A 461,373-nucleotide genomic window follows, 5' to 3' on the forward strand; every position below is an offset into this window, starting at 1 on the left:
CGATATCTGTATTTCTATTAGATTTGTTGTTTAAGGAAGTTAAATCTAATTTGGGTTGGATGATGAAGTCCATCCTGACCTTCTGGCGTGTTCATATTACAGTACCGAAAGTTGGAGAGAACAATCATGATACCCATTAAACCGTTTGTTCGGCATGAGGAACAGTGCCCGCATTGTGGAGGTAAGGTACGTGGTGGAGAGGTGCTGTGGCAGGGAATCCATGTATGTGTCAGCACTATGTGTGAGGGGTGCGGACGCGAATATCTTGAGGACATGAGGGTCGGCCATGCTACGTATTCACCTTATCGTGTAGAAATGCCTGACTATATTCTGACCGGTGATGCGAAGTCGAGAAAATGGCTCGGAGAACCTTTGCGACAATCGTTGATGAATCCTTCCTATGACTTAGCAGTCGGCATGACCGTGCATAAAATGAAAGCTTCTACACGTGTAATCATCGTCAACACAATGGATTATTTGTATGGTCATGCTTTGCTCAAGCTGCTCAATGTGCAACGCGAATACGAGCAATCGCCGGACCTGGGCATCATCGTCATTGTGCAAAAGTCGCTGGAGTGGATGGTGCCAGCATATGTGTCTGAAATTTGGACGGTTGATGTGCCGTTCAGCAGGGCACGAAACTTTTATCCTGTACTACATCATCGGATGATTGAGGAACTGATGCGTTTTGATGAGGTGTATGTCAGCCCGGCGTATTCACATCCCAATCAGTTTGATATTGAGCAGTTTACAGGTGTCTCCCGTTATAACGAGGATCGTGAACCGGAGCCGCGCATTACCTTCGTATGGAGGGAAGACCGCTTGTGGAGCGGCAGCCATCATATCGCAAGAGCGGTACAGAAATTTCCGCAGCTCAAACGTGGGCTAAAACCGCTAATTTATCATCAGCGCAGTAAAATCATACGGCTGTTCCGCAGGCTGAGAGAAAGCTTCCCGGATCATCGCTTTACAGTCGCTGGACTTGGGCGTACCGGGAGCTTCCCGGCATGGATTTCTGATGAGCGTGTCACACGCTTCGACCGGGAAAGTGAGCTGCGGGTCTGCAAGGTATATGCAGCCAGCCGATTAGTGATCGGCATCCACGGCTCTAATATGCTGCTGCCCTCTGCGCATGCCGGTATGACCATTGATTTGATGCCCAAGGACCGATGGGGGAATTACGCTCAGGATATTTTATTTCACGAAACCGACCATCGGCTTACAGCCTACAAATACCGCTTTGTGCCGATGGAATCGAGTGTAACTCTAGTGGCAGATATGGCAGCTGCCCAGCTCAAAGGGGCAGATCATTTTAATATGCAGATGACGGAGGAGAGGCAACGGGAACATTCAAGTTGGAGGGGGGAGGCCGCTTCGGGACGGATTTGATCCTGGAGCGACTTTTGTGGATGGAAGTCCGCTGCGGGACGGATTTGATCTTCCGATCGCTGTTGACGAGGGATTCCCTAGATTGAATAGGCCCTGTAAAAGGGCGGAATCCCTCGTCAAAGGCGAACGCTGCCGCTTCTCCAGATTCAAATCCTTACCCTCCGCTACCCACCGCCGCCAAAAAGAATTCCCCCCAGCCTATAAGGTGGGGGAGGTAAGAGCCGTCCGGCGATAGCTTCGCCCTATCGCCTAGAACTTCTATGCCGGGCATGCATCCCGGCGTAATTAATGCTCTGTACAGTTCTCTGTCAGGGTGACAGGGTCCGGTGGATAACAATCTGGACAGGCGACAGTCTAGCCATAGTTAAGGCATCTTGGTCAGCTAGCGGTAGTAGTTCCATGTTGTTTTGTGAGCTTGCCATAACCGTACCAAGCTCACAAGCTGTTCGACGAGGTCAGCGCCCTGCATGCATTTGCTCGCGTATCCACGCAGCGAGGGCACTTCATACCCAGCATTCCCTTTTTTTAAATGGGGTGACTTTATGGACACGGTGGTCAGCAGCGGAGCGGTCCATTTGAATCTGAAGAAGCGCTAGCGTTCGCCTTTGCAGTGGGATTCCTACCTCGGAATGTTTTATATATCCAGGAATCCCACTGCAACAGCGATCGGAAGATCAAATGGAACGCGCAGCGTTCTCTGAACCCTCCGTGCTCCATAACTCACTCAATATGAAATGGCAGGAGCCCTGATGATGATTCGAAAAATATTGTATCTCCGCAATTTTGCCAGCAAGGTGAACGGGGACTCATACAATTTACAGGAAGTCGGTTTGGGCAAAGCACTCGTTCGAAAAGGCTATGATTGCGACATTGTTTACTACAACGATCGTAAGGAAACCCATCTGGAACAAGTCTACCGTCACGAAGGATGCACCTTGCGTATTATCTGGCTCCACGGGTTTAAGTTCTTAAGCAACAGCATCTACAGAGATGTTCTCAAAGATTCTTTTCTGGATGCTTATGGTCTGGTCATTACTACAGAATACAACCAGATCATGACCTATCTGCTTTCCCGTAAATGTCCCGATAAGCTGTCATTGTATCACGGCCCATACCGGGATAACACGCACGCGCTGATCCGCAAACTGTACGATATTATGCTGCTGCCGAAGGTAACAAAATCTCTACGCCGTACCTATGTCAAATCCGATCTTGCCAAGCGCTATTTGGAGAATAAAGGTTTTGACAACGTGGTTACGATTGGAGTCGGATTGGATCGCAGTAAAGTAGAGAGAGCATCCGACAGTGACACCAGTAATAAAAGTGACAACATAAGCGGAGAGCGTGAGGAAAACCGTGAGGTCGCGAATGAGCTACGTCGAATCGGAGATCGTCCGGTGCTTTTGTATGTTGGTGTACTGGAGGAACGGAGAAATATACGTTTTATGCTGACTACGTTCAAAAGAGTGCTCCAAAAGCATCCTAGCTGCCTTTTGTTAATGGTCGGGAATGGACGGAAGACGGACACAGACCGCTATTGGACATATGCTCATGAACTGGGAATAACGGACAGTATTATACATTTTTCAAGAGTGGAGCAACGTCATCTGTGGCAGGTTTACGGAGCGGCGGATATGATGCTGTTTCCGACACAATACGATATTTTTGGTATGGTGCTGCTGGAAAGCATGCTGTTTCGCGTTCCGATTATCTCTTCGGTAAACGGGGGCTCGGTTACCTTGATTGAGGACGGAGTGAGCGGAGTGATGCTGAGAAGCTTTTCAGAAGAGGAATGGTCTGGTCGAATAGGCGCTTTGCTGGATAATGGTGAGCTGAGACGAAGTATGGCGGAGAAGGCCTTTCTTACGGTCGAGCGTATGTCGTGGGATCGCATCGCAGATGAAATAGTAAGCCATCAAGGGGTCAAGCCCAAGAATTCTAACCACGTTATGCAATCAACGCAGGAAAGAGGGGCAGCCACGTGAGCCAACAGGTCAGCAGACAGATGAACCCTCCTGTAAGCAAGGTGCTGATCATCCATAACTTTTATCAGCAAAGCGGGGGAGAAGACAAGGTTGTTGAGCAAGAATCGGCTATGCTGCGTTCCAGAGGAATAGAGATAGAACATTACTATGTGCATAACGACAGCATTCAAAGCAGAGGGCTGGCGAACATGGCAAAGCTGGCAGTAGAGGCGGCCTGGTCCCTGCCGGAATTCAAAAGAATCAAGAAGCTGCTTTTACAGGTGAAGCCGGATGTCGTGCATGTGCATAATTTTTTTCCGGTTATATCCCCTTCGGTCTATCATGCTTGTGAACGACTGGGGATTCCGGTTGTCCAGACACTGCATAATTACAGGCTGATTTGTCCGGCGGCAACCTTTATGCGAGGGAATAAGGTTTGTGAAAAATGCCTGCACGGCACGTTGCTGCACTCCATCCGTCATGGATGCTATCGAGGTTCGCAGCTTCAGACGATTCCAGTAGCAGCGATGATTAAGTTCAACGATCTGATCGGTACATGGCGGCACAAGGTAAGTCGCTATATTGCGCTGACGGAGTTTGCACGGGACAAATTTGCCGAAAGCGGTATTCCACTGGATCGTATCGCGGTAAAGCCGAATTTTATCCATCATAAAACCATGAAAACCCAGTATGACTCGAATGATCGTTATTTGTTGTTTGTGGGGCGGATTTCAGCTGAGAAAGGGGTTCGCAATCTGCTGCAAGCTTGGTCACAGTTGGAAGATCGGGGGGGATTGAGACTGGTCATCATTGGAGATGGTCCGGAAAAGGCTGAATTGGCCGCTGCTTATCCGCAGGAAGATGTTCGGTTTCTCGGTAAGCAGGATGGAGACACGGTACTGGATTGCATGAGCCGGGCCATGTATGTCATGGTGCCTTCCATTTGGTATGAAGGATTTCCTATGACCATTGTAGAGTCTTTTTCTGTTGGAACTCCGGTATTATGCAGCCGGCTCGGCGCACTGGAGGAAGTCGTGGAGGACGGGGTGACGGGTTTCCATTTTCAACATGATGATTTGGAAAATATAAAGACCGTGATTCACCGCGCAGTAGCCTATGAAAACTATGCAGCTATGAGACGGAAGGTGTCGAAAAACTATGCTGCACGCTATACCGAAGAAGTGAATGCGAAGCAGCTGATGGCGATATATAGCGAGGCGATGGAGGAGCGTGATTATGAAGCAGCTGCCCCAATATAGAGTTGGAAGGATTGCGGATGCAGATATTGCAGCACTTACGTTTCAGGAGACGGTACACACGCTGGAACAATGGGCAGCCGAACGAAAGGACGGCTATGTATGTATTTGCAACACGCATTCCATTGTCACAGCCGGGAATCATGCTGAGTTCCACAAAGCGCTCACTCAAGCCGATTTGTGTACTCCGGATGGTATGCCGTTGGTATGGGCGCTTAAGCTATACGGATTTGAGCGTCAGGATCGGGTAGATGGTCCCAGCCTGATGCTCAAGTTGTGCGAACGTGCGCCACAGACGAAGGTGAGTATATATTTTTACGGCAGTACGCCGGATACGCTGGATAGCTTAAAAGAGAGAGTAGAACAAGATTACCCTGGAATCTGCATCGCGGGCAGCTTTTCACCGCCATTTCGTGAGCTTCACCCAGATGAGGAGGAGCGGATCATTGATGAAATCAATGCGTCCGGCGCGCATATCATATTCGTCAGCTTAGGCTGCCCGAAGCAGGAAATATGGATGCATCGAAACAAAGACCGCATCCGTGGCGTGATGATTGGAGTAGGGGCGGCCTTTGACTATATCACTGGAAAGGTTCGCAGACCGCCGCTAGCGGTACAAAAGCTGGGGCTGGAGTGGCTGTATCGTCTGATCTGCGAACCGAGACGTTTATGGAAGAGGTATGCCTATAACAATCCGATGTATGTATACCGTTTTCTAAAATCTTATCGGCAAAACAAACGACTTACGCTTTATCATAATCGGCTTCCAGGAAGAGATATAGAGAATTGAAGTCGGTAAAAGCAGGATGCAATGAGACAGCATGTAAAAGGGGGAGTTGCTTTGAAGTTATGTGTAATAGGTGCAGGGTATGTCGGGCTGGTGTCGGGGGTCTGTTTTGCCGCACTCGGAAATACCGTCGTCTGTGTAGATCAGAATGAGGACAAAATTCTTCAGTTGCGTGCAGGTGGGGTGCCGATTTATGAACCGGGATTAAAGGCACTAATTAAAGATAATGTAGAACAAGGCCGACTAAGCTTTACAACAGATACGGCAGCTTCGGTAGAGGCGGCTGAAATTGTTATTTTGGCGGTCGGCACGCCTTCACTGCCGGGCGGGGAAGCGAACCTGTCCTATATTGAGGAAGCAGCCTGCGAGATGGCAGACGCCATGAATGGCTACAAAGTCATTGTCACCAAAAGCACGGTGCCTGTCGGAACGAACGAACGTATTCAAAATTGGATTGCGAGCCGCACAAACTATTCTTTTGGTGTGGCTTCGGTTCCTGAATTTTTACGCGAAGGCTCAGCAGTCATAGACACCCTACAGCCAGATCGAATCATCATCGGAGCTTCCGATCCACATGTGTCCGCTGTGTTGACTACACTGCACGAGCCGTTGACGACAAATATCGTAACCACAGATATCCGTTCGGCGGAGATGATCAAGTATGCGTCGAATGCTTTTTTGGCGACCAAAATTTCGTTTATTAATGAGATTGCAAATATTTGCGAAAAGGTGGGCGCAGACGTTACACGTGTGGCACACGGTATGGGGCTGGATCAGCGGATCGGCTCCTCCTTTTTGTCTGCAGGTATCGGCTATGGGGGTTCCTGTTTCCCAAAGGATACACAAGCTCTAATCCAAATTGCAGGCAACGTGGACTATGAATTCAAGCTGCTGAAATCTGTGGTGGAAGTGAATCAGGGTCAACGCTTTAACGTGATTCGTAAGCTGAAAGAGGCGCTGGGTGATCTGGAAGGAGCAACGATTGGTATATGGGGACTGGCCTTTAAACCGAATACAGATGACGTAAGAGATGCCCCGGCGCTGGATATTATGCAGTCGCTGCTGGAGGCAGGGGCGCAAATCCGTGCATATGACCCGATCGCTACCGCTAACTTCCGCAGACTGCTGGACAGCTCGGAAGTAACGTGGGCAGATAGCGCACGGGAAGCAGCAGAGGGATGTGACGCACTGTGTCTATTGACGGAATGGGAGGAGTTTGGTGAAATCGGGCTGGGTGAGCTGAATGAGCTTATGAAGTATCCTATTATGATCGATGGACGCAATGTGTACAGCGAGGAGCAAATCAGACAATCCGTCTTTGCATACTATTCTGTTGGTAGGCCACAGATGAATAATCTGGATGTAGATCGTCATCAGTCTGTAGTAAATCCGTAAAGGGGAGGCTGCATATGAAACGATGGCTGAAGATGACATTGGGGGCTGCAGCGTTATTGGTCATAGGGGCTACTGCCTACACCGCTTATGTGTATCATTCTTTTAAAACAGCGGCGAATGCGATGTATCATCCGCGCAGCATCGTACAGCCTGGGGCGTTTTCTACCCTTGCAACGGGCGGAGCAGGGCGATCCGTAGATACAGACTCTGGATCAAGTACACCCAATCCGGCAGCCATCTCCCAGTTCAAGCCGTTTACCGTGCTGGTGCTGGGCGTAGATCGGCGGTCTCACGATCCAGGACGATCGGATACGATGATCGTCTTGTCTGTTAACCCTGCCGAAGGCTCTATGTTGATGTTCAACATTCCGCGTGATACGCGAACAGAGTTGATCGGTAGGGGGCGTGAGGACAAAATCAATCACGCTTTTGCTTTTGGGGGCGTGGATATGTCGATCCGTACGGTAGAACATTTTTTGAACTATCCGATAGATTACTATGTACAGATGAACATGGAAGGGTTTGCGAAAATGGTGGACCTTGTGGGGGGAGTCGAGGTTCATAATCCACTTGATTTTCAATATGAGGGTCATCATTTTGCACAGGGTAATTTGAACTTGAGCGGGGCTGAGGCGTTGGCCTACGCCCGTATGCGTTTCGATGATCCACGTGGGGATCTCGGAAGAAATGCTCGCCAGCGGGAGCTACTCAAGCAAATTCTTGCCCAGTCCATCAGCAAGGAAGGGCTGTTGAGGGTAAAACCGATACTGGAGGCAGCGGGGGAGCAGATTCGCACAGACATTACCTTTGACGATATGACCACCTTCCTGACCCGGATTGGTCCGTCCCTCAAGCAGACGGATACCGTTGAACTGAAGGGACATGGGCGTAAAATCAACGGCGTGTATTATTACATAGTGGATGAACAGGAACGCCAGCGTATCCATGGAGTGCTGGAGAAGCATAGGCTTACCACTGCCGTATCGCCTTAGGTAAGCCTTATGTAGGCGGGTGCCCTGTTGGGAGGTCACCCGTTATTTTCTTCTAAAGTCTTCTAAAAAAGGCTTGTCCCACATACATCTGTAGAGAATTCGGTATAGTCCAACAGAGGGAGGGGCAATGTGTGCTGTTTAGAAGGAGAGCGGCTTCGGCGTTCGTTCGTAAGCTATTATATTTTGCCATCATATGTGGATTGTTATGGCTGCTGTGGCTGGGTCTGCGTGGGGTGATGTCTACAGGCGAGGGCGATCAAGCGGTAGAAGCACTAAACGAGTTCTACACGATGGAGCAATCGGGAAATTTCGGAGGTTCATGGGAGCTTTTTCATTCGCAAATAAAAAAGAAATTCGAGAAATCTACGTATGTACAGCAGCGTGCGCACGTTTTTATGCAGGATATGGGGACGGATACGTTCACGTTTGAACTGGGGGAGCCGCAGACTGAATATGACATTCGTACGGATCAGAATGGAGAAGAGTTAGGGAAAGTTTACCGTATTACGGTCACTCAGCATTACAAGACCCGATTCGGTAATTTTGATATCGTACAGCCTTGTTATGTGGCGCAGGAAGATGAGAAATGGCGGGTGCTTTGGATATACAAGGACAAGGAATAGAGGTTGCGAGGTGTTTCTAAAAGGTTAAATATGGTACAATACTTCCAAAACCGGAAATGTACAGTAAATGGATAACAGCTTCACTCCGGATGGAAGGAGTTTCATAGCATGCAGCAAGCGACAGGACAGGTTCCCGTCATACGTATGGAGGGTGTGAGTAAAATCATTTCCTCAAAAGCGATCGTGGATGATCTGACGCTGGAGGTTCCGGCGGGGCAGGTATTTGGTTTCCTTGGACCCAATGGTGCGGGAAAAACGACAACCATCCGTATGATGGTTGGCCTGATTTCGATCAGCAAGGGCGATATTCATATTTGTGGAGACAGCATTAATACTGATTTTGAAAAGGCCGTTTCCCATGTCGGCGCGATTGTTGAGAACCCGGAGATGTACAAGTTTTTGACAGGCTATCAAAATTTGCAGCATTTTGCGCGAATGTCTCCTGGGGTGACCCAAGAACGCGTGGATGAAGCGATTCGTTTGGTGGGACTCGGAAACCGGATTCACGATAAAGTAAAAACCTATTCGCTCGGGATGCGACAGCGACTTGGAGTAGCTCATGCGATTTTGCATCGACCGAAGCTGCTTGTGCTGGACGAGCCGACCAATGGTTTGGACCCGCAGGGTATTCGTGAACTGCGGGATTATTTGCGTCAATTGACCCGTACGGAGGGAATTACCGTATTCGTATCAAGTCATTTGTTGTCCGAGATGGAGCTGATGTGCGACCGTGTAGCCATTATTCAGAGCGGACGGCTGGTTGATATCAAGCAACTGAAGAACACAGGGGAGGAAGTGCAGACGGCGGAAATTGCTTTTGAGGTAAATGATGCCGAACAAGCCTATGCGCTTGCTGGAGCAGGACGCGTTGAAGGTAATCAACTGCTGCTTCACCTGGAGCGGGAACAGATCGCAGAGATGAACAGCCTGCTGGCTGCAAACGGAATTAAAGTATATGCGATTCGCCCGGTTGCCCGTACGCTGGAAGATCAATTTTTGGAAGTGACGGGAGGCGGGTTTATTGGGTGATTTCTTCAAACTGGTACATAACGAAAATCTGAAAATTTACCTGCGTGTGCGCACATGGATTATGCTGGGATTGCTGGCGGTCATCACTGCTGCGATTCCGATGCTGATCTCCCTGGTTTCCGATCAGGTCAGTGTGTGGGATGGGATTGCGTTGACGACGTTGTTTACGTTTTTCCTCAATACGACGTTTACGGTCATTGTAGCTGCTGATTCGGTGGCTGGTGAATTTACTTGGGGAACGATTAAGCTGCTGCTCATCCGACCTTGGACTCGCAGCAAAATATTGTTGTCCAAGTATATATCCGTGATTTTGTTCAGTTTGCTCGGAACGATCATTTTGATCTTGATGGTTACGCTGTCCTCATGGCTGATGTTATCCAAGGATGCACCAGCGGGTTCTGTTCCGCTGTTCAGTGATCCGATATCTTACGTAACGTTGAACTTCTTGTATAGCTATATTGCCTTGTTCGTGACGATGGCCTTTGCTTTTATGCTGTCCGCTGTTTTCCGTTCCAGTGCCTTGGCGATTGGGCTGTCGCTGTTCATGATGTTCACCAAAACAATCTATAACTCTATTGGCTTGTTCAGCACAGATCGTTTTGAATGGACCAAATACGTACTATTTACGCATATGGATCTGAAAAAATATCTAGATATGCCGCCGGGTACGGTAAGTTCCAGTCTAACCTTTTCGCTCACCGTGCTGGCCGCTTATTATGTAATTTTTATCGCCATTGCCTGGGTGGTTTTCGTAAAACGGGATGTTTCAACCTAAATCGCAGTGTCTTAGAGTTACACAAAGGACGTTCAAATGCTCAGCATTTGGACGTCCTTTTGTTATTTCAGGATTTTGCAAAATCCTCATTTAACACTGTTTTATCCAGTATCTATGTCATTTTTGTTACATATTCTGCGTGCAGGGGTATATTGTAATCTATTTTCAGCAAGAATCAATCAATAGGGTCATTTTGCGTTTAAAGAGGTAGAGAGAAATAGAACAGAGGGGGCCGCATGGTATGCTGCAAAATAATCGTTTTTTTCGTGTAACTACAGGTATCGTCATGCTATTACTCATCATTTACTTGGGCACCAAAGTAAGTTTTATATTTAGTCCTCTCGTATCTTTGGTCAGCTTGCTGGTGGTACCGTTAATGCTATCTTTTTTCCTCTATTATTTATTAAGGCCGATTGTGGATGTAATGGAACGGAGAAAAATCAAACGATCGATCTCCATCTTGCTGATTTATTTGGTCATTGGAGTGTTATTGTTTGTTTTCTCATGGGGTGTGTGGCCTACGCTGCGTGATCAAGTAACCAATTTATTTGAAAATGCGCCGAAGCTCATTAAAAGTCTGGTTGATCAATTGAGCCAATGGCGGCATAATCAATCCTTGAGACAAGTGCTGCCTCCGGGTGAAGACCCGCTGTCACAACTGTCAGATACGTTGAACGAAGCCTTTTCGACGCTATCTGATTATTCGGTAAAGCTGGTATCGTTCGTGTCCTACTTTTTTATCGTATTGGCTACCTTTCCCATATTGCTCTATTACATGCTGAAGGAAGGGAGCAAGTTTGGCCCTAAAATGCTAAACTTCTTTCCTAAAAAATATCACAAGGACGCATTGGAGGTTATGGAAGATATCGATAGTGCACTCAGCAGCTTTATCGTCAGTCGGGTGCTGATCAATGTCGCGTTGGGTGTGATGATGTTCCTTGGATTTTTAATTATTGGTTTGCCTTATGCCTTGCTGCTCGCCGTTATTTCGATTTTCCTTAATTTTATTCCCTATGTGGGGGCAGTGGCTGCTTCTATACCCGTGGTTATTATTGGATTTCTCGAATCACCTTCGATGGCGCTCTGGTCGCTGGTCGTGGTGATTGCTGCACAGCAAATTCAGGATAATTGGCTGTCACCTATAGTTTTTGGTAAACAGCTGGATATTCATCCGTTGACTGTCGTTATTTTACTGTTAGTTGGTGGCGACCTGCTCGGGATTCTGGGTATCATTTTGGTGATTCCATTGTATATGTGCGGAAAAATCGTCATACGCAAGGTATACCAATTATTTTTGGAACGCAGAGTGGAGGATATTATGGAATGAATGGAGAATGCACTGGATTTAAAGGAGTATATCCTGATTTTACCCTGCTTCGGATTGCAGAGCGGCTTGGCTGTCCTCCCTGTCTTTGCTGAAACTAGATTGGGTTTCGTCGTTTGGCTCATTCGTAGAAGTTGACAACTCTACATCCTTTGTTCGGTTCATTTGACTTGTGCCGTCCAGTACACCGCCTTCAGAAATGACCAATGCAGCGGTCGCGGTATTACCGTATAGTTCACCTGTCGGCGTAATGGTCAGTCGTCCTTCTGTAGTAATGCTGCCGAACACCTTACCGGCAAGAATGACGTCTTGTGCGAAGATGTCCGAACGTACAACAGCAGATTCTCCAATGACGACAGTACGAGTGCTACGGATATCGCCCTGAAAATGACCGTCAATCCGAATATTGGCCTCTGCTTCAACTGTACCTTCAAAGCTGGTGCCATTAGCGAGCAGTGTATCCATAGCTGGGGTGGAGAGCTTTTTTTTGGATTCCTTAAACATGATGGTTTTCCCCCAATCTTTTATTGTGAAAATTTTGCAAAATCCTCATTGTACATACAGTAATGGATCGACAGGTTGGTTATGCTTGACGATCTGAAAATGAAGATGAGGTCCTGTGCTTCTCCCGGTACTTCCCAGCAGACCGATGGTCTGTCCTTTGTGGACACGATCTCCTGGAGCCACCTGCATGCCGCTCAGGTGCATATACCAGCTCTGGAGTCCGTCAGGATGCTGGATGATGATGCACTTGCCGCGGGCTCCACTAGAAGCAGCCTCCAAGACGGTGCCTGCTCCTGCTGCATAGACAGGATCACCGGTTTGTCCGGCAATGTCCACGCCTGAATGAAAGGCAGATCTACCCGTAAAAGGGTCGCTGCGATAGCCGAAGCTGGAGGTCATTCGCCGTGAACCTACAGGCCAAACGGAGGGTTTCCCTTGCACGGCAAGAGCCAGCCTACGAGTCTGGAGTAACTGTGCGGCTTGTTTGCGCTCCAGATTTTGCTGGACGGCATTTGCTTGCTGAATAGAGCGAGGAACCGTACGTTCCACCGTGTCCAACAGAGATTCGATCTCCTGAAAATCATCCATTGCCTGGCGAGTTAGGAATGCAGTATTTTCATGTACTGCGATCAGCTCACCCCCAATATGGCCGGAAGCATCCCAGGAGAGCGGAGTCATGGTCTTTTTATGGTTACTTGTGGCAGATGAGTTTCCGTGTTTACGAATGAATTGTTGCATTTGCTGTTCCAGCTCTGTTACGCGCTGAAGGCGTTCACGAATATGGGTGGCTTGATTTGTCAGCTCCATGACTTCCTGCCGTAGTCGCCCAATGGCTGCATCCTTGTCCGCTACCGTGACCTCCATCTGCAAACTCTGGACAGCAAGATTCGTTTCCATTTGGGAAATAATATGGGAAGAACGGATTTGCAGCCCGATCACGAGCGTAGAGATAGACGCGATCACAAGAGTCGGGACGAGAATGACAGCGGCTGTAGAGCATTGTAGCTGCTTGGGCGGTTGCTGTGCATCCCGAATAACAAGCAGGGTCATCCGGCGATTTAGGCTTCCTTTTTTCATAATCGCTCCTTTCCGGACATCGCTCCTATAGTGCTTGGTTACTATCTATTCAGCTTAAGAGGCAAACATGTCAAAAAAATTGGAGCTTAGTATAAAACGTAGATGAGGATTTTGCAAAATCCTGAGATATATAAGGAGGCTTAGACATGCTGTGGTTGCTGTTGGTTTTAATTGTTTTTATTTTTCAGACCGGGACGATCCTGCTCTTTGAATTTCGCAAGCCGTCCAAAGCGGTAGCCTGGCTTTTTATTTTGTTTTGCTTCCCGCTCATTGGCTTTGTCGTGTACTACTTTGTTGCACAGGATTATCAGAAGCGTAAAGTGGTTCGAAAAGGGGGATCGCAGCTGTTTCGTGAATTCCGCGAGCGTCTATGGGCGCAATCCAAGGTCATTGAACATGTGGAGCAAATGCATAATCCTCATTTCAAACATCAGGAGCGCCTGTTTAACCAGTTAATTCGTATGTCGGAAAACCCGTTGACTGGATGTAACCGCACACGTGTGCTGACGAACGGTGAAGAAGCCTTCGAGGCCATGCTGGCAGCGATGGAACATGCGCAACATCATATCCATGTGGAGTTTTACATATTTCGGGCCGACGAAATCGGAAGAAAGTTTCAAGAGGTCATGATCCGCAAGGCACGTGAGGGAGTAAAAGTACGATTCGTTGTAGACGGTGTGGGGAGCTACAATTTACCCTATTCCTTTATTCGCACCTGTAGTGAGGCGGGAGTGGAATTTCATTATTTTCTACCTCCGTTTTTCGCCACACTGGACCGCCGGATTAACTATCGCAATCACAGGAAAATCGTGGTGGTAGATGGCATGGTTGGATTTGTAGGAGGGATTAATGTAGGCGACGATTATCTCGGAAAATACCCCAAAGTAGGATTTTGGAGGGATACGCATTTGCAGATTGAAGGAGATAGCGTCTATTTTCTACAAAATGCGTTTCTTAGTGACTGGAAGCTGGCCTCAGGGGAGAGACTGATGGATGTGAATTTATTTCCTCCACATACCTGTACCGGGGATGAGGAAGTACAGATTTTGAGCAGCGGTCCCGATCAGGTATGGGATACGATTCAGGAAATGTGCTTTGGGGCGCTCACAGTTGCCAAAAAGCGGATTTGGATTACGACGCCGTATTTTATTCCCGATCCGGGCATTTATGAGGCGCTCAAGCTGGCGGCAGTCAGTGGCGTAGATGTGAAAATTATTATTCCCTATCAGTCCGATTCGAAGTTAGTTCATTTGGCGTCTCTGTCCTATGTACAAGAACTGCTGGAGGCAGGGGTGGAGTTCTACCAATATCGAAAAGGATTTATTCATGCCAAAGTGGTGATTGTCGATGATTTACTCGGCTCGGTCGGGACCGCCAATATGGACATGCGCAGCTTTTTCTATAATTTTGAGTTGACCGCTGTAGTTTTTGCTAATTCAGCGCTGGAACGGCTTTCGGCAGATTTTGTAGAGGACATTTCCAACTCCTCACGCATAGATTTAAACGTGTTCCGCAGACGGCCTAGATCTCAGAAAATAGCTGAAATTCTAACTCGCATGCTCTCTCCACTCCTTTAAAGGCGATTTTCGTCGTTTTTATCGCTATAATCCCGCTTTATTGTGATTTATGTGCTCTTTGCTAACTTTTTTGCGCGAAATCACAGTTTTGTGATATACTATTTATATAAATAGCGCGGTAAAGAATAGGGGACTGCGGATAGCAGCCCCTTTTTTGTCCAATATATCATACTGTAACGGGGGGATTTATATATGAGTGTAGTGAGCAAGGAAGTCCAAAGTTTATCTGAGATTACAGATGTGACCGGAGAGTTGACCAAGATCAGCAAAATTCCAGCTAATCCGAAGAACAAAGTAAAACGCCTGTTTCAGCGTGCAGCCATGATTGTAGTTGGTGCAGCTCTGATGGCAGTGGGATTGGAAATATTTCTGGTTCCTAACGGCGTTATTGACGGAGGCGTTACAGGTATTTCCATTATGGCCTCCAAGATTACTGGCTATCCGCTCGGTATTTTCCTGACCCTGTTGAACCTTCCATTTTTACTTATCGGCTACAAACAAATTGGTAAAACCTTCGCTTTATCCACATTATTCGGTATCGTCGTTATGTCCATTGGAACCGCGTTACTTCACAATGTAAGTGCGTTGACTCCTGGTGAACCGCTGCTCGGCGCTATTTTTGGGGGCGTCATTCTCGGTGTTGGGGTGGGTCTTGTGATTCGGTCCGGCGGTTCGCTGGATGGAACAGAGATCGTAGCTATTCTCGTCAGTGAAAAGACTCCTTTTTCGGTCGGTGAGATCGTACTGTTCGTTAACATATTCATTCTGGGAAGTGCAGGTTTTGTGTTCGGTTGGCCAAATGCCCTGTATTCCATGATTGCTTATTATATCGCCATGAAAATGATTGATATTACGATTGAAGGTCTGGATCAGTCCAAATCGGTCTGGATTATTAGTGACAAATACCGTGATATCGGGGATGCCCTGACGGATCGTCTTGGACGGGGCGTAACTTATCTGGAAGGTGAAGGTGGCTTTACAGGCGAAAGCAAGAAAGTGATTTTCGTCGTCATCACCCGACTGGAGGAAGCGAAGCTGAAGAGCATCGTTGAAGATTGGGACCCGCACGCTTTCGTTGCGATCGGTAACATTCACGATGTGAAGGGCGGACGCTTTAAGAAAAAAGGAATACACTAGCGCAAGGGGACAATTCCTCAGCCTAATGGCTGCGGGGTTCGTCCCCTTTTTTGTTCTTCCAAGCATGGATCAGGTTCGGTGTGCCTTGGTGCGCATATGCTTGAGGACATCTTCTACAGGTTGGGGAGGAACCTTGTCGATCAAGTCGCCTACCTGATTTAGTCGTTCCTCAATATTCAGCAAATGGTAGTCAAGTGGTGATACATCTTGCCGTACCTCTTCCCATGTTAGCGGGGTGGAGACCGTAGCGCCGGGGCGTGCCCGCGGGGTATAAGGAGCGGCCAGAGTTTTCCCCTGATAATGCTGCAAATAATCAAAATAGATGGCTGTTCCACGATCCTTCTTTAACCTTTCGAGTGTGAACAGATGCGGGTGCTTTTCTGTCACAAACTGTCCGACTAATAGCCCGATGCTGCGAAGTTCGTCGAAGGTTATGCCTGTACGGATCGGAACGATAATTTGTACACCTGTGGCCCCGGATGTTTTGGGGACGGAGTCCAAACCAAGCGAAGCCAGTACTTCACCGACAATAGAGGCTGCCTCCATAATACGTGGCTCCACCTCTCTGGATGGATCAAGGTCAATCATCCATTCACAGGGCAGCTTGTTTCCCGCTTCGTGCAGAGAGGGGTGGAATTCCAACGCAGCTTGATTACCAAGCCAGAGGAGTTGTGGCAATTTGCCGAGCACGATATATTCAATGCCATCATGCAGGGCGGTTTCAATATAGTCCGGCCGAGGACGTGGGGCATTTTTCTGATAAAAAAAATCACCGTGAATCCCATGTGGCCAGCGGATGACGGTCAGCAGACGATGATGACAATATTTGAGCAGGAAGGGAGCCAGTACCGCGAGCTTGCGAAGATACAGCGCCTTAGTCACGCCTGCTTCAGGCCACAGCGGTTTATCCGGGTTGGTGATAGGAATTTCCTGACCTTCAATGGTAATAGTACCTTTAACAGCTTGTCCCATTGTGCTATCCTCCTTTGGCTAATATGCAGCAAAATCTTTATTTACAGGCTGATTGTTAAGCTTTTAGATCTACATAGGGTTTAACATGAACGTGAAGTGCTGAATTTATCCATCAAAAGGATTGACAAGATACATTATGTATCATAAATTTATAATAAAAATACGGTATGTATCTATTAAAGTGTCTTGAGCAGAGGTAGAGGAGGAGTTTGCTTGATTGAAAAGCAAGGCGGAGGGCTGGTATTCCTGTTAAGTGTCCCTCGGAGTGGAAGCTCGTTGCTTACCGCCATTTTGCAAAACCATTCCCGCCTGTTTGCCACGCAGGAAATGTGGTTTCTGCTCAGTTTATATGATCTTCCGCAGTCACATGCACGTCCATATGGAGGAACAGGGATACTCCGGCAATTTTTTAAAGGTATGGTCCCCTCCGACGTATTGGAGCAGGCCTCCCGTTCGTATGCACTTGAAATATATAATGGTTTGCTTCAAGGTACAACAGCAGATATGCTTATCGACAAATCCCCGCGTTACTATACGGTGCTGGAATTTATAGACCGTTTATTCCCTGCTGCCCGCAGGTTGTGGCTTATCCGAAACCCTTTGGCCATTGTGGCCTCATTCAAAAAGGTCAATCAGCTACGGAACGGACGTTTTCAACTACTGGAGGAACTGGGGAGTCCGCATTTTAATATGAAAATGACGGATATTACGGTTGGTTTGTTCCGTTATACTCATTATTTTGCTACACCTCATCCACTTGCATACCCGCTTAGGTATGAACAACTCGTATCCAATCCAACGATGGAGATCGAGAAACTGTGCAGTTTTTTGGGAATCCATTATGAAGCGGGGATGGAAAAGTACGGAGATTTCGCGGATACGCCCAAATCCAGTCTTTTTTATAGTATGGGAGCGGGCGATCCATTCGTAGGAGAGCATGAACAGGCGCATCAGGATTCGGTACATAGCTGGCAACATGTGTTGAGTAAAAGGGAAATTGAGCTGTATTGCAGAAGCATTGGGTCCCGCATGTTTAAGCAACTTGGTTACGCGGAAGCGCTGGAGCAGGCTGAACAGATGACTGGAGTTCGCTTTGAAGATGAGCCAGATATGGAGCTGCTGAGTCGACGTACACAACAATTCCTCCAGCAAAGCGGCTTTGAATGGAAGGCAGCTTATCGGATGCTGGAAGAACAGGATACAGATAACAGAGAACTCATGACAAATGCAATCCATCATACTCCACCCCAAGATCCGACATGGATGCATGTGGACCAGAGCGTGAACGATCGACGGATCCAATCACTGGAAAACAGGTTGGCACATAGCTATGAGGAGCGGAACCGTCTTATCGCTCAGCTTCAAAGCTATCAACGCCCACATCAAGGTCTCCGATCTCGCAGCCTCTTGGCCCGTAAACTCAGGTACTTGGCGTCTGTAGCATTATCAAGTATAGGAAAAGAAAAAGGGGGAAGAACGTGAGTGCGATTGCCGGAATCTATAGCTTTGGGCATGAGTCTGTATGCACCGAAGAAGGCGGGAAAATGATGCAGGCCCTGCGGAAATATCCCGCTGACCGCGTATGCGCTTGGTGTGAAGGCTCTATTTTTTTGGGTTGTCATGCCCAGTATGTGACCCCGGAATCTGTTCATGAGCGTCTTCCCTTTTATGATGAGCTAAGAGATTTGGCAATCACGGCGGATGCGATTATTGACAATCGTTCCGAGCTGTTTGAACGGCTGGGAGTTGAGCAGGAACGGCGGCAAGATATCACGGACAGCGAGCTGATTTTGCTGGCATATGACAAATGGGGAGTGGAGGCAGCCAGTTATCTGATAGGTGATTTTGCCTTTGTCATTTGGGATGCCAAGGAATATCGATTATATGGTGCTCGAGATATGACAGGCCATCGTACGCTGTACATCTACCAACATGACCGAGGATTCGCGTTTAGCACGGTAGTCGCTCCGCTTTTGGCCCTGTCCTCTCTGCGAAAAGAACTGCATGAACCGTGGCTGGCCGAATTTTTGTCCATCCGCACCATGCAGGAATCCGTCGATATCGGGACGACCGCCTACAAGCATATCAACCAGCTTCCTCCTGCACATTGGTTCACTATGGAGGAGGGGAAGCGAACCCTTCATAAATATGCATGCCTGGATGAGGTAGAGCCACTGCGGCTCAAAACAGGAGGTGAGTACATAGAAGCTTTCCACGAGGTGTTCACACAGGCGGTCACTGCCCGATTACGGACGCATCGCGCTGTAGGGGCTGCCTTGAGCGGAGGGCTGGATTCCGGAGCGGTTGCCAGCTTTGCCGCGCCAGCGCTGCACTTGCAACAAAAGCCGCTACATGCCTACAGCTATGTGCCTGTTCAAGATTTTACAGACTGGACACCGCCTACATTGCTGGCGAACGAACGAAGCTACATTCATTCTACGGCTCGCTATGTGGGCAACATTCACGAGAACTATATGGATTTTGAGGGAAAAAGTCCGTTTTCAGAAATTGATATTTGGCTGGATTTGATGGAGGCTCCCTACAAATATTTTGAAAACTCCTTCTGGATCAGAGGTTTTTATGAAAAAGCGCAGGAACACAATGTCGGTGTACTGTTGACCGGGGCACGAGGCAATTTTTCCGTATCGTGGGGCCCTGCACTGGACTATTATGCCCGTCAGTTTCGTCATTTGCACTGGTTGCAATCCTTTCAGGGATTGAGGCGGTACAGCAAGCTTACGGGCAGGCGTATGTCTCATCTACTCCCCGTGATGTTGAAGAAAGCGACTTCACTTGAACCTCGTTTATGGCTGCGGCGTGGCCATAGCAGTCCCGTTCCTTCACTGATTCACCCAGAGTTTGCCCAACGGATGAATGTAGAAGATATTCCTGTATTGAGCGGAACAGGTTGGATGAAAAATGCCGATCAGACGAGAAAAGAGAAGTTCTCAAATTTGGCGATTGCCAACAAAAATGGTGTGGTCGCGACCAAACTTTCACTACGTTACGGCCTATGGGAACGTGATCCGACCGGGGACAGCCGGGTAATTCGCTTTTGCTTATCGGTGCCTTTTGAGCAGTATGTACAAAACGGTCGGGACCGTGCCCTCATTCGTACGGCCATGCGTGATCATCTACCTGATGATGTTCGGTTGAACCAGCGGGTACGCGGCGTGCAGCCTGCAGATTGGCTACATCGTATGCTTCCTTGTTGGGATACGTTTATGGGGGAGCTTCAACTGATGTGTCATGATTTACGAGCCGCCGAATATCTCAATATTGAGTTTATTAAGACGGCTATGGCAAAACTTCACCACCCCGGCCCTGAGCAGGCGTCTGATCCGAATATAAGACTACTCATGCATAGCCTGATTGTGTACCGTTTTCTCTGTAGATTCAACTGATCGAATCTGTTCGGTCAGACAGTTCGCCATTCGTTGGAGGGGAGGTGATGAAATGAGTAAAAAAGAATGGCAGGAACCGACGATAGAGGTGCTGGATATTAGCCAGACTATGGCGGGTAAAGGCTGGAGACAGATTGATTGGGTGTCCGACCACGATGCCGATATCTATAATCCAAGCTAATAGATGGTTATACATGTTATACATGCAGCCAATGTTGGACTGGAAGCCAGACAACTGGGCCGATAACGATTGAATGAACGAAAATAGCATGATCCATTGGACTCGTATTCAATATACAGCCGTCTTTATTTCTTTCGGGTTAGAGGTGTTGCCCAAGAAATAAAGACGGGATTTTTAAAGACAGAGGAGTGAGTCCTACGTGCATGACAGGAGTGCAAATGTCAGTTGGACGAAATATACGGCCTTTGGACTCAGGATTGCGAGTGAGCTGAATCTGCCTGAGCTGATGCTGGCAGCACCAGGAGTGGTAGAGGATGTAGTCATTCGACAGGCTGATTTGACTGCATGGAGTGGTCAGCTGGAGCAGGCCAATTTTGTGATGCTGGATGAGCGATTTATGTTCCGAATACCGGGCACGGCCATTTATGCCGTCAGGGAAGGCAAGGAGATCGAGGTAAGTATATTCTCTGGGGCTGATCCTGACACCGTGCGGCTGTTTGTGCTGGGTACATGCATGGGTGTTCTGCTGATGCAAAGACGAATATTACCTATTCACGGAAGTGCGGTCGTCATCGGGGGGAGGGCCTACGCATTTGTGGGTGAATCGGGTACGGGGAAATCGACATTGGCTGCTGTTTTTAGGCAGGCAGGTTATCAGATGGTTAGTGATGACGTGATTGCTGTAAAAGCTACGGGTTCCTCTGCCATTGTGTATCCAGCTTATCCGCAGCAAAAGCTGGGGCTTGAAAGCTTGCTCCAACTGGAGGCTTTACGGGAGAACAAGCATGTACGCAAAAGAAAGCACATACAGTCCCTAACTGACGACAATTCTGTAATGCCACAATACACAGATCTGCGTACGCTTGCAGGTGAGCTGAATAAATATGCCGTACCCGCTGTAGATGATTTTTATAACGATCCGCTGCCCTTAGGGGGCGTATTCGAGCTGGTGGCAGATTCTCCAACCCGTGCGTTGATGCGCGAAGGGGAGCTAGTGTCGGTTACGGAACAGCCCTTGAACGTTCTGGAGTGCTTGCATACATTACTACAACATACATATCGCAGGGTGATTATTCCGCGAATGGGTTTGAGTGAATGGTCGTTTGATACAGCGGCTAGGATGGCTCGGAAAGTGGAGGGCTGGCGCTTGCTGAGGGATAGTTCCGTCTTTACTGCGTCCGAGGTTGTACAACGGGTACTTGAACTCATTCGTAAGGAGGAAAAGAGTTATGGCAGCCACTAATCCAGCTAAGGATCATTATCGCGTCATTTACAATGAAGAGGTCTACGTCAGTGATATGGACGGAGAAAAAGTGATGATGAGCATTAACACTGGTAAATATTACAATTTAGGCTACACAGGAGGACGAATCTGGGAACTGGCAGAATCCGGTCCTTCACTTGGCGATATCGTAACTGTCCTGACGAACGAATATGAGGTGGACGAGGAACAGTGCAGACAGCAGGTACATACCTTTGTGGCTGAGTTGGAGCGGGAAGGACTGTTAAAGCTTCTACGGGAGCCGGTATAACATGCGGATACAACGGCTTCTTCTCCTGTCTCCAGAAGTCAGAAGATTGTTGCCGGAAGCCTGGCTGGAGCTGGGATGGGCGAGGCTGCGCCAGCGTCGTTCTTTTTGGGATTACTCAAGGGCTTGGGGCATACGTATGGAAGAAACCCCATGGCAGTGTGACGTTGGGCAAGAGAAGTCCATTCAGCAGATTTCACACGCTGTAGAGCTGGCAAGCAGTTATACTCCTTGGCGTAGTAGTTGTCTTGTACAAGCCGCTGCGGCGATGACGTTGCTGGGGCGCAGGAAACTGGACTGCACGCTGTATCTGGGTACAGCCAAAAATGCCGCTGGACGCTTGGCTGCACATGCATGGGTACGTAGCGGACCGATTTATGTTACGGGGAAACGGGAGATGGAAGCATTTACGGTGGTGGGGATATTCGGAAGACGTGCTGTGATGGATACAAATAAGAATATGGAAGATAAAAGTAGTTCTTTACTTTAATGCGATGAGACACGAAGGAGAAGAATGCATGCCCACCAAGTCTGTTTTGGAACTTGCGAATTGGAATGAGGATCAAGAATTAACGTTGTTACTCTCTCTATTGGGGAAGGACGTTATTCATTGGCAGGATACGACTGCTGCTACCCAGCTGCGTGAGATGGATTGGGTCCGCTTTTTACGTCTGACCGAGCACCATCGAGTGGTACCTACGGTGTATCTCCAGCTAAAAACATTGAATCATCCATTCATTCCCGCAGAATTGTTGCGAAACCTTCAGGCGCAATATCATCGAAACACGCTTCGCATGCTCCATCTTCAAGCAGAAGCCGAGCGTCTGACCAGGCTGCTCATAGCTCATGGAATTCGTGTGCTTATGTTGAAGGGGCCTGCTCTGGCGCAGCAATTATACGGGGATGTTTCTCTGCGTACTTCCAAGGACATAGACTTACTCATTGCCCCTGACGATATGGATGAGGCTGAGCATTGGATGCAGGAAGCTGGATATTCGTCCAAGAGCGGAGAAGTGCGTGTCCTTGGCAGTTGGAAATGGAAGGACCATCATGCATCCTATTTACATCCGCAAAAACGGGTAGAGATAGAGTTGCATTGGCGGCTTCACCCGGATGGGGGTGGGGAACCCTCTTTTAACGAGCTGTGGAACTGCCGGAAAAAGGGCAAAGCTGCAGGAGCCATTCGGCAGGTACCGTTGGGATCTGCCGACAACAGGACTGTGATGACGTCCTGTATGTATACGCTTGGCAGCGAGCATCAATTTCTGTACTTGAGTGCGCATGGTGCGCGTCACGGTTGGTTCAGGCTGCGCTGGCTGGTTGACATCGACAGGCTTGCGATATGTGCTGTCGATTGGGAGGCGCTACTGCCGATGATGCGCCGCTACGGGGGCCTGCCTGCTGGCGGGCAGGCTTGGGCACTCGCCGCTGCGCTGTTGGGTACGCCGATACCGGAGCCGATGCGTCCGGTATCGGCTACCCGGCAGGCGCATAGGCTCGCGCTGAGCGCGCTGGCCTTCATGCAGGCCAGCGTACCCGCACTGTACCCGATCACCCACGGGTCGGGTACAGGTAGGCTTGCTCCATCAGAGCTGCTGCACAGCAGAGCCTTGGCGGAGCAAGCGGAGGCCGCCCCTCCAGGTGGCGGTCCTTCAGTATGCAGTACCTCTGGCGAAGCAGCCATGCTTGCCACCCGTGGCGTTACTAGCATCACGGAAGATGCCAGTAACGACGATCATAGCCCGATGAGCACCGCTACCAGTTGTGCCCCGATGACTCCAGCTGCTGCCTCCAGCCAAGTCATGACCAAAAACAGGGCTGTCTATCAGCCGGTCAGCCGCACTTACTTGCTTTCCTTAAAAGAGCCAAGACACAGACTATGGTATCTCATCAGCCGTTTGTTTCCTTCTACGGGCGATTCGAGCGTTTTTCCATTGCCTCGTCAGCTGCATTTTTTGTATATCCCTTTACGTCCATTTCTCTGGCTGAAGCGGCGATTTTCAAAGCACTGACTCGATAGAGGATTTTGTGAAAATCCAATAAGCGGCTTTTAATGAACAATATATAGATCGAAATGGTCTAGTTCGTCTATATATTGCACTTTGGAGCGATTGGGATCGAATTTTGCAAAGTCCTGAATAAGGAGTGTGCATTATGGTTCACCTGCGATTATATATGACAAAGCTGTATAGCGTGAACGGCGGTGCGTTATTTCTCAATATTGGGTGTATGATCATTGTCAGTCTACTGGAGGGTTTTGGCATTTATATGCTTGTTCCTATGCTGGCGGCCATCGGCGTATTTGTCGGTCATTCAGGGATGCCATTTCTGTCTGATGGATTGGATCATTTTTTGCCGTTCGTTCCTAAAAGCTGGCTATTGCCGGGGATGTTGATGGTTTTTGTAGCGCTGCTTACAGGGCAGGCTTTGCTTCAGCGTTACCAATCCATCCTGAATTCGCGGATTCAGCAGCGTTTTATGCGTTCTCTTCGAATAGACGTGTACACTTCCTTTATGAAGGCGCAGTGGGCCTTTTATTTGCGTCAGCGTAAATCTGATTTTAGCCATGTGATGACGACCGAGCTGGCGCGTGTCAGTCAGGGAACAAATTTGCTTCTTCAACTGACTACAGCCGTCATGTTTACGCTGATCCAGATTGCGCTGGCTTTTTGGTTATCCCCCTCTTTAACCGGACTGGTATTTCTGAGTGGATTGGGGCTGTTTGTTGTGTTTCGCCGCTCCATTCGAAATGCCAAACAATTAGGTGATCGTACGACTGAACTGTCACAGGTTTATTTTGCTGGAATTACGGATCACATGAACGGTATGAAAGATATAAAAAGCAATCTGTTGGAAGCGGCGAATATCCATTGGTTTCGCTCCCTGACGCAACGCATGGAGGATAATACGACTCAATTTGTCCGGCAAAATGCGACCACACAGTTTTTTCATCGTGCAATGGCAGCTGTTTTTGTCGCTTGTGTCATATTTATATCGCTGCAGTGGCTGCATGTTACACCTGAAAAACTGATTGTGCTGATTCTTATATTTTCCCGCTTATGGCCTCGATTTGCTCTTATTCAAGCGAGTCTGGAATACATCATGTCTATGATCTCCGCTTTTGAAAGTGTCACCAAGGTGCAACAAGAGTGCGAAGCTTTCACAGATCCGTCATTGATTGCACTTGCATCCTCTGAGACTCGCGTTCCATCCGCGGTGGTCAATCTATCATCTGCATCTGAACGGCAACCCCTGTCCCTTCGTCATGGGATTGAATGCAGCCATCTGGATTATCGCTACGAGGGTGCAGCAGAGCCTGCACTGCGTCATATTAATTTGTTCATACCCGCCCGGGAAATGACAGCCATTGTAGGGAAATCAGGAGCGGGTAAAAGTACAATGGTCGATGTCCTGATGGGTTTTTTACGTCCAACTGGGGGGCAGATTACAATAGACGGGCTTGTTCTGGGCGACGAATTATTGCCCCAGTGGCGGCAGTCGTTTGGCTACGTGTCACAAGATCCATTTTTATTTCATGCGACTGTCCGCGAAAATTTGATGCTAGCGGATAAGGATGCTAGTGAGCAGCAGCTATGGGAGGCGTTACATTTTGCAGCAGCAGACAACTTTGTATCCAGACTGCCCGAAGGGCTGAACACGATCATTGGGGATCGCGGGATTCGTCTGTCTGGAGGAGAACGTCAACGGCTAGTATTAGCACGGGCTATCTTGCATCATCCTCCGGTACTTATACTAGATGAAGCGACAAGTGCGCTGGATGGTGAACATGAAGCCGCAATTCAGGCAGCACTGGAACGGATGAAAGGTCAAATGACGTTGATCGTCATTGCTCACCGCCTGTCAACCATCAGACATGCGGATCAAATTGTCGTACTGGATCAAGGCGAGGTCATACAGCAGGGGAACTACCGCCAACTGGAACAAGAGGAGTGGGGGGCGTTCAGTCAGCTACTATCGTATCAAAGCAGTGTCACCGCCACCCCTTAACCAGACTTTTTTGTAACTCAGCTTAAGTTTCTTTACGTTTGGCAGTGCTTCTTTTCTTTTTGACTGGAGTCGGAGAGAGGTTGTCGCCTGCCACCGCCTGCTGTGCTGTTGGGGCTGCTGGTTTACGCGCAGGGCGTTTTTTCGCAGAAGGGCCGGGATCGGTAACGACAGGTTGCACTGCCTCGATGCTGGCCTGAAGGGCGGCCATTAAATCTACTACATTGGTCTGAGGCTGTGTTGGGGCGATTCGCACCTCTTCACCAGCAACTTTATGCTGAATGAGATCCAGCAGACGCTCGCGGTACTGATCCGTATACTTGGCTGCATCAAAAGGTGTAGATAGCTGCTCAATCAGCATTTTGGCCATGGTCAGCTCCTTCTCTTTAACCTCTTCCTGCCCCGGTAAGTTAGGAACTTGAGCAATGGGACGAATTTCATCGGGGTAAAACATCGTCTCCACCGCCAAACATTCATCCAACACCCGAATCGCCGCCAAGCTGCTTTTAGAGCGGATGGAGATTTGGGCAATCCCGATTTTCCCGGTATCCTTCATTGCATTCATGAGCAGCTTATACGCATTGGAGCCGGCCTGATCCGGGGACAAATAATACGTTTTCTGAAAGTAAATCGGATCAATTTCCTGCAAATCAACAAAATCCAAAATCACGATATTTTTATCCGCTTGTCCGCTAACTTGCTCCAGTTCCTCCTTGTCGAACATGACAAATTTTCCTTTTTCATACTCGTAACCTTTTCCAATTTCCTCCCACTCAACCTCCTTGTCACAAACGGGACACTTTCGTACATAGCTAAGTGGGCTTCCACACTCCTTGTGAATGTAACGCATGGAAATGTCCTTATCCTCCGTAGCTGAAAACATTTTAACGGGCACATGAACCAGCCCGAAGCTGATCGCGCCTTTCCAGACCGTATGCATACCGCCAGTCCTCCTTTTCTTTAATCCGCATTTTGCATCCTTCGATTCCGGGCACCCCGGGATATGAGCATATGATTTTCACTTAGTATGCTTCGTATAAGTGATTGTATGAGGTGTAGATGAAGACTGCAAATTGCTGCCGATTGCGCATGGTTACAGCAATTTTGGTACATAGTAAGGCATATCCGATTCAAAGGGGGTACACAATTTATGTCCGGAAAATCCTATCCTCGGCAGATCAGTCATCGTGTGGGTCAAAGCCATATCGCCTTTCGGGGTCCCGCCGCAGGCGAACAAGATGCATTGCCGCCCGAGTTTGCCCTTTCACATGGAACTCAGCCGCCTTTTCCCGTTGCTGTGGCTCATGTGGATTTGGAGGCTGTAGTTTCAACCTCGCCTTCCCATAGCTTTCCTTCATTGGATGTTGAACGACTTATAGATGAAGACTAGGTGACCTACATTTCTAAATTAATGCACCAACAATCAGCAGGAGGAGAACAGCATGAACGTGGAACGAGCAAAAGCCATTTATGATTCATCTGAAAATATTGCCGTACAATTGGATGGCAAACCGATTTGGATTGAGCATGTGGATGAAGCAAACGGTATGGCTACCGTACAGGTGGGCAGCAACCCCGGCAATACTCAAACCGTCCGTGTGGATCGTCTGGAAGAGCGGTAGGAGATGGGAACCAAACATCTGGTCATTATCCATGGCCGTGACAAAAAGCCCAGATGCGACGAAATGCTTCGTCTTATTAAAAAAGCACTGATCGCAGGATTGCGTCGAGTGAACGAGGAAGCGGCACAAAAACTGGAGCAAGAGCAGATTTTACTGACATTTAGTTATTATGGTGACATCAACAATCGACTTTTATTAAAGAGTCAGCCTCGGTACAGAAAACTTTTTGAAGAAGACGATGGAGATTTCTACGTTCCAGACCATTATTACGACGAAAGTATGGAACAATTAATTAATCGACCAACGGATCATATGACCCCGGAGGAATACGAGCGTCTGATAGCCAATGAACCCACTATACACTTCTATGATGATGCTGCAAAAATACTCAGCCCTTACCTCTCTTTGTTTGGTATGAGTACCCGTGCGATCAAAAGGATTCTCCCTGATCTGGGAGCCTATTTAACCAGTCGTGTAATAGGCTCCCAAATTCGCGAAAGGCTACAGTGTCCTCTAGCCCAGGCTTTAAGTAGTGGAGGGGATGTCATGCTGCTTTCCCATAGTATGGGATGCATGGTGGCTTACGATGTTTTATGGAAATTTTCACGTATGAGCGAATACAAACATCTATGGGAACACAAACTTAACGAATGGCTAACATTGGGTAATCCGCTAGGCGAGCCAGCCGTAAAGCGCAGCTTGTATGATTCCAATGAGCCTGAGGACGGTATGTATCCCGCAAATATCAGACATTGGACCAATATTAACGCCGAGGATGACTACATTGCGCATGATGCAAGGGTTGAAGATGATTTCCATCTGATGCTGAATCGAAATTTAATAGAAAGTATTGATGATCAGCCGCTTATTCAGACATTCTGGAAAGATAGTCACACTGGGCGTGCCAATCCCCACAACTTCTTTGCTTATCTTAACCATACGAAGGTGGCTGAGCATGTAGCGGATTGGATTTTACGCTCATAAAAGGCGCATTTTATTTGCACAGCTGTAGGCTTTCATCGCAGATGCTGCTTGAAAGGTCCCGCTCCACCAAAAAAAGGCTCGCAATTGCTCAATGAGCAATTAGCGAACCTTTTTTTGTAATAACAAGTGCAGTCGTAGGGACGAGTTAAATGCCAGACAAGTTAATTTGAAGATGCAGTTGGTTCCTTTCTATGACCTTCACACTGCAATGGCCCTCAAATGTGGTGAAACTATCAGTTTAGCCTCTGTTGCTAATTGAACGTCTTCCACCGTCAAACCCGGAGCAATTTCTTTTAGCATCAGCCCTTTACCCGGAATAACATCAATGACAGCCTTTTCGGTTACTATGGTCTTTACAACATTTACAGCAGTCAAGGGCAGCTTGCATTGTTCCAGTATTTTCGGCGCGCCATTTTTGTTCACATGCTCCATGGCTACAATCACTCTCTTGGCTCCAACTACCAAATCCATGGCTCCCCCCATACCCGGCACCTTTTTCCCAGGGATCATCCAGCTTGCAAGGTTGCCTTTCTCGTCGACCTCCAGGGCGCCCAGCACGGTGATATCCACATGCCCTCCGCGGATGATGGAAAATGAAAGTGCACTGTCAAAAAAGCATGCTCCTTCCATGGTTGTAACGTAGTTTCCGCCTGAATCGATACAATCGAGCCTTTCTTTTCCCTGAGCCGCTTTGGGGCCTACACCGAGGATTCCGTTCTCAGCCTGCAGCATAATATGAATGTCCTCGGGGATATAGTCCACTACCATTGTAGGCAATCCGACACCAAGGTTGACAACTTCACCACTTTTGAATTCCTGGGCTATTCTTCGAGCAATGAATTCTCTGTTATTCATGCGTTTTCACCCACCTTTACAATTGCGTCGACAAATATTCCGGGAACGTTGACATGATTGGGATCAATTTCACCCGTCTTTACGTATTCGTCTACCTGAGCAACTACATACTCTGCCGCTGTAGCCATAACCATATTGAAGTTACGTGAAGAGCCGTTGATGACAAGATTCCCCGCTTCATCAGCCTTATGGGCTCTGATTAACGCCACATCCGCTTTGAGCGGGAGTTCGAGCAAATATTCCCTTTCATCAATTTTGATTTTCTTTTTTCCTTCCTCTACAACGGTGCCTACACCTACAGGTGTTAAAACCCCGCCCAAACCGGCTCCTCCTGCGCGTATTTTTTCAGCGAGCGTGCCTTGCGGGAAGAGTTGGACCTCAGCTTCTTTCGTCATCAGGAGCCTTCCCGTTTCCGGATTGGAGCCGATATAGGATGCAAAAATTCGCTTTACTCTGCCGCTTTTTACAAGCTTATAGATAGATAATTCTGGTGTGCCTGTGTCGTTGGAAACAATCGCAAGATTGCTGGCGGGATTGGTGTCGACAAGCGCACGAACCAGCTCCTCCGGAAAGCCTCCTGCCAGAAAACCTCCGACCATCACCGTGTCTCCGTCTTTGACCTTCTTAACTGCTTCTTCAGCGGAGATTACTTTGTTATTCATGGTTCCTTCTCCTTATATATATATATTTTTAGGAAAGCAAACTTTATTGAAGATAATCGTAGAGGACTCTTCCATATGGAAGCGTTAAATCAGCAATAAAATGTTTCCCGCCAATATAAGATTTAACCGGCAAATCTGCCACAGGAGCGTTAACATGGGGGATCAGGCTTAATCTGGCAGGCCCTGACCAGGCTCCTTTTACAGTAATGTTCTCAAGATTATACGCTACTAACTGAGCGATTTTGGGGGTACCGTCAACATCAGGAATTAACTTTAAATTAACTTGTGTTTTTGCGATGGCTTTTGCCGTTTCCTTTTCATCAAGAATGTTATATTTGAAAGGCATAGTTCCCGTGGCCACCAGGACGTTGTTATAATGCAATGTACCCGTCAGCGTCTCCGTCTCCTCAACGATCAAGCGAGGCTTTGCCCATTTTTTCGGAAAACCCCAGACTTCGCGTCCCCCCAGAATAGCAGGCGCGTTATCCAAATACATTTGGGCGACAAAATTACAGGGTTCTCCTTGAAAAGTACACGGAATGACAATACCGCTTTCCTCATAACTTCCTAACCCGGATGAATCGGGCATCTTGATCCATTCATAGGAAACCGTATTGCTTCCATCCGGCTGAAGAGGTTCCGGGACCGCCTGTCTAATCGCAGCGGGATCGGTCTCATAGGTAATGATAAAAAATTCCCGGTTGATGAAGCGGTATGGCGGGCGCCCGTAGCTGCCGCTAGCCGCAGGCATGGATTGGAGTGAAAGTACATCTTTTTGATTCATAACGGTCTCCCTTCCCTTTAACAGATATTCTAAAATTCATCTTGAATACGCACTTTAAATGAGCGCATTTTCAACCAGCATCGCTATGCCCATTCCTGTTCCGATGCATAACGAGGCGATGCCGTAACGTGAAGATCTTCGCACCATTTCATGAACCAACGTAGCCAATATTCTAGCACCACTGGCCCCGACAGGATGCCCGATCGCGATCGCGCCCCCATTGACATTCACTTTGTCCAGACTGACCCCTAGCTCCTTCACTACCGCTAATGCTTGTGAGGCAAACGCTTCATTAATTTCAAAAAGATCAATGGCATCGATGGATATACCTTGCTGCTTCAGAAGTGTCGAAATGGCTTTCACTGGCCCCATTCCCATATATGCAGGGTCAACGCCAACAAGGGAATAACCCTTGATATATGCCAATGGCTTTAATGCATGTTCTTTGCATTTGTCTTCCGATACCACAAGTACGGCCGCCGCGCCATCATTGATTCCCGAAGCATTCCCGGCGGTAACCGTTCCGTTCTCCTTAAACGCAGGTTTTAATTGAGAAAGTTTTTCTTTCGTTGTATTTCCTCTTATGTGTTCATCCTCTGTGAAAGAAATAGTTTCTTTTTTGTTTTTGATCATGACTGGAACAATCTGCTCTTCAAAAAGCTTCTTGTTTTTTGCTTCTACGGCCTTTATCTGGCTTTGATAGGCAAATTCGTCCTGCTCCATTCTTGAAATTCCATATTTATCGGCAACATTTTCTGCGGTAATTCCCATATGGTAATGGTTGATCGGGCATGTAAGGCCGTCGGCCACCAGGGAGTCTACCAACTCACCGTTACCAAGTTTGTAGCCGTTTCTTGCATTTCTTAGCAGGTAAGGGGCATTCGACATGCTCTCCATGCCTCCGGCCAAGACGATGTTGCCTTGTTCAGCCAATATTGAATTGTAAGCTAAAGCAACGGCATGAAGTCCTGAACCGCAAACCGTGTTTATCGTTGTTTCGGGTACATCAATAGGGATACCGGCTTTTAATGCCGCCTGTCTGGCAGGATTTTGTCCATTGCCCGCCTGAAGAACATTTCCCAAATAAATCTGATCAATCAAAGAAGGCTCTAATTTACTTTGCTGAAGGCATGCTGTCATCACGGTTGCTCCCAGTTCGGAAGCGCTTAGAGGCGCAAGGGTTTTGTTAAAAGAGCCGACCGCTGTTCTCAACGGGCTTACTAAAGCTACTTTTTTCATTAAAAACTCACATTCCTTTCGCTGTGTTCAAAACACAATACATCCATGATTGCACTTCAATTCGTAATTTCCGCTCTTAACCTAAGAGACGTAGCGACTGCAAGATATATTTGCATGCGGGCATATTCATGGTGTCTAAGACAGTGAATGTGACGGTTCGATCGCCTTCTCTCGTTGGAAATTAAAACCAGTTTTATCATAGTTCTAATGCATTTTTTGCTCAATGTTCAAATATTTACATATATCTATGTACAGATGTTTATAGGGTCATATAGGCCACAATAATTAGGCCATTCTAACGTTTTCTGTTATTTTCTTGTTTTTTCTGAAAACCATGATCATAAATTGAATTTTATGTTAAAAATGAAAGTTACAATCCATACGTAAAAAAATTTTCCTCACAAATATCGCCTAACTCAGCTGGAAAATAAAAAAGGCCTCCAGAATTTTCTGAAGGCGGCTTTGTTTCTGACCAATCTGGTCTTGAAAAAGCTAGGCAGGTTGCCAATCCAATTGAATACATTTGGAATTCCAATAAAAATGATGACGTCTTTGCGAGATAGTGAAAACTTGTGAATTGGATCAATAACTCACGAAAAATGTACATCTGCTGTCGTGAGTAAACGCACAAAACGATTGCCAAGCATCTCATTATGATGAGCTACAATTTGTTCACTGCTCAGCACCTTGCTATCAAATGTACTATGCGCATCCAATACGAGCACGTTGTTCTGGTATCCCAGACTATAGGCGCTTCGGCAAGTCGTGTCGAGGCAAAACTCGGTCTGCATCCCCGCGATTACGAGCTGATCGGCCCCCAGTTCCTTCAGCACATGGCCCAATTCGGTTTGGTAGAAGCTGTCCCAGGATGATTTACGGACAATTCGTTCATGAGGAAGAGGGCGCACCACATCGGCGATGGCCCAGCCTACACTGTTTTCCCGGAAATCCTCATCCGCTTCATCGGTATGCTGTACAAAAACCACGGGTGTACCTGTAGCTCTGGCTTTGTCCAAAAGCTGCTGTAAATGCGATACAACTTCCTGCTCGCGATACAGCTTCTCATCATACATGAACATCGCCTGCTGAACATCAATCAAGAGTAAAACGGTTTGTCCCATCGTTTCGATCCCTCCCTGTGTGTATCATCTAACTTACAATAGCATGTCTTCATGCCTTGCGGCGACATAAGGTGAACTATATAATAAAGAACAAGTTGGAAGGGTCCGATTCGGACGAAAGGTGATTAAAATATATGACAATTTCGCAGGAACAGTTTACGTTCCGTTCTGTCTCAGAGGCACAGACCGGGGCATTGGCATGTTTTTTGGCAGCCAAAGCGGTTCCCGGAACAGTGATTGTGCTGGATGGAGATCTGGGGGCGGGCAAAACTGCTTTTTCCAAGGCTTTTGCCAGCCATTTAGGTGTGCCGGGTATCGTAAATAGTCCAACCTTTACCCTCATTAAGGAGTACGAGGGCCGATTGCCTTTGTATCATATGGATGTGTACCGGATTTCCCAGGATGAGGCGGAGGATCTCGGGCTGGACGAATATTTTTACGGGACAGGAGTATGTCTGGTGGAATGGGGTAGTATTATACCGGATATATTGCCGGAGCAGCGGCTTCACATGTATATAGAAACAACGGATGTGGGGGAGCGCTTGATTCACCTGACCGGGTACGGCGAGCCTTATGAACAATGGTGCCGCAGTTTGCGGGAGAATGGAGTTTGAACCATGCAAAGAGAGCATACAGATGTGAATGTAAAGCCGCGTGAGCGGTTTTTGACGTTAGATACAGCGACGACCGTGATGGCGGCCGCTCTGATGAACGGAAGAGAATTGCTGGGAGAAAGCAACGTCTATGGCGAACGTAATCACTCCGTGCATGTGATTACCGAGCTGGAACGACTGCTGACTGAAGAAGAGCTGACACGAGATGATGTAGATGGTATTGCAGTTGGTGTTGGACCGGGGTCTTATACCGGTATCCGGATTGCGGTGACTGCAGCCAAAACACTCGCTTGGGCCTGGGGTATCCCGGTGACGTCCATATCGACTTTGCACGCTTTGGCGTGGGGTGGTTGGAATCGCGGCATCGAGATGAAGGGACAAGAAGATAAAAATGAGTCTGTGAATAACGGTTCGTCCGGAGCGCAGGCAGCAGACTGGATTGTGCCTGTGCTGGATGCGCGCCGTGGTCAGGTTTACACGGGGCTGTTCGCCGTGAATACAGTTGACGACGTCGAGAGTCCGCAACGGCTGGAGCCAGATGCAATTCGCTTAATGACTGCTTGGACCGATGACCTGCTGCAACGGCTGGAGGCTTTGCCCTCTGAAGAGCGTCCTCCAGTCATTTGGCTAGTCGGTGAAACGACGGTTCACGCCGAAACAGCTGAGCGTCTGCGTGCTTGGAGCGAGCTTCGTATTGTACCTTATGAGCTGGAAGGAAGATGGGTTGGCCGCCTTGGGGCGGATAAGCTGCTTCGTCAGGAACATGACGAGCTACATACGCTGGTTCCTAATTATACCCAGCTGGCGGAGGCGGAAGCCAATCTGCTTCGTCAGCGCTGAAGAGAGCGGTGAACAACATGGCAAAGAACATACAGAGGGAAGAGAAACTTGAGTTTCGCTTGATGCAACTGGATGATATTCCCGATGTGCTGGAGATTGAGCATGAAGCGTTCACGCTACCGTGGACGGAGGAAGCATTCCGCAATGAGCTGACGATGAATCATTTCGCTAAATATATGATTATGGAACTAGACGGACAAGCCATTGGTTACGCAGGCATGTGGACGATTATGGATGAGGCCCATATTACGAATATTGCGATTCGTGAGGCTTATCGCGGACGCAAGCTTGGAGACAAGCTGTTGAATGAGCTGATGCAGACCGCCTCTTATTTAGGGATGGAACGTATGACGCTAGAGGTGCGGGTAACGAACCGGATCGCTCAGGGCTTGTATGAGAAAAAAGGCTTTAAGCCCGCGGGTGTGCGCAAAGGCTATTATTCGGATAATAACGAGGATGCCGTGATCATGTGGGCGGATCTTCCCGCGCATGGGGCATCCGGTGAACAGGAAGGAAGCGTGCAGAAGCAATGACGCAAGAGGAAAAAGCAGGTACAGGCTCCGCCTCCAGCGAGCCTTGCTATATACTGGCAGTGGAAACGAGCTGTGATGAAACGGCTGTTTCTGTCGTGAAAAATGGCACAGAGGTGCTCTCGAATCTGATTTCCAGTCAGATTGAAACACACAAAGCCTTTGGTGGTGTTGTACCAGAGGTGGCTTCACGCAAACATGTAGAGAGCATCACCTATATGCTGGACGAGGCCATGCAAACATCGGGAATTACCCCTCGTGAGATTTCGGCGGTTGCCGTGACACAAGGACCAGGACTGGTTGGCGCATTGCTGGTTGGTATTGTCGCCGCTAAGAGTGCTGCTTTGGCATTCGGCAAGCCGTTAATCGGGACGCATCATATCGCGGGACATATTTATGCCAATCAGTTGGAGCATGATATCGTATATCCGTGCATTGCTCTCGTTGTGTCAGGAGGACATACAGAGCTAGTGCTGATGGAGTCCGAAGGTCATTTTCAACTCATTGGTCGTACAAGGGATGATGCGGTTGGGGAAGCCTACGACAAAGTAGCGAGAGCCATTGGATTTCCGTATCCCGGCGGTCCGCATGTGGATCGTGTGGCTCATGAATCGGAGGAAGTGGTTACTTTGCCGCGTGCATGGCTGGAGCCAGATTCTTATGACTTTAGCTTTAGTGGTTTGAAATCGGCGGTGCTGAATGTAATTAACCAGACGAAAATGCGCGGAGAAACCGTTCATGTCGGAGCGATCGCAAGAGGTTTTCAAGAGTCGGTCGTCGAGGTGCTGGTGGAAAAGGCGATTCGTGCCATGCGTGAATACGGTGCGAAGCAGCTCCTGCTTTGTGGCGGTGTGGCTGCTAATCGCGGACTGCGTACAGCATTGCGGGAGCGCTGTGAGCGCGAAGGAATCGAGCTGCTTGTACCATCAATGAAATATTGCACAGATAATGCAGCGATGATCGGCGCTGCGGCCTACGCCAAATGGAAGCGCGGGGAATTTACCTCATTGGATATGAAGGCTGATCCAGGGCTGTCTCTGGAAGAATGGTCTGTCCAAACTTAATTGAAGAAGAATGAGCAAGACATGGCACAGTTGAGCCGTGTCTTTTTTGTTCCGCACCATAACGATCATAAAAATATAAATTCAAGAGGATAAAATACAGGAGTTTGAGCAAAAGAATGGCAGCATCTCATTCCCTCACATGATTCGTCACAATGGTTCACGATTTTTCATAATCCATCAAAAAAATCTGGAATTTTGATATTGCCCGAATAATGATGTGATTTGTCAAGTTGTGAACAAAGTTATCCACATATACCGTTTCAAATGTGGATAACCCAGCCCGAAGCAAGCAGGCTAAGACTTTTTGGAGATAGCAAGTTGGGGGATATGTAACACCTTTAGTTCTTGTGAAATCTGTGGATAATGTGGATAAAAGGGTGGATAAATTTGGTTTTCATTTGAAAGTGGCTTTTTATCAATAAAAAAATGGCCCAAAAGGCCATTTTTCAATCTCACTCATACACATAAGTTGTGGATAATCTTGTGTACAAAAAAATAGAAGAGGAAAATGTGAAATTTTTAAGGCTAATATTTTATGCAGTAGTGTCTATTCTTCTAACAGCTCTTCCCAAGAGGCATAGGTTTCAGTCAATTCCTGTTTATGGGTGTCGAGCTGTGCCTGAATATTCTGAAGCGCTGTGTAATCCTGATAAATCTCAGGTAGGGTCATTTGTTCCTCCAGCCCTAAAATTTGTTCTTCCAGCGTTTTGATCTGGTTTTCCAATGCCTCCAGCTTGCGTTGACGGCTACGTTCCTCGCTTTTGGCTTGTTTGTCTGCAGCATAGGTGGCGGCGCGTGATTTGGATGTGGTCTCGTCTGTCACGGATGCAGAGGTAGCCGATGTTTTGCCGCGTGCGGCCTGATTTGCCTCCAAAGCTTCCTGTGCAATTTCCTCCAATTCCTGCTTTTTGGCTACATAGTCATCATAATTCCCCAGGAAATGTTCTATCCCTCCAGGATGAAGCTCGATGACACGTTCCGCCATTTTGTTCAGGAAATAACGGTCATGGGAAATGAACAACAGTGTACCGTCATAGTCCATCAAAGCCGCTTCCAGCACTTCCTTGCTAAACAGATCCAGATGGTTGGTAGGCTCATCGAGAATTAATACGTTGGCTTCGCGCAGCATGAGCTTGGCCAGAGATACGCGGGCTTTTTCCCCTCCGCTTAATGAAGCTACCTTCTTCAGTACATCGTCACCGCTAAACAGGAAATTACCCAGCACTGTACGAATACGTGCTTCTTCCATATGAGGATACTCGCTCCACAACTCCTCCAGTACGGTATTGGCAGGGTTCAGGTTCGTCTGCTCCTGGTCATACAGACCGATTTTGATTTTCGTGCCCCAGTGGATGGAGCCCGCAGCAGGTTTAAGTGATCCGGTCAGACATTTGAGCAACGTCGATTTTCCGATCCCGTTCGGACCAATCAGTGCCACGGTATCTCCACGTTTTAAGTCGAACGATGCGTGCTGGAATAAAGGCTTTTTCCCTTCATATCCCACAGAGAGGTCACGGACCTCCAGTACTTCCTTACCTGACATATGGGCTGTTTCAAAGGAAAAATGAGCCTTTTTCAAGTCTCCCATGGGTCGATCCATACGCTCCATTTTATCTAACTGCTTGCGCCGACTTTGAGCGCGTTTGGTCGTGGAAGCCCGCACAATATTACGTTGTACGAATGCTTCTAAACGGGCAATTTCTCCTTGCTGCTTTTCGTAATGCTTAAGATTCGTTTCGTACTCGGCAGCCTTCAGCTCCATGTAGCGGCTGTAGTTGCCTGTATATCGGGTAGAACGATGGCGTTCGATTTCAATAATCGTCGTTACCAGTCGGTCCAGGAAATAACGGTCATGTGATACGACCAGCAGAGAACCGGAGTAGCCGCGCAAATAGTCCTCTAACCAGGTCAGTGTTTGAATATCCAGATAGTTGGTAGGCTCATCGAGCATAAGGACATCTGGTGCGAGCAGTAGGATGCGCGCTAGCGCAAGCCGAGTTTTCTGTCCTCCGCTCAGAGTAGCTACAGGCGTCTCAGGTGCAAATGAGCCAAAGCCCATACCGTGCAGCACGCTGCGAATACGGGTCTCCATTTCATAACCACCGTGATCCTTGAACCAGTCTGAACGACGTGCATAGCGTTCCAGCAGATCTGCGTAGCGTTTTTCGTTTTGAGCATTGGCCAGGTCAGCGATGTCCTGTTCCATTTGCCGCAGTTCCCGTTCCGCTTCAATCAGCGGAGTGAACACCAGCATCATTTCCCCCCAGATAGAACGATCAGAATTCAAGCCGCTGTTTTGCGCCAGATAACCGATGCTGGTCTCCTTCGCCTTGAAAATTTGTCCACTGTCATAGGATATTTCACCAGCAATGATTTTGAGCAGGGTCGATTTGCCTGCCCCGTTTACACCTACGAGTCCAATACGTTCACGTTCTAATATTTGAAGGTTAATCCCGTTCAGAACGGGCTCAATTCCATAAGATTTAGTAATTCCGGTTACTTGCAATAGCATAGCGTATCGTTCCTCCATTACATTTTGCACAGTTCTACCTGCTTTTTTCGCAGGTACCTTCCTTCCAGTTTACATGAAATTACCCACTATTGCACTGCTTTCACCCTGTAAACCCTTGAGCCGCGTGTAGTCAATTTGTATAAACAATGATAAACTTAAGCGAGAAGTGAAAAAGAATGAAAAAAACTTGCAACGTACAGCACTTACTGACAAATGGGACAATAGCAACGTTTTAAAGATTATCGACGATTGTCCGGGAGGGCGGATGTGATGGATGTCTGTAATGTGAAGAACGCGCTGCGTTTACAGCAACGGGAGGCGCGTGACTCCATGGACCCGCTGACAAGGCAGAAGGCATCGGCTGTGGCCTGTCGGCATGCAATCGAGGCATGGGAGCAGCTTAGAATAGACAGAAACGGAGATAAGCTAACCTTATTTAGTTATCTCTCTTTTGGCAGCGAGATTTCGACGACTCCCCTCATTGAGCATTGCTGGTCACAGGGAGATCGTGTCCTGGCCCCAAGAGTGGATTCGGTAACTCGGACGATGGAGCTGAGGGAGATGGATCAGAACGGAGATATTGTACCCGGCATCTGGAACATCCCTGAGCCTGCTTTGACATGCAAGGAATGGTCGCCTGAAATGTGGACGGGAATTGATTGGGTTGTTGTGCCTGGCTTGGCCTTTGATCGTCGTGGGGGCAGGATTGGCTACGGCGGAGGCTATTATGACCGCTTTACCGTACAGGTAGAGGCAGAGAAGCGTAACAACAGCCATGTAGGTCCGCTGTATGTCTCGCTGCTACTGCCGGGACAATTGCTGACACAGGTGCCCATGGAGCCAAGGGATTTGCGAGTGGACGTGCTGTTTACTCTGGATGGACGCTTAGATTGTGATTATGCAAAATTGACAAATGATGATTGAAGTAAAGTTGGGTATGTGAAAGGAGCTGTGAGGGAGTCGTGGATTCCTTTACTCATTTTAACGAACAGGGACGTGCTCGTATGGTAGATATTTCGGGTAAAACGTCTACGGTTCGTACAGCAGTTGCCGTGACTCAGATTACGATGAATCCGGCTACATTGACGGCTGTAAAAGAAGGAAGAATCGGCAAGGGTGATGTTCTTGCTGTGGCCCAGGTCGCAGGGATTCAAGGCGCGAAAAAAACGTCAGACTGGATACCGATGTGTCATCCACTGGCTCTGACAGGCGTGAACATTACTTTTTCCGATAATGGACATGATGTGCTTCATATTGAAGTTGAAGTGAAGACCGAAGGTAAGACAGGTGTAGAAATGGAAGCTTTGACAGCGGCTTCAGCCGCAGCGTTAACCGTGTATGATATGTGCAAGGCGCTGCAAAAAGATATGATCATCGGCCCTACCATGCTGCAATCCAAAACAGGTGGCAAGCATGGGGATTTTCAACGGGAGGACCACCGGGAACCTTGACATAGATAAACATTGTCGCCGAGAGGGTACTGTGATGTGATGCAGGATGCAGCGTGGCTGTTTCTGATTTTCAGAAGAGAAAGTATTCTTTCATGATAGGAGAAGGGTGATCTTATGGTGTGGAAAACGGCGATCCTAACAGCCAGTGATAAAGGGGCAAGGGGAGAGCGTGAGGATACAAGCGCACAGGTCATCCGGGAACTCATCGAAGAAGAACTGGGCGGAGAGATTGTGGAATACCGGATCGTTCCCGATGAACCGGATGAAATTATTGCAGCTTTAATCGAAATGACCGATTATTTTCATGCAGACCTGGTACTAACTACGGGCGGGACTGAGCTGGCCATTCGTGATGTGACACCCGAGGCGACTCGGCGGGTCGTGGAACGGGAAGTGCCGGGTATGGCAGAGGCCATGAGAATGATCGTGATGCAGAAAAATCCAGCGGCTATGCTATTCCGTGGAATCGTGGGAATACGCGGACGTACACTGATCGTCAATTTGCCAGGAACGCCCAAAGGCGTGCATGAAAATTTGGCGGCGATAATGGACCAGCTTCCAGAAGCGTTGCTTATGGTGACAGGTCAGTTCCGGTAGAAGGCAGCACATCGTGTGTGGTATGATACCTATAAGAATTTATAAGGCCGTAAAACGGACAAAGATTCTTATTTTGTTCGTCAACATAAGGAGGATTACTACACATGCCCAATATTGGAGCACCGGGTTATATTTTGTTAATTATTCTGGCGCTGCTGCTATTTGGTCCGAACAAGCTGCCTGAGCTGGGTCGAGCTGTAGGGCGTACATTCCGTGAGTTTAAAAACGGGGCACGCGATATTTTATCAGAAGATGAACGGACTGAGCGTAAAGACAGCAAAGATAGTGTGGTCAAAGCATCACAAACGACGTCTTCAGAAGTTCAACCTCAGCCTCAGTCTGAGGATAAACGCTTGTCATAGATTTAGTGATCGATTCTTGATCTTGTACTAAACAAAAGCCTCTTCTTCAGTGAAGGGCTTTATTTTTTAGGAGGCGCTGCTGCGTTCCGTTCAGAAAGGAGGAGTGGATTTGACCCCATCAGAGCATGAAATGCCGTTAATGGAACATCTGGGTGAGCTTCGCCGCAGAATAATTTATGTGCTAATTGTATTTGTATTGGCACTGGCTGGTGGTCTGTTCGCGGCGGGTTCTGTCTATGACTGGCTTATTCGCTCCGGTTCGGCGCAAGCTTTTCAGTTAAACGCGTTTTCCTTTTGGGACGGGATTGGTATCTACATGAAGATTGCCATGATCATCGGGATTGCGGTGGCGCTACCGTTTGCATGCTACCAACTGTGGAAATTTGTCAGCCCGGGATTAAGGCCGCAAGAACGAAGTGCGACTTTGCGGTATGTGCCTTATGTGCTGCTTTTATTCATCATTGGGACAGCTTTTGCTTATTTCATTATTTTCCCGATGGCGATTCAGTTTACATCGTCTGTCACCAAAAGTATGGGATTACAGGAAACGTACGGGATCGCACAATATTTCACCTTTATGTTTAATATTGTACTGCCTGTAGCGCTACTGTTTGAGCTCCCCCTGCTTATCATGTTTCTGACGGGGATTCATGTTTTAACACCAATGCGGCTTCGCAAATGGCGGAAGATTTCTTATTTTCTGCTGGTGTTTGTCGCGGTTGTCATTACCCCGCCGGATTTTATTTCCGATTTTTTGGTGGCGATTCCGTTGCTGGTGTTATATGAAGTGAGCGTGTACTTGTCTTCGGTCGTGTACCGCAAGCAACTGCGTGCACAGGAGGAACGTGAGGCTCAATTGCGTGTAGCTTCAGAATAATAAGGCAGGACTTGAATGGCTCAGTAAATAATTTATTCGGGTCGCGCTTCATGGCAACTTGCAGATGATGAATAGCATTTGTATATCATGACTATGTACAGAGCATGAACAGTAGCGGCTTAGTCCCCTGAAAAATAACCATTAGCCTTGAGTTAACGGTTATTTTTCAGATAGATGGATATAATCGGGAAGGGCTGTCCATAAAAATTCCCATAAAAAATACATTAGGGACTTGAAATTCAATCCCAAGTTGAGTATCATAAAGTTGGTTGTTAGCACTGACGACTGTCGAGTGCTAATACATACAACATAACAACCAAATTACAGGATAAAACACTTAATAAGGAGGCTATTTTTTCATGATCAAACCTTTGGGTGAACGCGTATTGGTGGAAGCAATTGAGCAAGAGACAACGACTTCCTTCGGGATCGTACTTCCTGACTCTGCCAAGGAAAAGCCGCAAGAAGGCAAAATTATCGCGGTTGGCGCAGGCGCATTGAAAGACGGTGCCCGTATTCCTCTGGAAGTAAAAGAAGGCGACCGTGTCATTTTCTCTAAATACGCTGGAACGGAAATCAAATATGAAGGTAAAGAATATTTGATTATGAAAGAAAGCGATATCCACGCGATCATCGGTTAACCGGAACCCGGACAAGACCTGAATATAGGAATTGAAACAAATCATTCATAATCCATAGGGAGGTTTATCACAAATGGCTAAAGATATTAAATTCAGTGAAGACGCTCGTCGCTCTATGCTGCGCGGGGTTGACGCATTGGCTAACGCTGTTAAAGTAACACTCGGACCGAAAGGCCGTAACGTTGTACTGGAGAAAAAATTCGGTAGCCCGCTCATCACTAATGACGGTGTAACGATTGCAAAAGAAATCGAGCTGGAAGACGCGTTCGAAAACATGGGCGCTCAACTGGTTAAAGAAGTAGCGACCAAAACGAACGATGTAGCTGGTGATGGTACGACTACTGCTACTGTTTTGGCTCAAGCCCTCATCACAGAAGGCCTGAAAAACGTAACTGCTGGCGCTAGCCCAATCGGTATCCGTAAAGGGATCGACAAAGCGGTTAAAGCGGCTGTTGCTGAACTGCAAGCCATCTCCAAACCAATCGAAAGCAAACAATCCATTGCTCAAGTAGCTGGTATTTCCGCTGCTGATGACGAAGTAGGCGAACTGATCGCTGAAGCTATGGAAAAAGTGGGCAAAGACGGTGTAATCACGGTTGAAGAATCCCGCGGGTTTGCAACAGAGCTGGAAGTGGTTGAAGGTATGCAATTTGACCGTGGCTACATTTCCCCGTACATGATTACAGATACGGACAAAATGGAAGCTGTACTGGACAATCCGTATATCCTGATCACAGACAAAAAAATCACAAACACACAAGAAATCCTGCCATTGCTTGAAAAAATTGTACAACAAGGCAAGCCACTCGTTCTGATCGCTGAAGACATCGAAGGCGAAGCGCTGGCTATGCTGGTTGTTAACAAACTGCGTGGTACATTCAACGCTGTAGCTGTTAAAGCTCCAGGCTTTGGTGACCGTCGTAAAGCAATGTTGCAAGATATCGCTGCCCTGACAGGCGGTCAAGTGATCACGGAAGAACTGGGTCTGGACCTGAAAACAGCTTCCGTAGACCAACTGGGTACAGCACGTCAAGTGCGTATCACAAAAGAAAATACGATTGTGGTTGACGGTGCTGGAAACAAAGCCGACATCGACGCTCGTGTTAGCCAAATCCGTACGCAACTGGAAGAAACCACTTCCGAGTTCGACAAAGAGAAACTGCAAGAGCGTCTGGCTAAATTGTCCGGCGGCGTAGCAGTCATCAAAGTCGGTGCGGCTACTGAAACAGAATTGAAAGAACGCAAACTGCGCATCGAAGATGCTCTGAACGCAACCCGTGCTGCGGTTGAAGAAGGTATCGTATCCGGTGGTGGTGTAGCGCTCCTGAACGTATACAAAGCAGTTGCAGCTGTTGAACTGCAAGGCGACGAGCAAACAGGCGTGAACATCGTGTTGCGCGCTCTGGAAGCTCCAATCCGCACCATTGCTGCTAACGCAGGTGAAGAAGGCTCTGTAATCGTTGAGCGTCTGAAACGCGAAGAAGTTGGCGTAGGCTTTAACGCAGCTACTGGCGACTGGGTAAACATGATCGACGCTGGTATCGTTGACCCTGCGAAAGTAACTCGTTATGCATTGCAAAACGCTGCTTCCGTAGCGGCAATGTTCCTGACTACTGAAGCGGTTATCGCTGACAAGCCAGAACCAGAAAAGGCTGCAATGCCTGACATGGGCGGCATGGGTGGAATGGGCGGCATGATGTAATTAGGGCCTCAAAACCCTGTAATACCGCTATTTAAAGGGCTCCCGAGAGGGAGCCTTTTTCTATAAAATCACATAAAAATCACATTCTCTGCAACGAGTCAGATTTGAAGGATGTCTGAGAAGTGATTTTTAATCTTCGCATTGGCATTTTTCTTCATTTTCTCCGTAACGTGTGTATAGACTTTCAATGTCGTTTTTGCGTCATCATGACCAACTCGCTTCATGATTGTTTTGATATCAACTTCAGCTTCAGTCAGCATCGATATGTGAGTGTGCCGAAAAATGTGAGGAGTAGCTTTCTTTTTAATTGAGGTTTTCTTGAGAATACGTTCCATACGGATTAATATATTTTTTTGAATGAGTGGGTAGCCGTTCTTGTGGGCAAAAACAAAGTTGTTTTCATGATAATCATCAAATAATTTCTTGCATTCAAGTCTGAAAGCTTGTTGTTTAACAATGTGTCTTTGGAGCAAATTCATAACGTTATCAATTATATTAAATTTACGAATAGATCCTGTAGATTTGGGTGGAGTTAGAATGTATTTACGCATATTATTATCAGGATTGTAAAGTGTCTTGGTTATTCGTAACTCATTTAATTCAAAGTTAAAGTCCGTATCTTTTAAAGCACAGAGTTCCCCAGATCGTATCCCTGAAAAGGCAAGCAAGTGAAAGATTTCAATGTCATCAGCTTGTTCAAGATGAAGGATGCTATATTCAACGAATATTTCTAAATACTTATTAACTGTAAATTGACGTTTTGCTTCGCTAATAATGCATTGCTATTAATTTGATACGATATGCTGATCATTTTCATGAGCGGGGCAATCACACCATTGCCCCCTCTTTTACATAATGCAATACCAGTTGACAGACAAGGAAAGGATCACTGCAAATCCAGTATTTTTTGAATCGTGAGAAGAACACCATTTTCTTCGTTTGACTTAGTAATGAAGTTTGCTGCCTTTTTAGTATTTTCACAAGCATTACTCACTGCAAAACTGTATTTCGCAATTGCCATGAGTTCCACATCATTCTCGCCGTCACCAAATGACATTGTTTCCTCGTATGTGACGCCCAACATTTCTTGCAGTTTCTTTACTGTCTCACCTTTATGCGTATGCAATGCCGTGATATCCAGCCATCTAGCTTCTGAATCAACAATATAAATTTTCCCACCCAACGTATTCTCAACATGCGCTCTTAATGCTGTACTTCGTCCCTCCGTGTCGAAGACCGTAATTTTGATAAAACAGCTATCTATGTTTGCAAAGGAGTCTGTTTTTAATACACGTTCATAGGAGCCTTTAACAACGTTATACATGTCTTCTGAAATGGAAGAATGAACGTACGCAGCATCACTAGCACATACAATAAGTGTCATATTGTTGTCGAAGTCTTGAATTTGATCAATTGCCTGTAGAGCTAGATCTCGATCAATACTAAACTCTTTAACCACTTGGCCATCTTTTTTAATTCGAGCAGCACTGTCACCCAATATCCAAACTCCCTTGCCATGTTCGTCAAACAATTTTTCAACACGTTCACATTGTTTACCTGTACATGCGACAAATGTGACTTCTTTTTGCTGCATCTCTGCATAAACTTTTTTGAAAAGTTCGACATCGTACAAACTTTTATTGTTCAGAAATGTTCCGTCTAGATCAGTGACTACAAGTTTAATCATACTTATTACCCTCCTGTTTTTTGTTTGTCTTGTTTATCCTTCTGATTGCAATGATCGACGTATTTCACTTGCATGTTTTCCACCAGAATTTGAACTTTTGCGAATATACAATTGCGCTAATGATAAAATACGAACCCATCAAAACGCACGTGGTCAATATATCCACCTAATATTCCCATCAAATTCGCCTCCTGTGAAATTCATAAAACTCTTTTTTTAAATACTTTATAATGGACATTTAAAATGTCTTTAAAAAAATTCAAAACGAGTTGGTCACATGCTTATCTATGATCTCTCGCTACAAAACAAGATTAAAATATGTAACTGGTTTCATGTCAATAAATTAATTTCAGTACATTTTTCCAAGTTACCAAGCCACAATTATGATATGTGATCGTTAAAATGCCAGCTGTTTAGGAAGAGGTATTTTAGAGAATATTAAATTTCAGAAATATCATTGCTACTTCCTATGCCTCAATATACAATAGAAGGAAATTGTTGATGAGGCCGATATGTGATGAATATTTCGTTATTTGAATCACAAAAAATCACATAAAAAATCACAATCTCGGGAATATGAATGAATATAGGCAAATGAAATTTTCTGAACAGGGAACAAACCATGTTATAAAATAAGAGTTAAGTTCAAAAACGTTTATAGGCGAAAATTAATCCAGTTTTTTCACTTCATTACGCTCTAAAATGAAAGCGTTGACATGTGTTTCAACCCACTATATACTTAGCTTAATTAAATGAATAGCACTAGGATTGTTACTGTTACGCAGGCAAAACCTAAGGAACAAAATGTTAAGATCCAAGGATCTTATGTATTTTGTTATACTTAGGTTTTTTTGTTTATAGAGAGAGGGAGGTTAAATACAAGTGGTTTCGGCACTCTGCTGAAGCCATTTTCTTCTATTTATGAGGTCACATCTGAGAGGAGCGATAAACTTGGAATACAAATATGAGCTGGTCCAGGCAGATAATCATTTTCCGTTAAAAATTATAGTTCATTCCTCCAATGAACCAGCATACATACCTGGGCATTGGCACGATAGCATCGAAATATCCTATGTACTTTCAGGAAGAATTGACCATATCTATATTGATGGTGCGAGCTATAGCTCCAAAGAAGGAGATATTGTGCTCATTAATTCGAATGCTATTCATTCCTTTTCTGTGGCTAAGGGAAAAGGAAGAGAGGCCATAACCGTTCTGATTCCTTCTGAATTTATTAGAGCAAATGTCAACGGCAGTAACCCCATTTCATTTGACTGTATATCCATTTTCGAAACTAACGAGCAGAGATTACAGCATTTTGCGGAGCTGCGTGATTTGCTAAACACCTTATTTGTGGCTTATCTCAATCAGCATAATGATTCTTTAGCACATATCCATTTAACATCGCTATCTTATAAACTGGTGTATCTGTTATTAATGCATTTTAAAATGGACAATGAATCTATCCCCGGCTTTAACTCTGATAAATATTTGGAGCGGCTGACGCTGATAACCAATTATATCAAAGAGAATTACGATCAAAGCTTATCCCTGGATTCCATAGCCCAGGTTTTTGGACTATCTCCCGAATATTTGTCCCGTTTTTTTGTGAAGCATGTAGGGATGACTCTATTTCAATATATCAATGCCATCCGTCTGGAGAGATCTTATCGTGTTCTTATGAATACGGATCATTCCATCATACAAATTGCGTTGGAGCACGGTTTTCCGAACGAGAAGTCTTTTGCCAGGGTATTTAAGAAGGTTTTCCAGGCAACACCGCATCAATATCGAAAAGAGAACAAGAGGTATTCTGGAGCAAGGAGTCAGTAATTGACCTGAATTAGGCTAATAAAAGACAGGATGCAAATTAAAAAGATTATTAAAATAAACAATGTAAGCGTTCTATTAATGGATCTGGGAGGTAAGACATCATGTTTAAACGGTTTCAAAAGGCTGCTAAGACAACTATGTTACTCACTTTAGCTATCGGTACGACTCTTGTTTTCAGCTCCGGTGCATGGGCCAAGGATGTAAAGATACAGCCCACCTCATACCGGACGGTTGCGGAAGTTAAGGATTGGGGAGCAGCCATTACGAAGATCATTGTTAACCTGGGTAAGCCAGTCCCTAAAGATGCGATAACTAAGGATACATTTAAGGTGCATATGGGAAGAAGCGACAATCGGTTGGTAAATCCCTTTATTGAAAATGGCAACCGGAAAGTCACCAAGGCCTATGTATCGGACAAAAGTGGAAATCCTGTAAATAAAACCGGAAGCTATGTTGTATTGGAAATGGAAATCGGTCCGACATTAACACTAAGCTCCGCTATTCATTATGATGCGGCAGGCTCCGGGTTTAATGCATGGAATGATAACAAATACACGATCACGCAGCAAAAAGCTATTAAAACCAAATCCGGAACGATTTCCGATTTGAAGATTGATACTTCCGCAGGACAGATACGGAAGTTGGTTGATCAATTTGCGACCGGTAAATCTACTTTTGATGGAGTTACTTTAACCTACGCAGACTATGCACCGGCAAAAGACAAAGTGAAAAACCCTTTGGTGATCTGGCTGCATGGTATGGGTGAGGGAGGTACCGATCCAACGATTCCGATTGCCGGAAATAAAGCAGCAAATTTTGCCTCTAAGGATATCCAATCCTATTTTGGCGGGGCTTATGTGTTGGCACCTCAGACCCCAACCTACTGGATGGATGGCTTTACAAGCTTTGGGGACGGAACCTCCAAGTATGAGCAAGCATTGATGTCCTTAATTAAGGATTACGTGGCCCAAAACAAAGACATTGATACAGATCGAATCTACATTGGTGGAGACTCCAACGGTGGTTACATGACTATGCTGATGATCCGTGACTATAAAGATTATTTTGCAGCAGCTGTGGTTGCATGTGAAGCCTTGAAGGATAGTCTTATAACCGATGAACAGATTAACGAAATGAAGGACCTGCCGATCTGGTTTGTGGCTGCCAAAACCGACACCGTGGTTCCGCCCAACGATTATACGGTTCCGACTTACAACCGTTTAGTGAATGCTGGAGCAAAGGATGTTCATATGTCGTTATTTGATAACGTAGTGGATACCTCTGGTTTGTACAAGAAGAGCGACCAAACACCGTATGAATACAACGGCCATTGGTCTTGGATTTACGTATATAACAACGAAGTATCGAAGGTGATTAACGGAAAGAAAACAACGATGATGCAATGGCTTGCCTCCAAAACATTGGACTGAAGTATAGCAATGATCTTTTAATTGCCGCGTAAATCGCGGCTTTTTATATTTTGGGGGATGAGATCCTTTTCAAAACCAAATGCCAAGAGTCTCATACTGCAACGCTATATAAAACTCCGTCAACAAATAATTGACGGAGTTTAATTCTTCCTTTCACTTATTCACTTCAATCAGCCCATCCGGTTTTTCCCGATTAGAGAGTAATTCAGATACCGTAACGAAGGTATAACCTCTCTTCTTGAGCTCAGGTAGAATAATTTTCAAGGCTTCAACGGTTTGCGTACTTTGATGTACATAATCGTGCATGAGGACAATGTCGCCGTTACGGACGTTGCGAAGGACCTTATTAGCGATACGATGTACACCGGGTTTTCGCCAATCTAAGGTGTCCTGATGCCAGGACCATAAAATAATTTTCAGCCCTTTCTCCTTGGAGAGCTTGACCAGCGAATCGGTATAGGAGCCGCCGGGCGGCCTAAAAAGATGGGTCCCCGCACCAGTTGCCTGTATGATGCTCGCCTGAGCTTGATCCAATTCGGACAGAGCTTTGTTGCGAGAAATATACTGAAAGGATGAGTGAAGGAAGGTATGGTTGCCAACTTCATGCCCTTCTTCTCGTTCCCGCTTGACAAGTTGAGGCAGCTTTTCTACACGACTGCCGACGACAAAAAAGGTCGCTTTAGCATCGTATTCTTTAAGCAAATCCAAAATGGCAGGCGTATTGCGTCCATCCGGTCCGTCGTCGAATGTGAGGGCAATCAACTTGCGATGGGTAGGAACTTCCCATACAATGTCGCCGCGTTCTTCATAATAGGCTCTTCCCTTTGTAGGAGTAGGGGAGGTGTAAGATGCGGCTTGTGCAGTATTTGTATAGGTTGTGGGGCACAAGCTGGCACAAAACAAGGAAACAGCGATACTTGCAGATAGTAATCGGTTATATTTCATCAGGCTTCTTCTCCGTTCTTACGTATTCTCACATTAGCCTGCCAAGAAAGAGCGCATACCATTCCCCGTTTCTAAGATTCATCATTTCAAATCACTCAAGATTAGATCTATTTGTCGGATTCTAGAGGGAACATCACGCTGATTAATCAGGGTGTGAACGAGGTGTTCACCCACCTGCCGAGTGGAGATTGTATAGAGATAACTAAAACCTCCAACTTCGTAATGGGCCAATGGCAGGCTCCTTACGGAATTGGAGGTTTTTTTGTCTTTTTAACTAGACAGATTGTATTTGGATCGAACGCTAGCTCAACAGGGTTATAACCGTCCTTGTGCTCATACCTATAGAGAGTTGCTTTTACAATAAGAAAAAACATTAACATTTTACTCCAGCCCACTTGACGTTCCCTTTACATCGAAACGATACACTTACTGAGGTTGGTTTGAAAAGAAAGGGGCGCTCCGTTTTGGGTGAGCTTAACAAATCTATGGGACTGGGGACGAGGAGTCAGCAACAGACTTCGTCTAAAGCCCGCATACGCACGGGTTCGCTAAAAATTCAAAGACTGCGCGAAAACGCGCTGGCGTATACCTTTTTGGCTCCATCGCTTATTTTGTTTGCTGTATTTATGTTTTATCCGATGATCAAGTCCGTTTATCTCAGCTTGCATTCTACAGATCCCGCAGGAAACGTTGCAGCATATGTAGGATTAGATAATTTCACTACACTTTTCAGCTCGGGACTGTTTCTGCAAGGGATTAAGGTGACACTCCTGTTTGCACTGTTAACCGTACCAGTAGGTATTTTATTGGCGCTGGTACTGGCTGCACTTACACACAGTAAATTGCGGGGAATGCGTATCTTCCAGTTTGCCTTTTCGCTGCCGATGGTGTTGTCGGTCGGTTCATCTGCGGTCATTTGGAAATTTCTTTTTCATCCAACACTGGGGATGTTCAACTATGTGCTTTCCCTGCTACATATCCATCCGGTTCCGTGGCTGACCAGCCCCGATTGGGCGCTGTTTTCAGTAGCCATAATGACCATCTGGATGAATCTAGGCTTCAATTACATTATCTTATCGAGCGGACTTCAAGGGATTCCAGATGATATGTATGAAAGTGCCAAAATGGACGGAGCTGGCCCGCTCGTCACGTTCTGGCGTATCTCCATGCCACTGTTATCACCGACGATCTTTTTTGTAACCGTAGTTTCTATCATTGGAGCCTTCCAGTCTTTTGCTCAAATTAACATTTTGACCAAAGGCGGTCCGGTGAACAGTACGAATGTATTTGTGTATTCCATCTATCAGGAAGCTTTCGTTAATTTCCGGTTCGGAACGGGGAGCGCGCAGGCCATTGTCTTGTTTGCTGTCATTCTGCTGCTCACGATGATTCAGTTCAAATGGGTGGAAAGAAAGGTGCATTACCAATGAAACGACACCTGAATTCTACATTGCTGTATGTGCTGCTTACGATTGCAGCTGCTCTCATTTTGTATCCGGTTATATATACGTTTTTTATGGCAGTCATGTCTCCCGAGGAAGCGAGCGCTTACCCACCAAGCTTTTTCCCGCATTCTTTTCATATGGCCAATTTTACTGAAGTGTTTGAAATCGTTCCGATTGCAGCCTTTATTGGAAATACATTTCTCATTTCGGGTCTTACAATGATTGGGCAACTGATTACAGCGAGCTTGGCGGCCTATGCCTTTGCCAAAATGGAATTCAAGGGAAAAAACTTCATTTTCAGCATGTTTGTTGCGACAATGATGATCCCTTGGGAAGTGACCATTATTCCAAACTACCTGACGGTACGGAGCTGGAATTGGCTTGATACATATCAAGGGTTGACGGTTCCTTTTCTGGCGACGGCATTCGGGACATTCCTGTTAAGGCAATTTTTTCTCCAGCTTCCCAAGGAACTGTTCGAGGCGGCTCGTATGGATGGGTGCGGACATATCCGTTACTTTCTGTTCCATGTGCTTCCGTTATCGCGCCCTGCGCTCGGAACACTGGCTGTGTATTCGTTCCTGAATATGTACAATTCGTACCTCTGGCCTTTACTGATCACCAATAGCGAGAATATGCGCACGGTACAGATCGGCATATCCATGCTCGAATTTCAGGAATCGACTTCATGGAATCTGGTATTTGCGGGTACGGCTCTTGTCATTTTACCGTCTCTGCTCCTGCTGATCTTTGGACTAAAACAGTTGGTTCGTGGAATGGCGGCGGGTGCACTTAAAGGCTGACCACATATTTAAAATGATAAGCAACACCTGCGCAAGCAGCCCATATACAGAGCATCAACACACAAGAATATCGCAAGAGAATGCCAATTCAAGAATCATTTAATCAAAGGGAGAGAAGAGAGATTATGAGATTTTTTCGTCTGAAAAGTGCATTGACCCTGCTTATTCTGACTGCCATGGTGGTTGCAGCAGGTTGTAGCAATAATACTGCTGCAGAGAAGCCGAGTAATGGTAGTGATGGAGCAGCAGCGGCTTCCCCAGTGAAGCTGACTTGGTGGCATTCGATGTCCGGTAACGGTGAAAAAGCAATCAAGCAGATCGCTGCTGATTTTAACGCCAGTCATAAGGACATTCAGGTAGAGCCAGTATATCAAGGCAAATATGATGATAGCTTGAACAAGCTGAAAGCGTCGCTTGGTTCCGACAGCGGACCGGACATCATTCAGGTATATGAAATCGGTAGTAAATTCATGATCGACTCCAAAATGATCACACCCGTACAACAATTTATTGATGCAGACAAGTTCGATCTGTCACAGCTAGAGCCGAATATTACACGATACTATACGATTGATGGTAAACTGAACGCCATGCCGTTCAATACGTCAAACCCGATTTTATATTACAACAAGGATGCATTCAAAGCCGCAGGACTTGAGCCAGCTAATCCTCCGAAAACGTATGATGAGTTCGAAAAGGCTGCTAAAGCCTTGAGCAAGGATGGTAAATCCGGTGCTTCCATTGCCATCTACGGCTGGTTTATGGAACAACTGTTTGCCAATCAGAACGCAGATTATGTGAATAATGGCAATGGTCGTGATCAAGCGGCAACGGAATCCATGCTGAATTCGGATGCAGGTGTAAAAACCCTAACGTGGTGGAAGAAAATGATCGATGAAAAGGTTGTATCCAATCTGGGACGTAACTCGGACGATACGGCAAAGGCTTTTTCCGCAGGGCAAATTGCAATGACGCTGGATTCCACCGCTTCGCTGCGTAATATTGTGGAGCAGGTTGGCGATAAATTTGAAGTAGGCACAGGATTCCTGCCAAGAGCCAATGAAGCTAAAGAAGGCGGCGTGGTTGTAGGCGGCGCAAGCTTGTACATCATGAACAACAAGCCCGAAGCCCAGCAGAAGGCAGCATGGGAGTTCATTAAATTCGTCGCTTCCCCAGCTGTACAGGCACAATGGAGTGTGAATACCGGGTACTTCCCGATCACGAAAGCGGCCTATGACGAAAAGGTACTTAAAGACAATATGGTAAAATATCCGCAATTCCAGACGGCGGTTGACCAATTGCATGCATCGGCACAATCCACCGCTACACAGGGCGCAGTGATGGGCGTATTCCCAGAAGCGCGTCAAATCGTCGAAGGTGCAATCGAGGCTGTGCTGAGTGGCCAGCAACAACCAAAACAGGCATTGGATCAAGCTACACAAGAAATTACAGGCAAAATTGCGCAATATAATCAAACCGTGAAAAAATAGTCGGCCTTCCCTTAAAATCGGTTGATAATCCGTAGAATGGCCCCCTTATCATCCGATTTTATGACATAGCGGATCGAATGAGTGACCCCCTCACTTATTCGATCCGTTTTTGCATTTTCACTTTTAGAATAAGCGTTTAGACGAATTGTCTAAAATGAAATATTTTTATTTTTCCTATTGCTGGATAACTAAAAATGGGCTTATAATAAATACATAATTTTTGTACTGGACGGTCAGTTCAAAAAAGGAGGAAGCATGAAACAGCAGACAAAGGAAATTATTTTTAACGGCGCACTCAAAGCTTTTTCTGAACGAGGATTTAATGAAACAAATATGGAGGAAATTGCCAAAGTTTGTGGCATAGCCAAAGGAACCCTGTATTACAATTTTAAAAACAAGCAAGAATTGTACATTTACATTTTGAAGATGGGGATGGAGCGTTTTGTCCGGGATATCCATGAAGCAATGGCTCATACTCCTAAAGATCAGGTGGAGCTTAGGATTCGCAAGCTAATCCAAGTACATATTGAGTTTATTGTGAGAGAACCGGACTTTTGCCGTCTATTGGTCAGTAAGGGCTGGGTTTCGCAAGAGCAGCATTTTAATATTAGGCAGGTGCTGGCTGACTATTTTGATTTTATGGAGGCAGAGATCGATTCCGGCAAGTTTCATGGGAAAATTTCAAGTAAGCTGGATGCCAAAACAACAGCCAATTGCTTATTTGGGATTTACATTTTTGCACCGATGAGGTCAATGGTTTGGGGCGAAACGATGAATCTGCAAGAGGTTCGTGAAAGTATTGAAGTTTTTGTGTGTAATGCATTGGGCATGCAACATTAATATACAGATGGAGTGATGAAAACATGAAAGCTAAAAAATATACGATTTATGTCGTACTTATTATTTTAATCGCGGTTGGGATATATGCCTTAACTGCTCTTCCACGGGGTGGAAGCAGCTTGTCTGCGGATCAGTCTTCTTCCATTCCTACGGCTTATGTGGAGTCGGATACCCTCAATGCCAGCTTTAAAATGGCAGGACGGATTGACCAGATGCTCGTCAAAGAAGGCGATCAGGTGAAAAAAGGGCAGGTGTTAGCCCATCTGGAAAGTCGCGAGTTGGAAGATAAGGTGAAGCAGGCACAGGCGGCATTGCTGGCAGCCAAGAGTAATGTATCCAAAGCAAAAGCTGGAGTGTTGCAGGCTCAAGCAGGCGTAGGCCAGGCACAGGCTACTGTGAGTGCTGCTCAGGCCAAGAAAAGCCAAGGCACGACATCGGTCAGTGTGACCGCAGAGGCTTCCTCCAGCCAGATTGAACAGGCCAAAGCGGCTGCGAACGCTGCCAAGGCAAAACTGGATGCCCTCAAGAGCGGGGCAAGACCACAGGAGCTTGAGCAATTGCAAGTATCTGTGAAGGTAGCCAAGGAAACGCTGGACCTGACCGTTAAAAATCTGGAGCGTGCCAAAAAGCTTCAAGAAGCCGGTGCAGCAACCCAGGCATCTTTGGATCAAGCGACATTGGAACATCAACAGGCAGTGGCCAAGTATAATGCAGAGTCGCAAAAATTGGATATGGCACGGGAGGGAAGCCGCAAGGAGGAAATTACGGCGGCTGAAGCTCAATACCGCCAAGCCTTGGCTGCGGTGAAGGAAGCACAGGCAGGAGCGGGCAAAGTTGCTCTGCAACAGGAAGATGTCAAAGCCGCTCAGGCTTCGGTAGAACAAGCGCAATCTGCGGTGAAGGCGGCGCAATCCACAGTTGAGCAGGCTCAATCTGCGGTTGCAGGTGCCAATGCACAGGTAGCCCAAGCGGAAGCCGCGCTTCAGGAGGCTCAGACCTATTTGAGCTACACTACGCTGCGTGCGTCTGAGGATGGAATCGTAAAATCCAAGTCGCTTAGCTTAGGTGAAATGGCTAGTGCAGGGTTCCCGGTTTATACCATTGAAACTTCGACACAACGTTGGGCTAAATTCTATGTACCTGAAACGTCTCTGAACGGTCTTCAAGCAGGGGATACAGTCCAAATTAAATTGCTGTCTGGCGGTAAGGAGCTGAAGGGTAAAGTCATTCTGTTAGAATCGGCTGCTGACTTTGCCATTCAAAAACCGAGCCAAAGCTCCGGTGACAAGGATGTCCGTTCCTTCGGTGTTAAAGTAGCATTGCCAGACCTTGCTGCATCGGTTCCAACAGGCTCCACGGTTCTGTTTACAGGCAAAGGGGCGCAGTAATATGCAGGATTCACAGGAAAGACTTCGTATCCGCGATGTGTTTCGCGAGGAATGGCTGAGCATCTTCCGGGACCGCCGCTTTATGGCTATTCTGCTGATTACGCCGATTGTGTATACGATACTATTCGGCTTCCTATATTCACATCAGCGGATTACCGAGATGCCTGTCACCGTGTACGACGGAGATAATTCGCAACTCAGTCGCCAGATCATTCAGGCGTTTGATTCGACCGATTCATTTGCCGTTACACGGCAAGCAAACAATCAGGATGATGTAGTCCGTCAAGTAGAGACTGGAGAAGCTAAGGTCGGAATCGTCATTCCCGACAACTTTACTACTCGGCTTAAGCATGGGGAGAATCCACCCGTGCTCACGCTGATTGACGGCAGTAATATGATGTATTCCAATAGTGCCAGTCGGATTGCGAATCAGGTTATTAGTAGCGTGAGTGCCGGAGTATCAGTCAATTCCATGAAACAAAAGGGAATGAACGCCGATCAGGCCGCATCGACGCTGACTACCATCCCGTTCCGATCCAGAGTGCTATTTAACCCGGTATATGATTATAAGCTTTTCATGCCCCTAGGGGTTATCTCTGCGGCTCTCCAGCAGTGTTTGCTGCTTGGTATCGCGTTGTCCTGCACGCGTGATAAGGAAGCAGGGACTTGGGGGAGATTTGGCGCATGGAGAAATACCCCTTGGCGTTTGGCTATTGCCAAACTGGCACCGTATTATGCAGCGGGAGCTTTCAATGTGCTGACTGTATTCAGTATCAGCGCTTTATGCTTCGATATTCCGTTTAGGGGACAGGTATTGCCGTTGATTTTAGTGTCGCTGGTTTTTAACTTTGCCTTGTGCGGATTAGGCTTCCTGTTCAGTCTCTTTTCCAAAACCAGAGTAGATGCGACCCAAACTCTGATGCTGATTGCTGTTCCTTCCTTTATGCTGTCAGGCTATACGTGGCCATTAGAGGCAATGCCCGGCTTCTTGCGGGGGCTTGCTGAGATATTGCCACTGACGTATTACCTGGATGCTGTACGGAACATCACGCTCAAAGGACTGGATATCACATACATCTTCAAAGATATGATTGCTCTAGGCGTCATTGGTTGTGTAAGTCTGCTGGTGTCTTTCGCGATCTATCCGTTATTCTTTAGACAGCACCAGACGACAGAGCAGCATGCCGATGTGTCCGCTCAAGAAGGATTCACGCTAAAAGGCTGAGAGCAACTCTAAATATTGGATATCACAAAAAGGCAGATCAGGAGTAAACCCTGATCTGCCTTTTGCTTGTTCGTATGGTTTAAAAGCAGAAAAAATATTATTGCGGCGGCTGAAGATCCTCGATAGAATCAATCGGCACATAGGATGGAACGACAAGTCCGGACATAACGCCAGTCATGCTGGTTCCGATGTCATCCACCTTATCCTTGTATTGAGCCCAATAATCAGCATGCGTCAATGGAAGCCAAGCGGCTGCGGTAGCATCTACACTTCCGCTGGCCACGCCAGTCCACATCGGGCCGATTTCCACTTGCAGAGCTGTTACTTTATAGCCCAATTTTTGTTCCAATACATATTTCAATACGTTCGTACTGGCAATTTCAGAATCCCAAGCAGCGTAGCTTAGCTTCAAAGGATCGCCGTTGACGGGCTGCAGACCCTTGATCCATTCCTGAACCTTGTCAGGATGTTTATCAGCCCAATTCTTGGCAGCCTGCTGTGGGGCAGTACCGTCCTGAATCGCGATCATCACTTCACCCATATCTTCAGCAGTCCACTTAAATCGGCTTAGAAATTCATAAGCCACAGGAGCATCCTGCTTCAAGCCTTTGCGGGCGATTGTATGAATTTCTTCCTTATCACCGTACGCCTTTTTAGGATCTTTCAAGTATTTCAAATCATATTTATTAAACATCCAGTGAGGAGTCCAACCTGTTACGACGATAGGCTGCTTGGCTTTGATAGCTTTATCCAGTGTAGCAGTCATAGCAGCTCCAGAGCTTTCAAGCAGCTTCCAGTCGGATAAGCCATAGTCATTCATAGCTTTAGCGGTCAGCTTCATTAGTCCGGCGCCAGGGTCGGTACCGACAATGCGGTAGCCGACCTCTTTGCCAAAGTCCCCAGTTGTGGCGGAAGCCGGAGCCGCTTCGGCTCCGTTATCCTGCAAATCAGTAATCGATTTAACATCCATGTAAGCTGGAACGACCAATCCGGTTTTAACACCGCTCATATTAGCCCCAAGATCGTCGAGCTTATCCTTGTATTTAGCCCAGTAATCCGCATGTGTTAACGGCAGCCATGCAGCCGGTGAAGCATCTACATCACCACTAGCGACACCCGTCCACATAGGACCTGCTTCAACTTGAAGTGCGGTTACTTTGTAACCCAGTTTGTTCTCCAAAATATAACTTAGCAAATTGGTGCTGGCAATTTCAGAATCCCAAGCCACATAACTTAGCTTGAAGGTGTCACCATTGACAGGTTGCAGTCCTTGAGTCCATTCCTGAACCTTGTCGGCATGTTTCTCCGCCCAATCCTTGGCAGCTTGCTCAGGACTGGTTCCGGCTTGAATGGCGACCATCATTTCACCCATATCTTCTGGTGTCCATTTGAAACGTTTTAGAAACTCATAAGCGATAGGAGCATCCTGCTGCAAGCCTTTACGGGCAATCGTATGAATCCCCTCGGCTTCACCATAAGACTTCTTAGGGTCTTCCAAATATTTGAGATCATACTTGTTGAACATCCAGTGTGGAGTCCAACCTGTAATAATGATCGGTTTTTTCGCTTTAATGGCTTTGTCCAGTGTGGCCGTCATAGCTGCACCGGAACCTTCAACCAGCTTCCAATCAGACAAATTGTAGTCTTGAATTGCTTTGGCAGTCGATTTCATAATGCCTGCCCCGGCATCAATACCGATAATTTTGTAACCGACTTCTTCGCCAACCGGGTTGGCAGCAGCGTTACCTTTGCCAGATGCGGAATGATCTGTACCCACAAAATATTGGGATGCACCAGCGATCAAAATGACAGCTGTAACTGCAGAAGTAATCCATACTTTTTGCTTGCTGGATACGCGGCTTTTGCCTTTTTGCGTAGGTTTAAACAGGTTTTGCGTAAAACGGTCAAGCACAATAGCCAGAACGACAACAGCTAAGCCGGCTTCAAAACCTTTACCGATTTGCAGCTGTGTCACAGCACGGTACACAACAGCACCGATGCCTTCCGCACCGATCATGGAAGCAATGACAACCATAGACAGTGACAGCATAATCGTCTGGTTAATACCAGCCATTAAGGTAGGCAATGCAAGTGGAAGCTGAACTTTGAACAGCTTTTGCGCAGATGTTGAACCAAAAGCGTCTGATGCTTCGATCAGCTCACCCGATACTTGCATAATCCCCAAGTTGGTCATGCGAATGGTTGGGGGGATAGCAAAGATAACAGATGCGATAACACCCGGCACAACACCCAGGCTGAAAAAGGTAACCGCTGGGAGCAAGTACACGAACGCAGGCATCGTCTGCATAAAATCAAGTAAAGGCGTGATAATGCGTGATGCCGATTTACTGTATGCACACCAGATCCCGATGGGAATCCCGATAACAATGGATACGAGCGCAGACGTGATGACCAGTCCGAGCGTATTCATTGTTTCACTCCAATAACCAAGATTATCAATCAGCAGGAAGCCGATGACAGTAAATAGCGTAAGCTGAACCCGCCCGATCATAAAGGCGATAATCCCGATGATTACGATGAACACCAGAGGGTGCGGAAGCATGAACAGGCCTGAGAAAAAGCCAACTACAGCTTCTATAATGGAAGAAATAACATTAAACAATCCAGCCAGATGAATACCCATCCAGTCTACAATGGATTGAATCCACTCAGCGATTGGCAGTTTCGGTATCATGGGCATTCACCTCCTTCGTAGTGGTAACATCTCCACCAAGTGCGCCGAGCAATGCTCCACGGACGATAACGCCCAGCAGCTTTTGCTTGTCATCGACCACAGCCAGCGGCACCTTGGACGAGCTTGTAATTTCAAATAAATCATTAATGACTGTCTCGGCAGCAACCTGCGGTCCGTCCGTGATCAAAATATCTTCAATTTTCAAATTATTGCGCAGTGCATGAACAGCATCCTCGGCGTTAATAACACCCAGTAGCTTTTTGGTGCGGTCAATGACGAACAAATTGGAAATCCCACGCTCCCGCATCAATTCCAGAGCCACACGCGGACCACGATCCATGGTGATGGTTTCTGGACGAAGCATGACATGAGCAGCCGTCAATACCTTGGACAGATCCACATCCTCGACGAAGCGGGCTACATAAGAGTTAGCCGGTTGGATCATAATTTCTTCCGGTGTACCGATTTGTACGACCGCACCGTCTCGCATCAATGCAATCCGGTCACCAATCCGCAGCGCTTCATCCAGATCATGGGTGATAAACACAATGGTTTTCTTCATTTTATCTTGAAGCTCCAACAGCTCATCCTGCATGTCACGGCGAATGAGAGGGTCCAATGCACTGAATGCTTCATCCATCAGGAGCACTTCAGGGTCATTAGCCAGCGCCCGTGCCAGACCGACACGCTGTTGCATACCGCCACTTAATTCATCGGGCATTTTATCGCCCCAGTTTTTAAGACCAACCAGTTCCAGCGCTTGTTGCGCCTTTTCCTGACGCTGTGCTTTTTCTACCTTTTGAATTTCAAGACCATATTCTACATTTTCTAGTACAGTCCGATGTGGGAACAGGGCGAATTTTTGAAAAACCATGCTGATGGTTTTACGACGAACTTCGCGAAGTTGTTCTTTGTTCATCTTACGGAGATCTTTGCCGTGGACCAGAATTTCACCAGAGGTAGGCTCAATCAAGCGATTTAGCATTCGCACTAAAGTAGACTTGCCACTGCCCGATAGCCCCATAATTACGAAAATTTCACCTTGCTTAATTTCCATGTTGGCCTTATTGACACCAACAGTAATCTGTTTTTCTTTGGCCAACTTTTCCTTGCCCCAGCCTTGCTCCAGGAGCGGAACACCTTGCTCTGCGTGAGGACCAAAGAGTTTGCTGACATTTTTGACTTCCAAAATCGTCATACATACACCTCTTCTTTCTATACTTTGCTTGGTATTAACCCCATGTTGCATTAAGGATTGAGTATAAAAATCATAATTCTGAACATCCTGAACGGTTAATGACAAAATTAATTGTAACAGAAGCATTGCTTACATTTCAAACAAAAAAACTGTTCATAAAGTACGTACAGAAAAAACTGTACAAAGTTTCCTTCGATATGCTCCTTCGTTCTATAGAATGCTCAAACATTCGGAACTTTACAACCGATAGTGCTTTTTTTAAAATAGACAATGAAATATAACCATAAGAAAAAGATTTATGTATATCCATAATTTAAAAAGTTTACTATCATTAGCAATTTTGCGAATTATGATTTTGAACGACCCATGCTGTTGTAATATAGACAGAAGCTTTGCTTTTGAAACATTTCATTTATTGTTGAAAGATTTCATATATTGCGTCAAAGCTAATCTTTTACGGGTAAATCGTTCATACTAGGTTGTGCAAAATGCTCTAAAATTAGGAGGTTGCAAGCATGAGCTTGTACCAGTTAGGTGATGAGCAGCAGGCTTCGCTGCAAAAAATTCGCAAACGTGTCATAGAAGCTATAGGTAAAAACATGGACCTGTATGGGATTACTTTGTCTGCGGGGCATTTATACGGTTTGCTTTTTTTTGCGGATAAACCAATGACGCTGGACGAGATGGGCCGTGAAATGGAAATGAGCAAAACGAGCATGAGTACAGGAGTTCGCACATTATTGGATCTGAAAATGGTAAATAAGGTATGGAGCAAAGGCTCACGCAAGGATTTGTATGAAGTTGAATATGACTGGCATCAAACATTTACTGACTTCTTCGCTATTAAATGGAGAAAAGCGGTAGAAACAAATTTACTGGTACTGCGCAAAGCCATTGATGAGCTGGACAAATTGATGAATCAGGGTGAAGAGTACGAGGAATTTAAGGCGATTCTTCAGCAAGATCGTTTGAAGATGAAGCAGGCCGTCGCTTATTACAAGTGGCTAGACCGACTAATTGACTCTATGGAAAGCGAAGAAATTTACAAGCTGATTCCAAAAGAAGAAGTTCGGGATTAATCGCTATTTCCCTATCTTGTTTATAAAAATGCCGGAGCGCAAAAGTGCTTCCGGTATTTTTTGGTTTGGCCGTGTGCAAAGGGTATAATAGAGATATGTAAAGATTGATATTATACCGTTGTGTTGAACATACGAAATAAAGGGGGCTTCATAATGGAAAGTATTACGGTACATACTCGTTTAGGTCAATTACGTGGGGAAACGGGAAATGGATATCATGTGTGGAAAGGTATCCCATATGCACAGCCTCCTGTTGGAAAACTACGTTTTCACGCGCCCCAGCCTTTGGAGTCTTGGGAGGGTGTGCGGGCTGCGACGAGTTTTGGGCCAATCTGTCCGCAACCTATGCCATCCGCTGAAAGTATGACTGGAAATCTGGTGGAGCCGCCTGAGCAGTCAGAGGATTGCTTATACCTGAACGTTTGGACACCTGCTTCGAAGACTCCTGAGAAGGGACGTCCAGTGATGGTGTGGATTCATGGCGGTGCCTTTGTCACGGGGTCCGGGATTATACCTTTATATGACGGGGAACGCATGGCGAAGAATGGCGATGTTGTGGTTGTTACGATCAATTATCGATTGGGGCCGTTAGGATTTTTGCATCTGACTCCAAAGGGAGATGGCCTGACCTCTAATGCGGGACTACTGGATCAGATCGCTGCGCTGGAATGGGTTAGGGATCACATCTCTGCCTTTGGCGGCAATCCGGACGAAGTGACGGTGTTCGGTGAATCAGCAGGCGCGATGAGTATTGCCGCTTTATTGGCGATGCCAGCAGCTAAAGGACTGTTCCAGCGTGCAATTTTGCAGAGCGGTGCGTCGCAGGTATTGCCAACTTCACAGGCCGAGCAAGTGACGGCTGTGTATCTACAGCAGCTGGGTGTGGACACTCAGCATCCAGAGAGGTTGTTTAGCCTGCCGACAGATGCGCTGATGCTAGCGATGGCGAAGACGCATGAAGTCATCGGACCAGGGATGGCGATGATCTATCAACCCGTTGTGGACGGTGTGACCTTGCCAGATGTACCCCTGTCTGCAATCGCGCAAGGTTCAGCAAAGCAGGTTTCCGTTTTGATTGGAACGAACTTGCATGAGGGGGGCTATTTCATCCGAAAAGAATCCCATCTAATGAACAAGTCGACAGCGAGACAGGCATTGGAAATGATGACGGGCATGTCAGACATCGGCGACCTGATAGAACCTTTTCCGGTTACGATTGAGGGACAGGCGCAAATGTTGACCGATCTATTTTTTTGGCGTCCTGCGTTGGCTCTTGCTGTTGCACAGTCGGCGCATGCGCCTGTATGGATGTATCGTTTTGATTGGACATTGCCGGGGCATCCTACCTTTGGACAAGCGGTTCACGGTGCAGAGATTGCGTTTGTTTTCGATAATCTGGAGCTGCTAGATAAGCTTGGATTAGAGATTCAACCTTCGATGCAGAAGCTGGCTCAAGATATGCAGCAGGCATGGGTTGCTTTTGCACGTGATGGGAAGCCAGTGCTGTCCGAGGGGGCTTGGCCGATGTACGACAGAGAAGAGCGGACTACAGCTATTTTCCATCAGAATATTAAGGTGGAGCACGACCCTGAAGGAGATAGACGCCGTCATTTAACCGGTCAGATGACCCTATAAGTAACAAGAGAGAGAGCATATCAAGAACTCAAATGTAAAAAGCCTTCGCCCGTAATTTGTATACGGACGAAGGCTTTTGTTAGTAGTAAGTTAAATCTTAAATCGCTTAACCAGCTGTTGCAAATCCTGCGCCATGTTGGACAACTCCTGTGACGAAGAGGCAATTTCCTCCATAGCTGCCATTTGTTCCTGAGCAGCAGCAGATGTTGTCTGCGAGCTGTCCGCCGAATTGCGAGACAGGCTTGCCAAATGGGTAACAGTGGCGGAGACTTCCTCTGTACTGGCTGAGATTTGTTCAGCAGCAGCGGACACACTTTGAATTTGTTCCACGATATGAGAAGTAGAGCGCTCAATATTCGTAAATGCACCTTCTGCATCTTGGCTAATACGCATACCTTCACCTACCTGGTTACGAACATTACCGTTCATGGTAGCGGTAGAGCGTTGAATCAAATCGAGCATCTGAGTAATAATCTGACTGATGGAATCCGCGCTTTCCTTGGATTGCTCAGACAGCTTGCGTACCTCTATAGCGACTACGGCAAATCCACGCCCGGCTTCGCCAGCTCTGGAAGCTTCAATAGACGCGTTCAGAGACAACAAATTGGTTTGCTTGGCAATGGCGGCAATAGCCGTATTCATCTGCTTCGCATCGTCCGAGAGCTGGGATAGCTCATCCATTAAGCTAGCCGTTTGGCTGACAGCCTCCAGAATACGGTCCATTTGGGTCCGTACACTACTGATCATTTGGCTGCCTTGAGCCACATCATGCTCGGTTTGTCCTGCTGAATCCACGATGGAGCTTGCCGATTCGGCAATGGTGCTGACACCCTTCGCCATTTCTTCAACGGCATTAGCGGTCTGCTCGGATGCCTCGGCGCTGGTGGCTGCATTTTCCGCGGATTCCATAACCGTTTCCGCTACATGTTGTACGGACTCCGTCGTTTGCTCTGTGCTTTCCTTGATTATCAGGGAAGAGGAAGCAAGTCGGGAGGAGGTTTGGTTGACCTCTGAGACCATCGTATGCAAGGAATGCGTCATCTGGTCAAAATTCTGTGCCAGTTCGCCGAACTCATCCTTGCTGGATAGATTAACACGTTCGGTCAGATTTCCGTCACGGACGATGCGTGTTCCTGCTTGCAGCTTGCGCAGCGGAATTAAGAATGAGCGGACCATAAGCACAATGATGATCGCCGCGGCAAGTATGGAAATAACAATCACAATCAGGCTTTGTTTCAGAATTGGTTGGGCTGCATCACTATAATCCTCCAGATCCGACAGTGCGACAATGCTCCAACCGGTGAGAGGGTCCTTAAGTGTAAAGGCCAGCATATCTCGATTCATAAATTGAATTTGCGACATGGAAGGAGTATCATTTTCGACGGTTGTCGCCACTTCGGGAAGTCCTTCTATGGCGTCAGCCGCTTTTTTGCCTGTCTTGTTGAAAGCTGTTCCAGTCCCAGATACAACTTTATGTTCAGAATCAACAATAATGAGTCCTCCGCGCTCACCAATCTTAACAGACTGCAGACTTTCACTCATTTTGTCCAGGTTCAAAGCCAGGGCAACAGCTCCTTCACCGTCCTCCAGCGTTCCCGATATATTAACGACTAAATTCCCTGTCGTGACGCTGGCAACTGGAACACCGACGAATACTTTACCCTTTTCCAGCATCGCGTTTTTGTACCATTTTCTCTCCCTGGGATCATAATCGGACTCCTGTTTTTTCGGCGAACGTATGTATTGCCCCTTCTCATTGCCGAGAAGCGCTGCATCTAGCTCGGGGTGAGCCTTGACGATAACATCTAACTTTTTCTGAAGGGTCTCTTGGTTGGTACCAATGGAATCAGAATTGATTTCAGTGGTAAGCACGTCCAGGTCTTTCATAATAGGCGCTACATACTGATTGACATTGCTCCGGATCAGATACAGATTCGTGTATACGGAACCGCCCATTTGCTGACTGAGTTGGGTCGTAGCCCCCTGATAAGAAAAGTACCCGATAAGTACGCTCGGAATCAATAACACAGCTAAAAAAGATATTATTAATCTTGTCCTCATTAAATAAAACTGCTTGAGAAACCTGTTCCACCACGGAACTGTTTGTTTTGTTTTAGTCATAGTTCTTGCTCCTCTGTGTCTGATGATCACTACATTGTTTTATTCGACATAAACCGACGAATTTTATAGATGTAATCATTGGGAAACGAGAAATAGTAGCATATTTTAGACACTTTTTTTGAAAAACAGGTCTAAAGAACTATGATTAATATTAATGCGAACACATAAAAAGCCAAATCGGAGATGCAAAAGCATCTTCACAATTTGGCTTGGGTGAGTCATGAAGGGGACATTGAACTGTTAATTTTTTTGCTGACGTGAAATCATAAAGAGCGTAATCCAGATGAGCATAAAACCAGTCAATTGCGCTACAGTAACGATTTGCTGAAATGCGATCCAATTAATCACGACCCCCACCATGGGAAAGCTCAATTCTGCCATCGTAGCATAAGACGCTTTGGTCGTACTTAAGCCTTTGTAATACAGCAATAAGCTAAGAAGACCCGGAAGCAATGCCTGCAATAGCAAGTTGATAATCACAGCTGCGCCTGCCCATGTACCGGCAGGCATATTCCATGGCGCATGCTCTACAGAGGTGAGGACAATCAGCAGAGGGAGCGCCACCATGAAGCGGAGGGAGGTTACCGTTTCATATTTCATTGAACGAAGCAAGTAGCTTCCCATGACTGTCGAACCGCCCCACAGAACCGCTGCACCCAGTGCAAGTAGACTACCGACCTGGGCAAAATCACGAACATGCCCGAAGGGGAGCGACCAACCGAAGGTCAGAAGATACGTCCCGAACAGAGCGACGACAATTAATAATCCAAAATGACGCGGCAGCATTTCCTTCAATATAACGCGGGCCAGAATAATAGCGACCAATGGTTGAAGCTTCTGGAGTAAGAGTACAGCATTCAGATCACCGTTGCTGAGCGCCATGGTAAAAATCACGCTGGCCAGAGCCGAGCCGCCCCACGAGACGAACAAAATAGCGAAAACTTGACGAAGCCGTACCGCTTTGAGTTCCTCACGATGTTTCCACAGCATCGGTGTCAGAGCAAGGAAAAGCAGCATATGCTCCATTAGTACAATTTGTGTTGAAGTAAATGATTTTAGCAAAATAATACGAAACAGCGGATCAGCGCCCCACAAGGCTGCTCCTATTGCGACCAGCCAAAAACCGCTTTTCATGTGGGAGCTATGATCAAAACCTTTGGATGTTAGTACAGTAGAAGATTGACTCATACTCAATTAGCTCCTTGCGAATACAGGACCGGTGGCACAAAAACCCCCGTCTATGGCGAAAGGCCATGCAAGACGGGGGTTGATCAAATAAACTTGCCGCTTTATGCAAGTTAAATGAAGTTACTGCTACTGCAAAACCCATAACGCAGCATTCATCCACTTCGCGGCATGTTGATATTTCGATCTTCTTCCATCCGGACTTTACCGTCGGCTTTGGCATCTCACCAAATCAGTCCGTATCCTGTTGCCAGATACAGAGTCGCGGGCTTAGCTCCATGAGCCATACCGCCGGTTGGGAATCTCACCCTACCCCGAAGATCCTTATTCCGTTTTTTAATTTCTCCTATAGGATATACCTGTTTTAGAATGAAGTCCAGTGAAAAATGTGTGTATATCTAACAATGATTTTCATCTATTTTTCGAAAGCGTTTTACTAAGTTACATACTATGAAGTAATATCCTTATACTCAATGCGTCGAATCGCTGCATAAGCCACAAGCATTCCCAGTATAGAGAAGCCTATTTGCACGGGGGCTATGGAGCTAAGTGTAGCGCCGTTATTATTGGAGAAAAGCAATGCTACAATCAGGATTGAGGTCACAATGGTGGTGGGTACAGAGTATCTTCGCATCCCCATATACAGCGGAACCAGTCCCATAAAGCTGGCAGCAACGGCATTGATCAGCGTCCGTGCTGATTGTTGACCCAGTATCGAAAGAGTAAGGTTATCGGGTACAATCAAGACAAGCTGGTTGAGCAGATGAATAGCAGCCGTAATGATTATTTCCGAAATAATAATAGATAAGAAGGTAAACAGCAGCACAACCAAGAGCTTGGCGATCATCAGCTTCTGACGGTGAATCGGATACATGAACAGGATCGTAATCGATTTGGACTTAAATTCCCCTACGATAAAGCGGCACAGAAGAACAGAGGCAAACACAATAAATGTGGCTCTGACCAGCATGTCCATGAGATCGAGAAGCTGAGTGTACTGTGTAAATTCGGGTATTCCTGTACTTTGGCTGTCCAGCGCGATGATACAGAGCAACCCAAGAATGCATGCATTGGCGATCAGTGCTGAACGGATATAACCCGCCAGATGAAATTTTTTCAGCTCCAATTGCATCAATTTAAGCATGGAGATCACCTCCGTTTAACAGCCGCAAAAAGTAGTCTTCTAGCGTACTGCTTTTCTGATGAATGGAATCCACTTCTATATCATTTAAAATGAGCGTCTTCGTAATTTGTTTCTGCGGTACATTTGAGTCGTAAATACGTATATTCTGTTCATTGAGCACCCTTATATTATTCAGATTCAGATGATGGGAGAGGACGTAGGCCGCCTTTTTACAATCGTTGGTCGTAAATTCGATGTATTCCGTATTGGTTTCTCGCACCTGTTCCATCGACACTTCCTCAATCAGCCTTCCGTGATTAATCACGCCTACCGTATCCGCAATCTGCTCTATTTCCGCTAAAATATGACTGGACACGAGCAGAGTCATCCCATATTCCTTGCATAGCATGTGGAATAGTTGGCGGATTTCCTTGATTCCCACGGGGTCCAAACCATTAATCGGTTCATCCAAAATGAGTAGCTCTGGCTTAGTCGCAATAGCGCGGGCAATCCCGAGACGCTGTTTCATTCCCAGTGAAAAGTCTTTTACCGACTTGTCACCCGCATTCTGCAAGTTTACTAATTCCAGGGCATCTCGGACAGCCTGCTTATTATAGTAGCCCATGTATTCACAATGAAGTTCCAGATTTTGCTGCGCCGTCAGCCTGTCATAAAAAATCGGGTATTCAATAATCGAACCCATCCGTCCGAGCAGATGATACGATTTTGGCGTTAGTTTTTCACCGAATAATTCAATTTCACCCGATGTCGGCTTGAGTAAATTCGTAATCATTTTCATTATCGTTGTCTTGCCTGCCCCGTTGGGGCCGAGAAAGCCATAGGTTTCTCCCTTGCGCACATTCATGCTGACTCCTGCTACAATTTCGTTGCCCTTCAGGGCTTTGGTCAACTGATGTGTACGTATTACGTAAGTCATGGGTGTTCTCCCTTCGTATACTGCTGATAATTCAAGGATAAAGGGCGAAATGTTCATTTTTCTTTCGTGATTCTTACAAATTTATTAAGTTGAGTATGTTGAGTTCGATTAATAGTTGATTTTCTTCAATGTAAAAGAGAAGACTGTCCGCTCATAAGGTCTACTGGTCAATTGAATTTCTCCGTTCATCGTTTCAACCAGACGTTTGGCAATCGTAAGGCCCAGTCCGCTGCCTTGTACCGCCTTATTGCGGGAGTCCTCCAGTGTGTACATACGTTCAAAAACTTTATCTTGCTCAGATTCCTGTATGCCTTTGCCACGATCCCATACCTCTATACGCACTGTATCCTGCTGTTCTGACAGCGTCAGGCCTAGCGTCCGTCCATCTGCCCCGTAGCGAATGGCGTTCGAGATCAGATTATTCAGCACCCGCCCAATCGCTCCTTCGTTCCCCAAGGCATGAATGGGGTACTCCGGGATCTCAATATGCACAGTAAACCCCTGTGCAGTCAGCAGGTCATAAAACTCTAAAATGCTGCGTCTGCACAGTTCTCCCACTTCCAGTCGTGTCAACGGAATATCCGTATCATTAGCTTCCAGTTTCGCCAAATTAAAAAAGCTTCCGATCAACTCAATCGCTTCGCTTGTCTTTTGGTGAATTTTGGATAGCAGCTTTATACGTTCTTCCGGCAAAATAGTCGGATCGCCATCCAGCATCTCGGCATATCCAAGCACAACCGTAAGCGGGGTCTTGAGATCGTGTGAAATGTTCGAAATCATTTTGCGCATAGCAATTTGGCTACGGTTGTAATCTGCAGACACTCTGAGATTCAAGTCCAGCAGTCGATTAATTTCCGTCATGAGTCGTTGCAGTTCAACGTCACCTGTGACATATAGCAGCTTTTCCGCATGATTCACCGTCACTATTCGCTCTAGTAGGGCTCGGATATCCCTTATTTTGCGCTTATTGGCCATACGCTCCCGCCAAAGCCATACTATAACGACTGACATGATGAGACCGACAATCCATTCAGAAATGTTTTCGATGTTCATATCAGCCATTCTCCCATTTGTAGCCAATGCCCCATAGCGTTTTAATGTGGACAGGATGAGAGGGATCTTCTTCAATTTTCTCACGCAGGCGGCGAATATGGACGTTAATCACGTTCTCGTCGCCCATATAATCGTCCTTCCAAATAAATCCGTATAATTGTGCTTTTGTAAATACCCGGTTTGGATTGGCTACAAACAGCTTCAAAATATCGGATTCTTTGGCTGTTAGCTGAATTTCGTTTTCATTGCGTATGACTGTAAAATGATCAAAATCAATGCACAGACTGCCGTAGGTCAAAACTTGTGCTTGCGGCTGTTCCTCCTGCTGTTGCTGACGGGCATATGTAGTAGATCTTCGGATCGCGGACTGAATACGAGCGGTCATTTCCAGCATTGAAAAAGGTTTGGCAATATAATCGTCTGCCCCAAAGCCCAGTCCAAGCGCTTTATCCACGTCGCTGTCCTTGGCTGACATAATCAGAATCGGGACGGCGCTATGGGTACGAATTCGTCGAATCACCTCCATACCGTCCACCTTCGGCATCATCAAATCCACCAGTACCAGATCATAGGTATGACGTTCAAAGGCAAGAAGCCCCTCTTCCCCGTCATAGGCAGTGGTTAGGCTGTATCCTTCCTTAGTGAGTGCTTTAAGTAGCATTTCGGCAATGGATAGATCGTCTTCAATAAGTAAAATATGCTGTGGCATAGGTGTGGAACACCCCTAATTTTTAGATTAAGCTCGTGTGACGAACTGTACCTGAATTATATAGAGCAGTGGAGGGGATTTCCATAAAAAATATCCAAAGAAAAAATGGAAACTCCCTGGATCGTCCCAGGGAGTTACGTAATCAGCTGTGTCTGGCAATATATCTTTCCTCTATTATACTGAAAGAGTTTATAATCCGGTGTTTGGAATACGATGTTATGATATACGTGACATGCTTTATACAAGAAATCAGGTATGTCGAATCACGCTGCGGTACAGGAGCGTCAATAAAGGAGAGCAACGATGTTTGTCATACGAGGAACACAAAAACTGCTGAAGGAATGGGAGACTGAACCACTTCAAGTTGATATTTATCCGCCTTTAAATAGTTGGCATGCCAGCTTATTTTTACTGAATCGAAGAAAAAATATAGTGTTTATGCATGATATATCCCGCTTAAGCATCACGCTGTTTGGGATTAAAAAATCGCAGTACAAAAACTTGCCGACTCTTTTTATACAAGCCTTGAAGGAATTAATGATCAGCGAAGGGTTTGATGAGCAGATCGTGAAGGCATACACACAGGAAGGCGAGCAGATGCTGGCAACTACGACGAATAGACATAGTGTGTTGGTAACCTTAGATGAGATTATATTTATTATGAAGGAACTGGATATGGAGCATGGGTGCGAACTGGAAAAAAACCAGTGGAATAACCGGATTGTTTTCAAAACTGTTGAATACAAGTACCCTGTTGATGTTTTTAAAGAAGTGCTGGAAAAGCATTATAAACTAGAGCGTATTTGAGAAATTTATGATTTTACGAAATGAGTTCCATTTATTCCCTCTGTCCTATATAATCTAATATAGTTCTAAAAGACTATATAAAGAGAGGTAAGGGGTAAATGAAGATTAAATTAAGAAATAAAACTGGAATGATCAAGGAACGCAAAGTAGGTTTTTCATGGACTACGCTCTTTTTCGGTTTTTTCCCTGCGTTGTTTAGAGGGGATTGGAAGTGGGCTGTTATTATTTTTCTGGTATCGATCCTTACGAGTGGGGCGTCCAACTTTGTATTTTGCTTCATTTATAATCGCTTACATATTAATGATCTGCTGTCCCAAGGCTATGGCCCTGCTACTAAGAAATCCCAATCTATCCTGATTTCTAAGGGATTTATTGCTGAAAATTACGCTGCTAACTTTGCAGGTTAATTTGAGAGCTGTTTGTTAAACGAGACGTATCAAAAGGGCATCCACCAAAGTCCATACGGGCGGGGGAGGCTCTTTTTTAATAACTCACATGATAGCAACGCTTGCGATGAAATGAATCATAGCGCAATAAGCGGCACACTTTGGTAAAATAAAACGATACAGGGTTTGACACCATCGGTCAGACTTATAAAACGGGGGGTACATAACGAAAGATGAAGAGGATTATTGATATAGCCAAAGAAGCAGGAATTGAAGAAGAACATCTAGAGACGTATGGAAAATATAAAGCAAAGCTGAACCCGTCCCTGTGGGAGCAGTTAAAGGATCGTCCGAATGGAAAGCTGGTGCTGGTTACGGCGATGAACCCCACGCCAGCGGGAGAAGGCAAAACGCTGACCACCATTGGACTGTCGCAGGCGCTGAATGCGCTGGGGCATAAAACCGTTGCTGCGTTACGTGAGCCGTCCCTTGGCCCTTGCTTCGGCATGAAAGGAGGAGCAACTGGGGGAGGACAAGCCCAGATTGTTCCAGCAGAAGACATCAACCTCCATTTTACAGGTGATATTCACGCGATTTCGGCAGCGCATAATTTGCTGGCAGCGATGATCGATAACCATTTATTTCATGGAAATGCTTTGCGGTTGAAACCCGAGCGGATTGTGTGGAAACGCGCTGTAGATATGAACGACCGGAGTTTACGAAACATTGTAACCGGATTGGGGTCAGGTAATGGAGCAGTGAGAGAAAGTGGTTTTCTGATTACCTCGGCTTCAGAAGTGATGGCCGTATTATGTTTAAGTGAAGATATGGACGATCTTAAAGTGCGATTGGGTCGGATGGTGATTGGTTATAACGAAGATGGCGAAACGGTAACAGCTGAGGAACTACATGCGGTGGAAGGTATGGCTGTGCTGCTTCGGGAAGCATTGAAACCCAATCTGGTGCAGACGTTGGAGGGAACTCCAGTTATTGTGCACGGCGGACCTTTTGCGAATATTGCGCATGGATGCAGTAGTTTGATCGGTACGAAGCTAGCCCTGAAGCTGGGAGAGGTGGTTGTCACGGAGGCTGGGTTCGGGGCTGAGCTGGGGGCAGAAAAGTTTTTTGACATCAAGTGCCGTCAATCCGGTTTGCAGCCAGATGCGGCTCTGTTGGTCGTAACCGCCAAAGCGCTGAAATATAACGGCGGTGTAGCTAAAAATGAGCTGGACGCAGAAAATCTGGAGCAATTGCAACTTGGATTAGCCAACATGAATCGGCATGTACGGAATTTGCAAAAGTTTGGCGTGCCAGTACTGGTAGCGGTCAACCATTTTGTAACAGATAGCGAAGCCGAGCTGGAACTGATTTTCTCGGAATGCCTCAAGCTGGGAGTACCCGTAGAGTTGTCACAGGTGTGGGCACAGGGAAGCCAAGGGGGAGAAAAGCTGGCCCAAAGCCTGCTCAACCTGCTCCAGGAGGACAAAGCCCATTTTGCACCATTGTATGAGCATACCCTTGATTTGCAAGCGAAAATTAGTGTTATTGCGAAGGAGATTTACGGTGCGGCAGAGGTAGCTTACACTCCTGCGGCCAAACGGGTGTTGGCCGGTATGGAGCAGCTTGGTTTTGGACAACTGCCTGTATGCATGGCCAAAACGCCGTATTCTTTCTCAGATCAACCTTCTCTGCTAGGTGCACCGGAAGGCTTTACCATTCACGTGTCCAGCGTTGCTTTGTCTGCAGGGGCAGGCTTTGTGGTCGTGGAAACAGGCAATACTATGACGATGCCAGGATTGCCCAAATCCCCAGCAGCTGAGCATATGTCGCTGGAGGCAGATGGAAGCATTCAAGGTCTAATGTAGTATCTTTAGAAAATGGCAGCTTCTCAGGATGAAGTGCCAAGCAGTTTGGGCAGTGCAGTAAGCAGCTTTTGTCGGGTTATGGCATCGCTCCAGTTCCAGCGTTCAGCTTCTACGAAATATACCCGACCTTGACGTACAGCAGGGAGGCTACGCCAGAGAGGGCTGCTGATCATGCGTTCCAGCGTACGTTTGGATTCTGGGGCTGTCGGGACAAGCATAAAAATGCGGTCCCCGGCGTAATCAGGCAATTCGTTCGGATCTATTTCCGCGAAGCCGTGTCCCTCGTCGAACACCTTTTGGATCGGCTCAACGGGCTGAAAGCCCTGGGGGTGGTAGAGGGCCGATGAGAATCCGGACATACCCATGACAAAGAGCCGATCACCATGATCGAAGATGAAGACGGAGGCCGTTTCTCCGGCTGTGATTTGCGTACCGAGCTGCTGCCACATTGCCAGATTACGGGCTTTGAAGGTAGACAACCAGCGTTCGGCCTCCCGCTCCTTACCGAGCCAGGCGCCAAGTGTACGCATCCGTTCCTCCAGCGTGGCGAAGGAGTTGAAGGTGACGGTGGGGGCGATGCTGGCAATGCGCTTATATTCCTGTTCGTCCGAATTGGCGATGATAATTAGATCAGGATCAAGAGCACTGGTCAAGCGGGTGTCCAGTGGAAGGCCTACATCGGCGACATTCACAAGACGATGTTTATAGACGCTGTATTCACTGAGTTGCAGACTTCCGCCGATGGCTTTGGCCCCTAATGCCAATAGATCGCCCATCGTTTCTCCATGATAGATGATGCGGCTTGCTCGGCGCGGAATATGAATATGGTGGCCCGTCCAATCCTTGACGCGCACAGAACCGGAGACAGAAAGTGCGTACTTGCCAGGGGGAATCCCGGTCATTTGCCTAAACCGTCGATTAAAATAATATTCGTCAGAGAAACCAACCTGACGGGCTATTTCACGTAAAGGCCGTTTGCAATCCAGCAGCAGCCGCTTGGCATGATTCAAGCGCAGCTCAGTGAGGTAATGCAGCGGCTTTTTGCCTGTAATTTTACGAAACATTTGCGAGTATTGCCATATGGAAACGTTCGCCTGCTCGGCAAGCTGCTTGACGGTAATGGGCTTTTCATAGTTGTTTTCCATATATGAGAGAGTGCCTTCTACCGATGCTGGCAATGCCGGATTAGAGGTATTGTTTTGATCAATATCGGTGTGATCTTCCTGCCACAGCAAAAACAACTCTTGAAACATGATTTGCTGCCGTAATACGGATGTTTGGTTATGCGGCTGTACCGTTTGTTGGGTACTATAAAATAACTCTTCAATCAACTGAATAAGTTTGGAGGAAGAAGAGGAGACGATGTATTCGCGCGGTTCCGGCAGGACAGCTCCATGATATAGGGATGGCATGCGCGCTGCGTGTTCAGCCAAGACCATGTCCGCTTGTGGTTCCGACGGCAAAGCGATGACCTCAAACGTGATTTTGTAGTATTCAGGTACAGTTCCATTCAGGGGAGCGATTTGATAGGATTCACCTGGAGCTAGCCAATACCTATGACCTGTATGGAATAGATACTGCTCTGGGCCAATGTCCACCCTCCCTGTCCCACAGATGAACATAAGCAGACAGTGATATGAATTGGGACGTGATAATAATTCATCGGTAGGCTCACCAACTAACGCAATTTCTTTAAAATGAAAAAGCAATGAGCTGAACGGGAGAGGATATATGGACGACGGAGACTGGTTCACGGTATTGCTCCTTTTATTGAGAATGGTTATCATGTGTATATAAGTATACCTCCTTTAGGTTCAACAAAAAAGAAGCCTATCAACAAGTGTTGATAGGCTTCTCCAATTTTATTTGATGAGCTTGGGCAATTCCTCCAGCAGCCATTCTCGAGTGGAAGCATCACTTTCGGTTTTGCCAATATCCTGAATGTACACTCGCCCCTGTTTGACAGCAGGAAGCTGGAGCCACAGCTTGCTTTTCATTAACTGTTCGGTGGATTGTTTGGCTTCTGAACTTGGTGTTCTTAGTATAAAAATCCGATCTCCAGCGTATTGTCCGATCACTTCCTGAGATATTTGTACAAATCCTTTGTCTTCATCCAGTGCTTTCTGGATAGGAGGGGTAGGTTTGAAACCATTCTTTTCATACAGTATCTGTGATAGTCCGGTCCGTCCCATTGCGAATAAACGGTCACCTGGATAGTAGGTAAAGACTGAAGCTGTTTCCCCCGCCTTAACACCTTCTGCGTGAAGTTTGGTCCACATCTCCGCTTCCTTTATTTTATATTGGGCAAGCCAATCTTCAGCGTCCTTTTTCTTGTTCACAATGTCTCCGAGATGCAGCAAACGTTCGTTTAACGGAGCAAAGGTATCGAACATGATTGTAGGTGCAATTTTTGTTAACGCTGCGTATTGTTTTTCATCTGTATCGGCGGTAATGATCAGGTCGGGCTGTAGTTCCAAGGCTTTTTCCAAATTAATCGGGAACCCCAGGTCGGCCACGTTCTGAACCTGCTTTTCGTAAACCTTGCCTTCAATCATAGAAGTCGATGTACCTACAGCTTGTACGCCTAAAACCAATAAATCCCCATAGTTTTCTCCAAAGTAAGCAATGCGCCCAGGAGTCGTGGGAATATTCACTGTATGTCCCTTATAGTCTGTGTAGTCACGAGTTGTGGCAGCTTCCGATGTTTTTGTAGATGCTGTTGTGTTGCTGCTTGCACTCTGATTGTCAGACGCGCCGCATCCCAGCAGCAATGCCCCCATAAGAAAGAATAGGCAGATGAGAGCAGTGTATGGTCGAGTGGATTTTTTGTTGATTGTCGAGTTCTTGTTGGTCATAGCAACCTCCGTATAATAGAATGATTCTGAATTTTGCAAATGAGAATTATTATCACAAAAGCTATGATAAGCGCTGAACCCTCAATACTCAATGGACAAACTTGGTCAATGAATCCGATTTTGTACAAAATAAGTCTCAGGTGTTCTTAGCTCATTTCATTCTTCAAATTTTATTGATTTGTCATTTTTTATGGTATAGAATATCATTTTTATACATTTGAAAGGGGTTTTGAAATGGCATTGTTTATTACATATGTTTTACTAGGTTTCTCTATAGCACTACCTGTAGGTACAATTACGGTTGAAATGACGAAGCAAGGGCTAAAGAATGGATTCATGCATGGTTGGATTGTGGGCCTTGGGGGGATGACCATCGATTTGTTATTAATTACTGGCTTGTATTTTGGTCTGGCCTCAGTCTTGTCATTACCTGTGGTACAAGTGATTATGTGGTTCGTTGGAGCCCTTTTTTTGTGCTACGTGGGGTACGACAGCATTAAAAATGCAGATCATGATATTGCGCTAGAAGGAGAGAAAAAGACGAAATCATTATTTTCTTCCTATAAAAATGGGCTGCTTGTAGCTGTTTCACCAGGAAATTTAGTGTTCTGGGTGAGTGTTTTTGGAACTGTGCTGGCAAGCTCATTTGATCGGTCAAATACAAGTCAATTCTTGATTGTTGGCTTAGGTATTTTGTTTGGTATTCTTATCCATGATTTAGGCTTGATGACCCTCGTAGCCACAACACGGAAAGCCATGAATCGAACCGCTATCAAGTGGGTTACGATCGGTGCAGGCGTGGTTTTGATCGGTTTTTCGATTTATTTTCTGTATGAATTTATGATCACTCTCCAAAAGATTTTATAGCATTACGCAAGGATACGTTCAAGCTTGTCATGCCAGTCTGCATAAATCGAACAAGTCCTTCATAGACATGTACTAATTCATTTAAAACATGTGCTGAAGGGGTTGATGACATGCGCCGGATTTCATGGATGCTCGCCATGGTCATGTGTGTAACGCTGCTGCTGGCCGGGTGCGGCAAGAAGAGCGCGGACGATGTGGTTAAAGATTTGAGTGACGTGGTGAGCGACCTGAACAGCTACCACGGTACAGCTTTGATGACGCTGCATACCGGCGACACGCCGCAGGAATACAAGGTGGATATTTCCTACCGCAAGCCGTCCTATTACCGAATTGCCATGACGAACGAGAAAAAGGATGTTACGCAAATTGTGCTTCGTAATGATGAGGGTGTATTTGTGCTAACACCCAGCCTGAACAAAAGCTTCCGTTTCAAAAGCGACTGGCCAAACAATCAGGGTCAAGTATATTTATATGAAACGTTGGTTCGCAGCATTATCGGCGATGCCTCCCGTCAGTTGGCTACCGACGATAAATCCTATGTGTTTGATGTGGCAGCGAATTACAACAGCCATGCGCTGGTGAGACAAAAGATATGGCTGTCCAAAAATGACTATGCACCCACTCAGGTACAGGTGTCTGATGCGAATGCCAAGGTAGTTGTTGATCTGAAATTCGATCAATTTGCTTTTGATACGAAGTTTGACAAGGACTCTTTTGATATGGAGCGGAATATGGCTTCAGGTAAGACGAGTACAGGTAGCGCAGGGGCGCCATCTTCCGGAGCAGTAGATCCCAGCAGTCAGCTTGATCCTTCCGGTGCGATGGATGGGACGACTGGCGTGACGACTGGCGAACCCGGACAAGAGCAGGGGACAGCAGGGGATGCAGTCCAGCAACCGTCAGGAGAAGCCAAGGTGGACGGTACTGCCACAAACGATACGTCCAAACTGGACAAAGCAGCCAACGCAGAGGCGCAGCAACAAACCCCGGGCACATCGGATGCCGCAAACGGAACGTCAGCGGGAACGGATGCGGCAGAAGCTGTGATGGGTGAGTTCGGCTTGATCGAACCGTCCTACACGCCAGCCGGAGTACAGATCAAGGATACGCCGGAGCTGGAGGATAATGGTACACATGCCGTGATGCTGCGGTATAGTGGAACATATAATTATACCATTGTGGAGGCACGTCCAAAAGATCGGGCGGTCGCACTGGCCGCAGGCGAACTGGTTGATATTGGAGGAAGCTTCGCCGTGCTGACCGGAAGCGAACAGCAGACGATGACCTGGATGAATGACGGAATCGAGTTCAGAATCACCAGTGCTGACCTGCCTGTGAGCGAAATGATACAAATTGCCGCTTCTATACAGGATCAATCGGGTAAATAAAATTTTATAGACGGATGCAGACGGTCTAGAGTGTAAAAATGCTCTGCTGCCGCCCGTATCCGTCTTTTGTTCATTCGCAGTCTAAGATGTGCATCGCTTGTATATCCTGTTCTATTGTAGAGATGGTAGAGGAGGCTGGTAAAGCCCCCCTGCCATTGACAGCCACGTTTTTGAACATTACCATTAACCTTTGGAAGCAAGCACTTTTGCCACACTCCGAATGGTAAAGGTTATGTTACAGGCTAACAATTGAAGAAGGTGACTGGATTTGCAAGCACAATACAGATCGACCCGGGCCGAAATCAACCTGGATCACCTTGGCGCCAACTATGAAGCTTTTCGCAAGGCATTGCCAGCGGATAAGCTGATACTGGTCTGTGTCAAGGCTAATGCCTACGGACACGGTGCCGTGGAAATTTCAAAGGAATTGGAACGCCTTGGTGCGGATTATTTGAGCGTCGCTTTTCTGGATGAAGCGTTGGAGCTTCGTCATGCGGGGGTTCAGCTACCGATTCTTGTACTCGGCTATACCCCACCGGAAGCTGTACAAACGGCTTGGGAGCATGATATCTCATTGACTGTGTTCAGTGAAGAAGTGCTGGAGGGTATCCGCAGACTGGACTGCCAAGGAAATGAACGCAAGCTGAAGGTGCACATCAAAATAGACAGCGGCATGGGAAGACTGGGTTTGCTGCCTGGAGAAGAGGCTATGGCTTTTGTCCGGCAGGCTCACGAATTAGAGCAGGTGCTGCTGGAAGGCATGTACACCCATTTTGCCCGCGCGGATGAAGAAGACAAAAGCTATACACTGCTACAATATGATCGGTTTCGGGGCGTGGCGGAAGCGCTAAGGGAACAAGGTATCACCATTCCCATTATACATACGGCCAATAGCGCCGCTACCATTGATACCCCTTCTCTTTCCCCCAATATGGTGCGGATTGGTATCAGTATATACGGTCTGTATCCGTCTGATGAGGTTAACCGGCAAGCCATTGAACTGCTGCCTGTATTGTCATTGAAGACGGCGGTGGTTTATACCAAGACGCTTCCTCCCGGCTGGGGAGTTAGCTATGGCACCCGGTATGTGACTTCCAGTGAAGAACGGATCGGTACACTGCCAATCGGCTATGCGGATGGATACTCCCGCATGCTGAGTGGGAAGATCGAAGTATTGATACGCGGTCGCCGCGTCCCGGTACTCGGCACGATTTGCATGGACCAGTGTATGGTATCCTTACAATCTTTCGCAGAAGATGCGGAAGAAATCCAAACCGGCGAAGAGGTTGTTCTCATCGGTCAGCAGTCCGGCGAAACTATCGCGGCGGATGAGCTGGCATCCAAGCTTGGTACGATCCACTATGAGGTGATCTGCATGATCGCAGACAGGGTACCGCGTGTATACACACGAGGTCATGTTCCTGTTATTCGAGTGAACTCGCTTCTTCCAACCCACTGGAATTAATTTCATAACGCAAATTACCGAATAAAAGCAGGAGTTTTCGCAGAACGTCCCGAAATATGTATAAAGGAAAGAAAAGAGCGCTATAACTGTCAAAAGACGCATCAGGCTCCGCTGACACTTGTATTTCGGGGATCAAACGCCTGTACGAAAACGAACTGCGTAGTTTATAATGGAATGCAGCATAGATGATATACGAATATCATATACATTCTTGTATTCCGTTTGAATAAATTACCGGGAATAACGTTATAATGGTACAATGGCGACAAGGTTTTGGGGGTGGAAGAGAAGTTGGCCAATTTGCAGAACACCAAAAGAATAATGATCAGTTTGCCAGATCATCTCTTACAGGAAGTGGACGGGATCGTAGCTATGGAAAATTCCAACCGCAGTGAATTTATCAGGCAGGCCATGAAGCTGTATGTAGGCGAACGTAAAAAACGTTACATTCGTGAAGCTATGCAGCGTGGATACATGGAAATGGCTAAAATTAACTTGACCATGGCATCCGAAGCCTTTCACGCGGAGGAAGATGCAAACAGCACCTTGGGCCGTACAGTTAGCGGGGTGTAATCCATATTGATCGTAAAGCGCGGCGACGTTTTTTTTGCAGACCTTTCACCCGTAGTCGGTTCCGAGCAAGGTGGCGTCAGACCTGTGCTGATCATTCAAAATGATATCGGCAACCGGTTTAGTCCTACCGTGATCGTGGCAGCTATCACCGCTCAGATTCAGAAGGCAAAGCTGCCTACACACGTGGAAATCGACGCGGCGACGCATGGCTTTGATCGTGATTCTGTTGTTCTTCTGGAGCAAATTCGGACGATCGACAAGCAAAGGCTTACCGACAAAATCACCCACTTAGATGAAGAAACTATGCGCAAAGTGAGCGATTCGCTACAAATCAGTCTCGGTTTGATTGATTTTTAGCGTGATGGAACGACGAGTGAAACGGGAAAAGGGCAGCGCTTGGGCGCTGTCCTTTTGCGTGTCTGATGAAAAATGCAGGTAGGGCTTGCTCTAACGGCACCTGCTGGCGCTTTGAATCATTTTTTGTGATAATGAAAGACATGCTGTATGACAAGAGTTGTGAGGAAGAAGGGATAGGTTTGTCTAACGAGGAAACGAAGACGGAAATCCGGCAGGAGCCGAACGAAGCAGAACGCCAAGAGCGGATTGTCAAACAAGTGGCGAGAGAGCTGTCGCTGGCACTCAAGCAAATCCGGACAACGATCAGTTTGTTGGATGAAGGGAATACAATTCCTTTTATCGCGCGTTATCGTAAGGAAATGACAGGAGAGCTGGATGAAAATCAGCTACGTGAAATTGAAGATCGTGTAGTGTATTTGCGTAATCTGGAGGATCGTAAGGTAGAGGTCATCCGCATTATTGATGAGCAGGGCAAGCTGACGGAAGACCTGCAGGCGGCTATCACCTCTGCGGTTAAACTTCAGGAAGTGGAGGATCTGTACCGTCCGTATCGGCAAAAGCGCAAAACCCGCGCCAGTGTAGCAAAGGAACGGGGACTGGAGCCGCTGTCCATCTGGATCTGGAGCCAGCCGAAGCAGGGCGATGCTCTGAAAGAAGCCGAGTCTTATGTAAATGCGGAACTGGGAGTGGACAGCGCTGAGGCGGCCATCCAAGGAGCCTTGGACATTTTAGCTGAAAATATAGCGGATGATGCGGCTATTCGCCAATGGGTACGCCGATATACGCTGGACCATGGTATGCTGACCTCCGAAGCGAAGGACGCAGAGCAAGAATCCGTGTATGAGAACTACTACAGCTATCGTGAACTCGCTAAGAAAATGCCACCTCACCGTATTCTGGCGATTAATCGCGGGGAGCGGGAAGGCATTCTTAAGGTTGGTCTGGAGGTAGTGCCAGATTCTATTTACAATTACGTGGCAGGCCAAGTGATTAAAGGATCGTCTGTCGTGCAAGATCTGCTGCGCAGTGTCATTGAGGATGCGTATAAAAGACTTATCGCGCCGTCTATCGAGCGTGAAGTGCGCGCTGAAATGACGGAGAAGGGCGAGCAGCAGGCGATCTCCATTTTTGCAGGCAACTTGCGCAGCCTGTTGCTACAGGCTCCGATCAAGGGCCGACGTGTGCTCGGTGTCGATCCGGCCTATCGGACAGGCTGCAAGCTGGCGGTTGTCGATGACACCGGCAAGCTGCTCGAAGTGGCTGTGACGTATCCGACACCACCGAACAACAAGAAGCGCGAGGCTGCTGAAAAGTTCAAGCAGCTGATTGCCCAATACGGGATCGAATTGATTGTCATTGGTAACGGAACCGCTTCGCGCGAGACAGAGCAATTCGTAGCGGAAGTCATCGCGGACATTGGTGACAGCAGTCTAGCGTATCTGATCGTCAATGAGGCGGGCGCAAGCGTATACTCTGCCTCCAAGCTGGCACAGGAGGAATTTCCCGATTTGGACGTGGCCGAGCGCAGTGCGGCTTCCATCGCACGTCGTGTGCAGGACCCGCTGGCTGAGCTGGTCAAGATTGAGCCGAAGGCTATTGGTGTAGGCCAATACCAGCATGATGTGTCGCAGAAACATCTGGATGAAAGCTTAAAGGACGTTGTCGAATCAGCCGTTAACCATGTCGGTGTAGATGTGAACACGGCTTCTTCTGCGCTGTTATCCTATGTAGCAGGGATCAATGCGACGATTGCCAAAAACATCGTTAAGTACCGTGAGGAAAACGGTAAATTCAGCAACCGTCGTCAGTTGCAGAAGGTGCCGCGTCTTGGTGCAAAAACCTACGAGCAATCTGTTGGCTTTATCCGTATACCGGGTGGAGAAAATCCGCTGGATCGCACACCGATTCACCCTGAATCCTATGCTGTCGTAGACCGCCTGTTGGCGGAACTGGCCATCGATGCCCACGATCTGGGCACCAAGGCTGCAACGGAAGCACTGAACGTGTCCAACATTGACGAACTAGCTGCGAAGCTGGAAGTCGGCGTGCCGACACTGAAGGATATTCTGGACAGTCTCCAGCGTCCGGGCCGTGACCCGCGTGACGAGCTGCCGTTACCTGTATTCCGCAAGGATGTGCTGAAGATCGAGGATCTGGCACCGGGTATGGAGCTTCAGGGAACCGTCCGCAATGTCATTGATTTTGGCGCGTTTGTCGATATCGGTATTAAAAGTGACGGGTTGGTTCATATTTCACAGCTGCGCAGTGGCTTCGTAAAGCATCCGATGGATGTCGTATCTGTCGGTGATAACGTAACGGTGTGGGTGTTAAATGTTGATTTGAAAAAAGGCAGGGTTGGTCTGACGATGAAACCTCCTGCAGAGGCGCAATCGCAGGCATAATACTTTAAATAAAACTGTGCAACCTTCTTGTGAAGGGTTAACAAAAGCCGGAATCTCCGAACTGCATCGGAGATTCCGGCTTTCATTTTGGATGCCTTTAGCTTTTACCCGTTGTTGGCATCGAACTCCACGCCAGGTGCTTTATGATAAAAAAACCAACAATCGTTCAACAGTTTAATTTGGCGCCGGTCCTTTTTGTAAAAGGCCCGCATGAGCTGATTGCTGAGCCATTGAGGCAAGCCGATCTCCTCCTCTGCGTTACATCTGTATGCTTAGCATATGGGGTGGGTACCTAAAGTGTGCTTATGAATTGGGGGTTAGACTTCGGTCGTTATTTTATAATATGCTTGTCAGTAAGGAGCAAAGGAGGAGAGACCGTAAGGATGGAGTCCAAGTCCCTGAACAATTCAATGAACCATTCAATGAGCCATTCTATGAGTAATGAAGAGCTTCAAGAATGGGTAGAGCGCATTTCGCTGGAGAGCTTCGGTGTGCCGTTTCGACATCAAGCCACCTTTAATGTACGTCTGTCTTCCACAGGCGGTAGGTATTTTATGAAAAGTCATCATATTGAAATTAATCCACATCAACTCGCAGCTTACGGACGTTCTGAGGTGGAGAAAATTATTAAGCATGAGCTGTGCCATTATCATTTACATTTGCGCGGGATGGGCTATCAGCATCGAGATGCTGACTTCAAAGCATGGTTGGCCCGTGTAGGAGGAAGCAGGCATTGTCAGACTCTGCCGGGAAGAACGGAACGTAAGCCTCAGCCTTATCGTTACAAGCTAGTATGCGTTTCCTGTAAACAGGAGTATATGCGCAAGCGTAAGATGAATCCTCAGCGATATCGCTGTGGGAAATGTGGAGGTAAGCTTCGCCTGTTGGCACTTGACGGCACCCCCTGAATCATGGTAAATTAACCATACTGTAAGATAATTTACAGTAATGTTCCCTGATAGCTCAGTTGGTAGAGCACTCGACTGTTAATCGAGTTGTCACAGGTTCGAGTCCTGTTCGGGGAGCCATGGAGAGGTACCCAAGTGGCTATAAGGGGACCCTCTGCTAAGGGGTTAGGCTGCGAAAGCGGTGCGAGGGTTCGAATCCCTCTCTCTCCGTTGGTATTTTAAGTAGAAAAAGGACGCTCGTATGCATTGTAATGATGCTTGCGAGCGTCCTTTTTGTCTAGATCTGCTTTGAAAATAACGGTGGACTGAAATTCGTTTAAATGGAGAGACGAACGTGCTGCGTACGCCATGAAGCGACGTCAACCTGTCTTGTAAGCAGCCAATGACTTCTATTTCACAGTGTCAGCCTCAACTGTCTTAAGTATGTTCAACAGAGCATGAGCGACGCCATCTTCCGTATTAGTCAGAGTCACTTCGGAGCAGACGGCCTTAATGTCGTCTTTTGCATTGCCCATGGCAATGCCTCTTCCTGCCATTGTCAGCATGGAGATATCGTTGTAACTGTCCCCAATCGCTACAGCTTCCTGCATGGGAATGCTCAGATGATTCGCCAGATAACGCAATGCATTACCTTTAGACGCGTCCTTATGCTCGACTTCAAAGTTACGGTCTGAAGAGATGACCATGTTCAGGCCCTGAAAACTTTGGTAACGCTCACGGCCCCGATCCAATTTGGCTTGATCAAAGGAGAAACAGAGCACGTTATAAATCTCTACATCCAGTGGAATGTCCTCATATGAAGCGATGCGGGTATGTCCGGTCTGTTCATATTGTTTTTCGGCTGCGTGTAATAATGTATCTAGCGAAATATCCGGGTTGGCGCTCAGCAATCGATCCATTTCAACAGCAAGTAGCTGATGTCCGTTTTGTGGAGAATAAATAGCGCGGTCTGTCATGACCTCATAGTAAAAGTCGTTATCGTGCAGCCAGCTCAGCACTTCAAACGTTTCACTGCGGCCCATAGGAGTAGAGGTTAACTGACGACGATGCACATCGTGTACGGTTGCGCCGTTTGCTCCAATGACGGGAGTTATAAGTTCTGCTTCCTCTAGCTTTGTCCAGGCGTCATAAGCGGCTCTACCGGTGGCAATTGTCACCTGAACGCCTTGCTTTTGTGCTTGGCGTATAGCCTCCGCGTTCACTTTGCTTATTTTTCCTTCCTCGTTCAGCAGTGTTCCATCCATATCAATCGCAAACAGTTTCATTTCTCTCCAACTCCTGTCTTTCGATATCTCTGTGATAAATCTTGAGTTCTAGCTAAGCAGTTTCATATTTCATGAGGGGACAACAACTTCAATATCATGATGTTGCAAAATTTCCAGCATTTCTGGTTCTGGCAAGCGATCGGTGATCACGATATTAACTTCAGATAAATCAGCAAAACGATACGGGAAATTAATTCCGAATTTCGAATGGTCCGCAAGGATGATCACCTGATCCGCCTGTTTCATCATCTGATGCTTCAGCATACCGTCTTCTTCATGAATCAGGCTTAGTCCGTGAGATGATATGCCTCCAATCCCGATAAAAGCTTTGTCTACAAAATAGTGAGACAAAGTGGCGATTACGGACGAGCCATATACATATCGGTGTTCTTTTTGCAGGCGGCCTCCCAACAGATGAATGGAGACACCGTCTTTTCCAGATAGTACGTCAGCCTGATTAATTGAATTGGTGATAACCGAACATTCCTGCACATTCAGTCTTTCTGCACACGCCTGTACGGTGGTAGAGGAATCCAATATAATACGATCCCTATCTCGTACCATGTTGGCAGCCAATTGTCCGATCACTTGTTTCTCCTCAGATACAGTAAGCAGTCTTTCGTTATAATTTCCAATTGGATCGTGATGCAGTTTAGGGAGAAGGGCGCCGCCGCGGGTGCGAATAATTTTTTGATGCTCCTCAAGTTTTACCAGGTCTCGACGGGCCGTATCCCGTGAAACATTAAAAATTTCACAAATATCATCCACCGAAATACGCTTGTGAAGCTGTAAGTAATCAACGATTTTTAACATTCGTTCTTCCTGATACATAGAAAGCTCCTCTGATATATAATGATTTCGGTATCTCGTAAGTGATTATAAGTAAATATAAGTGATATTGCAATCATTTATCATAATTTTTCAGGGATTAGATGATTATAGATAAGTTAATGTAAGTGAACATGCATTTTATAATGATAAAAACTGCTTTTTTTAAAATTTCAAAAATAAGTATTGCCATTTGTTATTCTATTTGATATACTCTTTTTTGTCGCCAAGTTGGCGCATAATAATAAGGCCCGTTGGTCAAGGGGTTAAGACACCTCCCTTTCACGGAGGTAACAGGGGTTCGAATCCCCTACGGGTCATTGTTGTCTTTATAGACTACATGTTGCATGCTTAAGGGAAATTCCTGAGGTCTGGTCTAATGGCGGACAGCTTGGATGAACAGCATGAGCCATTAGCTCAGTTGGTAGAGCACCTGACTTTTAATCAGGGTGTCGAAGGTTCGAGTCCTTCATGGCTCACCATTTATATTTTGTTATGCGGTCGTGGTGGAATGGCAGACACGCTATCTTGAGGGGGTAGTGAGCGTACGCTCGTGGAGGTTCGAGTCCTCTCGACCGCATCAATGGAATGAACGGAAAAGTCTCTCGCGGTAGAGGCTTTTTTTATTTGTGTAATGATGTAATAAAGTAATGATTATGATGAAATAATGATTCCATAGTATAATATAACGCCATAATGTTATAGAATGATAAGTATAAACTTATGAAGTGACGGTGAAAAATATGGACACTCAACTGTTAGGAAATATATCAGAAAATATTTTGGGCTTGTTTCCGATTGTGAAGAAGAAATTTTTCACCTACGGTCCGCTCGATTTCCCATTACACTTGTCGCCTAATAACTTTCAGGTGCTAATGCTCCTGCGTGAAGTACGTTCGTCTACGGTATCTGATTTATCCAAACAGCTCAATGTCTCACGTCCGAACATGACTCCTCTTCTGGACAAACTGGTGGAGCATGGGTTGGCTGACCGCCAGTCGTGTGATTCGGATCGCAGAGTCGTGAATGTGGCGATTACACAGGAAGGCGATGCTTTTTGTGAACAGGTATTTCATACCTTCTCCAATAAAATTCAAGAAAGACTGGTGTATCTGCCAGAAGAAGATTTATTGCATCTGAGTGAAACTTTGAATGAATTGAAGCATATTTTACTTAAAATCGACAACTCTGCTACGTGATTGGCGTAAGTGGACTGGCTTAAAGACCGCCCTTTCTTCGGAAAACAGGCGGTTTTTGTTGCGTGTTGTGGTATAATGGAAACCAACATACATAATTCGGTAATTTTAGCATACGTGATCTTTGAAATGGGAACAGAGAACATGATATCGTTATTTGAGAGCCTGCTAGGGAGGAAGGAACTTCTATGCAATCTATTTACCATCGCATCGAGGAACTCATCAAGGAACGGGGAATGACGAAAAAGGCGTTCTGCCAGCAGTTAGGCATTAGTACAGGGAACTTCGGGGATTGGAAAAGAGGAAAAACGACGCCGGGCACGAATAAACTCATTGAAATCGCTTCTTTTTTTGATGCGAGTCTGGACTGGATTATGCTGGGTCGAGATATACAGGGTGAGGTGCTAAAGGAGTCGCAAGACCCTTATTTTTTTGACGCTTCAGGGCAACTGAATTGCCAGGGGGAACCGCTTAGTGAGGCGGAAAGAAATTTTATACTTGAGTATATTGAATTTACCCGCTTTCGTAAAGAGAAAAACCAGCGCAATTCTACTATGGGGTAATGGTTGCTTAGGATTTAATGGGGATTACTAATGAGTAAGGCTGAAAAATGAAAATTATTTCAGAAAAAGTTACTGTTTCGGAGGGGAAACATTTTGGGAGATCAAACTATTTATCAACGGATTGAAGCTTTGATTAAAGATCGGGGAATGACCAAGAAGGCATTTTGTGAAAAGCTTAAAATCAGTTCAGGGAATCTCGGTGATTGGAGAAGGGGGAAAACAACGCCGGGTACCACTCATTTAATTCAGATTTCGGACTTTTTTAATGTATCGCTCGATTGGTTAATGAAAGGGATTAAGCCGGGAGAAGGCGTACTTCAGGAGCAGAAGGCTGCTTATTTTTTTGGAGTGATGGGGCCATTGAATTGCCAGGCAGAAGATCTTGAGACGGAAGAACAGAATTTTATTTTAGAATATGTTGAATTTGCGAAATATCGTAAGCAAAAAAGTGAGAAGGATAAAACAAAGCCGGAATGATTTTTTTGGCTAAAGATTGTCTGGGTTGAAAACCCGTAAACGAACTGGAGGGGTTCGCTTTACGGGTTTATTTGGTTTCTTGGTGATATGGAATGACCTGTATGTAACTGGAATGCTTGTTGGATTTAGAGTGGCGATGCCTCCTTATAATCGTTATCGTCGATGTTCAGAATTGCAGCAACTTGTTTTCTGTACCTTTGTGCTTTGCGGGTGCCGTGAATCAGATTGGACAAGCGTGAAGGCGGAATATTGTGTGTCTCACAAAATGTTTTCTGATCCAGTCGAAGTTCGACAAGCCGTTGTTTGATGGCCCACCCGAAGGAGGTGACAGGCATTTTGTTGTTCAAAAGAAATCGCCCCTTACGGATTCTTACGGAATAATTGGTATGTTATAATAATCATCAGTAAACATGTTAGAATTAACCATCTGAAACTATGATACACTTTTATACGTGTTTTTACAATCGTAAATACGTTATTTCGTCAAATTAATTACTTAGTTAAGTGCTAGGTGGTTCTGATAATCCGTAAGGGGGCAACATTAATGCATAGTTCAGCAAGCGGTTATCTTTATGCAGGACGGTATTATTATCGCTCATATATGTAAGTTAAAATAATTATAATATTTTTGTTTACAAATAGTTGATGAGAGAGTATAATAAATCTGTTGCCTCAATACATTATGATTTGCGGTCGTGGTGGAATGGCAGACACGCTATCTTGAGGGGGTAGTGGGCGTACGCCCGTGGAGGTTCGAGTCCTCTCGACCGCATTATATGCAAGATCTAGTTAAAAAAGCATCCTGACACGGTTTACGTGAAAGGATGCTTTTTTTTATTAAGCATTTTTCGTTATATTCTTTAGCCACGGAAGCCACGGTTGCAACAGGTCGTTTATTAACTGTGATAATGAAGAATATCAGTTTTGCTGCAAAAGCTTCTCTATATCTCCCGCCAGCTTATCTGGCGTGGTTTGCGGTGCATAGCGCTTAAATACGTTACCTTCTCTTGTAATTAAGAATTTAGTGAAATTCCATTTGATCGCTTTGGACCCTAATACCCCCGGAGCTGTTTGGGTCAGGTAGCGAAATAAGGGGTGTGCTTGATCGCCATTGACATCTGTCTTGGCGAACATCGGAAAGGTGACACCATAATTGATCTGGCAAAACTCGGAGATCTCCTCATTGGAACCTGGCTCTTGTTTGGCAAACTGGTTGCTGGGAAATCCCAAAATTTCGAGCCCCTGTTCATGATACTGGTCATATAGCTCTTGTAGCGCTTTGTATTGGGGGGTTAACCCACATTTGCTGGCAGTGTTCACGATAAGAAGAACGTTCCCTTCAAATGTGGATAACGGAATTTGTTTCCCTTGCAGGGTTTGCGCATCATATTCATAAACGGTCATAGCATCTCTCCTCATTCAATATTCAGCAATTAAATTTTAGACAATTTAAAGAAGGGTTGCAAGCCTGGAAAAGCTGTATAAAGCCTTCAGGCGCTGTAAAATCGTATTTTGCTCAAAACAGTAAATCGCACCGCAAATGGAGCGAATTAAGGTGTTTCTTCTTATAAAAGCGGGTTCAATCGGTGTTTAGCTGGTACATATAGCGTATTTTCTTCTCTTTTTACAAAAAAAGGCCAATAACGCTTTACCCTACGCCAATATTGACATGCTTGTCATTTTCAAAAAGGGATGAAAAACAGAGATTAAAGGAGATGTGAGAAGCATAGTTGCATTGTAAGCGTTATTATTAATCTTCTATGCTCTAAAGCCCGATTTATAACCCTGCAGTTGAGCTTTACAGTCTTCCATGCGCGGGTGTATGATTCAAGACGTAATTTCAAATTAACTTGAATGAAGCAACAACGAAATGTCTATAGCGCTGAATTTTGCAGTTGCAAAAGCGGGGGAACCAATCGAGACTGTACGGCTTTGGAAGCCGTGTGTCTCATGGGGTGAATTTTCCGGTCAAGTGCCAGAAATAGGGCGACTCTCACGTCCGAATCCGACAGCTAACCTCGTAAGCGTACAGGGAGAGGCAACAAACCGCCGTGTGCAGCCATGGTTTATTTTATCATGGATATGTCAGAAGCCGGAGGAAAGCCTTTTTCCTTCGGCTTCTTTTTGTTGTCTTTTTATACCGGGAGAGGAGCTACTGATGGAAGGTCGGTTAATTATTGTCACTGCACCGAATGAAGCGGGCAGAAGTTTTGTGAAATTGCTTATTTTCAAAAAATTGGCGTTTGCAGTTCTCACGAATAGCGCCCAGGAGGAACGACAGCTCAAAAAAATGGGTGTGGAGCACATTGTCCGCATCAATACCATGCAAGCGGGAAAATGGAATTTTCCAAAAAAAGAAATTGGTAGTGTGTATTTGTTCGAGAACAGCTTGAATCTGACTTGCCGTTTCCTGCAAATATGTCGACCACTAACATCGGAATCGATCTATGTTATTACACACGGCTGTAATCCACAAGGAATTTATCGGGGATTGGGAGCGGACCATGTGATCTACACATTGAACGGAGAGGTGGGTTTTCTGCTGAACGGATAAGCACTTATGACATAGTTGTTTTATGATTTTATGATGGAATAAGAATGGCGATCTGAGGATCGATACGGAGGGTATAAACATGATGGATATATACATGCTGCTCGTCATGGCTGTGAGTTATGGAGTGATACTGCTGTTTGTACGCTGGTGTGATGCGCAGACCTCTAAAGGAGGACGAAGAGGATGATCGTTATACTCGGGCTTACGGCTATTGTGTTTATGTATTTAATCTACGCACTCCTGAACCCTGAAAAGTTCTAGTCACTTGTAGGGATAGAGCGGGCGAAGAACAACAGATCTGAGCATTAAAGCATCATTGGTAGCAGGTTTTCGCAAACGTGTGCACTTCATAGATGGTCTAATCGGGTCTGTTGTTCCAAACGCAGGAGCATTTTGAAGGAGGAATAGAGGATGGAGCTGCTTCAAATTGGAATTGTGATCGTTATATTGCTGCTCTTGGTAAAGCCAATGGGTACATATATGTATCATGTATTCTCGAATGAACCGAATCGGACGGATCGGATTTTTGGCAGAACAGAAAAGCTGATTTATAAGGTAGTAGGCTTGAAGAAAGTGGAGAGCATGCGTTGGACTACGTATGTTATGAGTTTCATTGCTACGAACGTCGTGCTTGTGGCAATCAGCTACTTGCTGTTGCGTTTACAGGGAATGCTTCCCGGTAATCCGGCTGGAAACAGTAATATGGAAGCATCACTAGCTTTTAATACGGTAATCAGCTTTATGACGAATACGAATCTCCAACATTATAGCGGAGAAAGCGGGCTTACGTATCTGACACAGATGGCGTTCGTCACGATGATGATGTTCACTTCGGCTGCTTCCGGTTTTTCGGTTGCTGCGGCTTTTATGAGAGGATTGACGCGGCGCGGTGAAGGGATGGGCAATTTCTTTCAAGATTTTATTAAAGCTATTATAAGGATTTTCCTGCCGCTGGCCTTTGTGCTTACGCTGGTGCTGGTGGGATTGAAGATACCACAGACGCTACAGCCTACGGCGGATCTTACGACGCTTAGCGGAACACAACAGCAAATTTCTATGGGACCTATTGCTTCTCTGGAGTCCATCAAGCATTTGGGGACGAACGGAGGCGGTTATGCGGGAGCTAACTCTGCGCATCCTTTTGAGAATCCAAGTCCTTGGACGAACGTGCTGGAAATTTTGGCAATGTGGGTAATGCCGGCTTCGTTGCCGTATACCTTTGGATTGTTTGCCCGTAATCGTAAGCAGGGCTGGATTATTTTTAGCTCCATGATGGTATTGTTTCTAATTTTTCTATCCATTACGTATGTGTCTGAGAAGACAGGTAATCCGTTAATCCAGACACTGGGTGTGGATGCTTCTCAGGGAAGCATGGAAGGGAAAGAGGTTCGTTTCGGTATTGGACAATCGGCTTTATTCACTGCGGTCACAACAGCGGCAACGACAGGTTCGGTCAATAATATGCATGATACACTAACCCCGCTAGGTGGCATGGCTGCTTTGGGAGAAATGATGCTAAACGTCATTTTTGGCGGCAAGGGTGTCGGGCTGATGAATATGCTGATGTATGCGATTCTGGGTGTGTTTATATGCGGACTGATGGTCGGGAGAACTCCGGAATTTATGGGAAGGAAAATTGAAGGCAAGGAAATGAAGCTGATCGCCATTGCCATTTTGGTACATCCGTTTCTCATTCTCGCCCCAACTGCGCTTGCGTTTATGAGTCATTGGGGATATGATGCGGTCACTAACCCTGGCTATCACGGGTTGACTCAGGTGCTCTATGAATATGCGTCATCTGCCGCAAATAATGGTTCGGGGTTTGAAGGTATTTCAGATAACAACGTATTCTGGAATGTAACAACGGGGATGGTTATGTTCTTCGGGCGATATGTATCTATGATTGCATTGTTGGCTGTGGCGGCTTCGTTGAATGCCAAAGCGCCGACTCCGGTGACGACGGGGACACTGCGCACGGACAACAAGTTATTTGGAGCCATTCTGATCGGAGTCGTGCTGCTGATTGGTGCGTTGACCTTTTTACCTGTCATCGTATTGGGACCTGTTGCTGAATTTTTGACCATGTGAAGAAGAAAATGAGAATGGATGAACGGGGTGTTTGACCATGAAGGAACAACGCAAACACATGCTGGACAGAAGCATCTTGAAGCATGCGATCAAGGATAGCTTTATAAAATTAAATCCGATGATGATGATGAAAAATCCTGTCATGTTCGTCGTGGAGATCGGTACATTGGTCGTGCTGCTAATGTTACTGTTTCCCGGTTATTTTGGAACTGACAAGGAAATAGGCTTTAACCTGGCCGTGTTTGTTATTCTGTTGTTTACGTTGCTTTTTGCCAACTTTGCCGAAGCGCTCGCGGAGGGGCGGGGTAAGGCACAAGCTGCCTCTTTAAAAAAATCCAAGCAGGACACGCAAGCTAACAAGCTCGTCGGAAATGACATTCAGGTGGTTAGCTCAACCGAGTTGCGTAAGGGGGACGTAGTTATTGTCTCCCAGGGTGAAATGATTCCAAGCGATGGTGAGGTCATTGAAGGTTTGGCTTCGGTGGATGAATCTGCAATTACGGGAGAATCGGCTCCGGTCATCAAGGAATCGGGTGGTGATTTTTGCTCGGTAACCGGCGGAACGCGAGTGGTTAGTGACCGGATTAAGGTGCGGATTACGACAGAGCCGGGCGAGACATTTATTGATAAAATGATTTCGCTCGTGGAAGGCGCTCAGCGGCAAAAAACGCCGAATGAGATTGCGCTGAACACTTTGCTGATTAGCTTGACGATTATTTTTCTAATTGTGGTAGTTACGCTAGCGCCGATTGCCCGTCATTTTAACATTGATTTGCCTGTTCCTGTGCTGATTTCGTTGCTAGTCTGTCTGATTCCAACCACGATTGGAGGACTGTTGTCAGCCATCGGGATTGCCGGTATGGACCGGGTCACCCAGTTTAATGTGCTAGCCATGTCAGGCAAGGCGGTAGAAGCTTCTGGGGATATCAACACGATGATTCTGGATAAAACAGGTACAATCACCTTCGGGAACCGGATGGCGAGTGAATTCGTGCCTGTAGAGGGCGTGGAGAAGGCAGAGCTAGTGAAGTGGGCAGCGACTAGCTCTATGAAGGATGAGACGCCAGAGGGTCGCTCGGTTCTCGAGTTGATGCGCAAACAGGAGCATACGTTGGATGAATCCTTGGCGGCAGGTGGAACCTTTATCGAATTCAAGGCGGAGACCCGGATGAGTGGTCTGGATCTGGCCGATGGACGAAAGGTACGCAAGGGCGCAGTGGATTCCGTTCGGCAATGGGTCGTATCGCAAAATGGCAGTGTTCCAGCCGATCTGGAGGAAAAAGCGAATCAGGTAGCCTCTGAAGGAGGTACACCGTTGGCAGTCGCGCTAGATGATCAGATATACGGTATTATTTATTTAAAGGATACAGTGAAGCCAGGCATGAAGGAACGGTTTGATCAGCTCCGGGAAATGGGTATCCGTACGATCATGTGTACCGGAGATAATCCGCTGACAGCAGCTACAATTGCTCGAGAAGCGGGTGTGGACGACTTTGTAGCTGAGAGCAAGCCGGAGGACAAAATCGCGGTTATCCGACGTGAGCAGGAACAGGGTAAGCTGGTTGCCATGACTGGAGACGGCACCAATGATGCACCTGCGTTGGCGCAAGCCGATGTAGGTCTTGCCATGAATAGCGGCACAGTCGCGGCCAAAGAAGCGGCTAATATGGTGGACTTGGATTCCGATCCGTCCAAAATTATTGAGGTGGTCGCGATCGGCAAGCAGCTGCTTATGACGCGCGGAGCATTGACAACGTTCAGCATTGCGAACGATGTTGCCAAATATTTTGCCATCATCCCGGCGATGTTCATGCTAGCCATTCCACAAATGGGCGCTTTGAACGTCATGGGGCTTGGCTCCCCGCTGTCCGCTATTTTGTCGGCGTTGATCTTTAACGCGGTTATTATTCCGCTTTTGATTCCGCTGGCCATGAAGGGCGTGAAGTATAAGCCGATGAGCTCGGATCGCCTGCTGGGACGGAATTTGCTGATTTACGGTCTGGGCGGTATGGTCGTACCGTTTGTCGGTATAAAGGCCATTGATTTGCTGGTGCATTTGTGGATTTAGCGCAGAAAGGGTGAACGACATGAGTGGTTTTTATCGGATGATGTCTGGACGCAGATTTGCTGCACACGAAAAAGCTGAATCTGGCGGACAAGGTCATAACAAACATACAGGGACCGGGACTGTGTCGGAAGGAAAACCGGAGAGACAAGAGATGCGAGGAAGTACAGTTATTGGAGTGGCTTTGCGAACTTCGGTGCTGATGATTCTCTTGTGCGGTTTGGCATATCCGATAGCCAGTACAGGAATAGCGCAGGTTCTGTTTCCGCAGCAAGCAAACGGCAGTATGCTTCGTGACGCGGAGGAGCGGGTGGTCGGCTCCGAACTGATTGGGCAGTCTTTCACTGATTCGGCGTTTTTTCAAGGTCGGGTATCGAGCGTTGATTATAATGGGGTTGGTTCAGGCTCTAGTAACTACGCACCGTCGAATCCGGCCTTGATACAGCGAGTCAAGGACTCTATTGCGGATTGGCAGAAGCATAACCCGGATGTGCCCGTTAGTCAGGTTCCGGTGGACCTGATTACGAACTCCGGCTCCGGTCTGGACCCACACATCTCGCCACAGGCGGCATGGGTGCAAATTCCGCGCATTAGCGGCTTGACGGGTATCCCGCAGGATCAACTGAGAGCACTGGTGCAGGAGCAGACAGAAGGCCGCAGCGCCGGCGTGTTCGGCGAGCCGCGTGTCAACGTGCTCAAGCTAAATCTTGCGCTTGAGGCGCAAATGAAGGTAGAGCATGTCAAGCCATAGATGGATCAAAAAAAGGTATTCCTGAGCGATAAGCTTGAGGGATACCTTTTTTTCAGGGACTGGAATGCTCTGTGGTGTAAAAATATGTAATAAAATGTTTTATTTCTTATGGGGATATGAATTTTTGGCTTTCCTTAAGGTTGAAGCGAGTACGAACATGTATATAAATACAATAATGCCTATGATTAAATAAGAGAACTTAATATTCATTAGATCCGTGAGAGTACTGCTCAAAATAGGGCCGATCATTAGGCCAATCGAGTATGCCGTGTTATAGAGTGCAAAAGTAATTCCATAAGAATGAATTCCACTTCGTTGAGAGATATCAGCAAGTTGAGGTAAGCAGGGAGCAAGGACCATACCCATGCTAACCCCTAAAACAGCTAAAATAACAGCTTGAAGCGATAATATTGCTGGAAGTGCAGTCAGAGGAAGTGCAATGGATACCATAAGTAGACCGAGGAGAATTCCGTTTTTATAGCCGATTTTACTAGAAAACTGTCCTATAAAAGGTGTTGCTAGGCCATAAGCAAGCGTGGGAATAGCAAATAATAATCCAATAAGTCCTGGGTTAGCGCTAAAATTGTGCTGTAGGTGTAACGGTAATGTTGGCTCAAGTACGCTTGGGATGGATGCACCGATAATCACCACTCCAATAACCAAAAGCAAATCTTTATTTTTCATGAACGAGAAAGGGGAAATATACTTTTCATTTTTCGCTTCCGGAATATCATGCAGGAGAATTAGTCGAAGTATAGCATCGATGACGGCCAAGGAGATGGCAAAGTAAAAAGGAAGCTGGTAACTTCCCCATTGATACAACCAACCGCCAATTGTCGGTCCGAGAAGGGTTCCGGCGGCTTGACCGGATAATGCTAAGCCCATAGCTTTACCACGTTCTTCAGAAGGGTATAGATCAGCCAAGAGAGCGAGTCCTGCTGTCCAGGTCATTGCGGCTGCTATTCCCTGAAGAGCGCGTGCCACTACAAGTAGCCAGAAAGTGTGGGCTATGGCAAACATTAAAGTGGAGGCTATGAGTCCAATTAACCCCCATAATAGAGGTGTCTTTCTCCCAATCCGATCCGTTAATAGGCCAAAAACAGGTGTAGCTATAAATAATGCGATTGCATAACTGCTGAATAAAAATCCGATTTCAGTTTGAGTTGCGCCCAAAGAATCTGCATACCTTGGCAAAATGGGAACGACTAATCCATAGATTAACATATCAATGAATACAGCTAATCCGACAACCATTAGTGCAGCTTTTTGCTTATTTTGTGCTCCTTTACTCAGTTTCATTATTACATCCTCCTCATAAATTTCTTCTGATTTCCTCTTTAATTTGTTTGACAAATTTTAATTGAAGCTCACATTGATCATAAATATTTCTGAAAATTAACATAACGTTTACAGGGATATCCATAAGTTCAGCTTTTTGTTCTTGCCCTAATTTCATTTCTCTATAGATTTTTTCGACGGCTTGCTGCTGAAAACTTAAAGCTTCTTCAATTTCATGGAGCCCAGCCTCATCCATAAAGGTTAAAGCTGTGTACAGTGCTGTTGGAAATACAACAGAAGATTCCTTAAATGATTCGATTAAAAGCCGACTAAACTCACTCTTTCCTGCCTCCGTGATAGCATATATAGCTTTGGACCGGTTCCCTGTCTGTTCTAACGTTTCTAACTGTACAATTCCTTCTGAATCCATTTTTTTTAAGGCATGATATATGGAAGCTGGTTGCACATAAGCCCATTTATCCGTTTGTGCAGATTGCATTTTCTGTTGTATTTCGTATCCTGACATTGCTCCATATTGCAGCAAGAGCCCAAGAACCATCACACGTGTTGTACTCAAGATAATATCTCCTCCATATAGTTTAATAATAAACTTTTAATACTAAACATTTAGTATTGTGATTTTACTGTAGCATTACAAACTAAGGAAGTAAAGAATTTTACTTAAATGAATAGACATACAATTGAAAATTGGTAATATGACTTTTGAAGTTAAAAAGAGCTTTTGAAAAGCAATACGAACAGGTTCGTAAGTAAGGGGAGCGCTCTACAACTCGGGAATATTCGATCCGTGTCGGGTAAGGAGATCATGAGAGCATGCTTGATGTTAGATTTGTGGAAAAGAATGCGGAGCTAAGCATAAAGAAAAGAGATATCACTACGCCTTTTATGGCGTTTTGGATATCTCCTGTTTTGGGTGTAGCTAGGCGTCTGTAAGCATTATTGTTCAACCTGAAATCGTTTGGATGATGAGTACTACATTCAAGATGATAATGACTGCGGTCACGAGCCAGGTTAGTACTTTTTGCCACATTTTATTTGCGAATTCGCCCATAATCTTTTTGTCGCTGGTAAAGAGCAGTAATGGAATGATGGCAAAGGGAAGCTGGATGGACAGGATGACCTGGCTCAGCACAAGCAGTTCCTCCGCACCTTTTTCACCTGCGATGGCAGTGACGATGACCGCTGGAATGATCGCGATGAGGCGGGTCACCAGACGACGCAACCAAGGTGAAAGACGAAGATTCAAAAAGCCCTCCATCACGATTTGCCCGGCTAAAGTGCCTGTTACGGTTGAATTTTGCCCTGAGGCGAGTAACGCTACCCCAAATAGTATGCTCGCCAGTGTGGTTCCCAGTAGGGGCGAAAGCAGATAGTAGGCATCGCTAATTTCGGCTACATCTGTTCTTCCTGCCGTATGGAATACAGCAGCTGCCACGATCAAGATGGCGGCATTAATAAATAATGCGAACATCAGCGCTATACTGGAATCCCAAGTTGCAAATGTAATAGCTTCCCGTTTACCTGCTGAAGTCTGCTCAAATTTGCGAGTTTGTACAATAGAAGAATGCAGATACAGGTTATGCGGCATTACGGTAGCACCCATAATACCGATAGCAATATACAGCATGCTTGGATTCGTCAAAATTTGCGAGTCTGGTACAAAGCCACCCAATACGCCGCCCCATTCCGGTTGTGCCAAAATGAGATTAATGCCAAAACAGCCGGCAATCGTCGCCATCAGTACAATGACGAGGGTTTCCAATGCCCGAAAGCCTTTGTTTTGCAGCAGTAAAATGAGCATAACATCAAATGCGGTAATGATAACTCCGTATAGTAACGGTAGACCAAACAGCAACTTCAGCGCAATGGCTGAACCGATGACCTCGGCTAAATCCATGGCTGCTATGGCAATTTCGCACAAGAGCCATAAGCCGATCGCGACAGGACGACTGTAGGCATCACGGCACATTTGAGCCAAATCTTTACCTGTGGCAATGCCAAGCTTGCCAGATAAGGCTTGCAGCAGGATGGCCATTAGGTTGGAGATTAGAATGACACTAAGCAGCGTGTAGCCGAATTTTGATCCGCCGGCGATGTCTGTAGCCCAGTTGCCGGGGTCCATATAGCCGACTGCGACCATATAGCCGGGTCCAGCAAAGGCAAGAAACTTCCGAAACCAGGTCCCGTCTTTTGGGACGCTCAAGGAACGATTCACTTCCGACAGTGAAGCGATTTCCGCGAAGTTACCCTTTGTATTTTTCATACGCTTCACCTTCTTTATGGATGTTGAAATATATTATTAGTGACATAACGATTGTGTTATCCCTATTGTACACTCCCAATAGTTTTTGTCTAGTACAACTTTTGTGTGGTCAAGCAAGTTAATCGTATTTTTGAAGCAATATGGCCATCGTATAAGCTGAACCATAGAAAAACCAAGCTATATCGCTCTGAGGGGAGCGGCTTGGTCGTTTTGGATTTTTTAAATTGTTGTCCATCTACCGGGTGAAGGCCCGTTCCATATTTTGTGAATTTCCTTCTCACGTGCGACAGAGTTATCCCATCGAATGGGTAGGACCATAAAATGGTCTTACCTTATTCCGTCCCCGAAAATTAAACGACTGGTGGAGATGGTTGTTCAATGTAGACGGCCCAAGTAGGGACCTATAACATATAGTGTAAACATGGTGGGGTGGAACTAAACGGTAAATGTACTAGTTTACATCCATATTTCAAATGATTCATTTTATGTAGTTCGTTTAAAGTACATACGAGAAGGAAATCATGTATTAACATGACGATAGGTTCCTGCGGAATGCAAAAAATATAGTGAAGGAGAGATGAAATCATGGAAGCATTATACACAGCATCAGCAACGGTACATGGTGGAAGAGACGGTTCAGTCGCTTCATCCGATGGAGTTTTGAAGCATAAGCTCAGCACGCCGAAGGAACTGGGTGGCGCAGGTGGAGAAGCTACGAATCCAGAGCAATTGTTTGCGGCAGGCTATGGTGCCTGCTATGAGAGCGCATTGGCTAATGTGGCCCGGAAGGCTAAGGTGAAGGTGGACAATGTTGAGGTCACTAGCCACGTATCTATCGGCAAGGATCCAAGCGATGGCGGCTTCCAGCTGGCGGTACGTCTGGATGTGAAAATACCCGGTATTGAACGCGCCCTGGCCGAAGATTTGGCACGCCAAGCGCATGATTTTTGTCCGTACTCCAAAGCAACACGCGGTAACATTGATGTCGAGCTTAATGTCATTTGACTGCATTTCTATAACTTCTACACTCTGGCCGCCGATTTATCGGGGGCTTTTGCACATAGATCTTGATTCGCTGAGATTCACGACCATTTGACATCATCGCCAAAATTCATTAAGATGGCTTAGGTGATTCTGGTCATCAGGTACGAAACAAATTTGAAAAATACGGGTGATATGATGTCTTACAGACCGAATATTGTTAATTTCACGCTGGCTGGCAGCAACGAAAAAGAAGGGCTTTATGAGTTTAAAATGAGTTTGGCCGATGGAACGGAGTGCCGCGTTTTTTCTCAACGTCATCCGGAGTGGACCTTGACGAATATTAGTCGACTGCTAACGACGCCTTGCCCGGTATGCCATAAGGATTTTATCTGCAAGTGTATGGATAAGTTCCATGAGGAGTTTTTAGAGCAAATTAATACGAAACAGCTGTTTGAGAAAGCATTGAGCTAGTTTTTCGAACAGGTAAAGACTATACATTTCTAAACAAGCGTCGGATACTTTCGGCGTTTTTTTGTTTATATTCATATGGTTGCGTTGATGGTATTCATGCCGTTGATTTCCTGGAGGTGAAATGCTATATGAACCAGTCTGATCATGCTCATTCAGATTACTCCATTGTGTTGGTGGATGGGGTATGCCACTTTTGTCAGGGAGCAGTCCGCTTTATTATCAAGCGTGACCCTAAGGGAACATTTCATTTTGGTTCCCTGCAATCCGAGGCAGGACAAGAACTATTACGTGCAGGAGGACTATCTGCGGATCAGCTGGATACGTTCGTGCTGATTGAAGACGGTACGTATTATACAAGGTCCACCGCGGCTTTGCGAATTGCCAAACGTCTTCGTTTTCCATACCCGCTGGCCTATGGTTTCATCCTGGTACCCCGCTTTGTGCGCAACGCAGTCTATAACTGGGTGGCGCGTAACCGATATCGTTGGTTTGGCAAGGATGAAGAGGATCAATGTCTGATCCCCCCACCAGAAATTAGACAACGATTTTTTTAGTTTCTTTTTTAAGTTTCTTTTTTGGAGCGATGTCTACGAATTAGTAAGATCACAGCGATCACGATCAATATCAGGCTCGTAACAGCTACATACATGATATGTCGTACATTGGGCACGTTAACAGACAATTTTAGCTCGTTAGATTCCAATGGAGCAATGTTCCAGTACAGTGTTTTTCCGTCTTCCGACACACGGTCCGCATTATGGGTAGCAGGTTGGATGGGTAAGGATAGGCTGAAGTTAAGATCCAGCTGCCGCTCCAGTAATTTGCGCGCAAACACATTCATTTGCTTAAATTTGTCACTCAGTCCTTGAGCTTCTTCAGGAAGCATCCGTGGTAGATCGAGCTTCATGGTAAGATCAATATTCGTTGTGAAAAAATGTTGGCTCACAGCGCGCTTTATTTCTAATCCCTCAGGTAGATGTAATCCCTGACTGGGATTTTTTTTGTTTGTGCTCCAATCTCCTTGATAATGCCCCTTGATTTGATATCCCTTTCTTCCCTGTTCAGCTAGCGGCTGTACATCTACATTGTTGCTTTGAATACGCTTGACTAATTGATCTAGCACCCCGGGATTGTCCAACATCATCAGTGTCTGGTTGTTTACGCTGAACGTCGCATCCATATCTACACTTTGATCGAGATGAACATCTACATGGATGTCACCTCGAGCACAGGAAGTTAGGGCAAGCAGACAGCATACCAGCATAAAAATGAGCAGTATTTTTCGTATCCGAACTTGCCGACGTTTGTTCCGATATGGGCTGTACCCTATTGGCTTCATGACCTACACCTCTTTATATGTATTCTTTGGTTTAACGATTGGATATCTTCTATATATTACACATTGGGAGAACGAAAATCGAACGGTATAACGAAATACATAAGAAGAATTATATTTCACAAAATGTTTCCCTAGGTAAAAACTTTAGTGTATACTCTAAAATATAGTATTGATAAAAAATAATTGAATCAAGGAAATAGTTTGTCCCAAAACGAAATTCAAAGGAGGATTTTAAAACATGAACAAGCAGTTTAAGAAGGCTTTGCCGCGCTGGGTAACGACAGTTGGAGTATTGTCTCTAGCTCTGGTTCTAGCGACTGCATGTACCGATGCTAAGAAGAAAGAGCAGGGAAGTGCGAGAGAGACGGGACAAAAAGTAAAGGCTACGGCTACCATCGGTATGATCTCTGACATTGTCGGCAAGGTCGGCGGTAATCATGTGGAGGTCACGGGAATTATGAAGTCAGGCGTTGACCCGCATTTGTACAAGGCTTCACAGGGAGATATGCGCAAGCTGGATCAGGCCGATGTTATTTTTTATAACGGGTTGCATCTGGAAGGTAAAATGCAGGACATTCTGGAGAAAATCAGCAAGCAAAAACCCGTCATACCCGTGTCCAAGAACATCACACAGGATCAGTTGCGTGCAGGTAGCCCGGAAATGGGATCTGAGCATGATCCACATATCTGGTTTAACGTACAGAATTGGATGTCTGCGGTAGAAACCGTCAGAGATGAATTGTCGACGCTAGACGCTGTTCATGCGGAGGAATATAAGGCCAACGCAGAAGCCTATCTTACTGAGCTGCGAAAGCTGGATGATTACACGAGAGAGCAGATTGCCAGTATACCGGAAGCCCAGCGCGTGCTTGTCACGGCACATGATGCTTTCGGCTATTTCGGAGATGCCTACCACATTCAAGTGAGAGGACTTCAAGGTATGAGCACAGAATCAGAAGCGGGTTCTCAAGATGTGACCAAGCTGCGAGATTATTTGGTGGAGCATAAAGTCAAGGCCATATTCGTAGAATCTAGTGTTCCGAGAAAGGCCATAGATGCGGTTATTCAGGGGGCCGCTCAGCAAGGTCATACAATTGAGGTTGGTGGCGAGCTGTATTCGGATGCCATGGGTGAAGAGGGCACAGAAAATGGAACATATATCGGAATGGTCAAGCATAACGTCAATACGATTGTTAAAGCTCTTAAATAAGGAGGCAGAGATACATGGGGCATTCACCACTTGTCGTTCGTGATTTATCGGTAGCATATCAAAAAAAGCCCGTTTTGTTCGATGTTTCCTTTGAGGTGCCGGAAGGCAAGCTGATTGGTATTATCGGCCCGAACGGGGCTGGGAAATCTACACTGATCAAGGCAACGCTTGGATTGATTCCAAAGCTTAGGGGCGAGGTGCTAGTTTACGGCAAGCCCTATAAGCAACAGCTGCTTAAGGTTGGCTATGTACCACAGCGGGAGTCGGTGGATTGGGATTTTCCGACGAACGCATTGGATGTGGTTTTGATGGGACGGTATGGCAGATTGGGCTGGTTTAAGCGTCCGGGAGCAGCAGATCGTCAGGCTGCAATGGAGAGTTTGGACAAAGTTGGAATGAGCCAATATGCAGACAGACAGATTAGTCAATTGTCTGGCGGCCAGCAACAACGTGTTTTTTTAGCCAGAGCACTCGCGCAGGACGCTCAGCTTTATTTTATGGATGAACCGTTCGTCGGTGTGGACGCTGCAACAGAAAAAGCCATTATTTCATTGCTCAACGATCTGAAACAGCAGGGTAAAACCGTGCTTGTCGTTCATCATGATTTATCTACAGTCACGGATTATTTTGATCAGGTTATGCTGTTGAACAGGCATCTTATGGCGTTTGGAGAGACGACAGATATTTTTACCGAGGAAAATCTGCAGCGTACGTATGGCGGGCGTCTGAGTATACTCAAAACAGGCCCGGATTCCGGCACGATACTTGGAGTGAGGTGAGCAGTATGACAAGCTTGGCAACGCTTTTGACCGATCCAAACATGCAGTGGATTTTGCTGGGCTGCATTTTGCTCGGTTTAAGCAGCGGGGTGATTGGCAGTTTTATGTATTTGCGCAAGCAGTCGCTCATGGGAGATGCTTTGGCACATGCGGCTTTGCCGGGAGTATGTGTGGCATTTATAATCACAGGTACAAAATCTGTGTTTGGATTTATGATTGGGGCCGCCATTGCAGGGATTGTTGCGACCTTTGCTATCAGTGCGTTAACCCGGTATTCGCGAATTAAAAGCGATTCGGCGATTGCAGCGGTGCTATCGGTATTTTTTGGCTTCGGCATTATGTTGTTGACCGAAATTCAGCATAGTGGCGCAGGAAACCAAAGCGGATTGGACAAATTTCTATTTGGTCAAGCTGCGGCAATGGTATTGTCTGATGTCTATACGATGGCGGTAATTTCAGTGGTACTCATCGGAATATGTATATTATTTTTCAAGGAATTTAAGTTGCTCAGCTTTGATCCTGGCTTTGCGCGCGGACTTGGTTTTCCGGCAGGTTGGCTGGATAAGTTGTTGATGCTATTGATTGTCATTGCGGTGGTTGCTGGCATTCAGGCCGTGGGAGTCATAATGATGGCTGCCTTGCTGATTACCCCGGCAGTGTCGGCAAGATACTGGACAGAGAAGCTGGGTGTCATGGTGTGTTTATCAGGCTTGTTTGGTGCTATAGCGGGGCTTGGTGGGACGCTCATTAGCTCTCTGGGGCAAAATCTGCCTACAGGACCGTTATGTGTGTTGTGTGCGACTGTGGTGTTTGGAATGAGCTTGATTTTTGCGCCGCAGCGCGGGATGATCTCCAAGGCTATCGTTCGGTTGAACGCCAGGAAAAATCTGGAGCTGACAGTCGGAACACAGCCAAGGGAGGAGCGTGCCCTATGAGTTCATTTTATGTAATTTTGACGGGAATGTTAGTGGCGGGGGGATGTAGTATCGTTGGGTGCTTTCTTGTGCTCCGAAAAATGGCTATGATCGGTGATGCAATCAGTCATGCGGTACTACCGGGGATTGTCATTGCCTTTCTCATCAGCGGATCGAGAGATTCGGTGTGGATGATGTTTGGTGCGGCAGTGCTGGGTCTTCTAACGGTGTATTTGATTCAGCTGTTCCAACAAAGCGGTCTGCAAAGTGATGCTGCCATTGGCGTGGTGTTTACGACATTGTTTGCTATCGGTGTTTTGCTGATCAGCGTGTTTGCTTCCAATGCCCATCTGGATATGGATCACGTTTTATATGGGGAAATTGCTTATGTGCCGTGGAATACGTTAGAGATAGCCGGCTTTGATGTCGGTCCGAGGGCTGTGTGGATTACGGGTGCGATGTTTTTGATCAATTTGCTCGTGATAGGGGGCTTTTTCAAGCAATTTAAAATTACTTCCTTCGATCCCGCTTTGGCAGCTTCATTAGGTATTCCAGTTGTTTTTTTTCATTATCTGCTGATGAGTCTCGTCTCATTAACGACGGTGGCGTCATTTGAGAGCGTGGGCGCAATTCTGGTGGTTGGCATGCTCGTTGTACCGCCTCTTACCGCTTATTTGCTGACGGAGAAGTTGTCCCGTATGATTGTATACAGTGTCGGACTTGGGGCCATCAGCTCGGTCGCAGGCTTTTACACAGCAAGTGTATTGGATGCTTCTATTGCGGCATGTATGCTGTGTGTATCGGGTGTGTTGCTGCTTTTGGCTTTTCTCTTTTCCCCGTCTCATGGTGTGGTATGGCAAAAGTTAATTCAACAACGGGGGATCGTTGGCGAATATAGCAAGTGATTGTAGGAAGTGATCCCATATGAGTTACCCAAAATAGCGTGCATTCAGGCATAGGAGACCTGAATGCACGTTTTTTTGCGCTTATGCTACCCTGTGCGGCTTTTTTTGGGGCAAGCTTGATTGATCATCTTGAATTGATTGGGACACGGGAGTACATTCATTACAACCATATAAGATGGACGGAACGAGCGGCTACGCTGTGGGGAGGAACGAAAGTGGAGAGCTTCAAACGTAAATCACCAGAGGAAATACTGGATTCGATTAACAAATTGCATCGAGGCAGACTCAAAATATACATGGGTGCGGTCAGTGGCTCGGGTAAAACGTATCACATGCTGCATGAGGGACGGTCGCTGCAGCATGAAGGTATCGATGTTGTGATTTGTGCGGTATCGACCATGCAGCGGCCTGTGACCGTGGAACAGGTCGGCACGTTGGAGCGCGTGCCTAGTATTCATTGGATAAAAGATGGTGAGGAGCAAAAGGATCTGGATGTGGAAGCTTTGGTGGCACGAAATCCCGAGGTGGTACTGGTGGATCATTTGGCACATCATAACCGCAAAGACGCCCCATTTCCAACACGGCTGGAGGATATTCGGTATTTGCTGGAGCAGGGGATTAGTGTCATTACGACGGTCAATGTTTATGAACTCGAAGGAATTACGGAGTGGGTATATCAGCTGACAGGCTTTGAAGCGGAATATACGGTTCCGGTTGATACACTGGAGCTGGCGGATGAAATTCGTCTGATTGATGCCACCCCGGAGATGATTTTGGAACGGCTGGCGAAAGGCTACATGCATACGCCCAATCCTGAGATGTTTCACCGGGGAAATCTGGGTAAATTGCGTGAGCTTGCCTTGCGATTGGTAGCAGAGGATGTGAATGATTCGCTGGAACGGCACCGGGAGGAGTTGGGCTTGCACGGGGCGTCAGGAGCCGCAGAGCGTATTTTAGTACCTGTCCAATATCATTGGAATGGGTCCATTTATGTACGCAGGGGGGAACAGGTCGCCAAGCGGTTGGGTGGAGATATGCTAGTAGTCTCCTTTGTCAGCTCGAAGCGCAAGCTGTCCAAGGAATCAGCAGCCTTTAAGCGCTCAATTGAGCAATTGGCTGACAAGATAGGATCAACATTTGAAGAAATCCCGCTTTTTTCCCGCAGAAGGTTGCCTCGCCAACTGATTCATTATGCGGTGACGCACAATGTTACCCGTATTGTTATGGGACATTCTCGGCAGACTCCGTGGCAGGAGCTGATGAAAGGATCGCTGGTGAACGGGATTTTAAAACGAATGAAAAATATGGATCTACTGCTGATTGCGGACCGAGCCGAGCAGGAGGGTGAGCGAATTTTACCAACGATGAGACAGGAGGTAGAAGAGAATGACCCGTATCATCGTTTGAGCGTTGAGGAAGCACAGGCTGAGGCAGCCAAAATCCTGCGAGGCAAGCTCAAGGTATACATTGGCGCTGCTCCGGGGGTCGGCAAAACATACACGATGCTGAGAGAGGGAAACGATCTGCTGGAGAGCGGGATTGATGTGGTTATCGGATTGCTGGAAACGCACGGAAGAGCAGAAACATTGGCCCAGGTAGGCTCTCTGGAGATGATCCCTCGTCAGTCCATTGAGCGTCATGGCGCACACTTGGAAGAAATGGACACCGAAGCTATTCTCAGGCGCAATCCCGAGGTGGTGCTAATTGATGAGCTGGCTCATACCAACGTCCCAGGAAGTCTGAGATCCAAGCGCTATGAGGATGTGCTCGCCATTTTGGAACAAGGGATCTCTGTGATATCCACAATGAATGTACAGCATCTGGAGAGCTTAAATGATGCGGTAGAACAGATTACTGGCATACGAGTGAGAGAGACTGTTCCAGACCATATGATGCGTCTGGCCGATGAAGTGCAGCTTGTTGATGTGGCTCCCAAATCGTTGCAGCAACGTATGCGTGAGGGCAAAATATACGATCCTGCGAAGGTGGAACAGGCACTTAGCCACTTTTTTAAACTGGGCAATCTGATTGCGTTGCGTGAACTTGCTTTGCGGGAATTGGCAGATGACGTAGATGAGCGGCTAGAATCCTGGGATCGACACGAATCACTTCGGGGACCGTGGCGCAGGGAGGAAGTGATCTTCGTAGGCGTGACGCTAAGCGAAAATGCTGAAAGGTTGATCCGCCGTGGTTTTCGTATCGCCTTTCGGCTAAAGGCTGTGTGGATTGTGACGTATGCTCATGTCGGTGAGTGTATACCCGAGAGACTGAACCCTCGTCTGGAACAACTAAAGTTGCTGACCCACCGACTGGGGGGAACCTTTGAGATGCGGCTTGTTTCCAGCCGACGCGAGATTGCCGACATTTTGATTGCTCCGGTGGAAGGATATTCAGGAACGCAGCTTATCGTGGGGCAGTCTTCCCGAAGTAGCTGTTGGGGTAAGTCTGCGGTTGTGCCGAGGATTCTCCGTCAAGCACGTCATATGGATGTTCTAATTGTGGCGGATTATGATCCGGATATTAAGCTGGAGGTAGATCATTAATTAGCCCAGCAAATTCATAAATAGTCATATGCTGGTTACCGATGGTTCGCTGCTTCCATAGTATATTCTATCTCAAAGAAATGGAGGCGAATTTAAATGTTTAAACATCGTAAGCATCATTGTCATTTTCCAAAGCCAAAAAAACGTGTCTTTAAGAAGATCATTAAGGTGACTGTCATTAAGTTTAAACCTAAATTTGAACGTGATCATCGGAAACATGAAGATTTTGATAAGAAATGTCATTGCCGGAAACGTCATCATCGCCATCATCGCCATCATGACTGTCATCGTCGTCACCACAAATTCTACTAAGATGAAGATGGTAGGAGGCGGGGCTAGACTGCCCGCCTTCTCTTAGTACGAGGATTTTGGAAGATACTTGCACAAAAAATACTTGCTCTAATATAAGCGCTATGCTATTCTACCAGTAAATAGATTGCACGTGACGGAAGCACCGTTCACCAACCGTATGTACTTACGGATGGATGAACGGTGCTTTTTTGCGTTGTTGTGTTAGGGAAGGGATGAGCATTATGATTCCAGTGAAAGTGGTATTAGCCGTAGAAGGTCGGGATTATATTGAGCCGCTGCTGAATTATGTTCACGTAAGCGAGTACGCTAGAAGGCTGAGAATAACGGCTTTTTCGCAACCGGAGGCATTTCATCAATACATGATGGAAACCAGCGGAATGAAAAGACCGGATGTGGTGGTTGGTGAAACTCCCTTTTTGAATCTATGGACAGACAGGGAAGCTGCTGATATTCCTTGTTTGGTATTGCATGAGGGAGAACAAGTGAGCGAATATGGACAGCCTTTATTAAAATATCAGCCTTTATCTGAACTGGTCGGTTTTATTTTGGAAACGGCGAGACAGAAGTCAAATGGTCGGAAAAGTGTAAACAGCCGGGAAGGTGGGATGATTATCGGCATGGTAGCAGCTTCCGGAGGACTGGGCAAGACAACGGCCGCACTCAATATGTCCAAACAGCTGGGGAATGAGGGATATTCGGTATTCTATCTGAATCTGGAGACGGTGGATTCAAGCTCATTATTCACTGGTTCAGGCAGTGCTAGCGGAGCAGAAGGAGAAGGGCTGTCCAGGCTGCTCTATGATCTCAAGGCAGAAGGGAGTGAGGAGACTCCGTTATCCATGGCTTCCTATTGTGTTCGTCGCCCTGAAATTCAGGCGGATACTTTTCAGCCTGTCTATAATCGCAAGGAGCTGACGGACATGACTTGTGATGAAGCGAAAGAGCTGATTCGAACAGTTGCCGAAAGTGGACAGTATGATGTAGTGATCGTAGATGGCGATTCTGAAAAAGGTGATCGGGCTCAAGCCGTGCTTGAAGCTAGTCATAAGCTGATTTGGCTGCTGGCAGACGATTTAATGAGCATGCACAAGTGTGGATTATGGCTGGATGTTTTAGAAACCACGCGGCCTGAAGGGCTTGAAGACATGATATGCAAAACCAGCTTTGTGGTGAACCGCTATATGGGAACTATGATTAACTCGTTACCTCGTGACTTCATGGAGCTAAACGGAGCGTTACCCTATATACCTTCATGGAAACAGATGCAGCACCGTGAGCTGCTGCTAAGTTCACCGATTTATCAGCGGGAAATTCGTCATCTATGCCGCGAGCTGCTGAATGTGGACAGTGTAACACATCCGGCCACCGTTTGGTCTTAAAAGGGGCTGATGAACATGAATGAGGAACGATTTAAGGCATTGCGAGCAGATATCCGAAACGGGCTGGACGTAACGTCTTCGGTAAAGGATGCAGATCTGGTACGGCATATTGAAAATCGAATTTTACACGATGTAGAGCTGGTGGGCTTAACTTCCCGTGAGAAGCACGCACTTGTCCGCAAGATTTTTAACTCTTTCCGTGGGCTGGATGTACTCCAGCCATTGATTGACGACCCGACCGTTACGGAAATTATGATCAACAGTCACCGGGAAATCTTTGTGGAGCGGGCTGGTGAGGTGATGCAGATACCCGATCAATTTGAGTCCCGCGAGCGACTGGAGGATTTAATCCAGACGATTGTAGCCGGAGTGAATCGAATTGTGAATGAGGCTTCCCCCATTGTGGATGCCCGATTAAAGGATGGGTCACGCGTAAATATTGTGTTGCCTCCAGTTGCTCTCAAGGGTCCGACGATGACCATACGGAAGTTTCCCGAGCGTCCTATGACGATGGATGACTTGATACGAATGGGTGCGCTTGATGCAGAAGCCGCTGCTATGCTCAAGGACTTGGTACGTAGCAAGTACAACATTTTTATAAGCGGAGGAACGGGTTCTGGTAAAACAACTTTTCTGAATGCATTATCCCAATTTATCCCGCCGTCTGAACGGATTATTACCATTGAAGATTCAGCAGAGCTGCAAATTGTGACAGTCCCTAATCTGGTCTCCATGGAAACACGGAACGCGAACACCGAGGGGAAGGGAGAAATCACAATTCGTGATCTGATTCGTTCCTCCCTGCGTATGCGGCCCAACCGCATTGTGGTGGGTGAGGTCCGGGGAAGTGAGGCATTGGATATGCTGCAAGCGATGAACACAGGACACGATGGATCGCTGTCAACTGGCCACGCAAATAATATCCGCGATATGGTCAGCCGGCTGGAAACGATGGTGCTGGGAGGGGCAGAGCTTCCGCTTGGAGTAGTACGACAGCAGATCAGCTCGGCTATTGATATATTTGTTCATCTGTCACGGATGCGCGACAAATCCAGACGAGTGCTGGAAATTAGCGAAGTGATTGGTTTTGAAAAGGGTGAGGTGACGCTTAACCCCCTTTATCGGTTTCAGGAGCGAGGAGAAAGCAAGGGGCGAATCGTAGGAGGTCTGGAACGTTGTGGCGAGGGTCTGCAACATACTTTGAAGCTGCAAATGGCCGGGATCAATCCGGAAAACTGGCACAGGGGAGGCGTATCAGCGTGAAGTCAGGAAAAACGGCGGCCAAGCAAGTATCACGTGAGGCCCCTTCTCTGCCAGATTATACGGTGTATACATTATCGACAGTCCAAAAAAGTCTGTGCATATTCTTTAGTGGCGTGTTGTTCGCGATGATCGGTTATCTATTTTATCACCAATGGATATTATCGTTGCTGTGCGCTGCCGGGGCTGGGGTGATGCCTCGTTATTTTAGGCAATTTTTGCTGCAAAGACGCAGGTCTGCCCTAAGCATCCAATTCAAACAGGCTTTATATTCGCTCTCGTCTTCTCTTTCAGCGGGAAGGTCGGTGGAGAATGGTTTTCGTGAGGCTGTAGAGGATTTGAGATTGCTTAGTCCAGATGGAGATCACGATCTGATTTTTGAATTTAACATTATTACCGCCTGTCTCGAAATCGGACAGCCTGTAGAAACCGCTTTGCAGGATTTGGCCCGTCGGGCGCAGATGGAGGATATTACTAATTTTGCGGATGTATTTGCGGCTTGCAAACGAACCGGAGGTGATCTGGTGGAAGTCGTAAGACGAGCTTCAAGTGTCATTGGTGAGAAGCTGGAAATTCAGCAGGAGATCGGTGTAATGATTGCGCAGAAACGTTTTGAATCGAGGGTTATGTTTGCGGCGCCTTTTTTGTTTGTATTGTTTATGACCATGACAGCGGGTGATTACATGATGCCCTTATACAGCGGTACAGGTATGATTTTATCAACCTTTTGTTTATTGGTGCTTGGTGGGTGTCTCGTGTGGATCAACCACATTATGAAGATTGAAGTGTAAGGAGAGATGGGTGTGGTGATGTTGATTTGTCTGGTCATGCTGGTTCTGCAAGTGGGAGGTTGGGTGGTGCTGAACCAGATGCACGGTGCTAAGTATGCGCATTTTCGCCATATGAAGTTGGAGGGACTGCGGCTGCAAAGACTTTCAGTCCCATTTGTACACATGATTCATGCTTCACGTGCTACTCATAGACTGCCTTTGCTAATGTTCAAGCTCCAGCGTTCGGTGCAAAAGCTGTATGGTATGCGTAACAGCGGAGAAAAAACGATGCTTTTTCTGGCAGAAATGTTGGGTTACGGATATATGATGGCTGCTGGTGGAGCTATAATATCGCTTTTGCTGGGTGGGGATGCGACCGGGCTGGTGCTCGGATTGGGACTTGGTCTTCTGGTACCCATCGCGCTGATCAAGGATTTGCACGGGAAAGTACAGAAGCGGGATCAGCAAATTTTAATGGAACTGCCTGAACTGTTGAGTAAAATGATGCTTTTAGTAGGTGCAGGTGAGACGGTACAACGGGCATTGCTACATTGCGTGGAACGTAAAGGGGCGGATACGGAACATCCGTTGTATCGAGAACTGAGGCAGACGGTGGCAGAATGGGAAAGCGGCTTTTCCTTTCAACAGGCATTTGAGCACCTGAGCAAACGTTGTGGTATTCAGGAAATGACAGTATTTACGACGACAGTTTTGTTGAATATGAGGCGCGGCGGGAGCGATTTCGTGATGGCTTTACGTGAGTTGTCCCAGACGTTATGGGGCAAGCGGACTTCAATTAGCCGCACAAGAGGGGAGCAGGCTTCATCTAAGCTGGTATTCCCGATGGCGCTGATTTTGCTAACGGTAATTGTGCTGGTGGGCGCTCCGGCTTTAATGATGATGAATATGTAGGAGGAATACAACGATGATGACATTAGTAACAGGCAGTATTCGTAAATTGTACAAGGATGAGGATGGTCTGGGTACGTTAGAAATGATCCTGATCATTGCCATTCTGATTGCGGTGGCAATTATTTTTAAGGATCAGATCAAGAAAATTGTAGAAGGGCTTTTGAAAAAGGCGGATAAAAAAAGTAACGATTTTATGGATTCATAATGCTGCGCAAATTGGCACAAAAAGAGGACGGGAGCTTCTCCTTGGAAGCTTCCCTCGTCTTTCCCATTCTACTGCTGGTCATTTTTGTGATGTTATTTTTTTGCCTGTACATATATCAAAAGTCTATATTGGTGCAGGTCGCTGCTACTGCTTCGGAAAGGGCCGCTTACAGTTGGGATAACAGCTTCAAGGACCCACGTACAGGAGCATTTACACAGGGGCAACGGGATTCTCTCTATTGGCGCTTGAAGGATGATGTTATGCTCGGAGCCCTGTTTGGCTGGACCGGAGCCAACAATCAGGAAAGTGTACAGGTTCCGGGCGGCAATGGGGGAGGCTCGTTACCTGCTCAAAAGCTGTCCAATGCAGAAAATAATATGCCTGCGGGCATGCAGGGGCAGATGACATATGAGAACAGTATGATTCACCGTAAGGTGACCACCAAGTTAAATAAGATCGTGAAGGTACCTTTGTTGAATCAGTTTTTAGATCAGACAGATTTGAAAGGGGAAATGAGTTCAGGCGTGGTCGAACCTGTGGAATGGATTCGTACGGTGGAGTTGGTCCGTTATTATGGTGCGAAGTTTATGGGCAGAGGATCAGGTGAAAAGGTAGATTCGGCAGTTGTAGGGAAAGTATTGATGCAATATGGTCAAAATGGTCAGTGAGAAGTAAGGAATAGGAATGTAACTGGGAAGGAGGAAGCGGGTGTTTGGTAAGGGTCACAATACAAAGGACGGGGAATCAGGTGCTGTCACGGTCTTTTTAATTCTGATTTTGGCGGTCATGTTCGGTTTTATTGCTGTATTTATTGATTACGCGAGAATTGCTGCACTGCATGTGCAGACCGAACGGCTGACCCATGCGGCGGTTCGTTCAGTGATGTCTGCTTATGATCCGACATTACAACAGGAGTACGGTTTGTTTGCTTATGGCGAAGGCGGCGGAGAACAAATTATGGTCAAAGTGCTGAATGATAGCGCGCGGCGTACGGCACGCGCAGAAACGCTACCGCTTATGAATATGAAGCTGGATTCTAGTTCCCTGCAAATGGAAAGGGAGCTTGGTAAATATGCCATATTTAACGAGCAGATCCGTGAAGAGATGAAGTATAAAGCACCTGTCGATTTTACGTTTGAAGTGCTCGAAAAGCTGAAGCCGCTCTCTCAAAATATGAAAGAGGCTTCTCATACGGTAGATTTGCTGAAACGGCTGCAAAAGCTATACGACAGACGAGAGGCCAAACTGGATGACATGCTGGAGAAGCAGCGTAAGGCAGGAGCTTATATGGAAGAGGTTCGCAAGCGGATTATTAAACAGAGGGGCACCTATATGCCCAATCAGTATATATGGGACCCGCTTGAGGTTGTAGCCGATATTGCCGCTCAATATAAGCATTACGTACATGTATATGAAGACAATAAGAAGAGTGTGGACGACGTTAAAATCATGCAGATGGAAAAATATGCACGTAGAGCGAGGGCAGCGCTTGATCGCCTGCGTCAGATCATGGTTCAAGCTGGGGAAGAACATGATAAGCTGCTTCTGGAAGCCAAGGAACCGTTAAATGAAGCACGGCAGATTAATGAAGAGATACGCAAAGTCATTGCCCAATATAAGCAGAGGGCGGCCAATGCAGGCTACGATGAGGTTTCAGCAGCCCCTACTCCAAGCGGAGCAGGCTCCAACGCAGATCCGTCGGTAGGAAGTGCACGGCAAAAAGCAGAGGATTTATTGATTCCAGACAAGGAATTTGAACAATGGGAAGCAGAAATTGAAAAGCAACGGACTTCTATAAATACTGCTAACAATAGAATAACGAGTATGATGCGTACGTTATCCTTTTATACAGATCCATTTTTGAATGCAGACATGCTCAAGCAGGAAGTCGCTTCTACGCTCAAGGAGATAGATAAATACTTAAATGCGTATGCTTGGGCGGGACCCGCCAATGTACTCGACGGTGAAGCCAGGACGATGGATACGCGACGCGGCCCGGACAAAGAACGCAAGAAAATGGAAAAAGAGGCGAAAAACAAGCTCAAACAAGCCTATCGGATTATTGAGGTTCTATCCAAGGGTAAACAAAATGCAGAAAAATTCCAAAATCTGGAGCGGTATTACAATGAAAGTATTTCGTTTAACCAGTCTACATCCAGTCCATCTGTTTCCTCCGATTTGCCCTATGACACCTATGATGCAGCGGGAGCTTCTATGGATAGTATGGATGGTCTATACGGATCGGCATCCAATTTACTGACTCAACTGGGAGACGAGTTTTACCAGAATGAATACGCACTTTCTTACTTCCATCATGTGGATTTCAGCCGTTTTGGCAGTTTGGCCGGATCGGGTGGAAATGCGGGAAATGCTGCACAGATTTTGGGAGATCAGCTAGAGGTAAATAATCAGGAAGTTGAGTATATCCTGTATGGGTTCCATAATCCGACGGGTAATCTGGCATCCGCCTATGGGGAAATTTTTGCTATGAGACTTGCCATTCGAACAATGGAGGGATTGGTTAAGAACAGCTCAAAAGGTAATCCGTTGGTCGTTTTGGCGGCAGCTTTGTTATATGGAGTAGAAAAAGCGATAGAAGACATGATTATGCTGGCACAAAAGGGGGACGTGCCATTGTCTGATTTTCTGAAATTTCGAATGACATACAAGGATCATTTGCGATTGTTCCTGATGCTCCATAGCAATAATGAACGAAAAATGTCCCGTATGCTGGCTCTGATCCGTCTGAATACAGATGTCAATCCTGCTGAGCGGCAAACGTATGCAACGGGTGAGGTCAAGAATGGGATGAGGCTGTGGTTTCTACCTGGGGTAATGAAGATGCTCGGGACCGCCTCAAAAGAAGGCGAGAGTATTAAGGGAAGTGTGTACTATGTCACGAAAACAGCGCATTTTTCCTATTAATCGATGTTTACGGAAAGTTTGTGGACAAAAGCAATGTGAACAAGGAAGTATTGTTTTAGAAGCGTCATTGGTGTTGCCAATGTTTCTGTTTTTTATTATTTTTCTCATTTATATGGTTCAGATGACACTGGTATCTACAGCGTTGCAGACCACCGCTTCAGAAGCGGTTAAACAGGTTTCGGCTAAAATCTACCCAGTTTCTCTAGCCGTGGAGGCGGCGTCCGCAAAAATAGATGCAGTGCGTGAACCGCTGGATGAACTGCCCAAGTTATCTGTGAGTGAATATGCAAGCCAATTCGCTGCCCAGTTGCCACCTCCAATTGGTGATTGGGTAGAAAGCGCTGTTCAGGGCGGTCAAAAGCCGATGGAGGAACTGCGGGGGCGATTTACGGAAGCTGCACTCGATCCTGTTTTGAAGCCGATGCTAAAGCCTTTTATGGAGGAAAGCATTCTGGAATATGACCGTATTCATATAACGAGCGTACATGTACCTGCTCTTACAGGAACTAAGGACCCTTATTTTAGAGTAGAACTGTCGTATGAACTGCCGATGAAGGTTCCTTTTCTGTATCGCAGCATTGTGCTTCAGGCGGCAGCTGAGGAACGTCTTTGGATTGGCGACACAGGGGAAGGAGCAGGTACAGGAAATGCGACGGGGGACAAGGATGCGGAGCATTCCATACAGTTGCTCGTTAAGCCTGAACCTGCTGTGAAGGGTGTGTACAATTTAATCAAGGCCAAGGTTGAGCCTGGGACGACTGCTAACCTTTCTGTGCTTTATAAGTCGGGTGAAAGCACAGCTCAGCACTTGGGCTGGACCTCTGCCAACGCGGACGGGATTATAGAATGGAACTGGTTTGTGGGAACGAACACAACACCTGGTCAATGGAGCTTTGTAATTGAAACAGAGGTTGGTCAACGTATAGAAGTTCCGTTTACCGTGGAAAAGCCAGCTGATGGATAGGATGGATATAGACTTGTAGGGATAGCTACGATGGAAAATGATTTGGCAGTCTGCTAGTTCTATTTTATAAAGGGGGAAGATCGCATTGACGTGGATGTATATTGTATGCGGAGTTCTGCTCGCGATCGCGTTAGTTACGGATTTACGTAGCATGAAAATCCCTAATAAGCTTACATTGCCCGGCATAGTGGTAGGCTTGGTATTCAATACTCTATTTGGGGGATGGCACGGTTTTTTATTTGCTGTTGCTGGACTGGGTACCGGATTTGGGTTCATGCTGATTTTGTACTGGATGGGAGCTGTTGGTGCAGGAGATGTGAAGCTGTTCGGCTTGATTGGAGCATGGACAGGTGCCGCTTTTGCATGGCAGTCAGCTTTATATTCGATTTTTTTTGCAGGTATTATTGGCATAGGGATTTTGCTATGGAAGAGGGAAACCATCATGAGACTGCGGCGCGTAGCTTTTAATTTAGGAGGATTTTTTCTATTTCGCAGTGGAAAAGCACTGACCAGTGGAAATGAAGCACACCTCAGGTTTCCTTTTATGACGGCAGTCATTCCGGGGGCGATCAGTGCTTATCTTTACTTCTTGCCATGACATGTCCGCTGGGGGAGATCATGCTACCTCACGGAGATAGGAAATTGTTAAGGAGGTCATGAATTGTTTGGTTTAAGCAGGGATTTTGCCCGGAACGGCGGGACATTTATGATTCTAAACAAGGAAGACGGGCTCAAAACCGATGATTTAAATTCCGTGCAAACTGGAATGATGACTGGTAATCGGATTCCCGGTCTACTGGAACTTAGAATAAAGGAAGTCGATTTTCAGATTGAGTTACATTACGACATTTCGGGGCAACGCATGCTTTCCCAATTATGGAAAGGTGGGGGCGTGTCGACTTCTGATTTCTACCGGATTCTTTTTGAAGTGGCAGATGCCCTCCATCGCAGCCCGCAATATATGTTAGATATTCGCCAGTTTATTTTGCACGAGGATTATATTTTTCTAAGTGGTTCAGGTACAAGGGAAACCGCCAGTTTAACCTATGTTCCTTTACGCAGTGTACAGTATGCAGGGCAAACAGGCAGTCAATTTAAGCAGATGGTTATTCGTTTAATGACTCGTGTGGCCCACTTTCAGGGAGAAAATATACAACGCATACTCGATCTGTGTGATAGAAATGAATTTGAATTGGGTTTGCTAAAGGAACTGCTGTTGCAAGGAATGAAGGCTGGTACAGAGAGTGTTAGCGTGCAGGCAGAAAGTATGGAAGAGCGAGCTTTTTCATCAGCTGATCCTATCCTATCTGCCCATACCTCACAGGGGAACTATACGGATCGTGGCGGAACATACGCGCGAGAGCATCGGGAAACTCTACAGGAGATTCAGGAGCTTAAACGGATCAATCGGCTCAAACCGTCCGTGAAACCAGAGGAGAATTCCGAGCATGTAACAGAAAACGAAGTAGAAGATGTGGAGTCTGGATTGCAAAAATATAAAACCTACATTGCTCTCGGATGTCTGCTCGCTTCGGCCATCGTGTGGCGTTATATTTATCTGGACCATCCAGAGACGGTACCGTTGATTATTTCCGTGGTGCTGACCTTGGTACTTGCCGCTGTTGCTTATATAAGCTGGACGGGGAAATGGGAGCGCAATCGAACTTCATCTCATATGTACAGCGATTCAGTACCTGTATTGGATTCGGAATGGTTAGGAACTACTTCTTCCCCAGTACAGCGCAAAAATGATCGTTATCAGGTAGATAAGCTGACCGGATTTGTAGCGGGACGTCATCATCAAGACAAGCAATCTTCCGATTCGAGTGATCAAGGGCAGGAGAACTGGAGATGGACTTTTCCAAACTCAGAATATAAGAGCGTGGGAAATCGAGTTATGGAAAATAGTAAGAAAACTTCAGCGAATTTTGACTTACACGAGCCATCGTGGAAAGGTGCGGAACGGGGAAATGAATTGGAAGCCAGTGATACCAGTGAGGCTTATTATAAGTCTCTCTCCGGGGTAACGGAGCTTCTAAATGCTGCATCTAAGCAGGAAACGATGCTGCTTCGTGCAGATCAAGAGATGCAGATTTCACCAGTGCAGCAATCACCGATGGCTTGCCTGGATCGCAAGCCACCAGGTAGTGGAGGGACAGAGCGCATCCGGTTGCAGCCAGACCAATTCGTTGCAGGCAGTTTTATCATCGGGAGAGATCCGCAACTGGTTCAGTTTGTAGAGCATACGGATGGAGCTTCCCGTTCTCATATTGAGCTTTGCATAGTTACAGGAGAACATAGCCACATTGTTAAGGATTTATCCTCGACGAATGGAACTGTTCTGAATGGAGAGCCTATGGTGCCTTATAAGGAGTACACAATGAAGGATGGAGATACTTTTAAAATCGCTGGAGTTTCTTATACTTACCGGTTGGACTCTTTTAAATCCTCCAATGCATCATAAATGAAGGTTATATGGATATATGTCAAGAAGAGGCCTGTTATATTCAGAGCTTCTTTCTTTATGAATAGTGGACTATTCATGGGAATAAAATGGGGCATCTTAATAACTTGCAGTCTGCTTGAGAGATTGTATCTGACTAAAAAGAGGAACCCTAAGCTGGTAGTGACACTACCTACCAGCCAGGAGTTCCTCTTTTTCAATTCAATGCTGTTTTTGGGAAGAATGGAGTTCTTTAAGAGCGTCCTTAAGTGAAGGATAGTGAAACTTAAATCCGTGCTCCAGCGCTTTGCGCGGTATCACCTTCTGACCATCCAATACTAGCGTGCTCATCTCACCAACTAGCTTTGAAACGAGAATGCTGGGGACGGGAAACCAGTACGGACGGTGATATACCGTAGCTACTGTCCTCCCAAACTGGTCGTTCGTCAAGGGTTGTGGTGATGAAGCATTCACTGCCCCGACAATTTCCGTCGTATGGATGCAGTACGTGATCAGACGAACGATATCTTCAATATGAATCCAGCTCATCCATTGATGGCCGCTACCTATTTTGCCGCCGAATCCGAAGCTATAAGGCATCTTCATGAGTGGGAATGCCCCTTTTTTTCTGTCCAGCACAAGGCTAATGCGTAACTTAATTAAACGGGCTTCAGAAGGGTAGGCATTGGCTGCTTCTTCCCATTGCTCAACCACCTGAGACAGAAAATCTCCCGAACAGCGCGGGCTCGTTTCATCGAATGTTTCGGTCAGGGATGTACCATAGGCGGCAACAGCAGAAGCCTGAATGATTACTTTCGGTTTTTTTTGTAGAGCATTCAATGCTTGAGCCAACCGGGCAACAGATAGCAGTCGAGATTGAAGAATTCTTTGTTTGGACTTATCCGTCCAGCGCTGATTCAGCGTTTCGCCTGCTAAATTAACGACCGCATCTGTGCCTTCCAGTACTTCAGGCTTTTGTTTTAATTCGTTCCAGCTCATATATTGCAAGCGGGGGCTCGCTTCGTGTCCTACCAGTGGCTTGCGGGTAACGACTTTCACGGTGTATCCGTCGTCTAGCAGGCTTTTGACCAGTGCACTCCCCACCAATCCAGTTCCTCCACATACGATGATGTTCATGGAGCCAGCTCTCCTTCCAATTCACAAAAAATACATCCGTTATAGAATATAACCCTTTTCGAGAGAAAAAAACTTCATATGAATGTCCTTTATACGGTTAAGTGTCAATCCATGATTTTATTTACCCCTGTTTGACTAACATATATTCTGATGTGTACTTTATCTACGTATTCCCTTAATAGAGTTATTTGAGGATTTTGCAAAAGCCCAATAAGCGACTTTCAATGAAGAATATATTGATCGAAATGGTCTGGTTCGTCTGTATATTGCACTTTGGAGCGACTGGAATCGAATTTTGCAAAATCCTGATTTAAGAAAGTTGCCATAAAAGCTATGTTGTTTGATTTCAATAATCACGTTAAAATGATTAAATTAAAATAAGACAAGCATAACAGGATAAGGGGATGAATCAGGGTCATGCTGAAAATTGGTTCTCATGTGTCCTTCTCGGACAAGGGTCTGCTCAGCGCTACAAAAGAAGCGTCTACTTACGGGTCCAGCTCCTTTATGATATACACGGGAGCACCGCAAAACACGCGTCGTAAGCCGATGGAGTCCATGTATTTGGAGGAAGGCAAGCAGTTAATGGCTGAGAAGGGAATGGAAGATATCGTGGTGCATGCCCCGTATATCATCAACCTTGGCTCTTACAAAGAAAATACCTATGAGCTTGCGGTCAGCTTTCTTCAGGAGGAAATTCGGCGCACACACGCGATAGGTGTGAAAAATATTGTGCTGCATCCGGGCGCTTTTACCGATAAGGATGCGGAATATGGGATCGGGCGTATTGCCGATGGTTTGAACGAGGTACTGAACGGCGTGAAGGAGACAGATGTTAACATCGCGCTTGAAACGATGGCAGGCAAAGGAACGGAAATGGGGCGTAGCTTTGAGGAGATTGCCTCCATTATAGATAAAGTAGAGCGTAACGAGCGTCTTACGGTTTGTATGGATACCTGTCACATTCACGATGCGGGTTATGATATCGTAAATGATCTGGACGGTGTATTGGAGCAATTCGACCGTATTGTTGGCTTGAATCGCATTGCAGTTGTTCACATTAATGACAGTAAAAATCCAGTTGGCGCTCATAAAGACCGCCATACTCCGATCGGATCAGGCTGGATTGGCTATCAGACTATTCATAATGTGGTGCATCATGAAGCACTTCAAGGACGTCCGTTTATTTTGGAGACGCCATGGATTGGGAAGGAAGCCAAAACTCAGCGTCCGATGTATGAGGTTGAAATTGCCCTGCTTCGCGGAAATGTAAAGGAGCGCTTTGGGGATGAGTTTTTGGGTCAGGTTGAGCAATTGCATTCGTTTTTCAAAAAACAGGATGTGGATGTCCGTAAATTTGTGCTGGACACCTGGGCTCTGCTGAAAAATGATGCCAAAGCAAGAAAAGCCGATCCACGTGAACCGTTGGAGCGTCTGTATGACATGATAACGGAAGCAGCACTATTTCCAGATTTGAGCGAAGAACACATTAATCAACGGTTGATTGCCTGGTTTGCCGGCAGTCATTTGCCAGTGACGGTATAAGCTAAGGGGGATTAATAGCCACATGGAAATTCACGCAAAACATCAGCCAAATAGCACTCTATCAGCCCATGAAAACCGAGCGCGTATGCTTGTATCTTGTCCAGATGGACCAGGTATTGTAGCGGCCGTGTCCCGTTTTTTGTACGAGCATGGGGCCAATATCGTTCAATCTGACCAATATACAATGGACCCGTCGGGCGGTATGTTTTTTATGCGGATTGAATTTGATCTGCCGAATTTGAGTGCAACCCAGCCACAGTTGGAGCAGGATTTTGCCGCTGTTGCTGAGCAATTCCGTATGGAGTGGACGATTTCTGCGGTTAGCCGCAAGAAAAAACTGGCTATTTTCGTTTCCAAAGAAGATCACTGTTTGGTAGAACTGCTGTGGCAATGGCAGGCAGGAGATCTGGACGCGGATATTTCATTGGTGGTTAGTAATCATCCGGATATGAAGGAGTATGTGGAATCGTTTGGTATCCCATATCACCATATTCCGGTAACCGCCGATACCAAGCCGGAGGCGGAGCGTCGCCAACTAGAGGTTATTGGCGAAGACATTGACGTTATCATTTTGGCCCGTTACATGCAGATTATATCTCCCAAGTTTATTGAGCATTATCGCAACCGAATTATCAATATCCATCATTCCTTTCTGCCTGCATTCGTGGGTGGGAAGCCATATGCCCAAGCCTATAATCGCGGTGTGAAAATTATTGGTGCTACTGCGCATTATGTAACTGAAGAATTGGACGGCGGCCCGATCATTGAGCAGGACGTGCAGCGTGTAAGCCACGGAGATGATGTAAATGAGCTAAAACGGATCGGTCGCACCATAGAGCGGGTCGTTTTGGCAAGAGCCGTGAAGTGGCATGCAGAGGATCGTATTCTGGTTCATGAGAACAAAACAGTCGTTTTTAACTAATCTTAAAATTTTAGAAAAAATTTGTGAATCTATATTTTTTGTTAAACAAAGCCCATCGCATAACGGGCTTTGTTTTTTTATATAAGGATTTTGCAAAATCCTCATGTGAATTATTAGCCTTATAGCCGGTCAGTACATAATATTTTTGTGATTTTATATTTTTTTAAATGAGGTTAATACATTACGGGTATATTTATATGAGGACACGGTACTACATTTCCCACAATCATCTTTATAAACGATCTGGCAAACTTTCACGGCAAATGGTACAATACTTAAGAATGTATAAGTCATATTGAAACATTCAAGCAGATTCACTCACTTCAACAGATATCGTTTTTGTATCAGGCGGTGATGTTGGGGAGTATGACCGAATGCAATTGACATACTTTTTACAATATGAGGAGGCTAACCATGACTGACCAGAACCAAGCGATTCAAAAGGATGAAAACTCCACGATCGACAATTTGTCCATCACAACTATTCGTACGTTGGCAATTGACGCCATCGAGAAAGCAAACTCGGGACATCCTGGTATGCCGATGGGCTCCGCGCCAATGGGATACCAACTTTTTGCTAAAACGATGAATCATAATCCCGATCAACCTACATGGGTTAACCGTGACCGTTTTGTATTGTCTGCAGGACACGGTTCCATGTTGCTATACAGCCTTCTGCACCTGAGCGGCTATGATCTTCCTATGGAAGAACTGAAACAATTCCGTCAATGGGGCAGCCTTACACCGGGCCACCCTGAGTTTGGCCACACTGCTGGTGTAGATGCTACAACCGGTCCTCTGGGACAAGGTCTCGCAATGTCCGTAGGTATGGCAATGGCTGAAGCTCAACTGGGCGCAACATATAATAAGGACGAATTTAAAGTTGTAGATCACTTCACGTATGCAATCTGCGGCGATGGCGATCTGATGGAGGGTATTTCCCACGAGGCTGCCTCGCTGGCTGGTCGCTTACAACTGGGCAAGCTGATTGTATTGTTTGATTCCAATGATATTACACTGGACGGCAAGCTTAATCTGTCCTCTTCCGAGAGTGTTGCCAAACGCTTTGAAGCTTACAACTGGCAAGTACTGCGCGTAGAAGATGGTAACGACCTTCCAGCCATCCAAAAAGCCATTGAAGAAGCGCAAGGCGACTCGACACGTCCTACGCTGATTGAAGTGAAAACTGTCATCGGCTACGGAAGCCCGAACAAACAAGGTAAAGGCGGACACGGCGGTACTCATGGTTCCCCGCTGGGATCAGAAGAAGCCAAGCTGACTAAAGAATTCTACAAATGGGTATACGAAGAGGACTTCCACGTACCACAAGAGGTTCGCGAGCATTTTGCTAAAGTAAAAGAGCGCGGTATCGCAGCGAACAAAGCATGGGATGAACAGTTCGCCAAATACAAAGCAGCTCACCCTGATTTGGCAGCTCAGTTCGAAACAGCTGTAAACGGCGATCTCCCAGAAGGATGGGATCGTGACCTTCCGAAGTACACGACTGAAGACAAAGCCGTTTCGACTCGTGTAGCTTCTGGTAATGCTCTGAATGGATTAGCTCCAAACGTACCTTTCCTAACAGGCGGATCTGCCGATCTGGAGAGCTCCACGATGACACATTTGAACAACCTGACGAACTTTACGCCAGAAGACTACGCCGGTCGTAACATCTATTTCGGTATCCGCGAATTTGGTATGGCTGCTGCGATGAACGGTATGGCGTTGCACCAAGGTGTAAAAGTATTCGGCGGTACATTCTTCGTATTTACAGACTATCTGCGTCCAGCTGTTCGTCTGGCAGCTCTGATGGGATTGCCTGTAACCTACGTTCTGACTCACGACAGTATTGCTGTAGGTGAAGATGGTCCGACTCATGAGCCGATCGAGCAATTGGCTTCCCTGCGTATTATCCCGAACTTGACAGTAATTCGTCCAGCGGACGGTAATGAAACTTCTGCTGCTTGGGCTTACACGCTGGAAAACAAGAAAAACCCGGTTGCTCTGGTATTAACTCGTCAAAACCTGCCAATCCTGGCTGCTAGTGCTGAGCATGCACGCGAAGGTATCAAACGCGGTGCTTATGTGGTTGCAGATGCAACAGATGGCAAACCAGTTGCTCAAATTCTAGCTACAGGCTCCGAAGTGCAATTGGCTGTTAAAGCTCAGGAAGCACTGGCAGAACAAGGTATTCAAGTACGTGTTATCAGCTTCCCAAGCTGGGATCTGTTCGAAAAACAAGACAAAGCATACAAAGATTCCGTTCTGCTGCCAGAAGTGAAAGCTCGTTTGGCTGTAGAAATGGCATATCCACTGGGCTGGGAAAAATATGTTGGCGACCAAGGCGACATTCTCGGTATCAGTACATTCGGCGCATCCGCACCTGGCGATCGCGTGATTAAGGAATACGGCTTTACAGTAGAGAATGTTGTTAGCCGTGTGAAAGCTTTGTTGAAATAAAACATTGGAGCATCTAAAACAGACAGTCGTAACCTGAGTAAGGCTTACGGCTGTTTGTTTCATACAGTTGATGTTTTGCGAAAAGATCACTTTGGAATTCCAGTGTATTGTATACGTGATACAGTGTGTATTTTCATACTGAAGCTGGAATCAAATCTATGTTATGATGCACCAATATTCATTCAACCATTGAGAGCAGATGAGGGGATAACGAATGACACAGTTTGATGGAGTAAGCGTAGTTAAAAAAGCAAACGTTTATTACGATGGTCAGGTTACAAGCCGTACAGTCATCCTGGGTGACGGTAGTAAGGTTACACTGGGGATTATGCTGCCAGGAACGTACGAGTTCGGCACGGATTCCCGTGAGATTATGGAGATTTTGGCAGGGGATCTGAGAGTGTTACTTCCAGGTACTGAGGAATGGCTGGAAATACAAGGGACAGCAACCTTTCACGTACCTGCAAAGTCTTCCTTCAAGCTGGAAGTACGAAGTGTAACTGATTATTGCTGTTCTTATCCCGAATAGTAAGCTAAAACGGGTAAGCACACTCAGCCTTCAAGCTAAGTGTGCTTACCCTAAAGCTATGCCATATGTACACAAGCACAGCAGTATAGTTACACAGAAAGGTACAGCTTATTCGAGAGGTTGACCACCAATGGTGCGGCCAATCCATGCTTCGTATGTCTTCACGACAGCGGATAGGTCCTCGTCGCCGTAGCCTTGCGTTTGCCCGGCTTGAAATAGGCTTTTGGCAATGGATAACATAGGTGCGGGGATGGACAGGCTGTCTGTTAGTGAGGAAGCAAGCTTCAAGTCCTTAAGCATCAAGGCAAGTGAGAACTGGTTGCTAAAATCATGCTCAATGATTTTGCGCCCTTTCAGGTCAGCGGCCTTGCTGCCTGCCGATCCGAGTTGTACCAATTCAAGGAAGCTGTCTGCCGGGATGCCGGATTTAGCCGCGATAGCAAAGCCTTCAGCCAGAGCGAGGTTATGAATACCGACCATCGTATTATGAGCGAGCTTGGCTACGGCCCCGCTTCCATTAGGTCCCATATGAAGTACCTTTTTGCCCAGGGTATCAAAAACATCTGATTGTGCCGCAATGGCTTCTGCATTACCACCAACCATGAACACGAGTGTGCCGTCTACAGCGGCAGGCTTACTGCCTGTTACGGGAGCATCAATGAAGGAACAGCCCAGCTTGTCCGCTTCGGCGGCTAGTTGTTTGACCAGCTCAGGTGAAATCGTGCTGTTGTCCATCACGGTCATGCCAGCCGTAAGGCCGGCAAACACACCGTCTTCGCCGTAATAGATGTCACGAATGGAATGATCATCACTGACCATGGTAATGACCAAGTGCTGACCTTCAGCTGCTTCACGAGGGGTTGAAGCTGTACGTGCGCCTTGCTCTTCCAGTGGCTCGCAGCGCGAAGCGGTGCGATTATAAACTGTGACTCCGAATCCCTGCTTTAGCAGATTGGATGCCATCGGGGCGCCCATGGTGCCCAGTCCGATAAATCCGATGTTTTTCATTGCTAATCACCTTTCTTGTTGGAAGTTGCCGTCCGATGCAGATGCGAGTCGGCCCTGAATTGAATATTGAAACAGGTTGATCTCAGTTAATTGTAGCATGGGCATGCTACCCTATCTACAGGAGGGACTGTCAAGTACAGGATACACAGGTAACGTAAGCTTGTCAGGCCCAGCAAATTAAAGTATCCTATTCCTAAGTCCTTATGTTCGTATTCATGGTCTTAGTAATACCAAACAGGAGGTTCCAAACATGTCTAAAAAAGTTATTTTTGATTACACTAAAGCGCTCTCCTTTGTAGGTCAGCACGAAATTGATTATTTTGCAGAGCCTATCAAGCTGGCTCATGAGCAATTGCACAACCAAACCGGTGTAGGTTCCGATTTCTTAGGTTGGATCGACCTGCCTACCAATTATGATAAAGAAGAGTTTGCGCGCATCCAAAAGGCTGCTGCTAAAATTCAAAGCGATTCCGAAGTACTGATCGTAATCGGTATCGGCGGTTCTTACCTTGGAGCACGTGCTGCGATCGAAATGCTGTCGCATTCTTTCTACAATGCACTGCCTAAAGATCAACGCAAGGGCCCAGCTATCTATTTTGCAGGCAACAACATCAGCTCTACATATGTGAATCATCTGTTGGAACTGATTGAAGGTAAAGACTTCTCTGTGAACGTCATTTCCAAATCAGGTACGACAACAGAGCCAGCTATCGCATTCCGCGTATTCCGTGCAGCTCTGGAGAAAAAATACGGTAAAGAAGAAGCGCGCAAACGTATTTATGCAACGACCGATAAAGAACGTGGCGCTTTGAAAAAACTGGCTAACGAAGAAGGCTACGAATCCTTCATTATTCCTGATGATGTGGGTGGTCGTTACTCCGTGCTGACAGCAGTAGGCTTGTTGCCGATTGCTACTGCAGGCATTAACATCGAAGAAATGATGCAGGGGGCGGCAGACGCTTCCAAAGAATACAGCAACCCGAATGTAGCTGAGAACGAAGCTTATCAATATGCAGCCGTTCGTAACGCTTTGTACCGCAAAGGTAAAGCAATTGAAATTCTCGTAAACTATGAGCCGTCTCTTCATTTTGTATCCGAGTGGTGGAAACAGTTGTACGGAGAAAGCGAAGGCAAGGATTACAAAGGCATTTATCCTGCTTCTGTTGATTTCTCGACAGACCTGCACTCCATGGGACAATTCATTCAGGAAGGCAGCCGCAATATTTTCGAAACGGTAATCCAAGTAGAAAATGTACCTAGTCACATCACCATCGAAGCAGATGAGGATGATCTGGACGGACTGAATTTCCTGGCAGGCAAAACTGTGGATTTTGTAAATAAAAAAGCATTCCAAGGTACATTGCTGGCTCACACAGACGGACAAGTACCGAACTTGATTGTAAATATTCCTGACTTAAGCCCTTACTCTTTCGGCTATCTTGCTTATTTCTTCGAAAAAGCTTGCGGCATCAGCGGCTACCTGTTGGGTGTAAATCCGTTCGATCAACCGGGCGTAGAAGCTTACAAGAAGAACATGTTTGCGCTGCTCGGTAAACCAGGCTTCGAAAAAGAAAAAGCTGAGCTTGAAGCGAGATTGTCTGAATAAGAGTGCTGTAATCTCTGATGCGAAACAGGATTTCGGTCAGAAGTGTTATAGTGTATAGCAGCAATTAAAGTACAGGAAAGCAGTTCACCAGCTGCCAGTAGCGGGGGACTGCTTTCTTGTAAAATGAAGTAAGGAAGGTTATACGTGTATGTTGGAACAATACCGAACCGTACGCGGTGCCGGCAACAAGGAAATTGTGATCCGAAAATCCCGTTTTATCGGCCATATTCAGCCTGTTCAAACTGAGGAAGAAGCAGTTGCTTTCATAGAGCGCATCAAAAAAGAGCATTGGAACGCTACCCATAATTGTTCTGCTTACATGATTGGGGAAAGAGACGAAATCCAAAAGCAATCGGATGACGGAGAACCGAGCGGTACGGCTGGAAAGCCTATTTTGGAGGTGATCCGCAACCAGAAGCTGAAAAATGTCGCTATTGTTGTTACCCGTTACTTTGGTGGGATTTTGCTGGGAGCAGGCGGTCTGATTCGCGCGTATTCAGATGGTGCTGTTGCAGCAATCGAGGCAGGGGATGCAATTACGCGTGTGCTGCATCGTGAAGTTTTTGTAGAATTGGATTATACCTGGTTGGGCAAAGTGGAAAATGAATTACGCAATCGCAGCATCCGCACTGGAGAAACAATGTTTACGGATAAAGTTACCTTAACCTGTCTGCCGCTGGCTGGTGATGCGGAATCCTTTAGCAACTGGATAACAGACTTGACGCAGGGGCAATCGCTTGTGTCGGAGGGAGAGCAGCTTTACTTTATTGAAGGGGAATAAATAATATGGCTAGAAGAGCAGTAGAACAGGAGTTGTCAAGAGGGCGGATTCTGGAAGCGGCCAGGCACTTGTTTATTACCAAGGGCTACCGTGCGATTTCAATGCGCAGCATTGGCCAGCATCTGGGTTACAGTCATGGTTCGTTATACTATCATTTTAAAGAGAAGGCTGAACTGTTCTATGCCATTGTGATTGAAGATTTTAATACATTGCGTGGGATTCTACTGCAAGCAGCAACAGGCACACCTGATGATGGCTTGAGCAGACTAGAGTACTTGATGCTGGAATTTATCCGTTTTGGTTTGGAAAATCCATATCAATACGAAATTATGTTCATGATGCACGATGAAGAACTATTTGCATACTGTCGCACAGAGCAAAACCGTTGTGTCGAACTATTTGCATCCATGATCCGTCAAGAATTGAGTGGTCAGGGGCATTCGGAGGAAGATTGCTCAAGGGTACCGAAAAGTCTGTTTTTATCCATGCATGGCTTTGTATCCTTTTATATTCAGGACGGTTTAACATTTGAAGAAATTAGGCCCGCTGCTTTAGCACATGTAAAGCTGCTGTGCAGACACCTATGAGCGTACCTGCATTCACACGCTTCACCCATGAACATGTAGGGCGCTTTTCTAGGTGTATGCACTTCATGACGGTGACTTATCATTACGGTACTTTGCGAAAGCGACTAAGAATTTAACAGACGATGATGCATCCAGTAGGAAAACATCATGGTCTGTTTTTTTACCCGTTTCCGTCAGCCCTTCATGATTTTCACATGGTATTGACGTCTGCGTGGTCCGTCGAATTCACAAAAATAAAGTCCTTGCCATCGTCCGAGCAACAGCTTTCCATCATGGATGATGATCGTTTGTGAGGGGCCTGTCGTGATGGATTTTAGGTGGGACGCTGTATTTCCCTCCATATGGCGATATTGGGGATGCTCCCACGGATAGACTTCATCTAGTCTTAACATCACATCATGTTTGACATCTGGGTCTGCATTTTCATTAATGGCGATGCCGGCTGTCGTGTGTGGACAATAAACAAGTGCGGTTCCTTGTTGCACCCCGCTTTTTTCGATCAATGAAGCAACCTCTCGTGTAATATCACGAATTTCATCTCGCCGTGTAGTGGATAATTCTAAAGTATGCAACAATAACTCCATCTCCTTTCTTCCTAATACTTTACCCTTTTAATTCCTAATATAATATATAGAGTTGACGAAAATTACCTTCCTTTGATAAAGTATCACATAAGAAAAAACATAGTATATGCATTGGAATAATTAAATGATTTTAAATGAGGTACGTGCTTTGCGGTAAGCAAGGCTGCTGCTGTTCCTGAACAGGTCCAGAAGCGGAAAGGAAGTGTACGGATATGCATGTGGAAGTAAGAGGATTAAACAAGCATTTCGGTAATTTTCATGCAGTAAAGGACGTATCTTTTGATATTCAGGCGGGCCATCTTATTGGCTTACTCGGTCCAAGTGGTGGGGGGAAAACCTCCATTCTTCGCATTTTGGCGGGTCTGGAGCAACCGGATGCGGGAGAAATTCATTTTCATGGAAAAAGGGTAAACGAGCTGTCCCCGCAGGAACGTGGAATCGGATTTGTATTTCAAAACTATGCTTTGTTCAAGCACATGAGCGTCTACGACAATATTGCCTTTGGTCTGAAAGTGAAAAAAAGCTCCAAAACCCGTATCAAGGAACGGGTCACGGAGTTGGTCGAACTAACGGGGCTCAAAGGATTTGAGCATCGTTATCCGCATCAGTTGTCAGGTGGACAGCGACAGCGAGTTGCTTTTGCGCGTGCTTTGGCACCAGAGCCTCAATTGCTGCTGTTGGATGAGCCTTTTGCAGCTATTGATGCCAAGATTCGTCAGGAGCTGCGCACCTGGCTGCGAGAGTTGATTGAGCGGGTGGGCATTACTTCAATTTTTGTCACCCATGATCAGGATGAGGCGATTGAAGTAGCGGATGAAATTATGGTGATTAATCAGGGACGACTGGAGCAGAAGGGAACGCCTTGGGATATTTATAAAAAACCGGGTACCCCGTTCGTGGCTTCCTTCATTGGGGAATCTACGGTGATTGAACAGGCAGGCAGTCTCAAAGGCTTCGAAGAAGCTGCTGGAGTGGGAACACGTGCCTTGATCCGTCCGGAGTATATTGATGTCGGGCCAAGCGAGGAATTTACGCTTCTGTCGGCGACCGAGGAAGGCGTAGTGAAGCATTTGCATTTTCGTGGAAGTGAGTGGATGGTTGAAGTACAAGTTGGGGACCATCGTCTCATGACGTACCGTTCGCTGGAGAAGTCTACGCTGGAACCTGGTCAGCAGGTGCGAGTGTTGGTGCATCGAGCCTATCTATATAATGACCAGTCCAGCTGGATGGTGGAAAACCGCCTGAAGGAAGATCCCATGCCTATCATCATTTAAAAATCAGGCTTTTGCAAAATTCTCAAATATATATGATCACGCTTGGGGGGATGTCTAGCCTGATTTCACGGCTTTGGGCATGCTCCTTTTGGCGTTGGACGCTGGAAGGATTTACGCAGATGATTTACGTAGAATCGGTCTGTTCGTTATAATAGTAGTAAAAAGACCCAAATAGATAGGAGTTAAACCATGAATCGGCTTATTTTTCTTGGCACGGGGGATGCAATGGGGGTTCCGCGTGTATATTGTGATTGTCTCGTATGCACAGAAGCTCGCACGACAGGGGCGAACATAAGATTGAGATCGTCTGTGCTGATCGAAAGCGAGACGGAGGACTTTATGATTGATTGTGGCCCGGACTGGCGCAGACAGCTAGAATTACGCGATCTGCGTTTTATCCCTACGATCCTTGTGACACATGCACATTTTGACCATATTGGAGGATTACCAGAATGGGCAGATGCCTGTCGCTGGACTGGGAACAGAGGTCGATTGTACGCGCCACAGGAAGTGATCGACACGATCTTGCGGCAATTTTCCTGGCTCTCTGGAAATTTGGATCTTATTCCAGTAGATCAGGGAGCCCAACTTGGCGGGTGGAATATCCGGGGATGGCGTGTGAATCACGGGAAGAACGGATATGCCTACGCTTATCGCCTGGAAAAGGACGGCTTCTCGTGGGCCTACTGTTCGGATTCGATTGGATTAAATGAGGCGGAAATTCTGCCTTTGCACAATCTGAATTTGCTCGTCCTGGGAACGAGTTTTTATCATGAGGAGGCCGAGTATGCCACCCGCTCTGTATATGACATGCTGGAGGCACAGGAGCTTATAGGAAGGCTTAAGCCCCAAAGCACAGTGTTTACACATATGTCCCATGATGTGGATGTCACACGCAATTATGGGCTTCTGGAAGGGATTAGTTTGGCACACACCGGCATGAGTTTGCCGTTAGAATAAAGGTGCATTTTACCTTTACATCGTTCGACTGATACGTAGAAGGGCGGAGATTCCTTCTTTGATTTGTAGCTCGTTGGCGTATGAATAGGACAGTCGTACATGCGTTTTACCCTCTGCGCCGATGGGATCAAATACATTGCCGGGGACAAAGGATACAGATTCTTGTACACTTTTGGCAAGTAATTCATTAGGTTTCAACGTAGAAGGCAGCTGGAGCCACAGGTTGAGTCCTCCCGCTGGGCTGGTCCATGTCCAACCGGAATCGCGGAGACTGTCTTCCATCGTTTCCTTACGAATCTGGAGCGCGATACATAGTTTTTTAATATGCTGCTGCATACGTGGAGATTGAAAGTATTCTAAAAATAGCTTTTGATTCAGCAGTGGCGATCCATTGTCCACCAACGCTTTGACGTTGAGCAGGCTGTTCATGAGCTGTGGTCGGCAGGTCACGGCTGCGATTCGTAGACCGGGTGCGACATATTTACTGTAACTTCGAATGTAGACGACGCTTCCCGAAACATCATAGGCGAAAATCGGAGAAGGAGGCTTTTGCCCAAAGCTGATGTCATAGGTGCTGTCATCCTCAACAATGAGGCAGCCGTAGCGCTCGGCTAGTTCAGGCAGTCGTTTGCGTTGCTCATCGGGGACCGTAAAGCCCGTCGGGTTGTGGAATGTCGGATTCATATAAAAGAGACGTGGTTTTTCCGTTTTCATGCACCACTCAATCTGGTCCATATCATATCCTTCTGGTCGAATATCGGTCATGGTCAGACGTGCGCCTTGTCTGCGGAATATTTCCATGGCAGGACCATAAGCAGGGCGTTCGATCAATACACGGTCTCCTGTATGGAGCAGAGATCGGGCAATTAAATCAATGGCTTGCTGTGCTCCCGAGGTAATCATCACTTCATCCGGTGATAAAGCAAAATGCTTATCCACGCTAAAATGCTGCGCCATGGCCTCCCGAAGCTCGGTATCACCCTGTACAGCGGAATAGGTGGCTGCTACTTTCGGATGCTTTTCAAAAACCTGCATCATCAGCTCTCCCCAAAATCGGTTGGGCAGGAGAGAGGGGTCAATCAGCGCTTTGGAAAACTGGAAATTCGCATTCACTGATTGAACGCGGGTAAGTCCATCCATTCCTCTCCAGGCTGAAACTGACGGATCATCTGCCGCATGGGCAGATTTGGAGTGAATCGTGAGGTCTATGGACGTATGTCTCGAGTAGCCAGCATATTTTGCATGTCCAGTCGCTTGGGAAGCATGAACGTAATATCCTGATTTGTCCCTTACATAGACCAGTCCTCGTTGCTTCAACTCCTGATATGCCCGGAAAACAGTTAGCCGATGTACACCCAGCTCCTGAGCCAAGCTTCGTACGGACGGCAGCTTCATGTCTGTTTGCCAATCCCCGCGATCGATCCGCACAGCTACATAATGGATAACCTGCTCATACAGCTTTAAGGCATGATCGGCTGGAAAAAGTAGTTCGCTGTTGTTCTTACCCATGCTATCCACGCTCCTTTGTGTGTATTGTACTATATAGCACTTCAAAAACGTATACAACTGTTCTGTAGTTATACAACTGTTCTGTTCGTCTCCCTGTATGCTTAAAAGCAACTGAAGGGAGAGGGACGTATCATGATTGGGATCGCGTTTACAGTAATGTGTCTTATTTTTGGCACAACGTTTTTGGCCATAAAAGTGGGAGTGGAAGCCGGGCTTCCGCCGTTTTTATCGGCAGGGGTACGTTTTTTCGCCGCAGGTGCGATATTATTTATTGCTATGAAGCTGACCGGAAAGGTGAAATGGTCGTTATTATGGCGTAAGGAAATGTTGCTGATTGGAGCAGGAACGACCTTCGGTACCTTTTCGGCCTTGTATTGGGCAGAGCAATATGTCAGCTCCGGGATCGGAGCTATTCTGTCAGCTACCGGGCCGATGATGATCGTCATTTTGCAATCTGTACTGCTACGGCAAAAAACGTCACGGATTACGGTCGTTGGCTGCATGATCAGCTTTCTTGGTGTGGTGCTGGTTGTGCTGCCCGGATTGGCGGTTCAGATCAGTGGTCTGTGGCTGGCGGGATGCCTTGTTATTTTGCTGGGGGAGCTGTGTTATTCAGGGGGAGCTCTTTATTCCAAGCGAGTGATGGATGTATTTCGTGAAACGAACCCGATTGCCCTGAATGCGGCGCAAATGATCCATGGGGGATGGATGCTGCTGTTACTGTCTGCGATCACGGAACCGTGGAGTTCTGAGGGGTGGCAGTACCTTCCTGCCATGGGGTCTTTACTCTATCTGATCCTGTTTGGTTCGATGATTGCACATACACTGTTCTACTGGCTCATGGAGCGTACAAATCCCCTGTTTCCGACGACGTGGCTGTATATATCACCGCCGATTGCGGTGGGCTTGGGAGCGTTGTTGTATGGAGAGCATGTAAGCTGGTGGATGCTGGTTGGGGTGCTGCTCATTGTGACCGGACTAATCCTTATGAACAATGGAATTATCCGTTTGGTGAACAGGCGTAAGTTACGTTCTGCTGCCTGATATTTTATAGCGGTCAGGTTATTATATGATCTGACAGAAAAGGCCTCCAAACTGTCGTATGTTACTGATCATGCGACAGTTTGGAGGCTTTGTTGTTGTATTACTTTATTTAAGAATTATGGGAGCAGGCACTTTTTGCTTATTCAACATTGAGTACGAATTTGTCGATGGCGTGCTTAACACCATCTTCGTTATTGCTGCGAGTGATGTAATCAGCCAGCTTCTTCAAATCAGGAATGGCATTCTCCATCGCTATGCCGAGACCAGCGCATTCAAGCATTTCATGGTCGTTCCAAGAGTCGCCGATGGCAATCGTTTCCGACAGTTCACAGCCAAAATGGTTTGCAAGGAAGGTAAGCGCGTGACCCTTGGTGCCTTCATGGTGCATAATTTCCAGAAAGTGAGGCTTGGATTTTGTAATGTGAACTTCATTGCCAAGCAGTACGCGAAGTTCAGGAATTAATTCATCCAACACTTCCGGCTCGTCGATAATCAGCAATTTAGGAGCCGGCTGCTCTATAACTTTACTGAATACAGGCTCTACAAAATATTCCGTGTTGTTCAGCTCCGTGTAATCTTTGATTTTCTGATTATCTTCACGTGTGTACAATTTGTCATCAATATACGTTTGTAGATGCAGATTGCGTTCCACGCAGAATTCATACAGACGACGTGCAGCCACGAGTGGAACATAACGCTCATACAGCACGTTTTCGTCCAGCAGGTTTTTAACCAAAGCTCCTTGATACGTAATGATCGGCACGTTCAAACCAGTCTGGCGAGCAATTTTGTGTGCAGAGGCATAAGCTCGTCCAGTAGCGAGGGTAACCACCACACCTTTCGCTACAGCAGCTTCTAATGCCTGTTGTGTCGCTGGTGTAACTTCTTTTTGGTCGTTAATGAGTGTATCATCAATATCAATGGCAATTAATTTATACATATCGGTATTCTCTCCTTTATCTCTATCATGGGGCAATGCTAAAATTGTATCTTATAATATTCAAAATGACAATATCGCAATGAAAAGGGGACGGCTCTTATAAGAGCCTGTCCCCTTATAACCACTGAAGTATTGGTTTGAAACGATGGGAAAAAGTAACGGTTAGTCTTCCAAAAATACAAGTCCAACAAAATCGTCCAACTCAATATTACCAAAATAGTGCTTCAAATCGAGAGAGGATAAGGCTTGACGTACCTCACCTTCATCATAACGCTTGCCGCGCAGGATATTTTCAATATCAGCAACGTCACCCACACCGAAGAAATCCCCATAGATTTTAATATCACGGAGGTAGCCTTCCTTAAGATCCATGCGGATATCAATAATACCGACTGGAAATTTACGTGTGTGCTTGATATTGCTCTCGGGGGATAGACCGTAGTTCCAATCCCACGATTGGTAGCGTTCTTTGGATATTTCATGGATTTTGGCCCAATCGGTATCGGTGAGCTTATATTGAGGTACTTGATCCAATTCTGATCCGAATATGAAACGCAACAGTTCCTCGCGAAATTGCTCTATGGTCATCTCACGGTCCATCAGTTCGCTGATGTTAGCTACGCGACTGCGGACAGATTTAGTGCTTTTGGATTTGAATTTTTCGGGATTGGCATGCAGTGATGCAGCCACATTGTCCAGATTCAGGTTAAACATCAATGTACCGTGGCTGAACATACGTCCGCGTGTGGCAAATTGGGCGTTTCCTGAAATTTTACGTTCTCCGACCTGCAGATCGTTGCGGCCTGTCATTTCAGCTTCTACTCCCATTTGGCGCAGAGCATCAATCACAGGTTGCGTAAATTTAAGGAAATTATGAAAGGACTCCCCGTTATCCTTGGTAATAAAACTGAAATTTAAATTACCGAGGTCATGATATACAGCACCGCCGCCGGACAGGCGACGAACGACTTGAATATTGTTATCTCTGACAAACTCGGCGTTGATTTCTTCAATGGTATTTTGATGCTTGCCTATAATAATAGAAGGCTGATTAATGTAAAACAGCAAATAGCTGTCGTCCAGCGGTAGATGCTTGAGCGCGTATTCCTCAATAGCAAGATTAATGGCTGGATCGTGTATCCCCTGGTTGTCGATGAACAGCATGTCCATTCCTCCGTATATAAACTGTGTAATTTTATGTGTGCCTCCTTCTATTGTAACCCAAGTGAGCCATGTACAAAAGCTCATTTGCATTGACGGGACGCAAAAAGCAGCCTCATAATGGAGCTAAATGATTGGAAACGGGCGGAAAGGATGAGAGGCAATGATAGAGGTTTACGGTCATGGCGGGGACAGGGAAACAGCTGCGGCGACATTTGGCGGGACTGCTGCTGATTTTGTAGATTTTAGTGCAAATATTAATCCGCTTGGTCCACCGCCTGAGGTGCTTGAGGCGCTGCAACACTCATTTGACACTGTGATTCGCTATCCAGACCCTGGGCATCGGAATTTTAAAAATATGCTCGCACGGCGACTGCATGTTCCACCGGAGTCGTTAAGTATCGGAAACGGAGCGGCTGAGAGCATGGCGCTCTTGTTATTGGGACTAGCTCCTAAGCGTGTGGGTACAGTGGAGCCGTGTTTTTCGGAATATGCCGAGCTGGCTGGCAAATTCGGAGCCGAGGTCAACCGGGTGTATGGGAAGGCCTCGCTTCAATGGAAGGCGGACGTGGAGGACATCCTTCAGCTCATGGAGCAGGTAGATGTTTTGTTCCTCGGGCAGCCGAATAATCCAAATGGCGTCCAATATAGTGAGCAGGAGCTGTGCGAGCTGGCAGAGGCGGCTGGCACAACGGGTACTGTGCTGGTGGTGGATGAAGCATTCATTGATTTTATTCCGCTGGAACGGCGAATCTCACTGCTGCCTGTGCTGGATCGCTATCCTCATGTGATTTTGATCCGGTCAATGACCAAATTTTATGCCATTCCTGGCCTACGATTGGGTTATGCGATTGCTCATCCGGACTATATCCGGCGAATGACGGCCAAACAGGTGACCTGGAGTGTGAATGGGTTAGCGTTGCTGGCTGGGGAGGCATGTCTGAAAAGTGGGCAAGCATATGAGCGCCGAACACAGGAGCTGATTGCTGCGGAGCGCAACCGTCTGTTGACCGGCTTGGCGGAATGGGGCTGCGGTGTCGTTCCCGGCGAAGCCAATTACGTGCTGGCAAGGGCGCCGGGTACGTGGAGCGCATCAGCTATTCAGCAGGCGCTTGGACAACGCGGAATCCTTATACGTAGCTGTGCTATGTATCCGGGACTGACGACGAGCCATTTTCGGATTGCAGTCAAGGATGCAGAAGCCAATAACAGGCTGCTATCTGTATTGGGTGAAGTGCTGGAGGAGGAGGAGCGGCGTGACAGTTAGCTTGATTATCCTGGCAGCCTATCTATTGGACAGGCTGATCGGTGACCCGAGGTGGTTGCCGCATCCAGTCATCGGTATGGGACATGCCATTTCAGCATTGGAAAAAGTGATTCGCTGCCAGGTCCGAAGTGACCGAGGGCTGAAACGTGCAGGTATACTGCTTCCACTCATTGTGGCGGGAGGCTCCTTTGCGCTCGCCTGGGCGCTGTTGCAATTGCTTGCCTGGATTCATCCGTGGTTATCTGTCGGCGCAGAAATAGTGCTGATTGCGACCACGATTGCTTCCAAAGGACTAAAGGATGCAGGAATGGCAGTCTACCGAGCGTTGCAGGCGGATGACCTGGCTGTGGCACGGCGGGAGCTGGGCATGATAGTCGGGCGGGATACGCAGCAACTTGATAAGCCTGAGATTGTACGCGGTACGGTTGAAACGGTCGCTGAAAATATCGTGGACGCGATTATTTCCCCGCTTTTTTATGCCTTGATCGGGGGAGCACCCTTGGCGCTGGCTTATCGTGCTGTGAATACGCTCGATTCCATGGTTGGGTACAAAAATGAAGAGTATCTGCATTTAGGCTGGGCTTCAGCACGTCTAGATGATGTGGCTAACTACATTCCAGCACGCCTGACAGCGGCAATGCTTGTGATAGCGGCGTGGATGTACAAACGAGATGCTGCAAGAAGCTGGCGCACAGTCAAGCGAGACGCTCGTCTGCACCCAAGTCCGAACAGTGGCTTCCCGGAATCGGCTGTTGCTGGTGCATTGGGGATTCGTCTTGGAGGATATAATGTGTATCATGGCGTGCGCTCCTTTCGTGCATACATGGGGGATTGGATACGACCGCTAGAGTCGAAAGATATACGGCATACGATCCAGCTGATGTTCGCCGTGTCCAGTATGTTTGTAGGATTGTGTTTGTTAGGAGCCGCAGGTTGTTTTGCCTTGGGATGGGTGCGGTGAGGGTGAGGAGTGACACGCTGAATAATGATCGAGCAGGAAGTGACATTTCTTGAAACAAGATATAGCAGCAAAAAGGACAGTAGAATACGCACAAAGACCGAACTCACAGGAGGATAAGGTGCCGTATGATGCTAAAGAAGATCTGCATTGGGATATGGAGCTCGTGTTAGTTCGTCACGGCACAACCTTATGGAACAAGGAACGTCGATATCTGGGACACTCCGACTTAGGTTTGCTACCGGGGGCAGAGCAGGAATTAAAGCCTTTGCAGGAAAAATTGCAAGGTCAGTCCTTTGCTCGAATCTATTGCAGCGACTTAATGCGATGTCGCCAGACCTTGCAGATCATTGTGCCGGAATCAGAGTTGACGTCTGGGCGTTCCCTATCTACTATGCCTCCTATGATGGAACCATGTCTGCGAGAGCTTCATTTTGGCGAGTGGGATGGAAAAACGTATGACATGCTCAAGGATGTGTCGTTGTATCGGGCTTGGATTGATGAGCCGCAACGGATCACCCCACCTGGTGGAGAGTCTTGGACAGATTTTGTAAATCGTCTGCGCAAATTTCTTGACTCTCTGTATGAATGGCGTGTTGCTATGGAAGTTCAACCCATGGATTTGACTGCTACGTCGCCCTCTGTTTTGGTCGTTACGCATGGTGGCGTAATTCGTCAGCTAGCTTGCATGCTGATACCGGGCCATGATTTTTGGAGTCTGAATCCGAAGCCGGGAGAAGCATTAAGGATTCAATTGAGGCTGGCAGGACCGCACAATTACATAGCGGAAATGCTTCCTCATTAGGTTAGACACCAGCGGATAAAGAGGCTGTTTGGGTTGTAAGCCGCCTCATTTTAACCTATAATCATCAAGTAAAAGAACGGCTTGACTACCACTACATCAAATATCCAGCAGACGAGGTCGGCGCAGCGTGATGAAACTATGGTTTCCCTCCCTGCGCTGTTAAAAGGGAAGTCGGTGTGAATCCGGCGCGGTCCCGCCACTGTAAATGGAAACATGCCCGTTAGTCCTCTTTATATGTTACTAAGCATATGAAAGAATTTCAGGACATGTATTTTACCATAAGTCAGGATACCTGCCCGTCCGCCTGTCACCATAATCCTTCGAGGAAAGGATGACGTGTTCGCAGTGACTGTCCATGCGGAAAGAAGCTGCCGCCTGCGCACGATCTGCGCTAACGTGACCCCTGTGTCCTGATATGAGGATGCGGGGGTTTTTGATAGGAAAAGAAGGCTAGATTTAGAAGATATCTGATGATGTTCAAGTAACGCTCTTAACGATTTATTTATGAAGGGGTGCAAATCATGGCAGGAAAAAAAATAAAGGTGTGGACAACAGGTCTATTGGCTCTGATTTTGGCAGTTGTGCTGAGTGCATGTGGCGCTAATGGAAAAAATGCAGAAAATAAAGAGGGTCAGGCTTCTTCACAGCAGCCGGGACAGGCAGTAAACGCACAAGAGCCTCCGGGCAAAACGGTTTACCCGCTCACAGTTAAAGATGCAACAGGACAGGAATTTACATTCAAAAAAGCGCCGGATAAAATCGTTTCCGTCTCCCCGGCAGAAACCGAGGCGTTGTTCGCCATTGGGCTGGATAAGGAAATTGTCGGCGTCTCCGACTACTCTGATTACCCGGAAGCAGCTACGAAAAAGCCTAAAGTGGGCGGTATTATGAAACCGAACGAAGAGGCGATCATTGCTGCGAACCCGGAAGTCGTTTTTGCAGGGATATCACTTAGTGAACAGGCTACGACCAAGCTGCGCGACATGGGAATTATGATTTTTAAAACGGAACCGAAGACAGTGGAAGATGTCATGGCTAACATCGAATTGTATGGGAAAATCACCGATCATCAGAGAGAAGCAAGAGCGGTGACTGACAAGATGAGAGCAGATGTAGCAGAAGTAAAAGAAGGAATTAAAAATATCGGTAAAGGGCAGAAGCTGCGGGTATACGTCGAGTTTTCACCAGGCTGGACAGTGGGTAAAGGCGAGTTTATGGACGAGCTGATTACGTTGGCGGGCGGCGAAAATGTAGGTGCCACGCAGAAGGGGTGGTACCAAATCAGTGAGGAAAATATTATTGCTGCGAACCCTGACGTGATTTTGTACAGCAAAAGTGTCAAGGACGACAAAACGGGCCAGACGCTCGGTGATATCATTAAAGCTCGCAGTGGATGGGATCAAATATCGGCTGTTCGCCACAACCGGGTATTTGCCGTGGATGATAATTTGATCAGTCGTCCGGGTCCACGCGTAACGGAAGGTCTCAAGGAAGTGGCCAAGGGCGTGTATCCTGAAATTTTCAAATGAACCGTAAACTGATCGGCTTTGGAGGGACAGGTCTTGTCCTGCTGTTGCTGACGCTGCTGCTCTGTCTTGGCATCGGCTCGGCCAAGCTTCCGGTCAGCCAAATCACGGGCATTCTGGTTAACCACCTACCGTGGTTAGGCGATACGTTTACACCGGATTGGAATACATCCTCAGAGCAGATTATTTTGAAGGTCAGATTGCCACGAGTGTTACTGGGAATGTTGGTAGGAGCAGCGCTGGCGCTGGCGGGAGCCGGATTTCAGGGTGTGCTGCGTAATCCTTTGGCTGATCCGTATACACTGGGGGTATCCTCGGGGGCTTCGGTAGGAGCGGCAGTACTGATTTATTGGGGCCTTCAATTTTCATTTGTTGGCATATGGACGCTGCCGCTAGTGGCATTTACGACCGGAATGCTTACGCTGTGGATGGTGCTGACGTTGGCACGGGAAGGTGGGAAAATTCCGACACAAAGTCTCATTTTGTCGGGTGTGGTGATGCAATCCTTTCTGGGAGCGGTTGTTTCCTTTCTGACAGCCATGTCGAAGGAGACGGTCAATGAAATATTGTACTGGACGATGGGAAGTCTTAGTCTGCGCGGTTGGTCATATACAGGAATCCTTTTACCTTATGTGGTCATAGGGCTGGTATTTCTATGGAACCGGGCACGTGTGCTGAATATTTTGGCTTTGGGTGAACGTCAGGCGGCGCACATGGGAGTTCATGTAGATGCGACGAAGCTATCTGTTCTGATTATTTCCACGCTGCTGACAGCAGCCGCTGTCTCGGTGTGTGGCGTGATTGGCTTTGTTGGACTCGTTGTACCGCATATCATTCGTCTGGTGACAGGTCCTGATTACCGTATGATTGTTCCATTATCTGCGCTCGGCGGAGCTGTTTTTATGGCTTGGGCAGATACGGCGGCTCGCACATTGTTAGCCCCCACAGAAATTCCTCTGGGCGTGATGACGGCCTTTGTTGGGGCACCGTTCTTCGCATATCTCCTGTACCGAAACAAGAAGCTGCGCAGGGGGGGACTGCTGTGACAGAACAAAGTGAATCACAGAAGGTGCGTGATCGGGCATTAGAGGTAGTGGGTCTGACACGTGCCTATGGAGAGTTCCATGCTTTAAAAAATATAAGCTGGAGCGTCGACGAAGGAACTTGGTGGGGGATTATTGGTCCGAACGGCAGTGGAAAATCGACCTTGTTGCATTTGCTTTCCGGTGTAGATCAGCCAACTTCGGGAAACGTTCATATCTATGGCAAAAAGGTCGGTAGCTACAGCAGGAAAGAGCTTTCCCGACTCATAGCCGTACTCCAACAGGAAGGGCTTCCTCCCGTGGGATACACCGTCAGGGAAGTCGTAGAAATGGGACGTTTTCCCCATCAGGACTGGCTAGGCAGGGAAAAGGGTGTTGATGTGGAGGCGATCGCGGATCGCGTGCTGGAGCGATTGGGTCTTACCACGCTGGCGGACAGAGCATTAGACCGTTTGAGTGGGGGACAGCGACAGCGTGTAGCTTTGGCAAAAGTAATGGTGCAGGAGCCACGAATATTGCTGCTGGACGAGCCTACGACCTATCTGGACTTGCGCTATCAGCTTGAATTTATGGAACTGCTGGCAGATTGGCGCCAAGAAACGGGTGTGACGATCATTGCGGTCTTGCATGATCTTAACTTGACAGCCCAATTTTGCGAAGATTTGCTTGTACTCAAGGATGGAATGGTTGAAGGATTGGGAGCTTCATCGAAGTTATTAACTGAGGATCGGATTCGACGAGTATACGGTGTTGAGCCTGTGATGCTTCCGCATCCTGATAGCGGTGTGCCGCAGCTCTTGCTGCGCAGGAGCGCTTCGGATACAGCAGATTAAATAAACGATGAAACACACTTAAAAAGAGCAGGGAGTGGAAGGTATGAACGACAAGCTGCGTCAGCTGATCGATAGCATTGCCCAGCCGGATGGGGTGGCGGCCTCGGCAGCTTCAGCCCATTTGGACCAATTAACAAAGCCACCGGGAAGTCTTGGAAAGTTGGAAAGTGTGGTCATTCAGCTAGCAGGAATTACAGGAGTGGATAAGCCTGAATTCGATCGTAAAACGGTTATGGTCATGGCTGCGGATCACGGGGTGTGTGAAGAGGGAGTCAGTGCCTTTCCGGCTGAGGTTACACAGCAAATGCTGTATAACATGCTGTCAGGTGGCGCAGCAATTAATGTGCTGGCACGCCATGCGGGCGCAGATGTCAAGGTGGTAGATGTTGGCGTGAATGCGGATGTCGCTCACGCGAATCTGGTGGACCGAAAGGTACGCATGGGTACTTCGAATATAGCTAAAGGGCCAGCGATGCTGCGTACGGAAGCGGAACAGGCGATTTTGGCCGGAGCTGGAGCTGTAATAGAAGCGGTCAAAGGTGGCACACGGCTATTCGTTACTGGAGAGCTGGGCATCGGGAATACCACAGCCAGCGCTGCGGTCGTATGTGCTCTTACCGGGCTAGAGCCGGAAGTTATCGTAGGCCGGGGAACGGGTGTAAATATGGCTGGGCTTACCCGCAAAATAGCGGTTGTCTGCCGCGCATTGGACGTGAACCAGCCAGATGCAAATGATGCGCTCGACGTGCTCACTAAGGTCGGCGGTCTGGAGATTGCCGCCTTGGCAGGAGTCATCCTCGGCGCAGCCGCACATCGCTGTCCAGTCGTGTTGGACGGCTTTATTTCCGGCGCAGCTGCCCTCGCAGCGCGTGCACTTGCGCCTGCAAGCGCTGCGTACATGCTCGCTTCGCACGCCTCGGACGAGCGCGGGCACGCGGCGGTGCTCCGCGAGCTCAAGCTGGAGCCCATGCTTCATTTGGACATGCGGCTCGGGGAGGGCACAGGTGGTGCGCTTAGCTTGCACCTGATTGATGCGGCGTGCCGCATTATGCGCGAAATGGCGACCTTTGCCGATGCAGGCGTATCGGACGGTCAGGGAGCCGCGCAGCGATGAAAGCGCTCGTGACCGGCGGGGCACGCAGCGGGAAAAGCGGCTTTGCCGAGCGATTATGCATGTCGCGCGCGCCTGGCGCCTGCTACATTGCAACGGCGCAAGCCTACGACATGGAGATGAAGGAGCGCATCGCCCTTCATCGGGTCCAGCGCGAGTCTGCCGGGTACGACTGGCAGACGCTGGAGGAAGCGCAGGCGCTGCCGGAGCTGCTGCGACGGCTTGGCGGCGATCAAGCGTCGCAGCCATCACCCGCGCCTATGGTGTTAGTCGACTGCCTGACCCTGTGGCTGTCGAACGTGCTGCTGGCCGCAGGCGAGGACGGCGAAGCTGCGTCCAAAGTTGCCATTAATGAACTGACGGCAGCTGTGGAGCAGTATCCGGGGCAGCTTGTCATCGTGACCAACGAGGTTGGTGACGGCATTGTGCCCGAATATCCGCTTGGTCGGCTGTATCGGGATTTGAGTGGGGTTATGAATCAGCGGATTGCCCGTCTTTGTGATGAAGTATTTTTGGTGACGGCGGGTATTCCCGTAGAACTCAAACGGCTGGAATATAAGCTATGAGCCGCGAACGTCAGGCTGTTGCTGCTGCTTTTCAATTTTTAACGCGTCTTCCGGTGAAGGCTGAACTAGACTTTTCCCCGGATTTGCTTAAACGCAGTGCAAGTTATTATCCGCTGGTGGGAGTGGTCATTGGCATCATCGTCTGGGGCTTTGCGGCGCTTGCTTCTATGGTGCTGCCGCCGTTGCCGTGTGCGATTCTTACTCTTGTTGTCTGGGTTTGGTTGACGGGTGGATTGCATTTGGACGGGTGGATGGATGCGGCTGATGCCTTGTTCAGCTACCGATCCCGTGAACGGATGCTGGAGATTATGAAGGATAGCCGTGTAGGGGCAATGGGCGTTATTGCTTGTGTGTTGCTGCTCATGCTCAAGGCTTCTTTGCTATATACGGTGCTGGTTGAACGGAATGTGTCTGGCTTGCTGCTGCTTCCGATGGTTTGGAGCCGCTGGTTTATGGTACATGCGATGAAGCGCTGGCCTAAAGCCCGTAATGATGATGGACTGGCTGCGCGTTTTGCTGATATGAGTGGTGGCCGCGTAGGGTTGGCCGTATTCTGGGCTGTATTAGTGACCCTGAGTGCTGCCGTAGGACAATATCTTCTGGCAGGTTTGGCTACAGCAACAAGGGATACTGGGAATCTGTCGTTGGCAGGATCATGCTTACAAACCTTGCTTTCATATTCTGAAAGCCTTCCAATCTCGATAGGTTTTGTGTTGATTCCGCTCTTGGCTTACGGTGTTGGAACCTTCACGGCAAACCGTATTAACCGCCGCTTGGGTGGACTTACGGGAGATATATACGGAACTTTAAACGAATTGCTGGAGACTGTTTTATTGTTGTTTATTGTCATTTTGTACGGGTTGTGACCAGATTTGAAATGAATTCGTTAAAGGGGAAGAGGCAATTGTCAACTTTCGAACCGTCCTGCACGAGCCCGGCAGCCGTATTGATGCTTCAAGGAACAGCGTCGGATGTGGGCAAAAGCGTGGTGACGACTGCGCTTTGCCGTATTTTTACGCAGGACGGATATCGTCCAGCACCATTTAAGTCGCAAAATATGGCGTTAAACTCTTATGTTACCGAAGACGGCAAGGAAATTGGACGCGCTCAGGGGGTGCAGGCTGAGGCCTGCGGTATTGAGGCCACGACCGACATGAATCCGATTCTGATTAAGCCGGTCAAAGATATGCACTCACAAATTGTTGTACACGGTGTACCTTATGCCTATATGAGCGCCTCCGATTACCGGAAGGATTTTTTGCCAAAAGCCAAACAGACCGTTATGGATGCTCTGAATCGGTTGCGCGATACCTATGATATTGTCCTTATGGAAGGGGCAGGCAGCCCGGCAGAGATTAATTTGAAGGACCGCGATATCGTAAATATGAATCTGGCAGGTTGGGCGGATGCTCCAGTGTTGCTTATTTCAGATATCGACCGGGGCGGTGTTTTTGCCTCTCTCGTAGGAACTATCGAGTTGCTGGAACCCCATGAAGTACAACGTATCCGCGGATTTATCATTAACAAATTCAGAGGTGATCTGTCTCTGCTGCAACCGGGATTAGACTGGCTGGAGGAACGGACAGGCATTCCTGTACTCGGTGTATTGCCCTATCTACCAGACATTCGCATTGAAGCAGAGGATTCGGTAGTACTGGATAAGAAGCCCAAGCAATCTGCAAAGGATAAAGAACTGGATATTGCAGTGATACGATATCCACGGATTTCCAATTTTACGGACACGGATGCTCTGGCCGCAGAGCCGGATGTGAGTGTTCGTTATGTCACAGAAGCCGGACAGTTGGGTGTACCGGACGCCATTATCTTACCGGGGACCAAAGACACCATTGGAGACCTGTTGGAATTGCGTGAGAGAGGTCTGGAGAAAGACATTCGGCAGGCTATGAATACCGGCTGCACACAGCTAGTTGGCATTTGTGGAGGTTACCAGATGCTGGGTACAGCGCTAGCTGATTCCGAAGCCGTCGAATCTGGGTTGCCGCAGCAGGCAGAGGGGTTAGGTTGGCTGGCTCTGTCCACGACCTTTTTGAAGGAAAAGCAAACCGTACGCGTACAAGGAACCCTGTCTAATCATTGTCCGCTTTTGCTTGGCACTGCGCCTGATTCGGGTTATGCCTCCAAGCCAAGTATTGAAGGTTATGAAATACATATGGGCGTTACGGAGTATGTTACGGAACCATACGCACCTACAGGTAGAACTTTAAACCTAAGCGAAATGAAAAGGTTATTCCATATCCGGCGTGGCGAAGGAACAGCTTTTGAGGAAGGCTGGGGTACGACAGACGGTAAAGTATGGGGAACCTATTTGCACGGTGTGTTTGATAATGACCGTTTTCGCCGATGCTGGCTGGATGGATTGCGACAAGCCAAGGGCTTGGCACCTTTAGAAAGCACTTTTACTGTACGTGAAGCCAAGGAACGAGAGTTTGACCGTGTCGCAGAGGTGGTTCGGGCTCATTTAGATATGGAGCAAATTTATCGTATGATGGGAATGAATTCATAAACTTCATAAAATGATTATTTAAATCGCTCTTAAAAATAAAGAGGTATCTCTACAGCCATTTTCATGACTGAGAGATACCTCTTTTTATTCAGGATTTTGCAAAATCCTCTATGGTATCGGCTTACGTAATTTTAAATTTTTGGACAGCCTTTTGCAGCTCGGTTGCTTGTTTGCTTAATTGGCGAACAACCTCGCTGTGGCTTTCCATTTCATTCAGTTGCTCATCGGCATTTAAACCGATTTCCTGAATCATATGCTGTGCATTGGCAGCGATGAGAGCTGTCTCTTCCACGGAAGCAGATACTTCTTCCGAGCTGGCGGATACTTGTTCCGTTGCTGCAGATACCGTTTGAATCGTAGCATTGATCTTTTGCATAAGCTCACTTAGCTGGTTAAAGGCTGAGCTCGCTTGTTGAACCATTTCCGTTCCCGAATGAATTTCACGGCTCACCTGGGTCACAGAGTCCACAGATTGTTGCGATACTTCTTGAATGGTAACCAAATAGTCGGAAATTTCTTGTGTGGCTTCTTTAGATTGCTCCGCAAGCTTGCGCACTTCTCCGGCTACTACGGCGAAGCCCCGTCCATGTTCGCCCGCACGAGCAGCTTCAATGGAGGCATTCAGGGACAACATTTGAATTTGCTTCGTAATATCGAAAATAGCCGAAACGATACTGCCAATGGCTTCTGAGCGCTCATTCATACTATGGATGTATCGAAGCGATTCATCAGCAGCATGTCCTACCTGTGACATTTGAGCTACAGCTTTTTGAGCGAGCGTAGTACCGTTAACCGTTTCTTTTGTCGCTTCACTGATTTGATCGGATACATCATTGGCAGAGGAGGCGATGTGCTGAACACCTTGAGCGATTTCCTCCATAGCCTGCGCATTTTCAGCAGCAGCTGTAGCTATGCTGGTACTGCCCTTTGCTATTTCCTCTGCGGCAACTGTAGAATCCTGGACTTTTACACTCATAGCCTCAGTCCGACGAAGCAGCTCGTCCGATCCTCCAACAACCGCACCGGATGTAGAAAGCACATGGCCGATCATTTCTTTTAAGTTATGAGACATCGATTGGAAGCTGCGGGCAAGTTGCGCAATTTCATTGACGCCATGAACCTTCGCTTCTTGTGAAAGATCACCTTGAGCAATTTTTTCGCTATGACGAACCAATTCAGCAATCGGTTTTACAACTTTACGTATCACGAGGGTAGAAATAATTCCGCCCAGCAGGAGTGTTGCCACTGTAATACCTATGCAGATCCATAGAATTTGTTGGGATTTTTCTTGTACGAATCCAACATCTTCGTTCACGCCCAGAACTAAATTACTACCCGATATAGCAAAGAAGGCGGTTTTGTGTACTCCGTACGAATCGCTATAAATTTCACTGATATTCATCTCGCCTTGTTTTGCTTTTTTTACATCCTCTACAGGAATGAGTGCATCCTTGACCTTGTATACTGATTTTACATTCCGTGCGACGACTTCGGCTTTACCATCCTTCACTACCGCGATATATGCCGATTCTAATTTGAGGGTATCGACTTTGTCCTGCAGATAGGATTCCATCTGTATAGCGGAGCCGGAATCAGAACCGCTTCCTTGCCCGGCCTGAACAGCTAAGGAAATATTGAGATCCTGATATACATTTTTAGCTCCAATTTCTAGCAATTGGTCTACCTGAGGCATGACACTGTTATTAATGATACTCATGGATATTGCATAGAAACTGATGCTGAACAAAAGGGATGCAAAGAGCTGAATCAGCAAAAACATAATTCGTAATTTCGCGCCAATGGAACGATTAAAACTCTTCATGAAAATTCTCCTCTCACATGATGGTAATAAAGTCAGACGAATTCCCCTGCTTGATGTAGGCCGCTTGTCCAATAAGATGCTAGACACGCCATGATCTACTTGTTTTCCTCTCCTTGCTTGAAGAAAAGACTGAAAATGTTCGGATTCTATGTATATTTCAGCTGTATTCAAGGAACAAGAATGTGAAAGGGAAGTAATCCATGATTTACTAAAAAGTAGGTTAGACCTATTTTACATAATTAACAGGCGGTTGAATAGTCATATTTGCCCAAAAACAAACAAAAAATATATAACTATGGTCTTAGGTGTTTAGATGTAAGTTTGATGTAAATTATCAGGTGCATAAAAACGAATAGATTACTCCTTCTATAAAACTATTGTAAAAAAGAAGTAATATAAGTAGCATAAGGAATACCGCTTTTACGACAATATTCTTCTAAGCTTGGTTTGGTAAGTTCGAAAGTGGTCTTCAATATACATATAAAAGGGGAAAAGGTAGTTATGAATGGGGATTTACTTTCCAAAGAAATGATTTCGCAGGTCAGAGGAGAAGATGAACTAGAGCCAACTTCCGGCAGTAACAGAACTGCTACAGGGGGAAATCCGATAAGTCGTCTATTAGATTATGTATCAGGCGTATTCACTCCGATCTTGCCGGCAATGATTGGGGCAGGAATGATCAAGGTAATTATATTAGTTTTAATGTCCTTCGGTTTATTGTTGTCTGATCCGCAGGTATATACTATTTTAATGGCTATCAGCGATGGGGTGTATTACTTTCTACCTATTTTTGTTGCGGCAAGTGCGGCAAGAAGGCTGCGCAGCAATGTATTTGTTGCGGCAGCCATCGCAGTATCCGTATTCCATCCCCAACTAACAAGTTTATTCCAGTCAAGTGAGGAGGTACGTTTTGCCGGTCTGTCAGTTATAGACCCACAAGCTGCTTCATCTATAGTACTCATACTTGTTGTCGTTTGGATAGCATCGTGTGTCGAAAGATGGTTAGACAGGTATACCCCTTATTCACTTAAATTATTGGTTGTCCCGACTTTGACACTGATACTCACTATACCTTTGATGGTGTTCGCTTTCGGACCACTGTGGAGTTATCTCGGCCAATATGTATCGGATGGACTAGGCTGGTTGTTTGACAATGCAGGAATATTTACAGGGCTGTTGCTCGGAGGTGCGATGTCTTGGCTTATTATTGCAGGCATGCAATATATAATGCTACCGATTATGATCAGCTCGCTTACAACATTGGGTTACGACCATATTTTTCCCGTGGTCATTGCAGCGGCTTTCGCTCAGGCTGGCGCAACATTTGGCGTATGTGTTAAATCCAAAAATCCCAAAGTCAAAACGCTGGCTGCGTCCACAGGTTTGTTAGCCATGCTGGGAATCATTGAACCGGCCATGTATGGTGTCAATATCCGTTTCAAAAAACCGTTAATAGCAGTTATGATTGGTGGAGCCGTTGGTGGGGCTTGTATGTGTTTGTTTGAAACAGAGCTTACTGCTATTGGTACCTCTGCTGGGCTGCTCAGCTTACCTTTATTTTCTGAACCCACGCTTGTGTACGGTATTGTGGGTATACTGATTTCGTTTGTTACGGCTGGCGTAATTACGTATTTTATGGGCTTTGTGGATGAAAAAGATGAGCATTCGCAAGTAGTATCTACATCTGGCATGAATGCTTCTCCGAACTCGGTTGTGGAAAAGAGCCCCGGCAGCTAAATCGAATACGTGTCGTTGTGTCAGGATAACAAACAGCAAGCCTTCATCTTACGAAGGCTTGCTGTTTGTCATTTTGATAAATCTAAGGCTGGAGCAGATTTATTATTTTTATTTCAATAAAACCTACAAAAATAGTTGGCTTTGTGATATAGTAATCTTCGGATTGAAGGGTCACTTTAGAAAACATCTTACGTTTAAGTTTGGAGGAAATGATATATGGATACCTTCTTTATTATTTTGAATGTCATCGTGCTGCTTGCACTGCTCGGCGTGTTGGTCTGGATGCAGAAAAAGCACATCTCCTTTACAAAAAGGGTATTTGCCGCACTTGGCTTCGGACTGATCTACGGGGCTATTCTACAATATGCCTATGGGGCAGGCTCAGAGGTCATTACAAAATCAGTTGATTGGTTCAACCTCGCAGGTAATGGTTATGTCCGTTTGCTGCAAATGGTCGTTATTCCGCTTATCATGGTGTCGATTATTTCGGCTATTATGAATTTGAAGGGAAGACAGAACCTTGGCAAAATCAGCGTGTCCATTATTGCAGTACTACTGATTACAACGGCAATTGCTGCTTCAGTGAGTATTGTAACCAGTCTGTCATTTGATTTAAAGGCCATTGAGATTCAAGGTGGAGAAAAGGAACAAGCACAGGGCTTGAAGATGGAAGAGCGCCTTGGAACAGTTCAGGACATGACCATTCCACAGCAGGTGCTGGAATTTATTCCTTCAAATCCTTTTGAGGATATGACGGGAGCACGTCGTACGTCGACGCTGGCGGTGGTTATTTTCTCGGCTTTTATCGGGGTGGCTGTGCTCGGATTGGATCGTAAAAAACCGGAACAGGCGCAAACCTTCCGTAAAGTGATCGATGCAGTGTACGCTGTAGTGATGCGGATTGTAACGCTGGTGCTGAGATTGACACCTTACGGTATTTTAGCACTGATCACTAAAGTAGTAGCTACGACCAATCCAGATGAAATTTTGAAGCTAATCAAGTTTGTGCTCGCTTCTTATGTGGCTTTGTTGGTCATGTTTATCATTCATCTTATTTTGCTTGCCTTGTTCGGCTATAATCCGGTGACGTATGTGAAAAAGGTATTGCCTACACTGGTTTTTGCTTTTACTTCTCGTTCCAGTGCGGCGACCATTCCGTTAAATGTTGAAACGCAAACGAAAAAACTGGGTGTGTCCGATGGCATCGCGAATCTGTCTGCGACCTTGGGAGCGACTATTGGGCAAAACGGCTGTGCTGGTATTTATCCGGCGATGCTGGCGGTTATGATTGCTCCAACCGTGGGTATTGATCCAACGAGCTGGGATTTTATCCTCACGCTTATTCTAGTCGTTACGGTCAGCTCGTTCGGCGTGGCGGGTGTAGGCGGTGGTGCCACTTTCGCTTCCCTGATCGTGCTTTCCACCATGAATCTTCCAGTGGCATTGGCAGGATTGCTCATCTCAGTCGAACCGTTGATTGATATGGGACGCACAGCGCTAAATGTCAATGATTCTATTACCGCAGGTCTCATTTCAGGCAAGGTGCTCAAAGAGAACGATCAAGACGTGTTCAACAATCAAGGTATGGATTTGGATGCAACGGCGCACTCTTAAGTAAAAGATAGACAAGATGGTGTAAACTACAGTCTCATATCGCATCTATCGCATATGTAACACATGCACTGTGCACCTCAATACTCAGAGCTGACCTTAAGGTCGGCTCTTTATATTAGGCTTAGGACAGTGTAAATTATAGCTGTTCACGAATCCTAATCTATGATACATTAAAATAATGTTTTTCCGGCTTTCTTCGGATGAACCGCGGTTCGCAACCATCCCGCGCTATCAAAACTAGGAGGATTTCATGTTTAATCTGTTATGGGGGGCAGCTTTTGTCCTCGTCAATTTTATGTTCTTTTTGTTATGTTTTCGGTTGTTCGGTAAAAAAGGGCTGTACGCCTGGATTGGTGTTGCTACTGTACTAGCTAACATTCAGGTAACCAAAACGATTGATCTGGTCGGCATTACCACGACATTGGGAAATACGATGTATGTTTCTATGTATATGGCCAGCGACTTGCTGAATGAAAAATATGGGCCTAAAGAGGCGCGTAAAGCTGTGTGGTTCGGCTTTTTCACTCTGATTATGACGACGGTCACGATGCAAATGGTGCTGCAATTCGAGCCAACTGCAACGGATTTTGCCCAGACCCCGATGCAACAGCTGTTTGGATTGTTGCCAAGGCTTGCGCTTGCCAGCTTGACAGCCTATGCAGTCAGTCAATTGCTGGACGTGCGTCTGTACGCCTGGATTCGCAAGTTTTTCCCGGAACGTCATCAGCTCTGGATTCGCGGCAATGGCAGCACGATGATCAGCTCGTTTATAGATACGCTCATTTTCTGTACTATTGCCTTTTACGGTTATGCGTGGGGGATATGGATCGAGATATTATTCACCACCTACATTTTAAAATTTGTACTGACCGCGGCGGGTACACCCATTTTGTACATTGCACGCAATTTCCGCTTTATAGAAGAGGAGGGGCAAACCCTAAAGCCATGATGGCTTGGGGTTACCCCTCCTTTTTTCTGCTTTTTATATAATGAATAGCAAATGGATTTATCCGAGCACTGTCAGTTCTTTTGGAAAAGAGGTAAGCACTTCAACACCATCAGAGGTGACCAGAACGTCATCTTCAATCCGCACACCGCCGAGGCCTGGCACATAGATGCCGGGTTCGATTGTGAACACGAAGCCTTCATGAAGCAGATCGCTATTGCCTCCGTGTACAGATGGATATTCGTGAACACTCATGCCAAGGCCGTGTCCAACTCGATGGTTAAAGGCAGGGCCATATCCAGCGGATTCAACAACAGCCCGTGCTGCCTGATCTACGGATGCGCAGGAAACTCCCGGGCGAATGGCGGCAATTCCCGCTTCGTTCGAGCGAAGAACCGTATTATAAATTGTTTCGAGCTCAGTCGATAGCTTTCCAAAAGCAAAAGTACGCGTAATATCCGAAGCATAGCCATCGGAGTATACGCCCATATCAAACATGAGCAGATCGCCGTGTTGCAGCTTGCGGGTACCCGGAACACCATGAGGCAAGGCTGTTTTGGGTCCAGACAGCACTGTTGTGTCAAAAGACGGGCCATCTGCACCGATTTTTTTCATCTGGTATTCGATTTCGGCCACCAGCTCGACTTCTGTCACCCCTTCGCGTACATGGGTGAGGCCGTGGCGAAGAGCATCTTCCACCAAACGAGCTGCATGTTTCAGACGTTGTACTTCCTCAGGAGTTTTTCTCACACGCATTTCTTGAAGCACTGGACCCAGGTCCACATATTGAGCCGCGCCAATGGCAGTATGTAGCTGTTCGTAACGGAGGACGGAGACGTGCTCCTTTTCCAGTGCGAATGCTTTCACACCGGTGCCTGTGCGTTGACGAAGCAGATCATATGGATTGTCCGTATCGGTGTGGGTGGATATACGAGTCACAGAAGAAGCAGCTTGGGCGGCTTCTGCATCCAGGGCGGGTACGATCAGTTCTGGTTCTTGGTCCCGAAGCAACACCAGACCAAGAAAACGCTCATGCGGATCACTGGCAAAGCCCGTCAGGTAGTAAATATGTTTAGGATCGGTCACAAGCAGGCCGTCCCAAGACTGTGACTTCAGTTCATCATACAGTCGGGTTATTTTCTCATTCATAAAGTCTCATTCCTTTCTGCCTATTTATTCATTATAGCTCTTCATACATCATTATTTATAGCACGGAATGACTTATTCTCTTTCCTGACTTAATGTTTGCAGACGTGCCTGTACATTCTGATCATAGTAACCACCATGGTAGCAGAGTACCTTATCAACATCCAATACAGTCAGTTTATCGAGGCTCTTTAGGGCCAGTGGCATATCCGGCGTAGCCGACTCAGCGGGACCGACCAGTTCACCTTCGACTACAAGCAACTCATCTGCTGCCAACAGCAGCTTTTGTGCGGGCACATACAAGCTGATATGCCCGGGCGTGTGGCCGGGTGTATGTATAATCTGTATTCCTCCACCATAGGGTAGATGCTCACCATCCTCAAGAATATGAGCAAAGCGCAAATCTGGCAGGCGGCGAATCAGATCCTCTGCTTGTTGCTTGAGCGTAGTATCCAACTGATTAATCCGTTCCGGCGTTAGCTTCACAAATGGTCGCTCTCCTGTCATATAAGGGACGTCATCCTTATGGGCTAACAGGGCAGTATTCGGCAGCAAGTCCAGCAGTGCATGAACATTTCCGATATGGTCAATATCTTGATGTGTTAAAATAATTCTTTTCAGGCGGCTGATATCCTCACCCACATCTGAAATAGCCTTGCGTAATGGCTCCAATTGGCCGAGCATTCCCGTGTCAATCAGTGTAAGTCCATCCTCGTCCTTGAGCAGTACAGGATAAATGGTTGTTTTTCCAAAAAAAGATTCCATAGGTATTTCCAAAATCAAGAGTTGAGTTCCAATATTCATATTAAGCTGCTTCAGAATCCTTGACTCCGAAACATACCTCCCGTCTCTTCATGTTAAATCGCTTACTCCGTTTTTGTTTTTCTTCAAGCTCTATTATAAAACCCTTTGGGACTAATCCGCAAAACAACTCGATATGGCTGATCGGGCGCTTGTCTTGTACAATAAATAAATCACACAATAGGAGGCGGATACGAATAATGAATAACGCCCAATCTTTTTCCATTGAATTTGCATGCAAAGAGGATCTTCCCGATATTGTGGACATTTATAATTCTACGATCGCAGGACGAATGGTCACGGCAGATCTGGAACCGGTGACAGTGGAAAGTCGAATTCCATGGTTTGAGGCTCATCAGGAAAACCACCGGCCTTTGTGGGTTTTAAAACAAAAGGGTACAATTGCCGGATGGGCCAGTCTTCAGTCCTTTTATGGGCGTCCAGCTTATAACGGTACAGCAGAAATTAGCATATACGTCCATGAGGATTCTCGTGGAACCGGAACAGGAAGTCGACTGGTGCAGCACTTGCTAAATGAATGTCCGAGACTGGGGATTACCACGTTGTTGGGATTTGTTTTTGGTCATAATGAGCCAAGTATTGGGCTGCTACGGAAGTTTGGTTTTGAGCAATGGGGGTACTATCCGCGTGTAGCTGTGCTGGACAGCATAGAGCGAGATTTGGCGATATTGGGTAAGCGAGTGGATGAATAAGCTTATGACATATAAATATTCTTTGTAACGTGTACAGAAAAAGGCTGTTTCCAAAATCGTCTCATACACTGCAGATGATTTTGGGAGCAGCCTCTTTTGCTTTTCTATTTTCATCGCTTTTAGCGCTGTGGTTTAAAACGTATACTGTGAAAAATCTGATTAAGCACTTCAGACAGCACCAAACCGACAGCAATCGCTCCTGCGATCATCAGCGTGCTCATGGCCAACTCTAGTGCCTGAGGATAATGTTGTTGAACGAACTGGCGCATGGCATTATAGGCCATTCCTCCTGGAACGAGCGGAATCATGCCTGCCACACTGAAAATAATCACAGGCATTTTGTACAGCCGCGCAAAGCCTTGACTGACGATGCCGATGAGGATCGTTGCCAAAAGGCTGGCGCTCACAGGTCCCATGCTGTCCGTAGTTGAATAATAGACCAGCCAGCCTAGCATACCGACGAAACCGCATTGCAGCAGCGAGCGCCGGGGGGCATGGAAAAGTATGCCGAAAGCAGCGGTGGCAATAAAGCTTGTGAATAATTGTGCAAGCATAGACTTGAATCTCCTCCGAATCACATATAAGAAATGATCACCGCAACGCCAGCTCCAATGCCAAAAGACGTCAGGCAAGCATCGGCTCCCTTGGAAAGACCCGAAACAAGGTGCCCGGACATTAAATCACGGATGGCATTTGTAATTAACAAGCCTGGAACCAGTGGCATGACAGAGCCAATAATAATTTTATCCATCATCTGTCCCCAGCCTACTATCGTTAAGAGAGCCGCCAGCAAGCCGATTAGAAAAGATGCAGAAAACTCTGAGAAAAACTTAACCTTAACGAGCCTGTGAAAATACTGTACGGCTGCAAATCCGATACCTCCGCATAACACGGCTGCGGGGAAATCTCGCCAAACTCCACCAAACATGATCATAAAGCAACCGCTGGCCAACGCAGCAGCCATCAGCTGTACACGGTTAGAATAACGGAGGGGACCACGTTCAATCTCGGAAAGCTCCTTGACGGCAGCGCGGGGAGACAAATCACCTGTGCTGATTTTACGTGAAATGGAATTGACCTCTGTCACCTTGTGCAAATCGGTGGTCCGCTCTACGATGCGGATGAGCGTGGCAGGCTCCGAGTCATTAATGGCAAAAAAAATCCCAGTTGGTGTTACATAGCTATGGGACTGGGATATGCCATAGGCCGAAGCAATGCGGGACATCGTGTCTTCAACACGATAGGTTTCGGCTCCATTTTGCATCATCAGTTTGCCCGCCAACAGACAAACCTCAATGATTTCAGGAGTAGGATAGGAATGATTATTCATGCTCGCTCTCTTTCATTCGTACCGGGCCGTTCGACCCTATTATTTTCATTTATTGTAGCACAAAAAGCCGCCTTTTCGGAGGCGGTTATGTTGGGGGAAATCCAAGGAATTCGTCAAGATTCTATCATATCGGGAATAACGGTATAGTAAGACTCTTCCAGATATGTTGCGGCCTCAGACAGACCCATCAGCTTAAGCTGTCCAGCTACAAAAGCACGAAGGGCAGAATGGGTGAACAGGTGCCGTGTCTGGGCATCCCGAATAAAGGCCAGTCTGGCTTCACGCGAACCGTTATAGAACAATTCACGCACAGCTTCGCCTTGTTGTTCCCAAAGGAAAGGCTCCGTTACGGTCAAGAGGGTACTTTCCATAGAAGAGCTATGCTTCGCGGAAGAAGATACCTGAATGCCCAAGCCGTTCAGCGTAGGAGCTGCTTCATTGTGCTTCCGTTCTGCTCGCAAGCTGTCGATATAGGCAGCCATATCCTGAATCGGTTCGATACCAAATCGTTCCCGAAAGCATTCGCGTACAAACGCGGTGCGTTCATCTACAATCTGAGGCAGTCGCTGACCTGCATGTCCAGAATAGTCGTCCCCGCTGGCGTAGTATCGTTGTAATGAACTGTTCTCTGTATAAACAACGCTTAAAAAATCCTGCAAATGACGGGCAACCACCCATACACCCGTCCAATCGACGGGAGATACGCATACGATAGGGGCCTGTGAAAGGTCCTTTTCAAGACCAAAATCCGTTAAAAAGCCATAATGTATTCCGTCCATCCCTGCATGGGCAAAAGGAATAACATCTGGTGGTGTAGCCATATATCGTGGCGCGCGGCCCTGCTCCATAATCAATCCCAAATCAAAACTCAAAGAATGCCGGTTCGCTTCGAGCTCCTTTTCAAATTCTATAAGTGCCTCAATCAAAGGTGTAGCTGATCCATAGGCTAGGTTAGAACCGGAATCCATCGTGTATGCCTCCCTTATCCAATACATCCATAAAGCGTTCATCCCTAAAAGGTACGTGATTTTACACGAAATGTAAACCTGTATGACGAATCTTTTCAAAAATGTGACCTTTTACCCGTGTGTTGTCAAATAAAACGCTTTCGGGCAAAGCAGGACAAGATACCTATGTTAGCTCGGTAGAGAAGTAAAGTGAGTTTACGAAAATGCGGTCTTTTCAGTGTATGTTAGCAACCGTGAAGTGTGATTGCAGGATGCGCAGTGTGAAGGACAGGGTGCAACGCAACAGGCCAACGGGTATAATATCAGGACAAGGTGAAAAGGAGCGTCATCCGAAGATTTAACAGAAAGAAGTGGGCATATGAACTTGCAAAAAAAGGCTGTTTTTTTTGATGTAGATGATACGATGTACGATCATTTGCACCCTACACGCGATGCATTGCGTACAGTGTTAGGATTGAGTGAGCGTTTTCCTTATGAGAAAGCCTACCACCGTATTCGCTATTACAGCGATGTATTATCGGCTAAAGGAGGACTATTGGAGGGGAAGGCAGGGCCGGATGAACTGGATGAGATGAGGGAAGGCCGTTTCATTCTGGCTTTACAAGAATTCGGGGTAGAAATTACCCGTGAGCAGGCAGTACATGTTCAACAAGAATACTTGGATCGTCAGTACCGAATTGAGCCATTTGAGGGGGCTACCTCGTTAATAAATGATTTGAGCTCGGCTGGCTTTTTAGTTGGATTAATTACAAACGGTCTTGAAGAACACCAGATGAGCAAGATCAAGGCCATGGCGTTGGAAAATCATGTTGCAGCAGAGCATATCTTTGTATCTGGGACCGTTGGCTATGCCAAGCCTGATCCGCGCATTTTTGAAGTAGTGAACAAACGGACAGGAACGTTAGCAGAGCACTGCTGCTACATTGGGGATTCCTGGCGTAATGACGTGACGGGAGCTATAGCTGCGAATTGGCAGGTGATCTGGTTCAATCACAGAAACGCTTCCCCGGAGACTGACGTGCTGGGGATCTATAAAACAGCAGCAAGCTATGCAGAGTTAAGAAGGTTGCTGCTGCCGGACGCTCGTTAGACACGGTACATACCGTATTTTTTAAAAGAATCAACCTATTTTGAAGCCATTCCAAAAGATAACCCGTAATACTATTTATCTGTTATAGAACTAACTTCATTGGTAATGGTTTAGAACAGAGAAGGAGGGGATCGCGCATGGTAGAACAATGGAGGCAGGCAGAAGACATCATAAGTCAAGTGACCGTATACAGTACAGAGGATAATGATCCGGTTACCATTAAAACAGCCACTCAAGACGTCCGCTGTATTGGCATCGGGACAGATGCGGCCGTATTTACGCTCGATACGTTGCCAGGCTACGCGTTCAAGGTGTACTCAGACATGGCGATCGACAAGAAAGATGCGGAGGCCGACGTATATGAGCGTTTGCGAGGGTCTGACTTTTTTCCTCATTATTACGGAAAAGGCGACAAGTATATTGTCATAAGTTATGAATCCGGTATTACGCTGCTGGACTGTTTGTTGCAAGGAATTCCTGTGCCAGAGCAGGTCATTCTGGATGTGGAAAAGGCGAGGGAATTTGTCCGATCCAAGGGGCTGAATCCCCGTGATATTCACCTCAAGAATGTACTCATGCAAGACGGGCGTGCCAAGGTATTGGACGTATCTGAATACGTGAAGGAAGGCGATGATAAGCGCTGGGAGCATTTGGTGTGGGCGTATCATACGTTTTATTCCGGTATCTCGGAGGTTAAAGTTCCCTCATGGATTTTGGATACAATTAAAAAATGGTACTACAAGCTGGATAACTCCAACTTTAATCTGGAGGAGTTTGCCCAGCGTGCCAGTCAATTGTTCTCTAAATGGAGGTCATAATCGCTGTAAAGATAACGGATATGAAGACTGATCTTTCGATAGCAAAAAGGATTGCACCCGCATTTAGGGGGGCAATCCTTTTCTTTTATCTGAAATCCCGAGGCACTCTTCTGGCTGTACCGCTCGCAATCGCGGCTTGAATTACCTTTTCACGCACCCGTTGAACCGCACTCTCGTTAAATACACCTGGGATAATATACAGCTTGTTTAGTTCTTCAGGACGAATCGTGCCTGCGATGGCCTCTGCGGCCGCCAGCTTCATCTCTTCGTTGATTTCACGGGCACGGCAGTCGAGCGCCGCTCGAAAGATGCCAGGGAAACAAAGCACATTGTTAATTTGGTTAGGATAGTCCGAACGTCCGGTGGCGATGACACCCGCAATGTCCTCGACGTCCTCTGGCGCAATTTCAGGAACCGGGTTAGCCATAGTGAACAGCACCGGGCCTTCTTTCATACGTTTTACGTCTTCTCGTTGCAGTATTCCACCTGCCGACAGACCGATAAACACGTCAGCGTCCTTCAGAACCTCGGACAGCGTGCCAGACAGCCGTTCAGGGTTGGTATGCTGTGCATACCAGTTCCACATCGGATGCTCGTATGTTTCATCCGCTGTAAGAGCTCCATGGCGGTCTACGCCAATGATGTTGACGGCTCCTGCAGATAGCAAAATTTTGGTACAAGCCACACCTGCAGCCCCAATACCACAGACGACAATTTTGACGTCAGACAGGGCTTTGCCGACAACCTTGAGCGCATTGATCAGCCCTGCGTATAAAACGACAGCTGTACCGTGCTGATCATCATGAAAAACAGGTATGTCCAGCTCGTTACGTAACCGCTGTTCAATCTCAAAGCATCGTGGCGATGAAATATCCTCCAGATTAATACCGCCAAAGGCTGGGGCCAATTGCTTAATGGCCTTAATGATTTCTTCAGTGTCCTGCGTATCCAGACAGATGGGAAAGGCATCGACGGACCCGAGCTGCTTGAACAGCATGGCTTTGCCTTCCATAACCGGCATGGCTGCATAGGGACCGATGTTGCCTAGCCCGAGGACAGCGCTTCCGTCAGAGACGACAGCGACCGTGTTGCGCTTGATTGTCAAACGGAAAGCTTTGTCCGGCTCCTCGTGAATCGCCATGCATACGCGTGCTACATCGGGGGTATATACCCGGGATAAGTCATCGCGGTTTTGAATGGGGACCTTGGGCTGCATTTCAATTTTGCCCCCGAGGTGTAATAGGAAGGTACGATCAGAGATGGATAATACCTTAACACCTTGTGCTTTTTTAATCCGGGCAATCATTTGATCGATTTCTGCTGGATCAGCAATGGTGACTGTAATATCTCTCACAGTGACCTTCTCAGAGGTGCGGATGACGTCAATGGCGATTACATCCCCGCCATGTTCGTTTACCAACGTAATCAATTGACCAAATTGGATGTGCTCTGTGGAAATTTCCAGTCGTAAAATGATATTTTTACCGCCAATACCGCCTTGCATGCAAATTCCTCCTTTGTCTTCCATGACAAAATCATACGTAGGATCGATTGATTGCGCTTACAATATGAAGCGGATGTAAAATCTATGCTGATATTTCAAATTAGTGGTTTCTTCCCCTATCATAGTGAACAATCACTCGCTTGTACAGAGAGTAATATCTTTTATTTTGTATCAAAAAAAGGACGAAAGCCTGGCTGTATTTCAGTCCAAGCGATCATCCTTTTTTTCAATGAAATGATTCACTTTATTTTCACGCATTCGATCTGTTACGTCATATTTTTACCGTAGTAAATTTCGTCCATTTCAATTTTGAGACGTGTTGATATATTTTGTTGCTCTTTTTCAGTCAGACTTTCCTTGGTGTAGCCGAACAGGTAATTGTCTAAATCGAATTGTTTTAGCTTACATTTGGTATGGAAAATATTTTCCTGATACACATTCACGTCGATCATGTCATACTGACTGCGCACTTCGTCTGGAATATAGTTTTGAATGGAGCCGATATCATGGTCGATGAAAAGCTTATGTCCATTCATATCACGTGTGAAGCCGCGTACCCGGTAATCAATCGTCATAATGTCGGTGTCGAAAGAATGAGTCAAATAGTGGAGTGCCTTGAGCGGGGAGATTTCCCCACAGGTAGAGACATCAATATCTGCTCGAAACGTACTGATCCCCTCGTCTGGATGATATTCCGGGTAGGTGTGAACCGTAATGTGGCTTTTATCCAGCTGTATCACGACAGATTCAGGTAGGGGGCCTGGTGACTCGGCATAAGATTCAGTCGGAACCTCCACAATGGGTCCCTCTGATATAAGTACTGTCACGCTGGCTCCTTGAGGAACATAATCCTGCTGGGCTACGTTGAGCACATGGGCGCCGATAATGTCAGATACATTCTTTAAAATAGCTGTCAGCCGATCTGAGTTGTATTGTTCATCAATATATTCAATATACGCCTCGCGTTCTTCTTTGGTTTTGGTGTAACAAATATCGTACATATTGAAGCTCAATGATTTGGTCAGGTTGTTAAATCCGTGCAGGGTAATCCGCTGTTCCGGTGTTATGGTCATAGGCTATTTCCCCTTATAGTCGCAGTATTCATACATAATATTCCCAACACGCCTTTTCATATACCGATTCATAAAATCAGTTCTGTAGCTGTTAGATTAAAGGCTTGAACAAGTATGTCTTACCCGTTTGGCATAATTAAAAACAGGCAGGGGAGTGGCTTTGTTTTTACATGTATGGAAATTTTAATGTATATATACTTTATTTCTTACTCAGCAATTTTTAAGTAACAGGACTTATAATATGAACTATGTATACGAAGAAGGAACTGAACTGACAGAGAACTCGTAGTAAGACATAAGAACCGGGTTAGTAATTCATTAATTTAATGTGTTTCACCTTCACAATGCCGAAAGCTTAACCGAATATGATTATAGACCCGGAAAAATAGTGATTTTGTATATTGCATAAATCGAGAAAACAACTTCAGCTAATAATATGCGTATAATAAAATAAACGTAAGAAGCTGAGAATTATGAAGTTAAAATGAATTTGTTAGCGAGTTTAATTTACAAACCGATCCCATGTTACTGTCAGGATTTTGCACAATTCGATTCCAGTCGCTCCGAAGTGCAAGATATAGACGAACTAAACTACTTCGTTCTATACCTTTGTTCATTGGAAGTCGCTTATTGGATTTTTGCAAAATCCCTTACTGTAAGAAAAACGGTGGAAGGAGTATCAAGATGCTGGCTTTGTCCGATCCGGCCTGGACTCTGCTCCAAGGCCCTTATGGTTCTTCTCAATACGTCCCGGAAATGTTGAAACAGCTCCAAGCCGGATATGATGGCGAAATGGCTGACACCTTGTATTGGGAGGAGCTGTATCACCAAAATACGTTGTATACTTGTACATTTGCGGCTGTACCTTACCTTGTAGACATTGCGTTAAAAAGTTCTGATATAGGGATTCGTGCAGATATATATAACATTTGCGGAATATTCGAAGCGAAGAATAACAATCCCTTACATACCAAAGTTCCTTTGGAATTTACAAGGGATCAGGTAAAAGTGGATTCTAGTGTGGCTGAATATATTTATGCGCAATATCGGTGTGCCATTGTCCGACTTGCAGAATTGACTGAAGAAATGATGCTCTATGCGAAAGAACACGAAGGAGATGTCGGTAAACGCTATGTTCTGGCTGCGGGTGCCGCTTTTCAGGGTTATCGCAGCATAGCTTATATGCTACAAAGCTTCGATACTGGTGACGAATATACGCTGGATTGTCCGCATTGCGGTACCCCGCTCTATATTTGGCCTGATGAACAGAATGACACCCTGGTTGTCTATGATAAGGATCCTGTAAATTCAGATAATCTGGTTCCCCGACCGATCCGCCCCCGTTCATTAGATCATAGAGGTGCTAATATGCAGTGGTTACACGAATATGCCCAAAAAATTGAAGAGAACAAGCTGATTGCCCAATTACCCTATTTAAATGGTTGGGTAGATTGTCCAGTGTGTAATACGCCCATATATATATGGGATGAGTTGATGAAAATGGCTGATGGTGTTCGGAGGTATACCGCTTAATCAATCAAAAAAGGGTGCTGTCTTCTACAGCCCCCTCATTTCCTTTTCTATTTTTCTATCTAATCTCGTATGCTTTGCTCAATTCTACTCCCGGAACGGATTCAAAAAGGTTTTAGGAATGTCGGATTCAAAACGCAGCAATACCCCGGTGACGGGATGAATAAAAGACAATACCCTCGCATGTAGGCCAAGGCGCCCAATCGACTTGGATTTGGAACCGTATTTTTTATCTCCAACAATGGGATGACCGATATCCTCCATATGTACGCGGATTTGATTTTTGCGTCCGGTTTCCAAACGTACTTCCAGCAAAGAAAAATGCCGATTGGCTTGAAGTAGCTTGTAATGAGTGACTGCGTGTTGTCCGTCATTCGGATAAGGACTGGAATACATTTTTAGCGTCTTGCTTTCTTTCAGCCATGAGGTGATTGTACCCTCCGCTTTTTTAACCTGTCCTTCCACAAGAGCAATGTATGTTCGTTCATACACAACTTCCTTCCACGCTTTTTGCATTTCCTGCTGTATGGCTTCGCTTTTCGCAAACATCATCACTCCTGATGTATCACGATCCAAACGATGCAGTACAAAAATACGATTGTACGGATGTTCGCGCCTCACATGGGCCGTAAGCTGGCGATATGCTGTTACTTCCTGCTCCTGCGCTGAAGCGACGGAAAGCAACCCGGCATCCTTATGGATAACGATAATGGCTTCATCCTCATGCAAAATACGTAGCCCAGTCAGTGGTACGACGGGAGTTACTTTTTCCTTGGAAAGAGCGACAGTCTGACCTTGCTCCAGTGGAAAATTATGCACGGTACGCGGAATGCCGTTGACGGACACCTGCCCACGAGCCAGTGCTGATTTAATGGAGTTGCGACCCATGCCAGTCACATGCTCTACTAAAAAGCTCAATAGCTCGGCAGGCTCCTGAACGATGTATGTTTTGGCAGGGGCTTTATCAAAAGCATTCGTTCTCCGTGGAGCTTCCGGTTTATGAGAGCCAGATCTTCCGGCAGGTTTATGACTGCGTTTGGAATGGCTTGCGTTTGACGTAGATTTTGTATGGTTTTTCCGTTGGGGTTTCCGATTGTTCATGGGTTCTTTCTCCTTCTTGGAACCGTGTCTCTTCATAATTATGGACAAATTTGCGGCACCGTGTTCACTATATCATGAGAAAACAGCGAACGCCATAAGGGACTAAACCAGATTGGCAGTCTTCTAGCGGTTGAACATTACCCTGAACCCCGGTAAACTAAAGGTAACGAAAGAAAAGCCGATATGCGTCAAGGACGCTAGAGATATGAGGAGTTTTGAAACTATGAGTGTACAAGCACCAACATTGGAACGGGCGCAGGACTTGCTGCAAAAATTTTATGGCTATCCCGATTTCCGGGAGGGACAAAAGAAAATTGTGGCCAGTATGCTGGAGGGCAACGATACGTTGGGCATCATGCCGACAGGGGGCGGAAAATCGATATGCTACCAGATCCCCGCGTTGTTGCATGAGGGGCTGACCATTGTCGTGTCACCGCTCATCTCGCTGATGAAGGATCAGGTGGATGCGCTGACCACGATGGGGATTGCTGCTGCCTACATCAATAGTACGTTGAGTGGTCGAGAAGTGAATGACCGCATACGAGCCGCACGGAATGGTGACTTGAAGTTACTGTATGTCGCACCGGAACGACTGGAACTGGACTGGTTTCGCGATGAAATGACTCAGTTGCCGATTTCCTGCGTAGCGGTAGATGAGGCGCACTGCGTATCGCAGTGGGGCCATGATTTCCGTACCAGCTATCTGGCTGTGGCTCCATTCGTGGACGGGCTGTATGAACGCCCAATCGTGGCTGCGTTTACGGCAACGGCGACACCGCAGGTCATGGATGACATCGTGCGCTTGCTTCGTCTGCGCTCACCCGAGACGTTCGTTACAGGCCTTGGACGGCCCAATTTGGCGTTCAGTGTGCTGCGTGGGGAAGACAAACGCAGCTTTTTACTGAATTACGCCCGTGAGCATGAGGGTGAATCGGGTATTATTTATGCGGCGACACGTAAGGACGTGGACGATTTGTACCAACGGCTGCGTGATGCAGGCATGGCGGCTGGACGCTATCATGCCGGGATGACAGATCAGGAGCGTGCAGATAGCCAGGAAGGGTTTTTGTACGACGATATCCGTGTCATTGTAGCAACCAATGCCTTCGGCATGGGGATAGATAAATCGAACGTACGCTATGTCATTCACTACAACATGCCTAAAAATATGGAGGCGTACGTGCAAGAGGCGGGACGCGCAGGACGTGATGGCGACCCGAGTCAATGTATTTTGCTGTTCGGACCGCAAGATATTGTGACGCAGAAGTTCCTGATTGAGCAAAATCCACAGGATGAAGACCGCAAGCGTAATGACTATCGCAAGCTCCAGCAGATGGTTGATTATTGCTACACGACTCGTTGCCTACGTACAGCACAGCTTGAGTATTTCGGAGAAGCGGAAGAGCATGAAGCTTGCGGCATATGCAGTTCATGTAGAGATGAACGGGAACTGGTTGATATGACCATAGATGCGCAAAAGATTTTTTCGTGCATTCATCGCATGCGGGAACGTTATGGGGTCTCGATGGTCGCCTCGGTGTTGAAAGGCTCGCGTAACAAAAAAGTGCTGCAGTATGGTTTTGACAGCCTACCAACCTATGGCGTGATGGGCAACCGGACGGAAAAAGAGATCGCCGAAATCATCAATGTTCTTGTTTCGGAAGGCTATCTGATGTTGTCCGAGGGACAATATCCGGTCGTACGCTTGCAGCAGCTTGCCGCTGAAGTGCTGAAGGGCCAGCGAGAAGTCATGCAGCGTGTTGTGCGACATGCCACGGCTTTTGCAGGTGGAGCAGGTTCACGCGGACGACAGGGACGCGATGCATACCCGGCTGCAGTCAACGAAACCGTGTTCGAGCAATTGCGCCTGATCCGCCGCGATCTGGCCGCTCAGGAGCATGTACCGTCTTATATCATTTTCAATGATGCGACGCTGCGTGAGATGAGCGTAGCGAGCCCGCAATCCGAGGCAGACATGTTGCGGATCAAGGGTGTCGGAGAAGTGAAGTTCCGCAAGTACGGCAAGCCGTTTCTTGATTTTTTTCATAATCAGGGGAATATCGGGGGAACGGTAAGCGAGGACGAGATTTATGCAGACGATGTGTACGAGGATTTTGAATAGCCATACTAAGGTAAGGATATAACAGTCCATGCAAACTATAGAAGGTTGTGACCTATGAAAGTCATTTTATCAACGTTAAATGCAAAATATATTCATACCTCGCTGGCCATCCGATGTCTCAAAGCCTACAGTGAAAAGGACTTTGATATCGAGCTAGCGGAGTACACGATTAAAGACCCGGTGATGAACATCGTATCCGATTTGTTTCAACGGGGGGCAGATGTCATCGGCTTTTCCTGTTATATTTGGAACATTGAAGAGACGATTAAAGTCATCGATGTATTGAAAAAGATCATGCCCGAAGTCAAAATTGTTCTGGGTGGTCCAGAGGTATCCTACGATACGGATCACTGGATGAAGCGCTTGGCGAATGTGGACTTTATCGTGGTTGGTGAAGGAGAGGAAACCTTCCATCAACTGCTGCAGGAGCTGGAAGGGGATCGCAAGTTCCATTTTGTGTATGGACTGGCTTACCGTAAGGGAGAAGAGGTCATTCAGATGCCCGGTCGTCCGAAAGCGGACTTGAACGAGCTGCCGTCGCCCTATCGTTTTGCAGAAGATATACCGGAACTCGGGAAACGGGTTGTTTATTTCGAAACGAGCCGGGGCTGTCCGTTCAGCTGCCAGTTTTGTCTGTCTAGCATTGAGGTTGGGGTGCGTTATTACGATATTGAGCGCACAAAGTCAGATATTTTATATCTGATCGACAATGGAGCCAACCTAATCAAGTTCGTGGATCGGACGTTTAATATTAAACGCGATTATGCACTGGAAATGTTCAAATTTTTGATTGAAAATCACCGTGGATGTGTCTTCCAGTTTGAGATTACGGCAGATATTATGCGTCCCGAGGTATTGGATTATTTGGCGGAAAACGCGCCGCCGGGCGTATTTCGTTTTGAAATCGGCGTCCAATCAACGAATGATCCTACCAATGAGCTGGTTAAGCGTCGCCAGAACTTTACCAAACTTTCTCGTACTGTTACCAAGGTCAAACAAAGCGGTAAAATCGACCAGCATTTGGATTTGATCGCCGGATTGCCCTTGGAGGACTACAACACATTCCGTAAAACGTTTAATGACGTTTTTGCGCTCGGCCCGGAAGAGCTTCAACTTGGCTTCCTCAAAATGCTGCGTGGCACTGGACTGCGTATCGACGCAGATAAGTACAACTACACGTACATGGACGTGGCGCCGTATGAAATGTTGAGCAATGACGTCCTTTCCTTTGCCGATATCGTCCGGCTCAAGCGCTTGGAAGATGTATTGGAAAAGTACTGGAATTCTCATCGTATGGATCATACAGTCAACTATCTGATTGAGCGTGAATTCTCGTCCGCCTTTGATTTCTTTCAGGAATTCGGAGACTACTGGGAAGGACAGGGCTGGCAAAAAATCGGACATCAGCTCGAAGACTTGTTCACACGTCTCCAGTCCTTTCTAGAATCGCGTAGAACAAAGCGAATGGATATGGTGCTTGGACTGATGAAGCTTGATTATTTCCTTAACCATAAATATAAGCCGCGTAAAATTTGGTGGGAGCATAGCTTGGAGAAGAATGATTGGTCCAGCTATATGAAAATGGTTCTCCAGCACCCGGATGCGCTGTTGTCACCTGTGGTTGCAGATTTTGTGGCAGATGCGAGCAAGGAGAGTACAGGCGGAACGGATGTAGGCAGTCAACAGCCGCAGCCATACCGCGAGATTATCCCAGCCTTTGCTTCCTTGAAGCTGAGTGAAAAAGAACTGCAAAAGCACGCTGTGCTGGATGTACTGCCGTTCAGTCTGGATCATATCCTGAGTGGGGGTAGCCCATTGACTGCCGAAGGCCGCACGCTTCTGCTTGTAGTCTATCAGCAAAATGGACAGCAAAAGCCGCTCTACTACACCATGCCGATCGGCAAAAATATCGCTGCGATTTAATATAAGAGGCATCGACTTTGATATACCAAAAGTCGGTGCCTTCTTTTGTCTTATAAAAAACAGGTGAGCACTCCAAATTTTACATTCGTGTAATCTATTGCTTTACGATACTTTACAAAGCAGATATATGATTACTTTATCATATATGAATATTAAATTTATTGGAGTGTGACCTTGTGAAAAAGCGTTCGATGAAAAAGAGTATCCTTGCTTTAGGTGCTATTACCGTTTTGAGTGCGCCATTGTTATCTGCTAATATCCCTAACGCTTTTGCAGCCTCATCTAATACCAAGTCTACTACGACACAGGTATCCAAAGGACAGAAAACCTCGTCAGCGAAAGTCGATGCCCCTAAGAATGTCATTCTCTTTATCGGCGATGGTATGGGAGAAGCAAGTCGCAACGCGATTCGCTTGGCGACGGTAGGGAAATCGGGATTACTTGAAATGGACAACATGCCTGTAACCGGCCTGGTTAGCACAAGTTCAGGGGATAACCTGGTTACGGATTCTGCCGCCGCTGCGACTGCCATTGCAACAGGTGTGAAAACGTATAACGGCGCGATTGGAATGGATTTGAATAAAAAACCAGTGACAACGATTATGGAGCTGGCTAAAAAAGCAGGCATGTCTACAGGTGTCGTGACGACAAGCCAAGTGACAGACGCAACGGGGGCTGCCTTTGGTGCGCATGTCGAAAAACGCTCCGCTCAAAGCGAGATTGCCAAACAGTATTTGGAGAAAAGCAAGCTGGATGTTATTCTGGGCGGTGGTGAGGATTTCTGGTACCCTGCCGGAACAGTAGGCAAACATCCAGATGCTCCGGCAGAAGATCCTGAGGAAGCGAGTAAGGGAACTCAAGGGAATTTGGTAGAACAAGCGAAGAAGCTGGGTTATAGCTATGTGACGGATCAGGCAGGAATGAAAGCAGCCAAAGGTTCTAAGTTGCTGGGGCTGTTCGCCAATGAAGAGATGTTCCAAGCTCACAACAAGCAGGGTAACTCTTACAATCCAACGGTTTCTTTACCGGATATGACGACCAAAGCGATTGATGTTCTTTCCAAAAACCAAAAAGGTTTTTTCCTGATGGTAGAAGAAGAAGGAACGGATGAGATGGCGCATGACAATGAAGGTGAGCTAACGATTAAGGCTGGGCAACAGCTCGATAAGGCCGTTAAAGTAGCTAAAGATTATGCCAAAGCACATCCAGATACATTAGTGTTGGTGACGGCAGATCATGAAACGGGCGGTTTGGCGATTGAAGGCGAAGATGCGGAGGATGAATCCGGTGAAGGTGTTTCCAAAGAGGACGGCCCTTTTACTGTAAAAGGCTCTAATGAAAAGTTTTATATTGACTGGACCACGGGAGGACATACATCTGTTGATGTGGCGTTAACCGCGATGGGCCCAGGCTCTTCTCAGTTTAGCGGGAATTACCCGAATACTGCCATTCATGATAAGCTGGTTAAGTTGCTTCAATTAAAGAAATAGCTCGGGTGTAAGCCGCCACTTTAAAGGCTTTCCATATTGGCAATATGGTTTTTCCTGTGATAAACTAAAGCTAATAAGTATATACTGAAAAATAGCAAAGATGCAGCCAACATCCTCACTCTTTTACAACAGCCGCTTATAAGGGCGGTAGTTGTAGGGTTGAATTAGTAAAATAGACCGCATTCCTTTTCCAGAGGGCGGTCTATTTCTTTTTGTTGAAGGAAAGAATCAAGATCACCAATGTCGCAAATTGAATCATCAACATCAATGTATCTTTAACCTCCACAGGCATCGCCTCCTTTGCAGGAGACTAGCCGACCGTGTTCTACCTTTACTCCTCCGTTGTTTTCTTTCCCCATACTAATTTCATTATAAAAAATATAATGGTCAGCATGATGACAAGCAATGCCATCTGCAAGCCATAACGATGAATCAGTTCTCCTACTGCCTGTACATGATCGCCAAAGATACGCCCGAGTAGAAAGAAGATCAGCGTCCAGATCAAACCCGTTGAATAAGAGAAGAGGACATAGCGCTTGAAGCTCATTTTATTGATTCCGACAATATAAGGAATAATGTGACGGACGATCGGCAGCAAATAACTGATGCAAATAGTGAAGTTCCCATACTTATGTATCAATTTTTCCGAAAACGTAATGTACTTGTCCATTTTTTTCTTCCGGCGTAAACGTTCTAGAATCGGTGTGCCCACGGTTCTCCCCAATACATAACCTAAGGACAAGCCTGATATAACCCCAAGATATACAATTAAAAAAGCGGGTAACGGATGAAGTATGCCCATGCCTGTTACAGCCCCGCCAGTCATCACAATGACTTCATCCGGGATGGGTAGACCCACAATCCCAAGCCATAGAGAAAAGAATAATGCTGCATAGCCGTATTGTTCGATGATGGAAATTAAATATTCCACGTCCATACCCGTACTCCTTTCTTAAGCTTTCTTTCGGCATACATACACGAATGCGGGTGGAACATTCATGGGCACAAACTTGATTTCTTCAATATCAAACCATTCACCTAACTGCTGCTTCATCTGTTTAGAGTATTGAAAGGCCACAAACATTCCTCCATCCCTGAGCGATAGATGAATTTGTTCTACAATTTGATTCCGCATCGCTTGTGGAAAATTGAAAAAAGGCAGCCCGCTGATTATGCAGTCAAGCTGTTCTATTTGAGCATTTTTCATAGCAAGCTGAAGCTCACGCGAGTCGGAATAGCATAGATAATTCGGGAATCTTCTTTTTAAACTCTGCTGCATGGTTTGGTCTTTCTCAAAGAGTAAAACCTTAGGTTGAAATTCAGCAGCAGACGGGATGTATTGGGTAATTGCCCCTGTTCCAGCACCAAGCTCGGCAACAGCATGAACTTCACTCCATGGAATGGATTCTATCATATTTTTAGCTAAAAATCTGGAACTTGGTGTTACACTACCCACGTATGCAGGCGAGTACAAAAATTTGACTAGGAACATAAGTCTCTCGTGAACCAAATGGCTAATACGGATCATACATCATTTCCCTACTTTCAATTTTTAAAATACGTTCATTTATTCTTTGCTAAGAGTAACAAATTATCCCTTTACTTACTCCTGTCTCAAGTAGGGTTGATCCCCCCGTCTTGCGGAGGGGATTTTCCTTGACTATGGTCTAGGAAATAATAAAAGGGTTACGGTATTAATGAGTCTGTATTGATTCAGTTATCATTCAGCATACCCTCAGGTTGCATTCAGATTTGCTACCGATGAAAGGTAGGTGGGCAGCCAAAAACATTATGTACACTGAGAGGGGATCTATTTTGTCACTATCCATTAACAGACATCTTATCACGACTTCCTATGATCATTCGAATACGGTGAAGTCACATGAGAATGGACTAAATACCGCGGGTCATACCACACACAAGAAATCTAACGATTCACTCGAATTGAGTAAGGAATTCATGGAATACACGGGAGGAATGCAGGCTCCGCTTCCTACGAATGCCACAGATGAAGAAATATCGGCTTTATTCGATAAAATCGCTAAGACTTTTGAACAATCTGTATCATCGTAGTCATAGTCATTAGAGTGCAACACCATAGCTTAGAACCGGTTAGCCCACACGTGTAAACTCATACTTTTATAAAGGGGAAATCTCGTATGAACATTTCATCCACATCCAGCAGTTCTATATCTATTTCAAGCACTTCATCTTCATCCAGTACCAACGATACAGCTAGTCTGGAAAAGCAAAAAGCTCAACTTGAAGCGGAGTACAACAAGGTACAGCAAAGTAAGGATAATAAAGATACAAAAGAAACAAAAATGAAGCAGCTTCAGCAACAAATTAAACAGATTGAAGCTCAAATTGCACAGCAAAGTTCGCAATCCAGCAGTACGTCAACTCCAAAAATGGAAAAGCCCGCTCCAAGTAACACAGAAACAACTCGTATCAACAGCGCTAACAGCAGCGATATTACGGGAGTTGGGAAATCACTGGATATTTCAATTTAATCATCCCCTCTCTTCTCCTGTATGGCAGACGATGGATATAAAGGATAGCAGGTTCTCCGTTTCAGAGGGGCCTGCTTTTTTCGTTACTAAATATTTTGCATGAATCCAGGGAACGACTTTAATCAGCGATATTTAGATTAGAATAATTCTGTCCATCTAAATTGAATCATGTGACTAAACATAGAAAAGTATATACAATATATAACAGTAGGAAGATGAAAGTATTTTAACCCTATTATTTTCTATATTTAAATCAGTAAGTGCTAGTAATCATTTCAAATTGGAGGATTTATGCCATGACGCTGGAACCTCAGATGAATCGAAGTAGTAGAGATGAAGCGCGTTTAGTCAGAAACAAGTTGATTGAGTTTAATGCGAAACACGTTCCAGCAGATATTCGAACCCAATACGAAGAGATTAATCTTACGCTTAAAAATGAAGACGGTCAGGTGATAGGCGGTCTCCTAAGTGTACTATGTTGGAACTGGGTGGAGGTTGATATTTTGTGGGTAGATCAGAGCTACAGAGGAAAGGGCTACGGTTCACAACTACTTGGTGAAATTGAACAAATTGCTAAAGAAAAAGGGTGCGATTTTATACAACTTAATACCTTTACTTTCCAAGCGCCCGAATTCTATGAAAAGCAGGGGTATGAAGTCGTTGGTGTCATTGACGATGCTCCGAGAGGCTTTAAACACTATTATTATAAGAAAAATATCTACTGAGGATTCTATAGATGCGCGTACAGATCAAGGAAATAAATAAAGATCAGCATATCACCATTCGTAATATTGGCAAGGAAAAAGTATACGGCTACTGGACATATTTTTGGCATGAACTGACCTCCGGATATGCGTATGTTGTCCCCTATGAACAAAGCTTGAATAAGATGATTCCCGGTTGTGTAATTTCGGTCGAGACTTCTCAGTCCAGTATAGAGGGGTTCAGAAGGCTGAAGTCTACTGAAGAGACAGGGATTTTTCGACCTCAACCAAAGCTAGGCGACTATTGGATTCAAGGAACGATACATCAAGTGATGCAAGGCGAAGCAGACGAGATAGAATGTGTGGAGATTGTAGTAGGAGACACTACGTTTATTTTGGATTCTGAAGAAATGAATGGTGATGTCAACGTTAAAGCGGGCGACGGTGTCGCCTTTGAAATCATAGGCCTACAGTTGTTTGACGAGGGACTGTGAGCGTTCTATAGCGATTGATTCGAAAAGAGGTAACACATGTCTAATGATAATAGTAAATCGAAAACGTTGGGAGCTTTTCTGAAATCACGTAGAAATCGACTTCAACCAGAGCAGGCAGGTCTTAGGCTTTCACAGGGCCCGCGAAGAAGAACACCGGGGCTTCGCCGAGAAGAAGTTGCGATGCTGGCAGGTGTCAGTGCGACGTATTACACATGGCTGGAACAAGGTAGAGAAGTAACAGCATCTAAGGAGATTATCGAAAGTATAGGAGAAGCTCTACAATTAACTCATGATGAGAGAGCGCATCTAATTCAATTGTGGAATCCCAATGAGACGGTTGCGATTTCGCCCATCCAGACAATGCTGAATCCACAGTGGCAACGTATTATCGATCAGTTGTCCTATCCTTCCTTTATCAGCAATGAAAAAGCGGAAGTGCTTGCTTGGAATAGCGCGGCGAATGAGGTGATTACCGATTTTTCTTCCCTGTCCGTTTCTGAACGTGTCATGATTCGTTTGTTGTTCGTGGATTCCGAATTACGTCGTCGAATGGTTAACTGGGAAGAATTCGCGTCCTATTCGGTAGCTGTTTTTAGAACCTATTATGACAAGTATTTAGGAGATCCTTGGTTTGAGGAGACGGTAGAACGGCTGCGTGTGGAAAGTATGGAGTTTGACACCATGTGGAAGCAGCATCATATCCAGCTCAAAAAGGTGAATCGGGTTTCCCTTCAAATCCCTGGCGCTGTGGAAGCAGTTTCCTATGATATTAATTCTTTAGCAAGTATTACGGACCAACCGGGTCTGCACTTTTGTATCTACACGCCAGTAAGCCAATCCTCTGCCTGGTAATCTTGTTACTAGTATAAACGTACTGTGGTTGCCTCCATAAGGGTCTATTAGAATGAGTACATGTTCATTCCATCCATTTACCCAAAGAAAAGAGGGAACCATGATATGCTGAAAAGGAAATTGGGATGTGAAGGGCTGGAGGTATCAGCTCTGGGCCTTGGCACGATGATGATGCCGAACAACGAGGAGTCGGTGCGCACACTTCAGGGAGCGCTGGACCTTGGTGTAACGCTGTTTGATACAGCAGATCTTTATGGTGAGGAATACGCACAGCAGAAGTTCGGCGGCAATGAGAAGCTAGTTGGACGTGCGCTCAAGGGTCGTCGGGAGGAGGTAGTGATTGCCACTAAATTCGGGATCACACACACTCAGGGACCCAAGGGAGATCCGGCATATATTAAAAAATCCGTAGACGCCAGTCTGTTTCATCTGGGGACTGATTATATCGACCTGTATTATCAGCATCGAGTCGATCCCAATACTCCGATTGAAGAGACCGTCGGAACGATGGCCGATTTGGTTAAGGAAGGGAAAATCCGTTATATCGGCTTGTCGGAAGCGTCGGCTGAACAGATCCGCCGCGCGCATGCGGTGCATCCAATTACCGCAGTAGAAACCGAATATTCCTTGTGGAGCAGAGAAGTGGAAGACGATGTCCTTCCGCTACTAAACGAACTGGGAATCGGCTTCGTCCCCTACAGTCCACTGGGTCGAGGTTTCCTCACGGGACAGATCAAAAAATTTGACGATCTGCCAGTGGATGATTACCGCCGTCATTTCCCTCGCTTCCAAGGCGAGAATTTCACCAAAAATCTAGAGGTTGTCCTCCTGATCGAAAAGCTGGCTGCCCAAAAAGGTTGTACTTCTGCTCAGTTGGGGCTGGCATGGCTGCTTGCGCAAGGCGACCATATCGTCCCGATTCCAGGAACGAAGAGATTGGAAAGAGTGCGTGAAAATCTTGGTGCCCTACAGGTCTCTTTGTCGGAAGCAGAGCTTCAAGAGATCGAGCGTATTTCGCCCAAAGGTTTCGCAGTAGGTTCTCGTTATCCGGAGCGTGCCTAGAAAACGGAGTATTGGCATGATGATTAAGTTTAGGATAAGACCGTTCCTTTCTGGAGCCGCTGGTAGTACCAGCGGCTCTGTAGAAAGGCGGTCTTTTTTTTACTAATTTTGACCGACTTAGGCATGAGTTCTCAAGTCTAATCTATGGTTAGAGTTATTGCGCTCTACAAAATAACGAGTTAAAGTATGGGAAATGCCATATTTAACCACAGTTTGTCGGTGTGAAAGTAAAACTAGATTTTAGTGAATCGTGAATAAAGAAAGGTATGATCGGATTGACAACAGAAGTGACACACAAAATATATACCATGTGTATGATTCAGGACGGAAGTAAGGTATTGCTTATGAATAGACCCAATCGAAAGGGGTTTCCGGGTTATATTGCTCCAGGAGGAAAAGTAGAGTTTCCAGAAAGCATTGTGAATGGGGCCATTCGTGAAGTAAGGGAAGAAACAGGCTTAACCGTTACGAAAATCGTATTTAAAGGAATCGACGAATATTGTGACCCAAGCCAAGGGCTGAGATATATGGTCTTTAACTATTTGGCTACAGCCACTGAAGGTGAACTATTAAAAAATCCCCCCGAGGGAGAACTGCTGTGGGTGGATATGAAAGAAGCGCTAAATCTGCCGATGCAGGATTGGTTTAAGCGGAGATTTCCATTGTTTTTTGAGCCAGGAACGTTTGAAGTTAGTTCCGTGTGGCTGGCGGATACAGATGAAACTCTGGAAGCAACGATTAAGAGCTATGGTGTATAGAGATGACGACGACCATATATTTCTCATCTAATCGGCTAGGCGAGGTAACAATTGATCAAGTGCAAAGGATGCTGAATCGTTTTGATTTGGGACGTTTGCTGTCTTACGAAAAAACGGCAGAAGGTGTCCTAGGGCAAACTCTTTATGTTTCCTCAACGGCTGGGCAGTTTGTGCTGAAGGGGAACCCACTTTTTCCAGGGCAATGGGTAGAAGAAAAATTTATGGTGGAGCAAATACAGACGCGGACTCCAATTCCCGTGCCAACACCGTATCTTGTGGATCATACAGAGGACATTTTTGGCTGGAACTATGCAGTTATGCCCCGTCTATACGGTCAGCATATACATACACCTGAGTTGCAAGCAAAGCTGACCTCGCTGGATAAACAGCAAATGGTTGAAATGCTTACTACTGTTTTGTTAGAGCTTCATAGATGGAAGGTTAAGAACAGTGGAGAGCTGGATACAACAACTCTAGGCATTCGTCCTTTTGAAGTCTCTTATCGAGTATGGTTGTATGGACGAATTCGCTATTGGCTAGAGGATGCCAAAAAATACTCGAACATTTCTGTACAGGATATGGAATGGGTAGAGGAAATATTGGAAGGCTCCCGTCAAGCATTCGATCAGCTGGAAGCTGCCACTTTCGTGATGGGGGATTTTAAACCGCAAAATTTCCTTGTGCAGAATGGGAATAAGGGCTGGGGAGTCAGTGGTCTTTTTGATTTTACGACAGCCTATTTTGGGGGATGGGGTTGCAGATCTTCCGAAAATAACCACCATGTATCTGGAGAACAGCGAAGAAGAGTTGGCAAAGGGTTTTCTTACTGCTTACGCACAAGGGATGGAAGCCAAAGAAGGATTTACTGAGCGTTTCCGGGTGCATATGCTGCATCAGCAGATTCTAAACTGGGGATGTGCCAAAGCGATGAAGCGAGTCACTTGGGATGATAAGCTCTCTTTTGCAGATTGGGCGCAAAAATTTATGGATATTGAAATATAAGCAATAGCAGATGAATTGAACGTTTAAAGAGGAGGCCGTGAGTGGATGCAGACCGTCAGATTGGTACAGCCGGATCAGGACTGGAAGGAAGCTTATCTTTCATTTTATGAGGAATGGAAACAGAGTCAGGAGCATATGGTACCTTGGGTGATCTCTGTAGAGCCGTACGATTTTGAAGGTATGCTGACGTTTTTAAGTAATCAGGAAAATGGAATGAACCTGTCTGAAGGCTGGGTCAAAAGCTCCACATACTGGCTTGTGAATGCGAATGAACAGGTTGTGGGAGCGGTGAATATCAGGCATGTCCTTAACGAACACCTAATGAATGCCGGAGGTCATATCGGTTACGGTATCCGTCCTTCTGCACGAGAGAACAGGTACGCTGTTACAATGCTGGCCTTGGCGCTGGAAAAAGCAAAAGAGCTGGGGATTTCCCGAGTCCTGGTCGTATGCGACTCCGATAATATTTCCTCCAAAAAAACAATCATACAAAACGGCGGAATGCCGGACAAGGATTACATAGAGGAAGACGGAAACCGTGTAAACCGGTTTTGGATCGAATTGTGAGTGAGAAAGAGAGGAACGCGAGAAGCTCATGAAATTATGGCCTGAATATGCGCAAAACATCATTGTTGGTGTTATTTTTGAAGGAAACTGGAATTGGTATGTGACGGAAAGAGAATATTGGTTTTTGAATACCGAGATGGAGGAACGGTTTGGTATCCCTATTTTGGATGAAACCACAGCAGGAGCATTTTTAGATCACATCTGTGAATATAAGGTGGCTACAGGGGAGCTAACTTCAATGCTCCAGTTGCTGGATGATGCTATTCAGCATCAGGATGAAGTGTTGGAGTTCTGTCCTGCTCTGTATGTTAACTTTAATGAAAAAGTTCTCTATTCGCTATTTCCTGAGCCAGCCTCGTTTGAACACTATGTCCCAGCGGGGTGGAAAGGGGAATATCAAAACTTTTTGAACGAGGTACCTTCACCTGAACAGTATTGGATGATCGAGGGAAGTAATTTTTTTGAGAAATTCACTTGATAGGACGAAGGAGGAAATAAATATATGGATTCTTCCATGCATGAGTTTAAAATCATATCCAAGCACAGAATGTACGATCAATATTTGGTAAAGTTGCGGGCATGCATTGTGCTTTTGGATGAACAGGTGCTATGGCGTGTCGGTGAGACGGAAACGAATAGCATTGGTGGGATCATCAACCATATCATGGTGCATGTGTGCAGAAACGCAGCCAAGCTCGTAGATCCGACGATTACATACAAGCAAGGAATGGAGGATAGCTTTATACCTTCCATGCAAAACAAGGAACAACTGATGGATGAGGTAGAAGAAGCTTTTTCATCCTTCTGTGCAGCATTGGACCATACGGGGACGATAAATATGTATGACGTATACCATGTGGTGGAGCATACGGCTTATCATCTGGGGCAGATCATAGACCGAGTTCAGAGATTGGCAGATCACCGTTTTCAATTTGTACAGACAGGACTTAATGAAAAAGCATTGCATGCGATAGTGCAGCAATCCTTGCATAATCTACGAGAATAATGGAAGCAGTAGCTATATAAACCTATAAAATGTAGTTCTAAGGTCACAAAAACCTCTGTAATGGTCATGTTTTTATTTCTTAATTGATATTGATAATTATTATCACTTATAATAGGAGCAGACATATTACGTTATGATAGGGAGAGTTGCAGAGTGACAGTGTCCTTGGAATTATATGATGTAACGATCATCGGCGGTGGTCCTGCCGGTATGTATACCGCATTTTACAGTGGAATGAGAGATATGAAAACCAAGCTGATCGAAGCCAAGCATGAGCTGGGCGGACGAATGCGCATATACCCAGAGAAGATGATTTGGGATGTCGGGGGGGTTACCCCGGTTTTATGTGAAAAGCTGATTGATCAGCTGGAGCAGCAGGCGCGGACGTTCGAGCCTACCATTGTGCTGGGACAGCAGATCACTGGTTTGGATCGGCAAGAGGATGGCACGTTCCTGCTAACTTCTGCCACAGGGGAACAGCATTGGACACGCACGATCGTTCTGGCAGTAGGCTATGGTATTCTCAAAATGGCTAAGCTGGAGATTGAGGGGGCGCACCGCTATGAGGTTACGAACCTGCATTATACTGTACAAGAGCTGGAGCCATTCCGGGGCAAGCATGTCCTGATTTCCGGTGGAGGCGACTCGGCGGTGGATTGGGCAAATGAACTAGAGTCTATTGCGGCGAGTGTGACCGTCGTACATCGTCGGGATCACTTTGGCGGACATGAGAAAAATGTAGCTCGTATGAAATCATCCTCGGTCCGTGTCCTCACACCATACGCGGTGAGTCAGCTACATAGCAACAATGGAGAGACGATTGAACAGGTGACGATCAGTCATGTAGATACGGGCGAAATACAGGTGTTGAATGTCGATGCTGTCATCGTAAATCATGGACTTAAATCCGACTTCGGCCCGCTTCGGGATTGGGGGCTGGATATGGGTGAGTGGCATGCCCGAGTGAGCGAAAAGCTGGAAACGAATCTGCCAGGTATTTTCGCGGCAGGCGATTTTGTCGAATACGGAAGCAAACTGTATCTAATTGCCGGTACGTTCACAGATGCCGCCCTTGCACTGAACAGCGCCAAGCTGTACATTGATCCAGCAGCTGACAAAGCGGCATATGTATCTTCTCATAACAGCCGATTCAAGGAAAAAAACCGCGAGCTTGGTGTCGTGGAGTAAGAATACGGAATAAGTTATATAGGATTAGAAATAGGGTAGGGGAAATGTAAAAGAACTTCCGCGACTACGATTGATGTGGTTTGCATTAAAAAATCAAACGAACCTACCATAGAAAGTATGGACTGGATTGAAAGGTGACATATGAAGAGACGAACGGAGCAACAGGAAGCGATTTGTGCAGATATTATTCAAAAGGCAGAGCCCTTTGTACAGCAACAGTTGGAGCATGATCATAGTGGTCACGATTGGTGGCATATAGACCGGGTGAGAAAGCTGTCTCTTAAAATTGCTGCCAAAGAGGGCGCAGATTCGTTTATTTGTGAACTAGCAGCACTGCTGCATGATGTAGCGGATGAAAAATTAAATGATTCCAAACAAGCCGGGCTGGATAAAGTAGAGCAGTGGCTGCTTCTGCATGTAAGTGATCTGGATATAATCGCGCACGTGATGACTATTATTGCTACGATGTCCTACAATGGTGGACAAAACCCGCCCATGGAGACGCTGGAGGGTCAAGTTGTGCAGGATGCGGATCGGTTAGATGCTCTTGGAGCAATTGGGATTGCAAGAACCTTTATGTATGCAGGCTCAAAAGGCAGTATGATGCATCACCCGGATAAAGATTTTTCACAGCATGAGTATCGTGCCGCAGGTAAAAGTGCCATATACCATTTTTACGAAAAGCTGCTCAAGCTCCAGGATTTAATGAATACCACTTATGCCCGAGAGCTGGCGGAGGTTCGGCATCAATGGATGGAGATGTACCTGGAGCAGTTCTATAGAGAATGGAATGTGGATGATGTTCAGCAGAGAGAGGAAGGCTGATGCTTCTTAGATGCAGTGATTCCAAGGGAAAAAGCTCACCTTTTTAATAAATATTAGAAAAAATATTAGAAAAAATATTGCAAAGCACTGATTTCTCTCCTACTATTGATAATAGTTATCATTGATAATGATAACTATTATCTGTAATCAAGCAGTAGAGGGGAGCCATTCAGGTTATGAAGAAGTTTGCAGTAGGGGTGTGTACTTTATTATCGGCAAGTTTGTTGTTGACAGCGTGTGGTGGAAAAGTGCAGGAGGTGGATAGCTCGGCTCAAACGAATTCCAATGCATCGACACAGACGTCAGTTTCCGACGGAGAAAGTGCCAAGACGATTACATATCTAGATAAGACTTATAAGCTGACCAAGACGGATCATATTATTGTAGCAAGTCTGGAAGCGATGGAAGATGCGGCTGTCCTGGGAGTAAAGCCGACTGGGGCGGTTACTTCGGGAGGAAAATTCCCCGAATACATGGAAAAAGCGATGGAAGGAGCCGCAGATGTTGGTGACCGAATGCAGCCTAGTGCTGAAACGATCCTGAAACTGAAGGCAGATGTGATTCTTGGGAGCTCCAAATTTCGGCCTGCGGTGGCAGAACAGCTGGGGAAGGTCGCTACGTTGATTCCAGTATCTCATATTTCAACGAACTGGGAAGCGAACCTGCTCATGTTGGGGCAACTTACGGGCAAAGAGGCGAAGGCGAAAGAGATACTGAACAAGTACAAGCGAGATGCTCAGGCGGCCCAACAGAAGCTCAAGCCATTATGGGAAAACAAAAAGGTGCTTATGGTACGGATTCGTACAGGTAATCTGTATGTATATCCTGCAGATGTATATTTCAATCCTTCGCTATATGTTGATCTGGGAGCTAAGGTACCGGAAGAGTTAAATACAGTAAAGGCACAAGAGGCAGTTTCTTTGGAGAAGTTGGCTGATATGAACCCTGATTATCTGTTCGTGCAATTCTCGGAAGGAGAGAACAAGGATCAGCCGCAGGCATTAGCGGATCTGGAGAAAAATCCGATTTGGAGCAGTATCAGCGCCGTAAAGAATGGGAAAACCTTCGTCAACATCGTAGATCCCAATGCTCAAGGCGGTACTTCATGGAGCAAACTAGCCTTTTTGGAAGCGGTTATGAACCGACTTTCGCAGTAAAGGTAGGAACATGGGAAAAAAGTTAATCTCTCCTTACCTTATCATCTTCGTCTCTCCCTTGTTTATCGTGTTAACGTTACTACTGTCTGTGATGTACGGAGCCAAGACGATAGAATGGGAGACGGTAATTGCTACCTTTTTTCATTTTGATGCTGGCAATGTAGACCATCAGGTCGTATTAAACTCTCGTCTGCCTAGAGCGGTCGGCTCTATATTGATTGGTGCTTTTCTCGCGATTTCAGGAGCCATTATGCAGGGACTGACGCGGAATTTCTTGGCTTCACCCTCCATTATGGGCGTGTCAGATGGAGCGGCATTTGTGATCACCTTAATGATGATCCTCGCGCCGAACTCCACTTCGATGGGGCTGATCGGCAGTTCTTTTGTAGGATCGGCTCTTGGGGTAGCTATTGTATTCGGTTTAGCCTGGATGATTCCCGGGGGTCTTGCTCCGGTTCGTATGGCCATTTTGGGAACAATCATCGGCACGTTTTTAAGCAGCCTGTCGGCCGTTCTTTCCATTTATTTTAATGTATCGCAAAATGTAAGCTTCTGGTTTAACGCACGACTGCATCAGATGGATCCCGGGATGATCCAATTGGCAATTCCCTTTGCTCTTGTGGCAGTTGTGGGGGCGATGCTGCTGGCCAAGCCAATAACACTACTGTCGCTAGGCGACGACGTGGCCACAGGCCTGGGACAGCGGTCATTACCGGTCAAGCTGGGGGCGATGCTCTGTGTAGCATTGCTGACGGGTGTTTCTGTTGCGCTGGCAGGAAAAATTGCTTTTGTTGGCTTATTGATTCCGCACATCACCCGATATTTAATCGGAGTAGATTACCGTTGGGTCATTCCATGCTCTGGTTTGATCGGTGGCGTTTTTTTGGGTATGTCTGATGTGTTGAGCCGTTTTCTAAATTATCCGTTTGAAACGCCTATTGGTGTGGTTACCTCAGTCATTGGCATCCCTTTCTTTCTGTACTTAATACGTAGAAAAGGAGGGGGAGAGCATGCGTAAAATCAGTGCAAAACGCCTGTGGCTCGTACTTTTAAGCGTGGCTGCGCTCATTTTAGCAGCCTCCTATATTAGTCTGACCCATGGGGAGTTTGACATGACTCTGCAGGAAGTGGTTCAGACGTTGTTCCGTATTCATCCTACTCCGCAGTTGGATTTGGTAATTTTTGATTTTCGGCTACCTCGTATTGTGATTGCAGCCTTGGTCGGTCTGGGGCTGGGGATTGCTGGGGCGGCGGTACAGGGAGTTACACGGAATGGCTTGGCTGATCCCGGCATTTTGGGCATTAATGCAGGGGCGGGGGCAGCCATCGTCATATTTATGTTCTTTTACCAAGGACAGATGGAAACGACAGGCTGGACTGCGGCGTTGGCTATGCCCTTTTTTGGCTTGATTGGAGGATTGATGGCTGCACTGCTGATCTATTTGTTTGCATGGAAAGCAGGACGCCTGGATCCACAGCGGCTGCTCCTCGTAGGTATCGCGATTGGCTCTGGCTTCGGTTCCTTAAGCTTATATCTATCGCTGAAAATGAAAGCCTCGGATTTCGAGATGGCGACAGTATGGATGTCGGGCAGTATTTGGAGTGCGGATTGGAAGCTGGTTGCCGCCGTAATTCCGTGGCTTGTCATTTTGATCCCTGTTATTTGGTTGAAATCGTATGTTCTGGATCTATTTCAATTGCATGAACATACAGCTAAAAGTCTCGGCGTTGCGACCGAAAAGGAAAAGTCTATTCTTCTGCTGTCCAGCATTGGACTGGTGAGTGCCTGTGTGTCTGTTTCAGGAGGAATAGGCTTTGTAGGATTATTGTCCCCTCATATCGCCAGAAGATTGGTTGGCCTTCATCATCGTCTTGTGATTCCCGTATGCGGCATGGTGGGTATGGTGCTGGTACTGTTGTCTGATTTTGTTGCCAAAACGGTGGTTGCGCCTGCGGAAATTCCCGTTGGGCTGATTATTGCGGTGATCGGGGTCCCTTATTTTGTAGTCTTGCTCATGAAAAAAACGGCCTAATTGAATTGAAATTGAGGTTCTATAGGAGGTTATTCCCGTGAAAGACCTATTTACGCATGTTCATCGTTCCAGTGATGCACATGGAGCTGTGTACGTTCCTCGAAGTCAGCATCGAGTGATGTATTCACAGGCTGAAAACCGTGAGTATCATATTTATATTGCGATCCCTGCTGAGGAACCTCCTGTATCCGGGTATCCAATTATTTATGTACTGGATGCCAATTCTGTTTTTGGAACCCTGGTGGAAGCGGTGCGTGTTCAGGGCAGACGACCCGACAAAACGGGTGTTGTCCCAGCTATCGTTGTAGGAATAGGCTACCCAACAGAGGCTCCGTTCCATCCTTCTCGATATTACGATCTTACACTACCAAGGACGGCAGTAGAGCTTCCTGTAAGACCAAACGGAGAAGCACCTATTGAAAGCGGGGGAGCCGAGCATTTCCTGTCATTTATTGAAGATGAGCTAAAGCCTAAAATGGAGCGTGATTTTCACATCGATCGCAGCCGACAAACGATCTTCGGTCATTCATTAGGGGGCCTGTTCGTATTACATACCCTGTTTACAAGACCCGGCTCTTTTCAGATCTATGTGGCGGGAAGTCCCTCTATTCACTGGGGTGGGAGGGCCATTATGGAGGAAGAGAAACACTTTTTAGCCTCCACAGATCAGGAACAGCGGAACAAAAGGCTGTTGATTGCGGTGGGTGAGCTGGAAGCAGGACATTCAAGTGGTATGCAGGAAAAGGCCAGGGAGCTTGCCGAGCGTTTAACAAATGTGAATGATTCGGGCTTGCATGTAGAATTCCGTGAATTTGCAGATGAAGGCCATATATCCGTGTTGCCAGTACTGGTGAGCAGAGCCGTTCGTTTTGCTTCGGTTTGTCACTAAAACTATAAAAAGAATCAAAAAATGAAGATATATAAAGGGATATAGAGTATAAAAAGGGATAAAATTCAAAAAAACCTCTCCAATGCTAGCAGGAGAGGTTTTTTTGAATTGATAATTTTCTTAAATGTACAAATATGGACGAAAACAGACGATTTTCAACATTGACTGTAATTGATGGTTTAGTTATCATATTTTGTAACTATTAATTGATAATGATTATCATTATTAGTTATTTAAATTCAAAATGAATGATGATTACAGCAGAGACTGAGCGTTAAACTGCTTCTTTTGATTTCGCTGGAAAGGGTGGAATGAACATGAGTGATGACGGAATACATGGGAAGGTAGCTCTGGTTACAGGTGCTGCCCAAGGTATCGGTGCTGCTGTGGCGCGTTCTCTGGCCGAATTGGGAGCAATCATTGCCGCTGTAGACCGAAACGCAGAAGGTGTGAGCAGGCTGGTAGACGAGCTGGTGCGTGACGGCTATCGTGCAACGGCTTTTCCTGTCGATGTCAGCCATCGTGCGGCTGTCGATGAGACGGTAGAGCAGATTGAGCATCATCTCGGACCAGTTGGCATTTTGGTGAATGTTGCGGGTGTGCTACGAATTGGGCTAGTAGACACGCTCCGTGACAGTGACTGGACGGAAACCTTTGCTGTAAACACAAACGGTGTCTTTTACATATCCCGGGCTGTGGTGAAGCATATGATTCCCCGGAAATCGGGTTCGATTGTCACGGTGGGTTCCAATGCGGGAGCTGTACCTCGTATGTATATGGCAGCTTATGCAGCTTCAAAGGCCGCTTCGGCGATGTTTACTAAATGCTTAGGATTGGAGGTTGCCTGCCATCATATTCGCTGTAATGTGGTGTCCCCAGGTTCTACGGAGACAGAAATGCAGTGGTCCCTGTGGTCTGATGAAAGTGGGGCACAAGCAGCTATTGACGGATCGCCGAACGCTTACAAGGTCGGCATTCCACTGCGAAGGTTGGCTGATCCGGCAGATATCGCGGATGCTGTTGTTTTTCTTGCTTCGGACAAGTCACGCCATATAACGATGCATGATTTGCGCATTGATGGTGGCGCTACGTTAGGTGTCTGAGTGGAATGCAGCGGTCTTGTATGGGAATAGATGATGGCAATCGTGACAGAAAACAATGGAACAGGAGGCAATAACGTATGAAATCCAATACTGCGCTTGAAGTACAAGCGACTCAGTTGCTAAAAGATTACAAGCCAGGCTCTTCCTTCTTTTTTGCGTCACCCACCCGGACTTTACTGGCCCAAGGTACGTTGGGGGCATTGCCGCATGGGGAGGCAAGCGATACGGAGGGCGGATTGACCGGGCGTGTAGCCACGTTGCTCGAGAGTGTGCGTCAGTCCCACGGTGGACATCCGATTGTGGTGGGAGCTATTCCCTTTGATGCTTCACGGGCTGCACAGCTTCTGGTTCCGGCAGAGACTCGCTGGGCGGGGCCGCTTCATTCTGACTCTACGAACTGGCACTCCGAGAATGGGAAAGCTGCCGATTCAGCGAATGCTGCCAGCCGTGTGAACCCGACAAAGCTTGGGCAGGCTCCGGACTACGGTATTCGTTCCGTGCCCGAACCGTCGGAGTTTGTACAGGGGGTGGAACAGGCCCTGAAATATATTGCGTCCGGGGAGCTGAACAAAATCGTGCTCTCCAGAACACTACAGCTGGATACTTCGGAACAAGTAGACGTTCCAAGTTATTTGCATAATTTAGCCAGACATAATACCAAAGGCTATACCTTCGCTGTTGATTTACCCGCTTTGGAGGCGGAAGAAGCAGGCTCGGACGGGGCTGTTGTCGGTGTGGAACAGCGAACGCTGATTGGAGCTAGCCCCGAGCTGCTCGTTTCCCGAGAGGGGCTGCATCTGACGGTTAATCCGCTGGCTGGCTCTGCACCTCGCAGTGATGATCCTGTCGAAGATAAGCTGCGGGCTGCGGCATTGCTGGAATCAGTCAAGGACCGGCATGAGCACGCGGTAGTCGTTGAAGCGGTGGCCTTGGCACTCAGACCGCTATGCCGGAGACTGGATGTGCCGCAGGAGCCTTCGCTGATACAAACAGAGACGATGTGGCATCTTTCGACTGAAATTACGGGGGAATTAGTGGATTTGACGGTTTCATCTTTGGCCGTTGCCCTGGCGCTGCATCCTACGCCAGCCGTATGCGGTTCGCCTACAGAGCAGGCCAAAAAGGTTATCCGAGATATCGAATCATTTGATCGGGGCTTTTACACGGGAATTGTTGGATGGTGTGATGCAGCAGGAGATGGAGAATGGGTGATTACGATCCGTTGTGCAGAAGCTGCAAAGCATTCCTTGCGTCTGTTTGCAGGGGCAGGCATTGTGGCGGCTTCAAACCCGGAAGACGAACTGGCGGAAACAGCAGCCAAGTTTGGAACCATGCTTCAGGCATTGGGACTGAAGCATGAATAACGAGAACGATACAGAAAGAGGAGGAATATCATGATGTTGCCCGGATGCCCTACATGGCCGCAGGAATTTGCCGAGCGTTACCGGAAGGCAGGCTACTGGGAGGGAGTGACCTTTGGAGAAATGTTGCGGGAGCGTGCAGTATCGCAAGGTGACCGGACGGCAGTGACGGACGGCCAAACAAGTACAAGCTACCGTGAATTGGACGAAAAAGTAGATCGTCTGGCAGCCGGATTTTACCAATTGGGAATTAGATCGACGGATCGGGTCATCGTTCAGTTGCCAAATGTTACGGAGTTTTTTGATGTATGCTTTGCGCTGTTCAGATTGGGGGCGTTACCCATATTCTCGCTTCCGGCTCATCGAAGTAGCGAGATTGCCTATTTCGGTGAATTTTCCGAGGCGGTTGCTTATATCATTCCAGATGTATATTCGGGCTTTGACTATCGTGGACTAGCCAGAGAGGTACAAGCCAGAGTGGCAACCCTGCGTCATGTCATTGTTGTGGGCAAGCCGCAGGAATTTACGGCTCTATCCGGATTGTATATCCAACCTGATCAGTCGTTACCCCAGGTGCTTGCGGGGGATATTGCCTTTCTCCAGCTTTCCGGTGGGAGTACAGGCTTGCCCAAGCTAATTCCAAGGACACACGATGATTATATTTACAGTCTGCGGGGCAGTGTTGAAATATGCGGTCTGGATGAAGATAGCGTGTATTTAGCTGCGCTTCCCATGGCTCACAATTACCCGCTCAGTTCTCCGGGTGTCTTCGGAGCCTTATATGCGGGAGCTAAAATTGTACTTGCGCCTACGCCGAGTCCAGATGATGCTTTTCCATTGATTGAACAGGAGCAGGTGACGATTACTGCTTTGGTCCCGCCGCTTGCGCTGGTATGGCTTGATAGTGCTTCGTCGAGAACCTGTGATTTGTCCAGTCTTCAGGTGCTTCAAGTAGGGGGAGCCAAATTCAATGAGGAGGCTGCTCGTCGCATAAAGCCGGAACTTGGGTGTACCCTGCAACAGGTGTTTGGTATGGCGGAGGGGCTGGTCAATTATACCAGACTGGATGATCCGGAGGATATCATTGTAGCAACTCAGGGACGTCCCATTTCAATCGACGATGAAATTAAAATATTGGATGATGAGGACAAAGAAGTGGCACCGGGAGAGGTAGGCCATTTGCTTACACGCGGACCTTACACGATTCGGGGTTATTATAAGGCGGATCAGCATAATGCAAGAGCATTTACGCGGGATGGATTTTATCGTACGGGCGATTTGGTGAGGTTGAGTCCCGATGGCAATGTGATTGTGGAAGGCCGAGCGAAGGATCAAATTAACCGGGGCGGAGAAAAGGTGGCGGCTGAGGAGATTGAAAATCATTTGCTGGCCCATCCCGGTGTGCATGATGCAGCGATTGTAGCCATGCCTGACGAATATTTGGGTGAACGTTCCTGTGCTTTTATTATCCCGTATGAGATGGTACCGACCGTAACGGAGTTGAAGAAATTTCTGCGTGAACGTGGTTTGGCGGCTTACAAAATTCCTGACAGAATTGAGTTTATAACAGCGTTTCCACAGACCAGTGTAGGCAAGGTTAGTAAAAAAGCATTGCGGGAAATGATTACACAGCAGCTAGCATCTGCACCTGAACCGCATGGAGACATAACGATGAGCAAGAACACATAACGCAAGACAGATACTCGTAATGAAAAATGAAAGGAAGCGATATGATGGCTATTCCTCCAATTTCAGCTTATCCGATGCCGAGTGCTTCGGATATGCCCCAAAATAAAGTGGCATGGCGGCCTGATCCCAGACGTGCAGTGCTATTGATTCATGATATGCAGCAATATTTTGTTACCGCTTTTGAGGCTGGGCAATCTCCGGTCAAGGAGTTGATCGCTAACATCCAGTTGTTGAAAAGCCACTGCCAGCAGCTTGGGATACCTGTAATCTATTCGGCGCAGCCGGGAGGTCAGGCTCCGGAGAAAAGGGGGCTACAGCAGGATTTTTGGGGCAAGGGGATGGATGATGGACCTGTTCAAAAGGAGATTGTGAACGAGCTTGCCCCTTCGGATCAGGATATGGTTATGACGAAATGGAGGTATAGCGCATTTCAAAAAACCAATTTAGACGATATATTGCGGCAATATCATCGCGATCAGATCATGATTACCGGTATTTACGCACATATTGGCTGTCTAATGACCGCGACCGAGGCATTTATGAAGGATATACAGCCTTTTTTTGTAGCTGACGCCTTGGGGGACTTTTCACTGGAATACCACAAAATGGCCCTGACTTACGCTGCTGAGCGTTGCGCGGTTACGATGCTGACTGCCCCCTTGATTGACGAGTTGGAGACTACGAAGGGGGCAGCAACGGAAGGTACTCAGGTGCAAAGTGTAAATATGGCTACAGCTCAGACAGGTATAGCTGGCCAGAAGCCTGGTGAAAGAGAAAGCGAGGCAAAGACTTCAGATTCAGCAATGGCTGAAAAGGAAGTGCCTGCGGCTCCGCAGTTAACTGAACAATTGGTACGTGAGCAGGTCGCAGGACTGCTGCAGGAATCAGCGGAAGGATTGGCTACCCACGATAATCTGATGGATAGGGGACTGGATTCGATTCGTATGATGAGTCTTGTGGAAAAATGGCGCCGCTACGGGGCAAGGGTGACGTTCGTGGAGTTGGCTGAACGTCCGACACTTGCTGATTGGTGGAAGCTATTGTCTTCGCGAACTAGGCAGTCAATGCCTAATTTAGACTATTTTTCCCTTTAAAGGAGGGTTTGTGTATGCTCAAGCATCAGGCTATTCGTCTTCCTTTGTCGGGAGCGCAAGCGGGCATTTGGTTTGCCCAACAGATGGATTTGCAAAATCCGGCCTATAATACCGGTGAATACGTTGAGATTCACGGGCCGGTCGATCCCATTTGCTTTAAGGAAGCACTTCGCCGCACGATGGCAGAGGCTGAATCACTGCATTTGCGGTTCGGAGAGGATGAGGATGGACCCTGGCAGATGATTATGCCTTCTGGGGAATGGACGCTGCACCAAATCGATGTAAGCGCAGCTCCTGATCCTCGTAAAGTTGCTGAAGTCTGGATGAGGGATGATTTGCTGAAGCCGATTGATCTTACCCAAGGGCCACTGTTTACACAGGCATTGTTTCGGGTAGGTCATCATCAATTTTTCTGGTATCAGCGTGTTCATCATATTGCATTGGATGGTTTTGGCTTTTCGCTCATAGCGCAGCGGGTGGCTCAACTGTACACATCTTTAGCGGAAGGCCGCTTGGACGAAGAGGGTTGCTTTCCGCGGTTTAGCCAACTATTGGAGGAAGATTCGGTCTATCGCGTCTCGGAGAAGTTTGGACAGGAGCGTGAATTTTGGATCAAACGCTTTGCCGATGGGTTCGAGGTGGCTAGTTTGGGAGACCATGCGACGAGAAACTCCGGGCATGTAGCTTCGAAAGAAGCGATGGCTGGAGGTTTCGTACGCGTTACAGCCCATGTCACCTCTGCGGAGCGTGAACGTCTTCAGATGGCTGCGGAACGTCTCAACGTGAGCTGGCCGGATGTAATTTTGGCGGCAATGGCTATTTATATTCACCGGTTCACAGGTGCACAAGACGTTATACTTGGCTTGCCAATGATGAACCGATTAGGCTCAGCCTCGCTCCGTGTGCCGGGTATGGTGATGAATTTGTTGCCGCTGCGTTTGTCGATTCAGCCAGGAATGAAGGTAGCCACATTGCTCCGTCAATTGGTACAGGAGCTGGGTGAGATACGGCGTCATGCAAAATACAGGCATGAGGAGCTACGGCGTGATCTGCGCTTGCTTAGTGAAAACAGGAGATTGTTTGGTCCATTGGTCAATATTATGCCATTTGACTATGAGCTGAATTTTAACGGTTCTCGCGGAATTACACATAATCTGTCGGCAGGCCCGGTTGATGATCTGTCCTTGAATGTCTATGACAGGTCGGACGGATCTGGATTGCGCATAGATTGGGATGCCAACCCTGCTATGTATAGCAAACGGGAAATAGAAGAGCATCAACAGCGTTTCTTGCAGTTGCTTACAAAGGTCGCAGCTTCGGAACCAGAACAGCCGGTTGGACAAATCGACCTCCTGCTGCCTGCGGAGCGTCAGCTTATACTGAAGGGCTGGAATCGTTCTTCCAGTCCGATGCCAGTCGCTTCCTTACAGGAAATGCTCCAGCTACAGGCGGAACTTAGACCTGATGCTGTAGCTGTGGAATGTGACAACGACATGGTGGTTAGCTATAAGGAGCTGAATAAGCGGGCGAACCGATTGGCCCATTGGCTGATTGCTCATGGGACAGGACCTGAGCAGATCGTTGCCCTGATGCTCCCTCGCTCCGTCAATATGGTTATAGGGATGCTGGCTGTGCTTAAAACGGGCGCGGCTTATGTTCCACTGGACCCTGATTATCCGCAGGATCGTGTTGCTTATGTGCTGGAGCATGCGTCTCCGGTCTGCATTTTAACCAATGCCCAGGTAGCGGACCGCATACCGGCAGACATTTCTGTGCCACGTATGTTTTTGGATGGAGGAAGCGGCCAAGGGGATTCGGCGGCTGTTTTGAACGGACATAATCATGAACTATCAGCCTACCCGGATACGAATCCTACGGATCGTGAACGTGTTCAGCCTTTATCCACGGACCATCCTGCGTATATTATTTATACCTCTGGCTCAACGGGCAAGCCGAAGGGAGTCGTTATTACTTTCAAGAGCCTGACAAATTTTTTGCTTGCCATGCAGGATCAATTCACGTTGTGTGAGCAGGATCGACTGCTGGCAGTTACGACGATATCCTTTGATATCTCCGGACTGGAAATCTATTTGCCCTTGCTGAATGGTGCGCAACTGATTATTGCCCGGAAAGAAACCGTTCAGGAGCCGTCTGCTTTGGCCGAGCTGATTAACCGTTCACAGCCTACTCTGATGCAGGCGACGCCTACGCTGTGGCATGTGCTGGCAACGGAACACCCAGAGACTATTCGGGGCTTGCGGGTGTTGGTTGGAGGCGAGGCTCTGCCTGAGGAATTGCTGCATACACTCCAGCGTCTGGATTGCCGCATTACGAATCTGTACGGTCCCACCGAAACGACGATTTGGTCTACTGCAGCTTCCATCGAAAAAGGGGACACGGGAACACCGGCTATCGGCAGACCTATCCGCAATACGCAAGTGTACGTACTTGACGGTAGTCTTCAGGCAGTTCCGGCAGGGGTCACAGGGGACCTGTACATTGCCGGGGATGGGCTGGCTCGGGGATATTACGGCCATCCGGATTTGACAGCGGAGCGCTTTGTAGCCAATCCATTTGGCCCTCCGGGGAGCCGGATGTATCGAACTGGAGATTTGGCCCGCTGGAGATTGGACGGATCTCTTGAATACGGGGGGCGTGCGGACCACCAGATTAAAATTCGCGGCTTCCGCGTTGAACTGGGTGAAATTGAAGCCGTTTTGGCGCGGCATCCCGATGTAGCTCGAGTCTCTGTGATTGTCCGTGAGGACCGCGAGGGCGATCAGCGGCTGGTTGCCTATATCGTACCGATCGCTGCCGCAGCAACGCCGGTGCTTACCGGAGCTGAGACAGAGACTATTCAGCAGGAGCCAGGTAGGTCATCGGGACAAAGTGAGCAATCCGAAAAAAAAGCGCCTGCCGAACCTTTTGGATATCAAAGTATAAGAGGGAACTTGGGCTCATCGCCTCATCGTTTGCATTCACTGGCGTTACGTGAATATGCCGCTGCGAGTCTGCCCGATTATATGGTACCTTCAGCGTTTGTGATGCTGGGGGCCTTGCCGCTCATGCCTAATGGCAAGCTGGACCGTAAGGCATTGCCTGCTCCTGTTATGGATAAGATTCTCCACGTCCGTACTCCCAGAACACCACAGGAAGCCATGTTGTGTGACCTGTTCGCAGAAGTGCTGGCACTACCGATAGTCGGTATTGATGACAGTTTCTTTGATCTGGGCGGTCACTCGCTACTTGGCGCACGCTTGATGGCAAGAATCCGGGAGGTATTCGGGGTAGAACTGAATATAGGCCGCCTGTTTGAAACTCCTACGGTTGCCAGTTTTGCGGAACGACTGGACCAAGGGCAGAGCTTAAGGCCCTCATTGCTTCCGGCCGTACGTCCACAACGAATTCCTCTCTCCTTCGCCCAGAGCCGATTATGGTTCCTGCATCGGATGGAGGGACCAAGCCCTACATATAATATCCCACTCGTTATCCGTATGTCGGGGGATGTAAATGTGGAGGCACTTCAAGCTGCCTTAGGAGACATCGTGGCCCGCCATGAGACGCTGCGTACGATTTTTCCAGATGTGCAAGGTGTAGCGCAGCAGGTCATTCTGGAAATGCAGCAAACTTGGCCTGTACTCCGTGTGACGAAAATTTGTGAGGCAGAGCTGCCACACATGCTTGCTGAAGGGTCACGTTACTGCTTTGATCTTGCAGTGGAGCCGGCTTTGCGAACCGAACTGTTCACGCTGTCTGCTGACCAGCATGTGCTGCTCGTGACGTTGCACCATATTGTCGGAGATGGCTGGTCGCTGAATGCACTCACACGTGATTTGGCTACAGCCTATGCTGCGCACATCGACCGTTATGCACATGCGGAACAATCCGCACATCCTGAAAGCATGGCACCGGTGTTGCCGATGCTGCCTGTACAATATGCGGATTATGCGTTATGGCAGCAGGATCTGCTTGGCAGGGAGAACGAGGCTGGCAGCCTGATGAACAAGCAGCTTGCTTATTGGCACGACGCATTGAAAGGTCTACCGGATCAAATAGATCTGCCTACAGACTATCCACGCCCTTCCGAGGCCAGCTACCGGGGAGATACCGTAGTATTGCGTATCGCTCCCGAATTGCATGAGCAGTTGCTGCGTTTGGCTCGTGAAAGTCGGGCCAGCCTGTTTATGGTGGTGCAGGCCGGGTTGGCCGCATTGCTAACCCGATTGGGTGCAGGGACGGATATCCCGGTGGGCAGTCCGATAGCGGGACGTAACGCAGAGGGACTGGATCATCTCGTGGGCTTGTTTATCAACACGCTGGTGCTTCGTATCAACACATTGGGCGACCCTACTTTCCGTGAGCTGTTGGAACGGGTCCGTCGTACTTGTCTGGATGCGTATGAACATCAGGATGTACCCTTCGAGCGGCTTGTAGAGATGCTGAACCCTACACGTTCCAGATCGAGACATCCATTGTTTCAAGTTATGCTTGCTTTACAAAACACCCCTGATCCCGAATTGCTGTTGCCCGGTGTGGAAACTCAACTGCAATTGGCCAGCGTGGGTGCAGCGAAATTTGATCTGACGGTGGAGCTGCGCGAGTGTCGGACCGCAGACGGGCGACCTGATGGAATCGAGGGATGGATCGAATACAACACCGATTTATTTAAAAGAGAAACGATAGAAGCTATGAAGGTACGGCTGGAGCGACTATTGGTGGCCGCGGTGGCTAATACAGAACAACCGATAGGGGCCCTGGATATTTTGGGACCCGAGGAACGACACGAAATTCTCGTGAAGTGGAACGGTGACACGAACGCGAGCACTTGTCCTAACCAAGCGTCTACCTCGAGCTTGCCTGTTTTATTCGAACAACAGGCTGCCCGTACCCCGGGAGCTGTTGCAGTTTCATACGAAGGCAACCAGCTAAGTTATGAGGAATTGAACGCGCGTGCCAATCGACTGGCGCATCTGCTGATAGCGCGTGGTGCAGGTCCAGATCGCATTGTGGCGCTGGCGCTTCCTCGGTCACTGGATATGGTTATTGCATTGCTGGCTGTGCTTAAATCGGGAGCCGCCTACTTGCCGCTTCATCCTGCTTATATTATTTATACGTCCGGTTCTACCGGAAAACCAAAGGGAGTAGTTATTCCTCATCAAAATGTCGCGCGTTTGTTTGATTCGACGCAGCCCTGGTTTCATTTTGGTCCATCGGATGTATGGACTCTGTTCCACTCCTATGCGTTTGATTTTTCAGTATGGGAAATTTGGGGACCGTTGCTGCATGGAGGCCGTCTTGTCATTGTGCCGTATACTGTCAGTCGTTCTCCGGAGCAATTCCTGCAATTGCTGGTGAACGAGAGTGTAACGGTGCTCAATCAGACACCTTCGGCATTTTATCAACTGATGCAGGCTGATCTTGAACAGCCTGTCCTTTCACAAAAGCTGGCGTTGCGTTATGTCGTATTTGGTGGTGAGGCTCTGGAACTGGGCCGGCTGCCTGCATGGTATGAGCGTCATGCAGACGATACTCCTACCTTGGTGAATATGTATGGGATTACGGAGACAACTGTACATGTCAGCTATATTGCGTTGGACCGTGATATGGTGGCTGAAAAAGCAAACAGTCTGATTGGGTGTCCCATCCCTGACCTGCAAGTGTATGTGCTGGATCATCGACTTCAGCCTGTCCCGCCGGGTGTAACGGGTGATTTATATGTCGCCGGTGCTGGATTGGCACAAGGCTATTTGGGAAGACCCGCTTTAACGGCAGAGCGTTTTGTAGCCGATCCGTATGGTTTGCCGGGGAGCCGGATGTATCGGACAGGTGATTTGGCCCGCTGGCGGTCTGACGGCTCGCTGGAGTATGCCGGACGTGCTGACCAGCAGGTCAAAATACGTGGTTTTCGCATGGAGCCGGGAGAAATTGAAGCGGTGCTGGTTCGGCATGATGATGTGGCTCAGGCAGCGGTCATTGTCCGCGAAGATCAGCCGGGGGACAAACGACTCGTCGCCTATATTGTTCCTGTACCTGGCGGTGAACCGCAAGCGTCCAGACTCCGACTGCATGCAGGAGTCAGCTTGCCTGATTATATGATACCGTCAGCTTTTGTCACGGTATCCGATCTCCCGCTTACACCTAATGGCAAGCTGGATCGTAAAGCATTACCTGCTCCCATGCAGATGGCTGCGGGTGGAGGAAGGGGACCGCGAACGCCACAGGAGGAAATCCTGTGTGATTTGTTTGCCGAGACGCTTGGCATGGAGCGAATCGGTATAGATGATGGCTTTTTTGATCTGGGCGGTCATTCATTGCTGGCTGTGAAGCTAATTAGTAGAATCCGCGAGGCATTGGGTATCGAGTTGGGCATTGGCAACCTTTTTGGAACGCCAACAGTGGCTGGCCTAGCTGAGCAGTTGAACGTAGGTGCCAGTCAAGGGGCTTTGGACGTTTTGCTGCCTTTGCGGGCAAGCGGATTGCAAGCTCCGTTGTTCTGTGTACACCCGGCAGGCGGATTAAGCTGGTGTTATGCGGGCTTGATCCAGTCCATGGGCAAGGATTATCCGATTTATGGCTTACAGGCTCGCGGGATCGCCCGACAGGAGGAATTGCCGCAGACACTGGATGATATGGCAGCCGATTATATTCGTCATATTCGCACAATTCAGCCCACAGGACCGTATCATCTGTTGGGGTGGTCTTTGGGAGGGAATGTAGCTCATGCAATAGCGACACAGCTTCAATACGAAGGAGAGACGATTGCGATTCTGACCATGCTGGATTCCTACCCAAGCAACCATTTGCCGCTGCGGGGAGGACCAGATGAGGAGGAAGCGTTAATCGCTCTGTTGGCTCTGGGGGGGTATGACCCGGATAGTCTGAATGATGAGCCTTTGCGGCTTTCCACCGCTCTGCATATCTTACGAAGCGATGGTAGCGCCTTGGCCAGCCTCAGCGAGGAGACGATTTTAAACCTCAAGGATACTTATGTAAATTCTGTGCGTATCTTGGGGGAGTACGTTCCGAGACGGTACAAAGGCGATATATTATTTTTCCGATCTACAATTATCCCAGATTGGTTTGAGCCAATTGCTCCGGAAACCTGGCTTCCCTATATTGATGGACAGCTAGAGCAGCATGAACTGGATTGCCGTCATAAGGATCTGTGCCAGCCGGGACCCTTGTCTCATATTGGAAAACTGATGGTAGCAAAACTATACAGGCTTTCTAAATCAATACATCACAATCGCAAGGAGGAAAACAAACCATGATTAATCCTTTTGAGCAGAATGAAGGTGGTTATTTAGTGCTGATGAATGGAGAAGGACAGTATTCACTCTGGCCTGATTTCCAGCATGTACCGACTGGATGGGAGGTCGTTCACCCGACAGACAGCCGTGAGGCATGTATGGATTATATCAGCACACATTGGACAGATATGAGGCCGGATTCCTTGCATCCCAAGGCCGATGCAGTGCATCGCTAATCGGGGAGTCATCATATCTTTATACAACTATACAACTGTTGCTCATATATGACCCATGAAATGATGACAAATGTAACGCCTTTTGATGATACCATACAATTTTTCGTGATCTTTAAAGTTTCATAGAAGGCAGAGAACGAATTAGGCTGTTTCCTCTAACCGAGCGTATCGGAGGGGAAACGGCCTTTGTTTTTTATAAATGTCATATTGATATTATCGGGAACATGTGTTATTTTATTGTTAATAATAAAATGATAATAACAAAATAATATAAACTATAAAGAAAGCGAGGAAGCGGCTATGTTTGGATTTAATTTTGTTAAATTTCAGCCCAGTGAATATGTGATGAAGGTGAAAAACGGGAAGGTGGTGCGGGAGGGTGTTGGATTATCTTTTTATTACTACGCCCCGACCACCTCGGTTGTTGTCGTGCCCGTCTCTTCTATTGATGCGCCGTTCATGTTTGAGGACATGACAAATGATTTTCAGGCGGTGACGGTACAGGGGCAACTGACTTATCGAATTGTGGATTATCGGAGAACGACGCAGATTTTAAACTATACGTATGACTTGAAGGAACGACGTTACATTTCGGATGATCCAAGCAAGCTGGCCCAACGGGTGATTAACATTGCCAAGGTGCTTACCAAAAAGTATTTGGAGCGTGTCCCGCTCAAAGAAGCTGTTCAGTCCAGTGAACGTCTGGCCCAAAACATGACAAAGGATATTGCTCAGCATACGGAAATGGAAAAGCTCGGCATTGAGGTTATGGGGCTGTCGATTTTGGCGATTCTACCTAATAAGGAGACGATGAGAGCGCTGGAGGCTCAAGCGAGGGAAGAGATTCTTCGCAACGCGGATCATGCTTTGTATGAGCGTCGTAATGCATCTATTGAGCAAGAGCGGCGTGTGAAGGAAAACGAGCTGAACACTGAGATTGCAGTGGAGACGAAAAAAAGGCAGATCCGTGAAACTCAACTTGATGCCGAGCGTTCCGTAAAGCAAAAGCAAAGTGAGATGAAAGAGGAGCAGCTACGATTTGACACGGCCTTGGAGGAGAAAAAACGCGAGCTGATTGAGCTGACCGTAACGAATAAAAAGGCAGAAGCCGATGCCAAGGCCTATGAGCTGACAGCCGTCATGAAATCGTTGCAGGATGTTGAACCGAACGTACTTCAAGCTATGGCCAACATGGATATGAGCCCTGATAAGCTGATTGCGATAGCATTTCAGGAGCTTGCAGAAAATGCAGGGAAAATCGGTCAGCTGAATATTACGCCGGATCTGCTGCAAGGTCTCATGTCAGATACGGGAGCAAGCGGAGCAGCAGGATCGAGAGGGTCTGGAGGAAGAACACGATGAGCAGCCGAATGACAGAGCAGAAGATCATTTTGGTGAAGCGTAAAACGCGACTGGAGGAACTGATTGTCCGATACAATACGGTGCAGCAGGCTCGCTTCTTTATGGAACGGCTGGGTGCGGATTTCAGTGATTATGTGCTGGAGGACGAAAATTACCGCAGGGCGGTGGCAACGGCAACGTCGGAGTTAACGGCCTTGGGACGTGTTCAGATTGTGGAGCGAGAGCATGTGCCGAACTTTATTTTTGGTGAGCAGGATACAGTGGTGGTGCTGGGTCAGGATGGGCTGGTAGCCAACACATTAAAATATTTGACAGAGCAGCCGCTTATCGGTGTGAATCCAGATCCATTGCGCTGGGACGGGGCATTGCTGCCGTTTACCGTATCCGACCTGCGGTGGGTAGTGCCGGATGTGTTTGTGCACAGACGGCCAATTAAGGAAGTTACGCTGGCTAAGGCCCAATTAAATGATGGCCAATCCTTGTATGCTGTAAATGATTTGTTCATTGGACGCAAAACTCATGTTTCCGCGAGATATGAGCTAAGGCTGGAGGATCAAGTAGAGCAGCAATCCTCCAGCGGCATTATCGTTTCAACCGGATTGGGAGCGACAGGCTGGCTGACCAGCGTACTGGCTGGAGCGGCCGGAATTGTCGGCAGTGCTACACGGCATCCAATCTCGCTGACTCCAAGCCAGCTGATGCCAGGTACAGCCTTCAGTCAGGAAGGGACAGCAGACGGAATGAGTCATGATCATCGTGCAACCTGGAGTTCGCCATCGCTTTATTTTACGGTGAGAGAACCATTCCCCAGCCGAACGACTGCTGCGGATCTCGTGTTTGGTCAGGTAGCAGCCGAAAAACCGTTACGGATTGCATCGCAGATGCCGGAAAACGGAGTTATTTTCAGTGATGGAGTAGAAAGTGACTTTCTGGAGTTTAATGCTGGCATTGAGGCGATCATTGAACCCGCGGAGAAAAAAGGGCATCTGGTCGTGTAGAGGTTTGTACAGGACGGCAATGGGTAATTATGAGTAAGGTACAACCATCAGATGAAATTAAAAAAGGAGGAATCAACATGAGCGACCACACTCAAGACGAAGCGAAAATCCGCAACAAGAAGGACGAGGACGGAGATTCCTTGATGGAGAAAACGAAGCTGGAAAATGGCGTGGATATCGAGCCTGAGGCTGATGAATGGATTGCGAAGCCCTCACCAGTGTCATACGATGATACGAACTCCTCTTCGAAGAAATAAGGCTCTGGCATTCCAATAGAGCAGTGATGCAAAGACAGATGATCCCTAATCGGGTCATCTGTCTTTTTTACATAGGTTAATTGAATCTGGAATATACCTTCCATACTAGCTCACGACGGCTGCTTACATCTGTTTTCAAGAAAATCGCTTTCAGGTGATCCTGCACCGTGTAGGCAGTAATATGAAGTGCGCTGGCCAGCTCCTTGGTCGAAAAGCCCTGAACAATGAGTTGGACAATTTGTCTCTCTCGTTCGGACCATGAGTACACCTCAGCCATAAGCGGTAGCATGTCAGTTGCTTTAGCAGCCTCAAACCATACGGCTAGCTGCTTCTGTCCCGTATGCTTCTGTCCGCCTTGCAGAAGGGTGGCTCTGATGGTTACCCATGGGGCTCCTGCGTCTGTGGAGGGGATACATAGTCGTGCTGGTGCAGTGGCAGTGGATAGCGCTCGCAAGCATACCACCCGGACGAGAGCCGGAAGACCCTCTTCATGGATTCCCTCCTGCTGCCGAAGCAGCTTTAGCCAATGCATTGCTACTGTATTGGACGAGATCGGTTCTAGCTTATCGGAAAGCATTAGAACTCCTGGCTCAAGTTCATTTTCCGTGATCATGACAGGGGCTGAAGATAAACCGACACTGGCCTGACGCAGATGGTAGGCTATGGACGGCGCTAACGTTTCAAGCAGTTGTTGCTCTTCCACGCTAAATACAGGCTTTCCGTGATGACGGAACAACGTAAGAAATCCCCAACAGCTCCCTTTGTACATAAACGGAACACGCAGCTCGTCCCCGAATCCGGCGGGTTGCAAAACATCTCTATATCGTGTGCTCCGATCCGGTTGGCCTTGTGTAGACCCATGTAGCGTCGCTACAGACTGTCCTTCTCGCACCAACTGATCATATTTCATCATATCGTCGTGCAGGTATTCGTATTCTAGTAGTTTGTTATGAATGTCCTCCACACCCGACTCTGTAAATGCCCCTGTGGAAAGCAGCGTACGTGGATCTACTGAGGTACAGCACGCCGCATCGAAAGTAACCTGAGTACGCAAGCGGTCGATTAGGGTGTGCTTGTAGTGTGCGTTCATCATTTACTCCTATCGAGAAAGCTGGAGATTCTCAAGCGCGATTATTAAATCCCACATTTATGGGATGGTGGATATTTGTATTGTCTTTATAATTGAGAATGATTCTTAATTAAATCTACAATAAACGAATGGTCTGAGAAGATCAAGGCTAAATGTTTGGAGGAAAGCACATATGAGACATACCCCTATTGGAAATACGGACTCAAATCAACCTATGAGCTGGAATCATCCGAATGTGCACAAGTACGCGGATACGATTGCTTTAAAAATACCTGGATATGCTCATTTGTACGAGATGACAGATGGTTTGATAACCACACAGCTTGAGGCACAAGCTCATATTCAAAATATAGAGCCGAATGTGCTAATTGTCGGAGCTGGAGGTGGTCAGGAATTGATTACGCTCGGAGGGCGCCATGAAGCATGGTCCTTTACGGCAGTTGATCCCTCTGAGCACATGCTGGATTTGGCACATAAGCGTGTGACACATGCGGGCATCCGTTCAAAAATATCGTTTGTTGCAGGTACGTTGGAAGAGTCATCCAGAGGACCGATCTATGACGCTGCAACCTGCCTGCTGGTGCTTCATTTTCTTCAGAACTTGGAAAGTAAACAGGCATTGCTACGTCAGATATCCGCTCGACTCAAGCCGGGTGCGCCTTTTTGTCTAGCTTCTATTAATGGGAATCCGCAGGAGCCTTCTTTTTCCATCCAAATGCAGGCATGGAAAGGTCATATGCTAAGTCAAGGCATTTCGCTGGAGGATTGGGAACGATTCTCTGCTTCCATCGGTCGTGAGTCAAACCCGGTGTCCAATGCGGCAATACAGGAACTGTTGATAAATGCGGGTTTTACCCACATCACCCAGTATTATGGCGCTTTTTTAGTGAATGCATGGTTTGCGATTAAAGTGGGGGAGACGGCTTATGACAAAGGATAACATCATCATCATTGGCGGGTATGGCCATGTTGGAAAAATGGTATGCACGGAGTTAAGTGAAATGTTTCCCGGCAAGGTATTTGCCGCAGGTCGTAGTCTGGAACGGGCCACTGAATTTAGCCAACGATCGAATGGTAAGATACGGCCCTTGCAGCTTAATATTCATGAGCCGATGGACCCGTCGATATTAGAGCAAGCCAAATTGGTAATCATGTGTCTGGATCAGGACAATACGGCCTTGGTACGTGCTTGTCTTCGACATGGGGTGCATTACATGGACATTACCGCGAATGCGGATTTTTTGAGTCAGGTGGAGGAGTGTCATCAGGAGGCCCGAGATTATCAGGCCATAGCCCTGTTAAGTGTAGGATTAGCTCCGGGACTGACCAATGTTGGCATTGCAAGCGACACAGCTCATGGATCAGACGGATGAGTTGAATATATCTTTGATGCTGGGCTTGGGGGATCGACACGGTCAGGCTGCCATTGAGTGGACAGTAGATCAGATTCATGCCGATTTGGAGGTTATAGAACAGGGACGTTTTGTGACTCGAAAAAGCTTTACTGGCGGAATAGTGGCAGATTTTGGTGCAGGAGTGGGTCGTCATCGGGCGTATCGATTTCCTTTTTCAGATCAGCAGACACTTCCTCGTACGCTCAAAGTTCCTACGGTTAGCACACGCCTTTGCTTCGATTCGCGCTTGACCACTCGGCTTCTAGCAGGGCTTCGGACGATAGGAGTTTCAGGTCTACTCCGACAGCAAACCGTGCGTGATGCAGTGGTTCGCAGCTTTAGCAAGGTACATATAGGTGGGAATGCTGTAGCGGTCAAGGTAGATGCTCGAGGAACTCTCAATGGCAAGGAGACGAAGGTCGAATGTCGGCTAAGGGGTCACCATCAGTCTGATTTAACCGCTAAGGCAGCCGTCTTTGCAGCGCTCGCCCTGTACCGTTCAGAACTTCCATTCGGTGTATTTCATACGGAGCAGGTTTTTTCATGGAATCGCATGCGGGCTTGGTTAGGGCAGCAAGTAGCCGCAGATATTCAGGTGAACGGACAGCAAGCATAGAAGTCATACATTCTAATAAATGAATCTCATATAATCCAAGCTTATTCAGCAACGCATTGCGGATAGGTCTTGGATTTCTTTTCCTGTTAGATTACACTAGAATGAAGTACATATTTTTGGAAAAGACCTAAGGGGATGATATGAAATGTGGAACCCCTATGAAAATAGCAGACAGCATCCGCACGATTTTATAATAAAATATCGATTTTACACACCGGAAGAAGGAGGCAGGAAACAGCTGCCTATTCAGGGTTATCGCTGTGATTTTGCCTATGAGGGTGACGACATCGGGAATACGGGAATTTATGCCATACATCCTGAGTTTGAAGATGGAGATGGTCAACTGATTATGGATGTTGGTCGTCCTGTTCAGCGGGAAGGGCAAGCGAGAATGTGGATTTTGTTTGGAGAAATGAGGAAAAAGGTACACCGACATCGGATACAGGTAGGAACAAGGGGATATTTCATGGAAGGTCCGCGCCGTGTTGGTGAAGTTGAAGTTACAAGCCTGGTAGGCCTCTTGACCAATCCGGTCAACTAGGTAGTTGCTGAGGAGTCGATAAGAGATGGATATCGCTTATATCATAGATTTATTACGTAAACACGATGTGACCCTAGCTCCAGGCTTATCCATGCAGGAGATTACCGACGTCGAAGGCAGGTATGATATTCACTTCCCGCCCGATTTGCGGGAGCTTCTGATGAGTGTTCTTCCCATCGGTAAAAGCTTTATCCCTTGGAGAGATACGTCACCACAGCGGATGGGTGTAATCCGGCAAAGGTTGAATTGGCCGCTGGAAGGTATGATTTTTGATGTGGAGCAGCATATATTCTGGCCTCCCGAATGGGGCGAAAAACCGACAGATTCGGCGGAAGCCGTTGATATATGTAAACGTGAGTTTTTACGTGTGCCCAAGCTAATCCCAATCAACGGACATCGGTATATCCCAGAGCAGCCATCTGAAGAAGGAAATCCGGTATTTTCCGTATATCAAACGGATATTATCGTGTATGGGGAATGTTTGCAGGAGTATTTCAAGCTGGAATTTGGGGAGAAGCCTTATGAACAAATTGATTTTAATGCCGTAAAAAAAGTGCGTTTTTGGAGCAACTTGTGTGAGTGAGTGTCAGGAAGATGAATAAGTCGAAACGAAGGAAGGGGAGCATGATGTGAAGGTGGAGCAGGATTTGGAAGAAATCAAAGAAAGGTTGACCCAGATCGAGACCAAACTAGAACAAAAGTCGACCTCCAAGAGAATCTTGAAGTACATGATCATTATTTTCTTGTCTATTTTTTTTCTTTTATTTCTAATAGGAATTATTCAGTTTGTTTCAGCCTAATCGATACAAGGGGATGAAGGAAGGGAGCTATTTATGTCCATAGAAGCAATCATTTTTGATCTGGATAATACTCTTATTCATCGTAAACAGGCGTTTGCGGCATATACAGAGCGCTTTATAGAACGATTTATAGTGGCAGAAGAACCGGCGATCCGCGCGGCTGTCGTTGAACAGATACGATTGGCGGATCGGGACGGATACCGGGATAAGAAGGAACTGTATACCGAGCTGCATACAGACTTGGAACTGAAAAATCCCGATACGTCAGTACAAGAGATGCTGGGCTTTTGGTATAGTGAATTTCATAAGTTTACGGTGTTGATGGACGGGGCCAAGGAAGTATTGTCCGAACTGCGGTCGCGTGGCTTGAAGCTCGGTATTATTACCAACGGCTCACTCCGCACGCAGCAAGCGAAAATCGACCGAGTTATGCTGAGGGATTATGTGGATTCTATTATCGTGTCGGGCGGCGTCAACATCCAGAAGCCTCATCCTCGAATTTTCGAGTTGGCTCTGAATGAGCTGGACATTGTCGATCCCGACCATGCCTGTTATGTAGGCGATCACCCGACAAATGATATTCGTGGTGCACAAAGTGCAGGATTGCATACCATCTGGCTGGAAGGCTTTATGACGTGGCAGGAAACGGGCATTGTACCGGACTATCAGATTGGGAGTTTGTGTGAAATCACAGGTTGGCTGGATCGTCGCAGTTATTCAACGAATAAGGAGGAGGGTGCATCATGAGTATGGAGCAGCAACCGAATCCGATTCTCTTATCGTTCCCGGACCAATTCCAGACGGAGAGATTGACCATACGCGCTCCGCAGTGGGGGGATGGAGCGGCAGTCAATGAGGCGATGCGAGAAAGTGCGAATGAACTGCGGCCTTGGCTTCCGTTTGCAAGAAATCTTCCGACGGTAGAGGAATCTGAAATCCGTTCGCGTCAAGCCAGACTTAAATTTCTGGATCGCTCTGATATGATGTTGTATATATTTGATACGGCTTCGGGAGAATTTGTAGCCAGCAGCGGTCTGCATCGGATTGATTGGGATACACGAAGATTTGAAATTGGGTATTGGCTCAGAACATCCTGGACTGGAAAAGGCATCATAACAGAGGCCGTGCACGGTATTACGGATTTTGCCATACAGCATTTGCATGCCAATCGGGTGGAGATTCGTTGTGATTCCAGAAACACGCGCAGCGCCAAGGTAGCGGAACGTGCAGGTTTTACACTGGAGGGGATTTTAAGAAACGTCGAGTATGATGAAAAGGGGAGCATGGCACACGAAATGGTTTTTGCCAAGGTGCGTGGTATTGAATTTTAGTATCCTCACATGAACAGTTTGGAAGTTGCTGATATGTTTGTACGATATTACGGAGGCTCATTATGATTAATTATATTATGAAAAATACAGACAAGTTGGTGTGCATACAATATGACATCAGCAAAAGGCTCAGCAATCTTGCAAACGCTATCCAAGAGAGGATGCTTTACGAATTTCCAGCAGCTTGGCGGAGATGTCCTAGCATTAGGACAGGTGATGTAGCATGAGAAGCGTTCGTAAGAGCGTCAGCAGGAAGGACAATCGGGAAATAAAGGCGAAATTCCGCTGGAAGGCCCGCGCTGCGTACCTAATTGCTGTGCTGGTCACGATCTTGTTGGGTTTGGGAAGCCGAGTTTTCTCCTCCCAGTTGCCTGAATTCGTTGCTAATCACTTTGGGGATGCCTTGTGGGCGTGCATGATTTATTTTGGGCTGAGAATGTTGGGGGTGAATCGTCAATTGTCCGTAGCCCTGTGGGGCAGCTTGCTGTTTTGCTTCGCCATTGAGTTCAGCCAGATGTACCAGGCTCCCTGGATTAACCACATTCGGGCAACGACACTGGGCGGCTTGGTGCTTGGGAAAGGGTTCCTGACCGCGGATCTGATCAGGTACACGGTTGGCATTGTGGTATCCTGGGCGCTAGACCAAGGCTGTCAAAAGCTGGCGGGGATCAATACACGTATAGACGATGACAAACCACTCAAATAATCTGAAAAGCGAGGGTTGCGCTTGAAACAAAAGGGAAAGCGTCACAGGTTGTTCGGTAAGATGATTGGATTATGCGCAGGGTTCAGCTTGTTGTTTGCAACCATACTTATCCCAGGGCAGGCATTAGCCGAAAAACAGCTTGTGGCACCTCTTCGTTTTGATTTTGGCCCCGGCAAGGTAGCTGACGGCTACACCCAAGTCACTGCCAATGATGTTTACACGCCTGAGCGAGGCTATGGATTTACCGATCTTTCCAAAGTGAATGAAGAAGATCGTGGTGGAAGTGATGCTATACGCTCAGATTTTGTTCGTGTTCAAGGATCATCCTTTGTTGTCAATTTACCACCTGCGGATTACACGCTTTCCCTGATTGCCGGAGATACTGCCGGAAACACAGACATTACGGTTAAAGCCGAGTCCATCGTCAAGGTAGAACCTACTGCTAAAACAGCAGGACAATTTGTCGAGGCTGGATTTGAACTTGCACTCATCGACGGTCAGCTCGAATTGTATTTCTCAGGTAATGAAGCGAAGATTAACGCTTTGGTTATTACCCCAAAGGATGCTCGAACGGCTGGAGAACATCCTTCGGTATACCTTGCGGGAGATTCTACGGTTCAAACCTATAAATCCGCGATGAAGCCTCAGGCGGGCTGGGGGCAAATGATTGCTCCGTTCTTCACAGATGAGCCTATTTTTGTGAACCGTTCTATTGGTGGACGAAGTACGAAAACCTTTCTGGTACAAGGGCGGTTAGATGATATTTTACGCAATATCCGTCCAGGAGATTATCTGCTCATTCAGTTTGGGCATAATGATGCCGCGATCAACAACCAAGAGCGTTATGTTTCACCCGCGGATTACAAAGTTTACTTAAAAACCTACATTCAAGGAGCCATCCAACGCGGTGCAACACCTGTGCTAATTACTCCTGTTGGCCGCCGGGATTATGATGCGGCAAGTGCCTCGTTTCGGATTAGTTTCCCGGAATATGTGCAGGCCATGAAGGAAACAGCATCGGAGACAAATGTTGCACTGGTCGATCTTAGCCGCTTGAGCGTAGCGTACTATGATACACTTGGACTGGAAGGAACACTCCCGTTATTTTTGCATGTGGAGCCAGGGGTGTATCCTGCATTTCCTGATGGAGTGAAGGATGATACTCATTTTCAGGAATATGGTGCGGAGCAAATAGCTCGGCTGGTAGCTCAGGGAATACGTGAGCTGAATATTCCTTTATCCTCTTATGTACAGGTGGAAGATTCGCAATAAAACATTATTTCCATAGCCATGGTATACTTAGAAAATAAGCTGGCCCTACCCAAAGATAACATTGTTTAGGCTTGGGTAGGGCTTTAATGTTCTGGATCTTAAGGAGGAAGCGAGAATGACAGTCGCTCAACTTCATAATCTTATTAACGGTCAACTCCTGTACAATCAGCATCGGAGTTTATTTTATATGCGCGAGGGTTCTGTTCTGTTAGGACCTTCAACGGAAATGACGTACTGGCTGACGCAGAGAAGCTCAGAACTGATCCTCATGTTTCAAGGCTTGAAGCGCCAGCATATGTATAACGCTTTTGTGACGGATGTAGCGGCTAAAATACTGTCCCAGTTTGTAAATACCAATCAATATCTACATTTTCACACAGCTCATGTGAGGGAGCTTACGGAGCTGTATGATCGACTTTTCACCCGGATTGAGAAACTGTTCCAGAAGAAATTTATAGATAGAGCAACCTTGGACTTACTGCTTCAGCAGCATTACGGGCATTTGAGAGATTTTTTAACTCGTACCAACGGACGTGAAATGTTTGCTAAGTATGCAGAGTGTGAGTATACCTTTTGGATACCTTGTGAGGAATATACGCCGGAGTTGCAAGCCAATCTGCTAGGATTGGACATTGCTCGTTTGCAAGAGCCTGTTCTAGATGTTGGTTGCGGATCTGAGGCACGGTTGGTTACTTATTTACGTGCCTGTGGAATTGAGGCTTACGGAACAGATCGGTTGGCTGAAACAGAAGGTTGGGTCACTCAAGGAGATTGGTTAGAGACCACCTTTGGGGAACGCACATGGGGAACGATCGTTTCACATATGGCATTCTCCAATCATTTTATACATCATCATCTGAAGGCAGATGGTAATATTCATGAGTACGCTCGCAAATATATGGAATTGCTTAGAGCCATTCGGCCAGGAGGGAGTTTTATTTACAGTCCGTGCCTTCCATTTATGGAAGGGCTTTTGGATGCCCGAATGGGTTATCAGGTAGAGTATATCCAGTCATCTGAAGGTTACAGGGCCACGAAAATAACGCGTATACATTCATAAGCGCTAGTAGTAGTCCATTCATTTGTCAGATTCCTTCTTGGAATGGTATTATAAGGATAGATATTACTCTATTTGGGATTCAGTTGATGATAGAAATTCTCATGACGCTAATTTGACACCATAGAGGATGATCATTAGCAGCATGGCTGCACTGAATAATAATGATTAGCCTACGGATAACTGAATTTTAGGGAAGATTAAACCATATTTTCCTAAAAGCCGATATATGGGAATGAGGCGAGAACATACTGTTATTAAACCCGCCCGAAAATGGATGTATATAATTGGGTTAGGAGAGTAGAAGAAGTGTCAGATCTGTATACGAAAAAAGAAGTAGAAGATTATGTAACCAACGTGGTTTTCGAACGACCTTTAGGTGTAAGCATTTCAGCCATTTTATTGATCTTTAATGGAGCACTTCTGTTGGTGACCCAGCTATTGACGCTTAATGCATTAAATGAGGCTGCTACGTTAGTAGGCATTTGTAGGGGCATGTTTCAAGGATTTATCGCGTTACTTGGTTTGGCAGGGACGACTGCCGGTATCGGCATGTTATTTGGTAAGAAGTGGGCTTGGTGGCTGGCAGTATTTTATTTTACATATGAGACCATGCGTTATACGTGTGCAATTCTGTTTATTCCAGATGTCCCTCCAACGTTGGGCGGTGTACAGTTAAACCCTGCTTTATACTACGTAAAATATGGTATGCGTATTATTTGGAATTTGTTGTTTACGTTGTTCATGTGTCGTAGTAAAGTGACGGGTTTTTTTCAAACAAGTGGAATCAGCAAGTGGAGAGCATGTATTGCATTATTCTTCATCAATGGAGTGATAGTTGGGATTGGCTGGTGGCTGATAAGATAAGGTTCTTCGATGTGAAGGAGGAGATAGATCATGGCAATGGAAACGTTTCCGATTTTAGAAACCGATCGGCTTCGTTTAAGACAGCTTACAGTAGGGGATGCGGAGGATGTATTCGGTTATTTCTCCAAGGATGAGGTCACACAATATTATGACTTGGAAAGCTTTACAGAGGTAGAGCAAGCCGAAAAATTTATTCGTTCGATGCTAACCAGATATGAGAAGCAAGAGGGCTTTCGTTGGGGGATTACATTAAAAGAAGCTCCTGAGCGGATCGTGGGTACAATTGGATTCCATAACTGGCAGAAGGAGCACTCCCGTATTGAAATCGGCTATGAGCTGGCACCGGAATATTGGCGGCAAGGTCTGATGACAGAGGCGATGAAGGTGGTCGTGAATTATGGCTTTCAATTGCCGAAGGTTCACCGTATAGAAGCCTTCATTGATCCAGATAACGAAGGCTCCAAACGGCTGCTACTCAAAAGTGGCTTTACTAAAGAGGGTCACCTGAGAGACTATTTTTATGAAAAGGGTCAATTTGTCGACGCTGTTATTTTTGGATACCTTCGGGAAGAGCATCCCGTGAATCGGTAAGTTTAGTTTACAAATACCCTTTGTCCCCGTAAGGCTGGAGTCGATCAAGCCAGGTCTGCTCCAGCTTTGCTAGTGCATCTTTGACATCAAAGAACGCTGATTCCTTTTTCTTCAAAACGTCCAGCACTTCAAATTCAAACGAATCTTCGCCGTACTCATTCCATTCCTGTTGTAGTTGTTTATTCTTAAATCCACCCATATTTAGCTCAAAACGCCGTCCATTCAGCGACTTTAAATTCGGCGTAGAAGAGACGAAAATTTTCTCATTACGTGTGTTGCGAATGCAATAGATTCCTGCCTCTGTCTTCATCTCCATGTATTGCTGCACCAGTTCTTTTCTTCGATTCATTGTCGAATCCTCCTATTTGAGCATTTTGCATAAATCCCAAGAGCATTTTCAAATCAGCAATGTATAGATCGAAACGCTTTAGTTCGTCTATATATTGTACCTACGAGCGTTGGGAATCGAATTATGCAAAATGCTGATTTCATAAGCGCCTAGCTTCAAGATTCCTTCAACCAATATTCACTGCCATCCGGTTTGCGATCCAACAGACTGTATTCAATCATATATCTTCGCACCGTGACATAATCGTCATACACTTCCTGTAAAATCGCATTGATATCCTTCTCATGATATATTTGTCCCTTCATAAAACGGCCCGCAATTTCACGCAGCACAATCAGCTTGTGCTTTTCTTGCATTTTAAAGGTCTTAAGGCGCCCGTCTGTACCATTCGGAAAATACTTCGTGAGTACCTTTTGCTTTTCGTCTTCTGTAATGTTGTAGCGTTCGTCCACCATCCGTGCTCCTATGGGTACTTCTACAATGGCGGGAGCGTGACGGTCCTTCTCCTTTAGCAGCTCCATTAATGTGAGAAATACCTTGGCCTGCCGTTCTTTTTCTTTGAGACCAAAGCGATGATTACGTATGGTGGATGCGCTACCGATTCCGGTTTCCTTTTGAATATCCGCATCACCCATGCCTTGATAAAATAACTGAAGCAACCGATTCTGATGATCTGTCAGTCCAGTCAGCTTTTTGTCCAGGCCGATCAAATAGTCAAAGACCGAACCGTACGTCCGCTCAATATGAAGTCGCATGTACCTCTCCGCGTCATAAAATACCCCTTGATCCTGATATATGATGCCTTGCTCATATCGCTGTCCGTCCAGCAGGCAAATGACCTGCTCTTCTTGGCGAATATATCCACGCTTCAGTTCTTCGATACCAGCATTCCAGAATAGTTCGGAATGATCCATTTTAGCAAACACCTCAATTAAATGATGATTATATTATAGACAATATAACATTTTGTTTATTTTAAATCAATGAGTGGATATCTCTTTAGGGTTTCGACAATGTTCGCTATATACAAAAGAGACATCAGATTGTTATCATATGTAAATTATTGAATTACATTTAAGTCTGGATAGTTGCTATATATTGTAATAAGGTGGGCTGGTAAACTATGAACAAAATACGATTAGAAGAAGTCATAGAAAGTGGAGATTTAAAGGAAGCGGTAAAGATTATAGAGGATGTGGGTGAAAAGCTGGATCATACATTCACTCCAATATTATTGAGATATTTAGTAACGACGGATAGTGTATTGCTAAGAAATGTAATCGCCATTACGCTAGCTGATCTAGGAGACAGTGAAGCGGTGTTACCTCTTATCGACTTGTTAAAAAATCCAAAGACCAAGGGGAATAGAGGAACGCTGTTATATGCTTTAGAATTTTTTGACGTATCTACTTATGTTGTGATGTTGGTAGATTTACTGGATGATACCTTTGAAGCGAGTAGACAATCCTACCAACTGATAAGTACCGTGCAAGATAAAATCTCTGAGGCTCAAAAGGATATATGTAGACAAATGATAAGAAGAAAGCTGACCGATCATAAAAACAAATATAAGCGTGACTTTTTGCTGGAATCTTTAGAGCTTTTTACATGATTCTTTTATTAGAGAGGTTTGGTTGAAGTGGTAAAAAAAGCTGTTTTATTCGTGATCATCATTGTCATTGCATATATAGTTGTATCCATTACAACAGGAAGTCCAATTGAAAGAGTCAAATTTCGGAGCAACGTTACTGACTACCTACATAAAACATACACTATGAACTGGAAAATTGATTCAGTAGATTATGACCTTAAGAATGATAAATTTATAGCTAATGTGATCTCTGGATTAGGGATTTCTTTTTTGGTGGAAGAAGACTATTATGGGCAAATGATGGATGACTATGCCTCTTCTGTGTGGAGAGATGAGCTAAAAGAAGCTGTAACACAAAAAACAAAGCAAGTTACAGGATCAGATGCAGAAGTCATCGTAAATGTATCTAGTATGGGGCAGGATGCTTTAACCTACCATGACGAGGTTCCAAGCTATTCTATGGTTAGTCAAAAACTCTCCTCAGAAGCTTCAATTTGTATTAAAGGTAACTTTTCGGCCACTCACTATCTGCAAGAGATGTTGGAAATAAAGCAGTGGATTGTTGAAAAGAAGTATGATGCTTCGTTAACATTTAAGTCCGAGAAGGAAAAAATTTATTTTGCAATACCTGCAGAAGATCTAAAAAAGATAAAAAGTGTAGAGGATCTCAATCCTTATAGGCTTCAAATTGATTAATTATTGGCTCTATTCCGAAATGCTAAATGCTACATTCCTTAAAACTATTGTGAGGAGATATGATATGAAATATAGATTTGCTGTCATTGACGATGAAAGTGGGCTCACGGTTGGTTATTGTAGAGATGTGGTTGGCTTAACGGGTGATATCATTGTCGAAACGTATGAAAAGGTTATTTTTGAACAATTTGTCTTTAATGAGGATTTCATAGGAAACATAATAAAGACAAAACAATCTGTACACAACTTGTACATTGCTATTTTAAATGATGAAGAAAAAGTGATTGGAAGCTATCATTATCACCTACCTGAATCCTACATAATCCATAAACTAAACTACAATAAAGGAAACTTCAATCTGGAGTTAACAGGTATACTTGAAACGAAGCCCTCCCCTGTGGAATTAAGATTATGGGAGTTTTTAAAGGGTGCTCAGTCGCTTGAAAATAATATATGGCAAGGCTTTTCTAAAGAAGAACGGTCCGGGTGGCTAAACGTGACTAGAATACATTCTGCATCTAATCATTTTGCTAGACTGGATAAACGAGGAGAAGTCTACACCTTGGACGGCGAATACATATCTGATTTTACAACATTTTTCATAGCACTTGGTGAAGCGATTAATGGACCCGGAGGGTACTATGGATTTAGCTTGTACAGTATATCGGACTGTCTCTGTGGAGGTTTTGGAACAGTAGGACCGTTCACGATCCATTGGAAAAACGCACATTATTTCTTGGAAAGATTCGAGGAAGAATGGGATCAAGAAGAGAGATGTTATAGATTTTCACCACAGCAATATTTTACGGATCTTTTAACGATCTTAGTATCAGGTGGTGTTACCGTGAATTTTTTTTCGAATAAGATAGCAAAGCAAGAAGGGGATTTTGAAATGGATATAAATTAATGCAACCACCTTTTGACATGAAAGAATACTCTGAAATGAGTAAAAACGAAGGGAAAGAACATTTAGAAGCAGATGAACTTGTGGCAAATTCCTTAAAAGAAATTTTAATACGGGAAATGGAAAAAGAAATCTAACAAGAGATATTAATTACTTAAGGGGGAAAAAGGAGCAAGAGTGTTTTTTAGAATGAATAATGGCCAAATGAACATTTTGGCTAAGGCTAATATGGCTAAGTTATTGATATCATATATAAAGTTTACGGTAAATGAGGAGGCCCAAATGAAAGTGAAAAAAATTGTATATCCAACTTCACTATCTCAGATAGCAGATATTGAGGATGATAATATAGATGTATTTATTGAACTTGAAGATGGGACTAATATTTCTGTTGCTGTATGTACCCCAAAAAATCTAATTAGTTATATGACCAAAGAGAATATTAATTTTATTCCTGCATCGCCACCAGATATTATTGTGAAGTCATTAACAGAAGAAACTATTGAACAAGCTATTGAAAATTACGCTCAGGAGGATGCTTTCTGGCTAAAGTTGTTTTTTGTAGCTGGCGTTGATAAAACAGTCATAGATTTAGACAGAATTGATTTGTGCCTTAAAGAAATGAAAAGAATAAATCAGGAACTCTTGAACGATTAAAAATTAATTGTATAGTTATTTTGACCATATGGAGTATAAATCTCTAAGAGGTTTCTTTTTAGCTCCTCATTCTGAAAATATATAATTAGGAGACAACATGCTCTAAGATGATCATTTGCTCGTTAAATTGAGAGTAGGAGGATTTTTTCCTGTTCCACGGATGCATGTTCCAATTATCTTGTAAGGAGAATATTTTGTGAAAATATCAAATATTATCAGAAAAACCATAGGGAACAAATTAGCTGCTTTGAACTTTACTTATGAGCATTTAAACAATACTTGGTTTTTTACAAGAGTAGTCAATGGATTTAAGGAAAAAATCCAAATCGATAAAAGTTATTGGACAGAGAATGCAATACGCATTACTTTTATGACTGAGTCCGAATCAGTGTATAGCTTTTATTTCATTGATGGATCAAAGATAGATAAATTCCATTACTATGAGGATGAAGAGTCATTACGAGATATATTTATCACCCTAGGAAAGATTATTGATGAGCATGCTCTAAAATGGTTTGAAGAGAATGTGCCTAAAGATACGCTTCCTCCTGCAAATTTTTTGGATAAAGGATGGTTTGAGAAGCTACAGAAATTTGTCGAGGTAAATAATCTGAACTTTAAAGATGAAAAGTCGCTAAAAACCATCGAAGCTTTGCTAAGTTCAGAACCGACGGAGGAAAACGTTCTGTTATCAAGCTATTTCTTAGGAGAATTTTTTATCCATACGTTAGATGGTGAGTGGTACTACGATCAAAATTATGGCCCTTCTATTAAAAATATAGGTGGAATTAGTAGTTTTAATAGAAGACCTTATAAAATCTCTAACAGTTTTGCTTCTAATCCTCAAAATAACTCAATTATTAATCACTATCAGGCCATTACTGGAACTGTAAAGAATCTTCAAGGTAATAGGAAATAATCAAATTAAATTGAGAGCAAAAACATGTTCCGATTTTTTATTCGGTCCAAGATGTTTCTTTAATAGTGAGTTTGCACTCCAATCACATGGATTGATTCTATGTGGTTTTTCTTTTCTATGGGTTTAAGAGGAGTTGAAACTGTATGGATTGTACAAGTTTATACAGGAAAAAAGGGTGAAATGAGAAAATATAAATGACCCAATGCTTTATTCGACATTTATAATATGTGGGAGAAATATATTTAAAGTGGCCTGATAGAAAGGGATTACATTGTTCAAATTTAATTGAGTGGAAGATCGGTAAAAAAGTATTTTGAATATTACACAAAGAACAGAGAGCCGTAAGAATGTTAACGGCTCTCTCTGGCAAGTATTCGATCAGTTCACTAGGGAGTACGCCGGTTCTAAACCTAATTGAAACAGTTTCCCATAACAAGAGAAGTCCATTTTACTAATTTGTATCATCCTCTACATACTCGATAACATCTTGAACATGGCAGTCTAGAGCTTTACAAATTTTATCTAGCGTATCAAATTTCACACCGTCTGTTTCTTCGTTGTAAAGTTTGGTGATTCCGTTTCTATGTAATCCAGTCATGCGAGAAAGCTCGGCAATATTTATTCGTTTTTCGCCCATAATACGGGAAAGATGAATCTTTATCATATTTTCCTCCAGATAAATGCACTCTATAGTGTTAAAAAAACCCATCAAAGTATTGACAATAAACACTATTCAATGTATTCTAGAAACAACAAAAATAACACTGTAATGTGCATTTGGTTTATTGAGATGTTATTTGTGAACGTCATAGTAATATGCTTATCGTATCAAAACGTTTTACAATTAGCAATTAATTATCGTTCAACAGCCTAGTTTGAAAAACTACCTGTAAAAGAGAGCATATTGGCAAATAAGAAACTTTGAACAAAGGAATGGAGCGAGGATGTATGACAGAATCGGTAATGGAATTGGAACGGGTATCCATGGTTCAGGGGCCGTATGATTACCCTCATATGTATGAGATATGCGAAGGGGTTCTTTATGACCGTCAATATTTCTTTTACCTCGAAAATGGCTTACTGTGTCGGCGCCATGTGAAGAAGGTGGAGCAGTCATATCATACGCATCTTTATCTGGATGGAGAGAGCGGAGGTCTGCAACTGGCAGCGGGTGTACAAGGGGAGCTTATGCAAGTTGTCACGGAGATCATCGAGCGCTTGCGCGCCAAGGATGGACTGACATTTTTATTCGATGAACTGCTGTGGCTACATGGTAGGGGCCCCATTGAATTAAACCTTTTCAATAAGAAGGATGAAGTGACCTTAGGTGGCAGACAATTTGCTACGAAATAAATGATTCTTATGCTTTATATCATGGAACTTGTCGAAATAAAGCTTATGATTTCACCGAATATATCAGTTGTTGACTGATGAAAATGAGCGGATTCCGAATCCATATGGTCAATTCCAGCATCACAGCATCGGCAGAAGGATTAAAGCCCCAATCACCTCCGAATAAAATGTTTTGCTGCTGCTCTAATATAGGAGACTGAGGTTCTTCCAAGCCATATTGTTCTTTGATTCTCTCTTTCGTTTCATGATCTATGACAAGGTTATCCTGTGCAAAGGTATAGCAGATAGGAACGCTTAACTGTATTAAAAGAAGTAATGCAATGGGGATAAGTAATTTTTTGCTTTGCATGGTTAGCTCCTATGATCTCTGTTTTTGACCTCTTAACGTGAAAATAATCCCTTTACAGGATTTTATGACCAGAATATAATAGTAAATAACAGCATCGATCTACATACACTGGGTTATCGGGGTATAGCGCAGCTAGGTAGCGCGCACCCTTGGGGTGGGTGAGGTCGTGGGTTCGAATCCCGCTACTCCGATTTCAATCAAAATGTCCTGCTGATGCAGCTAATGCGTCTGCCGGGCGTTTTTTTTTGAATATTACATACCCTATTAGTCTTTGTCTCTACTGGGTTTTGACGAGCTAGTCGTATGCAACGAATGTATGAAGCCACCTCTGAACTGGATTCGGAGGCAGAAGTGGCAACTCAACAATCGCTGGCGGAATGGTCTGCTGTATGACTTTTTTAATTTGCCTATAAAGATTCCTGAAGGGTCTTGGAAGAAGTACTGTAATCAGCATAACGGGGAAGCACAATAGTGTAGTATATTCCTACAATAACGGTACAGACCCCAACTAATAAAAACAGAATTTCAATTGAAATAAATGAAGGAAAGCTAACAGCAATGAAACCTAATGTAAGAGACTGGGACAGCATCATTAACGGATTAATCAAACCTTGCACACGTCCCATCATTTGAGGATCTACAATACGAGGAAGCCATCCTCCTATGCCGATGTTAATGAACGGAAGTATCAGTGCGATGACAAAGTTGATAATCAGGAAAGCGTAGATGTGGTTAACAAATCCAAGTGTGCACATACCCATTCCGGCTACCAGAACTCCCGCTGCAATCATTTGGTGTAGTTTTAGCTTGGCAGAGATGAGAGAAGCGATTAGGGTACCAAGCAACACACCAGCCCCAAAAATAATACCCGTCCATACCATATACTGCTCGTAATTGCCTGGAGCTAGCTTGTATTTAAGAATAAACATCGGTAAAACGCTAAAACCACCATTTAAAATACCGAACATAAAAAAGCCTGAAACCAACCAAAGCAATAGTCTGTTGCGTAATATGTAAAGAAACCCTTGTTTAAAATCGATCATGACAAGTTTGAATTTTAATTGTTTGAATTGATGTGCCCCGTTCGGAAGGCGTACTTCCTTTGGAATTTTGCAGGAACGAATAAGCAGTGCAGACACAATAAAAGAAACAGCATCAATTAGGATGGCTCCAGTAATTCCAAAGTGCCAGTAAACGACGGCCCCGAGAGTTCCTCCGAATAGCATGAAAAGACTCCCCATCATTTGATTGAGGCCTGCGGCAATGGTGTAATCATCTTCGCTTAATATTCCCTGTATAATGGCACTTTCGGCCGGGAAGAAAAATTTGGAGGCAGCACTACGGATGAACAGGAGGGCAAATATCAAAGGAATCGAATCGACCCAAATAAAAATAAGCAAACATAAGGATAAAAAAGCGCTGATCCAGTCACAATTAACAGCAATTTTTTGTCTGTCCATCCGATCTGCCAGCACTCCAACTACGAGAAATACTACCAGCATAGGAAGCGAATACATTAACTCGGCAAGCGTTGCATAATAAGGCTGATTTGTAAACCGTTTCAACAAATAAAACATGAATGCAGTAACCCCGATAATTCCTCCCATTTGTGAGGCGAAGGTTGCCAGAAAAAACCTGACATAATTCTTGTTTCTGAGTACTTGTTTTAGTCCAGTCACAGTTCCATCCCTTTCGCTTTCAAAGCGGTTTTTAGATGCCTAATTAAAATAATAGTGAAAAGTAGGAATATTGTACAGAAAAGTGACTTTAATGTCACTTTACGTTTGAATTTGCATCGTATCGGACCTTCTGCCTTTTAAATTCTGCTGTTGACGGTAATCATAGTGGGGTGGACTCGGAAGTTGCATTCAAACTCGTTTGGCGTTATGAGGTGCAACATAGACTAAATAACCAGCTGTCAGTTGATATTCGACGGCTGGTTATTTAAGTTGCCAGGTGTTTGATTACAGATTAGCCCGATTCATCTCATTTACGCATGGATATGTTGAGAAAAAGGAAATGCTCATAGCTAGAAAACTTTATACAATGGAAGAGGAATAAGAATTGTGAAATTCGACTTTTGATGAAGAATTTCATATAATGTGAGCATATTGTGAACAACTTAAATTGAAGATTAATAAAAAAATGAAAATGATTTCCGTCCAGCTATGAATTTCAAAATTTGACGGAGGGAACGAGATGACAATGGAAGAGAGCAGCAGACAGGTACCTTGGCAGGCGTATTACGGACCTAATCTAGGTTATGTGCAGGACCAGTATGAAAAGTATGTAGCGGACCCCGGAACGGTTGACCCGGCTTACCGCGAGCTATTTGATCAATGGGGTGAGCCGCCACAATCCGAATACTCGGCTGCTTCCATGATAGACAACAAATTGCAAGGCCCCCCCACAAGTGCTTTGGGGCATCTTGATTCGAATACATTACAGAAAGCGGTTACAGCGGGTAAAATGGTATGGAATATCCGTGAATACGGACATTTAGCCGCCCAAATCGATCCGCTGGAACTGGATGCAGAGCAGGATACACGCTTGCTTAATCCAGCATCTTACGGTTTAACTGAACAAGACTTGAAGGCTTTTCCAGCCTCTTTAATATGGGATAACGCTCCTGCGGGAACACTTAACGGATGGGAAGCCATTCAACGGTTACGTGTAGCATACACAGGTCCGATTGCCTATGAATTTAGTCATATTCATAACGAGGAGGAACGCCGCTGGCTGAACAGCTATGCAGAATCCGGCTGGTCCTCCAAGCCCCTCACCACACAGGAACGCAAGTCGTTGCTGAGCAGATTGGTAGAAGTAGAACAGTTCGAAGAGTTTTTGCATAAAACATTTGTCGGACAGAAACGTTTTTCCATCGAGGGTAATGATGTGCTTGTCCCTGTTCTCGATGAGATTATTCGTCTAACCACAAATGCAGGAGCAAGTCATGTCCTGATGGGCATGGCGCATCGCGGCCGTTTGAATGTACTGGCACATGTGCTGGGCAAGCCTTACAGTAAAATTTTCTCTGAATTTCATCATTCGCCGAATAAGGATTTGATCCCGTCGGAAGGTTCCACAGGAATTAACTACGGCTGGACTGGCGATGTGAAATATCATCTGGGTGCTGATCGTTTTGTAAAAGATGGGGGAGCGGTGCAGGCCCGTCTGACATTGGCGAATAACCCAAGTCACCTGGAATATGTGAATCCGGTGGTACAAGGATTTTCACGAGCTGCACAGGAAGACCGCAGTGAGGCTGGTTATCCGAAGCTGGATGTGAGCAAGGCAGCTACCATTATTATGCACGGTGATGCTGCTTTCCCAGGTGAAGGTATCGTGGCAGAATCACTTAATTTCACGAATTTGCGCGGCTTCCGCAATGGCGGTTCAGTTCATATTATTGTGAATAATCGTCTGGGCTTTACGACAGAGAGTGTTGATTCCCGTTCGACCCGTTATGCCAGTGATCTCGCTAAAGGCTATGAAATTCCAATTGTGCATGTGAACGCGGATAATCCCGAAGCTTGTATTGCAGCTGCTCGTATGGCTGGCGAATATCGCAATCGTTTCAAGAAGGATTTTCTGATTGATCTGATTGGTTACCGTCGTTATGGTCACAATGAATCCGATGACCCGGAAACAACACAACCGCTGGTATATCGTAAGGTGAAGAATCATCCGACGGTGAGCAAATTGTATACTCAAAAGCTGATGAAGCAGGGGATTGTGGACGAAGCGTTTAGTGCCGGCCTCATTGAGAAGGTGCAAAACAGACTGAAGGAAGCGCATGAGCAGGTGAAGAATCAACCGGAACAAGAGCCGGAGATTACTCCTGTGAAGGCGAAAAAGAATCAGAGTTCTGTGGTACGTACTGCAGTGGAATTGAAAAAACTGCGCCAAATCAATGAAAACTTACTCAAATGGCCACAGTCTTTTCACGTATATCCGAAGCTGGATCGAATTTTACAGCGTAGAAAAACCGCTCTGAACGAAGGTGAAAAGGTAGATTGGAGTTTGGCGGAGACGCTGGCTTTGGCTACCATTCTCGCAGACGGCAAGCCTATTCGTATGACAGGCCAAGATGCGGAGCGAGCTACATTTGCTCACCGTAACCTTGTGCTGCATGAGCCTGAAACAGGCCGTACACATTGCCCGTTGCATACATTGCCGGAAGCACGTGCTTCGTTCAGTATTCATAACAGTCCATTGTCTGAGGCATCTGTCCTTGGCTTTGAATATGGCTATAACGTGTATTCTCCTGAAACGTTAGTGATTTGGGAAGCACAATTCGGCGATTTTGCCAACTGTGCACAGGTTATTTTTGACCAATTTATTTCCGCAGGCCGTGCCAAATGGAGACAGAAATCGAGTCTGGTGATGCTGCTACCGCATGGTAGCGAAGGACAAGGACCAGAGCATACGAGCGCACGTCTGGAGCGTTTTCTCCAGTTGTCCGCACAAAATAACTGGACTGTCGCTAATTTGAGCAGTGCCTCCCAATATTTCCATCTGCTGCGCCGTCAGGCTGCATTAAGCGAAAGTGAGGAAGCCCGCCCGCTGGTGATGATGTCGCCGAAGAGCCTGATTCGTAATAATCGTGTCGCTTCGCCTGCTTCTGAATTTAGCGAAGGAGCATTCCGTCCTGTGTTGGAACAGCCTGGTCTGGGTGCACGTCCGGATCGTGTAGAACGCATTGTACTGTGCAGTGGCAAGATTGCCATTGATCTCGAAGAAGCATTGGAAAAGGATAAGAATGAGGCAGAAGAGCGTCTGCATATTATTCGTGTGGAGCAGTTATACCCTTTCCCGGAAGAGGAAATTCGGAATATTTTCGGTCGCTTCCCGCATGTTAAGGAGTTCGTATGGGCTCAGGAAGAACCTAAAAATATGGGGGCTTGGAGTTACATTGAACCTCGCCTGCGGAATGTTGTGCCACAGGGAGCAGAAATTCGTTACGCAGGCAGACCAGATCGTTCAAGCCCGGCCAGCGGTTATCAGCAAGTACACAGCCTAGAACAACAGCGAATTATTCAATCGGCGTTGAAGCAGGATTCCAAAAACAATATTACACTGGGGAGGTAGCGGCTGTGAGCGATATTATAGTGCCGGCAATGGGAGAATCCATCACGGAGGGAACAATCTCCAAATGGCTTGTGAAGGAAGGGGATTCCGTAGGACAGGGAGATGTTCTGCTGGAGTTGGAAACCGATAAGGTCAATCTGGAAATTAGTGCGGAAGAAGCAGGTGTGGTGCAGAAAATCCTTCGTCAGGAGGGAGATACTGTGGTCATTGGTGAAGCTGTTGGTCTGATCGGAAGCGGCAGTGGTAGTGCGGATTCAACCGGTGCTGGAGAAGTTGCAGCGACTCAAGCGCCTGAAGCACCGTCCGTAGCGACTTCACCGTCTTCCGTAGGAGGCGGCGTTAAAGTAGAAGAAAAGTCTGCACCGCCTATTTCATCGAATAGCGACGGAAATGGCCAGACGGCATCACCATCTGCACGGAAGTTAGCGCGTGAGCGCGGGATTGATCTTGAGCAGGTACAGGGAAAGGACCCGCTCGGACGTGTATTCCAGGAGGACGTAAAAACGCATAACAGCGCTGAAGTATCACCTGCAGCATCTATACCTGCGTCTGCCGCTACTAGCAAGCCTGCGCCTCCGTCTCCAGCGCAAACGGAGTACAGCAAGCCTGTGGAACGCCAGCGCATGTCTCGTCGCAGAGCGACGATCGCTAAGCGTCTTGTTGAAGCACAGCAGACAGCTGCCATGCTGACCACTTTTAATGAAGTGGATATGACCGCCATTCTCGATGTGCGTAAACGCCGTAAAGATAAGTTTAAGGAAAAACATGATGTAGGCTTGGGTTTTATGTCCTTCTTTACAAAGGCAGTGGTTGGTGCTCTCAAGCGCTTCCCTACCGTGAATGCTGAAATTAATGGCGATGATATCGTACTGAAAAAATACTATGATATTGGGATTGCTGTATCTGCCAAGGAAGGTTTGGTTGTGCCAGTTGTGCGGGATGCCGATCGTCTTGGCTTTGCTGAGATTGAGAAGAGCATTGCAGATTTGGCTGGCAAAGCACGCTCCAATTCGCTTTCTCTGGCCGACTTGCAAGGAGGAACTTTTACCATAACCAATGGAGGTATTTTCGGTTCCCTGCTGTCTACGCCAATTCTCAATACGCCGCAAGTGGGGATTTTGGGAATGCATAAAATCCAACTTCGCCCGATTGCCATCGACGAGGAACGAATGGAAAATCGTCCGATGATGTATATCGCGTTGTCCTACGATCACCGGATTATTGATGGTAGTGAGGCAGTTCGTTTCCTGGTAACGGTCAAAGAATTGCTGGAAGATCCGGAATCATTGTTACTGGAAGGATAAAATAAATGAGGTAAGTGTATCTCCTCTTTACGTGTATGACAAAAGCAGACTCTTGCGAGTCTGCTTTTTTTCCTGCATAGTTATCACATAAGGCTACAGACATTACTGTCAGTAGATGTAGAGAAGGGCGGGAACTGTTTTGGACAAAGACTTGCGCTATCCGATAGGATCATTCGTTGTTCCAGACACCATTACAGAAGAACAGCTTATCGCATGGATTCACGACATTGCTGAATTGCCTGCACAGCTGCGTCTGGCGGTCGAAGGACTGAATGAGCAGCAGCTAAATACGCCTTATCGTGAAGGGGGCTGGACGATAAGGCAGGTAGTTCATCATGTGGCAGACAGCCATATGAACAGCTATATCCGTTTTAAGCTGGCGCTGACGGAGGATACACCGACGATCAAGCCATATGATGAGGGACGTTGGGCCGAAATACCAGACGCCAGGGAACTTCCACTGGAGCCCTCGTTGCAATTGCTAGAAGGACTGCATGAACGGTGGGTGACCGTGTTGCGATCGTTGGGAGAGGATCAGCTACACCGATCGTTTATTCATCCTGAATCGGGCCAGACGATCCGCCTGGAACGAAACATCGGTATCTATGCCTGGCATGGCAAACATCACACAGCTCATATTACTTCCCTGAGAGAACGAAATGCATGGTGATTTTTAAAACTAACCCAAATGGAAAATAAAAAGGAATAAGAAAAGAAACCTTCAATCCCACTTTAATCGTGGTTTTAAAGGTTTCTTTTCTTATTTCCTCACAAGGCTGATGACTTGGACGAGGTTGATTGTTCAGGTTCATCGGAGGCTCCAGACAATGTGGAAACAGAGGTCACCTCTGTATTAACATGACGGTCGAGCCAGTCTACGATGTCACTCATCACCTCGTCGCGGTTTGTTTCATGAAGCATCTCATGGCGACCATCAGGATAGAGGCGATACTCTATGTCCTGAAGCTCTAGGCTTCGATACATTTCCACTAGTGACAACACGCCTTTACCGAACAAACCCACTGGATCACGATCCCCGGCAAAAATATAAACTGGCAGTTTGGGATTGATATGTTTCAGCGAGGAAGGCCAGTGGATTTCTTGCAATAGCCTGAAAAAATCCAGAAAAAAGCCTGTCGTGCAAATAGCTCCACATAATGGGTCGTGCACGAACTGATCTACTTCCTCAGGATCACGGGACAGCCAGTCGAACGCTGTGCGCACCGGACGAAAGGCACGATTAAAGCCTCCAAAGACCATAGCGTTGAGCAACATACTGCGATGATCCATTCCTTGCAGTTTGGCTTGCAGTAGAGCAACTTGCTCTCCGAGTTTTAGAAGACCACGTCTTCCGTTGGTTCCCGATAAAATAAACCCATGATACGTCTGCCGATCGTCATACATAATTTTCTGGGTTAAAAAGGACCCCATGCTGTGACCCAGCAAAAAACGAGACTGTTCAGGGAATTCCTTAGCCACAATTTCGCCTAGCTCCAGCATGCCATTTGCCATTCGATTAAACGCATCAGCTCCTGGCATACCCAGCTTATCAGGATCACCAGCCGTGCGCCCGTGACCGATATGATCGTTGGCATACACACCGTAACCGCAAGCAGTAAGCTTTTCGGCCAGTCGGATGTACCGATAGGACGTCTCGCACATACCATGCGAAATTTGAACAATCCCCTTAATGGGCAAATTCTGATCGGGCAGCCAGCGGTAGGCAAAAAGCTCTGTTCCGTCATTTTCAGCGATGGTGAAGGTGTATTCCCGCATAATTAGACATCACATCCTTTAAGCTTTAAGGAAGATAAGATCTAAGTACGGTCATTCCGTCATTCAGCGTGTAACCGCTCAGGTTAGCGGGCAACAGGAAGCAATCTCCAGCTTTACAGGAAAGAGACTCGGTATTATTGTTCCATGTTATGGTCCCACTGCCTTCACAAATCACGAGAATGGTGAAGCTGTCTTCCGTTGTAGAAAGTGCCCAACTTCCATCTACGATACCCTTTTCCACAACAAAATACTCACAGGCTGCCAGCTGGAGCCATTTTCCAGGCTGTAAGCCGTCCGTTTTCATCGTTGTTGCGCCTGCACCTGCGTAGGAGGTTACATTGAGGGAATCCTCGATATGCAACTCACGAGGCTTGCCATCCAGTCCGGGGCGATTATAGTCATATAAGCGATAGGTAGTATCCGAATTTTGCTGGATTTCAGCAACGACAACGCCTGCACACAGTGCATGTACGGTTCCAGCGGGGATGAAGAATGTATCGCCTGCTTCGACTGGAACCTGGCGCAAACTGCCGAGGATGTCCCCACTTTCAAGAGCTGTACGCAGACTCTCGCGGGTTACACCTTCGGTCAGACCATAAATAATCTTGGCATCCGGCTTGGCATCAAGCACGTACCACATTTCAGTTTTTCCTAATTCTCCGGCTGGAAGTCCTTTGTAATCATCTGTCGGATGCACCTGAACGGATAAGTCATCATTACAATCCAGTAGTTTGATCAAAAGTGGGAATCGTCCGCCTTTTTCCGATACACCCTTGGCCCCGAGCCAATCTTGCCCGTAGGTCTCGCGAATTTCATCCAGTCCTTTGCCTGCCAGCTCACCATTGATGACCGTTGTTGTTCCGTTTGGATGATCGGCAATCATCCATCCTTCCCCGATATGTCCTTCTGGTGGGGTTAGACCAAATTGCTCTAAGGCCCGTCCTCCCCAAACTCTCTCTTTGAACTCAGGTTGAAATTGCAGCGGGTATGGCTTTAGCATAATTTCTCTCCTCCATAATGAGTAAATGAGTGTGATCTAACAGAATAGGGAAATCAATAACGTGCTGATGGGCAATAAACTGGGATGAATAGCGCCCAAACGAGCTAAAAAAATGATATATGTAAGGCGGCTAAAAAAGCCGCTCATAACCTGAGTTTAAAATCCGACATTATTTCTTCTCAACTGCCACTACGTAAGGTGAAGCGGCTCGTTGTAATTGACGATAAATAATGCTTTGACCGCTGGAGACCGGGAGAGCAGAAGCCCATTGAAGAACGGCATCTGCTTCTTCACTTCCTCCAGCATGCCCTGGATAGAGTACGGCAGTCAGAATGCCGCGTGGTCGCAGCAATTGTAAGGCAGCATCCAGTGCGACGAGCGTACTGTGCGTATGCGTGATGACCGTAGGATCGGCGCCTTCGGATGGCAAGTAGCCAAGGTTAAACATGACCGCAGCGACTTTGCCATGCAGCATGTCCGGAACGGCCTCCCGCATTTGCTCATGACCTTGTAGTAGTAGCGATACTTCTGCTAATGAAGGTGAAGCGTTTTCTTCCAGTCGACGACGGGCGCAATGCAGTGCTTCTTGCTGGATGTCAAAGCCATAGACACGGCCCCGTTTGCCAGCAGCTTTTGCCAGAAATAACGTATCTGCTCCTGTACCGACGGTAGCGTCTATAGCAGTATCGCCTGGCTGCACCCGCGTAGCCACCAATTGATGAGCGTAGCTCAGGACGGATAGGAATCCCATTTAAGGTTGCCTCCAGTATTTTCCCTGCCACGTTTCGCGTGACTTCAGTTCATGATCAATGGCATTGAGCACTTCCCATTTTTTGAGCGACCACATGGGTCCCACTAGCAAATCGCGTGGGGCATCTCCGGTTAACCGATGAACAATCATTTCGGGAGGTAAAAACTCCAGCGTATCAACAATCAGCTTCACGTATTCGTCCTTTTCCAGAAAGCGTAGCAATCCCGCTTCATACTGCTTGACCATAGGCGTTTTGCGCATGAGATGCAGCAGGTGGATTTTGATGCCCTGCACATCCATAGCCGCTACTGCACGTCCCGTATCAAGCATCATTTCATGCGTCTCTTGGGGCAGACCATAAATAATGTGGGCGCACACGCGGATATTCCGCTTGCGCAACTTTTCCACCGCCTCCAGATAGCATTGAGTATCATGAGCGCGGTTAATCAGCTCTGAGGTCGATTCATGGACGGTTTGCAGACCCATTTCGACCCACAGGTACGTGCGTTCGTTTAGCTCGGCAAGGTAATCCACTACATCGTCAGGCAGGCAATCAGGACGTGTAGCGATGGACAGACCGACAACGCCGGGCTGCTCCAGAATTACCTCAAAGTATTCTCGCAGTTCCTCAACCGGGGCATACGTATTCGTGTAGGCTTGGAAATAGCCAATATATTTGGCGTTTGGCCATTTTAGATGCTGTCGATCCCGAATCGTATTAAACTGGGTGACCAGATCATCACGACGACGCCCGGCAAAATCACCCGATCCGCGTGCGCTACAAAAGGTGCAGCCCCCTTTAGCGATGGAGCCATCGCGATTCGGACAGGTAAAACCCGCATCTAGCATGACTTTGAACACTTTATTTTGAAATTGCTCACGCATTTCGTAATTCCAAGTGTGGAACCGTTTATCTCCCCACAGGAGAGGAGCAGGCAATAAATCTGTTTTCATGGGTGTACTCCTTTTTTTACGATCACCCTATTGTAACAAAAATTAGTCTTCATTGGGAATCATTTGACCGAACAAGTCAATAAAATGTGCGGATTTCATGGCGTTTCGGATTGAAAAAGGTTACACAATATGTTATATTGTAAGCGGTACCAGACATACAATAAAAGGACTGTTTTCGATCCTGAAGATAAAAGTTATCCGTTGCTAATGATTATTCTTCAGGGAGGCAGCTGTGCTGTTTCTATCGCCTGTTTTAGGGTAAGTGCACGTCGGTTCCATCACAAATAACCCGTGAGGTGATCTTTTATGAATGCGCAGGATAAGACGCGTATGGATAAAGTTACTGTTGAGTTAACCTTTGATGAGGCGTTGGCATTGACTGGTGTCCGTTTTGGGCAGGATCGTCAGATTGGAACGACCGCACGTCAAAAAATCAGAGCGGCTTGCCAAAAGACAATTGATTTTTCACCTGCTGATGGGGTAGACTATGAACAATTAAATTAGTTGGACCCCAATCCAAATATATTGAAAAAGGAATTTCATTTCCGTATCTTCAAGCGGGGGTGAAATTCCTTTTTCCTTGATAACAGAGTATATGGAGGAGTAACATGCGTTTACGCGGAAGAAAAGGAATACGGGAAAGTCTGGAAGAACAGCAGGATCTAGTCATCTTGGAGCCGGCACAGTATAAGGGGAAATGGCAACAGCTTTTTGGTAATGATCGTCCCATTCATGTAGAGTTCGGTATGGGTAAAGGGCAATTTATAAGCCAAATGAGCTTCCGGAATCCAGAGGTTAACTATATTGGCTTTGATATGTATGATGAGCTGGTTCGCCGTGCAACAGAAAAGTCCCGTCTGGCCTGGAGTAATTCAGAGGTTGATACGCCGCCTAATATTAAATTGGCACTGGCAAACATTGAACAGATCGAGAATGTTTTTGAACCAGGAGAAATTGAACGCATTTATCTAAATTTTAGTGATCCTTGGCCTAAAGCCAAGCATGCACGTCGTCGTTTGACGCATCCGCGTTTTTTGGACAAGTACCGTCAGCTTTTGAACAGCAAAGGACAAATTCATTTTAAGACTGATTCGGAGACACTATTTGAGTTTTCTTTGAATTCGTTTGCCGATAGCGGTTTACAAATGACGAATATTTCGTTAAACCTTCATCGTGAGGGGATCAACGAGGAGCATGTCATGACGGAATATGAACAAAAGTTCATGGGCAAGGGTATGAATATTCATCGAGTCGAAGTGCTGATCGGCCAAGATGCTTTGGAAGAGTACGGAAAAACACGCCTTGAAAAGTACGGGAAATAAAAAAAAGATCAAATGGATAAAATAAGACAGGGTGCTTCCTTTTAGGAAAGCACCCTGTTCGGTTCCAGTATATCCAAAATACTCTGTGCGCTCTGAAGAGGATAATATCGCGCTACATTGTGGACGTGCTCCTGTCGTTTGCGGACGATTTCTGGAAAATCGTGTAGCAGTCGGTTCATCCATTTCACGACAACATCCAGCGAAGTAATCGGTTCTCCGTAGCCTTGAGCCGTAAAGTATTGACAATTTTCCTCCTCCTGTCCAGGGAGAGGTTTGTGAAACAGCATCGGAATCCCTTTAGCCAATCCCTCGGTGCATGTCATTCCGCCGGGTTTGGTGATGAGCAGATTCGATACCTCCATTAATTTGTCGATTTCCCGTGTAAATCCGAAGATATGAATATTTGGATGATTAAACCTGGGATCTAATTGCATTTTACGACGAATTTTATCATTATGCCCCAAACAAAAAATAAATTGAATGTTCTCTCTCCACTGAGTAAGCGAACGATGTATAACTTCGTCATTCATAAGGCCCCAGCCGCCACCCATAACGAGTACGGTCGGGATGGGTTTAAGTCCAAATTGTTCTCTAATTTCATCGTGCCCAGGATGTTCCCAAAAATTTGGATGAACGGGAATACCGGTCACCTGGATTTTCGAGACGGGTACTCCGCGTGCTCGCAGCTTACGCATGACTTCAGGCGTAGATACAAAGTACCGGTCAACCTCGGGACTAATCCATGTTCCATGTGCATCGTAGTCTGTAATAACAGTACAAAGCGGAACATGTAAACCTAAGCGCTTCAAACGTGAAATTACCGCGCTTGGGATGGGATGAGTACATACCACCAAATCGGGACGAAGCTGCCGGAGAATGTTTCGGGTCTGCGTGTAGAACAGACGGTGCAAAGCGAGCGTTGTAAGACGGTTTAATGATTTTTTGTACTGATGACGGTAAACCAATCCGACTAGGCGAGGCTGCGATACGACAGTCTTCTTGTATGCTGTAATAATAAGGGGGGCCATTCTTGGATTCAAAAAACTCCCCAGCTCCAGCACTCTTGTCTGCACATTCGGAGAAAGCTTCCGCAAACTGCTTGAGAGCGCGTAGGCAGCTTGAGTATGTCCGGCACCGAAACCTTCCGATAATAATAACACTCGTTTTTTAGCCACTCTCATTTCACCTGTTCCTGCTGGGATGTTCTCAATCATACCATATCGGCTTTAAGGCCAGAATGCAACCGTTCCTATTGCTGCAGACGTTCCGATCACCGCTCCTGCAAGTACATCCGTTGGGTAGTGGAGACCTAGATAAATCCGAGAAAAACCTACAATTGTCGCTACAGGCAACAGCAGCAGTGTTAGCATCGGTGACTGTAGCATAAAAGGCACGGTAGCTGAAAAAATAGCGGTCGTGTGCCCTGAGGGAAAAGAATGGTCCGACAAGGGGTTACGGAATGTATTTGTACCTGGTAGCGCTAAATACGGGCGAATCCGTGGGTACAGCTTTTTAACGATAGCTACGGGGATGTGACTGACCCCGAGAGCGATGGCTCCCTTCATACCGGAATCTTTCCACGGGTTCGGAGCGAGCCACCAAATAAGGAGTGTGGAGGCTATAGTAAAGGTAGCCCCGCCTAAATGTGTGAGATAATAAAGCCAGAAGTTCAAAAAACGGTTGTGTAAGCGTCCGTTGATCCATTTGAACAACTGCTGCTCCAGACTTACAAGTTTTACGACTAGACGTTGCATTTGGTTTCCTCCGGTTGCCGGTTCAGGTCAGTCGGCAAATATTTTGAGTCATTTTGACATAATCAGACCATAAGTAATTATTCTCTTGCTCTCATCATATTTTTAAACGCTGTTCATTTCAAGAATCACTAAAGATTCATAACTTACTTGGTTCAATTCTACACAAAAATGTTAATGGAATATAAGCTGTATTGTATAACTTTCTTTGCGTTCATCCGTCTAATAAGATAGAGTGTTTAGAAGTGGTTGCTAATTGGCCCACAAAAAGGAGGGACCAAAGAAATAAAAAGTTAGCAAATGGATGAAAATAAGACCTAAACGTCATGAATGAGAAGTCCAGCGCTGCATTCCCGGTTTAAACGGGAGTTTGTTGTGTTTTTTTGCTGCTGAGACCGGTTTAAGGGCTTTGACAAAAGATTGAAAACCAACGAAAATCGTAATGGCGTTCCTGTGTCAGCCAAAAGGGGGCTGCGCACAGCCAATGAAGAAAGCAAGGGTCGGGTCAAAAACTACAGAAAAGGCGCGAAAAGCGCCGCAACTTGCGCTACACAGATAGAAAACAAACAAACGCAAGATTTTAAGGGGTATAAAAAGGGGGTAACAAGAGATCATGTTAGACGCTATTTTTGTGACGCTCCAGGTCATACTGGCGGTGATCGCAGTCTATCAGTTTGCATTCTCCTTGTTCGGATTGGTTCGGAAGAAAAGGAAAGAGCACGCGGCTCCAGAAAAATCATTTGCCATTTTAGTCGCTGCCCACAATGAAGAACAGGTTGTCGGAGCATTGATGGAAAATTTGAAGCAACTTGATTATCCGAAGGAACTTTACGATGTGTTCGTAATCTGTGATAACTGCACAGATAAGACTGCGGACATCGTTCGCACTCACGGCATGAATGCTTGTGAACGTACGAATCCGAATCTGCGTGGTAAAGGCTACGCTATTGAGTGGATGCTCAAGGAATTATGGGCTATGCCACGCCAATATGATGCCATTGTCATGTTTGATGCTGACAATTTGGCGCATACCAATTTCTTGAGTGAAATGAACAATGATCTGTGTACAGGTGCCCGTGTTATCCAGGGGTACATTGATACTAAGAATCCTGAGGATTCTTGGATTACAGCGGCATACGGGGTATCTTATTGGTACATCAACCGTTTGTGGCAGCTGTCACGTCACAATCTGAACATGGCTAATTTCCTCGGTGGTACAGGCATGTGCTTTGAAACAAATCTGCTTAAGGAAATGGGCTGGGGTGCGACAAGTCTCGTAGAGGATTTGGAATTCACCATGCGCTGCACGCAGTGCAACGTATATCCAAGATTTAATTACGATGCCAAGGTATATGATGAAAAGCCGTTGACGTTCAAAGCCTCCTCCAGACAGCGTCTGCGCTGGATGCAAGGTCATTTCACGGTTGCTCGTCGTTATTTCTTCCCGTTGCTGTGGCAAAGTATCAAGCATAGAAGCCTGATTAAATTCGATATGGCTCTTTATGGTCTGAACGTGTATATCGTACTGCTCACCTTCTTGATGACAGTAGCTATGTGGATAGATATCGCCTTCTTTGGTGGACCTAATATCGAGAACATCTATGTACAGTTGCCAGCTTGGACCGGTGTTATAGCTATTGGTTTGAATGTTGCTACTTTTGTGCTCGCAATGATTTTGGAAAAGGTCACATTCAAAAAAGTATATCTGTACTTATTGCTGTTCCCGGTCTATGCGATATCGTGGTATCCGATTACGGTCTATGCGTTCTTCACACAAAACAACAAGCAATGGAGCCATACCCAGCATACGCGTGTCGTTCGCCTAGAAGAGGTGCAGAGCAAGCAAGGGTAATTAGACGGTGGAATAGGACTAGAGATCGGTGTCATCAATTTTTATTAAAGTGTTGACACCTCGATTGCACCGTGATAAGATATTTGAGTATGTTAATTGAAAAGTATGGATTAACAAGTAGAAGGTCCGACTTCTCACCTGTCCGGTATTGCCGGCTGGTCATGATCCAATGATTTGTGAATTGAACTTTCATGATGAATTGAGTATCAGACAGGGATGTCGGCTGTGTAGTCGTCATCCCTTTTTTGTGCTTAAACACAATACAACAATAACAGGTTCTGGAGGTGGAGGGTTATTAGTAAGGAACATATGATCAATGATGAGATTCGAGTGAGAGAAGTACGTCTAGTTGGTGCGAACGGTGAACAAATCGGGATTAAACCGACGCGTGAAGCTTTGCAAATGGCGATTGACGCAAACTTGGATCTCGTGAACGTGGCGCCTCAAGCGAAGCCGCCCGTGTGTCGGATTATGGATTACGGAAAATTCCGCTATGAGCAACAGAAGAAAGAAAAGGAAGCCCGTAAAAACCAGAAGATCGTTGACATCAAAGAGGTATGGTTCCGTTCCAACATCGAGGAACATGACTACCAAACCAAGTTTCGCAATGTGGTGAAGTTCCTGAATGAAGGGGACAAGGTGAAATGCTCCGTTCGTTTCCGCGGTCGTGAAATTACTCATGCTAACGTGGGTCAAAAAATTCTCGAACGTGTGAAATTGGAAGTTGCTGATCTTTGTACCGTGGAGCGCCAACCCAAGCTCGAAGGACGCAGCATGATTATGATATTGGCTCCAAAGAGTCAATGACAAATTAAGGAGGAAGTTCAATGCCTAAAATGAAAACACATAGCAGCCTTAAAGGCCGCTTCAAAATTACCGGTACTGGTAAAGTAATGCGTTACAAAGCTTACAAAAACCACTTGCTTTCCCACAAATCCAAACGTGCAAAACGCGTTCTGGGTACTAACCCTGAGATGGCACCTGGGGACGTTAAGCGTCTGAAACAAGGTCTTGCTAACCTGAAATAGCACAGCACGGCAATGAATGAAGTATAAACATTATTTGGGAGGTCATTTGATATGGCAAGAGTAAAGGGCGGATTCGTCGTTCGTCGTCGTCATAAAAAAGTATTGAAGCTTGCTAAAGGTTATTTTGGTTCCAAACACCGCATTTTTAAAACAGCTAACGAGCAGGTAATGAAATCGCTTGTTTACGCATACCGTGACCGTCGTCAGACGAAACGTAACTTCCGCAGACTGTGGATCGTGCGTATCAACGCAGCAGCTCGTTTGAACGGTTTGTCTTACAGCAAATTGATGCACGGCCTGAAATTGGCTGGTGTGGACATTAACCGCAAAATCTTGGCTGATCTTGCAGTCAATGATATTAATGCATTCAACTCTTTGGCAACTGTTGCTAAAGGCAAAATCAACGCTTAATTATTCATAATGAAGGCGTGGAAACCACGAAAGTGGTAAAGAGGTATCCCAAGCAGTACGCTGTGTAGGGATGCCTTTTTTTGTACATACTCAATGGTACGGAAAAGACTTTGTTTTCTCCAAAATACGAATAAATATGACGTAGGATGGAAGAATGTATGTTTTTTTTAAGATTGTAGCGCTTACATTGTTGAGGTTTTAAAAAAAATTGACCCAAGGTTATTAATTGTCTAGATTTTAGCCGATCATAATTGTATAATCTCTAAAGTAAGTCTTCTGTACGATCTGTCTCGTCAGTAAATGACATGCATGAGCATGTACATGTTCAAAGAAAAGAGACAGTCCAGGGATCTAACACTAAGGGGGAACAGTATCAGCATGAAGAAAATGTTCAGTATGTCTTTGGTTATGCTGCTGGCGATCTTGGTCATTCTCGCAGGCTGCGGTAACAAAAATCAAGGTGCGTCCAACGCAAATGGTGGAGACACAGGTGGTTCTGCCAAAACATCGAATGTCCAAATCGGCATGGTTACAGATGTGGGTGGAGTAAACGACAAATCGTTTAACCAATCTGCTTGGGAGGCACTACAAGCCACTGAGAAAGAATCAGGCGTTAAAGTTAAATACCTGCAAAGTAAATCCGATCAAGATTATATTCCTAACCTGAACCAATTTGTTAAGGGTGATTTTAACCTGACTTGGGGAATCGGTTTTAATCTGGCGAATGCGATTGGACAAGTAGCGAAAGACAACCCGAGCAAGAATTTGGCGATCATTGACAGTGTCGTGGATGCGCCTAACGTAAAATCGGTTGTTTTTGCTGAAAATGAAGGTTCCTTCTTGGTGGGGGTTGTAGCTGGTAAGCTTACTAAAACAAACAAAATTGGTTTTGTGGGTGGACAAGATAGCCCGTTGATCAAACGTTTTGAAAAAGGATTCGAAGCAGGAATTAAAGCTGTAAATCCAAATGCAAAATTGGAAGTTAACTACACAGGTGCATTTGATAAGCCGGATCTAGGTAAAGCAGCGGCTGCGACGATCTATAACAGCGGTGCAGATATTATTTTCCATGCAGCTGGCGGATCTGGTACAGGTGTATTTAACGAAGCACTCGCACGTAAGCAACAAGGTCAGCAAGTATGGGTTATTGGTGTGGATAAAGACCAATCGCTTGAATTTGGTGACGACGTAACATTGACTTCGATGGTAAAACGTGTAGATGAAGCTGTAAAACGCGTATCTAAAGAAGTAATTGACGGTAAATTTAAGGGCGGTGTCGAAACACTGGCTCTGAAGGATAATGGCATTGGTTTGGCAGACACTTCAACGAAAAACGTACCTAAAGACGTGCTTGATATTGTAGAACAATACAAGCAAAAAATTATTAAGGGCGAAATTACAGTTCCTTCGAAATAAGTTTTGGATTGAAGAATATAGAGGTGGCGACAAGGCTGGTTCATAAGACTAGCCTTGTTCTTACGTCTGGAGTTATATGGATTATAACGGGCAAAATCAGCTCATTGGAGCACATACTATAAAGTGTATAAGGGTGATCTCATGGATGCAGCGACCCCCGTCGTTGAGTTAAAGCAAATTACAAAACGATTCCCCGGCATCGTTGCCAACGACTCCATCAGCATCAAGCTGCATAAGGGAGAAATTCATGCCCTTTTGGGTGAGAATGGCGCGGGTAAATCTACGCTTATGAATATTCTTTTCGGACTGTATCAGCCGGATGAAGGGACCATTGAAATCGGAGGTAAACCTGTACAGATTGATAGTCCAAATAAGGCGATTGATCTGGGGATTGGCATGGTGCATCAGCATTTTAAACTCGTACAGCCGTTTACCGTTACCGAAAATATTGTCCTGGGCTCGGAGCCACGTAAGGGTCTGAAAATCAATTATAAAAAGGCTGCCGCAGAAGTACAGCGGTTGTCTGAGCAGTACGGCCTTCAGGTGAATCCGAATGCCAAAATTGAGGATATATCTGTGGGTATGCAGCAACGTGTAGAAATTATTAAAACGCTTTATCGCGGTGCAGATATTCTGATTTTCGATGAGCCTACAGCTGTACTGACACCACAGGAGATCACTGAGTTGCTGGATATTATGAAACGTTTGGTGGCTGAAGGCAAATCAATTATTCTTATTACTCATAAACTTAAAGAAATCATGCAAATTGCGGATACCGTTACGATCATTCGCCGAGGTCAGGTTATTGATACGGTCAAGACGTCTGAAACAACACCAAATGAGCTGGCTGAGAAAATGGTGGGCCGTCGTGTGTCCTTTAAAGTGGACAAGCAGCTTGCGCAACCAGGACAAACGGTATTGGAAATGAACAATGTAATTTCTAAAAACAAGGATGGTATTCATGTTCTAAATGAGTTGAACCTGCAGGTCAAGGCGGGCGAGATTTTGGGGATTGCCGGAGTAGATGGTAATGGACAGAGTGAGCTGATCGAAGCTTTGACAGGCTTACGCAAGGTGGATGGCGGGAGCATTCGTTTGCTCGGACAAGAGGTGGCCAATCAGTCACCACGCAAAATTTCAGAGGCAGGCGTTTCACATATACCAGAGGACCGTCATAAGCATGGGTTGGTGCTGGATTTTTCTATGAGTGAAAATATGGTGCTGGAGACGTATTACCAGGCGCCTTACAGTAAAAATGGCTTCTTGAACAAAGATGCTATAGAGAAACAGGCTAAAAGTCTCATCGAAAAGTTTGATGTTAGAACACCGGATATTCACACGAAGGCAAGAGCATTATCTGGTGGGAACCAGCAGAAGGCTATCATTGCACGTGAAATTGATAAAAATCCGGACCTTCTCATTGCAGCACAGCCTACACGCGGTCTGGATGTTGGAGCTATTGAATTTGTCCAGAAACAACTGATTGCGCAGAGGGACCAAGGTAAAGCTGTGTTGCTCATATCTTTTGAACTGGACGAGATTATGAATGTATCCGACCGAATTGCTGTCATATATGAGGGCAAGATTGTCGGGGAAGTGCTGCCAGAAGAAACGAATGACCAGGAACTGGGGCTGATGATGGCAGGAAGTGCAGTGAAGAAAGGAGTAGAGAATGGCTAATCTATTGAAAATATTCACAAAAGACTCCTTTGTACTGGCGCTGGTCTCTATTATTTTGGGTCTCCTTCTGGGTGCTATCGTGATGCTGATTGGCGGGTATGACCCTATTGTGGCCTATTCTGCTTTGTTTAGCCGTGTATACGGAGATTCTTATAACTTTGGAGAGGCTATCCGCGAGATGACTCCGCTGATTTTGACGGGGTTGGCATTTGCTTTTGCGGCCCGCGCCGGATTGTTTAATATTGGTGGCGAAGGTCAGTTTCTGGTAGGTATGACAGCTGCTTCGATTGTGGGCATTAAACTCCATGGGTTGCCAGCTATCATTCATGCACCTTTGGCTGTGATTGCAGGCGCAGTTTTCGGAGGCCTGTGGGCTGCGATTGCTGGCTATTTGAAGGCCAAACGAGGCGTGAATGAAGTTATTACATGTATTATGATGAACTGGATCGGCCTGTATTTGGCTAATTTGGTGATCAATCAGTTCGCACTTATGGAAGGTGAGAATCGTTCTGTGGATATTCAGCCTTCTGCTTCAATTTCCATCGAATGGCTGTCCCAGATGATGGGGAATGCTCGGGTACATTGGGGTACGGTTATTGCTGTGCTGGCAGCAGTCTTTTTCTACATTTTTATGTGGAAAACAAAGCAGGGCTATGAGCTGCGGGCTGTCGGATTTAATCAGGATGCATCCCGTTATGCAGGTATGAATGTAAATCGTAATATTATAAAAGCGATGTTCATTAGTGGAGTTTTTGCCGGATTGGCAGGGGCCTTTGAAGTGCTTGGAGTATTCCATTATCAATCTGTCATGGCAGGATCACCGGGAACGGGTTTTGACGGTATCGCTGTAGCTCTGATTGGGATGAATAACCCATTTGGTGTGCTGCTTGGTTCTGTTTTGTTTGGAACGCTTACGTATGGTTCTGCGGGGATGAGCTTTAGCGCAGATGTACCGCCCGAAATTATCCGGGTTGTCATTGGCTCGATTATTTTCTTCATTGCGGCCCAAGGTATTGTACGTTGGGTTGTGAAGCCGCTCTACTCCAAGCGGAAGAAAGAGAAGGTGTTGTAAAATGAGTTGGTTAACACTTGGTGAATTAATCCATACAACGCTCGTTTTTGCGACGGCGATTATTTTTGCGTCTCTCGGCGGAGTTTTTTCAGAAAAATCCGGTGTGACGAACCTCGGGTTGGAAGGACTTATGGTATTTGGAGCGTTTGCAGCGGGTGTTGGCGGATTTTATGCCGAGCAAGCTGGACTAGGAGGCACCTCTGCGGCTTGGGTAGGTGTGCTGTCAGCTGCGGTGTTCGGTATTCTGGTTTCGCTAATTCATGCTGTAGCCTCTATTACCTTTAAAGCTGATCAGGTAATAAGTGGTATAGTTATTAATTTTCTGGCAGCAGGTAGTACGCTGTATATGGTCAAGCTTTTATTTGAGGGTGATGGTGACACTGGTCGGATTCAGGGTTTCAACGAAATATCCATCCCTTACCTTGTGGATATCCCGATTGCAGGAAAAGCCTTTTTTCAAGCTTACCCAACGACATATCTAGCCATTCTATTGGTTATTATTGGATATTTAACCTTATATAAAACACCGTTTGGCTTGCGTTTGCGTTCCGTTGGGGAGCATCCAGGAGCGGCCGATACCGTGGGAATTAAAGTAAATCGTCTTCGTTATATTGGTGTGATGATTAGTGGGGCGTTGGCTGGGATTGGTGGAGCTACAATCACTCTGACCACAACCAACATGTTCTCACACAATACAGTTTCGGGGCAGGGATATATTGCTATTGCCGCTATGATTTTCGGTAAATGGAATCCGCTCGGTGCTTTTGGCGCAGCAGTGTTTTTTGGTTTTTCACAAGCCATTCGCAACTATGTGCAGCTGTTTGCATGGTCACAAAGTATTCCCCAGGAAATTATTTTTATGTTGCCGTATCTCCTGACGATTATTGTACTGGTAGCGGCTGTCGGACGTTCACGCGCTCCGGCCGCTTTGGGTCAACTTTATGATCCAAGCAAGCGTTAAACTTATAAACAACTGATGCTGTATGTTTTGCAAAATGTACATGGGTGTATAAAAAATCTGGTATCTGCATATGCAGGTATCAGATTTTTTTATATTGTGCAGGCATTTAAACATACGCTACTGGCATGAATGGAATAGACTGTGCTATGCAGATTGGACGGGACGCTCGGCCCCTGTCAGCTCCGGTCTATTTTGTGGTGGTGATGAGCTATCAAGGAGCCGTTCAATCTGTCCATCCGTTGAGAAGAAGGAGGAAATACGATGAAACAGGCAGTAACCAGAAAGCAGGTGGAGAAGCTTGTCGGCAAAGTCATCTTTGCTACTCGCAAGGATGGTTCCCAGGTCAGCGGCAAGCTGATTCGCATTTCGGGTAACCGACTGGTTCTTCAACCAAACCGCAAGAAAAAAGTAAACACGAAGGCAATTATTCCTCTGGTGCTGTTTGACTTGCTTGCCATCGGCACAGCTCCATACATTGGTGCCTATGGTGGGGGATATGGTGGCTACGGTCCGGGCTATGGAGGACCAGGATATGGTCCGCAGCCAGGCCCGTATACAGACGGGGGATACCCCGGGGTAGGATATCCGTATTACCCTAATTTATTTTAGTCATACAAAATCCTGAGCCCGAAAAAGATACTTTTTACAGTAACTTTTCGAGTTCGTGGCATCGGCTCAGAGCTACGTATCGCAGCATTTGATATTGATGACGCAGATAAAAGTGGATCCCCCTGATATTGTCTTCATCCACCATCACTTTAGCCCGCTTGCAGCGACGCAGTCGTCCGTAGTGTTCGGCATGCTCAAGCAGTTTTTTTCCGTATCGCATACCTTGATGAGCCGAAGAGATTGCGATCAAATCAATGTATAATAGTTCGCCATGCAGCATAACATGAATGAAGCCAACAACCTGTGCATTATCCGGTCTGCAAGCTACAAAAGTGATGCCCCGGTTTAAGCGCCGGGGTAATTCTTTGCGTATTTGTTCCATTTCCTGGGCGCTTAAATGTGATAGGGGGACAAGCTCTTGCTCGATTAGACGAAAGATGATGTTGTCATCTTGAGAGCTGCGTTTTCGAATCATAAACGGGCCTCCTTTTCTACCCTTTTAACAAGATAAGACGTGGCTTTGGAGGAGTGTACTGTCTCACCGTGTGGTCTTTTTTATAATATGCGGGTACCTCTTACAAGCGTGCGATTCGGAGGTGCTTCAGAAAAGAAACATAAATTTTTATGAAATATGGGTATTGACTATCCCAGATGGGAGACATATAATGTGTCTAAACATTTGAAAGAATGACATGAACTCAACGGCAATGAAGAGGACGAAGTGATTAGGGCTCTTTTGTTCAGAGAGTGAGGCATTAGCTGCAAGCTTCACCAAAATCCCTTTTTAACGAGCTCACCTTGGAGCTGTTTTCCTGAAAAGTATTTGGGCCCGATGATATTAACGGCGTACTAAATCACCTATTAGGGAAAATCGTACGGTCTACGTTACAGACGCCAGATATGGAGATCCTTTGTGATTTCTGTACCTGCCAAGGTTCGATATTGCGAAATATCGGGCAAACACGGGTGGTACCACGGAAGCTACAGCCTTTCGTCCCTCAGTAACAGCAAGTCTGTTCTAGGGATGAAAGGTTTTTTTGTTTTTACAAATGTCAGATGTATGTAAATTTTGTAAAGGAGGATGACCAATGAGTGCACAAATTCCTGAAGTTAGGTCAACCAATGAATTACGTGAAAAGTGGATGAAGCCTGAAGTGATTACAGGTTCGGAAATTTTACTCCGTAGCCTGTTGCTGGAGGGAGTAGATTGTGTCTTCGGATATCCTGGTGGTGCAGTGTTATATATCTATGATGCCATGTATGGCTTTAAGGATTTCAAGCATGTCCTCACTCGTCACGAACAAGGAGCTATTCATGCGGCAGATGGTTATGCACGGGCGAGCGGTAAAGTGGGCGTTTGTATTGCGACTTCCGGACCTGGAGCGACAAACCTGGTAACTGGTATTGCGACGGCTTTTATGGATTCGGTGCCGTTGGTGGTCATCACGGGTAACGTTGTATCTTCCCTGATCGGTACGGATGCTTTCCAGGAAGCCGATATTACGGGAATTACAATGCCGATTACGAAACATAGCTATCTGGTAAGAGATGTAGAGGATCTACCGCGAATCATCCATGAGGCATTTCATATTGCCAACACAGGGCGGAAGGGACCGGTACTGATTGATATTCCGAAGGATATTTCTGCAGCCCAGACGTTGTTTGTCCCACAAACGGAACCTGTGACCATGCGGGGTTATAACCCGAAAGTGTTGCCCAACAAAATTCAACTAGACAAGCTAACTCAAGCTATTTCCGAAGCAGAACGTCCATTCATTCTGGCAGGTGGAGGAGTTGTATACTCCGGTGGACATGAAGCACTTTACGAGTTTGTTCGTAAAACGGAAATTCCTATCACGACAACATTGCTCGGATTGGGTGGTTTCCCAAGTGGACATGAACTGTGGACGGGGATGCCGGGGATGCATGGAACATACACCTCCAATCAGGCGATTCAACAGTCAGATCTGTTGATCTGTATCGGAGCCCGCTTCGATGATCGGGTAACAGGCAAGTTGGATGGGTTTGCTCCTCAAGCTAAAATCGTCCACATTGATATCGATCCTGCTGAAATTGGAAAAAATGTTGCAGCGGATATTCCTATCGTGGGTGACGTGAAGGCAGTGCTGGAATTGCTGAATCAGGATGTGAAACGTGCGGACCTGGCAGATGCATGGAGAGCGCAAATTCAGCATTGGAAGAATGAGAAACCTTATTCTTATAAGGATTCTGAAACGGTGCTTAAACCACAATGGGTTGTTGAGTTGTTGGATGAAACGACCAAGGGTGGTGCAATCGTAACGACAGACGTGGGACAGCATCAAATGTGGGCAGCGCAGTATTACAAATTCAATCAGCCACGCTCATGGGTCACCTCTGGTGGACTCGGTACGATGGGATTTGGTTTCCCTTCTGCAATCGGTGCTCAAATGGCCAATCCCGACAGATTGGTAATATCGATTAACGGGGACGGCGGTATGCAGATGTGTTCGCAGGAATTAGCCATCTGTGCAATCAATAACATTCCGGTTAAAATCGTAATTATCAACAACCAGGTGCTTGGAATGGTTCGCCAATGGCAGGAATTGATCTATAACAATCGGTATAGTCACATTGACCTGGCGGGAAGTCCGGATTTTGTGAAACTTGCCGAAGCATACGGTGTCAAAGGGCTGCGTGCTACGAATAAGGAAGAGGCACGTCGGGCTTGGCAGGAGGCGCTTGATACACCCGGACCGGTCGTTGTCGAGTTTGTAGTCAGCAAGGAAGAGAACGTATATCCAATGGTGACGCAAGGTTCGACAATTGATCAAATGCTGATGGGGGACGAGTAAAATGACAACAAAAAATACCATTGCTGTACTGGTAAATGATCAACCCGGCGTTTTGCAACGTGTGTCCGGCCTGTTCGGTCGCCGCGGCTTTAACATTGAGAGCATAACTGTGGGACAATCGGAAGAAGTTGGATTATCCCGTATGGTCATTGTGACTGTAGGGGATGAGAACAACCTAGAGCAGATTGAAAAGCAGCTATACAAGCTGGTTGATGTGATCAAGGTCATCGATCTCAGTTCCAAACCAATGGTAGCCCGGGAATTGGCGATGATAAAGGTAAAGGCAGAACCGCCTCAACGGCCAGAGATTATGGGCGTGGTAGAAACATTCAGAGCAGCTGTAATTGATGTTGGAACGACGAGTTTGATTGTACAGGTCATTGGCGATACAGAAAAAATTGATGCCATGATCGAGTTGTTGAAGCCTTACGGTATTCGGGAGTTGACTCGAACCGGGGTTACAGCTATGATACGTGGCAATGCTTAATATGGAGCTTTAACGAATTACCGCTTATAGCGCATTACATCAATAAAGAACCGCCCGCATAAGAGCGGGGACTCGAAGAGATTTTTAGATGCTAATCACGAGGGAAAGTCTCTTGGAGTACCCGCTCATTATGAAGGGTCCAATTAAAAGGAGGAAATTAACCATGGCAGTTACAACGTACTACGAAAAAGATGCAGAACTCAGCGTATTGAAAGGAAAGACAGTGGCCGTTATCGGTTACGGTAGCCAAGGGCATGCTCAAGCACAAAACTTGCGTGACAGTGGTGTGAATGTTGTTATTGGTTTGCGTGAAGGCAAATCGGCTGATGTCGCAAGAAACGACGGTTTTGAAGTTCTGAACGTAGCTGATGCAACAAGCCGTGCAGATGTGGTTCAAATTTTGTTACCTGATGAAACTCAAGCTTCTGTGTACAAAAATGAAATTGAACCTAACCTTAAAAAAGGCGCAGCTCTTTTGTTCTCCCATGGTTTTAACGTTCATTTTGGACAAATCGTAGCTCCTAAAGATAGCGATGTATTGCTGGTTGCTCCAAAATCCCCAGGACATATGGTACGTCGTACTTATGTAGAAGGGTTTGGAGTACCGGGGCTGATCGCAATTGAGCAGGACGCAACGGGTCAGGCCAAAGAAATCGGACTTGCTTACGCAAAAGGCATTGGCTGTACACGTGCGGGCGTAATTGAAACCTCCTTCCGTGAAGAAACGGAGACGGATCTGTTCGGTGAGCAGGCGGTATTGTGTGGCGGCGTGAGCGCACTTGTAAAAGCGGGCTTTGAAACATTGACTGAAGCAGGTTATGCTCCTGAGATGGCATACTTTGAATGTTTGCATGAGCTTAAGCTGATCGTTGACTTGATGTATGAAGGTGGATTGGCAACGATGCGTGATTCCATCAGTAATACAGCGGAATATGGCGATTATGTAACTGGACCACGTGTGGTAACGGAAGATACGAAGAAAGCCATGAAGGATGTGTTGACTGACATTCAACAAGGTAAATTTGCTCGTGACTTCATCCTTGAAAATCAATCTGGACGTGCATTCCTGACGGCTACTCGTCGTAATGAAGCTAACCATCCGATTGAAGTGGTGGGCGGACAATTGCGTGAAATGATGCATTGGATCAAAAAGTAATAATCTTTTGTACTATGAATTCGACTACATGCATTATTTATAAATATTAATTACAATGCGGCCCTGCTTATTGCGTGAGCCGCATTGTAATTTAAGGGTCCTAATCCTGAGGAGGTGCGTTAGGTTGCGCAAAATATATATATTTGACACAACGTTGAGAGACGGAGAACAGTCACCTGGCGTGAACTTGAATACTCGTGAAAAAGTGGAGATCGCTCATCAGTTGGAGAAGCTGGGAATTGATCGTATGGAGGCTGGGTTCCCGGCTGCTTCTCCGGGTGATCTGGCAGCTGTTAATGCAGTAGCAAAAGCTGTAAAAAATTCGACGGTGATTGGTCTTTCGCGTGCAAGGGAACAGGATATTGATGCAGTTCGCGAGGCACTCAAGGGAGCTCAGGACCCGTGTATCCATATCTTTTTGGCAACCTCTCCTATTCACCGTCAACATAAGCTGCGGATGGAGAAGGCACAGGTTTTGGAAACTGCTCGTGCTGCCATACGCTATGGGTTGAAATATTTGCCTAAAGTGGAGTTTTCCTTGGAAGATGCAGGCCGTACAGAGCTTGAATTTGTGGTTGAAATGGTCACCATGGCTGTACAAGAAGGGGCTTCTGTCGTCAATATTCCAGATACGGTAGGTTACTTGACACCCTATGAGTATGGAAATATATTCAAACATATTAAGGAAAATGTAATCGATGTGGAGAAGATTCAATTGAGTGCACATTGCCACAATGACCTGGGAATGGCTACTGCTAATACACTTGCTGCCATCCTGAACGGCGCGGATCAGATCGAGGGAACCATTAACGGTATCGGTGAACGTGCTGGAAACACGGCCATTGAGGAAATCGCCATGGCACTGGAGACGAGACAGGAATTTTTCCAGGCCAAAACGTCTCTTCAATTGTCTGAAATTGCGCGCACGAGCCGTTTGGTTAGCCGTTTGACGGGGATGGTAGTGCCGGGCAACAAGGCAATTGTTGGAGCCAACGCTTTTGCGCACGAATCAGGTATTCATCAAGACGGCATGCTGAAAGAGAAAACGACTTATGAAATCATGACACCAGAAAGTATCGGTCTGAAAGAAAGCAAGCTGGTACTTGGTAAGCACTCAGGTCGTCATGCTTTCCGTGAGCGTTTGATCGAGTTGGGCTACGAATTGAACGAAGAAGATCTGAATCGCGCCTTTGGGCAGTTCAAGGATTTGGCTGATAAGAAAAAGGAAGTTTCGGACGATGATATTTTGGCATTGCTGGAAGAAAAATTGGCTGATGCACCTGAAGTCTTCAAGCTGGAAACGATTTTTGTTACCTACGGGAATAAGGCTACGCCTTCCGCACAAGTGCGTCTGGTTAACGATGAAGATCAGGTTATTGAGACAGAAGCTGAAGGAAATGGTTCAGTCGATGCGATCTATAATGCGATTGATCAAGCCAGCGGTGAGAGCGTTGTACTTTCAGATTACTCCATCAAGTCTGTTACCCATGGTAAGGACGCTCTGGGTGAAGTCCATGTAGTGCTGACGCAAAACGAACTGTCTGTACAGGGACGCGGGGTAAGCACCGATATTCTGGAAGCAAGTGCTCGGGCTTACGTGGATGCGCTGAATGGTTTAATCGACAAGCGTAAAAATTACAGTAATCGCGTAGATTATAAATCTTAGTTTTTATGCAGACTTAAGAGTTGGGTTTACAGGATCGGGTTTTTTCGGTCCTGTTTTCTTTTTTTCTGATGAAAAAACCAGCTTATAGGCTGTGCCTATTGAATTGATAGATTCTATATCTTGGTCAAAGCCCTGCCATATATGTTACAAAGAAGGTATGAAAAATACGGTTGTATGGCTGTATAACAAGAGGAGTGTACGTGATGGCAGACGTTAAAAAAATTGCGGTAATAGCGGGAGATGGAATTGGACCTGAAGTGGTCGCAGAGGCAGAGAAAATTTTGAAACGTACGGAAGAAGTATTCGGCTTTTCATTTGAAACGGAGCATGCGCTGTTCGGCGGGATTGCCATTGATAAGAAGGGCACACCATTACCGGAAGAAACACTGGCAGTATGTCAGTCTGCAGATGCTGTTCTGCTGGGAGCGGTAGGAGGGCCACAATGGGACAACAATCCAAAGGAACTTCGTCCTGAAACCGGACTGCTGGGCATTCGCAAAGAGCTTGGTCTGTTTTCGAATCTTCGTCCTGCCGTCGTCTTTGACTGTCTCAAGGACGCGTCTACATTGAAACCGGAAGTGTTGGAAGGAACGGACCTGATCGTGGTGCGCGAACTGACGGGCGGCATTTATTTCGGCGAGAAGTTCAGACGAGAAAGTCCTCAGGGTGAGGAAGCAGTTGATACTTGCGCATATAATGTAACAGAAGTAGAGCGTATCGTGCGCCAATCTTTCGAAATTGCACAAAAACGTCGCAAAAAACTTGCATCGGTGGATAAGGCTAATGTACTGGAAACTTCCCGTTTATGGCGTGAAGTAGTGAACCGGGTTGCTGTAGACTACCCGGATGTCGAGCTGGAGCATGTATTGGTTGATAACTGCGCCATGCAATTGTTGCGTCGTCCATCTAGCTTCGACGTTATCGTGACGGAAAATATGTTTGGTGACATTCTCAGTGATGAAGCGGCTATGCTGACTGGATCCATCGGCATGCTCTCCTCCGCATCACTGGGAGAAGGCAGCTTCGGCCTATACGAGCCGGTACATGGCTCGGCGCCTGACATTGCAGGTCAAGGCCTGGCGAATCCCATTGCAACGATTTTGTCCGTTGCTTTGATGTTCCGTCTTACCTTCGGGTACGAGAAAGCAGCAGATGCCATTGAGAAAGCCGTAGCTGAGGTACTGGATGCAGGGCACCGTACGGCGGATATTGCGGTGGATAAATCTCAAGCAATCTCGACAACTCAAATGGGTGATCTGATCGCTGCAGCTATTCGCTAAAAGCTCCGTAAATGCACCCGTTCTGAAAAAAAGCTTCCTATTATATAGTAAGGTTATACAGTCTGGCTTTTTGGCAAATGTTTAGCACAGTAGCTCCTGAGCAATCAGGAGCTATTTGTATATTCAAAGGTTCAAAATGTGAATAAAATGTGAATAAAATGTGAATTTTTAAGCTAGTTTAAAATAATTATAAAAAAGTAATGGTTACAATATTGACTTTGATTTCAGCGAATGATAACATTTATCAAGTAAGTTGTTGTTTATTACAATACAGATGATTGAGGAAAGCACATGTGGTGTTTTTCTTACATATTTTAAAGGAGGATTTCATATTATGGCAGAAAGATTGGTAGGAAGACCCGCCCCTGATTTTGCATTGGAAACAGTGACTGGAGACGGTCAAGAATTTGGTTCGGTGAAGCTTTCCGATTACCGTGGCAAGTGGCTCGTATTTTTCTTCTATCCACTGGATTTCACTTTTGTGTGCCCTACGGAAATTACAGCATTGAGCGATGCTGCTGACCAATTCAAAGAGCTGGATACTGAAATTCTGGGTATCAGTGTAGACTCCGTGCACAGTCACAAAGCATGGATCAACACAGCTAAAGAAAACAACGGTCTAGGCAAACTGAACTTCCCATTGGCTTCTGACATCACGAAAAAAACAGCAAGCGATTATGGCGTTCTGATCGAAGAAGAAGGCGTTGCATTGCGCGGCTTGTTCATCATTGATCCAGAAGGCGAATTGAAATATCAAGTGGTTAACCACAACGATGTAGGTCGCAGTGTAGAAGAAACATTGCGTGTACTGCAAGCTTTGCAATCCGGTGGCTTGTGCCCAATGAACTGGAAACCAGGCGATCAAAATCTGTAATATAAGCTTCACAAGTTGAAATTAATTAAACAAACAAGCCCCCAACTAGCGGTTACTCTACCGTTATTGGGGGCTTGCTTGCCTGCTCTGTGCAGCTGAAAATGTGAGGACAGCCTGTTTAATGAGGCAACGCAGAGTGAGGTAACAAATAATTATGGAAATGTTGTTGTGTTCTGGAGGAATTTTGCCTGGCGAAAGCGAATAAGGTATTGTAGAAGATAAGCAAGGCAGAACAGGTTTTGTTCAGAGGAGGCTGAGCCCGGATGAGTTATTGCTGTGGAGCAAGCATGGTAGGAACCAAGGGAACGCTGAAGCATTACCGCACCCAAGTTCATAATGTTCCTTTGCTGTTTTGCCCGGTATGTCGTCGCATTGAAGTTCATTATAAAGTCGAAAATGAGTATGAAATTTTGGCTGAATATGCACATGGAGATGGGGCAAGCGAGATTGATTTTCAGGATTATGTCATGGAAGACGATGATACGATATTTGAAAATTGTGTGAATCGTGAAAGTGAAGATGCGTTTGAAATTGTGAAGCGTCAAATTGACATATCCCTGGATTTATTGATGGTAGCCAAACAGATGAATGATGAAAAATGGCAGGGAGAGCTTAAGAGAAGACTGGCCGTTATGAGCCAAAGACGATCCCGGCTTCAACATAATAAGAGCGGCAGTTGACATCCTACACACCAAAGAAGCTCTCAATTCTGGAGAGCTTCTTTGGTGTGTAGGGCGCTTGTTCCTAACTTCATTTTTCATTTTGGTAATGTTGCGCAGATATTATGACGAAAGAAAACAGGATAAAAATTTGGATTCGACACTTTTTCCGATTGACTGCGATCCTTAATCTTGTCTATCATAAAATAAGACTGGAATTGGAAAGAGATGGTCGGATTTCTGTGTAACTGTTTTCTACACCATTGAAGGGTAGTCGATAGATGCCTTTCTTTTCTTCAAGATTATTACGCGTCCGATACGGCCAGTTTGTCATTCCGAAACAAGGGGGAAGCCTGGCATGATCAGTGAATTCCAAGAAGCCTTGCTTGATACCGTGGGAGCTTGTCCTTCCACACAGATCGCCAATAACAAGTATGAAAATGTGCTGGAGAACCTGGATAGTGGTATCATGCTGTTTGACAGTGACGGGGTACTGACCTTTATTAACGTGCAAATGGCGAAATTGCTGGAGCTACCACGGAGTTCGCTAGCAGGTCGCAATTTGATGCAAATTTTGCATCATCCTGAGTTAAGCCGGTTTAAGAAGAAGAAAATCATGCGGATTTATAAAGAAACTATCTTTCATAGAAAGCGCTATCATGAGTTAATTGATGAGTATGGTCGGCATTGGTTGATAACAGTAACCTATGGTGATCAGATGGATGGCGATTTTTTGTTTAGCGTCAAGGATGTGTCGGATTATAAGCAGATTGAGCAGACAGCATATCAAAACGATAAGCTGGCGATGCTGGGACGCATCTCGGCCTCTATTGCTCATGAAATTCGTAACCCGCTTACCGCAATCCGGGGCTTTATTCAATTGCTTCGACCGCATTTGGTGGAGTTGGGCAGGGATGAGTATGCCCGCATTATATTAACAGAAATTGATCGTGCGAACGACATTATTTATGAGTTCTTAAATTCGTCCAAGCCTTCGGCTCCGCAAAAAACGGCTGTATCTGTGATGGGGCTGCTGAAAGAAGTAGTGATGCTGACAGAAAGCGAAGCATTGATGAAGGGTTGCCAGATTGCATTGGACGAAAATGATGAGCTCATGAAGGTTTCCATTGATGTGAAGCAGATTAAGCAGGTTATTCTCAATATGATTAAAAATGCAATGGATGCCATTGAAAGCATGGGTGGGGAACGAGAGGGCTGCATCGATATTCATACAGTGCTTGAGGGCAATTATGTCCACATTTGTATTGAAGATAACGGATTAGGTATGGATCACAATACATTGACGCGTTTATTTGATCCTTTTTTTACAACAAAAGAAAGTGGAACCGGGTTGGGATTGGCTGTGAGCTATCGAATTATCAAAAATCACGGAGGTTTCATACATGTAGACAGTAAACATGGAAGTGGCACACAATTCAAAATCACGCTTCCTGTAGTTTAATATGGGGAGGTTTTCGCAGAGGGGTCCTGTACATACTATTTCTTTTATGTTGTGCAGCGTTGGGGTATAGGTATCACCTTTTTGGAAAAGGTTATCTGAAGCGCATAATCTGACAAGATGATGCGCTTTTTTGGTGCTGTAAGCTCGGTTATTTGCGTAAATGCGAAAATGAATTCATGAATTTAAGACAAAAAAATGATTCACCTTTCACAGATTAAATGCTATTATATACCAGAATACAACATTATTTTTGATACTATAGACTTAAACAACGGCTTCCAAAGCTGTCAAACGTCTTAGATGATCGGAATCTCCGATATGCAGGGGGCTGAAGAGGCTGAATGAGTATACGGCTGGAAGTAAAAAAAACGATAGGTATCGGCATTGCTGCGATAGTTTTGTTTGTCTTGGTTCAGTTATTTCACGTAACTTTGAATAAGATATACTCCCATAATGTTTTTTTCTTGTTATATCCGATCATAGGGTTTGCCTGTGCTGCGATTTGTTTTTCTATTTTTTATCAATCCTGGTCCGTTTTACTGGAACAGTTATCCTTGCAGAGACTTCTTATTGCCCCGACGTTTTTGGTGGCTGGTCTGCTTTACCTTGTTCATATTGTTTCGTTTAGTTTCGTAAGCCTGACGGACTTTGCTTTGTCTCCGGGCATTTCGTTATGGCTGCTGTTTGTAAATCGTGCCTTTACTTCTGTCTTGCTCTTATGCGTTTGTTTCCTCCCGTTTAGCAAGACGAAGTCTGAATACAAGACAGTGGCTTTGTGGGCAGGGATAGGCTGCACTTTGCTGATTCTAGGAGTTATTAAGATATTTGGTGCAGGCTTACCGGATCTACGTATACGATACGAAATAGGCAACCTGGGCTGGACGTTAAATCTGGCTGTCATGTTACTACTTGTGTTCACTTTTATTTTCGGGGTGCGAAAATATCGGAAAGTCCGCCCGGCGGAGTTGGGCATGTTGCTTATGGTTCGTGGAATTGGACTGTGTGTTGTGAGTCAGTTGTTCTATTTATTTTCTGAGCAAATGAGCGATATTAATCACCTATTGGGACTTTTGACCAACGCGATAGCATTCTATAACATGTTGAGCGGGCTGGTCCGGTTGATGGTTCTGGTTCCTTATCGTGAAAAGCAGGCAGCCGAATCTGAGTTTAATCACATTGCTTATAATGATGATATAACAGGACTCCCCAATCGTCGCCGCCTTTCCCAACGTTTAGATAAAATATTGCGCAAATCATTGAAATCGGATGAGACAGTAGCACTTTTAGTTCTAAATATTGATCGTTTCAAGGCGATTAATGATTCGCTTGGACATATGGCAGGAAATTATTTGCTGTATGCAGTAGGCGAACGCTTGGGGCATTTTAGCCATGAAGGGGAAGCTGTCTTTAGCATGGGCGGAGATGAATTTGCCTTTCTTCTAACGGGATACGAAGATACAGATGCTATGAGAAGTCGTATTGATGATATGGTGAAGCTGTTCGATCTGCCTTTCGATATTGATGGTGAGTCTTATCATGTGACGGTGAGCGTTGGTATAGCTTTGTACCCGTTGGATGCGAATCAGAGTGAACAGCTTATTCAGCAGGCGGATACGGCTGTACATAGTGCTAAAGAGCAGGGAGTGAATTTTCAGCGGTATGCTAGTTCGATGCAGATGCGAGCGCATGAAAGACTCCAGCTGGAAAATGATCTGCGGCGAGCGCTTGAAAATGAGGAATTTTCATTGGTGTATCAACCTCGTGTCCACCTGCAAAGTGGCGAGCTAACGAGTTTGGAGGCGCTGGTGCGTTGGAATCATCCTCATCGTGGGATGGTGATGCCAGGCGATTTTATTCCGGTGGCTGAAGAAAGTGGTTTAATTGTGCCCTTGGGGGAATGGGTGTTACGGGAGGCCTGTCTGCAAAATAAGCATTGGCAGGAGCTTGGGTACCCACCAATCCCGATTTCGGTCAATTTATCCATGCGCCAATTTCAGCAAAAAAAGCTGGTGGATGTAATTCGGGGCATTTTGACCTATACGGAACTTGAAGCACGCTATCTAGAGCTGGAGATTACCGAAAGTATGACCTTTGATAAGGATCGAGCCTTTGAACAGTTAAAAAAAATAAAGGCTATTGGTGTCGCAATCAGTATTGATGATTTTGGAACTGGCTATAGCTCATTGCATTATTTGAAGAATCTCCCGATTGATCGTCTAAAAATTGATCGTTCCTTTGTAAATGAGGTACTGGTCGACAGCAAAAATGCAGCAATTGTATCTACTATTGCCTCCATGGCTCACCATTTGAAGCTGAAGGTTACGGCTGAAGGGGTAGAAAATGAGGAGCAGCTTCATTTTTTGCAGGCACAAGATTGTCATGAGGGTCAGGGGTATTATTTTAGTCGCCCCATTCCGGCAGAAATCTTTGAAAAATTGTTTTTACGTGAACCTATGAATTGGCTGGCTCAGGATAGTATGTAGTATGCTTGCATTTTGCTGAAAGGTAAGTTATACTAAATAACATCCTGATTCAGCTGGTTGACGATAGGTTAAGCGTGCCATACATAAGAATCGAGATATTATAAAATGCGGGTGTAGTTCAATGGTAGAACTTCAGCCTTCCAAGCTGATAGCGTGGGTTCGATTCCCATCACCCGCTTACTATTTTAAGAAGTTCGAAACCCTTGTGACGCAAGGGTTTTTGTTTTGTTTGGAGTAGATAAATACATTATAGCCGGGGTGCCAATGGGGTATCACGGCTTTTTGCGTTCTTACGAACTATTTTTACATTGCCACACAAAATAAAATATAAAACATTTAGCTTATATGCTATAAATAAACAGATAAAAAGAACTATTTACCATTTACTAAAAAATAAGTATAGTCGCATTGTTGGGATTTAACTTAAAAAAGGATGGTGTAGCTGCAATGAGGAAAATTTCTTTTCTGTTTTTAGCATTAACTTTGGTGCTGCTTACTTTCCCTGCAAGTTCTACGTTCGCCGCTGCTGATTTTCCGAATACGTCGACGAATGGAATGACTGGTTTTGCCGGACAGGCTAAAAGTGAAAATGGAGCTACTAAGCCTGCCACAACAGGGGGAAAAGGCGGTCAGATTATCTATATCAATAATCTAAACGATTTGAAAAACCAGTTAGGGGATTCAACTCCTAAAATTCTGGTCATCGAAAAAAATATCTCTGCCTCCTCTAAAACCGTGGTCAACATTGGTACTAACAAATCGCTCATTGGTTCTTATGCGCAAAACAAACTGGTTAACATTCATTTGAAAACAACAAATAATTCGGGAAATGTGATCTTTCAAAATTTAACTTTTGAGCACAGTGCCAACATTAACGGTAACGATGACATCCAACTTTATCTTACTGCGGGCACAAATTATTGGATTGATCATGTTACGTTTGCAGGTCACAGTTATAATGCAAATGGCTCGGATCTGGACAAACTTTTGTACATAGGCCAATCGGCTGATTATGTAACCATTAGTAACTCCAAATTTGCTAATCATAAATATGGTCTCATTTTGGGATATCCTGATGATGGCAATAAAAATTATGATGGCATGCCCCATATCACGATCGCTAATAATTATTTTGAAAACTTACTTGTACGTGGTCCAGGACTCATGAGATATGGATATTTCCATGTTAAAAATAATTATATTAATAATTTTCAGCTTGCTTATACCATTGCTACGAATGCAAGAATCTATTCTGAGTACAACTACTTGGGAAAAGGTAGTGAAAAGGGCGGTATTCTTGATGATAAAGGCAATGGCGAGTTTAAAGATGTAGGGAGTTTTCCCACCATCAACAATCAAAAATCGCGTGTAACCAACTGGAATCCAAGCAAGAACTATAGCTATCAAGTTCAGACTCCTGAATATACTAAAGAGTTTGTAACGAAATATGCAGGCTCGTCGAATACAACTTTGGTATTTGGAAAATAACGAGGGTTATTTGCAAATGTGTTGTGATCTGCTATACTAACCGCAAGTAATTATCCCATGAAAAGGAAGGTAACCATACGTCCGATGAAGTAAGCACACTGATTTTCCCACTTAACTGCACAGTTACTGGCAGGCGGCTGTAAGCTGCAACGGGAGAAGTGTGTCTGAAAATGAATGTAGGGACGTATGCGTTTATTCCGGAACGGGATTTGGCTTATTCGTTTACGGTGTTATTTTTCATAAGCGTATGTTCTGAAACGATTCATAACAGTCATTCTATATTCCTTGTATGCAAGCCGCAGCCTTCTGCGGCTTTTTTTATTGCTTCCGGGGTCAAAAAACCGGGCTGGGAAAGGATGATCGGTATGAGAACGATTTTGCGTATTCGCAATGTAGTAAAGGATTGGAACGGGACATCTTTATTTGAGAATGTGTCGTTGGATGTGATGGAAGGAGAACGGCTCGCACTGTTTGGAAGAAATGGAGCAGGTAAAACGACGTTATTGCGAATATTGCTGGGAGATGAAGCGCCAACCTCTGGTCAAGTAGAGCATGATTTGCCACTGGAAGAGCGGGGCTGGCTGAAGCAGCAGGATACGGTGGATTGGTCTCGAACCGCACTGGAGGCCGCACAGCAGGCCAGCCCTCGGCATTGGCTCCTCAAGCAAGCGTTGGGACAGCTGGAAGCTGACCTAGCCGATGCTGGGAAGGATATGGAGCATCATCTGGAGCGTTACGGCGAGCTGATGGATGAATACGAACACCTGCAAGGCTTTGCCTGGGAGTCTGAGGTGGAAAAGGCGCTCACTCGAATGGGAATGCCTGTCCAGACGTGGTCCATTGCTTATGGTGACCTGAGTGGCGGACAGAAGACGAGAGTGCGATTGGCCGGACTCATGGTCAGGCAGCCGAAGCTGCTGGTGTTGGATGAGCCGACCAACCATTTGGATGCCGAAAGCTTGCTTTGGCTGGAGCAGTGGCTGTCTACGTATCCGGGAACGCTGCTGTTTGTATCGCATGACAGAGCCTTTTTGGATCGAGTGGCTACGAGTATAGTTGAGCTTGCATCGACAGGTATTGGACGCTATAAAGGCGGCTATAAGGAATATAAAGCGCAAAAGGAGCGGGAACTGCGAGAGCAGGAAGCCAGCTATCGAAAGCAGGAGCTGGCGAAACAGGCACTGGAGGAAACGATTCGAAATTACAGGGAATGGTTTCACCAGGCACATCGTAGCGCATCCAAAGTCGAAGTGGCTATTACACAGAGCTTCTATAAGGCCAAGGCTAAAAAAAATATCTCCCGTTATCATGCGAAAGAAAAAGAACTGGAGCGACTGGAGGCTAACAGGGTAGAACAACCACGTGAAGCTCCGTCTTTGCACATGAAATTAAGTGACAGCGGGTTTCAGGCAAAATATTTGCTGCGTGCTGAGCAGGTTGACTTTAGCTACGACGACCGTATCATTGTGAAAAATCTAAATCTGATCGTTGCACGTGGAGACCGTCTGGCTGTTCGGGGGCCCAATGGAATTGGTAAAACCACACTGCTTCGGTTATTAACAGGTCAACTGGAGCCGCAGACAGGAAAAATCACAGCCAACCCACAGTTGAACATCGGATATTTTTCACAGGAGCTGGAGCAGCTCCCAGAGGATCAAACGTTGCTGGACAGTCTGCTTGCGCTTCCGACGATGACGCAAACAGAAGCGAGAACAGTGTTGGGCTGCTTTCTTTTTGCGAAAGAGGACGTGTTTAAAAGGATCGGGACACTTAGTATGGGAGAAAAATGCAGGGTAGCTTTTCTGCGTCTGTACTTTAGTGGAGCCAATCTGCTGGTGCTGGATGAACCGACGAATTATTTTGACATTGAAACCCGTGAAATTGTAGAGGATTCTTTGCGTAACTATGATGGAGCACTGGTGCTCGTCTCACATGATCGGGAGCTGGTGAGGAGCACGGCAACTCGGTTACTCGATATGAAGCCGGGGGGCAGATATGAAATCTATGAGGGGACAGCCGACGAAAAGCAAGAAGATGAACGGAGCCGTCAACGGGAGCCAGAAGACCAGGAGCGGCGTGAGGAACGTCTTCGATTACAATTGCGTCTTACAGAGTTGATGGGAATGACAGGCACGAATGACGAAAATGAAAAGTTGTTGAGCGAAATCAGGCGCATTCGTGCAAATCTGGAGCGGTTGGATGATCTCGATATCTAAAGGGTTGAAACGTATGCCCTGCTTGCCAAAGCGCGGTAGTTTGCATATAATAATGAACAATAGTTCGAATTTTTGAAAATGTCTTGATGGAGAAGAGTAGACAGTGTCCGATTGAACAGGGAGGAAGCGTCGTAGGATTGAGAGCGTTTCTGCAAATACTGGGCTGTTGAAGTTCGCTCCGGAGCAGTTCCTTGAACCTCAGGCGCCATGTGAATGGCGAATGTGCAAGTAGGGGATACCGGTTCACGACCGTTATAACGTGCAGAGCGAGACGATGATGCATAGCATGAACAATCACCTGTAACTATGTTGCCGTAAGGCAAAACGCCGGGTGAGCTAAGCTTATTGTCTAACGAGGGTGGTACCACGGTCTTTTCGTCCCTTACCGGGAGGAAAGACCTTTTTTTGTTGTCTGAAAAGCTGGATATGAAGAAAGGGGACTGAACAGGCGATGAGCGAAACCATCCAAATGAAGGAACATTTGCTGGCCTTGAAGGAAGAAGCACTGGAAGTATTGGAGAAGGTGGCAACACCTAAGGAGCTGGCTGATCTACGGGTCAAATACTCGGGAAAAAAGGGCGCATTGACTGAAATTTTGCGCGGTATGGGCAAGCTGAGCGCGGAAGAGCGTCCGGTTGTTGGACAGGTAGCCAATGAGGTGCGGGAGGCGATTGAAGAAGTCGTTAACCGTAAGCAAGACGAGTTCACGAAAGCGGAAACGAATGAGCGTCTGCAAGCGGAAAAGATCGATGTTACGCTACCTGGACGCACACTGCCGCAAGGCGGACTGCACCCACTCAACAAAGTGATTGAGCAAATCGAGGATATTTTTACAGGCATGGGATATCGAGTGGCTGAGGGTCCACAGGCTGAGACGGATTATTATAACTTCGAAGCATTGAACCTGCCTAAAAATCACCCCGCACGCGATATGCAGGATTCATTTTACCTGACTGAGGATCTGTTGATGCGTACCCATACGTCACCAGTTCAGATTCGCGCGATGGAAGCGATGAAGGGCGAAACACCTATTAAGGTTATCTGTCCGGGTACGGTTTTCCGACGTGATGATGACGATGCAACACATTCTTTTCAATTCCACCAGATTGAAGGGCTTGTCATTGGAAAAGACATTCGCATGAGTGATTTGAAAGGAACCTTACTTCAATTTGCACGCGAAATGTTCGGAGAATCGACCGAAATCCGTTTGCGCCCAAGCTTCTTTCCGTTCACAGAGCCGAGTGCTGAAGTAGACGTAACTTTTGTGAAGAAAAATGGCGAACGCGTGTGGATTGAAATTTTGGGCTGTGGCATGGTCCATCCGAAAGTGCTAGAGATGGGCGGTTTTGATCCCGAGGTGTACAGCGGCTTTGCATTCGGTATGGGTGTAGAGCGGATTGCTATATTGAAATACGGTATCGATGATATTCGTCATTTTTATAACAGTGACCTGTCGTTCCTGAAACAGTTTGCGCGTCAATAAACAACTATATCAAGGGAAGTGAACCCATATGAAAGTATCATTCGAGTGGCTGTCCGAGTATGTATCGCTGGATCAGGTAAGCGCGGAGGATCTGGCAGAGAAAATCACCCGTTCGGGCATAGAAATTGATGAGGTCGAGCAGCGCAATCAAGGGATTACTGGCGTCGTTGTCGGCTATGTTAAAAGCAAGGAAAAGCATCCTGATGCTGATAAGCTGAATGTATGTATTGTCGATGCAGGTCAGGAGGAAGATCTGCAAATCGTGTGCGGTGCCAAAAACGTGGATGCAGGTCAAAAGGTTCCTGTTGCAGTTGTAGGTGCCAAGTTGCCGGGAGATTTCCACATTAAAAAGGCCAAGCTGCGTGGTGTAGTATCCATGGGTATGATCTGCTCGGCCAAAGAACTGGGCATGAATGACAAGCTGCTTCCAAAGGAATTGCAAGAAGGTATTTTGGTGCTGCCTGAGGATGCTGAAATTGGTATGCCAATTACGAAGCTGCTGGCGCTGGATGATCAGGTGCTGGATTTTGATCTGACACCCAATCGTTCGGATTGCCTGAGCATGCACGGAGCAGCATATGAAGTGAGTGCGATTCTGGGACGTGATATTTCGCTGGCTGATCCGGCTAAGGATCTGGTGGAAATTAGCGATGCAGCGGCAGATCATCTGTCTGTGAAGGTAGATACTCCTGAACTGTGTACGCACTATGCGGCCCGTTATATTACAGGTGTAAAAGTGGGGGCTTCCCCATTATGGATTCAAAACCGTCTGATGGCGGCAGGTGTTCGTCCCATCAACAACATCGTAGATATTACGAACTACGTCATGCTGGAATACGGTCAGCCGTTGCATGCTTTTGATGCGGATAAGCTGGAAAATGGAAATATTGAAGTTCGACTCGCTCGTGCAGGCGAAACATTGATTACACTTGATGATCAGGAGCGTAAGCTGGAGCCGCATATGCTGCTGATTACAGACGGTGTGAAACCAATAGCATTGGCAGGCGTGATGGGTGGAGCCAACTCCGAGGTTACGGATGCGACGGTCAGCATTGCGCTGGAATCTGCGAAGTTTGACGGCGGTACAGTTCGCAAAACGTCTCGTCAACTTGGACTGCGTTCAGAAGCAAGTCTGCGTTTTGAAAAAGAGGTTGATCCAGGCGCTGTTGTGCCTGCTGTGAATCGTGCAGCTGCGCTGATTCAGCGTTATGCAGGAGGCACTGTACACCAGGGCATCGTAGAATCTGCGTCTGCAAAAGCTGAAAACCGCATTATCAAGCTGTCGCTAGATAAAATAAACCGATATTTGGGAACCGAACTGTCGCTGCTTGAGGTGAAAACGATTTTCGGTAGACTTCATTTCGGATGTGGCGACGCAGAGCAAGGGGTACTGGAAGTTCAAGTTCCTACACGCCGTGGAGATATCACCATTGACGTGGACTTAATCGAAGAGGTTGCTCGTCTGTATGGTTACGACAATATCCCGACCACGCCGATTGAAGGTCCTACAACTCCGGGAGCTTTGACAGCATCACAATCATTGCGCCGCTCCCTGCGCAGATTGCTGGCTCATGGTGGCTGGCAGGAGACGATCAGCTACTCTTTTGTACATCCGCAAAGTACGGGGTTATTTAATGCCCTGACAGAAGGCAGCCATCCGGTACGTTTGGCTATGCCTATGAGCGAAGACCGTAGTGTTTTGCGTACGAGTATCATTCCGCAGATGCTGGATACAGCGGTGTATAACATGAACCGGAAGCAAGACAATCTGGCGATTTTCGAGATGGGAACAGTATTTTATACAGAGGAACAAACATTAACCCGCCAGCCGCAGGAAATTCAAGTGCTGAGTCTGTTGTTGACTGGGGTTCGCCGTGAAAAACAATGGAATATTGGTGCTGAAAAGGTTGATTTCTTTGATATTAAAGGCGCGCTTGAAACGGTGTTTGACTATTTCGGATTGAGTGCCAGCATTCGTTATGTCGCTGACCAACCGCAAAGCTACCACCCGGGCCGTTCCGCTTCGGTATGGCTGGATGTGAATGGAAGCTCTCAACGGATCGGTACCCTTGGGCAGATTCATCCGGAGCTCCAACAATCTTATGGGCTGAACGATACGTATGTTGCAGAAATTGCGTTGCAACAGGTCATTGAACACGCAAACTCTCATATTCAGTTCAGAGAGCTGGCTCGCTTCCCATCCGTGGAACGTGACATTGCCCTCGTGGTCAATAAAGACGTTGAGGCAGGCGAACTGCTTCGTGTTATTCACGCTGCAGGCGGAGAGCTGTTGCAGGATGCACGAGTGTTTGATGTATTTACAGGCAGTAAGCTTGGTGAAGATAAGAAGAGCGTAGCTATCTCTCTGACCTATCGTCACTGGGAACATACGTTGACGGATGAAGAGATCAATGCGGCGCATACTCCTGTCGTTACGTCTCTGGAACAAACTTTTGGAGCGGAATTGAGAAAGTAGCAGGAAATGCGGGAAGCCGTATCGAATCTTAGTGACAGAGGTTCGATACGGCTTTTTGGCCTATCATCATAGGAGCTCTCTTACTCTGATAATTACCCGCTGCGGGGAAGCCGGACTAATAAGGTTGAACGCTTCACGGAAGGCGGGTTACCATAGTACCGGACACACCTTAGAATCAACATACAGTAGTATTGAAGGAGGGCATAATTGTGACTACACCAGATCGTACTCGCGTCACTGTAGAGATCTACGGTACTTCTTATAAACTCGTCGGCAGCAATACCGATTATATGAAGCAGGTTGCCAATTACGTGGATGAGCGTATGCACAGCATTTCTCAAGCTCATTCGCGTCTGGATATGCCCCGAATTGCCGTGCTGGCTGCGGTTCATATGGCAGAAGAAGCTGTACAAATCCAGGAAATTCAGAGTCATATGAACCGCTTAGCAGCGGAACGAGCAGAGCTCCGGGGAGATCTGGCGCAACTCCAGACAGCTCTAGGGGAACAACAGCAGAAAAATACAGATATGCATCAATCTCTTATTCAACTGAAGGAAGAAAAGGAAGCAACGCAGAAAAAGCTGATGGAAACCGAATCTGTATCAGCGAAGGAGATTGCCCAATTGAGGGCAAAGCTGGAACAGCAGGAGAAAAAAGCGGTTGAACTTGAAAATGGACAAAAACAAGCTAAACGTGAATTGGAGGAGTCCCGTCAAGAAGCTTCTCGCAAGCTGAAAGAGCAGCAGGAGGCGGCCAATGCGCGTATCCGGCAGATAGAAGAGCAGATGAAGAAGGAAGTATTTGAAGCGGCTAAACAGGCTGAAGCCAAGCTGTCAGCTGCAGAGAAGACTCATCAGGAGCAAAAGCGCACAGAACTGGACAAGCTGCGATCTGCTTTGCAGCAAGAGCATAGCAAGAAGGTAAGCGAATGGCAAACTAAGTGCTCCGGACTGAATGAGCAGCTGGAGCAGGAACGTAAACAGGCTGAATTGGCGTTGAATGAAGAAAAGCTCCAGCATCAAGAAGCGCAGAAACGAGCTGATGAAGCTGCACTGGAGCAGGAGATTCGGGTCGAGGAGCTTCAGGAACAATTAGAACAAGTACAGGCAGGCAGTACAGAGCTTTCTTCTCGTCTGGGAGAGGCTCAAGAGCAAGCAAGAGTACTGAAGGAACAACAGTCCGAGCTGGAGTCTGTGCTGGAAACACAGCGACAGGCTGCGATAGAGCGAGAGCAGGCAGATACGCTTGCACGTGAAGAATTGCAAAGTCGATATGGTCAATTAGAAGCTGAAGCCAAGGCTAAGCAGCAGCAGACGGCTAAGTTGGAGGAAGAACAGCGGCGGATGCAGAAGCTGTTGGAGCAAGCTCACGTATCTTCTCGCAAGCTACAAAGTGAGCTGGCTACGCTAGCTGAAAGCGAGAAGTCATGGAAGAAGCTTGCAGAAGAACGACAGGTGGCAGTTGATGAACTGGAGCTCTCCCTGCTGGAAGCACGTGAGCAGAAGGAAGAAATACAAGTGCAATTACAGCACGCAGCGGCTGAGCTCGAAGCTATTAATGATAAATTTGCTTCACAACAGCAACGGCTAGTTCAACTCGAAGCGAGAATCAAGGAGCTTTCACCTGAGCTGATTCGCGTTCAGGATGAGCTTGAGAAAGCCAAAGTCCGAGAGCAAGAGGGAACTAAGGCGTATCAATCGCTTCAGGAGCAATATGGAAGCATGAAGAGCCGAGCTGGACAGCTGGAGCAAAATATCAAGCAGCTCCAGCAGGAAAATCGAGAACGGCGGAGTGAACTGGAACGTGCTGAGGAAGAATCCCTGGAATGGCAGCTTAAATACGATCAGTTGAAGGCTGAAGCGGAACGTTTGGAAGCCGAAGATGCTGCCCGTAAGGAAGAATTTGCTTCTTGGGAGCGGGAAATAGCGGTAACGGTTCAACAAAAGGAACAGCTTCAGGAGGAGATTCGTTTGGCTGTTGAAACTGCCAAAACGGCGAAGGCTGAACAGCAGTCCATAGAGCAGGAACGAATGGCCTTGCAGTCTGAATTGGACGAAGTGGGTCAAAAATATGAAATGGCGGCGCATCAGCTTCGTCTGTTGCAAGTACAACAGGACGTAGATCGGGAAAATACGGAGAAGATTTCTACGGAATTACGTCAATTACAGGAAGAATACACCAAGCTTCAAACTGAGTATAATGAATGGATTGAACTTATCGAACAGGATCAGTAGATACGGATTATACATGTAAGGCAATCCCCGGCTGCTCATCGCCGGGGATTGTTTGTTTATTGTATCCACTCAGAGGTGTAAATGACAAAAAGCTGTCCTTTGGCAGATGAATTCTGCTTCGGGACAGCTTTGCCAGAAGCGATTACTGAAATTAATTCCCGTTTTTGCGACCGGCTTCAAACGGTGTCGATACCGGAATGAACAGGTCGATAATCCCGATAACCAATGCAGCGAGCAATGCACCCAGAACGGAAACACTGACATGAGCGACGACATATTGAGCGACCCAGATCACCAGAGCGCTCACAAGAAAACCTACGATACCGCGTCCAAATGGGGAGACGCGTCGACCAAACACCGCCTCGACGATATAGCCAATCAAGGCAATGACAATGGCTAGGATCAGCGCGCTCCAAAAGCCGCCTACACTAAATCCGGGAACGATCCAGCTTACGACCATCAGCACCAGAGCGGCAACGATGAAACGTACAATGTGCCCGAGAATGCTCACGGAATAACCTCCTTTGTTTTTTGAATCAGGGTTAGACAAAGGTTAGTGTGTGGCATGAAGAGCTTTCTTATGTGTAAAACAGAGTTGGCAAATAGCGTAAGTTTGCTGCTTTCGGTATAATATAGATATAAGTGAAAGGAGTAGTGAAGTTGGACTCTAAAATTTTCAAAACCCTTGAATATCAAAAAATTCTAAATAAACTAAGTCACTATGCCCAAACGGCAACGGGACAACAGACAGCCCTTCGGCTACAGCCCAGCGATGATTTGGAGCATATCAAGAAAATGCTGAAAGGTACGGATGAGGCCTATGCTGCTGATCGCCTCAAAGGAGTGCCTTCATTTAACGGAGTAGTGGATATCACTCCGGCGGTGAAGCGTGCCCGTATTGGTGGAACATTAAGCCCGCATGAGTTGCTTGGCATTCGGACAACGGTTCAGGCCGCACGCCGTATACAAGTATACGTGACAAGTTTGCATGAAGAAAATCCTGTCGAAACATTGCTGTATTGGAGTGAGCAGCTTTCGGAGCAGAGAGGTTTAGAAAACTCCATCAAAGGCTGTATTGACGAAAATGCAGAAGTGTTGGATTCTGCCAGCACAGAGCTTTCACAAATCCGTCGGGAGCTGCGCTCGGGAGAAGTGCGTATTCGTGAGAAGCTGGATTCCATGATTCGTTCCTCAACTGTATCCAAAATGCTTCAAGATCAGTTGATTACGATTCGTGGAGATCGGTTTGTGATCCCGGTTAAGGCCGAATACCGTTCTTATTTTGGCGGAATTGTTCATGATCAATCCGGGTCAGGTGCAACATTGTTTATCGAGCCTGAATCTATCGTAGCCATGAACAATAAGCTGAGGGAAACAAGGCTGAGAGAAGAGCGTGAAATTGAAGTCATTTTACAAAAGCTGACCGCACTTGTCGCAGAACAAGCGGATATGTTGCTGTATGATGTGGACGTTTTGGGCAATCTTGATTTTATTTTTGCAAAAGCGCGTCTCGCCCGTGAAATGAAGGCAACCTTGCCTTTAATGAATGACCGAGGGTACTTGAAGCTGAAAAAAGGCAGACATCCTCTAATTCCGTTGGAGCAGGTCGTTCCCATAGATGTGGAGCTGGGCAATTCATACACCTCCATTATCGTTACCGGACCGAACACAGGGGGGAAAACCGTTACCCTGAAAACCATTGGCCTGCTTAGTTTGATGGCGATGTCTGGACTGTTTGTACCTGTCGAGGATGAAAGCCAGCTGTGTGTATTTGATGCAATCTATGCTGATATTGGTGACGAGCAGAGCATTGAGCAAAACTTAAGTACATTTTCCAGCCACATGACCAATATCATTAGCATCCTGAAAAATATGACGCCCAAAAGTCTTGTATTGCTTGACGAAGTGGGGGCAGGAACGGACCCCGCGGAAGGTTCGGCTTTGGCTGTGTCCATTTTGGAGCATATACATGCCATGGGTTGCCGTATGGTTGCGACGACTCACTATAGTGAATTGAAGGCGTATGCCTACGAGCGTAAAGGAATTATTAATGCAAGCATGGAGTTTGATGTCGCTACATTAAGCCCGACTTACCGCCTTCTGGTCGGTGTCCCCGGACGAAGTAACGCATTTGCCATTGCCGAGCGATTGGGATTGCCAGGGCGCATTTTAGACTATGCCCGTGGTGAGGTAACAGAAGAAGACCAGCGCGTTGAGCACATGATTGCGTCACTGGAGCAGAACCGTTTGACAGCTGAGCAAGAACGGGAAAAAGCGGAGCAGTTGCGTAAAGAAATGGAAGCATTGCGTAGCCGTCATCAGATGGAGCTGGATAAGCTGGAGTCCCAACGGGACCGTATGCTGGAAAAAGCTGAGGATGAAGCAAGAGTTCTCGTGGATAAGGCTCGTAGCGAAGCTGAGAAAATCATTACTGATTTGCGTAAATTGGCTCAGGAAGAAGGGGCTTCGGTTAAGGAGCACAAGCTGATTGCAGCTCGCAGAGAACTGGATGAGGCTGAACCGAAGCAACGCAAGAAAAGTACTGTCAAACGCCCGGCCGCTACGCGTACTCGTTCTATCATGGCTGGCGATGAAGTATCCGTTCACAGTCTGAATAAAAAAGGCCACGTGGTTGAACTGTCCGGTACCAAGGAAGCTGTGGTTCAATTGGGGATCATGAAGATGAAGGTCAGTCTGGATGATCTGGAACTACTGCAACCTGCCCAAACAACGACTCCAAGAGTTCAAAAACCAGTCACTGGCGTTAAACGGACACGGGATGATAACGTACGAAGTGAACTTGATCTTCGGGGGGCGAACGTGGAGGAAGCCTTGATGGAAGTGGACCGCTTCATGGATGAAGCGTTTCTGGCCAATCTGGGTCAGGTACACATTATTCATGGCAAAGGTACGGGTATTCTGAGAACCGGTATTCAGGAGTACCTCCGCAAGCATAAACATGTGAAAAGCTACCGTATCGGTAATTACAATGAAGGCGGCACAGGCGTAACCGTTGCTGAATTGGAATAGCTATGGGTTGCCGGCTTTGCTCGGGAACGCTTGGTAGAACGGGAGGGACGAAGTGAAGATGGCGATTGATGAATTGCTGTCACATCCGTTGGGGATGATGCTGGGTTATTTCTCGGTGGCGGTGCTGGAGCTAATTGTATTTTTGTCGTGTTTTGAGCTGGTAACCCGCTATAAATGCTGGGAAGAGATCAAGCGCGGCAATGTTTCAGTAGCCATGGCTACGGGAGGGAAAATGTTCGGTATTTGCAACGTGCTCCGCTTTGCAATGGAAGCCAAATCCAGCGTGTACGATACGATGATTTGGTCGTTCGTTGGCTTTTTACTGCTACTTGCGGCGTACTTTCTTTTTGAGTTTCTGACACCGGTATTTTCTATCGATCAACAGATTAAAGAGGATAACCGTGCTGTCGGCTTGTTCTCCATGATTATTTCAATATCGTTATCTTATGTGATCGGTGCCAGTGTAACTTGACACATCCTGTATACTAGAGCTTGGTATACGCTTGGAACGGAAGGATGATAAAGCTTGGAAATGACTATTTGTCCATGGTGTAACATGGAAATTATTTGGGATGAAGAATTGGGCCCTGAGGAAGAGTGTCCCTATTGCCATAATGATCTGAAAGGTTACTCTGACATCACCGATGATGAAGAGGAGTCTGTTTCTCCACCTGTTCATAGACATGCCGGCGAGCATGGACATGAAGAGACAAAATATGATCATTCGGCTTCTGTAACCCCGGTACCACACTCTCATGGAAAAGAAGACCTGAAGGGTTATCGTACATTGAGTATTCAGCTCGGTGATGAAGAGGAGCAGGATATTTTATATGAGGCAGAGGATGAAATCGTAGTTGATAAACCAGTTGATGCACCGTTGTTGCAGGATAATGAGCTTCATAAGCTGCCTGTGCTGCATACTTTGCAAAAATTTGAAGAAAGCGGTGCGGATCTGATGGCTTATGAACAAGGCGCTGAACAAATACTCGACAGACAAGATGAGGTTCTTGAATGCTTCCAATGTGGAGAATACATGCTGCATGCGGGTTCGCAAACCGTAACTAGAGAAGGCTTTGAACCGTCGATGTCGCCAGCACTTGGCAAACCTGTTCTGGACTTGCCATTCGTCTTGAATGTTTATGTTTGTCCTAGCTGTTTTCATGTCCAGCACACATTGTCAGAGAATGACCGACTGCGGATGCTGGAGAAGCTCAGCGGTATTTCCAACAATTAAATAGCAATCCCCCGGATAGGCTCAAGCTCAATACGGGCATCTTAATCGAAGAAATCTTTGAACAAGCTGGCTTGAAATAAGCTGATTGGTGATTTTTCGGTTAGGGGGAACTGCATTGAAATCAAACCTGAACGGACAATCCATTCTGCTATTAAGCTTGAATGGATTGTTTGTGTTTGCAGCAGCATTGTCAGGCACATTTCTCAACGTATATTTATGGAAGAGCAGGCAGGATTACGCGATGATTGGCTGGTTTAATGTCAGCCAACAAATTGCGCTGGGAATTATGGTCTGGGTGGCTGGGAAATGGGTCAAGGAACATAACAAAATGAATGCCCTGCGCGTGGGGACAGCACTGTCCGGTCTGTTTTATTTAATCGTGTTATATACGGGACCGCAGGCTGTAAACTACATATGGCCGCTCGGAATGTTATTGGGTGCAGCATTAGGTTTATTCTGGCTGGCGTTTAATGTCATTTTTTTCGAAGTCACAGATCAGGCAAGTCGCGATCATTTTAACGGATGGGTCGGTCTGCTGGGTTCGTTTTCCGGTATCGTGGGTCCTTGGCTGTCTGGTTGGATTATTGCTCGTATGGAGGATGATGCGGGTTATCGAGTAATATTCAGTATTTCCTTAGCTTTTTATGTCGTAGGAGTGGTACTTAGTTTCTTTCTTCGCAAGCGTAAGCCGACAGGAAACTACAATTGGAAGGAGCCTAAGCAACGATTGTCACAAAAAGGGAGCATGTGGCGTCCCTTGTCGTTATCGCTTGTTACCCAGGGCATCCGTGAAGGGGTTTTTGCCTTCCTGATTACGCTGCTCGTGTATGTAGCTACTCAACAGGAATGGAAGCTGGCACAGTTTTCACTTATCACCTCGGCGGTTTCATTTTTCAGCTTTTGGGCTGTCGGAAAATGGCTCAAGCCACACTATCGCTCGGCTGGTATGCTATTGGGTGCTGTATTGTTGGTGATTGCGCTGTTACCCTTATTATGGCGTATGGAGTATATCACGCTACTGATTATGGGGATCGGCACCGCTATATTCCTGCCCTTGTATTTAATTCCTATGATCTCAGCGAGTTTTGATTTAATGGGTACGAGTGAAGGAGATGCGAATCAGAGAGTGGAACTGGTTGTACTGCGTGAACTGTGCTTAATGGTAGGCCGGTTGACCGGGACACTCATTTTCTTGGGCGTCCTAAGTATCAGCAAGGCTCCTACAGCGATGATTTGGTTGTTGATTGGACTTGCATTAATGCCAGTGATCGGCTGGTTTTTTATGCGAAATGTGCTGAAGATGGAACAGAAGACAAAGCGAAGCAATTCTCATTCCCATGCACAACGCTGGCGCAAGCAAACGGAATAACAGGAAAATTCGATACAAAAAGAACCTCAGAATTCACTTATATAGGCGAAAGGAGGTTCTTTTTGTATTCATATGTTAAACCATTGGTTTTGTTGCTTCTGGCGAGGGTTTGGTCGTACGGGTCAGAGAATACAGCTCCATTTCAGGTCGGTGTGTGCCCGTCAGTTCATCAGCCAATAGCTGTGCGGCCATCATATTCGTAACCGTCCCATTTCCCCCGTAACCCTCCAAGAAATAGCAGTTTGGAAAACGCGGATGTGGACCAATATACGGCAAGCCGTCGTGAGAGGAGCCGAATACAGCCGCCCAAGCGTAGTCGATCTGAAATGGCACACTGGGAAAATGCTCCTGTAGTGCTTGCAGCAGCTTTTGTTGTTGGTGTAGTAGCCTGATTTCACGTTGGTTGGCGTCCAATACAGGTTCATCCAAACCACCAATAATGATACGTCCTTCCGGTGTGGAGCGCATATATAGATAAGGACGGGCCGTTTCCCAGATCAGACACTGCTCATGCCACAAGGGAGCATCTCCGATTGGATTGGTGGCGATAGCATAAGAGCTTTGCAGAACGGCTCCCTGATCGGTTTTAATCTCTTGTGTTTCATAACCCGTTGCAAAAATGATTTTTTTCGCTCGGATCATTCCACCGCTGGTATGACAAACGACTTCATTTTCATTGAATTCAAAATGCTTGGCTTCCGTATGCTCATATAGGCGTACACCGAGACGGCTGGCGGATTGCAATAGTCCTTGGGCAAACAAAAATGGATTAACCTCAGCATCTTCGTGTGTGTACAAGGCTGCCGGTTTTCGAAAAGGAAATCGGGTAGCCACTTGTTGCTCATCCCAGTACTCCACTGGAAATCCAAACCGGGTTAGCTGTTTGTACTCTTCCTGAAGCACCTGTACATCTTCTAGTGTACTTGCATAGTACAGGCTGCTTCGCCGAATAAAGGAAGGGTCTGTATCCAGTGTGGCAGCCAGCTTATCTAACTGATCTAGTGCATCCTTGCACATGCGGTAAAACAGTACACCGTTCGTTTCACCAAACGTATTGATGAAAGAGGTTAAGGTCTTGTCATTGCTGTATTGCAGCAGGCCAGTATTGGCCGAAGAGCTTCCAGTTACCAGTTTGCGTTTGTCAATAACCACGGTGTCTACCTGTCGTTCTCCCAATAACCGGGAGCAGATGGCCCCCCCCATCCCTCCCCCGATGATCAATACATCACAATTTAAATCCTCTGCCAAAGGCGGAAAATCCAGCGCCTGCTCCAATGTATTCGGCCAATATGTATTCCCGCTTATCAACTCCATATAAAATAGCACTCCTCATAGGCAATATGTAGTATTTCTTATGTGTACATAGTATTTCGCCAAACGGACAAGATAACCAGCGTGCAACAAAACTTTTAAGGAGGCACAGAGATTATGCAATCTACGAACATGCAACCCCTGTCAGGCAAAGAGCTGGAGTACATCGTGGACTCCATCTCCAATGAAGAACTACTACTCAAACAATGTGCGGCCACAGCGGCGTCTATTCAGCACCCAGCCATCCAACAAGCCTGTTTACAACTGGCAAGAACTCATGAGCACCACTTGAATCTGCTTTCCAATGCCCTGCAACAGCATCAGCAGCTTGCTCCAATGCAACCGCAGCAGTAATTATGGATTACCAATAAAGGAGGTATGACAGAATGTATTCACAAAACAATATGTCATTTATGCCCGAAGAAGATTTGCTCTATACCATTCTTGCTGATATGAAACGTACAGTGCGCGAATACACAACGGCGACGACAGAATCCAATTGTCCGTCTGTGCGTCAGATGTTCACCGACCTTACGAATGATACATTGCGTCTGCAAGGTGATTTGTATCATCTGATGAGCCAAAATAATATGTACGCCACTCCAACTAAAGCACTGCGCATCGATTTGGACAAACAGATTCAAGAAGCTCGCAAGACCCAACAAGAATGCCAACAGTTCATTCAGCAAAAGTCGACATCCGCGGGAGTATATGGTCAATCTATGCACCAGCAAGGCCAGTCTACACACCAAAACAACCCTTATTATATGTAAACGGGATTTTCTGTTTTTGAAGCAGATTCCCATAACAGCCGTCCACCTGCCGGGTTTACCGGAGTGGACGGTTTTTCTTTGCAGGTTTAAAGTGCGTATTGTATGATGTATAGTAATCTCTTTCGATGGAGGCCTTATGTAGAATGACAGAGCTGAATGAATTGAAATTAAAAGTGCTGGAATTGTTAAAAGAAGATGCAAGAAGAACACCGACTTTATTGGCTACTATGCTGGGGGTTGACGAGCAGGATGTACGCATCTCAATGAAAGAGCTCGAAGACCAACACGTGATTGTCAAATATGCCGCTGTAGTTAATTGGGACAAAGTCGACGACGAAAAGGTTACCGCTTTGATCGAAGTGCAAATTACACCCGAGCGTGGAAGAGGCTTTGAAGGGATTGCAGAACGGATTTATTTGTATCCGCAAGTTAAATCGGTCTATCTCATGTCCGGAGCATACGATTTGCTGGTAGAGGTTGAAGGCCGCAATCTTCGTGAGGTCGCTAACTTTGTGTCGGAGAAACTGTCGCCTATTGATTCGGTCTTGTCTACCAAGACTAATTTTACGCTTAAAAAATACAAGCAGGACGGAATTATCTTTGAGGACCATCAGGAAGATAATCGTCTGATGATTTCGCCGTAAAGGAAGATCATGATGAATCTCAAAACAGAAGCATTTACCGACAGTAACAAAGCTATGAGTTCCTATTTGTCCCCGTTGGTGCGCGAGATCCCATCTTCGGGTATTCGTAAGTTTTTTGACTTGGTGGGTGGCAACAAGGATATTATTACCCTTGGTGTAGGCGAACCGGATTTTACAACCCCTTGGCATATGCGGGAAGCCTGTGTCTATTCATTAGAGCGAGGTTTTACCAGCTATACGTCTAATGCGGGAACGCCAGAACTGCGTGAAGCGATCAGTGATTATCTGAATGAGCAATTTGAAGTCCGTTATGATCCTAAAAATGAGATTATCGTGACCGTTGGGGGAAGCGAGGCGATTGATCTTGCTTTGCGTGCGTTAATTGTACCTGGCGACGAAATTCTCGTGCCCGAACCGTGCTACATTTCATATTCTCCAATCACTGCAATTGGAGGCGGGATTCCGGTAGGTATTGAAACCTTTGCTAAGGATGAATTCAAGCTGACGGCTGAGGCGCTGGAGGCAAAAATTACACCTAAATCCAAGGTGCTGATTTTATGCTATCCGAGCAATCCAACTGGGGCTACGATGACTTATGAAGATTGGCTTCCGATTGCCGAAGTCGTGGAAAAGCATGATTTGATCGTCATTTCTGATGAAATTTATGCTGAATTGAATTATGGAGAGAAGCACGTCAGTTTTGCGGCTATGCCTGGTATGATGGATCGTACAATTCTCGTCAGTGGTTTTTCCAAAGCCTTCGCCATGACAGGTTGGCGTATTGGATATACATGCGGACATCCCGATCTGATTGCCGCTATGCTCAAAATCCATCAGTACACCGTAATGTGTGCGCCTTCTATGGGGCAAGTTGCGGCACTGGAAGGGTTGCGGAATGGTTTGGGTGAGAAAGATCGTATGGTAGAAGCCTATAATCAGCGTCGCCGTCTGATGGTTGAAGGGTTTCGGGAAATCGGCCTGGAGTGCCATGAGCCAAGAGGGGCTTTTTACGTTTTCCCTAGTATTCAAAGCACGGGACTCAGCTCAGATGAATTTGCACAGCGTCTTTTGGCAGAGGCTAAAGTTGCGGCTGTACCAGGTAATGTGTTCGGTTTGGGAGGCGAAGGCTATCTTCGTTGCTCATACGCGACTTCTGTTGCTCAGCTGACGGAGGCACTGGATCGGATTGGTCATTTTGTAGAAAAAGTAAGAAAAGAAGGTTAAAATTATTTTTTTATGGGTAATTCATAAAAAATAGTCTTTTATTTCTAATTTCTATGCTATAATTTGAAATCGATAGCAGGAAGTTCAATTTTTCAATTGTAGGAGGAATGCTCATGTCATATGTTGGATTTAATTCGTCTAGTTCAATAGGATACGACATTTCTCTGGAAGATGAAATTTTGTTCCTGCGCAATGAGATGATGCGGACGTTTCAGAAAGAGCAGTCCTTCACCTCTGATCTTGTCATCGAGATCAGTTGCAAGCTCGATTTGAAAATCAATGAATATATGAAGCTGTATGGTACGGAATGCAAGGTTTAACTGTGTGAAGTCAGCCAAATGTAAGAAGAAGGCCGTCGAGCCTTCTTTTTTTGCGTTCACAACTTATGATATATTAATGGCATGGAAGAGGGGGCGTACATATGAGAGCGGGGCTAAAAAGGCTATCGCCGTGGATCATCGGAATGCTGACACTTGTATTATTGGCTGGATGTGGGGGACGGGACAAGGACAGCTTCTCCATTTTTATTATGGATAAAGGGGATGCTTCAGTCATCCGTGAGGAGCTGGCACAAAAGCTTAAGGATAAGCTGGGCGAACAGGCTCCGACTATTGAGATTTCAGTCAGTCCGCTGTATAACCAGCAGAAGCTGGTTGTAGAATATGCGGCCGGGGAGCATGATCTGTTTCTTTTGCCGGAAGAGGACATGAAGCTGTATGGACAGAATGGTTCGAATCTGCCGTTAGATGATGCTTTTGACAAGAAGACGTATGCCCGGGGCGTGTTCGAGGGCGGCGTATTTAAGAAGAAGGGGCAGGAGGAAGAAGGAACAGATGTGAGCAAGGAAACTCATTTGTTCGGAATTCCGGTGGAGCAGATGAAGATGTTTAAGGAGCTAAAATATAACTCCAAAACATTATTTGCTACCGTTCCGCCTCGTACAAGCAATAAGGAAGAAGCCATCAAGGTGCTGAAAGCACTTACGGAATGATAAAGGGGATGAAATGGAATGGGAATCTATACTAGAACAGGTGATGAAGGACAAACTTCTGTGATCGGCGGTCGAGTGTCCAAAGATGATGATCGTGTGGAAGCGTACGGAACAATTGACGAGCTGAACAGCTTTGTAGGACAAGCCATCAGCTTTGCCGAAGGGGAAGAGTTTGCGGATATTCGGACTCAATTGGAAGAAATACAGCAGGAGCTGTTTGATTGTGGTTCGGATTTGGCATTTGTTAAAATCAGTGAAAGCAAATATAAGGTGAAGGACGAGCTGGCAGAGCGTCTGGAAGGTTGGATTGATGCATGTCAGGAGGAAAATCCGAAGGTGGAGCGTTTTATTATACCAGGTGGTAGCACATTATCCTCAACGCTTCATGTATGCCGTACGGTTTGCCGACGCGCAGAACGCCGTGCGGTTACACTAGGTAAACATACGGACATCAATCCGGCGGTACGTCGGTATTTAAACCGCCTTTCCGATTATTTCTTTGCCGTCGCTCGCACAGCGAATGTCCGTCAGGGCGTACCCGATGTCGAATATGTGCGCAGCAAAAAAGTGTTCCGCAAATAAGGAGGCAACCGGGAATTTGTGATGAGCTTGTACTATGAACCTATCGTATATACGATCCCTCCGGAGGAGGAGGGCATGCTGTTGAAGACTATTTTACAAAAACGTATGAACATTTCTCGAAAGTTAATATCCAAACTCAAGCTGACCGAGCAAGGTATTATGCTGAACGGGACGCGTGTGTACATCAGCGTAAAGGTGAAATCCGGGGATCGAGTAGAAATTCGCATGGAGCGCGAGCGTTCTGATGATATTTTACCTGAACCCATTCCTTTTGAGATATTGTTTGAGGATGAACATCTGTTAGTGGTGAATAAGGCGGCGGGCATGATTGTCCATCCGACTCATGGTCATTACACAGGAACACTGGCTAACGGGGTTGTGCATTATTGGCAGACCAAGGGGGAGCTGTTCCGGTTTCGTCCTGTTCATCGTCTTGATCAGGAGACGACGGGGGTGCTGGTCGTAGCCAAAAATCCATATGTACACCAGCATATTTCTGAACAGATGATTGCGGGAACGGTGGATAAGCGCTATACGGCTCTGGTGCATGGGCGCCCTGAGCTGCAGGAAGGTAAGGTAGACGGACCGATTGACCGCAACCCGGATGATCCGCATTTGCGTATGGTGACTCCGGATGGTTATCCTGCCCTTACGCTGTATAAGCTGGAGGAAGTGTGGAACGGGGGAAGCCGTATCGGACTAAAGTTGGAATCCGGGCGTACGCACCAAATTCGAGTGCATATGACTTATATCGGCTGCCCGTTGATCGGAGATAAAATGTACCGGATTACACCTGATGATGCTGCGCAACGTGAGCGATATGATCAGCTTGATGTCAAGATGCCTCGACAAGCCTTACATGCTTCAGAGCTGTCCTTGGTGCATCCTGTGACCGGGGAGCGAATGACGTTTTGCGCTCCTCTACCGGACGATATGGCTGAAATGCAGGAGCTTTTAAGAGAAAACCAAATGGAGGTTAAACTAGCGATGAGCCAACTGAAAGTATATCAGTATTCTAAATGCAGTACCTGCCGTAATGCAGTGAAATGGCTGCAAAACAAGGGGCATGAGACGGAACTGATTCCTATTTTTGAACAGCCGCCCGGCCCGGAGGAATTGGAAGAATTGATTCGCAAAAGCGGGCTGGAGCTGAAAAAGTTTTTCAATACTAGCGGTGAGGTGTACAAAGAGTTAAAGCTGAAAGATAAGCTGGGAGACATGAGCCGTGAAGAGCAAATTTCGCTTTTATCCTCAAATGGAAGATTAATCAAACGCCCGATTGTAACCGACGGTAACAAAGTAACGGTAGGGTTCAAAGAGGAAACATTTGAGGGCACATGGGGAGCTCAATAACGCCCAATTTACCCCCACGATATGTTATACTGTGGGGGTTAAATATTATGATGAATGGGAGCAATACAATCTGTGACACAACGCAATGAACAATCCGTAATGCTGGTTGACGGCATGGCCCTGCTATTTCGCGCTTATTATGCAACCGCCGCAAACGGTTATATCCGTCGTACAAAAGCTGGGGTGCCAACGAACGCCATATATGGTTTTATTCGATATTTTTGGGATGCAGTCCAAACGTTTAATCCTACACATGTTATTTGTTGCTGGGATATGGGCGGAACGACATTCCGTGGGGAACATTTTGCTGCGTATAAAGGAAACCGAGCCGACGCACCCGATGATTTGATTCCCCAATTTACATTGATTCGTGAAGTGACGGACAGCCTCGGCATTCCCAACATTGGAGCGGAAGGCTTTGAAGCCGATGATTGTATCGGTACGCTTGCACGCCATTATTCGCAAAATGAGGACATGGATGTAATGATTCTCTCGGGAGATCATGATTTACTTCAATTAGTGGATGATCGGACACGGGTCATTATTATGAAAAAAGGCCACGGCAATTATATGGTATACACCCCGGAGACCCTGCTGACTGAAAAAGGACTTAAGCCACGCCAAGTGGTGGATCTTAAAGGCCTGATGGGGGATGCAAGCGATAATTATCCAGGAGTACGAGGTATTGGTGAGAAAACGGCACTCAAGCTGGTGCAGGAATACGACTCTATTGAGGGCATTCTGGAGAATCTGGATCAATTAACACCATCGGTCCGCAAAAAAATTGAGAGTGATTTGGATATGCTGCATCTTTCACGCAAACTCGCTGAAATTCACTGTGGTGTACCTGTAGCATGTGCTTTGGATAGTTGTCTGCTGACGTTGGATCACGTGCAAATTGTAGACAAGTTTGAGCAGCTTGAAATGAAAAGCTTGTGTACATTGATGGGTGTCGCAACCGGATCATAATGAAGCTATTAGGCTTGGTACGACAATTTAAGTAAAGTAAGTTATATAGGGATGCTGAGGCTGGATGCGTCAGTGTCCTTATTTGTATACCGTTATGTTAACGGAGTTATATCGTCTTGTGAAGGATTATATACAATTGCGATTAGGGGATTGACCTCAGGTACATTTCAGGTGAATATAGTGGAGAGAGAACCGGATTATCGAAAGGGGACAACAGCAACTATGACAGTATTGGGAGCAATTGAGGCAGGCGGTACCAAATTTGTATGTGGAATTGGCAACGAACGTGGAGAGGTACTGGAACGAGCGAGCTTTCCAACAACCACACCAGCAGAAACAATGGAGAATGTCATCGCATTTTTTGAAGGCAAGGGCATTGAAGCATTGGGCGTAGGCTCGTTCGGGCCGATTGATCCTATCGAAGGTAGTGATACATATGGTTATATTACAACAACGCCAAAGCCACATTGGGGAAATTACAATCTGATTGGTAAACTGAAAGAGCATTTTGATGTGCCTATGGGGTTTGATACGGATGTGAATGGAGCAGCACTTGGTGAGTCTATTTGGGGTGCCGCCAAAGGATTGGACAACTGTCTGTATATCACGATAGGTACAGGCATCGGGGCAGGTGCTTTGGTTGGTGGAAAGCTGATACATGGATTATCTCACCCGGAAATGGGGCATATTCTGGTACGTCGTCACCCAGAAGATACTTACGAGGGGACATGTCCGTATCACGGAGATTGTTTGGAGGGTCTGGCAGCAGGTCCTGCGCTCGAAAAAAGATGGAAGGTTAAAGGACATGAGCTTTCTGTCGATCACCCGGCCTGGGAAATGGAAGCGCACTATCTGGCACAGGCTTTAATGAGCTATGTATTAATCCTGTCCCCGCAAAAAATTATTATGGGCGGGGGGGTAATGAAGCAAGACCAATTGTTCCCGCTCATTCGTACCAAACTACAAGAACTTTTGAACGGATACGTGCAGCATTCGAGTCTGACAACAGATATTGAGCAATATATCGTATCTCCAGGATTGGGTGACAATGCTGGATTGTGTGGTGCTCTGGCATTGGCAAAGGAAAAGCTGAATCATTAGAATTTAGGGTTGACGGCACTCCAAGGTACGGTTATTATATAGGCAACAGTATAGTACGGCTCAAAAAGGGAAGCACCTTTCTTGCGAATACGCAGGATAGGTGCTTTTTTTTGCGTTTTTGTGTTGTGCGGGACTGTCTTTCAACGATATGAGGGAGGAAGAAATCATGGAGATAGTATTTTTAAATCGCTTGTCCAAACGGAATGAACAGGGCTATGAGGACTTTGCTCAGGTATGGATTGGGCAGCATGAAGGGGAATGGAGTGCAGGCTGGAGCACACACCATGTCCCCGATGAAAGTATAGACGACCTTTGGTATGAGGGCAGCTTGTGGCAGGAATTACTGCATGTATACCGTCATGAGCTGGCGCTCAAAATGGCTGAGGGCTACAGGCCCTTAATCCATGGCGTATTTCATGAGCAAGAAGGATCATCAGGGCGAGGACAGACGCTGCAAAAGCTGTATTGCTACAGTGATTTGTATCCACGTGATGAAGTGTATGAGCAATTGACGATGTGGAGACGGCAAAAAGCAGCAACGGAACGAAAAGCACCTTATTTTATCGCTACGAATCGACTGCTTCGGCTCATTAGCGTTTATCTTCCCCATACCGAAGAAGAACTGTTGGAGCTGCCTGGTATGGGTCAGGGTAAGGTGTCGCAATATGGGACGGAGCTATTGGCTATTACGACACAAAATGACCGCACCACGCCATTTCCGTTGAACTGGGTAACAGAGACGCTGGAAGAAGAAGTTTTTTTGTCATGGTTATACAAGCAAAAAGAGAACCAGTACAGGCAGGAGCTGAACAAATTCAGCTTAACTAGAACGATTATTGAAGGCATTTCGGACGGTCTTTCACTGGAGCATATCGGAATGAAGACAGGTTTGCATCGTAGAGAGATGATTGAAGCTGTGGAGCATTTGGATAGAGATGGTATTGATATGGAGAAGCTGATCCACAACGAATTGGTGAATGTATCTGAGGCGGAGCAGGCAGCTATCTGGTCTGCTTATGAAGAGTTGGGGGATACGTTGCTCAAGCCCGTCATGCTGAAAGTGTATGGGGAAGAAAAGGCAACCGAAACAGGACTGGATCAGATTTATGAGCGTCTGCGTCTGATCCGTATACGGTTTCGTCATCAGCAGGTACCCGACCGACATGTTGGATAATATAGAACTGGTTGGATAAAGCTAGGTATTAAAGTATATTCAGGGTCCAACATACTAAAAAGCAGCAGCCAGTTCCTCACAGGACACGGCTGCTGCTTTTTATGACCAAGCTTGAAAATAGAAAAAAGTATCCAATTCGATACTTTTTCCCCTTTTATTTTTAAACCCAGTCTTTCTTACGGAAAATACAGAACATACTGACGCCTAATGCCACCATAATACCAATGACGACAAAATAGCCATAACGTGTATGAAGCTCAGGCATATTATCGAAGTTCATCCCATATATTCCGGTAATGACCGTCAATGGCATAAATACGGTCGTAATTGCTGTAAACACACGCATAATTTCATTGGCACGGTTGGCGATACTGGATTGATAAGCTTCTCGAAGGTTACCCATCAAGTCGCGGTAAGTTTCGAAAGTCTCCGAAATTTTCACAGCATTTTCATAAATGTCGCTAAAATATTTTTGCAATTGATCGTCGATGAGCCGCAAATCCCGCTTGTTCAGGGTATTGATGACTTCTTTTTGCGGGCCCAACACTTTTTTCAGCCACAGAATCTCACTGCGTAAGCCGATGATTTCGTTCAAATGCGACTTTTTCGTATGCATTAGAATATCTTCTTCCAGCTTTTCGATGCGGACCTCAATCCGGTCACCAACCAGAAAATAGTTGTCAACAATTAAGTCGACCAACAGATACATAAAACGGTCAGGCTGGCTGACTTCTTGCTCCCACAGCATAGGCTTGAGGGTACGAAGCTCATTGATTTTCTGCTTGGTCACCGTAATGATAAAATGGCGGCCGAGAAAAATGTTCAAAGCTCGCAAAAATATTTCTTCATCATCAAAACGAATGCTATTTACAACGATAAAATAATGGCTTTCATAAATTTCAATCTTCGGACGCTGTTCTTCTTCACTCAAACAGTCTTCTACTGCAAGATCATGCATGGAAAATAAAGGCTGGAGCACTGCCAAATCATCGACATCGGCATCAATCCAATAAAAACCTTCTGCCGGTGCAGTAAGCGCCATTTCAATTTCTTCGACAGGGGTAAAAACCCCGTTGTTGACCAAACGGATTTTCATATACGTCACTCCTTATGCTCCGCCGTAACGGAAATACGTTTACCTTAAGCATAAGGAATGGACTCAGTTAGCCGGTGCGGGTAAGCGTGCACTCTCATCAAAAGCCGGAGGCTTTTGGAGCATGCAGAGCCTGGCGTCCCGTCTTTCGGCAAGCTGAAGTCATTCCTATGCTGTTGTTCAGGGATCGCCGCCTATTCGGACTCGGGTCGCCTTCCATTCCGGATTCACCTCTCAAATGTTCTTTTTTAGATTGCCACAGTATCGCAGGAAACACTCAAATCTACACTACTGCTCCATATTTTTGCCTAATAGCACTTGTATAGTATAACGCTCGGCCTACGGCCTTTCAAGCGCAAAATCATGGGCAAAATCAACAGTAGTGGCAAGAGCTTCAGCGATAGGAGGGATATGATTTAACCTATGGAAAAGGTAGACAAAATGTGAATGCAGGTTACAAATTTGCAAGTCCCATCTTGACGAAGCCCAGCCGATGCATTAAAGTGAACAACAAGAACTTTGTGAATCCAAAATGAATATAGCGAAATCTTATCAAGAGCAGGTGGAGGGACTAGCCCGATGATACCCGGCAACCGGCGATTTTAATCGCACGGTGCTAATTCTTGCAGGACGCGCGCTTTGTACAAAGCGCGTTGCCCTGACAGATGAGAGAGGCGCATATGGATACAAATATGACCTTTCTCTAACCAGAGAAAGGTCTTTTTATTATATGCCCGGCATCTCAACAAGACGATTTTCGCAAAACTTACCGAACAAGGAGTGAGTTTACATGCCGATTAAAATCCCAGACACATTACCTGCTAAGGAAGTGCTGGAGGGCGAAAATATTTTCGTAATGGATGAAAGCTTGGCTTATCATCAGGATATTCGTCCGTTGCGTATCGCCATTTTGAATTTAATGCCTACAAAGGAAACGACGGAAACCCAACTGTTGCGCCTGGTCGGCAATACGCCGTTGCAAGTGGATGTCACGCTGGTGCATATGAAGTCTCATGTATCCAAAAATACATCGCAAGAATATTTGAACATGTTCTATAAAACGTTTGACGAGATCAAGAACAGTCGTTTTGACGGCATGGTCATTACAGGAGCCCCGGTTGAACAGCTTGAGTTTGAGGATGTGAACTACTGGGAGGAAATCCGGCAAATCTTTGAATGGACGAAAACGAATGTAACTTCGACCATGCATATCTGTTGGGCCTCACAGGCAGGCTTATACCATCATTTCGATGTCCCTAAATATGGGCTCGACTACAAATGCTTCGGTGTATTTCCACACACCGTGATTAAACCTAAAGTAAAATTGTTACGCGGCTTTGATGAACTGTTTTATGCTCCTCATTCCAGGCATACGGAGGTTCGTCGGGAAGATATTGATCATATCGCCGAATTAGAAGTTTTATCCGAATCCGAAGAAGCTGGAGTGTACCTCGTAGCCACGCTTGACGGTAAACAAATTTTTGTAACTGGGCATTCTGAATATGACCCGCTTTCACTGAAATGGGAATACGACCGCGATGTAGCTAAAGGAATGGATATTGAAGTCCCCAAAAATTATTTTCCTAATGATGATCCTGAGCGCACCCCCCCCTCAATTTGGCGGGCGCACGCCAATTTATTATTCTCGAATTGGCTGAACTATTATGTATACCAAGAAACACCTTATGATATCGGGCCCCAGATTTAAAAAAGGAGCATGTAGTTTACCTTTGTAGAGTATCACCTTGCAGTAGCGCAGCAGTATAGTCTTTGACATCCATTTTTGCAGGATTGGTTATAGCACCCACTATGGAAGTTAACAGGAGGATTCATATGAGTGAGAAACAGTGGAAAATCGAAAGTAGATTGGCACAAATCGGTTCAGTAGAAGAGCCAGTAACCGGGGCTGTTAATTACCCGATTTACCAATCTACGGCGTTCCGCCATCCCCGTCTGGGTCAAAGCACAGGATTTGATTACATTCGGACGATCAATCCCACGCGAAAGGTACTGGAAGAGGCTTCTGCTGCACTTGAATCGGGTGATGCAGGCTTTGCATGCAGCTCAGGTATGGCGGCGCTGCAAACGGTATTTGCATTGTTTGGACAGGGAGATCATCTCATAGTATCGCTGGATCTGTATGGCGGGACGTATCGTTTGCTGGAGCGTATTTTGTCTAAATTTGGTGTGACAGCCAGTTATGTGGATACGAACGATCTTGAAGCGCTCGAACAGTCATGTCGACCGAATACCAAAGCTGTATTCATAGAAACGCCTACAAATCCGTTAATGATGATTACTGATATTCGAGCGGTGGCTAAATGGGCATCACAACATCAGTTGCTTACCATTGTAGATAATACGCTGCTAACGCCATATTTCCAGCGGCCATTGGAACTGGGCGCGGATATTGTGGTACATAGCGCAACCAAATATTTGGGCGGACACAACGATGTGCTGGCAGGGTTGATCGTAACCAAAGGCAAAGAGCTATCAGCTGAAATTGCATTCCTGCACAATTCCATAGGGGCAGTGCTTTCCCCAAGCGATTGCTACCAGTTAATGAAGGGCATGAAGACGTTAGCGCTGCGTATGGACCGACACGAGCATAATGCAACAGTGCTGTCTAACTATTTACTGACGCATCCGGCTGTGGCGGAAGTATTTTATCCAGCTCTAGAAGGCCATCCAGGTCGTGAGATTCAAAATAAACAATCCAGCGGAAATACGGGTATCTTTTCCTTTAAAGTAAAGGATGCTCGTTATGTGGAACCTTTGCTTCGTCACATTAAGCTCATTGCGTTTGCGGAAAGTCTCGGCGGTGTGGAATCGTTAATGACCTATCCCGCTGTGCAGACACATGCGGACATACCAGCAGAAATTCGGGATGCAGTCGGGGTAGATGACAGGCTGTTGCGTTTCTCCGTAGGCATTGAGCATACAGACGACCTAATTGAAGATTTACGTTCGGCGTTGGAAGCGGCACGTCAAGAAGTAGAAGGAGGAGAGCTGCAATGATAGAGGATGCGAGGAGGATCGGGCAGGATCTGAACAAAGAGCGGAAGTTCGCTACCAAGCTGCTGCATTTTGGCTCTGAAATTGACAGCGTTACGGGGGCATCGAGCGTCCCGATCTATCAAGCTTCTACCTTCCACCATCACGATATTTTTAATCCTCCACAGCATGACTATAGCCGTTCAGGTAATCCGACACGACAAGCTTTGGAGGATTATATCGCTTTATTAGAAGGCGGGTCGTGCGGTTTTGCCTTTGCATCAGGTATGGCGGCCATCTCTACTACATTTATGCTCTTGTCTGCTGGAGATCATGTCATTGTTTCCGAGGACGTATATGGAGGAACATATCGACTGCTGACCTCCATTTTGAAACGGATGAATATCGAAACGACCTTCGTCGACATGACGGACCTCAACCTTGTGAAAGATGCGTTGCAGGAGAATACAAGGGCTGTATATATGGAAACTCCGTCCAATCCGACACTCAAAATTACCGATGTGGCAGGAATAACTTCTTGGGCACAGGACAACGGGCTTTTAACGTTATTGGATAATACTTTTATGACACCTTATTATCAACGTCCGATTGAGCAGGGAGTTGATATTGTATTGCACAGTGCGACCAAGTTTCTGGGCGGACACAGCGATGTGCTGGCAGGACTTGCGGTAGCACGTACCGAATCGTTGGGAAGACAAATCAAGCAGCTCCAAAATGGACTGGGTACCGTGTTGGCTCCGCAGGAGTCATGGTTGCTCATGCGCGGTATGAAGACACTGGAGGCTCGTATGGCTCACAGCGAAAAGAGCGCAGCGAAGCTCGCTAACTGGCTGAACGAGCGCAACGACATTGAGGCGGTATACTACCCGGGTCTGGAGAATCATCCAGGGCGTGAAGTTCATGAGCGCCAATCCAGCGGTTATGGTGCAGTGATATCTTTTGATGTGGGTTCTGGTGAGCGTGCAAAAGAAGTCCTCAGTCGCGTACGTATTCCAATTGTAGCGGTGAGTCTGGGAGCTGTGGAAAGCATCTTGTCGTATCCGGCGATGATGTCACATGCGGCTATGCCCCATAGTGTACGATTGGAGCGCGGGATTACGAACGGACTACTCCGTTTCTCCGTAGGTTTGGAGGATATTGACGACCTGATCAGTGATCTGGATGAGGCGCTGCGCTAGGCGTTAGCACATCCGCAGCATCTTTGTCGTTTTCACGCTGAGAGCAAATATGTACAGTACTAAACAGCAAGTTTCCAGTATTTCAGGAGGCTTGCTGTTTTCTATAAAATAACATGAACGACAGTGTGAAAAAAGACACTTTTCAGTTCTGTTTTCTTATTTTTTGGCTATATGCAACGTTGAGATAAGCTTGGCAGTTGCCTGTTTTCCTAGGTGAAAAGCAGAAAGAAGCGGGAATAAGTATGGTTCCTTACCTAAAGATATGTTAGTATTATCATTAGGTTTTACTATGCTAAATAGCACAGACAACATACAAGGCTAGTCATGAACATACATTACGGCAGGGTTCGAACGCAGGTTTGTGAAAGCATTCTCGTTCATAAGTCCTGTCGTTCATTTCGTCGCCCTGTGACAGCGAAGGAGGATACACCATGAGTGTAATCGACCATATTTTAGATAAAGCCCTACGCGGCGAACGCCTGAATTTAGAGGATACCGTTGCTTTGTTCGAATCAGACGAGGTAGAAAAAATCGGTCATGCGGCGAATAAAGTCATGAATCGCATGCATCCCGATCCCGTTAAAACCTTCGTTATCGGACGAAATATTAACTATACAAACGTGTGTGACGTATACTGTCGCTTCTGCGCTTTTTATCGTAGACCAGGTTCTGATGAAGGTTATGTTTTGCCGGATGAGGTGATCTTTCAGAAGATCAAGGAAACGCAGGAAGTAGGTGGCACCGAAATTCTAATGCAAGGCGGTGTGAACCCGAATCTGCCGTTCAGTTATTATACCGATTTGCTGAAAGGTATCAAGGAGCGTTTTCCCGATATTACGATGCACTCCTTCTCGCCAGCTGAAATTCACAAAATGAAGGAGAAATCTGGTCTTTCTATGGAAGAAACAATCCGCGCCATTCATGAAGCTGGATTGGATTCGCTTCCGGGCGGAGGTGGAGAAATTTTGGATGACCGCACACGCCGCAAAATTAGCCGTCTCAAAGGCTCTTGGCGTGATTGGATGGATGTCATGCAAACGGCTCATAAGGTTGGGATGAACACGACTGCTACGATGGTTATTGGCTTTGGCGAGTTGATGGAGGAGCGTGCGCTGCATTTGTTGCGTGTTCGTGATGCTCAGGACGAATGCATTGAAAACAAATATAATTCTGAAGGATTTTTGGCCTTTATTCCTTGGACCTTCCAGCCAGATAATACCAACCTGAAGAAGGAACGTCAGACGCCGGAGGAATATCTGAAGACCGTTGCGATCAGTCGTCTTGTATTGGATAACATCAAGCATATTCAATCCTCATGGGTAACTATGGGACCTGAAATCGGTAAAAAATCGTTGTACTACGGTTGCGATGATTTTGGTAGCACCATGATTGAGGAAAACGTAGTTTCCGCTGCAGGCGCAACGTATAAGGTTAACATTGAATCCATTTTACAGTTGATCCGCGAGACGGGTCACATTCCGGCACAGCGTAATACCCGTTATGATATTATTCGTACTTTTGACAGTGCCAGCAGTATTGAACATGATTTTATCATGCAGAATTAATATCCGTTAATATAGTGTTCATTACAAAACGCCTATCTGTACTAATCGTTATACATAGATTAGTGCAGATAAGCGTTTTTTTGATGTGTTACTTTGCTATGCTTTCCATCGTTTCATATACATGATCTCAGCTTGCGGGTCTGCCATTTGGATGACTGCCTTAAAGCGCTGCAAATCCAACAGATGAACGCTGTAAACGATGACCATTTGTTCTTTTTTATCCTCAGATTCGCTTTTGATCTTGCCCTCTATCTGGGCAGAGCCTTCAACAGGCGTGCTGTGTATACGCAACCTGCGATATATAGCATCCTCGACGGTTGGCTGCTTCTTGCTGACAACACAAACCATACGCGTCAGACCGGTAAACATCAGCCGGGTCGTTTCGTAGGCGGCGAGGCAGGATAAGGCTGAATATAGAGCTGGCTCCCAGCCTAGCACAAAGCCAGCTGTAATGAGCAGCAGACCGTTACATAGCATAACAATCTGTATTAACGGAATCTTGCGGTGTGTTAGCAACAATGTGGATGGACGGCCATCGCCTGGTTCGTTAAGTCCTAGTGAATCAAGCAGACCACCGTGACGAGCTGCCAGCCCTGCGCCAAGCCCGATACAGATTCCGCCGCCCAAAGCACATACGACCGGATGGCCGCTCACTGCCGGAAAAGGCGAAAGAATGATGGCTGAGCCTGAAAAGGCGAACAAGCCGGGTAGTGCACGGAGCAGCATGGGTTTGTGAGTGGATAATGAATACAGCAGCATGAGTGGCAAGTTCAAAACGAATAGCAATAACCCAAAATGCTCTTGTGTATAAAGCGACATGAGTCTGGAGATCCCCGTGACGCCTCCAGCGATCATATCATGCGGATGCAAAAACAATTCCAGACCGACGGATGCCGTAATTCCGCCAATCACCGTATAAAAGACAGGGAACCTGCTCGCATCTTCTGAAGCGGGCTTCACAAGCCGCCTCATAGAGTTTCGGCATGTTTAATAGCGTGCGGCATAGCCTTCCCTCCTATGGATTGTCGTATCCAGCTTTACAGTTACGCCGAGTTACTTTCTTCTTTTCGTAGGCGGGGGTCCTTGAACTTGAATATTTTGTTTAACATATTAAAAATAGGTTTTGACTGCTTTGTGAGAAGTGGTCCAAGAATGGCCAGTATGAGTACATAGATGGCTGCAAAAGGTTGAACAATATCAAGTAAACCACCTTCTTTACCCAAGTTGGCCATGATAATCGAAAATTCACCCCGTGCCACAATGGTCAGGCCGATATTTGCTGACGCTTTGGGAGATAAGGAGGCCGTACGCCCAGCCAACATTCCTGCCCAAATGTTCCCAAATAACGTGAGAACGACTGCTGCCAGCGCAAGCCATATCGCGTTTCCTCCTAGGGACAGTGGATCAATGGATAGCCCAAAGCTGAAAAAGAACAGGGCGCCAAAGAAATCGCGGAAAGGAACAATTAAATGCTCGATTCGTTTGGCATGTTCCGTTTCGGCCAGTACCAGACCGACCAACAGGGCGCCGATAGCTTCCGCCACATGAATCGTTTCCGAAAAACCAGCCACCAGAAACAGGGAGCCGAAAACAACAAGTCCGAATACCTCATTGGAGCGAATACGGAGAATCCGATTTAACAGAGGGACGGCCTTACGGCCGATAATAATGACTGCAAGCATAAAGCCAAGCGCGATTAACGCTGATAGCAGCACACCCCCGAGCGAGGATGAATCGCTAAGAACCAATCCGGAGAGGATGGAGATGTATACGGCGAGGAAAACATCCTCGAACATAATAATGCCCAAAATCATTTCAGTTTCAGCATTGGCAGTCCGCTTGAGATCTACCAGCACCTTCGCAGCAATAGCACTGGATGATATGGTTGTAATTCCGGCGATAACCAGTGTTTCTGCTACAGGAAAGCCGCTCAGGAAGCCAAGAGCCAGCCCCAGTGTGAAATTGATGCCAATATAAATGGTGCCACCCACGGCAATGGAGCGGCCTGATTTAATTAACCGACCTACTGAAAACTCCAGACCCAAGTAAAAGAGAAGAAACAGCACTCCGATTCTTCCCATAAAATCAATAAAAGGGGCGCTTTCGATAAAGCGAAAATCAAAATGCCATAGCTCCATCGCATGCGGTCCAACTGCCATTCCGATCAGGATATAAAAAGGGATGACCGAGAAGCGCAGTTTGGAGGAAATAAGTCCGGCTGCAGCGATGAGAGCAATTGCCAATCCAACCTCAAATACCAGATGATCCATCCAATCACCCGCTTCCGTTCATAAGGATTTGTTTAAAGCGTTTTTGCTGATCGCGTTCCCCAACAACAACTACAGTGGCATCATCGTTAATAATCACTTCAGGACCAGGATTTACATATTTCATTCCCTTTTTCTCCACAATGGCAATAACAGTGGCTCCCGAATTTTGTCTAATATCCAGCTCACCGATGGATTTGCCAACACTTGCATAGTGAGATTCCACTCTGTACCATTCGATAATAAAATCGTCAAACGTCATTTCTACACTTTCAAGCTGTTTCGGCTTATATGTCATACCCCCGATGATGGAGGCTACCAATCGTGCTTCCTGATCATTCAGGGTTGTCATAGAAATACTTTGTTCCAAATCCTCGTAATCAAAGTGATACAACTCACGCCTGCCATCATCATGAATAATAATGACAATTCGGTCGCCACTCTCTGCATCTATTCGATACTTAATCCCGATTCCTGGCAAAATAGACTCTCGAATATCCATTTGTAAAGCCTCCTGTACGATACGTTATTTAAATGAATGGTATGGGAAATAAATCACATGCTTTGGGAGTGACATGGAAACTTTCTTTTTGTATTAAATTTTATAAATTAACATAGAAAACCTGATAAATATACTTAACGTATTACACTTATTGGGAACGGTTAACAAATAGACATGCAAATGTAGTGATGTGCATGCTTAAGGGAGGTTAAGCCACATAACTAGAGGTAAATTTGATGGGGAACAAGTACAATTGCTTCTTTAGTTTGCAAATGACAGGAATAAAAGGCAGACGTAGTTTAGGGATGCTCAATAGCAGCACAAACGCCATCAAAATGACAAAGGGAAGTGATTTGGCCGCAGCGATCACCAGATGAAGTAAAGGGGAGGATTTGCGTATAGCTGGTTTGGGATGGTGCTCCAGACCGTGAGAATCGGTTTCTAACGAGGAAACATCAGCATGAGACAGGAGAGAAGATCCCGCAGTAAACTGAAGGGATTGAGTAGTGTCTTCCGCATGAAACGTCACAGGAAGGGACAAAATCTGAACGAGGCTCAATATGACGATCATGAATGTACGCAGCATGTTCAGCATCGTTGACATCTTATCTCCTCCCTCTTGTGAAAAATTCATATTAATTTAACCTTAACATACCCCACCCTAAATATTCAAACGTCTTTCGTTTTTTTCCTATACCACAGTAATTGTTTATAACACGCCAACCGGCTTTTTGAAACCTGATCATCCTCTTTTGACTATGTCTTTCTGTTTCCAGTCGTTCACTTCGTATAACCCTTCAGAGGCCGCCATATACTGAAAGCAGTGATCGAAAGGAGTGAGCCAATGGAACTGTTTACAGTGTGGACCAATACAGACGGAGATCAGGAACCCGACCGGTTTTACGAAGTGGTCAAAAGTAGAACAAAGGGACTACATATGTCACGGCGCGGATTTCGATTCACTTTCAGACAGCTGGACAACAAAGTGGCATGGACCTGCAAGGGCACAGAAAGCAATTCGGCGTTTGAAAGCTTTCTCCCCTGTGTATACAGCATCATGTCTTCGGCAATAGCGGATTATATTATCGAGGTCAAGGAGTGGGGGCTGCTTAATCTCATTCTCACCAAAGCCTGTTCGCTGCTGGAGAAAGAGGATACAGAGCAAATTCGCAGTATGATTCGTTCACTGTTAAACGATGATGGCCCGAGAGGTCGTTTGAAGCGTCATGGTAAGCTGACCACTCTCCTGGAGAAGGATTTTAAGGAGCTTCGTGTGATCAATTTGGAAGGACTGATTCAATTTAGGCTCCATGCGTATAAAAAAGAGCTTGAAGAAATCGTCGACTATGCCATGGAAGAATTCTGGGCAGATCGGCAATACGAAGAATTTATGGGGTTGCTTAAATATTTTGTTTTTTTTCAGGAAAGCAAAGTTCCGCTCGTACACGTACTTCACCAAGGCGGACATAATTTTACGATTCTGGATAGTGCCATGGTGCCGATATCGACTCCCGATGCAGATGACATCATTGTCGAGATGCCAGGCATTGAACTGGAAATGGAGGTCGAGGATCGAATCGTGAGCACCCTTATTTCGATTTCTCCTGCTTCCATTATATTGCATACAGACGATGAGCACACCCCCATAGTGCGGACACTCCTGCATATTTTTGAAGATAAAGTGAAGCTGAGCAGATTTTATCCAGGTCAGGATGTTCAAAAATAATAATCTGTTCGTATAAACCAATGGATTTCTGGAAAGCCTTTGCCTCAAGGGGAGGTTTTTTATGAGATCCATGTTGGTATGGAAACGGATTTTGGGAACCGTGTTAATCGCAACCTGTCTGGTATTGCCCGGTAATGAAGTTTACGGTCACAAAGAACCGGTCCAGCATAAGAAATGGCAGTCCACACCTGTTTTAGCTCCACGTGAAGAGCAGGTTATTACGACCATGACGGTCACAGCAACAGGATATACAGCAGGCTATGAATCGACTGGCAAACGGCCAAGTCATCCCGGTTACGGTATTACGTATTCCGGTGTAAAAGTGCGTCGTGACAAGAACACGCTGTCTACGATTGCGGCTGATCCCAAAACGTTTCCTTTGGGAAGCATATTGTACATTCCTGGTTATGGATACGGGATTGTAGCAGATACAGGTTCTGCGATTAAGGGCAATAAAATTGATTTGTATTTTAAAACAACCCGGCAGGTGTATTCTGAATGGGGCAAGAAAGATGTGGATGTTCAAATTATAAAAAAAGGGAACGGAAAATGTACGGAAAAGATGGTGAAATCGCTCCAAAAGGCGATAGAAACGCATAAAACCATTCCGACCGCGACACTGGATGCTTCCATATAATCCTTGAATATTGTTTTTTCCAACATCACATACTATGTTGCGGGATGAGTTTATCCCACAAAACATACTGGGAGGTTGAGAATTATGCCAAATCAAGGCGGAAGTTCTTTCACGAACAAAGGCTTCAATGCAAGCACAGGAAATCAGTTCAAAGCGGAATTTGCACAAGACAATACGGTAGGTGTTGTTTCACAAAAGGTAAAGCAGTCTGAACAAAATAAAATTCAAGACAACTTCCAGACACCAAATGAGAAGTATGATGAAGAATTTGCAACAGATCAAGGCGGTACAGGTGCAGTAGCACAAAAAGTTCAAAACTCTAGTCGCAACAAAATTCAAAACAATGCTCAAACACCGAATGAAAAGTTCGACGAAAACTTTAACACGAAATAAAAAAGCATATACAATCGATAATGCTCCGGATTATATCCGGGGCATTTCGTTTTGAGTAAAGTGGTTAGGTACAAATAGGTCTAAGGTTTTATCTCCTTTTTAATTGTTTTTAAGGTGGAATTAAGGTTTAAAGTGCAAAATAAAGTCAGTTAAACAACACCACCTTGAAGCATAGGGTTTGGGAGGAGATATACAATGGACGAATTTAAAAATAATAACTCCGGACGCCGGAACGACAACGATCAGGTTGATACCGATAACGTAACTCGGCAAAACGATTCGAACGGTTCCTCATATTATTATTCTTACGGCCCTTTTTCTTCAGTTCAATCGGACGGACAACGTAAGGAAGGGCAGTCGGTGGAAAAAGATGTTGAGATCACGCCACCGCAGGCAGTAAGACCCCTTCCTCCCTCATACCATCGTGCTATGCCTGAGCAACAGGATGGTTCGGGTCGGAATGGCGGCAACTGGCAATTCAAACCGAATAAGCCCAAGTCGCAGGTGAAAACAATTTTCTTATCTTTTTTGGCCGGGATGCTGGTCATTACGGTATTGATGTATACAGCTGACCGAACAAATATGTTCACACCCGAGACGGCGTTGACTTCGGCGGCAGCTGAAAGCGGAGAAACGACTAATTCGGGAACAACCAGTTCGACTCCAAGCGCAGTTCCGGCTGTGATGCCTTCAGGTACCGCTGATGTTCAATCTGTTGTGGCTAAGGCTGGACCGGCAGTCGTCAAAATCGAAACGCTTGCCAAACAAACCAGTGGCAGCAGCGGCAGACAAAGCAGCCCTTATTACAATGACCCGCTGTATCAATACTTTTTCGGTAATCAGTATGGTGACAGTGGCAGCAGCGGTAACAGTAATGAAAATGAAGGTAGCAACAGCGGACAGCTGACTCCGCTTGGTATTGGTTCCGGTTTTATTTTTGATAAATCGGGTTACGTCCTAACCAATAACCATGTTGTTGAAGGCGCGAGTGTGGTTCAGGTTACAGTAGAGGGAACTAATAAGCCTTACGAAGCCAAAGTCTTGGGCAAAAATGCTGATCTTGATTTGGCGGTACTTAAAATTGAAGGCAAAAATAACTTTCCGACAGTAACTTTGGGTGACTCGGATAACGCTAAAGTCGGCGAGTGGATGGTCGCAATTGGCAACCCTGAAGGCTTTGAGCATTCGGTAACAGCCGGGGTGCTAAGTGCGAAAGAACGTACGATCACCATTAATAGTGAATCAACTGGAAAACCGACGCAATACAAGCATCTCATTCAGACGGATGCGTCCATTAACCCTGGTAACTCTGGTGGACCGCTGTTAAATCTGCAAGGGCAAGTTATCGGTATGAACGTAGCTGTTAGTGCAGACGCACAGGGAATCGGGTTTGCGATCCCGTCCAATACGATTTTGGAAGTCGTCGATAAGCTGAAAAATAACCAGCCTATCCCTAAAGAACCTGTACCTTTCATTGGTGCAAGTCTGTTAAATTTGAGTCCTGAAGTAGCCAAAGAACTGGGAACAACCCTGACCGAAGGCTCGGTTGTACGAGATATTATATACAAATCACCAGCTTATCAGGCTGATCTGCGTCCTTACGATGTGATTATCGGAGCCAATGGCACGCCTTATAGCACGTCACAAGAGCTGATCCAGTTCATTCAAAAACAAAAAGTGGGTACAGCACTGACGCTTAACATCGAACGAGCTGGGCAGAAAAAAGATGTTCAACTGAAAATAGGCAATAAAAATGACTTTAGCTCGACGCTCCAGCAATAAGATGATAACTTTACAAAAATGAACATGTGCACGCAAGAAACGGAAGGAAGATCCCTTCCGTTTCTTGCTGTATGAAGTAGCAAGATGCTACGCGCGTGTACTCCTGCTACAATAGAGGGAAAAGAAGAGATAAAGGAGTTCGATCGTGTATGCGTTCTACTATTTTGATCATTGATGACGATGAAAAAATTGTTTCCATGCTGCGCAGAGGACTGGCATTTGAAGGCTATGAAGTGCTGACAGCCGCCAATGGAGCAGAGGGATTAAATAAAATGCTGACAGCTGAGCCTGATGTAGTCGTGCTGGATGTAATGATGCCGCAAGTCGATGGTTTTGAGGTATGCCGTCGCATGCGGGAAGGGGGGAGCACGGTACCTGTCCTAATGCTTACAGCCAAGGATGAGGTTGAGAATCGGGTTAAAGGCTTGGATCTAGGGGCCGATGATTATCTCGTCAAGCCGTTTGCTCTGGAGGAGTTGCTGGCACGAGTGCGAGCGCTTTTGCGGCGTAAAACCGAACAACAGGGCAATAACGGAAATAGACTTACCTTCGAGGATTTACAACTGGATAACGAATCCCGTGAAGTGGTTCGTGGCGGCAAACGCTTGGAACTGACGGCCAAAGAATTTGAACTGCTCCATTTGTTCATGCAAAACCCGAAGCGTGTTCTGTCGCGTGATCTGATTATGGACAAAATTTGGGGCTATGACTATAGCGGAGAATCGAATGTGCTCGAAGTATATATTGCCATGCTACGACAAAAAACGGAGCAGGATGGCGGTAAACGTCTCATTCGTACAATTCGGGGAGCTGGCTACATTTTAAGAGGTGATGTGTAATATGTCTATTCGGTGGCGGCTGACAGCTTGGTATTCGAGCATCTTGGCTATAGTGCTTGTCATTTTTGGTCTGGCTATTTACGGACTGGTTTATTATTACACATACAATGAAGTAAAAAGTCAGCTTACGACTCAGGCGCCACGGATTAACAAGCAGCTACTGCTTACAATTAAAGGGGGATTATTTGAAGTCCCCAATCTGGATTTGGGTTTAGTGCAAGAACGTGGAATTGATGATTCACAGCTATATGTACAAATTTACAATTATACATCAGGTGTTACCAAAACCACCCAAAACATGAAAGACCTCAATATCACCTTCCCTGTTCCATCTACAGCGACAGGAGCAGTTCAAAATGAGGGAATCCGGCGTGTGAACGTAAATGGGGATACCTTTATGATTTACCAACAGCCCATTAAGTCCGAGGAGTTGGGCTTGGTAGTCGGGTTGCTACAGGTAGGACAATTCACGGGCTCTCAGGATCGACTCATGAACAGGTTGCAAAATGTGCTTGTATATGGTTCGTTGTTTGCATTACTTGCTGCTGCGACTTCAGGTCTCTTTCTGGCTCGCAAGTCTATGAAGCCGCTGGTCAAGGTAATTGAGGGGGCAAATCAGATTCAATCCAGTAATGATTTGAGTGTTCGGATTGAATATGACGGACCACCAGATGAAATTGGACAATTAATCGGGACAGTTAACAACATGCTGGGGCGTACAGAGGTGTTTTACAAGGAGTTGGAAGATGCGTACGGTGCACAGCGCCGTTTTGTGGCTGATGCTTCCCATGAGCTTCGTACGCCGCTAACGACGATCCGTGGCAACGTTGATTTTTTGCTCAAAATGTGGACTACCGAACCAGGAGAGCGACCGAATATGGATGAAGAGATGATTCGTGAGCTTTCTATGGAGGCATTAAATGACATGGCAGATGAAGGCAAACGGATGAGTCGTTTGGTGAGTGATATGTTGTCACTTGCGAGAGCAGACACAGGGAAAACGTTCGATAAGACTCCCGTTGCGCTGGAACCCCTTGTAAGTGAGGTTGCCCGTCGTGCTCAGTTTTTAGAGCGAACGGCCGAATGGAATGTGGGAGATTTTTCGTTGCTGAATGGTATTTATATGGATGGGAGCAAGGATTATTTACAGCAAATGCTATTCATTTTCATTGATAATGCATTCAAATACACACCTGAAGGTACAGTCCGATTTGATGCCATTGTTTATCAAGGACAGGTAGGGCTACGGATCAGTGATACGGGCATTGGAATGGACAAGAGTGAGGTTCCCTTTATTTTTGACCGCTTTTACCGGGCAGATGAGTCGCGCGGGGTGACAGAGGGAATTGGGTTGGGGCTGTCTATTGCCAAGTGGATTATTGATGAACATCACGGGTCTGTGGAAGTGGTTACGCGTCAAGGAGAAGGAACGACATTTGTCATCTGGCTTCCGGTCAGCTTTTCCGCGCCTTTGGAATAGGCTATAATAGGAAGGCAACTACATCATAGAATTGGCCGGTAAAGGCTTGGATGCCCACAGCTACCGAGTTATCGGAGCTGTATACTGTGTCGAAGAAAGCGGGGGCTCATTTTGGAAGTACTCAGAATTTCGCCCCGGGGTTACTGCTACGGCGTAGTCGATGCCATGGTATTGGCTCGTCAGGCAGCCAGAAATCTGGACTTACCCCGGCCTATTTATATATTGGGCATGATCGTGCATAACAGTCATGTCACGAATTCCTTTGAAGACGAAGGGATTATTACACTGGACGGCCCGAACCGTATCGAGATTTTAAGCCAGGTAGAGAGCGGCACTGTTATCTTTACTGCTCATGGCGTATCACCAGAGGTACGCAAGTTGGCACGAGACAAGGGGCTGACTACGGTAGACGCGACTTGCCCTGACGTCACAAAAACGCATGATCTGATTCGAGAGAAGTCTGCCGAAGGCTACCAGATTGTTTATATTGGCAAAAAGAATCATCCAGAGCCGGAGGGAGCTATCGGTATTGCTCCTAACCATGTTCATCTGATTGAAAAGGAAGAAGAGATCGACAGTCTTACGTTGCCAGCTGGCAAAATCCTTATCACGAATCAGACGACCATGAGCCAATGGGACATCAAGCACATTATGAAGAAGCTGCTGGAGAAGTTCCCGGGTGCTGAGATACACAATGAAATCTGTTTGGCGACGCAGGTACGTCAGGAAGCGGTAGCTGAGCAAGCTGGACAGGCGGATCTGGTGATCGTTGTCGGTGATCCGCGCAGTAACAATTCAAACCGATTAGCTCAGGTTTCGGAGGAAATTGCTGGTACAACAGCTTATCGTATTTCTGATGTAACCGAGCTGAAGAGGGAGTGGCTTGAAGGCGTAGCCAAAGTAGCTGTGACTTCTGGGGCTTCAACGCCGACACTGATTACCAAAGAGGTTATTACGTATTTGGAGCAGTATGATGCGGCTAACCCGGATACGTGGGAGATTCAGCGAACCATAGATATGAAAAAACTGCTGCCTCCTGTACGAGAGAAGTCAAAAACAACGAAATAGTATGTGATTGATTACAGCCGTTATTCGGATACAACCATCCGGATAGCGGCTTTTCAATCGTTTAAATTTATAGATATTATCCGGTAGCTTCACTAAGTTTGAATATTGAATAATTCGGGATAATTAAACCTTGACGAGTATAGCTAAAACAGGTATAGTTGCTTTAACGAATAAAAGCTTAAAAGCGAACAAGCGTCTAAGTGTCATAATATCAATCTATTACTGGTTAATAAAATATGTTTCATAGAGAGGAAGAAAAAAATGATCGTTATCGCTGGTGTTCAAACACCTGAAGAGCATATTCAAGCTATTGTTGAAGTTATTGAGAAAGAAGGATTGCAGGCTCATGTATCAAGGGGATCGGATCGCACGATCATCGGATTGATCGGTAGCGTAGAGCCCAAGCTGGCTGAACATCTGCGTCAAATGAAAGGCGTAGAAAATGTGGTTAAAATATCGAAGTCCTATAAATTGGCAAGCCGTGATTTTCATCCGGAAAATACGGTTATCTCCATTAAAGGTGTAAATATCGGTGGGGGCGAGCTTGTCATTATGGGTGGACCATGTGCCGTTGAGTCTGCTGCACAGATAGATGAAATTGCCGGATTGGTCAAAGCAGCAGGTGCGCAAGTTCTCCGTGGAGGTGCCTTTAAGCCGCGTACAGGGCCTTACAGCTTCCAGGGAACTGGTGTAGAAGGACTGATCATGATGGCTGAAGCCGGCCAAAAGCACGACCTCTTGACCATCACAGAGGTCATGACACCTGAATACGTAGACATTTGTGCGGAATATGCCGATATCCTGCAAGTAGGTACACGTAATATGCAAAACTTTGATCTGCTGCGCAAGTTGGGAACTTGCGGCAAGCCAGTGTTGCTCAAACGCGGTTTTAGCTCGACTTATGACGAGTTTTTGAATGCTGCCGAGTACATCCTGGCAGGTGGCAATCCGAATGTTATGCTGTGTGAGCGCGGTATCCGCACATTTGAAACCTACACCAGAAATACACTCGATTTGTCCGCGATCCCTGTGCTGCAACAATTGAGCCATTTGCCAGTTATTTCTGATCCTAGCCATGGCACGGGTAGACGTGAATTGGTTGTTCCTATGACGAAGGCTTCGGTTGCTGCCGGAGCGGATGGTTTAATTATTGAGATGCATACAGACCCTGACAACTCGATGACGGGTGACGGCGTACAATCCCTGTTCCCAGATCAATTTTCAGATTTGCTAAAAGATTTGGAAATATTGGCTCCTGCTGTGGGGAAAACATTTCACACGCCTACTACCATTGCTTAAAACCAATGTTTAACATTAATGCATAAAAGTTTTGCTGCAACGCAGTAATGAGATTTAAATTGCCTAAAAGCCCGATGTTTCGGGCTTTTTGTGCTATCCAAATGTTATCAAGGGCGTAAGCATATCTAACATTAGTTTAAAAAATACCTTACATAGCTATTGACCCGTGTCATGTTTGAGATTTATAATGACGACAGAAAAAAACATTCGATCATGAACATTTCAGGGTTGTATAAGACTTAATGTTCGGAAAAATTGGGAGGAAGAAGACATGTCCGTTGAAAACGTATTGAAAACAATTCAGGAAAATAATATTGAGTGGGTAGATTTTCGTTTTGTAGATTTGTCTGGTCGTGCTCACCATATTTCATTGCCAGCTTCCGAAGTAGATGCAGAAACATTTGTTAACGGTGTTGCTTTCGACGGTTCTTCCATTCCCGGCTATCGTGGCATCGAGGAATCCGACATGGTTATGCTGCCCGATGCAGAAGCGGTTTTTATTGACCCTTTCACTCAGCATCCTACACTGAATATTCTGTGTGACATTGCTACGCCAGATGGCGAAAAATACGACCGCGATCCTCGCGGCATTGCAAAAAAAGCTGAGGAATTTCTGCAATCCGCAGGAGTCGGCACAGCAGCATTTTTTGCACCTGAGTCCGAGTTTTTCATCTTTGATGATGTACGCTACGAAAGCGGCATGAATAGCTCCTCCTTCTTCGTAGATTCCGAGGAAGCAGCTTGGAACACGAATCGTAAGGAAGAAGGCGGCAACCTGGGCTTTAAAGTGGGAGTGAAGGGCGGATATGTACCTGTAGCGCCAGTAGACACCCAACAAGATATCCGTAGCGAAATGTGCCGTTTGCTTGAAGAAGCAGGTCTGAGAATTGAGCGCCATCACCATGAGGTAGCTACGGCAGGCCAAGCGGAAATCAACTTCCGTTTTGATACACTCAAGAAAACAGCAGATAACCTGCTCGTTTATAAATACATTGTACACAACACAGCTCGTCAATATGGTAAAGTGGCAACATTCATGCCGAAACCGATTTTTGGGGATAACGGAAGCGGTATGCACGTTCACCAATCTATTTTCGATGGGGACACTCCTTTGTTCTACGAAAAAGGTGGTTATGCTAATCTGAGCGAAATGGCTCTTCATTACATTGGCGGTATTCTGTACCACGCACCTGCGTTGATCGCTTTGACCAACCCAAGCACCAACTCGTTCAAACGTCTCGTTCCTGGCTACGAAGCACCAGTTAACCTGGTATTCTCCAAAGGTAACCGTTCTGCGGCTGTACGTATTCCAGTAGCAGCTGTTACTCCTAAAGGCTGTCGGATCGAGTTCCGTACACCGGACTCCACGGCTAACCCTTACCTTGCCTTCTCAGCAATGCTGATGGCGGGTCTGGATGGCATCAAGCGCAAACTGAACCCAATCGAATTGGGATATGGTCCACTTGACAGCAACATCTACGAGCTGTCTGATGCTGAAAAAGGTAAAATCCGTAGCGTACCTGGTTCATTGGATGAGGCTCTGGACGCTCTGGAAGCTGACTACGAATTCTTGACTGAAGGCGGCGTATTTACGAAGGACTTTATTGATAACTATGTAGAGCTCAAACGTTCTGAAGCTAAATCGGTGAACATCCGTGTTCATCCACACGAATACAGCCTGTATTTTGACTGCTAATAAGTCGATAGCATAGCTGCTTTGAATAAAAAACATTAGCTTACGGGTAACACTTGTTATTCAAAATAGGTCTCCGGTCTTATGCCGGGGACCTTTTAATATTAAAGTGAAAATCACAGAATAAAGATGTTAAATATGTTAACATTCACAACTCTGTCACATCATAAATGAAATTGAAAACATTTTTATACAAGTCTTGAACGCATTTATGAATACTGCTATCATAGCGATAATATCCACACCAGAGTAGAGAAGGGATGGGAATTTGTTGAGTAAGAGAGCCTACAATTTTAATGCAGGACCAGCGGCATTGCCGCTCAAAGTACTGGAACGTGTACAAGCTGAATTCGTAGATTTCCAGGGAACAGGGATGTCGATCATGGAAATGTCACACCGTGGAGCTGTGTATGAATCTGTTCATAATGAGGCGCAGGAACGTCTGTTATCTCTGCTGGGCAATCCACAGGGCTACAAGGTGTTATTCCTACAAGGGGGCGCAAGTACGCAGTTTGCAATGCTACCTTTAAATTTCTTGCGCGAAGGACAGACTGGGAGCTATGTAATGACAGGTAGCTGGTCGGACAAGGCATATAAAGAAGCCAAGCTACTGGGCAAGGCTCATATTGCTGCATCCTCCGCTGATGAGAAGTACATGCGTCTTCCGAATGTGGATTCCTTGGACTTGCCTGAGAATACTGCTTATGTGCATATGACGTCCAACGAAACGATTGAAGGTACACAATTTAAGCAATTTCCGGATACGGGTTCCGTACCATTGATTGTGGACATGTCCAGTGATATTTTTTGCAAGCCTTTTGATGTTACTCAATTTGGATTGATTTATGCTGGCGCACAAAAAAATCTGGGACCTTCTGGTGTGACGGTCGTGATTGCCCGTGAAGAGTTGCTGACTTCCTCACCGGACAATATTCCTACCATGTTGCGTTATAGCACATATGAAAAAAATAACTCTCTCTACAATACCCCCCCATCTTTTGCCATATACATGGTGAATGAAGTGCTGAAATGGATTCAGGAAGAAGGCGGTTTGGAAGGTATTGAGCGTGTGAACCAGCAGAAGGCTGCTTTGCTATACGACCGTATTGACAGTAGCGAAGGCTTCTATCGTGGTTGTGTGGACAGCGCTGATCGCTCTATTATGAATGTAACCTTCCGCCTCGCGAATGAGGAGCTGGAAAAACAATTTATTAAGGAATCCGAACAGGCCGGGTTCATCGGACTGAAGGGACATCGCAGCGTAGGAGGGCTTCGCGCCTCAATCTACAATGCTGTTCCATTGGAGAACTGTCAAGCATTAGCCGAGTTTATGGACGGATTCAAGCAACGTAACAGTTGATTACGTCGACATATATTTCGATACACGATATTTGAAATCGAAAAAGTAAATGTAGAGCCTTCCCTGAATGTGTATAGGGGAAGGCTTTTAGTGGTGTGGGTTGAAATTTTTGTCGTTTGATGTTCATATCTGTCTGATTTTGTTAAAATAGAAGAATGTGTATGTTTTCAATGTATACACTTTGGTTAAACTGTAGGTTATTTGTCTGATGAATTTAATGATGAAGGGAACGAAACGAGATGCCATTACATATTGTGCTTGTCGAGCCGGAAATTCCGGCCAACACAGGGAATATTGCCAGAACGTGTGCTGCAACCGGAACTCATCTGCATTTGGTGAAGCCACTCGGCTTCCGTACCGACGATGCCACGTTAAAACGCGCCGGACTTGATTATTGGTACGCTGTCCACATTGAATATCACGAGTCTTTTGCTGAAGTGCAGGAGAAATATCAGGAAGGTCGCTTTTTTTATGCGACGACCAAAGCAAATCAGCGGTATAGTGATATTGCATTTCAGGATGGAGATTTTTTGGTATTTGGTAAGGAAACGAAAGGCTTGCCTCCTGAATTGTTAGCTGCTAATCCAGATACATGTATCAAGATGCCTATGTCTGATAAAGTAAGATCTCTAAACTTGTCGAATTCCGCTGCAATTATCGTATATGAAGCGCTGAGACAAATGGATTTTCCGGATTTATCATAAAGAGCATCAGGTGAACAAGTATAAATGCGAATAAAGAACCAGGACCTTAGTTGCTAATAAAAGTTTCACTTTTATTGCTCAAAAGTACATGACAGTAGAGCTTAAATCAAGCTTGTATGGTTAAAAACTTGCGAAATTTCTCAACTAGGGCTAATGATAATTGGCTTTCCGGTCGATAAAAATATTATAGACATTCTGTACCATACTTTGATATGGTTCATGATTTTATGAAAAAATGTAATAAAATTTCCTGTGATCAGCAGGATTCGACAAAAAGACAGCGAATACTACATAAAGAATAGTGTCTTTGTACCTAGTTTTTCGCATGGTAAGAAATTGTAAGTTATTACTCAATAGGAGAGGTGTACGATCACGATGAAACCTGCCGGTGTGGTACGTAAAGTTGATCAGCTGGGGAGAATAGTTTTGCCTAAGTCACTGCGTAAAAGATATCAAATGAATGAGGGAGATCCTGTCGAAATTTTGGTTCAGGGTGACCACATTATTTTGGAGCGTTACCGTCCAAAATGTGTATTCTGCGGGTCAGTAGAACAAGTGAACGATTTCAAAGACCGTTATATTTGTGCTCAATGCCTGACAGAAATGACACAGTATTCCTCCTAAATGAGGCAAAAGCATCACGACATTCGTTCGTGATGCTTTTTTTCGGATAGAGACGTACGTCGGCAAGCATATTTAATTTGGTAGCAGACTACACATGACTATTTATAGAACAAAAAATGAGTAGGGACTGGACGCAAATTACCATCTGACGGTTTGTTTACGACTCGACCGTTAAGTATAAGCGACGAGGAACCGCCTCCGTCCAAATTATAGGCATCTTGAACACCTAGATTGTACATTTTTCCTTGCAGTTCTTCGAGCGTCGCGCCCGAACCCCCGCTTTCATTGTAGCCGTCTACGACAATAATGAGCAACTGATCATCTTTATAGTTGCCAATGACCGTACGTGGGGCCCGCTTGGGGGAGACTTTCCATTTGTCAGGAATAGGCATTTTTTGTCCCCTTTGCAGCAGGACGGGAACGAAGGTAGCCCCAAAGGTAGGCTTTAAGCTGTCAAGTGCACCTTGACTGTAAAATTTGCCACCGATAAGCTTGCCATCGTTACTCAATCCGACGAAGGATAAATCCTTAAAACTGGACTGAAAGCCAGTAAGGTAGTGGCCATTCAAGACAGTAGTGCTTAATGGATAGCGTTTGCCGTCTCCATCCGCAAAGCCGCCTGCATTGATGCCTGCAATAGCTCCGTGTCTCAAGACTGCACGCATGGTGGTTTCGGAGCCACCCAATTTGTCACTTCCCAAAGACATTTTCATAGCAGTAGGATCTTTAAGTTTGACCTTCATAGCGTAGCCATGATAAATTCCCGGGTTTACCTTAAACAATTCAATGGTAATCCGGTTGCTATCTACCCGCTCATAGGGAACTCCCAGTTTGGCGGTGATGCGTCGATCATAGATGACCGCGGGCCGCTTGGACTGCGTAGAGGCAGTCACGACAAGCTGATTCATCGTTTGGGTGGTTTGCTTGTAGAGCTCAGAAGTCCGGCGAATTGTAGATAAGGTGTACGTTGCCGTTTGCTTGGCTTCATCAAGCTGCTTGCCTACTGATTGCGTTTGTAGAGTGACTTCAGCTTTTTGCAGACTTGAAGAAGTAGACCCAGGAAAGCTCAATGAGGGATGCACTAACAAAATACACCCCAACAAACCGATAAAAGGAGCAAGGGCCAACATAAAGAACCGGTTCACTTGTTTTGCGTCTACATTCATTTTAGCAAGTCCATTTTTTTCTGAAGTGTATTAAGTTGCTGCTTAACTTCGTTTAATTGGGTATACAATTTATTGCTGTTATCGGTCTTATTGTTTGCATTATCCTTCGTAAAGGTCAGTAGTTCATTGAAGGACTGGACTTTGCCTTGCAATCCGCTAACTTCCTTGGAAAGAGCAGTCAGTTGCTTTTCATAGTCAGAATTGAGTGCTTGAATCTGTTGGTCTGTATGGGTTTGCATCTCGTTTAGCATTTGCTGCTTCAAGTGATTGCTATACAGATAGGTTGCTAGAGCACCTAGTATAATAAGAATGAACCAAAATAGCAGAAAAGCCTTTATGGGTAACCCCTTTCTTGAATTGCTCCGCCGAGCTTCGGCAGAAGGACGTTCAGGTGAAGCTTGCATACGATTTTCAACTCCCGTGTAAAGTCAAATTTCCAGTCTTTATTTGCAGTTCCAATTCTATCATGGGCCTATTTATTTCGCAAAAGCGAAATAGTCGTATAAAAATATTGGAAAAAGAGATTGCATCGGAAGGAAGTCCTAGGATACAATTTCCTTAAACGTTTTTCGCTTCCTATACGTTCACATTCGCGCAATTTCTACATATGCAATCACCAATTTTAGGATTATTCTCGCTATTAACTATGTATTTTTTTGTAAAATCAGGAGGTTTAGATATGAGAAAAGTATGGCAGGTGGTCATCATAGATATCCATCCTACAAGTATGCTGGGAACAAAGCTTATTTTGGAAGACCAGCAGGATTTGCTTGTCAGAGGGATGTCTTCCTCCGGAACGGAAGGCTTGGAGCTAGCTTGCTCCATTCGACCAGAAATCGTTTTAATGGACTACAGGTTGCCTGAGGGAACGGCGGAACCATTTTTGACACAAATGCGGGCCTTGTCTCCGGACAGCCATATTGTTATTATGACGGATGAGGATAATATTACTTTGTTTCAGCAGCTAATTTCGCTCGGAGCAAATGGAATGTTATCCAAACAGGCATCACCGAGCCAGTTAATCCATCTGATCAACGGTTTACGCGAAGGATTTGCTTCCTTGCCGATGGATTGGATTCGGTATGGTAACTGGCCCTTTATGCCATTAATGGCATCCGAGCCTTTTGACGAATTGACACAAACCGAAGTGTTTATTATGGAACGGATTGTACAAGGAATTACATATGACAAAATTGCTATCGAGATCGAAGTTAGCCGGCGTTCCATTGATAATTATCTACGTAAAATTTATGCAAAATTAGGCGTGTCCAGCCGGGCGCAGGCGATTGAACGTTATGCCTTATATGCGCGTCAGAGGAAGCAGCTATATGCCTGATGCGTCAGCCCGGAGATCATGACCTATTTTTCAGGAGAAGGAGGATGTTCATGCAATATTCCTTTGCTTCACGAACGGCTGCGATGTTGGCTTCTCCAGTGCGTCATATCCGGGAAAATGCGAGAAGACACTCCTTTATATCTCTGGCTGAAGAATTGCCTGCACAAGAGCTGTTTCCGGTGAAGTTGCTGGAAGAAGCGGCCCATGATGTGTTTGGCTCCGGCCCTGATGCCCTCCAGTATGGTGAACCGGAGGGCTATTTCCCTTTGCGAGCATGGCTTGCGGGTGAGTGGGAACAGCGTAAAGGAGTAAGAGTACCACCAGGTCAAATCCTTCTCACGACAGGCAGTCAGCAGGCCATTGACCTGATCATAAGGCTGATGGTGGATGAGCGTGATCCGGTATTGGTCGAAAATCCTACATCTCCTGGATGTTTACAAGTACTATCTATGCAGGGTGCACAGATCGTTCCTGTAGAATCAGATGGGGAAGGTGTCATTCCTGATAAGCTTGAAGCTTTAATGATCCGTTATCGACCCAAGCTTTTTTTTGCCACGCCAACGTTTACGAACCCCACGGGCTCCTTGTGGAGCGCGGCAAGGCGGCAGGAAATTTTGGACCTGTGTAGGCATCATGAGGTACTGGTAGTTGAGGACGATTCTTATGGTGAATTGCATTTGAAGCAAAAAAATGAGTCCCATGACAAGAGTCCGCATGGTCAGAGTCGAAAATTCGCAGAGACTTACCCCTCACTATTTGCGCTGGATCATGCGGGTCAGGGCGGTCAAGTGCTCTATATCGGTTCGTTCAATAAAACCGTTGCTCCTGCGCTGAGAACGGGTTGGGCTGCTGGTCCTGCGCCGCTGATTGAAGGAATGTACGCCTTGAAGCAGTTGGCTGATATGCAATCCAGTACGATGAACCAACGGCTGCTGTTCCAATTGCTGACCAGCTCGCGTTTTCAATGGCACGAGCACTTAGCGATGCTGAACAAGGAATATTCGACTCGACTTCAATTAATCTTGGAGTTGCTCAAGCGTCCGTTTTGGAAAGACGTGACGTATCATATTCCGTCCGGTGGCATGTATGTATGGGTGCAGCTGCCCGAGGGGCTGGACAGCGCATTGCTGCTAAAGGCGGCGTTACCCAAAGGCGTAGCCTTTATGCCAGGTGCGCTATGTGCGGTTGGTAGTGAAGGCGCGTCCCATATTCGCCTCAATTTCAGCCATCCGGGCCGTGAGCAATTGCTTATGGGCATGAATCTGATCGGTGAGACGATTAGTGAATTTACTGCGCGGAGCTAGCAAAAACCATCGCCCCATGTCAGTCATCCACCGTTTCCGCAGCAACGGTGGAGTAAGTGATTGGCGCTTCCGCAATCTGGCGCTGTCCACTGTCCTCGTCAAGCTCTGCGTCCATTCCAGCGGCTGTTTTAATGCCATGTTCTTGCAGTACTGCCGCATACTCGTCCAAGGCAGCTTCGCCAAACGGAGTCAGTCGATAGCGGCCGCGGGATACGCGCTCAAACCAGCCGTAGTAGTTATGCTGAAGCACGGCAGCAGCTGTGCTGACGGCTGCTATGCGAGCGAGCTGCGCCGGAGCGGCTTCCCCCAAGCTCTGCAAGGCTGCCGCTACGCGCAGCGCTTTTTCCCGATAGGCAGTGACCAGCTTGCGTCGGGTGCTGCCGCCAGTATTGTGGTCACCGCTGCGTGCGTGAAATTCCCTCAGTAACTTTTCCTTGCGCGAGCCCGGGCGTACCGCTGCTGCATTGCGGGCATTGTCGCTAGGTACCGCAGGCTTACACAGTACTTCAACGAGCGGCGGCTTCGTTTTGAAATGGGTGACGGTAAGCAAGCCAAGTCCTAACTGGCGGCACAGTCCGACCAGCTCGTTCCAGCGCTGATTCACGGCCCCTTTTTTGGCACGATTCCGTTCTACAGCCACATATACATTGCTGCTTAGTTTCAAACGCTGCATGCCTTGCAGCACAAGCGCCAGGTTAAACGTCTTTTTGATCTCCACAATCAGTGGTGTCTGTTGCCCTGGCTTGATACCCACCAAATCGCAGTTGCGCACCTCTCCTTTGACTTCATATCCCAAGCTCTCAAAAAAGGCTTTCACCGGAGCGTACAGCTCCGTCTCATGCCGAACCGCCATGACTTCTTCCGCTCCTTTATCCCATTATTCCGAGCTTATATTGTACCATAATGCGTCAGGTCCGCGTCGTTGTTGTATATTTTAGCACAGTGTATCCCTTGGTTTTTTCGAAAAAGCAGAGAGACCTGTCACAAAAAATAGGTCAATTCTGAAATCAATCTGCATAGGTATGTATTACACTTTTTTTAAGGGGATTGCATCATATCCTGAAAGGCGTGACGAGTGTAGCCATAATCATCAGGAGTGGAGGATAGTCATTACGCAGTCATGGGAGGAACCGAGCATGAATATTTTTGAACGCGTTGCGGAGTACCGGGCGGAAAACAACCGTCTGGCCTGGAGCGGCACTTTTAGAGAGTATATTGAGATACTCAAGAAAGACCCGACGCCGGCGATGACAGCTCATGCACGGGTTTACAAGATGATTGAATCTTTTGGTGTAGAAGAGGTTGGGGGACATAAGCGATATAAATTTTTTGAGCAGGAGATCTTTGGACTGGACCGAGCGCTGGAAAAGTTGGTGGAGGAATATTTCCATTCCTCAGCCAGGCGACTCGATGTGCGCAAGCGTATCCTTCTTTTGATGGGACCCGTCAGTGGGGGGAAATCGACACTGGTCACGTTGCTAAAGCGTGGCTTGGAGAAATTTTCGAGAACGGATCAGGGAGCCGTATACGCGATTGAAGGCTGCCCGATGCACGAGGACCCGCTTCATCTGATTCCCCATGAGCTGCGTCCCGATTTTGAAAAGGAGCTGGGTGTACGGATTGAAGGTAATCTCTGCCCATCCTGCCAGATGAGATTGCGTACAGAATTTGATGGCGATATTGAAAAGGTCCGCGTGGAGCGGGTGTTTATATCGGAAGAAAACCGGATTGGTATTGGTACGTTCAGCCCTTCTGATCCGAAGTCACAGGATATTGCTGATTTGACGGGCAGCATCGACTTTTCCACGATTACGGAGTATGGTTCGGAATCCGACCCGCGTGCGTATCGGTTTGACGGAGAATTGAACAAAGCAAATCGTGGACTGATGGAGTTTCAGGAAATGCTGAAATGCGATGAGAAGTTTTTGTGGAATTTGCTTTCTCTGACCCAAGAAGGTAATTTCAAGGCCGGGCGGTTTGCGCTCATCAGTGCAGATGAGATGATCGTGGCTCACACCAATGAATCCGAGTATAAAAGTTTCATTGCAAACAAAAAGAACGAGGCATTGCAATCAAGGATGATTGTAATGCCGATTCCTTATAACCTGAAGGTGTCTGAAGAAGAAAAGATTTACGCCAAGCTCATTAAACAAAGTGATATGAGACATATCCACATTGCGCCTCATGCGCTGCGTACGGCTGCCATTTTCTCCGTGCTTACCCGCTTGAAGGAGACGAAGAAACAGGGGATGGATCTGGTCAAAAAGATGCGCATGTATGACGGTGAAGAGGTCGAAGGATACAAGGAAGCCGATCTGAAAGAAATGCAAAGTGAGTTTCTGGAGGAAGGTATGTCCGGGGTAGACCCGCGGTACGTCATTAATCGCATTTCTAGTGCATTGATTAAGCAAAATGTGGAATCCATCAATGCCCTGGACATTTTACGAGCAATCAAGGATGGTCTGGATCAACATGCCTCCATCACAAAGGAAGAACGGGAGCGCTATCTGAATTTCATTTCCGTGGCTCGTAAGGAGTATGACGAATTGGCGAAAAAAGAAGTGCAGAAGGCCTTTGTGTACTCTTTCGAGGAATCAGCCAAGACGCTGTTTGACAACTATTTGGATAACATCGAAGCTTTTTGCAATTGGGCGAAAATTCGCGATCCGCTCACAGATGAGGAACTCGACCCGGATGAGCGGCTCATGCGCTCTATTGAGGAGCAAATCGGGGTATCGGAAAATGCGAAAAAGGCATTCCGTGAAGAAATATTAATCCGTATTTCTGCGTATTCTCGCAAGGGACGGAAGTTTGAGTATCATCATCATGATCGGCTTCGAGAAGCCATTGAGAAGAAGCTGTTCGCCGATTTGAAGGATATTGTGAAGATTACGACTTCAACCAAAACGCCTGACGCTAATCAGCTCAAACGGATGAATGAGGTGATTAAACGACTGATTGAGGAGCATGGCTACACAGGAGCCAGCGCTAACGATCTGTTAAGGTATGTAGGTAGCCTCCTGAATCGGTAAGACGAAATAATAAATAAGTACAGTATGGTGAAACTATGGGTTGATCTGGATGGTTCCACACAGTCGTGAGGTATCCGATGAACTTGTTTTAGAGGGAATTCGGCAAGCACAGGGAGTTAGGTGCTGCTGGATTCTTTTTTTTGTATCCATAGACAGTTGGAATTATGTATTTTTTCTGAAATTGCTATGAAAAAAATCATAATCAATCTTCTGCTTTTTTAACATTTTCTAAAAAGTTGCCGATAAATATGGTAATGTAAAATCTATGTAAACTATTATTTGGAGGAACTTATGATTCATGTCGTGGAGAGTAGATTAAAACAGATACAATATATTGGTATTACTGATGATGATTTGGCTTTATTGCATCATTATCAGGGACTATTCCAATCTATTGTGAACGAGGTCGTGGATCGGTTTTATGAACATGTAGAAAAGGTTCCGCATCTCATGTCGATTATTTCCAAATGGTCAAATATTGAACGGCTAAAACAAACACAACGTGAATACTGGCTTTCTCTCGCAGATGGAAAAATAGATGATCCGTTTATCGAACACCGTCTTTTTGTGGGGCAGGTACATTCCCGAATCGGATTGTCTTCCGATTATTATTTGGGCACATACATTGCTTATCTTGATATTGCAGTAGACATTTTAAAGCGTTCGGGGATAGAGGACTGGTATTCTATTGTGCACGCTCTTTCCAAAATGTTCAACCTGGATTCCCAGCTTGTACTGGAAGCTTATCATGAAAAAGAAAAGGAACAAATCAACGACCTGGCCGACGAACAAACGCAGGTGCTGACCGTTGTGTCCCGAATTGCGCAAAATTTGACCGGGATGATTGCTGAGCTTAGGGAAAATACGGATAATATCGCGGAGAGTGCCTGCAACACTGCTTCTTCGCAGGAACAAACGGAGGAACTGGTACAGCATTTGAGTGACGAGATTAAACATATTGAGCAGATGAGCGGTACAATCCGGGAACTGTCCGATCAGACTCACCTGCTGGGACTGAATGCGGCGATTGAGGCAGCCCATGCGCAGGAAGCAGGACGCGGGTTTCAAATTGTGGCACAGGAGGTACGAAAGCTTGCATCTAATTCAAAGCAAGCACAGGAGCAAATTCAGCGCAAGGTGCTGGATATTGCCCGTATGCTTGACAGTGTGCAATCCGAAACCGCTGCAACAACAGCCAGTGCCCGGCAACAGGCCTCCAGCTCAGAGGAATTGGCTTCGTTCACAAAGCTGATCGAAAACATGGTGAAGGAATTGGAAATGCTGCAACATTCCTCGGAAATGCTAAAGGTGTAAGATGTGGCTTGAAGGCTAACCTTACGTTGGAGGCTTCACTGCTATAACGATTCAGTCATAGACTTTTTCCATTCTATATGAGCCGCAAGTACTCTTTTCCATAACTCGTCCCGTTCCTGGTGACTGTAGTTAACGAGCGGCTCGCCAAATACATCTGCCAACACTTCCAGCCACTGCGATTTCTGATCCAGCTCTATTTTTTCCAAACCGTTTAGCCCGCGCTTTTTCCAAATACATCCTCTGAGTTCATTCGCCTCTAATGCTTGCCTTTGCCGAATCAGAAATAGGTTAAACCATGGAGATTCCGCTGAGCGGCTATAGAAATGATGTTTCGGCATGAATTCTTCCAAATCCTGAACAACCGCTGGAGCAAAATCAACGCCAACAAATGAAGCAAGCGAGTCATGCTCTAACCGCCAACCTTTTGTAACAACCCCGGATTCCATGACTTTATAATGAAGAGGAGCCTGTTCATAAGTTCCCATACGGAGTGGAAGAGGCTCATATGGCATATCGCCCAGCCCGACATCAACAATCCATACTTCATCTTCATGATGCTCATTTAGCAAGTTCACTGTTAGTCCAAGATGAAATGAATTAATGCGTGGTTCAGTTCCCAGAGGTTGTACCCCGGCACGATGCAGAGAAACTTTGTACCCTAGTGAATATAGTAGTGCACTAAAGGCACCATTCAGATGAAAACAATAACCACTTCTCCCATGTAGAATGAGTTGAATGGATTCTTGAAAACCAATGGCTGCCGGCTTCCTTGCATAAATGTCCAATGTTTGCCATGAAAGATGTTTTACATGAGCCTTATGCAGCTCAACTAAATAGGGAAGGGTAGGAGGTTGAATTTCGGGAATTCCGATTCTGTTTAAATAAGCTTTTATTTCTTCTTTTGTCATGGTGTACATGTACAGTCACCTCTATTGTTGTTAGTTTCCCAGATTCTCTTCTCGAAACCATTGAGCATTGAGTCTTAGCATCATTGTAGAAGGGGGAAGTGCTGTTTACAATGCTATACATTTTTGATTGTACCGGTACAGTTAGCAAATCGATTGGCTTTAGCGGCATGCGCTTTTCCTGTAGTTGTTGTCAGAACACAAAAAAACAGACCGTTTCATCGGGTCTGTTTTTTTGTTTAGTTCCAAGCTGACCGATTATAATAGTGATCTGAGTTCACGTCGGTATTTGTTCAAATGAACGAACGAGGGAATGACTCGTTTGGCAGAACGGAAGCCGCCTATTCTGATATTGCGGACCACATGATAGGGAGAGATCAATAGTGCGTGAAGCAGATGCAAATCATGGGTGCTCAATGGACGATATCGTTGATAGTAATCTATCGCGCGCAGCATCTTTGTCCCATTCCAAAGACAATTCCGATGAAGAAGATGGGAGAGATCTTTCATCCTTACATGTAGGGAGCAATTTTCAAAGTCGATCAAATGGATTTTGAGCTGTTTGTCTTTAATCAGATTGGGATAATTATAGTCGCCGTGTATAAATGCGGCGGCTTTTTGCTCCCGAGCAATGGCTTCTCTAACTTTGGGCTGCTGTAGACGATGGGACACTTCTTCACAAAGTGCTACGAGATGTGCTGTGCCTCTGTATGGGATGAGGCGTTTTTTGTATCCAGCTATTTCATCGCTCAAGCCTTCATAACGGATTCTGGATGGCGGAGCTTCAGTGATAGGAAAGCCCATGGCACTGGAATGGAATTTGGCTAAAGTAGCAATTCCCTTTTTGAAGTCTATTCTTTTTGTGAATTCTGGTCTGAGTCCATGAACCCAATTGGTTAATGTATACGAAACACCTTCATAGGTCATGTAAGCCGTTTGTTGTACTGTTGGATAGACCTTTTGGCTGCGTGTAAACCCGCGCTCATCCAGGTAGGACAAGACACGTGTAATAAAACGGATCTCTTCTTCCGGGAATTTGTAGGGTTTTAAGCAATAAGTCGTATTAGCGGTCTCAATCTTGTGAATGTCCTTCATTTGACGGGTACGCTGAATTTTGATTCCATACATCTGCTCAACGTTCGATAAAATCGACATTTTGCTCCTCACTTTCTTTTATACATGAGCCCACTCCTGCAAAATATGGATGATTTGTAATCGAAGAGGCCACGACTGATCCCAATGGTCCAGGATTTCACGATCTCTTGAACGGTGCGGGTGTCGGGAAGCATGCCAGGCTTCTCGTGGTAGTTTATATAAAGCCGTAACAATCTTCCGTTCAGTTCGGCTTAGTGGCTTGCGTTTTTGGTATCCCTTCAGCAAGGATTGCACAAATTCAGGATTGAATTGAGTCGTATTCATAAGGGCCTTTGCCAAATCAGCATAGACTGAGCCGATCTTAACCCGATCCCAATCAATGATTTTGAGATGACCACCATCCGAAATAATGACATTTGGGGTAGTGATATCACTGTGTATCAAGGAGGGGTGCCGATGTTCCATCCGAAGCAGCCTTATGATAGATGCATCCTGCAAATCCTTCCATGCTCGCCTGGATAAACGTTTGCAGTTTTCGCCGTGAGCATTGTACCAGTTGCGGTACGTTTTATCATGGCGACTGTTTTTTATCATTTTTCTTTGAAAAAGACGATCCTGGTTTTTCCATATCCGCAATTGTTGAATGGTCGGAGGGGATTTTCCTTTATCCATCCGATGCAAGCCGGTGGAGGTGGCGTGAAGTGTGGCAAGTGCCCGCCCCAGTTTTTCGAAATCTTCAGCGGTCTCCAGTCCCCGTCCTTTGACCCACTGGCTTACATAAAATGGCGTTCCTTGATATAGAGTCCATAACTTGCCGGAATGAATGGGGAGCCATGCGGGCATATAGGTATACTTTCTCTTTTTCAAAAGCCTTATATGGCTCGCAGCTCGTTCCATCTGTTGAATCGTATTTGAACGGACCATCTTTGTACGACTAAAGGGTTTTAATGCATAAGTTCCTTTTTTCGTTTTCACCTGGATCACTGCATTTTTTCGGTATAATGATGAGACTAAGCTTGATTTTAATGGAATCAGGCCGAAACGACGGGTGATTTTGCGAATCTGTGCTTTAGTATAGGATTTCGCCATAAGAACCTCACTTGACTTTGAATTGAAGAACAAGGTAATCCTCTGTTAGTTATCAGTCTATTCATGAAGAAATAATAGGTGCAGTTTTATGGAGCCATCTTCGTTCTTTTCCTGTGTCACATGGGTCAAAAAAACGGAGCAGCGAAAGTTCGCTGCTCCGTTTTAATTAACTCTGTATTTAGTTACCCTGATTATGACCTGGGTGATTAATATTCGTTGTCATCATCATCTTCGTCTGTATCCACGATTGCGCCAGATGATGCATGGATTTCAAGCTCAACGGTTCCTTCGTTGGTGAGTACCTTTACCTCGTAGATGAACTGTCCATCTTCCTTATCCAATTTAGAAGACAAAAGGGTACTCCCGGGCACGTGTTTAAGCGCAATTTGCCCAGCCTGCTTTTCAGTCAGGGTGATGTGATTTGGCTTGTTAAGGATGGACTCGTCATTCGAGTCATGATCAAGCTCAGAATGGGAACGGATGGTTTCCCCAGTATAAGCATCAACATCTATATCCCAATCTCTATCTCCTTGTTGGAGATCCACCTCATAGTAGACCTTTCCGTTTTTGCGCTCCAGTTCGACATCTTCAACTTGTGCATTATTCCCCACAGCTTTCTTGGCAATGTTGGCAGCGGCGGTCGCTCCAATAAGACCCGTAGGTTTAGCGGCCCATACGGCACTCGCTGAGACACCCGTAACCGTAACTCCAAGCAGAACCGTGGCTGCCATAATTCCTAATGTATAATTTTTTTTCATTACATCATTCCTCCTTGTGCTATAAGCATGAATACAGCTTATCTCTTGAACATGAGAGGAACATAATAGAATCATGAGAAAACCATGAGAAACATGAGCTAAGATGATCGTCAAATCGTCATGATTCGTCGTGCGCCTGTTTTTCTTTTTCCCAAGTTATAGAGTCAATAGAGCCCGATACTGCATTGACCTGTACTACTGCTTCACGCCCATCTTTTACCTCAACCTCAACCAGATAGTAGAGGCCTTTGTCGTTGCGATGAAGCTCAATATCATCGGATGTTCCGTTAACTGCTTGGGCAGCAAGCTTGGCTGCTTCTTTCTCCGTAATGACGAGAGAGGCTGGGTCAGGTTTATTAGTTGGATTCGATGTGTCTCTGGTTGGTGAGGTACCGGGCTTGTGGTCCTGGGGCTCCTGCTTCGCATCTGTATAAGCCTGTGTCCGCTTAATAGAGTCGATGACACCGTCATAGGCATTGGCTCTTATATCGTATTTCCCTTTGGCGCGTTCCAGCCTGATCAGATAAAAATCACCCAAGCGTTGCGTTTCAAGCACCTCACCGGGATACTGATGCAAAACGGATTGGATGACGGCCTTTTCTTCCAATGGAGAAGCTGCTAACGACCGTGCCCAAGGCCACTGTAAAAGGCAAATTGTAATCAACACAGCCGCCAGCGTACCTCCAATCATCCACACATAGATAGCTTTCATCGGTATTCCCACCTTTGACTTATTATTTTGGAACGGTAGGGAGGATGATCGTTGCAGTTGTTCCGCTTCCCTCTACACTTTCTAGCCCAATTTGAGCATGTATAGCTTGTGCAATTCCTGTAGCCAATGATAAGCCTAGCCCAGCCCCACCTTCCTCGCGGCTTCTGGCTTCATCCACACGATAGAAACGGTCGAATACTTTAGATAACTTTTCTTCCGGGATTCCAATTCCTTGATCTGTGATTTTTATGCAGGGTTGAGTTGTGCCGTCCACGGTATCAATCATCAGGTGTATCGGCTCGTCACTGTATTTGCGTGCATTATCCAAAAAGATAAATAGGAGCTGCTTCAGCTTATTTTCATCGGTATAGCCAATGCATTCTGTCTGAACATCCAGTTGAATTTGTCGGGCGAACGCATTTTCAAATGTAGTCTTTAATTCTGTCGCTATTCTGGTCAGGCGTACAGGCTCCAGCACGACATTCCACTGTTCTTCGTTTCTGGCCAACAAAAGAAGCTGCTCTGCCATGTCCTTCATTCGGATCGCCTCGGAATGGATCGCTTCAACGGATTCGGCAAAAATCTTGGGATGCTGCAACCCCCGCCGTTTGAGCAGGCTGGCATAACTTTCAATAATGGTGAGCGGCGTCTTCAATTCATGGGACGCATTAGATACGAATTGTTCTTGCCTGACGAAATTTCGCTCCAGCAGTTCAATCATGTCATTAAATGTTTCACCCATTTCGACCAGTTCGTCGCGTGATGATGAATGGAGCGGAAGACGTTTAAATTTCCCGCTGCGCTGAATTTCTTTCATCGTGCTAATCATAGATGTAATGGGACGTGTAATCAGTCTGCCGAGCAGTCTTCCCGATACCACGACAGGAATGAGCGCAATGCCAGTGACAGCAACAAGTACGATTCTGAGTACCTGTAGCGTCTGCATCGTCGGTTGCAGACTTTCGGTCACCTGGAGATTGACAACCTCGCCATTGGTCCAAATCATGGGGAGCGATACAAGAATGTAACGGTTGCTTTCATAGGTAATGATGCGAACCTGCCGTGTTTCATCAAAAACGCCCTTCATCAAGCTAAGAGATTGCTCGGAAGAAGAGGTGATAGGGGGAAGAAAGTCGCCTTCTGGTTTCATTAGCCGAAGCATGCCATCCAGCGGTACATAGGCTCGGAGAAGATCCTCAGCGGCTACGGATACCGGAGCACGTTGAATCCCACGAATCATGTTCTCTGCTGCGGCCTCTACCTGGTCTTTTCGACTGTCTATCGAAAGTTGGCTGAATAGGAAATAGACTGAGAAATGAATGGCCACAAGTAAAATCCCGAATAATAACGAGGTATACGTATGGATTTTGTTTTGTAGCTTCATAAGGATTCCTTCAGAACATAACCAATTCCGCGTACAGTATGGATCAGCTCAGGGAGCTGGCGCGTAGGGTCGATTTTATTGCGCACGTAGCGAATATACACATCGACCACATTGGTATCGCCCATATAATCTATGCCCCATACATTCTCCAGTAATTGTTCACGGCTAAGTACCTGCCGCTGATGTCTGAGTAAATGAACGAGCAAGTCAAACTCTCGCGGTGTAAGCTCAATGTTGTGCTCTCCTCGAAGAACTTCACGAGTACCTTCATGGAGACGTAAATCCCCGGCACTAAGCCATTGATCTACCACTTGTGGAGCCATGTCTTTCGTTGCACCCACTCTGAGTGCGGCCCGTACACGTGCAAGCAGCTCTTCGATCACAAACGGTTTGGTAACATAATCATTGGCTCCCAAATCGAGTCCCTCGACCTTATCTGCAATGGAACTTTTAGCCGTCAGCAAAATGACAGGAACGTTCGCATCATGCTTACGAATCCTCCGAAGTAGCTCGATGCCATTGAGACCGGGAATCATAATATCCAGCAATACTAGATCCCAATTGCCTTTGCAATACGTCTCCAACCCATCAATTCCGTTTTTTTCTTTACATACTTGATAGCCTTCAAATTGAAGCTCGATCTCTAGAAGCCGGGCAATCTTCTCTTCGTCTTCTACGATCAAAATAGAATGTTTCATGATCATGCCCTCCTGTAGGCGAATAGCCGATACGGAAGTATTTTAGCATATACGGACAGGTAAGACACTTCAAAGCGCAAGGCAGTGAGGGAAGAGACGTTTATACTGCGTCATATTTCCTTGACATTAAAAAGGGACAAAGTGTAACGATAGCGCTATGGAAAGTTGCAGTAACATAAGTTCAGGCCGCGGGCTTGCCCTTTGTCGCCAGGAGCGTAAAATAAAATGAAGCGAGAGCAGGGAGGGCAGGACATGGATAAAAAAATACTGATAGCGGACGATGAGGCGAGCATTCGAAATGCGCTGGCTTATGCGTTAAAGCGAGAGGGTTTTTTGGTGGAAACCGCCGTTGATGGGGAGGACGCCTTGGAAAAAGTACGTTTGTTCCATCCGGATGTGCTCATACTGGATGTGATGATGCCCAAACTGGGTGGATATGAGGTGTGCCGCCGTTTGGAAAGTCGGAAGGGCATCGGTATTTTACTGCTGACGGCCAAAAACGATATCGTTGATAAGGTGCTCGGACTGGAGCTGGGTGCGGACGATTTTATGAGCAAACCGTTTGATCTGAGGGAACTGCTCGCTCGTATTAAAGCATTGGTACGGAGACTGGAGCGAGAAGGAGCACCTGCCCCTGAAGGAACAGAAATGGTACTCGGCCCATTACGGGTACGTCCGTCCAGCCGAACAGCTGAACTTGGATCCATAGCGCTGGATCTGACCCCCAAGGAGTTTGATGTGCTGGCGCTGTTGGTATCTCATGCCGGAAGGGTGTATACACGGGACGAGCTGCTGGAGCAGGTATGGAGCTTCGATTATGTGGGCGGAACGCGGACGGTGGATATTCATATCCAGCGTTTGCGCAAGAAGCTTGAGCCGCATCAGGCGATATTGCAGACCGTGTATGGTATCGGCTATAAGGCAGAGAAAATGACGTGAACGAACATCATTCACTCCATCAGCAAGGAAACTTGCGGTCCACCGACCAGCAGAAGCGCAAATGCAAACCTACAGGCTTGAGCCTGCGTTGGAAATTTCCGCTGGTACTTGCGGCTTTGCTGCTGTTTACTGTCGGTGTGCTGAGCTGGCTCGTGCTTACTGGTATTCGCGCTAACCAGACAGATCAAATGGAACGCAGCTTAAAGCGTCAGGCCGAAATTGTAGAAATGCGTGTAAAACAGTCTTACCTGTTGGGAGTGCGCCAATCACCGGAAGACTTTATGAAGAAGCAGGGACCTCAACTCGCAGTGGAACTGGGCGTATCCAGTAATATGCGCGTTATTTTATATGATGGTCAAGGGCATGAGGTTGGCAATTCTCTACCGCTGGCTTTTAGAACAGATGTCAGCCAGGCGCTCTCCTATGCGATCCAAGGCAAAATTGCATACATTACGGAAGGAAGCGCAATCACTTATTTGGCTCCGCTTCAAGGTCCGGACGGCTTACTGGGAGTGGTACAGCTTCACAGCTCAACAGAAGCGCAGCAGCAGTTCTACCGGGCCATTGCCCACTTGTTTCTATGGACGGGGGGTGCGGTGCTGGTATTGAGCTTTATCTTGGGTTTAGGCTATGTCAGCCGCCAGACGAGGGACATCGGAAGACTGACTCGTGCTTCTGAACAGATATCGGCAGGGCATTATCCGGAAGCCAGACTGCTGCGGCGGCAGGATGAGCTGGGAAGACTGGATGAAGGAATGCTCCAGATGAGCCATGTGATCCGGGAGAGCATTACCGCGCTGGAAAACGAAAAGCTTCGGCTGGAAGAAGCGGTTCAGCGTTTGAGAGAGCTAGAGCAGCAGCAAAAATCTTTTATTGGAAATATCAGTCATGAACTAAAGACTCCGTTAACCTCTATTCAAGCTTATGCTGATTTACTGGATATGTATGGGGATGATCCTGAACTGGTGCGTGAAGCGAGAGAAAGCATCAGTAAGGAAACAAAACGGTTGTACGAGCTTGTCGAGGACTCGCTGCGGCTATCTGTGCTGGATAAATATGATTTTGAATTGCATACGGAGGCTGTGGAATTGCATTCGTTACTGGAAGATGCAGGGAGCCGTATTCGAGGAAAAGCAGCAGCGCGTAGACTGAATTTTTCGATAGATACCGTTCCTGCCCAGGTGTGGGGAGACCCTAAGCATCTGATGCATATTGTACTAAATTTGCTGGATAATGCAGTAAAGTATAATCAAGACGGTGGATGGATTACGTTATCGAATCGGGTAGAACAGGACACTGTGATTGTGTATGTACGCAATTCCGGTCCGTGGATTCCTAGGGAGCAATGGGACATGATTTTTGAGCCGTTTGCTACTTTAAGTCGTGATCGATCTCGTCAGGACAGCGGTACGGGACTCGGTCTTCCTCTGGCGCGCAGACTGGCGGAGCGCATGGGGGGAGAGTTGCAGCTTACAGCTTCAGACCATAGTGGGTTGGAAAATGGAAACGGCCATACGAATGTAAGTGGTAATGAATTTTCGCTTAGACTTCCCCTCTTGGTTCACGATAGCTCCCTGTAAACGGCCGATTGTTAGCACAGGGCTAGAATGGTGTCTTGTTTACAACTTGGAAACAATTCGATGTATTCATGAGATGTTCGGGCATTAAACTGGGGGTATCGTTAACAAGGAGGCCGTTGTACATGATAAAGAAAAACATAGACAGCTATGGGCAAAAGAACGGTTCCTCTCATCGCGAAGATTCCCGTACAAGAATTTTCAGACAGAAAGCCACGGGGCTGCTTATGATCGGCTTAATCGCCGTGGGATTGCTCAGCGGTTGCGGCATGAAGAGCGCAGGAGAGACAAATCCAGCATTCGGTATGAAACCGGGCCAACAGCTTACTGTGATTGACACGGATGCGGCTCAGAAGCAAGTAACGGATGAGCTGGTAGTATCGTCTATCGACAGGCTGGGGGATGTCTACGCGAGGTCTTGGCTGAGCGACGAAGAGCTGATTGTGGAGCGTAAAACCCAGCTGTGGATTCATAATGTAGAGACAGACAAGGAGCGGATTTTAACACCAGGTCGTAAAGCTCCACAGTTACTTGCTGTGGTATCACCGGATCAGCGCCATGTCTTCTTTACTGAAGGTAGCCCCAACAGCAAATATGATATTCAGGGCTACATTTTGGAACTAAGCAGTGGTAAGGTTACATCGATTGGCAAGCTGGATATGACTAATGAAGTGAGTTGGAGCGATGAGAATCATCTCATTACAGGCACACCGGATGGTAAAATCCAGCTGATTGGTCTCGACGGCAAAGCTGAAGAATTGAGTTTTCAAGATCCGAATCGCTCTGAGTTGATTTCTCATGTCGAAAAAGTGGGTAACGTCATATTTTATACAGGCAGTGATAAACAAGGGTATCCGGTGCTGAATCGGTTCACCCTCAATCATCCTCAGGCTGTGACCATTGCAGAGGGTGTCATGTCCTTTGCCGTGTCGCCTGATGGTAAATCTTTTGCCATTGAAAAACGGAAATGGAATACATCCGAACCAGCCCGTATGATCATTTTGGATGAACAGGGCAAAGAGAAAGGAATCGTCGGTCAAGGCACTTTAATGAGTCGTGGAAGCTGGTCCAGCGACGGGTCCAAGCTTGCTTATTCCATTTATGATGAGGATCAGCAAGGCATGAGAGGGCTGTATGTGTTTGACCAGTCCACGGGTAAAACCACTCCGGTTACGACCGATATCCAATCCTATGACAGCCCAACGGTATGGAGCCCATCCGCCCGGTTTTTATCCATGTACCAGAACATCTCGGAAGGTGGAAAACAGCTCAATCAAAGCTACATCGTCGAATTTAAGAGGAAGTAGTTTCTGGACCCAGTCGTACACGAGGCTCATCGTTGACAAGGAAATCATACCAGCGGTTGCGAAACCGAACCTGAGGTCCATCAGCGGGGACGTGTGCCTCCATTCGCAGCGCTTCTGGGATTGGACGCGGATGCTGGCTTTCCACCACGGCCCGATCCTCTTCCAGCACCTTGCCACTGTATCTGGAAAAAATGTGGCTCATGCCCGGTACAAATCTGGCAAAATTACGTCCAGCCAGTCCGTAGATGGCAGTTAACTCTTGCTCAATCGGAGTGAAGGTGACGAAATTAATAAACTTGCTGCGTCCTTCTTTTACGGGAGTCAAAATCCATTGCTGTGGAAAGGTATATTGTAATAAACCTTTCCCGTTTTTCACTCGAATATGATTGTCATCTGCTTCAAACTCGATATGAATGTCGGTGGAGGATTTTTTACCGATCGTTTTGTTATGGACAATTGGCAAATGAGCGACATCCAGCACGCTCTCCACAACTCTCGTCAGATGTGCCTTCCACACGGAATCGTAGGGAGACAAAATGAGAGAGGGGTCCTCCAGCTCGGGAAAAATCTCCAGAGGAGGGGGGGATGTGGATGTTCCCAACCCTGAGTTTATCTCAGACTTTGAGCCAACGGCCTGAGGATATACCCACAGCAGACCGGCTTTTTCAATCACGGGATAGGCATAGGTATGAGCAAATTCAGGAATAGCCCGTCCCGGATGTGCCGGAATATCCACACACTGCCCACTCTCATCGAAAGACCATGCATGATATGGACATGTGATGTGCCCGTTTTGACAATAGCCGAGCGACAAATCAGCTCCTCGGTGCGGGCAATAAGCATGGATGGCATGTACCTGACGATGATCATCACGGTACAGGACAATATCTTTGCCAAGCAGTCGCTTTTTAAGCGGTTTATTCTTTAGTTCCTTGGACCAGCCAACGGCATACCAGGCGATCGGGAATACCTGCTGATCACTTTCACGAACTTCACGAAAGCTGGGATGGGTGTTCATCTATATCAGCGCTCCTCGTTCTGCTTCTCAATTATGACCCGTGGGTCATTTATTATATTAGTATAATACACCCCTGATCCAAAACGAAACAGGTGTCCTGAAATTGGCAAGAAACGAAGGTCGCTTAAGGTTGTATGAAATAGTAAAAAAAGGTGCATATCCTTTTAGGAATGCCCCTTTTTTAAATTAGGCTGGCTATTTGATTTTGCATGACTATACAAACTTACGATGATGCTTCTTACCGTCATATGAGAATAAGGCGAGCTTACCCTCAATCATCGTTTCCAAATGAACGGTGCGCCCCCACAGCTGATATACATACGGAAGCGTGCGCTCCATATATTTTAAATCTAGCTCAATGCCTTCGTACTGGTGCTTGAGCTTCAACTCGCCCGTATGCAGGTAATCTCCATCCTCGACGACGATATAAGGGGAGCCTCCATTCACACGTGAAAACACGAGCTGATCCCGTATGTTTTCCCAGGATTTATCGGTAATTTTCCAATCAGGTCCTCGTTTCTCAAACACGTACAGATCCAAATCCTCTGTCAGCTTCTTGGTCATGTAATTGCGTATAAAAGAGGTGTCTGAGTCAAACTCTCGCACCTCGAACATTTTAGCTCGACCCTCGCCCGGTTTGCGCCCTTGTCGCTCTTGCTCCTCACGGGTTGGGTTATCCCAACGTTTTTCAATATCCTCAAATATTTTCAGTCCCAAATAGTACGGGTTCAGGCTTTGCTTGGAAGGCTGTACGACAGAAGCGTTCAGCATCGCAAATTCAACGGTTTCCTCCCCGGTCAAATCCAGTTCCCTGACAATCCGCTGGTGCCAATAGGAGGCCCAGCCTTCATTCATGATTTTGGTCTCCATTTGGGGCCAGAAATATAGCATTTCGTCCCGCAGCATCGTCATAATATCTCGCTGCCAGTCCTCCAGTACCTCGGAGAATTCCTGAATAAACCAGACGATATCTTTTTCAGGTTCCGGTGGGAACTGGCGTACCTTAATACCCTCGGTCTCGGCCGAATCATGCTGCTTTACTGTGTCCAGTGACCACAGATCATCGTAAGGTCCGATGGGACGCTGGTGTTTTTTGGGTTCTTTTTGCTCCTTGATTTTGAGTTCCATATAGCGCTGTTTATCCAGATGCCTTGGTTTGATAAGCTGTGGGTCTACATGCTCCTGTATCGCCAGTACAGAGTCAATGAAGGATTCAACAGTCTTTGAACCATATTCCATTTCATAGCTGTTGATTCGATCTGCTGTGGCCGACATACTCTCCACCATATTGCGATTAGAAGCTGAAAAGCGGGCGTTGTGTTTGAAAAAATCACAGTGTGCCAGTACATGAGCGACAATTAGTTTATTTTGCACCAAAGAATTTCCTTCCAGCAGGAAGGCATAGCAGGGATTGGAGTTAATGACCAGCTCATAAATTTTGCTCAATCCAAAATCGTACTGCATTTTCATCTTGTGAAACGTTTTTCCAAAACTCCAGTGGCTGAAGCGCGTGGGCATACCATAGGCTCCGAACGTATATACAATATCCGCCGGACAAATCTCATATCGCATCGGGTAGTAGTCGAGCCCGAATCCATCGGCAATCTCCATAATTTCTGATATCGCATATTCTAGCTCCTTCTGGTCGGTGCTCATCCCACCGTTCCCCCTTCCCGTTTGCGAAAAAAGGTGCGTAAGGCTTGGTATACCTCACCTTTTTCCTTGATGACATAGTACATAAACTGATCCTTTTTAATATTCTTGTAGGCTGACATCAGCGTGCTGCTGCGATTATATTGATTCACTTCGCCATAGCCGAACATATTGCTCCGCTTTATAAGTTCCTCGATTAGCTTCACGCACCGCTCATTGTCTGAGGTCAGGTTATCGCCATCCGAGAAATGGAAGGGATAAATATTGTAGCTGGAAGGAGGATATCGTTTGTCGATAATCTCTAGTGCTTTCAAATAAGCGGAAGAGCAGATCGTGCCGCCACTTTCTCCGCGGGTAAAAAATTCTTCTTCCGTAACCTCTTTAGCCTCGGTATGATGCGCGAGAAAGACAATTTCCACCTTTTCATACTGACGGCGCAAAAAGCGGGTCATCCAGAAAAAGAAGCTGCGAGCACAATATTTTTCAAAAGCGCCCATTGAGCCTGAGGTGTCCATCATGGCTATAATGACCGCGTTGGATTGGGGAATGGTCTTCTCTTCCCATGTCTTGTAACGAAGATCGTCCGGACTAATATGATGAATGCCGGGCTTCCCTTCACGGGCGTTGCGACGTAGATTTTCGAGAATGGTTCGTTTCTTGTCAATGTTCGCTTGCATGCCTTTTTTACGTATATCATTGAACACGATAGATTCAACCTCAATTTGATCCTTGTCTTTTTGCTGTAAATTCGGCAATTCCATTTCCTCGAACAGCATATCTTCCAGCTCTTCTATGCTGACTTCCGTTTCCATAATATCGTGTCCCGGCTGGTCGCCGGCTTTCTCACCTTTACCAGGCTTCTGGGAGGCAGAATCACGCCCGATGACATCTCCCACCTGACTATCTCCATCCCCTTGGCCTACATGCTTTTGCTTTTGATAGTTATAAATGAAGCGATATTCATCCAGGCTGCGAATCGGCACTTTAATAATCTGTTGACCGTCCGACATAATAATATTTTCTTCCGTTATCAGATCGGGTAGATTTTGCTTAATGACATCTTTGACCTTCTGCTGATGACGTTGCTGGTCCTGGTACCCTTTGCGATGCAGCGACCAATCTTCGCGGGATACGACGAATGAATATGGCTGGCGTGGTTCCGGCATTATTAGGCACCCCCCAAGTGGATACACGGCACAGTTTGGCCTTGTTGGTTATTAAGTATATTCACGGGGATGAACGATATGTGATGGAACTCGATTTAAATTCTGCCCGTTTGCTTTTATAATGAAAGTAAAAAATGTAAAAAAAGAATGGAGAACCTTGGGTTATGGAAGAAATTGCAGTACTTATAGTAGACGATGAGCAGGGGTTGCGGGATATGCTGACAACGGTGTTAAAAAAAGAAGGGTTCCTTCAAGTCAGGCATGCTGCAACGGGGCGGCAAGCGCTGCAAGTCGTGATGGAATCTCATATAGATGTGATTGTACTTGATGTCATGCTGCCTGATAACGATGGGTTTGAGATATGTCGTCAAATGCGACTATATACCGATGCCCCTATTCTTTTTTTGACGGCAAGAGATACAGACCTAGACAAATTAATGGGGTTCGGTATCGGAGGAGATGACTATATTACCAAACCGTTTAACCCGCTGGAAGTCGTTGCCCGTATGAAGGCTCGAATGAAATATCGGAAAGTTTCGACAGTGGTCATGAAACCGACCTTACGCAGTTTAGATTTTGGATATTTTCGATTGGAACTGGAATCCGGTGTGTTGTATGTGGAGGACAAGCAGGTCGAGTGTCCGGCACGTGAATGGCTGCTGCTGGTATTTTTGTGCAAGCACCCTAACCGTATTTTCAGTGTACGGCAGCTTTACGAGGCGATATGGAGCGAGGCCTTCTTGGGTGATGAGAAGACTGTAGTGATTCATATTTCCCGTTTGCGGAAAAAAATAGAACCTGATCCCAAGCACCCGCAATTTTTAATCAATGTAAGAGGGCTTGGTTATAAAATGATGTCAGTCAAGATGGAGGAGCAAGGATGAACTCTCTGGTTAAGATGTCCTTTCGTTTTATGAAAGTAACGTTGTGCTTTGTACTGGCCTATGTCCTATGTTTTGTTATTTGCACGATCTTATATATTTTTATAAAAAGTATATTTGGAGCATCTCAAAATATAAATATTGATCTCTTCTGGGCAGGACTTGGTATCGTGCAGAGTGTTGTGTTCATAGTTGCTTACGGATGGTATATAGGCAAACCTTTGGTGTATGTAATCAAATGGATTGGAAATATTGCGACAGGGGAATTCCAAGCGCCGCTAAGTGAACTGGAACTGCCGGAGGGCAAAAAAAATCAGAAAAATAGTTATAAACCTCCGTATCAATTGTATAAAGAAGTTTTTGAACAAATGAACATCTTATCGGCTCAATTGCGCAGCAATGAGGAAGAGAGAGTGGAATTAGAGAAACGAAAACAGCAGTGGGTAGCAGGTGTAAGCCATGATCTCAAAACACCATTATCTTATATTGAAGGATATGCGGCTATGCTAACTGCTCAAGAGTATGACTGGTCTGATGAAGAAAGAAGAAGCTTTAGTATGGGTATCAGTGAGAAAGTGACGGAAATGAAGCAGTTGATTCAGGATTTGAATGCTTCTATGCAGCTTAAGGAAGGTCCATTGCCAATCCAATTGGAGAAGGAGGACATTGTGGAGTTTCTCCGTAGTACAGTCATAGATATCGCTAACCATCCTTCAGCCGAGCAATACGAATTTTCTTTTACGTCAATGGACGCGGCATGTATTATGCCCTTCGATAGTAAATTATTAGGCAGAGCGCTGCAGAATTTTTTGATTAATGCTATCATTCATAATCCTCCAGGTACACACGTTTCCATGGAAGTAAGCAAAGCGAACGATAAGCTTCATATTTCTATCGAAGACGACGGAATAGGAATGAATTCCAATGAGTACATGCAGGTATCTCATTCCCAAGGGCATGGAATACCTATTGCCAAAAGCTTTATTGAGGCGCATAACGGAACGCTTCGTATCCTACCAGGCAGTAAAGCGGGTACAAGGATGGAGATTTCACTGCCGCTAAATATCTAATTTTTTAACATCTAATCTCACATTTTGCAGTTTGCTCGGTTTTTTTGCCTGTTGTTTAGGGACTGTTTACCTGATGTTTACTTTACTTCAGTAAACTGTATGTAACTTAAGCTTCAGCATTAGAAGTCGAGAGGAGATCAGGAAATGTCTGAATATGTAATACATACACAGCAGCTAACTAGGCGTTTTGGAAAACGGGAATTTGTAAAACGAATAAATCTCCAGGTACCCGGACAGCAGATTTATGGATTTTTAGGACCTAATGGAGCGGGTAAAACAACCACGATTCGTATGCTACTTGGGCTGATTAAATCCACATCCGGGGAAATTGAGATTTTTGGGAAAAAGCTGAAGGATCAGCGTATGGAAATATTGAAGGATATTGGTTCCTTGGTTGAATCACCTGCCTATTATGCCCATTTATCCGCATATCGAAATTTAGAAATCGTTACAACCATGCGTGGACTGCCGACCCGAAGAATTCATGAAGTGCTGGATTTAGTGAGATTAACCAAGGATGCGTATCGTCCGGTAAAGGGATATTCCTTGGGGATGCGACAAAGACTGGGGATTGCTATGGCGCTTATTGCCAACCCCAAATTGTTAATACTTGATGAACCGACGAATGGTTTGGACCCGTCTGGTATTCAGGAAATTCGGGAGTTAATTATGAGCCTCCCTGGCGCCTACGGAATGACGGTACTGGTTTCGAGCCATTTATTAAGCGAAATTGAGCAGATTGCAACCTATGTAGGAATTATTAATCAGGGTGAAATGATCTTCCAGGGAACGATGAAGGAACTCACCGCCAAAAGCAAGCCTCAATTATTCATTGAAACCCCAGATCCTGTTCTGGCTGCCGGTGCACTGATTCAGCATGGGTGGACGGCCGGGGCTGAATCGATTGAACAAAATGAGGTCGTGACTCCTATTGTAGATCGGCAACAATCTTCGGAGATGATCAAGGTGCTTGTGGAGCACAATCATCCCATTTATCGGGTCACAGAGAAGAAAAAAACATTGGAGGAGATATTCCTGGAACTGACAGGTAAGGAGCGAAGCTTATGATACTCCGGGTTATAAAGGCAGAGGGGCTTAAGCTGAAGAAAATATGCTGGTGGATTCCTCTTATACAGGGGTGTGTACTTACAGGCATGACTGCTGTGGAATGGTATCTTTACTTTCGGCAAGGACCGGGAGGTGTCTACGCTGGTTTTGCCGTTATGTTTATGTTCCTTTCGTTTGTGATGCTGCTTGGCGGTACACTTTTGGCGAGCATTATGGCCGGTACAGAGCATGATACTCAAACATGGAAGCAGCTTATGGCCATGCCTGTTCCCAGAAGTTATATCTATTTATCCAAAATCGTATGGATTGTGATTCTGCAGTTGGGTACCGCCTTGATCACTGTAGCAGGTATGAGCCTCATCTGGGTGTTATATACAAACGAACCCATTCCTTGGCGGATCATGTTGTTACAGCCGATTAATGCAAGCTTGGCTACCCTACCAGTACTTGCAATTCAACTTTGGCTGTCTACGCTTTTCACTAATCAGGCATTCCCATTAGCGTTTGGTATATTCGGTTCAATTGCAAGCTTGTTTTTGGCACGCACAAGTATTCTGTGGATTAAAATATTGCCTTGGTCGTACCCTGCATTATCAAGTCCTCTGATGAAGGAACACATGATTTGGGTGATCGTTGCTTTAAGTGCAGGAGTCATCTTTACGGGACTTGGTACACTACAGTTTACCAAGCATGAATTCAAATAGAGAGGAAAAGATACATGGGCTCTATTTTACGCGTGGAGATAATAAAGCTTCAATGGATCATGGTTTGGATTCTCATTATATTGGATGCGGTCATAAATTCTTTAATGGGAGTCCTGGAACTGAATGATTTGAAGCAGTTTTTTTCGCCCAGTTGGTTAACTTTATATACGTATTCAGCGCAATTTCACTCTATGTTTTTTTATCCGCTCTATTGTGGAATTATCGCTTCTCTTTTGTGTGCGTATGAGCATCGGGATGGGGGATGGAAGATTTTATTAAGCAGCCCGTATCCTCGTCAACAAATTTATTATGCAAAATATATATTGCTCATTCTCATACTGGGTCTGGATCAGCTTATATTTATAGTAGGCTATTTTGTAAGTGGAAATATAGTAGGTGCTCCAGGAGAAATCCCTTGGTCTGTCGTTCTTTCTACCGGTTTGGGAGGGTGGCTTGGGATTTTTCCCCTGGCAGCACTACAGCTTATGCTCTCGATAAAAATTCGGAATTTTGGAGCTTCTCTGGGAATGTCCATTTGTTGTGTGGTTCCTAATATTGTCATAACAGGCTTTCACTCTTCCATAGGTGCGTGGTTTCCTTTTACGATTCCTTATTATATTATGATGCCGCAAACAGCGACTTATGCACCCAGAGTTGAGCCTTATAGTCTCGGACTGATTGTCATTTTTACGTTTTTAGCCTATCTGTATGGTGGAAGAAAGATGTTTGTGAATAGGGACTGGTTGTAGTTAGGATAGCATGAGGATGTAATCCCAACCGATCTCTTTGTTCTCAGAAACACTTAATAAAGCAGCTGCAATCCCAGCAACGCCTTCAAGCATGCCCGCTTTTGTCAGCCAAGTTAAAGAGCCATCTGACCTTGGCTCGGGGTCCAGATATCCAAGTGGGCTATCCATTTGAAAGCGATCAAGCAGACAATTCGTTAACTGTTGAATAAGCGGGAGAAACGCAGGCTCTTTACTATGACACCACATTCGCCAAGAGATGGTAAGTAATCCGGCAAGACCGTGACAGAGTGCAGAAGAGTCCATTTCCCGCTTAGCTATCTCATAGGAGATTGCACCGACACAAGCTTTCACAGCCAATTTTTGCAGATTATCGTTATGGAGAGCCTTTCCGGCAAGAAATAGGGAACAGGCGATGCCGGGTGTACCGTAGCACCATGCTTCTCTTGCTCGTTCCAAATCAAACTGCAAAGAGCCTGTTTCAGCTTCAAATGGAACGACATGAGGCCAGTAGTAGCCGTAGGTATCTTCATATTTATACTTAAGCAACCATTCCGTAATGGTTTCGATCGCTTGATATTGGCCTTTTACTTCAATTCCAGCACTGTAAGCTACAGATAATAAAGCCAACGGTCCAGGAATCCCGTGTGCCATTCCACAATTAAAATTGCCCAGAGGATAGTTACGTTTATCCCGGTCTAAAAATTGAAACTTTTGCGGGGAGTACCACCCTGGGACATAACGATTGTGAATATGTATGGGATGTGTAAGATCGGTAAGAAATTGAAGAATTGGCTCAACAAGAGGAGTACAGATAGGATCGGTTGAGTTCATCAAAATATATCTTCCAATCCCTGAAGCTCCCGAAATGGTGTCAAAGGCTTGCATGGGCATACCTTCGTGAAGGCTTAATTGTTCTGTGTTCGACTGAAGCCATTGCTCTGTAAGAGGCATCATCCATTGATGTATTTGCTGTAAGAAATTACTGTAGTATTTTCCATGATTAGAAGCCTCTCTTACGGACGAAGCGATGCCTGCCCAGCCACTGTAAAGAGAGAGATCGTGAAGACCATTTTTAGCAAGTGAGGATTGGATCTGAGCCATGTTTGAATGTATGGCTCTATTCCAATCATACGAAGGGTCTGAGGCACGCCATTGCGATAGTAAATGAATGTTACCAGGGTAACCATGCGAAAGTGAAGTTTCTCCCCATGGGTGGTACTTTGTTTCTGGCGAAACATTGTGTTCCGCATGGACTGCTGCATAGACGGATTCGGGCTCGCATAGACGTAAAGCAATTTTTTTACTAATATCTCTTGCACGAACTTGGTCGGATTGTTGTATAACAAAACTATCCATTTTCATATGAAAGCCTCCATTATTTTTTTCTTCATTATATTGTCACTAAAATCTAGTGTGTTGTCCTTAAAAATACTAAAAAATAATGAAGGTTTATCTTAAATGTACTCGTTGAAATTAAGACAAATGTAAGAATTATATAAAGTCTAGTTAAGATTATATAACTTATAATAAAATTGTAAAAAATAAAAGGAGGTAACAAGATGAAAAATCAATTTGATCTGGACTTGCAAGTAGCTAAAAATGAGGTTGCTCCAAAAGGAGTTCAACCAGCCAGTGGTATTATCTGTACTCCTTCATGTGCAACAGGTACTTTGAATTGTCAAGTTAGTCTTACCTTCTGCAAAACGTGTTAATAACGAAAATACATGGAAAAAAGGCACGGTTTCTATAACCGTGTCTTTTCCAGTTACGAAAATGAGGGAAGGATTTATGGTTGAAGATTTGAAGGGGAGATCAGTTGAAATCAGTAAGTATATAGCACAAAAGCTAATAGACCTATCATATACAGAAAAGATAGTTAATCATACAAACAACCTTTCACCTTCACGTGGAAATCCCCCTTGGAATCCTGGCTCGCTTGCCGATGGAATTCCGGGTGTGTTTGCGCTGTTGTCCGAATGGGGTTACCTGGAGCCAGATCAAAATTGGGCAGAGCATGTGCATAGTCAGTTACGGTACTTAGATACTAACTCTCTATTATTATTGCCTCGTATTTCTCTTTATTATGGAACAACAGGAGTAGCTTATGGCATATTATTAGCTTCCAATAACAGAGCTAATTATAACAAACTAATCTCTCAGCTTAATAAGTATATTGAAGTAAAGTGGGGGGATTTACCTGTAATTGACACAATTACAGAGTTCAGTAGGCAAATGGATATCATCAATGGGCTGCTCGGAGTGGGCAGATACACTCTGGAGGTTGCTGAAGACAAGACGATGTGTGATCTGTCTCGTCAATTATTAGACACCATTACGCACTTTATACCTGAATATATACATTTGTCGTCAAGGGAAGATTCGGCTTCAATCCATCTAGGTTTGGCGCATGGTATCACCGGAATACTTGCACTGCTTGTCACTGCCCTACAAAAAAAGATCAAAGTTGAAGGACTACATGAGGCTATAAAACATATAGCTGATTTTTTGCTTATTCAAATTCAGGAGGATCAATATGGCTGGTATTGGCCTGTAAACTCTCAAGCGTCTTCAATGAACAAGAGAGAGAAAAAAGTAGGGATGAGAGAAATTGAAGGCTGGTGTCATGGAACCTTTGGAATAGCTTGGACATTATTCAGAGCAGGAATTGAGTGTAGTAATGAAGAATGGAAAAAGATAGCGGAAAAAGCTATGGAATCCATATTTTGCTTAGATGATGAGCTACTAAACGCGCTATCCCCTACTTTCTGTCACGGGTTGGCCGGTTTGCTTCATATGGCTCATAGATTCTATAGCTTAACCGGTAATATAGCAGCCTTACACTTTGCCGATCAGATAGCTTTAAAGTTAGTAAATTTATACGACGAAGAGCTCCCATTTGGATACCGGGATTTGGAGGGGACAACTCATGTTCATAATGTAGGAATACTGCAAGGAGCAACAGGGATTGGGTTAAGTTTGCTGGACTATGGAATTGGGAAAGAACATCCTAAATATTCAGGGAGATGGAGTGAATTGTTTCTAATTTCTTAAGGGCGCTCTACCTTATTGCTTATCTGAAGCATTGGTTTTGGGGGGATTAGATGAAACAAAAATTTATGGTTATATCATCTTTTAGGAAGATTAAGCATTTTTTTGAGACTTTAAGCACTCCAGAAAACATTCGAATCATGTTTTATGATTCGCTTTACCAGGCTCTACCGGAGATTGATGAGCAGTGTATCGGTGTAGCTTTGAATCAGGATCATATAACGCTAGAGGACTTGTCTTACTGGCACACCATTAAAGAAAAATTCACGGTTCCATTTATCTTTCTTTCCTATCATAGTGATGACCAACGGCAATTGGATCTCCTCAAACAACTGTTTTCAATGGCTTCATCTGCATATGGAGTGGAAAGAGAACAGCAGGCTATTAGTTTATCACCCAATGTCATTTTTGATCCTGCTGGAAAGGTTATTTGGAAGCAAGGGCATGAGCATATGCTGACTATGATGGAATTCCGATTATTAATGTATCTTCTAACTGCAAAAGAGTGTGCTTCTACGATTGATCACATTATAGACAGAGTCTGGGGAGTGGATGCTTTTACTACGTCTAATACGGTGTATGTGCACATCCGAAAATTGAGAGAGAAAATAGAAGATGATCCAAGTCATCCAAAAATTCTGGTAACATGTCATGGAATCGGTTACAAGTTGAATATATTTCCTAAAAACTTGGAGGTGGTCAGTTGTGAAGAGACAACTGCATTACACTGATGCGCATAAACTACATAATGAAGTGAGAGATCGGGATGAAAGATGGTTTAGTGCATGTGATTTTTTTCTAATCAGAGCTCCATTACTATCGCTAGACCGATATTTTCAGGTGTTTTCGGATCAAGATGTGGACAGCCAGCTTACTTTGGAGGAAATAACTCGTCGATTAAAGTTGATATCCCAAGAAGCTGTTGTTCAAGAAGCCATATCATTAGCCTCTCCGTCCCTAATGCAGTTTTTACATTACTTGAATGATGGTCATGCTTTGGATGATAAAGGAGAGCTACAAAAGTATGAGAAGACGCTGAATAGCTTTTATCGTTATTTTATTCGGATGACTACCCGAACGACTCCATTTGGGTTATTTTCAGGAGTGGGGCAGGGGATTTGCGGGAAGACTACCGATCTGGATATTGGTAGCTATCCTAAGCATCTGAAGAGAGCTAGACCCGACATGGAATGGATATATAAACTGATTCAAAAAATAGAAGCTGATCCGGCCATATTTAATCAACTAAAGGTTTTCCTAAACAAAACGGTTATGATCAAAGGAAATCGAGCCAAATTACCATTCCGACCTAAGCATGGAGCAGCAGAAGCTGATGATTCGGCAGAAATTTTTAATTCCATTCGGCTTACTGACGTTGTTCGAATGACGTTTGAAGCTGCGGAACATCCAATTCGGGTGATGGAACTGAAAGAAATACTATTAAAGGCATTCCCTGACGCTACTTTGGAAATCATAGCTGATTATTTGCAGCAACTAGTAGAGCAAGAGTTTATTTTGAGCGAGCTTAGACCTCCGTTAATGGATCATTCACCCTTTCATTACATATTCGAAAAAATTAAAAATCTGGACATTTCCGTTCCTTGGATTCACATTTTACACGAAATTGATGCTTTGTTACTTCAATATAATCAATGCACGATTGGAGAAGGAGAGAAGGTCTACCGGAAATTATGTGACAAAATGCTGGATATCATTTCTGTAAAAACACCTGTACAAGTTGATGTTAAATTGGATAAAGAAGTAACGCTGCCGAAACATGTGCTTGATGAGGTTTCATTAGGGGCTGAAGTCATGTGCAAATTGTATGCATCCCCCAAAACGGATGAATTGGCTGAATATTTGAATCGTTTCTTGGAAAAGTACGGTGTGTATCAGGAGGTTCCTATTCATGAACTGTTTGATGAGGATTGGGGTCTGGGTATACCGGAAATGTATCGTTCAAATGAAAAAAAATCAATGGGCATGGAGGCATTTAAACGCAACGCTGTTCTCTTTCAATGGGTTTCGAATGTCATTTCTAATCATGAAATAGAACTCGCCCTTACAGATGAACAGTTAGAGCAACTGATGATTTCTGATAACTACGACACTTCCCCAGAATCAATGGAGATCTATTACAGTATATTTGCTGATTCTCCTGAAAAAGTTGATTCTGGAGACTATTCGCTTTTACTTGGAGCCAGTGCTGGCTCGAATAGAGCGGGTAAAACCTTTGGACGTTTTCTGGATATGTTTAGTGAGGAGTTTGTACAAAAATTCTCTGAAATATATGATCATCACCGATGCTTTCATCCCGATGCGTTATTGTCAGAGATGGTTTTTATGCCGGAACAGGGGAAAATATCCAATATCTCATTAAGCAAAAATTTAATGGCATATGAGATTGTGTCGGGAACCACCTCTTCTAAAGATGAGGACCATACGCTCTGTATTGATGATTTAGTGGTGGGTGCTACTCATGATCGTTTTTATGTCAAGTCCAGACGTTTGGGTAAGGAAATAATCCCCTTGCAAACACACATGCTGAATTACAAACTTTCACCACATATATTCAGATTTCTAACGGATATTACCAATAAAGAGATTGGTACGTGGTCTTATTTTGACTGGGGGCCATTAGAGCAGTCCCCTTTTTTGCCAAGACTAGTATATAAAAAGATCATTATTAGTGCTGCGCAGTGGAAACTGAGCAAAGCTTCATTGAATATTTCAGAATCATGCGAGTCCAAAGAAGGGGAAGAACTTTTCCATATGTGGAGAAAACAATGGAATGTACCGCGCTATGTTTATCTAACGATGGGGGATAATCGCCTTTTATTAGACCTATGTAACCTCTTCCATATCAAAGAATTGCTACATGAGGTGAGCAAGACACGTGAAGGACAGGAACTTCTTCTTACCGAGTGTTTGGGTAATCCCTTCCATACCCCAGTACAGGGGACGGCAGGAAGATATATGGGAGAATTTGTGTTTCCACTAAAGAAGAAAAAAATAAAGGTGAAACCGAGTATCCCTAGTTCACAAAGCCATATGGATTCTCAAAACTTCATTGCTCATCCTCCTTCCAGCATTCATAGAGGCATATTTCCAGGAGGGGAGTGGCTATACCTTAAATTGTACGGAGTCAAGGAAAGAGAGACTGACCTGGTAGGCTTAAGCCTAGGGCATCTCTTAAAACAGCCGGGGTTTAAGGATTGGAGTCGAAAATTTTACTTTTTGCGATACGTTGATCCTGAACATCATATCCGTTTACGTTTTCAGGGAGAGCCCGATAAGCTATGGGCAGCTGGTTTGGCGCAATTAAATCAGTGGGCAGCCGAGTTACGTGAAGAGGGGCTAATAACGAATATGGTCATAGATACATACCATCCTGAATTGGAGAGGTATGGAGGACAGACACTTATGGAGCTGGCAGAACAGGTTTTTGACGTGGATAGTCAATGGGTCATCGCCTATATGAAGGGAATTCGCTCTAATGCTTTCAATCTGGACATAGAGATTGCGGCTGTGATTAACATTATTCATTATCTGAGTGGTTTTGGTTTAACGATTCAGGAGCAAGTGAAATGGCTAGAAGAGAGAATTGATTGCAAGCCTCATATGAAGGCGTTCAGGGATGTCAAAAAAACATTGATTACCGCTGTAGAATCGAATTATGAATGGATTGGACAAGCAGATACGAACACACAGGTTGCTTTCTTAGCGCTTGTAGAAAAAAGACAGACTATGATTCAGCAGTATGCTCAAGCGATAATCCTGGCTAAAAATAATCACGAACTTACCAATCCTCCTGATGATATTTTAGGCAGTATCATTCATATGCATTTGAATCGTCTGCTTGGTGTAAATAGGGAGCGAGAAATAAAATGTATGGCTTTAGCTAAGCATACAGTAGCTAACCTGTTGCATAGGAAAGGGGTAAGCTATGTCACAGTCTAATGGACAAACCAATGACCTGATCTCTTTGTCCTATAAAAATATATTTCGTACCTTTTTATTTTGGCCTCGTATATTCAGGCTGCTTTGGGACACACATCCTTCCTTTTTGATTGCTATACTCATTACGAATTTATTGAAGGGTGCAATTCCTGCTGTGATCCTTTTAACCACGAGAGAATTAATCAACAGTGTCGTGGCCGGAGCGTCAGGGGGCAGCTTTCAACCTGTTTTTATAGCTTTTGGCGTCTTGATCGGTGTCAATTTGCTGTACGATCTGATCAATATTGGCGAAAGCTTTTTTCGTAAAATGTTTCAAAGCCGGCTATCGAACCAGGTAAATATCAGAATTATTGAAAAAGCACAAAAGATGTCTTTGCAGTCGTTTGAGGATGCAGATGTGCAAAATATGCTCCAACGTGCTCAGGGAGAGGCAGATTTTAGGCCGTTTGAAATATTTACTCAAATTCTTGCCATTATTAGCAGTGTTGTAACCTTATTCTCGACGGGTGCTATTCTCATCGCATGGAGATGGTGGGCGTTCTTATTCATTTTTCTCATTCCATGCTTATCATTCTATTCTTTTTTACGTATCGGGCAAAGAGAATTTAATGTTCACTTTCAAAGAGCAGGAAGACAACGTGAATCCTGGTATTTGTCGTTTTTAGTGACAAGAGATAATAGTTTTAAAGAAGTGAAAATATTTCAATTGGGAGACTATCTGCGAAAAAGATACAAAACGATACTCGAAGGGTTTTATCGCGAGGATAAAGTGCTAGCGGTTCGTAGATCCTATACTTCTCTTGTATTTCAGATTGTAAATCAGGGTGCGTGTGCATTTATTATTTTCATGGCCATACAAGCCACTTATGTTGGTCAAATTTTAGTGGGGAACTTGGTGAGCTTAATTCAGGGTATCACGTTAACCCAGTCAACATCGCAGAGCATTGTACAAGGGATTTTAAGCTTGTGTCAAAATAATTTATATATCAAGCAGCTATTTGACTTTTTGGATATGCCAGAAGAGGCAAAAATACAAAAATCAGTTCAGCAATTGCCTTTGTCCGCTATTCACAGTATTGAATTTCGGAATGTATCGTTTAGATATCCGAACACGGAGGAGAATGCCATTTCTAATGTTAGCTTCAAGCTTCATCAAGGAGAGAAGCTGGCCATTGTAGGGAGAAATGGATCGGGTAAATCAACGATTGTGAAGTTACTAACTCATCTGTATTCCGATTTTGAAGGAGAAATCTTAATTAATGGACACTCTATACATGAATTGGATAAAGACAGTTTTAGAGAAAAAATAGGCGTTGTTTTTCAGGATTTTGTACATTATGAGATGGCTGTTAGAGATAATATAGGCTTTGGGAATGTGGTTTCCAGAGAAAATGATGAGGCTATTTGGACAGCTATAGATAAGGCGGGAATTACAGATTTGATAGTCGGCATGCCTGATAAAATGAATACCTTGCTTGGAAAATGGTTTGAAGATGGACAGCAGCTATCTGGAGGACAGTGGCAACGTATTGCAATAGCCAGGGCTTTTATGAGAAATGCCGATATATATGTCTTGGACGAACCGAGCTCTTTTTTGGATCCACACGCGGAAAAAGAGGTTTTTCAAAAGTTTGATCAGCTTATTCATGAGAAAATAGGAGTGTTTATTTCACACAGATTGTCTTCCGCACGTATGGCGGATACCATTATTTTAATGGAGGAGGGCAGAATTGTAGAAGCAGGTAGTCATGAACACTTAATGGATATAGACGGAGTGTATGCAGAAATGTTCAGGCTGCAAGCCTCCTCGTATCTTTCACAACGAGCGCATGGTTTTGAGGAAGGAGATTTGTCGCCCTCGTTAGTAAGGACGACAGATGGAACCTAAGAAAGGACAGACGCCCTCCTATTGTAGGAGGGTAACTTTTATTTTCACCACAACAGTCGAATTACAGCCATACTCACAATACCGACAACGACGGTAGCCAGCAGGTTTTTGCTCCACAAGGCGGTCACTAGCGTTGGAAAGACAGCCATAAGCACTTGCCCATTAAAAGTGACGGAGGTCTCGGTTCGGACGAGTAGATTTTCCATCACGAGTGCAGTGAAAATACAAATAGGAATATAGGAAAGCCATTGTAGCACTGGCTTGGGTAGCGCCAGCCTTTGCAGCACGACAAAGGGAATGATCCTTGGGATCGCCGTGACAATCATGGCACCGATAATGATATACAGGACATGGGGATTAATGTTCATTTGTCGGTTAACACTCCAATCGTTGCGGTGATCATGGTCGCTACAATGACAGCAATATGTGACGGCACCCACCAGGACAAAAGGTACATCAGAACAGCCATACATAGCACAAGCAGCAGACGATGCTTGAGTTTGGAGGTATGGACACTTTGGAGCTGGGAAATGAGTAGGGCAAGAAACATCGCAGGCAAGGCAAAATCCAGACCAAAAGCCTCCGGTCGGGAAATCCAGTTTCCGAGAATCCCTCCTGCCACACAGGATGCAATCCAGGCGAGATAAGCTGTAATATTAAGCCCGTTCATCCAGCGGTCATTGACCTGCCCGCCTTTAGCCAATTTATCCGACGCTACCCCAAAGGATTCGTCCGTCAAAAGAACGCCGATACCTATATTTTTCCATAGTGAATATTTAGAAAAGTAAGGAGCCAACGATGCACTTAGCAGCAGATGGCGGGCATTCACAATGAATGTCGTTAAAATAATGACGGATGGAGGACTGGCTATAGCCAGCATGGAGCACATAATAAACTGGGAGGCTCCTGCGTATACAAGCGCCGACATCAGGGCAATTTCCATGGTGCTAACCCCTGACGAAGCACCCACAATCCCTGCCGCGAACCCAATACATACATAACCAAGCAATGTAGGAATGCAATCTTTAACCCCTTGTAAAAAGCTGAGTGAATCATGCTTCGTTCCGCTCAACTCCGAAGCTATGGACATTTTAATCTTACCCCCAGTGTATAAATTTTTTAATAGTATATAACGGAAGTCGTAATGTATCAATATATTACACAATTGTATGTTATATTGAATAGTACCTATAGCGAACACGTAGTCTTATTATCCGTTCTCGGCTACACTCTTCTAATCAGAAGAATTACAGTCTAATAAAGTAGACTACAGGAGAATTGCCCTTAAAAAGCTGTTTGATTTACTATTGATGACCCAAGGAAGGCTATGTATTTACCAAAAAGCTTCGCTCGTGTTCCGGTTGCAGACGATTTGGCAGCAGCCAGCATCCAAAAGCGGTGTTCAAATCGGATGTGTTCATACAAGGACTGTTTTGACTGAATGGGGAGTTCGTAAAAAAAGGGCGTCCCAGTCAGTTCATGACTTATGGGACAACCCTAAGATGGTGACTTATATAAGCTCCTGCCGTTTTTTCAGATATCTGTAGAGAATAATTCCCGAGACCGCGCAGATGGCTGCGCATAGACCGATAACTCCATATCCCGCCTGAAGCCCGCGCAACATGCCAAGCTCAGTAGTTGCGCCGTAGACTATCTTGACCCCTTCGATTACCCAGCCGATCACATAGTTGCCAATGACACTACCTATACCCATCAGCGTGACGACGAATGTAATAGCTGTATCACTGTCCTTCGGATATCTCCGTGCTATGAACGCCATCACGGTCGGATAGATCATTGCAATGCCTGCACCCGATACGGCAAAGAGAAACGCCAGTCTCTCCCCACCCGCGATTGCTGCGAACGTACATATCGCTGAGAAGGCGGAGAATAGAATCGTCGAAAGCACAAACCCCATCCGGTCAGTGAGCGGACCAAGCAACAGGCGCCCCAACGAGAAGGTAAGAAAGAACGCTGAGAGCATGCTGGACGCCTTCACCGTACTCCATGAATACGCTTTCTCTAAGAAGTTGACTAGCCAGCCCCCAACTGCGAGCTCAGAGACTACCCCAAACGACAGGATCATTACCATCATCCAGAGAGCCGGATCGCGGGTTAGGGTCTTGAGTGAGGTCCGTTCCTCATGCTGCAGATCGTCTCCCGGGAAGGTGCTGAGCAGCGCGGCCACAATCGGCAGCAGGCAGAGAGACAACATAGCCAGATACATCCCCCGCCAGTCCAGCGTATGTCCAAATATCGTCAGTGACATGACTCCCGTCGCCAGCAAAGGGGCGACTGTTGAACTGAGCCCATAGAAAAAGTGGGACAAATTCATCATCGTGCCGGTATTTTTCACAAAAATCCTCGCCCCCAAAATGGCGAGCGCAATCTCCAGCATGCCGTTCCCAATATACATCAAGAAGTAGGACGAGGCGAAGAAAGGATACGTGTGCGACAGATAGATGAACACTCCCGAGATGATCATGGAAGCAAAGGAAATGATGCTGACCGCCTTGATTCCCCACTTACGGACAAGAACGGCGGTGAACGAGCAGGCAATCAAATAACCAAGTGCGTTTAGAGACAACAATGTTCCGAGCTGCTGTTCATCCAGATTGAAGTCGAATTGAATGCGTGGAATAGCAGGGCCTTTAATATTTTCCGAGATGCCAAATACAATAAAGCCAATAAAAATTGTCGCCAGCTGCATCGTGTACATGTAACGGGACTTGCGGGTTTGCGAATTCAATTTAGTCCCTCCTAGATAGTCAACGTTGGTTTTCTCACCTGTTGGGTGTTCAGGGACGGAAAAGTCATAGGATAGCAGCCCTCCTTCAGGATATTACAATAGTTTTGAAAAACGTTTTAATAAGTGAAGTTTAAGGACATTTATATTCAATGTCAAATGTTTTTATTGGCATGTTGAAGTTAACGAGGAACCTGACCATATTACAGTAAATTATAGCATGCCTACTTCCCGTTTAAGCCTTGTATATACCTTGATCGGCTTCTATATATAGCGAACACACAGTCTTTTGTGTATTCTTCTTATATAGACTTTTGGATACAAGGAGGCATCGTCCGTGGATTCAATGCAGTATATTATTGGCTCTAATTTGGCTCAAATCAGGAAGACTAGAGGATTAAGTTTGGATAAGGTGGCTGAACTGACAGGGGTCAGCAAAGGGATGCTGGCTCAGATTGAGAAGGGGAAATCCAATCCTACGGTAACAACCCTTTGGAAAATTGCGAACGGTTTGCACGTATCCTTCTCCACCTTTCTTAAAGAAGACCCGCCGCAAATCACGAAGATTCGAAGGGAACACCTGCATCCGGTTATTGATGAGGACGGTAACTATTTTGTTTACCCTGTATTCCCGTATCACGCTGAAAAGAAGTTTGAGGTGTTCACGGTAAGTCTGAAGCCAGGCTTTACACACCAGGCAGAGAAGCATCTGGGAGAGGAAACGATTCTCATGATCCGTGGGGAAATGTACTTTGAGATGCAGGGGCAACAGCTCAAGCTGAGTGCAGGGGATGCCGTGCAATTTCAAGTATCTGACATACATACCTACCGCAATGATTCGGATGAGGATGCCGATTTTTATGTATTGATTTATTATGCGGATTAGTGGGATGATTAGCATAGTCTAAAACAGGCTTCCACATCAGGATTTTGCAAAATCCTGAGATATAAAAGAGAGCAACGAGGAAAAGAGAGGAAAGAACCCATGGAAAGCAAGTACATCCGAGAAACCTACTGCTTTAAGACATCCCGAGTATTTCCCAACGATATCAACAATCATAACACGCTCTTCGGCGGCCGACTGATGTCGTATATCGACGATATCGCATCTATTGCAGCTGCTAAGCTGTGTCGTACGAACACAGTTACAGCCTCTACGGATTCGGTGGATTTTTTGCTACCTATCCATCCGAGTGATTCTGTCACGCTAGAAGCGTTCGTAACCTGGACAGGCCGTAGCTCGATGGAGGTGTTCGTAAAGGTAATTCGTGAAGGACTAATGACTGGCGACCGAAAAATCGCAGCCACCGCCTTCCTGACCTTTGTGGCATTGGACGAGAACAACCGTAAAGTGACCGTGCCGCAGGTGATTCCAGAAACAGAAGAGCAGTTACAATTGCACCAGACGGCTCCATCACGCGCAGCCATACGGCGTCAGAGGAGGGAAGAAAGCAAGCAGCTGGCTAGTTTTCTGACAACAGATTATCCGTGGGAACTGTAACGTACTAAAGATTATCAATTTCATCGTTTTACGTAAAAAGGAGCCGTTATTTCCGTTAGCAGTCACCATGATCTGCTCGGAATACGGCTCCTTTTGAAAATAACTTGGGCTATTCTACTTTAACTACACGGAAATGCTGATTTGTCCCACCATTATCGCCCCATTGAATGGCTTTGGTTCCATCGGCGGTGGCGCCTTCAGAAATATCGATCAGCTTGCCAGTTGCCCGATTTTTCATCTTGTAATAACCACCGGTTACGGATACTAATTGCCAGTGCTGACTGGACCAGCCTCCGTCGCTCCACTGCTCAATAACTGTACCATCCGTTGTAGTACCGCTTTCAACACCAATTAGCTTTCCGCTGTTGCGGTTCACAATTTTATAATATCCGCTGCCTGCATCTTTGAGTTGCCATTGTTGGCTTGCTGTTCCCGCATCTGCACGCTGTTCCAGGTCTGCGCCGTCCGTCGTTGCATTGCCAATAATGCTTAGTGGCTTATTGCTCTTGCGATTCACTAGCTGATAATAGGCATCCGGATCAATGGCAATGGGGGGCGTTGTTATCCCCTCGACCACACCACTGGCAGTGTCAATATTAATACTGTCGTGCCAATCCATGGCTAATGAAGTCGCTGTTGGAAAACGTAGTGGCAACCATACATATTGAGAATCCTGCACAGGACCGCTCCACGCACCCGCCCAACGGTCGCCCAAATACAGGTATGAAGTTGTCTGGGCACCTTCAACAGGAATCACGTAAGCCGACTGTGAACCATAAGTCGTACCGTCCCCAAAGTTTATCGTATTACTCCAGGTTCCTTCAATGCTGGATGCGGTAGCATACTTGGCCTGATTGGGATTCCAGCCGGTCGCCCCTGATGTAATCAGGAAGTAGACGTCTCCTTTTTTGAACATCGCTGGAGCTTCACGATATTGTCCTGGCCAAAGTGTAGTCACTAGCGACTCAACTTGCAGAAAATCCGGTGTCAGACGATAAATGTTCAGATCCGCGTTTACCCGGGTAGCCGAAATAAGGTAAGCTGTACCGTTATCGTTGTATACGGTCATATCGCGCGAATCGTAATCCAGAGGACGGAAGCTACCCTGATAGGTGTAATCGCCGTCCACCGTATCGGAGGAGGCGACAGCCACTCGGGCCTCGTTGTAATTAACCCCATTCTCCTTGTGCATCCATAATACGTATTTGCGTGTTTTTTCATTATAAATCACTTTCGGACGTTCAATATTCGAAACATTCAGCTCTACGGCGGAGCTGCTGGTCAGTACGTTTTTACGAAACTCCCAGTTTTTTAAATCAGAGGAACGGTAGGCGGATACCGCCTTGAACGTGCCGTTAGGATTACGATTTTCACCAAACCAATAATAGTAACCGTCTACTTTAATCATACCACCCCCATGGGCATGGACCACGTTTCCATCTGTATCTTTAAACTGAATGCCATTCACGACATTCGCTGAAGCGGCTGAAGCGATCTTAGGTGAAAACATCTGAAAAATGCTCAACGTCAGCAAAATAGAGAGCATAATACACAGCAAGCGGGCAAAATCATATTTCATTGTTTCGTCCTCCTCTGTATGTGCTGTTTTAAAGCGCTTTCATTGATGGTCTCTATAAAGTAGTTTTAATAGAGCTACTTATCCCAATTGTATCCATATTGAATTGAAAGTGCTAGAGTAGTATATTGACCATGTACACGGCACACGCCATCCATATCTAACAGACTTCCATCGAACGGTGAGTGTTACAAACTGGCTGATATTCATTAGGTATATAGGAGGCGACCATGAAAATATACGCGATTGATACGAGCAAGCCGGAAGCTGAGGAGCATTACGAATTACTGGTACCTCGGGTTTCACTAGAAAAGCAGCACAAGTTAGATCGTTTTTTACATCGGGAAGATGCTTTGAGGGGCTTATATGCCGATGTACTGCTAAGATGGTTGGCCTGTCGGCAATTGAAGGTATCGAATGCCAGTCTTCAATTTACATACAATGCATTCGGTAAGCCTTCCTTAATAAATGCACCTGCATTCCATTTTAATGTTTCTCACTCGGGAAAATGGGTGGTATGCGCTATTGATGAACACCCGCTTGGAATCGACATTGAGCCGCTTCGTCCTATTGATTTTGAGGTAGGTAGAGTATGCTTTTCGGACACAGAGTATGATGCGTTAATGCGTCAGGATGCAGACAGCCGCTTATCCTATTTTTACGATCTATGGACGCTTAAGGAAAGCTTTGTCAAGGCCGTAGGGCAGGGACTAACCCTACCCTTGAAGTCTTTTTCATTTGAGCTAAAGGCACAACCATTCATAGGCTTCACGACAGAGGGCTTTACCACCGAGTATTGTCATTTTAAACAGTATGAGCTGGATCAGGATTATAAAATGGCTGTCTGTGCAGCTCATGACCAATTTGCCGAGCAGGTGCAGCAGATAGATATAAATACACTACGCTTGGAAGTGGCAACACAGGCGTAATATGAAGTGGGTATGCGTATAGTTGAAAAAAGGAGATGAGTGGCGTTGACATTCGTTTTGTTCAAGCACGGCCGGTTGTATGGGGAGTGGGCTTCCAAAGGAGACTCTATCGTTGTACAGCATGGACGGATACAGGCCATCGGGTATGCTCGGGAGCTTGAATTACAGTTGTCCGGTAAGGAATATGAAACCGTGGATTGGGAAGACGCCTATGTACTGCCAGGCTTAACCGATTCACATATGCATTTGTCTATGCATGGTATGAAGTTATCTATGCTCGATTTAACATCAGCTGCCTCCAAGGGCGAGATGCTGGCTATGCTACGCAAACGGGTCGCTGTAACACCGCCGGGAGAGTGGATTTTAGGACTTAACTGGAACGAAAATGCTTTTATTCCTGTTGAAATTCCGGATATATCCGAGCTGGATGCCATTACAGATCAGCATCCGGTATATCTCACTCGTACGTGCTTTCATACGTTTTTGGCCAATTCAGAGGCATTTCGACGTGCGGGTATTAACGAGGACACCCCTGACCCGGCTTCGGGGGCCTATGGACGAGACGCAGATGGACGGTTGAACGGATTGGTTTATGAGGAAGCCTCCTTTGCCTTTACTAGCGTGCAGCCAGAACCGGATTATTCGGTTAAGAAGGATACGATTCGGCGGGCTTCTATGGATGCGTTAAGGCTTGGTTTGACTGCTGCGCACACAGAGGATTTACGTTTTTTGGGCAGCGTGGAGACGATGCAGCGAATTTACAGGGAGCTGAGAGAAGAAGGCCTTCCTTTTCGCACACACCAGCTCATCTATCATCCATTTTTGGAAGAAGCGAAAGTGCAAGGGCTGCGTGCAGGTACCGGAAATGAGTGGTTTAAAATCGGTGCGATTAAAATGTTTGCCGATGGCGCTATTGGTGGAAGAACGGCATTATTGTCTGAACCCTATAGTGATGCTCCGCATACCTGCGGAATGGCGATCCAACCGCAGCCGGAGCTCAATCAGATGGTGGCTGCTGTCAGAGCCGCAGGCTATCCCGTGGCTGTGCATGCCATAGGAGATGGGGCGGCGCACATGATTTTGACAGCGATGGAGGCCCATGCGCTCACGGAGGAAAGCGGTTTGCCAGATCGTCTGATCCACGGACAGGTGCTTAGGGGTGATTTGGTCAAGAGAATGGCGAAGCTGCCGCTGATCGCGGACATCCAGCCCCGTTTTGTCGCAAGTGACTTCCCTTGGGTACTGGATCGGGTGGGGAAAGAACGGACTGAATATTTATATGCCTGGAAAAAGCTACTGGAAGCAGGTATTCCATGTGCTGGAGGTAGTGACGCGCCGATTGACCCGTTAAACCCTTTTCTTGGTTTTCATGCGGCAGTGACTCGCGCCAAGCCGGAAGAAATGCATGAGGGCTATCTTCCCGCTGAAAAGCTGGATGTACATGAAGCCATTCGTTTGTTTACCACGGGAAGCGCAGTAGCAGCTGGTGAGGCTGATGAAAGAGGGACGATAGCTGAAGGGAAAGCCGCTGACTTTACAGTCATTGACCGTGATGTATCGGAAAGCCCGCAAGCTTTACTTGATGTTAAGGTACGAATGACAGTTGTAAACGGGAAAGTTGCATATCGGTCATAGGCTGGTGCTAAGTATGTATGCCAAAAGCCTTCAACTTCACTTTTCATGTGAGGTTGAAGGCTTTGTATTTTATAAACCACGCTCTATAAAGCGGTCTGCGTTTTTTATACTGGACCACAGATCAGAGCTGGCTCCGCCGGAATACCAGTAGGCGAAGCCAGCAAACCCTGCATCCTGTCCCAAGCGATATTTACGAGTGAAGGATCGCCCATCTTCGAGCCACAGCTTATGAAGCTGCGTGTCCTTGTAAGACACGGTATACTGCTGAATATCCTCATTCCAGATGGGTTTGGAGGCGGAACGGGATATGAGCTGGTTTTGCTGATCTAATGAAATATCAGAGGAAGCGATTGACTGTCCGGTAGCGTTAAGCGTCCAGTTCCGTGTAAATAATGGCAACGCCAAGATCGCTTTCTCTGGATCGGTGGTTTGTACAAAACGCCGCACGCTTTCACGGAGCCATGGCAGTGAGGACACAGAGCCGGGGATCGAGCTCCCTCCCCAGTGCTCGTCATATCCCATCAAGATCAGATAGTCTGCCGCAGCGCCAAGCTGTTTATAATCAAAGGCGGCAGTCCAGTCCGTTCCGTAATCAGGAGATACACAAATCGCCAGTACCGTATTCTGACTTTTTAACTTAGCTTTTAATTGTTGGACGAACAATGTAAAATTGGTACGATCCTGACCATCTACATTTTCAAAATCAATGACAAGTCCGTTCAAACCGTATACAGATACAGCATTAGCAAGCTGACTTATGGTTGTATTTCGTAGAACCTCACTGGACAAAATTTGGTGCGTCAGTGCCAGGTTGGAACGGTTGCCTACCATCGCCCAGATATTTTTATGATGCTGTTTGGCCCAGGTGAGCAGCGATGAATTGGTATAATCGCTGATAATACCTGTTTCATTCAGAAAAAACCAACGTGGTGACAGGGTGTTGATGTTGGATTGGAGCACCGTATTTTCAAACTGCTGAACGGTTTGATCATATTGCCAGCCAATTCGGATGGAAGAAGCGGTGGAAGCAGTTTGGTTAGCATGTTTTGTTGAATACGTTAGCAGTCGCTCCAGTAAGACCGCTGTTTCTTCACGAGTCAGAGAGGATGCAGGACGAAAATAGTTACTTTCACCTTTCATAAAGCCGTAACGATTTACGGTGGTTACCGCATCAAGAGCCCAATCTGCAATTTCTCCAGTATCTGTGAAGGAGGAAGTAGCATCTCCTGATCCGCCTGAAGAGCGGATGAGACGTGCGATCATCAAAGCCGCTTCTTGACGGGTTATAGGACTATTAGGTTGGAATGTGGCAGACGTTCCCCCCTGAACGATATTGAGCTGCGAAGCCGCTTCAATCCATCCATAGTACCACGTCTTTTTGGCAACATCTCGGTAGGAGGGAACGGGTGCTTGTACAGGCTCCAGACCGAGTGTACGGTCCAGTGCGGTAACCCATTCGGCTCTGGTAACAGCCTTTTTAGGAGAGAAGTAACCAGGTCGTGTACCGTTCAAAATTCCTTTAGCGTGCAGGGAAATAATAGACTGATAGGCATAGCTGTGTGCAGTATCCTGGAACGTAGCGCCGGATGCTGCTGCTGGAGCAGCTAAGTATGAAGAGAATGTTGTGAATATTGTGATGGCTGCCGTTGCTGATAGGGTAAGCTTGGCTAACCAACGTGATCGTTTGGAACTCATACCAAATAACCTTCTTTTTTATGATAGATTGTAGATTCATAGTTCGTTACTCGACGAATAATACTATCAAAAAGAGGAAAGTTATTCATTGCTAAATTGCTGGAAAAATACCAAAAAACCCGCTACCTATGCGGCAACGGGTCTGATATTGGATAAACTATGCCTTTTTGGCATACATAATACCGATAGTCTGTGGACCACAATGACTGGAAATGACACAGCCTGCTGTAGTTAGCAGTACCTCTTGTGCGTTCGTTTCTTCTTTCAAGCGAGCTTGCAGCATCAGCGCATCTTCCTCGGCCAAAGCGTGCACGACAATAATGATATCGTTATCCATCTGATCTCGTTGATTCAGAGCGTTTTGCAGCATCTGATCCAGTGCTTTTTCACGTTTGCCGCGGACTTTGTAGGCTGGCGTCATTTTTCCGTCAATTACTTTGATCACCGGACGAATTTTGAGAAGACTGCCGATCAGATTTTGCATGCCGGAGCATCTTCCGCCTTTATACAGGTATTCAAGTGTATCAATGACAAATTCCGTATCTATTAGCGGCCTGGTTTTCGTCAACATGTCTACAATCTGCTCTATCGTATTGCCGTTGGCTGCCGCACGAGCAGCTTTCATCACAAGCAGGCCAAAGCCGCACGACAAATTCAAGGAATCAAAAACCGTAATGCGGCCTTCCGGAAATTCAGAGGCAGCGAGTAGCGCATTCTGGTACGTTGATGATAGCTCGGAAGACAGACTGATATATAAAATATCGTCCCCTTGTTCTATGTAGGGCGCAAAGGCTTGAATAAAATCCGACGGAGAAGGTGCGGCGGTACGTGGTAAATGTCCCTCGCGACTTACACGTTGAAATAATTGTTCCGGGTGAATGTTCACCCCATCCTGCAATGCTTCATCACCAAATACCGTATACAAAGGTACAATGCTAATCTCGTACTGTTGCCGCCAGTGAGTAGGAATATCACTGGTACTGTCGGCAAAAATTTTAATTTTGTTCATACATTGAATCCTCTCTGTGTGATGCAGAAAAATTATAAAGATTGCACGGAGGAAGGATAGATATCCGCTGTGCTATTCGGAACGGAAAGACCGATGGCAAGAAGTGCAATAAAGCCCACAATAATAAGTGCATTAATGATTAAGCCTGTAATAGCAAAGGTTTTCTTACGATTTTTTAACGCAATTCCAATGATACCAACGACAAGTCCGCTACAATTCAGCAACAGGCTGCCTAAAAAAATAAAAGGAAGCAATACCGTTCCGGTTTGCTGCAGAGCGATTTCCGGGTTCATCGTCTGGTATTGGCCGAAATGAGCCAGTAGATTAATAACCATAATAGCCAGAATAATATATCCGATCAGACTGACAAGCGACATAATAAAAGAAGCAATTCCGGGACCGGAATGTTTGAGCTTGACCGGAGGCTGGAACACAGGAGATTCTGAAAAAACAGGGTGCTCCTCAGACGCAGCAGGCTTTTGCAAATTAGGATCTTGGTTACTCATTTTTTCCACTCCTTGAACATAGTCCGAACAGGTACTAATTTTCCACAAAATAAACAAAAAAGCAAGCCACCCTACACAATACCCTTCAAAAGACAGGGCCTAATCATCCAATTCTGTATGCGGTCTTCACACACGCTGGCTGGTAAACTTCATACGGTTTCGATAAAATAAGAAGAACATTCGGCTAAAAGGATGAGATGAAAAGGAGTACACAAACATGCAACGAAAATGGATATTTACGGGATCTATAATGATGATGTTGGCGGTAGCCATTGGAGCGTTCGGGGCACATATTGTGAAAGCCCGGATCGACGCGGATGCTTTGGCCGTATATGAAACAGGTGTGAAATATCATATGATTCACGCTGTCGGTTTGCTGATCATTGCGTTGGCTGCTGGACAGTGGGGGCCTTCCAACCGTCTAAGATGGGCAGCTCGTCTGTTATTGACGGGTATCATTTTGTTTTCTGGTAGCTTGTATGTGCTAAGTCTGACCGGAATCCGTGTGTTGGGGGCTATCACCCCTCTAGGAGGCGTGTGTTTTATAGCAGGATGGATATTGCTGGCATGGGCTGCCATGGGTCTGAAGAAAGAGGATTAAAGTTCTTTTCGGATAATACAAAAAAAAGAGAATGGACAAGAAAGACATCATGTTTTTCCTGACCGTTCTCTTTTTTCATGCTTCGTTTTTTGGTGAAGTATTTACATTTACGATGTGATTTCATCGATCTCATTCATTTTAAAGGAGTACACTTGTTTCTCATCTACATGATACACACTCAGCAGGCTATTATCATGGTCCAGATTGAGGATGCGGCAAGGAATGCTGCGTTGTCCACCATAGCGGTTTACGATTAACCGTACAAGCGTATTATCATGTATATAGCGTTTGATCCATTCATACGTACTAAGGTCTTGTTGTGTTGCAGGCTTTGGCTGTACGTGGGATTGTTTGATCTCTTGAACGACTGGCGGCTTGTTCGTAATTGCGGCTGATTTCTTTTTAGAGAATTTTTCCGCGAGCGTAGCGGCTGCATCAGATGGGCTATTCACGGCTGACTGTTTTTTTAGGTACAGTGCAGCTTCAATTAAATTGCCAAGTTCGATACCGGATTGAATCCGGCTATCCGCAATGTGTTCGTTTTGGCTCAAGAGATTAAGCAGGAACTGAAGGGCCTCTACATTCGAACGGCCTTTAACTAATACATCTACATTAAATAAATAACTGGTTTCGTCTTGATTTGATTCCTTTTTCATACATCCTCCAGCCCAAGCCATGGGTAATTAGTCTTTTATGGTACCTATCAATATATCATTAAAATGTAATCTATCATAGTGCCTAAGGCCCTGTTGTTGGATATTAACAAAAATAAAATCTATATAAAGCTTTATGTGTAAAATTTTAATGGAGTACACTGGAATTGTACATTTTTTGCATGTGTATACGAATGAGGAAAGTATGTGAGCATCGGATATAGATAAGCAAAGACAGAGTTACATATACAGAGAATAAAGGAGGTAGTGGGTGAAATCAAGTAGTTTAAATTTTAAATATATTACAGTGGAAAAACATAACGGAGAAGTACTATTCATCCAGAAGAAAAGTAAAATTCCCCCTTAACGAAAGGGGGACTGGACATATAAAAAACATGATATATTAACATGGTATATTATAGTAAGTGAAATTAAAGCGAATTTTATTTTCGATCAAAAGGGGATCCGTTGTGATCGAATAAGGTAGTCATGTTCGACTGCCCAATTCACAAGACCACTCCAGAAATCTTCACAGGCTGAAATGATCTTCGCTGGTTCAGCTAAATCTCCGGACATAACCAACTTAACTACATGATCAAGTCCTTCTGGACGACTCGGCAGTTCCAGGGCCTCCGGTAGAACCATTGAACCCGTTGAGAAGAGCTTCTGATTGTGTAACCCAACTAACATAGCCCCATATTGGGCAAACTGCATTACCAAGTATGGCAAGTAGGTATGAGGACCATTTACACGGACATTCCTAAGCTTTCCTATAAACTCGTACATTTCACCTACAAGCACTTCGTTGATGGCATGCCTGAAATCTTCCTTTGTGGGGGATTCGGCAGCTTCCTTTAATATAGAAAAAAAGTCTTCAGGATCATACAGACGAAGTGGGGAAAAGAAGGGGCCATGTGTCAACGGCCATTCGCCCTCAACAGTAGAGGCAATTTTAAGAAGAACGTCTGAACTACAGACGTTCACCTCCGCTTTCCAGGGTCCCGCTGACCATTCATGGCTAAATTCTACGGGGCCGTTTGATTCACTTAGTACACAAAACATTTCAATGTCCGAGAAAGGGCCGTCAGTACCTTTGGCAACAGATCCATAGACCCCTATAGCCAGAATTTTGTCTCTATATACTTCATGTAACCTCGCAGCTATATCGTGGCAAGTCTGAAGTCTCTCACTTCGAGAAATGTTGACAGGTCCATTCATGTTCATTAGTATCCTCCTCTGTTTTATTAGGGTGAGTTGAAACTAAAACATGGATGGAGGAGCTCGGGCTTAACGGGGGACATTTTTTCGATTCATTCGAATTCCTCCCAAGCGATTTTGTTATGGGGATTGTACCCAAACGGATTTATTTTAGCAAGCATGTTGCCTTTTCTATCTTGCTTACGGCTATGATAGGGCGGTTATAGGGTGAATCCATAGCTGAAAATTGTTGCTGGAGAGCTGTGGAAAATAGCGGCAAGTTTAATGCATATATTTTATGAGTAAAGCGATGATCTGAAGAAGTTATTTTTTAAGGGAACTAGAAAAATTATGGTCAATAATTTTCTTTTCTCGAATCAATCTTCGTAAACCCAATACTTGTGCCCTACGCTATAGCACTTGGATGGGACTAGCCCAGAAAGAAACAGATGAAAACGGGACAGGCTGATCTTCTCATAGCTGAACTAGGCATAGAGGAATGAGTCATATGTTCAGACCTCGAGGGCAACAAAAACTCAAGGTCTTTTTTATATGGATCGAGTGAGAGAAAAAATGCAGATTAGGAGTCTTAGAAGCAAGACAAACAAAAGCCAGACCTAAAAGGAGGGGAACGCGTGGAGCTGACAGACGATCATTCAATTATTGAAGCTGTACTAAAAGGCAATAAACAAGCGTACGCGGGCATTGTCCGGCGCTATCAGAATAAGCTTTACGGATTGTTCCGCAAGATGGGGTCTTCCGAAGCGGATGCTCAGGATCTGACTCAGGAGACACTACTTAAAGCCTATCGTAAACTGGGAGCGCATAACCCGACGCAGAGTTTTGCCGGTTGGATGTATACAATTGCTGTCAATTTGCAGAAGGACCGTGGACGCCGAAAAGATCCAAAGTCTCTGACACAGGAAGATACATATGAACGTGAAACACCTGAATCGAAGTTGCTGCAAAAGGAACTGCGTTTCGAATTGGATTGCTTGTTAGAGACGCTGCCCGAGCATTATCGACTTGTGTTGATTCTGCGCTACACCAACCAACTGAGTCACAAGGAGATCGCTGGTATTACTGGCATGTCGGTTCGGCAGGTTAACAACGCCGTCCACCGTGCTAAAATCAGTCTGCGCAAAACCGTAGAAGCCAAGGAGGGGCAACGTTATGAGAGTCTGGGATCGTACAACAACGAAAAAAGCCAATCTTGAAACAGAGGACGGCAAATCGACGATAGAAGACAGAAACTGGGAAATTTTGTTGTTTCACGAAAGGCTATCTAATGAGTTTACCGACCAGGTGATGCTGGCGCTGGAAGGAATCGAGATCGAACCAGCTGACAGAGCCGACGCGAGCGATCATGATGTATCCAGATACTCTCCGAGCGAGCAACCAGCGGAAACGGAGGCACAGATCTTGACGGGACCGACTGAATACAGGAATCGGCAACAGAACGCAGCCGCGTACGATGACACGTCCATCGTCGCCCAGGTGAAACATTACCGCGCTGCCAGACGCACTTCACAGTTTAAAGTATGGAGTTTGGTGGTCGCCGTCGTTGTATTTGTGGTTAGCACACTGCTGTATACGCAGCCGACTCTTGCAGATATGGTGAGGTCGCTGTTTGCGAAAGACAGCTATGTGGATAATGGCATGAAGAAGGTCCGTGAAGCAGGACTGGTACAGATTTCGGGTGCCAGTGCTAAAGATCAGGGTTACACTCTGAAAGTCAACGAACTTATCGCCGATTCGACTAGAATGATTATCGGAATCGAAGTTTTCGATGTTGAAGGAAATGCTGTAACCGGGGATTTTAGTATTCAAGATGTCGATTTCAGCCTCTTTGATAACCAGAGAGGTGATGTTGGCGCTGTTCCTTTTGAAGTAAGCACAGGGGGCAACGAGAATATTAGTAGGATTGAGTTCGACTTTATGCGGCCGGTACTGACCGACAAGCTGCAGCTTAGTGCACATATCCGTGAATTGAGGCTGTATGCGGACAAACTTAATGTGGAAGCTCCTATTAAAACGGTAAAAGGAGATTGGAGACTGGATGTGGAGGCAGATCTAACCAAAGCCAAAGCGCAAACGTTGCTGACTCCGATTGATAAAACGTATGAGACGCCAAGCGGCTTACGTATTCACATGCAGGGAGCTACCCGGACGCCGAGCGGCGGATCATTGGAATATACTACAGAGTTGACCCCAGAAGCCGCAGACCGAGCGCTGAACGGACAAAGCGGGTTCCACGAGCTTAAGTATCATCTGGAAGATGCACACGGGAAATGGCTTGGGGATAACAGAGACCCTGAATTCGGACGTCGATCTGGATTGGACCGTTGGAGTGGCAAGACGCACTGGTTCTACCAGTTTAATGATTTTGCCTATGATAAGCAGCAAATTCGATTCGTATTGGACGGCTATATAATTCGAGAGAGAAGCGAGGCGTCGGTCGTGATCGACCCGGCTCAAACTTCAGCTGTGCATCCCGTTAAATTCGAAGACTCGGGTGATGCTTATCTGTTCAAGGGGCTCAAACTTCGTTCCAACAGTTCTAATTCGGGCAAAATGTATGCGACCATTCCGATAGGCGGTATCTTCAGTAGTCCTAACTTCACGCAAGACATTTGGGTTGCCGTTGACGAAAATAATAAGGAGTATTCGATGTTTTTTGGCGGAGGCTACACAACAGATCGTTCAGGTGTAATCGAGCTGCAGGAGGATGCCGGATATTTCGTTGATGGGCTAAATCAAATGCCGAAACAGCTCACGCTAAAACGAAAGGTCGTCAACCATTTGTACAAGGATGCCGATTGGTCGTTTGTCATACCGCAAACGGGAACGAACGGCGTCATCCTGAAATAAGCAAGCGGGTATGTATCGAGGTTGATGGATGAGAAGCGTTTTTGGTATGCTCCCTTGGTGCAAAGTAGCTATGACAAGAAAGAGCCTGAATCATACCCTGTAACCAAGGAATTTATAACAGAGGGCCGAATCGGCCCTCTGTTTCCTACGGTCTAAGTGACTGGTCCAATTTACTGATTCGCCATTCAGCGAGGGTTTAATTTCACTTGTGAGCCCTTGCCGCCCGTCTGGATTCCAGTATCCTTCACTCCGGCTTCCTTCAAATCGATTAGTAGCCGCTCTAGTACCGCTTTGGCGACAGGCGCTTCTTTTGCACCAGACGCTTTAACGACCAGCTGCACCGGTTTGCCGGAACGCAGATGTTTGTCTGCCTGACGCAGCTTCGTGTCGTAATCATGTTCCTCAATATGAGCAGTGAAGCGAAGCTCCTTGATTTTTTCTTTGCCGCTGTTTTTTGCGGCTCGGCCGACATTTTTGCTTGCTGCGGCTTCTTTTTGCGCCAGCGCTTTTCCTTTACCCTTCGCGACCAAGCTACAGGGTGGTGGACTGCTCATCAATGAGGTGCAGACCAGGTCCACCCCTTTGGATCGGGCCATAGCCAAGGCTTCTGACTTGGAGACAACGCCGAGCTTCTCCCCTGCGAGTCCAGTGAGTACCACTTCGTCAGCTTTAATTTGCTCGTTGATTAATACCGCCACGTAAATGAAGCCTCCCTTAAACAATGATAAAGCTATCATATACGGAACCTGTTTGTGATTCAATTTTAGATTTATCTGTATTGACAAAAGTCACTAAGCCCTATAATCTTTTACTGATAATGATTATCATTTTCCAATGCAATATACATACAGGGGTGATTGAGAGAAATGAAAAAGATGTTGAATAGCCTATTATTATTTGTAGTTTTTACTATTGTATTGGCGGGCTGCGGTGCGGCTGGGGATAGCTCGAAGACGGAAGGTACTGCAGGGTCTGAGCAGATATCCACAACGGCTGGTCCGGTTACGGTTAAGGATGACCATGGGGAAGTCAAGCTGGACAAGCCAGCGGAACGTGTAGTTGTACTCGAATGGACGTTTACCGAGGACCTCATTGCACTTGGCGTACAGCCTGTCGGTAATGCGGACAATGAAAACTACAAGCTGTGGGTAACACTGGAGGCGAAGCTGGCTGATACCGTAACTGATATCGGCACACGGGGCGAACCGAATCTAGAAGCGATTGCGGCGCTTAAGCCGGATCTTATTATCACTAACGCCGATAACAATGCAGCGATCTATGCACAGCTTAAGGGGATTGCACCAACGATAGAATTCGATCCTTACAAGGGGAACGGCTATGATTACGACCGTATGGTCGAAATTTTCAAGCAAGTCGCTGTGGCTACCGGAAAAACGGAACAGGCTGATAAGGTCCTAAGCGAACTTGACCAGCACTACGTAGAGGCAAAGGCTACATTAGAGAAAGCGGGCAAAGCAGACTTTCACTATGCGCTGACACAGGCCTTCACAGCTCAAAATGCTGCCAGTCTGCGAATGTTCAAGGAAAATTCGGTTGTAGTGGGAACGCTCGCGAAAATTGGCATGGTGAACGACTGGAAGTCGGACAAGACCGAGAAATATGGGTTTAGCACCGTTGGCATTGAAGCTCTTCCAGCTGTGCAGGACAGCAATTTTATCTATATTACGCAAAAGACGGACGATGTATTTGGAGCCGCGATGAAGAACAACTCGGTATGGAACGGACTAAACTTTGTCAAAGAAAAACGGACCTACCCACTGGACGGCACAACATGGACGTTCGGCGGCCCAATCTCATCCAAAGTACTGGTTGATCAGGTAGTCGGAGCTCTGACGAAATGACCCGAACAGACACAACGGGTTTATCGAAGACTTGGCGTGTAGGAAGCATCTTTGGGGGCGGATTGATCGTCCTCATCGTGCTTTTTTTTGTAAGCTTGTGTTATGGAGAGGCTTCGATCCCGCTTCACACGGTAATTGAGGCGTTGACCCAGCGTCAGGATACGCTTGAACATAACATGGTGTGGGATCTCCGGATGCCACGTACGGTCATCGGAATTATGGCTGGTGGTGCGCTTGCCATCGCTGGTGCTTTGCTCCAGGCCATCACCAAAAACCCGCTGGCGGCTTCTGATACACTAGGTATTAACGCTGGTGCCTACTTTGTGGTTGTCCTTGGCGCGGTGATGTTTCCCGGACTGCTGCATCAGGCGCCGTTTCTATTTGCCGCTGTCGGCGGCCTGCTGGCAGCGGTACTCGCTTACTTCATGGGCGGGGGACGAGCGGGAAGTCCGATTCGGTTGGCGCTTGCCGGCTTGATTGTATCCATGGTTCTCGGTTCGTTTACCGGAGCTTTGCATATCTTTTATTCATTTGAAACGCAGGGACTGTTTCTCTGGGGTTCTGGCTCGCTTGTGCAAAACGACTGGAGCGGGACGACTTACGCCTGGCCCTGGGTCGTAGGACTCTCGGTCATTGCCTTTCTGCTGTCAAGACAATTTGATGTCCTGGATCTGGATGAGTCCACATCCACGTCACTTGGACAAAAGGTTAGTTTGACCCGGGCGGTGGGTATTGTATTAGCTGTCCTGCTGTCGACCATTACAGTTAGCGTCATTGGACCTATTGGTTTTGTGGGTTTGGTAGCTCCACATTTGGTGCGCTTAAGCGGCCTAAAAATGCATCGCTGGGTGCTGCCTGGTTCCTTTCTGTGGGGAGCATTACTGTTGACAGGCGCTGACGTGCTGGCGAAGATGGTCCACCAATCAAGCATGGATCTGCCGACCGGAGCAATGATGGCCTTGATTGGGGCTCCTTGGCTAATTTGGTTGATTCTGTGGAAGATGAAGCTGCCTTCTGGTATTAATGGACAATCTTCAATGAACATAGGTGTGCGCTCTCGGAAATTACCCTATGGCAGGCTGGTCACGTTGCTTGGGTGCGGTGCCGTGCTGTTGACCGTATTCAGCCTGATGTTTGGAGGGATGCGAATTCCGGTTGGCGATTTGCTATCTGGCCTATTTGGCGGTGAGAACGCAAATTCGGCCCTGCTGCAGTTTAGAATTCCGCGCACGCTGGTGGCAGCCGGGGCTGGTATCGCGCTTGCGGTCAGCGGTGTCTTGATCCAATTAGCCGTTCGTAATCCCTTAGCGGATGCCTCGATCATTGGTGTTTCTTCAGGGGCTGGCTTTGGCGCGCTTGCAGTGATTATCGTTTGGCCTGGGCTGCCTGTTTATATGCTGCCTATCGCGGCGATTGCCGGAGCGACGGTGTCGGCGGCGGTGATCTTCTTTTTATCATGGAACAAGCACCTAAACCCGTCTGTGGTCATCCTACTTGGGATTGCTGTATCAGCGATCGGAGCAGCTGGCATTCAGATACTGATTATCCAAGGTTCGCTTTGGGGCAGCACAGGCTATATTTGGCTGACGGGTAGTACCTACGCTCGAAACTGGGGGCAGGTGGCGACGATTTTGGCTTTTCTGCTCGTGTTGTTGCCAATAGCCTGGTGGCTAGCTCGCCGCTTCGATCTTTTGGTGTTTGACGACAGCAGCGCTATGGGACTGGGACTTCCGGTGCGCCGCACCCGGTTGCTGGCGATGGCAGTGGGGGTGCTGCTGGCGGGCGGAGCGGTAGCCTGTGTAGGTACAGTTGGCTTCATCGGGCTGATTGCTCCGCATATCGTGCGTACGTTGATTGGGCACCATGTACGTCGCTCTATCGTTCTGTCTAGCATCTTGGGAGCGGTAATGCTGGTGCTGGCTGATACAATTGGACGGACAGTGCTTGCGCCGACTGAAATTCCTTCCGGATTACTGATCGCACTGATCGGTGCACCGTATTTCCTGTACTTGATGTATCGCTCCAATAAGAGTAAGTCAGTGTAGTTGAATATGTACTTGAACAGGCTGTTTCCCAACGGATTTCCCGTGGGAAAGCAGCCTTTATTATTTATTTTTCTACGTAATCATTGGACTTTATATTTACAAATCTAATAAAATAGATATAATGTTTTATATGGAACCGTCATTGATTTATAAAGCATTGTCAAACGAAACTCGCCGTCTAATTATGCTGTGGTTAAAAAAACCAGAAGAGTTTTTTGATGAACAGGCTTATCTGAAGCAAGGGCTTAATTTTCAAATTGGTGTATGTGTGGGAGATATTCAGGCTAAAGCGGGACTTGCGCAGTCTGTGATTTCAAGTTATTTATTAACGATGCAAAAATCCGGTTTGTTAGAGTCTGAGCGTATTGGGAAGTGGACGTACTATCGTCGGAATGAAAAAACAATCCGGGAATTTGCCGAGTATGTTCAAAAGGAATTATAAATAGAAAGGAGGTTTTTTTTCACGTAATATATCTACAAATCTATATATATAATTAATTTGGAGGCTTATACTTAAAATGAAAAAGGTTAACCCGTTACTTATTATCATTCTGGCTTTAGGCGTATTCGGCATTATTACAACGGAAATGGGAATTATAGGCGTTCTCCCTCAAGTAACCCAAAAATTCAATGTATCAGCTGCCCAGGCTGGTTGGCTCGTCAGTATTTTTTCTTTCGTTGTTGCCATTTCAGGTCCATTTTTGACCTTACTCGTTTCTGGTATGAATCGTAAAATCATTCTATTAATCGCTGTATTCAGTTTTGTCATTTCCAATATTGTCTATGCCTATACCACTCATTTGGAGGTCATGCTCATTTTTCGTGTTCTTCCCGCTATTTTTCATCCTGTCTTTTTTTCGGTCGCCCTCGTGACTGCAGCTCATCTGGTCCCCCCTGAAAAGAGTAGTAAAGCCGTCACCAAGGTTTTCGCTGGAATTACGGTAGGATTTGCGTTTGGCGTGCCTTTGACTTCCTATCTTGCTGAAAAGATATCGTTAGAAGCTGCCTTCTTATTTGGAGCTGTCGTAAGCATGATTGCATTTGTGGGAATACTCGTATGGCTTCCTTCCCTGCCAGTTCAGGAAAAGATGTCTTATGGCAAACAGCTTGGTATATTACGTAAACCTCAATTGTGGTTCAACATTGTGACTGTTATTTTTATCTTTGCAGCTATGTTTTCGGTGTATAGCTATTTTGCCGAATATCTTGGAGAAGTAACTCTGATGAACGGGTCATGGATCAGTATGATGTTGATGGTCTTTGGAATCGTCATGATTTTTGGGAATTTTTTATTCGGGGGATTATTACATAAAAATCTGACCAAGACCGTAATTATGTTCCCATTGCTATATACGGTCATTTACGTATTCACCTATGCTCTGGGTGCTTCTTTCCTACCGATGTTTGTGGTTGTGCTCACTTGGGGGGCCGTGCATTCTGGGGGGCTTATTATTAGTCAAACATGGTTAACCACGGAAGCGAAAGAAGCTCCAGAGTTTGGTAACAGCCTGTTTGTCTCATTTTCTAATCTAGGTATTACGATAGGGGCTGCTACGGGCGGGTGGTTTATCTCTCACTTGGGAATACACCAGCTCATCTGGAGCGGGCTGATGTTTGCATTACTAGCTTTTTTATCCATTATCATAAAAATAAAAATATTCAATTCGAATGCAGCGGAAGCCAACGTGCGTTAAAATATGGAGAGACATTAGAAGAGTACTCTACAAGATGACCATAAAATGATGCATGGGGTGATGTTGATTGCATATCGTATGGACTTCGATCTTAATGACATTCGTAATCGTTAGCGGGATCTTGGCGTTGCTCATCTGGGGAGTGATATCCTTAATCAAGCGCTTTCGCTAAACGCAATGAGGAGTAGACATCTCTATGTGTTGAACTTATATTATCCAATTGGGAGGAATAGATGAATATTCGAATGTACCACGATCTGGAGGCTCAATTGGAAGAAGAGATTTGGGAGCTTGGAGAGGATGCAGCTCATACACTCCCATTAGATAGCAACTTGGCTGTGGAAAAAGCACAGAAGGCTTGGGATCTAATACCCGAGCCTAAGCATAAATGGGGCATCACAGGTGTAACCTTGCATCAATACGTTCAAATTCTCAATTATAACGGACATACTCAGCGATCAGTAGAGCTTTTAAATGAGGAGATTTTAGATTTGGAAGGTACAGGGCACCGGATTATACATGCTGAACCTTATATTCAGATGGCGGAAACACTTCTTCATCAGAGCAACCCTGTATTAGCTCATAAATATCTCAAGAAGGCATACTCGATTGGAAGTGCAAGAGCATTTCGGGACCAGCCCAAGCTTTATCTCAAAATGGCGAAAAGTAAAGCTCTGGATGAACAGGATATATTACTTCAATTTGCGGCGTTGGATGTGAACGCCAAACTTCTAAGCGATTTAAAGGATAATCAATAACCAATGTAATAATCTCATACAATCTGAGATAAAATGCTGATCTGGATACGACGGACTAATGGGCTTCAATATTATTTATGGGGAGGACCAATGCATTGAAATTAAAAGAAGTGCTTTTAGGCACCTACAGTTTCGAAGCGATAAAAGCTTTTTACGGCTCTCTTTTGGATTTGCAGGTTGTGGAGGAAAGCCCTTCGCGGTTGTCGTTTCAAGTAGGGGAATCGGTTCTTGCTTTTCAGGAATCCTCCCATATGGAAAATGAGTTTTACCATATTGCATTTACGATTCCAACAAATAAATTCACAGAAGCAAAACAGTGGGTAATCGACCGTGGAATTTCATTGATTTCAAGACCCCAAGAAGATGAGTTTTTTTTCGAAAACTGGAATGCAACAGCGCTTTACTTCTATGATCCGGATCATAACCTTGTCGAGTTCATCGCTCACCATACACTCGACAACGCAGTCACTGAAGCTTTCGGGCCCAACTCTCTACTTCGTATAAGCGAGATCGGTCTTCCTGTCGATGATGTCCCCGAAGTATCTAGGATAATCACCGAAACGTTCCAACTTGATCCATGGGGAGGGGCTGGACAAAAGTTCGCGCCGCTAGGGAATGTAGAAGGATCATTTATAGTCATAGACAAGCAACGGCCTTGGTTTCCTGATGATAGGCTTCCGGCCGTATTTAATACCAGTGTCTTGTTTGAAGGTCCATACTCTGCCCGTCTTTCACTGCATAATGGTTTGTATGAATTGAGGTCAACCTGAGTTAAGGCTTCATCTCATCGCCATCACCCCCGGATTTCTGGAATAAAGTTTGCGATAAGGGGGGAAATCCGGGGGCCATAATACATTCAGGAGAGAATATATGAATATTAGACTACTTAATTCAAATGAAAAATATCCAATAGAGCTCTTGCTACTAGCTGATCCTTCGTGCCAACTTGTTGAGGAATATTTGAAAAGAGGGCAGTGTTATGTAGCAGAAATTGACCATCAAATTGTGGGAGTCTATGTTCTTTTACCTACAAGACCTGAAACAGTTGAGTTAGTGAATATAGCAGTATCAGAAGATATGCATGGTAAAGGAATAGGCAGACTATTAGTGACACATGCCATTGAAACAGCTAGGGCACAAGGTTATAAAACGATGGAAATGGGCACAGGAAACTCTAGCATTGGGCAGTTAGCCCTCTACCAAAAATGCGGGTTTAGAATTGTAGGTGTAGATCTAGATTTCTTTATCAGACATAATTATGTAGAAAAAATTTATGAGAATGGCATACAGTGTAAAGATATGATTCGTATGTCTCAGGATTTATAGAGCTTAATTTTCTTTACAAACCCTTCAAAGGTATCTTAAGTAAGGTTCTGAAAGGTATATGATATTGTGCCAAAAGATGGTACAATGAATTGCGGAAAGGCTATACAATCATTGGATTGCAATAGTCCTTTTTTAATGAGTTGATATCCTACTAAGTTCCTGACAAGGGGTGGTTACTTTGTACAACACAACAACCACGATACTCACAGAGATAACAAAACATATGAAAGATCATGATTTAATCCTAAGTGATTTAGCTAGAGAAGCAGAAATGAATCCGGGCACCATGAGCAGTATTATTAATGGGAACCGCACACTTTCAGTCGATCAGTTAGATCGAATTACAAAAGCAATGGGGCTTCCCGTTGGCTATTACTACGAACGGTATGTGTCTGAGTATTTAACAGAGGCTAATCCGAATTGGCGTCGAATGAGTCCTTTTATACATAATTGTGCGAAATTAAATAAATTGGACTGTATACAAGAAGTTGTTAATTTATTGATGGATAAGTTAGGCTATTCAGAATCTTTATTTGAGCTTGCCGAAGAACTTTTTAGAGAAGGGCTTTACGAAGCGGCAACTATTCTATATGAGAATGTGGCTCTAAGTGAGAAAAAGCAATATTCAGAACGTCTGGCTATGTGTCAGTACCGTTTGTTCCATACAAGGCAAGGAGATAATCAAGAGAAAAACTATGAAGCAGCCGTTCAATTTGAAATATACGTTGATCGACTAGATGAGATAGAACAGTTAGATGCATTAAAAGATCTGGCGAATACATACCGTTCGTTACGAAAATGGGACAAAGTAGAATTATTCGCTAAAGCTTTGGGAGACAAGGCAAAAATTCAATATAACATGGAGCAACAACGGCATCCTTCCAAAAGAGAAAATGTAAAGAAACCAAGCTTTCCTCTGTTTGCTTATTGGGCTTTTTCGCATTTACTTCGTGCACAAGCATATGACGAGAGGAAAGACTATGAAATGGGACTTCATCATATCAAAAAATATGCTGATTTAAGCTGGGTTTTGGATACAGATGAAGAAACATTGAAATGGAAAAATAAATATGAGGATTGGGCGGTAGTAAATACTTATGTAAATAAGCTTCTTTCAGGCGAAGAGAGCGTACTTCCCGAGTATGTAGCTTATATTTCTTCAAGGAAAGATGAGGTTCTTCCCGCACTTGATAATATCATCGAGGCAGCTAATCGATACCAATTTGATGTAGATGATATTTTAGAGCAATTCAAGGAGGACATTTCATCTTATTTAGAACAACAAAAAATCGAAGGCTTTTATACTCAAAGATTCATAACAGAGCGTTTTATACATTTTTCTAAGGAATTATCAGTCTACTTTTTGACTAAAGGAAGATTTTCTGATGGTTTTAAATTTTTATTAAATTGTTTGGAAAAATCTACATTAATCAATAATAAATCATATATAATTAAATGTATGAGGCTTTTTGAATCTTATCAGGAGCATTCATCATTTGAGACGAAGACAGCCTACAGAAACTTGATTAATGAGGTGGATCAAGATGAAGCGTAAAATAATTCTGACCTTTTTAGCAACCAGCTTTATGTTAATAGCAATAGTTACTGTCCCTTTACTTTTTCATGATCAAGAACATGGCTATCAACCGAGTCACCATGGCGAAATGTAATTATTCTTAACAGGAAAAAGATGCATGATATTTAAAGTACTTAATAAGGTATAGAGTATAAAACCAAATGGATAATGGAACAGGTTAGATGGAATGATCCGTCTAGCCTTTTTATTGCGTGTTTTGCTGTATATAAGCAAAATGAGGAAATCCTCTTTTGAGGAATATATGTAAAAAGTGCAAAAATGTAATGTGTGCTGTTGTAAACAACGAAGGGTATATGACTTTGTTCCAAAAGACAATGATGGGATAAAGTAATTTTTACTAACTGTTTCTCATTACATGGTTTAATTATGTATTATATGTCGAGTTTATGTTGAAAGGGTGGTTTATCTATGGAGATCACACCTACGATTAGAGCAGAAGTTCAAACCTATCTGATACGGAAAAGCTTAACCATGACCGAGTTTGGTCACATGATTGATTTGAATGTAGGGACAGTTAGTGGCATTGTGACGGGCAACCGATCAATTTCAGTTCACCAGCTAGATCGCATCACTATGGGAATGAATTTACCACCAGATTATTTTTATGAACGTTATATTGAAGAATGTATTGAGGAAGAACCGCTCAACTGGCGAAGAATCAGCCCTTTTTTGTACCGCTGCGTGGAGTTAGGGCGACTTGATTGCTTGCGAAGAGTTGTAGGTATGTTGCTAGATAATCCTGTTTATCTTCCTTCACTTTTTGAAGTAGCCGAGGATTCTTTTAAAAAAGGTTATACTGAAGCAGCGGCGTTCCTTTATGAAAATGTAGCAGAAGGGGAGAGATATCAGTATTCAGAACGATTAGCGGTTTGCCAGTATCGATTGTTTACGATTCGTATTAGAGACGATCAAGAGAAAAACTATGATGCAGCCATTCAATTTGAGCCTTACGTTGAACGGTTAGATGAGGTAGATCAGTTAGAGGCATTAAAAGACTTGGCGAATACATACCGTTCGTTACGAAAATGGGATAAAGTAGAACTATTCGCCAAAACTCTGGAGATTAAAGCAGATATTCAATATAAGTTAGACCAAGCTCATGACGTAAAAAAAGAGAACTTGAAGAAACCTGTTTCTCCACCTTTTGCTTACTGGGCGTTTTCTCATCTGCTTCGTGCTGAAGTTTGTGAAGCACGTAAAGATTATGAAAAAGCACTTCAACATACGTACAAATATGCTGATTTAAGTTGGGTGAAGGAAACCGATGAAGTCACCTTTAAATGGAAAAGGCGGTATGAAGAGTGGTCTGAAGCCAACGCTTATGTAAATAAACTTCACGCTGGTGAAATTAGTGTTTTGGATGATTATGTAGCGTCCTTTTCTTCCAGGAGTGAAGAGATACTTCCTGGATTAGATAATATAATTGAAGCTGCAAATCGGTTTCGTTTAGATATTGATCATATTCTAAAGCAATTTGAAAAGGAAATCTTAACGTTGCTGGATAAGCCTGAGTGTATGGGGGTGTACAATCAACAATTTACTACAGAACGTTTTACTCATTTTTTAAGGGAATTGGCAATTTATCTTTTGCGTAAGGGAAGGTTTTCAGATGGGTTCACATTTTTGTTCAGTTGTTTGGAAAAGTCTGCTGAATCTAATAATAGAATACAAGCAATCAGATGTATGAGGTTGTTTACACATTTTAAAGAACATGCATCTGCTCACACGAAGGAAGTCTACGGAGATCTGATTAAAGCGGTTAACGAAGATGAAGAGTAAGCTGATCCCACCATTCCAGTTTATGTTAGTAGCAGTGAAGGCACCTCCTATTGAGCATTGAGAGAATGGCTCGAATTACAGACCAACGGGTCACCACGTGGCAGTCTGAGAATAAAATGCTCTCAAGTTCAAAATCACAGCCATTAGAAGGAGTAAGAGTATGAAGACAGATAAAATAAATGATACCTACTATGCTGGATTTGAAGGAGAACCAGAAATAAGATTGATTTATACAAATTCAGATAAAAGCTATGTATTGAAGATATGGAATGGATACTTTGATACATTAATGGATTGTTTGGTTCAACTAGAATCTGCACAAAGTAATATACTAAGTGAATATTATGCTCACGAAGGCTGGTATGAGGAAAGTCCATGGGAAGTGGAAAATATTAGAGAGACCCTACAATTGTTTGATTCATTTGATATTAAATATTTGACCGAGGAAGAAGCGAAAAGTTTGACTAATATATTACCTGTACTTCCTGATCTTAAGAACGATATAATTATATTGTTACAGAAAGCCGTCAATGGAAACGGCAATGTGTTCATTGAGTATGATTAATATTTTATAAGCTTGCTCCTTAACATTAAAATGGGAGCAGGCTTTTTTGCATAGTTAGTCAATTAAATAAAGGGTCGATAAAGAAAAGGAGCTATTGCGATGGGTTGGCTCCTTTTGTTTTGGGATTATTCTGGGAAATCTACTTATTTCCTTTTATACATAAAAAAACGATTGTATACACCACTCCAGCAATGAGGCTTAATATAAACGAGATTGATAAAGTTCTGAAAATAAAAGTAGAAGTGGGTACTGTATAAAATTCAAACATACCGTTGATTGAAGAACTCATTGTTGTTGGCCCTTTAATAAAGGAATAATAAATTCCTACACAAAAACCGTAAGACAAATACTTAATTAGATTTTTTTCAAATTTACTCATTTACTAGCCTCCAATAATGTTTATGAAAAAGGAGAATTTTGTACTATGAAGCCATTCAAATTTATATAGGAAAGGCCTTTAAATATAGCGTCCTAGAATTATATAGTAAGGATGTTTATTGATATTATGTCAATTATATTGTTATAAATCAAGAAAAAGTAATAATGATATAATCAACATTAATCAATACTTGATCACTAGCCTATGGATAGAACAGCTAAAACTAACTTAGGCATCATCTAACAGTGATATACAATACTTTAGTCGTGATAATCTCTGTTTTACTTCAGTTCAAATGTCACATGATTTAAAAAGGAAATAACAGGATAGCAGATGGATTTCCCTAAATCACCTCTTCTGATAAGATTATTTCCATCAAAATTAAAGTGGGCGTGGTAGAATGGGGAGAATTTTAGTTCCACCTGACAAATTGATGGAAGTGGCTGATCAGTTCTTACACAGAAAGCATGAAATGGAACGTATGCTGAATTTTTTGAGTGGACGAATTGATTTTGTCCAACAAGGCTGGTCTGGGGCTACCCAAGAGAGATTTTTTCAGGAGTTTCAGGTTTCTCGACAATCCATGAGTGTGACGATTGAACGACTATCGACAGTAGCACAAGAACTTATTTTTATTTCAAAAAACTTTGCAAAGGTGGACGGGGAAAAAATCGTACTGGATGTGCCGTGGCTCGGAGCCCCTGTTAAAAAAGCATCCACAGGTGAAAGTTGGTTACATAAAATCTTTGAACAGATTGGACAAGCTGAGATCACTAAGGCTGAGGCTCAAATGGAAGCTAGCAAACTTCAAGGAGAAATCCTTTGGGATACTGCACAGGGAGCAAAAGGAGCTATTCAGGGGAATTTGACAGTGGGGATATGGCCTGATAAAGAACGGAATTATGATCATCCCATGGCAGCTAAAGTAGGAGAAATTCTCGGAAATGTAGCTACATCATTGCAAGGGGCAGGTGAGGTAGTAGCTGGAATAGGTGGAGAAGGATTATCCGTTGCTGTTTCATCTACAGGTGTAGGGAGTATCATTGGGGTACCCGGATTAATTGGATCGGCAGCTTTGGCGGCGCATGGAGCTACAACTGCGGTTAAAAGTGCAAAAGGAGCAGGGGAAAGCTCAGCAGAATTGTGGCAGATGGCGAAAGGAGAAGGTGGAGGCTCATCAAAATCCACTCCTTCTTCGGGAGCTAAGGCAGAAAAGGCACCGCATGTCGTCGAGGGAACCCACAATTACAATAGGGGTAGCATAATTAAGGAAGGAAATAAGACGAAATATACAAACTCTGCTGGCAATGAACTGACATGGGTTGATCAACATCCCAAAAATATTAACCGTGATATTGAAAACTTTATGAATAGCTCAGATGTAGGAAAGGCAACTGAAGCAAAAGTAGCTGGCTTTTTAAAAGAAGAACGTGAAGTCACTGGTTTTGGGCAAAAAATATTAAAGAAAGATGGTCAATTTGCAGGTGATTTAGATGTGGTTACAAAAAATGAATTAATTGAGGTAAAGGCTTCGATCAAAGCAGTTAAAGAAGGACAACTTGAGAAAATGACAATTACTACTGATAAGCTTTATTTTAATCCAGAACAGAAGAAAGTTATACTTTATATTGATAAGCCTTTGGGCAATCTATCTCAAAGTAATATAGAAAAATTAGATAATATCAAGAAGCTAGGAGTAACTGTTGTAAATTCCTTGGAGGAATTAAGAAAGGTGGTTAAGTGATGGGGAGTTCGGCTTTTATTTTAATAGAACGAGAAAAATATACACCTGAGAAATTACTAGGAGATGCAATCGTAGCTGCCTTTCATGCAGATGCTGGATTATATTTTGACAATGATAAAAAATATAAGAACGAACAGTTTTTTTCAACAACTCTAAATATATCTTATAACCCACTGGGTGCTGAAAATAACCAGCAGTTTATATTCTATATTGATGGAATTTATAATTACGAAATTAATTATGAGCATGATGAGGATATTAGTGGATTAGATTCAAGCTTGTCCTTGTATCAAGTAGGATGTATTGAAGATGTTTATGGTGTTGAAGAGCTGATTTTTCGATTTATATATGAATATCTCAAGCTAAATCCTACTGACTATTTTTGGATTCCTGATTACGATTGGGTCTACAGTTGGGAAGATATGCAGAAGTTCAGATCTCTGCCCTATGATCCAAACTGGTGCTATAAAAATCCTAAATCAATATAATTCACAACGATTAATGAATATCTATAAGCTTGCTCCTTTAATAATAAAATGGTAGCAAGCTTTTTTCAAAGTAATTTATCTGATAAAGAAGATAATTTGCATGCACCTAAGAATTAAGGCGGGTTTAAATAGGAGAGTCTTCAATCAGGCTACTAACTTAGCGATATGGGTAAAGTATACGGAAGGTGCGTGAATGTTATGAAGTATGATACATTCTTAAAATTATGGGAAGAACAAAATAGTCTAATGAGACTATTGTTCTGTGAAAATAAAGTGTTAGACTGAAAAACAAAGCATTAGACCGTGAAAAATAAAGTTGTAGACTGGCAGCCGGCATTAGCCAACGGGCAGGATAACGCAACCATTAAATGGACTTATGGTTCTCATATGATACAATTTATCCCAGAAGTATCTTCGCGGGTTAATGAAAAGCAGCGGTGATGAACTAATAGGAGACCAACATAAAAAAGTGGTAGTTTTATGGATATGCAATAGTTTACTATAGGATCTTATTCCTCGGTTCGTCTGAACCGATTGTAACGGAGATTCATGAAGTGCCTGGAGAGATGGAAATAAAAGTGTTGTCTGACAATGGACAGAGCGGGATTGGAAGAGCGGAAGTGAAGTGGCAAAGCCCGTAAGCGTAGGTCACAGCTCATAATACGAACGGAGAACTATAGCTTAACCAAGAAATTACTGGAAAATGCGGAGGGTAATTTGGATCGTAATTCGCTGGAATCGAGCGGAGATTCACTTCGCAGACAACTGGTGGCACTACGCGCCGAATGGAACTTGGTACTAAAAGGAGGGGCAGGACACATGCAAGAAGAACAGGAAATATTCGCGGGCGACGGATATAACAGGTCGTACGCAATAGCTACGGGTATGCCGATTTTGAATCTTAGGGGTAGCATACCGCGTGAAAGTAACGGCCAACTACCGTTTCCGTGGGTGACAACGGGCATCAGGATTGATAAAGAACAGATGTTGGAAACCGTTATGAAGCAAAAGACACTCGAGTATTTGTTTAATATGCAATTCAGTAAGGAGGAAATGACCGACCGCAATTTGGTTGTAGGCTGTTATGAATACAGGAATCCGAATGACAAGGAACAAATAATGCTATATGCGCTGGTTTCGTTGAAGGAATTTCTCGCGAGATACGGCGATGAACGGGCATTGGAGATTCTGATGCGAGTTGGCTGCACATACGAGAAGATTATGGAGGAATGTGATGAAGCCATTAAAGAACACTTTGCAGTGTTGCGCCGGTCACTTCATTTAAAGAATTTGAGGGACAAATATGATGTCGTTTACGAGTGGAGTGAAGAGGAAGGGGTAAAGACGTACATAATCAGATACACCAAATCGAGTTATACGAAGATTAAAGCTAAATCATTCGAAGAGTTGACCAAACTCTATGATGAGCAACGGAAGAAGGATGCAAAGAAGACGTTCGCGACTCTGGAGCCGTTAGAAGCATTCATGCAAGCATAAGAAAACCGCCCCTTTACGGGGTGGTTATTCAACATTTCATTGAACGAAGATTCGAGGAATATCCAGCGATAGAGAGGATTCTCGACAGTCGCATCGGAAAGTGCTGACCCGTACGCCAGATATGGTCGAATGGGGACTGATGGAAGACGTTGATCCAGCCGATTATTTCGGCAAAACCAATAGAGGTAGAACGATTTAAGGCGATTGGAAGCCTAGCGATTCAGGGAGAATTTATCGCCTCGGTGTTTCTTACTGACGGTAAGCCGATCGGCAGCACCGAAACGGTTGTAGATATATCGCATGAAATAATTTAGCACCACTTGTTACGCTAACAGAGAACGTTAGTTCAATAAACCAGCGGCAGTCTAGGACTTTATTTTCAGGTCCTTGACTGCCGCTGGTTTTATATTTGGGTCAGTCTAAAACTTATTATTCCAAGTCTGACGATTTAGCAATTCAGAATCAACTTAGGACCAACAAATCCAGTCTAAATCTTTATTTTCATCGGACAACTATTAGAGAGGAAGGATTTAAGAATCGGAAATTTTTTATCATGGATTTGATAAGAAGTATTTTCGGTTATTTTCATTGTGGGCTGGGACTTGCAAAAATATTGGAGGCTTATAGCATAAACAAAGAGGAGGTGCATGAAATCACCATGATACACATGGAACCTATTCAAGTGGGTGAGCATACATTTATCGGAGTCGAGGTCAAACTGCCTAAAACAACGCTGTTAACGATCTCTAACTCCCGTGGTTACATCATGTGTGGTGCGTCTAAGATGCGGCTATTTCAGGGGATATAAAATTTTCTTTATTTAAGCCTTAAAGTCAAGCAGGACAAGCTTTCATAGCAGTTTTCAATTTACTGATCTTTACTGATTCATTCTATTGAAATCTTATAAATGACTGAATTTTGTGACCTCTTGGAGGAGGACAAGCATGTGACTGTGCATTGCATTTCCGTTATAATCCTTCAAAGAATAATTATACGCCCCATCATCTACTCCTTTAATGGGGGCTTAGCTACGCTGAATAATTTTATCTTGCTCTTTTAAAATACCTTGCATTGGTTTCGTCCTTAAAAATAACTTGTGTACTAACTAAGGGAGCTTTACCTATTTGAGTTTTAACTGAATAAATTTCAGATGGTTTGTATCCTTGAATTTTTACAAGATAATCGAATACTTTATTTTGAGTATCACTTTTAGCGTAACTACTAAGCATCCAAACGCTTGCGAATATCATTACTATAAAAATTGCTATTCCATATTTTCTTATAACTATCTTCTTTGTTGGAGCAAGCTAAAGTAGCGCTACCAATGACGTAATATTTGCTTCGAACCGTTACTTAAGAAAAGGAGCCGTTGCGATTTGGACAGCTTCTTTTGCTTTGGAGTTATTCAAAGAATCTACTTATTTCCTCTTATACACAAAAAAGTAATTGTATACACTACTCCAGCAAAGAGGCTTAGTAGAAACGAGGTTGATAATGTTCTAAAAATAAAAGTAGAAGTGGGTACCGTATAAAATTCAAACATACCGTTGATCGGAGTACTCGTTGTTGTTGGCCCTTTAATAAAGGAATAGTATATTCCTACAATAAAACCGTAAGACAAATACTTAATTAGATTTTTTTCAAATTTACTCATTTGTGAGCCTCCAATAATGTTTTTGGAAAAGTAGAATTCTTGTACTATGAAGCCATTCAAATTAGTATAGGAAAAGCCTAGTATTAAAAAAAATCTTTGTTAAGCTAACGGGAAACGTTAGTTGAAATCTGTTCATTGAGAGGAATGTTACATGAATGAAAAACAAAGTTATGAAGATTATTGTTACCACTGCATCTATTTTACTTATTATTGGCGTTTCAAGTGCCTTAAAAAATAATGTTGATTTAAAATCCAAAGAAGAAAATGAAACCTTTGAAAGCAGTCCTGATGCACTCGAAGATACACTAACTTGGGATTTAGCGGGTGATAAAGTGGACCCTGAAAAAGATTATTCTGTGACAGTTGGATATCCACATATTAAACTTAATGCCAAAAATACTGGAGCACACTCTTTTAGGATCGAAGTACAGCACAACAGCAAGAATACAGTTATTTTTAATGCAAGTGTTGCAGCAGACGCAACAGTAGAACTTGTAAATAATGATAGTATGCCACTTGTTCCTTCAGGCGCTTATACAGTGACTATTTACGGTGGGACAGGTCTACCAAAAGGACAAGTTCTTCTTACACAGTCAAAAGCACCATATTGAAGAGGCAGAAATTTGTTCCTATCAAAAGTCGAGTTGTCGAGGGACAAGAACTTGTACCGATCGACGATTAAATATACATTTAATAAGTTACTTTATCTCATTACGCTAGCGGGCAAGCTAGGTAATCATATAGCGAACACATCAAAGTGCAGCTGTTTATGTGGAGGTCACTATATATGAAATATGCATGTCCATGCTGTGGTTATAAGACACTGGATTATGAATCACCAGGTACCTATGACATTTGTGATATTTGTTTTTGGGAAGATGATGTTGTTCAATATCACGATCCCGATTATGAAGGGGGAGCAAATATTGAATCGCTAAGGCAATATCAAGAAGCTTATTTACAAGGACGCGTTAATCGTAAGCCAACGATTAACGATGAGCGTTATGAGAACTGGAAACCACTTTAAAAAAAGTGACAGTTTCATTACGCTAACGGGAAACGTTAGTTCAATGACAACAGCGGCGGACACAAGACTTTATTTATCAAGTCTTGTGTCCGCCGCTGCTCCTTTAATATACTGGTCCATATTTAGCTGGTGTTAGATCTGGAAGAGAAGAATTATGGGTTTTTCTTGGTTTTAGGCAACACTTCGACTGCTATCTCAGCCCATTTGACAGAGCCGTACGGTGAACTACCTCCCACAAATACATCTGGACTTAGAATATTGACCAGATAAGTGCCAGGTTTTTGAATAACGACAGAACCGCTAAAGGATTTATCCTGTTTGAGGGGGATAACGGTCTTTTTTTCAACTTCAACAAAATCACCGTTCTGAAATGCTGCCACTCCAAAAGAAACTTCATTGCTTTCCAGATACGTAGCTGTCACGACTCCAGCAATTGCTATTGGGTCTCCAGCCTGTACACGGAGGTACCCCTGTGTCGGCTTGGTGAAGCGGATGTCATGCTCGTTCTCGGGATGGTTGTATCTAATAGGGACGGAGGACGGGTTTAATACTTTGCGATGCACCATAATCTTAACAGATCCTTTATCATTAGTGGTAATTTCCAACGGATTTGGACCGGGACGAAGCTCAACTGAATATTCAATCCGCCGAAATGTTTGCCCATTTATTATAATCGGCTTTCCAATGCTTTTTTCTTTTCCCTTAAACGTGCTAATGCTACCTCCAATGGAACTTGTCATGCCACCGTGCCCTGTATTTACCATAAGATAAGCATGCCCGAACTCTTTTTGTACTAATGCACTAAAAGTGATTTTTTCCTTATCCGTTGTATACGTTGGATGAAGCGCTTTAACTACTTTGTCGTTCCAGACCCAGTGCATGACTCCATTACTCCATGTATAATTTATTCCCATCTTAGGCAGAAGTGACGCTGGAATATACAATTGATCGTTTTTCATAAACGTTTTAGGGATTGGCTCATCCAGCGCTGTCATGGTTCCGTCTTCGTATCTGAAAATCTTTGCTTGGTTAGGCATCAACCGAAATGAGGAAAAAGGTACCGAGTTCTCAGTGTCAAACTCCGCCCACGTGCTGCCTGTCTTTGCATCCCACTTGGTGGTTGCCAAGTGAGCTGTTTCCAGCCATTTGAACGGGAAATACAAGTGATTATTTTTCTTCAGCAGGGGAGCGGTCTTTATGGAGACGGAATCCAGCGATAAAGAAGATTTGTTTAATTCGGCAGTCAGTTGGTGCGGAACCAGATAGAACACAGCCGCATCCTCTACTACAACGGGAAGATTGGAATTTGAATTCTCCGCATAACTCAGAGGCGCTAGAAGCAGGCCAGAAATAAGAAGGCAGGAAGATACAAGTAGAGAAACAAAAATTCGTCTCATTGAATAAACACCCAGTTTCATTTTTTTATCATATATACCAGAAAAACGAAAAAAAGTTGCGTATATATAGTCTTTTACTCTGACCATTAGCCTTTTTGAATAACTTAGTTCTTTCATTCAACTGCTTTCTTATTTTGTTTTATGACAAGCTTTATGATACTTCGACACGACTTTTACTATAAGATAAAAAAGACTAATTTACTTTGGAGGTGTCTTTTGGAGTTATTTCTATTTATACTTAACATTTTAGTTATCCTCCTTTCTATTGCTGGCGGAGTGCTTTTAATTGGATTAGTGTACAGAGGATATGTACTGCTAGGTTTACTTATTGCTGAGAAAAAGAGAAGAATAACGGATCAATCTCAAAATCAGGCTTGACTATTAGCCCAACATCCGATGGCGGTTACATTCTATAGAATGGCTGCTTTATAGCGGATACGCTTGTTGCCATTGGCATATAAATCCCTCCTCAAAATGAGTGCAAAAAAGCCGCCATAGCTTTGGCGGCCGTGATTGGTAGGTATGTTTATACCGATTATAAAATTGAGGAATCCAAGCGGACGTCCGAAGTCAACACGGAGTCAATGCTCATCCTCGAAAAAGCTACGCTGCATCAAAACTTTGACAGTTTGAATATAGGCCTCAAAATCTTGCGAATCCCAAAAGCAAATACAGTCATAGCGGTCCATGAGCTGCGCATATTCTGGATGTATTGATCGTTGATTATATAAGTCCGAGTGGAAGTAGGGCTCTTCAGACCGAACTCTTCCCACTCCGCCGGATCATTCGAACCTCCGAGCCTTACAAGCATATTCGCCGACTCGCTATTTACTTTAGCTGGAATTTGTTCGTATGCTTGGGTGATTTGTGCATGAAATTCGTCGATCGGATTGCCGCTGACAAGGCTTTCCAAGTGGATGCCTTCACGAAGGTAAGAAACGTATGCTAGATGGTCGGCCCAGAACTTGTCGATATAAAAAAGCCGTACGCGTTGCTCCAAAGGACTCATCAGCTTCTTGCCTTTTAAAATTGCGAGCCGCTCCTCGTATAGAATTCGTCGCTGTTCCTCTACCATATCCGAATAACGGTTTAGTTCTTGATGGATATCGAAGTTCTGGCCCATAATAACGCGCTGAATATGCGCGATTTTGCTGCGTAGCACCGGGTCTTCGAGAGTCTCATCCTGCCTGTGGGCGCGAATCGCTTTATCGATGCCGAATCGAAGTAACAACTCGTCCTCTAAGCTTACGAAAAATACGGAAGCTCCAGGGTCGCCTTGGCGCCCAGAACGCCCGCGCAGTTGGTCGTCGATCCGCACGCTTTCGTGCACATGCGTACCAATCACGTACAACCCGCCCAGCTTGGCGACAACTTCTGCTTGCGTAGGGTTGCCACCGCCGATCCGAATGTCGACGCCGCGTCCCGCCATATTCGTAGACACCGTCACGGCGCCGATTTCTCCCGCTTTGGCAATGACCTCGGCTTCTTCTGCGTCGTTTTTCGCATTCAGGATATGGCAAGGTACGTCGGCAACCGCTAGCGCCTTTGCCAGCATGTCCGACTCCTCCACGCTTGACGTACCAATGAGAATTGGGCGTCCCGTCGCATGTACGGACGAGATTTCTTGTACAAGCGCCTTAAGCTTGGCTTCTTTATGTGTATAAATTCGGTGCGGATGGTCGATCCGTATGTTTGGCCGGTTCGGCGGAATTTGCACGACCTGCAGTGCATAAATCTCTTTGAATTCCATGGCGGAAGCGTACGCGGTAGCCGTCATTCCGCAAATTTTTGGATACAGGCTAATGAAGTGTTGAAGGGTGATCGTCCCGAGAATTTTCCCGCCGACTTTCGAGTGCAGCCCTTCTTTGGCTGCAAGCGCGGCTTGCAGTCCTTCTGGCAAATGCCTATTCTCCGCCACGCGGCCGGTATATTCGTCGATCAGCTCGATTTTCCCGTCCCGGACGATGTAATCGACGTCTTTTTTCAATAACGTTTCCGCATACAACGCGCAATTTAACGACGACAACAAATGACTATTATGGCTTTCGTACAAATTGCCGCACCCCAGCAGCGCCTCCGCTTTTGCAGCGCCCGCCTCATTCAAATAAACGTTCCGCTTGAACTCGTCGAAGTCGTAATACTTATCTTGCTCGAGCTGCCTAGTCACATCTGCGAAACGAATTACGTCGTTGCCGGAAGAATCCGGCTCGCCAGCGATGACTAGCGGCACCCGAGCTTCGTCGAGAAGCAGTGAATCCGCTTCGTCGACGATGACGTAGTGGAAAGGACGATGCACGGTATCGGCTTCGCTTAGTGTGATCGTGTCGCGCAAATAATCGAATCCCGCTTCTTTGGCCGTCACATAGGTTATATCCGCGGCGTACGCTTCTCGTTTCTCGGACAAGCTCATGCCCGCTTGAACCGATTTTACCGTTAACCCGAGGAAACGATAGATCGGACCCATCCACTCCGCATCCCGATTTGCCAAATAATCGTTAAAAGTGAGCACATGAACGCCTTCGCCGGTCAGCGCATTTAGATAAGCAGGCATAACAGCAGAGAGCGTTTTTCCTTCGCCGGTATGTTGCTCGATCACAAATCTCTCGTGCAGAGCGATGGCAGCCATAATCTGAACATCGTAAGGCTGTAATCCGAGCTTTCGCTTCGCTGCCTCGCAGACTAGTGCATAGGCATCGACAAGCAGTTCGTCCAAAGGCGTACCCGATTCTGCTTCCTTTTTCAGCCGGAGAGATTCCGCTTTCAGCCGCTGATCGTCCCATGCTTCCAAATTCCGTTTCCTAATGAGCTCCGCTTTGTCCCGATAGCCTTTCAGCTTATTCTGAGTATCGCGGTCTTTGAATTTTTGCATCAACTTGACGGCTAAATTCATCGGAATTCGATTCCTCCTCGGTAGAAACACGTAATTCTAATAGTGGCTAAAGTATAATCAAACTCTATAACAATAGCAAAGTTTGGAATAAAAAAAACTTCCTTGCTTCATTGACGGCACCAGTTGTCGTTAACACTTGCACTCTTAGCCGCTGACAACCTTTAACTGTAAAGCCATACGACATGCCGAATATCCAATAATCATGTAAGCAACGGCATTCATAATGAACCGTGAGTACATTTACACTCGGGACAAAGAACGATGCAAATACTGTGACTCCGCATTGGTAGAACATTTAAGGTCAATGTCCTCGCAAAGGCCCATGAAACCCGTAGAGGGAGCGTCCTTCAAGAGCGGGAAAAGGGGGAGCCCATATTAAACCCTATAATTAAATCAGACAATCCCATTTTATTTTTTTCTATAAAGGAATAAGCGACTAATTACTTAAAAAATGAAAGTAGTTAGATCTATCTTGATGTGCAGATACCCTGTTAATTCCCACCCTAGAAGATCAATCCATATTAGTTTTGAAACTTAGGACTACACCAACTTTGATAGCTACTCTCGGGAAAAGTTCTGGATATAATGGATAAAATAAAATGTAATTGAATGACAAGTGACTAATTTCCTACTTTACAATATAAAAAGGAGGAGTTTTGATCTAATTTGGCGTATTATATTATTGGCATAATTTACATCCTAAGTGAAAGCAAGAAGTTTATCATTTTTTGAAATTGCGTGATATTGATTTTTACATGGAATTGGTACTAAATTTATCAAACAGTTAAAGAAACGATATAAATAGGAGAGAAAACGAGGTTTAGACGATCCTTAATAACGAATATATCGACTTTGTATCTGGCAATATATAGGTGAAGAGAGGGGGGAATCCGATTATTATAGAGACGGACAAAAAATTAGCTATTTTGATGTTTATCGATTCTTTATAATCAGCGTGTTCAATGTACTATCTGAGACATTGAATTTCAACTCCAATTCTTTTTACGGATGCGGTGCCAAGTGGTTGTTGAAAATGAGATGATGAACTTTTTGTTTTTTTATGGAGAGGATTAGCCAGGATCAAGTCATAAGCAAAATGAAAAAGGGGTTAAATTAAATTTATGAAAAAGATTCTTGTTTTACTAACTTTACTAATACTATTAGGTATTACTGCTTGCAGCAATCAAGATTCTACTGAATCTTATAAACAAATAGACAATGATTCTACATCCACAAGTGAAGTTACAAAGGAACAATTTGTTCTAAAAAAAATAAATTTACAATATGGTAACCAGCAGTATACGAATATAAATGATGACTCCACGAGTAGGTATGCCTTTGAACAAGATGACAGATTAACAGTCTCTTCTCATACTATTGGAAAAGATTATTTTGATCCTCCAAAAATATATGTGTCAGAAGGAAAAGATGGAAATTGGGTATCAAAAGATTTAGCATTAGGTGAATTAGACAAATTTGGTGCCATTGATGGGGTTCCTGGTGGTTTTATCTTTGCCGATAAGGAATCATATACAGTAAAGTACCTAGACAGCAATAATAAAATTCAAGTACACTCTTTTGTTGATAATGGAATAGACAAATCGTGGAAACTGGATAAAGTTATTTTGACATCCAAGGGGTACGCTTTAAAATTCGACAAGGGAGACTCTGTCAAGCTCATTATATGTGGCGATTATCAACATTCTATAGATATTAATATCAAATTTAAGTTTGGTTCGTCAGAACGTTTTGATTATAAATATGTAGACCTGAATTCTGGAGATATTATAGCAACTGATTTTTCAAGAAATTATATTCTTAATTTTAAAACCGGTGAACCACAATTTGACGATCTGGGTCAACCTAAAAAATATCCACATTTACTTGGAGATTATGTTGGGAAGTCAAAGAGTGGCCAATGGCTTTATGTTGAACATTCAGATAATATAGTAAGAATCGGTTATCTTGACGATGAACTTCGCTTCGTCGACTATTCAACTATTGAAGGTATACCTGGCGGACATTTAGGTGATAAGTATTTCCTTGATGGGAAAGAATTAAGAATGATAGGGACTTACATGTATAGAGGAAAAGATTCTGTTTATGAAGCCCTAATTGATATAAATTAGCAGTATGTATTACAGAAGCAGTTTGTTGAAAAAAAACAACTTGCTTCTTTTTTTATTACGAAAAAGGAAACAAGAGTGTATTAAAGAGATGTATAGGAGCGAAATTCACCCAAGTAGTATCTTATTACTAAGCAATGATGTATGATTCACAGGAAAAGTACATCTTGGAGGTCAGAAAGATATATTTTTAGTAAATTGTTAATTTTAACAAAGGGAGATATGTATCATGAAAAAATTCTTTACGGTTTCCGTATTCCTTATTTTTTCACTTGTATTAAGCGTACAAGCCAGTGCAAAACATCCTTATAATTACACAATTAATGTACAGGTAAACGGTGTTCCTATTAATTTTGGAACTAATTCAGATTCACCTCCATATATCGAAAATGCTACAAATACAGCTTTTGTTCCCCTTCGCTTCGTTTCTGAAAATCTAGGGGGGGAAGTAAGAGACTGGGACAAAAATTTACAACAAGTCACCATCGAATCAAAGGATGGAACTGTGATTAAATTGGCGGTCGGTAGTAAGATTGCGTATGTCAACGATGAGAAGAAAATTATGCTGGCTGCACCGCAGATTCCTACAACTCGTGTTCAAGTTCCTTTAAGAATTGTTTCTGAAGTGTTGGGAGCTAAAGTAGATACCAAAAAAATAGGTGAAACATTAATTGTGAACATTACAATCTCTAATTAACTATCTAAATCGTTATTTGGAGAGTAGGAGCGTATAGAAATGAACGATGATATTGTACAAATGATTAATGAATGGAACCCAGTCGAAATATATCCTCTATTAGAAGATGAATATTATTCAGAAATACGTAGAATCCATGAAAAAAGTAAGGAAACAAACTCTGTTGAAGAATTAGCAGAGCAGATTCATTTTGTATTCGCTCAATCTTTAAAAAGGAATTCGATAAAAGTATTGAAGAATGTCGGTTAATCGCTGAAAAGATAATTAATGTTACAAAATAATTTATTTTTGAGCTTACTCCTTTAATAATAAAATAAAATAGGTTTTTTTTGCATAATTGGTCAATCAAATAAAGGACACGAGTTTTTGAATACAGCAAACAACAATATCATCCATGATAAGATGGTTGTGCTTGGATAGGGAAATAAGGAATTGGGATAATGGTTAATTTATAGCGAAACACTAGCGTTACCATTGAATTCAAAGACGAGAAGAGCCTTAAACCAAGGAGGAGTATATGGGATATGATTCCTTAATTAAAGCTATTATTTCAGTACCAAAAGAAGAATTAACTATTTATTGGGAAAGTGGATTAAAGATTATTGGTACTAGGGACACTATTTATGAAACAAACAATGGTTTAGATGAAGATGATCATGGGTTCCTTGAATATGATGCTGCGGTTGTTGAAGTTAAAAAAATAGTATCTAAGCCGATTACCGATGAAGGAAGTATATATAAATGGTTACAAAAAGGAAAAAGCTCCTTTATTGAAATTTCTCTGCATGATGACCCCCCTAGCATGATCACATCTTCTGACGGGTCTATTATTTGGAAAAATGAATAATTTAGATGATCCTCCTCAATTGAGTATTTTCCACTGAGTTGAGGATGATCTTTTCCTTTTAATTACTTTCATGATGTTTATAATTATAAGTTCCATCATCTACTCCTTTCATGGGAGCTTGGTTATACTGAATAATTTTACCCTGCTCTTTTTGAATCTTAAAAAAGGTTTTGAATTCGGCTTCATAGTGTTGTTGGTATAGATCGGAATTTTCGAATGGAATGTTTCTCGCCGAAAGATATTCGACGGCTCTTTTTTGGCTGGCAAGAATAGGCATCCATCGAAAGTCGTGCTTGATGGATTTGAGTTTAAGAAAAACGCCACGGGATAAGTGCTTTTCCAATTGAACTTTATTTTCTTCCCACCATGCTTGCCACTCTTCTAGAGACAGCTCGCATTGAGCCAATTGAACGAATGTCTTTTCAAATTTTTCTACCAATTCACAACCCTCCAAAACAATATCAAGTTGATTGTCTTTATTCTTATGTTAGTCTGTTTTCTGGAAAAAGGGAACTAAAGTGTGCTATTCAAGAAGATTTAACCTTTAGGGATGCTGCTTGATAAAGACCTAAGACTAATTTGTACTCCCAATATATGGGATTAGTGAATGAGGCGCTGGAAGGGTTTGGGGATTGAGCTATGATCTCTTAACTTTCTGGCTGGTTATTCGGATAAGGAAATCAATGATTAGTCCAGTCAGAAAGAAACAAAATGGATAGTTACAGATTAATGGTTGAAGATGAGGATAAAAAACGACGAATTTAAGTCTTTAGGCATAGGTAGAAAGGTTAATCCTTCATATATCAATTAGGAATTAAGTTCATTTTCCATAAATCGGAATAGTGTTACTATGTCATAACGAACTCATGACTAGAGGTAAACTATGACAACTATTAAAGTGACACCTAAGCAACTTATGACTGTCTCTAAGCAGTTTGAGTTAGCACAGCAAACGGCAACTCAAATGAATAGCAATTTAGTACAACAAATTTCATCTATGGGACAATTGTGGGAAGGACTGACTAAAGAGCACTTTTACTATTCCTTCCAGACCTCTCAGAAGAATATGAATGACTTTGTTACCCTGATGGATTCTATTGCTAGGGAGTTACGTCACCATGCAGATAAATTCAGATTAGCGGACCTGATGGAAGCAGGTAATATTGACGCAAGTTGTTTACCGCCTCCACCGAATTCATGTGCTGTTCCTGCTCCAGATACACGAAATGCATTCCAGAAATCGGTAGATAGCTTAACTGAACTAGGTCAGGATTTTGTAGATGCTAATTCAGTACGTTATGAGAAAAAGTTTGATTCAGTCTGGAGCTTTCTAGATTATATGTCGTATGGTATTCCAAAAGGAATGTATCAAGGGTACATGGAACGAGCAGCTAAACAAAACGATTCATGGAATGACATGCTCAATTTCGGTACATTTGGAGTAACAGGGATGATTCAGGGAGCATTTAATCCAAACAATGCCTGGTCAAAGGAACACTGGGCTAATATGATCGGTACAGCTGGATTATTTGGAGGAGTCAGTTCAGTAATTAAACCTAAAATTGGGTTATCAGGGTCTGTAAAATATACTCCGTTAAAAGATGGAACTACCCGAATAATGGAAGGGGAGGACAAAACAAGAAAAATTATAGATACTAATGGTCTGCGTAATGAAGTACCTTTAACTGAAGCACAAATTGGGATTTTAACTCAGTATGCAAAAAAAATAGGAATGCCAGAAGAAAATATCCGTGTAGCGGGGCCTAATGATACTTCTCCTACAGGATTATTATTCGATACGATTCTCAATATAAATAATGATGTACTTCCTTCTAGTGCCACAGGTAAATTAGCAGCTAATAGCCGGATTACTGGTCATGGAACAATAGCTCATGAAGTTGTCGGACATTACGAAGCAGGACTAGCAGGAAAATCCTTTCAAGTTATGGATGATGAATTTAATGTTTTAACTAGGAACTTTGCACTTGACGAAGCTCAAGCAAGTATCCGAGCTGCAAGATTTGCTCCTGACTTGACTCAATTAGAAAGAATCATGCTTTTAAGAGATGGAATTACTAGATTAAAAAACGAAGGTATTAAAATTAGGGAAGTTAAAGATATACTGTTCATACATGAACGTTAGTTAGAATGGAGATGTTCTTTTGGAGATTATGAAGTTAGACGATATCATTAAAACACCTAATAAAGGAATTATTTTAGTTGGAACAAATATTGAATTTGATAAGCAGGATCATACGAATTTGAAGAGTTTGATAGGTTCAAAAATACAAGTAGATAAGGTAGATGGGACGAAATGCGAACTGGACGTATTAGATATTAGCATTTCTTTTTCCATTGCTAACCTTCCACTCATTGGTATTAGTGTGCAGGATTCAGGAAATATTAAAGACATAAAAAAGGGAACACAAGTAGTACAATTACTGTAGATTTATATGATAGTGCGATTTTCATAAAATAAATTAAGATCAACAGTAAAAGTGGAGTATGCGAATCGCATGCTCCACTTTTACTGTTGTAAATATAAACAATGAACATACGCCTACAAAAAACTTAACAGCAAAAACGAATAGGAAAATGTACTGAATGTTGCTCAAAGTTAGGAGGCCCCCTCCATCTATAGTTATTCACCATGATATTTTGAATGTATCCACGAGTGTCCACACTTACCCGCAAATGCCGCATAAAATATCCCGGATGAACAAAGAGGAGGTGCATGTAATAACCATGATACACATGGAACCCATTCAAGTGGGTGAGCATACATTTATCGGAGTCGAGGTCAAACTGCCTAAAACAACGCTGTTGACGATCTCTAACTCCCGTGGTTACATCATGTGTGGTGCGCTGGATGTTGGATTGCTCAATGAACGGCTGGCGGATCGGAAAATTCTTGCCGCACGAGCTGTGGGGGTAAAAACACTAAAGGAACTGTTGGAAGCGCCGATGGAGTCAGTGACGGCAGAAGCCGAGCAACTGGGGATTAAACCAGGGATGCCAGGCTATGAAGCACTATTGAAACTGGTGTAGTGAAGCCTATGTGCAATGTTGCATAAAAGTAGAGGAACAAGAACCGAAAAAAACCGGACTTTTTGGCTCCGGTTTTTTTCTATGAAAAGTTACACTCTATCGAGCAGATTATTCGGCTTTATACGAACGGTATGATCTGCAAGAACGATTAATCGGCAAACAAAGCGGGGAGGTTGTCGCTAAAGGGTGCTTGGACAATCCCTTTTTCGGTAATGATGGCGGTAATGTACTCATGAGGTGTAACATCGAAAGCTGGGTTGTAGACTTTGATGCCTAGCGGAGCGGTCCTTTTACCAAAGCTTTCGGTAACTTCCTCCGCAGAACGCTCCTCAATCGGAATATCTGCGCCTGTTGCGGTCTGCAAATCAATGGTAGATAGTGGCGAAGCGACATAAAAAGGAATGCCATGCGCCTTCGCTAACACGGCTAGGCTATAGGTGCCGATTTTGTTGGCGACATCGCCATTAGCAGCGACTCTATCTGTGCCGACAATAACGGCCTGTACCCATCCTTTGGACATCACCATGCCCGCCATATTGTCACAGAGCAGGGTGACATCAATGCCTGCCTGCTGAAGCTCGAAAGCAGTCAGGCGCGCACCTTGCAGCACGGGGCGGGTTTCGTCGGCAAATACTTTGAGGTGGATGCCGTTCTCCTGCGCAAGGTACATCGGAGCGAGCGCTGTCCCGTATTTGGCTGTCGCCAATCCGCCTGCATTGCAGTGAGTGAGTACGCCCATCCCGTCCTCGAACAGAGGTAAAGCATGGATGCCGATCTGGCGGCATACTTCTTCGTCCTCTGCCTGAATGGCTATGGCTTCACGCTCCAGCCCGGCATTCCAGTCTTCGATCCGTCCTCCGCTAGCTTCAACGATGAGTTCCCCAGCCCGCTTCTTCATGCGATCCAGGGCCCAGAACAGGTTCACTGCCGTCGGCCGTGAAGTAGCCAAATGTCCGCACACGGCGTGTACATGCTCCAGCCACCCATCAGCGTCGATGCCGCTGTAGGCGGAAGCCCCCAGCACAACGCCGTAGGCCGCAGCCATCCCGATGGCGGGCGCACCGCGTACCTTCATGGCATGTATGCCATCCCAAACTTCATCAGCCGTGAATAAATCCAGCATGACAATCGTTTCGGGTAGCAGACGCTGATCCAGCATGGACAAGTGGTTGCCTTTCCACACCAGCGAAGATAGAGCCTGACTGGACACTGCAGCTTTCCCAGAGGTCACGGGCGCCGATTCTTTCTTTTCACTCATATTCATTAAGCTCCTTTAGTTTGGGCAGCTGTTGCTGTCCGAACAATGTCTCCCAGTTCCCGAATCGAATGAAGCCCGCGATTGCGAAGAACCAAGGATTTACCGATAGATAACGCCAGACGTTCCGCAGCTTCCTTGAGGTCAGGATCGGCTATTGTCTCGATATCTGCCACATGCGACAGGCTGATGATACGGCGGATCACTTTGCACCCTGCAAAACCAATCGTATCTTGCAGTACTTTTTGGAGATACAAGTCCTGATATCCCGCTGTACGTGCCATATGATCGGTGACATGCTCGTCCCACAGTTTGCGGAACCTACGCTCAAACTGCTCCCATACCTGAATGGCAGTCTCCAGAACCCAGTCGCGCCTTTCTTTTAGAGCCGTCTCACCAGAGGTCCATCCGGGCTGTGCAGCGTAGTTCAACAGCAGATTGGCGATCACCGCTCCGATATCAAAGCCCATGGGTCCGTAGTAGGCAAATTCAGGATCAATGACTTTAGTCGATTCGGTCGTTACAAAAATGCTACCAGTATGAAGGTCACCGTGCAGAAGCGCTTCGGTTCGTGTCAAAAACTTTTCTCGCAGCAAAGCCACTTCCAGATGAAGCGCTTGATCTGTACGGAGTGCCTCTGCTTCGTCTTCGATGTACGCACCATAGTTGTTATTATCTGAGAACCGATACGGTTCATCCAGAATCAGATCCTCAGTTATTTTGCAGAGATCCGGGTTGATAAAACGTTTGACTAGGTCTTTTTTATCCTGCTGATTCATGCCCAAATCTGAGGTGAAGAAGAGCGTGCGTGCCAGAAACTCCCCAATATGATTAGCGAAATATGGATATGTGTTTCCTTCTATTAGCCCCTTGCGCATGATGGTGTGGGAGCTAAGATCCTCCATCACGGTCAATGCAAGCTCATCGTCATACGCCAGTATCGCAGGAACCAATTCGGGGCAAATGTGGTGCTCCTGCTGAAGGGCCTCGCGTTCAATACGGGCACGATCCAGTGAGAGCGGCCAGGATTCACCCACAATTTTTACATAAGGAAGTGCCTGCTTGGCAATGATACTCTTGTTAGATTCAGAATCCGTAATATGAAAAACCAGATTTAGGTTACCATCACCGATTTCCCGGCATTCCAGACGAGCTTCCTGACTAAAAAATCCGGGGATGTTCTTCACGAATTCGATTGCTTCTTCAGTCGTTAAAGGATGATATTGGGACAACGAAGTCACCTCCATAAATTGTGCACATGTAAATAGTCTGGGAATATCACAATATTAAACCAAGTATTTTGATAGGATAGAGAAAGTATAACGAAAATCATTGAAGTTTTGTACATTTTTTTTATGGAGGATCGAAAGAGGGAGAAAGGAGAACTCTTCTTTTTGTTTCGTTTCCGTATAGAGAGGGTAAGTATGAAACAGACGTCCGGCAGGTGATTAGGATGCCCGCTGGCGTCTTACCGTCAGCAATGACGGTGATGGATACGTAAACGTTCCTGAAAATCAATTTGATGAAAAAGGAAGGGATTTATGATGGCTAAAACAACAAGTAACTCGAAAAATACGCAAACCAAATCGGTGGAGGAACTTTTAAACCGTCAAGTCGCTAACCTCAATGTGTTATATGTAAAAATTCATAACTATCACTGGTATGTGAAAGGCTCCAGTTTCTACACACTCCATGTTAAATTTGAAGAGTTATACAATGAAGTGACATTGAAAATGGATGAGATCGCCGAGCGTTTGCTCGCGTTGAAAGGTTCACCTTCCGCAACATTGAAGGAGTACCTGGAGCTGTCGTCGATTCAGGAAGCAACCGGCAACGAAGATGCTCCCAAGATGGTACAAACCTTGATCGAGGATTTTGCAACGGTATGCGAGGAGTTTCAGGAAGGTATTGAACTGGCGGAAAGCAATTCCGACCAGCCAACTGCAGATTTGCTGATCGGCTATAAAGCGGATCTGGAGAAACATATGTGGATGCTTCGCTCTTATTTGGGCTAATTGTAGTGATGGGATTACGCTTTGAAATAAACTTTTTACATGTAAAACGCTACTGACGTCATGCTGTCAGTAGCGTTTTTATGGCTGAAAAGAGATCATGTACCTCGTGTTTTTTGTACAAATTTATAATTATATAAACATTCGCAGGATGTATTTTGCCATTTGTGTGCTTGGTAGGGTGAACATTTTATGAAGAAAGTTGGATAACGTGTGTCTGTTGGTTGCACCCTTCAAGATATTTATTATAAAATAACTTGAGAATCATTGAGAATCAGTTTAGAATGATTATAAATAAATTTTTAAATATTACTTGAAATCAGGGGGCTCCCCTGTTTAAATATACTTTCTGATTTCGACACCACACTACATTTTTTGGAGGGTATTGCGAATATGGCTACAAACTTTAAGATTGAAGGTCTCAAAGCGACCATTGAAGGCAAGGAAATTTTGAAAGGTATTAACCTCGAAATGAAGGGCGGAGAAATCCATGCCATCATGGGTCCTAACGGTACGGGTAAAAGTACACTTGCGTCTGCTTTGATGGGTCATCCAAAATATGAAGTCACAGATGGTAAAGTAACTTTGGATGGAGAAGACGTGCTGGATATGGAAGTGGATGAGCGTGCACGTGCAGGATTGTTCTTGGCGATGCAGTACCCGAGTGAAATTGCAGGGGTAACGAACTCCGACTTTTTGCGTAGTGCGATCAACGCGCGCCGTGAAGAAGGACAAGAAATCTCCTTGATTAAGTTTATCCGTCAAATGGAAAGCAAAATGAAAGAGCTTGAAATGAACCCTGAGTTTGCTCACCGTTACCTGAACGAAGGCTTCTCTGGTGGTGAGAAAAAACGGAATGAAATTTTGCAAATGATGATGATTGATCCGAAAATTGTCATTCTTGATGAAATCGACTCCGGTCTGGATATCGATGCTTTGAGAATCGTGGCTAACGGTGTGAACGCTATGCGTTCCGAAGATCGTGGTTTCCTCGTGATTACTCACTACCAACGTCTGTTAAACTACGTTAAACCAGATTATGTACACGTGATGATGCAAGGACGTATCGTTAAATCCGGGGGTCCTGAGCTTGCTGAGCGTCTGGAAGCAGACGGTTACGACTGGATCAAGGAAGAGCTGGGTATCGTTGATGAAACTGTAGGACAAGAGGCGTAAGCCGGAAGCGAGGAGGAAAACTAATGACTACACAAACAATCCTTCCGGTAGATTCCGAGCAACTGCGTGTTCTGTCCGAACGTAACGGCGAACCATCTTGGCTGGCTGAAGACAGACAAAAAGCACTTGAGCTTGCAGGCAAACTGGAGCTTCCGGTATTTGAAAAAACAAAAATCGAACGTTGGAAATTAAACGATTACGGTCAACATAAACAGAGCGAGGTCATTGCATCGGTAGGGCAGGTTCCTGCAGCCATTGCTGATCTGGTTAAAGAGCAACAGGAGGGCGGTCTGATTATTCAGCGCAACTCCGGTGCGGTATATGTGAAGCTGAGTGAGGAATTGGCGGCGCAAGGCGTCATTTTCACGGATTTACAAACAGCGGTTAAAGAGCATGCTGATTTGGTTAAAGCTCATCTGAACACAGTGATTAAGGCAGAAGAGAATTCATTATCTGCATTGCACGCAGCACTCTGGAACGGTGGAGTATTTGCTTATGTGCCTAAAAATGTAGAACTGAACGTTCCGCTTCAAGCTGTATTCCTGACAGACGATGCGACTGCAACGTTTGCGCCGCATGTGCTGCTTATTGTCGAAAGTCATAGTTCCGTGACGTACGTAGACAACTATGTATCTGCGGATTTGGCGGCACCTGTTCTTCATAACGGTGCGGTAGAAGTTGTTGCAAATGCTGGGGCTAAAGTTCGCTATGCGACAGTCCATCAGTTTGGAGAGCAAGTAACGGATATTTCAATTCGTCGTGCCACGTTGGGAAATGACGCAGCTATCGAATGGATTGTGGGCGAAATGAACAACGGCAATACAGCAAGCAATACCATGTCCGTGCTCAAAGGCAATGGCTCCAATTCGGATGCCAAGATCATTGCTGTAGGTTCCGGCTCACAAAAGCTGAACTATACGACACAAGCACAGCATTTCGGCAAAAATTCCGCTAGTCAGATGATAACGCGCGCAGTGATGCGTGAAGAAGCGTCTTCCATCATTAACGGAATTACAAAAATTGAAAAAGGTGCTACCAAAGCAGATGGTCAGCAAACAGAACGTGTTCTGATGCTCAGCCCGAAAGCGCGTGGTGACGCTAACCCAATCCTGCTGATTGATGAAGATGATGTAACAGCAGGTCACGCAGCATCGGTTGGTCAGGTTAACCGTGAACAAGTGTATTACTTGATGTCCCGCGGAATTAGCCGGGCAGAAGCTGAGCGTCTGATTATTTATGGCTTCTTGGCACCTGTCGTATCTGAGATTCCGCTCGAAGGACTTCAACATCAGCTGCAAAGCCTTGTTGAAAGGAAGTTAGGCCAATGAATACTGCATTGATCCGTGAACAATTCCCGATTTTACATCAGGAGATTAACGGTCATCCGCTGGTTTATTTGGATAATGCGGCTACTTCGCAAAAACCGCTGGCGGTCATCGAGGCGATCAAGCACTACTACGAATATGATAACTCAAATGTTCACCGTGGTGTGCATACCTTGGGTAGCCGGGCGACGGATGCTTATGAAGGTGCGAGGGAGAAAGTAGCTCGCTTTCTGAATGCCAAGCGCAGTCAGGAAATTATTTTTACACGCGGAACAACAACGGCGCTGAATCTGGTGGCTTCTTCTTATGGTAGAGCTAACTGTAAGGAGGGTGATGAAATTGTCATCACACAAATGGAGCATCACAGTAATCTGATCCCGTGGCAACAGGTAGCCAAAGCCACAGGCGCAACTTTAAAATATATTCCACTTCAAGAGGATGGTAGCGTTGATCTTGCTGATGTGGAGAATACCATTACAGAAAACACGAAAATTGTAGCGATTGCGCATGTCTCCAATGTGCTTGGTGTTGTGAACCCTGTCAAAGAGATTGCAGCTATTGCGCATCGCAAAGGCGCAGTTATCGTTATAGACGGTGCACAAAGCACACCACATATGAAAGTAGACGTGCAAGACATCGATGCTGACTTTTATGCCTTTTCGGGTCACAAAATGTGTGCGCCTACTGGGATCGGGGCACTGTACGGCAAGAAGGCGCTGCTGGAAAATATGGAGCCCATTGAGTTCGGCGGGGAAATGATCGACGATGTGGGATTGTATGAATCCACATGGAAGGAGCTGCCTTGGAAATTCGAAGGTGGAACTCCGATTATCGCTGGAGCTGTTGGTTTGGGAGCTGCTATTGATTTTCTGGAAAGCATCGGAATGGACGCCATTGCACAGCATGAGAGCCGTTTGTCCAACTATGCCCTCAAACGTCTCCGTGAAGTGGAGGGGTTGACGATATACGGGCCTGCAGAACGTCATGTTGGGCTCGTAACATTCAACCTGGATGATGTGCATCCGCATGATGTAGCTACTGTACTGGATAGCAAAGGGGTGGCTGTACGTGCGGGACATCATTGCTGCCAGCCATTGATGCGCTGGCTGAAAGCCAGTGCAACTGCACGTGCCAGCTTTTATCTCTATAACACGGAAGAAGAAGTCGACGCTCTGGTCAGCGCCTTAATCCAAACAAAGGAGTATTTTGGCGATGCAACTTGATGACTTGTACCGACGCGTGATTATGGATCATTATAAAAATCCGCGCAATCGCGGACGTTTTGAGGATGATGCCGTTACGGTGGATTTGAATAATCCTACGTGTGGTGACCGGATTTCCCTTCAACTCAAAACGAAAGACGGCGTGGTCGAAGATGCCCGTTTTACTGGTGAAGGCTGCTCGATTAGTATGTCCTCAGCTTCGATGATGACAGAAGCAGTCAAAGGAAAAACGATTGATCAGGCATTGGATATGGCAAGCCGCTTCTCTTCTTTAATGAAGGGGGAAGCCGTCGAATTTGATGATTATGAAGAATTGGAAGCTTTGTCAGGCGTAAATAAGTTCCCGGCCCGCATCAAATGTGCGACACTGGCTTGGAACGCGCTGCGCAAAGGGATTGATGAAGATAAATAATTTAAATAGAACAGAGGAGGTTTGAGAAACATGGCCAAGAAAGCACCGGAAATGGAAGAGTATAAATACGGCTTTCGTGACGAGCACAAGTCCATTTTCCAAACAGGTAAGGGTCTCACTCCGGAAATCGTAAAGGAAATCTCCAAAATTAAGGATGAGCCAGAATGGATGCTGGAGTTCCGTCTGAAGGCACTGAAGCAGTTTGAAAAAATGCCAATGCCAAACTGGGGCGGAGATATGGATGAACTGGATTTCAACGATATCCAGTACTATGTAAGACCTTCCGAGAAACAAGGGAAGACGTGGGAAGAGGTTCCTACGGAAATTAAAGAAACCTTTGATAAACTGGGTATTCCCGAGGCGGAGCAAAAGTTTTTGGCTGGTGTATCCGCACAGTATGAATCCGAGGTTGTCTACCACAGTATGCAAAAGGAACTGGAAGATCAGGGCGTTATTTTCATGGATACCGATACGGCGTTGCGTGAGCATCCTGAGATTCTGAAAGAGTATTTTGCAACAGTTGTACCTCCTGCGGACAATAAGTTTGCAGCACTGAACAGTGCGGTATGGTCAGGCGGGAGCTTCATCTATGTACCAAAAGGTGTGAAATGTGAAGTTCCATTGCAGGCTTACTTCCGTATCAACTCGGAAAACATGGGTCAATTTGAGCGTACGCTCATAATTGCTGACGAAGACAGCTTTGTGCACTATGTAGAAGGCTGTACGGCTCCGATTTACAGCACGAACTCGCTGCATAGTGCCGTAGTCGAAATTATTTGTAAGAAGAACGCACGCGTTCGTTATACAACGATCCAGAACTGGGCACCAAACATCTATAACCTGGTAACCAAACGTGCGGTTGCAGAAGAAAATGCAACGATGGAATGGGTCGATGGTAACATCGGTTCCAAGTTGACGATGAAGTATCCAGCCGTTGTATTGAAGGGCCGTGGAGCGAAAGGGATGGTCTTGTCCATCGCTGTTGCAGGCAAAGGCCAGCATCAGGATGCAGGTGCGAAAATGATCCACTTAGCACCAGACACCACGTCCACCATTGTATCCAAGTCGATCAGTAAGCACGGCGGTAAAGTAACGTATCGCGGATTAGCTTCATTCGGTCGTCAGGCTCAAGGTGCAAAATCCAATATCAAGTGTGATACGTTGATTTTGGATAATCAATCAACCTCAGATACTATTCCTTATAATGAAATCATGAATGATGACATCACGCTTGAGCACGAAGCAACGGTTTCCAAGGTATCGGAAGATCAGCTGTTCTATCTGATGAGCCGTGGTTTGACTGAAGCAGAGGCAACGCAAATGATCGTTATGGGCTTTATTGAGCCATTCACAAAAGAACTGCCGATGGAATATGCGGTAGAGATGAATCGTTTGATCAAGTTCGAGATGGAAGGTAGTATCGGTTAAAACGCAGTACCCCTTGGTATGTCAAGGCTCTTGAGGTATTCTAAAGCTTGTTAAATCCGAGTCGTGCCGATTTTATGCCGATTCGGATTTCCTGCTAGTCTAGGAGACGAACTTTTTAAGTTCGTCTTCTTTTGTTTTTTACTATGATACCTAAGTCCATAAGCCTTCTTTCTACTACAAAAAAAAAATTATGCTTAGGACTGCAGATAGTTGCCTAGCACTTATGTATGTTTGCTTAATAGGATGTTGTGAGTGACATAAACATAAGGAGGCATGCCAACAGATGCAGAAGAACAAAGCTGGAGTGAAGAAGAAAACCCTCTCTTCTAAGCAGACACAGAGACATGTACATGAATTTGAAGGAAGCACCAAACTGGCCGAAGAAGGTGCAGACCGACATAACCACCGCTTTGCAGGTGTTACTGGGCAAGCGATTCGAGTTGGAAGAAGTCATGTCCATGAAATTGATCTTACGAAAACTGATTTCGTGAACCATTTTCATAATCTGAGAAGGATTAGAACAGGGCCCGCTATTCCAGTCGGAAATGGTAAGCATGTACATTTTGTTACGGGCCAAACTACATTAAATGATGGTCATGTACACCAGTTTAATTTTGCAACATTGATTCAGGCACCTCTTATTTAATGAACGGTGGTTTGACCGAAGCTGAGGTAACACAAATGATTGTTATAGACATCTGCTCATACAGAATGAGAGCATCGTCTTTGAAATCAAAAAGCTCTGCTAACCATAATTGGTCGGCAGGGCTTTTAGACTTACATAATTCTGTACTTCATGATTTATGATCGGCTATGATTTTATGCCTTATGATAAGCCGCCTTATTCGAATATTAAGTATATATTTTTTGTAACATTTTTATGGTCAGTGTCACCAATAAGCAATTCTTTAATGTTGGGACAGCTCGTCTGCCACTTGTTTATTTATCTGAAGTTTTATGGTCTAAGTCATGATGTAACTCGGTTGCTGGTATTTTGGCATTATAGATTTGTCCTTTGGCAACTGGTTTTGAGATGTATACATAGCTCCCGGTTCCATCCGGCGCACTCCCTGTTGCCCACAAACCTTCACTAGATTCTTCGCCCTCAGACAAATTCCAAAACTCATAAGCTTCAGGCTGAGACTCTTGTTCTGCCTCAGGGGGAAAAGAAGCCGGAACCACAACACCGTTTTTCTCTTCTAATTCTTGGATTGCCGCCATCCACTGATACTGGTGATAGCGGTCACGCGCTAGCATTTTCCGTAGTGTAGCTCTGACGCTTTCATCTTGTGTCATATGATATAGCCTTGCTACCTGCAATCGACCCTGACTCTCTGCGTGCAAATTGGATCGCATATCTGCCAAAAGGTTGCCACTTGCGACGATATAAGAGCCGTTCCATGGAACTCCATTTGAATTAGTAGGCAATCCGCCTAGACCGCTGACCAGCAAATGCTGTGGGTTAATTCCCCCCATTATGGCAGCTGTAACAGGGTCTTTTGCAGCTTGTTCTTGATCTTCTGGTTTAGCTCCATCAAGTAGTTGACTAATTAAAGCACACAGCATCTCCACATGCCCTACTTCTTCAGTTCCAATATCCATCAGCATATCTTTATATTTTTCATCACCGCGACAGTTAAACCCTTGAAATAAATATTGCATCATTACGGTCATTTCTCCAAATTGCCCTCCCAAAACTTCTTGTACCTGCCGGGCAAAAAGAGGATCAGGGCGCTCTACTTTCACTTCAAACTGCAACTCTTTTTGATGTCTAAACATATTTACTCCTCCTATAGCTAAAGCAGCTTAGTGAATTCTAACTGTATTTAACCTTTTCAAGATGTAATAAAACGAGGAGCAGCATCACAAAAATCGATACGGGTCTTTATATTTAACTTTCTGTTTGTTTGGTTTGTATATAAATTATTAAAGAGGGAAGCCTATGTTTCACTTTAAAATGAAGAGTCTAAGGAGGGGATTTGAATTGTATTTTTATAAAGAAGATTTAATTAACTTAATAGTACCCGATAAGCCCGATCCTGCTGCTGCTAAAGTGATTCAAGAAGTGTTAGGTGGTCGATTCGGAGAAATGCGTACTATGATGCAGTTTTTCTTTCAAAGTAATAATTTTCGTGGTAATGCTGTGCAGTACAGGGATTTGATACGAGGAGTTTTTCTAGAGGAGCTTAGTCATGTTGAACTGGTCCAACATACTATAAATCAACTTCTGACTGGCTCAGGCGCAGACCAAGCCGGCGATGCGGGAATGGATCATGCTCCTTTAGATGAGGCGATAAAACACGCAAATCCTCATCATTTTATTATGGGAGCCCAAAGTTCCTTACCTGTTGATGCAAGTGGGAATCCTTGGCTAGGTAGTTATGTTTATTCCCACGGGAATCTGGTTAGTGATTTGCTTGATAATCTCGTACTCGAATCTACAGGGGTCCTGCAAAAATCCCGAATTTACGAAATGAGCTCGAACAAAACATTCCGGGAAACGTTGGCTTTTTTGATTGTGAGGGATAATGCTCATCAAAACGCGTTTGCCAAAGCATTAGAGACACTTGGAGTTGATTGGGGAAAATTGTTCCCGGTTCCAAATTACGATATTAACAAGTATCCAGAATGCCGGAAGTATGTTGAGATGGGCTTTCACAATGCGCAGTTTAATTTTCGATTGGATTCTACCCGTATTGGGGAAATATTCAATGGGCAAACTCCAAGCAGAAACGGTGGGGATTTGAGTGTAATAGATCCTCCTGAGGGTTTTCCTCTTCCGTATATGCCCGAATTGCCTAATGAACATAGTCCAGGGCTACACGATCTTACCACTTAGGATTAAACCATAAATAAAGATAGTAACAAGGTTAATATCCGTAACTTAAAAAGAGGCTGTCCTTCGTAGAAGAACCTACGAATCAAGGACAGTCTCTTTTTATTCGCGTAGTCTGTGCTTCGGCAAAACATTTCGTTCCACCGAAGTAACGCCGGGAGGCAGTAGCGGATCAGGATTCCAAATAAATTTCATCAATGGATACATGGCGTTCCCTAGACAAATCTACATATTCATCATCGTTAATTCTTACTAAGGGTCTGAAGTAATCAGCAGGATTGTTCAGAATGATCGTTCCTGTCTGACCTGTAGTCAACAGAACCTGCTTATTAATGAAATTAGGAAGCATGTGTCTGATGAACACTTGGGTAGCTTCTGGGTTTAGATGTCCAAAACTCATGCTGTGCAGCTCGCGTAATACGGTGAGTAGCTCCTGCTTCGTCTGATACACACGATTGGAAATCATCGCGCTATACACGTCGGCAATAGCTGTTATGCTGGCAAAAGGATGAATTTCTTCCTTGAACAGACCATGGGGATATCCACTTCCATCTTCACGCTCATGATGCTGTAAGGCGACAATTGCAGAAATCTCATCGCTGGTTGAATTGCGAATAATATCATAGCCATATAGCGAATGTTTCTTCATTTCATGAAATTCTTCAGGTGTCAGTTTATCTGGTTTGTTCAAAATTTCATCGGGTATCATGGACTTGCCTATATCATGTAAATATCCAGCTTTACCGGCGGCATATGCTTCTTCTTCCGTATATCCAAGCCATGTGGCAATGTAATATGACAGTACGCCTACTTGGAGAGAATGATTATAGGTATAGTGATCTCCCCGTTCCATAATTAACAGCAGAGATACGACATCTTTTTGACGAGCCAGCTCTGAAACGAGAGGGCCGAACAGCTCATCAACTCGATATTCATCAAATTTGCCAGTTGAGGAAGCTTCGAGAAACATGCTTTCAAAGCCACTGATCGTCTGCTCCATGAGAGGAACGGCACGTTTGAGGGACTCGGGCGAAGCTGGAACATCGGGGGCAAAGTCAACCGGAATGCTCGCAGAACCGGCATCAATGTCGATATAATCGACACCGTGCATAATGAGCTTGGAAATATCGTCATGCTGTAGCTCGGTGCCCTGAACCATGACAGGCACACCGTGCCCATTGTATGTATCGGATTTGAGGCGATCTCCTGGCTTGGCATCGGTAACGTGTACTCTCATGCGCTAACCTCCTTATTGTCGTAAATTTGTCGAAAATACGAAACAAACTTAATATATCAAGAATTATATGGGATGACAACGACTAATTTACTATTATTCCAAGCTGTAAAATAGGTCCCAGGAACCCAATTCCTATCAGATACCTACAGTAGATAACGTCAATACTTTTCACTATGTTTGTAATATGAGATTGCCCAGAGACTACAGCGAAGCTTAAGGACTATGTCTACCCATATGTACCATATTGCTAAATAACATGATATGCTTAAACATTAGAAGCTCCAAAGTCGATATATAAAATATAGAGAAGGGCGGTTATGGAGATGACGACTCGGCAAACGTTGACCATTTTGCATACCAATGATATCCATAGTCATTTTGGCAGTATGCCTTCGATAGCCGCGATGATTAATGAACGAAGAGCTGCATTAGGGGATGCGCTACTTGTGCTTGACATAGGAGACCACATGGACCGGATGGCCCCCGAAACGGAAGGAACGCTAGGTGGGGCAAATGTGGATGTGATGAATCTAACAGGATATGATGCCATTACGATCGGTAATAATGAGGGACTGACTTTTACCCCGGATATGATTGAACAGGCATATGCGGGCATTCATTGTCCGGTCATATGTGGCAATATGACTGAGTGTGCCACAGGGATGAGTCCTGCGTGGATGAAGGAATCCCTTATTGTAGACAAAGCAGGAATCAAGGTCGGTTTACTTGGTGTGACGGCTCCTTTTGTAGAGTATTATCAATTGCTGGGCTGGGATGTGCTCAATCCGTTTGATGTGCTGGGGAAGCAGATCGCGGCACTGAGAAAGCAGGTTGATGTTTTGGTCGTGATGTCGCACCTGGGCCTACCTTCCGATAAAAAGTTAGCGTCGCAATTTCCTGAGATTGACGTTATCCTTGGAGGTCACACCCATCATGTGCTGGAGGAACCGCTTTGGATCGGGAAAACAGCTTTATGTGGGGCGGGTAAGTTCGGAACGCTGCTGGGTGAAGTGACGCTAAGTCGTAACAATAGCCTCGAACCGTTTCGAGTCACGTCAGGCGGTGTAGTTCCTGTGGATCTGACAATACTGGACGAAAAAGTGGCATCGGCCATTGTGGTGCATCGCAGACAAGCAGAGCGCGCCATGGAGAGCACGGTTGCTGTGACGGATCGGAAACTGGAGATCGCATATGATCAGGAATCCCCTTTCGGGAATATGCTGGCACAATCAGTGTCCCATTTTACAGGAACAGAAATTGCCCTCGTCAATGCGGGACAACTGCTCGGCCCATTACCTCAAGGGGATATCAGTAAAGGAATCCTGCATTCCTTATGCCCTTCACCGATTAATGCCTGTGTTATGAAGTTGCGGGGGAGCGATATTCGGTTGGCGCTGGAGCAGTCCTTGCTGCCTGAATTTGCGGACAAGCCTATGACGGGCTTTGGCTTCAGAGGCAAAGTGCTTGGTACGATGTGTGTGGAAGGCTTGGCTATTCAGTATGACCCTGGCCGTGCTCCTTATGAAAAAGTAACGGACATTCGTGTAGCAGGTCAACCTTTGGAAGAGCATGAGGAATACACAGTGGGCACGTTGGATATGTTCACTTTCAAAGCAGGTTATGAGGTGCTTGCGAACGGAACAGATCTCCGATTTATGCTTCCAGAATTTTTACGGGATTTGATTGAAATGGAGTTGAAGCGTCCGGGCGCGATGGAAGAATGTTTTGCAGCTAGGTGGCTTCAGGTATCAAAACAATCGGGAGAGGATTAAGCTGCGACTGGTACCTGTTACATTATTGAGAGCCGGCATGAAGCTGGGCAAAAAAATATACAATGAAAATGGAATGGTGCTGCTCTCGGAAGGTGTTGAGCTTACTTCGCGATTGATTGAACGTCTAGGCCAAGTCGGTATTGGATATGTATACATTGAGGATGCTGTGACAGAAGATATCGTCATTCCTGAGATGATCCATGAACAGACAAGGGCGGCGGCGCTACAGGAAATCAAAAAGCAATTTCAAGGGTTGTCATCCTACTCCGTAGATCATAAGCACAAATATTTTGGCAAGTCATTTTATAAGGTGATGGAATCTATTCTGGACGATATTGGAGGCCGGCAGGACGCCGTCATTATGTTGATGGATATTGGGGCCGCAGATCAGGATTTGTATCATCATTCTTTGAACGTATGTCTATATTCACTTGTACTGGGAATTTCCAACGGCTACGATAACAATCAGCTGATGGAGTTGGGAATAGGTTCACTACTGCACGATATCGGTAAAATGAAAATTTCACCTCAAGTACTCTATAAGCCGGGTAAATTGACCGAAGAGGAATATGAGCATATGAAAACACACACGGTGATCGGCTACAAGCTGCTTAAAGACGAACCTGGAATTCCCTTGTTGTCGGCTCATTGTGCATTACAGCATCATGAGCGTATTGACGGCAGCGGATACCCACACGGTTGGAAAAAGGATCAGATCCACGAATATGCGAAATGGATCGGCCTGGCAGACTCGTACGACGCAATGACAGCAAGTCGGATATATAAGCAGGCTTTGTTGCCTTATGAGGCGATGGAAGTGCTGTACGCCGGGGCAGGAACGTTATATGAGCAGCGAATGCTAGAAGCCTTTCGTGACTGTGTGGCTATTTACCCCTTGGGACTCTCTGTGGTGCTCAACACGGGGGAAGAGGGGGTCGTGGTGCGTATACATTCCAAAATCCCGCAAAGACCCGTCATTCGCATTGTAAGGGACCGGGATGGGCAGGAAGTGAAAGCACCTTATGATGTGGATTTGTCCATATCCCTCTCGGTTATGATTACAAATACATTGGGTGCTACTGTGGCCCCTTTCGGAGGAGTACACGTAGATTAGCAGATGATGTGGAAGAAAGCATGCAGACACTTTACACATCATGATATGATAATTATACGTCTTTTGAGGTTAATAACAGAAATAAGGTGAAAACATAATGACAGTTCTACAAAATAACACGCTACCCCAAATATCGCCAACCTATGATCCGTGGGACCCGATTGTCTCATTGCGTACACATGGTCGTCATTTGCTTACGAGTGTGGAAATGACCGTAACGCATCTGTGTAATATGCGCTGTGAGCATTGCGCTGTTGGCGACATGCTGGTTATGAAGGAGGCCCCTTTCCTTCCGTTAGACCTAATGCTGAAGCGTCTGGATGAAGTCGAGCATCTGGAGACCATCAGTATTACAGGCGGGGAACCTGCTTTGCTCGATAAAACAGTGGATGAAGTGATCGTTCCACTGTTGAAATACGCCAAAGAGCGCGGTATTCGCTCGCAAATCAACTCCAATCTGACGTTAGATATTCGCAGATATGAGAAGATGCTTCCTTATCTAGATGTGATGCATATTTCGTTTAACTATTTGAATGCGGACGATTTTTATGAAGTGGGTTTTGCAAATACAGGCCGGCCGACCCCACGTGCGGGTGCTGTTCGCCTGTATGAAAAAATGATCGAGAATGCCTGCAGATTAAGTGAAATGGGAATGTTCATTTCAGCTGAATCCATGATTAATTATCGGACACACACGAAGCTGGAGGGCATTCATCAGTTGATCAACGAAATGGGATGCCGACGGCATGAGGTTCATCCAATGTATGCGTCAAATTTTGCCTCTGCTTTGCCTGTGCTTTCACTCGACGACATGCGGAACTCTATCCATAAGCTGCTGGATGTACGTAATCAGGACATGTGGATGTTGTTTGGCACATTACCGTTCTTTGCTTGTTCGGACCGGGAAGAAGATCGCAAACTGCTTCGCCGCTTGTGTCAGGAACCGAATATTACGGTGCGTAATGATCCAGACGGAAGAAACCGTGTGAATGTGAATATGTTCACGGGTAGCGTGTATGTGACGGATTTTGCAGACATTCCGGCTTTCGGCAACATTCAGGAAGACAGTCTGGACGATATTTTTGGTGAATGGCTGAATGAGCATCCGTTGAATCAGACTGTGAACTGTCATTGTGATGCCGCTGCCTGTTGTGGACCGAACCTGCTCGTAGCGGATATGTACTACAAAGGAATAGACTTTAAATCAAGAAAAGCATTACAACTATAGAAATGGGGAGTTCGTATTGGATGGTCATACCGAGTTTCATTGGGGATTGCTAGCTGTGAATCTCCTCTTGGTACTGCTGCTTGTCTTTCTAAATGGTGTATTTGTGGCCGCAGAATTTTCGTTGGTCAAAATGCGCCAATCCCGATTGACGCAGCTCCAAAGCGAGGGTCATCGCCTGGCAGGCTATGCGCTGAAGGTGAACCAAAGGTTGGATGCTTATCTGTCCGCCACCCAATTGGGCATTACGCTGGCTTCATTGGGTTTGGGTTGGATTGGAGAGCCAGCAATATCCGGCTACCTGATAGAGCCACTCATGCACAAACTCGGTGTAACTGACGGCACCCTGATTACAACGATATCCGTTGTCGTCGGATTTTGCGTAATTACCTTTTTGCATATTGTATTGGGGGAATTGGCTCCCAAGTCTTTAGCGATTCAGAAGACTGAAGGTGTGGCGTTGTTTTTATCGGCGCCTTTGCTGCTTTTTTATAAGGTCTTTCTACCTGTGATCTGGGTATTGAATGCTGCGGCAAACTTGCTGTTGCGTGCATTCGGGATTCAGCCGGCGAGTGAAGCCGAAGCGGCTCATTCGGAGGAAGAGATTCGTATATTGATGAATCAGAGCGCCAAAAGCGGTGTGATTGATAAGGACGAAATTAAGCTGATGGATAATATTTTTGATTTTTCCGACTTGCTTGCACGTGAAATCATGCTGCCGCGTACAGATATGGATTGTTTGTATACGAATTTGTCGTTTAAGGAAAATCTCAAGATTATCAGCGAGACCAAGCATTCCCGCTACCCGGTAGCGGTTGAGGATAAAGACCAGATTATCGGTTTTGTCCATATCACGGATCTTCTGCTAGCTGAGCAGGGGGAACAACTGGATCTGGCTTCGGTGGTACGTCCTATTTTGAATGTGCCGGAGTCTATGGAAGTGAGTCACGTGCTACGCCTTATGCAGAAAAAACATTCCCAAATGACTCTCGTGGTAGATGAATACGGCGGAACGGCCGGGCTGCTGACAGCGGAGGAAATTTTGGAGGAAATCGTCGGGGATCTCTATGATGAGTTTGAGGATGAACGCCCAAGCGTGGAAATCAAGGAGAACTTCATCTCTGTGGACGGTCGTATGCTCATTGAGGATGTCAATGATTTGACTGGAGTAAACATTGAAGACGACGAGGTGGATTCCATCGGAGGATGGCTGTTCAAGGAATTGGAAGGCATTCCGGTGAAAGGGAAGAAAATTGAGTTTTATAACCTTACCTTCGAGGTGGAGGAAGCAACAAGGCTTCGCATAATGAGAGTGAAGATTCACCGCAAGCCTGAGCCTGTGATTGAAGATGAGCTTTCTACCGATTGAGTCCTGATCCACAGAGATAGGTAAGATCAGTTCAGGTATGTAAGTTATTATAGTGTGCTGAAGCAAGAACCTTTAGATCCACGTTACCGTGGTTTTAAAGGTTCTTTTTGATTAGAAACAGTTTTATAGTTATTTTTTTTGAACAATTATTTTTATCTGTGATTTTTTGTTCGAGACTTGGGCGATGCGGCATATGTTGAATAGTAAAGCAGATGGATCAACCAAAGGAGGTCCCGGCCCGTGAAATTTCCACAGCAAGGTGAGTATGCCCCGTTTGTCGGCCCGTTCGATCCGTGTCCGCCCGTTCTGTGCAAGACTTATGTGCTTCCGCCAAACTTGTTTGTGCAATTTCAGCCCCCTGGTCTACCGCAATTCAGTCCAGATGAGGCGCTGACGAAGGGAACGCTATGGCCTTTGCTTTACAGCCCTTATGAGCCTAGAAGAAACCAGGGGGGAGGCGAATAGAATGGAGAATCCAAATCAGGGTCAGTCCCCATTCCAATTCCAGCAGCAAAATCAGCATGAGAGTGGACAGCAACAGCCGAATCCATATCAAAGCCCTTATTCAAATCCGTATCCATACCAGAACCAGTATCAGAACCAAACTCAGGGCTATAGTCAAGCCGGAAACCCGACCCAAGGCTGCACGTCCCAAACCAAGCCGGGGGATGCCCAGTTTTATGCGTTGCTGGAGAAGCTCCAAGCGGTGGATTTTGTGTTGGTGGAGCTGAATTTGTATCTGAATACGCACCCAGATGATTTACAGGCCATCGAGCAGTTCAATAAGCTGACGCAGGATAGAACGGCGATTGCTAACGAGTATCAGATGCTATATGGGCCTTTACAAAATTTTGGTCGTGCCTATTCCAAGTATCCTTGGGAGTGGAGTCAATCCCCTTGGCCGTGGCAGGTCTAGGCAGGTACAACCTTTTAACAACCTTTTATAAAGGAGGGGACATGAATGTGGGTATATGAGAAGAAACTGCAATATCCCGTACGTGTCAGCAAATGTGATCCTCATATGGCCAAACTGCTTATGGAGCAGTATGGTGGAGCGGATGGCGAGCTGGCAGCGGCATTGCGCTATCTGAATCAGCGATATACGATTCCCGATAAGGTGATTGGTGTACTGAACGACATAGGCACGGAGGAATTTGCGCATCTCGAGATGATTGCGACTATGATTTATAAGCTGACCAAGGATGCGAGCGTAGAGCAAATGAAGGCTGCCGGTCTGGGTGAATATTATGCGGCACACGACCATGCGCTATATTATCAAAACGCTGCTGGAGTTCCTTTTACAGCGGCTTATATTCAAGCCAAAGGCGATCCTATTGCCGATCTATATGAGGACATAGCGGCAGAGGAAAAGGCACGAGCTACATATCAGTGGCTGATTGATCTGACAGACGATGTGGATTTGCAAGATAGTCTGAAGTTTCTACGTGAACGTGAAATAATCCATTCGCTCCGTTTCCGTGAGTCAGTGGAAATTTTGAAGGGGGAAAGAGACCGGAAGAAAGTGTTCTGATAAAATGATATACGAGGTCTCTTGGTGAGCTTAAGCTTGCAGGAGACTTTTTTTCTTTTGAGGTAATCTAAGCTAATGAAATGGTCCTTCCCGAGGAGCAGCAATGGGCATTTATATATAAGAGGGGGTAAAAATAAAAGCCCCGAAAAATTGCAGGCTGTCCGCCGGGTATCGTGCCGAGCACATATCGGCATGATGACTAAGGTCGGCTACATTGAACGACCTTTCCCCGGCGCGTCTTTCTCATCCCTATTGCTTCAGTTGTGCGAAATACTTCTCGTTATATAAAACACTTGGATGAGTAGGGTGGTGCAACTGAGCTATGCGATGATGCGATTTTGCCTTTTCGATGTCACCGATTCGGTCGTAACACAGGCATAATTGCAAGTGTGGAAACCAGGTATAGTACGACGAATTGGTTAGGGCCATCACATCTTGTGGAGGCTCTATCAACGTTGCCTGGTGAAACCAGTAAATGGCTTGAGTATACTGTTCGTCTTCAATCAACAAATTGCCAAAGACACAGCAGAACTGGGCGCGTGGTACATCAAGGTTAAGTGTGCGAAGCAGAGCCATACGCTGCTCCTGTTTTTGACCCTGGTGGGCGTAGCAATCCGCTAGCTTAAAGCAAGCAGCAATCCGATCCTCAATCCATCCTTGATCGAGTCCCAGATAGTGCTCGTACTGCTGGATGGCTTCTAGTATGCGTCCGTTATCATATAGTTCATTTGCGAAGTAGTAGTGATCTCGCTCAGAAAATGCAGTGCCTTGCTCCCGATGCTTGAGATATATATGCAAATTACGATCAGTGTAGGCACGTGTCTTTTTATGAGTCACCGCTATATTACTGTGAAAGGTGCTGCCAGTCACATGCAGGAATTCGTGCACAAAGCCGATCCATCTGAATCTTTGATCACGCCGCACAATTCGGTTTCTTTTGAGCTTATACAACGGCTGTCCTTGTTCATCTACAGACAGCACATAATCCATCGTAATGCTGTCATAGGAGAGGGTGGCTTGTTTCTTCCAGTTGAGAAATGATATTCGGTCTTTTTCTTCCAGTATGTCATCAGCGTCCAGCCAAAATTGATATTCTTGCGTTGCCTGATCAAACGCATAATTGCGGGCTGCAGAGAAATCATCGCACCATTCAAAATGGTATACCCGAGCATTGAACGATGCAGCGACCTCTTGGGTACTGTCAGTGGAACCAGTATCTACGATAATGATTTCATCTACCAGGTCATGGACTGATTTCAGACAGGTATGAAGGGCTTCTTCTTCATTTTTGACAATCATACATAAGCTGACAGTTACCATGCTCTTTGTCCCTCCCAAAAAACTTGGTATAATCTCCATTTTATTAGGATAGCTTGCTCATTATGTAGTAATTCCGAGGGCTCGTTGAGAGGATGGTGATAATCATAAATTCAGTCTTGCTCTAATAAATTAGAAAATCAAAGTCTGATATGAGGGGGAGGAGATTGTGCGAAATTCGATATTATCAAGCGACCGGGAAATAAATTTGATGGCTAAATGTAGTTAGAAAACGGGTAGAAAACTGAAAAAGAGTAGTTGTTTGGATGGTAAGATTGTATTTTTGTATGGATGTCGTTTTCATTGATATTTCCAGGTGCAAGTCCATTCATACTACGCTCACTCCCATATCGCTCGGTTGCAATTATGGTATGCCTTAGGATATGGAGGGGGGAACGGTTATGAGGCTTCTGCCTGATGGAGGCGTTGAATCATGCGTATACTAATCGGTAGCCCGGTGCACCAGAAACCGGAAATATTGTCTTTATTTCTTCAAGCTTTAGAGCGACTGGAGGCACCTGATGTGCTGCCCGATTATTTATTTGTCGATGATAATGACAATCCGACTTCAAGCCAATGGCTTGCCGATTTTTCCAATCGGCTGCCGGGCAGGGTTTTGCCCTTGTTAACAGGTCCACAGCAAGTGGAGAACCGAAGTGATGAGCACACTCATTATTGGCCGCCAGCCCTCGTCTGGAAAGTGGCCGACTTCAAAAATCGTCTTATCGATTATGCACTTCAGCATAATTATGACGCGCTGTTTTTAGTCGACTCAGACCTGATTCTCCATTCCCGTACCTTATGTAAGCTGGTGGAGGCGGAGAAGGATATTGTATCTGAGATTTTCTGGACACGCTGGCAGCCGGAGGGGCCTCTATTGCCTCAGGTGTGGGTTAGTGATGAATATAATTTGTTCCATCGTGAAGAAGGCGAAGTGTTGTCGGCAGAGGAGCGAGCGCAACGCGAGTTGCATTTCATACACCAAATGCATGTTCCTGGTTTGTACGAAGTGGGGGGTCTAGGTGCTTGCACCCTAATCCGCAGACGTGCACTGGAAGCAGGGATTCACTTTGGTAAAATCAAAAACGTTTCCTATTGGGGAGAAGATCGACATTTCTGTATTCGGGCAGCTGCATTTGGATTTCCACTTTTTGTGGATACACACTATCCGGCGATGCATCTGTACCGGGAAGCGGACAGAATGAAGGCAGAGCAGCTACTATTCACCCTAAATTATTTTACAACGAGCGCTGTTCATACGGACCAATCAGAACATTTAGCATATCTAAATCACTCCGATACTTCTACTAACTCTCCTGCCTTCAATCCTTCTGCATCATCAAGTCCATCTAAGTTCCCTGAACCTCCTGTTATACCGTATGACCTCCGTGAGTCAGCTGTCTTTGCCAAGTACACGGCAGATTCTTTTGTTATACCACAAACGTTCCCTGGTCCACGACAAAGTGAACTTCATACGCCGCCTGTCTCCAAACCCAAATTGACGCTGACCATGACGGTATACAATGAGGCAGATCGCAAGCTCATTGACGTGCTGCGGAGTCATCGAGAATATATTGATGAAGCGGTCATTATTGATGATGGCAGTCAGGATGATAGCGGAGAGTTGTGCCGTGAGATCCTAAAGGGAATCCCATTACGTTTAATACGCAATGAAACAGCTTCTTTTACCAATGAATTGGAACTACGTAAGCAACAGTGGAGAGAGACGTTGGCTTCTTTTCCGGAATGGATATTAAATATGGATGCTGACGAAATGTTCGAATCCCGTTTTGCTCAAGGGGTACATTCTTTGTTAGCGGGAACGAAAGCAGATACGATTTGTTTCAGGTTGTTTGATATGTGGAATTCCACGCATTACCGCGATGATGATTATTGGCAGGCTCATCAATATTACCGTCCTTTTTTAATTCGATATAAGGAAGGGTTCTCTTATAAATGGAAGGAGCAGTCCTTGCACTGTGGGAGATTTCCGGAAAATGTGCTTGACCTTCCCAGTGAAATCAGCAACTACCGCATCCAGCATTGGGGATGGTGTACACCTGCTATTCGCATGGCCAAATTTCAGCGATATCAGTTGCTTGATCCAAGTGCTCGTTATGGCTGGAAAGAGCAATATGAATCTATTTTGGACCCGAACCCCCGACTCACGCTTTGGGTAGATCAGGACAACATAAATGGAGAAAAAGAAACTACACCAGAGTATGAAGCTACCCATGATGTGAACGCCATGGATGTTGCCGAGATTTCAAGTGTCCAGGTTATGAATAATTCCGGTCTACAAATTAAAAGTGAAACAAAGAACGTATTTTATAGTAAATGCAAACTGTGTGGTTCGTCTGACACGGGAGTATTTCATAACTATGAACGCTTTACCTTGATGGGGTGCGGCTCCTGTGGCTTGGTTTTTCGTAATGATGTGGATCATATACAGCCGGAGGATATGATTGCAGAGATTTATAATGCCGATTGGGTTGCTATGCGGGATAGTGCAGCAGCGTCAACTTATGGGGATCATGCCCTTTTTGGACTCATGCTACTGGATATGTTCAGCTCCGGTAAAGGAAAATTGCTTGAGATTGGATCAGGTACCGGAGAATTTATCCATGCTGCCCTTCAAGCCGGCTGGGATGCAGTGGGTATTGAACCTTCCATAGACTCGCGTGCTTACGCCAAACACAAATATGACGTGGATTTATTGCCGGGTTACTGGAACGGTGAAACCGAAGAAGATACTCAAACCGATGAAGCATGTGATATGCAGGAATTGAATGAAGCACAAGAAATACAAGAAGTAGAAGAAGATACTGAATTACCACTGGATCACAAATACGAGGCCGTAGCATGCTGGCATGTGCTGGAGCATATTGCGGACCCTGTTGCATTTTTGACAGATTTACGCGAACAGCTTCAACCTGACGGGACGTTATATATTACAGTGCCCAACAAAAACTCGTTCACCAATGAGGCTTATGGTGTTTATTCACCTTTATTTACTGAGGAAGATCATTTATATCATTATTCTGAGCATACGCTGGCGCTCTTACTGGAAAAGTCTGGATTACGCTCGGTGGCTATGTTTACCCGCCAGCTTCCCTCTGGTTTGGATGCCTTGCTGCAAGCCCATCCTTTGTACGGTGATCTTGCCTTTACGGAGCAAATGGGATTGTTGGCCAAACTTCAAGGCGAGAAACGGGGTCATGAACTGTGCTGTGTTGCAAGAGTAATTTAAATCTCTCCAAAAGGAGGCAGCATCCATGAACATGTCTGACCCGTATCTATCTCGCTTTTTTGTATATTCTGACCCCAACTCCTCCAGCATGATTTACAGACTCCCCCAAAGCTGGTGGAGTCGCCCCTATGAGTATGAGTGGTGTCTTCAATTTATGTCCGGTCAAGATTCGGTGCTGGATGCAGCGTGTGGAATTCCACATCCATTCAAATTTGAGTTGGCCCGCCGTTGCGCTCAGGTCTATGCTTGCGATCTGGATATACGGATCGTTTCCGTGGATGCCATTTTGGCCGAGGTGCGGCGGGATATCGGAGAGGAGGCTGCCGAGCGCATTCAGGAGATTTTACCGGTTCGGCTCCACTCCGCACATGCCAATCTGACAGCTCTGCCTTATGAGGATGCCAGTTTTGACAAAATTGTATGTATTTCAGTGCTGGAACATTTAACACCTGAGGAGTCTTTGGCAGCCTTACATGAATTTCACCGGACCATACGCGATGACGGAATGCTTCTGCTGACGTTTGATTACCCTACAGTGGATCTATCAGCGATGGAGCAATGGATAGAGCAGGCGGGATTTTCGTATTGGAATGGTGTGGATCTCAACCTTCCAAGGGGTGCCTTACACACGGATATGTGGGGTGGTTTGCATTGTTTCAGGACTGTTTTAAAAAAATATAAGAGTTAGCGGTATGCGCAATGAGGTTTACACGGACCTCTCTTATTGCTTATCATGAGAGGGGTTAGAGTTGTAAACCTACATAGGAAAGGAATGACTGATAACTACATGAACAATGCACCTGTGTTGAAGAAACCTGAGGCTATGGTATTTGATATGGACGGTACACTTTTTCAGACGGAGACGCTATTGCTTCCTGCGTACCACAAGCTGTTTGATACGCTGCGCGCCGAAGGGCTTTATGAAGGAGAGACTCCTCCCGAGGAGCTTATTTTGAATAGTTTGGGCATGCTGCTGGATGAAATCTGGAGAAGAGTGATGCCGGAAGCCAGCGAAGCGGCCCATAGAAGAGCGGACGAGCTGCTGCTTCAGCTGGAACTGGAGGGATTGAAGAGCGGAAGTCATGCCCTGTATCCACAAGTAAAAGAAACACTCCAGGCCCTTCATGAGCAAGGTGTCCGATTGTTCGTAGCTAGTAACGGTCTGGAGGACTATGTAAAGGGGATCGCTGCTGCGTATGAAATGGTTCCCATTTTTGAAGGACTGTACAGCGCTGGGGAGTACAGCACGCTTTCCAAAGTGAATTTGCTGGAAATTCTATTGAGCAAGCACGATATTTCGAACGTATGGATGGTAGGAGATCGTTCCTCAGATGTGGAAGCAGGCAAAAAGAACGGACAGACGGTGATCGGTTGCGCTTATGCGGGATTTGGTGTGGACGATGAGTTGAAGGGGTCCGATGCGATTATTACAGACTTTACGCAACTGCTTACACTTTATAAAAACGCTGAGTAACTGTGAAACACAGGTTATTGGTTATAAATAGGCTCGACGCACCATATAATTAAACATGCTGTTACTGTCGGACAGATGAAAAAAAGAAAGGAAGGCAGCCACTTTACGCGGAGCCTTCCTTTGTCTTATTCTCTGTCTTATTCTCTGTCTTATTTTCTGCTTTATCTTCTGTTTTATCTTCTGCTTTGTGGTCAGCCTGAGGCTTTGGATTAATTTGTGTGTGGTAGACCCACAAGGCATATTCCATGGGCTTGGCGATGGAGCGGCGATAGGTTTCTTTTTCACCAATACGCGAAAAGACCTCGCGGGCTGGCTTCGGGTTGACTTCCAGCACATATATATGACCGTGCTTATTAATTGCCAAATCGAGTGCAAGCTCACACAATGCCCCGTAGCTTTCTTCCAGATACGCAGCGATGTCCAGTCCGAGTTTTTCCCCTTGCTTGATGATTTTCTCTCTATGGCTTTCATCACGAATCCATTGCGTTAGCAATTGGCTCATCGGTACTGCCTTGCCTCCACCATGCAGGTTGGAAGTGACACTCCGATGCGCCCCGATGCGCCCGGCGCATCCGGTTAGCTCCCATACTCCTTGGCCATTTTTCTGTACCAGCATACGGTAATCATGGACTCTGCCATTCGGCAACTGCACAGGAATGCCTTCCTGAACAATGTAGTTATCCATGTTCCAGCTGCTCAGACGCGGCTCCAGACGGTCTAGACGTACCCGCTGCTGGGGAATGATATGGCGTTTGCGATTGCGGCCCTCAATCAGATACAGGCCTCCTTGCTTGTTAACAGGTTCAATACGTAAAATACCTCGGCCTCCCGTACCGTTAATCGGTTTGAGGTACACTAGTGAATTCTGTTTGAGCATCCGTTTGACACTATGAAATCCACTGAACAGCTCTGTTGCAGGCAAATGGGGGCGAAAGGCAGACCTTCTCGCAAGCTGCTGATGAATGACCCATTTGTTACTCAGGGGTCGGTTTAAATATACAAGGTCTGTGTATTGCAATCGGAACTGCTTCAACTGACGATATCGCTCACTGCGCTGTACCCGGCAACGGTCGAAAATCATGTCTGGGAACTCTCGCCACTTTCGGCTCCATTTTCCGCTGTGTGGATCATAGATTTGGGCAAGGAGCAGCCTGCGATCCTTATGGACATCCGCAGGAGTGAATACATACATATCCAGTCCCAGCCGTTTCCCTTCTGCAATCATGCGCTCATATATGTCGCGTTCCTCTAATTGCTTCTTGTTGTTCAAATACAAAGTCATGATGCCTAGGACAGGTTTTGGCACAGCATTCCACCTTCCTCTGCCGTCTGCTTATCTTGGGATAACTCTCCGTGAAATATCAGCGTGGGTTTCCCGGTTGGTCCAGTCGTCATTTCATGCGCAACAAGCCCAGCGCGGAAACAGGTTTTGAGACTGGACATATTGTCGGCGGCTACGCTGCACGTTAGACGGCGCAGCTGTTGGAGCTGGGCGGACAGCAGTCTAGCGCCCAGTCTGCGGCCCCGGTAAAGCGGACGAACAATTACGATGCAAGCATCCTCCCCGTAATTCAGAGCGAGGGAAAATCCGGCAATCCGCAGCCCCTTCTCCGTGCGCACAAATGCACACAGGAGGGAGGAGCCAGGGGTGTTCAATTGCTCGGGCGTTAAAACGGCCAACTGCCGCAGAGCATTACGAGTAATGCGCATGCCCCCTGAGCTGCGGGCCAAAAACAGCAACTGTCGTCGTCTCAGCAGCCAGCTCCGGGCAGGCAAATGTTGAACATCGCTAATTTGCGGCATGATTCCACTTCCTTGATCATGATTTCATTCGTCCGGCCAAAAAGGAGCTGTACTGGAATATGCGTCTAAGCGACTTTTGGCGGATTTCCGGCTCGTCAAATTTCATTGGTTTGGCATTGGCCTCAAAAAACCAGAGGGTTCCGAGCGTATCCACGCCCAGATCCATGGACATTTCGCCATGAGAAAGACCGGATGCGCGTTCAATTTGACGTGCAATCTGTATGGCCGTACTTTTAACTTTGTTCAGTAGATCCGTGCTGTCCTCAGGCCCAAACAGTGAGGACAGTAGCTTGAAAGGGTCCTCTACACTCCCGCCACGCGGGACATGTGTGGTAATGCTCCCCTTACCGGCCAGTCTGGCACCGACTCCGGTGATACTCCAGGAGCCACGGATATTTTTTTGTACCAGGATACGCAGGTCGAAGGGTTTTTTCTGATAGGTTGCCAGATCGATACCCTGTTGAATGATATAAGGTGAGTTGCCTGCTTCCCGGCGGATACGTCCCCACAGCCGGGATAGCGATACAGATCTGTAGGTTACACTTTTTTTGTCATGCTGAATGGTCAGTCTGTAAGCCATTAGATGGTCTGGGAGGAATTTAAGAATCATAATCCCCTTTCCGGCCTTACCGTTTTCCGGCTTGAGATACAGGTATGGATACGTAGACAGCATTTTTCCTAAGGAAGACAGGTTGCTTAACCGTTTGGTTGCCGGAACAAGCTGACGAGTCGTTTCTGAGGTACGCAACCACTTGAACAGTTCCCATTTGTTAAAAAAGCCTGGATTGTACAGCTCAATGCCTGAGGCATGTGAAATTTCATCCAACTTTGTGCGCACAGAGGTTTTAAGTTCATAATTACGGTTGGGGATGCGATTATAAATGACCTGTGGAGGTGGGAAATTCTGTTCCTCCCACGTCTGTAAGCTCTTGTTGAAGACATAGCCCTTAATCGTCTCATCTGCCAGTTTCAGATCCCTGACGGTAACAATGTACACCTGATATCCCATCCGTGTTCCCGTTTCAAGAATATCCCTGAAATTGCGCTGATTGCCCTTGAAAAATTGCCCTTCGTCGTGCACTGTCAATACAGCAACGACTGGCTTATGCTCCGCCCGGGTATTCATAGTTCCTCTTTTCTGCGGAATTTACTGAGGTAAAGACAGTGGTCCAAAATATGCTCCACGGATGCTTTACCCTCCGCACGCAACGATGGATGCTGAAAAATGGATCGGCCTGGCTTGGAGTTGGCTTCAAACATCCATACCTTTTCATCCTGATCAATGCCCAGATCAAAACCGATTTCACCCAATAGATGCTGGTGATGGTGTTCAATGGCTTCAGCGAGCGTAACTGCTACGTTCTTGGCACGTTGAAGCACTTCACCCGCCCGGTCTCCGAATACCCGGTTCAACGCCTGTTCAGGTGTCATAAGAGAGCCACCATTTTTGATATGGGTTGTGACACTGCCACGTCCGGCTTTTTTGGCTCCAATGCCGACGACGACCCACTGATTATTTCCATTTTTATGCATGTGAAACCGGAAATCAATCGGGCAATTGTCAATCTCGATCAGCTGGATACCCTGTTGAATGACATAACCCTTTAACATCTGTCCCTGATTGGAGTGAAGCATCCTGAGCATGGAATTAAAAGAGGCGAATTTTAGCAATACATTGCTACTTTTCTTACGGTACCTCACATAATATCCTTGCTTGGGAACATGGGACAGACGATAGATTCCTTTACCGAGACTGCCTCCACTTGGCTTGTAATAAGCAAATTGATGTCGCTCCAGCATACCTCGGATACGTTCAGAGCTGGGATTCATATATGATTCAGGGACATAGCGGTTAACATCTGGGTTATTCTCCAGCAGATTATAGATATCGGACTTATTGAAAAAACTCCAGTTAAAAAAGGGAATTCGTTTGCGGGAAAAGCGTTCGCGTAGTTGATTGATCGCCGGGGAAAAATCAGAGCGACGGCTCGGCAAACGGTTATAGATCACGTCCGGCAAAGGTACAAGTTTACGTGTGAATTCCCCGCTGGATGACAGAAAATAGCCGTTAATCGTATCATTTTGCCAGTTGATATCCCGAGGGGTGAAGGCAAAAATATAAGATTTTTTGCTGCCTTCCCTCAGCAGTTGCTTAATAAAGCCTGTGCGCGATCCGAAAGGGCGAGTGGTGGAGGTGGTACCGTCAGACAGCACGCCAATCAACGGCCCTAGCTGTATATCACCATCCAGATTCCGCAAATAGATGGCCCCGCTTTTGGGAACACGGATTGCATTACGTAAGCCGGAGGTCAAGTATAGATGGCGTCCCGCCTTCTGAATTGGTTTTACTGTAGCGGGAATCTGATCCTTACCGAGCCGCAGACGAACGGACTTGGCTCCGGATAATTTAAGGCTTTTCAACAAGGCAGTGGATATATACGCCACCTTGTCGGGCTGCTGTGAGAAATGCACATTGCAATGCGTTAAACTCATCTGTTTATCCTCCTATACCGTATGTTCAAGGGAGGCGCCCGCGCCCTTTGGCCCTGTCGCTTTGGAATGGGTCATTAAATATCGAGCATATTCGAGCGGGCGGTTGACCGACTGGAAAGCGCACTCCGGCTGACGGGTCTGAAAAAAGGCGGCCCGACCAGGTCGGGAATTAACCTCCAATAGCCAGATGTTCCCGCTCTGGTCAATACCGTAATCAATTCCCAACTCGCCAAGGCGGCCATAACGTTCCTCAAGCGCCCTGGTAATGGTCGAGGACAGCGCCCTCATCTGCCCGATGATGAGACGCGTGGTGTCCGCGCCAAATTGTTCACGAAGGTAAGGCTCAGCCGGATGGGCTTCGCCCCCACCGTGCAGATTAGAAGTCAGAGTTCCTTTTCTGCCTTCTCTTACAGCAAAGCCCGTCAGGCGCCAATGGCCGTTGCCATCCTTTTGCATGAGTGCGCGAACATCAAAGGGATGATTGCTTTGGCTTGTTAATTTCAAATAAGGCTGCACGATATAAGCGCGTTTGTGTGCAATTCCGTGGATCCATGACAATCCTGCATCCAATTCGGGAAACAAACGCCGGAACGGACGGTTACGGGAGTCTCTACCCTGTACAAGTAGTCCCTGGCCTCCTTCTGCCAGTCGGAGATACAGTGTGCTCTTGCCATGTGTTCCGGTCTGTGGCTTCATAAACAGCTCCGAATGGCGTCCTAGCCATTCCACAAGCTGGGCCGTGTCCCGGTAAGGCGCCGTAGGCGGCACAAAAGGACGTACTTTATCTACCGCATGCAAAGCGCGATACACCTGCCATTTGCCAGGTAAGTTACGCGACCAGTAGATGAGCTTGCGCGAATTTTGCTCCGCCATGTCTTCCAGTGTGCGCCTGACATTCTGGCTCTCGTGGACATGGAGACAGCGGTTATACACAATATCCGGCAACGGAAAGCGGCCGGATGTCCATACACCGTTACGATAAACATAACCTCGTATGGAGTGATCTTCAGGTGAAACTCCTTCGACGGTAAACGCCATTACGCTAAGATCAGAGCGCCTGCCCAACAGACTTAGCCTGCGGCAAAAATCGGCTTCGGTAATAGGGGGAGTGGCGGCCTGATTCCGGCTAACAAGCACGCCCAGCGTGCCTGGCACAACAAGAGACACCGACAACAGCTCCTTTGGCAGCCAGACTCTGGAAGAGATGAATTCATTTGAAGCCGGCTGAATAACAGCAGTATTCAATCATTTTTTTAACGGACGGGCGAGTTTTCTGATCATTTAACGGCGTGTTGTCATTCTTCGATGGCTTCGAATTGACCTCCAGCAACCAGATGCGCCCCGTGCTGTCTATTGCCAGATCAATACCAAATTCTGCGAAATGGGCGGGAATTGCTTTTTCCACTCCGCTTGCGATATCCAGTGCTGCTGTTTTGAGAGAGGTATGCCCATTCGATTTAACGGTTGCGGGCAGCGTGGTCTTGGCAAGTGCTTCCTTGACAGTACTCAGCGTGCCGCCTCTTGCCAGATTGGACACAAAGTGGCTTCCTCCGGCGATCCGGGCGACAATGGATGTTACGGTCCAGGTTCCGGACGAATTTTTCTGCACAAGCGCACGAAAGTCGACCGGACGCTTACCGTGATCAATCAAGGTAAGTCCCTGTTGGAGTTGAAAGCGTGTTGTTTTCATTTTTCCCGCCAAGCTTTTGTACAGCTTATCGACGTTGGCATACGTTTGCTTGCGGGGTGTGCCTGCTGTTGTGGATAGCACCGAAAAGGTGCCATCGGTTTGCTTGTTAATGCGCATTATGCCTTTACCCAGGCTTCCGCGCACTGGCTTGAGAAAAACAGCGGGATACTGGTTGCACATTTTTTTGAAAACAACAAAAGTTTGCAGCAAGTGGGACTCGGGTAAATACTTGCGCAGGGAAGAATTTGATTTAAGCGCATCAAATACTTCATTCTTATCCAAAAACTTTTCGTTAAAAATGGTCGTGCCGTACTGCGATTTTACTTCTTTCATGAAATGCTGTACGCTAGTTCTGTTCTCGAGTTTACGGGAGGTAAGACGATTATTGACGACATCGCCGGCGGGCATGACCGTCTTTTTCCAGCCTCCGTCATACACCCATCCCTGAACTCGCCCGGGCTGACTTCCGATATGCTCCGGGGTGAAGAAATACACATATGCTCCTTGTCTGCGGCATTCCCCGACTAGTTCACGGCAGAACAGGGTGATCGACCCGAAAGGCTTGTCGGGCTGTTCGGGATAGTCCCGACTGACCAGCACGCTAATAAGTGGGCCCACTCGAAGTGTCCGGCGACCTCGGCTGTAGGTTACTCGCAGATCACAATTGGCATGAAGCCCCATTTTTCGGGCTAGCACGCTTCCCACACGTAGGCCGCTATAGCGGGGCACCGATATGACGGTAACCTCTTGGCGGAACGAACCGAAGGCGAGCTGAACGGGGTGGCCAGCGGATATTTTCCATTTGCGAAGCAAGGACTCGCCGACCATGAGTACGTCATCCTGCAAGATGCCCGATCCGATGATTTGAATCGTTGTTTTTTTGATGGACATCGTGGATCTCCTTCCGGGCAGCAACTTGATGTCTTGAAAGTAACGGGAAACGTGAATGGGCTGTAATAGCACTGATTCATCATATGAGGACATATATCCCTTGGTGATTGACGGACAATGTGAAATGTTGACACTAAACTTGTATTGGAGGAATAAACAATCATGAACATCTACGACAAAGCCCATGATTTAGCGAAAGCATTGAAGGAAAGCAAAGAGGTAGAGGAAATTACGTCAGCGATGAAGCTGATCGAAACCGATCCAGAAGCCAAGAAAATGCTCGACGATTTCCGTGAACGCCAAATGGAAGTACAACAACGCATGATGAGCGGCGATATGCCAGCACAGGAAGAGATGGAAAAGATGGAGAAGCTGTTCGAGGTGTTAAGTTTGAATCTCAACATCCGTCGCCTGTTCGACGCTGAACGTCGCCTGAGTGTGATTATTGAGGACGTTAACAAAATTATTGCAGACAGCCTTCAAGATTTGTACGGTTCATCTCTGTAAGTTTGTCTCATATTCCTTCCTGTCCTCTCATAGACTAGATACATAGAGTCACAGGGAGAGGAAGGGATACGATTGGGTTCTTTTAAAAAATGGAAACATGGTTTGTATACACTGATTGCGCTGGCTATGGTCTTGGTCGCGTTACCACGCATCTCGCTTGCAGGCGGTTTGAACTGGGTCAACGGATTTGGGATAGTATGGGTACTTTTTGCGCTGCTAGTCATCGGAGCGAACATGCATTTTTTGCTGGGTGTGGATGAGGAAAAGCGCAAAACGCTGGAGCGTGTACGGCGGGCCAAAATGCAGCAGTGGCAGATGAAATGGGATAAAAAAGCTGACAAAGGCAGTATGCAGTGAGTTTTTTTTTCAGCTTGTCTTGGGCTGGCCTACCAGATTACAAATCAATCATAGTAAGAAGCGGTCCTTGTGAAGAGGGGATCGCTTTTTTGCTATTTCCGAAGCAGAGAACTCAAAATGAACAAAGGTCTAAAATAAAGAGTTTTTGTGCTATAATAGATACAGAATGATACAGATTGAACGTTGGGGGTGTAACAGAGTTGGACGGGCTAGATGAAACAGTTACGAAGCATGAGCAGCTATTGCGACATATCGAGCAGTTGAAAATAGGCTCCAAAATTTCTGTGCGCAGGTTGGCTAAAGAAATGAGCGTCAGCGAAGGAACGGCCTATCGGGCCGTGAAGGAAGCTGAAAACCTAGGAATTGTCATTACCAAGGAACGGATCGGAACAGTACGAGTGGAGAAGCGCCCTCGCGGCTTGTCCGAGCAGCTGACCTTTGCAGATGTCGTGAATATTGTAGAGGGACATGTGCTGGGCGGAAGTGAGGGGCTGGAGAAGCCTTTGCACAAGTATGTGATCGGAGCGATGCGCGAGGAAGCTATGGCTCGTTATATTGACGCAGGTAGTTTGCTGATCGTAGGTAACCGTGAGGATGCGCATTCACTTGCATTGGAGCAGGGGGCAGGTGTGCTGATTACAGGGGGCTTCGGTACGAGCCGAGAGGTTAAGCAGCTCGCAGACAAGATCAGTCTGCCAATTATTTCCTCACGCCATGATACTTTTACAGTGGCATCTATGATTAATAGAGCCATATTTGACCGCTTGATCAAAAAGAAAATTATGCTGATTGAAGACATTGCGGCAGGCAAACCGAAAACGTTGACCTTGAAAATCAACAGCACACTTACCGAGTTTGAAGAACTTTCGGTGACGACTGGACATCATCATTTTGCAATCGTGGATGAATGGAATCGTTTAATTGGTATCGTCAGCCGCAAAGATGTGGAGGGGCTTCAACCTGAGCATACGATGGATAAATGTCTGATCCGCAATCCGATAACGGTCACCTACCAGACCTCGCTGGCTTCAGCCGCGCAAATGATGGCGTGGGAAGGTGTGGATTATTTGCCGGTCGTGGACCGCAACCGCAAGCTGCTCGGGTCCGTTACACGGCGTGAGGTGCTGGAGGCGCTGCGTAACGCCCAAAAGCAGCCGCAACTTGGCGAGACGTTCGACCAGCTGATCTGGAACGGGTTTGCTGAGGAGCGTAATGAGGACGGATCGTTATTTTTTCGCGGGTTTATCATTCCGCAAATGGCGACCAATTTAGGTACGATCTCGGAAGGCGTACTGGTCAACGTGATGACACAAGCGGGCTACCGGGCAGCTAGAGACATGAGCGGCAAGGATTATGTGCTGGACAATTTGACGACATATTTTATTAGACCCGTACAGATAGAAGATGCTGTCGTTCTTCGTCCGATGCTGCTCGAGATGAGTCGCCGCACCTGCAAGCTAGAAATTGCAATTTCACGGGAAAATCATTTGGTATGCAAAGCAGTGATGACGCTTCATTCCATTGAACATGGTTAGTTTACAATGGATCGGAGTAAGGTGTGAAGTCGAATAGATCGACTAGTGGCTTTCAGGCAATCTTTCTTTTGCTTCCAGCCAAATTTGCAGCACGCCTTCCATTACAAGCATCGTTTTGACCTGGATCGTATACTCCTTGTCACGAACGGTGTATTTTTTTTGGTGCAGCAACATACGTACCAGCTTGCTGTCAGAGTCAATCTCGAACATATCTCTGCCGCGCAGCACCTCCAGATCACGACTGACACGGCGAAGAAGTTCCTTCAGGTTGATAGAATCAATTTTTTCGGCCGAAGCTTCCTCCGCGATCAGCTTGATTTCTTTGACAACGGTTTGGCGCTTGCTGTATTTGCGCAATGTTTTGTTGTCCTCCTCGGCTTGCTGGAGCTGGAATTGGAGATCCTGGTTGTTCGTCCATAGCTGATTGAAGCTGGCATGCCAGATGACGTTGTAGATCATGCCTCCCGTAATCATACCGAGTACAAAGACGGAGGACAATTGCATAAAAGGACGCAGGCGCTCAAAAGGGGGAACTCTCATAGTCGTTTCACCTCACGGTCGTCCGTTGCCGCATACCCACTTGACCAGCTCTGCACCCATATGAGCGCCTAAAAAGGCGAAAATCAAATACAATATCTGCTTAATGGCAGGTGACAAATTACCATCCAACATATTGCTTTCAATGACCCGGATCGGGTCCATCGTTCCCCCTACAGCGGCAGCAAGCGCCCATATTTTAATTCTTCCGGCAACCTCTAGCATCGTCTGGGTGGGCGGCTGAAGCGATACCACAGCTCCCATTCCGCCGAGCATGGCTCCACCGAGCACGATGCCGAAAGCAATGAAGAAGTCGAGAATCGCTTTGGATATAAAAGTGCTCATGCTCTTTTCCTCCTTAGGTATACGAATCAAGACCGCGCTTGTCCGCCGAGGTCTGTACTTTTATTCTATGGGCGCTACTAACGCGGATATGATAAAATAGTTTGAAGAAAATCAAGCGGTGAAAGGAAGAGAAGCGCATGAGTTCATTTGTGCATTTGCATGTTCATAGCGAGTACAGCCTGCTGGACGGCGCGGCTCGTACCGCGGAGTTGGTCAAACAGGCATCAGCTTACGGAATGAAGGCGCTGGCCCTTACAGATCACGGGGTCATGTACGGTGCCATTCCTTTTTATAGAGCGTGTGTAGAGAACGGCATTAAGCCGATTATTGGGTGTGAGGCCTATATGACGGCAGGATCGCGCAAGGAGCGTGGCAGCCGCAAGGATCAGCCCATATATCATTTAATTTTGCTCGCCAAAAATAAAACAGGCTATCAAAATCTGATGAAGCTGTGCTCCATCGGCCATTTGGAGGGCTTTCACTATAAGCCGCGTATCGACATGGAGGCTTTGGCTGCCCATCACGAAGGCATCATATGCCTGAGCGCTTGTTTGGGCGGTGAAGTGCCGCAGCATTTACTGCATGGTCGGGAAGCCGAGGCACGACGAGCAGCGGAACGATATCGTAACATTTTTGGCGATGATTTTTATCTGGAACTCCAGGATCATGGTCTTTCGGAGCAAAAACGTGTAAATCCTCTCTTGATCGCACTGGCGAAGGAACTGGATATTCCACTGGTCGCGACGAATGACGTGCATTACTTGACTGAGCCAGATGCGGACGTGCAGGATGTTCTGATCTGTATCGGGACAGGAAAGACAGTTGACGATGAGGAGCGTTTGCGTATACCAACACGTCAGTTGTATCTGAAAAGTCAGGAGGATATGGCTCGTTTATTCCCGCATGTGGCAGAAGCCATCGCCAACACGGTGCGTATTGCTGAAAAATGCGAACTGGAGCTGGAATTCGGTCAATCCATTTTACCTGAATATCGCCCGCTGCCGGAAGGAATGACCTCTTCGTCCTATTTACGCAATCTGTGCGTGCAAGGGCTGGAGCGTCGCTATGGAAGCGATTCCGGATGGGAGCAGCCGGAGGAACGGGAAAGGCTGAACCAACGGCTAAACTATGAGTTGAATACCATTGACAGTATGGGTTTCAGCGATTATTTCCTGATTGTATGGGATTTTATTGCCTTCGCACATAAGCATAAGATTGCAACGGGACCAGGGCGTGGTTCCTCAGCAGGCAGTTTGGTTGCCTATGTGCTTAACATCACGAATGTCGATCCGATGAAATACAACCTTCTCTTTGAACGATTTCTGAATCCTGAACGAATTAGTATGCCGGATATAGATATTGACTTTAGTGATGAGCGGCGTGACGAGGTTATCGACTATGTAGTACAGAAGTACGGAAATGAGCATGTAGCGCAAATTATTACCTTTGGAACGCTGGCGGCAAGAGCCGCTGTCCGTGACGTCGGTCGTGTATTGAACGTGCCATATGGCGAGGTGGACAAGGCAGCCAAGCTGATTCCGGCGCAGCTAGGCATTAATATCCGTCATGCGCTGGAAATTACCCCGGAGCTGAAAACGCTATATGAAACGAAGCCCAAGACACGTGAACTGTTGGATATGGCGATCAAGGTTGAAGGAATGCCTCGTCATGCTTCGACACATGCAGCGGGTGTTGTCATTTCGCGGACTCCATTGACCGATGCGGTTCCGCTTCAAGAGGGGAGCGAAGGAGTACCTTTGACGCAGTACTCGATGGAAAATCTAGAGCGCATTGGTTTGCTTAAAATGGATTTCCTTGGGCTGCGTACGCTCTCCATTATTGAACGGTGCATACACTGGATTGCGGAAGAGCATGGAGAAACGCCTGATTTTAGCCGTATTCCCGATAACGATCCGCATACCTATGACTTGTTGGGCAAAGGAGATACAGGAGGCGTATTCCAGCTGGAGTCGGCCGGTGTACGCCGGGTACTCAAGGATTTGAAGCCGAGTGTATTTGAGGATATCATTTCTGTCCTGGCTTTGTATCGTCCGGGCCCGATGGGTTTTATTCCTAACTTTATACAGGCCAAGCATGGTCAGATTGAGATTTCTTATCCGCATCCTGACTTGGAACCGATCTTAAAGGATACGTACGGTATTATTGTGTATCAGGAGCAAATCATGCAGATTGCTTCGCGCATGGCGGGCTTTTCCCTGGGAGAAGCCGATCTGTTGCGCCGGGCTGTGTCCAAGAAAAAGCGCGAAGTACTGGATCTGGAGCGCGGACATTTTGTTGAAGGCAGTATGAAGCAGGGATACACGGAGGAGGAGGCCGGCAGGGTTTACGATATGATTGTTCGTTTTGCTGACTACGGCTTCCCGCGTGCTCATGCAGCTGCTTATGGTGTGCTAGCATTTCAGACGGCTTATCTAAAGGCACATTATCCAGTACAATTCATGGCTTCAATGCTGACGGCGGTGATGGGAAGTCATCGGAAAGTGGCTGAATATGTCGTCGAATGCCGTCGTATGGATATCGCAGTGTTGCCACCTGATGTGAATGAAAGCGGGGTGCTGTTTACTCCATTACAGCAAGGAGGCATCCGCTTCGGCCTAGCTGCAATTAAAAATGTTGGCACACAGGCGATGGAGAGCATTCTCGCTGTTCGCAAGGAACGGCCTTTCGACAGCCTGCTCGATTTTTGTCGACGTGTCGATTTGCGGGTATGTAATAAGAGAGTAATTGAATCGCTTATTCAGGCAGGGGCCTTTGATTCGTTGACGGGTCATCGGGCACAGTTGCTTGCCATGCTGGATGAAACAGTGGATGCAGCCGTCAAGTGGCGCAAGGAACGGGATGACTTGCAAATTGATATGTTTGGTTTTGTGGAAATGCCCAATTGGGATATCGAATATCCCAATGTACCCAAATTCACTGCCAGCCAGCAGTTAGAACTGGAACGTGAACTGCTGGGACTGTATTTATCCGGGCATCCGTTGGATGATTTTGAGTCGCTGTTGGAAAGCAGCGAGGCGGATCGTCTGATGGAGCTGGGCGATGTCCCAGATGAAACGGTTGTTGTGACCGCAGGCATGGTAGTGTCACTCAAAACGATTACGACCAAGCAGGGTAAGGCTATGGCCTTCATTGAGCTGGAGGATCAGATTGAGCGCTGTGAGGTTGTGCTGTTTCCTGAGGTATGGAAGCGAAGCCAGCAGTGGATTGAAAAGGGAGCTTTGCTTACGCTTCGAGCCAAGATGCAGCAGCAGGATGAGCACTTCAAGCTCCTTGCGGATGAGGTCGCCCCGCTAGCGGAAGACTCGCTGGCACGGCTCCTCCAGCGCCGACGTGCCAGTACGCGCTCGTCCGCAGCAGCTGGAGCATCCGTACTAGCTGCTGGTTCTGCCGCTGGCGGCCCAGGCGGGAGCGCGTCGCGTGTGTCGTCCCCGCCTTCGGCAGCCACTGCATCTGCTTCGCCTCAAACGAAGGTGGCTCCCCCCGTGGCGGCGGCTTCACCGCGCGGAGTCGAAGCGGCTCGCGGTGAGCAGGTGCCGGTCCCGCGCAGCGCGGAGCCGACCACTTTTCAGCGGGTGTTTGTCAAAATCACCCGCCAGGCTGAGGAAGACGCCAGCTTGTTGGTCAGTCTCAAGGCGCTGCTACAGGAGCATCCCGGTGCTATGCCTACCGTACTTTTTTATGAGAGCAACCAGCGTCTGCTGGCGTTGAGCGATGCTTACAGTATTAAGCCCTCTCCTCAGCTTTTTGATCAAATGGAGTCGATGTTGGGTGAAGGCACGGTGAAAGTCAAATAATAGGTACACAGTAACCCGCCCTTATTGTAACGGTTTAATGAACATTTTCCTTCCCTCCCGCATACACTTGGAAAACTGGCGGAACAGGGGTTCAACACGCACCCTGCACCATAAGGTCCCGCACGGTGAAAGAATAGAACTGCACGGTGAAAGCGGGAGGGAAATTATGTCCTATGAATATGCAGAAACTTTGCTAAATCGCAGAGGCATTCGTATCGAGTCCATTGCGGACATTGTTTTTCAGCTTCAGCTAAAATATTATCCTCATTTGACGATGGAAGAATGTATAGACAGTGTCAAAGCGGTTTTGCAAAAGCGCGAGGTTCAATATACCTTGCTCACAGGCATTGCGCTCGATGAATTGGCTGAAAAAAAACTTCTCCCTCAGCCGCTGCAAGCCATTATGGAGGCAGACGAACCGCTGTACGGAGTGGACGAGACACTAGCTCTTGGAATTACGAGTGTGTACGGCATGATTGGCTTAACCAGTTTTGGTTATCTGGATAAGGAAAAGACGGGGATTATCGAACAGCTGAACCAAAAAGGCAGTGGTATTCATGTGTTTTTAGACGATCTTGTCGCCGGACTGGCTGCCGCTGCTTCTTCGCGAATTGCACATCGGAGTCTCCATGCCAAGCATTATCCTGCATCATTGGATGCTTAGTTGACCTGTGTAAACAGAGTTGATGATTTTCTAGGCCCTCCGACGGAACTTAAATGATCAGGAGGGCTTTTGTTGCGGGAAAAAAGTAAGGTATGTTATCATGAGTCTATTATATGGGCTCAAAACTTGAGGCTTAGGGGGTAGAAACAAGGCATGTGGACGGTGATTTATATTGCACCGACGGCCAGACTGGCTGACATGATTAAGCTCAAACTGTCTGAAGAAGGTTTTATGGTGCAGGCCCGGGCCATCAGCGCATCCAAGCAACAGTTTGAGATACTTGTGCCTTCGGGTGAAGTCGAAGAAATTCAGGAAGTGCTTAATTCGATTTTGCGCCCTTGAGTCCGGAACGGCGGAAGTGATACAGCAGCATGAGTGGAACAAAGGATGCACGATCGGCGGTAATGTTTTAGGAACAGGCGTTGACGTGTGTATGAACATAATGCTTAGAGGTGCCGCATAGACGGCAGAGGACCTTGTATCGGTTACGGCTGACAAATAAACGGCTGGAGAGGTGTAGTTGTGTTTAAAGATTTATTCCAAAAGAAGCGTAAATACGCGACCATCCCTTCGGAACGGGCGCTGAGCGGCGATCAAGCGGACATGCCGGATCGTCCCAAACGGGAAATTCCCGAAGGTCTTATGACCAAATGTGGCAAGTGCGGAAGTATTCAATACAGCAAAGAACTAGAGAAAAATTTGAAAGTGTGTCCGGTGTGCGGATACCATATGCGTTTGAATGCAATGGATCGTATTCGCATGGTGCTCGACGAAGACACGTTTACGGAATATGATGCCGATATGATTTCGGTTGACCCGCTGGACTTTCCGGGATATGCGAGCAAGCTGGAGCAACAGACCCTGAAATCTGGCTTGCGAGAGGCTGTCGTTACGGGCGACGGCCTTATTTATGGACATCCTGTTGTCGTTGCTGTGATGAGCTTTGACTTCTTTACTGGTAGTATGGGTTCGGTCGTAGGAGAGAAAATTACGCGCGCCATTGAGCAAGCAATAGACAAGCGTCTGCCGCTAATAATTTTCTCAACTTCCGGCGGGGCACGTATGCAGGAAAGTATTTTAAGCCTCATGCAGATGGCAAAAACAAGTGCGGCTCTTGCTCGTCTGGATGAGCAGGGCTTGCTGTATATTTCTGTTATCACCGACCCGACTACAGGTGGAGTATCCGCTAGCTTTGCTACGCTTGGAGATATTAATATCGCAGAGCCAGGAGCTGTATTCGGTTTTGCAGGGCGTATTGTAATTGAACAGACAATCAGACAGAAGCTGCCGGATGATTTTCAAACTTCCGAATTTAATTTGCAGCACGGACAATTGGATATGGTTGTACATCGCAAGGAACTGCGTGATACCCTTGGGCAACTGCTTGATCTACACAGTGTGAAAGGGGAGGAATAGATGGCTGGCGAATTGCCTTATGAAAAGCCCCTGGTCGAGATGCGACAGAAGATCGAAGAACTCAAGCAATTCGGACAGGATAAGCAAATTGATTTTACAGATGAAATCAACCGTCTCGAGGAACGTTATCTCGAGATGGAAGAAGAAATATATTCGAACATTACAGCACCACAAAAAATGCATTTGGCTCGTCATCATCAAAGACCAACATCTCTTGATCTGATAGAGCAGGTGTTTACGGATTTTATTGAATTACACGGCGACCGCTTGTTTGGAGATGATTTGGCGGTTGTAGGCGGGATTGCCAAGCTGAATGGTATTCCGGTGACCGTCATTGGCCAGCAGCGTGGTAAGGATACGAAAGATAACATTGCACGTTTTTTTGGTAGTGCCCATCCGGAAGGATTCCGTAAAGGCTTGCGTCTGATGCAGCAGGCTGAGAAATTTAAACGCCCTATTATTACATTCATTGATACGAAGGGCGCTTATCCGGGTAATACAGCAGAGGAGAGAGGTCAATCGGAAGCGATTGCCCGCAACTTGCGGGAGATGGCAAAGCTTTCGGTGCCTGTTATTTGTGTGGTCATCGGCGAGGGTGGAAGCGGCGGTGCGCTTGCGTTTGCAGTCGGTAACCGTGTGCTGATGCTGGAACATGCCATTTATTCGGCCATTTCTCCAAACGGTGCAGCCTCGATTCTATGGAAAGATGCTTCCAAGGCCGATCAGGCAGCTGAAGCCATGAAGATTACGGCTAATGACCTCCTGCGCATGGAAATTATCGAGGATATTGTGCCGGAGCCGAAAGGGGGCGCGCATCGTAACTATGAAGTGACCGCTGCCGCAATCAAGGAGCTATTGGAACGTCACTTGGCGGAACTTACCAATATGAGCTGCGATGAATTGAGGGAAGATCGGTATCAGAAATTCCGAAAAATAGGTCAATACACCTTCTTGAAGTCTTCGGAAACTGAACCTATGTTGTAATACGCTGTAAACGGGTAACAATAAATATGACGAACTTCCTATACAAATAGGAAAAAGTGTAGTAGATTTAATTGTTGGAAAAAGATATAAAGAGTAGCACCTTTGAAAACGGAGGAAAAACCCAAATGCGCAAAACTAAGATTGTATGTACCATCGGTCCTTCCAGTGAGTCATTGGAAAATGTGAAGAAACTGATTTTGGCTGGTATGAACGTAGCCCGCCTGAATTTCTCTCACGGTGATTTCGAGGAGCATGGCAACCGGATTAAAAACATCCGTCAAGCTTGTAAGGAGCTTAACAAAAATGTTGCTATTTTGCTCGATACGAAGGGGCCGGAAATCCGGACAGGAAAGCTCGAAGTTGAACCTATTGAGCTTGTTCAGGACGAGTTCATTACGCTGACAACGGAAGAAATTCTCGGTACGCAAGATCGTATTTCTATTACGTACAAAGATCTTCCCTCGGACGTGGAGCCCGGCTCCACCATTCTGATCGACGATGGTCTGATCGGACTCACCGTTATTGAAGTATCAGGCACTGAAATCAAATGCCGCATTGTCAATGGCGGAACGATCAAAAGCAAGAAGGGCGTTAACGTTCCAGGCGTTGCAATTTCTTTGCCTGGTATTACGGAGAAAGATGCTAATGATATCATTTTCGGCATTGAGCAGGACATTGATTTCATCGCGGCTTCTTTTGTTCGTAAAGCAAGTGATGTACTGGAAATTCGTGAATTGCTGGCGAAACACAACGCAAGTCATATTCAAATCATTTCCAAAATCGAAAATCAGCAAGGTGTGGACAACCTGGACGAAATTTTGGAAGCTTCGGATGGCCTGATGGTTGCCCGTGGTGACCTTGGTGTGGAAATTCCTGCTGAAGAAGTGCCTCTGGCGCAAAAATTGATGATTAACAAATGTAATGTAGCTGGCAAGCCTGTTATTACGGCAACACAAATGCTGGATTCCATGCAACGTAACCCGCGTCCGACTCGTGCGGAAGCAAGTGACGTGGCGAATGCTATTTTTGACGGAACAGACGCAATTATGCTGTCCGGCGAAACAGCTGCGGGTAAATATCCAGTAGAATCCGTATTGACAATGTCACGTATTGCAGAAAAAGCTGAGTCCTCTCTGAACTACCGTGATTTGTTCAAAAAACAAAGAACGGCTCAAGAAATTAGTATCACAGAAGCAATCAGCCAATCCGTTTCTATTTCTGCACTTGACCTGCATGCTAAAGCGATTCTGACGTCCACACAAAGCGGAACAACGGCGCGTATGATTTCTAAATACCGTCCAGAAGCTCCGATTGTTGCTGTGACAACACAGGAAAGAACAGTTCGCCGTTTGGCTCTGATCTGGGGCGTACATGCAGTACAAGGTAGACCAATCGTTGACACAACAGACAGTCTGTTTGACAACGCGCTGGAAGGTGGTCGCAAATCTGGCCTCGTTAAAGAGGGCGATTTGGTTGTGATTACTGCGGGCGTACCTCTTGGTGATTCCGGTTCTACGAACCTGATCAAAATTAGCTGCGTTCCAGCACAAGCGTAATTAAAGCCTCCGTGAAATAATACCGAGGCTGTATGTATCGTTACAACAAGCAAAAGAGCATTCAAGTCAATAAGACTTGGATGCTCTTTTTTATGTTCTCTAGCTTTTTATTTCTAGTCCTTCTCGTCGTATGAAATCAAGGAATGCCTGTTGCATTAAGTTCATGTGTGTATCTTGTTGATACACGATGTTTATTTGATAATCAGCCTCGGGATAAGGAAGCCACTCCACCGAGGAAGCAGCATTTTCATGATTATCGACTCCGCTTGCAGGAAAGAAGGCAAGCGCCTCTCCGCCGCTTACGACTTGCTTTACCGCTTCCCAAGAGTTGATTTCCAGATGGGGCTTAACTAGCGAGGAGTACAGATCTACAACGGATGAACCGCTATATTTTACCCATGTGTGCTTGTCCAGCATATCGGTTCCATCGAACTCCTCTAATTTGACTTCAGGTGCACGTACAGAACGGATAACTCCTACTTGATCAGAAGCCACTGGCTCTGCCACCGTATACTCTGGAAGAAAATCTCTATCGTCGAGAAAAGCAAAATCAATTTCCCCCTGTTTCAGTAGCTGCTTAATTGCATCCGGGGATTGAATCTCCAACTGAATACGACAATCTGGATACCGCTCAGCAAACTTAGCCATCAAAGTGGGGAGGAGATACGTACCTGATATCGACTCTGCACTCAGATGTAATTGACCCTGTGACTCTTCTGTCAGTTCATCTACAGCTTGTCTAGCTTCTTGCTCCAGAGAGATGATCTGCTTTGCGTAAGGTAATAATTTTTTTCCAGCTTCTGTTAGCATAATCCTGCCTTGTTGAAGAGAGAATAGGGAAGTACCCATTTCCTTTTCCAAGCTTTTCATATGAAAGCTGACGGTAGGTTGTTTGACTTGCAAAGCTTCGGCCACATCCGTCGCCTTATGGAATTTGTCGATCAGCATCAAGATACGCAATTTTAGAATATTCATGGAATCCAACAGCTCTCCTTATATGTCATTCATATATGAATTTCAAACTATAGATTAATTATATACCGTAAAATAATTTATCTATCAATATTTTATATTTGTTTTACAAAACCACGTCGTTCGTCTAACATTCCAGGCCTACAATGTAAAAGTGTTGATGGTCATAAATAAAAAACCGTCACTTAACTAAGGGGAGGACAATAAAAAATGTTGAAAAAATGGCCGTTCATTCTGATGACTCTCACCATGGTATTTGCACTTGCAGCTTGTGGATCAGGTAACAATGCTGCACCACAAGGAGAAGCTGCTACAGGAACAGACAATAAAGCAGCTGCTGAACTGACAGGAAACATTCTGGCTGTGGGCTCCACTGCACTTCAACCATTGGTAGAGCAAGCGGGACAAAAATTTATGGCTGTCGATAAATATAAAGGCATTGCAGTTCAAGTACAGGGCGGCGGTAGCGGTACTGGCTTGACTCAGGTTTCCGGCGGACAAGCGGACATCGGTAACTCCGACGTGTTTGCAAAAGAAAAACTGGAGAGCGGTGCAGATGAGCTGGTCGATCACCAAGTAGCTGTTGTAGCCATGTCAGCGGTAGCGAATCCTAAAGTAGGCGTTACAGACCTGAAAAAAGATCAATTGGTACAAATCTTTACAGGTAAAATCACGAACTGGAAAGAAGTTGGCGGTGCGGATCAAAAAATCGTTATTGTAAACCGTCCAAGCAGCTCCGGTACTCGTGCAACATTTGAAAAATACGCATTGGGACAAAAAACAGAAGATCTGCCGGGCTCCATTCAAGAAGATTCCTCCGGTACTGTGAAAAAGCTGATTGCTGAAACACCGGGTGCGATTGGTTATCTGGCTCTGTCCTACATCGACAACACAGTAACTGCTTTGAAATACGATGGCGTTGAAGCTAACGTTGAAAATGTAGAACAAGGTAAATATCCAGTATGGGCTTACGAGCATATGTACACTAAAGGTGAGCCAAAAGAGCATGTGAAAGCATTCCTGGACTACATTCTGTCAGATGAAATCCAAAAAACGGATGTCGTAGACTTGGGATACATTCCAGTATCAGGTATGCAAGTGAAACGTGATGCTGACGGTAATATCACGAAATAAGGAGAGTCACACCTCCTGTTCGATGAACGCAGCTAACGCGAGTATATTCACGAAGAAGAGGCGGACTAGCGTCCGGCCTCTATTCTTCGGTTAAAGGAGTTACAGTATGGGACCAATTGAAGGGAAGGCATACATGGAACAGAATAAACGATCCCGAGTTATGAAAGAAAGACATTACTGGGAAGAATGGACCGGCCGCATATATACGTCGGTTTGTGTCGTTTTTTTAGTTGCGGTTATTGTCTCCATCGTATATTTTGTTGCCTCCAAAGGTGTAGCTACATTTGCGGTGAATGGAGTCAGTCTGCGAGAGTTTTTCTTTGGAACCAAATGGAGTCCGGATGGCGAGCCTAAGTCCTTCGGCGCACTTCCGTTTATTACGGGTTCTTTTGCAGTAACCATACTGGCGGCTTTAATTGCCAGTCCGCTCAGCTTATGTGCGGCTTTATTTATGACGGAAATTGTACCGAAATCGGGTAAACGTATCCTTCAACCCGCGATTGAATTATTATCCGGTATTCCGTCTGTTGTATATGGCTTTGTCGGCCTGACCGTAATCGTCCCGCTGCTGCGGAACGTGTTTGGAGGACAAGGCATCGGCATTCTGGCAGGCTGCCTAGTGTTGTCAGTCATGATTTTGCCGACGATTACGAGTATTATGGCGGATGCGTTGTCTTCCTTGCCGGGGGGGCTGCGTGAATCCTCTTATGCTTTGGGTGCTACCCGCTGGCAGACAATTGCCCGTGTTATTATTCCGACGTTGCTGCCTGCTCTTTTAACAGGAATTATTCTCGGTATGGCCCGTGCCTTCGGAGAAGCGTTGGCTGTACAGATGGTAATCGGGAATGCTCCGCACATACCGCATTCCTTGCTGGAATCCGCTTCGACCTTGACCAGCGTCATTACACTTAGCATGGGGAATACAGCGATGGGCTCCGTTCATAATAATGCTCTCTGGAGCATGGCGCTTGTTCTTCTGCTCATGACATTCATTTTCGTGCTGCTGGTAAGGCTGCTTGAAAGGAGAAACCGGGTTTGATGAAAGCTAAAACGACCGATAAGATCGCTACATTTGTAATCTGTTTCTTCGCTTTGTTCATTGTTGCACTTTTGGTGGGATTACTGGGCTTCATTTTGGCCCGCGGAGTCAGTCATATTTCTTTTGACTTTTTAACCAGTGCTCCCCAAACATTACGTGCAGGCGGTGGTATTGGCCCACAACTATTTAATTCCGTATTTTTGTTAATCTTAACTTTGATTATCACCATTCCGATTGGCTGGGGCGCAGGTATTTACATGGCGCAATATGCAAAGCCGGGGAAAATTACGGACTTTATACGACTTGTCGTCGAAGTATTGTCCTCCTTCCCATCGATCGTCATCGGATTGTTTGGACTACTACTTATCGTAAATACGTTTGATTTTGGCTTTTCCCTCTTATCAGGAGCCTTAGCTTTGGCCGTATTTAACCTGCCGCTGATGGTTCGCACAACTGAGCAGGCTTTCAGAGCTGTGCCGAAGGAGCAAAAAGAAGCTGGACTTGCGCTTGGATTGTCCAAGTGGAAAATCATTACCTCCATTTTGTTGCCAGCTGCGCTGCCAAGCTTGATTACGGGTACCATTTTGGCCGCAGGCCGTATTTTCGGGGAAGCCGCCGCATTGCTGTTTACAGCAGGGATGAGTACACCGCCGCTTGATTTTACTGATTGGAATCCATTGCATGCTAGATCGCCTATTAACCCGATGCGACCTGCTGAGACATTGGCTGTTCATATTTGGAAGGTCAATAGTGAGGGGATTGCTCCTGACTCCAAAGATATTGCTGCAGGCGCTTCTGCCGTACTGGTGCTGCTTGTGCTTGCATTCAACTTGAGTGCAAGATGGTTCGGAAGAGTTGTATACCGCCGTCTGACAGCTGCCAAACGAATGGATTAGAAAGGGGATGGAGAACAATGGAACATGTGATTACGCGAACGGCAAAAACCGCCGCACCAGCAACATCCGTTCAGTCTACGCGTTCGGAACAGCTTGTGGGGCAACCGCCGCATCCGTTCAGTACTGAGGATTTGAGTATTTATTATGGCAGCTTTGAGGCTGTGAAAAAAGTGAATCTAGCCTTTCCCGAGCAGACAGTGACTGCCCTGATCGGGCCTTCCGGCTGCGGTAAATCGACCTTTTTGCGCTCCCTTAATCGGATGAATGATGAGATTGCATCTTCCTCTACAACGGGGCACATCTGGATGGATGGACAGGATTTGACGGCACCGGAAACGGACGTGATCAAGCTGCGTCAGCAAATTGGCATGGTGTGGCAGCGTCCCAACCCTTTTTACAAATCCATTTACAATAATATCGCCTTCGGTCCCAAATACCGTGGGGTGCGCAAGAAGAAACAGCTTGATGAAATCGTCGAAAGCAGCCTGCGTAAAGCAGCATTATGGGATGAGGTCAAGGATCGCCTTCACGACTCCGCTCTAGCGCTGTCTGGCGGGCAACAGCAGCGGCTTTGCATTGCACGTGCACTATCCGTTCAACCGAAAATTCTGTTACTTGACGAGCCAGCCTCAGCGCTGGATCCTGTGTCTACAGGCAAGGTAGAAGAGCTTATTACCGAATTGAAAAAAGAATTGCGCATCGTTATTGTGACGCACAATATGCAGCAGGCTGCACGAATTTCCGATTATACTGCTTATTTTTATATCGGAAGTCTGGTTGAACATGGGAAAACGAACGATATTTTCACGAATCCTGAAAATGAGCTGACTCAGGAGTACATCATGGGTCGATTTGGTTAAGCGATGTTGCTCATCGACCTACTTTATATTAGCTTTATGTAAAATCCTCTTACTAATCCGGCATTAGTAAGAGGATTTTTATTGTTTTCAAAGTTTTTTAACTTTTTTAATCTATTAGTAAATTAAAATATATTGATCGTTTGGATATATTTTCATATAATACAACTAACTATTTATCATGCATAAATAGTGGTTCAGTTCCTCTCACTATCCAAAAGAATCCTCAGCAAGAATGTATAGGTTAAACTGAACGCAATGACCCAACTTAAAATAAGGGAGAGGTTCAAATGAAGAAGAAGATGTGTCCAATTGTAAAGATGATAGCGCTTTCAAGTTTGGCGATTGCAGTAACGTCAGGGCTCCTAAGTCCCTCATGGGCTGCGGCACAGGAGATTGTGCCGGCTACATATGATTCAGTACGTGAATCGGCTACTGCTTCTTATGAGCTTACCACAGATTCAGCTGTGGGACGGGACGTTTATGGTGACGATGTAAATTCAGGTGTGTTGGATCGTGAGCAATTATTTGGGCTGTCGGCTGTGGCGAAGCCAACCGCTGTTGTCAATACAGACAGCATCCTAAACAAGATGCGCGATTTCAGTAAGTTTTCTACGGGGAATACATCCAAGGATACTACACTTGCCTTAAATATTGTATCCTGGCAATTGCCACATGGTGGATTCTTCAAAGCTATGGAAAAGAATTATAAATCTAAATGGGATGGCAAAGCTGCACGCTCCACATGGAAGAGCAAGGATGGTGTTGAACTCGGAACGTTCGATAACGAGGCGACGACAACCGAGATTCGCTTTTTGGCGGATGTATACAAAAAAACCAAAAATAAAGATATTAAGAACAGTGTACAAAAAGCAATTGACTTCGTACTAACCTCTCAATATTCCTCCGGTGGCTGGCCTCAGGTATACCCTAAACGTGGTAATTATTCCGATGCTGTAACTTATAATGATGATGCGATGGTTAGAGTTATGGTTTTGGCTGACGATATTGTGAACAAGAAGCAGCCGTTTGATAGCGATATTCTGGATAACGCTTATCGCTCCAGACTTCAGCAAGCGCTAAACAAAGGTATCCAGTACACAATTAAATCTCAAATTGTAAATAATGGTACACCAACAATCTGGGGTGCACAGCACGATCCGGCTACTTATGCATCTGTTGAAGCCCGGGCATTTGAGTTACCTTCCAAAACAACTACGGAATCAGTAGGCATTACTGCTTTTCTCATGTCCCAGCCGCAAACCGCTGAAGTGAAAAAAGCGGCTCAAAGTGCTTTGAAATGGTTTGACGCGAACCGAATCGACGGTATGAAATACAATCGTCAAGGTCCGGAGTTTTTCCAAAAGGACGCATCGAGTGTAATGTGGTATCGGTTCTATAATGTGGAAGACAATAAATACTTCTTTTCAGACCGGGATGGCAAAAAGTATACCGACATCATGAAAATTAGTGAGGAAAGACGACTCGGTTACGCCTGGGCGGGAAGCCAAGCTAAGAGCTTGCTTAAGCTGGCTTCGGATAGCGGATATTATAAACTGTCCAAGCCGTTGCCACAATAATAAAGGCATTATTATATAGGATTGGCGAGGGAGGACCGGTCGGTCTGCCCTCTTTTTGTTCCCGGGCTGTAAATATGGTTTAATGGAGAGAGGGCAAAATAGAGATAAAGATGCACAAAGATAGGAGAGCTTGTATGACTCAAGAGGAGAAACAAACGGAATTACGCTGGTATGGCGCACCGCTACGTGTCCGTTATCAGGAAAGCGACCAGATGGGGGTCGTATATCATGCCAATTATTTGAACTGGTTTGAGATCGGGCGCACCGAAATGATCCGACAGGCGGGTTTTAACTATCGGATCATGGAGGAACGTGGAGTTTTGCTGCCAGTTATTGAAATCAATGCGAAATATGCGAGTCCTGCTCGATATGATGATTTAATTACCGTTTATACCGCAATTACCGACTTCTCCAGACTGCGTCTAAACTATATCTATGAGGTTCGGCGGGTAACGGATGATGAGCATCAAAGGTATCTGGGAAAGGTATGGACCCAGGCAGACACGCTGCCGGGAGAGCTGCTCGTTACAGGGATGACACGTCACGTATGGGTGAACACCGAATGGAAGCCCGTTCGACTGGACCAGGCGCTACCTGAGCTGTACACTGCATTAAGGTTTGCTTTTACAGGCGGGGAGGGACAGAAGTCATGATGATGCGTAAACGTCTGTGGCTGTTGCTGCTGCTCATTCCTTTGGCGGAGCTGTACGGGTTTATATGGGTAAGTCACTGGATTGGAGCAGGCAAAACGATTTTACTCATTATTCTGACGACGCTAATCGGGGCTGCCATGATGCAATTTGAAGGTCGTAAGGTGATTGCCGATGCGAAAAATGAAATGAATCGGGGACAAATGCCCGGCCGTAAAATGCTGGATGGATTATGTGTCTTTTTTGGTGGGAGTTTGCTGCTTATCCCCGGATTTTTAACAGATATTATTGGTTTTACGTTGGTGTTCCCTTTAACACGAGCGTTGTACCGACGTTTTTTATTAAAGTGGCTGGAGAAAAAAATGAAAAACGGCAGTATTACGTTTCGGCGGTTTTGACGTGAGCTGCCGTTTTTCCTATCCATGATCTAGCGGACTCTTCCTGCGAGAATATAATTGCGCAAGTCCTGAATGACATTCGCACGATTCAGTGCATCAACGACAATGAGTGATACAGGTCCGATAATGAGTCCTAAAACGCCAAATAGCTTGAGCCCGATGAACATACCGATAAGGGTGGGAAGCGGGTTTAAGCCCACGCTGCTGGCCAGCACCTTAGGCTCCACGATCTGTCGTCCAATCAACAGGATGATATAAAGGATCGACAATCCTACCCCTAGCGCCAAATTACCAGACATATACTCATACAGTATCCACGGAATCATCACAATGCCAACCCCCAAATAAGGTAGCAAGTCCACCAGCCCGATCATTAAACCGATGGTAAAGGCGGATTCCACACGCAATATGAACAGCCCAACAATGACCGTTAATGCCGTAATGGAGATGATAATAAACTGTGCACGCAAATAGCCGTACAGTGCTTTACGTAGATCGTGCCATATATCCGACAATGGCTTGCGAATCGTATCAGGAACCGTGTTTGCGAGCATCCGACTATGTCGGTCCCAATCCTTACTAATAAAAAAAGCTGCTAATACAATAACCATTAGAACTGCTCCCATATTAGGCAGAGAGGTCAGCAAGTTCAAAACCCCATTAAAAAATTGAGCGACTAGCGTAGTGACAGCCGAACTGACGGTTTGAGTTGTTTTATCAATATTACTGTTAATGGTATGTTGGTAATCCGGATTATCCCGGATAAAATGGTTAATTTCAATAATTACATTTTGAATCAAATCGCTTTGTGTCCAATCGATAAACAGGCTTTTAAAACGCTCAATATGCCCGTCAAAAGTCATGGCCAACTTTATAACTTCTCGGACTATGCGGGTGATTGCTGCAGACAGGATAATTGCAATTCCACCTAAATATACAAATAATGAGACCGTGACAGCCGTCCAACGTGGCATACGGGCTTTGTTACGCAGAAAACCAACCAATGGATTCATGGCATAAGCCACAAGCCAGGCGAATAGGAAAGGATAGACGAGAGGGAAAAGCACATATATGCCCAATAACAGAGCTACAATCACGATTGCCACCCATAGAGCACGAAATATGCGATTCAGGATTAACCGGCTCAAGCTCTCACGACTCCTTTCTTTTACGATAGTATTTCATAAAATAAATGCTCTACTATACATATGCGGGAAAGGGGGGAGACAAGACCTGTGTAAAAAAGTGCAAATGAATCAATATTTTTTGTAAGGGGTTTCAAAAATTTATTTATGGAAGCGATAAAACATTTGAATGTGTTGGAATAGCCCTCAATGTTCACATAAACGACAAAATCCAGTATAGTGAAAGAAGGTTTAAATATTGACATATGGCGTTAACATTACTCGGCTATTTAAAAGGCATATCTTACTTTTGAAAATGTTTACATTGCAAGTCCGTTCACAATGTTTTTACAAAGGAGAGATGTAACGATGACAGCGACTAAAGGTCTGGAAGGGATCGTAGCGACCACTTCCTCCATAAGCTCTATCGTAGATGGCGTTCTCACGTACCGGGGTTATAACATTGATGATTTGGCTGTTAACGCCGATTTTGAAGAGGTAGCTTATTTGTTGTGGTTTGGGAAATTACCTGATAAAGAGCAATTGCAGGAGCTTCGCAACCAGTTAAGCGAATACGCTGCTATTCCGGATGAAATTGTTACTCAATTAAAGTTATATCCGAAAGATTTGAGCACGATGGCTGCCTTGAGATCAGCCGTATCGTCTCTCGCTTTGTATGACCCAGAGGCGGATGATATGTCGAGAGAGTCTAATGTGACCAAAACCGTCAAGCTTCAGGCGCAATTGCCTACCATTGTGGCAGCTATAGCACGTATACGCGAGGGCTTGGAGCCGATTGCGCCTAAAAAAGGTATTTCTATCGCTGAAAACTTTTTGTATCAGCTGACTGGCAAGGATCCAGAGGAGACGGCTATTAAAGCGTTCAATCAGGCTCTCGTGCTGCACGCCGATCATGAATTAAATGCCTCTACCTTTGCTGCGCGTGTAACGGTAGCCACATTGTCGGATATTTATTCCGGAATCACGTCTGCTATTGGAGCTTTAAAAGGACCACTGCATGGCGGGGCCAATGAGGCTGTGGCCAAAACGCTGGAGGAGATTGGTGGTTTGGATCAGTTGGACTCCTATATCCAGGCGAAACTGGATAATCGCGAAAAAATTATGGGCTTTGGACACCGAGTCTATAAAAACGGTGATCCGCGTGCCAAGCACTTGCACAAAATGTCCCGCGAGCTGGGGGAAATGAACGGCGACACAACGTTGTTTGATATGTCAGTTCGAATTGAGGAAATTGTAACAGGACAAAAAGGCTTGAAGCCCAATGTGGATTTTTATTCTGCCTCTGTTTATACCCAACTGGGTATCAAGAGAGACCTGTTTACACCTATTTTTGCTATGAGTCGTGTATCCGGTTGGACAGCGCACATTTTAGAGCAGTATGAAAATAATCGCCTGATTCGTCCTCGCGCCGAATATACAGGTCCAATGGATCAAAAATACGTATCACCAGAGTTGCGCTAACCCCTTGTCGAAGGAAGATTGAGGTTGTATACCCTGAATTTAAAAAATAAGGTACAATAGAGGGGACGACGAGAGATGTACGTTTTTGTCTGTGATAAAGATCATGTCTTTCGTCCTGTACCCATTCATATCTGAGGAGGAAAAGGAACTTATGGCGAAATTTGAAAAGTTTGAGCTCCCAACTGAAGGCGAAAAAATTACGATTGATAACGGTCAACTACAGGTTCCGAACCATCCGGTAATTCCGTTTATCGAAGGTGACGGCACGGGTCGCGATATCTGGAAAGCCTCCAAGCGCGTACTGGACGCAGCTGTAGAAAAAGCATATAACGGCAGCAAAAAGATTGCCTGGTATGAAGTATTCGCTGGTGAGAAAGCTTTCAATACATACGGCGAATGGCTCCCTAACGATACTTTGGAAGCCATCCGTGAGTATATTGTAGCCATTAAAGGTCCGCTTACGACACCTATTGGCGGTGGTATCCGTTCGTTGAATGTGGCATTGCGTCAGGAACTGGATTTATACGTATGTCTGCGTCCTGTTCGTTATTTTAACGGTGTTCCTTCTCCAGTGAAACGTCCTGAATTGGTAGATATGGTTATTTTCCGTGAGAACACAGAAGATATTTACGCGGGGATCGAGTATGCTGAAGGGTCCGAAGACGTGAAAAAGGTTATTCAGTTCCTCCAGCAAGAGCTGGGTGTGAACAAAATCCGTTTCCCTGAAACCTCTGGTATTGGCATTAAGCCAGTTTCTTCCGAGGGTTCAAAGCGTCTGGTACGGGCAGCCATTCAGTATGCAGTTGACCACGGACGCAAGAGTGTAACGCTTGTACACAAAGGTAACATTATGAAATTTACCGAGGGTGCCTTCAAAAACTGGGGTTATGAAGTGGCTGAGGAAGAATTTGCAGATAAAGTATTTACTTGGGCCCAATATGACGTAATCAAGGAAAAAGACGGTGAGGATGCGGCTAATGCAGCTCAAAAAGCAGCTGAAGATGCAGGCAAAATCATTATCAAGGATGCGATTGCTGATATCGCACTTCAGCAAGTACTGACTCGTCCTTCTGAATTTGATGTGATTGCTACGCTCAACCTGAACGGGGACTATCTGTCCGATGCTCTTGCTGCCCAAGTTGGTGGAATTGGTATTGCGCCAGGTGCGAACATTAACTATGTAACAGGGCATGCTATCTTTGAAGCTACACATGGTACAGCACCAAAATACGCCGACAAAGATGTAGTGAACCCTGGTTCCGTCATTCTGTCGGGCGTAATGTTGCTTGAACACTTGGGTTGGAAAGAAGCGGCTGACCTGATTTACAAAGGGCTGGAGACGTCCATTAATAAGAAGATTGTAACTTATGACTTTGCTCGTCTGATGGATGGCGCTACACAAGTGAAATGCTCCGAGTTCGCAGATACCATTATTAGTAACCTGTAAGGAAGGGGAATACCACTTGTCCATTCAACGTAAAAAAATATCCATTGTTGGCGCCGGTTTTACCGGTGCCACTACCGCATTGCTGCTGGCTCAAAAGGAGCTAGGTGATATCGTACTGATCGATATTCCGCAACTAGAGAATCCGACCAAAGGCAAGGCGCTTGATATTTTGGAGGCCGGTCCGGTACAGGGATTTGACAGTCAGATCACGGGCACTTCCAATTACGAGGATGCAGCTAACTCAGATATCGTCATTATTACAGCTGGGATTGCACGCAAGCCGGGTATGAGCCGTGATGATTTGGTAAATACGAACGCAGGAATTGTAAAATCCGTTTGTGAGAACGTGAAGAAGTATGCGCCAGATTCTATTGTTATTATTCTGAGCAATCCGGTAGATGCTATGACCTATACTGCCTACCAAACGCTGGGTTTCCCGAAAAATCGGGTTATTGGCCAATCCGGTGTGCTTGATACAGCGCGATATTGTACCTTTATTGCACAAGAGCTTAACGTTTCCGTCGAAGACGTGCGCGGCTTCGTTATGGGGGGCCACGGTGATGATATGGTGCCTCTGGTACGCTATTCCAGTGTTGGAGGTATACCTATCGAAACTCTGATTTCGCAGGAACGTATCGAAGCGATCGTACAACGTACACGCGGCGGTGGCGGAGAGATCGTCAACCTGTTGGGTAATGGTAGCGCATATTATGCTCCGGCAGCTTCGCTTGCACAGATGACGGAAGCGATTGTAAAAGACAAAAAACGGATTATCCCAGTCATCGCCTATCTGGAGGGAGAGTACGGCTATCAGGATTTATTCCTTGGCGTACCGACACTTCTTGGTGGCAATGGCATCGAAAAAGTGTTCGAGTTGGAATTGACAGCCGAAGAAAAAGCAGCGCTCGATCAATCCGCGGAGTCGGTCCGCAGTGTGATTAAAATAGTTACCGTTTAGATTCAATTTTCTACTAAAACGGTGACTATTACCTGAAGAGGTGTCCCTAAGCCATAGTCATGGCCGCGGGACACCTCTTTTACTCATAAACAGAATATAGGGAATCTATTCGTTTTCTTCCTTATTCCTTTGCTTTGACTCACTTCCCCGGTATAATAGAGTTCATATGCATTGATAGTTACATGAGGACTTTGCAAAATCCTGACATAGAAAAGCATGTCCCAAAACACTGAAAAAGATGGTAGTCATTCGTTGGAATATGATCGTTCTATGGAAAAAAAGTTTGTAAGAAAACAAAGAAGTGGAGGTTGTAAAATGTTTTTTATTCACATTATTGGATCACTGGCGATGGGTTTTTATTTATTGCTCCCCTTCGTGGTGGGCAAAATCGACAAATTGGCTCCTAGCGTGCAGGAAGGAACGATATCGGCTGTTCAGCTATTGAACCGTTTGGCTCAATTTGCGCTGATCTTAGTGCTTGTTAGCGGTATCTATATGATTTTTCCCTGGGGTTCTTATTCGGTAGCATGGATTGTTGTCGTTTTGCTGTTGTTTCTCGCTATTTCTGGTATTGCGGGAGCCATGGGTAAGCCGTTACGGCTGTCGCTGGAAGCGATTCGTAGCCAACAGCCTATTACGCAATATGCTGGCAAAATGCGAATGTTCAGTACGCTGCTTGCCGTCTTCCTGATTTTAATTACGTTTTTAATGGTATACAGCGATATTATTTAATTATGCATTTAGTGAGAGTCTATAATCGAATGATGACAAATGCTAAATTGAAAAACGGTCTGTGCTGAATAAGCATAGGCCGTTTTTTTTTGCGCTCAAATCACTACATTGTTCTTTTTTCGTTTAACGAATAACTTTGTGTGGTAATTCAGGAGTAGAGTGGATGCAAATGTTGCATCCTAAAAAATATCTGATTTTGAAGGGAGAATGTACAATGTCTAAAAGTAATCAACCTCAGCAAACTTTGCCCCCACAGCATCAGGACCAGCAACCGGGGATTGAGTCCAAAATGTCGCCTGCACCCCAATTTGAAAAACCAACTTACAAAGCCGCTGGCAAGCTAACAGGTAAAGTTGCACTTATTACTGGTGGGGACAGTGGAATTGGTCGGGCTGTAGCTGTCACGTATGCCAAAGAAGGTGCGGACGTAGCCATCATCTACTTGAATGAGCATAAGGATGCGGAAGAAACAAAACGTCAGGTGGAACAGGAGGGACGCAAATGCGTGTTGATTCCTGGCGATATCGGAGATGATCAATTTGCCAAAAAAGCGGTTCAACAGACAGTTAACGAACTGGGCAAGCTCGACATCGTTGTGAACAATGCGGCAGAGCAACATCCACAACAAAAGCTGGAGGATATCACCAAAGAACAGTTGGAGCGCACGTTCCGAACGAATATTTTCGGTATGTTCTTCTTGACGCAAGCAGCATTGCCGCATTTGAAAAAAGGGAGCACGATCGTCAACACAACATCGATTACCGCGTATGCTGGGAACAAGACACTCATTGATTATTCATCGACCAAAGGGGCAATCACATCCTTTACACGTTCCCTTTCACTCAATTTGGCAGATCAAGGCATTCGGGTGAACGCTGTAGCACCAGGGCCGATCTGGACACCGTTAATCCCGTCTACATTTGATGCCAAGACGGTCAGCGAGTTTGGAGGAGCGCAGCCAATGAAGCGTCCGGGTCAGCCGGAAGAATTGGCGCCAGCCTATGTGTACCTTGCTTCAGATGATTCTTCATATGTAAGCGGACAGGTTATTCATATCAATGGCGGTGAAGTTATAAACGGATAAAAGGACAAGGGAAAGGTTAGGGCTGTGTTATGCCCTAGCCTTTTTTCTTTTCACAGTGGAACATAATGAAGGTAGCCTGTAGAATGAGACTTAACTTACATAAAGGATGGGCATATTTTATGAAATCGTTTCGTTTCAGGCTTACCCTGATCATGCTGATTTTGATTGGCGTATCTGTCCTTGCTGCTGGAATCACGATGGGACAAATTTTTAAAAATTCGAATATGAAGGTGCTAGAGGAGAACATGGGACGGGAGATCGACCTGCTTCGAGCTACATTCCCTTTTGTTAATGCAGATGCCCTGTCCAGCACGGATTATGTCTCTTATTATTCTCAAAAGGCGAAGGAAATTGCTCGTCTTACGGAATCGCGGGTGACCTTCATTCGCAAGGACGGGACGGTGGTTGGAGATTCGTTAAGCGATCCGCGAAAGATGGAAAACCACGCATCTCGTGAAGAAATTCAGCAAGCTTCAACAGAGAAGATTGGACGCACGATTCGTTACAGCGAAACCTTGCAGCGGAACATGCTATACGTTGCAGAGCCTGTTGTATCGGATAAGGGTTTTGACGGATATATCCGTTTGTCCATGAGTCTGAAAGCGGTGGAGGAGGGAGTGCAGCGCGGCTGGACGGCCATCGGGATTGGTCTAGTGTTGCTGTTTATTGCTGCTGGACTGGTGAGCTATCGTATTGCTCGCAGTCTCACCTCGCCCATTGAACATATTACTGGGGTAGCCAACCGTATATCAGGACTGGATTATGACGCAAGGGTTGGTGTGCAGCGCCGGGACGAGGTAGGGCAACTGGGTGAAGCCATTAATCGTATGGCTGATAGTCTCCAAAACCAAATGAAAACGATACGTGACAATGAGGATCTGCTCCAGAGTGTCATGAGTAATATGACAGGCGGAATTCTAATGATTGATGCAAATGAGTGTATTGCGCTTGTAAACCGTGAGTCTGAGCGAATGCTTGGTGTCGTGGGTAAACGGGTGACAGACAAGCCGTATCATGAGCTGAAGAAGCATTATGAGCTCACAAAGCTAATTGAGGGCAGTATACAAAGCCGAGAAAGGCTGCATGGTGAGGTTCATTTGTACAATCCCGAGGAGAGACTCGTGTTGCTGGACGGTGTTCCGATGTATGAGGATGAGGGCGGATACCGGGGGATGCTGTTCCTTTTACAGGATATTACGGCTATTCGACGGTTGGAAAATATGCGGAGCGAATTTGTGGCTAACGTTTCTCATGAGCTAAAAACGCCGATTGCCGCAGTCAAGGGTTTTGCCGAGACCTTGCTCGGTGGCGGGGTTAAAGATGAGGAGACGGCCCGTTCATTTTTGCAAATTATATATGATGAAAGCGAACGATTGAATCGGTTGATCGGTGATATTCTGGAGCTGTCCAAAATCGAGTCCAAGCGTTCCCCTCTGGAATGCTCGCCGGTGCACGTTTCGTCGTTCATAGAATCATTGCTGGAAAAACTGAACAATGTAGCTGCCAAAAAAAGAATTTCACTACACATGGATATCCCGGATGAGCTGTTTATGGAGGCAGATGAAGATAAGCTTCAGCAGATTTTCCTGAACCTTTTGTCTAATGGCATCAACTATACACTTGATGGTGGCAAGGTAAAGATTAAGGTTCTAACGATACAGCGCGAGAATGACACCGAAAAGGTCGTATTTACAGTCAGTGATACAGGTATTGGAATTCCGAAGAAGGACCTGCCACGTATCTTTGAGCGTTTTTACCGGGTGGACAAAGGTCGCTCGCGTAACTCTGGCGGAACGGGGCTGGGATTGTCGATCGTCAAGCACTTGGTCGATTTGCATCATGGCACCCTTTCGGTGGAAAGTGAGCTTGGATTGGGTACCACATTTACAGTTGAATTACCGCTATTGCAACAGGAAGAATGAACTAGAACATTTTTTACATTCTGTTAACAATGCCGTGATAAAATAAACGGGTGTCGCATGAGTATGGAAAAAGTTTCAGGATTTTGACCAATGCGCCTTTAACAGGTAAACAGGAGATGAAGTTATTTATGGGACAACGCTTGCTGGTTATTGAGGATGAACCAACGCTTGCCAGATTGCTATCCTACAATTTAATACAAGAAGGCTTCGAAGTGGATACGGAGGATCATGGCAGTGCCGGGTTTGAGAAAGCCTCCAGAGAGTCCTACGATTTGATCCTGCTGGATTTGATGCTACCGGGAATGAACGGACTGGACATTCTGAGCAGACTTCGCCATCAGGGGCTGACGACGCCTATTATTATCTTAACGGCCAAAAACGGTGAAGCCGAGGTTGTCCAAGGGCTGAAGTCGGGTGCGGATGATTACATCACGAAGCCTTTTGGCGTTTCTGAGCTGTTGGCCCGCGTGACGGCTGTGCTGCGAAGAACTTCCGGTGGGGATGAAGGAGTGTTGTCTGATCAGAAGGATAGCTCCAAAATTCAATTGGGGGAGCTGGAGATTTACCCTGAAAAATATGAAGTCATTCTTGGAGGTCAGTCCATCAGCCTTAGACCCAAGGAATTTGAGGTGCTTCTTTATTTGTCCCGCAAGCCGGGTGTGGTATTAACCCGAGATGATCTGATGAATGCTGTTTGGGGTTTTGACTACATTGGCGGGCAACGGACCGTGGATGTACACGTCAGTTCCTTACGTAAAAAGCTGGAGCTGGATCCCGACTCGGTTCATATTGATTCGATCCGTGGAGTGGGGTACAAGCTGGTTGTAAATAAAAAAAGAAGCGCTTCTCATTTATTATAAATGAGGAGCGTTTTTCTTTATTCAGGGCAGTGTCCGGGGACCTTTGTGTCCATTTTGTGATTTTACATTTCATTAACAAAACTAGACGCTAGAATCAACAAATGACCGATATGATGTTCCCGTCACTCCAAGTAGTTAAAAAAAAGGGGACTTCAGAACGATGATAACGGAACCAAAGACCCAGCCGAGCTCCACTGCCGTGATTGAACGTGAAGCATACAAGTCGATTACTACCTATGTGCCATGCCGGGAGGTTCCGATCATTGGTACGGATATGTCTTGTAAAGAACTGTTAGCCCTTATGAAAACACAGGAAGATATTCCTTGTGTCATTGTTGTGGATAAAAATGATCTTCCATTGGGCATTATTATGAGAGATGCGTACAATCGCCATTTTACGGGCAGATTTGCTGCGGCGTTGTTCTATGACAAGCCTGCGGCCCTATTTGCCGACCCCGATACATTAATTGTGGATCTGAAAAGCCAAGCATCGGACATTGTGGAACTGGCGATGCTGCGCGAAGATCAGCGTTTTTACGACTGTGTGTTGATTAAGGAAGGAACACGGTTACTCGGCGTACTCACGATTCGTGATATCCTGTCCGTCGTGCAGCGAATGCAAAGAGAAGCAGATGAAGAGCGGGGCGATGTGATTCGGCATAGCTATGACGGAGTCCAGCGTATTCAGCTCACTGTGCTGGATGCAGCTAAAGAGGCCGATGACAGTGTGCGGCTAACCCGCTCAATGAGTGAATTATCCCGCCGTGGCAAAGTAGAACTGGAGGATGTTTTGCTCTCCTATCGTGCAGTCACGGAGCAAATGAAGCGTCAGCATGAGCAGATGTCGGCGTTGACCCAATCGCTGAATGACATTGCGGGCATGGCCTCATCCATTCGTGCACTAGCAGATCACAGCGGACTGCTGGCGATCAACGCATCCATTGAAGCGGCGCATGCTGGCGAACACGGACGAGGCTTCCAGATTGTGTCTCAGGAGGTGCGAAATATGTCACTCCAGACGAAAGCCTTTTCCACACAGATTACAGGTTTACTTACTCATATTGAGCAAATGCTGCGTGACACCACCGAACTGACGGATACGAGTATGCAGCAGATTCATACAGGCTCTCAATATATTTCTGCTGGAACACAAACTTTTGCCAAACTACTACAGGCTGTTGATGAAATTGAAGCCAAAAACAGCGAAATGTCTCGTTCCGCAGAGGAAGCGGCTTTGAAGGCAGCTGAAATTGCGCAGGAGCTTGAGCTCATGCTGAGTTCTTGATCATTTTACATACCGTTAACAAATCCACCACACTAAATTTACACACAGCTTATATAATCTTCATATTGTGCAAATCAGGTGCAATGCTTGAGGATCATAACTGCAACACGAAGGAGATCATAAATCCATGAATGATTCCGTAATCCGGATTGATAAGCTGAATTTATATTATGAGAAATTTCACGCGCTGAAACATATAAACCTCGATATTCCTGAAAAAACGGTAACTGCCTTTATCGGCCCGTCCGGCTGCGGCAAATCGACCCTGCTGCGTACGCTGAACCGGATGAATGACATGATACCGGGAACGCGTATTGAAGGCACCGTGAGTATCGCAGGTCAGGATATATACGGCGATACTATGGAAGTAGAAACTCTGCGTAAGCAGGTGGGAATGGTTTTTCAACAGCCTAACCCGTTTCCCAAATCGATTTATGATAACGTGGCCTACGGTCCGCGTCTGCATGGAGTTCGGCAAAAGGACAAGTTGGACGAATTGGTCGAGCAAAGCCTGCGGCAGGCGGCACTCTGGGAAGAGGTCAAGGACTTTTTGAAGCGTTCAGCTCTGAGCTTGTCCGGTGGACAACAGCAGCGGTTGTGCATTGCCCGGGCGCTTGCTGTACAGCCAGATATTTTGCTTATGGACGAGGCGACATCTGCGCTGGATCCGATCTCCACGATGAAAATTGAAGAACTGGTTCAGGAATTGCGAGACACGTATACCATTGTCATGGTGACGCATAACATGCATCAGGCAGCGCGTGTGTCTGGTAGAACTGCGTTCTTTTTGAATGGTGTTGTGGTGGAAGCGGCGGACACACAGACGATGTTTTCCACGCCGCAAGATCCACGTACGGAAGATTATATTTCAGGGCGATTTGGCTAAAGCCTACCAGATGAATATGCCAGAAGGGGTGACTTCGAAATGATACGTAGAAAAGGTTTTGATGAAGGATTAGACGAACTGAGAGCCGTACTGCGCGAAATGGGTGCACACGTTTCGAAGGCGCTCGATCAGGCCATTGAATGTTTGCAGACCAAAAATACAGAATTGGCTCAGCAGGTGGTCAAAAATGATGCATCCCTCAATACGCTGGAAGAGAATATTCTCGATATGGGTTCCAAGCTCATTATTACCCAGCAGCCGGTAGCGAAGGATTTGCGCCGAATCATTGTTGCATTTAAAATTTCCAGTGATCTGGAACGAATGGGCGATTTGGCACTTGATATTGCTAAGGTGACCCTTCGTCTGGAAGGGCAGCAGATCATTAAGCCGCTGGTGGATATTCCGCACATGGCTTCCATTGTTAAAGAAATGATTGACGATGCGATCAAATCCTATTTGGATGAAAATACAGATCTGGCCTACAAAATGGCCAAAGAGGATGATCGTGTGGATTCCATGTATAGCCACATGATCAGCGATCTGTACGCCTTCATGGTAGAAAAGCCGGCAGAGGCTTCACAAGCCATGCTGCAACTGCTTGTAGGACGATACATTGAACGAATTGGTGACCATGCTACGAATATCGGTGAAAGCACTGTATATCTCGTGACAGGGGAGAGACCAGATTTGAACCAGTAGAGCTTTCAGGTATATAGCGGTTGTTTCTGACCCAGACTTGTCTTTGAGCAAAAGGCAAATTTGGTTAGGAAGCAGCCGTTTTTTTCTGAAAAAGGAGTCTTGTATGTTAAGATAGGAAGAGGAATGCGTAAAACGTAAGAACGTTACGAATGCATTGATGAACTTGCGAGGTGCTAAATGGATAAACTCATGCTTATAGATGGTAACAGTATCATTTACCGGGCGTTTTTTGCTATGCCACCGTTAACGAATTCGAGCGGGCAGCAGACGAACGCGGTGTACGGATTTACGACGATGTTATTGCGGCTCTTGGAGGAGCACAAACCAACACATATGCTGGTTGCCTTCGATGCCGGTAAAATAACGTTTCGCCATAAGGGATACGAGGATTACAAAGGTGGACGGGAGAAAACCCCGCCAGAGCTGTCCCAGCAATTTCCGTTGCTGAAAGAGCTATTGACCGCTTTTGGCATTGCCCAGTTTGAACTGGATGGCTATGAGGCGGACGATATTATAGGGACCCTCTCCAAGACAGCGGACGAAGCAGGCTTCAATGTGCTGGTCGTGACCGGGGACAAGGATATGCTTCAATTGGCTTCAGACCATGTCACAGTCGGCTTGACTCGCAAAGGGGTTACTGAAGTGGAGACGTATGGACCTGAGCAAATTCAGGAACGATATGGGCTGAAGCCGCTGCAAATTATTGATCTTAAGGGCCTGATGGGCGATACGTCGGACAATATTCCTGGTATTCCCGGCGTGGGTGAAAAAACAGCGCTCAAGCTGCTGCATCAATACGGTTCAGTCGAAGAAGTGCTGGCGCACACGAATGAGCTGAAGGGCAAAATGAAAGAACGCGTTGAGACACATGCTGACGATGCGCGAATGAGCAAAGATTTGGCGACCATTTATCGGGACGTAACGTTGGACAAGCAGCTGGAAGATGTGGCCTTCGGCGGGCTGCAAGCAGAAACAGCCGGGCCAGCTCTGGCGAAGCTGGAGTTCAAGTCCTTGCTGGAACGTTTATCTTTTTCAGGTGAGGTTGGCAGTACTGGGGTAGACGTAGAGGAAGCCGCGGCTGACGTAACAGTGCTGGATGAGCAGCGGATTAGCGAATTGGTAGAAGTGTTGGATCATGTGGATGTGCTGCATGTTGAGACGCATGGCGATAATCCGCATCATGCTGACATCGTAGGTCTGATATTTGCCGCAACGGGACAGCAGTTTTTTATGACACTGGATGTACTGCAAAGCGATACAGCTACACCTATTCGCGAATGGCTTGCTGACCCTGAACGCAAAAAACGCGGTCATGATCTGCATCGTACGGATTTGGCTTTACACTGGCATGGAATTGAGTTTGCAGGTGCCGAGTTTGATGTGCAATTGGCAGGATACTTGCTGGACCCAACTGATGCAAACCAGACATTGAGCGGATTGGCAGCCAAATATGGCTTGTCTTCGATCCGTCCTGACGAAGAAGTGTTCGGCAAAGGAGCTAAATATAAAGTTCCTGACGTGGATGTACTGTCTGATCATGTGGCGCGTAAGGCAGCGGTGATTGAAGCTTTGGTGCCTGTGCAGCAGGCTGAGTTGGAGAAAACGGAAATGCACAAGCTGTTTCATGAGCTGGAGATGCCGTTGTCCCGCATTTTGGCGGATATGGAGAAGCAGGGCATTTTGGTGAACGTAGAAGAACTGCGTGCTTTGGGTAAAGAATTTGAAGCCCAGATCGCAACGTTGGTGAACGAGATCTACAGCATTGCCGGAGTAGAGTTCAATCTGAATTCGCCTAAGCAGTTGGGTGAGATTTTGTTTGATAAACTGGGTTTACCTGTCATTAAAAAGACGAAAACGGGGTACTCGACCGATGCGGAGGTACTGGAAAAGCTGGCCCCCTATCATGATATTGTACAAAACATTTTGCAGTACCGTACCATTGCCAAACTCCAATCGACGTATGTTGAAGGATTGCTTAAAGAAATTTCGGAGAAAACGGGTAAGGTGCATACGTATTTCCGGCAGACGGTTGCAGCAACTGGACGCTTGAGTAGTCAATTTCCGAATTTGCAAAACATTCCGATTCGTCTTGAAGAAGGTCGCAAAATCCGCAAAGTATTTGTTCCGTCCGAACCGGGCTGGTCTATTTTGGCGGCAGACTACTCACAGATTGAGCTGCGGGTGCTGGCTGATATTTCGGATGATGAACGTTTGAAGGAAGCCTTTGTCCACGATATGGACATTCACACCAAGACCGCATCCGATGTGTTCGGTGTAGCAGCGGAAGATGTGGACTCCAATATGCGGCGTTCTGCGAAGGCAGTCAACTTTGGGATTGTCTACGGGATCAGTGATTATGGTCTGTCACAAAATTTGAATATTACGCGGAAGGAAGCGGCTCGCTTTATCGACCAGTATTTTGATGTGTTCCAAGGCGTTCGCCGTTACATGGATGATATTGTGAAGGATGCGAAGCGGGACGGCTACGTAAAAACGCTGTTGGAACGCAGACGCTATTTGCCGGAGATTAACGCCAGCAATTTCAACCTGCGTTCATTCGCCGAGCGTACAGCGATGAATACGCCGATTCAAGGCACCGCAGCCGATATTATCAAGTTGGCGATGGTACAGATGGATAAAGCGCTACGTGAACGTAATCTTCGTAGCAGAATGCTGCTCCAAGTACATGATGAGCTTGTATTCGAGGTTCCGCCTGAGGAAATGGAAACGATGAAAGAGCTTGTCCCGGCTACCATGGAAGCTGCATTAAAGCTGGCTGTGCCGCTCAAAGCCGAAGTAAGCTATGGCAGCAATTGGTATGAGGCCAAATAAGATATTTCAATGAGTAGATAGTCCCAATTTGACGCTGCTTCCGTTATAATATAGGGTGAGGTGAAGACATCATGCCGGAATTACCGGAAGTAGAAACCATTAAACGAACGCTAAACGAGCTTATCGTTGATAAACATATAGATCATGTCACTGTGAATCTGCCGCGGATCATTCAACGGCCCGATGATATCCACGCTTTTGCCATGGAATTGGCTGATCACCGGATTACAGGGGTGGAGAGACGCGGAAAGTTTCTGCGGATTTTGCTGGACGGGCTGGTGCTGGTCTCCCATCTTCGAATGGAAGGACGATATGGATTATATTCACAACATGATCCTGTGGAAAAGCATACCCATGTCATCTTTCATTTTAAAGATGGTACGGAGTTGCGTTATCAGGATGTGCGCCAGTTTGGCACGATGCACTTATTTCCAGCAGGACAGGATTTGCTGGAAAAGCCGCTGAACAAACTTGGTCTGGAACCGATGGACGAGGCCTTTACACCAGAAATGCTGCGTGCCGCTGTTGGAACTCGTTCGACTTCGATCAAGGCAGCGCTGTTAAACCAGTCATATGTGGTGGGCATCGGGAATATCTATGTAGATGAATCGTTGTTTAAGGCGGGGATTCATCCAGCACAGCCAGCCAAAAGCCTAACGGATAGCCAATTTCATGTCTTGCATGAAGCTATTGTCTCCACGCTAGGTGCGTCCATTCAGGTTGGAGGCTCGTCCATTAAATCATTCGTGAATGGACAGGGCGAAGCGGGCGACTTCCAGCATCAATTGCAAATCTATGGACGTAACGCGAAGCCTTGCATCAACTGTGGTACATTGATCGAAAAATCTGTCGTAGCCGGACGGGGCACACATCATTGTCCGGTCTGCCAGCCTCTGCGCTAAACAAGCACAGTCACCCCAAGCCCATCCCTCTCATATATTGTTCCAAGTACCAATACTGCGGAGGGTTTCGGTTGTTATAAGGCCCTGCCTTCGCAATGGGAGGGAATTGGAGTGGCTAATCATTGGGGAGCCCTGCTGTTACTGGCATTTGCGCTAAGTTTGGACAGTTTCGGAGTCGGTGTTACATATGGTCTGCGCAAAATGAAAATTCCACTGTTGTCGATTGCTATCATCTCCGTATGTTCAGGTTTGGTGATCGGCATATCCATGCAATTGGGCGCATTACTATCTCGTGCCCTGTCTCCTGTATATACTACCGTTTTCGGTGCTGTCATCCTGATCTGTATCGGCTGTTACTCTTTGATTCAAGCTCTGCACCGCAAAGAGGATTTGCCAGAGGATTCAGTGGAGCCCTCTCGGGGTTTGCTTCTTACAAAACAGACTGATCCAGCGAGCAGATCTGTTCTTGGGGAGAAGAAGGGTGTAGAGAATGCTGATACCGAGTCTTTCCCTAGCTCAAGAAAAGATCTGTCGGCAGAAGCTTCTGTGGAGCAGCAGGAACGAACAGTATTTTCTCTGGAGCTTCGCAAATGGGGGCTTGTTATTCGGATTCTTCGAAGCCCGTCTGCTGCGGATATGGACCGTTCCGGCAGTATATCTGCTACCGAAGCGGTTTGGCTGGGTATTGCATTATCGGTCGATGCGTTCGGAGCGGGACTCGGGGCAGCTATGCTTGGTTTTCAGCCACTGTCTACTGCGCTGGCTATTACGTTATTCAGTGGAACATTTTTGATTGCAGGGATGAAGGCAGGCTTTTTTCTATCAGCATTTCGATTTATGAAGGCGCTGGGTGTATTGCCGGCATTATTACTGATTATGATGGGCATATTGAAGCTGTTATGAGGTGAAAGAGCATGAATATCGGATTAACCGGAGGTATTGCTACCGGAAAAAGCACCGTGTCGGCTCTTTTGGTCGCCAAAGGTGCGCTGCTGATCGACGCAGATGCCATTGCCCGGGAAGTGATGCTTCCGGGGCATCCGGTGTTGGCGGCGGTCATTCAGCATTTTGGACAAGCTATAGTGAACAGTGACGGAACTCTGCTTCGCAAAAAACTGGGGGAGATTGTATTCGGAGACCCTGCCCAGCGGCAGGCACTTAACGATATTACACATCCTGCTATTCGTGAGGAAATGCGTATGCGCATGGAAGCATTTGAACGGGAACAGCCGGACAAGCTTGTTTTGGCAGATATTCCGTTACTGTACGAGTCGGGGCTTGAGAGCTTGTACGAGGAAATTATGGTTGTGTACGTACCACGTGATATTCAGCTCCAGCGTCTGGTGCTCAGAGACGGTCTGACGGAGGAGCAAGCTGGACTTCGGCTGTCCGCACAAATGGATATTGAGCAAAAGAAAAGCTTGGCCGATATCGTTATTGATAATAGTGGAACACAGACTGAGACGAAGCGACAAATTGATCAATTTTGGCAGCGGAAGGGACTTGCATGAATATTTTGCGAAAGAAAAGAGTCCTGCTCATTTTGTTTGTCGGGTTTGTCCTGATTCTATTCCTTAATTCAAATTGGATGTCCTGGTTCTATCCAATTCAATATAAGGATGAGATTCGGCAGTATTCACAGACGTATGAAGTAGACCCATTTTTGGTGGCGTCTATTATCCGTGTAGAAACCAATTTTAAAACCAGTAAGCAGTCACATAAGGGGGCGCTAGGGCTGATGCAGATTATGCCGAATACGGCAAATTGGATTATGGACAGCGCCCAGATTCAAAAGGTTCCGCTGGACAGTGTCAAGCACGAGCCTGGCACCAATATTGAGCTGGGAACCTGGTATTTGCATAACCTATCCATAAAGTTTCAGGATAATCCTGTAGCAATCGTAGCTGCTTACAATGCAGGGCCGGGTAAAGTTCAAGAGTGGCTGGATAAGGGAGTGTGGGATGGAAAAGAAGAGTCCATCAAGCAAATCCCTTTTGGTGAAACACGACATTATGTACAGCGGGTCATTTATTACTACAGGCAATACACGAAAATTTATAATGATTTTTAAATCCAAGTTAATGACATGATGAGCTTTTCGCTTTAAAATGAAAAAAGCGTTGGACAGGCTGTTTTTACCAGCCCATCCAGACACTTTTTCTTGTTATTTTTGCATTATTACCGCGATTATTGGTATTGACCTGCCAATTGTTGTTCGGCGATCGTTACGAGGCGTTTTGTGATGTAGCCCCCGATCGAACCGTTCTCATAGGAAGTCATATTACCTTGGTATCCATCTTGAGGAATGCTGATACCCAACTCTTGAGCGATTTCAAATTTCATTTGCTCCAGAGCGCCGGAGGATCTGCTGACTACCAGATTGTTGGAGTTGCCATTGTTTCCTTGTGCCATTGTTGTTCACCTCCTCGCGATATGGTAAACATATTATGATCTGTTTTGACAAAATTATTACTAAAAGTCTTCGGGAATTTATTGGAAAAAGAAAGTGGTGAGATTATGAAATGTCCGTATTGTGCCTACAATGGCACGAAAGTGCTGGATTCGCGACCTGCGAATGATAACAAGTCCATCCGTCGCCGCCGTGAATGTGAGCAGTGTGCCAGGCGTTTTACCACCTTTGAAATGGTGGAGGAAACCCCTCTCATGGTCATCAAAAAAGACGGCAGCCGTGAAGAGTTTAGTCGTGATAAAATGCTGCGCGGTCTCATTCGAGCCTGCGAGAAGCGTCCAGTATCCGTCGAGCAACTGGATATGATCGTATCCCAGGTGGAGAACGCTATCCGCAACACAGCAGCCACAGAAGTGGATAGCCAGCAGATTGGTGAGCTGGTCATGGAACAGCTTTACCCAGTGGATGAAGTCGCCTACGTACGTTTTGCGTCCGTCTATCGTCAGTTTAAAGACATCAATATGTTTATGAAGGAACTGAAAACACTGTTATCTAAAGATACAGCCAGCGACTGATCGCTGACTGTATCTTTTCTGGGCCATGAAGGGAGAAAATTATATTTTTTTATAAAAGTATTGACACAGGGTTAAATATTTTATATGATATAGAAGTCGCTTGAAACGTTGATAAAACTTGCTTATGATGGGGCCTTAGCTCAGCTGGGAGAGCGCATCGCTGGCAGCGATGAGGTCAGGGGTTCGATCCCCCTAGGCTCCACCAAAATTTTATTATGGACTCTTAGCTCAGTTGGTAGAGCAGTTGACTCTTAATCAATTGGTCCAGGGTTCGAGTCCCTGAGAGTCCATCCTTTTAGAAAAACGGCAGAGATGCCGTTTTTTTGTTGTTTATAGATCTATTCCCAGTCTAACCGAGAACAGTTATGAGTTGAATGAGCGCGTAACTGAATGCACAGAAAACAGATCCTACAGGGAAATAGACGTCTTTTTTGAATTGCAACCCATTATTCACGAGTGCAAGGACTAGTTATTTGCAGACATGGGCTGCCCATTGACGAACTCTCAGAACAATGCGGACTGTCTGTAGACCGCATTAAGAAAATCGTATACTCAAAAAAAATGTACCCTTTTATCTTTCGATGGATTTTTTATCAGCATATTCAAAAGAAGTGTGGAAAAAACATCATTGTTTAACGCTCACTGACATAATTGGCAAGGATTTCGAGATACTCGTCATTCACCAATTTTCTTGGGGCGAATACGGCTGTTAAAAAAGTTAGATATTTTGAACGCGCGATTTTTTCATCCATCATGGAGTGGTCGGCTTCAGGTAAATGAATCACGGACAGCAGTTCTGGAGGTATTTTCTGGCGATAGACTCGCTCGGTATCCTTTGCATCGACATTAATATCTTTTCCAGCCAGAACCAAGAGTACAGGAGTATGGAAGTGACTTAATTCTTCGGTGGAATCAGACAGAAAATTTTTGCGTATAAAGCTCCATCTTTCTTTGGAAATCATATCGTCAGGATCGGCTATGCTTAGATATTCTTCATAAGAAGCCTGTCTTTTCAGTAACTGTAGAATCTCTTGATCGTAGTTCAATGTCTTTTGAATTTCTTGCGGAGTAACTCCTTCTCGCTCCAGTTCTTTTCTGGTATTAAATTGTCCTTGGGAAATCCAGTTCACGGCAGGCGATACAAGGATGCTGAATGCAATATCATGCTCCTCTTTAACGATCTTCGGAATGACCCATCCTGCTTGACTGGCTCCCCATAGGCCGATTTTTTGCTTATCAATCATAGGTAAGCTTCTTGCCCAGTCTATTGCATATCGGATCTCCTGTGCGCGGTCCTCCATGCTTTGGGCGAGCCAGTTACCAGGAGCGCTGTTAATACCGGGCTTATTCAGTGACAAGGAGGCATAACCCTTGGAAGCGAACTTTTCCCACAGTGGTTTGTATCCATCATCATAGGTGTCATTAATAGGACCATCCCCATGGACAAAAACAACCAATCCAACCTTTCCCGAGTAGTTCTTAGGCAAAGTTAATGTACCTGTTAACAGCCCTTTAGGTGTCGTGATTTGTATTTTTTCTTCTGTCATCTTGTAAGAATTTTGATATAGAACAATGAGTACCGATACAACAGCCAGAGCTGCCGTAATACCAAAAGTAAGCTTGAGTGTTTTTTTCAATGATGCTCTCTCCTCGAATGCAGGTTCTCTTTCCAACTCATCAGATGCCATACAGGCTCCTTGAACCAAAAATGCCGTAACCCATTATATTTGGATTGTTTTACTTCAAACGCCAGTTGGTGATACAAACGGATAGCCCCTTGGTTCTTATGCGCTACGTGAAGTGTCAATGCATGAAAACCAGATTCAACCGAAAATTGCTGTGCGAAAGCTACAAGATGGCGTCCTATTCCCTGATTACGATGACTTGAACGAATCGCCAAATGATCAATGTAACACTCATTTGCAGCGGGGGTATACTCTAGCGCATGCATACCTGCCAAAAATTTAAATACATTGAAACAACCAAACTGTTTTAGCAGCGGAGTCAAAGAAATGGGGTTTGTTTCAGGAAGTGAAGAGTAGGAGGGTTTCCATTTAAGGGAAAGAACACCGATAACTTCTTCGTTTTCTTTAGCTACAAATTGTTTCATAGATGTAGAATAAGGATTTTGAACCCAAACCTGCATTAACAACTGCTGTATAGCTTGATCCTTTAGTGTAACAAGAGATTGGAATTTTGCTTTAAACGATTCGACTAAAAGACTGCAAACAGCTTCATTGTCTTGTTTTTGGTATGCAACAATGTCAAAAGATTTTGCACTCATGTAACACCCTCCAAGATTTATTCTACTTTGACTTGAATTTCATATTGTAGCTTGTTGTTGTCGAACATCGAAAGATAAGATTTTTCTACTAGAATGATCTTGCTTTGGCAGTTATATTGGTGATGAGCTACATATCGTTCCATTTGTTTGATTTCATAATCAATCTCAGGTTCTTCAATGACGGAAAGATGCTTATAAAGATAGTTGCCTTCTTCCAGAATATAGTCAGCCACATCCGCCGTTTCATAACACAGCTTCAACTGTCCAGCATCAG

General features: G+C 45.7%; 427 protein-coding genes, 10 tRNA genes, 4 pseudogenes and 4 riboswitches (2 of these 445 running past the window's edge). Of the genes and pseudogenes, 323 read left to right on the forward strand and 118 right to left on the reverse strand.

Annotated features, from left to right (window positions below; genetic code table 11):
• From ACYCS5_RS21045 to ACYCS5_RS21095, 11 genes are all read left to right on the forward strand, one after another.
• A protein-coding gene (locus ACYCS5_RS21045) for a flippase (protein WP_039269547.1) crosses the window boundary here: on the forward strand, positions 1 to 140 show its end. 1,204 nt of this gene lie to the left of the window's left edge; the window shows 140 of its 1,344 coding nt (coding positions 1,205-1,344); its start codon lies beyond the left edge, outside the window; the stop codon is at positions 138 to 140.
• On the forward strand, positions 127 to 1,389 hold the full coding sequence (locus ACYCS5_RS21050) for a hypothetical protein (RefSeq protein ID WP_209949660.1): 1,263 nt from the start codon (positions 127 to 129) through the stop codon (positions 1,387 to 1,389). The genes ACYCS5_RS21045 and ACYCS5_RS21050 overlap by 14 nt, the downstream gene beginning before the upstream one ends.
• Before the next feature lie 752 nt (positions 1,390 to 2,141).
• Entirely contained in the window at positions 2,142 to 3,374 is a 1,233-nt protein-coding gene (locus ACYCS5_RS21055) for a glycosyltransferase family 4 protein (RefSeq protein ID WP_459760081.1), read from the forward strand.
• On the forward strand, positions 3,371 to 4,612 hold the full coding sequence (locus ACYCS5_RS21060; RefSeq protein ID WP_340954631.1) for a glycosyltransferase family 4 protein: 1,242 nt from the start codon (positions 3,371 to 3,373) through the stop codon (positions 4,610 to 4,612). The genes ACYCS5_RS21055 and ACYCS5_RS21060 overlap by 4 nt, the downstream gene beginning before the upstream one ends.
• Positions 4,590 to 5,399, forward strand: a complete 810-nt coding sequence (locus ACYCS5_RS21065; protein ID WP_459760082.1) for a WecB/TagA/CpsF family glycosyltransferase — start codon at positions 4,590 to 4,592, stop codon at positions 5,397 to 5,399. Before ACYCS5_RS21060 ends, ACYCS5_RS21065 begins: the two co-directional genes overlap by 23 nt.
• A gap of 51 nt (positions 5,400 to 5,450) precedes the next feature.
• Positions 5,451 to 6,791 (forward strand): UDP-glucose dehydrogenase family protein, encoded by a 1,341-nt coding sequence (locus tag ACYCS5_RS21070; protein WP_459760083.1) that lies wholly within the window; start codon positions 5,451 to 5,453, stop codon positions 6,789 to 6,791.
• Between the two features lie 14 nt (positions 6,792 to 6,805).
• Positions 6,806 to 7,783 carry an LCP family glycopolymer transferase gene (locus ACYCS5_RS21075; RefSeq protein WP_459760084.1) on the forward strand — a complete coding sequence of 326 codons (978 nt, stop codon included), beginning with the start codon at positions 6,806 to 6,808 and terminating at the stop codon, positions 7,781 to 7,783.
• Between the two features lie 131 nt (positions 7,784 to 7,914).
• A complete protein-coding gene (locus ACYCS5_RS21080) occupies positions 7,915 to 8,406 on the forward strand; it encodes a hypothetical protein (RefSeq protein ID WP_318626973.1) in 492 nt (163 codons plus the stop codon).
• Between the two features lie 108 nt (positions 8,407 to 8,514).
• Entirely contained in the window at positions 8,515 to 9,435 is a 921-nt protein-coding gene (locus ACYCS5_RS21085) for an ABC transporter ATP-binding protein (protein ID WP_459760085.1), read from the forward strand.
• Entirely contained in the window at positions 9,428 to 10,210 is a 783-nt protein-coding gene (locus ACYCS5_RS21090) for an ABC transporter permease (protein WP_029516219.1), read from the forward strand. Before ACYCS5_RS21085 ends, ACYCS5_RS21090 begins: the two co-directional genes overlap by 8 nt.
• A gap of 241 nt (positions 10,211 to 10,451) precedes the next feature.
• On the forward strand, positions 10,452 to 11,537 hold the full coding sequence (locus ACYCS5_RS21095; protein ID WP_029516220.1) for an AI-2E family transporter: 1,086 nt from the start codon (positions 10,452 to 10,454) through the stop codon (positions 11,535 to 11,537).
• Positions 11,538 to 11,576: 39 nt separating this feature from the next.
• On the opposite strand, the gene ACYCS5_RS21100 is transcribed toward ACYCS5_RS21095, so the two are convergent.
• Together ACYCS5_RS21100 and ACYCS5_RS21105 are read right to left on the reverse strand one after the other, a co-directional pair.
• Positions 11,577 to 12,038, reverse strand: coding sequence for a bactofilin family protein (locus ACYCS5_RS21100; RefSeq protein WP_340884674.1), 462 nt, complete (start codon positions 12,036 to 12,038; stop codon positions 11,577 to 11,579).
• Between the two features lie 45 nt (positions 12,039 to 12,083).
• Positions 12,084 to 13,115: a M23 family metallopeptidase gene (locus ACYCS5_RS21105; RefSeq protein ID WP_029516222.1), complete on the reverse strand. Its 1,032-nt coding sequence runs from the start codon at positions 13,113 to 13,115 to the stop codon at positions 12,084 to 12,086.
• A 146-nt stretch (positions 13,116 to 13,261) separates the two neighbouring features.
• Here ACYCS5_RS21105 and cls point away from each other — a divergent pair, with 146 nt between their 5' ends.
• Complete coding sequence (gene cls / locus ACYCS5_RS21110; RefSeq protein WP_029516223.1) at positions 13,262 to 14,692, forward strand: cardiolipin synthase; 1,431 nt, start codon at positions 13,262 to 13,264, stop codon at positions 14,690 to 14,692.
• Positions 14,693 to 14,884: 192 nt separating this feature from the next.
• Positions 14,885 to 15,829 carry a YitT family protein gene (locus ACYCS5_RS21115; protein WP_029516224.1) on the forward strand — a complete coding sequence of 315 codons (945 nt, stop codon included), beginning with the start codon at positions 14,885 to 14,887 and terminating at the stop codon, positions 15,827 to 15,829.
• A 69-nt stretch (positions 15,830 to 15,898) separates the two neighbouring features.
• Here ACYCS5_RS21115 and ligD read toward each other — a convergent pair whose 3' ends face one another.
• On the reverse strand, positions 15,899 to 16,801 hold the full coding sequence (gene ligD, locus ACYCS5_RS21120; RefSeq protein WP_029516225.1) for a non-homologous end-joining DNA ligase: 903 nt from the start codon (positions 16,799 to 16,801) through the stop codon (positions 15,899 to 15,901).
• A 213-nt stretch (positions 16,802 to 17,014) separates the two neighbouring features.
• Between ligD and ACYCS5_RS21125 the strand changes: the two genes are divergently transcribed.
• The 8 genes from ACYCS5_RS21125 (at position 17,015) to ACYCS5_RS21160 (ending at position 25,923) form a co-directional block, all read left to right on the forward strand.
• Positions 17,015 to 18,283 (forward strand): sulfotransferase family protein, encoded by a 1,269-nt coding sequence (locus ACYCS5_RS21125; RefSeq protein ID WP_340884676.1) that lies wholly within the window; start codon positions 17,015 to 17,017, stop codon positions 18,281 to 18,283.
• A complete protein-coding gene (locus tag ACYCS5_RS21130) occupies positions 18,280 to 20,205 on the forward strand; it encodes an asparagine synthase-related protein (RefSeq protein WP_340884678.1) in 1,926 nt (641 codons plus the stop codon). The genes ACYCS5_RS21125 and ACYCS5_RS21130 overlap by 4 nt, the downstream gene beginning before the upstream one ends.
• A 52-nt stretch (positions 20,206 to 20,257) precedes the next feature.
• Positions 20,258 to 20,386 carry a paeninodin family lasso peptide gene (locus tag ACYCS5_RS21135; RefSeq protein WP_134902123.1) on the forward strand — a complete coding sequence of 43 codons (129 nt, stop codon included), beginning with the start codon at positions 20,258 to 20,260 and terminating at the stop codon, positions 20,384 to 20,386.
• 199 nt (positions 20,387 to 20,585) lie between these two features.
• Positions 20,586 to 21,629: a phosphoenolpyruvate carboxykinase (ATP) gene (locus tag ACYCS5_RS21140; protein ID WP_069011101.1), complete on the forward strand. Its 1,044-nt coding sequence runs from the start codon at positions 20,586 to 20,588 to the stop codon at positions 21,627 to 21,629.
• Complete coding sequence (locus ACYCS5_RS21145; RefSeq protein WP_029516229.1) at positions 21,616 to 21,918, forward strand: lasso peptide biosynthesis PqqD family chaperone; 303 nt, start codon at positions 21,616 to 21,618, stop codon at positions 21,916 to 21,918. The genes ACYCS5_RS21140 and ACYCS5_RS21145 overlap by 14 nt, the downstream gene beginning before the upstream one ends.
• Before the next feature lies 1 nt (position 21,919).
• Positions 21,920 to 22,405: a lasso peptide biosynthesis B2 protein gene (locus ACYCS5_RS21150; protein ID WP_029516230.1), complete on the forward strand. Its 486-nt coding sequence runs from the start codon at positions 21,920 to 21,922 to the stop codon at positions 22,403 to 22,405.
• Positions 22,406 to 22,433: 28 nt separating this feature from the next.
• Complete coding sequence (locus ACYCS5_RS21155; RefSeq protein WP_165144699.1) at positions 22,434 to 23,927, forward strand: nucleotidyltransferase domain-containing protein; 1,494 nt, start codon at positions 22,434 to 22,436, stop codon at positions 23,925 to 23,927.
• 142 nt (positions 23,928 to 24,069) lie between these two features.
• Positions 24,070 to 25,923 carry an ABC transporter ATP-binding protein gene (locus ACYCS5_RS21160; RefSeq protein WP_459760086.1) on the forward strand — a complete coding sequence of 618 codons (1,854 nt, stop codon included), beginning with the start codon at positions 24,070 to 24,072 and terminating at the stop codon, positions 25,921 to 25,923.
• Between the two features lie 22 nt (positions 25,924 to 25,945).
• Here the strand turns inward: ACYCS5_RS21160 and ku are convergent, their stop codons facing one another.
• Complete coding sequence (gene ku / locus ACYCS5_RS21165; RefSeq protein ID WP_340884684.1) at positions 25,946 to 26,860, reverse strand: non-homologous end joining protein Ku; 915 nt, start codon at positions 26,858 to 26,860, stop codon at positions 25,946 to 25,948.
• A gap of 210 nt (positions 26,861 to 27,070) precedes the next feature.
• Between ku and ACYCS5_RS21170 the strand changes: the two genes are divergently transcribed.
• Genes ACYCS5_RS21170 through ACYCS5_RS21180 form a run of 3 tightly spaced genes read left to right on the forward strand, consistent with a single transcriptional unit; the run spans position 27,071 to position 28,526 of the window.
• Positions 27,071 to 27,310 carry a hypothetical protein gene (locus ACYCS5_RS21170; protein ID WP_029516234.1) on the forward strand — a complete coding sequence of 80 codons (240 nt, stop codon included), beginning with the start codon at positions 27,071 to 27,073 and terminating at the stop codon, positions 27,308 to 27,310.
• 52 nt (positions 27,311 to 27,362) lie between these two features.
• Positions 27,363 to 27,542, forward strand: a complete 180-nt coding sequence (locus ACYCS5_RS21175; RefSeq protein ID WP_029516235.1) for an H-type small acid-soluble spore protein — start codon at positions 27,363 to 27,365, stop codon at positions 27,540 to 27,542.
• Between the two features lie 3 nt (positions 27,543 to 27,545).
• Positions 27,546 to 28,526: a hypothetical protein gene (locus tag ACYCS5_RS21180; protein WP_165144708.1), complete on the forward strand. Its 981-nt coding sequence runs from the start codon at positions 27,546 to 27,548 to the stop codon at positions 28,524 to 28,526.
• Between the two features lie 198 nt (positions 28,527 to 28,724).
• On the opposite strand, the gene ACYCS5_RS21185 is transcribed toward ACYCS5_RS21180, so the two are convergent.
• The 5 genes from ACYCS5_RS21185 to ACYCS5_RS21205 all read right to left on the reverse strand — a co-directional run bounded on the left by ACYCS5_RS21185 (position 28,725) and on the right by ACYCS5_RS21205 (position 33,187).
• Complete coding sequence (locus ACYCS5_RS21185) at positions 28,725 to 29,381, reverse strand: 3-oxoacid CoA-transferase subunit B (RefSeq protein ID WP_029516236.1); 657 nt, start codon at positions 29,379 to 29,381, stop codon at positions 28,725 to 28,727.
• Positions 29,378 to 30,043 (reverse strand): CoA transferase subunit A, encoded by a 666-nt coding sequence (locus tag ACYCS5_RS21190; RefSeq protein WP_029516237.1) that lies wholly within the window; start codon positions 30,041 to 30,043, stop codon positions 29,378 to 29,380. The genes ACYCS5_RS21185 and ACYCS5_RS21190 overlap by 4 nt, the downstream gene beginning before the upstream one ends.
• A gap of 43 nt (positions 30,044 to 30,086) precedes the next feature.
• Positions 30,087 to 30,827, reverse strand: a complete 741-nt coding sequence (locus ACYCS5_RS21195; RefSeq protein WP_039269579.1) for an acetoacetate decarboxylase — start codon at positions 30,825 to 30,827, stop codon at positions 30,087 to 30,089.
• Between the two features lie 54 nt (positions 30,828 to 30,881).
• Entirely contained in the window at positions 30,882 to 32,066 is a 1,185-nt protein-coding gene (locus ACYCS5_RS21200; protein WP_209949652.1) for an acetyl-CoA C-acetyltransferase, read from the reverse strand.
• Positions 32,067 to 32,656: 590 nt separating this feature from the next.
• Positions 32,657 to 33,187: a cysteine hydrolase family protein gene (locus ACYCS5_RS21205; RefSeq protein WP_340884689.1), complete on the reverse strand. Its 531-nt coding sequence runs from the start codon at positions 33,185 to 33,187 to the stop codon at positions 32,657 to 32,659.
• A 134-nt stretch (positions 33,188 to 33,321) separates the two neighbouring features.
• Between ACYCS5_RS21205 and tsaE the strand changes: the two genes are divergently transcribed.
• Genes tsaE through tsaD form a run of 4 tightly spaced genes read left to right on the forward strand, consistent with a single transcriptional unit; the run spans position 33,322 to position 36,235 of the window.
• On the forward strand, positions 33,322 to 33,801 hold the full coding sequence (tsaE, locus tag ACYCS5_RS21210; protein ID WP_340884691.1) for a tRNA (adenosine(37)-N6)-threonylcarbamoyltransferase complex ATPase subunit type 1 TsaE: 480 nt from the start codon (positions 33,322 to 33,324) through the stop codon (positions 33,799 to 33,801).
• A 3-nt stretch (positions 33,802 to 33,804) separates the two neighbouring features.
• Positions 33,805 to 34,641, forward strand: coding sequence for a tRNA (adenosine(37)-N6)-threonylcarbamoyltransferase complex dimerization subunit type 1 TsaB (tsaB, locus tag ACYCS5_RS21215; protein WP_340884694.1), 837 nt, complete (start codon positions 33,805 to 33,807; stop codon positions 34,639 to 34,641).
• A gap of 17 nt (positions 34,642 to 34,658) precedes the next feature.
• Positions 34,659 to 35,174: a ribosomal protein S18-alanine N-acetyltransferase gene (gene rimI, locus ACYCS5_RS21220; protein WP_029516243.1), complete on the forward strand. Its 516-nt coding sequence runs from the start codon at positions 34,659 to 34,661 to the stop codon at positions 35,172 to 35,174.
• The gene (tsaD, locus tag ACYCS5_RS21225; protein ID WP_208332462.1) at positions 35,171 to 36,235 is read left to right on the forward strand and encodes a tRNA (adenosine(37)-N6)-threonylcarbamoyltransferase complex transferase subunit TsaD; all 1,065 of its coding nucleotides are present in this window, start codon (positions 35,171 to 35,173) and stop codon (positions 36,233 to 36,235) included. Before rimI ends, tsaD begins: the two co-directional genes overlap by 4 nt.
• A 547-nt stretch (positions 36,236 to 36,782) precedes the next feature.
• Here the strand turns inward: tsaD and ACYCS5_RS21230 are convergent.
• Positions 36,783 to 38,747: an ABC-F family ATP-binding cassette domain-containing protein gene (locus tag ACYCS5_RS21230; protein ID WP_340887070.1), complete on the reverse strand. Its 1,965-nt coding sequence runs from the start codon at positions 38,745 to 38,747 to the stop codon at positions 36,783 to 36,785.
• A gap of 270 nt (positions 38,748 to 39,017) precedes the next feature.
• Between ACYCS5_RS21230 and ACYCS5_RS21235 the strand changes: the two genes are divergently transcribed.
• From ACYCS5_RS21235 to groL, 7 genes are all read left to right on the forward strand, one after another.
• Complete coding sequence (locus tag ACYCS5_RS21235; protein ID WP_322251311.1) at positions 39,018 to 39,671, forward strand: 5-formyltetrahydrofolate cyclo-ligase; 654 nt, start codon at positions 39,018 to 39,020, stop codon at positions 39,669 to 39,671.
• A gap of 38 nt (positions 39,672 to 39,709) precedes the next feature.
• The gene (gene moaC / locus ACYCS5_RS21240; RefSeq protein ID WP_029516247.1) at positions 39,710 to 40,198 is read left to right on the forward strand and encodes a cyclic pyranopterin monophosphate synthase MoaC; all 489 of its coding nucleotides are present in this window, start codon (positions 39,710 to 39,712) and stop codon (positions 40,196 to 40,198) included.
• Between the two features lie 114 nt (positions 40,199 to 40,312).
• Positions 40,313 to 40,795 (forward strand): MogA/MoaB family molybdenum cofactor biosynthesis protein, encoded by a 483-nt coding sequence (locus tag ACYCS5_RS21245; RefSeq protein ID WP_013309212.1) that lies wholly within the window; start codon positions 40,313 to 40,315, stop codon positions 40,793 to 40,795.
• 104 nt (positions 40,796 to 40,899) lie between these two features.
• Entirely contained in the window at positions 40,900 to 41,157 is a 258-nt protein-coding gene (locus ACYCS5_RS21250) for a twin-arginine translocase TatA/TatE family subunit (RefSeq protein WP_039269589.1), read from the forward strand.
• 109 nt (positions 41,158 to 41,266) lie between these two features.
• Positions 41,267 to 42,034 (forward strand): twin-arginine translocase subunit TatC, encoded by a 768-nt coding sequence (tatC, locus tag ACYCS5_RS21255; RefSeq protein WP_069011109.1) that lies wholly within the window; start codon positions 41,267 to 41,269, stop codon positions 42,032 to 42,034.
• 359 nt (positions 42,035 to 42,393) lie between these two features.
• A complete protein-coding gene (gene groES, locus ACYCS5_RS21260) occupies positions 42,394 to 42,675 on the forward strand; it encodes a co-chaperone GroES (protein ID WP_007429271.1) in 282 nt (93 codons plus the stop codon).
• 73 nt (positions 42,676 to 42,748) lie between these two features.
• A complete protein-coding gene (groL, locus tag ACYCS5_RS21265) occupies positions 42,749 to 44,377 on the forward strand; it encodes a chaperonin GroEL (RefSeq protein ID WP_013309215.1) in 1,629 nt (542 codons plus the stop codon).
• 98 nt (positions 44,378 to 44,475) lie between these two features.
• On the opposite strand, the pseudogene ACYCS5_RS21270 reads toward groL, so the two are convergent.
• A pseudogene (locus ACYCS5_RS21270) lies at positions 44,476 to 45,063 on the reverse strand (site-specific integrase); the annotation flags it as partial.
• A gap of 200 nt (positions 45,064 to 45,263) precedes the next feature.
• Positions 45,264 to 46,064, reverse strand: coding sequence for a Cof-type HAD-IIB family hydrolase (locus ACYCS5_RS21275; RefSeq protein ID WP_165144873.1), 801 nt, complete (start codon positions 46,062 to 46,064; stop codon positions 45,264 to 45,266).
• Between the two features lie 951 nt (positions 46,065 to 47,015).
• Here ACYCS5_RS21275 and ACYCS5_RS21280 point away from each other — a divergent pair.
• Entirely contained in the window at positions 47,016 to 47,897 is an 882-nt protein-coding gene (locus tag ACYCS5_RS21280; RefSeq protein WP_029516309.1) for an AraC family transcriptional regulator, read from the forward strand.
• 101 nt (positions 47,898 to 47,998) lie between these two features.
• The gene (locus ACYCS5_RS21285; protein WP_459760087.1) at positions 47,999 to 49,327 is read left to right on the forward strand and encodes a prolyl oligopeptidase family serine peptidase; all 1,329 of its coding nucleotides are present in this window, start codon (positions 47,999 to 48,001) and stop codon (positions 49,325 to 49,327) included.
• Positions 49,328 to 49,480: 153 nt separating this feature from the next.
• Here the strand turns inward: ACYCS5_RS21285 and ACYCS5_RS21290 are convergent, their stop codons facing one another.
• Positions 49,481 to 50,272 (reverse strand): polysaccharide deacetylase family protein, encoded by a 792-nt coding sequence (locus tag ACYCS5_RS21290; protein WP_165144877.1) that lies wholly within the window; start codon positions 50,270 to 50,272, stop codon positions 49,481 to 49,483.
• A gap of 464 nt (positions 50,273 to 50,736) precedes the next feature.
• On the opposite strand from ACYCS5_RS21290, the gene ACYCS5_RS21295 reads away from it, so the two are divergent.
• The 6 genes from ACYCS5_RS21295 to ACYCS5_RS21320 all read left to right on the forward strand — a co-directional run bounded on the left by ACYCS5_RS21295 (position 50,737) and on the right by ACYCS5_RS21320 (position 57,463).
• Positions 50,737 to 51,702: a carbohydrate ABC transporter permease gene (locus ACYCS5_RS21295; protein ID WP_069011113.1), complete on the forward strand. Its 966-nt coding sequence runs from the start codon at positions 50,737 to 50,739 to the stop codon at positions 51,700 to 51,702.
• Complete coding sequence (locus tag ACYCS5_RS21300) at positions 51,699 to 52,520, forward strand: carbohydrate ABC transporter permease (protein ID WP_029516315.1); 822 nt, start codon at positions 51,699 to 51,701, stop codon at positions 52,518 to 52,520. The genes ACYCS5_RS21295 and ACYCS5_RS21300 overlap by 4 nt, the downstream gene beginning before the upstream one ends.
• Before the next feature lie 125 nt (positions 52,521 to 52,645).
• Entirely contained in the window at positions 52,646 to 54,010 is a 1,365-nt protein-coding gene (locus tag ACYCS5_RS21305) for an ABC transporter substrate-binding protein (RefSeq protein WP_165144879.1), read from the forward strand.
• A gap of 255 nt (positions 54,011 to 54,265) precedes the next feature.
• Positions 54,266 to 54,850 (forward strand): TetR/AcrR family transcriptional regulator, encoded by a 585-nt coding sequence (locus ACYCS5_RS21310; protein ID WP_069011115.1) that lies wholly within the window; start codon positions 54,266 to 54,268, stop codon positions 54,848 to 54,850.
• A gap of 23 nt (positions 54,851 to 54,873) precedes the next feature.
• Positions 54,874 to 56,238 carry an HlyD family secretion protein gene (locus tag ACYCS5_RS21315; RefSeq protein ID WP_165144881.1) on the forward strand — a complete coding sequence of 455 codons (1,365 nt, stop codon included), beginning with the start codon at positions 54,874 to 54,876 and terminating at the stop codon, positions 56,236 to 56,238.
• A 1-nt stretch (position 56,239) separates the two neighbouring features.
• Positions 56,240 to 57,463: an ABC transporter permease gene (locus tag ACYCS5_RS21320; protein ID WP_029516319.1), complete on the forward strand. Its 1,224-nt coding sequence runs from the start codon at positions 56,240 to 56,242 to the stop codon at positions 57,461 to 57,463.
• A 97-nt stretch (positions 57,464 to 57,560) separates the two neighbouring features.
• Here the strand turns inward: ACYCS5_RS21320 and ACYCS5_RS21325 are convergent, their stop codons facing one another.
• Positions 57,561 to 60,158, reverse strand: a complete 2,598-nt coding sequence (locus tag ACYCS5_RS21325) for a glycine betaine ABC transporter substrate-binding protein (RefSeq protein ID WP_165144883.1) — start codon at positions 60,156 to 60,158, stop codon at positions 57,561 to 57,563.
• Positions 60,133 to 61,356, reverse strand: coding sequence for a quaternary amine ABC transporter ATP-binding protein (locus ACYCS5_RS21330; RefSeq protein WP_029516322.1), 1,224 nt, complete (start codon positions 61,354 to 61,356; stop codon positions 60,133 to 60,135). The genes ACYCS5_RS21325 and ACYCS5_RS21330 overlap by 26 nt, the downstream gene beginning before the upstream one ends.
• Before the next feature lie 515 nt (positions 61,357 to 61,871).
• Here ACYCS5_RS21330 and ACYCS5_RS21335 point away from each other — a divergent pair.
• Together ACYCS5_RS21335 and ACYCS5_RS21340 are read left to right on the forward strand one after the other, a co-directional pair.
• Positions 61,872 to 62,435 (forward strand): GbsR/MarR family transcriptional regulator, encoded by a 564-nt coding sequence (locus ACYCS5_RS21335; protein ID WP_029516323.1) that lies wholly within the window; start codon positions 61,872 to 61,874, stop codon positions 62,433 to 62,435.
• A gap of 153 nt (positions 62,436 to 62,588) precedes the next feature.
• Complete coding sequence (locus tag ACYCS5_RS21340; protein WP_165144885.1) at positions 62,589 to 64,070, forward strand: carboxylesterase/lipase family protein; 1,482 nt, start codon at positions 62,589 to 62,591, stop codon at positions 64,068 to 64,070.
• A gap of 90 nt (positions 64,071 to 64,160) precedes the next feature.
• Here the strand turns inward: ACYCS5_RS21340 and ACYCS5_RS21345 are convergent, their stop codons facing one another.
• From ACYCS5_RS21345 to ACYCS5_RS21370, 6 genes are all read right to left on the reverse strand, one after another.
• Complete coding sequence (locus ACYCS5_RS21345; RefSeq protein WP_165144886.1) at positions 64,161 to 66,191, reverse strand: methyl-accepting chemotaxis protein; 2,031 nt, start codon at positions 66,189 to 66,191, stop codon at positions 64,161 to 64,163.
• A gap of 240 nt (positions 66,192 to 66,431) precedes the next feature.
• Complete coding sequence (locus ACYCS5_RS21350; protein WP_165144889.1) at positions 66,432 to 67,379, reverse strand: DMT family transporter; 948 nt, start codon at positions 67,377 to 67,379, stop codon at positions 66,432 to 66,434.
• Positions 67,380 to 67,557: 178 nt separating this feature from the next.
• A riboswitch (FMN riboswitch) is annotated at positions 67,558 to 67,702 on the reverse strand.
• Between the two features lie 122 nt (positions 67,703 to 67,824).
• The gene (locus tag ACYCS5_RS21355; protein ID WP_029516327.1) at positions 67,825 to 68,520 is read right to left on the reverse strand and encodes a hypothetical protein; all 696 of its coding nucleotides are present in this window, start codon (positions 68,518 to 68,520) and stop codon (positions 67,825 to 67,827) included.
• Positions 68,513 to 69,436 (reverse strand): ABC transporter ATP-binding protein, encoded by a 924-nt coding sequence (locus ACYCS5_RS21360; RefSeq protein ID WP_029516328.1) that lies wholly within the window; start codon positions 69,434 to 69,436, stop codon positions 68,513 to 68,515. Before ACYCS5_RS21360 ends, ACYCS5_RS21355 begins: the two co-directional genes overlap by 8 nt.
• A gap of 108 nt (positions 69,437 to 69,544) precedes the next feature.
• Positions 69,545 to 70,489: a sensor histidine kinase gene (locus ACYCS5_RS21365; protein WP_049816929.1), complete on the reverse strand. Its 945-nt coding sequence runs from the start codon at positions 70,487 to 70,489 to the stop codon at positions 69,545 to 69,547.
• Position 70,490: 1 nt separating this feature from the next.
• Positions 70,491 to 71,198 carry a response regulator transcription factor gene (locus ACYCS5_RS21370; protein WP_029516330.1) on the reverse strand — a complete coding sequence of 236 codons (708 nt, stop codon included), beginning with the start codon at positions 71,196 to 71,198 and terminating at the stop codon, positions 70,491 to 70,493.
• A gap of 303 nt (positions 71,199 to 71,501) precedes the next feature.
• Here ACYCS5_RS21370 and ACYCS5_RS21375 point away from each other — a divergent pair, with 303 nt between their 5' ends.
• The 3 genes from ACYCS5_RS21375 (at position 71,502) to ACYCS5_RS21385 (ending at position 74,256) form a co-directional block, all read left to right on the forward strand.
• Positions 71,502 to 72,005, forward strand: coding sequence for a DUF6933 domain-containing protein (locus ACYCS5_RS21375; RefSeq protein ID WP_029516337.1), 504 nt, complete (start codon positions 71,502 to 71,504; stop codon positions 72,003 to 72,005).
• 98 nt (positions 72,006 to 72,103) lie between these two features.
• Positions 72,104 to 72,412 carry a hypothetical protein gene (locus ACYCS5_RS21380; protein WP_029516338.1) on the forward strand — a complete coding sequence of 103 codons (309 nt, stop codon included), beginning with the start codon at positions 72,104 to 72,106 and terminating at the stop codon, positions 72,410 to 72,412.
• A gap of 212 nt (positions 72,413 to 72,624) precedes the next feature.
• Complete coding sequence (locus tag ACYCS5_RS21385; RefSeq protein WP_029516339.1) at positions 72,625 to 74,256, forward strand: formate--tetrahydrofolate ligase; 1,632 nt, start codon at positions 72,625 to 72,627, stop codon at positions 74,254 to 74,256.
• Between the two features lie 23 nt (positions 74,257 to 74,279).
• Here the strand turns inward: ACYCS5_RS21385 and ACYCS5_RS21390 are convergent, their stop codons facing one another.
• Positions 74,280 to 76,010, reverse strand: coding sequence for an ABC transporter substrate-binding protein (locus tag ACYCS5_RS21390; protein WP_459760088.1), 1,731 nt, complete (start codon positions 76,008 to 76,010; stop codon positions 74,280 to 74,282).
• A 108-nt stretch (positions 76,011 to 76,118) separates the two neighbouring features.
• Positions 76,119 to 77,111 carry an ABC transporter substrate-binding protein gene (locus tag ACYCS5_RS21395; RefSeq protein ID WP_459760089.1) on the reverse strand — a complete coding sequence of 331 codons (993 nt, stop codon included), beginning with the start codon at positions 77,109 to 77,111 and terminating at the stop codon, positions 76,119 to 76,121.
• Between the two features lie 234 nt (positions 77,112 to 77,345).
• Here ACYCS5_RS21395 and ACYCS5_RS21400 point away from each other — a divergent pair, with 234 nt between their 5' ends.
• The 6 genes from ACYCS5_RS21400 (at position 77,346) to ACYCS5_RS21425 (ending at position 84,163) form a co-directional block, all read left to right on the forward strand.
• The gene (locus ACYCS5_RS21400; RefSeq protein WP_039269618.1) at positions 77,346 to 77,978 is read left to right on the forward strand and encodes a LysE family translocator; all 633 of its coding nucleotides are present in this window, start codon (positions 77,346 to 77,348) and stop codon (positions 77,976 to 77,978) included.
• A 110-nt stretch (positions 77,979 to 78,088) separates the two neighbouring features.
• Positions 78,089 to 79,366, forward strand: coding sequence for an outer membrane lipoprotein-sorting protein (locus tag ACYCS5_RS21405; protein WP_459760090.1), 1,278 nt, complete (start codon positions 78,089 to 78,091; stop codon positions 79,364 to 79,366).
• 268 nt (positions 79,367 to 79,634) lie between these two features.
• On the forward strand, positions 79,635 to 80,831 hold the full coding sequence (gene alr, locus ACYCS5_RS21410; protein WP_039269622.1) for an alanine racemase: 1,197 nt from the start codon (positions 79,635 to 79,637) through the stop codon (positions 80,829 to 80,831).
• Between the two features lie 291 nt (positions 80,832 to 81,122).
• Positions 81,123 to 81,404: a CopG family ribbon-helix-helix protein gene (locus tag ACYCS5_RS21415; RefSeq protein WP_007429334.1), complete on the forward strand. Its 282-nt coding sequence runs from the start codon at positions 81,123 to 81,125 to the stop codon at positions 81,402 to 81,404.
• 6 nt (positions 81,405 to 81,410) lie between these two features.
• Positions 81,411 to 81,761, forward strand: coding sequence for a type II toxin-antitoxin system PemK/MazF family toxin (locus tag ACYCS5_RS21420; RefSeq protein ID WP_007429335.1), 351 nt, complete (start codon positions 81,411 to 81,413; stop codon positions 81,759 to 81,761).
• 179 nt (positions 81,762 to 81,940) lie between these two features.
• On the forward strand, positions 81,941 to 84,163 hold the full coding sequence (locus ACYCS5_RS21425; RefSeq protein WP_449291720.1) for a Tex family protein: 2,223 nt from the start codon (positions 81,941 to 81,943) through the stop codon (positions 84,161 to 84,163).
• 104 nt (positions 84,164 to 84,267) lie between these two features.
• Here ACYCS5_RS21425 and cmpA read toward each other — a convergent pair whose 3' ends face one another.
• Positions 84,268 to 84,402 carry a cortex morphogenetic protein CmpA gene (gene cmpA, locus ACYCS5_RS21430; protein ID WP_007429337.1) on the reverse strand — a complete coding sequence of 45 codons (135 nt, stop codon included), beginning with the start codon at positions 84,400 to 84,402 and terminating at the stop codon, positions 84,268 to 84,270.
• A gap of 144 nt (positions 84,403 to 84,546) precedes the next feature.
• Between cmpA and ACYCS5_RS21435 the strand changes: the two genes are divergently transcribed.
• The 3 genes from ACYCS5_RS21435 (at position 84,547) to ACYCS5_RS21445 (ending at position 85,281) form a co-directional block, all read left to right on the forward strand.
• Positions 84,547 to 85,071 carry a SprT family protein gene (locus ACYCS5_RS21435; protein WP_029516345.1) on the forward strand — a complete coding sequence of 175 codons (525 nt, stop codon included), beginning with the start codon at positions 84,547 to 84,549 and terminating at the stop codon, positions 85,069 to 85,071.
• Positions 85,072 to 85,115: 44 nt separating this feature from the next.
• A tRNA-Asn gene (locus tag ACYCS5_RS21440) sits at positions 85,116 to 85,191 on the forward strand.
• 1 nt (position 85,192) lies between these two features.
• Positions 85,193 to 85,281: transfer RNA gene (locus ACYCS5_RS21445), tRNA-Ser, on the forward strand.
• Between the two features lie 179 nt (positions 85,282 to 85,460).
• Here ACYCS5_RS21445 and ACYCS5_RS21450 read toward each other — a convergent pair.
• Positions 85,461 to 86,336 carry a Cof-type HAD-IIB family hydrolase gene (locus ACYCS5_RS21450; RefSeq protein ID WP_029516346.1) on the reverse strand — a complete coding sequence of 292 codons (876 nt, stop codon included), beginning with the start codon at positions 86,334 to 86,336 and terminating at the stop codon, positions 85,461 to 85,463.
• A 69-nt stretch (positions 86,337 to 86,405) separates the two neighbouring features.
• Positions 86,406 to 87,167, reverse strand: a complete 762-nt coding sequence (locus ACYCS5_RS21455) for a DeoR/GlpR family DNA-binding transcription regulator (protein WP_459760091.1) — start codon at positions 87,165 to 87,167, stop codon at positions 86,406 to 86,408.
• Between the two features lie 245 nt (positions 87,168 to 87,412).
• On the opposite strand from ACYCS5_RS21455, the gene ACYCS5_RS21460 reads away from it, so the two are divergent.
• From ACYCS5_RS21460 to ACYCS5_RS21485, 6 genes are all read left to right on the forward strand, one after another.
• Positions 87,413 to 87,484: transfer RNA gene (locus ACYCS5_RS21460), tRNA-Glu, on the forward strand.
• 86 nt (positions 87,485 to 87,570) lie between these two features.
• Positions 87,571 to 87,646 (forward strand) — tRNA-Lys (locus ACYCS5_RS21465).
• Positions 87,647 to 87,661: 15 nt separating this feature from the next.
• Positions 87,662 to 87,744, forward strand: a tRNA-Leu gene (locus tag ACYCS5_RS21470).
• 163 nt (positions 87,745 to 87,907) lie between these two features.
• Positions 87,908 to 88,363, forward strand: a complete 456-nt coding sequence (locus tag ACYCS5_RS21475) for a MarR family winged helix-turn-helix transcriptional regulator (RefSeq protein ID WP_023987598.1) — start codon at positions 87,908 to 87,910, stop codon at positions 88,361 to 88,363.
• A gap of 185 nt (positions 88,364 to 88,548) precedes the next feature.
• Positions 88,549 to 88,923 carry a helix-turn-helix domain-containing protein gene (locus ACYCS5_RS21480; protein WP_318626934.1) on the forward strand — a complete coding sequence of 125 codons (375 nt, stop codon included), beginning with the start codon at positions 88,549 to 88,551 and terminating at the stop codon, positions 88,921 to 88,923.
• Between the two features lie 93 nt (positions 88,924 to 89,016).
• Positions 89,017 to 89,400 (forward strand): helix-turn-helix domain-containing protein, encoded by a 384-nt coding sequence (locus tag ACYCS5_RS21485; RefSeq protein WP_013309253.1) that lies wholly within the window; start codon positions 89,017 to 89,019, stop codon positions 89,398 to 89,400.
• A gap of 125 nt (positions 89,401 to 89,525) precedes the next feature.
• Here the strand turns inward: ACYCS5_RS21485 and ACYCS5_RS21490 are convergent, their stop codons facing one another.
• Positions 89,526 to 89,747: a hypothetical protein gene (locus ACYCS5_RS21490; RefSeq protein WP_029516349.1), complete on the reverse strand. Its 222-nt coding sequence runs from the start codon at positions 89,745 to 89,747 to the stop codon at positions 89,526 to 89,528.
• 342 nt (positions 89,748 to 90,089) lie between these two features.
• Here ACYCS5_RS21490 and ACYCS5_RS21495 point away from each other — a divergent pair.
• Positions 90,090 to 90,172: transfer RNA gene (locus ACYCS5_RS21495), tRNA-Leu, on the forward strand.
• Between the two features lie 146 nt (positions 90,173 to 90,318).
• On the opposite strand, the gene ACYCS5_RS21500 is transcribed toward ACYCS5_RS21495, so the two are convergent.
• Positions 90,319 to 90,804: a glutathione peroxidase gene (locus ACYCS5_RS21500; protein WP_029516350.1), complete on the reverse strand. Its 486-nt coding sequence runs from the start codon at positions 90,802 to 90,804 to the stop codon at positions 90,319 to 90,321.
• 466 nt (positions 90,805 to 91,270) lie between these two features.
• A riboswitch (cyclic di-AMP (ydaO/yuaA leader) is annotated at positions 91,271 to 91,443 on the forward strand.
• A gap of 115 nt (positions 91,444 to 91,558) precedes the next feature.
• Here ACYCS5_RS21500 and ACYCS5_RS21505 point away from each other — a divergent pair.
• From ACYCS5_RS21505 to kdpC, 4 genes are all read left to right on the forward strand, one after another.
• Positions 91,559 to 91,954 (forward strand): hypothetical protein, encoded by a 396-nt coding sequence (locus tag ACYCS5_RS21505; protein WP_023987603.1) that lies wholly within the window; start codon positions 91,559 to 91,561, stop codon positions 91,952 to 91,954.
• Between the two features lie 411 nt (positions 91,955 to 92,365).
• Complete coding sequence (gene kdpA / locus ACYCS5_RS21510) at positions 92,366 to 94,042, forward strand: potassium-transporting ATPase subunit KdpA (protein WP_459760092.1); 1,677 nt, start codon at positions 92,366 to 92,368, stop codon at positions 94,040 to 94,042.
• Between the two features lie 37 nt (positions 94,043 to 94,079).
• The gene (gene kdpB, locus ACYCS5_RS21515) at positions 94,080 to 96,110 is read left to right on the forward strand and encodes a potassium-transporting ATPase subunit KdpB (protein ID WP_459760093.1); all 2,031 of its coding nucleotides are present in this window, start codon (positions 94,080 to 94,082) and stop codon (positions 96,108 to 96,110) included.
• Between the two features lie 19 nt (positions 96,111 to 96,129).
• Entirely contained in the window at positions 96,130 to 96,858 is a 729-nt protein-coding gene (gene kdpC, locus ACYCS5_RS21520; RefSeq protein WP_459760094.1) for a potassium-transporting ATPase subunit KdpC, read from the forward strand.
• A 99-nt stretch (positions 96,859 to 96,957) separates the two neighbouring features.
• Here kdpC and ACYCS5_RS21525 read toward each other — a convergent pair whose 3' ends face one another.
• The 3 genes from ACYCS5_RS21525 to ACYCS5_RS21535 form a co-directional block, all read right to left on the reverse strand.
• A complete protein-coding gene (locus ACYCS5_RS21525; protein WP_459760095.1) occupies positions 96,958 to 98,157 on the reverse strand; it encodes an MFS transporter in 1,200 nt (399 codons plus the stop codon).
• A 13-nt stretch (positions 98,158 to 98,170) separates the two neighbouring features.
• Complete coding sequence (locus tag ACYCS5_RS21530; RefSeq protein ID WP_340884729.1) at positions 98,171 to 98,713, reverse strand: PadR family transcriptional regulator; 543 nt, start codon at positions 98,711 to 98,713, stop codon at positions 98,171 to 98,173.
• Between the two features lie 387 nt (positions 98,714 to 99,100).
• Positions 99,101 to 100,420: an Nramp family divalent metal transporter gene (locus tag ACYCS5_RS21535; RefSeq protein ID WP_340884731.1), complete on the reverse strand. Its 1,320-nt coding sequence runs from the start codon at positions 100,418 to 100,420 to the stop codon at positions 99,101 to 99,103.
• A 585-nt stretch (positions 100,421 to 101,005) separates the two neighbouring features.
• On the opposite strand from ACYCS5_RS21535, the gene ACYCS5_RS21540 reads away from it, so the two are divergent.
• The 3 genes from ACYCS5_RS21540 to ACYCS5_RS21550 all read left to right on the forward strand — a co-directional run bounded on the left by ACYCS5_RS21540 (position 101,006) and on the right by ACYCS5_RS21550 (position 102,429).
• Entirely contained in the window at positions 101,006 to 101,425 is a 420-nt protein-coding gene (locus tag ACYCS5_RS21540) for an organic hydroperoxide resistance protein (RefSeq protein WP_029516355.1), read from the forward strand.
• Positions 101,426 to 101,548: 123 nt separating this feature from the next.
• Positions 101,549 to 101,875 carry a hypothetical protein gene (locus tag ACYCS5_RS21545; protein ID WP_013309265.1) on the forward strand — a complete coding sequence of 109 codons (327 nt, stop codon included), beginning with the start codon at positions 101,549 to 101,551 and terminating at the stop codon, positions 101,873 to 101,875.
• Positions 101,876 to 102,003: 128 nt separating this feature from the next.
• Positions 102,004 to 102,429, forward strand: coding sequence for a thiol-disulfide oxidoreductase DCC family protein (locus tag ACYCS5_RS21550; protein WP_340884734.1), 426 nt, complete (start codon positions 102,004 to 102,006; stop codon positions 102,427 to 102,429).
• A gap of 8 nt (positions 102,430 to 102,437) precedes the next feature.
• Here ACYCS5_RS21550 and ACYCS5_RS21555 read toward each other — a convergent pair whose 3' ends face one another.
• Entirely contained in the window at positions 102,438 to 103,214 is a 777-nt protein-coding gene (locus ACYCS5_RS21555) for a DUF3153 domain-containing protein (protein WP_049816931.1), read from the reverse strand.
• A 238-nt stretch (positions 103,215 to 103,452) separates the two neighbouring features.
• Here ACYCS5_RS21555 and ACYCS5_RS21560 point away from each other — a divergent pair, with 238 nt between their 5' ends.
• The 16 genes from ACYCS5_RS21560 to ACYCS5_RS21635 all read left to right on the forward strand — a co-directional run bounded on the left by ACYCS5_RS21560 (position 103,453) and on the right by ACYCS5_RS21635 (position 120,756).
• Positions 103,453 to 104,424 carry a metal ABC transporter solute-binding protein, Zn/Mn family gene (locus ACYCS5_RS21560; protein WP_340884737.1) on the forward strand — a complete coding sequence of 324 codons (972 nt, stop codon included), beginning with the start codon at positions 103,453 to 103,455 and terminating at the stop codon, positions 104,422 to 104,424.
• Positions 104,425 to 104,438: 14 nt separating this feature from the next.
• Positions 104,439 to 105,203, forward strand: coding sequence for a metal ABC transporter ATP-binding protein (locus ACYCS5_RS21565; RefSeq protein ID WP_459760096.1), 765 nt, complete (start codon positions 104,439 to 104,441; stop codon positions 105,201 to 105,203).
• Positions 105,204 to 105,208: 5 nt separating this feature from the next.
• Positions 105,209 to 106,138: a metal ABC transporter permease gene (locus ACYCS5_RS21570; RefSeq protein ID WP_342425828.1), complete on the forward strand. Its 930-nt coding sequence runs from the start codon at positions 105,209 to 105,211 to the stop codon at positions 106,136 to 106,138.
• Positions 106,135 to 107,022 carry a metal ABC transporter permease gene (locus tag ACYCS5_RS21575; protein WP_459760097.1) on the forward strand — a complete coding sequence of 296 codons (888 nt, stop codon included), beginning with the start codon at positions 106,135 to 106,137 and terminating at the stop codon, positions 107,020 to 107,022. The genes ACYCS5_RS21570 and ACYCS5_RS21575 overlap by 4 nt, the downstream gene beginning before the upstream one ends.
• 215 nt (positions 107,023 to 107,237) lie before the next feature.
• Positions 107,238 to 109,565 (forward strand): histidine kinase, encoded by a 2,328-nt coding sequence (locus tag ACYCS5_RS21580; RefSeq protein WP_165145395.1) that lies wholly within the window; start codon positions 107,238 to 107,240, stop codon positions 109,563 to 109,565.
• 202 nt (positions 109,566 to 109,767) lie between these two features.
• Positions 109,768 to 109,923 carry a hypothetical protein gene (locus ACYCS5_RS21585; protein WP_161626988.1) on the forward strand — a complete coding sequence of 52 codons (156 nt, stop codon included), beginning with the start codon at positions 109,768 to 109,770 and terminating at the stop codon, positions 109,921 to 109,923.
• A 175-nt stretch (positions 109,924 to 110,098) separates the two neighbouring features.
• The gene (locus ACYCS5_RS21590) at positions 110,099 to 111,256 is read left to right on the forward strand and encodes a P-loop NTPase family protein (protein WP_459761333.1); all 1,158 of its coding nucleotides are present in this window, start codon (positions 110,099 to 110,101) and stop codon (positions 111,254 to 111,256) included.
• Between the two features lie 15 nt (positions 111,257 to 111,271).
• Positions 111,272 to 112,519, forward strand: coding sequence for a CpaF family protein (locus ACYCS5_RS21595; RefSeq protein ID WP_459760098.1), 1,248 nt, complete (start codon positions 111,272 to 111,274; stop codon positions 112,517 to 112,519).
• Entirely contained in the window at positions 112,516 to 113,307 is a 792-nt protein-coding gene (locus ACYCS5_RS21600; protein ID WP_318626876.1) for a type II secretion system F family protein, read from the forward strand. Before ACYCS5_RS21595 ends, ACYCS5_RS21600 begins: the two co-directional genes overlap by 4 nt.
• A 6-nt stretch (positions 113,308 to 113,313) precedes the next feature.
• A complete protein-coding gene (locus tag ACYCS5_RS21605; protein ID WP_080658600.1) occupies positions 113,314 to 114,198 on the forward strand; it encodes a type II secretion system F family protein in 885 nt (294 codons plus the stop codon).
• 13 nt (positions 114,199 to 114,211) lie between these two features.
• The gene (locus tag ACYCS5_RS21610; protein WP_013309278.1) at positions 114,212 to 114,403 is read left to right on the forward strand and encodes a Flp1 family type IVb pilin; all 192 of its coding nucleotides are present in this window, start codon (positions 114,212 to 114,214) and stop codon (positions 114,401 to 114,403) included.
• A complete protein-coding gene (locus tag ACYCS5_RS21615) occupies positions 114,403 to 115,071 on the forward strand; it encodes a TadE family protein (protein ID WP_340954780.1) in 669 nt (222 codons plus the stop codon). Before ACYCS5_RS21610 ends, ACYCS5_RS21615 begins: the two co-directional genes overlap by 1 nt.
• A gap of 40 nt (positions 115,072 to 115,111) precedes the next feature.
• A complete protein-coding gene (locus tag ACYCS5_RS21620; protein WP_459760099.1) occupies positions 115,112 to 117,328 on the forward strand; it encodes a hypothetical protein in 2,217 nt (738 codons plus the stop codon).
• Entirely contained in the window at positions 117,297 to 118,292 is a 996-nt protein-coding gene (locus ACYCS5_RS21625) for a TadE/TadG family type IV pilus assembly protein (RefSeq protein ID WP_029516369.1), read from the forward strand. The genes ACYCS5_RS21620 and ACYCS5_RS21625 overlap by 32 nt, the downstream gene beginning before the upstream one ends.
• 85 nt (positions 118,293 to 118,377) lie before the next feature.
• Positions 118,378 to 118,890, forward strand: coding sequence for an A24 family peptidase (locus tag ACYCS5_RS21630; RefSeq protein ID WP_025722689.1), 513 nt, complete (start codon positions 118,378 to 118,380; stop codon positions 118,888 to 118,890).
• Positions 118,891 to 118,953: 63 nt separating this feature from the next.
• A complete protein-coding gene (locus ACYCS5_RS21635; protein WP_459760100.1) occupies positions 118,954 to 120,756 on the forward strand; it encodes a DUF6382 domain-containing protein in 1,803 nt (600 codons plus the stop codon).
• 201 nt (positions 120,757 to 120,957) lie between these two features.
• On the opposite strand, the gene ACYCS5_RS21640 is transcribed toward ACYCS5_RS21635, so the two are convergent.
• Positions 120,958 to 121,872, reverse strand: coding sequence for a TIGR01777 family oxidoreductase (locus tag ACYCS5_RS21640; protein ID WP_029516372.1), 915 nt, complete (start codon positions 121,870 to 121,872; stop codon positions 120,958 to 120,960).
• A 417-nt stretch (positions 121,873 to 122,289) separates the two neighbouring features.
• On the opposite strand from ACYCS5_RS21640, the gene ACYCS5_RS21645 reads away from it, so the two are divergent.
• From ACYCS5_RS21645 to ppnP, 4 genes are all read left to right on the forward strand, one after another.
• On the forward strand, positions 122,290 to 123,417 hold the full coding sequence (locus ACYCS5_RS21645) for a deoxyribonuclease IV (protein WP_029516373.1): 1,128 nt from the start codon (positions 122,290 to 122,292) through the stop codon (positions 123,415 to 123,417).
• 22 nt (positions 123,418 to 123,439) lie between these two features.
• Entirely contained in the window at positions 123,440 to 124,339 is a 900-nt protein-coding gene (purU, locus tag ACYCS5_RS21650; RefSeq protein ID WP_459760101.1) for a formyltetrahydrofolate deformylase, read from the forward strand.
• Positions 124,340 to 124,753: 414 nt separating this feature from the next.
• The gene (tkt, locus tag ACYCS5_RS21655; protein WP_029516375.1) at positions 124,754 to 126,799 is read left to right on the forward strand and encodes a transketolase; all 2,046 of its coding nucleotides are present in this window, start codon (positions 124,754 to 124,756) and stop codon (positions 126,797 to 126,799) included.
• Positions 126,800 to 127,013: 214 nt separating this feature from the next.
• A complete protein-coding gene (gene ppnP, locus ACYCS5_RS21660; RefSeq protein ID WP_013309288.1) occupies positions 127,014 to 127,328 on the forward strand; it encodes a pyrimidine/purine nucleoside phosphorylase in 315 nt (104 codons plus the stop codon).
• Positions 127,329 to 127,436: 108 nt separating this feature from the next.
• On the opposite strand, the gene ACYCS5_RS21665 is transcribed toward ppnP, so the two are convergent.
• The gene (locus ACYCS5_RS21665) at positions 127,437 to 128,336 is read right to left on the reverse strand and encodes an NAD(P)-dependent oxidoreductase (RefSeq protein ID WP_029516376.1); all 900 of its coding nucleotides are present in this window, start codon (positions 128,334 to 128,336) and stop codon (positions 127,437 to 127,439) included.
• 250 nt (positions 128,337 to 128,586) lie between these two features.
• Between ACYCS5_RS21665 and ACYCS5_RS21670 the strand changes: the two genes are divergently transcribed.
• From ACYCS5_RS21670 to ACYCS5_RS21680, 3 genes are all read left to right on the forward strand, one after another.
• A complete protein-coding gene (locus ACYCS5_RS21670) occupies positions 128,587 to 129,942 on the forward strand; it encodes a glucose-6-phosphate isomerase (RefSeq protein ID WP_013369975.1) in 1,356 nt (451 codons plus the stop codon).
• A 148-nt stretch (positions 129,943 to 130,090) separates the two neighbouring features.
• Positions 130,091 to 130,723, forward strand: a complete 633-nt coding sequence (locus tag ACYCS5_RS21675; RefSeq protein WP_029516377.1) for a YigZ family protein — start codon at positions 130,091 to 130,093, stop codon at positions 130,721 to 130,723.
• Positions 130,724 to 130,728: 5 nt separating this feature from the next.
• Positions 130,729 to 131,310, forward strand: coding sequence for a TetR/AcrR family transcriptional regulator (locus tag ACYCS5_RS21680; RefSeq protein WP_029516378.1), 582 nt, complete (start codon positions 130,729 to 130,731; stop codon positions 131,308 to 131,310).
• Between the two features lie 173 nt (positions 131,311 to 131,483).
• Here ACYCS5_RS21680 and ACYCS5_RS21685 read toward each other — a convergent pair whose 3' ends face one another.
• Positions 131,484 to 131,885: a secondary thiamine-phosphate synthase enzyme YjbQ gene (locus ACYCS5_RS21685; RefSeq protein WP_029516379.1), complete on the reverse strand. Its 402-nt coding sequence runs from the start codon at positions 131,883 to 131,885 to the stop codon at positions 131,484 to 131,486.
• 221 nt (positions 131,886 to 132,106) lie between these two features.
• Here ACYCS5_RS21685 and ACYCS5_RS21690 point away from each other — a divergent pair, with 221 nt between their 5' ends.
• Together ACYCS5_RS21690 and ACYCS5_RS21695 are read left to right on the forward strand one after the other, a co-directional pair.
• Entirely contained in the window at positions 132,107 to 133,168 is a 1,062-nt protein-coding gene (locus ACYCS5_RS21690; protein ID WP_029516380.1) for a sulfate/molybdate ABC transporter ATP-binding protein, read from the forward strand.
• Positions 133,169 to 133,357: 189 nt separating this feature from the next.
• The gene (locus tag ACYCS5_RS21695) at positions 133,358 to 134,128 is read left to right on the forward strand and encodes an MBL fold metallo-hydrolase (RefSeq protein WP_029516381.1); all 771 of its coding nucleotides are present in this window, start codon (positions 133,358 to 133,360) and stop codon (positions 134,126 to 134,128) included.
• Positions 134,129 to 134,143: 15 nt separating this feature from the next.
• Here ACYCS5_RS21695 and ACYCS5_RS21700 read toward each other — a convergent pair whose 3' ends face one another.
• Positions 134,144 to 135,637 carry an aminotransferase-like domain-containing protein gene (locus ACYCS5_RS21700; protein ID WP_449291629.1) on the reverse strand — a complete coding sequence of 498 codons (1,494 nt, stop codon included), beginning with the start codon at positions 135,635 to 135,637 and terminating at the stop codon, positions 134,144 to 134,146.
• 132 nt (positions 135,638 to 135,769) lie between these two features.
• On the opposite strand from ACYCS5_RS21700, the gene ACYCS5_RS21705 reads away from it, so the two are divergent.
• Positions 135,770 to 136,681 (forward strand): DMT family transporter, encoded by a 912-nt coding sequence (locus tag ACYCS5_RS21705; protein ID WP_029516383.1) that lies wholly within the window; start codon positions 135,770 to 135,772, stop codon positions 136,679 to 136,681.
• Positions 136,682 to 136,820: 139 nt separating this feature from the next.
• Here the strand turns inward: ACYCS5_RS21705 and ACYCS5_RS21710 are convergent, their stop codons facing one another.
• Positions 136,821 to 137,621 (reverse strand): Cof-type HAD-IIB family hydrolase, encoded by an 801-nt coding sequence (locus tag ACYCS5_RS21710; protein ID WP_029516384.1) that lies wholly within the window; start codon positions 137,619 to 137,621, stop codon positions 136,821 to 136,823.
• Positions 137,622 to 137,783: 162 nt separating this feature from the next.
• Positions 137,784 to 138,785 (reverse strand): lipoate--protein ligase, encoded by a 1,002-nt coding sequence (locus tag ACYCS5_RS21715; RefSeq protein ID WP_340954799.1) that lies wholly within the window; start codon positions 138,783 to 138,785, stop codon positions 137,784 to 137,786.
• 160 nt (positions 138,786 to 138,945) lie between these two features.
• On the opposite strand from ACYCS5_RS21715, the gene cobD reads away from it, so the two are divergent.
• From cobD to ACYCS5_RS21765, 10 genes are all read left to right on the forward strand, one after another.
• Positions 138,946 to 140,049, forward strand: a complete 1,104-nt coding sequence (cobD, locus tag ACYCS5_RS21720) for a threonine-phosphate decarboxylase CobD (RefSeq protein WP_029516386.1) — start codon at positions 138,946 to 138,948, stop codon at positions 140,047 to 140,049.
• Positions 140,039 to 141,010: an adenosylcobinamide-phosphate synthase CbiB gene (gene cbiB / locus ACYCS5_RS21725; RefSeq protein ID WP_459760102.1), complete on the forward strand. Its 972-nt coding sequence runs from the start codon at positions 140,039 to 140,041 to the stop codon at positions 141,008 to 141,010. The genes cobD and cbiB overlap by 11 nt, the downstream gene beginning before the upstream one ends.
• Positions 141,011 to 141,059: 49 nt before the next feature.
• On the forward strand, positions 141,060 to 141,812 hold the full coding sequence (locus ACYCS5_RS21730) for a histidine phosphatase family protein (RefSeq protein ID WP_029516388.1): 753 nt from the start codon (positions 141,060 to 141,062) through the stop codon (positions 141,810 to 141,812).
• A gap of 122 nt (positions 141,813 to 141,934) precedes the next feature.
• A riboswitch (cobalamin riboswitch) is annotated at positions 141,935 to 142,126 on the forward strand.
• 207 nt (positions 142,127 to 142,333) lie between these two features.
• Positions 142,334 to 143,341, forward strand: a complete 1,008-nt coding sequence (locus ACYCS5_RS21735; RefSeq protein WP_029516389.1) for an ABC transporter substrate-binding protein — start codon at positions 142,334 to 142,336, stop codon at positions 143,339 to 143,341.
• The gene (locus ACYCS5_RS21740; RefSeq protein ID WP_029516390.1) at positions 143,338 to 144,384 is read left to right on the forward strand and encodes a FecCD family ABC transporter permease; all 1,047 of its coding nucleotides are present in this window, start codon (positions 143,338 to 143,340) and stop codon (positions 144,382 to 144,384) included. Before ACYCS5_RS21735 ends, ACYCS5_RS21740 begins: the two co-directional genes overlap by 4 nt.
• Positions 144,381 to 145,214, forward strand: a complete 834-nt coding sequence (locus ACYCS5_RS21745; protein ID WP_029516391.1) for an ABC transporter ATP-binding protein — start codon at positions 144,381 to 144,383, stop codon at positions 145,212 to 145,214. Before ACYCS5_RS21740 ends, ACYCS5_RS21745 begins: the two co-directional genes overlap by 4 nt.
• Positions 145,215 to 145,257: 43 nt before the next feature.
• Entirely contained in the window at positions 145,258 to 146,328 is a 1,071-nt protein-coding gene (gene cobT / locus ACYCS5_RS21750; protein ID WP_029516392.1) for a nicotinate-nucleotide--dimethylbenzimidazole phosphoribosyltransferase, read from the forward strand.
• Positions 146,325 to 146,891, forward strand: a complete 567-nt coding sequence (gene cobU / locus ACYCS5_RS21755; protein ID WP_069012672.1) for a bifunctional adenosylcobinamide kinase/adenosylcobinamide-phosphate guanylyltransferase — start codon at positions 146,325 to 146,327, stop codon at positions 146,889 to 146,891. Before cobT ends, cobU begins: the two co-directional genes overlap by 4 nt.
• Positions 146,888 to 147,757 carry an adenosylcobinamide-GDP ribazoletransferase gene (cobS, locus tag ACYCS5_RS21760; RefSeq protein WP_341039096.1) on the forward strand — a complete coding sequence of 290 codons (870 nt, stop codon included), beginning with the start codon at positions 146,888 to 146,890 and terminating at the stop codon, positions 147,755 to 147,757. The genes cobU and cobS overlap by 4 nt, the downstream gene beginning before the upstream one ends.
• 38 nt (positions 147,758 to 147,795) lie before the next feature.
• Entirely contained in the window at positions 147,796 to 149,415 is a 1,620-nt protein-coding gene (locus tag ACYCS5_RS21765) for a cobyric acid synthase (protein ID WP_459760103.1), read from the forward strand.
• A 121-nt stretch (positions 149,416 to 149,536) separates the two neighbouring features.
• Here the strand turns inward: ACYCS5_RS21765 and ACYCS5_RS21770 are convergent, their stop codons facing one another.
• On the reverse strand, positions 149,537 to 151,237 hold the full coding sequence (locus tag ACYCS5_RS21770; RefSeq protein WP_318626855.1) for a methyl-accepting chemotaxis protein: 1,701 nt from the start codon (positions 151,235 to 151,237) through the stop codon (positions 149,537 to 149,539).
• A 501-nt stretch (positions 151,238 to 151,738) separates the two neighbouring features.
• On the opposite strand from ACYCS5_RS21770, the gene ACYCS5_RS21775 reads away from it, so the two are divergent.
• The 3 genes from ACYCS5_RS21775 to ACYCS5_RS21785 all read left to right on the forward strand — a co-directional run bounded on the left by ACYCS5_RS21775 (position 151,739) and on the right by ACYCS5_RS21785 (position 155,537).
• Positions 151,739 to 152,974, forward strand: a complete 1,236-nt coding sequence (locus ACYCS5_RS21775) for a PTS transporter subunit EIIC (protein ID WP_459760104.1) — start codon at positions 151,739 to 151,741, stop codon at positions 152,972 to 152,974.
• Positions 152,975 to 153,190: 216 nt separating this feature from the next.
• Complete coding sequence (locus ACYCS5_RS21780) at positions 153,191 to 154,588, forward strand: L-cystine transporter (RefSeq protein ID WP_029516398.1); 1,398 nt, start codon at positions 153,191 to 153,193, stop codon at positions 154,586 to 154,588.
• A gap of 250 nt (positions 154,589 to 154,838) precedes the next feature.
• A complete protein-coding gene (locus ACYCS5_RS21785) occupies positions 154,839 to 155,537 on the forward strand; it encodes a queuosine precursor transporter (RefSeq protein ID WP_029516399.1) in 699 nt (232 codons plus the stop codon).
• A 57-nt stretch (positions 155,538 to 155,594) separates the two neighbouring features.
• On the opposite strand, the gene ACYCS5_RS21790 is transcribed toward ACYCS5_RS21785, so the two are convergent.
• Positions 155,595 to 156,683 (reverse strand): M24 family metallopeptidase, encoded by a 1,089-nt coding sequence (locus ACYCS5_RS21790; RefSeq protein ID WP_069012552.1) that lies wholly within the window; start codon positions 156,681 to 156,683, stop codon positions 155,595 to 155,597.
• A 72-nt stretch (positions 156,684 to 156,755) separates the two neighbouring features.
• Complete coding sequence (locus ACYCS5_RS21795; RefSeq protein WP_069012553.1) at positions 156,756 to 157,484, reverse strand: MBL fold metallo-hydrolase; 729 nt, start codon at positions 157,482 to 157,484, stop codon at positions 156,756 to 156,758.
• Positions 157,485 to 157,681: 197 nt separating this feature from the next.
• Here ACYCS5_RS21795 and ACYCS5_RS21800 point away from each other — a divergent pair, with 197 nt between their 5' ends.
• Positions 157,682 to 158,194, forward strand: coding sequence for an N-acetyltransferase family protein (locus ACYCS5_RS21800; protein ID WP_459760105.1), 513 nt, complete (start codon positions 157,682 to 157,684; stop codon positions 158,192 to 158,194).
• Positions 158,195 to 158,313: 119 nt separating this feature from the next.
• Here the strand turns inward: ACYCS5_RS21800 and ACYCS5_RS21805 are convergent, their stop codons facing one another.
• The 3 genes from ACYCS5_RS21805 to ACYCS5_RS21815 all read right to left on the reverse strand — a co-directional run bounded on the left by ACYCS5_RS21805 (position 158,314) and on the right by ACYCS5_RS21815 (position 160,492).
• Positions 158,314 to 158,748, reverse strand: coding sequence for a threonine/serine exporter family protein (locus ACYCS5_RS21805; protein ID WP_013309318.1), 435 nt, complete (start codon positions 158,746 to 158,748; stop codon positions 158,314 to 158,316).
• A gap of 20 nt (positions 158,749 to 158,768) precedes the next feature.
• On the reverse strand, positions 158,769 to 159,524 hold the full coding sequence (locus ACYCS5_RS21810; protein ID WP_250243866.1) for a threonine/serine exporter family protein: 756 nt from the start codon (positions 159,522 to 159,524) through the stop codon (positions 158,769 to 158,771).
• A 113-nt stretch (positions 159,525 to 159,637) separates the two neighbouring features.
• Complete coding sequence (locus ACYCS5_RS21815; protein ID WP_459760106.1) at positions 159,638 to 160,492, reverse strand: hypothetical protein; 855 nt, start codon at positions 160,490 to 160,492, stop codon at positions 159,638 to 159,640.
• A gap of 358 nt (positions 160,493 to 160,850) precedes the next feature.
• Between ACYCS5_RS21815 and ACYCS5_RS21820 the strand changes: the two genes are divergently transcribed.
• Both ACYCS5_RS21820 and ACYCS5_RS21825 read left to right on the forward strand, forming a co-directional pair.
• Positions 160,851 to 161,582, forward strand: a complete 732-nt coding sequence (locus tag ACYCS5_RS21820; protein WP_459760107.1) for an HAD family hydrolase — start codon at positions 160,851 to 160,853, stop codon at positions 161,580 to 161,582.
• 137 nt (positions 161,583 to 161,719) lie between these two features.
• Positions 161,720 to 162,400: a serine/threonine-protein kinase gene (locus tag ACYCS5_RS21825; protein ID WP_029516407.1), complete on the forward strand. Its 681-nt coding sequence runs from the start codon at positions 161,720 to 161,722 to the stop codon at positions 162,398 to 162,400.
• Positions 162,401 to 162,485: 85 nt separating this feature from the next.
• Here ACYCS5_RS21825 and ACYCS5_RS21830 read toward each other — a convergent pair whose 3' ends face one another.
• Together ACYCS5_RS21830 and speD are read right to left on the reverse strand one after the other, a co-directional pair.
• A complete protein-coding gene (locus tag ACYCS5_RS21830; RefSeq protein WP_459760108.1) occupies positions 162,486 to 163,904 on the reverse strand; it encodes a malic enzyme-like NAD(P)-binding protein in 1,419 nt (472 codons plus the stop codon).
• Positions 163,905 to 164,170: 266 nt separating this feature from the next.
• A complete protein-coding gene (speD, locus tag ACYCS5_RS21835; RefSeq protein ID WP_029516409.1) occupies positions 164,171 to 164,977 on the reverse strand; it encodes an adenosylmethionine decarboxylase in 807 nt (268 codons plus the stop codon).
• Positions 164,978 to 165,661: 684 nt separating this feature from the next.
• Here speD and ACYCS5_RS21840 point away from each other — a divergent pair.
• The gene (locus ACYCS5_RS21840) at positions 165,662 to 166,510 is read left to right on the forward strand and encodes a hypothetical protein (protein WP_459760109.1); all 849 of its coding nucleotides are present in this window, start codon (positions 165,662 to 165,664) and stop codon (positions 166,508 to 166,510) included.
• Positions 166,511 to 166,594: 84 nt separating this feature from the next.
• Here the strand turns inward: ACYCS5_RS21840 and ACYCS5_RS21845 are convergent, their stop codons facing one another.
• Complete coding sequence (locus ACYCS5_RS21845; RefSeq protein WP_459760110.1) at positions 166,595 to 167,608, reverse strand: RluA family pseudouridine synthase; 1,014 nt, start codon at positions 167,606 to 167,608, stop codon at positions 166,595 to 166,597.
• Between the two features lie 223 nt (positions 167,609 to 167,831).
• On the opposite strand from ACYCS5_RS21845, the gene recQ reads away from it, so the two are divergent.
• From recQ to ACYCS5_RS21860, 3 genes are all read left to right on the forward strand, one after another.
• Positions 167,832 to 169,730 carry a DNA helicase RecQ gene (gene recQ, locus ACYCS5_RS21850; RefSeq protein ID WP_459760111.1) on the forward strand — a complete coding sequence of 633 codons (1,899 nt, stop codon included), beginning with the start codon at positions 167,832 to 167,834 and terminating at the stop codon, positions 169,728 to 169,730.
• A gap of 54 nt (positions 169,731 to 169,784) precedes the next feature.
• Entirely contained in the window at positions 169,785 to 171,653 is a 1,869-nt protein-coding gene (locus ACYCS5_RS21855; protein ID WP_459760112.1) for a B12-binding domain-containing radical SAM protein, read from the forward strand.
• Positions 171,654 to 171,829: 176 nt separating this feature from the next.
• Positions 171,830 to 173,143 (forward strand): alkaline phosphatase, encoded by a 1,314-nt coding sequence (locus tag ACYCS5_RS21860; RefSeq protein WP_459760113.1) that lies wholly within the window; start codon positions 171,830 to 171,832, stop codon positions 173,141 to 173,143.
• Positions 173,144 to 173,345: 202 nt separating this feature from the next.
• On the opposite strand, the gene ACYCS5_RS21865 is transcribed toward ACYCS5_RS21860, so the two are convergent.
• Genes ACYCS5_RS21865 through ACYCS5_RS21875 form a run of 3 tightly spaced genes read right to left on the reverse strand, consistent with a single transcriptional unit; the run spans position 173,346 to position 174,671 of the window.
• Positions 173,346 to 173,435: a putative holin-like toxin gene (locus ACYCS5_RS21865; protein ID WP_367988533.1), complete on the reverse strand. Its 90-nt coding sequence runs from the start codon at positions 173,433 to 173,435 to the stop codon at positions 173,346 to 173,348.
• A 39-nt stretch (positions 173,436 to 173,474) separates the two neighbouring features.
• Positions 173,475 to 174,080, reverse strand: a complete 606-nt coding sequence (locus ACYCS5_RS21870) for a DedA family protein (protein WP_459760114.1) — start codon at positions 174,078 to 174,080, stop codon at positions 173,475 to 173,477.
• A gap of 15 nt (positions 174,081 to 174,095) precedes the next feature.
• Complete coding sequence (locus ACYCS5_RS21875; protein ID WP_029516416.1) at positions 174,096 to 174,671, reverse strand: class I SAM-dependent methyltransferase; 576 nt, start codon at positions 174,669 to 174,671, stop codon at positions 174,096 to 174,098.
• Positions 174,672 to 174,958: 287 nt separating this feature from the next.
• Between ACYCS5_RS21875 and ACYCS5_RS21880 the strand changes: the two genes are divergently transcribed.
• The 27 genes from ACYCS5_RS21880 to ACYCS5_RS22010 all read left to right on the forward strand — a co-directional run bounded on the left by ACYCS5_RS21880 (position 174,959) and on the right by ACYCS5_RS22010 (position 203,543).
• The gene (locus ACYCS5_RS21880; RefSeq protein WP_029516417.1) at positions 174,959 to 175,216 is read left to right on the forward strand and encodes a hypothetical protein; all 258 of its coding nucleotides are present in this window, start codon (positions 174,959 to 174,961) and stop codon (positions 175,214 to 175,216) included.
• Between the two features lie 86 nt (positions 175,217 to 175,302).
• Complete coding sequence (locus tag ACYCS5_RS21885; protein WP_165144962.1) at positions 175,303 to 175,656, forward strand: FlxA-like family protein; 354 nt, start codon at positions 175,303 to 175,305, stop codon at positions 175,654 to 175,656.
• A 296-nt stretch (positions 175,657 to 175,952) separates the two neighbouring features.
• Positions 175,953 to 176,381, forward strand: coding sequence for a GNAT family N-acetyltransferase (locus tag ACYCS5_RS21890; RefSeq protein ID WP_165144965.1), 429 nt, complete (start codon positions 175,953 to 175,955; stop codon positions 176,379 to 176,381).
• Positions 176,382 to 176,392: 11 nt separating this feature from the next.
• The gene (locus tag ACYCS5_RS21895) at positions 176,393 to 176,854 is read left to right on the forward strand and encodes a hypothetical protein (RefSeq protein ID WP_318626848.1); all 462 of its coding nucleotides are present in this window, start codon (positions 176,393 to 176,395) and stop codon (positions 176,852 to 176,854) included.
• A 36-nt stretch (positions 176,855 to 176,890) separates the two neighbouring features.
• Complete coding sequence (locus ACYCS5_RS21900; protein WP_341039101.1) at positions 176,891 to 177,706, forward strand: helix-turn-helix transcriptional regulator; 816 nt, start codon at positions 176,891 to 176,893, stop codon at positions 177,704 to 177,706.
• A 105-nt stretch (positions 177,707 to 177,811) separates the two neighbouring features.
• A complete protein-coding gene (locus tag ACYCS5_RS21905; RefSeq protein WP_341039102.1) occupies positions 177,812 to 178,768 on the forward strand; it encodes an aldo/keto reductase in 957 nt (318 codons plus the stop codon).
• 266 nt (positions 178,769 to 179,034) lie between these two features.
• On the forward strand, positions 179,035 to 179,526 hold the full coding sequence (locus ACYCS5_RS21910; RefSeq protein ID WP_069012034.1) for an 8-oxo-dGTP diphosphatase: 492 nt from the start codon (positions 179,035 to 179,037) through the stop codon (positions 179,524 to 179,526).
• 2 nt (positions 179,527 to 179,528) lie between these two features.
• Positions 179,529 to 180,395, forward strand: coding sequence for a phosphotransferase family protein (locus ACYCS5_RS21915; RefSeq protein WP_459760115.1), 867 nt, complete (start codon positions 179,529 to 179,531; stop codon positions 180,393 to 180,395).
• Positions 180,370 to 180,528: a hypothetical protein gene (locus tag ACYCS5_RS21920; protein WP_459760116.1), complete on the forward strand. Its 159-nt coding sequence runs from the start codon at positions 180,370 to 180,372 to the stop codon at positions 180,526 to 180,528. The genes ACYCS5_RS21915 and ACYCS5_RS21920 overlap by 26 nt, the downstream gene beginning before the upstream one ends.
• Before the next feature lie 45 nt (positions 180,529 to 180,573).
• The gene (locus ACYCS5_RS21925; RefSeq protein ID WP_459760117.1) at positions 180,574 to 181,095 is read left to right on the forward strand and encodes a GNAT family N-acetyltransferase; all 522 of its coding nucleotides are present in this window, start codon (positions 180,574 to 180,576) and stop codon (positions 181,093 to 181,095) included.
• Positions 181,096 to 181,123: 28 nt separating this feature from the next.
• The gene (locus ACYCS5_RS21930) at positions 181,124 to 181,573 is read left to right on the forward strand and encodes a hypothetical protein (RefSeq protein WP_459760118.1); all 450 of its coding nucleotides are present in this window, start codon (positions 181,124 to 181,126) and stop codon (positions 181,571 to 181,573) included.
• 24 nt (positions 181,574 to 181,597) lie between these two features.
• Complete coding sequence (locus ACYCS5_RS21935) at positions 181,598 to 182,101, forward strand: DinB family protein (RefSeq protein WP_459760119.1); 504 nt, start codon at positions 181,598 to 181,600, stop codon at positions 182,099 to 182,101.
• A 153-nt stretch (positions 182,102 to 182,254) separates the two neighbouring features.
• Positions 182,255 to 183,289, forward strand: a complete 1,035-nt coding sequence (locus tag ACYCS5_RS21940) for an NAD(P)/FAD-dependent oxidoreductase (protein WP_459760120.1) — start codon at positions 182,255 to 182,257, stop codon at positions 183,287 to 183,289.
• A gap of 141 nt (positions 183,290 to 183,430) precedes the next feature.
• Positions 183,431 to 184,114 carry an HD domain-containing protein gene (locus ACYCS5_RS21945; protein ID WP_459760121.1) on the forward strand — a complete coding sequence of 228 codons (684 nt, stop codon included), beginning with the start codon at positions 183,431 to 183,433 and terminating at the stop codon, positions 184,112 to 184,114.
• 176 nt (positions 184,115 to 184,290) lie between these two features.
• Positions 184,291 to 185,271 carry an ABC transporter substrate-binding protein gene (locus ACYCS5_RS21950; protein WP_029516428.1) on the forward strand — a complete coding sequence of 327 codons (981 nt, stop codon included), beginning with the start codon at positions 184,291 to 184,293 and terminating at the stop codon, positions 185,269 to 185,271.
• A gap of 10 nt (positions 185,272 to 185,281) precedes the next feature.
• Positions 185,282 to 186,289 (forward strand): FecCD family ABC transporter permease, encoded by a 1,008-nt coding sequence (locus tag ACYCS5_RS21955; protein ID WP_459760122.1) that lies wholly within the window; start codon positions 185,282 to 185,284, stop codon positions 186,287 to 186,289.
• Positions 186,282 to 187,304: a FecCD family ABC transporter permease gene (locus ACYCS5_RS21960; protein WP_029516431.1), complete on the forward strand. Its 1,023-nt coding sequence runs from the start codon at positions 186,282 to 186,284 to the stop codon at positions 187,302 to 187,304. The genes ACYCS5_RS21955 and ACYCS5_RS21960 overlap by 8 nt, the downstream gene beginning before the upstream one ends.
• Before the next feature lie 118 nt (positions 187,305 to 187,422).
• A complete protein-coding gene (locus ACYCS5_RS21965; protein WP_029516432.1) occupies positions 187,423 to 188,193 on the forward strand; it encodes an alpha/beta hydrolase in 771 nt (256 codons plus the stop codon).
• A 317-nt stretch (positions 188,194 to 188,510) separates the two neighbouring features.
• A complete protein-coding gene (locus ACYCS5_RS21970; RefSeq protein ID WP_029516433.1) occupies positions 188,511 to 189,296 on the forward strand; it encodes a 2,3-dihydro-2,3-dihydroxybenzoate dehydrogenase in 786 nt (261 codons plus the stop codon).
• Between the two features lie 77 nt (positions 189,297 to 189,373).
• Complete coding sequence (gene dhbC, locus ACYCS5_RS21975; RefSeq protein ID WP_459760123.1) at positions 189,374 to 190,660, forward strand: isochorismate synthase DhbC; 1,287 nt, start codon at positions 189,374 to 189,376, stop codon at positions 190,658 to 190,660.
• Between the two features lie 33 nt (positions 190,661 to 190,693).
• Positions 190,694 to 192,346 carry a (2,3-dihydroxybenzoyl)adenylate synthase gene (locus tag ACYCS5_RS21980; protein ID WP_340933887.1) on the forward strand — a complete coding sequence of 551 codons (1,653 nt, stop codon included), beginning with the start codon at positions 190,694 to 190,696 and terminating at the stop codon, positions 192,344 to 192,346.
• 44 nt (positions 192,347 to 192,390) lie between these two features.
• Entirely contained in the window at positions 192,391 to 193,440 is a 1,050-nt protein-coding gene (locus tag ACYCS5_RS21985) for an isochorismatase family protein (RefSeq protein WP_459760124.1), read from the forward strand.
• A gap of 14 nt (positions 193,441 to 193,454) precedes the next feature.
• Positions 193,455 to 200,711: an amino acid adenylation domain-containing protein gene (locus ACYCS5_RS21990; protein WP_459760125.1), complete on the forward strand. Its 7,257-nt coding sequence runs from the start codon at positions 193,455 to 193,457 to the stop codon at positions 200,709 to 200,711.
• Positions 200,708 to 200,926 carry an MbtH family protein gene (locus ACYCS5_RS21995; RefSeq protein ID WP_459760126.1) on the forward strand — a complete coding sequence of 73 codons (219 nt, stop codon included), beginning with the start codon at positions 200,708 to 200,710 and terminating at the stop codon, positions 200,924 to 200,926. The genes ACYCS5_RS21990 and ACYCS5_RS21995 overlap by 4 nt, the downstream gene beginning before the upstream one ends.
• 300 nt (positions 200,927 to 201,226) lie before the next feature.
• Positions 201,227 to 202,288, forward strand: a complete 1,062-nt coding sequence (locus ACYCS5_RS22000) for an SPFH domain-containing protein (RefSeq protein WP_459760127.1) — start codon at positions 201,227 to 201,229, stop codon at positions 202,286 to 202,288.
• The gene (locus ACYCS5_RS22005; RefSeq protein WP_459760128.1) at positions 202,285 to 203,286 is read left to right on the forward strand and encodes an NAD(+)/NADH kinase; all 1,002 of its coding nucleotides are present in this window, start codon (positions 202,285 to 202,287) and stop codon (positions 203,284 to 203,286) included. The genes ACYCS5_RS22000 and ACYCS5_RS22005 overlap by 4 nt, the downstream gene beginning before the upstream one ends.
• 77 nt (positions 203,287 to 203,363) lie before the next feature.
• Positions 203,364 to 203,543: a hypothetical protein gene (locus ACYCS5_RS22010; protein WP_013309345.1), complete on the forward strand. Its 180-nt coding sequence runs from the start codon at positions 203,364 to 203,366 to the stop codon at positions 203,541 to 203,543.
• A 76-nt stretch (positions 203,544 to 203,619) separates the two neighbouring features.
• Here the strand turns inward: ACYCS5_RS22010 and ACYCS5_RS22015 are convergent, their stop codons facing one another.
• On the reverse strand, positions 203,620 to 204,633 hold the full coding sequence (locus ACYCS5_RS22015; RefSeq protein ID WP_459760129.1) for a helix-turn-helix transcriptional regulator: 1,014 nt from the start codon (positions 204,631 to 204,633) through the stop codon (positions 203,620 to 203,622).
• Positions 204,634 to 204,805: 172 nt separating this feature from the next.
• Between ACYCS5_RS22015 and ACYCS5_RS22020 the strand changes: the two genes are divergently transcribed.
• The 11 genes and pseudogenes from ACYCS5_RS22020 to ACYCS5_RS22070 all read left to right on the forward strand — a co-directional run bounded on the left by ACYCS5_RS22020 (position 204,806) and on the right by ACYCS5_RS22070 (position 213,808).
• Entirely contained in the window at positions 204,806 to 205,573 is a 768-nt protein-coding gene (locus tag ACYCS5_RS22020) for a class I SAM-dependent methyltransferase (RefSeq protein WP_459760130.1), read from the forward strand.
• Positions 205,560 to 206,643 (forward strand): annotated as a pseudogene (locus ACYCS5_RS22025) (saccharopine dehydrogenase family protein). The gene ACYCS5_RS22020 and the pseudogene ACYCS5_RS22025 overlap by 14 nt, the downstream one beginning before the upstream one ends.
• 145 nt (positions 206,644 to 206,788) lie before the next feature.
• Positions 206,789 to 207,184, forward strand: coding sequence for a hypothetical protein (locus tag ACYCS5_RS22030; RefSeq protein ID WP_029516441.1), 396 nt, complete (start codon positions 206,789 to 206,791; stop codon positions 207,182 to 207,184).
• Positions 207,185 to 207,209: 25 nt separating this feature from the next.
• Positions 207,210 to 207,767, forward strand: a complete 558-nt coding sequence (locus ACYCS5_RS22035) for an SMI1/KNR4 family protein (protein WP_459760131.1) — start codon at positions 207,210 to 207,212, stop codon at positions 207,765 to 207,767.
• 250 nt (positions 207,768 to 208,017) lie between these two features.
• Positions 208,018 to 208,731: an HAD family hydrolase gene (locus ACYCS5_RS22040; protein WP_459760132.1), complete on the forward strand. Its 714-nt coding sequence runs from the start codon at positions 208,018 to 208,020 to the stop codon at positions 208,729 to 208,731.
• Positions 208,728 to 209,315, forward strand: coding sequence for a GNAT family N-acetyltransferase (locus tag ACYCS5_RS22045; RefSeq protein WP_209949601.1), 588 nt, complete (start codon positions 208,728 to 208,730; stop codon positions 209,313 to 209,315). The genes ACYCS5_RS22040 and ACYCS5_RS22045 overlap by 4 nt, the downstream gene beginning before the upstream one ends.
• Positions 209,316 to 209,538: 223 nt before the next feature.
• Positions 209,539 to 210,021: a ribosomal maturation YjgA family protein gene (locus ACYCS5_RS22050; RefSeq protein WP_459760133.1), complete on the forward strand. Its 483-nt coding sequence runs from the start codon at positions 209,539 to 209,541 to the stop codon at positions 210,019 to 210,021.
• Between the two features lie 60 nt (positions 210,022 to 210,081).
• A complete protein-coding gene (locus ACYCS5_RS22055) occupies positions 210,082 to 211,293 on the forward strand; it encodes a rhamnogalacturonan acetylesterase (RefSeq protein WP_029516446.1) in 1,212 nt (403 codons plus the stop codon).
• A gap of 115 nt (positions 211,294 to 211,408) precedes the next feature.
• Positions 211,409 to 212,353, forward strand: coding sequence for a class I SAM-dependent methyltransferase (locus ACYCS5_RS22060; protein ID WP_459760134.1), 945 nt, complete (start codon positions 211,409 to 211,411; stop codon positions 212,351 to 212,353).
• Positions 212,354 to 212,659: 306 nt separating this feature from the next.
• Entirely contained in the window at positions 212,660 to 213,217 is a 558-nt protein-coding gene (locus ACYCS5_RS22065; protein WP_029516448.1) for a hypothetical protein, read from the forward strand.
• A gap of 30 nt (positions 213,218 to 213,247) precedes the next feature.
• Positions 213,248 to 213,808 carry a GNAT family N-acetyltransferase gene (locus tag ACYCS5_RS22070; protein WP_459760135.1) on the forward strand — a complete coding sequence of 187 codons (561 nt, stop codon included), beginning with the start codon at positions 213,248 to 213,250 and terminating at the stop codon, positions 213,806 to 213,808.
• Positions 213,809 to 213,815: 7 nt separating this feature from the next.
• On the opposite strand, the gene ACYCS5_RS22075 is transcribed toward ACYCS5_RS22070, so the two are convergent.
• Together ACYCS5_RS22075 and ACYCS5_RS22080 are read right to left on the reverse strand one after the other, a co-directional pair.
• Positions 213,816 to 214,157: a GIY-YIG nuclease family protein gene (locus ACYCS5_RS22075; protein ID WP_165145001.1), complete on the reverse strand. Its 342-nt coding sequence runs from the start codon at positions 214,155 to 214,157 to the stop codon at positions 213,816 to 213,818.
• Positions 214,158 to 214,312: 155 nt separating this feature from the next.
• Positions 214,313 to 215,071: a DUF2087 domain-containing protein gene (locus ACYCS5_RS22080; RefSeq protein ID WP_459760136.1), complete on the reverse strand. Its 759-nt coding sequence runs from the start codon at positions 215,069 to 215,071 to the stop codon at positions 214,313 to 214,315.
• A 209-nt stretch (positions 215,072 to 215,280) separates the two neighbouring features.
• Between ACYCS5_RS22080 and ACYCS5_RS22085 the strand changes: the two genes are divergently transcribed.
• From ACYCS5_RS22085 to ACYCS5_RS22110, 6 genes are all read left to right on the forward strand, one after another.
• Positions 215,281 to 215,769: a HEAT repeat domain-containing protein gene (locus ACYCS5_RS22085; RefSeq protein WP_165145007.1), complete on the forward strand. Its 489-nt coding sequence runs from the start codon at positions 215,281 to 215,283 to the stop codon at positions 215,767 to 215,769.
• Positions 215,770 to 215,931: 162 nt separating this feature from the next.
• Positions 215,932 to 216,444 carry a hypothetical protein gene (locus ACYCS5_RS22090; RefSeq protein WP_318626834.1) on the forward strand — a complete coding sequence of 171 codons (513 nt, stop codon included), beginning with the start codon at positions 215,932 to 215,934 and terminating at the stop codon, positions 216,442 to 216,444.
• 64 nt (positions 216,445 to 216,508) lie between these two features.
• Positions 216,509 to 217,351, forward strand: a complete 843-nt coding sequence (locus tag ACYCS5_RS22095; RefSeq protein ID WP_459760137.1) for a barstar family protein — start codon at positions 216,509 to 216,511, stop codon at positions 217,349 to 217,351.
• A complete protein-coding gene (locus tag ACYCS5_RS22100) occupies positions 217,351 to 217,485 on the forward strand; it encodes a hypothetical protein (RefSeq protein ID WP_274385797.1) in 135 nt (44 codons plus the stop codon). The genes ACYCS5_RS22095 and ACYCS5_RS22100 overlap by 1 nt, the downstream gene beginning before the upstream one ends.
• A 52-nt stretch (positions 217,486 to 217,537) precedes the next feature.
• On the forward strand, positions 217,538 to 218,005 hold the full coding sequence (locus ACYCS5_RS22105) for a hypothetical protein (RefSeq protein WP_318626832.1): 468 nt from the start codon (positions 217,538 to 217,540) through the stop codon (positions 218,003 to 218,005).
• Positions 218,006 to 218,201: 196 nt separating this feature from the next.
• Positions 218,202 to 218,924, forward strand: coding sequence for a hypothetical protein (locus ACYCS5_RS22110; protein WP_459760138.1), 723 nt, complete (start codon positions 218,202 to 218,204; stop codon positions 218,922 to 218,924).
• 451 nt (positions 218,925 to 219,375) lie between these two features.
• Here the strand turns inward: ACYCS5_RS22110 and ACYCS5_RS22115 are convergent, their stop codons facing one another.
• The gene (locus tag ACYCS5_RS22115; RefSeq protein ID WP_016820594.1) at positions 219,376 to 219,588 is read right to left on the reverse strand and encodes a helix-turn-helix domain-containing protein; all 213 of its coding nucleotides are present in this window, start codon (positions 219,586 to 219,588) and stop codon (positions 219,376 to 219,378) included.
• A 284-nt stretch (positions 219,589 to 219,872) separates the two neighbouring features.
• Between ACYCS5_RS22115 and ACYCS5_RS22120 the strand changes: the two genes are divergently transcribed.
• Positions 219,873 to 220,277 (forward strand): hypothetical protein, encoded by a 405-nt coding sequence (locus ACYCS5_RS22120; protein ID WP_029516457.1) that lies wholly within the window; start codon positions 219,873 to 219,875, stop codon positions 220,275 to 220,277.
• A gap of 43 nt (positions 220,278 to 220,320) precedes the next feature.
• On the opposite strand, the gene ACYCS5_RS22125 is transcribed toward ACYCS5_RS22120, so the two are convergent.
• On the reverse strand, positions 220,321 to 220,626 hold the full coding sequence (locus tag ACYCS5_RS22125; protein WP_029516458.1) for a hypothetical protein: 306 nt from the start codon (positions 220,624 to 220,626) through the stop codon (positions 220,321 to 220,323).
• Positions 220,627 to 220,743: 117 nt separating this feature from the next.
• On the opposite strand from ACYCS5_RS22125, the gene ACYCS5_RS22130 reads away from it, so the two are divergent.
• Positions 220,744 to 220,817, forward strand: a tRNA-Pro gene (locus tag ACYCS5_RS22130).
• Between the two features lie 216 nt (positions 220,818 to 221,033).
• Here ACYCS5_RS22130 and ACYCS5_RS22135 read toward each other — a convergent pair.
• Entirely contained in the window at positions 221,034 to 222,305 is a 1,272-nt protein-coding gene (locus tag ACYCS5_RS22135) for an MFS transporter (protein WP_029516459.1), read from the reverse strand.
• Between the two features lie 520 nt (positions 222,306 to 222,825).
• Between ACYCS5_RS22135 and ACYCS5_RS22140 the strand changes: the two genes are divergently transcribed.
• From ACYCS5_RS22140 to ACYCS5_RS22150, 3 genes are all read left to right on the forward strand, one after another.
• A complete protein-coding gene (locus ACYCS5_RS22140; protein WP_029516460.1) occupies positions 222,826 to 225,717 on the forward strand; it encodes a 2-oxoglutarate dehydrogenase E1 component in 2,892 nt (963 codons plus the stop codon).
• 5 nt (positions 225,718 to 225,722) lie between these two features.
• The gene (gene odhB / locus ACYCS5_RS22145) at positions 225,723 to 227,021 is read left to right on the forward strand and encodes a 2-oxoglutarate dehydrogenase complex dihydrolipoyllysine-residue succinyltransferase (RefSeq protein WP_459760139.1); all 1,299 of its coding nucleotides are present in this window, start codon (positions 225,723 to 225,725) and stop codon (positions 227,019 to 227,021) included.
• Between the two features lie 139 nt (positions 227,022 to 227,160).
• Positions 227,161 to 227,691: a YfiT family bacillithiol transferase gene (locus ACYCS5_RS22150; RefSeq protein ID WP_029516462.1), complete on the forward strand. Its 531-nt coding sequence runs from the start codon at positions 227,161 to 227,163 to the stop codon at positions 227,689 to 227,691.
• Positions 227,692 to 227,789: 98 nt separating this feature from the next.
• On the opposite strand, the gene ACYCS5_RS22155 is transcribed toward ACYCS5_RS22150, so the two are convergent.
• The 4 genes from ACYCS5_RS22155 to ACYCS5_RS22170 form a co-directional block, all read right to left on the reverse strand.
• Complete coding sequence (locus ACYCS5_RS22155) at positions 227,790 to 228,797, reverse strand: alpha/beta fold hydrolase (protein WP_029516463.1); 1,008 nt, start codon at positions 228,795 to 228,797, stop codon at positions 227,790 to 227,792.
• 25 nt (positions 228,798 to 228,822) lie between these two features.
• The gene (locus ACYCS5_RS22160) at positions 228,823 to 229,797 is read right to left on the reverse strand and encodes a type I phosphomannose isomerase catalytic subunit (protein ID WP_029516464.1); all 975 of its coding nucleotides are present in this window, start codon (positions 229,795 to 229,797) and stop codon (positions 228,823 to 228,825) included.
• 169 nt (positions 229,798 to 229,966) lie between these two features.
• Complete coding sequence (locus ACYCS5_RS22165) at positions 229,967 to 230,548, reverse strand: tRNA 5-(aminomethyl)-2-thiouridylate-methyltransferase MnmM (protein WP_029516465.1); 582 nt, start codon at positions 230,546 to 230,548, stop codon at positions 229,967 to 229,969.
• The gene (locus tag ACYCS5_RS22170) at positions 230,549 to 231,502 is read right to left on the reverse strand and encodes a tRNA modification radical SAM protein MnmL/YtqA (RefSeq protein WP_029516466.1); all 954 of its coding nucleotides are present in this window, start codon (positions 231,500 to 231,502) and stop codon (positions 230,549 to 230,551) included.
• A gap of 306 nt (positions 231,503 to 231,808) precedes the next feature.
• Here ACYCS5_RS22170 and ACYCS5_RS22175 point away from each other — a divergent pair, with 306 nt between their 5' ends.
• Entirely contained in the window at positions 231,809 to 232,006 is a 198-nt protein-coding gene (locus ACYCS5_RS22175) for a hypothetical protein (protein ID WP_013309373.1), read from the forward strand.
• A gap of 104 nt (positions 232,007 to 232,110) precedes the next feature.
• On the forward strand, positions 232,111 to 232,824 hold the full coding sequence (gene trmB, locus ACYCS5_RS22180) for a tRNA (guanosine(46)-N7)-methyltransferase TrmB (protein ID WP_029516467.1): 714 nt from the start codon (positions 232,111 to 232,113) through the stop codon (positions 232,822 to 232,824).
• 41 nt (positions 232,825 to 232,865) lie between these two features.
• Here trmB and ACYCS5_RS22185 read toward each other — a convergent pair whose 3' ends face one another.
• Both ACYCS5_RS22185 and ACYCS5_RS22190 read right to left on the reverse strand, forming a co-directional pair.
• Positions 232,866 to 233,999 carry an MGDG synthase family glycosyltransferase gene (locus ACYCS5_RS22185; protein ID WP_029516468.1) on the reverse strand — a complete coding sequence of 378 codons (1,134 nt, stop codon included), beginning with the start codon at positions 233,997 to 233,999 and terminating at the stop codon, positions 232,866 to 232,868.
• Between the two features lie 51 nt (positions 234,000 to 234,050).
• A complete protein-coding gene (locus tag ACYCS5_RS22190) occupies positions 234,051 to 234,578 on the reverse strand; it encodes a phosphatase PAP2 family protein (protein WP_029516469.1) in 528 nt (175 codons plus the stop codon).
• A 610-nt stretch (positions 234,579 to 235,188) separates the two neighbouring features.
• On the opposite strand from ACYCS5_RS22190, the gene ACYCS5_RS22195 reads away from it, so the two are divergent.
• The 9 genes from ACYCS5_RS22195 to ACYCS5_RS22235 all read left to right on the forward strand — a co-directional run bounded on the left by ACYCS5_RS22195 (position 235,189) and on the right by ACYCS5_RS22235 (position 243,604).
• Positions 235,189 to 236,427 carry a glycosyltransferase family 2 protein gene (locus ACYCS5_RS22195; RefSeq protein ID WP_459760140.1) on the forward strand — a complete coding sequence of 413 codons (1,239 nt, stop codon included), beginning with the start codon at positions 235,189 to 235,191 and terminating at the stop codon, positions 236,425 to 236,427.
• A 309-nt stretch (positions 236,428 to 236,736) separates the two neighbouring features.
• A complete protein-coding gene (gene infC, locus ACYCS5_RS22200; RefSeq protein WP_010349250.1) occupies positions 236,737 to 237,234 on the forward strand; it encodes a translation initiation factor IF-3 in 498 nt (165 codons plus the stop codon).
• Between the two features lie 20 nt (positions 237,235 to 237,254).
• The gene (gene rpmI, locus ACYCS5_RS22205) at positions 237,255 to 237,455 is read left to right on the forward strand and encodes a 50S ribosomal protein L35 (protein ID WP_013309379.1); all 201 of its coding nucleotides are present in this window, start codon (positions 237,255 to 237,257) and stop codon (positions 237,453 to 237,455) included.
• A 51-nt stretch (positions 237,456 to 237,506) separates the two neighbouring features.
• On the forward strand, positions 237,507 to 237,866 hold the full coding sequence (rplT, locus tag ACYCS5_RS22210; protein ID WP_007429517.1) for a 50S ribosomal protein L20: 360 nt from the start codon (positions 237,507 to 237,509) through the stop codon (positions 237,864 to 237,866).
• Between the two features lie 378 nt (positions 237,867 to 238,244).
• Complete coding sequence (locus ACYCS5_RS22215; protein ID WP_459760141.1) at positions 238,245 to 239,282, forward strand: BMP family ABC transporter substrate-binding protein; 1,038 nt, start codon at positions 238,245 to 238,247, stop codon at positions 239,280 to 239,282.
• A gap of 141 nt (positions 239,283 to 239,423) precedes the next feature.
• Positions 239,424 to 240,962: an ABC transporter ATP-binding protein gene (locus tag ACYCS5_RS22220; RefSeq protein WP_029516472.1), complete on the forward strand. Its 1,539-nt coding sequence runs from the start codon at positions 239,424 to 239,426 to the stop codon at positions 240,960 to 240,962.
• Positions 240,955 to 242,034: an ABC transporter permease gene (locus ACYCS5_RS22225; protein WP_069012850.1), complete on the forward strand. Its 1,080-nt coding sequence runs from the start codon at positions 240,955 to 240,957 to the stop codon at positions 242,032 to 242,034. Before ACYCS5_RS22220 ends, ACYCS5_RS22225 begins: the two co-directional genes overlap by 8 nt.
• Before the next feature lies 1 nt (position 242,035).
• Positions 242,036 to 242,995: an ABC transporter permease gene (locus ACYCS5_RS22230; protein ID WP_340954881.1), complete on the forward strand. Its 960-nt coding sequence runs from the start codon at positions 242,036 to 242,038 to the stop codon at positions 242,993 to 242,995.
• Positions 242,996 to 243,256: 261 nt separating this feature from the next.
• The gene (locus tag ACYCS5_RS22235) at positions 243,257 to 243,604 is read left to right on the forward strand and encodes a hypothetical protein (RefSeq protein ID WP_023987757.1); all 348 of its coding nucleotides are present in this window, start codon (positions 243,257 to 243,259) and stop codon (positions 243,602 to 243,604) included.
• A gap of 34 nt (positions 243,605 to 243,638) precedes the next feature.
• Here the strand turns inward: ACYCS5_RS22235 and ACYCS5_RS22240 are convergent, their stop codons facing one another.
• Positions 243,639 to 244,079, reverse strand: coding sequence for a GNAT family N-acetyltransferase (locus tag ACYCS5_RS22240; protein WP_029516474.1), 441 nt, complete (start codon positions 244,077 to 244,079; stop codon positions 243,639 to 243,641).
• A gap of 613 nt (positions 244,080 to 244,692) precedes the next feature.
• On the opposite strand from ACYCS5_RS22240, the gene ilvB reads away from it, so the two are divergent.
• From ilvB to ACYCS5_RS22315, 15 genes are all read left to right on the forward strand, one after another.
• Positions 244,693 to 246,438: a biosynthetic-type acetolactate synthase large subunit gene (gene ilvB / locus ACYCS5_RS22245; protein WP_029516475.1), complete on the forward strand. Its 1,746-nt coding sequence runs from the start codon at positions 244,693 to 244,695 to the stop codon at positions 246,436 to 246,438.
• A gap of 1 nt (position 246,439) precedes the next feature.
• Positions 246,440 to 246,925, forward strand: a complete 486-nt coding sequence (gene ilvN, locus ACYCS5_RS22250; protein WP_023987760.1) for an acetolactate synthase small subunit — start codon at positions 246,440 to 246,442, stop codon at positions 246,923 to 246,925.
• Between the two features lie 163 nt (positions 246,926 to 247,088).
• Positions 247,089 to 248,081, forward strand: a complete 993-nt coding sequence (gene ilvC / locus ACYCS5_RS22255; RefSeq protein ID WP_013309387.1) for a ketol-acid reductoisomerase — start codon at positions 247,089 to 247,091, stop codon at positions 248,079 to 248,081.
• A gap of 124 nt (positions 248,082 to 248,205) precedes the next feature.
• Positions 248,206 to 249,747: a 2-isopropylmalate synthase gene (locus tag ACYCS5_RS22260; RefSeq protein ID WP_209949860.1), complete on the forward strand. Its 1,542-nt coding sequence runs from the start codon at positions 248,206 to 248,208 to the stop codon at positions 249,745 to 249,747.
• 203 nt (positions 249,748 to 249,950) lie between these two features.
• Complete coding sequence (gene leuB / locus ACYCS5_RS22265) at positions 249,951 to 251,027, forward strand: 3-isopropylmalate dehydrogenase (RefSeq protein ID WP_029516477.1); 1,077 nt, start codon at positions 249,951 to 249,953, stop codon at positions 251,025 to 251,027.
• 334 nt (positions 251,028 to 251,361) lie between these two features.
• Entirely contained in the window at positions 251,362 to 251,901 is a 540-nt protein-coding gene (locus tag ACYCS5_RS22270) for a peroxiredoxin (protein ID WP_023987763.1), read from the forward strand.
• A 263-nt stretch (positions 251,902 to 252,164) separates the two neighbouring features.
• On the forward strand, positions 252,165 to 252,581 hold the full coding sequence (locus tag ACYCS5_RS22275; RefSeq protein WP_029516478.1) for a hypothetical protein: 417 nt from the start codon (positions 252,165 to 252,167) through the stop codon (positions 252,579 to 252,581).
• A gap of 337 nt (positions 252,582 to 252,918) precedes the next feature.
• Positions 252,919 to 254,022, forward strand: coding sequence for an ATP-binding protein (locus ACYCS5_RS22280; protein ID WP_039269745.1), 1,104 nt, complete (start codon positions 252,919 to 252,921; stop codon positions 254,020 to 254,022).
• Positions 254,023 to 254,363: 341 nt separating this feature from the next.
• Positions 254,364 to 256,505, forward strand: coding sequence for a bifunctional diguanylate cyclase/phosphodiesterase (locus ACYCS5_RS22285; protein ID WP_165145044.1), 2,142 nt, complete (start codon positions 254,364 to 254,366; stop codon positions 256,503 to 256,505).
• A 107-nt stretch (positions 256,506 to 256,612) separates the two neighbouring features.
• Positions 256,613 to 256,683: transfer RNA gene (locus ACYCS5_RS22290), tRNA-Gly, on the forward strand.
• Positions 256,684 to 256,952: 269 nt separating this feature from the next.
• Positions 256,953 to 257,993 carry a polysaccharide lyase family 1 protein gene (locus tag ACYCS5_RS22295; RefSeq protein ID WP_165145047.1) on the forward strand — a complete coding sequence of 347 codons (1,041 nt, stop codon included), beginning with the start codon at positions 256,953 to 256,955 and terminating at the stop codon, positions 257,991 to 257,993.
• A gap of 365 nt (positions 257,994 to 258,358) precedes the next feature.
• Positions 258,359 to 260,209, forward strand: a complete 1,851-nt coding sequence (abc-f, locus tag ACYCS5_RS22300; protein ID WP_459761334.1) for a ribosomal protection-like ABC-F family protein — start codon at positions 258,359 to 258,361, stop codon at positions 260,207 to 260,209.
• A gap of 451 nt (positions 260,210 to 260,660) precedes the next feature.
• Positions 260,661 to 261,692 (forward strand): phenylalanine--tRNA ligase subunit alpha, encoded by a 1,032-nt coding sequence (pheS, locus tag ACYCS5_RS22305; RefSeq protein ID WP_273041806.1) that lies wholly within the window; start codon positions 260,661 to 260,663, stop codon positions 261,690 to 261,692.
• Between the two features lie 28 nt (positions 261,693 to 261,720).
• Positions 261,721 to 264,168, forward strand: coding sequence for a phenylalanine--tRNA ligase subunit beta (gene pheT / locus ACYCS5_RS22310; protein WP_029516482.1), 2,448 nt, complete (start codon positions 261,721 to 261,723; stop codon positions 264,166 to 264,168).
• 209 nt (positions 264,169 to 264,377) lie between these two features.
• On the forward strand, positions 264,378 to 266,402 hold the full coding sequence (locus ACYCS5_RS22315; protein ID WP_459760142.1) for a cell division protein ZapA: 2,025 nt from the start codon (positions 264,378 to 264,380) through the stop codon (positions 266,400 to 266,402).
• Positions 266,403 to 266,553: 151 nt separating this feature from the next.
• Here ACYCS5_RS22315 and ACYCS5_RS22320 read toward each other — a convergent pair whose 3' ends face one another.
• Positions 266,554 to 266,913, reverse strand: coding sequence for a phage holin family protein (locus ACYCS5_RS22320; protein WP_029516484.1), 360 nt, complete (start codon positions 266,911 to 266,913; stop codon positions 266,554 to 266,556).
• A gap of 149 nt (positions 266,914 to 267,062) precedes the next feature.
• On the opposite strand from ACYCS5_RS22320, the gene ACYCS5_RS22325 reads away from it, so the two are divergent.
• The 4 genes from ACYCS5_RS22325 (at position 267,063) to ACYCS5_RS22340 (ending at position 272,035) form a co-directional block, all read left to right on the forward strand.
• Positions 267,063 to 269,432 (forward strand): endonuclease MutS2, encoded by a 2,370-nt coding sequence (locus ACYCS5_RS22325; RefSeq protein WP_459760143.1) that lies wholly within the window; start codon positions 267,063 to 267,065, stop codon positions 269,430 to 269,432.
• A gap of 58 nt (positions 269,433 to 269,490) precedes the next feature.
• Complete coding sequence (locus ACYCS5_RS22330; RefSeq protein ID WP_013309402.1) at positions 269,491 to 269,904, forward strand: DUF350 domain-containing protein; 414 nt, start codon at positions 269,491 to 269,493, stop codon at positions 269,902 to 269,904.
• 54 nt (positions 269,905 to 269,958) lie between these two features.
• The gene (locus ACYCS5_RS22335; protein ID WP_459760144.1) at positions 269,959 to 270,666 is read left to right on the forward strand and encodes a hypothetical protein; all 708 of its coding nucleotides are present in this window, start codon (positions 269,959 to 269,961) and stop codon (positions 270,664 to 270,666) included.
• A gap of 115 nt (positions 270,667 to 270,781) precedes the next feature.
• Complete coding sequence (locus ACYCS5_RS22340; protein ID WP_069012839.1) at positions 270,782 to 272,035, forward strand: MFS transporter; 1,254 nt, start codon at positions 270,782 to 270,784, stop codon at positions 272,033 to 272,035.
• 75 nt (positions 272,036 to 272,110) lie between these two features.
• On the opposite strand, the gene ACYCS5_RS22345 is transcribed toward ACYCS5_RS22340, so the two are convergent.
• Positions 272,111 to 273,349: an NAD(P)/FAD-dependent oxidoreductase gene (locus tag ACYCS5_RS22345; RefSeq protein ID WP_342425859.1), complete on the reverse strand. Its 1,239-nt coding sequence runs from the start codon at positions 273,347 to 273,349 to the stop codon at positions 272,111 to 272,113.
• Between the two features lie 114 nt (positions 273,350 to 273,463).
• On the opposite strand from ACYCS5_RS22345, the gene ACYCS5_RS22350 reads away from it, so the two are divergent.
• The 12 genes and pseudogenes from ACYCS5_RS22350 (at position 273,464) to ACYCS5_RS22405 (ending at position 282,157) form a co-directional block, all read left to right on the forward strand.
• Positions 273,464 to 273,700, forward strand: coding sequence for a hypothetical protein (locus ACYCS5_RS22350; protein ID WP_013370103.1), 237 nt, complete (start codon positions 273,464 to 273,466; stop codon positions 273,698 to 273,700).
• Between the two features lie 32 nt (positions 273,701 to 273,732).
• The gene (locus ACYCS5_RS22355) at positions 273,733 to 274,119 is read left to right on the forward strand and encodes a spore coat protein (RefSeq protein WP_069012837.1); all 387 of its coding nucleotides are present in this window, start codon (positions 273,733 to 273,735) and stop codon (positions 274,117 to 274,119) included.
• A 143-nt stretch (positions 274,120 to 274,262) separates the two neighbouring features.
• Positions 274,263 to 274,763, forward strand: coding sequence for an Lrp/AsnC family transcriptional regulator (locus tag ACYCS5_RS22360; protein ID WP_069012836.1), 501 nt, complete (start codon positions 274,263 to 274,265; stop codon positions 274,761 to 274,763).
• Positions 274,764 to 274,775: 12 nt separating this feature from the next.
• On the forward strand, positions 274,776 to 275,987 hold the full coding sequence (locus tag ACYCS5_RS22365) for an aminotransferase class I/II-fold pyridoxal phosphate-dependent enzyme (protein ID WP_029516491.1): 1,212 nt from the start codon (positions 274,776 to 274,778) through the stop codon (positions 275,985 to 275,987).
• A gap of 113 nt (positions 275,988 to 276,100) precedes the next feature.
• Positions 276,101 to 276,307 (forward strand): aspartyl-phosphate phosphatase Spo0E family protein, encoded by a 207-nt coding sequence (locus ACYCS5_RS22370; protein WP_069012835.1) that lies wholly within the window; start codon positions 276,101 to 276,103, stop codon positions 276,305 to 276,307.
• 101 nt (positions 276,308 to 276,408) lie between these two features.
• Complete coding sequence (locus ACYCS5_RS22375; protein WP_069012834.1) at positions 276,409 to 276,978, forward strand: type 2 periplasmic-binding domain-containing protein; 570 nt, start codon at positions 276,409 to 276,411, stop codon at positions 276,976 to 276,978.
• An 18-nt stretch (positions 276,979 to 276,996) separates the two neighbouring features.
• Positions 276,997 to 277,560 (forward strand): cob(I)yrinic acid a,c-diamide adenosyltransferase, encoded by a 564-nt coding sequence (locus tag ACYCS5_RS22380; protein WP_029516494.1) that lies wholly within the window; start codon positions 276,997 to 276,999, stop codon positions 277,558 to 277,560.
• Positions 277,561 to 277,581: 21 nt separating this feature from the next.
• A pseudogene (locus ACYCS5_RS22385) lies at positions 277,582 to 278,535 on the forward strand (RluA family pseudouridine synthase); the annotation flags it as partial.
• A 12-nt stretch (positions 278,536 to 278,547) separates the two neighbouring features.
• Positions 278,548 to 278,913 (forward strand): arsenate reductase family protein, encoded by a 366-nt coding sequence (locus tag ACYCS5_RS22390; RefSeq protein ID WP_141695545.1) that lies wholly within the window; start codon positions 278,548 to 278,550, stop codon positions 278,911 to 278,913.
• 72 nt (positions 278,914 to 278,985) lie between these two features.
• Complete coding sequence (locus tag ACYCS5_RS22395) at positions 278,986 to 279,882, forward strand: 5'-3' exonuclease (protein ID WP_080710677.1); 897 nt, start codon at positions 278,986 to 278,988, stop codon at positions 279,880 to 279,882.
• A 222-nt stretch (positions 279,883 to 280,104) separates the two neighbouring features.
• Complete coding sequence (locus tag ACYCS5_RS22400) at positions 280,105 to 280,983, forward strand: ROK family protein (protein ID WP_307348962.1); 879 nt, start codon at positions 280,105 to 280,107, stop codon at positions 280,981 to 280,983.
• Between the two features lie 166 nt (positions 280,984 to 281,149).
• Positions 281,150 to 282,157, forward strand: a complete 1,008-nt coding sequence (locus tag ACYCS5_RS22405; protein ID WP_459760145.1) for an HRDC domain-containing protein — start codon at positions 281,150 to 281,152, stop codon at positions 282,155 to 282,157.
• A gap of 160 nt (positions 282,158 to 282,317) precedes the next feature.
• On the opposite strand, the gene corA is transcribed toward ACYCS5_RS22405, so the two are convergent.
• Complete coding sequence (gene corA / locus ACYCS5_RS22410; RefSeq protein ID WP_023987788.1) at positions 282,318 to 283,253, reverse strand: magnesium/cobalt transporter CorA; 936 nt, start codon at positions 283,251 to 283,253, stop codon at positions 282,318 to 282,320.
• Positions 283,254 to 283,796: 543 nt separating this feature from the next.
• A riboswitch (SAM riboswitch) is annotated at positions 283,797 to 283,922 on the forward strand.
• A 118-nt stretch (positions 283,923 to 284,040) separates the two neighbouring features.
• On the opposite strand from corA, the gene metA reads away from it, so the two are divergent.
• From metA to mqnC, 4 genes are all read left to right on the forward strand, one after another.
• Positions 284,041 to 284,958, forward strand: coding sequence for a homoserine O-acetyltransferase MetA (gene metA / locus ACYCS5_RS22415; protein ID WP_039269776.1), 918 nt, complete (start codon positions 284,041 to 284,043; stop codon positions 284,956 to 284,958).
• A gap of 125 nt (positions 284,959 to 285,083) precedes the next feature.
• Positions 285,084 to 286,268, forward strand: a complete 1,185-nt coding sequence (locus ACYCS5_RS22420) for a PLP-dependent transferase (RefSeq protein WP_069012830.1) — start codon at positions 285,084 to 285,086, stop codon at positions 286,266 to 286,268.
• Positions 286,265 to 287,443 carry a PLP-dependent transferase gene (locus ACYCS5_RS22425; RefSeq protein ID WP_459760146.1) on the forward strand — a complete coding sequence of 393 codons (1,179 nt, stop codon included), beginning with the start codon at positions 286,265 to 286,267 and terminating at the stop codon, positions 287,441 to 287,443. Before ACYCS5_RS22420 ends, ACYCS5_RS22425 begins: the two co-directional genes overlap by 4 nt.
• 431 nt (positions 287,444 to 287,874) lie before the next feature.
• The gene (gene mqnC / locus ACYCS5_RS22430; protein ID WP_029516502.1) at positions 287,875 to 289,008 is read left to right on the forward strand and encodes a cyclic dehypoxanthinyl futalosine synthase; all 1,134 of its coding nucleotides are present in this window, start codon (positions 287,875 to 287,877) and stop codon (positions 289,006 to 289,008) included.
• A gap of 96 nt (positions 289,009 to 289,104) precedes the next feature.
• Here mqnC and ACYCS5_RS22435 read toward each other — a convergent pair whose 3' ends face one another.
• The 4 genes from ACYCS5_RS22435 to ACYCS5_RS22450 all read right to left on the reverse strand — a co-directional run bounded on the left by ACYCS5_RS22435 (position 289,105) and on the right by ACYCS5_RS22450 (position 292,381).
• Entirely contained in the window at positions 289,105 to 289,968 is an 864-nt protein-coding gene (locus tag ACYCS5_RS22435) for a YitT family protein (RefSeq protein WP_029516503.1), read from the reverse strand.
• An 83-nt stretch (positions 289,969 to 290,051) separates the two neighbouring features.
• Entirely contained in the window at positions 290,052 to 291,278 is a 1,227-nt protein-coding gene (locus ACYCS5_RS22440) for a cation:proton antiporter (RefSeq protein WP_023987794.1), read from the reverse strand.
• Positions 291,279 to 291,282: 4 nt separating this feature from the next.
• Positions 291,283 to 291,777, reverse strand: coding sequence for a cation:proton antiporter regulatory subunit (locus tag ACYCS5_RS22445; RefSeq protein WP_039269782.1), 495 nt, complete (start codon positions 291,775 to 291,777; stop codon positions 291,283 to 291,285).
• A 208-nt stretch (positions 291,778 to 291,985) separates the two neighbouring features.
• Positions 291,986 to 292,381 carry a hypothetical protein gene (locus ACYCS5_RS22450; RefSeq protein WP_029516505.1) on the reverse strand — a complete coding sequence of 132 codons (396 nt, stop codon included), beginning with the start codon at positions 292,379 to 292,381 and terminating at the stop codon, positions 291,986 to 291,988.
• 240 nt (positions 292,382 to 292,621) lie between these two features.
• Here ACYCS5_RS22450 and ACYCS5_RS22455 point away from each other — a divergent pair, with 240 nt between their 5' ends.
• The 12 genes from ACYCS5_RS22455 to ACYCS5_RS22510 all read left to right on the forward strand — a co-directional run bounded on the left by ACYCS5_RS22455 (position 292,622) and on the right by ACYCS5_RS22510 (position 305,382).
• On the forward strand, positions 292,622 to 293,503 hold the full coding sequence (locus tag ACYCS5_RS22455; RefSeq protein ID WP_459760147.1) for a putative sporulation protein YtxC: 882 nt from the start codon (positions 292,622 to 292,624) through the stop codon (positions 293,501 to 293,503).
• 61 nt (positions 293,504 to 293,564) lie between these two features.
• The gene (locus ACYCS5_RS22460; protein WP_013309429.1) at positions 293,565 to 294,140 is read left to right on the forward strand and encodes a 3D domain-containing protein; all 576 of its coding nucleotides are present in this window, start codon (positions 293,565 to 293,567) and stop codon (positions 294,138 to 294,140) included.
• Positions 294,141 to 294,224: 84 nt separating this feature from the next.
• Entirely contained in the window at positions 294,225 to 294,533 is a 309-nt protein-coding gene (locus ACYCS5_RS22465; protein WP_029516507.1) for a hypothetical protein, read from the forward strand.
• A gap of 195 nt (positions 294,534 to 294,728) precedes the next feature.
• Complete coding sequence (locus tag ACYCS5_RS22470; protein WP_029516508.1) at positions 294,729 to 296,315, forward strand: S1C family serine protease; 1,587 nt, start codon at positions 294,729 to 294,731, stop codon at positions 296,313 to 296,315.
• A 149-nt stretch (positions 296,316 to 296,464) separates the two neighbouring features.
• Positions 296,465 to 297,154 (forward strand): response regulator transcription factor, encoded by a 690-nt coding sequence (locus ACYCS5_RS22475; RefSeq protein WP_029516509.1) that lies wholly within the window; start codon positions 296,465 to 296,467, stop codon positions 297,152 to 297,154.
• A gap of 1 nt (position 297,155) precedes the next feature.
• Entirely contained in the window at positions 297,156 to 298,634 is a 1,479-nt protein-coding gene (locus tag ACYCS5_RS22480) for a sensor histidine kinase (protein WP_029516510.1), read from the forward strand.
• A 111-nt stretch (positions 298,635 to 298,745) separates the two neighbouring features.
• Positions 298,746 to 299,702 (forward strand): 4-hydroxy-3-methylbut-2-enyl diphosphate reductase, encoded by a 957-nt coding sequence (locus ACYCS5_RS22485; RefSeq protein ID WP_459760148.1) that lies wholly within the window; start codon positions 298,746 to 298,748, stop codon positions 299,700 to 299,702.
• Positions 299,703 to 299,963: 261 nt separating this feature from the next.
• On the forward strand, positions 299,964 to 301,001 hold the full coding sequence (aroF, locus tag ACYCS5_RS22490; protein WP_013309435.1) for a 3-deoxy-7-phosphoheptulonate synthase: 1,038 nt from the start codon (positions 299,964 to 299,966) through the stop codon (positions 300,999 to 301,001).
• A 271-nt stretch (positions 301,002 to 301,272) separates the two neighbouring features.
• Entirely contained in the window at positions 301,273 to 302,697 is a 1,425-nt protein-coding gene (gene glnA, locus ACYCS5_RS22495; RefSeq protein WP_029516512.1) for a type I glutamate--ammonia ligase, read from the forward strand.
• Positions 302,698 to 302,962: 265 nt separating this feature from the next.
• Positions 302,963 to 304,054, forward strand: coding sequence for a 3-phosphoserine/phosphohydroxythreonine transaminase (gene serC / locus ACYCS5_RS22500; protein ID WP_185156330.1), 1,092 nt, complete (start codon positions 302,963 to 302,965; stop codon positions 304,052 to 304,054).
• 239 nt (positions 304,055 to 304,293) lie between these two features.
• Entirely contained in the window at positions 304,294 to 304,758 is a 465-nt protein-coding gene (gene trmL / locus ACYCS5_RS22505) for a tRNA (uridine(34)/cytosine(34)/5-carboxymethylaminomethyluridine(34)-2'-O)-methyltransferase TrmL (RefSeq protein WP_023987805.1), read from the forward strand.
• Between the two features lie 375 nt (positions 304,759 to 305,133).
• Positions 305,134 to 305,382, forward strand: a complete 249-nt coding sequence (locus ACYCS5_RS22510) for an AbrB/MazE/SpoVT family DNA-binding domain-containing protein (protein ID WP_013309439.1) — start codon at positions 305,134 to 305,136, stop codon at positions 305,380 to 305,382.
• Positions 305,383 to 305,480: 98 nt separating this feature from the next.
• Here the strand turns inward: ACYCS5_RS22510 and ACYCS5_RS22515 are convergent, their stop codons facing one another.
• Together ACYCS5_RS22515 and ACYCS5_RS22520 are read right to left on the reverse strand one after the other, a co-directional pair.
• A complete protein-coding gene (locus ACYCS5_RS22515) occupies positions 305,481 to 306,548 on the reverse strand; it encodes a phosphodiester glycosidase family protein (protein WP_029516515.1) in 1,068 nt (355 codons plus the stop codon).
• On the reverse strand, positions 306,545 to 306,952 hold the full coding sequence (locus ACYCS5_RS22520; RefSeq protein WP_340884843.1) for a hypothetical protein: 408 nt from the start codon (positions 306,950 to 306,952) through the stop codon (positions 306,545 to 306,547). Before ACYCS5_RS22520 ends, ACYCS5_RS22515 begins: the two co-directional genes overlap by 4 nt.
• Before the next feature lie 275 nt (positions 306,953 to 307,227).
• Here ACYCS5_RS22520 and ACYCS5_RS22525 point away from each other — a divergent pair, with 275 nt between their 5' ends.
• Complete coding sequence (locus ACYCS5_RS22525) at positions 307,228 to 307,884, forward strand: response regulator transcription factor (RefSeq protein ID WP_029516517.1); 657 nt, start codon at positions 307,228 to 307,230, stop codon at positions 307,882 to 307,884.
• A 50-nt stretch (positions 307,885 to 307,934) separates the two neighbouring features.
• Positions 307,935 to 309,188 carry an aminotransferase-like domain-containing protein gene (locus tag ACYCS5_RS22530; RefSeq protein WP_165145068.1) on the forward strand — a complete coding sequence of 418 codons (1,254 nt, stop codon included), beginning with the start codon at positions 307,935 to 307,937 and terminating at the stop codon, positions 309,186 to 309,188.
• Between the two features lie 19 nt (positions 309,189 to 309,207).
• On the opposite strand, the gene ACYCS5_RS22535 is transcribed toward ACYCS5_RS22530, so the two are convergent.
• Entirely contained in the window at positions 309,208 to 310,041 is an 834-nt protein-coding gene (locus ACYCS5_RS22535; RefSeq protein ID WP_459760149.1) for a DUF2161 domain-containing phosphodiesterase, read from the reverse strand.
• A gap of 283 nt (positions 310,042 to 310,324) precedes the next feature.
• Between ACYCS5_RS22535 and ACYCS5_RS22540 the strand changes: the two genes are divergently transcribed.
• On the forward strand, positions 310,325 to 312,220 hold the full coding sequence (locus ACYCS5_RS22540; protein WP_029516521.1) for a PrkA family serine protein kinase: 1,896 nt from the start codon (positions 310,325 to 310,327) through the stop codon (positions 312,218 to 312,220).
• Between the two features lie 291 nt (positions 312,221 to 312,511).
• Entirely contained in the window at positions 312,512 to 313,534 is a 1,023-nt protein-coding gene (locus ACYCS5_RS22545) for a globin-coupled sensor protein (RefSeq protein ID WP_165145074.1), read from the forward strand.
• A 41-nt stretch (positions 313,535 to 313,575) separates the two neighbouring features.
• Here ACYCS5_RS22545 and ACYCS5_RS22550 read toward each other — a convergent pair whose 3' ends face one another.
• The 7 genes from ACYCS5_RS22550 to ACYCS5_RS22580 form a co-directional block, all read right to left on the reverse strand.
• A complete protein-coding gene (locus ACYCS5_RS22550; RefSeq protein ID WP_165145077.1) occupies positions 313,576 to 314,451 on the reverse strand; it encodes an arylamine N-acetyltransferase family protein in 876 nt (291 codons plus the stop codon).
• Positions 314,452 to 314,697: 246 nt separating this feature from the next.
• Positions 314,698 to 315,594, reverse strand: a complete 897-nt coding sequence (locus ACYCS5_RS22555) for an aminoglycoside phosphotransferase family protein (RefSeq protein ID WP_165145080.1) — start codon at positions 315,592 to 315,594, stop codon at positions 314,698 to 314,700.
• An 18-nt stretch (positions 315,595 to 315,612) separates the two neighbouring features.
• On the reverse strand, positions 315,613 to 316,623 hold the full coding sequence (locus ACYCS5_RS22560; protein WP_165145083.1) for an aminoglycoside phosphotransferase family protein: 1,011 nt from the start codon (positions 316,621 to 316,623) through the stop codon (positions 315,613 to 315,615).
• A 206-nt stretch (positions 316,624 to 316,829) separates the two neighbouring features.
• The gene (locus ACYCS5_RS22565) at positions 316,830 to 317,381 is read right to left on the reverse strand and encodes a PepSY domain-containing protein (protein WP_165145086.1); all 552 of its coding nucleotides are present in this window, start codon (positions 317,379 to 317,381) and stop codon (positions 316,830 to 316,832) included.
• A gap of 118 nt (positions 317,382 to 317,499) precedes the next feature.
• Positions 317,500 to 318,093 carry a PepSY domain-containing protein gene (locus ACYCS5_RS22570; RefSeq protein WP_165145089.1) on the reverse strand — a complete coding sequence of 198 codons (594 nt, stop codon included), beginning with the start codon at positions 318,091 to 318,093 and terminating at the stop codon, positions 317,500 to 317,502.
• Between the two features lie 22 nt (positions 318,094 to 318,115).
• Positions 318,116 to 319,477, reverse strand: a complete 1,362-nt coding sequence (locus ACYCS5_RS22575) for a sensor histidine kinase (RefSeq protein WP_165145092.1) — start codon at positions 319,475 to 319,477, stop codon at positions 318,116 to 318,118.
• The gene (locus tag ACYCS5_RS22580) at positions 319,474 to 320,175 is read right to left on the reverse strand and encodes a response regulator transcription factor (protein WP_069012810.1); all 702 of its coding nucleotides are present in this window, start codon (positions 320,173 to 320,175) and stop codon (positions 319,474 to 319,476) included. The genes ACYCS5_RS22575 and ACYCS5_RS22580 overlap by 4 nt, the downstream gene beginning before the upstream one ends.
• Positions 320,176 to 320,427: 252 nt before the next feature.
• Here ACYCS5_RS22580 and ACYCS5_RS22585 point away from each other — a divergent pair, with 252 nt between their 5' ends.
• The 3 genes from ACYCS5_RS22585 to ACYCS5_RS22595 all read left to right on the forward strand — a co-directional run bounded on the left by ACYCS5_RS22585 (position 320,428) and on the right by ACYCS5_RS22595 (position 323,998).
• Positions 320,428 to 321,114, forward strand: coding sequence for a response regulator transcription factor (locus ACYCS5_RS22585; protein WP_165145095.1), 687 nt, complete (start codon positions 320,428 to 320,430; stop codon positions 321,112 to 321,114).
• Positions 321,111 to 322,694: a sensor histidine kinase gene (locus tag ACYCS5_RS22590; protein WP_165145098.1), complete on the forward strand. Its 1,584-nt coding sequence runs from the start codon at positions 321,111 to 321,113 to the stop codon at positions 322,692 to 322,694. The genes ACYCS5_RS22585 and ACYCS5_RS22590 overlap by 4 nt, the downstream gene beginning before the upstream one ends.
• A gap of 122 nt (positions 322,695 to 322,816) precedes the next feature.
• A complete protein-coding gene (locus ACYCS5_RS22595) occupies positions 322,817 to 323,998 on the forward strand; it encodes a TolB-like translocation protein (RefSeq protein ID WP_165145101.1) in 1,182 nt (393 codons plus the stop codon).
• Here ACYCS5_RS22595 and ACYCS5_RS22600 read toward each other — a convergent pair.
• The 3 genes from ACYCS5_RS22600 to yhbH form a co-directional block, all read right to left on the reverse strand.
• The gene (locus ACYCS5_RS22600) at positions 323,985 to 325,016 is read right to left on the reverse strand and encodes an aromatic ring-hydroxylating oxygenase subunit alpha (protein WP_165145104.1); all 1,032 of its coding nucleotides are present in this window, start codon (positions 325,014 to 325,016) and stop codon (positions 323,985 to 323,987) included. The genes ACYCS5_RS22595 and ACYCS5_RS22600 overlap by 14 nt on opposite strands.
• Positions 325,017 to 325,229: 213 nt before the next feature.
• Positions 325,230 to 326,672 (reverse strand): SpoVR family protein, encoded by a 1,443-nt coding sequence (locus ACYCS5_RS22605; protein WP_069012807.1) that lies wholly within the window; start codon positions 326,670 to 326,672, stop codon positions 325,230 to 325,232.
• Complete coding sequence (gene yhbH / locus ACYCS5_RS22610; protein ID WP_029516533.1) at positions 326,669 to 327,835, reverse strand: sporulation protein YhbH; 1,167 nt, start codon at positions 327,833 to 327,835, stop codon at positions 326,669 to 326,671. Before yhbH ends, ACYCS5_RS22605 begins: the two co-directional genes overlap by 4 nt.
• 164 nt (positions 327,836 to 327,999) lie before the next feature.
• On the opposite strand from yhbH, the gene ACYCS5_RS22615 reads away from it, so the two are divergent.
• The 5 genes from ACYCS5_RS22615 (at position 328,000) to ACYCS5_RS22635 (ending at position 332,307) form a co-directional block, all read left to right on the forward strand.
• The gene (locus ACYCS5_RS22615) at positions 328,000 to 328,719 is read left to right on the forward strand and encodes a response regulator transcription factor (protein ID WP_165145107.1); all 720 of its coding nucleotides are present in this window, start codon (positions 328,000 to 328,002) and stop codon (positions 328,717 to 328,719) included.
• Complete coding sequence (locus ACYCS5_RS22620; protein ID WP_340884863.1) at positions 328,716 to 329,786, forward strand: sensor histidine kinase; 1,071 nt, start codon at positions 328,716 to 328,718, stop codon at positions 329,784 to 329,786. Before ACYCS5_RS22615 ends, ACYCS5_RS22620 begins: the two co-directional genes overlap by 4 nt.
• Positions 329,787 to 329,930: 144 nt before the next feature.
• On the forward strand, positions 329,931 to 330,854 hold the full coding sequence (locus tag ACYCS5_RS22625) for an ABC transporter ATP-binding protein (RefSeq protein WP_023987831.1): 924 nt from the start codon (positions 329,931 to 329,933) through the stop codon (positions 330,852 to 330,854).
• Entirely contained in the window at positions 330,851 to 331,558 is a 708-nt protein-coding gene (locus ACYCS5_RS22630; RefSeq protein ID WP_023987832.1) for an ABC transporter permease, read from the forward strand. The genes ACYCS5_RS22625 and ACYCS5_RS22630 overlap by 4 nt, the downstream gene beginning before the upstream one ends.
• Before the next feature lie 14 nt (positions 331,559 to 331,572).
• Positions 331,573 to 332,307, forward strand: a complete 735-nt coding sequence (locus tag ACYCS5_RS22635; RefSeq protein ID WP_459760150.1) for an ABC transporter permease — start codon at positions 331,573 to 331,575, stop codon at positions 332,305 to 332,307.
• On the opposite strand, the gene ACYCS5_RS22640 is transcribed toward ACYCS5_RS22635, so the two are convergent.
• Entirely contained in the window at positions 332,308 to 333,669 is a 1,362-nt protein-coding gene (locus tag ACYCS5_RS22640) for a lanthionine synthetase C family protein (protein WP_165145119.1), read from the reverse strand.
• A gap of 197 nt (positions 333,670 to 333,866) precedes the next feature.
• Between ACYCS5_RS22640 and ACYCS5_RS22645 the strand changes: the two genes are divergently transcribed.
• From ACYCS5_RS22645 to ACYCS5_RS22665, 5 genes are all read left to right on the forward strand, one after another.
• A complete protein-coding gene (locus ACYCS5_RS22645) occupies positions 333,867 to 334,019 on the forward strand; it encodes an FDLD family class I lanthipeptide (protein WP_023987834.1) in 153 nt (50 codons plus the stop codon).
• A 76-nt stretch (positions 334,020 to 334,095) separates the two neighbouring features.
• A complete protein-coding gene (locus ACYCS5_RS22650; protein ID WP_165145122.1) occupies positions 334,096 to 335,358 on the forward strand; it encodes a lanthionine synthetase C family protein in 1,263 nt (420 codons plus the stop codon).
• A gap of 50 nt (positions 335,359 to 335,408) precedes the next feature.
• On the forward strand, positions 335,409 to 336,086 hold the full coding sequence (locus tag ACYCS5_RS22655) for a winged helix-turn-helix domain-containing protein (protein ID WP_165145125.1): 678 nt from the start codon (positions 335,409 to 335,411) through the stop codon (positions 336,084 to 336,086).
• Positions 336,061 to 339,315 carry a lantibiotic dehydratase gene (locus tag ACYCS5_RS22660; protein ID WP_459760151.1) on the forward strand — a complete coding sequence of 1,085 codons (3,255 nt, stop codon included), beginning with the start codon at positions 336,061 to 336,063 and terminating at the stop codon, positions 339,313 to 339,315. Before ACYCS5_RS22655 ends, ACYCS5_RS22660 begins: the two co-directional genes overlap by 26 nt.
• Positions 339,316 to 339,421: 106 nt before the next feature.
• Positions 339,422 to 341,203 carry an ABC transporter ATP-binding protein gene (locus ACYCS5_RS22665; RefSeq protein WP_459760152.1) on the forward strand — a complete coding sequence of 594 codons (1,782 nt, stop codon included), beginning with the start codon at positions 339,422 to 339,424 and terminating at the stop codon, positions 341,201 to 341,203.
• A gap of 44 nt (positions 341,204 to 341,247) precedes the next feature.
• Here the strand turns inward: ACYCS5_RS22665 and ACYCS5_RS22670 are convergent, their stop codons facing one another.
• The 3 genes from ACYCS5_RS22670 to ACYCS5_RS22680 form a co-directional block, all read right to left on the reverse strand.
• Positions 341,248 to 341,571 (reverse strand): AzlD domain-containing protein, encoded by a 324-nt coding sequence (locus ACYCS5_RS22670; RefSeq protein WP_340884868.1) that lies wholly within the window; start codon positions 341,569 to 341,571, stop codon positions 341,248 to 341,250.
• Positions 341,568 to 342,293, reverse strand: a complete 726-nt coding sequence (locus ACYCS5_RS22675) for an AzlC family ABC transporter permease (RefSeq protein WP_459760153.1) — start codon at positions 342,291 to 342,293, stop codon at positions 341,568 to 341,570. Before ACYCS5_RS22675 ends, ACYCS5_RS22670 begins: the two co-directional genes overlap by 4 nt.
• A gap of 420 nt (positions 342,294 to 342,713) precedes the next feature.
• On the reverse strand, positions 342,714 to 343,952 hold the full coding sequence (locus ACYCS5_RS22680) for an MFS transporter (RefSeq protein ID WP_340884872.1): 1,239 nt from the start codon (positions 343,950 to 343,952) through the stop codon (positions 342,714 to 342,716).
• Between the two features lie 334 nt (positions 343,953 to 344,286).
• On the opposite strand from ACYCS5_RS22680, the gene ACYCS5_RS22685 reads away from it, so the two are divergent.
• Positions 344,287 to 344,835: a helix-turn-helix domain-containing protein gene (locus ACYCS5_RS22685; RefSeq protein WP_459760154.1), complete on the forward strand. Its 549-nt coding sequence runs from the start codon at positions 344,287 to 344,289 to the stop codon at positions 344,833 to 344,835.
• A 99-nt stretch (positions 344,836 to 344,934) separates the two neighbouring features.
• On the forward strand, positions 344,935 to 345,450 hold the full coding sequence (locus tag ACYCS5_RS22690) for an acyl-CoA thioesterase (protein ID WP_013309488.1): 516 nt from the start codon (positions 344,935 to 344,937) through the stop codon (positions 345,448 to 345,450).
• A 109-nt stretch (positions 345,451 to 345,559) separates the two neighbouring features.
• On the opposite strand, the gene ACYCS5_RS22695 is transcribed toward ACYCS5_RS22690, so the two are convergent.
• A complete protein-coding gene (locus ACYCS5_RS22695) occupies positions 345,560 to 347,029 on the reverse strand; it encodes an RICIN domain-containing protein (RefSeq protein WP_459760155.1) in 1,470 nt (489 codons plus the stop codon).
• A gap of 227 nt (positions 347,030 to 347,256) precedes the next feature.
• Here ACYCS5_RS22695 and ACYCS5_RS22700 point away from each other — a divergent pair, with 227 nt between their 5' ends.
• On the forward strand, positions 347,257 to 347,955 hold the full coding sequence (locus ACYCS5_RS22700; RefSeq protein WP_459760156.1) for a 4'-phosphopantetheinyl transferase family protein: 699 nt from the start codon (positions 347,257 to 347,259) through the stop codon (positions 347,953 to 347,955).
• Between the two features lie 45 nt (positions 347,956 to 348,000).
• A complete protein-coding gene (locus ACYCS5_RS22705; RefSeq protein ID WP_459760157.1) occupies positions 348,001 to 349,590 on the forward strand; it encodes an amidohydrolase in 1,590 nt (529 codons plus the stop codon).
• 69 nt (positions 349,591 to 349,659) lie between these two features.
• Here the strand turns inward: ACYCS5_RS22705 and ACYCS5_RS22710 are convergent, their stop codons facing one another.
• From ACYCS5_RS22710 to ACYCS5_RS22720, 3 genes are all read right to left on the reverse strand, one after another.
• Positions 349,660 to 351,285 carry an S-layer homology domain-containing protein gene (locus tag ACYCS5_RS22710; protein WP_459760158.1) on the reverse strand — a complete coding sequence of 542 codons (1,626 nt, stop codon included), beginning with the start codon at positions 351,283 to 351,285 and terminating at the stop codon, positions 349,660 to 349,662.
• 157 nt (positions 351,286 to 351,442) lie between these two features.
• Complete coding sequence (locus ACYCS5_RS22715) at positions 351,443 to 352,294, reverse strand: DegV family protein (protein ID WP_459760159.1); 852 nt, start codon at positions 352,292 to 352,294, stop codon at positions 351,443 to 351,445.
• 32 nt (positions 352,295 to 352,326) lie between these two features.
• On the reverse strand, positions 352,327 to 352,800 hold the full coding sequence (locus tag ACYCS5_RS22720; RefSeq protein WP_069012792.1) for a hypothetical protein: 474 nt from the start codon (positions 352,798 to 352,800) through the stop codon (positions 352,327 to 352,329).
• A 217-nt stretch (positions 352,801 to 353,017) separates the two neighbouring features.
• On the opposite strand from ACYCS5_RS22720, the gene ACYCS5_RS22725 reads away from it, so the two are divergent.
• Complete coding sequence (locus ACYCS5_RS22725; RefSeq protein WP_029516551.1) at positions 353,018 to 353,401, forward strand: DUF423 domain-containing protein; 384 nt, start codon at positions 353,018 to 353,020, stop codon at positions 353,399 to 353,401.
• Positions 353,402 to 353,508: 107 nt separating this feature from the next.
• Here the strand turns inward: ACYCS5_RS22725 and ACYCS5_RS22730 are convergent, their stop codons facing one another.
• Together ACYCS5_RS22730 and ACYCS5_RS22735 are read right to left on the reverse strand one after the other, a co-directional pair.
• The gene (locus tag ACYCS5_RS22730) at positions 353,509 to 354,057 is read right to left on the reverse strand and encodes a hypothetical protein (RefSeq protein ID WP_029516552.1); all 549 of its coding nucleotides are present in this window, start codon (positions 354,055 to 354,057) and stop codon (positions 353,509 to 353,511) included.
• Between the two features lie 450 nt (positions 354,058 to 354,507).
• Positions 354,508 to 355,278, reverse strand: coding sequence for an ANT(4')-I family aminoglycoside nucleotidyltransferase (locus tag ACYCS5_RS22735; protein ID WP_069012790.1), 771 nt, complete (start codon positions 355,276 to 355,278; stop codon positions 354,508 to 354,510).
• Between the two features lie 608 nt (positions 355,279 to 355,886).
• Here ACYCS5_RS22735 and ACYCS5_RS22740 point away from each other — a divergent pair.
• A complete protein-coding gene (locus tag ACYCS5_RS22740; RefSeq protein ID WP_238794812.1) occupies positions 355,887 to 356,468 on the forward strand; it encodes an RNA polymerase sigma factor in 582 nt (193 codons plus the stop codon).
• Complete coding sequence (locus ACYCS5_RS22745; RefSeq protein ID WP_459760160.1) at positions 356,425 to 358,122, forward strand: DUF4179 domain-containing protein; 1,698 nt, start codon at positions 356,425 to 356,427, stop codon at positions 358,120 to 358,122. Before ACYCS5_RS22740 ends, ACYCS5_RS22745 begins: the two co-directional genes overlap by 44 nt.
• A gap of 185 nt (positions 358,123 to 358,307) precedes the next feature.
• On the opposite strand, the gene infC (ACYCS5_RS22750) is transcribed toward ACYCS5_RS22745, so the two are convergent.
• Positions 358,308 to 358,820, reverse strand: coding sequence for a translation initiation factor IF-3 (gene infC, locus ACYCS5_RS22750; protein WP_029516555.1), 513 nt, complete (start codon positions 358,818 to 358,820; stop codon positions 358,308 to 358,310).
• Between the two features lie 168 nt (positions 358,821 to 358,988).
• Here infC (ACYCS5_RS22750) and ACYCS5_RS22755 point away from each other — a divergent pair, with 168 nt between their 5' ends.
• The 4 genes from ACYCS5_RS22755 to ACYCS5_RS22770 all read left to right on the forward strand — a co-directional run bounded on the left by ACYCS5_RS22755 (position 358,989) and on the right by ACYCS5_RS22770 (position 363,723).
• Entirely contained in the window at positions 358,989 to 359,984 is a 996-nt protein-coding gene (locus ACYCS5_RS22755; protein ID WP_459760161.1) for an ABC transporter substrate-binding protein, read from the forward strand.
• Complete coding sequence (locus tag ACYCS5_RS22760; RefSeq protein ID WP_165145164.1) at positions 359,981 to 362,029, forward strand: iron ABC transporter permease; 2,049 nt, start codon at positions 359,981 to 359,983, stop codon at positions 362,027 to 362,029. Before ACYCS5_RS22755 ends, ACYCS5_RS22760 begins: the two co-directional genes overlap by 4 nt.
• Positions 362,030 to 362,159: 130 nt before the next feature.
• Positions 362,160 to 362,471, forward strand: a complete 312-nt coding sequence (locus ACYCS5_RS22765) for an ArsR/SmtB family transcription factor (RefSeq protein ID WP_023987858.1) — start codon at positions 362,160 to 362,162, stop codon at positions 362,469 to 362,471.
• Positions 362,472 to 362,547: 76 nt separating this feature from the next.
• Positions 362,548 to 363,723 (forward strand): MFS transporter, encoded by a 1,176-nt coding sequence (locus ACYCS5_RS22770; protein ID WP_459760162.1) that lies wholly within the window; start codon positions 362,548 to 362,550, stop codon positions 363,721 to 363,723.
• 27 nt (positions 363,724 to 363,750) lie between these two features.
• Here the strand turns inward: ACYCS5_RS22770 and ACYCS5_RS22775 are convergent, their stop codons facing one another.
• Complete coding sequence (locus tag ACYCS5_RS22775; protein WP_449291672.1) at positions 363,751 to 363,882, reverse strand: hypothetical protein; 132 nt, start codon at positions 363,880 to 363,882, stop codon at positions 363,751 to 363,753.
• A 74-nt stretch (positions 363,883 to 363,956) separates the two neighbouring features.
• Between ACYCS5_RS22775 and ACYCS5_RS22780 the strand changes: the two genes are divergently transcribed.
• From ACYCS5_RS22780 to ACYCS5_RS22805, 6 genes are all read left to right on the forward strand, one after another.
• On the forward strand, positions 363,957 to 364,481 hold the full coding sequence (locus ACYCS5_RS22780; RefSeq protein ID WP_029516560.1) for a hypothetical protein: 525 nt from the start codon (positions 363,957 to 363,959) through the stop codon (positions 364,479 to 364,481).
• A 95-nt stretch (positions 364,482 to 364,576) separates the two neighbouring features.
• On the forward strand, positions 364,577 to 365,251 hold the full coding sequence (locus ACYCS5_RS22785) for a VOC family protein (RefSeq protein ID WP_459760163.1): 675 nt from the start codon (positions 364,577 to 364,579) through the stop codon (positions 365,249 to 365,251).
• Between the two features lie 100 nt (positions 365,252 to 365,351).
• Entirely contained in the window at positions 365,352 to 365,807 is a 456-nt protein-coding gene (locus ACYCS5_RS22790) for a GNAT family N-acetyltransferase (protein ID WP_459760164.1), read from the forward strand.
• A 223-nt stretch (positions 365,808 to 366,030) separates the two neighbouring features.
• On the forward strand, positions 366,031 to 367,362 hold the full coding sequence (locus ACYCS5_RS22795; protein ID WP_342425880.1) for a helix-turn-helix domain-containing protein: 1,332 nt from the start codon (positions 366,031 to 366,033) through the stop codon (positions 367,360 to 367,362).
• Between the two features lie 450 nt (positions 367,363 to 367,812).
• Positions 367,813 to 369,183 (forward strand): transcriptional regulator, encoded by a 1,371-nt coding sequence (locus ACYCS5_RS22800; RefSeq protein ID WP_459760165.1) that lies wholly within the window; start codon positions 367,813 to 367,815, stop codon positions 369,181 to 369,183.
• A gap of 160 nt (positions 369,184 to 369,343) precedes the next feature.
• Positions 369,344 to 369,748: a hypothetical protein gene (locus tag ACYCS5_RS22805; RefSeq protein WP_341071855.1), complete on the forward strand. Its 405-nt coding sequence runs from the start codon at positions 369,344 to 369,346 to the stop codon at positions 369,746 to 369,748.
• Positions 369,749 to 369,887: 139 nt separating this feature from the next.
• Here the strand turns inward: ACYCS5_RS22805 and ACYCS5_RS22810 are convergent, their stop codons facing one another.
• A complete protein-coding gene (locus tag ACYCS5_RS22810) occupies positions 369,888 to 370,127 on the reverse strand; it encodes a hypothetical protein (protein WP_039269860.1) in 240 nt (79 codons plus the stop codon).
• Positions 370,128 to 370,527: 400 nt separating this feature from the next.
• On the opposite strand from ACYCS5_RS22810, the gene ACYCS5_RS22815 reads away from it, so the two are divergent.
• From ACYCS5_RS22815 to ACYCS5_RS22840, 6 genes and pseudogenes are all read left to right on the forward strand, one after another.
• A complete protein-coding gene (locus ACYCS5_RS22815) occupies positions 370,528 to 371,871 on the forward strand; it encodes a WXG100 family type VII secretion target (protein WP_459760166.1) in 1,344 nt (447 codons plus the stop codon).
• Entirely contained in the window at positions 371,871 to 372,359 is a 489-nt protein-coding gene (locus tag ACYCS5_RS22820) for a hypothetical protein (protein ID WP_029516567.1), read from the forward strand. Before ACYCS5_RS22815 ends, ACYCS5_RS22820 begins: the two co-directional genes overlap by 1 nt.
• A 717-nt stretch (positions 372,360 to 373,076) precedes the next feature.
• Positions 373,077 to 373,856 (forward strand): hypothetical protein, encoded by a 780-nt coding sequence (locus ACYCS5_RS22825; protein ID WP_459760167.1) that lies wholly within the window; start codon positions 373,077 to 373,079, stop codon positions 373,854 to 373,856.
• A gap of 658 nt (positions 373,857 to 374,514) precedes the next feature.
• Positions 374,515 to 374,634: pseudogene (locus tag ACYCS5_RS22830) on the forward strand (DUF1805 domain-containing protein); the annotation flags it as partial.
• A 1,031-nt stretch (positions 374,635 to 375,665) separates the two neighbouring features.
• Positions 375,666 to 376,121: a hypothetical protein gene (locus ACYCS5_RS22835; RefSeq protein WP_459760168.1), complete on the forward strand. Its 456-nt coding sequence runs from the start codon at positions 375,666 to 375,668 to the stop codon at positions 376,119 to 376,121.
• Between the two features lie 176 nt (positions 376,122 to 376,297).
• The gene (locus tag ACYCS5_RS22840; RefSeq protein ID WP_459760169.1) at positions 376,298 to 376,537 is read left to right on the forward strand and encodes a CPCC family cysteine-rich protein; all 240 of its coding nucleotides are present in this window, start codon (positions 376,298 to 376,300) and stop codon (positions 376,535 to 376,537) included.
• A gap of 152 nt (positions 376,538 to 376,689) precedes the next feature.
• On the opposite strand, the gene ACYCS5_RS22845 is transcribed toward ACYCS5_RS22840, so the two are convergent.
• Together ACYCS5_RS22845 and ACYCS5_RS22850 are read right to left on the reverse strand one after the other, a co-directional pair.
• Positions 376,690 to 377,934 (reverse strand): hypothetical protein, encoded by a 1,245-nt coding sequence (locus tag ACYCS5_RS22845; RefSeq protein ID WP_459760170.1) that lies wholly within the window; start codon positions 377,932 to 377,934, stop codon positions 376,690 to 376,692.
• Between the two features lie 613 nt (positions 377,935 to 378,547).
• Positions 378,548 to 380,824 carry a preprotein translocase subunit SecA gene (locus ACYCS5_RS22850; protein WP_029516571.1) on the reverse strand — a complete coding sequence of 759 codons (2,277 nt, stop codon included), beginning with the start codon at positions 380,822 to 380,824 and terminating at the stop codon, positions 378,548 to 378,550.
• A gap of 1,121 nt (positions 380,825 to 381,945) precedes the next feature.
• Here ACYCS5_RS22850 and ACYCS5_RS22855 point away from each other — a divergent pair.
• The 4 genes from ACYCS5_RS22855 (at position 381,946) to ACYCS5_RS22870 (ending at position 384,494) form a co-directional block, all read left to right on the forward strand.
• Positions 381,946 to 382,953: a hypothetical protein gene (locus tag ACYCS5_RS22855; RefSeq protein WP_459760171.1), complete on the forward strand. Its 1,008-nt coding sequence runs from the start codon at positions 381,946 to 381,948 to the stop codon at positions 382,951 to 382,953.
• Between the two features lie 226 nt (positions 382,954 to 383,179).
• Positions 383,180 to 383,647: a copper amine oxidase N-terminal domain-containing protein gene (locus ACYCS5_RS22860; protein WP_459760172.1), complete on the forward strand. Its 468-nt coding sequence runs from the start codon at positions 383,180 to 383,182 to the stop codon at positions 383,645 to 383,647.
• Between the two features lie 39 nt (positions 383,648 to 383,686).
• Entirely contained in the window at positions 383,687 to 383,896 is a 210-nt protein-coding gene (locus tag ACYCS5_RS22865) for a DUF1871 family protein (RefSeq protein WP_459760173.1), read from the forward strand.
• A gap of 268 nt (positions 383,897 to 384,164) precedes the next feature.
• Positions 384,165 to 384,494, forward strand: coding sequence for a hypothetical protein (locus ACYCS5_RS22870; protein WP_459760174.1), 330 nt, complete (start codon positions 384,165 to 384,167; stop codon positions 384,492 to 384,494).
• Between the two features lie 58 nt (positions 384,495 to 384,552).
• Here ACYCS5_RS22870 and ACYCS5_RS22875 read toward each other — a convergent pair whose 3' ends face one another.
• Positions 384,553 to 384,933: a hypothetical protein gene (locus ACYCS5_RS22875; protein ID WP_459760175.1), complete on the reverse strand. Its 381-nt coding sequence runs from the start codon at positions 384,931 to 384,933 to the stop codon at positions 384,553 to 384,555.
• A gap of 444 nt (positions 384,934 to 385,377) precedes the next feature.
• On the opposite strand from ACYCS5_RS22875, the gene ACYCS5_RS22880 reads away from it, so the two are divergent.
• The 3 genes from ACYCS5_RS22880 (at position 385,378) to ACYCS5_RS22890 (ending at position 387,542) form a co-directional block, all read left to right on the forward strand.
• Positions 385,378 to 386,637, forward strand: coding sequence for a WXG100 family type VII secretion target (locus ACYCS5_RS22880; protein WP_459760176.1), 1,260 nt, complete (start codon positions 385,378 to 385,380; stop codon positions 386,635 to 386,637).
• Positions 386,638 to 386,656: 19 nt separating this feature from the next.
• A complete protein-coding gene (locus ACYCS5_RS22885; protein ID WP_322157983.1) occupies positions 386,657 to 386,941 on the forward strand; it encodes a hypothetical protein in 285 nt (94 codons plus the stop codon).
• A gap of 298 nt (positions 386,942 to 387,239) precedes the next feature.
• A complete protein-coding gene (locus tag ACYCS5_RS22890) occupies positions 387,240 to 387,542 on the forward strand; it encodes a YunC family protein (RefSeq protein WP_318626791.1) in 303 nt (100 codons plus the stop codon).
• A 148-nt stretch (positions 387,543 to 387,690) separates the two neighbouring features.
• Here ACYCS5_RS22890 and mtnA read toward each other — a convergent pair whose 3' ends face one another.
• Together mtnA and mtnK are read right to left on the reverse strand one after the other, a co-directional pair.
• Positions 387,691 to 388,800 carry an S-methyl-5-thioribose-1-phosphate isomerase gene (gene mtnA, locus ACYCS5_RS22895; RefSeq protein WP_459760177.1) on the reverse strand — a complete coding sequence of 370 codons (1,110 nt, stop codon included), beginning with the start codon at positions 388,798 to 388,800 and terminating at the stop codon, positions 387,691 to 387,693.
• A gap of 5 nt (positions 388,801 to 388,805) precedes the next feature.
• Positions 388,806 to 390,029: an S-methyl-5-thioribose kinase gene (gene mtnK / locus ACYCS5_RS22900; protein WP_029516584.1), complete on the reverse strand. Its 1,224-nt coding sequence runs from the start codon at positions 390,027 to 390,029 to the stop codon at positions 388,806 to 388,808.
• 312 nt (positions 390,030 to 390,341) lie between these two features.
• On the opposite strand from mtnK, the gene ACYCS5_RS22905 reads away from it, so the two are divergent.
• From ACYCS5_RS22905 to ACYCS5_RS22935, 7 genes are all read left to right on the forward strand, one after another.
• Positions 390,342 to 390,812 carry a Dps family protein gene (locus ACYCS5_RS22905; RefSeq protein ID WP_013309551.1) on the forward strand — a complete coding sequence of 157 codons (471 nt, stop codon included), beginning with the start codon at positions 390,342 to 390,344 and terminating at the stop codon, positions 390,810 to 390,812.
• A 390-nt stretch (positions 390,813 to 391,202) separates the two neighbouring features.
• Positions 391,203 to 391,985 carry a Fe-S cluster assembly ATPase SufC gene (gene sufC / locus ACYCS5_RS22910; RefSeq protein ID WP_029516585.1) on the forward strand — a complete coding sequence of 261 codons (783 nt, stop codon included), beginning with the start codon at positions 391,203 to 391,205 and terminating at the stop codon, positions 391,983 to 391,985.
• A gap of 23 nt (positions 391,986 to 392,008) precedes the next feature.
• Positions 392,009 to 393,313, forward strand: coding sequence for a Fe-S cluster assembly protein SufD (sufD, locus tag ACYCS5_RS22915; RefSeq protein ID WP_025719242.1), 1,305 nt, complete (start codon positions 392,009 to 392,011; stop codon positions 393,311 to 393,313).
• Complete coding sequence (locus ACYCS5_RS22920; RefSeq protein ID WP_029516586.1) at positions 393,310 to 394,533, forward strand: cysteine desulfurase; 1,224 nt, start codon at positions 393,310 to 393,312, stop codon at positions 394,531 to 394,533. Before sufD ends, ACYCS5_RS22920 begins: the two co-directional genes overlap by 4 nt.
• The gene (sufU, locus tag ACYCS5_RS22925) at positions 394,523 to 394,945 is read left to right on the forward strand and encodes a Fe-S cluster assembly sulfur transfer protein SufU (RefSeq protein ID WP_013309555.1); all 423 of its coding nucleotides are present in this window, start codon (positions 394,523 to 394,525) and stop codon (positions 394,943 to 394,945) included. The genes ACYCS5_RS22920 and sufU overlap by 11 nt, the downstream gene beginning before the upstream one ends.
• 30 nt (positions 394,946 to 394,975) lie before the next feature.
• Positions 394,976 to 396,373, forward strand: coding sequence for a Fe-S cluster assembly protein SufB (gene sufB / locus ACYCS5_RS22930; RefSeq protein WP_013309556.1), 1,398 nt, complete (start codon positions 394,976 to 394,978; stop codon positions 396,371 to 396,373).
• 283 nt (positions 396,374 to 396,656) lie between these two features.
• Positions 396,657 to 397,019, forward strand: a complete 363-nt coding sequence (locus ACYCS5_RS22935; protein ID WP_029516587.1) for a YmaF family protein — start codon at positions 396,657 to 396,659, stop codon at positions 397,017 to 397,019.
• A gap of 293 nt (positions 397,020 to 397,312) precedes the next feature.
• Here the strand turns inward: ACYCS5_RS22935 and ACYCS5_RS22940 are convergent, their stop codons facing one another.
• Positions 397,313 to 398,152: a manganese catalase gene (locus tag ACYCS5_RS22940; RefSeq protein WP_029516588.1), complete on the reverse strand. Its 840-nt coding sequence runs from the start codon at positions 398,150 to 398,152 to the stop codon at positions 397,313 to 397,315.
• Positions 398,153 to 398,357: 205 nt separating this feature from the next.
• Between ACYCS5_RS22940 and ACYCS5_RS22945 the strand changes: the two genes are divergently transcribed.
• A complete protein-coding gene (locus tag ACYCS5_RS22945; RefSeq protein ID WP_029516589.1) occupies positions 398,358 to 399,212 on the forward strand; it encodes a manganese catalase family protein in 855 nt (284 codons plus the stop codon).
• A 169-nt stretch (positions 399,213 to 399,381) separates the two neighbouring features.
• Here ACYCS5_RS22945 and ACYCS5_RS22950 read toward each other — a convergent pair whose 3' ends face one another.
• Positions 399,382 to 400,446 carry an HD-GYP domain-containing protein gene (locus tag ACYCS5_RS22950; protein ID WP_029516590.1) on the reverse strand — a complete coding sequence of 355 codons (1,065 nt, stop codon included), beginning with the start codon at positions 400,444 to 400,446 and terminating at the stop codon, positions 399,382 to 399,384.
• A 317-nt stretch (positions 400,447 to 400,763) separates the two neighbouring features.
• On the opposite strand from ACYCS5_RS22950, the gene ACYCS5_RS22955 reads away from it, so the two are divergent.
• The 7 genes from ACYCS5_RS22955 to ACYCS5_RS22985 all read left to right on the forward strand — a co-directional run bounded on the left by ACYCS5_RS22955 (position 400,764) and on the right by ACYCS5_RS22985 (position 407,457).
• Entirely contained in the window at positions 400,764 to 402,218 is a 1,455-nt protein-coding gene (locus tag ACYCS5_RS22955; RefSeq protein ID WP_069011215.1) for a bifunctional metallophosphatase/5'-nucleotidase, read from the forward strand.
• On the forward strand, positions 402,172 to 403,332 hold the full coding sequence (locus tag ACYCS5_RS22960; protein WP_039269868.1) for an HD-GYP domain-containing protein: 1,161 nt from the start codon (positions 402,172 to 402,174) through the stop codon (positions 403,330 to 403,332). Before ACYCS5_RS22955 ends, ACYCS5_RS22960 begins: the two co-directional genes overlap by 47 nt.
• A gap of 97 nt (positions 403,333 to 403,429) precedes the next feature.
• On the forward strand, positions 403,430 to 404,560 hold the full coding sequence (gene yfkAB / locus ACYCS5_RS22965) for a radical SAM/CxCxxxxC motif protein YfkAB (RefSeq protein WP_209949838.1): 1,131 nt from the start codon (positions 403,430 to 403,432) through the stop codon (positions 404,558 to 404,560).
• A gap of 16 nt (positions 404,561 to 404,576) precedes the next feature.
• On the forward strand, positions 404,577 to 405,926 hold the full coding sequence (locus ACYCS5_RS22970; protein ID WP_029516594.1) for a hemolysin family protein: 1,350 nt from the start codon (positions 404,577 to 404,579) through the stop codon (positions 405,924 to 405,926).
• Between the two features lie 240 nt (positions 405,927 to 406,166).
• Complete coding sequence (locus tag ACYCS5_RS22975; RefSeq protein ID WP_029516595.1) at positions 406,167 to 406,391, forward strand: spore coat associated protein CotJA; 225 nt, start codon at positions 406,167 to 406,169, stop codon at positions 406,389 to 406,391.
• A gap of 1 nt (position 406,392) precedes the next feature.
• Positions 406,393 to 406,842 (forward strand): spore coat protein CotJB, encoded by a 450-nt coding sequence (locus ACYCS5_RS22980; RefSeq protein ID WP_459760178.1) that lies wholly within the window; start codon positions 406,393 to 406,395, stop codon positions 406,840 to 406,842.
• 45 nt (positions 406,843 to 406,887) lie between these two features.
• Complete coding sequence (locus ACYCS5_RS22985) at positions 406,888 to 407,457, forward strand: manganese catalase family protein (protein WP_029516597.1); 570 nt, start codon at positions 406,888 to 406,890, stop codon at positions 407,455 to 407,457.
• Positions 407,458 to 407,706: 249 nt separating this feature from the next.
• Here the strand turns inward: ACYCS5_RS22985 and ACYCS5_RS22990 are convergent, their stop codons facing one another.
• On the reverse strand, positions 407,707 to 408,777 hold the full coding sequence (locus tag ACYCS5_RS22990; protein ID WP_449291678.1) for a glycosyltransferase family 2 protein: 1,071 nt from the start codon (positions 408,775 to 408,777) through the stop codon (positions 407,707 to 407,709).
• 430 nt (positions 408,778 to 409,207) lie between these two features.
• Here ACYCS5_RS22990 and ACYCS5_RS22995 point away from each other — a divergent pair, with 430 nt between their 5' ends.
• The 3 genes from ACYCS5_RS22995 (at position 409,208) to ACYCS5_RS23005 (ending at position 413,498) form a co-directional block, all read left to right on the forward strand.
• Positions 409,208 to 412,024, forward strand: coding sequence for a methyltransferase domain-containing protein (locus ACYCS5_RS22995; RefSeq protein ID WP_459760179.1), 2,817 nt, complete (start codon positions 409,208 to 409,210; stop codon positions 412,022 to 412,024).
• A gap of 25 nt (positions 412,025 to 412,049) precedes the next feature.
• Positions 412,050 to 412,712: a class I SAM-dependent methyltransferase gene (locus ACYCS5_RS23000; RefSeq protein WP_069011210.1), complete on the forward strand. Its 663-nt coding sequence runs from the start codon at positions 412,050 to 412,052 to the stop codon at positions 412,710 to 412,712.
• A gap of 84 nt (positions 412,713 to 412,796) precedes the next feature.
• Positions 412,797 to 413,498, forward strand: coding sequence for an HAD family hydrolase (locus ACYCS5_RS23005; RefSeq protein ID WP_081317560.1), 702 nt, complete (start codon positions 412,797 to 412,799; stop codon positions 413,496 to 413,498).
• 103 nt (positions 413,499 to 413,601) lie between these two features.
• Here ACYCS5_RS23005 and ACYCS5_RS23010 read toward each other — a convergent pair whose 3' ends face one another.
• From ACYCS5_RS23010 to ACYCS5_RS23035, 6 genes are read right to left on the reverse strand one after another with little or no spacing between them, the layout of a single operon-like run.
• Positions 413,602 to 414,804: a YheC/YheD family endospore coat-associated protein gene (locus tag ACYCS5_RS23010; RefSeq protein WP_165145276.1), complete on the reverse strand. Its 1,203-nt coding sequence runs from the start codon at positions 414,802 to 414,804 to the stop codon at positions 413,602 to 413,604.
• A complete protein-coding gene (locus ACYCS5_RS23015; protein ID WP_039269878.1) occupies positions 414,786 to 415,301 on the reverse strand; it encodes a GNAT family protein in 516 nt (171 codons plus the stop codon). Before ACYCS5_RS23015 ends, ACYCS5_RS23010 begins: the two co-directional genes overlap by 19 nt.
• 16 nt (positions 415,302 to 415,317) lie before the next feature.
• Positions 415,318 to 416,427: a YheC/YheD family endospore coat-associated protein gene (locus ACYCS5_RS23020; protein WP_307349264.1), complete on the reverse strand. Its 1,110-nt coding sequence runs from the start codon at positions 416,425 to 416,427 to the stop codon at positions 415,318 to 415,320.
• Positions 416,424 to 417,794, reverse strand: a complete 1,371-nt coding sequence (locus tag ACYCS5_RS23025; protein WP_029516605.1) for a YheC/YheD family endospore coat-associated protein — start codon at positions 417,792 to 417,794, stop codon at positions 416,424 to 416,426. Before ACYCS5_RS23025 ends, ACYCS5_RS23020 begins: the two co-directional genes overlap by 4 nt.
• A gap of 12 nt (positions 417,795 to 417,806) precedes the next feature.
• On the reverse strand, positions 417,807 to 418,961 hold the full coding sequence (locus ACYCS5_RS23030; protein ID WP_029516606.1) for a YheC/YheD family endospore coat-associated protein: 1,155 nt from the start codon (positions 418,959 to 418,961) through the stop codon (positions 417,807 to 417,809).
• A gap of 43 nt (positions 418,962 to 419,004) precedes the next feature.
• Complete coding sequence (locus tag ACYCS5_RS23035) at positions 419,005 to 420,375, reverse strand: YheC/YheD family endospore coat-associated protein (RefSeq protein ID WP_029516607.1); 1,371 nt, start codon at positions 420,373 to 420,375, stop codon at positions 419,005 to 419,007.
• Positions 420,376 to 420,537: 162 nt separating this feature from the next.
• Here ACYCS5_RS23035 and ACYCS5_RS23040 point away from each other — a divergent pair, with 162 nt between their 5' ends.
• From ACYCS5_RS23040 to ACYCS5_RS23050, 3 genes are all read left to right on the forward strand, one after another.
• The gene (locus ACYCS5_RS23040) at positions 420,538 to 420,882 is read left to right on the forward strand and encodes a YlbF/YmcA family competence regulator (protein WP_013309578.1); all 345 of its coding nucleotides are present in this window, start codon (positions 420,538 to 420,540) and stop codon (positions 420,880 to 420,882) included.
• Between the two features lie 72 nt (positions 420,883 to 420,954).
• Positions 420,955 to 421,239: a hypothetical protein gene (locus ACYCS5_RS23045; RefSeq protein WP_013309579.1), complete on the forward strand. Its 285-nt coding sequence runs from the start codon at positions 420,955 to 420,957 to the stop codon at positions 421,237 to 421,239.
• A 200-nt stretch (positions 421,240 to 421,439) separates the two neighbouring features.
• Complete coding sequence (locus ACYCS5_RS23050; RefSeq protein ID WP_029516609.1) at positions 421,440 to 422,774, forward strand: DRTGG domain-containing protein; 1,335 nt, start codon at positions 421,440 to 421,442, stop codon at positions 422,772 to 422,774.
• Between the two features lie 42 nt (positions 422,775 to 422,816).
• On the opposite strand, the gene ACYCS5_RS23055 is transcribed toward ACYCS5_RS23050, so the two are convergent.
• Positions 422,817 to 423,314: a hypothetical protein gene (locus ACYCS5_RS23055; protein WP_039269883.1), complete on the reverse strand. Its 498-nt coding sequence runs from the start codon at positions 423,312 to 423,314 to the stop codon at positions 422,817 to 422,819.
• 12 nt (positions 423,315 to 423,326) lie between these two features.
• Entirely contained in the window at positions 423,327 to 423,656 is a 330-nt protein-coding gene (locus ACYCS5_RS23060) for a YtrH family sporulation protein (protein ID WP_013309582.1), read from the reverse strand.
• Between the two features lie 137 nt (positions 423,657 to 423,793).
• Here ACYCS5_RS23060 and ACYCS5_RS23065 point away from each other — a divergent pair, with 137 nt between their 5' ends.
• The 6 genes from ACYCS5_RS23065 to pyk all read left to right on the forward strand — a co-directional run bounded on the left by ACYCS5_RS23065 (position 423,794) and on the right by pyk (position 432,091).
• Entirely contained in the window at positions 423,794 to 427,471 is a 3,678-nt protein-coding gene (locus ACYCS5_RS23065; protein ID WP_459760180.1) for a DNA polymerase III subunit alpha, read from the forward strand.
• Between the two features lie 166 nt (positions 427,472 to 427,637).
• A complete protein-coding gene (locus ACYCS5_RS23070; protein ID WP_023987905.1) occupies positions 427,638 to 428,135 on the forward strand; it encodes a phosphatidylglycerophosphatase A family protein in 498 nt (165 codons plus the stop codon).
• Between the two features lie 153 nt (positions 428,136 to 428,288).
• Positions 428,289 to 428,477 (forward strand): hypothetical protein, encoded by a 189-nt coding sequence (locus ACYCS5_RS23075; protein ID WP_013309585.1) that lies wholly within the window; start codon positions 428,289 to 428,291, stop codon positions 428,475 to 428,477.
• A gap of 180 nt (positions 428,478 to 428,657) precedes the next feature.
• The gene (gene accD, locus ACYCS5_RS23080) at positions 428,658 to 429,551 is read left to right on the forward strand and encodes an acetyl-CoA carboxylase, carboxyltransferase subunit beta (protein WP_029516612.1); all 894 of its coding nucleotides are present in this window, start codon (positions 428,658 to 428,660) and stop codon (positions 429,549 to 429,551) included.
• Positions 429,552 to 430,535 carry an acetyl-CoA carboxylase carboxyltransferase subunit alpha gene (locus tag ACYCS5_RS23085; protein WP_039269886.1) on the forward strand — a complete coding sequence of 328 codons (984 nt, stop codon included), beginning with the start codon at positions 429,552 to 429,554 and terminating at the stop codon, positions 430,533 to 430,535.
• A gap of 125 nt (positions 430,536 to 430,660) precedes the next feature.
• Positions 430,661 to 432,091, forward strand: a complete 1,431-nt coding sequence (pyk, locus tag ACYCS5_RS23090; RefSeq protein WP_029516614.1) for a pyruvate kinase — start codon at positions 430,661 to 430,663, stop codon at positions 432,089 to 432,091.
• Between the two features lie 99 nt (positions 432,092 to 432,190).
• Here the strand turns inward: pyk and ACYCS5_RS23095 are convergent, their stop codons facing one another.
• Positions 432,191 to 433,066: a LysR family transcriptional regulator gene (locus tag ACYCS5_RS23095; protein WP_459760181.1), complete on the reverse strand. Its 876-nt coding sequence runs from the start codon at positions 433,064 to 433,066 to the stop codon at positions 432,191 to 432,193.
• 207 nt (positions 433,067 to 433,273) lie between these two features.
• Between ACYCS5_RS23095 and ACYCS5_RS23100 the strand changes: the two genes are divergently transcribed.
• The 7 genes from ACYCS5_RS23100 (at position 433,274) to ACYCS5_RS23130 (ending at position 439,617) form a co-directional block, all read left to right on the forward strand.
• Positions 433,274 to 434,197 (forward strand): phosphate ABC transporter substrate-binding protein, encoded by a 924-nt coding sequence (locus ACYCS5_RS23100; protein ID WP_029516616.1) that lies wholly within the window; start codon positions 433,274 to 433,276, stop codon positions 434,195 to 434,197.
• A 106-nt stretch (positions 434,198 to 434,303) separates the two neighbouring features.
• On the forward strand, positions 434,304 to 435,236 hold the full coding sequence (pstC, locus tag ACYCS5_RS23105) for a phosphate ABC transporter permease subunit PstC (protein ID WP_029516617.1): 933 nt from the start codon (positions 434,304 to 434,306) through the stop codon (positions 435,234 to 435,236).
• Complete coding sequence (gene pstA, locus ACYCS5_RS23110) at positions 435,236 to 436,132, forward strand: phosphate ABC transporter permease PstA (protein ID WP_023987910.1); 897 nt, start codon at positions 435,236 to 435,238, stop codon at positions 436,130 to 436,132. Before pstC ends, pstA begins: the two co-directional genes overlap by 1 nt.
• A gap of 17 nt (positions 436,133 to 436,149) precedes the next feature.
• Positions 436,150 to 436,992: a phosphate ABC transporter ATP-binding protein PstB gene (gene pstB, locus ACYCS5_RS23115; protein ID WP_039269891.1), complete on the forward strand. Its 843-nt coding sequence runs from the start codon at positions 436,150 to 436,152 to the stop codon at positions 436,990 to 436,992.
• Between the two features lie 287 nt (positions 436,993 to 437,279).
• Entirely contained in the window at positions 437,280 to 438,569 is a 1,290-nt protein-coding gene (gene pelA / locus ACYCS5_RS23120; RefSeq protein ID WP_340884929.1) for a pectate lyase, read from the forward strand.
• Positions 438,570 to 438,703: 134 nt separating this feature from the next.
• Positions 438,704 to 439,222 (forward strand): acyl-CoA thioesterase, encoded by a 519-nt coding sequence (locus ACYCS5_RS23125; RefSeq protein ID WP_039269895.1) that lies wholly within the window; start codon positions 438,704 to 438,706, stop codon positions 439,220 to 439,222.
• Entirely contained in the window at positions 439,219 to 439,617 is a 399-nt protein-coding gene (locus ACYCS5_RS23130) for an FxsA family protein (RefSeq protein ID WP_013309596.1), read from the forward strand. Before ACYCS5_RS23125 ends, ACYCS5_RS23130 begins: the two co-directional genes overlap by 4 nt.
• A 29-nt stretch (positions 439,618 to 439,646) precedes the next feature.
• Here the strand turns inward: ACYCS5_RS23130 and ytvI are convergent, their stop codons facing one another.
• Positions 439,647 to 440,765 carry a sporulation integral membrane protein YtvI gene (ytvI, locus tag ACYCS5_RS23135; protein ID WP_340884931.1) on the reverse strand — a complete coding sequence of 373 codons (1,119 nt, stop codon included), beginning with the start codon at positions 440,763 to 440,765 and terminating at the stop codon, positions 439,647 to 439,649.
• A gap of 345 nt (positions 440,766 to 441,110) precedes the next feature.
• Here ytvI and citZ point away from each other — a divergent pair, with 345 nt between their 5' ends.
• From citZ to ACYCS5_RS23210, 15 genes are all read left to right on the forward strand, one after another.
• On the forward strand, positions 441,111 to 442,223 hold the full coding sequence (citZ, locus tag ACYCS5_RS23140) for a citrate synthase (protein WP_029516623.1): 1,113 nt from the start codon (positions 441,111 to 441,113) through the stop codon (positions 442,221 to 442,223).
• 151 nt (positions 442,224 to 442,374) lie between these two features.
• A complete protein-coding gene (gene icd / locus ACYCS5_RS23145; RefSeq protein ID WP_029516624.1) occupies positions 442,375 to 443,670 on the forward strand; it encodes an NADP-dependent isocitrate dehydrogenase in 1,296 nt (431 codons plus the stop codon).
• A gap of 16 nt (positions 443,671 to 443,686) precedes the next feature.
• A complete protein-coding gene (gene mdh / locus ACYCS5_RS23150; protein WP_028542892.1) occupies positions 443,687 to 444,628 on the forward strand; it encodes a malate dehydrogenase in 942 nt (313 codons plus the stop codon).
• A 315-nt stretch (positions 444,629 to 444,943) separates the two neighbouring features.
• On the forward strand, positions 444,944 to 445,360 hold the full coding sequence (locus tag ACYCS5_RS23155; protein ID WP_069011198.1) for a hypothetical protein: 417 nt from the start codon (positions 444,944 to 444,946) through the stop codon (positions 445,358 to 445,360).
• A gap of 214 nt (positions 445,361 to 445,574) precedes the next feature.
• The gene (locus ACYCS5_RS23160) at positions 445,575 to 446,444 is read left to right on the forward strand and encodes an SDR family oxidoreductase (RefSeq protein WP_029516625.1); all 870 of its coding nucleotides are present in this window, start codon (positions 445,575 to 445,577) and stop codon (positions 446,442 to 446,444) included.
• A gap of 119 nt (positions 446,445 to 446,563) precedes the next feature.
• On the forward strand, positions 446,564 to 448,366 hold the full coding sequence (gene pnpS / locus ACYCS5_RS23165) for a two-component system histidine kinase PnpS (RefSeq protein WP_029516626.1): 1,803 nt from the start codon (positions 446,564 to 446,566) through the stop codon (positions 448,364 to 448,366).
• A gap of 128 nt (positions 448,367 to 448,494) precedes the next feature.
• On the forward strand, positions 448,495 to 449,226 hold the full coding sequence (locus ACYCS5_RS23170) for a response regulator transcription factor (RefSeq protein WP_013309604.1): 732 nt from the start codon (positions 448,495 to 448,497) through the stop codon (positions 449,224 to 449,226).
• A 160-nt stretch (positions 449,227 to 449,386) separates the two neighbouring features.
• Positions 449,387 to 450,511, forward strand: coding sequence for a methyl-accepting chemotaxis protein (locus tag ACYCS5_RS23175; RefSeq protein WP_459760182.1), 1,125 nt, complete (start codon positions 449,387 to 449,389; stop codon positions 450,509 to 450,511).
• Between the two features lie 127 nt (positions 450,512 to 450,638).
• A complete protein-coding gene (pstB, locus tag ACYCS5_RS23180) occupies positions 450,639 to 451,397 on the forward strand; it encodes a phosphate ABC transporter ATP-binding protein PstB (RefSeq protein WP_459760183.1) in 759 nt (252 codons plus the stop codon).
• A gap of 39 nt (positions 451,398 to 451,436) precedes the next feature.
• The gene (gene phoU, locus ACYCS5_RS23185; RefSeq protein WP_025721993.1) at positions 451,437 to 452,096 is read left to right on the forward strand and encodes a phosphate signaling complex protein PhoU; all 660 of its coding nucleotides are present in this window, start codon (positions 451,437 to 451,439) and stop codon (positions 452,094 to 452,096) included.
• Positions 452,097 to 452,273: 177 nt separating this feature from the next.
• A complete protein-coding gene (polA, locus tag ACYCS5_RS23190) occupies positions 452,274 to 454,928 on the forward strand; it encodes a DNA polymerase I (RefSeq protein WP_318626765.1) in 2,655 nt (884 codons plus the stop codon).
• Between the two features lie 71 nt (positions 454,929 to 454,999).
• Positions 455,000 to 455,830 carry a DNA-formamidopyrimidine glycosylase gene (mutM, locus tag ACYCS5_RS23195; RefSeq protein WP_069011196.1) on the forward strand — a complete coding sequence of 277 codons (831 nt, stop codon included), beginning with the start codon at positions 455,000 to 455,002 and terminating at the stop codon, positions 455,828 to 455,830.
• A 111-nt stretch (positions 455,831 to 455,941) separates the two neighbouring features.
• Entirely contained in the window at positions 455,942 to 456,733 is a 792-nt protein-coding gene (locus ACYCS5_RS23200) for an MntP/YtaF family protein (protein ID WP_165145296.1), read from the forward strand.
• Between the two features lie 11 nt (positions 456,734 to 456,744).
• Complete coding sequence (gene coaE / locus ACYCS5_RS23205; RefSeq protein ID WP_165145299.1) at positions 456,745 to 457,341, forward strand: dephospho-CoA kinase; 597 nt, start codon at positions 456,745 to 456,747, stop codon at positions 457,339 to 457,341.
• Positions 457,338 to 457,901 carry a lytic transglycosylase domain-containing protein gene (locus ACYCS5_RS23210; protein WP_029516633.1) on the forward strand — a complete coding sequence of 188 codons (564 nt, stop codon included), beginning with the start codon at positions 457,338 to 457,340 and terminating at the stop codon, positions 457,899 to 457,901. The genes coaE and ACYCS5_RS23210 overlap by 4 nt, the downstream gene beginning before the upstream one ends.
• 116 nt (positions 457,902 to 458,017) lie before the next feature.
• On the opposite strand, the gene ACYCS5_RS23215 is transcribed toward ACYCS5_RS23210, so the two are convergent.
• The gene (locus ACYCS5_RS23215) at positions 458,018 to 458,242 is read right to left on the reverse strand and encodes an alpha/beta-type small acid-soluble spore protein (RefSeq protein WP_025685069.1); all 225 of its coding nucleotides are present in this window, start codon (positions 458,240 to 458,242) and stop codon (positions 458,018 to 458,020) included.
• A gap of 105 nt (positions 458,243 to 458,347) precedes the next feature.
• Between ACYCS5_RS23215 and nrdR the strand changes: the two genes are divergently transcribed.
• The 3 genes from nrdR to ACYCS5_RS23230 all read left to right on the forward strand — a co-directional run bounded on the left by nrdR (position 458,348) and on the right by ACYCS5_RS23230 (position 459,105).
• Positions 458,348 to 458,815: a transcriptional regulator NrdR gene (gene nrdR / locus ACYCS5_RS23220; protein WP_013309614.1), complete on the forward strand. Its 468-nt coding sequence runs from the start codon at positions 458,348 to 458,350 to the stop codon at positions 458,813 to 458,815.
• Positions 458,816 to 458,944: 129 nt separating this feature from the next.
• A tRNA-Ala gene (locus ACYCS5_RS23225) sits at positions 458,945 to 459,020 on the forward strand.
• 12 nt (positions 459,021 to 459,032) lie between these two features.
• Positions 459,033 to 459,105: transfer RNA gene (locus ACYCS5_RS23230), tRNA-Lys, on the forward strand.
• A gap of 342 nt (positions 459,106 to 459,447) precedes the next feature.
• On the opposite strand, the gene ACYCS5_RS23235 is transcribed toward ACYCS5_RS23230, so the two are convergent.
• The 3 genes in view from ACYCS5_RS23235 to ACYCS5_RS23245 are tightly spaced (at most 17 nt apart) and all read right to left on the reverse strand, a layout consistent with a single transcriptional unit that may run on beyond the window.
• Positions 459,448 to 460,452 carry an alpha/beta hydrolase family protein gene (locus ACYCS5_RS23235; protein WP_459760184.1) on the reverse strand — a complete coding sequence of 335 codons (1,005 nt, stop codon included), beginning with the start codon at positions 460,450 to 460,452 and terminating at the stop codon, positions 459,448 to 459,450.
• Positions 460,449 to 461,099: a GNAT family N-acetyltransferase gene (locus ACYCS5_RS23240; protein ID WP_459760185.1), complete on the reverse strand. Its 651-nt coding sequence runs from the start codon at positions 461,097 to 461,099 to the stop codon at positions 460,449 to 460,451. The genes ACYCS5_RS23235 and ACYCS5_RS23240 overlap by 4 nt, the downstream gene beginning before the upstream one ends.
• 17 nt (positions 461,100 to 461,116) lie before the next feature.
• Positions 461,117 to 461,373, reverse strand: the 3' portion of a protein-coding gene (locus ACYCS5_RS23245) for a helix-turn-helix domain-containing protein (RefSeq protein WP_459760186.1). 499 nt of this gene lie beyond the right edge of the window; 257 of the gene's 756 nt are visible here — the last part of the coding sequence; its start codon lies off the right edge, out of view; the stop codon is at positions 461,117 to 461,119.

The organism is Paenibacillus sp. SEL3, assembly GCF_054602585.1.

What these genes read in the sequence shown, in the direction of transcription:
- ACYCS5_RS22095 (WP_459760137.1), top strand. Translation starts at nt 216,509, where the DNA reads ATGAAATATAGATTTGCTGTCATTGACGATGAAAGTGGGCTCACGGTT.
- ACYCS5_RS21435 (WP_029516345.1), top strand. Translation starts at nt 84,547, where the DNA reads ATGGAGTCCAAGTCCCTGAACAATTCAATGAACCATTCAATGAGCCAT.
- ACYCS5_RS21330 (WP_029516322.1), bottom strand. Translation starts at nt 61,356, where the DNA reads ATGACGATTTTGGAAGTCAAAAATGTCAGCAAACTCTTTGGTCCTCAC.
- trmB (WP_029516467.1), top strand. Translation starts at nt 232,111, where the DNA reads ATGCGTTTACGCGGAAGAAAAGGAATACGGGAAAGTCTGGAAGAACAG.
- ACYCS5_RS21875 (WP_029516416.1), bottom strand. Translation starts at nt 174,671, where the DNA reads ATGATCCGTATTAGCCATTTGGTTCACGAGAGACTTATGTTCCTAGTC.
- ACYCS5_RS22420 (WP_069012830.1), top strand. Translation starts at nt 285,084, where the DNA reads ATGAGTGAGAAACAGTGGAAAATCGAAAGTAGATTGGCACAAATCGGT.
- ACYCS5_RS21500 (WP_029516350.1), bottom strand. Translation starts at nt 90,804, where the DNA reads ATGACCGTTTATGAATATGATGCGCAAACCCTGCAAGGGAAACAAATT.
- ACYCS5_RS22650 (WP_165145122.1), top strand. Translation starts at nt 334,096, where the DNA reads ATGGTTGAAGATTTGAAGGGGAGATCAGTTGAAATCAGTAAGTATATA.
- ACYCS5_RS22955 (WP_069011215.1), top strand. Translation starts at nt 400,764, where the DNA reads ATGGAGATGACGACTCGGCAAACGTTGACCATTTTGCATACCAATGAT.
- ACYCS5_RS21160 (WP_459760086.1), top strand. Translation starts at nt 24,070, where the DNA reads ATGGTTCACCTGCGATTATATATGACAAAGCTGTATAGCGTGAACGGC.
- ACYCS5_RS23215 (WP_025685069.1), bottom strand. Translation starts at nt 458,242, where the DNA reads ATGGCACAAGGAAACAATGGCAACTCCAACAATCTGGTAGTCAGCAGA.
- ACYCS5_RS23055 (WP_039269883.1), bottom strand. Translation starts at nt 423,314, where the DNA reads ATGAGAGTTCCCCCTTTTGAGCGCCTGCGTCCTTTTATGCAATTGTCC.
- ACYCS5_RS21740 (WP_029516390.1), top strand. Translation starts at nt 143,338, where the DNA reads ATGAACCGTAAACTGATCGGCTTTGGAGGGACAGGTCTTGTCCTGCTG.
- ACYCS5_RS22675 (WP_459760153.1), bottom strand. Translation starts at nt 342,293, where the DNA reads ATGTCCATAGCTTCGGAGTTGAGCGGAACGAAGCATGATTCACTCAGC.
- ACYCS5_RS22220 (WP_029516472.1), top strand. Translation starts at nt 239,424, where the DNA reads ATGGATGCAGCGACCCCCGTCGTTGAGTTAAAGCAAATTACAAAACGA.
- ACYCS5_RS21555 (WP_049816931.1), bottom strand. Translation starts at nt 103,214, where the DNA reads ATGAAGCCAATAGGGTACAGCCCATATCGGAACAAACGTCGGCAAGTT.
- ACYCS5_RS23060 (WP_013309582.1), bottom strand. Translation starts at nt 423,656, where the DNA reads ATGAGCACTTTTATATCCAAAGCGATTCTCGACTTCTTCATTGCTTTC.
- ACYCS5_RS22040 (WP_459760132.1), top strand. Translation starts at nt 208,018, where the DNA reads ATGTCCATAGAAGCAATCATTTTTGATCTGGATAATACTCTTATTCAT.
- ACYCS5_RS21050 (WP_209949660.1), top strand. Translation starts at nt 127, where the DNA reads ATGATACCCATTAAACCGTTTGTTCGGCATGAGGAACAGTGCCCGCAT.
- ACYCS5_RS22400 (WP_307348962.1), top strand. Translation starts at nt 280,105, where the DNA reads ATGACAGTATTGGGAGCAATTGAGGCAGGCGGTACCAAATTTGTATGT.
- ACYCS5_RS22015 (WP_459760129.1), bottom strand. Translation starts at nt 204,633, where the DNA reads ATGAACGCACACTACAAGCACACCCTAATCGACCGCTTGCGTACTCAG.
- ACYCS5_RS22125 (WP_029516458.1), bottom strand. Translation starts at nt 220,626, where the DNA reads ATGCAAAGCAAAAAATTACTTATCCCCATTGCATTACTTCTTTTAATA.
- ACYCS5_RS21595 (WP_459760098.1), top strand. Translation starts at nt 111,272, where the DNA reads ATGAATGAGGAACGATTTAAGGCATTGCGAGCAGATATCCGAAACGGG.
- ACYCS5_RS21525 (WP_459760095.1), bottom strand. Translation starts at nt 98,157, where the DNA reads ATGAAACTGAGTAAAGGAGCACAAAATAAGCAAAAAGCTGCACTAATG.
- mutM (WP_069011196.1), top strand. Translation starts at nt 455,000, where the DNA reads ATGCCGGAATTACCGGAAGTAGAAACCATTAAACGAACGCTAAACGAG.
- pstA (WP_023987910.1), top strand. Translation starts at nt 435,236, where the DNA reads ATGAAAGCTAAAACGACCGATAAGATCGCTACATTTGTAATCTGTTTC.
- ACYCS5_RS22115 (WP_016820594.1), bottom strand. Translation starts at nt 219,588, where the DNA reads ATGATAAAGATTCATCTTTCCCGTATTATGGGCGAAAAACGAATAAAT.
- ACYCS5_RS22455 (WP_459760147.1), top strand. Translation starts at nt 292,622, where the DNA reads ATGGAACTGTTTACAGTGTGGACCAATACAGACGGAGATCAGGAACCC.
- ACYCS5_RS22475 (WP_029516509.1), top strand. Translation starts at nt 296,465, where the DNA reads ATGCGTTCTACTATTTTGATCATTGATGACGATGAAAAAATTGTTTCC.
- ACYCS5_RS21670 (WP_013369975.1), top strand. Translation starts at nt 128,587, where the DNA reads ATGTCTAAAAAAGTTATTTTTGATTACACTAAAGCGCTCTCCTTTGTA.
- ACYCS5_RS21300 (WP_029516315.1), top strand. Translation starts at nt 51,699, where the DNA reads ATGAAACGACACCTGAATTCTACATTGCTGTATGTGCTGCTTACGATT.
- ACYCS5_RS21505 (WP_023987603.1), top strand. Translation starts at nt 91,559, where the DNA reads ATGGAAGGTCGGTTAATTATTGTCACTGCACCGAATGAAGCGGGCAGA.
- ACYCS5_RS22530 (WP_165145068.1), top strand. Translation starts at nt 307,935, where the DNA reads ATGCAATATTCCTTTGCTTCACGAACGGCTGCGATGTTGGCTTCTCCA.
- ACYCS5_RS21980 (WP_340933887.1), top strand. Translation starts at nt 190,694, where the DNA reads ATGTTGCCCGGATGCCCTACATGGCCGCAGGAATTTGCCGAGCGTTAC.
- ACYCS5_RS22950 (WP_029516590.1), bottom strand. Translation starts at nt 400,446, where the DNA reads ATGAGAGTACACGTTACCGATGCCAAGCCAGGAGATCGCCTCAAATCC.
- ACYCS5_RS21800 (WP_459760105.1), top strand. Translation starts at nt 157,682, where the DNA reads ATGAATAACGCCCAATCTTTTTCCATTGAATTTGCATGCAAAGAGGAT.
- ACYCS5_RS21380 (WP_029516338.1), top strand. Translation starts at nt 72,104, where the DNA reads ATGAAGATTAAATTAAGAAATAAAACTGGAATGATCAAGGAACGCAAA.
- ACYCS5_RS21710 (WP_029516384.1), bottom strand. Translation starts at nt 137,621, where the DNA reads ATGTATAAATTAATTGCCATTGATATTGATGATACACTCATTAACGAC.
- recQ (WP_459760111.1), top strand. Translation starts at nt 167,832, where the DNA reads ATGAGTGTACAAGCACCAACATTGGAACGGGCGCAGGACTTGCTGCAA.
- ACYCS5_RS22000 (WP_459760127.1), top strand. Translation starts at nt 201,227, where the DNA reads ATGTTTGGATTTAATTTTGTTAAATTTCAGCCCAGTGAATATGTGATG.
- ACYCS5_RS21350 (WP_165144889.1), bottom strand. Translation starts at nt 67,379, where the DNA reads ATGAGTCAATCTTCTACTGTACTAACATCCAAAGGTTTTGATCATAGC.
- ACYCS5_RS21235 (WP_322251311.1), top strand. Translation starts at nt 39,018, where the DNA reads ATGGATGTCTGTAATGTGAAGAACGCGCTGCGTTTACAGCAACGGGAG.
- ACYCS5_RS23065 (WP_459760180.1), top strand. Translation starts at nt 423,794, where the DNA reads ATGAGTTCATTTGTGCATTTGCATGTTCATAGCGAGTACAGCCTGCTG.
- ACYCS5_RS21250 (WP_039269589.1), top strand. Translation starts at nt 40,900, where the DNA reads ATGCCCAATATTGGAGCACCGGGTTATATTTTGTTAATTATTCTGGCG.
- ACYCS5_RS21810 (WP_250243866.1), bottom strand. Translation starts at nt 159,524, where the DNA reads ATGAATAATCATTCCTATCCTACTCCTGAAATCATTGAGGTTTGTCTG.
- ACYCS5_RS22690 (WP_013309488.1), top strand. Translation starts at nt 344,935, where the DNA reads ATGGAAAGCAAGTACATCCGAGAAACCTACTGCTTTAAGACATCCCGA.
- ACYCS5_RS22855 (WP_459760171.1), top strand. Translation starts at nt 381,946, where the DNA reads ATGAAAAAGATTCTTGTTTTACTAACTTTACTAATACTATTAGGTATT.
- ACYCS5_RS22730 (WP_029516552.1), bottom strand. Translation starts at nt 354,057, where the DNA reads ATGAAAAAGGAATCAAATCAAGACGAAACCAGTTATTTATTTAATGTA.
- ACYCS5_RS21920 (WP_459760116.1), top strand. Translation starts at nt 180,370, where the DNA reads ATGGAAGCCAAAGAAGGATTTACTGAGCGTTTCCGGGTGCATATGCTG.
- ACYCS5_RS21925 (WP_459760117.1), top strand. Translation starts at nt 180,574, where the DNA reads ATGCAGACCGTCAGATTGGTACAGCCGGATCAGGACTGGAAGGAAGCT.
- ACYCS5_RS22345 (WP_342425859.1), bottom strand. Translation starts at nt 273,349, where the DNA reads ATGGAGTTGATAAGCGGGAATACATATTGGCCGAATACATTGGAGCAG.
- ACYCS5_RS21820 (WP_459760107.1), top strand. Translation starts at nt 160,851, where the DNA reads ATGAACTTGCAAAAAAAGGCTGTTTTTTTTGATGTAGATGATACGATG.
- ACYCS5_RS21805 (WP_013309318.1), bottom strand. Translation starts at nt 158,748, where the DNA reads ATGCTTGCACAATTATTCACAAGCTTTATTGCCACCGCTGCTTTCGGC.
- ACYCS5_RS22845 (WP_459760170.1), bottom strand. Translation starts at nt 377,934, where the DNA reads ATGAGACGAATTTTTGTTTCTCTACTTGTATCTTCCTGCCTTCTTATT.
- ACYCS5_RS21315 (WP_165144881.1), top strand. Translation starts at nt 54,874, where the DNA reads ATGAAAGCTAAAAAATATACGATTTATGTCGTACTTATTATTTTAATC.
- ACYCS5_RS21175 (WP_029516235.1), top strand. Translation starts at nt 27,363, where the DNA reads ATGAACGTGGAACGAGCAAAAGCCATTTATGATTCATCTGAAAATATT.
- ACYCS5_RS21610 (WP_013309278.1), top strand. Translation starts at nt 114,212, where the DNA reads ATGATGACATTAGTAACAGGCAGTATTCGTAAATTGTACAAGGATGAG.
- ACYCS5_RS21310 (WP_069011115.1), top strand. Translation starts at nt 54,266, where the DNA reads ATGAAACAGCAGACAAAGGAAATTATTTTTAACGGCGCACTCAAAGCT.
- ACYCS5_RS21400 (WP_039269618.1), top strand. Translation starts at nt 77,346, where the DNA reads ATGGCATTGTTTATTACATATGTTTTACTAGGTTTCTCTATAGCACTA.
- ACYCS5_RS22330 (WP_013309402.1), top strand. Translation starts at nt 269,491, where the DNA reads ATGGCGATTGATGAATTGCTGTCACATCCGTTGGGGATGATGCTGGGT.
- ACYCS5_RS22770 (WP_459760162.1), top strand. Translation starts at nt 362,548, where the DNA reads ATGAAAAAGGTTAACCCGTTACTTATTATCATTCTGGCTTTAGGCGTA.
- ACYCS5_RS22100 (WP_274385797.1), top strand. Translation starts at nt 217,351, where the DNA reads ATGCAACCACCTTTTGACATGAAAGAATACTCTGAAATGAGTAAAAAC.
- ACYCS5_RS21195 (WP_039269579.1), bottom strand. Translation starts at nt 30,827, where the DNA reads ATGAATCAAAAAGATGTACTTTCACTCCAATCCATGCCTGCGGCTAGC.
- ACYCS5_RS21845 (WP_459760110.1), bottom strand. Translation starts at nt 167,608, where the DNA reads ATGAACAATCGGAAACCCCAACGGAAAAACCATACAAAATCTACGTCA.
- pstC (WP_029516617.1), top strand. Translation starts at nt 434,304, where the DNA reads ATGGGACCAATTGAAGGGAAGGCATACATGGAACAGAATAAACGATCC.
- ACYCS5_RS21605 (WP_080658600.1), top strand. Translation starts at nt 113,314, where the DNA reads ATGGGTGTGGTGATGTTGATTTGTCTGGTCATGCTGGTTCTGCAAGTG.
- ACYCS5_RS22890 (WP_318626791.1), top strand. Translation starts at nt 387,240, where the DNA reads ATGATACACATGGAACCCATTCAAGTGGGTGAGCATACATTTATCGGA.
- ACYCS5_RS22555 (WP_165145080.1), bottom strand. Translation starts at nt 315,594, where the DNA reads ATGTCGATTTTATCGAACGTTGAGCAGATGTATGGAATCAAAATTCAG.
- ACYCS5_RS22780 (WP_029516560.1), top strand. Translation starts at nt 363,957, where the DNA reads ATGAATATTCGAATGTACCACGATCTGGAGGCTCAATTGGAAGAAGAG.
- ACYCS5_RS22195 (WP_459760140.1), top strand. Translation starts at nt 235,189, where the DNA reads ATGTTAGACGCTATTTTTGTGACGCTCCAGGTCATACTGGCGGTGATC.
- ACYCS5_RS21965 (WP_029516432.1), top strand. Translation starts at nt 187,423, where the DNA reads ATGTATTCACAGGCTGAAAACCGTGAGTATCATATTTATATTGCGATC.
- nrdR (WP_013309614.1), top strand. Translation starts at nt 458,348, where the DNA reads ATGAAATGTCCGTATTGTGCCTACAATGGCACGAAAGTGCTGGATTCG.
- glnA (WP_029516512.1), top strand. Translation starts at nt 301,273, where the DNA reads ATGTCCGTTGAAAACGTATTGAAAACAATTCAGGAAAATAATATTGAG.
- ACYCS5_RS22585 (WP_165145095.1), top strand. Translation starts at nt 320,428, where the DNA reads ATGGATAAAAAAATACTGATAGCGGACGATGAGGCGAGCATTCGAAAT.
- cls (WP_029516223.1), top strand. Translation starts at nt 13,262, where the DNA reads ATGCTGTGGTTGCTGTTGGTTTTAATTGTTTTTATTTTTCAGACCGGG.
- ACYCS5_RS22560 (WP_165145083.1), bottom strand. Translation starts at nt 316,623, where the DNA reads ATGGCGAAATCCTATACTAAAGCACAGATTCGCAAAATCACCCGTCGT.
- ku (WP_340884684.1), bottom strand. Translation starts at nt 26,860, where the DNA reads ATGCATACGGTCTGGAAAGGCGCGATCAGCTTCGGGCTGGTTCATGTG.
- ACYCS5_RS22225 (WP_069012850.1), top strand. Translation starts at nt 240,955, where the DNA reads ATGGCTAATCTATTGAAAATATTCACAAAAGACTCCTTTGTACTGGCG.
- ACYCS5_RS22050 (WP_459760133.1), top strand. Translation starts at nt 209,539, where the DNA reads ATGAGAAGCGTTCGTAAGAGCGTCAGCAGGAAGGACAATCGGGAAATA.
- ACYCS5_RS21840 (WP_459760109.1), top strand. Translation starts at nt 165,662, where the DNA reads ATGCTGGCTTTGTCCGATCCGGCCTGGACTCTGCTCCAAGGCCCTTAT.
- ACYCS5_RS21200 (WP_209949652.1), bottom strand. Translation starts at nt 32,066, where the DNA reads ATGAAAAAAGTAGCTTTAGTAAGCCCGTTGAGAACAGCGGTCGGCTCT.
- ACYCS5_RS21905 (WP_341039102.1), top strand. Translation starts at nt 177,812, where the DNA reads ATGCTGAAAAGGAAATTGGGATGTGAAGGGCTGGAGGTATCAGCTCTG.
- ACYCS5_RS21065 (WP_459760082.1), top strand. Translation starts at nt 4,590, where the DNA reads ATGAAGCAGCTGCCCCAATATAGAGTTGGAAGGATTGCGGATGCAGAT.
- ACYCS5_RS22235 (WP_023987757.1), top strand. Translation starts at nt 243,257, where the DNA reads ATGAAACAGGCAGTAACCAGAAAGCAGGTGGAGAAGCTTGTCGGCAAA.
- ACYCS5_RS22035 (WP_459760131.1), top strand. Translation starts at nt 207,210, where the DNA reads ATGGATATCGCTTATATCATAGATTTATTACGTAAACACGATGTGACC.
- ACYCS5_RS21075 (WP_459760084.1), top strand. Translation starts at nt 6,806, where the DNA reads ATGAAACGATGGCTGAAGATGACATTGGGGGCTGCAGCGTTATTGGTC.
- leuB (WP_029516477.1), top strand. Translation starts at nt 249,951, where the DNA reads ATGGCAGACGTTAAAAAAATTGCGGTAATAGCGGGAGATGGAATTGGA.
- ilvC (WP_013309387.1), top strand. Translation starts at nt 247,089, where the DNA reads ATGGCAGTTACAACGTACTACGAAAAAGATGCAGAACTCAGCGTATTG.
- ACYCS5_RS22715 (WP_459760159.1), bottom strand. Translation starts at nt 352,294, where the DNA reads ATGAACAAAATTAAAATTTTTGCCGACAGTACCAGTGATATTCCTACT.
- ACYCS5_RS21870 (WP_459760114.1), bottom strand. Translation starts at nt 174,080, where the DNA reads ATGGACGTGGAATATTTAATTTCCATCATCGAACAATACGGCTATGCA.
- ACYCS5_RS23020 (WP_307349264.1), bottom strand. Translation starts at nt 416,427, where the DNA reads ATGAATACCCGGGCGGAGCATAAGCCAGTCGTTGCTGTATTGACAGTG.
- ACYCS5_RS22765 (WP_023987858.1), top strand. Translation starts at nt 362,160, where the DNA reads ATGGAACCGTCATTGATTTATAAAGCATTGTCAAACGAAACTCGCCGT.
- speD (WP_029516409.1), bottom strand. Translation starts at nt 164,977, where the DNA reads ATGACCATAACACCGGAACAGCGGATTACCCTGCACGGATTTAACAAC.
- abc-f (WP_459761334.1), top strand. Translation starts at nt 258,359, where the DNA reads ATGAGAACGATTTTGCGTATTCGCAATGTAGTAAAGGATTGGAACGGG.
- ACYCS5_RS22600 (WP_165145104.1), bottom strand. Translation starts at nt 325,016, where the DNA reads ATGAACACCCATCCCAGCTTTCGTGAAGTTCGTGAAAGTGATCAGCAG.
- ACYCS5_RS22595 (WP_165145101.1), top strand. Translation starts at nt 322,817, where the DNA reads ATGATAAAGAAAAACATAGACAGCTATGGGCAAAAGAACGGTTCCTCT.
- ACYCS5_RS22270 (WP_023987763.1), top strand. Translation starts at nt 251,362, where the DNA reads ATGGCAGAAAGATTGGTAGGAAGACCCGCCCCTGATTTTGCATTGGAA.
- ACYCS5_RS22070 (WP_459760135.1), top strand. Translation starts at nt 213,248, where the DNA reads ATGGCAATGGAAACGTTTCCGATTTTAGAAACCGATCGGCTTCGTTTA.
- ACYCS5_RS23160 (WP_029516625.1), top strand. Translation starts at nt 445,575, where the DNA reads ATGTCTAAAAGTAATCAACCTCAGCAAACTTTGCCCCCACAGCATCAG.
- ACYCS5_RS22090 (WP_318626834.1), top strand. Translation starts at nt 215,932, where the DNA reads ATGAACTGGAAAATTGATTCAGTAGATTATGACCTTAAGAATGATAAA.
- ACYCS5_RS22275 (WP_029516478.1), top strand. Translation starts at nt 252,165, where the DNA reads ATGAGTTATTGCTGTGGAGCAAGCATGGTAGGAACCAAGGGAACGCTG.
- ACYCS5_RS22140 (WP_029516460.1), top strand. Translation starts at nt 222,826, where the DNA reads ATGACAATGGAAGAGAGCAGCAGACAGGTACCTTGGCAGGCGTATTAC.
- ACYCS5_RS22755 (WP_459760161.1), top strand. Translation starts at nt 358,989, where the DNA reads ATGAAAAAGATGTTGAATAGCCTATTATTATTTGTAGTTTTTACTATT.
- ACYCS5_RS21995 (WP_459760126.1), top strand. Translation starts at nt 200,708, where the DNA reads ATGATTAATCCTTTTGAGCAGAATGAAGGTGGTTATTTAGTGCTGATG.
- pheT (WP_029516482.1), top strand. Translation starts at nt 261,721, where the DNA reads ATGAAAGTATCATTCGAGTGGCTGTCCGAGTATGTATCGCTGGATCAG.
- ACYCS5_RS21735 (WP_029516389.1), top strand. Translation starts at nt 142,334, where the DNA reads ATGGCAGGAAAAAAAATAAAGGTGTGGACAACAGGTCTATTGGCTCTG.
- ACYCS5_RS22370 (WP_069012835.1), top strand. Translation starts at nt 276,101, where the DNA reads ATGTCATATGTTGGATTTAATTCGTCTAGTTCAATAGGATACGACATT.
- ACYCS5_RS22020 (WP_459760130.1), top strand. Translation starts at nt 204,806, where the DNA reads ATGAGACATACCCCTATTGGAAATACGGACTCAAATCAACCTATGAGC.
- ACYCS5_RS21770 (WP_318626855.1), bottom strand. Translation starts at nt 151,237, where the DNA reads ATGAAGAGTTTTAATCGTTCCATTGGCGCGAAATTACGAATTATGTTT.
- ACYCS5_RS21785 (WP_029516399.1), top strand. Translation starts at nt 154,839, where the DNA reads ATGTTTAATCTGTTATGGGGGGCAGCTTTTGTCCTCGTCAATTTTATG.
- ilvN (WP_023987760.1), top strand. Translation starts at nt 246,440, where the DNA reads ATGACAACAAAAAATACCATTGCTGTACTGGTAAATGATCAACCCGGC.
- ACYCS5_RS21305 (WP_165144879.1), top strand. Translation starts at nt 52,646, where the DNA reads ATGAGATTTTTTCGTCTGAAAAGTGCATTGACCCTGCTTATTCTGACT.
- ACYCS5_RS21540 (WP_029516355.1), top strand. Translation starts at nt 101,006, where the DNA reads ATGGAAGCATTATACACAGCATCAGCAACGGTACATGGTGGAAGAGAC.
- cobU (WP_069012672.1), top strand. Translation starts at nt 146,325, where the DNA reads ATGAAAGCGCTCGTGACCGGCGGGGCACGCAGCGGGAAAAGCGGCTTT.
- ACYCS5_RS23125 (WP_039269895.1), top strand. Translation starts at nt 438,704, where the DNA reads ATGACTCAAGAGGAGAAACAAACGGAATTACGCTGGTATGGCGCACCG.
- ACYCS5_RS21185 (WP_029516236.1), bottom strand. Translation starts at nt 29,381, where the DNA reads ATGAATAACAGAGAATTCATTGCTCGAAGAATAGCCCAGGAATTCAAA.
- ACYCS5_RS22480 (WP_029516510.1), top strand. Translation starts at nt 297,156, where the DNA reads ATGTCTATTCGGTGGCGGCTGACAGCTTGGTATTCGAGCATCTTGGCT.
- ACYCS5_RS21780 (WP_029516398.1), top strand. Translation starts at nt 153,191, where the DNA reads ATGGATACCTTCTTTATTATTTTGAATGTCATCGTGCTGCTTGCACTG.
- ACYCS5_RS22575 (WP_165145092.1), bottom strand. Translation starts at nt 319,477, where the DNA reads ATGAAGCTACAAAACAAAATCCATACGTATACCTCGTTATTATTCGGG.
- ppnP (WP_013309288.1), top strand. Translation starts at nt 127,014, where the DNA reads ATGACACAGTTTGATGGAGTAAGCGTAGTTAAAAAAGCAAACGTTTAT.
- ACYCS5_RS21375 (WP_029516337.1), top strand. Translation starts at nt 71,502, where the DNA reads ATGTTTGTCATACGAGGAACACAAAAACTGCTGAAGGAATGGGAGACT.
- ACYCS5_RS22550 (WP_165145077.1), bottom strand. Translation starts at nt 314,451, where the DNA reads ATGTACACCATGACAAAAGAAGAAATAAAAGCTTATTTAAACAGAATC.
- ACYCS5_RS21360 (WP_029516328.1), bottom strand. Translation starts at nt 69,436, where the DNA reads ATGACTTACGTAATACGTACACATCAGTTGACCAAAGCCCTGAAGGGC.
- ACYCS5_RS22155 (WP_029516463.1), bottom strand. Translation starts at nt 228,797, where the DNA reads ATGCGGGAATACACCTTCACCATCGCTGAAAATGACGGAACAGAGCTT.
- tkt (WP_029516375.1), top strand. Translation starts at nt 124,754, where the DNA reads ATGACTGACCAGAACCAAGCGATTCAAAAGGATGAAAACTCCACGATC.
- ACYCS5_RS21275 (WP_165144873.1), bottom strand. Translation starts at nt 46,064, where the DNA reads ATGATTAAACTTGTAGTCACTGATCTAGACGGAACATTTCTGAACAAT.
- ACYCS5_RS22440 (WP_023987794.1), bottom strand. Translation starts at nt 291,278, where the DNA reads ATGGATCATCTGGTATTTGAGGTTGGATTGGCAATTGCTCTCATCGCT.
- ACYCS5_RS21705 (WP_029516383.1), top strand. Translation starts at nt 135,770, where the DNA reads ATGATTGGGATCGCGTTTACAGTAATGTGTCTTATTTTTGGCACAACG.
- ACYCS5_RS22865 (WP_459760173.1), top strand. Translation starts at nt 383,687, where the DNA reads ATGAACGATGATATTGTACAAATGATTAATGAATGGAACCCAGTCGAA.
- pheS (WP_273041806.1), top strand. Translation starts at nt 260,661, where the DNA reads ATGAGCGAAACCATCCAAATGAAGGAACATTTGCTGGCCTTGAAGGAA.
- ACYCS5_RS22240 (WP_029516474.1), bottom strand. Translation starts at nt 244,079, where the DNA reads ATGATTCGAAAACGCAGCTCTCAAGATGACAACATCATCTTTCGTCTA.
- ACYCS5_RS22655 (WP_165145125.1), top strand. Translation starts at nt 335,409, where the DNA reads ATGAAACAAAAATTTATGGTTATATCATCTTTTAGGAAGATTAAGCAT.
- pelA (WP_340884929.1), top strand. Translation starts at nt 437,280, where the DNA reads ATGAAGAAGAAGATGTGTCCAATTGTAAAGATGATAGCGCTTTCAAGT.
- ACYCS5_RS22695 (WP_459760155.1), bottom strand. Translation starts at nt 347,029, where the DNA reads ATGAAATATGATTTTGCCCGCTTGCTGTGTATTATGCTCTCTATTTTG.
- ACYCS5_RS21205 (WP_340884689.1), bottom strand. Translation starts at nt 33,187, where the DNA reads ATGGGACAAACCGTTTTACTCTTGATTGATGTTCAGCAGGCGATGTTC.
- ACYCS5_RS22175 (WP_013309373.1), top strand. Translation starts at nt 231,809, where the DNA reads ATGAATGCGCAGGATAAGACGCGTATGGATAAAGTTACTGTTGAGTTA.
- ACYCS5_RS21825 (WP_029516407.1), top strand. Translation starts at nt 161,720, where the DNA reads ATGGTAGAACAATGGAGGCAGGCAGAAGACATCATAAGTCAAGTGACC.
- ACYCS5_RS21625 (WP_029516369.1), top strand. Translation starts at nt 117,297, where the DNA reads ATGTCACGAAAACAGCGCATTTTTCCTATTAATCGATGTTTACGGAAA.
- ACYCS5_RS22380 (WP_029516494.1), top strand. Translation starts at nt 276,997, where the DNA reads ATGGGAATCTATACTAGAACAGGTGATGAAGGACAAACTTCTGTGATC.
- ACYCS5_RS22645 (WP_023987834.1), top strand. Translation starts at nt 333,867, where the DNA reads ATGAAAAATCAATTTGATCTGGACTTGCAAGTAGCTAAAAATGAGGTT.
- ACYCS5_RS21855 (WP_459760112.1), top strand. Translation starts at nt 169,785, where the DNA reads ATGAAAGTCATTTTATCAACGTTAAATGCAAAATATATTCATACCTCG.
- ACYCS5_RS21190 (WP_029516237.1), bottom strand. Translation starts at nt 30,043, where the DNA reads ATGAATAACAAAGTAATCTCCGCTGAAGAAGCAGTTAAGAAGGTCAAA.
- kdpC (WP_459760094.1), top strand. Translation starts at nt 96,130, where the DNA reads ATGAGTGGTTTTTATCGGATGATGTCTGGACGCAGATTTGCTGCACAC.
- ACYCS5_RS22525 (WP_029516517.1), top strand. Translation starts at nt 307,228, where the DNA reads ATGAGAAAAGTATGGCAGGTGGTCATCATAGATATCCATCCTACAAGT.
- purU (WP_459760101.1), top strand. Translation starts at nt 123,440, where the DNA reads ATGGAAATTCACGCAAAACATCAGCCAAATAGCACTCTATCAGCCCAT.
- citZ (WP_029516623.1), top strand. Translation starts at nt 441,111, where the DNA reads ATGACAGCGACTAAAGGTCTGGAAGGGATCGTAGCGACCACTTCCTCC.
- ACYCS5_RS21700 (WP_449291629.1), bottom strand. Translation starts at nt 135,637, where the DNA reads ATGGGTAAGAACAACAGCGAACTACTTTTTCCAGCCGATCATGCCTTA.
- pnpS (WP_029516626.1), top strand. Translation starts at nt 446,564, where the DNA reads ATGAAATCGTTTCGTTTCAGGCTTACCCTGATCATGCTGATTTTGATT.
- ACYCS5_RS22215 (WP_459760141.1), top strand. Translation starts at nt 238,245, where the DNA reads ATGAAGAAAATGTTCAGTATGTCTTTGGTTATGCTGCTGGCGATCTTG.
- ACYCS5_RS23100 (WP_029516616.1), top strand. Translation starts at nt 433,274, where the DNA reads ATGTTGAAAAAATGGCCGTTCATTCTGATGACTCTCACCATGGTATTT.
- ACYCS5_RS22165 (WP_029516465.1), bottom strand. Translation starts at nt 230,548, where the DNA reads ATGGGATTCCTATCCGTCCTGAGCTACGCTCATCAATTGGTGGCTACG.
- ACYCS5_RS21170 (WP_029516234.1), top strand. Translation starts at nt 27,071, where the DNA reads ATGTCCGGAAAATCCTATCCTCGGCAGATCAGTCATCGTGTGGGTCAA.
- ACYCS5_RS23040 (WP_013309578.1), top strand. Translation starts at nt 420,538, where the DNA reads ATGAACATCTACGACAAAGCCCATGATTTAGCGAAAGCATTGAAGGAA.
- ACYCS5_RS21085 (WP_459760085.1), top strand. Translation starts at nt 8,515, where the DNA reads ATGCAGCAAGCGACAGGACAGGTTCCCGTCATACGTATGGAGGGTGTG.
- ACYCS5_RS22985 (WP_029516597.1), top strand. Translation starts at nt 406,888, where the DNA reads ATGTGGGTATATGAGAAGAAACTGCAATATCCCGTACGTGTCAGCAAA.
- ACYCS5_RS22640 (WP_165145119.1), bottom strand. Translation starts at nt 333,669, where the DNA reads ATGAAAATGGATAGTTTTGTTATACAACAATCCGACCAAGTTCGTGCA.
- ACYCS5_RS22565 (WP_165145086.1), bottom strand. Translation starts at nt 317,381, where the DNA reads ATGAAAAAAAATTATACATTAGGAATTATGGCAGCCACGGTTCTGCTT.
- ACYCS5_RS22170 (WP_029516466.1), bottom strand. Translation starts at nt 231,502, where the DNA reads ATGAAAACAGATTTATTGCCTGCTCCTCTCCTGTGGGGAGATAAACGG.
- yhbH (WP_029516533.1), bottom strand. Translation starts at nt 327,835, where the DNA reads ATGCCGGAACCACGCCAGCCATATTCATTCGTCGTATCCCGCGAAGAT.
- aroF (WP_013309435.1), top strand. Translation starts at nt 299,964, where the DNA reads ATGATCGTTATCGCTGGTGTTCAAACACCTGAAGAGCATATTCAAGCT.
- ACYCS5_RS22860 (WP_459760172.1), top strand. Translation starts at nt 383,180, where the DNA reads ATGAAAAAATTCTTTACGGTTTCCGTATTCCTTATTTTTTCACTTGTA.
- ACYCS5_RS21155 (WP_165144699.1), top strand. Translation starts at nt 22,434, where the DNA reads ATGCCCACCAAGTCTGTTTTGGAACTTGCGAATTGGAATGAGGATCAA.
- ACYCS5_RS22980 (WP_459760178.1), top strand. Translation starts at nt 406,393, where the DNA reads ATGGAGAATCCAAATCAGGGTCAGTCCCCATTCCAATTCCAGCAGCAA.
- ACYCS5_RS21115 (WP_029516224.1), top strand. Translation starts at nt 14,885, where the DNA reads ATGAGTGTAGTGAGCAAGGAAGTCCAAAGTTTATCTGAGATTACAGAT.
- ACYCS5_RS21345 (WP_165144886.1), bottom strand. Translation starts at nt 66,191, where the DNA reads ATGACTAAAACAAAACAAACAGTTCCGTGGTGGAACAGGTTTCTCAAG.
- ACYCS5_RS21325 (WP_165144883.1), bottom strand. Translation starts at nt 60,158, where the DNA reads ATGATACCGAAACTGCCAATCGCTGAGTGGATTCAATCCATTGTAGAC.
- metA (WP_039269776.1), top strand. Translation starts at nt 284,041, where the DNA reads ATGCCGATTAAAATCCCAGACACATTACCTGCTAAGGAAGTGCTGGAG.
- ACYCS5_RS22355 (WP_069012837.1), top strand. Translation starts at nt 273,733, where the DNA reads ATGTATTCACAAAACAATATGTCATTTATGCCCGAAGAAGATTTGCTC.
- ACYCS5_RS21830 (WP_459760108.1), bottom strand. Translation starts at nt 163,904, where the DNA reads ATGCAAGGCGGTATTGGCGGTAAAAATATCATTTTACGACTGGAAATT.
- ACYCS5_RS21135 (WP_134902123.1), top strand. Translation starts at nt 20,258, where the DNA reads ATGAGTAAAAAAGAATGGCAGGAACCGACGATAGAGGTGCTGGATATT.
- groES (WP_007429271.1), top strand. Translation starts at nt 42,394, where the DNA reads ATGATCAAACCTTTGGGTGAACGCGTATTGGTGGAAGCAATTGAGCAA.
- ACYCS5_RS21320 (WP_029516319.1), top strand. Translation starts at nt 56,240, where the DNA reads ATGCAGGATTCACAGGAAAGACTTCGTATCCGCGATGTGTTTCGCGAG.
- ACYCS5_RS22105 (WP_318626832.1), top strand. Translation starts at nt 217,538, where the DNA reads ATGAATAATGGCCAAATGAACATTTTGGCTAAGGCTAATATGGCTAAG.
- kdpB (WP_459760093.1), top strand. Translation starts at nt 94,080, where the DNA reads ATGAAGGAACAACGCAAACACATGCTGGACAGAAGCATCTTGAAGCAT.
- ACYCS5_RS21105 (WP_029516222.1), bottom strand. Translation starts at nt 13,115, where the DNA reads ATGAAAAAAGGAAGCCTAAATCGCCGGATGACCCTGCTTGTTATTCGG.
- ACYCS5_RS22990 (WP_449291678.1), bottom strand. Translation starts at nt 408,777, where the DNA reads ATGGTAACTGTCAGCTTATGTATGATTGTCAAAAATGAAGAAGAAGCC.
- ACYCS5_RS22920 (WP_029516586.1), top strand. Translation starts at nt 393,310, where the DNA reads ATGAATACTGCATTGATCCGTGAACAATTCCCGATTTTACATCAGGAG.
- ACYCS5_RS22615 (WP_165145107.1), top strand. Translation starts at nt 328,000, where the DNA reads ATGGAAGAAATTGCAGTACTTATAGTAGACGATGAGCAGGGGTTGCGG.
- ACYCS5_RS22835 (WP_459760168.1), top strand. Translation starts at nt 375,666, where the DNA reads ATGAAAAACAAAGTTATGAAGATTATTGTTACCACTGCATCTATTTTA.
- ACYCS5_RS22700 (WP_459760156.1), top strand. Translation starts at nt 347,257, where the DNA reads ATGAAAATATACGCGATTGATACGAGCAAGCCGGAAGCTGAGGAGCAT.
- ACYCS5_RS21370 (WP_029516330.1), bottom strand. Translation starts at nt 71,198, where the DNA reads ATGCCACAGCATATTTTACTTATTGAAGACGATCTATCCATTGCCGAA.
- ACYCS5_RS22230 (WP_340954881.1), top strand. Translation starts at nt 242,036, where the DNA reads ATGAGTTGGTTAACACTTGGTGAATTAATCCATACAACGCTCGTTTTT.
- ACYCS5_RS21695 (WP_029516381.1), top strand. Translation starts at nt 133,358, where the DNA reads ATGAATCGGCTTATTTTTCTTGGCACGGGGGATGCAATGGGGGTTCCG.
- phoU (WP_025721993.1), top strand. Translation starts at nt 451,437, where the DNA reads ATGATACGTAGAAAAGGTTTTGATGAAGGATTAGACGAACTGAGAGCC.
- ACYCS5_RS22510 (WP_013309439.1), top strand. Translation starts at nt 305,134, where the DNA reads ATGAAACCTGCCGGTGTGGTACGTAAAGTTGATCAGCTGGGGAGAATA.
- ACYCS5_RS22800 (WP_459760165.1), top strand. Translation starts at nt 367,813, where the DNA reads ATGGAGATCACACCTACGATTAGAGCAGAAGTTCAAACCTATCTGATA.
- infC (WP_010349250.1), top strand. Translation starts at nt 236,737, where the DNA reads ATGATCAATGATGAGATTCGAGTGAGAGAAGTACGTCTAGTTGGTGCG.
- ACYCS5_RS21885 (WP_165144962.1), top strand. Translation starts at nt 175,303, where the DNA reads ATGAACATTTCATCCACATCCAGCAGTTCTATATCTATTTCAAGCACT.
- ACYCS5_RS21180 (WP_165144708.1), top strand. Translation starts at nt 27,546, where the DNA reads ATGGGAACCAAACATCTGGTCATTATCCATGGCCGTGACAAAAAGCCC.
- ACYCS5_RS21645 (WP_029516373.1), top strand. Translation starts at nt 122,290, where the DNA reads ATGCTGAAAATTGGTTCTCATGTGTCCTTCTCGGACAAGGGTCTGCTC.
- ACYCS5_RS21815 (WP_459760106.1), bottom strand. Translation starts at nt 160,492, where the DNA reads ATGGATTCCGGTTCTAACCTAGCCTATGGATCAGCTACACCTTTGATT.
- ACYCS5_RS22805 (WP_341071855.1), top strand. Translation starts at nt 369,344, where the DNA reads ATGAAGACAGATAAAATAAATGATACCTACTATGCTGGATTTGAAGGA.
- sufC (WP_029516585.1), top strand. Translation starts at nt 391,203, where the DNA reads ATGGCTACAAACTTTAAGATTGAAGGTCTCAAAGCGACCATTGAAGGC.
- ACYCS5_RS22295 (WP_165145047.1), top strand. Translation starts at nt 256,953, where the DNA reads ATGAGGAAAATTTCTTTTCTGTTTTTAGCATTAACTTTGGTGCTGCTT.
- polA (WP_318626765.1), top strand. Translation starts at nt 452,274, where the DNA reads ATGGATAAACTCATGCTTATAGATGGTAACAGTATCATTTACCGGGCG.
- sufB (WP_013309556.1), top strand. Translation starts at nt 394,976, where the DNA reads ATGGCCAAGAAAGCACCGGAAATGGAAGAGTATAAATACGGCTTTCGT.
- ACYCS5_RS21145 (WP_029516229.1), top strand. Translation starts at nt 21,616, where the DNA reads ATGGCAGCCACTAATCCAGCTAAGGATCATTATCGCGTCATTTACAAT.
- ACYCS5_RS21150 (WP_029516230.1), top strand. Translation starts at nt 21,920, where the DNA reads ATGCGGATACAACGGCTTCTTCTCCTGTCTCCAGAAGTCAGAAGATTG.
- rplT (WP_007429517.1), top strand. Translation starts at nt 237,507, where the DNA reads ATGGCAAGAGTAAAGGGCGGATTCGTCGTTCGTCGTCGTCATAAAAAA.
- ACYCS5_RS21865 (WP_367988533.1), bottom strand. Translation starts at nt 173,435, where the DNA reads ATGCCTGTGGAGGTTAAAGATACATTGATGTTGATGATTCAATTTGCG.
- mtnA (WP_459760177.1), bottom strand. Translation starts at nt 388,800, where the DNA reads ATGAGTGAAAAGAAAGAATCGGCGCCCGTGACCTCTGGGAAAGCTGCA.
- ACYCS5_RS23095 (WP_459760181.1), bottom strand. Translation starts at nt 433,066, where the DNA reads ATGAATATTCTAAAATTGCGTATCTTGATGCTGATCGACAAATTCCAT.
- sufD (WP_025719242.1), top strand. Translation starts at nt 392,009, where the DNA reads ATGACTACACAAACAATCCTTCCGGTAGATTCCGAGCAACTGCGTGTT.
- pstB (WP_459760183.1), top strand. Translation starts at nt 450,639, where the DNA reads ATGAATGATTCCGTAATCCGGATTGATAAGCTGAATTTATATTATGAG.
- ACYCS5_RS21535 (WP_340884731.1), bottom strand. Translation starts at nt 100,420, where the DNA reads ATGAAAAATACAAAGGGTAACTTCGCGGAAATCGCTTCACTGTCGGAA.
- ACYCS5_RS22470 (WP_029516508.1), top strand. Translation starts at nt 294,729, where the DNA reads ATGGACGAATTTAAAAATAATAACTCCGGACGCCGGAACGACAACGAT.
- tsaB (WP_340884694.1), top strand. Translation starts at nt 33,805, where the DNA reads ATGCAAAGAGAGCATACAGATGTGAATGTAAAGCCGCGTGAGCGGTTT.
- ACYCS5_RS22760 (WP_165145164.1), top strand. Translation starts at nt 359,981, where the DNA reads ATGACCCGAACAGACACAACGGGTTTATCGAAGACTTGGCGTGTAGGA.
- ACYCS5_RS21450 (WP_029516346.1), bottom strand. Translation starts at nt 86,336, where the DNA reads ATGAAACTGTTTGCGATTGATATGGATGGAACACTGCTGAACGAGGAA.
- ACYCS5_RS21910 (WP_069012034.1), top strand. Translation starts at nt 179,035, where the DNA reads ATGATCGGATTGACAACAGAAGTGACACACAAAATATATACCATGTGT.
- ACYCS5_RS23015 (WP_039269878.1), bottom strand. Translation starts at nt 415,301, where the DNA reads ATGCCGCAAATTAGCGATGTTCAACATTTGCCTGCCCGGAGCTGGCTG.
- rimI (WP_029516243.1), top strand. Translation starts at nt 34,659, where the DNA reads ATGGCAAAGAACATACAGAGGGAAGAGAAACTTGAGTTTCGCTTGATG.
- ACYCS5_RS22605 (WP_069012807.1), bottom strand. Translation starts at nt 326,672, where the DNA reads ATGAGCACCGACCAGAAGGAGCTAGAATATGCGATATCAGAAATTATG.
- ACYCS5_RS22635 (WP_459760150.1), top strand. Translation starts at nt 331,573, where the DNA reads ATGGGCTCTATTTTACGCGTGGAGATAATAAAGCTTCAATGGATCATG.
- ACYCS5_RS22850 (WP_029516571.1), bottom strand. Translation starts at nt 380,824, where the DNA reads ATGAATTTAGCCGTCAAGTTGATGCAAAAATTCAAAGACCGCGATACT.
- ACYCS5_RS23005 (WP_081317560.1), top strand. Translation starts at nt 412,797, where the DNA reads ATGACTGATAACTACATGAACAATGCACCTGTGTTGAAGAAACCTGAG.
- ACYCS5_RS22120 (WP_029516457.1), top strand. Translation starts at nt 219,873, where the DNA reads ATGACAGAATCGGTAATGGAATTGGAACGGGTATCCATGGTTCAGGGG.
- ACYCS5_RS22545 (WP_165145074.1), top strand. Translation starts at nt 312,512, where the DNA reads ATGATTCATGTCGTGGAGAGTAGATTAAAACAGATACAATATATTGGT.
- ACYCS5_RS22460 (WP_013309429.1), top strand. Translation starts at nt 293,565, where the DNA reads ATGAGATCCATGTTGGTATGGAAACGGATTTTGGGAACCGTGTTAATC.
- ACYCS5_RS22350 (WP_013370103.1), top strand. Translation starts at nt 273,464, where the DNA reads ATGCAATCTACGAACATGCAACCCCTGTCAGGCAAAGAGCTGGAGTAC.
- ACYCS5_RS23070 (WP_023987905.1), top strand. Translation starts at nt 427,638, where the DNA reads ATGTCCTATGAATATGCAGAAACTTTGCTAAATCGCAGAGGCATTCGT.
- ACYCS5_RS21790 (WP_069012552.1), bottom strand. Translation starts at nt 156,683, where the DNA reads ATGAATGAGAAAATAACCCGACTGTATGATGAACTGAAGTCACAGTCT.
- ACYCS5_RS21915 (WP_459760115.1), top strand. Translation starts at nt 179,529, where the DNA reads ATGACGACGACCATATATTTCTCATCTAATCGGCTAGGCGAGGTAACA.
- ACYCS5_RS22995 (WP_459760179.1), top strand. Translation starts at nt 409,208, where the DNA reads ATGCGTATACTAATCGGTAGCCCGGTGCACCAGAAACCGGAAATATTG.
- ACYCS5_RS22535 (WP_459760149.1), bottom strand. Translation starts at nt 310,041, where the DNA reads ATGGCGGTTCGGCATGAGACGGAGCTGTACGCTCCGGTGAAAGCCTTT.
- trmL (WP_023987805.1), top strand. Translation starts at nt 304,294, where the DNA reads ATGCCATTACATATTGTGCTTGTCGAGCCGGAAATTCCGGCCAACACA.
- ACYCS5_RS21290 (WP_165144877.1), bottom strand. Translation starts at nt 50,272, where the DNA reads ATGAAATATAACCGATTACTATCTGCAAGTATCGCTGTTTCCTTGTTT.
- ACYCS5_RS23175 (WP_459760182.1), top strand. Translation starts at nt 449,387, where the DNA reads ATGATAACGGAACCAAAGACCCAGCCGAGCTCCACTGCCGTGATTGAA.
- ACYCS5_RS22365 (WP_029516491.1), top strand. Translation starts at nt 274,776, where the DNA reads ATGAATCTCAAAACAGAAGCATTTACCGACAGTAACAAAGCTATGAGT.
- ACYCS5_RS21475 (WP_023987598.1), top strand. Translation starts at nt 87,908, where the DNA reads ATGGACACTCAACTGTTAGGAAATATATCAGAAAATATTTTGGGCTTG.
- ACYCS5_RS23075 (WP_013309585.1), top strand. Translation starts at nt 428,289, where the DNA reads ATGTGGACGGTGATTTATATTGCACCGACGGCCAGACTGGCTGACATG.
- ACYCS5_RS21900 (WP_341039101.1), top strand. Translation starts at nt 176,891, where the DNA reads ATGTCTAATGATAATAGTAAATCGAAAACGTTGGGAGCTTTTCTGAAA.
- mqnC (WP_029516502.1), top strand. Translation starts at nt 287,875, where the DNA reads ATGAGTGTAATCGACCATATTTTAGATAAAGCCCTACGCGGCGAACGC.
- ligD (WP_029516225.1), bottom strand. Translation starts at nt 16,801, where the DNA reads ATGGGACAAGCTGTTAAAGGTACTATTACCATTGAAGGTCAGGAAATT.
- groL (WP_013309215.1), top strand. Translation starts at nt 42,749, where the DNA reads ATGGCTAAAGATATTAAATTCAGTGAAGACGCTCGTCGCTCTATGCTG.
- ACYCS5_RS21970 (WP_029516433.1), top strand. Translation starts at nt 188,511, where the DNA reads ATGAGTGATGACGGAATACATGGGAAGGTAGCTCTGGTTACAGGTGCT.
- ACYCS5_RS21945 (WP_459760121.1), top strand. Translation starts at nt 183,431, where the DNA reads ATGAAGAGACGAACGGAGCAACAGGAAGCGATTTGTGCAGATATTATT.
- ACYCS5_RS21365 (WP_049816929.1), bottom strand. Translation starts at nt 70,489, where the DNA reads ATGAACATCGAAAACATTTCTGAATGGATTGTCGGTCTCATCATGTCA.
- ilvB (WP_029516475.1), top strand. Translation starts at nt 244,693, where the DNA reads ATGAGTGCACAAATTCCTGAAGTTAGGTCAACCAATGAATTACGTGAA.
- ACYCS5_RS23000 (WP_069011210.1), top strand. Translation starts at nt 412,050, where the DNA reads ATGAACATGTCTGACCCGTATCTATCTCGCTTTTTTGTATATTCTGAC.
- ACYCS5_RS21680 (WP_029516378.1), top strand. Translation starts at nt 130,729, where the DNA reads ATGGCTAGAAGAGCAGTAGAACAGGAGTTGTCAAGAGGGCGGATTCTG.
- ACYCS5_RS23035 (WP_029516607.1), bottom strand. Translation starts at nt 420,375, where the DNA reads ATGTCCATCAAAAAAACAACGATTCAAATCATCGGATCGGGCATCTTG.
- ACYCS5_RS22375 (WP_069012834.1), top strand. Translation starts at nt 276,409, where the DNA reads ATGAGAGCGGGGCTAAAAAGGCTATCGCCGTGGATCATCGGAATGCTG.
- ACYCS5_RS22735 (WP_069012790.1), bottom strand. Translation starts at nt 355,278, where the DNA reads ATGAACATGAATGGACCTGTCAACATTTCTCGAAGTGAGAGACTTCAG.
- ACYCS5_RS22820 (WP_029516567.1), top strand. Translation starts at nt 371,871, where the DNA reads ATGGGGAGTTCGGCTTTTATTTTAATAGAACGAGAAAAATATACACCT.
- cobS (WP_341039096.1), top strand. Translation starts at nt 146,888, where the DNA reads ATGAGCCGCGAACGTCAGGCTGTTGCTGCTGCTTTTCAATTTTTAACG.
- ACYCS5_RS22280 (WP_039269745.1), top strand. Translation starts at nt 252,919, where the DNA reads ATGATCAGTGAATTCCAAGAAGCCTTGCTTGATACCGTGGGAGCTTGT.
- ACYCS5_RS22710 (WP_459760158.1), bottom strand. Translation starts at nt 351,285, where the DNA reads ATGAGTTCCAAACGATCACGTTGGTTAGCCAAGCTTACCCTATCAGCA.
- ACYCS5_RS21990 (WP_459760125.1), top strand. Translation starts at nt 193,455, where the DNA reads ATGCTCAAGCATCAGGCTATTCGTCTTCCTTTGTCGGGAGCGCAAGCG.
- ACYCS5_RS21285 (WP_459760087.1), top strand. Translation starts at nt 47,999, where the DNA reads ATGTTTAAACGGTTTCAAAAGGCTGCTAAGACAACTATGTTACTCACT.
- pyk (WP_029516614.1), top strand. Translation starts at nt 430,661, where the DNA reads ATGCGCAAAACTAAGATTGTATGTACCATCGGTCCTTCCAGTGAGTCA.
- ACYCS5_RS22620 (WP_340884863.1), top strand. Translation starts at nt 328,716, where the DNA reads ATGAACTCTCTGGTTAAGATGTCCTTTCGTTTTATGAAAGTAACGTTG.
- ACYCS5_RS22520 (WP_340884843.1), bottom strand. Translation starts at nt 306,952, where the DNA reads ATGCAAGCTTCACCTGAACGTCCTTCTGCCGAAGCTCGGCGGAGCAAT.
- ACYCS5_RS22060 (WP_459760134.1), top strand. Translation starts at nt 211,409, where the DNA reads ATGACAGTCGCTCAACTTCATAATCTTATTAACGGTCAACTCCTGTAC.
- ACYCS5_RS21675 (WP_029516377.1), top strand. Translation starts at nt 130,091, where the DNA reads ATGTTGGAACAATACCGAACCGTACGCGGTGCCGGCAACAAGGAAATT.
- ACYCS5_RS21055 (WP_459760081.1), top strand. Translation starts at nt 2,142, where the DNA reads ATGATTCGAAAAATATTGTATCTCCGCAATTTTGCCAGCAAGGTGAAC.
- ACYCS5_RS21550 (WP_340884734.1), top strand. Translation starts at nt 102,004, where the DNA reads ATGAACCAGTCTGATCATGCTCATTCAGATTACTCCATTGTGTTGGTG.
- ACYCS5_RS21590 (WP_459761333.1), top strand. Translation starts at nt 110,099, where the DNA reads ATGATTCCAGTGAAAGTGGTATTAGCCGTAGAAGGTCGGGATTATATT.
- cobD (WP_029516386.1), top strand. Translation starts at nt 138,946, where the DNA reads ATGATAGAGGTTTACGGTCATGGCGGGGACAGGGAAACAGCTGCGGCG.
- ACYCS5_RS22745 (WP_459760160.1), top strand. Translation starts at nt 356,425, where the DNA reads ATGAGAGTCTGGGATCGTACAACAACGAAAAAAGCCAATCTTGAAACA.
- ACYCS5_RS22725 (WP_029516551.1), top strand. Translation starts at nt 353,018, where the DNA reads ATGCAACGAAAATGGATATTTACGGGATCTATAATGATGATGTTGGCG.
- ACYCS5_RS21775 (WP_459760104.1), top strand. Translation starts at nt 151,739, where the DNA reads ATGAATGGGGATTTACTTTCCAAAGAAATGATTTCGCAGGTCAGAGGA.
- ACYCS5_RS22005 (WP_459760128.1), top strand. Translation starts at nt 202,285, where the DNA reads ATGAGCAGCCGAATGACAGAGCAGAAGATCATTTTGGTGAAGCGTAAA.
- ACYCS5_RS22405 (WP_459760145.1), top strand. Translation starts at nt 281,150, where the DNA reads ATGGAGATAGTATTTTTAAATCGCTTGTCCAAACGGAATGAACAGGGC.
- ACYCS5_RS22625 (WP_023987831.1), top strand. Translation starts at nt 329,931, where the DNA reads ATGTCTGAATATGTAATACATACACAGCAGCTAACTAGGCGTTTTGGA.
- ACYCS5_RS23210 (WP_029516633.1), top strand. Translation starts at nt 457,338, where the DNA reads ATGAATATTTTGCGAAAGAAAAGAGTCCTGCTCATTTTGTTTGTCGGG.
- ACYCS5_RS22870 (WP_459760174.1), top strand. Translation starts at nt 384,165, where the DNA reads ATGGGATATGATTCCTTAATTAAAGCTATTATTTCAGTACCAAAAGAA.
- ACYCS5_RS21890 (WP_165144965.1), top strand. Translation starts at nt 175,953, where the DNA reads ATGACGCTGGAACCTCAGATGAATCGAAGTAGTAGAGATGAAGCGCGT.
- ACYCS5_RS21690 (WP_029516380.1), top strand. Translation starts at nt 132,107, where the DNA reads ATGCATGTGGAAGTAAGAGGATTAAACAAGCATTTCGGTAATTTTCAT.
- ACYCS5_RS22815 (WP_459760166.1), top strand. Translation starts at nt 370,528, where the DNA reads ATGGGGAGAATTTTAGTTCCACCTGACAAATTGATGGAAGTGGCTGAT.
- coaE (WP_165145299.1), top strand. Translation starts at nt 456,745, where the DNA reads ATGAATATCGGATTAACCGGAGGTATTGCTACCGGAAAAAGCACCGTG.
- pstB (WP_039269891.1), top strand. Translation starts at nt 436,150, where the DNA reads ATGGAACATGTGATTACGCGAACGGCAAAAACCGCCGCACCAGCAACA.
- ACYCS5_RS21245 (WP_013309212.1), top strand. Translation starts at nt 40,313, where the DNA reads ATGGTGTGGAAAACGGCGATCCTAACAGCCAGTGATAAAGGGGCAAGG.
- ACYCS5_RS22450 (WP_029516505.1), bottom strand. Translation starts at nt 292,381, where the DNA reads ATGTCAACGATGCTGAACATGCTGCGTACATTCATGATCGTCATATTG.
- rpmI (WP_013309379.1), top strand. Translation starts at nt 237,255, where the DNA reads ATGCCTAAAATGAAAACACATAGCAGCCTTAAAGGCCGCTTCAAAATT.
- ACYCS5_RS22670 (WP_340884868.1), bottom strand. Translation starts at nt 341,571, where the DNA reads ATGAACATTAATCCCCATGTCCTGTATATCATTATCGGTGCCATGATT.
- ACYCS5_RS21480 (WP_318626934.1), top strand. Translation starts at nt 88,549, where the DNA reads ATGCAATCTATTTACCATCGCATCGAGGAACTCATCAAGGAACGGGGA.
- ACYCS5_RS23085 (WP_039269886.1), top strand. Translation starts at nt 429,552, where the DNA reads ATGGCTGGCGAATTGCCTTATGAAAAGCCCCTGGTCGAGATGCGACAG.
- ACYCS5_RS22085 (WP_165145007.1), top strand. Translation starts at nt 215,281, where the DNA reads ATGAACAAAATACGATTAGAAGAAGTCATAGAAAGTGGAGATTTAAAG.
- ACYCS5_RS22905 (WP_013309551.1), top strand. Translation starts at nt 390,342, where the DNA reads ATGGCTAAAACAACAAGTAACTCGAAAAATACGCAAACCAAATCGGTG.
- cobT (WP_029516392.1), top strand. Translation starts at nt 145,258, where the DNA reads ATGAACGACAAGCTGCGTCAGCTGATCGATAGCATTGCCCAGCCGGAT.
- ACYCS5_RS22160 (WP_029516464.1), bottom strand. Translation starts at nt 229,797, where the DNA reads ATGCTAAAGCCATACCCGCTGCAATTTCAACCTGAGTTCAAAGAGAGA.
- ACYCS5_RS21395 (WP_459760089.1), bottom strand. Translation starts at nt 77,111, where the DNA reads ATGACCAACAAGAACTCGACAATCAACAAAAAATCCACTCGACCATAC.
- ACYCS5_RS22285 (WP_165145044.1), top strand. Translation starts at nt 254,364, where the DNA reads ATGAGTATACGGCTGGAAGTAAAAAAAACGATAGGTATCGGCATTGCT.
- ACYCS5_RS21575 (WP_459760097.1), top strand. Translation starts at nt 106,135, where the DNA reads ATGAGTTCATTTTATGTAATTTTGACGGGAATGTTAGTGGCGGGGGGA.
- kdpA (WP_459760092.1), top strand. Translation starts at nt 92,366, where the DNA reads ATGGAGCTGCTTCAAATTGGAATTGTGATCGTTATATTGCTGCTCTTG.
- ACYCS5_RS22190 (WP_029516469.1), bottom strand. Translation starts at nt 234,578, where the DNA reads ATGCAACGTCTAGTCGTAAAACTTGTAAGTCTGGAGCAGCAGTTGTTC.
- ACYCS5_RS22030 (WP_029516441.1), top strand. Translation starts at nt 206,789, where the DNA reads ATGTGGAACCCCTATGAAAATAGCAGACAGCATCCGCACGATTTTATA.
- ACYCS5_RS23240 (WP_459760185.1), bottom strand. Translation starts at nt 461,099, where the DNA reads ATGAGTGCAAAATCTTTTGACATTGTTGCATACCAAAAACAAGACAAT.
- ACYCS5_RS21095 (WP_029516220.1), top strand. Translation starts at nt 10,452, where the DNA reads ATGCTGCAAAATAATCGTTTTTTTCGTGTAACTACAGGTATCGTCATG.
- ACYCS5_RS22720 (WP_069012792.1), bottom strand. Translation starts at nt 352,800, where the DNA reads ATGAGTAACCAAGATCCTAATTTGCAAAAGCCTGCTGCGTCTGAGGAG.
- ACYCS5_RS21455 (WP_459760091.1), bottom strand. Translation starts at nt 87,167, where the DNA reads ATGTATCAGGAAGAACGAATGTTAAAAATCGTTGATTACTTACAGCTT.
- ACYCS5_RS21950 (WP_029516428.1), top strand. Translation starts at nt 184,291, where the DNA reads ATGAAGAAGTTTGCAGTAGGGGTGTGTACTTTATTATCGGCAAGTTTG.
- ACYCS5_RS21405 (WP_459760090.1), top strand. Translation starts at nt 78,089, where the DNA reads ATGCGCCGGATTTCATGGATGCTCGCCATGGTCATGTGTGTAACGCTG.
- ACYCS5_RS21100 (WP_340884674.1), bottom strand. Translation starts at nt 12,038, where the DNA reads ATGTTTAAGGAATCCAAAAAAAAGCTCTCCACCCCAGCTATGGATACA.
- ACYCS5_RS21985 (WP_459760124.1), top strand. Translation starts at nt 192,391, where the DNA reads ATGGCTATTCCTCCAATTTCAGCTTATCCGATGCCGAGTGCTTCGGAT.
- tsaE (WP_340884691.1), top strand. Translation starts at nt 33,322, where the DNA reads ATGACAATTTCGCAGGAACAGTTTACGTTCCGTTCTGTCTCAGAGGCA.
- ACYCS5_RS21930 (WP_459760118.1), top strand. Translation starts at nt 181,124, where the DNA reads ATGAAATTATGGCCTGAATATGCGCAAAACATCATTGTTGGTGTTATT.
- ACYCS5_RS21560 (WP_340884737.1), top strand. Translation starts at nt 103,453, where the DNA reads ATGAACAAGCAGTTTAAGAAGGCTTTGCCGCGCTGGGTAACGACAGTT.
- ACYCS5_RS21795 (WP_069012553.1), bottom strand. Translation starts at nt 157,484, where the DNA reads ATGAATATTGGAACTCAACTCTTGATTTTGGAAATACCTATGGAATCT.
- sufU (WP_013309555.1), top strand. Translation starts at nt 394,523, where the DNA reads ATGCAACTTGATGACTTGTACCGACGCGTGATTATGGATCATTATAAA.
- ACYCS5_RS21615 (WP_340954780.1), top strand. Translation starts at nt 114,403, where the DNA reads ATGCTGCGCAAATTGGCACAAAAAGAGGACGGGAGCTTCTCCTTGGAA.
- ACYCS5_RS21385 (WP_029516339.1), top strand. Translation starts at nt 72,625, where the DNA reads ATGAAGAGGATTATTGATATAGCCAAAGAAGCAGGAATTGAAGAAGAA.
- ACYCS5_RS22630 (WP_023987832.1), top strand. Translation starts at nt 330,851, where the DNA reads ATGATACTCCGGGTTATAAAGGCAGAGGGGCTTAAGCTGAAGAAAATA.
- ACYCS5_RS22540 (WP_029516521.1), top strand. Translation starts at nt 310,325, where the DNA reads ATGAATATTTTTGAACGCGTTGCGGAGTACCGGGCGGAAAACAACCGT.
- ACYCS5_RS22425 (WP_459760146.1), top strand. Translation starts at nt 286,265, where the DNA reads ATGATAGAGGATGCGAGGAGGATCGGGCAGGATCTGAACAAAGAGCGG.
- ACYCS5_RS23170 (WP_013309604.1), top strand. Translation starts at nt 448,495, where the DNA reads ATGGGACAACGCTTGCTGGTTATTGAGGATGAACCAACGCTTGCCAGA.
- ACYCS5_RS22075 (WP_165145001.1), bottom strand. Translation starts at nt 214,157, where the DNA reads ATGAATCGAAGAAAAGAACTGGTGCAGCAATACATGGAGATGAAGACA.
- ACYCS5_RS21955 (WP_459760122.1), top strand. Translation starts at nt 185,282, where the DNA reads ATGGGAAAAAAGTTAATCTCTCCTTACCTTATCATCTTCGTCTCTCCC.
- ACYCS5_RS22810 (WP_039269860.1), bottom strand. Translation starts at nt 370,127, where the DNA reads ATGAGTAAATTTGAAAAAAATCTAATTAAGTATTTGTCTTACGGTTTT.
- ACYCS5_RS22390 (WP_141695545.1), top strand. Translation starts at nt 278,548, where the DNA reads ATGAGCCAACTGAAAGTATATCAGTATTCTAAATGCAGTACCTGCCGT.
- ACYCS5_RS22840 (WP_459760169.1), top strand. Translation starts at nt 376,298, where the DNA reads ATGAAATATGCATGTCCATGCTGTGGTTATAAGACACTGGATTATGAA.
- ACYCS5_RS22880 (WP_459760176.1), top strand. Translation starts at nt 385,378, where the DNA reads ATGACAACTATTAAAGTGACACCTAAGCAACTTATGACTGTCTCTAAG.
- ACYCS5_RS22940 (WP_029516588.1), bottom strand. Translation starts at nt 398,152, where the DNA reads ATGTTTAGACATCAAAAAGAGTTGCAGTTTGAAGTGAAAGTAGAGCGC.
- ACYCS5_RS22445 (WP_039269782.1), bottom strand. Translation starts at nt 291,777, where the DNA reads ATGGATATTCGAGAGTCTATTTTGCCAGGAATCGGGATTAAGTATCGA.
- ACYCS5_RS21570 (WP_342425828.1), top strand. Translation starts at nt 105,209, where the DNA reads ATGACAAGCTTGGCAACGCTTTTGACCGATCCAAACATGCAGTGGATT.
- ACYCS5_RS23155 (WP_069011198.1), top strand. Translation starts at nt 444,944, where the DNA reads ATGTTTTTTATTCACATTATTGGATCACTGGCGATGGGTTTTTATTTA.
- ACYCS5_RS22570 (WP_165145089.1), bottom strand. Translation starts at nt 318,093, where the DNA reads ATGAAAGCTATCTATGTGTGGATGATTGGAGGTACGCTGGCGGCTGTG.
- ACYCS5_RS21335 (WP_029516323.1), top strand. Translation starts at nt 61,872, where the DNA reads ATGAGCTTGTACCAGTTAGGTGATGAGCAGCAGGCTTCGCTGCAAAAA.
- ACYCS5_RS23130 (WP_013309596.1), top strand. Translation starts at nt 439,219, where the DNA reads ATGATGATGCGTAAACGTCTGTGGCTGTTGCTGCTGCTCATTCCTTTG.
- ACYCS5_RS22465 (WP_029516507.1), top strand. Translation starts at nt 294,225, where the DNA reads ATGCCAAATCAAGGCGGAAGTTCTTTCACGAACAAAGGCTTCAATGCA.
- ACYCS5_RS23025 (WP_029516605.1), bottom strand. Translation starts at nt 417,794, where the DNA reads ATGAGTTTAACGCATTGCAATGTGCATTTCTCACAGCAGCCCGACAAG.
- yfkAB (WP_209949838.1), top strand. Translation starts at nt 403,430, where the DNA reads ATGACAGTTCTACAAAATAACACGCTACCCCAAATATCGCCAACCTAT.
- icd (WP_029516624.1), top strand. Translation starts at nt 442,375, where the DNA reads ATGGCGAAATTTGAAAAGTTTGAGCTCCCAACTGAAGGCGAAAAAATT.
- ACYCS5_RS22010 (WP_013309345.1), top strand. Translation starts at nt 203,364, where the DNA reads ATGAGCGACCACACTCAAGACGAAGCGAAAATCCGCAACAAGAAGGAC.
- ACYCS5_RS22055 (WP_029516446.1), top strand. Translation starts at nt 210,082, where the DNA reads ATGATTGGATTATGCGCAGGGTTCAGCTTGTTGTTTGCAACCATACTT.
- ACYCS5_RS21960 (WP_029516431.1), top strand. Translation starts at nt 186,282, where the DNA reads ATGCGTAAAATCAGTGCAAAACGCCTGTGGCTCGTACTTTTAAGCGTG.
- ACYCS5_RS22935 (WP_029516587.1), top strand. Translation starts at nt 396,657, where the DNA reads ATGCAGAAGAACAAAGCTGGAGTGAAGAAGAAAACCCTCTCTTCTAAG.
- ACYCS5_RS22515 (WP_029516515.1), bottom strand. Translation starts at nt 306,548, where the DNA reads ATGAATGTAGACGCAAAACAAGTGAACCGGTTCTTTATGTTGGCCCTT.
- ACYCS5_RS21565 (WP_459760096.1), top strand. Translation starts at nt 104,439, where the DNA reads ATGGGGCATTCACCACTTGTCGTTCGTGATTTATCGGTAGCATATCAA.
- ACYCS5_RS21640 (WP_029516372.1), bottom strand. Translation starts at nt 121,872, where the DNA reads ATGAACATCATCGTATGTGGAGGAACTGGATTGGTGGGGAGTGCACTG.
- ACYCS5_RS22580 (WP_069012810.1), bottom strand. Translation starts at nt 320,175, where the DNA reads ATGAAACATTCTATTTTGATCGTAGAAGACGAAGAGAAGATTGCCCGG.
- corA (WP_023987788.1), bottom strand. Translation starts at nt 283,253, where the DNA reads ATGAAAATCCGTTTGGTCAACAACGGGGTTTTTACCCCTGTCGAAGAA.
- ACYCS5_RS22080 (WP_459760136.1), bottom strand. Translation starts at nt 215,071, where the DNA reads ATGGATCATTCCGAACTATTCTGGAATGCTGGTATCGAAGAACTGAAG.
- ACYCS5_RS21935 (WP_459760119.1), top strand. Translation starts at nt 181,598, where the DNA reads ATGGATTCTTCCATGCATGAGTTTAAAATCATATCCAAGCACAGAATG.
- ACYCS5_RS21895 (WP_318626848.1), top strand. Translation starts at nt 176,393, where the DNA reads ATGCGCGTACAGATCAAGGAAATAAATAAAGATCAGCATATCACCATT.
- ACYCS5_RS21230 (WP_340887070.1), bottom strand. Translation starts at nt 38,747, where the DNA reads ATGCTATTGCAAGTAACCGGAATTACTAAATCTTATGGAATTGAGCCC.
- ACYCS5_RS21355 (WP_029516327.1), bottom strand. Translation starts at nt 68,520, where the DNA reads ATGCTTAAATTGATGCAATTGGAGCTGAAAAAATTTCATCTGGCGGGT.
- ACYCS5_RS22360 (WP_069012836.1), top strand. Translation starts at nt 274,263, where the DNA reads ATGACAGAGCTGAATGAATTGAAATTAAAAGTGCTGGAATTGTTAAAA.
- ACYCS5_RS21340 (WP_165144885.1), top strand. Translation starts at nt 62,589, where the DNA reads ATGGAAAGTATTACGGTACATACTCGTTTAGGTCAATTACGTGGGGAA.
- ACYCS5_RS21665 (WP_029516376.1), bottom strand. Translation starts at nt 128,336, where the DNA reads ATGAAAAACATCGGATTTATCGGACTGGGCACCATGGGCGCCCCGATG.
- ACYCS5_RS21715 (WP_340954799.1), bottom strand. Translation starts at nt 138,785, where the DNA reads ATGCTGTTCATCGACAACCAGGGGATACACGATCCAGCCATTAATCTT.
- dhbC (WP_459760123.1), top strand. Translation starts at nt 189,374, where the DNA reads ATGAAATCCAATACTGCGCTTGAAGTACAAGCGACTCAGTTGCTAAAA.
- tsaD (WP_208332462.1), top strand. Translation starts at nt 35,171, where the DNA reads ATGACGCAAGAGGAAAAAGCAGGTACAGGCTCCGCCTCCAGCGAGCCT.
- ACYCS5_RS22045 (WP_209949601.1), top strand. Translation starts at nt 208,728, where the DNA reads ATGAGTATGGAGCAGCAACCGAATCCGATTCTCTTATCGTTCCCGGAC.
- ACYCS5_RS22795 (WP_342425880.1), top strand. Translation starts at nt 366,031, where the DNA reads ATGAAAGATCATGATTTAATCCTAAGTGATTTAGCTAGAGAAGCAGAA.
- ACYCS5_RS22790 (WP_459760164.1), top strand. Translation starts at nt 365,352, where the DNA reads ATGAATATTAGACTACTTAATTCAAATGAAAAATATCCAATAGAGCTC.